General features: G+C 32.7%; 412 protein-coding genes, 5 tRNA genes and 1 other RNA gene (2 of these 418 only partly in view). 220 read left to right on the plus strand and 198 right to left on the minus strand.

Annotated elements, in window-relative coordinates; genetic code table 11:
- From B8963_RS07500 to B8963_RS07520, 5 genes are all read right to left on the minus strand, one after another.
- On the minus strand, window positions 1-776 hold the start of the coding sequence (locus tag B8963_RS07500; protein WP_084060873.1) for an endonuclease. Its footprint begins 5,170 nt before the window's first position; 776 of the gene's 5,946 nt are visible here — the first part of the coding sequence; the start codon lies at window positions 774-776; its stop codon lies off the left edge, out of view.
- Between the two features lie 378 nt (window positions 777-1,154).
- Window positions 1,155-1,880 carry a LytR/AlgR family response regulator transcription factor gene (locus B8963_RS07505; RefSeq protein WP_084060875.1) on the minus strand — a complete coding sequence of 242 codons (726 nt, stop codon included), beginning with the start codon at window positions 1,878-1,880 and terminating at the stop codon, window positions 1,155-1,157.
- A 2-nt stretch (window positions 1,881-1,882) separates the two neighbouring features.
- Entirely contained in the window at window positions 1,883-2,695 is an 813-nt protein-coding gene (locus B8963_RS07510; RefSeq protein WP_234989629.1) for a sensor histidine kinase, read from the minus strand.
- A gap of 237 nt (window positions 2,696-2,932) precedes the next feature.
- Window positions 2,933-3,265: a DUF4907 domain-containing protein gene (locus tag B8963_RS07515; RefSeq protein ID WP_084060879.1), complete on the minus strand. Its 333-nt coding sequence runs from the start codon at window positions 3,263-3,265 to the stop codon at window positions 2,933-2,935.
- Window positions 3,266-3,355: 90 nt separating this feature from the next.
- Complete coding sequence (locus tag B8963_RS07520; RefSeq protein WP_084060881.1) at window positions 3,356-4,357, minus strand: Kelch repeat-containing protein; 1,002 nt, start codon at window positions 4,355-4,357, stop codon at window positions 3,356-3,358.
- A 234-nt stretch (window positions 4,358-4,591) separates the two neighbouring features.
- Between B8963_RS07520 and B8963_RS07525 the strand changes: the two genes are divergently transcribed.
- Together B8963_RS07525 and B8963_RS07530 are read left to right on the plus strand one after the other, a co-directional pair.
- Window positions 4,592-5,926, plus strand: a complete 1,335-nt coding sequence (locus B8963_RS07525; RefSeq protein ID WP_084060883.1) for a DUF4270 family protein — start codon at window positions 4,592-4,594, stop codon at window positions 5,924-5,926.
- On the plus strand, window positions 5,910-7,172 hold the full coding sequence (locus B8963_RS07530) for a BamG family beta-barrel-assembly machinery protein (RefSeq protein WP_143312488.1): 1,263 nt from the start codon (window positions 5,910-5,912) through the stop codon (window positions 7,170-7,172). Before B8963_RS07525 ends, B8963_RS07530 begins: the two co-directional genes overlap by 17 nt.
- Here B8963_RS07530 and B8963_RS07535 read toward each other — a convergent pair.
- The 5 genes from B8963_RS07535 to folE all read right to left on the minus strand — a co-directional run bounded on the left by B8963_RS07535 (window position 7,165) and on the right by folE (window position 12,282).
- Window positions 7,165-8,007 carry a DMT family transporter gene (locus tag B8963_RS07535; RefSeq protein ID WP_084060884.1) on the minus strand — a complete coding sequence of 281 codons (843 nt, stop codon included), beginning with the start codon at window positions 8,005-8,007 and terminating at the stop codon, window positions 7,165-7,167. The genes B8963_RS07530 and B8963_RS07535 overlap by 8 nt on opposite strands.
- A 25-nt stretch (window positions 8,008-8,032) precedes the next feature.
- A complete protein-coding gene (locus B8963_RS07540; protein WP_084060886.1) occupies window positions 8,033-10,225 on the minus strand; it encodes a B12-binding domain-containing radical SAM protein in 2,193 nt (730 codons plus the stop codon).
- Between the two features lie 38 nt (window positions 10,226-10,263).
- Window positions 10,264-11,220, minus strand: a complete 957-nt coding sequence (locus tag B8963_RS07545) for a tRNA dihydrouridine synthase (RefSeq protein ID WP_084060888.1) — start codon at window positions 11,218-11,220, stop codon at window positions 10,264-10,266.
- A 103-nt stretch (window positions 11,221-11,323) separates the two neighbouring features.
- Window positions 11,324-11,623, minus strand: coding sequence for a hypothetical protein (locus B8963_RS07550; protein ID WP_084060890.1), 300 nt, complete (start codon window positions 11,621-11,623; stop codon window positions 11,324-11,326).
- 59 nt (window positions 11,624-11,682) lie between these two features.
- Entirely contained in the window at window positions 11,683-12,282 is a 600-nt protein-coding gene (gene folE / locus B8963_RS07555) for a GTP cyclohydrolase I FolE (RefSeq protein ID WP_084060891.1), read from the minus strand.
- A gap of 258 nt (window positions 12,283-12,540) precedes the next feature.
- Between folE and B8963_RS07560 the strand changes: the two genes are divergently transcribed.
- Genes B8963_RS07560 through B8963_RS07570 form a run of 3 tightly spaced genes read left to right on the plus strand, consistent with a single transcriptional unit; the run spans window position 12,541 to window position 14,527 of the window.
- Window positions 12,541-13,209, plus strand: coding sequence for an ABC transporter ATP-binding protein (locus B8963_RS07560; protein WP_084060893.1), 669 nt, complete (start codon window positions 12,541-12,543; stop codon window positions 13,207-13,209).
- Window positions 13,206-13,763: a CPBP family intramembrane glutamic endopeptidase gene (locus B8963_RS07565; protein ID WP_084060894.1), complete on the plus strand. Its 558-nt coding sequence runs from the start codon at window positions 13,206-13,208 to the stop codon at window positions 13,761-13,763. The genes B8963_RS07560 and B8963_RS07565 overlap by 4 nt, the downstream gene beginning before the upstream one ends.
- A complete protein-coding gene (locus B8963_RS07570; RefSeq protein ID WP_084060896.1) occupies window positions 13,763-14,527 on the plus strand; it encodes a TIGR02757 family protein in 765 nt (254 codons plus the stop codon). The genes B8963_RS07565 and B8963_RS07570 overlap by 1 nt, the downstream gene beginning before the upstream one ends.
- Before the next feature lie 31 nt (window positions 14,528-14,558).
- Here the strand turns inward: B8963_RS07570 and B8963_RS07575 are convergent, their stop codons facing one another.
- Both B8963_RS07575 and B8963_RS07580 read right to left on the minus strand, forming a co-directional pair.
- Complete coding sequence (locus B8963_RS07575) at window positions 14,559-16,337, minus strand: cytochrome-c peroxidase (RefSeq protein WP_084060898.1); 1,779 nt, start codon at window positions 16,335-16,337, stop codon at window positions 14,559-14,561.
- A 33-nt stretch (window positions 16,338-16,370) separates the two neighbouring features.
- A complete protein-coding gene (locus B8963_RS07580) occupies window positions 16,371-17,912 on the minus strand; it encodes an alkaline phosphatase PhoX (RefSeq protein WP_084060900.1) in 1,542 nt (513 codons plus the stop codon).
- A gap of 403 nt (window positions 17,913-18,315) precedes the next feature.
- Between B8963_RS07580 and B8963_RS07585 the strand changes: the two genes are divergently transcribed.
- The 10 genes from B8963_RS07585 to B8963_RS07630 all read left to right on the plus strand — a co-directional run bounded on the left by B8963_RS07585 (window position 18,316) and on the right by B8963_RS07630 (window position 25,865).
- Window positions 18,316-18,585: a hypothetical protein gene (locus B8963_RS07585; RefSeq protein ID WP_084060901.1), complete on the plus strand. Its 270-nt coding sequence runs from the start codon at window positions 18,316-18,318 to the stop codon at window positions 18,583-18,585.
- Between the two features lie 56 nt (window positions 18,586-18,641).
- Entirely contained in the window at window positions 18,642-19,061 is a 420-nt protein-coding gene (locus B8963_RS07590; protein ID WP_143312489.1) for a hypothetical protein, read from the plus strand.
- 19 nt (window positions 19,062-19,080) lie between these two features.
- On the plus strand, window positions 19,081-19,773 hold the full coding sequence (locus B8963_RS07595) for an SGNH/GDSL hydrolase family protein (protein WP_084060904.1): 693 nt from the start codon (window positions 19,081-19,083) through the stop codon (window positions 19,771-19,773).
- A 12-nt stretch (window positions 19,774-19,785) separates the two neighbouring features.
- Window positions 19,786-20,793, plus strand: coding sequence for a glycosyltransferase family 2 protein (locus B8963_RS07600; protein WP_084060906.1), 1,008 nt, complete (start codon window positions 19,786-19,788; stop codon window positions 20,791-20,793).
- A gap of 21 nt (window positions 20,794-20,814) precedes the next feature.
- The gene (locus tag B8963_RS07605) at window positions 20,815-21,165 is read left to right on the plus strand and encodes a ribose-5-phosphate isomerase (RefSeq protein WP_084060908.1); all 351 of its coding nucleotides are present in this window, start codon (window positions 20,815-20,817) and stop codon (window positions 21,163-21,165) included.
- A gap of 74 nt (window positions 21,166-21,239) precedes the next feature.
- On the plus strand, window positions 21,240-23,159 hold the full coding sequence (locus B8963_RS07610) for a BatA domain-containing protein (RefSeq protein ID WP_084060910.1): 1,920 nt from the start codon (window positions 21,240-21,242) through the stop codon (window positions 23,157-23,159).
- Window positions 23,156-24,409: a dihydroorotase gene (locus B8963_RS07615; protein ID WP_084060912.1), complete on the plus strand. Its 1,254-nt coding sequence runs from the start codon at window positions 23,156-23,158 to the stop codon at window positions 24,407-24,409. Before B8963_RS07610 ends, B8963_RS07615 begins: the two co-directional genes overlap by 4 nt.
- A gap of 49 nt (window positions 24,410-24,458) precedes the next feature.
- A complete protein-coding gene (locus B8963_RS07620; RefSeq protein ID WP_084060914.1) occupies window positions 24,459-24,782 on the plus strand; it encodes a magnetosome magnetite crystal formation protein family in 324 nt (107 codons plus the stop codon).
- Window positions 24,783-24,871: 89 nt separating this feature from the next.
- On the plus strand, window positions 24,872-25,192 hold the full coding sequence (locus tag B8963_RS07625) for a hypothetical protein (RefSeq protein WP_084060916.1): 321 nt from the start codon (window positions 24,872-24,874) through the stop codon (window positions 25,190-25,192).
- Window positions 25,193-25,211: 19 nt separating this feature from the next.
- Window positions 25,212-25,865: an alpha/beta hydrolase gene (locus B8963_RS07630; protein ID WP_084060918.1), complete on the plus strand. Its 654-nt coding sequence runs from the start codon at window positions 25,212-25,214 to the stop codon at window positions 25,863-25,865.
- A 20-nt stretch (window positions 25,866-25,885) separates the two neighbouring features.
- On the opposite strand, the gene B8963_RS07635 is transcribed toward B8963_RS07630, so the two are convergent.
- Together B8963_RS07635 and B8963_RS07640 are read right to left on the minus strand one after the other, a co-directional pair.
- The gene (locus tag B8963_RS07635; RefSeq protein ID WP_084060919.1) at window positions 25,886-26,380 is read right to left on the minus strand and encodes a hydrolase; all 495 of its coding nucleotides are present in this window, start codon (window positions 26,378-26,380) and stop codon (window positions 25,886-25,888) included.
- Between the two features lie 13 nt (window positions 26,381-26,393).
- Window positions 26,394-27,158 (minus strand): MBL fold metallo-hydrolase, encoded by a 765-nt coding sequence (locus tag B8963_RS07640; RefSeq protein WP_084060920.1) that lies wholly within the window; start codon window positions 27,156-27,158, stop codon window positions 26,394-26,396.
- Window positions 27,159-27,243: 85 nt separating this feature from the next.
- Between B8963_RS07640 and B8963_RS07645 the strand changes: the two genes are divergently transcribed.
- Window positions 27,244-28,701 carry a nicotinate-nucleotide adenylyltransferase gene (locus B8963_RS07645; protein ID WP_084060921.1) on the plus strand — a complete coding sequence of 486 codons (1,458 nt, stop codon included), beginning with the start codon at window positions 27,244-27,246 and terminating at the stop codon, window positions 28,699-28,701.
- 41 nt (window positions 28,702-28,742) lie between these two features.
- Here B8963_RS07645 and bcp read toward each other — a convergent pair whose 3' ends face one another.
- The gene (gene bcp / locus B8963_RS07650; RefSeq protein WP_084061290.1) at window positions 28,743-29,192 is read right to left on the minus strand and encodes a thioredoxin-dependent thiol peroxidase; all 450 of its coding nucleotides are present in this window, start codon (window positions 29,190-29,192) and stop codon (window positions 28,743-28,745) included.
- Window positions 29,193-29,292: 100 nt separating this feature from the next.
- On the opposite strand from bcp, the gene B8963_RS07655 reads away from it, so the two are divergent.
- The gene (locus tag B8963_RS07655) at window positions 29,293-29,955 is read left to right on the plus strand and encodes an endonuclease III domain-containing protein (protein ID WP_084060922.1); all 663 of its coding nucleotides are present in this window, start codon (window positions 29,293-29,295) and stop codon (window positions 29,953-29,955) included.
- A 20-nt stretch (window positions 29,956-29,975) separates the two neighbouring features.
- On the opposite strand, the gene B8963_RS16015 is transcribed toward B8963_RS07655, so the two are convergent.
- Together B8963_RS16015 and B8963_RS07660 are read right to left on the minus strand one after the other, a co-directional pair.
- Window positions 29,976-30,119 carry a hypothetical protein gene (locus B8963_RS16015; RefSeq protein ID WP_200810825.1) on the minus strand — a complete coding sequence of 48 codons (144 nt, stop codon included), beginning with the start codon at window positions 30,117-30,119 and terminating at the stop codon, window positions 29,976-29,978.
- 70 nt (window positions 30,120-30,189) lie between these two features.
- Window positions 30,190-30,771: an RNA polymerase sigma factor gene (locus tag B8963_RS07660; RefSeq protein ID WP_084060923.1), complete on the minus strand. Its 582-nt coding sequence runs from the start codon at window positions 30,769-30,771 to the stop codon at window positions 30,190-30,192.
- 246 nt (window positions 30,772-31,017) lie between these two features.
- Here B8963_RS07660 and uvrA point away from each other — a divergent pair, with 246 nt between their 5' ends.
- Together uvrA and B8963_RS07670 are read left to right on the plus strand one after the other, a co-directional pair.
- A complete protein-coding gene (gene uvrA / locus B8963_RS07665; RefSeq protein ID WP_084060924.1) occupies window positions 31,018-33,795 on the plus strand; it encodes an excinuclease ABC subunit UvrA in 2,778 nt (925 codons plus the stop codon).
- 150 nt (window positions 33,796-33,945) lie between these two features.
- Window positions 33,946-35,208, plus strand: coding sequence for a hypothetical protein (locus B8963_RS07670; RefSeq protein WP_084060925.1), 1,263 nt, complete (start codon window positions 33,946-33,948; stop codon window positions 35,206-35,208).
- A gap of 61 nt (window positions 35,209-35,269) precedes the next feature.
- Here B8963_RS07670 and B8963_RS07675 read toward each other — a convergent pair whose 3' ends face one another.
- Genes B8963_RS07675 through B8963_RS07690 form a run of 4 tightly spaced genes read right to left on the minus strand, consistent with a single transcriptional unit; the run spans window position 35,270 to window position 40,738 of the window.
- A complete protein-coding gene (locus B8963_RS07675; RefSeq protein ID WP_084060927.1) occupies window positions 35,270-36,724 on the minus strand; it encodes an oligosaccharide flippase family protein in 1,455 nt (484 codons plus the stop codon).
- Window positions 36,724-37,995 carry a glycosyltransferase family 4 protein gene (locus B8963_RS07680; RefSeq protein ID WP_084060929.1) on the minus strand — a complete coding sequence of 424 codons (1,272 nt, stop codon included), beginning with the start codon at window positions 37,993-37,995 and terminating at the stop codon, window positions 36,724-36,726. Before B8963_RS07680 ends, B8963_RS07675 begins: the two co-directional genes overlap by 1 nt.
- The gene (locus B8963_RS07685; RefSeq protein ID WP_084060931.1) at window positions 37,995-40,430 is read right to left on the minus strand and encodes a YfhO family protein; all 2,436 of its coding nucleotides are present in this window, start codon (window positions 40,428-40,430) and stop codon (window positions 37,995-37,997) included. Before B8963_RS07685 ends, B8963_RS07680 begins: the two co-directional genes overlap by 1 nt.
- Before the next feature lie 44 nt (window positions 40,431-40,474).
- Entirely contained in the window at window positions 40,475-40,738 is a 264-nt protein-coding gene (locus B8963_RS07690) for a DUF4834 family protein (RefSeq protein ID WP_084060933.1), read from the minus strand.
- Window positions 40,739-40,850: 112 nt separating this feature from the next.
- On the opposite strand from B8963_RS07690, the gene B8963_RS07695 reads away from it, so the two are divergent.
- Together B8963_RS07695 and B8963_RS07700 are read left to right on the plus strand one after the other, a co-directional pair.
- Complete coding sequence (locus tag B8963_RS07695) at window positions 40,851-41,903, plus strand: transporter (RefSeq protein ID WP_084060934.1); 1,053 nt, start codon at window positions 40,851-40,853, stop codon at window positions 41,901-41,903.
- Between the two features lie 99 nt (window positions 41,904-42,002).
- Window positions 42,003-43,124 (plus strand): GTP cyclohydrolase, encoded by a 1,122-nt coding sequence (locus B8963_RS07700; protein ID WP_084060935.1) that lies wholly within the window; start codon window positions 42,003-42,005, stop codon window positions 43,122-43,124.
- A 74-nt stretch (window positions 43,125-43,198) separates the two neighbouring features.
- On the opposite strand, the gene B8963_RS07705 is transcribed toward B8963_RS07700, so the two are convergent.
- From B8963_RS07705 to B8963_RS07715, 3 genes are all read right to left on the minus strand, one after another.
- Complete coding sequence (locus B8963_RS07705) at window positions 43,199-44,458, minus strand: cysteate-C-fatty acyltransferase (RefSeq protein WP_084060937.1); 1,260 nt, start codon at window positions 44,456-44,458, stop codon at window positions 43,199-43,201.
- Between the two features lie 118 nt (window positions 44,459-44,576).
- Window positions 44,577-45,617: a cysteate synthase gene (locus tag B8963_RS07710; protein WP_084060939.1), complete on the minus strand. Its 1,041-nt coding sequence runs from the start codon at window positions 45,615-45,617 to the stop codon at window positions 44,577-44,579.
- Between the two features lie 86 nt (window positions 45,618-45,703).
- The gene (locus B8963_RS07715; protein WP_084060940.1) at window positions 45,704-47,761 is read right to left on the minus strand and encodes a S9 family peptidase; all 2,058 of its coding nucleotides are present in this window, start codon (window positions 47,759-47,761) and stop codon (window positions 45,704-45,706) included.
- A gap of 140 nt (window positions 47,762-47,901) precedes the next feature.
- On the opposite strand from B8963_RS07715, the gene B8963_RS07720 reads away from it, so the two are divergent.
- Together B8963_RS07720 and B8963_RS07725 are read left to right on the plus strand one after the other, a co-directional pair.
- Window positions 47,902-48,228 (plus strand): YbaB/EbfC family nucleoid-associated protein, encoded by a 327-nt coding sequence (locus tag B8963_RS07720; RefSeq protein ID WP_084060941.1) that lies wholly within the window; start codon window positions 47,902-47,904, stop codon window positions 48,226-48,228.
- Window positions 48,229-48,242: 14 nt separating this feature from the next.
- The gene (locus tag B8963_RS07725; RefSeq protein WP_084060942.1) at window positions 48,243-48,698 is read left to right on the plus strand and encodes a thioredoxin family protein; all 456 of its coding nucleotides are present in this window, start codon (window positions 48,243-48,245) and stop codon (window positions 48,696-48,698) included.
- A gap of 57 nt (window positions 48,699-48,755) precedes the next feature.
- Here B8963_RS07725 and B8963_RS07730 read toward each other — a convergent pair whose 3' ends face one another.
- Window positions 48,756-49,856 (minus strand): OmpA family protein, encoded by a 1,101-nt coding sequence (locus B8963_RS07730; RefSeq protein WP_084061291.1) that lies wholly within the window; start codon window positions 49,854-49,856, stop codon window positions 48,756-48,758.
- A 216-nt stretch (window positions 49,857-50,072) separates the two neighbouring features.
- Here B8963_RS07730 and B8963_RS07735 point away from each other — a divergent pair, with 216 nt between their 5' ends.
- Complete coding sequence (locus B8963_RS07735; RefSeq protein ID WP_084060943.1) at window positions 50,073-50,387, plus strand: YegP family protein; 315 nt, start codon at window positions 50,073-50,075, stop codon at window positions 50,385-50,387.
- Window position 50,388: 1 nt separating this feature from the next.
- Here B8963_RS07735 and B8963_RS07740 read toward each other — a convergent pair whose 3' ends face one another.
- Window positions 50,389-51,411 carry a threonine aldolase family protein gene (locus B8963_RS07740; RefSeq protein ID WP_084060944.1) on the minus strand — a complete coding sequence of 341 codons (1,023 nt, stop codon included), beginning with the start codon at window positions 51,409-51,411 and terminating at the stop codon, window positions 50,389-50,391.
- A 52-nt stretch (window positions 51,412-51,463) separates the two neighbouring features.
- On the minus strand, window positions 51,464-53,863 hold the full coding sequence (locus tag B8963_RS07745) for a zinc-dependent metalloprotease (RefSeq protein WP_084060945.1): 2,400 nt from the start codon (window positions 53,861-53,863) through the stop codon (window positions 51,464-51,466).
- A 197-nt stretch (window positions 53,864-54,060) separates the two neighbouring features.
- Here B8963_RS07745 and B8963_RS07750 point away from each other — a divergent pair, with 197 nt between their 5' ends.
- From B8963_RS07750 to B8963_RS07780, 7 genes are all read left to right on the plus strand, one after another.
- The gene (locus B8963_RS07750; protein ID WP_084060946.1) at window positions 54,061-55,527 is read left to right on the plus strand and encodes a circularly permuted type 2 ATP-grasp protein; all 1,467 of its coding nucleotides are present in this window, start codon (window positions 54,061-54,063) and stop codon (window positions 55,525-55,527) included.
- Between the two features lie 3 nt (window positions 55,528-55,530).
- Window positions 55,531-56,478, plus strand: coding sequence for an alpha-E domain-containing protein (locus B8963_RS07755; protein ID WP_084060947.1), 948 nt, complete (start codon window positions 55,531-55,533; stop codon window positions 56,476-56,478).
- A gap of 42 nt (window positions 56,479-56,520) precedes the next feature.
- The gene (locus B8963_RS07760; protein ID WP_084060948.1) at window positions 56,521-57,375 is read left to right on the plus strand and encodes a transglutaminase-like domain-containing protein; all 855 of its coding nucleotides are present in this window, start codon (window positions 56,521-56,523) and stop codon (window positions 57,373-57,375) included.
- A 71-nt stretch (window positions 57,376-57,446) separates the two neighbouring features.
- Window positions 57,447-58,548 (plus strand): peptide chain release factor 2 gene (gene prfB / locus B8963_RS07765; protein WP_234989630.1). Its coding sequence is split into 2 segments (ribosomal slippage): window positions 57,447-57,512 and window positions 57,514-58,548, totalling 1,101 coding nucleotides; the frame shifts between segments, so codons are not numbered across the junction.
- Window positions 58,549-58,653: 105 nt separating this feature from the next.
- Window positions 58,654-58,998, plus strand: a complete 345-nt coding sequence (arsC, locus tag B8963_RS07770) for an arsenate reductase (glutaredoxin) (RefSeq protein ID WP_084060950.1) — start codon at window positions 58,654-58,656, stop codon at window positions 58,996-58,998.
- 103 nt (window positions 58,999-59,101) lie between these two features.
- On the plus strand, window positions 59,102-59,560 hold the full coding sequence (locus B8963_RS07775; protein WP_084060951.1) for a hypothetical protein: 459 nt from the start codon (window positions 59,102-59,104) through the stop codon (window positions 59,558-59,560).
- Window positions 59,561-59,572: 12 nt separating this feature from the next.
- The gene (locus B8963_RS07780) at window positions 59,573-62,050 is read left to right on the plus strand and encodes a TonB-dependent receptor (RefSeq protein WP_084060952.1); all 2,478 of its coding nucleotides are present in this window, start codon (window positions 59,573-59,575) and stop codon (window positions 62,048-62,050) included.
- Window positions 62,051-62,143: 93 nt separating this feature from the next.
- Here B8963_RS07780 and B8963_RS16020 read toward each other — a convergent pair whose 3' ends face one another.
- Entirely contained in the window at window positions 62,144-62,320 is a 177-nt protein-coding gene (locus B8963_RS16020) for a hypothetical protein (RefSeq protein ID WP_200810826.1), read from the minus strand.
- Window positions 62,321-62,464: 144 nt separating this feature from the next.
- Here B8963_RS16020 and fumC point away from each other — a divergent pair, with 144 nt between their 5' ends.
- Window positions 62,465-63,862: a class II fumarate hydratase gene (gene fumC / locus B8963_RS07785; protein WP_084060953.1), complete on the plus strand. Its 1,398-nt coding sequence runs from the start codon at window positions 62,465-62,467 to the stop codon at window positions 63,860-63,862.
- A 73-nt stretch (window positions 63,863-63,935) separates the two neighbouring features.
- Here the strand turns inward: fumC and B8963_RS07790 are convergent, their stop codons facing one another.
- Window positions 63,936-64,823 carry a hypothetical protein gene (locus B8963_RS07790; RefSeq protein WP_084060954.1) on the minus strand — a complete coding sequence of 296 codons (888 nt, stop codon included), beginning with the start codon at window positions 64,821-64,823 and terminating at the stop codon, window positions 63,936-63,938.
- A 144-nt stretch (window positions 64,824-64,967) separates the two neighbouring features.
- On the opposite strand from B8963_RS07790, the gene B8963_RS07795 reads away from it, so the two are divergent.
- Window positions 64,968-65,435 (plus strand): GNAT family N-acetyltransferase, encoded by a 468-nt coding sequence (locus tag B8963_RS07795; protein WP_084060955.1) that lies wholly within the window; start codon window positions 64,968-64,970, stop codon window positions 65,433-65,435.
- Between the two features lie 16 nt (window positions 65,436-65,451).
- Window positions 65,452-66,240, plus strand: coding sequence for an MBL fold metallo-hydrolase (locus B8963_RS07800; RefSeq protein WP_084060956.1), 789 nt, complete (start codon window positions 65,452-65,454; stop codon window positions 66,238-66,240).
- Window positions 66,241-66,312: 72 nt separating this feature from the next.
- Here the strand turns inward: B8963_RS07800 and ettA are convergent, their stop codons facing one another.
- The 3 genes from ettA to B8963_RS07815 form a co-directional block, all read right to left on the minus strand.
- Window positions 66,313-68,004: an energy-dependent translational throttle protein EttA gene (gene ettA, locus B8963_RS07805; RefSeq protein ID WP_084060957.1), complete on the minus strand. Its 1,692-nt coding sequence runs from the start codon at window positions 68,002-68,004 to the stop codon at window positions 66,313-66,315.
- Window positions 68,005-68,072: 68 nt separating this feature from the next.
- Window positions 68,073-68,249 (minus strand): CAL67264 family membrane protein, encoded by a 177-nt coding sequence (locus B8963_RS16025; protein WP_200810827.1) that lies wholly within the window; start codon window positions 68,247-68,249, stop codon window positions 68,073-68,075.
- An 87-nt stretch (window positions 68,250-68,336) separates the two neighbouring features.
- Window positions 68,337-69,320: a Gfo/Idh/MocA family protein gene (locus B8963_RS07815; RefSeq protein WP_084060959.1), complete on the minus strand. Its 984-nt coding sequence runs from the start codon at window positions 69,318-69,320 to the stop codon at window positions 68,337-68,339.
- A 75-nt stretch (window positions 69,321-69,395) separates the two neighbouring features.
- Here B8963_RS07815 and B8963_RS07820 point away from each other — a divergent pair, with 75 nt between their 5' ends.
- Window positions 69,396-71,024, plus strand: a complete 1,629-nt coding sequence (locus B8963_RS07820) for an acyl-CoA carboxylase subunit beta (protein WP_084060960.1) — start codon at window positions 69,396-69,398, stop codon at window positions 71,022-71,024.
- Here B8963_RS07820 and B8963_RS07825 read toward each other — a convergent pair.
- From B8963_RS07825 to B8963_RS07845, 5 genes are all read right to left on the minus strand, one after another.
- Window positions 71,021-72,367 (minus strand): M24 family metallopeptidase, encoded by a 1,347-nt coding sequence (locus tag B8963_RS07825; protein ID WP_084061292.1) that lies wholly within the window; start codon window positions 72,365-72,367, stop codon window positions 71,021-71,023. The two genes, B8963_RS07820 and B8963_RS07825, sit on opposite strands and share 4 nt — an antisense overlap.
- A gap of 60 nt (window positions 72,368-72,427) precedes the next feature.
- Window positions 72,428-72,907, minus strand: a complete 480-nt coding sequence (locus B8963_RS07830) for a Plug domain-containing protein (RefSeq protein ID WP_084060961.1) — start codon at window positions 72,905-72,907, stop codon at window positions 72,428-72,430.
- A gap of 91 nt (window positions 72,908-72,998) precedes the next feature.
- A complete protein-coding gene (locus B8963_RS07835) occupies window positions 72,999-74,063 on the minus strand; it encodes an AMP-binding protein (protein ID WP_084060962.1) in 1,065 nt (354 codons plus the stop codon).
- On the minus strand, window positions 74,056-75,015 hold the full coding sequence (locus tag B8963_RS07840; RefSeq protein WP_084060963.1) for a CPBP family intramembrane glutamic endopeptidase: 960 nt from the start codon (window positions 75,013-75,015) through the stop codon (window positions 74,056-74,058). Before B8963_RS07840 ends, B8963_RS07835 begins: the two co-directional genes overlap by 8 nt.
- On the minus strand, window positions 75,006-76,058 hold the full coding sequence (locus tag B8963_RS07845) for an o-succinylbenzoate synthase (RefSeq protein WP_084060964.1): 1,053 nt from the start codon (window positions 76,056-76,058) through the stop codon (window positions 75,006-75,008). The genes B8963_RS07840 and B8963_RS07845 overlap by 10 nt, the downstream gene beginning before the upstream one ends.
- Before the next feature lie 49 nt (window positions 76,059-76,107).
- On the opposite strand from B8963_RS07845, the gene B8963_RS07850 reads away from it, so the two are divergent.
- Window positions 76,108-76,902 (plus strand): SDR family oxidoreductase, encoded by a 795-nt coding sequence (locus tag B8963_RS07850; protein WP_084060965.1) that lies wholly within the window; start codon window positions 76,108-76,110, stop codon window positions 76,900-76,902.
- Window positions 76,903-76,905: 3 nt separating this feature from the next.
- Here the strand turns inward: B8963_RS07850 and B8963_RS07855 are convergent, their stop codons facing one another.
- The 10 genes from B8963_RS07855 to B8963_RS07900 all read right to left on the minus strand — a co-directional run bounded on the left by B8963_RS07855 (window position 76,906) and on the right by B8963_RS07900 (window position 87,163).
- Complete coding sequence (locus tag B8963_RS07855) at window positions 76,906-77,586, minus strand: metal-dependent hydrolase (RefSeq protein WP_084060966.1); 681 nt, start codon at window positions 77,584-77,586, stop codon at window positions 76,906-76,908.
- 30 nt (window positions 77,587-77,616) lie between these two features.
- Entirely contained in the window at window positions 77,617-79,572 is a 1,956-nt protein-coding gene (locus B8963_RS07860; protein WP_234989631.1) for a sensor histidine kinase, read from the minus strand.
- A gap of 494 nt (window positions 79,573-80,066) precedes the next feature.
- Window positions 80,067-80,828 carry a LytR/AlgR family response regulator transcription factor gene (locus B8963_RS07865; protein ID WP_084060967.1) on the minus strand — a complete coding sequence of 254 codons (762 nt, stop codon included), beginning with the start codon at window positions 80,826-80,828 and terminating at the stop codon, window positions 80,067-80,069.
- Window positions 80,829-80,864: 36 nt separating this feature from the next.
- A complete protein-coding gene (gene menA / locus B8963_RS07870; RefSeq protein ID WP_084060968.1) occupies window positions 80,865-81,773 on the minus strand; it encodes a 1,4-dihydroxy-2-naphthoate octaprenyltransferase in 909 nt (302 codons plus the stop codon).
- 2 nt (window positions 81,774-81,775) lie between these two features.
- Window positions 81,776-82,375 (minus strand): SPOR domain-containing protein, encoded by a 600-nt coding sequence (locus tag B8963_RS07875; RefSeq protein ID WP_084060969.1) that lies wholly within the window; start codon window positions 82,373-82,375, stop codon window positions 81,776-81,778.
- 143 nt (window positions 82,376-82,518) lie between these two features.
- Window positions 82,519-83,352: a CvfB family protein gene (locus tag B8963_RS07880; protein ID WP_084060970.1), complete on the minus strand. Its 834-nt coding sequence runs from the start codon at window positions 83,350-83,352 to the stop codon at window positions 82,519-82,521.
- Between the two features lie 117 nt (window positions 83,353-83,469).
- Entirely contained in the window at window positions 83,470-83,814 is a 345-nt protein-coding gene (locus B8963_RS07885) for a DUF2853 family protein (RefSeq protein ID WP_084060971.1), read from the minus strand.
- Window positions 83,815-83,853: 39 nt separating this feature from the next.
- A complete protein-coding gene (gene menD, locus B8963_RS07890; protein ID WP_084060972.1) occupies window positions 83,854-85,608 on the minus strand; it encodes a 2-succinyl-5-enolpyruvyl-6-hydroxy-3-cyclohexene-1-carboxylic-acid synthase in 1,755 nt (584 codons plus the stop codon).
- A 21-nt stretch (window positions 85,609-85,629) separates the two neighbouring features.
- Window positions 85,630-86,739 (minus strand): chorismate-binding protein, encoded by a 1,110-nt coding sequence (locus B8963_RS07895; protein ID WP_084060973.1) that lies wholly within the window; start codon window positions 86,737-86,739, stop codon window positions 85,630-85,632.
- 1 nt (window position 86,740) lies between these two features.
- Window positions 86,741-87,163 carry a PaaI family thioesterase gene (locus B8963_RS07900; RefSeq protein WP_084060974.1) on the minus strand — a complete coding sequence of 141 codons (423 nt, stop codon included), beginning with the start codon at window positions 87,161-87,163 and terminating at the stop codon, window positions 86,741-86,743.
- A gap of 116 nt (window positions 87,164-87,279) precedes the next feature.
- On the opposite strand from B8963_RS07900, the gene B8963_RS07905 reads away from it, so the two are divergent.
- Window positions 87,280-87,924, plus strand: coding sequence for an alpha/beta hydrolase (locus B8963_RS07905; protein WP_084060975.1), 645 nt, complete (start codon window positions 87,280-87,282; stop codon window positions 87,922-87,924).
- Window positions 87,925-88,473 carry a GNAT family N-acetyltransferase gene (locus B8963_RS07910; protein ID WP_084060976.1) on the plus strand — a complete coding sequence of 183 codons (549 nt, stop codon included), beginning with the start codon at window positions 87,925-87,927 and terminating at the stop codon, window positions 88,471-88,473.
- A 46-nt stretch (window positions 88,474-88,519) separates the two neighbouring features.
- Here the strand turns inward: B8963_RS07910 and B8963_RS07915 are convergent, their stop codons facing one another.
- The 3 genes from B8963_RS07915 to dnaK form a co-directional block, all read right to left on the minus strand.
- Entirely contained in the window at window positions 88,520-88,804 is a 285-nt protein-coding gene (locus tag B8963_RS07915) for a hypothetical protein (RefSeq protein ID WP_234989632.1), read from the minus strand.
- Window positions 88,805-88,958: 154 nt separating this feature from the next.
- Complete coding sequence (locus B8963_RS07920) at window positions 88,959-89,876, minus strand: hypothetical protein (protein ID WP_234989633.1); 918 nt, start codon at window positions 89,874-89,876, stop codon at window positions 88,959-88,961.
- A gap of 127 nt (window positions 89,877-90,003) precedes the next feature.
- Window positions 90,004-91,905 (minus strand): molecular chaperone DnaK, encoded by a 1,902-nt coding sequence (dnaK, locus tag B8963_RS07925; protein WP_084060979.1) that lies wholly within the window; start codon window positions 91,903-91,905, stop codon window positions 90,004-90,006.
- 308 nt (window positions 91,906-92,213) lie between these two features.
- Here dnaK and B8963_RS07930 point away from each other — a divergent pair, with 308 nt between their 5' ends.
- Both B8963_RS07930 and B8963_RS07935 read left to right on the plus strand, forming a co-directional pair.
- Complete coding sequence (locus B8963_RS07930; protein ID WP_084060980.1) at window positions 92,214-93,638, plus strand: L-serine ammonia-lyase; 1,425 nt, start codon at window positions 92,214-92,216, stop codon at window positions 93,636-93,638.
- A gap of 270 nt (window positions 93,639-93,908) precedes the next feature.
- Window positions 93,909-94,394, plus strand: coding sequence for a GyrI-like domain-containing protein (locus B8963_RS07935; RefSeq protein ID WP_084060981.1), 486 nt, complete (start codon window positions 93,909-93,911; stop codon window positions 94,392-94,394).
- A gap of 1 nt (window position 94,395) precedes the next feature.
- Here B8963_RS07935 and B8963_RS07940 read toward each other — a convergent pair whose 3' ends face one another.
- Window positions 94,396-94,860, minus strand: coding sequence for a nuclear transport factor 2 family protein (locus B8963_RS07940; RefSeq protein WP_084060982.1), 465 nt, complete (start codon window positions 94,858-94,860; stop codon window positions 94,396-94,398).
- Window positions 94,861-94,975: 115 nt separating this feature from the next.
- Here B8963_RS07940 and panB point away from each other — a divergent pair, with 115 nt between their 5' ends.
- From panB to B8963_RS07960, 4 genes are read left to right on the plus strand one after another with little or no spacing between them, the layout of a single operon-like run.
- Window positions 94,976-95,794 (plus strand): 3-methyl-2-oxobutanoate hydroxymethyltransferase, encoded by an 819-nt coding sequence (gene panB / locus B8963_RS07945; RefSeq protein ID WP_084060983.1) that lies wholly within the window; start codon window positions 94,976-94,978, stop codon window positions 95,792-95,794.
- Window positions 95,795-95,835: 41 nt separating this feature from the next.
- A complete protein-coding gene (gene lspA, locus B8963_RS07950; protein ID WP_084060984.1) occupies window positions 95,836-96,315 on the plus strand; it encodes a signal peptidase II in 480 nt (159 codons plus the stop codon).
- Window positions 96,315-97,013: an RluA family pseudouridine synthase gene (locus tag B8963_RS07955; RefSeq protein WP_084060985.1), complete on the plus strand. Its 699-nt coding sequence runs from the start codon at window positions 96,315-96,317 to the stop codon at window positions 97,011-97,013. Before lspA ends, B8963_RS07955 begins: the two co-directional genes overlap by 1 nt.
- Before the next feature lie 32 nt (window positions 97,014-97,045).
- Entirely contained in the window at window positions 97,046-97,582 is a 537-nt protein-coding gene (locus tag B8963_RS07960) for a DUF4252 domain-containing protein (RefSeq protein WP_084060986.1), read from the plus strand.
- On the opposite strand, the gene B8963_RS07965 is transcribed toward B8963_RS07960, so the two are convergent.
- On the minus strand, window positions 97,575-98,447 hold the full coding sequence (locus B8963_RS07965) for a DMT family transporter (protein WP_234989634.1): 873 nt from the start codon (window positions 98,445-98,447) through the stop codon (window positions 97,575-97,577). The genes B8963_RS07960 and B8963_RS07965 overlap by 8 nt on opposite strands.
- A 10-nt stretch (window positions 98,448-98,457) precedes the next feature.
- Window positions 98,458-100,002: a hypothetical protein gene (locus B8963_RS07970; RefSeq protein ID WP_084060988.1), complete on the minus strand. Its 1,545-nt coding sequence runs from the start codon at window positions 100,000-100,002 to the stop codon at window positions 98,458-98,460.
- Window positions 100,003-100,148: 146 nt separating this feature from the next.
- On the opposite strand from B8963_RS07970, the gene B8963_RS07975 reads away from it, so the two are divergent.
- Window positions 100,149-101,321: a 2-isopropylmalate synthase gene (locus tag B8963_RS07975; RefSeq protein WP_084060989.1), complete on the plus strand. Its 1,173-nt coding sequence runs from the start codon at window positions 100,149-100,151 to the stop codon at window positions 101,319-101,321.
- Entirely contained in the window at window positions 101,321-102,439 is a 1,119-nt protein-coding gene (gene leuB / locus B8963_RS07980) for a 3-isopropylmalate dehydrogenase (RefSeq protein WP_084060990.1), read from the plus strand. Before B8963_RS07975 ends, leuB begins: the two co-directional genes overlap by 1 nt.
- 59 nt (window positions 102,440-102,498) lie before the next feature.
- Here the strand turns inward: leuB and B8963_RS07985 are convergent, their stop codons facing one another.
- Window positions 102,499-103,725, minus strand: a complete 1,227-nt coding sequence (locus B8963_RS07985) for a peroxiredoxin family protein (RefSeq protein WP_084060991.1) — start codon at window positions 103,723-103,725, stop codon at window positions 102,499-102,501.
- A gap of 267 nt (window positions 103,726-103,992) precedes the next feature.
- Here B8963_RS07985 and pheT point away from each other — a divergent pair, with 267 nt between their 5' ends.
- Window positions 103,993-106,419 (plus strand): phenylalanine--tRNA ligase subunit beta, encoded by a 2,427-nt coding sequence (gene pheT, locus B8963_RS07990; RefSeq protein ID WP_084060992.1) that lies wholly within the window; start codon window positions 103,993-103,995, stop codon window positions 106,417-106,419.
- A 7-nt stretch (window positions 106,420-106,426) separates the two neighbouring features.
- Here the strand turns inward: pheT and B8963_RS07995 are convergent, their stop codons facing one another.
- Complete coding sequence (locus tag B8963_RS07995; RefSeq protein WP_084060993.1) at window positions 106,427-106,978, minus strand: fasciclin domain-containing protein; 552 nt, start codon at window positions 106,976-106,978, stop codon at window positions 106,427-106,429.
- A gap of 224 nt (window positions 106,979-107,202) precedes the next feature.
- Between B8963_RS07995 and B8963_RS08000 the strand changes: the two genes are divergently transcribed.
- On the plus strand, window positions 107,203-107,916 hold the full coding sequence (locus B8963_RS08000; RefSeq protein ID WP_084060994.1) for a hypothetical protein: 714 nt from the start codon (window positions 107,203-107,205) through the stop codon (window positions 107,914-107,916).
- 29 nt (window positions 107,917-107,945) lie between these two features.
- Here B8963_RS08000 and bshB1 read toward each other — a convergent pair whose 3' ends face one another.
- From bshB1 to ccsA, 3 genes are read right to left on the minus strand one after another with little or no spacing between them, the layout of a single operon-like run.
- Window positions 107,946-108,668: a bacillithiol biosynthesis deacetylase BshB1 gene (bshB1, locus tag B8963_RS08005; protein WP_084060995.1), complete on the minus strand. Its 723-nt coding sequence runs from the start codon at window positions 108,666-108,668 to the stop codon at window positions 107,946-107,948.
- Between the two features lie 48 nt (window positions 108,669-108,716).
- Window positions 108,717-109,871, minus strand: coding sequence for a trans-sulfuration enzyme family protein (locus B8963_RS08010; RefSeq protein WP_084060996.1), 1,155 nt, complete (start codon window positions 109,869-109,871; stop codon window positions 108,717-108,719).
- 59 nt (window positions 109,872-109,930) lie between these two features.
- The gene (gene ccsA, locus B8963_RS08015; protein WP_084060997.1) at window positions 109,931-113,110 is read right to left on the minus strand and encodes a cytochrome c biogenesis protein; all 3,180 of its coding nucleotides are present in this window, start codon (window positions 113,108-113,110) and stop codon (window positions 109,931-109,933) included.
- 230 nt (window positions 113,111-113,340) lie between these two features.
- Here ccsA and B8963_RS08020 point away from each other — a divergent pair, with 230 nt between their 5' ends.
- From B8963_RS08020 to B8963_RS08050, 7 genes are all read left to right on the plus strand, one after another.
- Window positions 113,341-114,105 (plus strand): Rossmann-like and DUF2520 domain-containing protein, encoded by a 765-nt coding sequence (locus B8963_RS08020; RefSeq protein ID WP_084060998.1) that lies wholly within the window; start codon window positions 113,341-113,343, stop codon window positions 114,103-114,105.
- A complete protein-coding gene (locus B8963_RS08025; protein ID WP_084060999.1) occupies window positions 114,089-114,616 on the plus strand; it encodes a KdsC family phosphatase in 528 nt (175 codons plus the stop codon). Before B8963_RS08020 ends, B8963_RS08025 begins: the two co-directional genes overlap by 17 nt.
- A 2-nt stretch (window positions 114,617-114,618) precedes the next feature.
- Window positions 114,619-115,206 (plus strand): Maf family nucleotide pyrophosphatase, encoded by a 588-nt coding sequence (locus B8963_RS08030; RefSeq protein WP_084061000.1) that lies wholly within the window; start codon window positions 114,619-114,621, stop codon window positions 115,204-115,206.
- Window positions 115,207-115,243: 37 nt separating this feature from the next.
- Window positions 115,244-116,212, plus strand: coding sequence for a septum formation inhibitor Maf (locus B8963_RS08035; RefSeq protein WP_084061001.1), 969 nt, complete (start codon window positions 115,244-115,246; stop codon window positions 116,210-116,212).
- Window positions 116,213-116,215: 3 nt separating this feature from the next.
- On the plus strand, window positions 116,216-116,767 hold the full coding sequence (locus tag B8963_RS08040; protein ID WP_084061002.1) for a mechanosensitive ion channel domain-containing protein: 552 nt from the start codon (window positions 116,216-116,218) through the stop codon (window positions 116,765-116,767).
- Window positions 116,768-116,850: 83 nt separating this feature from the next.
- Window positions 116,851-119,382 (plus strand): PIG-L family deacetylase, encoded by a 2,532-nt coding sequence (locus tag B8963_RS08045; protein ID WP_084061003.1) that lies wholly within the window; start codon window positions 116,851-116,853, stop codon window positions 119,380-119,382.
- Between the two features lie 105 nt (window positions 119,383-119,487).
- Entirely contained in the window at window positions 119,488-121,227 is a 1,740-nt protein-coding gene (locus B8963_RS08050; RefSeq protein ID WP_084061004.1) for a sodium:solute symporter family protein, read from the plus strand.
- Window positions 121,228-121,282: 55 nt separating this feature from the next.
- On the opposite strand, the gene B8963_RS08055 is transcribed toward B8963_RS08050, so the two are convergent.
- Complete coding sequence (locus B8963_RS08055) at window positions 121,283-122,128, minus strand: DUF2911 domain-containing protein (protein ID WP_084061005.1); 846 nt, start codon at window positions 122,126-122,128, stop codon at window positions 121,283-121,285.
- Between the two features lie 154 nt (window positions 122,129-122,282).
- Between B8963_RS08055 and B8963_RS08060 the strand changes: the two genes are divergently transcribed.
- From B8963_RS08060 to B8963_RS08095, 8 genes are all read left to right on the plus strand, one after another.
- Window positions 122,283-122,780 carry an SRPBCC family protein gene (locus B8963_RS08060; protein ID WP_084061006.1) on the plus strand — a complete coding sequence of 166 codons (498 nt, stop codon included), beginning with the start codon at window positions 122,283-122,285 and terminating at the stop codon, window positions 122,778-122,780.
- Window position 122,781: 1 nt separating this feature from the next.
- Complete coding sequence (locus tag B8963_RS08065; protein WP_084061007.1) at window positions 122,782-123,474, plus strand: SDR family NAD(P)-dependent oxidoreductase; 693 nt, start codon at window positions 122,782-122,784, stop codon at window positions 123,472-123,474.
- A gap of 6 nt (window positions 123,475-123,480) precedes the next feature.
- The gene (locus tag B8963_RS08070) at window positions 123,481-124,791 is read left to right on the plus strand and encodes a cryptochrome/photolyase family protein (protein WP_084061008.1); all 1,311 of its coding nucleotides are present in this window, start codon (window positions 123,481-123,483) and stop codon (window positions 124,789-124,791) included.
- Between the two features lie 93 nt (window positions 124,792-124,884).
- Window positions 124,885-125,544, plus strand: a complete 660-nt coding sequence (locus tag B8963_RS08075) for a beta/alpha barrel domain-containing protein (RefSeq protein WP_084061009.1) — start codon at window positions 124,885-124,887, stop codon at window positions 125,542-125,544.
- Window positions 125,545-125,952, plus strand: coding sequence for a GNAT family N-acetyltransferase (locus B8963_RS08080; RefSeq protein ID WP_084061010.1), 408 nt, complete (start codon window positions 125,545-125,547; stop codon window positions 125,950-125,952).
- Window positions 125,953-126,014: 62 nt separating this feature from the next.
- A complete protein-coding gene (locus B8963_RS08085; protein WP_084061011.1) occupies window positions 126,015-126,461 on the plus strand; it encodes a VOC family protein in 447 nt (148 codons plus the stop codon).
- Window positions 126,462-126,464: 3 nt separating this feature from the next.
- Window positions 126,465-127,463 carry a pirin family protein gene (locus B8963_RS08090; protein WP_084061012.1) on the plus strand — a complete coding sequence of 333 codons (999 nt, stop codon included), beginning with the start codon at window positions 126,465-126,467 and terminating at the stop codon, window positions 127,461-127,463.
- A gap of 14 nt (window positions 127,464-127,477) precedes the next feature.
- A complete protein-coding gene (locus B8963_RS08095; RefSeq protein WP_084061013.1) occupies window positions 127,478-128,317 on the plus strand; it encodes a peptidylprolyl isomerase in 840 nt (279 codons plus the stop codon).
- 22 nt (window positions 128,318-128,339) lie between these two features.
- On the opposite strand, the gene B8963_RS08100 is transcribed toward B8963_RS08095, so the two are convergent.
- From B8963_RS08100 to B8963_RS08115, 4 genes are all read right to left on the minus strand, one after another.
- Entirely contained in the window at window positions 128,340-128,819 is a 480-nt protein-coding gene (locus B8963_RS08100; protein WP_084061014.1) for a hypothetical protein, read from the minus strand.
- Between the two features lie 93 nt (window positions 128,820-128,912).
- Window positions 128,913-130,220, minus strand: coding sequence for a UDP-N-acetylglucosamine 1-carboxyvinyltransferase (gene murA, locus B8963_RS08105; protein WP_084061015.1), 1,308 nt, complete (start codon window positions 130,218-130,220; stop codon window positions 128,913-128,915).
- A 14-nt stretch (window positions 130,221-130,234) separates the two neighbouring features.
- Window positions 130,235-130,909 carry a DUF4290 domain-containing protein gene (locus tag B8963_RS08110; protein ID WP_084061016.1) on the minus strand — a complete coding sequence of 225 codons (675 nt, stop codon included), beginning with the start codon at window positions 130,907-130,909 and terminating at the stop codon, window positions 130,235-130,237.
- A gap of 87 nt (window positions 130,910-130,996) precedes the next feature.
- Complete coding sequence (locus tag B8963_RS08115) at window positions 130,997-131,284, minus strand: DUF493 family protein (protein WP_084061017.1); 288 nt, start codon at window positions 131,282-131,284, stop codon at window positions 130,997-130,999.
- Window positions 131,285-131,368: 84 nt separating this feature from the next.
- Here B8963_RS08115 and B8963_RS08120 point away from each other — a divergent pair, with 84 nt between their 5' ends.
- The 5 genes from B8963_RS08120 to B8963_RS08140 all read left to right on the plus strand — a co-directional run bounded on the left by B8963_RS08120 (window position 131,369) and on the right by B8963_RS08140 (window position 135,874).
- Window positions 131,369-131,911, plus strand: a complete 543-nt coding sequence (locus tag B8963_RS08120; protein WP_084061018.1) for an AAA family ATPase — start codon at window positions 131,369-131,371, stop codon at window positions 131,909-131,911.
- The gene (locus B8963_RS08125) at window positions 131,911-133,806 is read left to right on the plus strand and encodes a RecQ family ATP-dependent DNA helicase (protein WP_084061019.1); all 1,896 of its coding nucleotides are present in this window, start codon (window positions 131,911-131,913) and stop codon (window positions 133,804-133,806) included. The genes B8963_RS08120 and B8963_RS08125 overlap by 1 nt, the downstream gene beginning before the upstream one ends.
- 2 nt (window positions 133,807-133,808) lie before the next feature.
- Entirely contained in the window at window positions 133,809-134,756 is a 948-nt protein-coding gene (gene fmt, locus B8963_RS08130; RefSeq protein ID WP_084061020.1) for a methionyl-tRNA formyltransferase, read from the plus strand.
- Between the two features lie 173 nt (window positions 134,757-134,929).
- Window positions 134,930-135,202, plus strand: a complete 273-nt coding sequence (locus B8963_RS08135) for an HU family DNA-binding protein (protein WP_084061021.1) — start codon at window positions 134,930-134,932, stop codon at window positions 135,200-135,202.
- A gap of 111 nt (window positions 135,203-135,313) precedes the next feature.
- Window positions 135,314-135,874: a YqgE/AlgH family protein gene (locus B8963_RS08140; protein ID WP_084061022.1), complete on the plus strand. Its 561-nt coding sequence runs from the start codon at window positions 135,314-135,316 to the stop codon at window positions 135,872-135,874.
- Window positions 135,875-135,900: 26 nt separating this feature from the next.
- On the opposite strand, the gene B8963_RS08145 is transcribed toward B8963_RS08140, so the two are convergent.
- Together B8963_RS08145 and B8963_RS08150 are read right to left on the minus strand one after the other, a co-directional pair.
- The gene (locus B8963_RS08145; RefSeq protein WP_084061023.1) at window positions 135,901-136,755 is read right to left on the minus strand and encodes an aminotransferase class IV; all 855 of its coding nucleotides are present in this window, start codon (window positions 136,753-136,755) and stop codon (window positions 135,901-135,903) included.
- Between the two features lie 55 nt (window positions 136,756-136,810).
- On the minus strand, window positions 136,811-137,194 hold the full coding sequence (locus tag B8963_RS08150; protein WP_084061024.1) for an START-like domain-containing protein: 384 nt from the start codon (window positions 137,192-137,194) through the stop codon (window positions 136,811-136,813).
- A gap of 137 nt (window positions 137,195-137,331) precedes the next feature.
- Here B8963_RS08150 and B8963_RS08155 point away from each other — a divergent pair.
- From B8963_RS08155 to B8963_RS08190, 8 genes are all read left to right on the plus strand, one after another.
- Window positions 137,332-137,405, plus strand: a tRNA-Met gene (locus B8963_RS08155).
- Between the two features lie 294 nt (window positions 137,406-137,699).
- Entirely contained in the window at window positions 137,700-138,215 is a 516-nt protein-coding gene (locus B8963_RS08160) for a hypothetical protein (RefSeq protein ID WP_084061025.1), read from the plus strand.
- A 12-nt stretch (window positions 138,216-138,227) separates the two neighbouring features.
- Window positions 138,228-139,499, plus strand: a complete 1,272-nt coding sequence (locus B8963_RS08165; protein WP_084061026.1) for a DUF4407 domain-containing protein — start codon at window positions 138,228-138,230, stop codon at window positions 139,497-139,499.
- Window positions 139,468-140,478: a DUF4407 domain-containing protein gene (locus B8963_RS08170; RefSeq protein WP_159447287.1), complete on the plus strand. Its 1,011-nt coding sequence runs from the start codon at window positions 139,468-139,470 to the stop codon at window positions 140,476-140,478. Before B8963_RS08165 ends, B8963_RS08170 begins: the two co-directional genes overlap by 32 nt.
- Window positions 140,465-142,219, plus strand: coding sequence for a hypothetical protein (locus B8963_RS08175; protein ID WP_084061028.1), 1,755 nt, complete (start codon window positions 140,465-140,467; stop codon window positions 142,217-142,219). Before B8963_RS08170 ends, B8963_RS08175 begins: the two co-directional genes overlap by 14 nt.
- 10 nt (window positions 142,220-142,229) lie before the next feature.
- The gene (locus B8963_RS08180) at window positions 142,230-142,688 is read left to right on the plus strand and encodes a hypothetical protein (RefSeq protein WP_143312491.1); all 459 of its coding nucleotides are present in this window, start codon (window positions 142,230-142,232) and stop codon (window positions 142,686-142,688) included.
- Window positions 142,648-143,580, plus strand: a complete 933-nt coding sequence (locus B8963_RS08185; RefSeq protein WP_084061030.1) for a hypothetical protein — start codon at window positions 142,648-142,650, stop codon at window positions 143,578-143,580. Before B8963_RS08180 ends, B8963_RS08185 begins: the two co-directional genes overlap by 41 nt.
- A gap of 15 nt (window positions 143,581-143,595) precedes the next feature.
- Entirely contained in the window at window positions 143,596-143,892 is a 297-nt protein-coding gene (locus B8963_RS08190; RefSeq protein WP_084061031.1) for a DUF6804 family protein, read from the plus strand.
- 72 nt (window positions 143,893-143,964) lie between these two features.
- On the opposite strand, the gene B8963_RS08195 is transcribed toward B8963_RS08190, so the two are convergent.
- Window positions 143,965-144,384 (minus strand): hypothetical protein, encoded by a 420-nt coding sequence (locus B8963_RS08195; protein ID WP_084061032.1) that lies wholly within the window; start codon window positions 144,382-144,384, stop codon window positions 143,965-143,967.
- Window positions 144,374-144,781 (minus strand): hypothetical protein, encoded by a 408-nt coding sequence (locus B8963_RS08200; RefSeq protein ID WP_084061033.1) that lies wholly within the window; start codon window positions 144,779-144,781, stop codon window positions 144,374-144,376. The genes B8963_RS08195 and B8963_RS08200 overlap by 11 nt, the downstream gene beginning before the upstream one ends.
- 252 nt (window positions 144,782-145,033) lie before the next feature.
- Between B8963_RS08200 and B8963_RS08205 the strand changes: the two genes are divergently transcribed.
- The 7 genes from B8963_RS08205 (at window position 145,034) to B8963_RS08235 (ending at window position 153,857) form a co-directional block, all read left to right on the plus strand.
- On the plus strand, window positions 145,034-145,603 hold the full coding sequence (locus B8963_RS08205) for a PD-(D/E)XK nuclease family protein (protein ID WP_084061034.1): 570 nt from the start codon (window positions 145,034-145,036) through the stop codon (window positions 145,601-145,603).
- Window positions 145,604-145,697: 94 nt separating this feature from the next.
- A complete protein-coding gene (locus tag B8963_RS08210; protein WP_084061035.1) occupies window positions 145,698-147,278 on the plus strand; it encodes a type I restriction-modification system subunit M in 1,581 nt (526 codons plus the stop codon).
- Window positions 147,278-148,588, plus strand: coding sequence for a restriction endonuclease subunit S (locus B8963_RS08215; protein ID WP_084061036.1), 1,311 nt, complete (start codon window positions 147,278-147,280; stop codon window positions 148,586-148,588). Before B8963_RS08210 ends, B8963_RS08215 begins: the two co-directional genes overlap by 1 nt.
- A gap of 59 nt (window positions 148,589-148,647) precedes the next feature.
- A complete protein-coding gene (locus tag B8963_RS08220) occupies window positions 148,648-151,551 on the plus strand; it encodes a type I restriction endonuclease subunit R (RefSeq protein ID WP_084061037.1) in 2,904 nt (967 codons plus the stop codon).
- A 135-nt stretch (window positions 151,552-151,686) separates the two neighbouring features.
- Window positions 151,687-152,622, plus strand: a complete 936-nt coding sequence (locus B8963_RS08225) for a phospholipase D family protein (protein WP_084061038.1) — start codon at window positions 151,687-151,689, stop codon at window positions 152,620-152,622.
- Window positions 152,623-152,818: 196 nt separating this feature from the next.
- Window positions 152,819-153,115, plus strand: coding sequence for a Bor family protein (locus B8963_RS08230; RefSeq protein WP_143312492.1), 297 nt, complete (start codon window positions 152,819-152,821; stop codon window positions 153,113-153,115).
- A 343-nt stretch (window positions 153,116-153,458) separates the two neighbouring features.
- Entirely contained in the window at window positions 153,459-153,857 is a 399-nt protein-coding gene (locus B8963_RS08235) for a DUF3761 domain-containing protein (protein ID WP_084061039.1), read from the plus strand.
- Between the two features lie 49 nt (window positions 153,858-153,906).
- Here the strand turns inward: B8963_RS08235 and B8963_RS08240 are convergent, their stop codons facing one another.
- On the minus strand, window positions 153,907-154,635 hold the full coding sequence (locus B8963_RS08240) for a hypothetical protein (RefSeq protein WP_084061040.1): 729 nt from the start codon (window positions 154,633-154,635) through the stop codon (window positions 153,907-153,909).
- Window positions 154,636-154,979: 344 nt separating this feature from the next.
- On the opposite strand from B8963_RS08240, the gene B8963_RS15945 reads away from it, so the two are divergent.
- From B8963_RS15945 to B8963_RS08285, 11 genes are all read left to right on the plus strand, one after another.
- A complete protein-coding gene (locus B8963_RS15945) occupies window positions 154,980-155,153 on the plus strand; it encodes a hypothetical protein (RefSeq protein ID WP_159447288.1) in 174 nt (57 codons plus the stop codon).
- 46 nt (window positions 155,154-155,199) lie between these two features.
- Window positions 155,200-157,074: a sensor histidine kinase gene (locus tag B8963_RS08245; RefSeq protein ID WP_084061041.1), complete on the plus strand. Its 1,875-nt coding sequence runs from the start codon at window positions 155,200-155,202 to the stop codon at window positions 157,072-157,074.
- A gap of 9 nt (window positions 157,075-157,083) precedes the next feature.
- A complete protein-coding gene (locus tag B8963_RS08250; protein WP_084061042.1) occupies window positions 157,084-157,752 on the plus strand; it encodes a response regulator transcription factor in 669 nt (222 codons plus the stop codon).
- A 552-nt stretch (window positions 157,753-158,304) separates the two neighbouring features.
- Window positions 158,305-158,478 (plus strand): response regulator, encoded by a 174-nt coding sequence (locus B8963_RS16245; protein WP_394334733.1) that lies wholly within the window; start codon window positions 158,305-158,307, stop codon window positions 158,476-158,478.
- A 157-nt stretch (window positions 158,479-158,635) separates the two neighbouring features.
- Window positions 158,636-158,773, plus strand: a complete 138-nt coding sequence (locus B8963_RS15950; RefSeq protein ID WP_159447289.1) for a hypothetical protein — start codon at window positions 158,636-158,638, stop codon at window positions 158,771-158,773.
- A 159-nt stretch (window positions 158,774-158,932) separates the two neighbouring features.
- Window positions 158,933-159,694 (plus strand): SDR family NAD(P)-dependent oxidoreductase, encoded by a 762-nt coding sequence (locus tag B8963_RS08260; protein ID WP_084061296.1) that lies wholly within the window; start codon window positions 158,933-158,935, stop codon window positions 159,692-159,694.
- A gap of 81 nt (window positions 159,695-159,775) precedes the next feature.
- Window positions 159,776-160,210, plus strand: a complete 435-nt coding sequence (locus tag B8963_RS08265) for an RbsD/FucU domain-containing protein (protein WP_084061043.1) — start codon at window positions 159,776-159,778, stop codon at window positions 160,208-160,210.
- 66 nt (window positions 160,211-160,276) lie between these two features.
- The gene (locus B8963_RS08270; protein WP_084061297.1) at window positions 160,277-160,819 is read left to right on the plus strand and encodes a DinB family protein; all 543 of its coding nucleotides are present in this window, start codon (window positions 160,277-160,279) and stop codon (window positions 160,817-160,819) included.
- Window positions 160,820-160,977: 158 nt separating this feature from the next.
- Window positions 160,978-162,897, plus strand: a complete 1,920-nt coding sequence (locus B8963_RS08275) for a DUF294 nucleotidyltransferase-like domain-containing protein (protein WP_084061044.1) — start codon at window positions 160,978-160,980, stop codon at window positions 162,895-162,897.
- On the plus strand, window positions 162,897-163,556 hold the full coding sequence (locus tag B8963_RS08280; protein ID WP_084061045.1) for a 3'-5' exonuclease: 660 nt from the start codon (window positions 162,897-162,899) through the stop codon (window positions 163,554-163,556). The genes B8963_RS08275 and B8963_RS08280 overlap by 1 nt, the downstream gene beginning before the upstream one ends.
- A gap of 189 nt (window positions 163,557-163,745) precedes the next feature.
- Entirely contained in the window at window positions 163,746-163,931 is a 186-nt protein-coding gene (locus B8963_RS08285) for a hypothetical protein (protein ID WP_084061046.1), read from the plus strand.
- A 6-nt stretch (window positions 163,932-163,937) separates the two neighbouring features.
- Here the strand turns inward: B8963_RS08285 and B8963_RS08290 are convergent, their stop codons facing one another.
- A complete protein-coding gene (locus B8963_RS08290) occupies window positions 163,938-164,888 on the minus strand; it encodes a phosphoribosylaminoimidazolesuccinocarboxamide synthase (RefSeq protein ID WP_084061047.1) in 951 nt (316 codons plus the stop codon).
- A 70-nt stretch (window positions 164,889-164,958) separates the two neighbouring features.
- Complete coding sequence (locus B8963_RS08295) at window positions 164,959-165,918, minus strand: PhoH family protein (protein ID WP_084061048.1); 960 nt, start codon at window positions 165,916-165,918, stop codon at window positions 164,959-164,961.
- A gap of 122 nt (window positions 165,919-166,040) precedes the next feature.
- Here B8963_RS08295 and B8963_RS08300 point away from each other — a divergent pair, with 122 nt between their 5' ends.
- Together B8963_RS08300 and dnaN are read left to right on the plus strand one after the other, a co-directional pair.
- Window positions 166,041-166,871: an SAM hydrolase/SAM-dependent halogenase family protein gene (locus B8963_RS08300; protein ID WP_084061049.1), complete on the plus strand. Its 831-nt coding sequence runs from the start codon at window positions 166,041-166,043 to the stop codon at window positions 166,869-166,871.
- A 307-nt stretch (window positions 166,872-167,178) separates the two neighbouring features.
- Window positions 167,179-168,297 carry a DNA polymerase III subunit beta gene (gene dnaN / locus B8963_RS08305; RefSeq protein ID WP_084061050.1) on the plus strand — a complete coding sequence of 373 codons (1,119 nt, stop codon included), beginning with the start codon at window positions 167,179-167,181 and terminating at the stop codon, window positions 168,295-168,297.
- A gap of 75 nt (window positions 168,298-168,372) precedes the next feature.
- On the opposite strand, the gene B8963_RS08310 is transcribed toward dnaN, so the two are convergent.
- The gene (locus tag B8963_RS08310; protein WP_084061051.1) at window positions 168,373-168,711 is read right to left on the minus strand and encodes a DUF4870 domain-containing protein; all 339 of its coding nucleotides are present in this window, start codon (window positions 168,709-168,711) and stop codon (window positions 168,373-168,375) included.
- A 71-nt stretch (window positions 168,712-168,782) separates the two neighbouring features.
- On the minus strand, window positions 168,783-169,280 hold the full coding sequence (locus B8963_RS08315) for a hypothetical protein (protein WP_084061052.1): 498 nt from the start codon (window positions 169,278-169,280) through the stop codon (window positions 168,783-168,785).
- Window positions 169,281-169,467: 187 nt separating this feature from the next.
- Between B8963_RS08315 and mnmE the strand changes: the two genes are divergently transcribed.
- The 4 genes from mnmE (at window position 169,468) to B8963_RS08335 (ending at window position 172,555) form a co-directional block, all read left to right on the plus strand.
- Window positions 169,468-170,880 (plus strand): tRNA uridine-5-carboxymethylaminomethyl(34) synthesis GTPase MnmE, encoded by a 1,413-nt coding sequence (mnmE, locus tag B8963_RS08320; protein WP_084061053.1) that lies wholly within the window; start codon window positions 169,468-169,470, stop codon window positions 170,878-170,880.
- Between the two features lie 95 nt (window positions 170,881-170,975).
- Window positions 170,976-171,410, plus strand: coding sequence for an RrF2 family transcriptional regulator (locus tag B8963_RS08325; protein ID WP_084061054.1), 435 nt, complete (start codon window positions 170,976-170,978; stop codon window positions 171,408-171,410).
- 60 nt (window positions 171,411-171,470) lie between these two features.
- Complete coding sequence (gene ric, locus B8963_RS08330) at window positions 171,471-172,202, plus strand: iron-sulfur cluster repair di-iron protein (RefSeq protein ID WP_200810828.1); 732 nt, start codon at window positions 171,471-171,473, stop codon at window positions 172,200-172,202.
- A gap of 68 nt (window positions 172,203-172,270) precedes the next feature.
- Entirely contained in the window at window positions 172,271-172,555 is a 285-nt protein-coding gene (locus B8963_RS08335) for a hypothetical protein (RefSeq protein WP_084061055.1), read from the plus strand.
- Here the strand turns inward: B8963_RS08335 and B8963_RS08340 are convergent.
- Window positions 172,552-173,769 (minus strand): hypothetical protein, encoded by a 1,218-nt coding sequence (locus B8963_RS08340; RefSeq protein ID WP_234989635.1) that lies wholly within the window; start codon window positions 173,767-173,769, stop codon window positions 172,552-172,554. The genes B8963_RS08335 and B8963_RS08340 overlap by 4 nt on opposite strands.
- Window positions 173,770-173,898: 129 nt before the next feature.
- On the opposite strand from B8963_RS08340, the gene B8963_RS08345 reads away from it, so the two are divergent.
- Complete coding sequence (locus B8963_RS08345; protein ID WP_084061056.1) at window positions 173,899-175,704, plus strand: hypothetical protein; 1,806 nt, start codon at window positions 173,899-173,901, stop codon at window positions 175,702-175,704.
- 108 nt (window positions 175,705-175,812) lie between these two features.
- On the opposite strand, the gene B8963_RS08350 is transcribed toward B8963_RS08345, so the two are convergent.
- The 9 genes from B8963_RS08350 to B8963_RS08390 all read right to left on the minus strand — a co-directional run bounded on the left by B8963_RS08350 (window position 175,813) and on the right by B8963_RS08390 (window position 183,205).
- A complete protein-coding gene (locus B8963_RS08350) occupies window positions 175,813-176,595 on the minus strand; it encodes an ABC transporter permease (protein WP_084061057.1) in 783 nt (260 codons plus the stop codon).
- Window positions 176,588-177,298, minus strand: coding sequence for an ABC transporter ATP-binding protein (locus B8963_RS08355; RefSeq protein WP_084061058.1), 711 nt, complete (start codon window positions 177,296-177,298; stop codon window positions 176,588-176,590). The genes B8963_RS08350 and B8963_RS08355 overlap by 8 nt, the downstream gene beginning before the upstream one ends.
- Window positions 177,295-178,533 carry a nitrous oxide reductase family maturation protein NosD gene (locus B8963_RS08360; RefSeq protein ID WP_084061059.1) on the minus strand — a complete coding sequence of 413 codons (1,239 nt, stop codon included), beginning with the start codon at window positions 178,531-178,533 and terminating at the stop codon, window positions 177,295-177,297. The genes B8963_RS08355 and B8963_RS08360 overlap by 4 nt, the downstream gene beginning before the upstream one ends.
- Entirely contained in the window at window positions 178,533-178,826 is a 294-nt protein-coding gene (locus tag B8963_RS08365) for a cupin domain-containing protein (protein ID WP_084061060.1), read from the minus strand. The genes B8963_RS08360 and B8963_RS08365 overlap by 1 nt, the downstream gene beginning before the upstream one ends.
- A gap of 77 nt (window positions 178,827-178,903) precedes the next feature.
- Window positions 178,904-179,344 (minus strand): nitrous oxide reductase accessory protein NosL, encoded by a 441-nt coding sequence (locus B8963_RS08370; RefSeq protein ID WP_084061061.1) that lies wholly within the window; start codon window positions 179,342-179,344, stop codon window positions 178,904-178,906.
- A 20-nt stretch (window positions 179,345-179,364) separates the two neighbouring features.
- The gene (locus B8963_RS08375; RefSeq protein WP_084061062.1) at window positions 179,365-179,979 is read right to left on the minus strand and encodes a hypothetical protein; all 615 of its coding nucleotides are present in this window, start codon (window positions 179,977-179,979) and stop codon (window positions 179,365-179,367) included.
- Between the two features lie 129 nt (window positions 179,980-180,108).
- Complete coding sequence (gene nosZ, locus B8963_RS08380) at window positions 180,109-182,067, minus strand: Sec-dependent nitrous-oxide reductase (RefSeq protein ID WP_084061063.1); 1,959 nt, start codon at window positions 182,065-182,067, stop codon at window positions 180,109-180,111.
- A 39-nt stretch (window positions 182,068-182,106) separates the two neighbouring features.
- Window positions 182,107-182,691, minus strand: a complete 585-nt coding sequence (locus tag B8963_RS08385; RefSeq protein WP_084061064.1) for a fasciclin domain-containing protein — start codon at window positions 182,689-182,691, stop codon at window positions 182,107-182,109.
- Between the two features lie 10 nt (window positions 182,692-182,701).
- Entirely contained in the window at window positions 182,702-183,205 is a 504-nt protein-coding gene (locus B8963_RS08390) for a c-type cytochrome (RefSeq protein ID WP_084061065.1), read from the minus strand.
- Between the two features lie 123 nt (window positions 183,206-183,328).
- Here B8963_RS08390 and B8963_RS08395 point away from each other — a divergent pair, with 123 nt between their 5' ends.
- Window positions 183,329-183,760: an RrF2 family transcriptional regulator gene (locus B8963_RS08395; protein WP_084061066.1), complete on the plus strand. Its 432-nt coding sequence runs from the start codon at window positions 183,329-183,331 to the stop codon at window positions 183,758-183,760.
- A gap of 51 nt (window positions 183,761-183,811) precedes the next feature.
- Here B8963_RS08395 and B8963_RS08400 read toward each other — a convergent pair whose 3' ends face one another.
- The 6 genes from B8963_RS08400 to B8963_RS08425 all read right to left on the minus strand — a co-directional run bounded on the left by B8963_RS08400 (window position 183,812) and on the right by B8963_RS08425 (window position 192,188).
- Window positions 183,812-184,654: a hypothetical protein gene (locus tag B8963_RS08400; protein WP_084061067.1), complete on the minus strand. Its 843-nt coding sequence runs from the start codon at window positions 184,652-184,654 to the stop codon at window positions 183,812-183,814.
- 23 nt (window positions 184,655-184,677) lie between these two features.
- Window positions 184,678-186,747, minus strand: coding sequence for a TonB-dependent receptor (locus tag B8963_RS08405; RefSeq protein ID WP_143312493.1), 2,070 nt, complete (start codon window positions 186,745-186,747; stop codon window positions 184,678-184,680).
- 88 nt (window positions 186,748-186,835) lie between these two features.
- Window positions 186,836-187,213 carry a hypothetical protein gene (locus B8963_RS15860; RefSeq protein WP_143312494.1) on the minus strand — a complete coding sequence of 126 codons (378 nt, stop codon included), beginning with the start codon at window positions 187,211-187,213 and terminating at the stop codon, window positions 186,836-186,838.
- Between the two features lie 111 nt (window positions 187,214-187,324).
- Window positions 187,325-190,345 carry a DNA polymerase III subunit alpha gene (locus B8963_RS08415; protein WP_084061068.1) on the minus strand — a complete coding sequence of 1,007 codons (3,021 nt, stop codon included), beginning with the start codon at window positions 190,343-190,345 and terminating at the stop codon, window positions 187,325-187,327.
- 23 nt (window positions 190,346-190,368) lie between these two features.
- On the minus strand, window positions 190,369-191,589 hold the full coding sequence (dinB, locus tag B8963_RS08420) for a DNA polymerase IV (RefSeq protein WP_084061069.1): 1,221 nt from the start codon (window positions 191,587-191,589) through the stop codon (window positions 190,369-190,371).
- A gap of 140 nt (window positions 191,590-191,729) precedes the next feature.
- Window positions 191,730-192,188, minus strand: coding sequence for a COG2426 family protein (locus B8963_RS08425; protein WP_084061070.1), 459 nt, complete (start codon window positions 192,186-192,188; stop codon window positions 191,730-191,732).
- A 132-nt stretch (window positions 192,189-192,320) separates the two neighbouring features.
- On the opposite strand from B8963_RS08425, the gene B8963_RS08430 reads away from it, so the two are divergent.
- A complete protein-coding gene (locus B8963_RS08430) occupies window positions 192,321-193,058 on the plus strand; it encodes a tyrosine-protein phosphatase (RefSeq protein WP_084061071.1) in 738 nt (245 codons plus the stop codon).
- On the opposite strand, the gene B8963_RS08435 is transcribed toward B8963_RS08430, so the two are convergent.
- Genes B8963_RS08435 through B8963_RS08450 form a run of 4 tightly spaced genes read right to left on the minus strand, consistent with a single transcriptional unit; the run spans window position 193,055 to window position 199,365 of the window.
- Complete coding sequence (locus B8963_RS08435) at window positions 193,055-195,445, minus strand: GumC family protein (RefSeq protein WP_084061072.1); 2,391 nt, start codon at window positions 195,443-195,445, stop codon at window positions 193,055-193,057. The two genes, B8963_RS08430 and B8963_RS08435, sit on opposite strands and share 4 nt — an antisense overlap.
- Window positions 195,446-195,472: 27 nt before the next feature.
- A complete protein-coding gene (locus tag B8963_RS08440) occupies window positions 195,473-196,255 on the minus strand; it encodes a polysaccharide biosynthesis/export family protein (protein ID WP_084061073.1) in 783 nt (260 codons plus the stop codon).
- Between the two features lie 36 nt (window positions 196,256-196,291).
- A complete protein-coding gene (locus B8963_RS08445; RefSeq protein WP_084061074.1) occupies window positions 196,292-198,244 on the minus strand; it encodes a polysaccharide biosynthesis protein in 1,953 nt (650 codons plus the stop codon).
- Window positions 198,241-199,365 carry a DegT/DnrJ/EryC1/StrS family aminotransferase gene (locus B8963_RS08450; protein ID WP_143312495.1) on the minus strand — a complete coding sequence of 375 codons (1,125 nt, stop codon included), beginning with the start codon at window positions 199,363-199,365 and terminating at the stop codon, window positions 198,241-198,243. The genes B8963_RS08445 and B8963_RS08450 overlap by 4 nt, the downstream gene beginning before the upstream one ends.
- Before the next feature lie 237 nt (window positions 199,366-199,602).
- Here B8963_RS08450 and B8963_RS08455 point away from each other — a divergent pair, with 237 nt between their 5' ends.
- The 4 genes from B8963_RS08455 (at window position 199,603) to B8963_RS08470 (ending at window position 204,401) form a co-directional block, all read left to right on the plus strand.
- Window positions 199,603-201,000 (plus strand): nucleotide sugar dehydrogenase, encoded by a 1,398-nt coding sequence (locus tag B8963_RS08455; protein ID WP_084061075.1) that lies wholly within the window; start codon window positions 199,603-199,605, stop codon window positions 200,998-201,000.
- Between the two features lie 33 nt (window positions 201,001-201,033).
- The gene (locus B8963_RS08460; protein WP_084061076.1) at window positions 201,034-202,074 is read left to right on the plus strand and encodes an NAD-dependent epimerase; all 1,041 of its coding nucleotides are present in this window, start codon (window positions 201,034-201,036) and stop codon (window positions 202,072-202,074) included.
- 90 nt (window positions 202,075-202,164) lie between these two features.
- The gene (locus B8963_RS08465; RefSeq protein ID WP_084061077.1) at window positions 202,165-203,445 is read left to right on the plus strand and encodes a nucleotide sugar dehydrogenase; all 1,281 of its coding nucleotides are present in this window, start codon (window positions 202,165-202,167) and stop codon (window positions 203,443-203,445) included.
- 11 nt (window positions 203,446-203,456) lie between these two features.
- Window positions 203,457-204,401: a UDP-glucuronic acid decarboxylase family protein gene (locus tag B8963_RS08470; RefSeq protein WP_084061078.1), complete on the plus strand. Its 945-nt coding sequence runs from the start codon at window positions 203,457-203,459 to the stop codon at window positions 204,399-204,401.
- A 12-nt stretch (window positions 204,402-204,413) separates the two neighbouring features.
- Here B8963_RS08470 and B8963_RS08475 read toward each other — a convergent pair whose 3' ends face one another.
- The 16 genes from B8963_RS08475 to B8963_RS08550 form a co-directional block, all read right to left on the minus strand.
- Entirely contained in the window at window positions 204,414-205,610 is a 1,197-nt protein-coding gene (locus B8963_RS08475) for a glycosyltransferase family 4 protein (protein WP_084061079.1), read from the minus strand.
- Window positions 205,611-205,614: 4 nt separating this feature from the next.
- Window positions 205,615-206,748: a non-hydrolyzing UDP-N-acetylglucosamine 2-epimerase gene (wecB, locus tag B8963_RS08480; protein WP_084061080.1), complete on the minus strand. Its 1,134-nt coding sequence runs from the start codon at window positions 206,746-206,748 to the stop codon at window positions 205,615-205,617.
- Between the two features lie 35 nt (window positions 206,749-206,783).
- Entirely contained in the window at window positions 206,784-207,917 is a 1,134-nt protein-coding gene (locus tag B8963_RS08485; RefSeq protein WP_084061081.1) for a polysaccharide biosynthesis C-terminal domain-containing protein, read from the minus strand.
- A gap of 327 nt (window positions 207,918-208,244) precedes the next feature.
- Window positions 208,245-208,604, minus strand: a complete 360-nt coding sequence (locus B8963_RS08490; protein WP_159447290.1) for a sugar epimerase — start codon at window positions 208,602-208,604, stop codon at window positions 208,245-208,247.
- A 77-nt stretch (window positions 208,605-208,681) separates the two neighbouring features.
- Window positions 208,682-209,686: a polysaccharide biosynthesis protein gene (locus B8963_RS08495; protein ID WP_084061083.1), complete on the minus strand. Its 1,005-nt coding sequence runs from the start codon at window positions 209,684-209,686 to the stop codon at window positions 208,682-208,684.
- Between the two features lie 21 nt (window positions 209,687-209,707).
- Window positions 209,708-210,922, minus strand: coding sequence for a UDP-N-acetyl-D-mannosamine dehydrogenase (gene wecC, locus B8963_RS08500; RefSeq protein WP_084061084.1), 1,215 nt, complete (start codon window positions 210,920-210,922; stop codon window positions 209,708-209,710).
- Window positions 210,922-212,043: a non-hydrolyzing UDP-N-acetylglucosamine 2-epimerase gene (wecB, locus tag B8963_RS08505; RefSeq protein ID WP_084061085.1), complete on the minus strand. Its 1,122-nt coding sequence runs from the start codon at window positions 212,041-212,043 to the stop codon at window positions 210,922-210,924. Before wecB (B8963_RS08505) ends, wecC begins: the two co-directional genes overlap by 1 nt.
- 11 nt (window positions 212,044-212,054) lie before the next feature.
- Window positions 212,055-212,720 (minus strand): CatB-related O-acetyltransferase, encoded by a 666-nt coding sequence (locus B8963_RS16195; protein WP_084061086.1) that lies wholly within the window; start codon window positions 212,718-212,720, stop codon window positions 212,055-212,057.
- A 2-nt stretch (window positions 212,721-212,722) separates the two neighbouring features.
- Window positions 212,723-213,802 (minus strand): glycosyltransferase, encoded by a 1,080-nt coding sequence (locus B8963_RS08515; RefSeq protein ID WP_084061087.1) that lies wholly within the window; start codon window positions 213,800-213,802, stop codon window positions 212,723-212,725.
- Window positions 213,803-213,852: 50 nt separating this feature from the next.
- Entirely contained in the window at window positions 213,853-214,725 is an 873-nt protein-coding gene (locus B8963_RS08520) for a glycosyltransferase family 2 protein (RefSeq protein ID WP_084061088.1), read from the minus strand.
- A 186-nt stretch (window positions 214,726-214,911) separates the two neighbouring features.
- Window positions 214,912-216,078 (minus strand): glycosyltransferase family protein, encoded by a 1,167-nt coding sequence (locus B8963_RS08525; RefSeq protein WP_084061089.1) that lies wholly within the window; start codon window positions 216,076-216,078, stop codon window positions 214,912-214,914.
- Window positions 216,065-216,778 (minus strand): CatB-related O-acetyltransferase, encoded by a 714-nt coding sequence (locus B8963_RS08530; RefSeq protein ID WP_234989636.1) that lies wholly within the window; start codon window positions 216,776-216,778, stop codon window positions 216,065-216,067. The genes B8963_RS08525 and B8963_RS08530 overlap by 14 nt, the downstream gene beginning before the upstream one ends.
- Before the next feature lie 40 nt (window positions 216,779-216,818).
- Window positions 216,819-218,663, minus strand: a complete 1,845-nt coding sequence (asnB, locus tag B8963_RS08535; protein ID WP_084061090.1) for an asparagine synthase (glutamine-hydrolyzing) — start codon at window positions 218,661-218,663, stop codon at window positions 216,819-216,821.
- 133 nt (window positions 218,664-218,796) lie between these two features.
- A complete protein-coding gene (locus tag B8963_RS08540; protein ID WP_084061091.1) occupies window positions 218,797-220,005 on the minus strand; it encodes a hypothetical protein in 1,209 nt (402 codons plus the stop codon).
- Window positions 220,006-220,016: 11 nt separating this feature from the next.
- Window positions 220,017-221,339 (minus strand): flippase, encoded by a 1,323-nt coding sequence (locus B8963_RS08545; RefSeq protein ID WP_084061092.1) that lies wholly within the window; start codon window positions 221,337-221,339, stop codon window positions 220,017-220,019.
- A 230-nt stretch (window positions 221,340-221,569) separates the two neighbouring features.
- Window positions 221,570-224,170, minus strand: coding sequence for an Ig-like domain-containing protein (locus B8963_RS08550; protein WP_084061093.1), 2,601 nt, complete (start codon window positions 224,168-224,170; stop codon window positions 221,570-221,572).
- A 788-nt stretch (window positions 224,171-224,958) separates the two neighbouring features.
- On the opposite strand from B8963_RS08550, the gene B8963_RS08555 reads away from it, so the two are divergent.
- The 4 genes from B8963_RS08555 to B8963_RS08570 are packed head-to-tail and all read left to right on the plus strand — an operon-like array spanning window position 224,959 to window position 229,504.
- Window positions 224,959-226,026, plus strand: a complete 1,068-nt coding sequence (locus B8963_RS08555) for a hypothetical protein (protein ID WP_084061094.1) — start codon at window positions 224,959-224,961, stop codon at window positions 226,024-226,026.
- 2 nt (window positions 226,027-226,028) lie between these two features.
- A complete protein-coding gene (locus B8963_RS08560; RefSeq protein WP_084061095.1) occupies window positions 226,029-226,634 on the plus strand; it encodes a sugar transferase in 606 nt (201 codons plus the stop codon).
- Between the two features lie 21 nt (window positions 226,635-226,655).
- On the plus strand, window positions 226,656-228,452 hold the full coding sequence (locus B8963_RS15865) for a NeuD/PglB/VioB family sugar acetyltransferase (RefSeq protein ID WP_143312496.1): 1,797 nt from the start codon (window positions 226,656-226,658) through the stop codon (window positions 228,450-228,452).
- Between the two features lie 14 nt (window positions 228,453-228,466).
- Window positions 228,467-229,504 (plus strand): GNAT family N-acetyltransferase, encoded by a 1,038-nt coding sequence (locus tag B8963_RS08570; RefSeq protein WP_084061096.1) that lies wholly within the window; start codon window positions 228,467-228,469, stop codon window positions 229,502-229,504.
- Here B8963_RS08570 and B8963_RS08575 read toward each other — a convergent pair.
- The 13 genes from B8963_RS08575 to B8963_RS08635 form a co-directional block, all read right to left on the minus strand.
- Window positions 229,484-230,530, minus strand: coding sequence for a hypothetical protein (locus B8963_RS08575; protein ID WP_084061097.1), 1,047 nt, complete (start codon window positions 230,528-230,530; stop codon window positions 229,484-229,486). The genes B8963_RS08570 and B8963_RS08575 overlap by 21 nt on opposite strands.
- Window positions 230,499-231,029 carry a hypothetical protein gene (locus B8963_RS08580; protein WP_084061098.1) on the minus strand — a complete coding sequence of 177 codons (531 nt, stop codon included), beginning with the start codon at window positions 231,027-231,029 and terminating at the stop codon, window positions 230,499-230,501. The genes B8963_RS08575 and B8963_RS08580 overlap by 32 nt, the downstream gene beginning before the upstream one ends.
- Before the next feature lie 11 nt (window positions 231,030-231,040).
- On the minus strand, window positions 231,041-232,003 hold the full coding sequence (locus B8963_RS08585; RefSeq protein ID WP_084061099.1) for a hypothetical protein: 963 nt from the start codon (window positions 232,001-232,003) through the stop codon (window positions 231,041-231,043).
- Window positions 232,004-232,005: 2 nt separating this feature from the next.
- Window positions 232,006-233,367, minus strand: coding sequence for an MBOAT family O-acyltransferase (locus B8963_RS08590; protein WP_317043710.1), 1,362 nt, complete (start codon window positions 233,365-233,367; stop codon window positions 232,006-232,008).
- A 106-nt stretch (window positions 233,368-233,473) separates the two neighbouring features.
- Window positions 233,474-234,634, minus strand: coding sequence for an OmpA family protein (locus tag B8963_RS08595; RefSeq protein WP_159447291.1), 1,161 nt, complete (start codon window positions 234,632-234,634; stop codon window positions 233,474-233,476).
- 121 nt (window positions 234,635-234,755) lie between these two features.
- Complete coding sequence (locus tag B8963_RS08600) at window positions 234,756-235,196, minus strand: hypothetical protein (protein ID WP_084061102.1); 441 nt, start codon at window positions 235,194-235,196, stop codon at window positions 234,756-234,758.
- A 2-nt stretch (window positions 235,197-235,198) separates the two neighbouring features.
- Window positions 235,199-236,341, minus strand: a complete 1,143-nt coding sequence (bshA, locus tag B8963_RS08605) for an N-acetyl-alpha-D-glucosaminyl L-malate synthase BshA (protein ID WP_084061103.1) — start codon at window positions 236,339-236,341, stop codon at window positions 235,199-235,201.
- A 147-nt stretch (window positions 236,342-236,488) separates the two neighbouring features.
- A complete protein-coding gene (locus B8963_RS08610; RefSeq protein ID WP_084061104.1) occupies window positions 236,489-239,398 on the minus strand; it encodes a serine hydrolase domain-containing protein in 2,910 nt (969 codons plus the stop codon).
- Between the two features lie 109 nt (window positions 239,399-239,507).
- Window positions 239,508-239,990 (minus strand): ABC transporter ATPase, encoded by a 483-nt coding sequence (locus B8963_RS08615; RefSeq protein WP_084061105.1) that lies wholly within the window; start codon window positions 239,988-239,990, stop codon window positions 239,508-239,510.
- A gap of 11 nt (window positions 239,991-240,001) precedes the next feature.
- Window positions 240,002-240,793, minus strand: a complete 792-nt coding sequence (locus B8963_RS08620) for a (Fe-S)-binding protein (RefSeq protein WP_084061106.1) — start codon at window positions 240,791-240,793, stop codon at window positions 240,002-240,004.
- Window positions 240,794-240,805: 12 nt separating this feature from the next.
- Window positions 240,806-242,116 carry a 4Fe-4S dicluster domain-containing protein gene (locus tag B8963_RS08625; protein ID WP_084061107.1) on the minus strand — a complete coding sequence of 437 codons (1,311 nt, stop codon included), beginning with the start codon at window positions 242,114-242,116 and terminating at the stop codon, window positions 240,806-240,808.
- 3 nt (window positions 242,117-242,119) lie between these two features.
- Window positions 242,120-243,085: an MlaD family protein gene (locus B8963_RS08630; protein WP_084061108.1), complete on the minus strand. Its 966-nt coding sequence runs from the start codon at window positions 243,083-243,085 to the stop codon at window positions 242,120-242,122.
- Window positions 243,086-243,148: 63 nt separating this feature from the next.
- Window positions 243,149-244,321 carry an N-acetylmuramoyl-L-alanine amidase family protein gene (locus tag B8963_RS08635; RefSeq protein ID WP_084061109.1) on the minus strand — a complete coding sequence of 391 codons (1,173 nt, stop codon included), beginning with the start codon at window positions 244,319-244,321 and terminating at the stop codon, window positions 243,149-243,151.
- A gap of 136 nt (window positions 244,322-244,457) precedes the next feature.
- On the opposite strand from B8963_RS08635, the gene B8963_RS08640 reads away from it, so the two are divergent.
- Together B8963_RS08640 and B8963_RS08645 are read left to right on the plus strand one after the other, a co-directional pair.
- On the plus strand, window positions 244,458-247,202 hold the full coding sequence (locus B8963_RS08640) for a putative LPS assembly protein LptD (protein ID WP_084061110.1): 2,745 nt from the start codon (window positions 244,458-244,460) through the stop codon (window positions 247,200-247,202).
- Window positions 247,203-247,308: 106 nt separating this feature from the next.
- Window positions 247,309-247,689, plus strand: coding sequence for a RidA family protein (locus B8963_RS08645; RefSeq protein ID WP_084061111.1), 381 nt, complete (start codon window positions 247,309-247,311; stop codon window positions 247,687-247,689).
- A gap of 71 nt (window positions 247,690-247,760) precedes the next feature.
- On the opposite strand, the gene B8963_RS08650 is transcribed toward B8963_RS08645, so the two are convergent.
- The 4 genes from B8963_RS08650 to B8963_RS08665 all read right to left on the minus strand — a co-directional run bounded on the left by B8963_RS08650 (window position 247,761) and on the right by B8963_RS08665 (window position 255,094).
- Window positions 247,761-248,612 carry an N-acetylglucosamine kinase gene (locus B8963_RS08650; RefSeq protein WP_084061112.1) on the minus strand — a complete coding sequence of 284 codons (852 nt, stop codon included), beginning with the start codon at window positions 248,610-248,612 and terminating at the stop codon, window positions 247,761-247,763.
- A 75-nt stretch (window positions 248,613-248,687) separates the two neighbouring features.
- On the minus strand, window positions 248,688-249,689 hold the full coding sequence (gap, locus tag B8963_RS08655; protein ID WP_084061113.1) for a type I glyceraldehyde-3-phosphate dehydrogenase: 1,002 nt from the start codon (window positions 249,687-249,689) through the stop codon (window positions 248,688-248,690).
- A 24-nt stretch (window positions 249,690-249,713) separates the two neighbouring features.
- Complete coding sequence (gene pfkA / locus B8963_RS08660) at window positions 249,714-250,700, minus strand: 6-phosphofructokinase (protein WP_084061114.1); 987 nt, start codon at window positions 250,698-250,700, stop codon at window positions 249,714-249,716.
- Between the two features lie 158 nt (window positions 250,701-250,858).
- Window positions 250,859-255,094 carry a translocation/assembly module TamB domain-containing protein gene (locus B8963_RS08665; RefSeq protein WP_234989638.1) on the minus strand — a complete coding sequence of 1,412 codons (4,236 nt, stop codon included), beginning with the start codon at window positions 255,092-255,094 and terminating at the stop codon, window positions 250,859-250,861.
- Between the two features lie 286 nt (window positions 255,095-255,380).
- Here B8963_RS08665 and tsaD point away from each other — a divergent pair, with 286 nt between their 5' ends.
- The 5 genes from tsaD to B8963_RS08690 all read left to right on the plus strand — a co-directional run bounded on the left by tsaD (window position 255,381) and on the right by B8963_RS08690 (window position 260,324).
- Window positions 255,381-256,409 (plus strand): tRNA (adenosine(37)-N6)-threonylcarbamoyltransferase complex transferase subunit TsaD, encoded by a 1,029-nt coding sequence (gene tsaD / locus B8963_RS08670; protein ID WP_084061116.1) that lies wholly within the window; start codon window positions 255,381-255,383, stop codon window positions 256,407-256,409.
- Between the two features lie 158 nt (window positions 256,410-256,567).
- Window positions 256,568-257,272, plus strand: coding sequence for a 16S rRNA (uracil(1498)-N(3))-methyltransferase (locus tag B8963_RS08675; protein ID WP_084061117.1), 705 nt, complete (start codon window positions 256,568-256,570; stop codon window positions 257,270-257,272).
- Window positions 257,273-257,383: 111 nt separating this feature from the next.
- On the plus strand, window positions 257,384-258,034 hold the full coding sequence (locus B8963_RS08680; protein ID WP_084061118.1) for a DUF4159 domain-containing protein: 651 nt from the start codon (window positions 257,384-257,386) through the stop codon (window positions 258,032-258,034).
- Between the two features lie 3 nt (window positions 258,035-258,037).
- The gene (locus tag B8963_RS08685) at window positions 258,038-259,138 is read left to right on the plus strand and encodes an AI-2E family transporter (protein WP_084061119.1); all 1,101 of its coding nucleotides are present in this window, start codon (window positions 258,038-258,040) and stop codon (window positions 259,136-259,138) included.
- 73 nt (window positions 259,139-259,211) lie between these two features.
- Window positions 259,212-260,324 (plus strand): THUMP-like domain-containing protein, encoded by a 1,113-nt coding sequence (locus tag B8963_RS08690; protein WP_449384832.1) that lies wholly within the window; start codon window positions 259,212-259,214, stop codon window positions 260,322-260,324.
- Here the strand turns inward: B8963_RS08690 and B8963_RS08695 are convergent.
- Window positions 260,321-261,058: a M15 family metallopeptidase gene (locus B8963_RS08695; protein ID WP_234989639.1), complete on the minus strand. Its 738-nt coding sequence runs from the start codon at window positions 261,056-261,058 to the stop codon at window positions 260,321-260,323. The genes B8963_RS08690 and B8963_RS08695 overlap by 4 nt on opposite strands.
- Before the next feature lie 94 nt (window positions 261,059-261,152).
- Here B8963_RS08695 and B8963_RS08700 point away from each other — a divergent pair, with 94 nt between their 5' ends.
- A complete protein-coding gene (locus B8963_RS08700) occupies window positions 261,153-262,250 on the plus strand; it encodes a glycoside hydrolase family 130 protein (protein ID WP_084061122.1) in 1,098 nt (365 codons plus the stop codon).
- A 60-nt stretch (window positions 262,251-262,310) separates the two neighbouring features.
- On the opposite strand, the gene B8963_RS08705 is transcribed toward B8963_RS08700, so the two are convergent.
- The 5 genes from B8963_RS08705 to B8963_RS08725 form a co-directional block, all read right to left on the minus strand.
- Window positions 262,311-263,027, minus strand: coding sequence for a gluconate 2-dehydrogenase subunit 3 family protein (locus tag B8963_RS08705; protein ID WP_084061123.1), 717 nt, complete (start codon window positions 263,025-263,027; stop codon window positions 262,311-262,313).
- Window positions 263,028-263,031: 4 nt separating this feature from the next.
- Window positions 263,032-264,750 (minus strand): GMC family oxidoreductase, encoded by a 1,719-nt coding sequence (locus B8963_RS08710; RefSeq protein ID WP_084061124.1) that lies wholly within the window; start codon window positions 264,748-264,750, stop codon window positions 263,032-263,034.
- Between the two features lie 38 nt (window positions 264,751-264,788).
- Window positions 264,789-265,502: a carboxylesterase family protein gene (locus B8963_RS08715; RefSeq protein WP_084061125.1), complete on the minus strand. Its 714-nt coding sequence runs from the start codon at window positions 265,500-265,502 to the stop codon at window positions 264,789-264,791.
- Between the two features lie 108 nt (window positions 265,503-265,610).
- The gene (locus tag B8963_RS08720) at window positions 265,611-266,282 is read right to left on the minus strand and encodes a bifunctional 4-hydroxy-2-oxoglutarate aldolase/2-dehydro-3-deoxy-phosphogluconate aldolase (RefSeq protein WP_084061126.1); all 672 of its coding nucleotides are present in this window, start codon (window positions 266,280-266,282) and stop codon (window positions 265,611-265,613) included.
- A 220-nt stretch (window positions 266,283-266,502) separates the two neighbouring features.
- Window positions 266,503-267,390, minus strand: a complete 888-nt coding sequence (locus B8963_RS08725; RefSeq protein WP_084061127.1) for a LysR family transcriptional regulator — start codon at window positions 267,388-267,390, stop codon at window positions 266,503-266,505.
- Window positions 267,391-267,457: 67 nt separating this feature from the next.
- Between B8963_RS08725 and B8963_RS08730 the strand changes: the two genes are divergently transcribed.
- On the plus strand, window positions 267,458-268,366 hold the full coding sequence (locus B8963_RS08730; RefSeq protein WP_084061128.1) for a DUF1338 domain-containing protein: 909 nt from the start codon (window positions 267,458-267,460) through the stop codon (window positions 268,364-268,366).
- A 74-nt stretch (window positions 268,367-268,440) separates the two neighbouring features.
- Here the strand turns inward: B8963_RS08730 and B8963_RS08735 are convergent.
- The 3 genes from B8963_RS08735 to B8963_RS08745 form a co-directional block, all read right to left on the minus strand.
- A tRNA-Arg gene (locus tag B8963_RS08735) sits at window positions 268,441-268,514 on the minus strand.
- Between the two features lie 151 nt (window positions 268,515-268,665).
- On the minus strand, window positions 268,666-269,502 hold the full coding sequence (locus B8963_RS08740; protein WP_143312498.1) for an endonuclease/exonuclease/phosphatase family protein: 837 nt from the start codon (window positions 269,500-269,502) through the stop codon (window positions 268,666-268,668).
- Between the two features lie 11 nt (window positions 269,503-269,513).
- Window positions 269,514-270,977, minus strand: a complete 1,464-nt coding sequence (locus B8963_RS08745; protein ID WP_084061129.1) for a sodium:solute symporter — start codon at window positions 270,975-270,977, stop codon at window positions 269,514-269,516.
- 245 nt (window positions 270,978-271,222) lie between these two features.
- On the opposite strand from B8963_RS08745, the gene B8963_RS08750 reads away from it, so the two are divergent.
- The 8 genes from B8963_RS08750 (at window position 271,223) to B8963_RS08785 (ending at window position 278,400) form a co-directional block, all read left to right on the plus strand.
- Complete coding sequence (locus tag B8963_RS08750) at window positions 271,223-271,624, plus strand: response regulator (protein ID WP_084061130.1); 402 nt, start codon at window positions 271,223-271,225, stop codon at window positions 271,622-271,624.
- 78 nt (window positions 271,625-271,702) lie between these two features.
- Window positions 271,703-272,245 carry a heme NO-binding domain-containing protein gene (locus B8963_RS08755; RefSeq protein ID WP_084061131.1) on the plus strand — a complete coding sequence of 181 codons (543 nt, stop codon included), beginning with the start codon at window positions 271,703-271,705 and terminating at the stop codon, window positions 272,243-272,245.
- Window positions 272,238-274,592, plus strand: a complete 2,355-nt coding sequence (locus B8963_RS08760; protein ID WP_084061132.1) for a PAS domain-containing sensor histidine kinase — start codon at window positions 272,238-272,240, stop codon at window positions 274,590-274,592. The genes B8963_RS08755 and B8963_RS08760 overlap by 8 nt, the downstream gene beginning before the upstream one ends.
- A 2-nt stretch (window positions 274,593-274,594) precedes the next feature.
- A complete protein-coding gene (locus B8963_RS08765; RefSeq protein ID WP_084061133.1) occupies window positions 274,595-275,728 on the plus strand; it encodes an FIST signal transduction protein in 1,134 nt (377 codons plus the stop codon).
- A complete protein-coding gene (locus tag B8963_RS08770) occupies window positions 275,728-276,792 on the plus strand; it encodes a sensor histidine kinase (RefSeq protein WP_084061134.1) in 1,065 nt (354 codons plus the stop codon). The genes B8963_RS08765 and B8963_RS08770 overlap by 1 nt, the downstream gene beginning before the upstream one ends.
- 1 nt (window position 276,793) lies before the next feature.
- Complete coding sequence (locus B8963_RS08775) at window positions 276,794-277,114, plus strand: histidine kinase (protein ID WP_084061135.1); 321 nt, start codon at window positions 276,794-276,796, stop codon at window positions 277,112-277,114.
- Window positions 277,115-277,118: 4 nt separating this feature from the next.
- A complete protein-coding gene (locus tag B8963_RS08780; protein ID WP_084061136.1) occupies window positions 277,119-277,832 on the plus strand; it encodes a LytR/AlgR family response regulator transcription factor in 714 nt (237 codons plus the stop codon).
- Window positions 277,833-278,097: 265 nt separating this feature from the next.
- Window positions 278,098-278,400: an STAS domain-containing protein gene (locus tag B8963_RS08785; protein ID WP_084061137.1), complete on the plus strand. Its 303-nt coding sequence runs from the start codon at window positions 278,098-278,100 to the stop codon at window positions 278,398-278,400.
- 81 nt (window positions 278,401-278,481) lie between these two features.
- Here B8963_RS08785 and B8963_RS08790 read toward each other — a convergent pair whose 3' ends face one another.
- On the minus strand, window positions 278,482-280,557 hold the full coding sequence (locus tag B8963_RS08790) for a tetratricopeptide repeat protein (RefSeq protein WP_084061138.1): 2,076 nt from the start codon (window positions 280,555-280,557) through the stop codon (window positions 278,482-278,484).
- A gap of 341 nt (window positions 280,558-280,898) precedes the next feature.
- On the opposite strand from B8963_RS08790, the gene B8963_RS08795 reads away from it, so the two are divergent.
- Together B8963_RS08795 and B8963_RS08800 are read left to right on the plus strand one after the other, a co-directional pair.
- Window positions 280,899-282,137, plus strand: coding sequence for an oligosaccharide flippase family protein (locus B8963_RS08795; protein WP_084061139.1), 1,239 nt, complete (start codon window positions 280,899-280,901; stop codon window positions 282,135-282,137).
- Window positions 282,138-282,172: 35 nt separating this feature from the next.
- The gene (locus B8963_RS08800; protein ID WP_084061140.1) at window positions 282,173-283,384 is read left to right on the plus strand and encodes a glycosyltransferase; all 1,212 of its coding nucleotides are present in this window, start codon (window positions 282,173-282,175) and stop codon (window positions 283,382-283,384) included.
- A gap of 149 nt (window positions 283,385-283,533) precedes the next feature.
- On the opposite strand, the gene B8963_RS08805 is transcribed toward B8963_RS08800, so the two are convergent.
- From B8963_RS08805 to B8963_RS08815, 3 genes are read right to left on the minus strand one after another with little or no spacing between them, the layout of a single operon-like run.
- On the minus strand, window positions 283,534-285,084 hold the full coding sequence (locus tag B8963_RS08805) for a glycoside hydrolase family 2 TIM barrel-domain containing protein (protein ID WP_084061141.1): 1,551 nt from the start codon (window positions 285,082-285,084) through the stop codon (window positions 283,534-283,536).
- Window positions 285,074-286,306: a hypothetical protein gene (locus B8963_RS08810; protein ID WP_084061142.1), complete on the minus strand. Its 1,233-nt coding sequence runs from the start codon at window positions 286,304-286,306 to the stop codon at window positions 285,074-285,076. Before B8963_RS08810 ends, B8963_RS08805 begins: the two co-directional genes overlap by 11 nt.
- A gap of 1 nt (window position 286,307) precedes the next feature.
- Complete coding sequence (locus B8963_RS08815; protein WP_084061143.1) at window positions 286,308-289,397, minus strand: hypothetical protein; 3,090 nt, start codon at window positions 289,395-289,397, stop codon at window positions 286,308-286,310.
- A gap of 294 nt (window positions 289,398-289,691) precedes the next feature.
- Between B8963_RS08815 and B8963_RS08820 the strand changes: the two genes are divergently transcribed.
- From B8963_RS08820 to B8963_RS08835, 4 genes are all read left to right on the plus strand, one after another.
- On the plus strand, window positions 289,692-290,831 hold the full coding sequence (locus B8963_RS08820; protein ID WP_084061144.1) for a response regulator: 1,140 nt from the start codon (window positions 289,692-289,694) through the stop codon (window positions 290,829-290,831).
- 144 nt (window positions 290,832-290,975) lie between these two features.
- Window positions 290,976-291,428, plus strand: coding sequence for a pyridoxamine 5'-phosphate oxidase family protein (locus tag B8963_RS08825; RefSeq protein ID WP_084061145.1), 453 nt, complete (start codon window positions 290,976-290,978; stop codon window positions 291,426-291,428).
- Window positions 291,429-291,523: 95 nt separating this feature from the next.
- Entirely contained in the window at window positions 291,524-293,617 is a 2,094-nt protein-coding gene (gene pta / locus B8963_RS08830; RefSeq protein WP_084061146.1) for a phosphate acetyltransferase, read from the plus strand.
- An 11-nt stretch (window positions 293,618-293,628) separates the two neighbouring features.
- The gene (locus B8963_RS08835; protein ID WP_084061147.1) at window positions 293,629-294,810 is read left to right on the plus strand and encodes an acetate/propionate family kinase; all 1,182 of its coding nucleotides are present in this window, start codon (window positions 293,629-293,631) and stop codon (window positions 294,808-294,810) included.
- A 232-nt stretch (window positions 294,811-295,042) separates the two neighbouring features.
- On the opposite strand, the gene B8963_RS08840 is transcribed toward B8963_RS08835, so the two are convergent.
- The 3 genes from B8963_RS08840 to B8963_RS08850 form a co-directional block, all read right to left on the minus strand.
- Window positions 295,043-295,120, minus strand: a tRNA-Pro gene (locus B8963_RS08840).
- A gap of 45 nt (window positions 295,121-295,165) precedes the next feature.
- Window positions 295,166-295,249: transfer RNA gene (locus B8963_RS08845), tRNA-Ser, on the minus strand.
- Between the two features lie 100 nt (window positions 295,250-295,349).
- Complete coding sequence (locus B8963_RS08850; protein WP_084061148.1) at window positions 295,350-297,386, minus strand: HD family phosphohydrolase; 2,037 nt, start codon at window positions 297,384-297,386, stop codon at window positions 295,350-295,352.
- A gap of 207 nt (window positions 297,387-297,593) precedes the next feature.
- Between B8963_RS08850 and B8963_RS08855 the strand changes: the two genes are divergently transcribed.
- The gene (locus tag B8963_RS08855; RefSeq protein ID WP_084061149.1) at window positions 297,594-298,769 is read left to right on the plus strand and encodes an acetyl-CoA C-acyltransferase; all 1,176 of its coding nucleotides are present in this window, start codon (window positions 297,594-297,596) and stop codon (window positions 298,767-298,769) included.
- A gap of 18 nt (window positions 298,770-298,787) precedes the next feature.
- Window positions 298,788-299,540: a C40 family peptidase gene (locus B8963_RS08860; RefSeq protein WP_084061150.1), complete on the plus strand. Its 753-nt coding sequence runs from the start codon at window positions 298,788-298,790 to the stop codon at window positions 299,538-299,540.
- Window positions 299,541-299,597: 57 nt separating this feature from the next.
- Here B8963_RS08860 and B8963_RS08865 read toward each other — a convergent pair whose 3' ends face one another.
- Together B8963_RS08865 and gyrA are read right to left on the minus strand one after the other, a co-directional pair.
- Window positions 299,598-300,860, minus strand: coding sequence for a tetratricopeptide repeat protein (locus tag B8963_RS08865; protein ID WP_084061151.1), 1,263 nt, complete (start codon window positions 300,858-300,860; stop codon window positions 299,598-299,600).
- Window positions 300,861-300,889: 29 nt separating this feature from the next.
- Complete coding sequence (gene gyrA / locus B8963_RS08870) at window positions 300,890-303,418, minus strand: DNA gyrase subunit A (protein WP_084061152.1); 2,529 nt, start codon at window positions 303,416-303,418, stop codon at window positions 300,890-300,892.
- A gap of 256 nt (window positions 303,419-303,674) precedes the next feature.
- On the opposite strand from gyrA, the gene B8963_RS08875 reads away from it, so the two are divergent.
- Window positions 303,675-306,224 (plus strand): ATP-dependent Clp protease ATP-binding subunit, encoded by a 2,550-nt coding sequence (locus B8963_RS08875; RefSeq protein WP_084061304.1) that lies wholly within the window; start codon window positions 303,675-303,677, stop codon window positions 306,222-306,224.
- A gap of 315 nt (window positions 306,225-306,539) precedes the next feature.
- A complete protein-coding gene (locus B8963_RS08880) occupies window positions 306,540-306,941 on the plus strand; it encodes an STAS/SEC14 domain-containing protein (RefSeq protein ID WP_084061153.1) in 402 nt (133 codons plus the stop codon).
- 38 nt (window positions 306,942-306,979) lie between these two features.
- Here B8963_RS08880 and B8963_RS08885 read toward each other — a convergent pair whose 3' ends face one another.
- Window positions 306,980-308,527 carry an NAD(P)H-hydrate dehydratase gene (locus B8963_RS08885; RefSeq protein WP_084061154.1) on the minus strand — a complete coding sequence of 516 codons (1,548 nt, stop codon included), beginning with the start codon at window positions 308,525-308,527 and terminating at the stop codon, window positions 306,980-306,982.
- Between the two features lie 271 nt (window positions 308,528-308,798).
- Here B8963_RS08885 and thrA point away from each other — a divergent pair, with 271 nt between their 5' ends.
- Genes thrA through thrC form a run of 5 tightly spaced genes read left to right on the plus strand, consistent with a single transcriptional unit; the run spans window position 308,799 to window position 315,043 of the window.
- Window positions 308,799-311,243, plus strand: coding sequence for a bifunctional aspartate kinase/homoserine dehydrogenase I (gene thrA, locus B8963_RS08890; RefSeq protein WP_084061155.1), 2,445 nt, complete (start codon window positions 308,799-308,801; stop codon window positions 311,241-311,243).
- A 9-nt stretch (window positions 311,244-311,252) separates the two neighbouring features.
- On the plus strand, window positions 311,253-312,179 hold the full coding sequence (locus B8963_RS08895; RefSeq protein ID WP_084061156.1) for a homoserine kinase: 927 nt from the start codon (window positions 311,253-311,255) through the stop codon (window positions 312,177-312,179).
- 29 nt (window positions 312,180-312,208) lie between these two features.
- A complete protein-coding gene (locus B8963_RS08900; protein ID WP_084061157.1) occupies window positions 312,209-313,246 on the plus strand; it encodes an acyltransferase family protein in 1,038 nt (345 codons plus the stop codon).
- Window positions 313,247-313,252: 6 nt separating this feature from the next.
- Complete coding sequence (locus B8963_RS08905; RefSeq protein ID WP_084061158.1) at window positions 313,253-313,702, plus strand: hypothetical protein; 450 nt, start codon at window positions 313,253-313,255, stop codon at window positions 313,700-313,702.
- Between the two features lie 48 nt (window positions 313,703-313,750).
- Complete coding sequence (gene thrC / locus B8963_RS08910) at window positions 313,751-315,043, plus strand: threonine synthase (RefSeq protein ID WP_084061159.1); 1,293 nt, start codon at window positions 313,751-313,753, stop codon at window positions 315,041-315,043.
- 105 nt (window positions 315,044-315,148) lie between these two features.
- Here thrC and B8963_RS08915 read toward each other — a convergent pair whose 3' ends face one another.
- Window positions 315,149-316,120 (minus strand): polysaccharide lyase family 7 protein, encoded by a 972-nt coding sequence (locus tag B8963_RS08915; protein ID WP_084061160.1) that lies wholly within the window; start codon window positions 316,118-316,120, stop codon window positions 315,149-315,151.
- 212 nt (window positions 316,121-316,332) lie between these two features.
- Between B8963_RS08915 and gcvT the strand changes: the two genes are divergently transcribed.
- From gcvT to B8963_RS08940, 5 genes are all read left to right on the plus strand, one after another.
- Window positions 316,333-317,418 (plus strand): glycine cleavage system aminomethyltransferase GcvT, encoded by a 1,086-nt coding sequence (gcvT, locus tag B8963_RS08920; protein ID WP_084061161.1) that lies wholly within the window; start codon window positions 316,333-316,335, stop codon window positions 317,416-317,418.
- On the plus strand, window positions 317,418-318,332 hold the full coding sequence (locus B8963_RS08925; RefSeq protein WP_084061162.1) for a glutaminase: 915 nt from the start codon (window positions 317,418-317,420) through the stop codon (window positions 318,330-318,332). Before gcvT ends, B8963_RS08925 begins: the two co-directional genes overlap by 1 nt.
- A gap of 1 nt (window position 318,333) precedes the next feature.
- On the plus strand, window positions 318,334-319,155 hold the full coding sequence (locus tag B8963_RS08930) for a sugar nucleotide-binding protein (protein WP_084061163.1): 822 nt from the start codon (window positions 318,334-318,336) through the stop codon (window positions 319,153-319,155).
- 34 nt (window positions 319,156-319,189) lie between these two features.
- Window positions 319,190-319,477, plus strand: a complete 288-nt coding sequence (locus tag B8963_RS08935) for a 4a-hydroxytetrahydrobiopterin dehydratase (RefSeq protein WP_084061164.1) — start codon at window positions 319,190-319,192, stop codon at window positions 319,475-319,477.
- Window positions 319,478-319,555: 78 nt separating this feature from the next.
- Window positions 319,556-320,266, plus strand: coding sequence for a YebC/PmpR family DNA-binding transcriptional regulator (locus B8963_RS08940; protein ID WP_084061165.1), 711 nt, complete (start codon window positions 319,556-319,558; stop codon window positions 320,264-320,266).
- A gap of 109 nt (window positions 320,267-320,375) precedes the next feature.
- On the opposite strand, the gene B8963_RS08945 is transcribed toward B8963_RS08940, so the two are convergent.
- The 12 genes from B8963_RS08945 to B8963_RS09000 all read right to left on the minus strand — a co-directional run bounded on the left by B8963_RS08945 (window position 320,376) and on the right by B8963_RS09000 (window position 330,831).
- A complete protein-coding gene (locus B8963_RS08945) occupies window positions 320,376-321,284 on the minus strand; it encodes an alpha/beta hydrolase family protein (RefSeq protein ID WP_084061166.1) in 909 nt (302 codons plus the stop codon).
- A 57-nt stretch (window positions 321,285-321,341) separates the two neighbouring features.
- A complete protein-coding gene (locus tag B8963_RS08950; RefSeq protein ID WP_084061167.1) occupies window positions 321,342-322,484 on the minus strand; it encodes an alpha/beta hydrolase-fold protein in 1,143 nt (380 codons plus the stop codon).
- Window positions 322,485-322,696: 212 nt separating this feature from the next.
- On the minus strand, window positions 322,697-323,005 hold the full coding sequence (locus B8963_RS08955; RefSeq protein ID WP_143312499.1) for a hypothetical protein: 309 nt from the start codon (window positions 323,003-323,005) through the stop codon (window positions 322,697-322,699).
- A 164-nt stretch (window positions 323,006-323,169) separates the two neighbouring features.
- Window positions 323,170-324,096, minus strand: coding sequence for a hypothetical protein (locus tag B8963_RS08960; RefSeq protein ID WP_084061169.1), 927 nt, complete (start codon window positions 324,094-324,096; stop codon window positions 323,170-323,172).
- A 216-nt stretch (window positions 324,097-324,312) separates the two neighbouring features.
- The gene (locus B8963_RS08965) at window positions 324,313-324,861 is read right to left on the minus strand and encodes a hypothetical protein (protein WP_084061170.1); all 549 of its coding nucleotides are present in this window, start codon (window positions 324,859-324,861) and stop codon (window positions 324,313-324,315) included.
- A 52-nt stretch (window positions 324,862-324,913) separates the two neighbouring features.
- Window positions 324,914-325,456, minus strand: coding sequence for a 1-acyl-sn-glycerol-3-phosphate acyltransferase (locus B8963_RS08970; RefSeq protein WP_143312503.1), 543 nt, complete (start codon window positions 325,454-325,456; stop codon window positions 324,914-324,916).
- Between the two features lie 187 nt (window positions 325,457-325,643).
- Window positions 325,644-326,720: an iron-containing alcohol dehydrogenase family protein gene (locus B8963_RS08975; RefSeq protein WP_084061171.1), complete on the minus strand. Its 1,077-nt coding sequence runs from the start codon at window positions 326,718-326,720 to the stop codon at window positions 325,644-325,646.
- A gap of 3 nt (window positions 326,721-326,723) precedes the next feature.
- Entirely contained in the window at window positions 326,724-327,350 is a 627-nt protein-coding gene (locus B8963_RS08980) for a CatA-like O-acetyltransferase (protein WP_084061172.1), read from the minus strand.
- Between the two features lie 3 nt (window positions 327,351-327,353).
- On the minus strand, window positions 327,354-328,055 hold the full coding sequence (locus tag B8963_RS08985; RefSeq protein WP_084061173.1) for an HAD family hydrolase: 702 nt from the start codon (window positions 328,053-328,055) through the stop codon (window positions 327,354-327,356).
- Entirely contained in the window at window positions 328,046-328,774 is a 729-nt protein-coding gene (gene kdsB, locus B8963_RS08990; protein WP_084061174.1) for a 3-deoxy-manno-octulosonate cytidylyltransferase, read from the minus strand. The genes B8963_RS08985 and kdsB overlap by 10 nt, the downstream gene beginning before the upstream one ends.
- 23 nt (window positions 328,775-328,797) lie before the next feature.
- Window positions 328,798-329,364 carry a DUF4126 domain-containing protein gene (locus B8963_RS08995; protein ID WP_084061175.1) on the minus strand — a complete coding sequence of 189 codons (567 nt, stop codon included), beginning with the start codon at window positions 329,362-329,364 and terminating at the stop codon, window positions 328,798-328,800.
- Window positions 329,365-329,394: 30 nt separating this feature from the next.
- Window positions 329,395-330,831 carry an ATP-dependent DNA helicase gene (locus B8963_RS09000; RefSeq protein ID WP_084061176.1) on the minus strand — a complete coding sequence of 479 codons (1,437 nt, stop codon included), beginning with the start codon at window positions 330,829-330,831 and terminating at the stop codon, window positions 329,395-329,397.
- 104 nt (window positions 330,832-330,935) lie between these two features.
- On the opposite strand from B8963_RS09000, the gene B8963_RS09005 reads away from it, so the two are divergent.
- Genes B8963_RS09005 through B8963_RS09020 form a run of 4 tightly spaced genes read left to right on the plus strand, consistent with a single transcriptional unit; the run spans window position 330,936 to window position 333,583 of the window.
- Window positions 330,936-331,586, plus strand: a complete 651-nt coding sequence (locus tag B8963_RS09005; RefSeq protein WP_084061177.1) for a hypothetical protein — start codon at window positions 330,936-330,938, stop codon at window positions 331,584-331,586.
- Entirely contained in the window at window positions 331,564-332,397 is an 834-nt protein-coding gene (locus tag B8963_RS09010; RefSeq protein ID WP_234989640.1) for a DUF3822 family protein, read from the plus strand. Before B8963_RS09005 ends, B8963_RS09010 begins: the two co-directional genes overlap by 23 nt.
- Window positions 332,397-332,936: an RsmD family RNA methyltransferase gene (locus B8963_RS09015; protein ID WP_084061179.1), complete on the plus strand. Its 540-nt coding sequence runs from the start codon at window positions 332,397-332,399 to the stop codon at window positions 332,934-332,936. The genes B8963_RS09010 and B8963_RS09015 overlap by 1 nt, the downstream gene beginning before the upstream one ends.
- 50 nt (window positions 332,937-332,986) lie before the next feature.
- On the plus strand, window positions 332,987-333,583 hold the full coding sequence (locus tag B8963_RS09020; RefSeq protein WP_084061180.1) for an LURP-one-related family protein: 597 nt from the start codon (window positions 332,987-332,989) through the stop codon (window positions 333,581-333,583).
- 11 nt (window positions 333,584-333,594) lie between these two features.
- Here the strand turns inward: B8963_RS09020 and rnpB are convergent.
- Window positions 333,595-333,913, minus strand: an RNA gene (gene rnpB / locus B8963_RS09025) — RNase P RNA component class A.
- Between the two features lie 131 nt (window positions 333,914-334,044).
- Here rnpB and B8963_RS09030 point away from each other — a divergent pair.
- Complete coding sequence (locus B8963_RS09030; RefSeq protein ID WP_084061181.1) at window positions 334,045-335,862, plus strand: DNA polymerase III subunit gamma/tau; 1,818 nt, start codon at window positions 334,045-334,047, stop codon at window positions 335,860-335,862.
- A 69-nt stretch (window positions 335,863-335,931) separates the two neighbouring features.
- The gene (gene miaE, locus B8963_RS09035; protein ID WP_084061182.1) at window positions 335,932-336,513 is read left to right on the plus strand and encodes a MiaE family protein; all 582 of its coding nucleotides are present in this window, start codon (window positions 335,932-335,934) and stop codon (window positions 336,511-336,513) included.
- 3 nt (window positions 336,514-336,516) lie between these two features.
- On the opposite strand, the gene B8963_RS09040 is transcribed toward miaE, so the two are convergent.
- The 10 genes from B8963_RS09040 to rpsA form a co-directional block, all read right to left on the minus strand.
- Window positions 336,517-337,416: a Ppx/GppA phosphatase family protein gene (locus tag B8963_RS09040; protein WP_084061183.1), complete on the minus strand. Its 900-nt coding sequence runs from the start codon at window positions 337,414-337,416 to the stop codon at window positions 336,517-336,519.
- Window positions 337,417-337,428: 12 nt separating this feature from the next.
- Entirely contained in the window at window positions 337,429-339,501 is a 2,073-nt protein-coding gene (ppk1, locus tag B8963_RS09045; RefSeq protein WP_084061184.1) for a polyphosphate kinase 1, read from the minus strand.
- Between the two features lie 4 nt (window positions 339,502-339,505).
- Window positions 339,506-339,973, minus strand: a complete 468-nt coding sequence (locus B8963_RS09050) for a SixA phosphatase family protein (RefSeq protein ID WP_234989641.1) — start codon at window positions 339,971-339,973, stop codon at window positions 339,506-339,508.
- A gap of 46 nt (window positions 339,974-340,019) precedes the next feature.
- A complete protein-coding gene (gene pdxH, locus B8963_RS09055) occupies window positions 340,020-340,664 on the minus strand; it encodes a pyridoxamine 5'-phosphate oxidase (protein ID WP_084061306.1) in 645 nt (214 codons plus the stop codon).
- A gap of 94 nt (window positions 340,665-340,758) precedes the next feature.
- Complete coding sequence (locus B8963_RS09060; RefSeq protein WP_084061186.1) at window positions 340,759-341,667, minus strand: ribonuclease Z; 909 nt, start codon at window positions 341,665-341,667, stop codon at window positions 340,759-340,761.
- A gap of 9 nt (window positions 341,668-341,676) precedes the next feature.
- On the minus strand, window positions 341,677-342,144 hold the full coding sequence (locus B8963_RS09065; RefSeq protein ID WP_084061187.1) for a DUF3291 domain-containing protein: 468 nt from the start codon (window positions 342,142-342,144) through the stop codon (window positions 341,677-341,679).
- Window positions 342,141-342,473, minus strand: a complete 333-nt coding sequence (locus B8963_RS09070) for a ribonuclease Z (RefSeq protein WP_084061188.1) — start codon at window positions 342,471-342,473, stop codon at window positions 342,141-342,143. Before B8963_RS09070 ends, B8963_RS09065 begins: the two co-directional genes overlap by 4 nt.
- A 6-nt stretch (window positions 342,474-342,479) precedes the next feature.
- Window positions 342,480-343,406, minus strand: a complete 927-nt coding sequence (locus B8963_RS09075) for an aspartate carbamoyltransferase catalytic subunit (RefSeq protein WP_084061189.1) — start codon at window positions 343,404-343,406, stop codon at window positions 342,480-342,482.
- Window positions 343,407-343,436: 30 nt separating this feature from the next.
- Complete coding sequence (gene pyrR / locus B8963_RS09080) at window positions 343,437-343,982, minus strand: bifunctional pyr operon transcriptional regulator/uracil phosphoribosyltransferase PyrR (protein ID WP_084061190.1); 546 nt, start codon at window positions 343,980-343,982, stop codon at window positions 343,437-343,439.
- A gap of 143 nt (window positions 343,983-344,125) precedes the next feature.
- On the minus strand, window positions 344,126-345,955 hold the full coding sequence (gene rpsA / locus B8963_RS09085; protein ID WP_084061191.1) for a 30S ribosomal protein S1: 1,830 nt from the start codon (window positions 345,953-345,955) through the stop codon (window positions 344,126-344,128).
- A 277-nt stretch (window positions 345,956-346,232) separates the two neighbouring features.
- On the opposite strand from rpsA, the gene B8963_RS09090 reads away from it, so the two are divergent.
- On the plus strand, window positions 346,233-346,613 hold the full coding sequence (locus tag B8963_RS09090; RefSeq protein ID WP_084061192.1) for a LysM peptidoglycan-binding domain-containing protein: 381 nt from the start codon (window positions 346,233-346,235) through the stop codon (window positions 346,611-346,613).
- A 47-nt stretch (window positions 346,614-346,660) separates the two neighbouring features.
- Here B8963_RS09090 and cmk read toward each other — a convergent pair whose 3' ends face one another.
- Together cmk and lon are read right to left on the minus strand one after the other, a co-directional pair.
- Window positions 346,661-347,356 (minus strand): (d)CMP kinase, encoded by a 696-nt coding sequence (gene cmk / locus B8963_RS09095; protein WP_084061193.1) that lies wholly within the window; start codon window positions 347,354-347,356, stop codon window positions 346,661-346,663.
- Window positions 347,357-347,469: 113 nt separating this feature from the next.
- Window positions 347,470-349,920 carry an endopeptidase La gene (gene lon, locus B8963_RS09100; protein ID WP_084061194.1) on the minus strand — a complete coding sequence of 817 codons (2,451 nt, stop codon included), beginning with the start codon at window positions 349,918-349,920 and terminating at the stop codon, window positions 347,470-347,472.
- A 217-nt stretch (window positions 349,921-350,137) separates the two neighbouring features.
- On the opposite strand from lon, the gene B8963_RS09105 reads away from it, so the two are divergent.
- The 4 genes from B8963_RS09105 to B8963_RS09120 are packed head-to-tail and all read left to right on the plus strand — an operon-like array spanning window position 350,138 to window position 353,061.
- Window positions 350,138-350,689, plus strand: coding sequence for an RNA polymerase sigma factor (locus B8963_RS09105; RefSeq protein WP_084061195.1), 552 nt, complete (start codon window positions 350,138-350,140; stop codon window positions 350,687-350,689).
- Window position 350,690: 1 nt separating this feature from the next.
- The gene (locus B8963_RS09110) at window positions 350,691-351,248 is read left to right on the plus strand and encodes a hypothetical protein (RefSeq protein WP_084061196.1); all 558 of its coding nucleotides are present in this window, start codon (window positions 350,691-350,693) and stop codon (window positions 351,246-351,248) included.
- A complete protein-coding gene (locus B8963_RS09115) occupies window positions 351,229-352,317 on the plus strand; it encodes a DUF4097 family beta strand repeat-containing protein (protein WP_084061197.1) in 1,089 nt (362 codons plus the stop codon). The genes B8963_RS09110 and B8963_RS09115 overlap by 20 nt, the downstream gene beginning before the upstream one ends.
- Window positions 352,318-352,338: 21 nt before the next feature.
- Window positions 352,339-353,061 carry a head GIN domain-containing protein gene (locus B8963_RS09120; protein WP_084061198.1) on the plus strand — a complete coding sequence of 241 codons (723 nt, stop codon included), beginning with the start codon at window positions 352,339-352,341 and terminating at the stop codon, window positions 353,059-353,061.
- Between the two features lie 67 nt (window positions 353,062-353,128).
- Here B8963_RS09120 and B8963_RS09125 read toward each other — a convergent pair whose 3' ends face one another.
- The 4 genes from B8963_RS09125 to glgB form a co-directional block, all read right to left on the minus strand.
- Complete coding sequence (locus B8963_RS09125) at window positions 353,129-354,466, minus strand: MFS transporter (protein ID WP_084061307.1); 1,338 nt, start codon at window positions 354,464-354,466, stop codon at window positions 353,129-353,131.
- A gap of 102 nt (window positions 354,467-354,568) precedes the next feature.
- A complete protein-coding gene (locus B8963_RS09130; RefSeq protein WP_084061199.1) occupies window positions 354,569-355,378 on the minus strand; it encodes a M48 family metallopeptidase in 810 nt (269 codons plus the stop codon).
- Between the two features lie 104 nt (window positions 355,379-355,482).
- On the minus strand, window positions 355,483-357,882 hold the full coding sequence (locus B8963_RS09135; protein ID WP_084061200.1) for a glycoside hydrolase family 31 protein: 2,400 nt from the start codon (window positions 357,880-357,882) through the stop codon (window positions 355,483-355,485).
- Window positions 357,883-357,982: 100 nt separating this feature from the next.
- On the minus strand, window positions 357,983-359,878 hold the full coding sequence (gene glgB, locus B8963_RS09140) for a 1,4-alpha-glucan branching protein GlgB (RefSeq protein ID WP_084061201.1): 1,896 nt from the start codon (window positions 359,876-359,878) through the stop codon (window positions 357,983-357,985).
- A 165-nt stretch (window positions 359,879-360,043) separates the two neighbouring features.
- Between glgB and B8963_RS09145 the strand changes: the two genes are divergently transcribed.
- From B8963_RS09145 to B8963_RS09170, 6 genes are all read left to right on the plus strand, one after another.
- Window positions 360,044-360,559: a hypothetical protein gene (locus B8963_RS09145; RefSeq protein ID WP_084061202.1), complete on the plus strand. Its 516-nt coding sequence runs from the start codon at window positions 360,044-360,046 to the stop codon at window positions 360,557-360,559.
- Window positions 360,560-360,716: 157 nt separating this feature from the next.
- The gene (gene msrB / locus B8963_RS09150; RefSeq protein WP_084061308.1) at window positions 360,717-361,217 is read left to right on the plus strand and encodes a peptide-methionine (R)-S-oxide reductase MsrB; all 501 of its coding nucleotides are present in this window, start codon (window positions 360,717-360,719) and stop codon (window positions 361,215-361,217) included.
- Between the two features lie 169 nt (window positions 361,218-361,386).
- Window positions 361,387-362,778 carry a dihydrolipoyl dehydrogenase gene (gene lpdA / locus B8963_RS09155; protein ID WP_084061203.1) on the plus strand — a complete coding sequence of 464 codons (1,392 nt, stop codon included), beginning with the start codon at window positions 361,387-361,389 and terminating at the stop codon, window positions 362,776-362,778.
- A gap of 87 nt (window positions 362,779-362,865) precedes the next feature.
- The gene (locus tag B8963_RS09160) at window positions 362,866-363,150 is read left to right on the plus strand and encodes a DUF3817 domain-containing protein (protein ID WP_084061204.1); all 285 of its coding nucleotides are present in this window, start codon (window positions 362,866-362,868) and stop codon (window positions 363,148-363,150) included.
- Between the two features lie 76 nt (window positions 363,151-363,226).
- The gene (locus B8963_RS09165) at window positions 363,227-363,919 is read left to right on the plus strand and encodes a hypothetical protein (RefSeq protein WP_084061205.1); all 693 of its coding nucleotides are present in this window, start codon (window positions 363,227-363,229) and stop codon (window positions 363,917-363,919) included.
- A 2-nt stretch (window positions 363,920-363,921) separates the two neighbouring features.
- Complete coding sequence (locus B8963_RS09170) at window positions 363,922-364,233, plus strand: hypothetical protein (protein ID WP_084061206.1); 312 nt, start codon at window positions 363,922-363,924, stop codon at window positions 364,231-364,233.
- On the opposite strand, the gene aroQ is transcribed toward B8963_RS09170, so the two are convergent.
- The 3 genes from aroQ to B8963_RS09185 all read right to left on the minus strand — a co-directional run bounded on the left by aroQ (window position 364,228) and on the right by B8963_RS09185 (window position 365,962).
- A complete protein-coding gene (gene aroQ, locus B8963_RS09175; protein WP_084061207.1) occupies window positions 364,228-364,641 on the minus strand; it encodes a type II 3-dehydroquinate dehydratase in 414 nt (137 codons plus the stop codon). The genes B8963_RS09170 and aroQ overlap by 6 nt on opposite strands.
- An 80-nt stretch (window positions 364,642-364,721) precedes the next feature.
- Complete coding sequence (locus tag B8963_RS09180) at window positions 364,722-365,183, minus strand: hypothetical protein (protein ID WP_084061208.1); 462 nt, start codon at window positions 365,181-365,183, stop codon at window positions 364,722-364,724.
- 242 nt (window positions 365,184-365,425) lie between these two features.
- On the minus strand, window positions 365,426-365,962 hold the full coding sequence (locus B8963_RS09185; RefSeq protein ID WP_084061209.1) for a DUF3575 domain-containing protein: 537 nt from the start codon (window positions 365,960-365,962) through the stop codon (window positions 365,426-365,428).
- 198 nt (window positions 365,963-366,160) lie between these two features.
- On the opposite strand from B8963_RS09185, the gene xerD reads away from it, so the two are divergent.
- Complete coding sequence (gene xerD, locus B8963_RS09190) at window positions 366,161-367,066, plus strand: site-specific tyrosine recombinase XerD (protein WP_084061210.1); 906 nt, start codon at window positions 366,161-366,163, stop codon at window positions 367,064-367,066.
- A gap of 38 nt (window positions 367,067-367,104) precedes the next feature.
- On the opposite strand, the gene B8963_RS09195 is transcribed toward xerD, so the two are convergent.
- Entirely contained in the window at window positions 367,105-368,397 is a 1,293-nt protein-coding gene (locus tag B8963_RS09195) for an NAD(P)/FAD-dependent oxidoreductase (RefSeq protein ID WP_084061211.1), read from the minus strand.
- A 92-nt stretch (window positions 368,398-368,489) separates the two neighbouring features.
- On the opposite strand from B8963_RS09195, the gene B8963_RS09200 reads away from it, so the two are divergent.
- The 3 genes from B8963_RS09200 (at window position 368,490) to B8963_RS09210 (ending at window position 371,181) form a co-directional block, all read left to right on the plus strand.
- Window positions 368,490-369,917 carry an amidohydrolase gene (locus B8963_RS09200; protein WP_084061212.1) on the plus strand — a complete coding sequence of 476 codons (1,428 nt, stop codon included), beginning with the start codon at window positions 368,490-368,492 and terminating at the stop codon, window positions 369,915-369,917.
- Between the two features lie 111 nt (window positions 369,918-370,028).
- The gene (locus tag B8963_RS09205; RefSeq protein ID WP_084061213.1) at window positions 370,029-370,523 is read left to right on the plus strand and encodes an RNA polymerase sigma factor; all 495 of its coding nucleotides are present in this window, start codon (window positions 370,029-370,031) and stop codon (window positions 370,521-370,523) included.
- Window positions 370,524-370,533: 10 nt separating this feature from the next.
- Entirely contained in the window at window positions 370,534-371,181 is a 648-nt protein-coding gene (locus B8963_RS09210; RefSeq protein ID WP_084061309.1) for a hypothetical protein, read from the plus strand.
- On the opposite strand, the gene B8963_RS09215 is transcribed toward B8963_RS09210, so the two are convergent.
- Together B8963_RS09215 and B8963_RS09220 are read right to left on the minus strand one after the other, a co-directional pair.
- Window positions 371,178-371,981, minus strand: a complete 804-nt coding sequence (locus B8963_RS09215) for a lysophospholipid acyltransferase family protein (RefSeq protein WP_084061214.1) — start codon at window positions 371,979-371,981, stop codon at window positions 371,178-371,180. The genes B8963_RS09210 and B8963_RS09215 overlap by 4 nt on opposite strands.
- A 39-nt stretch (window positions 371,982-372,020) precedes the next feature.
- A complete protein-coding gene (locus B8963_RS09220; RefSeq protein WP_084061215.1) occupies window positions 372,021-372,662 on the minus strand; it encodes an NUDIX hydrolase in 642 nt (213 codons plus the stop codon).
- Between B8963_RS09220 and B8963_RS09225 the strand changes: the two genes are divergently transcribed.
- Window positions 372,661-373,374, plus strand: a complete 714-nt coding sequence (locus B8963_RS09225; RefSeq protein ID WP_084061216.1) for a peptidylprolyl isomerase — start codon at window positions 372,661-372,663, stop codon at window positions 373,372-373,374. The two genes, B8963_RS09220 and B8963_RS09225, sit on opposite strands and share 2 nt — an antisense overlap.
- 51 nt (window positions 373,375-373,425) lie before the next feature.
- Here B8963_RS09225 and B8963_RS09230 read toward each other — a convergent pair whose 3' ends face one another.
- Complete coding sequence (locus B8963_RS09230; RefSeq protein WP_084061217.1) at window positions 373,426-374,031, minus strand: trimeric intracellular cation channel family protein; 606 nt, start codon at window positions 374,029-374,031, stop codon at window positions 373,426-373,428.
- A gap of 5 nt (window positions 374,032-374,036) precedes the next feature.
- Window positions 374,037-374,750, minus strand: a complete 714-nt coding sequence (locus B8963_RS09235; protein WP_084061218.1) for an RDD family protein — start codon at window positions 374,748-374,750, stop codon at window positions 374,037-374,039.
- A 32-nt stretch (window positions 374,751-374,782) separates the two neighbouring features.
- Between B8963_RS09235 and B8963_RS09240 the strand changes: the two genes are divergently transcribed.
- From B8963_RS09240 to B8963_RS09305, 15 genes are all read left to right on the plus strand, one after another.
- On the plus strand, window positions 374,783-375,748 hold the full coding sequence (locus B8963_RS09240; protein WP_084061219.1) for a stage II sporulation protein M: 966 nt from the start codon (window positions 374,783-374,785) through the stop codon (window positions 375,746-375,748).
- Entirely contained in the window at window positions 375,741-376,628 is an 888-nt protein-coding gene (locus B8963_RS09245) for a hypothetical protein (protein ID WP_084061220.1), read from the plus strand. The genes B8963_RS09240 and B8963_RS09245 overlap by 8 nt, the downstream gene beginning before the upstream one ends.
- 4 nt (window positions 376,629-376,632) lie before the next feature.
- Window positions 376,633-377,373, plus strand: coding sequence for a DUF4129 domain-containing protein (locus B8963_RS09250; protein ID WP_084061221.1), 741 nt, complete (start codon window positions 376,633-376,635; stop codon window positions 377,371-377,373).
- Window positions 377,366-378,580 (plus strand): DUF4350 domain-containing protein, encoded by a 1,215-nt coding sequence (locus tag B8963_RS09255; protein WP_084061222.1) that lies wholly within the window; start codon window positions 377,366-377,368, stop codon window positions 378,578-378,580. The genes B8963_RS09250 and B8963_RS09255 overlap by 8 nt, the downstream gene beginning before the upstream one ends.
- The gene (locus B8963_RS09260) at window positions 378,570-379,568 is read left to right on the plus strand and encodes an AAA family ATPase (protein WP_084061223.1); all 999 of its coding nucleotides are present in this window, start codon (window positions 378,570-378,572) and stop codon (window positions 379,566-379,568) included. The genes B8963_RS09255 and B8963_RS09260 overlap by 11 nt, the downstream gene beginning before the upstream one ends.
- A gap of 50 nt (window positions 379,569-379,618) precedes the next feature.
- Window positions 379,619-380,950: a DUF58 domain-containing protein gene (locus B8963_RS09265; protein WP_084061224.1), complete on the plus strand. Its 1,332-nt coding sequence runs from the start codon at window positions 379,619-379,621 to the stop codon at window positions 380,948-380,950.
- Between the two features lie 171 nt (window positions 380,951-381,121).
- On the plus strand, window positions 381,122-381,355 hold the full coding sequence (locus B8963_RS09270; RefSeq protein ID WP_084061225.1) for a GTP-binding protein LepA: 234 nt from the start codon (window positions 381,122-381,124) through the stop codon (window positions 381,353-381,355).
- Window positions 381,356-381,614: 259 nt separating this feature from the next.
- A complete protein-coding gene (locus tag B8963_RS09275; RefSeq protein WP_084061226.1) occupies window positions 381,615-383,972 on the plus strand; it encodes a TonB-dependent receptor in 2,358 nt (785 codons plus the stop codon).
- A 3-nt stretch (window positions 383,973-383,975) separates the two neighbouring features.
- The gene (locus B8963_RS09280) at window positions 383,976-384,527 is read left to right on the plus strand and encodes a PepSY-associated TM helix domain-containing protein (protein WP_084061227.1); all 552 of its coding nucleotides are present in this window, start codon (window positions 383,976-383,978) and stop codon (window positions 384,525-384,527) included.
- 204 nt (window positions 384,528-384,731) lie between these two features.
- A complete protein-coding gene (locus B8963_RS09285; protein WP_084061228.1) occupies window positions 384,732-387,998 on the plus strand; it encodes a S41 family peptidase in 3,267 nt (1,088 codons plus the stop codon).
- Between the two features lie 42 nt (window positions 387,999-388,040).
- Window positions 388,041-388,442: a nuclear transport factor 2 family protein gene (locus tag B8963_RS09290; RefSeq protein WP_234989644.1), complete on the plus strand. Its 402-nt coding sequence runs from the start codon at window positions 388,041-388,043 to the stop codon at window positions 388,440-388,442.
- A 201-nt stretch (window positions 388,443-388,643) separates the two neighbouring features.
- The gene (locus tag B8963_RS09295; RefSeq protein ID WP_234989645.1) at window positions 388,644-389,837 is read left to right on the plus strand and encodes an FAD/NAD(P)-binding protein; all 1,194 of its coding nucleotides are present in this window, start codon (window positions 388,644-388,646) and stop codon (window positions 389,835-389,837) included.
- A 180-nt stretch (window positions 389,838-390,017) separates the two neighbouring features.
- Window positions 390,018-390,404 (plus strand): hypothetical protein, encoded by a 387-nt coding sequence (locus tag B8963_RS16090; protein ID WP_234989646.1) that lies wholly within the window; start codon window positions 390,018-390,020, stop codon window positions 390,402-390,404.
- A 77-nt stretch (window positions 390,405-390,481) separates the two neighbouring features.
- Window positions 390,482-390,901, plus strand: coding sequence for a DUF3995 domain-containing protein (locus B8963_RS09300; RefSeq protein ID WP_084061230.1), 420 nt, complete (start codon window positions 390,482-390,484; stop codon window positions 390,899-390,901).
- Window positions 390,902-391,040: 139 nt separating this feature from the next.
- Window positions 391,041-391,577, plus strand: a complete 537-nt coding sequence (locus B8963_RS09305; RefSeq protein WP_084061231.1) for a GNAT family N-acetyltransferase — start codon at window positions 391,041-391,043, stop codon at window positions 391,575-391,577.
- A 101-nt stretch (window positions 391,578-391,678) separates the two neighbouring features.
- On the opposite strand, the gene B8963_RS09310 is transcribed toward B8963_RS09305, so the two are convergent.
- Window positions 391,679-392,953, minus strand: coding sequence for an Nramp family divalent metal transporter (locus B8963_RS09310; protein WP_084061232.1), 1,275 nt, complete (start codon window positions 392,951-392,953; stop codon window positions 391,679-391,681).
- 144 nt (window positions 392,954-393,097) lie between these two features.
- Here B8963_RS09310 and B8963_RS09315 point away from each other — a divergent pair, with 144 nt between their 5' ends.
- Entirely contained in the window at window positions 393,098-394,081 is a 984-nt protein-coding gene (locus tag B8963_RS09315) for a sugar phosphate isomerase/epimerase family protein (protein ID WP_084061233.1), read from the plus strand.
- 16 nt (window positions 394,082-394,097) lie between these two features.
- Window positions 394,098-394,808 carry a ribonuclease activity regulator RraA gene (locus B8963_RS09320; RefSeq protein WP_084061234.1) on the plus strand — a complete coding sequence of 237 codons (711 nt, stop codon included), beginning with the start codon at window positions 394,098-394,100 and terminating at the stop codon, window positions 394,806-394,808.
- On the opposite strand, the gene upp is transcribed toward B8963_RS09320, so the two are convergent.
- From upp to B8963_RS09340, 4 genes are all read right to left on the minus strand, one after another.
- Window positions 394,805-395,458, minus strand: coding sequence for a uracil phosphoribosyltransferase (gene upp / locus B8963_RS09325; protein ID WP_084061235.1), 654 nt, complete (start codon window positions 395,456-395,458; stop codon window positions 394,805-394,807). The two genes, B8963_RS09320 and upp, sit on opposite strands and share 4 nt — an antisense overlap.
- 141 nt (window positions 395,459-395,599) lie before the next feature.
- A complete protein-coding gene (locus B8963_RS09330) occupies window positions 395,600-397,561 on the minus strand; it encodes an OmpA family protein (RefSeq protein ID WP_084061236.1) in 1,962 nt (653 codons plus the stop codon).
- Window positions 397,562-397,563: 2 nt separating this feature from the next.
- Complete coding sequence (locus tag B8963_RS09335; protein WP_084061237.1) at window positions 397,564-398,520, minus strand: PorP/SprF family type IX secretion system membrane protein; 957 nt, start codon at window positions 398,518-398,520, stop codon at window positions 397,564-397,566.
- Window positions 398,521-398,533: 13 nt separating this feature from the next.
- Window positions 398,534-407,146 carry an Ig-like domain-containing protein gene (locus tag B8963_RS09340; RefSeq protein WP_084061238.1) on the minus strand — a complete coding sequence of 2,871 codons (8,613 nt, stop codon included), beginning with the start codon at window positions 407,144-407,146 and terminating at the stop codon, window positions 398,534-398,536.
- A 457-nt stretch (window positions 407,147-407,603) separates the two neighbouring features.
- On the opposite strand from B8963_RS09340, the gene B8963_RS09345 reads away from it, so the two are divergent.
- Together B8963_RS09345 and B8963_RS09350 are read left to right on the plus strand one after the other, a co-directional pair.
- On the plus strand, window positions 407,604-408,506 hold the full coding sequence (locus B8963_RS09345) for a DnaJ C-terminal domain-containing protein (protein ID WP_084061239.1): 903 nt from the start codon (window positions 407,604-407,606) through the stop codon (window positions 408,504-408,506).
- Window positions 408,507-408,517: 11 nt separating this feature from the next.
- Window positions 408,518-408,811 (plus strand): chaperone modulator CbpM, encoded by a 294-nt coding sequence (locus B8963_RS09350; protein ID WP_084061240.1) that lies wholly within the window; start codon window positions 408,518-408,520, stop codon window positions 408,809-408,811.
- 150 nt (window positions 408,812-408,961) lie between these two features.
- Here the strand turns inward: B8963_RS09350 and B8963_RS09355 are convergent, their stop codons facing one another.
- The 3 genes from B8963_RS09355 to B8963_RS09365 are packed head-to-tail and all read right to left on the minus strand — an operon-like array spanning window position 408,962 to window position 411,983.
- Complete coding sequence (locus B8963_RS09355; RefSeq protein ID WP_084061241.1) at window positions 408,962-409,636, minus strand: ABC transporter ATP-binding protein; 675 nt, start codon at window positions 409,634-409,636, stop codon at window positions 408,962-408,964.
- A gap of 8 nt (window positions 409,637-409,644) precedes the next feature.
- Window positions 409,645-410,907, minus strand: coding sequence for an ABC transporter permease (locus B8963_RS09360; protein ID WP_084061242.1), 1,263 nt, complete (start codon window positions 410,905-410,907; stop codon window positions 409,645-409,647).
- The gene (locus B8963_RS09365; RefSeq protein ID WP_084061243.1) at window positions 410,907-411,983 is read right to left on the minus strand and encodes an efflux RND transporter periplasmic adaptor subunit; all 1,077 of its coding nucleotides are present in this window, start codon (window positions 411,981-411,983) and stop codon (window positions 410,907-410,909) included. Before B8963_RS09365 ends, B8963_RS09360 begins: the two co-directional genes overlap by 1 nt.
- Window positions 411,984-412,200: 217 nt before the next feature.
- On the opposite strand from B8963_RS09365, the gene B8963_RS09370 reads away from it, so the two are divergent.
- From B8963_RS09370 to B8963_RS09380, 3 genes are all read left to right on the plus strand, one after another.
- The gene (locus tag B8963_RS09370) at window positions 412,201-413,883 is read left to right on the plus strand and encodes an ABC1 kinase family protein (protein WP_084061244.1); all 1,683 of its coding nucleotides are present in this window, start codon (window positions 412,201-412,203) and stop codon (window positions 413,881-413,883) included.
- Between the two features lie 6 nt (window positions 413,884-413,889).
- Window positions 413,890-414,102: an MgtC/SapB family protein gene (locus tag B8963_RS09375; protein WP_084061245.1), complete on the plus strand. Its 213-nt coding sequence runs from the start codon at window positions 413,890-413,892 to the stop codon at window positions 414,100-414,102.
- A gap of 185 nt (window positions 414,103-414,287) precedes the next feature.
- Complete coding sequence (locus B8963_RS09380; protein ID WP_084061246.1) at window positions 414,288-415,052, plus strand: exodeoxyribonuclease III; 765 nt, start codon at window positions 414,288-414,290, stop codon at window positions 415,050-415,052.
- Window positions 415,053-415,056: 4 nt separating this feature from the next.
- Here the strand turns inward: B8963_RS09380 and B8963_RS09385 are convergent, their stop codons facing one another.
- On the minus strand, window positions 415,057-415,455 hold the full coding sequence (locus B8963_RS09385) for a hypothetical protein (protein WP_084061247.1): 399 nt from the start codon (window positions 415,453-415,455) through the stop codon (window positions 415,057-415,059).
- A 2-nt stretch (window positions 415,456-415,457) separates the two neighbouring features.
- Entirely contained in the window at window positions 415,458-416,225 is a 768-nt protein-coding gene (locus B8963_RS09390; protein ID WP_084061248.1) for a sigma-70 RNA polymerase sigma factor region 4 domain-containing protein, read from the minus strand.
- 174 nt (window positions 416,226-416,399) lie between these two features.
- Here B8963_RS09390 and B8963_RS09395 point away from each other — a divergent pair, with 174 nt between their 5' ends.
- On the plus strand, window positions 416,400-418,904 hold the full coding sequence (locus B8963_RS09395) for a cation-translocating P-type ATPase (RefSeq protein WP_084061249.1): 2,505 nt from the start codon (window positions 416,400-416,402) through the stop codon (window positions 418,902-418,904).
- An 8-nt stretch (window positions 418,905-418,912) separates the two neighbouring features.
- The gene (locus B8963_RS09400) at window positions 418,913-419,860 is read left to right on the plus strand and encodes a 1-phosphofructokinase family hexose kinase (protein WP_084061250.1); all 948 of its coding nucleotides are present in this window, start codon (window positions 418,913-418,915) and stop codon (window positions 419,858-419,860) included.
- Here the strand turns inward: B8963_RS09400 and B8963_RS09405 are convergent.
- Window positions 419,850-420,254 carry a hypothetical protein gene (locus B8963_RS09405; protein WP_084061251.1) on the minus strand — a complete coding sequence of 135 codons (405 nt, stop codon included), beginning with the start codon at window positions 420,252-420,254 and terminating at the stop codon, window positions 419,850-419,852. The two genes, B8963_RS09400 and B8963_RS09405, sit on opposite strands and share 11 nt — an antisense overlap.
- A gap of 88 nt (window positions 420,255-420,342) precedes the next feature.
- Here B8963_RS09405 and B8963_RS09410 point away from each other — a divergent pair, with 88 nt between their 5' ends.
- The 5 genes from B8963_RS09410 (at window position 420,343) to B8963_RS09430 (ending at window position 426,026) form a co-directional block, all read left to right on the plus strand.
- Window positions 420,343-422,229: a PAS domain-containing sensor histidine kinase gene (locus tag B8963_RS09410; RefSeq protein WP_084061252.1), complete on the plus strand. Its 1,887-nt coding sequence runs from the start codon at window positions 420,343-420,345 to the stop codon at window positions 422,227-422,229.
- Between the two features lie 4 nt (window positions 422,230-422,233).
- The gene (locus B8963_RS09415; protein WP_084061253.1) at window positions 422,234-423,280 is read left to right on the plus strand and encodes a response regulator; all 1,047 of its coding nucleotides are present in this window, start codon (window positions 422,234-422,236) and stop codon (window positions 423,278-423,280) included.
- Window positions 423,281-423,397: 117 nt separating this feature from the next.
- A complete protein-coding gene (locus tag B8963_RS09420) occupies window positions 423,398-424,231 on the plus strand; it encodes a universal stress protein (protein WP_084061254.1) in 834 nt (277 codons plus the stop codon).
- 91 nt (window positions 424,232-424,322) lie between these two features.
- Complete coding sequence (locus tag B8963_RS09425; RefSeq protein WP_084061255.1) at window positions 424,323-425,168, plus strand: universal stress protein; 846 nt, start codon at window positions 424,323-424,325, stop codon at window positions 425,166-425,168.
- Between the two features lie 18 nt (window positions 425,169-425,186).
- On the plus strand, window positions 425,187-426,026 hold the full coding sequence (locus B8963_RS09430) for a universal stress protein (RefSeq protein WP_084061256.1): 840 nt from the start codon (window positions 425,187-425,189) through the stop codon (window positions 426,024-426,026).
- Between the two features lie 12 nt (window positions 426,027-426,038).
- Here B8963_RS09430 and trxA read toward each other — a convergent pair whose 3' ends face one another.
- On the minus strand, window positions 426,039-426,341 hold the full coding sequence (gene trxA, locus B8963_RS09435; RefSeq protein ID WP_084061257.1) for a thioredoxin: 303 nt from the start codon (window positions 426,339-426,341) through the stop codon (window positions 426,039-426,041).
- 116 nt (window positions 426,342-426,457) lie between these two features.
- Between trxA and B8963_RS09440 the strand changes: the two genes are divergently transcribed.
- The 10 genes from B8963_RS09440 to B8963_RS09485 all read left to right on the plus strand — a co-directional run bounded on the left by B8963_RS09440 (window position 426,458) and on the right by B8963_RS09485 (window position 438,370).
- Window positions 426,458-427,294 (plus strand): universal stress protein, encoded by an 837-nt coding sequence (locus B8963_RS09440; protein ID WP_084061258.1) that lies wholly within the window; start codon window positions 426,458-426,460, stop codon window positions 427,292-427,294.
- A 100-nt stretch (window positions 427,295-427,394) separates the two neighbouring features.
- The gene (locus B8963_RS09445) at window positions 427,395-428,234 is read left to right on the plus strand and encodes a universal stress protein (RefSeq protein ID WP_084061259.1); all 840 of its coding nucleotides are present in this window, start codon (window positions 427,395-427,397) and stop codon (window positions 428,232-428,234) included.
- A 40-nt stretch (window positions 428,235-428,274) separates the two neighbouring features.
- Window positions 428,275-429,174, plus strand: coding sequence for a mechanosensitive ion channel family protein (locus tag B8963_RS09450; RefSeq protein WP_084061260.1), 900 nt, complete (start codon window positions 428,275-428,277; stop codon window positions 429,172-429,174).
- Between the two features lie 4 nt (window positions 429,175-429,178).
- The gene (locus B8963_RS09455; RefSeq protein WP_084061261.1) at window positions 429,179-430,018 is read left to right on the plus strand and encodes an ATP cone domain-containing protein; all 840 of its coding nucleotides are present in this window, start codon (window positions 429,179-429,181) and stop codon (window positions 430,016-430,018) included.
- Between the two features lie 4 nt (window positions 430,019-430,022).
- The gene (locus tag B8963_RS09460) at window positions 430,023-431,393 is read left to right on the plus strand and encodes an MBL fold metallo-hydrolase RNA specificity domain-containing protein (protein ID WP_084061262.1); all 1,371 of its coding nucleotides are present in this window, start codon (window positions 430,023-430,025) and stop codon (window positions 431,391-431,393) included.
- A gap of 190 nt (window positions 431,394-431,583) precedes the next feature.
- Window positions 431,584-432,912 (plus strand): sugar MFS transporter, encoded by a 1,329-nt coding sequence (locus B8963_RS09465; RefSeq protein ID WP_084061263.1) that lies wholly within the window; start codon window positions 431,584-431,586, stop codon window positions 432,910-432,912.
- Between the two features lie 310 nt (window positions 432,913-433,222).
- On the plus strand, window positions 433,223-435,589 hold the full coding sequence (locus B8963_RS09470; protein ID WP_084061264.1) for a hypothetical protein: 2,367 nt from the start codon (window positions 433,223-433,225) through the stop codon (window positions 435,587-435,589).
- Window positions 435,590-436,306, plus strand: a complete 717-nt coding sequence (locus tag B8963_RS09475) for a hypothetical protein (protein ID WP_084061265.1) — start codon at window positions 435,590-435,592, stop codon at window positions 436,304-436,306. It abuts the gene before it with no gap.
- Window positions 436,306-437,565 carry a cation:proton antiporter domain-containing protein gene (locus tag B8963_RS09480; RefSeq protein ID WP_084061266.1) on the plus strand — a complete coding sequence of 420 codons (1,260 nt, stop codon included), beginning with the start codon at window positions 436,306-436,308 and terminating at the stop codon, window positions 437,563-437,565. Before B8963_RS09475 ends, B8963_RS09480 begins: the two co-directional genes overlap by 1 nt.
- A 265-nt stretch (window positions 437,566-437,830) precedes the next feature.
- Window positions 437,831-438,370: a hypothetical protein gene (locus B8963_RS09485; RefSeq protein WP_234989647.1), complete on the plus strand. Its 540-nt coding sequence runs from the start codon at window positions 437,831-437,833 to the stop codon at window positions 438,368-438,370.
- A gap of 158 nt (window positions 438,371-438,528) precedes the next feature.
- On the opposite strand, the gene B8963_RS09490 is transcribed toward B8963_RS09485, so the two are convergent.
- Window positions 438,529-438,606 (minus strand) — tRNA-Pro (locus B8963_RS09490).
- A gap of 130 nt (window positions 438,607-438,736) precedes the next feature.
- Window positions 438,737-447,334 carry a T9SS type B sorting domain-containing protein gene (locus B8963_RS09495; protein ID WP_084061267.1) on the minus strand — a complete coding sequence of 2,866 codons (8,598 nt, stop codon included), beginning with the start codon at window positions 447,332-447,334 and terminating at the stop codon, window positions 438,737-438,739.
- 134 nt (window positions 447,335-447,468) lie between these two features.
- On the opposite strand from B8963_RS09495, the gene B8963_RS09500 reads away from it, so the two are divergent.
- Both B8963_RS09500 and B8963_RS09505 read left to right on the plus strand, forming a co-directional pair.
- Complete coding sequence (locus tag B8963_RS09500; protein WP_084061268.1) at window positions 447,469-448,590, plus strand: PQQ-dependent sugar dehydrogenase; 1,122 nt, start codon at window positions 447,469-447,471, stop codon at window positions 448,588-448,590.
- A gap of 14 nt (window positions 448,591-448,604) precedes the next feature.
- Window positions 448,605-449,009, plus strand: coding sequence for a c-type cytochrome (locus B8963_RS09505; protein WP_234989648.1), 405 nt, complete (start codon window positions 448,605-448,607; stop codon window positions 449,007-449,009).
- Here B8963_RS09505 and murQ read toward each other — a convergent pair whose 3' ends face one another.
- A complete protein-coding gene (gene murQ, locus B8963_RS09510) occupies window positions 449,010-449,825 on the minus strand; it encodes an N-acetylmuramic acid 6-phosphate etherase (protein WP_084061269.1) in 816 nt (271 codons plus the stop codon).
- A 4-nt stretch (window positions 449,826-449,829) separates the two neighbouring features.
- Entirely contained in the window at window positions 449,830-450,579 is a 750-nt protein-coding gene (locus tag B8963_RS09515; protein WP_084061270.1) for a DeoR/GlpR family DNA-binding transcription regulator, read from the minus strand.
- A gap of 138 nt (window positions 450,580-450,717) precedes the next feature.
- Between B8963_RS09515 and nagB the strand changes: the two genes are divergently transcribed.
- From nagB to B8963_RS09560, 9 genes are all read left to right on the plus strand, one after another.
- On the plus strand, window positions 450,718-452,694 hold the full coding sequence (gene nagB, locus B8963_RS09520) for a glucosamine-6-phosphate deaminase (RefSeq protein WP_084061271.1): 1,977 nt from the start codon (window positions 450,718-450,720) through the stop codon (window positions 452,692-452,694).
- 98 nt (window positions 452,695-452,792) lie between these two features.
- A complete protein-coding gene (locus B8963_RS09525; RefSeq protein ID WP_084061272.1) occupies window positions 452,793-454,067 on the plus strand; it encodes an MFS transporter in 1,275 nt (424 codons plus the stop codon).
- On the plus strand, window positions 454,060-455,652 hold the full coding sequence (locus B8963_RS09530; RefSeq protein ID WP_084061273.1) for a glycoside hydrolase family 3 protein: 1,593 nt from the start codon (window positions 454,060-454,062) through the stop codon (window positions 455,650-455,652). The genes B8963_RS09525 and B8963_RS09530 overlap by 8 nt, the downstream gene beginning before the upstream one ends.
- Window positions 455,653-455,654: 2 nt before the next feature.
- Window positions 455,655-456,731 carry an anhydro-N-acetylmuramic acid kinase gene (locus tag B8963_RS09535; protein WP_084061274.1) on the plus strand — a complete coding sequence of 359 codons (1,077 nt, stop codon included), beginning with the start codon at window positions 455,655-455,657 and terminating at the stop codon, window positions 456,729-456,731.
- A gap of 66 nt (window positions 456,732-456,797) precedes the next feature.
- On the plus strand, window positions 456,798-457,058 hold the full coding sequence (locus B8963_RS09540) for a DUF4212 domain-containing protein (RefSeq protein WP_084061275.1): 261 nt from the start codon (window positions 456,798-456,800) through the stop codon (window positions 457,056-457,058).
- A 23-nt stretch (window positions 457,059-457,081) separates the two neighbouring features.
- The gene (locus B8963_RS09545; RefSeq protein WP_084061276.1) at window positions 457,082-458,791 is read left to right on the plus strand and encodes a sodium:solute symporter family protein; all 1,710 of its coding nucleotides are present in this window, start codon (window positions 457,082-457,084) and stop codon (window positions 458,789-458,791) included.
- 94 nt (window positions 458,792-458,885) lie between these two features.
- On the plus strand, window positions 458,886-460,793 hold the full coding sequence (acs, locus tag B8963_RS09550; RefSeq protein ID WP_084061277.1) for an acetate--CoA ligase: 1,908 nt from the start codon (window positions 458,886-458,888) through the stop codon (window positions 460,791-460,793).
- Between the two features lie 45 nt (window positions 460,794-460,838).
- Entirely contained in the window at window positions 460,839-461,060 is a 222-nt protein-coding gene (locus B8963_RS09555) for a DUF6500 family protein (RefSeq protein ID WP_084061278.1), read from the plus strand.
- A gap of 66 nt (window positions 461,061-461,126) precedes the next feature.
- Window positions 461,127-461,373, plus strand: partial view of a DMT family protein gene (locus tag B8963_RS09560; RefSeq protein ID WP_084061311.1) — the 5' portion only. 122 nt of this gene lie beyond the right edge of the window; 247 of the gene's 369 nt are visible here — the first part of the coding sequence; the start codon lies at window positions 461,127-461,129; its stop codon lies off the right edge, out of view.

Below are 461,373 nucleotides of genomic sequence, written 5' to 3' on the forward strand. Positions count from 1 at the left end.
GGTCCTCCCCAAATTGTTGTGGCAAAAGCAGGGTTGTCAATAAAAGGATTTCTATTCCCTTGAATACCTTCTAAAAGAACATTTCTATTAATTTCTACTTGTGAAACTGGATCTTCAGCATTCCATTCTAAAAATATATCACGCATTTCAGCATTATAAGTGGAACTGCCTAGACCTACAACATTAGGCAAACAACGTTCGCCATAGCGTATAAACATATACATCATCATACGAGCTACATCGCCTTTCCATTCATCGCCTGGGTAAAAACCACCATTTATAGCTCTAGCATTGCCTTCTGCATCTATATAAGCTAGATTACCTCGATTACCATTAAACTGAACATCTGAAGCTCTTAAATGATGCGCATCTGATCCTGGACCTGTTTCTCCTAAATTTGGATTACCTAATGACTTAGGATATGTATGTTCTCTGTTCCAATCTCCTACATTTCCACCATTCATATTTTTAGAACGACTTCTATCATTCGTAATATCTGAATCGGTATCATTATAACCATAAATTAATAAAACATTATTCGGATTTGCTGGATCTAAATCTGTTTGTTTTAAGGCATCCCAAACACCTGGTGTGTAACTTAAAATAGTAGTTTGGGTATTTGTTACTAATGTAGCAAGGTTCGTTTTTAAACTTTCCCCTGTAGCCTCTATATTTGTCCCATTGTAATACGAGGGGACTTGGGCAAGACCAAAGTTTAAAATTAATAGCGTAAAAAGCCAAATAAAAAGGCTCTTTCTTAAGTAAAGTTGTTTCATATTGGATTAATTATATTAGTATAAACAAACTTAAGAAAATAGCCCTGAAATAGCCTGAGAAGTTATTAACGTTTGGTTAAGAAATGATATAATTAATGCAAATAATTGCTGCTATTATTAACAACAAATTTACCTATTTATCTAATACCATTGTATTTGAAAGTTAAATACTTAAAATAATTTATATTAAACAAAAAATCTATCACTATATTCTAAAATAATCAACAATTTTTAGTCGTAAAATACCACATTCAAAAAGCTTAATTTGTAATTTAAATCGAGAATAAATGATGAAATAATATTTGAAAAATATCCAAAAATATTCTTCTTTTATCATTTTATAAATAAATACATAAAAATAACTTCAGTACGTACTAATTAAAGCCCTAAAACAGAAAGAAAACTGGACTTATAACTTTCTCCAATCGGAATTCTTATATCGTTTATTACTATTCTATTGCGCTGTACTGTTTTAATAAAATTTACATTAACGATAAAGGATTTATGCACTCTTAAAAATTGATTAGCAGGAAGTTTATCCAACAATTCTTTAAAATTCATTAGTGTCAAAACAGTTTTATTGGTGTCTTTAATATGAATTTTTAAATAATCTTTTAAACCTTGCACATACTCAATATCATCTAGATTTATTTTAATACTCTCGTATTCGGCTTTTACAAAAATGAATTTTTTAGATTCACTAATTTCTCCTGTTGATGAAAATACATTTCCTTCCATAGGCTTATCATTTTTAGATAATAACTCTTTAGCTCGTGAAATTGCTTTAATAAATCGATGATACGGTATAGGTTTTACCAAATAATCTACCGCATTTAGCTCAAAACCTTCAACTGCATATTGCGAGTAAGCTGTGGTAAAAATAAAAAGTGGCTTATTATCAAGTGATGTTATAAAATCAATTCCGCTAATTTGTGGCATCTGAATATCACAAAAGAGCAAATCAACCTTTTTCTCTTTAATAGCGGAGATTGCATCAAGCGGATTGGTATAAGCCCCCACCACTTCAATAAACTCTAGTTTATCGCAATAATCTTGAATAATTTCAATTGCTAAAGGTTCATCATCGATAATAATACATTTCATAATTATAATTTTAAGGTAAGCCGTACGCAATAATTTTCTCCATCATTCTCTACAAATAATTCATGAGAATTTGGATATAAAATGTTTAATCTATTTTTAATATTTTGCAAACCCACACCCGAATTACTAGGCTCTTTTTGAAATACTCCAATTTTATTTATGATACTAAAATGAAGCGATTCTGTAAAGATAGATAGGTTAATTTTTACATTTGTTTTTCCTTTAAAATCTGTACCATACTTAAATGCATTTTCAATAAAGGATATAAAAAGTAACGGTGCTATTGCCTTATTGCGTTCTTCACCAGAAATTTTTAAACTAACGTTTTCACTATCCGACAATCGTAATCTCTGTAACTGCACATAGCTTTTAATATATTCTAGCTCTTTGGACAAAGGCACTAGGTCTTTATCTGCTTCGTAGAGCATATAACGCATTAGCTCCGATAAATTAATAATTGATTCAGATGTATTTGGTGATTTTTTTACTGATAAAGCATATATGGCGTTTAAAGAATTAAAAAGAAAATGCGGATTTAATTGGGTCTTTAAAAATTGCAATTCGGAATTTACTTTTTCATTTTCTATAATTTTCCTTACATCTTCATTACGTTTCCACTCTATATAAATTCTTAATAATGAACTAATTACAAACGGAATTCCGAATGTAATTACAGACATAAACCACCTTCTAAATTCAGGTAATTCTGGTCTTAAATTATGCTCCTGTATAGCAGGGTTTTCAACAGACAATGCTATGATACTATTAAACAAATTGACTATTAAACCACAAATAATAAGTAAAACTGCTGACATTACTATGTAATTAACAGTCTTCTTTTGAAGTAAAATTTTAGGAATTAAATAATAATAATTAATGTAAAATATTACGGTAGCCAATAGTAATCTTACCAATAAATCTGGGGGAATTGGTCTCTCTTGTGTAATAAACGGATACAATAAAAGCCCATAGAAAAACACCCATAATATGCTATGGATAAGAAATTTTAAAAGGCCTTTTTTTGTAATGTGCATATATTAAACTATCATCAATTACATTCTTATGTTCAAGTTGTTCAATTCGTTAACAGTAACCACTGGACTTTCATTTTCAGTAATTTTTTCCATTACTAAATTTGCCACTTTCTGAGCATCTTTTTTAGTTACGAATGACTTTTCACCTTGTATAGCCGGGATAAAGTTTTGTTTAATAAGGGTTTTATCGTATGTTTTTATGTAATAACCATAACCATTACCAACATTAAAAACCTCCGAATATAAAGGTTTCTGAATGGTCAATGCTTGAAATAGTAAAACAACTAACACTATAAAATCAATTATGAGAGCTCCCAAAAGTATGGTCTTATTGCGTTTATCTATTTTCATTTATTAAAACTTTAAGAAAAAAGGGATTGTCTAGACTATTCCAATCCCTTTAAAATTAATAACTCAAAACTACACTTATTACTAACTTAATTAATCTTCATCATCATATTCCGCAAATGGGAAAAACTCGCTTAAATCATCTAGATATAGGGTTCCAGAACGACCAAGTCCAACAAAAGCTCTTGATCCGTTTGAAAAATAAGCAGGATCTTGTCTTGTGGTTCCCTCGAAACTAGTTTTTAGCTCCCATGTATCTACAGATGGGTCATATTCCCAAACAGATGAACTAGCTCCTCCTCTTTCTCCACAAGCTATATATCCATATCCATTTAAAGCAAAGCCTGCTGCGTTGCTTCTTGTTATAGCATAGTCATCCTCTTCATCTAAATCTAATTTTTGGGTCCAAACTTCAGAAGTAGGATCAAACACCCAGAAATCAGTTAAATAAACACCATTAGCTACACCAGTAGCCAAATAAGCTTTGTCATCTATAATAAAGGATGTAGCTGCTCTTCTCTTATTGCCTCCAAATCCTACGAGTTCTGACCAAGCATCTGTACTCGGGTCATATTTCCAAAAATCTTTACGATCATTATCGCCATCAAAACCAGTTCCAAAATACCCAAATCCGTTTAAGCCAAATGCCACTGCACTTCGCCTTGCTGTTGAAGGGAAATCTGCAATTTGAGTCCATAGATTGGCACTTGGATCATAGGCATAAAAATCTGCTAATTCATCTAAGCCGTCATAACCCGACCCTATATAACCTTTATCATTAACGGCAAAACCTACCGCTGCATTACGTGCCACACCTGTAAAATCTGCCTTTTGAGACCAGTAATTACCATCCATATCATATGCCCAAAAAGATTTTAAATAATCATCGCCATCATAACCAACACCCATATACCCTATGTTTCCAATAACAAAACTAGAAACACCACTTCGTGGACTACCATCAAAAACCGATCTTGTAATCCAATTACCTAGTTCATCGTCATCATCATCACTGTTTGAGCAACTCGTTAGTAATGCCAACAATGCTAAACTCAAAATTGATATACTTTTAAACTTAAAATCTATTTCCTTCATATGTAATTTTTTAAGGTTCCTTTTATTTCGAATCAAAACTAAAGTGACACGAGGCATAAATAAAACAGAATAGATGAAGCACTAGTTTTAACATATAAACTGGTCGAATTAATCTACCAATAGCGTCTAGATTTTTATAGTATAAATTAGGGTATTTGTCTCAAAAAAAAGTGGGTTGGTCTATTCCACTATTGGTCTTTCAATGTCTCAATTACATTTGAGGAAAATTTGAATATGACATACAAAGTGCGCCTTTTGGGTTTATTAGTATTTATAGGACTAGCAGTAAGCTGCAGTACCGATTCTTATAATACGTCTGATTTTATAGCTGGTGATGCTTTTACTAGCAGTAATATTAGGGTTGTTCTCGTTGATACTATGACAGTAGAAGTTTCTACAATAAAATTTGATAGAATCAACACAGGATCTTCCTCTAGAGTTTTAATTGGGCAGTATGTAGATCCTATTTTCGGTACAGTTCGCAGTGCGAATTATTCTGGATTTCTTCCCAATTCGTATTATATATCTACAGATGCTAAGTACGATAGTATTGTACTTTTTTTAAAATATGATGGGTATTATTACAACGATACTACAAAGACGAATAGCATACAAGTAAAACGATTAATTGAAAATTTTAATCCAGATGAAGATGATTATTTCTACAATACAAGTACGGTTGCTTCTAGTGACGAAATTATAGGAACTTTAAGCTATAGCCCTCGACCACAATCCACAGATTCTTTACAAATAAAACTTTCTGATAACTTAGGAATCGAATTCTTTAATAACCTACAAAACAAGGTAATTACCAATACGGCAGAATTTACTAGCAAATTTAAAGGACTAAGTATTCAACCAGGAAATGAAGATAATGGCTCTGTTGTTGGTTTTGAAAAAAGCACTTCCACTTTTTTCATGCGCCTTTACTATTCCACAGCTGAAGAAACAGATATAGTACAGAGTTATACAGATATTTCCTTGAATAGCACCGATAGCCCAAATCCGTTTTTTAATCAAATTTCAGCTGAAAATCCTATTTCCTATTTACAAGAATTAACCAATGGTGAAATGAGCCTTAGTAGTTCTAAAAGCAATAATCAAAGCTACATACAATCTGGTACTGGTTATGCTACAACTATAGAATTACCCTATTTAAAAACAATTAAAAATATAGGCGGTCAAGGAACGCTATTAAAAGCTGCTCTTAAAATAAAACCTGTGCTAGGTTCGTATAATGATTTTTTAATACTAAGAGATTATTTCACAGTTTATCAAGTTGATTCTAATAATGAAATTATCCAACAGCTTAACGCAACAGATGGTTCTGCACTAAGTGCTTTACTTAATACAGCAAACCAAGAGTATAATGATGTTTATTATGAAATTTCTTTAACAAGCTATATTGAAAATATACTAACTACTGACCTAAATTCTAACAACACTTTATTGCTCATACCAGAAAATTATAACGCTACCGTAGACCGATTTATTCTAAATGGAACAAACAACACTAATTACAAAACAGTACTTGAACTTACCTATGCCGTATATGATGAAAATAACTAGAAAACGCTATTTATTTATTACACTTTTTACGCTGCTTTTATACCAATATAGTATTGCACAATCAGAAGCCTTAACAAGCTCTCCTTATTCCTTATACGGACTTGGAATTATAAACCAGACAAGTATTGGTAAATCCAATGCATTAGGATACACTGGTATAGCACGGAAAACAGCAACAGAGATAAATAATTTAAATCCGGCAAACTATGCGCTTATTCCTCAAAATTCTTTTTTTTATGATATTGGCGTTACTGGTGAACTAAATAATTATAGTAATAGGGCTTATAATGAAAAGAAAGCCAATGTTAATTTTTCTAATCTTGCATTTGCATTTAGAATATCGGAAGGTCTTGGTGCTGGAATAAGTATGGTGCCTTATAGTGATGTGGGTTATACCTTAGTAGGCATACAATCTAATATTGAAGGTAGTACTGAAACTTTTGAAAGTTCTGTTACTGGGTTAGGGTCATTAAGTGATTTAAAATTTAATATTGGGTATTCCATTTCGAATAAAATAAGATTTGGACTTACAGCGTCATTTTTATTTGGAAATATTGAAGAGAATGAATCTTTTAGTCTATCCACAAGTTCTTTAAGTTTAACGGAAACTACCAATTACAATGGAGTTAGATTTGGGTTTGGCGCTCAGTATGATGTAAATGATAAAATTAGTATTGGTAGTACCGTACAATTGCCAACAAGTTTAAATGCTAGCTTAGACCGTTCCGTTACTAAAATTATAAATAGTACCACCGAAATTGAAGTAGAAACTAATGAGAACGATTCAGCAAGTAATTTTGATTTACCATTAGAATTTGGATTTGGATTACATGCTAACCTTACTAAATCATTCGCTTTAAGTGCAGATTATAAAAAGAATTTTTGGGACGCTACTGACCAGTCTGAATTAGCGGGCACCTATGCTGATCAGGATATTTTTGGTTTCGGTTTTGAGTATATAAAAAATAAGGAGAGTTTTAAATTTACCGATAGAATTAATTACCGTTTAGGCTATAATTATGACAATGGTTATTTAAAAGTGAACAACCAAAAAGTTGATGGCTACAATATTACAGCAGGTATTGGTTTGCCTGTAAGCTTACATTCTAATTCAATCATTAATTTTTCCTATAGCTACGGCTCAAAGGGGCGAATAGATAATGTTTTAATAAAAGAAAACTATCATTTATTTACCTTAAATATGAGTTTGGAAGATTTATGGTTTAGACAACGAAAAATTAACTAACACGCGACTTATACATTGCATTTAATATAAGCCCACCAATGATCATAAAAATACCTAATAAACTCCAGAGCGTATAAATTTCATTAAACCATAATAGGCCTACGGTAACGGTAAAAAGCACCTCTATATACTTTAAAGGTGCTACTTGGTTTGTGGTAGCTGACTGAAAAGCTTTAGTCATATACAACTGCCCAAAATAACCAAATATTCCTAACCCCAATAATAAAATCCACTCTGTGCCTACTGGCCGAACCCAGTTAAAAATTGTTAGTATACCACCAACAAAAGTGGCAATCATCATAAAATAATTCACCACAACCACAGGATGATCTTGCTTACCAATTTTACTAATCGTAACATACACCAACCCACTAAAAAAGGCAGCTAAGATTATAAGGATTAATCCAAAACTATCTAAGGTTCCGTCAAAACCTTTTAAAATTAAAACACCTCCAAATGCGATTCCAAAAAAGATCCATTGCATGAATTTCACTTTTTCTTTTAAAAGAAAAATCGCAAAAAAAGCTGCAAATATTGGCGCAATATATCGCAAAGAAACCGCGGTTCCCATGGTAAGATATTTGAGAGACATAAAGAATAGAGTCATAGACGTTACTCCTGCTAAGCCTCTATAAATCAGTAATTTTCTTCTATTTCCTAGAATGGGAATTTTCTTAATGGTTAAATAAGACATGGTTAAAATTAAAGTTCCCAATGACCTAAAAAAAACCAATTCATAAGCCGGTAAATGCACTAGATATTTTACAGTGGCATTCATGAAAGTGAATGACAATGTACTGATAACCATATACATCAATGCTTTTTTAAAATCCATTCAATATTTCTTTATGGGCAGAAAATTATAATGTTAGTAGCCCAATTTCTTTTACTGTTTGTATTGGCTTAGAAAACCAAAACAACTCAAAATTTTCTAATGTAGTTTCAAAATCGGTTTTTAATGCTGCCAAGGTATTTTGCTGACCATCAATAATTTGTAAACTTTTAAGCTGCTCAAAAAACCATTCGCCTACAGTCTTCTCCAACATAATAACATGTACCTTTCTTTTATCATGAAAACTCAATTTTAATTGCTCCCATGATTGTCCTTTTTTTGATTTTGTTACAATTTCTACTTCTGGTATAGAACCTAACCAAAGAATTTTAGCTGTTGGTTTTATTTTAAAATCCAACGGAGTCTGCAATGAATTCTCAATAAAATTTTTAGGTATTTGCGTTTTAGGAATTTTAAAATCGAACCATTGTTGTAATGGTGTTTCAAAGCCAATACCATGCATATAATTGAATAACGATTTTTTTAAACCAAAACTAAATTTAGCATGGTCTATCCCTGTCGCATCTTTAAAATCTATATCATTATTTGCAAAGGTAATTTCTTTTAAATCAGGAATTACACCAAACTCTGCTGGAGCAAGACCTATTGGACTATGCGCTGTTAGTGCAAACTGATGCCAAAAAGCAGATTGTAACACTCCAATTTGGAATAACTGACGTACCATTTCAAGACTATCGATAGTTTCTTGCTCGGTTTGGGTTGGATAGCCATACATTAGATACGAATGAACCATAATATTGGCTTTAGTAAAATTACGAGTAACTTGTGCTACTTGAGTTACCGTTACGCCTTTATCAATCAATTTTAATAATCGGTCCGAGGCTACTTCCAAACCGCCTGAAACGGCAATACAACCTGATGCTTTTAACAAAAAGCAAAGATCTGCGGTAAAGTTTTTTTCAAAGCGAATATTCGTCCACCAAGTAACTATTAGTTTTCGTTTAATAATTTCTAAAGCTAAAGTCTTCATTAAAGACGGTGGTGCCGCTTCATCTACAAAATGGAATCCGTTTTCACCGGTTTTGCTTATTAATTCTTCCATTCTATCAACAAGCAGGGTTGCGGCAATAGGTTCGTATATTTTTATATAATCAAGTGATATATCACAAAAAGTACATTTCCCCCAATAGCAACCATGCGCCATGGTTAGCTTATTCCAGCGACCATCGCTCCATAAACTATGCATAGGATTGGCTATTTCAATAACAGAGATGTATTTGTTTAAATATAAATCGGTATAATCTGGAGTACCAACCTCACTCTGTTTGTAATCTGGTTTATTACAGTTGTTACTGTACACCACTTTGTTATTTTGTAGTAAAAACGTCCGTTTAAACTGCTGCTCTTTTGCAATATTATTTGAGAGGGAATTAATTAATAATTCTATTGGTAATTCGCCATCATCCAGAGTAATAAAATCGAAAAACTCAAATACTCTTTTGTCAGAAACTGATCGCAATTCGGTATTTGCAAAACCGCCTCCCATTGCGATTTTTATACTTGGAAAATTCTTTTTTATATATTGAGCACATCGAAAGGCACTATACAAATTTCCAGGAAATGGTACTGAAAAGCACACTAATTTTGGTTGAAGTTTTGCTATTTTTTCGTGCAATAAAGCTAAGGTAATTTGATCTATATAGGTCAGTTCTTTATGAAGACTATCATATATTTCATCAAAGGAATTTGCACTTCGCCCCAAGCGTTCAGCGTAACGGCTAAAGCCAAAATTGGCATCTACACATTCTATTATAAAATCTGATAAATCTTCTAGATATAACGTAGCTAAATGTTTGGCCTTATCATGTAATCCCATCTCTCCAAAAGCCCAATGCAGATCATCTAATTGCTGAAAACGGGAAGCTTGTGGCAAAAAACCATCGGTACATATTTGTCTTGCAAAAGTGGCATTGTTACCTTGTAAAAAAGCAATTACAGCATCTAAGGTATTTAAATAAGATTCCTTTAAAGCAAAAATACGTTTACTATTATCCGTGAGAATGGTATTCTTTTGCTCTGCATGGGCAAACACTTTGGTGAACTGTTCTTTTGAAAATAATTCAATAATAACTTCTATACCTAAATCAATTTGAAACGAAGAAATATTCTTTGTATTCAAAAAACCCTTTAAATATGCCGTTGCAGGATAAGGCGTATTTAATTGTGTAAATGGCGGAGTTATTAATAAAATATCTTTCAAATGCAATATAAAATAAGTGGCAAAGGTAAGCCATTACTTTATGACAAGGATATTTCTTTCTTTAGAATTTCGGCGACTGTGCTCTGATAGGCCACTGGATTATTTGCTTTTTTTATAGCCTTAAATGTTTTTTGTGGATTAGAGAATGACTGTGAAAAGAATTCCCAAAACCCTTGCATTTTCATTTTTATAGGCGTTGGTCCAGATAAAAAAGCATCATACTCTTGATAAATAGTGTCGTGAAATTCTTTAAAAATTTCCCATCTATTCTCAGGATACTCTAGCGTATTTGCTTTTATCATACTAGGCAAAAACGGATCTGCAATTAATCCTCTTCCTATCATCCAATGATCAATACTGGGAAAGCGTTCTTGCATTTTTTTAAACCCCGAAACTGTAGTAATATCACCGTTATAATATAATTTATGACTGGTATTTTCTACACAACGCTGAAAAGCGTCTAAATCTACTCCACCTTTGTACAACTGTTTGCCTATTCGCGCATGAATGGCAATGTTTTTAATAGGATATTTTTCAAGTACCGGAAATGTATCTAAAATTTCGCTACTGTCGTCATAACCCATTCGCATTTTCATTGAAACAATCACATTTGTTTCGGTATGTACGCGATCTAAGATATAATCTATTTTATCGGCTTCCTTTACTAAACCAGATCCCATTCCGCGTTTAGTTACCATTGGATAAGGGCAACCTAAATTCCAATTTAATTCTGTATACCCTAAATCCTGAATGTATTTTACAACAAATAAAAATTCTTCCGCATCATTGGTCATGACTTGAGGAATTAAATGGAGGCTAGTATTATTTTCCAGTTGTAAATCGCGCTGGTAGGACGATTTTATAACTAGTTTTCCGTCCAATCGAATATAAGGAGCATAAAATGTATCTATTCCACCAAAGAAATGATGAAATGCATTCCGAAATCTAAAATCCGTAAAGCCTTGTAATGGAGAAGAAAGCAGGGTAAAACTCATTCAAAAATTTAATAAGCTGCAAAGATAGCTTCTTCAACAGTATTATTTATAAAATAGCAATTTTATAAAACAAAAAATCCTCGGCGATGAACCGAGGATTTAACTATGCGTTTATTATTTTATCTGTTTTTTGACTTTTAAAAACATAGGTGTAAAACCACATGATGGTAAACGTTGGTATAAAATCCAGACCAGGTACTAACTCTTCTACAAAGGTTACTAATCCTGCGGCTTGTCCAATTTTACCTTTATACATTCTAGTCATTATCCATGCTGAAATGGGTGCCCAAATCATGTCGGAAACCTCCCCTAACCCAGGTATTACATAGGACAACATCCCTATCCCATCAAAAAGTAAACTCAGAAATAGATGGCGTATTTTTTTATCTTTTGTATTTGACATATTTAAATTTATGATTTAATTAGTATCAATCAAAATGAATGCCAAAATTAAATTATCTATTACGATAGATTTGAGCTAATCAATTTTAAAAACTCATTTCTTGTCTCTTGTTTTTCAAACTGACCTCTGAAACCAGACGTTGTAGTTACTGAGTTTTGTTTTTGAACACCACGCATCATCATACACATGTGCGATGCCTCAATTACTACCGCTACTCCTTTGGGCTTCAAGGTGTTATTTAAACATTCCAAAATATCGTGGGTTAAACGTTCTTGCACTTGTAAACGTCTTGCAAAAACATCTACTACACGAGGTATTTTACTTAAACCCACAATATGTCCGTTAGGAATATAGGCTATATGTGCTTTGCCAAAAAAAGGCAACATATGATGCTCACAAAGAGAATATAATTCTATATCCTTAATAATCACCATATCATCATAATCTTCTTTAAACATTGCACCTTGCAATATTTTTACAGGATCCTGTTGATATCCTTGTGTTAAATACAACATTGCTTTAGCGGCTCTTTCAGGAGTTTTCACAAGTCCTTCTCTTGTAATATCCTCACCTACCCCTTCAATAATTGTGGAGTAATTTTGACGTACATCGTCTGTTATTTCAATATTGTATTCTTCAAACTTTTTATATGGTGCCATTTATTATTTCCTTAGTGTTATATTTTTGTTTAACTATTTAAACTAATTATTAAACAAAGTTACGTAAATAAAATTCTTAAAGTTTAATTTAACTAAAATTTAATTGCAAAGATACTATATCCCATGTTGACTAAACTGGTAAATACTATCTCTAAAGATTATTACACTAGAATTTAATACGTGTAATTGCTAAACCTCATATATGTTGTTTTGTCATGTCTATGCTTATGCTTACTTTCATACCGTAATTTTATACGCATGATTAAGGCAGAGAATATTCAAAAATATTATGGTGATCTTCAAGTTCTAAAAGGTGTAGACTTGCATATCACTCAAGGTGAAATAGTATCTATAGTTGGTCCTTCTGGTGCAGGAAAAACAACACTTTTACAAATTTTAGGAACATTAGATGTACAATCTAATAAAACTGATAGTCAACTATTAATTAAGGATACAGATATTACCAAACTGAGCGAAAAGGAGCTTGCAAAATTTAGAAATGAAAATATTGGATTTATTTTTCAATTTCATCAGCTACTCCCTGAGTTTTCGGCTTTAGAAAATGTATGTATTCCAGCTTTTATAAAAAATACTTCAAAATCCGTTGCAGAAAAGCGAGCGAAAGAATTATTAGATTTTTTAGGATTATCGCACCGATATCATCATAAACCTAGCGAACTTTCCGGTGGAGAGCAGCAGCGAGTGGCTGTAGCAAGAGCCTTGGTAAATAACCCAAGTGTTATTTTTGCAGATGAACCTAGTGGAAATTTAGATTCTGAAAGTGCGGATAATCTTCATAAATTGTTTTTTAGATTACGTGACGAATTTGGACAAACCTTTGTAATCGTTACCCACAATGAAGAATTAGCAGAAATGGCAGATCGAAAATTAACCATGGTTGATGGTAAAATGGTTGATTCGCTATGATTTTGACTATTTGGAATTATCTTAAAAACCCAACATCCGCACCCTTTACTATTGAGGAAAAAGCTCAAAAATGGCAAATTTTTAGGAGAGTTCTTTTTTTGGCTATTGCTTTTAGTATTGGTTTAGGATTCACCATTGATGCTATCACTGAAGCCTTTAATATTGACTTGGGAGATCATGGAATTGAAACATTAATTGAAAAATACTCTATTTACGTTCTATTTATTTTTGTGGTTATTTTTGCTCCAATTCTAGAGGAACTAATTTTTAGAGCACCATTGGTTTTATTTAAAAATTTCAAATACTATAATCTAGTATTTTACCTTTCTGTTATACTTTTCGGTGCTGTGCATCTTTCAAATTTTGAACTTTATACCAATTACCTGTGGCTAGCACCATTAATAGTGGCTCCGCAGTTGGCAGCAGGAGTTTTTTTAGGCTATACCAGAGTAAAGCTAGGCCTATTCTATTCTATATTGCTACATGCCTTACATAATGGAATTTTATTTTTGCCATTTATGATCTTTACTGTATTAGAAGAATCAACAAAATGATGAAAAAAGCCGATTTGAAAATTTTTCTTGATGAAAAAGTAATAGAATACAACAGACCTACTTTTTTAGACGCGGATCCAATTCAGATTCCACATTCGTACACCTTAAAAGAAGATATAGAAATAAGCGCTTTTTTAACGGCAACCATCGCCTGGGGTAATAGAAAGAGTATTATTACCAATGCAAAAAAAATGATGGAGTTGTTAGATAATTCTCCTTATGATTTTATACTAAACCATAAAAAAGCAGATTTAGCGAGGTTTGATAATTTTGTTCATAGAACTTTTAATAGTGAAGATTTAAAATTTTTTATCATAAGTCTTAAAAACATCTATTTAAAACACGGAGGTTTAGAGGCTATTTTTAAAAAGAATAGTATTAATAATTCCATGCAACCTGCCATATCTGAATTTAAGAACGTATTTTTCGAAATTCCCCACCCAAAAAGAACAACAAAGCATATATCTGATCCTATGAGAGGTTCTGCAGCGAAACGTATAAATATGTTTTTAAGATGGATGGTGCGTGATGCATTCACTGGCGTAGATTTTGGAATATGGCAATCTATACCTACAGCCTATTTATCATGTCCTCTAGATGTTCATTCTGGTAATGTAGCTCGAAAATTAAATTTACTGAAACGCAAACAGAATGATGCTAAGGCCTTGGCTGAATTGGACAAAAACCTAAGAAAAATGGATGCCAACGATCCTGCTAAATATGATTTTGCTTTATTTGGCTTAGGTGTTTTTGAAAAATTTTAATCCCCTCAAAAATAGAGAGGATTAAATTATCTTATTCGGAGTCGGTTAAAGTTTTCATAAAGGCAACAATTGCCGCTTGCTCTTTTTTGGTTAATTGCAAATTGTCAAAAGGAAGCGTTTGATATTCTTCATTAATTCCTATGCCTTGCCCTCCACCCCTATTATAAAAATCAACAACTTGTTCTAGCGTTGTATAGACCCCATTATGCATATAAGGAGCTGTTTTTTCAATGTTTCGAACAGTCGGTGTTTTGAAAAAATGTTTGCGTTCTTGGGTTTTAAACATGTTATACCTACCTAAATCACTACTTATTACAGCATTAATTGTATCATTTTGTTCTGGAACACCTATCAACTCCATTTCTGTATCTTTATAATCAGGAGGTACTGTTCCGTTGAATAAAGGGGCAAAATGACAAGTAGCACAAGCAGCCTTTCCCATAAACAAATTAAATCCAGAAATTTCATCTTCTGTCAAAGTATCTTCAAGTCCCGTAATATTTTTATCAAATTTAGAGTCAAAACTATTCAAGGTTCGGATATAGGAAGCAATGGCATGCCTTACATTATATTCCATTCTTTTTCCTTTATAAAGTGAATCTAATTTTACTTGATAATGCTGCGTTTTTAGAATACGATTTACAATAGAATCCATTGGTAAATTAAACTCGTTATGGTTATTGGCCACTCCAACTATCTGACCCTCCAAACTTCCTGAACGTCCATCCATAAAAAAACTTTGTTGATAAGCTGCGTAAGTTAAAGTTGGTGTATTTCGTGTTTGATTTTTATCAAATGTTTTTTTGCCATCTGTAAAAGCTTTATCTTTAATATGACACGTAGCACAGGCCATTTGATAATTTTTAGACAGCATTTTATCATTAAATAACTGCTTTCCTAAAAATTGCTTTTCCTTTAAATTTAAAGTATCACTCTTGTAATCTGAAAAATTAAATACATTTAATGTATTTGATCCAAAAAGAGCTGTAGCATCATTAGAAATCGCCATTTCAAAAGGAAATTCTACCTGCCAATCTTTTTGAACTTTTACCAATAATTCTAATTGCTTATCCGTATTATTTTTAATAAAACCGTAACGATCAAAGCTTTCAAAATCATGATCTAGCGCTAAAATTGAATTCTTGAATGAATCTATTAGCGCTGTATACAACTGATTTGAATTAAATTTTGGTCTTAAAATTTCAGTTAAATCAATTAAAGTTTGGTAGGTTGTTTGGCATTCCAATAACGACTGACCTAATACTGGCGAATCAAATCCTGTAATACCTGTTGTGGCCGTACGTACTATTTGATTTCTAAAAAGCCATATTAAATGATGGTCTTTCAAGTTTATTTGCGCGTTTTTGTGAATTAACTTAAGTCTATTTTTTGTGAGACTTATTGTATTGTAAAGTGCTAAACTATCTGCCTCAGGACCAAAAAGTAATTCTTCTATTACCTGAAACCCAAAAGGATTTCGGATCTTAACATCGGTAAAATCTTCTTCTTGCACTTGTAAAATGTTAGGAGCATTGAGTGATTTGTAATTATTTTTATCAATAGCTGCTAAAATAGGCTCAATGGCCTTAAACTTTAATCGAGCTTTTTTGTAGAATTCTGTATTAATAGTTATTTGGTTAGTACCCTTGATAGCTTCTAAATATTGAATACAATCATTTAATTGAGACTTAAAAAATTTAGTTATTTCTTCATCCGTATTTATTAAGGAAATTGGTTTTTTATCGTTTTTGCAAGCAGTTGTTAGTAAAAGCAAAAGACATATACCAAAAGTATATGTCTTAGCTTTCATAAATAGGATTTTATTCATGACATTTTTTCAAAATTATCTATCTAAACCTTTAATCATGTACATCATTGAACCTTCTTTTGTTGCTGATGATATATCTGAAATAGCTTTAGGATCTGTAAAAGATGTGCCATCTGCTGGCTCCCAACCGTGATTTTGAGTCATTACTAAAAAGGTATTTTCACCATTATTTACAATATCGGTAACATCAATCATACCTGTAATTTCCCAAGTACTCGATGCCTTACCATATCCTAAGCTTTCAGCTCTGTTTTGATCACATTCTAAAACGGTTTTAATTTCTCCTGTTGCCAGGTTATATTGGTATAGTTTTGCGTATCCGTTCACTGAAGTATCTAAATATCCGTTCGGATCTTCTTGAATATAAGCGTAATTTTCTGTAACTAAAATGTTATCTGGCGAATGAAAACCTTCTGCTTTACCACCTACTTTATCTCCATCTAAAACACAGGTGATTTTTGCAGTTCCGGTTGGGTCATTTTCATTCAGTACAACTTTATAAACGCGACCTAAAATAGATCCTTTACCAACTAAGCCAGCACTAGAACGACCTGTAACACAGAAATAAATTTCTCTTTGGTTGGCGGCTGAACCTCTTCTCCAATCAATATCTTCTAATCTAGAAAAGCCCATGACCCCTTTAGTTTTTGCTTCAGCATCTAAGGCATCAATTTCCTTTTCTTCTAGCTCCACGAATTCTGCTTCGTATTCTGTACCTTCTTCCATATCCATTTCAAAATCAATCCCTGCAGTGGTAACTTTTAAACCATATAATTTTCCTCCGCTTAAATCACCTCTATTACCAACATACATTCCTAATTGACCAGAAGGCACACTGTTATCTGAATGATCATCTCCAATAAACACAACGGTTTTATCTGAATATGCATCTTTCCCAATCGGTACTGCATTTTCTGTAGACCATTGACCTAAAGCAGGTAACATTTCACCTGTACTAGCTGCATCAGCACTTTTTGCTGGGTCTACAACAAATACTCCTTTTGAAGAGCCACCCCATTCACCACCTGATAAGTATAATGGTCCAAATCCGTGTTCATTATTCGTAATTAAAGTACCAGAACACATAGCTGTTGAAGCCGTCGCTTCAGCATTCAAAATATATTCACCATAGAATGGTCTTAAATTTTTATTCAGCATAATTCTAGCAATAGAATAATCACCCTCTATGTTATTGATTAATGTGTAGGTTTCATCACCGTTATCTAATAATCCAGCACCATCTGCCAAAGAGCCATAAACGAAGTCTGGAGAGTTTGGAATAATATCTTCAGAAGTTAGTAATAAGGATATTTTTAAGTTTACGAAATCACTTGTTACTTTTAGTAAAGTTGGAGATTTTGAATTTGCCAAGTATACCGAAGCATCCATTCCGTTAGCTCCGTCAATACCATCTACGCCATCTTTACCATCTACTCCATCTACACCGTCTTTACCATTTAAGCCATCAATACCATCTTCAGGATTACAACTATTAAAAGATAATCCCATCGCAATAAGCAAAAAGGCATTGAAAAAAATAATTTTAAAGGTTCTCATAGTTTTTGTTTTTTAGTTATTTATTCTGGAACCAAAACTATCTAGAAACATTTAGTGCAGCGTTACGTTAATATTTTTCTTGGATTACCTAATAATTAATTAAAGGTTAAGATGTTATTTTAAGGTTAGTTTTAATTTATTCACATATTTCATTAAGGTTAATTTAATGTGCAAATAATTGAATATCATAATTTTACATTCTATGGATGAGAAAAAGTAATCCGGAATACTGTAAATCAATTATCTATTTTTTTTAAGTTGAATTTATAATTTGGTTTAAATTGTCATATTCCAAACCTTGCTCCTTATATCAAATGATAATAAACAAACAAGAGCAGTTATTCTTGTAACAATTTTAGAAAATAGCATACTTATATAATAGAAGCATCCAAAAACTATTAGTATGGGAGGAGCTGGACACATGTTACACGCAATCAAAACTTTAAAGGCCAACAGAGACCTTTTAAAGAAGCGAACTTTGCGAAAAAAAGGCGATTATAAAAGAATAATCGATGAAGACACACCTGTTTTTAAAAAAGCTACTAAAGAACAGATGAAAGCAATAAAATCTAAAATTAAAGGGTATAAGAAAACTGAAATGATTATAAATATTATTTCTTTTACTCTCACTTTAGCACTATTGGCATTTGTTACTTGGCTTATCATAAAATAATGGTAAATTGCTTTTTATAAAAGCAAGTGTACACCATGTCATTAAAAATTTTAAAGATGATCCATATTGCCCTAGTCTTAGGATTAGTTATTTTTGGTATAGTGGCTTATTTTTCTGGAGAAGGATTTGTAACCCAGTTTACTATGGAAGGCGATTTCTATATTTATTTGGTACCGTCCATAGCTATTTTGGCATATTTTGGCAGTAAATTAGTATTTAAACAAGAACTTTCTAAAATAGATAAATCGGCTACACTAGCACAGAAATTTGCTAAATATCAAGCTGCTTCAATTCTAAAATTTGCATTGATTGAAGGTGCCGCTCTTTTGGCACTTGTAGAGTTTATGTCTACTCGGTATTCCTTATATTTTACCATTGCCATTTGCTTAGTTGCCTATTTAGCTTTTCAAAACCCCACAAAAAACAAGCTTATTACAGATCTTCAGCTAAAACCTGATGAGCAAAAACAAGTATAATATTATTCCATCCTGATAAATGAAAAAATTATTTTTAAAACTTTCTACTTTATTCTTATTTATGTCCGCACCACTTCAAAGCCAAGATTGGCCAAATTTTGAACGCTATAAAGCTGAAAACGAAAAAATAGGTCTTCCTGCTGCTCATGAAAACCGCGTAGTTTTTATGGGCAATTCTATAACACAAGGTTGGAAAGATTATGGAAATCCGGAATTGTTTAGCGATAGTACATCGTATATAAATAGAGGTATTGGTGGGCAGACAACACCTCAAATGTTAGTACGCTTTAGGGCTGATGTTATAGCCTTAAAACCTAAGGCAGTGGTAATTCTTGCAGGTATTAATGATATTGCAGAAAATACAGGACCAACAACGCTTAAAATGATTCAAGACAATATAATTTCAATGGTAGAACTGGCACAGGCAAATAAAATAAAAGTAATACTGTCCTCTATTTTACCAGCTAACAAATTTCCTTGGAGACCGTCGATTTATCCTGCAGATAAAGTAATTGAGATGAATATTTTTTTAAAGGATTATGCGGAGAAAAACAATTGTATTTATTTAGATTATTATACGGCTTTAGTGGATGATAATAAGGGAATGAAGGCTGAATATTCCGAAGATGGTGTACACCCAACAATTGCAGGTTATGATATTATGACACCTTTAGTAATTGAAGCAATAAATAAGGCTTTATTACAGGAATAAATTCTACTATACATGCACTATCCACTGGTTAGTATTATTGTACCTTTTAAAAATACAGCTAATTATTTACCTGAATGCTTAGATTCTATTTTGGAGCAATCCTATGCCAATTTTGAGCTAATTATTGTAAATGATCACTCCACTGATAGTAGCAAGGCAATTGTAGAATCTTATGCTAAAAAAGATTCTCGAATATTTAGTTATAATACTAATGGCCAGGGAATTATAGATGCATTGCAATTTGCCTATTCCAAGTCTAAAGGTACGTACGTTACTAGAATGGATTCTGATGACATCATGGTTCCGAATAAATTAGAGCTTATGGTTACTGCATTGCAAAATACAGGTAATGGACATATAGCTTTAGGTCAAGTATCCTATTTTTCAAAAGAAGGAATAAGCAATGGCTATTATTCTTATGAGAAATGGCTCAATAAATTAACTCGTATTGGGACCAATTTCTCGGAAATTTATAAAGAATGTGTTATACCATCTCCATGTTGGATGGTCTCTCGAGTAGATTTTGATTTATGTGGTGGGTTCAATTCCAATATTTATCCTGAAGACTATGATTTGGCCTTTCGGTTTTATCAAAAAAAGTTGAAATGCATCCCTTGTAATCAAATTTTACATTTGTGGCGAGATTATGACGATAGAACATCAAGAACAAGTAAACATTATGCTGAGAACTACTTTTTAGATCTAAAAATGAGCTATTTTTTAAAAATAGATTATCATACAGATCGTAATTTGGTTGTTTGGGGAGCTGGAAAAAAAGGCAAACAGATAGCGCAAAAATTAATAGATCAAAACATTTCTTTTAATTGGATTTGCAACAATAAGAAAAAAATAGGCAAGCATATATATGGTATTGAAATGCAACAATTCTTACTATTAAACACCTTACCAAACCCGCAAATTATTGTAACAGTAGCAAATAAAGATGAACAACGATTTATTAGAGCATTTTTACATAAACTAGCTTTTAAAGCTGCTGAAGATTATTTCTTCTTTTGTTAACTTTAAGATTAAAAATTAGTCATGCCCAAAACGCAATACCGTGTTTATGTTATAGAACTTCATAAACGTGTTTTTACAGAAAATACAAAATTCAGGACTGCCAACCCACAGTTTAATGGCGTATTAGAATGTTTGTATGTAGGAATGACAAGTAAAACTCCTAAGGAACGTTTTGAACAACACAAAACAGATTTTATTAATAAAAAGGGACATAAACTTGCCGCAAAAATTGTGTATAAATATGGCAGTTATCTACGGCCTAGTTTATATAACCATATTGCCCCAATGAACACAAGAGCAGAAGCCTTGCAAATGGAAGAAAAATTAGCCTTAGAATTAAGAAGAAAACGATATGCGGTTTGGTATAATTAAATATCTTAAGCAGCTATAAATTGCATTAAAACTACAAGCATATTTTAATTATATTTGTCAAACAAAACTTAGGAATGCAATTTAAAAATCCAGAAATACTTTGGGCATTATTACTTCTAATTATTCCTATTTTAATTCATCTTTTACAATTACGCCGCTTTAAAATAACAACTTTTACAAATGTAAAAATGTTGCAAAAAGTGGTTAGTGAATCTAGAAAAAGCAGGTCTTTAAAAAAGTGGCTTTTATTGGCAACTCGTTTATTGCTATTCGCCTTTTTAATTATGGCTTTTGCTCAGCCTTATTTTGCCAAAAGCACCGCATTTGTCACAAAAGATACAGTTATTTATTTAGACAATTCGTTTAGTATGCAAGCAAAGAAAGAGTCTGTAACGCTCTTAGAAAGTGCCGTACAAGACTTGCTAAAAAGTGCTCCGAATGATAAAAACATTAATTTGTTTACTAACAATGCTAATTTTGATAACACTACGCTAAAAGAAATTCGGAACAACCTGCTTTCTCTACCATTTTCGGGAAACCAATTAACCTTGCCTGAAATACAACTTAAAGCACAATCACTTTACAACAATGCTGAGAACACCTTAAAAAATTTGATTGTAATTTCCGATTTTCAACAACATCAAAATCAGAAATGGTGCGATAGCGTTCAAAATAAGAATACTTATTTTGTAAAAATGGAGCCTAACAAAATGGCCAACAGCGCTATTGACAGTGTTTACATAGCTGAAAATACAGGCGAGACTATTACGCTAAGCGCTACTTTATCAACCATAAACGCCACAGACAATATACCTGTTGCCATATACAATGGTGAAAAATTAATTTCAAAAACTTCAGCTGTTTTTAATGAAACCAATAGCGCTAAAATTGCCTTTACTATAAATACAAATGATCCGGTTAAAGGCAAAATTGTTATTGAAGATAATGGCTTGGATTATGACAATACCTTCTATTTTAGTATCCATAAAAGAGAAAAAATCAATGTTTTATTAATTGCTGAGAAGGAAGAAAATACGTTTTTGTCTAGAATTTATACAGATGAAGAGTTTAAACTAACTAAAAGCACCATTGCTAATTTAAATTATAGTGATTTAGAAAAGCAAAACATTATTGTATTAAACGAACTTATTGAAATTCCAATCACCCTGCAACAAGCTTTAAACTCATTCAGCAGTACAGGGGGTACTTTAGTTCTTATCCCAAACGATCAAGGGAAAACTCAAAACTACAATACGTTTTTAAAAACATTCGGGAGTACATTTTCATCCAAAAAATCATCACAAGAAATAACTACTATTAGTTTTGATCATCCACTGTATGAGCATGTTTTTGATCGTAAAGTTTCAAATTTTCAATATCCTACCGTAACAAATTATTTTAGCCTAGAATCAGGTTTGCCAAATATTCTTTCTTATGCTGATGGTGCTCCTTTTTTGGTTGGAAGAAAAGGTGTTTACTTCTTTACATCTGCATTGTCTGGAAGTTATTCAAACTTTAAAAATTCGCCCTTAGTTGTTCCTACTTTTTATAAAATGGGTGTTGAAAGTCTTAAACAAGATGAACTCTACACTACAATTGGCACAACAAATACTACCGATATTGCAGTAGAATTATCAAAAGACGAAGTTTTAAAAATCACTAAAGATGATTACGAATTTATTCCCCTACAACAGCCTTTTTTAAACAAAGTTTCTTTAACTTTTATTGATAATCCGCGGGAAGATGGCAACTATCTTATAACTTCAAAAAACAAAATACTTAAAAGTATTAGCTTTAATTACCCACGAAAAGAAAGCAATTTAGTTTATGCCAATTTAGATGAACTTACCAATATAATCCAAGAGGATTCGTTGACAGATTTATTTCAAGATTTAGAAAAAGATAATCGTGTTAACGAGCTTTGGAAATGGTTTGTTATTTTAGCACTATTATTTGCTTTGATTGAAATTGGTATTCAAAAATATATGAAATGAACATACTACTAAAAGCTGTTAAGATAATTGATCCTGCAAATAAGGAACTCCATTTAAAAAAGAGGGATATTCTTATAAAAAATGGAACCATTGCAGAAATTGCCGTTAAGATTGAAGCAGAAAAGCAAACCAAAGTAATTCATGAAAATAACCTACATGTTTCTATTGGATGGTTTGATAGTAGCGTTTGTTTTGGTGAACCTGGACATGAAGAAAGAGAAACCATAGAAAACGGGCTTTTAACTGCTGGTAAGAGTGGATTTACAGATATTATTCTGAACCCAAATACGAATCCACTACCCGACTCTAGTTCTGACATAGTTTTTCTAAAATCTACCGCAAAGAAATATGCAACCAATTTACATCCTTTAGGAACCTTAACCGTAAAATCTGAAGGCGAAGTATTAGCGGAACTTTTCGACATGAAAAACGCAGGAGCTGTTGGTTTTAATGACTTTAAAAGAGCAACCAAGAACTCTAATCTGCTTAAAATTGCATTGCAATATGCACAAGGTTTTAATGGCTTAGTTTATTCATTTCCAATGGATACGCAGATTGCTGGCAAAGGAGTGGTAAACGAGGAAAAGACAGCAACACTATTAGGCTTAAAAGGAATTCCTGCGCTTGCCGAAGATTTACAAATTGCTAGAGACTTATTTATATTAGAATACACTGGCGGTAAATTACACATACCTACTGTTTCTACTGAAAATGCCGTTAAGTTAATTGCTGGGGCAAAAAAGAAAGGACTAGATGTTAGTGCTAGTGTAGCCATACATAACGTGTATTTTACTGATGATGCTTTAATGGAGTTTGATACCAATTTTAAAGTAATCCCTCCATTACGAACCAAGAAAGATGTAAAAGCACTTATAAAAGGCCTTACAGATGGAACAATTGATTTTATCACCTCTGACCATACACCAATAGATATAGAGGAAAAAAATGTAGAATTTGATAATGCCGCTTATGGTACTATTGGACTAGAAAGTAGTTTCGGAATTCTTAATCAATTGTTTGATTTAGAAACAACAATAACATTACTAACCAAAGGACGTGAACGCTTCGGTATTGAAACTCCTAAATTAGCTAAAGGTGAAAAAGCAGCTATTACCCTATTTAATCCTGAGACGAAACATAAACTTACTAAAGAAAATAGTATTTCTACAAGTAAGAATAGTGCATTTTTTAATTGCGAATTAAAAGGAAAAGTAATTGGGATTATTTCTAATAATGAAATACTATTTTAGTTACTTTTGAGTTTATTATTATATTTTATAACCTAAAAACCAACACAAAATGGATCAAACCACAAAAGAACAAGGAAAAACAATGGCTATTGTTAGTTATATTACCATAATAGGTCTAGCTATTGCATATTTTACGAATCAAGGAGATAAAAAAAATGAATTCGTGAGTTTTCATGTTGGACAGTCTTTAAGAATTTGGATATTTGCGATTGTACTTTCCATTGCTGTATTTATATTAATTATGATTACCAGCATTTCATTGTTGAGTTATTTAACATATTTACCTTGGGTACTAGCTATTCTTGGAGCCATTAACGCAATGAATCTTAAAGATGAAAAAATTCCTGTTATAGGTGATATTGGCGGAAAATAAAATTATATATCTTATTCTAACAAATAGGCTTCAAAATTTGGAGCCTATTTTTTTTGTTTAGAACCTGTAGTAATTCTAAATTTGAAGCCATGGAAGTAATAAAAGGAAAAACCACAGCAATAATAGCTTATTTCACCATAGTTGGTGCTTTAATAGCTATTAGTATGAATAATGAACCACAGTATGATTTTGCCCGTTACCATTCGAGACAAGCATTTGGTTTACACTTAACGTTTATAGCGTTTGCCATATTTATTAATCTTTGGGGAGGGCAATATGCATTTTATGGTCTTTACATTTTCTATGTAGTACTTTGGGGCTATGGATTTACTGGTGCGTTAACTGGCAAAAAACAAGAAATGCCAATTGTTGGACCACTCTACCAAAAATGGTTTACTTTCATCAAATAATATATTCTACAACATAAGCATGCAAACAAAAGAATTATCGCTATATCATATTATAAGACCATCTTCAATTTTAAATAAAAAGGCTCCTGTGCTATTTATGCTACATGGGTACGGTAGTAATGAAGAAGATTTATTTTCTTTTGCTAATGAATTACCGGAGGATTTGTTTATAATTTCAATTCGAGCACCTTATAACATGCAGCCTTTTGGCAATGCTTGGTATGCCATTAATTTTGATGCAGAACAGGGCAAATGGAGTGATGATGAACAAGCAAAGTCGTCACGAGACAAAATAAGTAAATTTATAACAGAAGCTTGTAATGCGTATCATTTGGACCACGAAAATGTTACCTTACTTGGGTTTAGTCAAGGAACAATTCTGAGTTATGCCGTTGCCTTATCTTACCCTGAAAAGGTGCAACGTGTCATTGCATTAAGTGGTTATATCAACGAAAATATCCTTGCAGCTAATTATCAAAATAACAACTTCTCTAATTTAAAAATATATAGCTCACACGGTTCTGTAGACCAAGTAATACCCGTAGAATGGGCCTCTAGAGCACCCGAGTTCTTAAATAAATTACATATTAAAAATACCTATGAAGAATTTCCTGTAGGGCATGGTGTTGCTCCCCAGAATTTTTATTCATTTAAAAAATGGTTAGAGAAATAAGTAATGTATTAATTAAAAAATTAGTTGCTTCGTGCATAAAGCAAGTGATCCAGTAGTTGAAAATCAACCCCAAGATCATCTTTAAGTTCATATTTTAATATGATATCTCCCCAATATTGCCCATCTGAAAAATCAGCTATAATCCATTTATGATTTAGCACCTTTATCTTATTAATTTTAAAATCTCCTTCCATACCTTCATACGGAATTAAAGGATTATCTCCAGTACTTTCATTGGTTTCTAGTAATTTATCAGCTATATATCCAGAGGTATTCTTTAAATTTAAATGCTGATAATATGCAAAAGCGTCATCATTATTATCTAATGAAAAATACTCCATTTCGAGCATTTTCAAGTTTAGGTTTTTAAGAGAGTCTTTTAACTTTACCGTTTCTTTTTCTAGCGAAGCAATTTTAGTATTATTCTCTTTTGACATATTTCCACTACTTACAAAAAGATATAATGCGATTAAAGCAGAAAAAACAAATAGGTACAAGAAAATTTTATTCTTCATTTTATAATTTTATTTAAATAGTTACCTTAAGATTATCGTAAGACAAAAATACATTATTCGGCAAGGTTTTTTCAACTTCATCATGAAAACCTAATAAATGACTTATGTGTGTTAAATAAGCGCGCTCTGGATTAACTTCTTTTATAAATGCAAGCGCCTCTTCTAGATTAAAATGTGAATGATGCGGCTCTATGCGTAAAGCATTTACAACCAACACCTTAACGCCCTTAATCTTTTTTATTTCTTCTGGCGCTACAGTTTTCACATCGGTTAAATAAACAAAATCTTTAATTCTATATCCAAATACCTGCAATCTATTGTGCAATACATTTATCGGTATTGCAATAGTATTTCCAACTTTAAAAGAATTTCCATTCTGCACTCGATTAATTTTTACTGCTGGTGCACCCGGATATCGGTTTTCATCTGCAAAAATATAGTCAAATCTTATTTTTAATGCTTTAATAACTCTTTCATGGGCGTAAATAGGAATATCACCTTGTCTAAAAAAGAAAGGTCTAATATCATCTATTCCAGCAGTATGATCAGAATGTTCATGGGTAAATAATATACCATCCAATTTCGGGATTGGATTAGCTAACATTTGTTGTCTAAAATCTGGTCCACAATCTATTACATAATTGTAGTTATCCCATGAGACTAAAACAGATACTCTAAGTCTTTTATCTTTTGGATTTTTACTCAAACATACGGGATGATTGCTCCCAATTATTGGAATTCCTTGAGATGTACCAGTTCCTAAAAAAATAATTGTCACTTATATGCCTATTTGAGTCAAATTTATAACATATTTATTTATTAGATTGACCAATCTTATTAACTTTGTTGCAAACAAAAAATAAATGGCTTCTGTTTTAAATAAGGATAGTGTTTTTGAGAATATTCCCTCAATAAAATCCAAAACTTTACGTATAAATCTCAATCCTGATATTTACGGTACTTTTTCTGAAATTGGTGCTGGCCAAGAAACATCTGCGCACTTTTTTAGATCCGGAGGAGCATCTGGTACTATAGCAAAAGCAATGAGTGCTTATGATAAAGATTTTAGTGATGCTATTTACGGTATTGAAGAAGACGGGCGTTATGTAACCCAATCGCGATTAAAAAAAATGTTGAGTCATGAAATGACCAATATGGAAGATCGGATTAGTAGAAAAAAACATCCGGAAAGATTGTTTTTTTCTTATGCCAACACCGTTGCTACTATAGATTTTTCTAAAAGATATAAAGGACATGGTTGGTTAGGTATACGATACCAGTTAGATCCTACTCAAAAGGAATACGATGAAATTATACTTCATGTGCGTTTTAAACAAAATGAAGCTAGATTACAACAAGAAACTTTAGGTATTCTTGGAGTAAACTTAATTTATGGTGCATTTTATAAGCACGATCAGCCTAGAAAAATTCTTAAATATCTTTATGATCATCTAGATAAAGATACTTTAGAAGTAGACATGATTAACTTTTCAGGTCCAAACTTTAAAAATGTAGATAACAGATTAATGAGTTTACAGCTCATTAAAAATAATATGACCGATGCGGTTATGTTTGGCCCAGATGGTAATAATTTGCTTCCAGCAGCCATTTTATACAAGAAAAACATTCTTGCGTTAAGAGGAAGTTTTAGACCTGTGACAAAAGTAAATATGGACATGCTTAAAAAGTCTTATGATATTTTTGTTCGCGAGCCTAGTGTAGAAGAAGAAAACACCATTGTTATTTTTGAAATTACGCTTTCTAATTTAAAAGCCTCTGGTGAGATTGATGAACAAGATTTTATGGACAGAGCGGAATTACTTTGTTCGCTTGGACATACCGTAATGATTTCTAAATTTCAAGAATATTTTAAACTAGTAGAATATTTTAGCAATTATACCAAAGCTAAAATTGGTTTAACAATGGGTGTAAACAATCTTGTTGATATTTTTGATGAAAAATACTATCGTCACTTAAGTGGTGGAATCTTAGAAGCTTTTGGTAAGTTATTCTTTAAAGACTTAAAAGTGTATTTGTACCCAATGAAAAATGAAGATACTGGTCAAATTATGACAAGTAACAACGTTAAAGTACACCCACGAATGAAAGAGCTATATAAGTTCTTTAAATACAATGGCAAAGTTATGGATATTATAGACTATGATCCAGATATACTACATGTGTTCTCTAGAGACGTTCTTAAAAAAATTATTAATAACGAAGATGGTTGGGAAGAAGTATTGCCTGAAGGTATTGCTGAAATAATTAAAACAAAAAGACTTTTTTCTCGTAAAGAAATATCATCTAGCCCTGATGAATAAAAGTATAAAAAGCCCTAAATAATATTTATTTAGGGCTTTATTTATACTATCTGTGCAGCATGATCTTTTGTTTTTACTTTGTCTATAACTTTAGAAACCACACCTTTTTCATCAATAATAAAGGTAATTCTATGAATACCGTCGTAGGATCTTCCCATAAATTTTTTAGGGCCCCAAACGCCAAAAGCATTAATAACAGTATGATCTTCATCGGCTAAAAGCGGAAACTGAAATTTATATTTGTCTCTAAAATTTGCCTGACGCTTTTCAGAATCTGCACTTACACCTAGTAATTCATAACCTTGCTTTTGCAATTCTTTATAATTATCTCTCAGGTTGCAAGCTTCAGCCGTACAACCAGGGGTGCTCGCTTTTGGATAAAAAAATACAATTAGTTTCTTTCCTAAATAATCAGAAAGATTTATAACATTACCATCTTGATCTTTTGAGGAAAATGAAGGAACCTTATCCCCTACTTTTAAAGTTTTCATAGCTTTTTTAATTAAATTCGTTTCGTAAAAATACAGATTAACTATCGCCATAAACAGCTAAAACCTATTCAATTTTTAAATTGATTAATAAATAATACCAATGACAAAGACAGAAAAAGTAGAATTCACTATTCAGAAACTAAAGGAATTATATCCTACTATTCCTGTGCCTTTGGATCATAAAGACCCTTATACTTTACTTATTGCAGTGTTAATGTCTGCACAAAGTACAGATGTTCGCGTTAATCAGATTACACCTTTACTGTTTCAAAAAGCTGATAACCCGTATGATATGGTAAAAATGACTGTAGAAGAAATTCGTGATATTATAAAACCTGTTGGTTTATCTCCAATGAAAGCAAAAGGTATCCATGGGCTTTCTAAAATGTTGATAGAGAAATATGACGGCCTGGTTCCTCAAGAATTAGAATTATTAGAAGAATTTCCGGCAGTAGGCCATAAAACTGCTAGTGTAGTTGTTTCTCAAGCATTTGGAATTCCGGCTTTTCCTGTAGACACCCATATTCACAGACTTATGTACCGTTGGGGTTTTACGAACGGGAAAAATGTAGTACAAACTGAGAAAGATGCCAAAAGATTATTCCCTAAAGAAATTTGGAACGATTTGCATTTGCAGATTATTTGGTATGGTAGAGAATATTCTCCTGCTCGTGGTTGGGATCTTGAAAAAGATGTAATTACCCGAACAATAGGAAGAAAATCAGTGATTGACGAATACTATAAAACTAAAAAGAGCCGCTAATTGCGGCTCTTTTTAGTTTTTTAATTTAAATTATTTTCAAACTGAATATTGTTATACGTAACAATATTTAACGATTTAGAATAATTCATCAGGAACTGTACAGTTTCTGGACAAGCCTTTGCTAGCTTGCAAGCATTTTGATTGTCAGAGTAAATTTTTTCCATATTAATAGTATTGTTATGTTAAGATAACGCCACTAAAACGGAAATATTGTTCGATTCGTTGAATAACGAATTAATTCGTCAAAACGATATTATTCTTTTCAATTACTTTTCTTAGGTTTATTAATGCATATCGCATTCTTCCTAAAGCTGTGTTAATGCTAACACCTGTATTTTCTGAAATTTCTTTAAAGCTCATATCTCTGTAGATACGCATCATTAAAACTTCTTTTTGATCTTCTGGTAATTCTTCAATTAAAAGATTTAAATCAGAATCTATTTGATCTTTAATTATTTGCTTCTCAACATTTAATTGATCATCACCAATTACAGAAAAGATGTTAAAATCATCACTTCCTTCAAACATTGGCATTCTTTTGTTTTTTCTAAAGTGATCTATTACTAGGTTGTGTGCTATTCGCATTACCCATGGTAAAAATTTACCTTCTTCACTATAAGAACCTTTTCTTAAAGTTTTAATAACTTTTATAAAGGTATCTTGAAAAATATCTTCCGTAATATCTCTATCCAATACTTTTGAGTAAATAAAACTAGAAATACGTTGGTTGTGTCTGTTAATTAAAACTTCAAGAGCTTTTTCTTCTCCGTTGATATAATTTTTTACTAATACTGAGTCATCAATCTGTAGTTCCATACAAATTACTTTTTTGGTTAAAATTAGGGGTCCTCTCCTTTTTGGATTGAACTTTACTATGTGTGAAATAATTTTAAAAAAGTAATTTTGTTTTATAGGCTACTGGTTTTTAATTACATATCAAATATAGATAAAATAGGCACTTTTAAAAAAAGTTTGTTGTGATATGCAATATTTTTGATGTTAAAACGTGTATTGTAGTGATTGAAGCACTCATATTGTATCTTTGCCATTATAAATACGAGTATGACTGCCATTTTAGACGTAAATCCAAAAGAAAATATAATAATAAAGGGAGCCAAGCTCCACAATCTTAAAAACATTGATGTAATTATCCCAAGAAATAAACTTGTGGTAATTACCGGATTATCTGGCTCAGGGAAGTCTAGCCTTGCTTTTGATACCTTATATGCTGAAGGACAAAGAAGGTATGTTGAAAGTTTATCTTCATATGCTAGGCAGTTTTTAGGTAAACTAGACAAACCCAAAGTAGATTATATAAAAGGTATTGCACCTGCAATTGCCATTGAGCAAAAAGTAAATTCTACCAATCCAAGATCAACAGTTGGTACTACTACCGAAATTTATGATTATTTAAAACTCTTATATGCGAGAATAGGAAAAACAATATCTCCAATATCTGGGCAAGAAGTAAAAAAACATACGGTTACCGATGTTGTAAATCATATAAAGTCGTATCCAGAAGGTACAAAACTATTATTGTTAGCACCTATTACTATAAGAGAAGATCGCGATGCTTTAAAATCACTTCAGATTTTTTCTCAACAAGGTTACGCCCGTATAAAGTATAAAGGAGAAGTTTTAAGAATAGACGATTCTATTACCCAAATTGATAAAGAATTTAGTCTGGTGGTTGATCGAATAATTACTAAAGATGATGAAGATTTTTACAATCGCTTAGGTAATGCCGTTGATACAGCTTTTTTTGAAGGGAAGGGTGATTGTATAGTGGAAGAACTTGAAACAGGAAAACAAATTCCATTTAGCAATAAGTTTGAGTTAGATGGAATGAAGTTCTTAGAACCAAATGTTCATTTATTTAGTTTTAATAATCCCTATGGTGCATGTCCTAAATGCGAAGGATATGGAGATGTAATAGGTATAGATGAAGATTTAGTGGTGCCAAATACGGCATTATCGGTATATGAAAATGCAATTTTTCCTTGGCGTGGCGAAAGTATGGGCTGGTATCGAGACCAATTAGTGAATAATGCTTATAAGTTCGATTTTCCGATACATAAACCTTGGTATCAATTAACCGAGGAACAAAAACAATTGGTTTGGGAAGGTAATAGTCATTTTAGCGGAATTAATGATTTCTTCTTAGGACTTGAAGAAAAAAGCTATAAAATTCAAAATCGAGTAATGCTTTCTCGTTACCGCGGAAAAACAAAATGTACTACTTGTAAAGGGAAACGTTTAAGAAAGGAAACAGATTATGTTAAAGTAGATGGTAAATCTATTTCGGATTTAGTGGAACAACCTATTGAAGATTTAATTTCGTTTTTTAATGCTATTAAATTAAGTGAAAATGATAGCAAAATTGCTTCTCGTTTATTAATAGAAATAAAAAGTAGATTAGGATTCTTATATAAGGTAGGCCTTACTTATTTAACACTTAATAGAAAGTCTAATACCTTATCTGGTGGAGAAAGTCAACGTATAAATTTAGCCACATCTTTAGGTAGTAGTTTGGTAGGTTCTATGTATATTTTAGATGAACCAAGCATTGGCTTGCACCCAAAAGATACAGAGAACTTGATTGATGTATTAAAATCGTTACGTGATTTAGGTAATACTGTAATAGTAGTAGAGCATGATGAAGATATCATGAAAGCTGCCGATGAAATTATTGATATTGGACCTGAGGCTGGAACATTAGGCGGAAATGTTGTTGCACATGGCACCATGAAGGATATTTTAAATTCTACCTCTTTAACGGCCAGTTATTTAAATGGTTCCCTAGAAATAAAAGTACCGTCAAAAAGAAGAACTTCTCCCAATTTTATTGAAATTATTGGTGCCCGAGAGCATAATTTAAAAAATATTGATGTAACCTTTCCTTTAGATATGCTCACTGTTATTACTGGTGTTTCTGGTAGCGGTAAAAGTACATTAGTGAAAAAATTACTCTACCCTATTATATTAAAAGAAATTGGTGGATATGGTGAAAAAGCGGGTCAGTTTACTGAAGTAAAAGGTAAATATAGCCATATTAAACATGTAGAATTCGTAGATCAGAATCCTATTGGCCGTTCTTCTAGATCAAATCCGGTGACTTACATTAAGGCATATGATGATATTCGCTCATTATTTGCAAGTCAAAAATTAAGTAAGCTCAGAAATTACCAAACAAAACATTTTTCATTTAATGTAGATGGAGGCCGCTGTGAAAAATGTAAAGGTGAAGGCGAGATTACTGTTGAAATGCAATTCATGGCCGATGTACATTTAGAATGCGAAACTTGTAAAGGTAAAAGATTTAAGAAAGAGGTATTGGAAGTTAAATTTCAAGATGCCAATATTGACGACTTATTAAACATGACAATTGATGATGCGCTTTCTTTTTTCGAAAAGCATCAACAAACAAAAATATATAGAAAACTTAAACCCTTACAAGATGTTGGTTTAGGCTATGTTACTTTGGGGCAATCCTCATCTACGCTTTCAGGTGGTGAAGCACAGCGAATAAAACTAGCATCATTTTTAGTCAAAGGCACAACAAAAGAAAAGGCCCTATTTATTTTTGATGAACCTACAACAGGACTCCATTTTCATGATATTCAAAAACTTTTAAAATCTTTTAATGCTTTAATAGAAAAAGGCCATTCGATTATTGTTATTGAGCATAATATAGATTTAATAAAATGTGGAGATTATGTCATTGATCTTGGCTTAGCAGGAGGAACAAAAGGAGGAGAACTTATCACCGCAGGAACTCCTGAAGAGATTGCAAAAAATAAAATTTCTTATACCGCAAAATATTTAAAAGAGAAACTATAAGAACTTCTCACTTAATAATTATCTATATTTAAATTATATAAATATTTGAAAGTCAACAAATTGTAAAATATTTAAATTTCTGGCACGCTGTTTGGTATATACTAATCGAATGTAAATAGTTGCATTCACAAATTATTAAAACCTTATATCATGAGAAATTTAATACTCCTTTTTTCAGCTTTAGTTTTAGGCACTTCAAGTGCGTTAGCTGTTACAACAGAAGATAAGGTTGCACAACGCAATGCTTATAGTTACAACGATTCATTCATTTTTGTTGAAAATGGCATTACGTTTTCAGTATATCCAGATGGTGAGTTCGATTTTTATATAGACGAAGTTGCTGGTGTTAATGCCAATGTAAATTTTGGTAGAACTAGTATTTCATTTAATTCTGGTTACGACTACAATCCATATGTACAATATGATGATTACGGAGCAGTACTACAAGTTGAAAATGTTCCTATTTATTACGATTACTATGGTAGAGTTTCTCAAATTGGTGATGTTAATATAAGATATAACAATGGTAGAGTTTCTCGTTTAGGAGGAATGTATGTGTACTATGACAATAGAGGGTATTACAGCCATAATCGTGGTTTCATCAATATATATAATAGAACTTATGTATATAGACCATTTCACAGATATTTTGCAAGACCTGCAGTTGGATTTTGTTTAGTGTATAGTTCTCCTTACAGAAGATATTACAATCCTGTTAGATATACCTACTACAACCCTTATCGTTACAATACGCGAAGAACATATGCTGCTATAGGCAAAGAGCATAGATACAATCAAGTTCGTAATGAAAGAGCTAAAGTGTATAGAAATGATAAGCGAGTTGCTGTAAGTGATAATTATAGTAGACGTAATACTGAACTAAGAGGATCAAATTCAAATAGAGGATATTCCGATAGATCATATTCTGATTCTAAAAGAAAATCTTCAAAGGCTAATTCATCCAGAGGAGATGTACAATCAAGAAGTTCTAAAAATAGATCATATGATAGTTCAAAAAGAGAAACTTCTAGAGCTACAACGTCAAGAGGCAATACGCAATCAAGAAGTTCTAATGAAATTAGAAATGATAGATCATCTAGTAATAGTAGAGGTGTAACTCAAAGAGAGTCTAGTGTCAATAGAACTCCAAGAGCAACAGAAACAAGAAGTACCAGTAGAACTCCTTCGAGTACAACAAGTAGATCTACTAGAACTGTTGAAAGAGGAAATTCCTCTTCAAGAAACACAGGTAGCGCAACAAGAACAACTACTACAAGTAGAGTTTCTAAAAGCACGCCTACAAGAGAAAAAAGTGTAACTACTAGAAGTACAACTAGAACATCTAGAAGTACTCCATCTAGCACATCAAGATCTACTAGTTCTTCAAATAGAACTAGCAGAACAAGAAATTAAAAAATAGTTATTAGGTTGGTTAGTTGTTAACCCCGCAGTGAACTTATTCCTGCGGGGTTTTTTATTTCTTCAAGAATTTGTTTAATATTCCATTAACATCTTCTGATAATTTAAACTTATATAAAGCTGCCACGTAAATTGAAATGATTAAAAGACTTTTTAAAACAATATTAATAATGGCATGAAATGGAAATTCTAAATAAAAGAAAAGTAATACTACTACTATAAGCAAAACTAAAACCTTAAACATTTGATTGGTAAAGGGTAAAATTCCAAATCTGATTTTAACAAATAACAGCTTCAAAGAATTAAAGATAAATAATGCTGTAAATGATGCTACAGCAGCTCCAATTAAGCCAAATACTGGAATTAACCACATATTAAACAGGATAGTAATAATCGCTAAAAACACACCTAGTAATAATAATGCTTTATAATAATCCGAATTATATAAAATAGCATTGTTATTACCTAATACAGCATCAGACACTTTTGCAAGCCCTATTAAAAAAACAATAGTAAAACCATTACCATATTCGGCAGGTAATAGTTTATATAATTCGTTAAGATTTAAAATAATTAAAATATAAATTAAACCAGAAACGATAAATAATGTTAAGGCACTTCGTTGATATAAACTCTTTAGCTCTTGCTTATCGTTTTTATTTAATATTTCGGCTGTTAACGGATAAGTTATTTGGTGCATAGATCTCGAAGGCACCGAGATTACAGTGGCAATAAAAATAGCTACACTATAGTAGGCTACATTTTCAATTTTAATGTAATGATTAATCATTACTTTATCTACCTCTAATAAAACAACAGCGGCAGAACCTCCGAGAATTATTAGTGTACTATATTGAAGAATTTCCTTTAAATTATAGGGAAAATTAAAGTTTAAAACAGGCATTCTTAAATAGTAGGCATAAAGCTTCATTATCAACATACGAATAAGATGCAAAATGACTACAACGATTAGAAAAGTATCTACACTAATCCATTTATAATAAACCAATACTAATAATAAGGTGATACCTAATCTTGTGAAAACTTCTTTCATGAAATTTCCAAAAACGGTTTTCATATGCACTTTAGACCAAGAATAAAATACCTCGAAATAGGCCATTGACATACCAATTAGAAAAATATACCATACATAACCCTTAACTATAGGATTTGTTTGCGAAATAAAATTTCCGATTATTTCATAAGCAAAATATGAAGCAATTGCCATTGGTACAATTAAGAATAATGGCAATAATAACATTAAGGTAAGAAAGCTATCCTTATCTTTCTTATCTGTAAAACTGCTGAAATATTTCACTAAAGTATTAGGAACACCAAAGGCAAGTATTGGCATTAAAATAGCAGAATATGATAATATTACACTTACTAACCCGTAATATTCATCTGTTAAAAATCGAGTATAAAGAAATAAGGTATTAATGGCACCAACCGCAAAACCTATATAGGTAACGATAGTATTATTAAGAGACTGTTTTAATACAATTCCCATTAGAGTATTTCTGCTAGTTTTTTAGTTAATTCTCTTCTGCTATACTTGGCAATATTTACAGAATTTGATTCTAGTTTTTTACTTTGAAATGCTTGGAACCACTCTAAAATTATTTCTTTTAAACTTGAATCCTCTGAATAATCGAATAATTTTCCTGACTTAGTTTCATCGATAATATCCCCTACATCCCAATTTTTAGGGCCTATAGCTAAAATTGGTCTTTTAGCTGCTAAATACTCAAAAAGTTTCCCTGGTATTATTCCTGTTGTTTCTTTAGAGTTTATCTCTGTCAACAATAATACCTGAGATTTATTCTGAATCTCTAAAGCTTCGTTATGAGATACATACCCCTGTAACTCAACATAGTTTTCCAAACCATAGGAATAGATAGTATTAAGTACATCTGCACTAGTCACTCCAACAAGTTTGAGCTTAAAGCTATTTTGAAATTTAACGTTAGACTCAATCAATTCTGCAAGAACTTTCCACAAATTTTCTGGGTTTCTACCAGTGAGTAAGGAGCCAATATGTGCTATAGTAAAATTGGTATCCAATACAACTTTAGACTTCAAATCATTGTCGAAACCATTTGTAATTACAACTATTGGTTTAGTTGTGATTTCTTGGAATTCTGCTTTGGTTGATGCACTGGTCACAATGATTTTATCTGCTGAAGTTAAAACACTTTTTTCAAGATGCTTATGCTTTTTTTGCGAAGCCTTAGTCAGTTTTAATTTTTTGTGATAACCAATACTTGTCCATGGGTCGCGGAAATCCGAAATCCAATTTATATCCAGTTTTTCCTTAAGTTTTAACCCAATTAAATGAACACTATGTGGTGGACCTGTTGTTATTATGGTTTCAATTTTTTCTTTAATAATAAGCTCAGATAAAAAACTAACTGAAGGTTTTACCCAGAATTTGCGTGCATCGGGAATAAAAATATTTCCTCGTATCCAGAGCATTACTTTTTCTAAAGTAGACTGATTTTTAGATTGTATAATTCCAGAACTAATCCGTTTAGTTTTTTTACTTGATAAGAAACTGGCTAATTTATAAGGCTCAAAAATGGGCTGTTTATAAATGCTTATTCCGTCTGGTATTTCATTTATAAAACAAGTATCCGTAATTGGGTAATTAGGGTTTTCTGGTATATATAAAACGGGTTCAATATTAAAATCACGTAAATACTTGACAAATTTTAACCATCGTTGTACTCCAGGTCCTCCAGCAGGTGGCCAGTAATACGTAATGATTAATACTTTTTTCATTACTCTTTGTTTGATTTACGTGTAGACCAAAAAGAATATCCTAATGCACTTAAGATTACTAACCCTAGTAGTAAAGAACTTGCCAAAACTATTGTGGAACCCTCTTTAATTACAGCAGGCTCAAATTTAAATTCAATTTTATGATCTCCAGTAGGTACCTCTAAACCACGAAGTGCATAATTGACTTCATAAATAGGTTTTTCTACACCATCTATATAGGCTTTCCATCCATTTTCATAATACATTTCAGAAAAAATTGCAAAACCTTTATTCTTATTTTTAGATTGATAAGTTAATTGATTTGGTCTATAATTTTCCAAAACTATTGATGCCAAAGAATCTTTAGCAAATGCATAATTTGTAAGACTTGAATTTTTAGTTGTATTTATTACCGCTTTACTTTTAGTATCTAAATCTTTTAGAGCCAAAATTGCTTCATTAGCATTCGAAACTTTTATTAATTCTTCTACAAACCATGCATTGCCATTGGCATTTGGGTTTACGGCTGGAACACTTCTACCCTCTTCATCTTGTTGAATGACATATTTTACATTCAACATATTCAATACATTTAGGTTGCCATTGTAGATATGAAAATCAAATAAATCTTGCATTTTAGCAGGTTTGGCAGCGTGGTATCCACCGATGGATTGATGGTAATATGATGTACTCGCTCCATTTAATCCTTCCGCAGGATTGTAGACTCTAAAAATAGATTTGTCTTTAGCTATTTCTTTATCAACAGCGGTTTCAGCAAAAGGTGATGTCATAGCTCTCTGACGTACAAAATCATCATCATTTACATAGCGTTTATCAACACCAATTAAATCGAACAAAATCAACAATCCAATGACTAAAACAAAAACATTTTTATTGAATTTTTCTTTTATAAACAACCATAATGCAGTTGCGGATAATAAAACAAATAACAATGATCTTAATGTATCATTTACGTAAACGGCTTCACGATCAAGACGAATCATAGTCATAAGCTCATTGCCGTAATTTTGTTCTAAAAAAGCATCACTACCACCTTCAAAAGAAAAAAGACCTTTACTTACAAGTATAAGAATCCCCAGGCCTGCTGTAATAAAAAAACTAATTTTTAATGCATTAAGTTTTTTTGCTTTTTCCACTGTAGTATTAAATAATTCAGCTAATGCCAAAATGGCTAAGATAGGAACACAAAGTTCTAATATAACTTGTATTGATGATACTGCTCTAAATTTATCATACAATGGAAAGTAATCAATCATAAAATCGGTTAGGGCACTAAAATTTTTCCCCCATGATAAGACCAAAGACATAAGTACACCTCCCAATAACCACCATTTTGCTTTTTTCTTAACCAATATAAGTCCTAGTATGAATAGAAAAAACAACACAGCTCCTACATACGCCGGAGCAGATGTCCCTGGTTGATCACCCCAGTATAAGGGCAATCCCTTTGAAAACTCTAATGCTTTGGTAGGAGATAATCCTTTTTCTATTAAGAAATTATAGGTTTTGGAACCCTCTCCTAAATCTTCATAATTAGAGCCTCCGAATAGTCTTGGTACGAATAAATTTAACGATTCAGTAATACCATAACTATATTGCGTTATGTATTCTTTACTAAGCCCTCCACTATTTTCCTTTTGGTTACCATCAGGAGTAATGGTAAGTTCGCTTTTACCGCGTGTACTCCAATCGGCATATTCTTTAGTTGCCATTAAACTTGTTGCATTAGTGGCAATTCCGAGAACTACTGCCACGAGAAGTAAGCCTACTGAAGTGAAAAAATGTTTTAATTGCTTTTTTCGTATTCCATCAACAAGGTAAACAACACCTAAAATTAGCACCAATAGCATAAAATAATAGGTCATTTGGTAATGATTAGCATTAATTTCTAATGCCATTGCTAATGCTGTTAAAACAAATCCCCAAATATATTTTTTTCTAAAAACTAATAATATTCCTCCTAAAAGCATGGGCAAATAAGCAATTGCATGCGCCTTAGCGTTATGCCCCACTCCTAAAATTATAATGAGATAAGTAGAAAAGCCAAATGCCAAGGCTCCTATAACTGCAAGCCTAAAATCAATTTTTAAACAACTCAATAAAATGTAAAAACCTAATAAGTACAAGAATAAATAATCTGCAGGGCGTGGCAAAAAACGCAGTGCCAAATCTAACTGCTTTACATAGTTATGCGGATAATGTGCTCCTAATTGATACGTTGGCATTCCTCCAAACGCACTGTTGGTCCAATAAGGCTCTTCACCAGTACGTTTTTTAAAATCGATTTGCTCTTTTGCCATTCCAGTATACTGTGCAATATCTGATTGGAAAATGACTTTACCTTGCAATACCGGTGTAAAAAAGGCTAAAGCCACAATTACAAAAAGAGAAACAGCAAAAAAGTGAATTAAAAAGACTCTAAGATTACTTTTCATTTAAATTGGCAGTGTTATATATGGGTTGGTTTTAAAGGGGGAAATTAATCAATTTCTTCAAAATCTATATACTCTCCAACTTTATTTGAAGATTTCGATTTTTTGGTAGTTTTTGAATTTATAATTACGTCTCCTTCTGCGGTAGTTCTCGTTTGTTCTTGCGTGCCAAATCCTTCGAATTTTTCTCTGAAGTGTTTTTCTGCTTTTTTACCAGCGTAATTCAATAGTTTAGGCGCAAATAATTTTAGCAATATTTTAAATAAATAATATACTAATAGTATAATTAAAATCGTTGTAAAGAAACCCATGTCTTTTAATTAAAATAATATCAAAAATACGATTATCAGTTCGCATTTTAGCGTTGAAAATCTTAAAATATTAATAAAACCGTTAGATCCAAGGCGGTATAGAATAAAAAATATGAAAAATATTCTTCCATTATTTGCTTTTCTCTTTACAATAATTGCTACAGCTCAATATACAGATGTTATTAATTCTAACCGACCTGGACAATCCGTAAGTGCCTATGCGGTCGGCAAAAATGTTATTCAAGCTGAGTTTGGTATAGGTTACGAACAGCAAGAGCACACCATATTATTAACAGATTCCAATATTTGGAGTACTGATTTGGCACTTCGTTATGGGCTTTTGTGGGAAAAATTAGAGATTATGTACGAGGGAACTTTCCAAAAAGAAAATAAAGATTTTTCAAATCCGCAATCCAGTATTTCGATTACAGATTTTTCAAGAAATAGATTAGGTTTAAAATATCTAATCTATGATCCTTATAAAAATCCAGAACGTAATAAACCTAATCTTTATAGCTGGAAAGCAAATCATAAATTTCAGTGGAGAAACTTGCTTCCAGCAGTGTCTTTATACGCTGGTGCAACTTTTGTTCTTGGAGACAATCCATACTATTTAGGAGATGCTATAGTCTCTCCACGCGTTATGCTTGCAACTCAAAGCAAAATTTCTCCTCGAGTAGTGTTCATATCCAACATTGCTTATGACCGTATTGGAACGGATTATCCTGAGTTGAGTTATATAGTTTCACTTACCCATGCATTTAGAAACCCAAAATGGAGCATTTTTCTAGAACAGCAAGGTATAAAAAGTGATCGCTATGCCGATGCACTTTATAGAACTGGTATTGCGCATTTATTGAGTCCTAATTTACAAGCTGACATTACCTTTGGTGGTAGTTTTAAAGATACACCAACGCGAATGTTTGGAACTTTAGGTGTGTCTTATAGATTGGATAAGCACGTAGATAAGCCTATTGCTATTGATGAACAAAAAGGTGGTGAAAACGGACAGATTGGTAGAAAATCTATGAAGAAAAAAGCGAAGAAAGCCAAAAAAGGTAATGGCGCAGAAGATATTGATTTAGGACCTACTAAAAAGCAATTAAAAAAATTGAAAAAGGCAGAAAAGCAAAAGAAAAAAGATGATGGTGCCATTGATTTCTAAATAAAATAGGCTTTAAATACTATTTAAATTTTATTATTTCTTATCACGTTTTAAGATGTAGATTAATATTGCTAATATTGATTCATCAAATAAAAACGCATGATCACTATAGCAGAAGTAAAAACTATTGCCGACAGAAAAAAGTTTGTAAAATTTCCTTTTACATTATACAAAGATTCTCCCTATTGGGTCCCACCCATTATTGCTGATGAAATGGAGACTTTTAATCCAGAAAAAAACCCTGCCTTTAAGGATGCGGAAGTTACTTTGTTTCTAGCCTATAAAAACAACGAAATTGTTGGTCGAGTAGCTGCCATCATTAACTGGATTGAAGTAAATCATCAAAAAGTATCTAAAATGCGATTTGGTTGGTTTGATTTTATAGATGATCTCGAAGTGTCAAAATCTTTATTAGATAAGGTCTCAGAAATTGGTAAAAAACATAAATTAAAGTACATGGAAGGTCCTGTAGGATTTTCTAATTTAGATAAGGTTGGCGTACTTGTAGAAGGATTTGATCATATTGGAACCATGATTACATGGTACAATCACCCTTATTATATAAATCATTTTGAAACTAATGGCTTTGTAAAAGAAAAGGAGTACATGGAGAATAAATTTCCATTTGCTAATGCAGATCCTAAATTCTACGCCAAAGCAAATGAACTAATTAAAAAGCGCTATAATTTAAGACCATTAAATTTCACAAAAACAAAAGATGTTATGCCAATGGCAGATAAGATGTTCGATTTATTTAATGAGTCCTACGCTTCATTATCTTCTTTTGTTCCCATAAATGAAATTCAAAAGGCGTATTTCAAGAAAAAATATATCAGTTTTATAAATCCAGAATATATAAAATTTGTTTTGGATGATAAAGACAATCTTGTTGCGTTTGGAATTGTAATGCCATCTTTCTCAAAAGCCTTACAAAAAGCTAAAGGAAAGCTTTTCCCTACCGGATTGTTTCATCTTTTAAACGCTAAACGAAATAGTAAAGAAGTTATCTTTTATTTAATTGGTGTACATCCAGAGTATCAAAACAAAGGTGTTACCGCGATTTTGTTTAATGAATATTATAAAACTTTTACTGCTAAAGGAATTCATACCTGCATTAGAACTCCAGAATTAGAGGAAAATATAGCGATTAAACAATTATGGAAAAATTTTGATCCACAAATTTACAAACGAAGAAGAACCTATCGCAAGAGTCTAGTTTAGCGCTCAAAAATACTTCATAAAAAAAGTCCAAATAGTGTTAATATTTGGACTTTTTTAATATTTTGAATTTAAAATTATTCTCCCATTGCAGCAGCAACAGCAGCAGACAATCTCTTATAGGTTCCGTTTTCTAAACGTTCACGTATCGCAGAGAAAGCCTCTAATGTAATCTTGACATCTTCTAAGGTATGTGTAGCTGTTGGGATCATTCGCAGTAAAATTAATCCTTTAGGAATAACAGGATATACCACAATAGAACAAAAGATTCCATGATTCTCACGTAAATCTTTAACTAATGCCATAGCCTCAGGAATACTACCATTTAAGTAAACAGGCGTAACACAACTTGTTGTGGTACCTATATCAAAACCTCTTTCTTTAAGGCCGTTTTGTAATGCATTAACATTCTCCCAAAGTTTATTCTTAAGCTCTGGCATAGTACGCAACATATCTAAACGTTTAAGTGCTCCTTTCACATAAATCATAGGTAATGATTTTGCGAACATTTGAGAACGTAAGTTGTATTTTAAATAATCTATAATTTCTTTATCGGCAGCTAAAAAAGCCCCTATACCTGCCATTGATTTTGCAAAAGTTGCAAAATAAACATCAATTCCATCTTGAATACCTTGCTCCTCACCTGCTCCAGCACCAGTTTTACCAAGGGTACCAAAACCATGCGCATCATCTACAAGAAATCTGAAATTAAATTTTTTCTTAAGCGCAACAATTTCTTTTAATTTACCTTGTTCTCCACGCATACCAAAAACACCTTCTGAAATAACAAGAATTCCTCCTCCTGTTTGTTCAGCCATTTTGGTAGCTCTTTCTAGGTTTTTCTCTAAACTCTCAATATCATTATGCTTAAATGTAAATCGTTTACCCATATGTAAACGTACACCATCAATAATACAAGCGTGTGAATCTACATCGTAAACAATAATATCGTCTTTAGCTACAAGTGCATCAATTGCAGACATAATACCTTGATAACCAAAATTTAAAAGATAAGCCGATTGCTTATTTACAAAAGCAGCAAGTTCTTGCTCTAATTGTTCGTGAAAATCAGTATGACCACTCATCATACGTGCACCCATTGGGTAAGCAGAACCATATTCTGCTGCCGTTTCTCCATCAACTTTCTTGATTTCAGGTAAGTTGGCAAGTCCTAAATAATCGTTTATACTCCAAGTTAAAACTTCTTTACCTTGAAATTTCATTCTATTAGAAATAGGTCCTTCTAGCTTAGGGAATACAAAATATCCTTCTGCTTGTGAAGCCCATTTTCCTAATGGACCTTTATTTTCGATTATTCTTTCAAATAAATCTCTCATCCTATATTAAATTTGGAACAAAAGTAAAGATTTTTCACTTGTATTCATAAAAATATACATACAAAAAAAGCAATGCTATAATTATAACATTGCTTTACTAAATTATTAAATTTTATACTTATTTTACAAATTGCACCTCTTGAACAGATTCAACCGAATTTGTATCAAAAAATCCTTGATCCGTCATCCATTGATCACTGTAAACTTTACTCATGTATCGTGAGCCATGATCAGGGAAAATAACTACAACATTGCTATTTTTATTAAATTCTCCTTCTGCATTTAATTGTTTAATTGCTTGCAAAGCAGCACCACTAGTATAACCCACAAACATGCCTTCAGTTCTTGATATTTCACGAGCCGTATGGGCACTTTCTTCATCTGTAACTTTTACAAACTTATCAATAACATCGAAATTTGTTGAAGCGGGAATTAAATTTTTACCTAAACCTTCAATTCTGTATGGGTAAATTTCATTGGCATCGAACTCACCAGTTTCATGATATTTTTTAAGTACGGAACCAAAAGCATCTACCCCAATAATTTTAACATTCGGGTTTTGCTCTTTCAAATAAGCTGCAGTACCTGAAATTGTTCCTCCTGTACCACTACATGCAACTAAATGAGTTATTTGTCCATTTGTTTGTTTCCAAATCTCCGGACCTGTAGTTCTGTAGTGAGCGTCTGTATTTAATTTATTAAAATACTGGTTAATATAAATACTGTCTTTTGTCTCTTTATGTAAACGTTTGGCAACTTCATAATAAGATCTAGGATCTTCGGCAGCAACATGAGCAGGACAAACATAAACTTTTGCACCCATAGACCGCAACATGTCTATTTTATCTTTTGATGATTTTGAGCTAACCGCAAGAATACATTCATAACCTTTAATAATACTCACCATAGCAATACTAAATCCAGTATTACCACTAGTAGTTTCAATTATAGTACTACCTGGTTTTAATATTCCTTGGCGTTCAGCCTCTTCTATAATATGGATTGCAATTCTATCTTTTGAAGAATGCCCTGGGTTAAAAGCTTCTACTTTCGCGTAAAAGTTTCCTGTGAATGACTCTGCTACTCTATTTAATTTAACTAATGGAGTATTCCCTATTAGTTCTAAAACAGAATTGTGAGCGTTGATCTTATTTTCCATTCTTTGGATCTAAGTTAAAAAACATTGTTGCAATTGTTTTTGAATTAATCACAACAATAAGATGCAAATTTATTATTTTTTTTCGATTAATTCATTTTCTTTTCTAAATCCATTAAAAAAGCGTATTCTTTCGCTACCTCTTTTAATGATTCAAATCGCCCAGAAGCTCCACCATGACCAGCATCCATGTTAATATCTAAAAGCAATATATTAGTATCTTTTTTTAAATCTCGTAATTTAGCAACCCACTTAGCTGGTTCCCAATATTGTACTTGTGAGTCATGAAGTCCTGTAACAACTAACATATTAGGATAATCTTTGGGCGCTACATTATCATAAGGAGAATAAGATTTCATATAATCATAATACACCTTTTCATTTGGATTACCCCATTCATCATACTCACCTGTGGTTAAAGGAATAGTTTCATCTAGCATTGTTGTAACTACATCTACAAAAGGAACAGCTGCTATAATACCATTATATAGGTTTGATTCCATATTTGCAATGGCTCCCATTAAAAGTCCACCAGCTGAACCACCTTCCGCATACAAATGCTCAGGGCTTGTAAAATTATTAGCAATTAAATGTTTAGAGCAATCTATAAAATCTGTAAACGTATTCATTTTATGCAGGAGTTTACCATTTTCATACCATTCACGACCTAAATATTCGCTGCCTCTTACATGTGCTATAACATAAATAAAACCACGATCTAACAAACTTAAACGCACAGTAGAAAAATTTGGGTCTAATGTATGCCCATAAGAGCCATAAGCATATTGCAAGAGAGGACTTGAGCCATCTAATTTTGTGTCTTTATGATAAACCATTGACATAGGCACTTTAACACCATCCCGCGCTGTTGCCCATATTCTTTGAGATGTATAATCTTCTTTTTTAAAATTTCCTCCTAAAACTTCTTGTTCTTTTTTAATATCCTTCTCCTTGGTACGCATATTAAAATCGATAATAGAACTAGGAGTAGTTAAAGAATTGTATCCGTAACGAAGCACTTCGGTGTCAAAATCAGGATTAGTGCTAACATAGGCAGTGTAAGTTTCATCGTTAAATGGTAGAAAGTAGCTTTCATTAGAACTCCATTGAATAATCTTAATTTTAGCTAAACCATTTTCACGTTCAGAAAGCACATAATAATCTTTAAAAATTTCTATATCTTCTAAAAGAACGTCTTTACGATGTGGAATAAAATCTATCCAATTAATTGCTTCAGTTTTATCCTCTGAAGTTCTCATTATTTTAAAATTGGTAGCATTATCTTTATTGGTTAAAATATAAAAATCGTTTTTATAATGCGCTAAAGAGTACTCCACACCTCTTTGTCTTTCTGCAAAAATTGTAAAATCACTATTAGGTTTATCAGAATCTATAAAGCGATATTCCGATGTTAACGTACTAGTGGAACCAATTATAATATATTTTTGAGATTTTGTATTGTAAATAAAACAATCAAAAGTCTCGTCTTCTTCATGATAAACAAGTACATCATTTTCTGTAGAAGTTCCTAATATATGCTTGTAAATTTTATCTGACCTCAGCGTAATTGGGTCTTTTTTAGAATAGAAAAATGTTTTATTATCATTAGCCCAAACAGCACCACCTGTGGTATTTTCAATAGCATCTTCATAAATTTCGTTGGTGACTAAATTTTTAATCTTTAGAATATATTCTCTTCTAGAAACAACATCAACACCAAAAACCGCCATATTGTTATTAGGACTAATTGCTACACCTCCGAGCTTAAAATAGTCGTAACCTTTAGCCATTTCATTGCAATCGAACAAAACTACTTCTTCAGCATTTAATTCATTGGCCTTTCTAGAATATACTGGATATTCTTTCCCTTTTTCAAAACGTGTAGAATACCAAAAACTATTTAATTTATAGGGTACTGAAGAATCATCTTCTTTTATACGCGATTTCATTTCTTCAAATAATTTATTTTGAAGTGAAACCGTATGCTTGGTCATTTCTTCGTAATAGGCTTTTTCTTCATTCAAATACGAAATCACCTCCTTATCCTCTCTATTATTTAACCAGTAATAATTATCTATTCGAGTGTCGCCGTGTATTTCTAATTTTTTCGGCATCTTTTTTGCAACAGGAATTTTAATCGGTGACATAAACTTTAGTAAATTAAGAAAGAAGGCGCAAAATTAATACTTAATAGAAATATATTGGTCTTTTTTTCAGGTTGTATTGAAAGATTTAAGTATTACCGTGACATTTATTATTTTTGATGCTTAAATAAAACAAATAAATTATGTTTGGAGATATAATGGGTATGATGGGTAAATTAAAAGATACCCAAGAAAAAATTAAGGCTACAAAAGAACGTTTAAATACGGTTTTGATTGATGAACAATCATCTGATAGTAAATTAAAAGTAACACTTACCGCCAATAGAGTTATTAAGGAAATAACCATTGATGAAAGTTTGTTACAAGATAAAGAACAATTAGAAGACTATTTAATACTTGTACTTAATAAAGCCATAGAACGTGCCACCAATGTAAATGAAGTTGAACTTGCTGCTGTTGCAAAAGAAGGTATGCCCAATATTCCGGGAATGGACACGTTATTTAAATAATTAAACACAATACCATGAAAAAAATAATTGTACTTCTTTTGTTTCCTATTTTGTTATCTGCTCAGGGAGATGTAATTACAAAAGAAAAAACAGATTGGATAACAAATTATGATCAGGCCATAAAGCTCGCCAAAAAAGAGAAAAAAAATATACTTATGTTTTTTACTGGCAGTGATTGGTGCCCGCCATGTATCGCACTTAAAAGAGACTTTCTTGAAACCACTGCTTTTGATGTTTATGCCAATGAATACATTTTATTATATATCGATATTCCAAGAAATAAAGATCTACTAACGGCTGATCAATTAAAAAGTAACAAAGAGTTGGCTGCTAAATATAATAAGCGGGGAAGTGTTCCAATGCTTAAGGTTGTGAATAAAGAAGGTAATGAACTAGGCGAAATGTCTGGTTATAGCATGAATGGAGAAATAAAATATCACACTAAATTTTTAGAAAAGTATAAAAAATAAGATATAAAAAAGCCCTTTGAAATTCAAAGGGCTTTTGACCAACTCTCTAACTCAAGCTTAGTTGTTTATCAATCTAAACTCAGTTCTTCTATTTACAGAATGCTCTCTTTCAGTACAAGTTACACCTTCTGCACATCTATTTTTAATTTTAGTTTCACCGTAACCATTTGCTACTAATAAGCTAGGATTAACTCCTTTAGTAATTAAATAATCAGCTACCGCTTTTGCTCTTCTTTCAGATAAATCTTGGTTAGAAGAAGCATTACCTCTTACATCAGTATGTGATGCTAATTCAACTTTCACACCTGGGTTTTGAGCTAAAACAGGCATTAATCTGTTATCAATAATACTTTTAGCTTCTGATGTTAAAGTTGCACTACCTAAGTTCCAGTTAATTGGTAAAGCTTGGTATTCTACTAAAGAACATTCTACTTCTTTCCAACTAGTTAAACCACCTTTTTCTTTTAAGACCTCTTTAGAGATTGTTTTTGTTACCACAGGTATAGTTTCTTCAACAGTGTAAGCATCTTTATCCAAAACTGTTTTTGTAATTTCTTTATATTCCGCAGGGATAATTTCTTCTACCACTCTTGCAGGCTCTAAAAGAACTCTTTTAGTATACGAACCTTCTCTTGAACCAATTGGTGTTTTACTAACTGAAGCAGGAGTAGATAATAATGTAGTCGATACTGTAGTGAATTCTGCAGGATACCCTTTATAACACCAGTATCTACAATCATCAGGGTTACCTGAAGAACAATCTGGAGCAGCCGCACCCAGTTCCCATTGTGCATATGCTGGTTTAATTTCTATAGTTTCTGAACCTGTTGTAAATGAAGCTGGTGAAATACTTAAAGTGTTTCCTCCTTCTTTAGATACATAAGTAACTGTTTCTGTTCCCCATTTTTCAGGAATTACAGTTAATTTTTTACCGGCAGCTTTAATTTCTACTCTTTCTGTAATTGTTTTAAAAGTTGCAGGAACTGTCTTTAAAACAGAGTATGCAGGTTTCGTGGTGATAGTTACAGTTTCGTTCACGTAAACATCTGGGGTAGTACAACGAACATAGCATTTACCTGGTTCAGGATTTGAAGGTAAGTCTTGTGCAAAGGCAAAAGACGCGGTAAAGACTGAAAGTAAGAATACAATTTTTCTCATTTTTAAAGTTTTTTTTGTTATGTTAATATTTAGTACTGCGAATTTATCTTTCTCAGGAACCATTCTATTTGTTAAAAAAATCTAAAATTTAATTATCGGTGAAACACACAAAACATCGATGAAATACATATTTAAATAATTTCAGTTGTATTTTCTTACAATTTTAAATTGCTTTTAAATGATTATATTTAATCAATAGAATAAGAATATTAGCATATGATAAAAATAAAACAGGATAAAGAAGATTGTTTTTCATTCCGTTTAGAAAGTGAAAAAGGCCATACTATTCTAAAAAGTATAACCTTTACAACAAAAACTGATTTGGATAATGTGGTATCAAAATTAGAAAGTTTAATAAAAACTCCCACTTCATTAGAACGAAAAACAAATCACATAGGTGAATTCTTATTTACATTAAAAGATGACAATGGTACCATAATAGGAACATCGGAATGCTATAACTCCGAAGCAGGCATGGAAAATGGTATTAAAAATTTAAAAAAATTATCTGGGCTAAATACCAACACTTAACTTATAAACTTTTAAGAATTTTTATGAATTCGTGATGCATCTCATCGGTATAATCTAAATGTGTAACTATACGAAGTTTACCTTGTCCCATTCCAATTATATAAACGTTATGATTTCGTAGTTTTTCAAGAAAATGATCTGCCGTTAAAAGCCTATCATCTATTTCAAAAATGATAATATTGGTTTCTATAGGTTCTACTTTCTTTATAATGGCTAACCCCTCTAATACTTTGCCAATTTCTATAGCTTTATTATGATCTTCTGCTAATCTATTAACATGATAATCTAATGCGTATGTGGCCGCTGCTGCCAAATAGCCAGCCTGTCGCATACCGCCCCCTAAAACTTTTCGTACTCTTAAAGCGCGGTGAATTGTTTCTTTATCACCTACTAATACTGAACCTACAGGACAACCTAATCCTTTGCTAAAACAAATACTAATTGTATCGAAGAGATCTCCATATTGCTGTGGATTTTCATTTTTAGCTACCATAGCATTCCATAGTCTTGCGCCATCTAAATGGTAGGCTAGGCCATGTTTTTTACAAACTGCTTTAATTTTTACTAATTCCTCAAAATCCCAACAAGCACCACCACCTTTATTAGTGGTATTTTCTATACTGACTAGTGTGGTTAAAGGGCTATGATAAAAATCTGGAGGATTAATAGCCGCTTCAACTTGATCGGCAGTCATCATTCCCCTATGACCATCAATTAATTTACAAGATACGCCACTGTTAAAACTTACCCCACCGCCTTCATAATTATAAATATGCGCATATTTATCACATATTAATTGCTCACCAGGCTGCGTGTGTAACTTTATTGCGGCTTGATTCGCCATGGTGCCACTTGGAAAAAATAGTGCAGCTTCTTTATTAAAAAGTTTTGCAACTTTTGATTCTAATTCGTTTATTGAAGGATCTTCCTTAAAAACATCATCTCCAACTTGGGCATTAAACATTGCGGCTAACATGCCTTTTGTTGGTTTGGTTACCGTATCACTAATTAAATTTATCTTCATAGGTTAAGCTAAAATTCTAATGGTATCTATTTATTATAAAGTAGGTTTAAAATTAATCAAAACAATCCATACCGATTGGGGAACCATCAGGAATTGTTGCTACTGGAATTAGCTTAAAATTTTCTGGATGCTCTTGAAATTCATTTATTCTTTTCACAACTTCAAATGAGAATATATCGTTTTTAGGAAGTAATTTTAACTTTAACTCGTTCAATTTATAATTTGCTATTGCATTTACTTGTCCGTGAACTTTTTCATTTCTTGCCAAATTCATCAAATAATAAATAACGCGATAATTTATAGCATTTTGGACTTCAGTTAAGTAACTATTTTTATGGCTCTTGTAAATGGTATTGGAAAGTAATGCATCAATCAATTCTATTAAGCCTAAGTTTTTATCATCTAAACTTTTCTGCTCAATAAGACGAGATGCTCTCTCTGGATGCAACAAAAATTCCAAAGTCATATCCGCGGCCGTTTCAGGTGCCGCAATAGCATCAAATGCAATGCCTGTATATCCTTTAAACGATTCTCTAGTTCTGGAATACCCAAAAGCTCTCGGCGGAAATAGGCCTAATTTTTCTTCAGGAATGGCTATTATTTCTGCATTCAAGGTGTTTAAAACTGTGGTTAATGCTCTTTTCTGTGTTTTTACATCTACAATCTTAACCACTTCTTGTTTATCGCCTTTTAGCTTATAATTAAAATCTAAGCCTCCTATTATTTTTGAAGCAGCTTCCGTTTGGTATCTATGAAAAAAATAAATAGGAACAAATACATCTTCTAGTGCCGTATAAGATTCCCCTGTTTTTATATTATCTATCGAGAAGTTTTTTATAGCCAATTCACGAATTTTCAAAACATCTTCTAGCTCTTTTGTAATATCAGTTCCATTATCCCATAAATGTGCTGAAGCATTCGCGACACCTGCCGGCCGAGCATCTTGATCAGTGATATACCTTAAATTATTATCATAAGCATTTTCTAAAATGGTATTTAGTTCTTTTTCCTCGTTTTTGTCCGCAGGAAAATCTGCATAGGAATAAGCAACAGTAACTTTATCCCAATCACCTATACCTTGAGCGTAGGCATTAGAAAAATCTATCTCTCCTCTTTTAATGGAAAATTGTGGGTGTGGATAATCCATTACCGATGCTCTATTGTTTGTACTCGCTATATAATTATGTGCAAAACCAAGAGTATGACCTATTTCATGTGCAGACAATTGTCTTATTCTTGCCAAAGCTAGTTCTAACATAGGTTGGTAATTATCATCTCGATCTTTAAAAGGTTGTTTCATTAAAGCTTGTGCAATTAAAAAATCTTGACGAATTCGTAAACTGCCTAAACTTACGTGTCCCTTAATAATTTCTCCTGTACGTGGATCTGTTATACTACTACCATAGCTCCACCCCCTTGTAGATCTATGCACCCATTGTATTACGTTATACCTGGCATCTAGCGGATCAACATCATCCGGTAGCATTTTTAGTTGAAAAGCATCTTTATAACCAATGGCCTCAAAGGCCTGATTCCACCATTTACCACCTTCCAATAGCGCACTTCGAACCGGCTCGGGAGTACCATTATCTAAATAATAAATTATAGGTTCTACGGCCTCACTAATTTTAGCTTTAGGATCTTTTTTTTCTAAACGATGTCGGGTTATAAATTGTTTTAAAGTGGCTTCTTGAACAGGTGTTGAATAATCGTAATATGAAAAAGGATAAGACCCACTTCTAGTGTCAAATTTTCTAGATTTATAATTTGGATCTGGAAGTTTTATAAATGAATGGTGTTGCGAAACGGTTACCAAATCTGCATTCGGAGTTACCGATCTAATTTCTTTTCCTTTTGCCTCTCCCTTAAAAGTCAAAACAACATCAAATTCTGTATTATTAGGAAAACCCTTGGTACGATCTAAATCAAATGCACTTTTAGATTTATCTAAACTGTAACTACCTTGTTGTGCGCGTTGCAGTCTATCTGTTACACCATGGGTATCTTGAATTAAAAAATCGCTTATATCAATAATATAGGTGCCATTTTTCTCCTCTTCAATTTTAAATCCAAAAAGAATAGATTTTGCAAAAGCCTGCTCTACCGATTTACGCTCTAAGGCATTATCAGTAATGGCTCTATACTTAAGGTTTGGTTGTACTAATAATAGCTTGTTTCCTGCTTTTTTAAAATAAACTACTTGTTCGTTTCCTAATTGTCCGCGGTCTAATCCTATATCATTACTCCCAATTCCACTACTTAAGGAGTAAACATAAAGAAATTCTTTATTCAGGTTGTCTACTTCTAAATACAACTTATCATTATCCTTATCGTAATAAAAATTAAAAAAACCATTAAACTTTTGATAGTTTTTACTTTTCGTTGAAAACTGCGCAATAGTAAATGTTAAGAAAAAAAGAAATACGAGTAGCGGTGATTTTTTATAAGCCATTATATCAAGATTTTAGCTTTTAAAAATACTCAAATTGAATGAAATACGTGACTTAAACAACTTAAAGTTGCTTATTAAGCATTTTGATAATTTTTCGTCTTCATTTTTATTTGAATAGTAAAAATTAGAGTATTTATTATCAATTTACAACCAATAAATCTAATGAAAACCAGTACCTTAACAGAAACGCTATTCATATGACAAATATTGAAAATAAAATATTTTCTGCGTACCAAAGAGATAGTGCATTGTATGATGAAATTTTTGATGAAGATGGCACCATAAAACAAGTATATCAGAAATTATTTAATCTTTATGGAGAACATACTATTGAAGATTATGTGAAATTAAATTCTAAAGCCAAATCCTCTTTTTTTAATCAAGGAATAACTTTTCAAGTTTATGGTGATAAAGAAACAAAAGAGAAAATTTTTCCATTTGATCTTTTTCCTAGAATAATTGATCCTGAGGAATGGGAAGTTATAGAGAAAGGATCCATACAGCGCAGTAAAGCTCTAAACCTTTTTCTATGGGATATATATCATGATAAGAATATTATTCGTGACGGAATTGTACCTATGGATTTGATAAGTTCTTCTGTCAATTATCTTGATCAAATGAATGGAATTGATCCACCTGGTGGAATTTATAATCATATTTCTGGTATTGACGTTATTAAACATAAAGATGGTAAATACTATGTATTAGAAGATAATATTCGCTGTCCTTCAGGAGTGAGTTATGTAATTTGTAATAGAACAGCTTTAAAACGTGCACTCTTTGGCGTTTTTAATCATTACCAAACGTACTCCGTAACAAATTATGCCGAAAATTTATTGGATCTTTTAGAAAGTGTAAAGCCAAAGGGAGTAGATATTCCAAACTGTGTAGTCATCACCCCAGGTATGTACAATTCTGCTTTTTATGAACATTCATACCTAGCTAAAACAATGGGCGTTGAACTTGTGGAAGGAAGAGATCTTTTTGTGGAGAACGACTTTGTATATATGAAAACTATAAAGGGGCCTGAAAAAGTTGATATTATATATCGGAGAATAGATGATCAGTTTTTAGATCCATTAGAGTTTAAGTCTGATTCTGCTATAGGCGTTCCTGGTTTATTTGCAGCATATAAAAAAGGCAATGTTACTTTAGCAAATGCTCCCGGAACTGGTGTTGCAGATGACAAAGCAGTTTATACCTATATGCCACAAATAATAAAATACTATTTAGGCGAAGAACCCATCTTAAACAACGTACATACCTATCATTGCTCCAGACCAGATGAATTAAAATATGTTTTAGAGCATATACACGAATTAGTTATTAAACCAGTTGATGAAGCTGGCGGTTATGGAATATCTATTGGAAATAGATTAACAAAATCTGAGATTGAACTTGTTAAGGCTCAAATAAAAGCAAGTCCAAGAAAATATGTAGCACAACCTATAATGTCCTTATCTGTTCATCCGACATACATAGATGAAACTGAAGAATTTGAGCAACGACATGTAGATTTAAGAACATTTACAGTACTCGGAAAGGATAAAGAATTTGTGTTAAAAGGTGGTCTTACACGAGTAGCGTTAAAAAAAGGAAATCTAATTGTAAACTCATCCCAAGGGGGTGGATCCAAGGATACTTGGGTTCTAAAAAACAAATAAAATATGCTTGCAAGAGTCGCTAATAACTTATTCTGGATGGGTCGTTATATCGAGCGTTCAGAACATATTGCACGTTATTTAAATGTGAACTATTTTTCTTCCTTAGATGCTCCAAATCAATTATCTCAATCAAGGCAGTTTGTATTGCGTTCCATGTGCTTTATGGTTGGAGATCCTGAATTAGATGATGATAAAATATTATTGGAAGAAAATGTATTATATAAAATTGGCGTGGATCACAATACCCCATATTCTATAATAAATAATGTAAAATTAGCACGTGAAAACGCAAACAGCGCTAGAGATTTAATATCAACAGAGTTATACGAAGCCATTAACAAATTCTATCATTTCATATTAAACTATGATTCCACGGTTTTCGTGAAAAATGGGTTACACGACTTTACATTGAATATTACTGAAATGACGGATATTTTGAGAGGTAAAATTCGAGGCACCCTACTCCATGATCCTGTATATGCTATTATTATGTTAGGGATAAACATGGAGCGTGCCACACAAATAATTAGAATCATCAATGCAAAATATAACGATGCACTAAACTCTCAAGGGAGTTATGGTGATAAGTTTAGTAAAAGTTTTGAATGGACTACTTTATTGAAATGTGCCGAATCTTATGATATGATGAGAAGATATTATAAAAAAACACCAACAAGTGTATCTACTCTTGAATTTTTAATTCTTAATCCTAATTGCCCGCGTTCTATAATGAATAGCTTAAATCAGGTGTATCGTCATATTAAAGTCTTAGATTCCACAACAAATTATAATAAAAATTCTACGGCCTTTCTAATTGGTAAAGTTCGCTCGGAAATACAATTTAAACACATAGAAGAAATCGAATGTAATATTCAAACATTTATTGAAAATATATTACAAAACTTATCCGAAATTAGCCTTAAAATGGAAAATGAATTTTTTAATTATTAAACCGGTTCTAATACTGTAACTTAGCCGCAATTTTACCTTAATATGTCACTAGAATATACTATTACTTATAGTACTAAAAATACGTATGAAAATATTGTGCATAGTGCCCATTGGCAGTTTTTAATTATTCCTGAAACTAACGAAACACAAGATTTTGTAACCACGAATTTTAGTAACTCCCTTGCTGCGATAAATGAGTTCTCAATTAATGGCTATGGTTTTAATACTATACGAGTAAACCCTAGAAAAGCGTTTCAAGAAATTACTTTTACGGCTGAGTTTAAAGTTGTGAAAAAAGAAATAAATCCATTTAAATTTAATCTATCCGATAACTCGAAGCTAGATTATCAAGAACTTGACTCCCTAAATTTTAAAGTTGATTTTGAACAATATCTAAAAAATACACCCTTTACAACATTACCCGATGGTACAAATGGTTTATTTCAGTTAGACTATAGTAAATCAATATTTGAAAATCTTACAAATTTAAACCAGTGGACCTACAATCATATTTATTTTAAAGTAGATGTGACCAATGTGCATACCATACTAGAAGATATTATAACTAAAAGACATGGCGTGTGTCAAGATTTCGCACATTTATTTTGTGCAATTGCACGTGCATATCAAATACCTGCGAGGTACGTTTCTGGTTACTTACACCAAGGCAATGGATATTTTGGTGATTCACAAATGCATGCCTGGGTTGAAACCTATATTCCAAATGTAGGATGGGTGGGTTTTGATCCAACCAACAATATTTTGGTAGCTGCAGACCACATCAAAGTTTGCCATGGAAAAGACTATCAAGATTGTGCGCCATTAAAAGGAATTGTATACAGCGAAGGTCAAAATGAAACACAATATTCTGTACAAGTTATTAGCCAACAACAGTAAATAAACTTTTTTCACCTAGGTTAAGATTTCAAGTAAAAAGAAGCTTATTTTTGCTATTAAATTAGTGCAAAATGACAATTACTACAGACTTATATAAAAGTCTTTTAGATCGCCTTGGTGCGTTAAGGAGGTATCTTTGACGTTGATGCCAAACTTATCGAAATAGAAAACGAACAAGAAAAAACCCTAGCTCCAGACTTTTGGGATAATGCGCAAAAGGCACAGGAGCACATGAAATTTATTCAATCTAAAAAGAAATGGGTTGATGATTATCATGCTGCCGAAAACTTGGTGAATGATCTTGAAGTTCTACTTGAGTTTCAGAAAGAAGGCGGTGTCTCCGAATCTGAAATAGAAAAGCATTATATTAAAACTTTAGATAGCATAGAAAACCTAGAGTTTAAAAACATGTTATCTGAAGAAGGTGATGAATTACCTGCTATTTTACAAATAACCGCAGGAGCTGGCGGCACTGAAAGTTGCGACTGGGCATCAATGCTCATGCGGATGTATATGATGTGGTGCGAGAAAAATGGCTATAAGGTAAAAGAATTAAATTATCAAGAAGGCGATGTTGCCGGTATCAAAACCGTTACAATTGAAATTGATGGCGAGTTTGCCTTTGGTTGGTTAAAGGGTGAAAATGGTGTACACCGTTTGGTACGTATTTCCCCATTTGATAGTAACGCAAAGCGTCATACCTCATTTGCATCAGTATATGTATATCCATTGGTTGATGATAGTATTGAGATAGAAATTAATCCAGCAGATGTAGAAATTACCACTGCTAGATCCAGTGGTGCTGGAGGACAAAATGTAAATAAGGTAGAAACCAAAGTACAACTTACACATAAACCCACCGGAATACAAATTTCATGTTCCGACTCAAGATCGCAACACGACAATAGAGCAACAGCATTAAAGATGTTAAAATCGCAATTGTATGAAATAGAATTGCGTAAAAAATTTGAAGCTCGTCAAGAAATTGAATCCTCTAAAATGAAGATTGAATGGGGATCTCAAATTCGTAATTATGTAATGCATCCTTATAAATTGGTTAAAGATGTAAGAACCGGTACTGAAACGGGGAATGTTGATGCTGTAATGGACGGTGAAATAGATAAATTCTTAAAATCTTATCTAATGATGATGGGGCAAAAAGAAGAAGAATAGCATAAAAATTTGTAATACATTACAACAATAAAATGATAGGCATGGTCTTTGAATACTTTATTAAGATAAAGAATAAGATCAAAATTCAATAATATAACTATTAAGATGATAAAAATATACCATAATCCAAGGTGTGGAAAATCAAGAGAAGGATTGCAAATTTTAGAAGAATCAGGAAAAGATTTTGAAGTGGTAAAATATTTGGAAAAGATTCCTACTAAATCAGAACTTAAAGCTATTTTGGGTTTATTAGAAATACCTGCTATAGATTTGGTTCGCAAAAATGAGGCTATTTGGAAAGACAATTTCAAAGGCAAAACTTTATCAGAAGAGCAGGTTATCGATGCACTACTCGCCCATCCAAAACTTATTGAAAGACCTATAGTAATTGCAAATAATAAAGCTGTAATTGGCAGACCTACTTCTTCCATTCATTCTATAATTTCATAAAGCATAAAATAAAGGGTTAAGTGTTTAAAATCATTTTAACAAACATTTAACCAAGTGTGTTTAAACCTTAAGTTAGTTTTAATATCCAATAACATTATAAACCATGAAAACTAAAGTAAAATATATAATAGCAATAGTAGTTATTTTTTCAGCATTTACAGATATCCAAGCCCAATACGGCAATGGTTATGGTAATGGGTACGGTGGTAGACAACGAAATACCATGCCGCAAACGCCATCACCACAAGAAGAACCAAAAGCCTTAACAGCGGAACAAATTGTGGATAACGAAATGCCGAATATTACTGAAGTAGTTGGTTTAAACCCTTTTGAAGAGGCTATCGTTAGAACTATATTGACAAAATATGTTCAAAAACGTATAGAGTTACAAATTTTAAAGCTTGATCCTGAAAAAACTAGAGCAGCAATGGAAAACATTGTAAAGGATCAAGAAGAAGAATTAAAAGCAAGTTTGCCCGAAGAAAAATATGAGGCTTTCGCTCAACTTCAAAAAGATAGATTTAAAAGTAAAAAGAAAAAGAAGAAGAAAAACAAAGATTAACTAAAACAAGCTATGAGAAAACTACTGCCTATTATTCTATTATTTTCAACATTTACCATTTACGCACAACGACCACAAGAAGTAAATCCAATTAAAATTACGGGAACAGTTTTAGAACAAGACACAAACCAACCCTTAGAATATGCAACTTTAGTTTTACAAAGCATAGATAATCCAAGTAAAATCTCTGGAGGCATTACAGATGCTAATGGAAAATATGAAGTAGAAGCCCAGCCAGGAAAATATAATGTTAGTATTGAATATATTGGTTATAAAACCTATAAGCTCCCAAATCAAAATTTAACAAAATCAATAGATTTAGGCATTACAAAATTAGCTCCAGATGTTGCTGAATTAGAGGGGGTTGAAGTAGTTGGTGAAAAAACTACCGTTGAAATTAGACTCGATAAAAAAGTATATAATATTGGAAAAGATTTAACCAACAGCGGAGCAAATATTAGTGATGCTTTAAATAATGTACCATCAGTAACTGTCGATGTTGATGGAGCAATAAGTTTAAGAGGAAATGAAAATGTTCGTATTTTAATAAATGGTAGACCATCAGCCTTGGCTGGATTTGGTTCTACTGACGCCTTAAGACAATTACCTGCAGATGCTATTGAAAAAGTAGAGGTTATTACCAGTCCATCAGCACGATATGATGCAGAAGGTACTGCTGGAATTTTAAATATAATTTTAAAAAAGGAAAAAACTTTAGGGTTTAATGGCTCCATTAATACAACTATTGGATATCCAACTTCAAGTCAAATTAATAGCAATCTAAATTTAAGAACAGACAAATTTAATATCTTTAATACGCTAGGTTACTCTTATCGAGAAGCACCAGGAAATGGCTTATTTGATAACACCTATGTGAATGGTACTTATGATAGAATTATCGAAGATAGAGATATTAATAGATTAGATAAAGGTTATAATGGTAATTTAGGAATTGAATACTTTATTACTGATAAATCTTCAATAACGGCAAGTGTTTTTGGCCGTATTTCTGACGAGTCCGATATTACCGATAATGATAGTAAACGATTTATTGATAACATCTTGACAAACCAAACCTTTAGAAAGGAAGATGAAAAACAAGATGACAACAGTGTTCAAGTATCATTAAACTATATTAATAACTTTAATGATAATGGTCATAAACTAACTAGTGATTTTCAATATTCTAAAAATACCGAAGACTTGTTAACTCGTATTAATGAAAATAATACAGTACCAAATAATGATTTATTAGCAAGAGAAAATATTTATCAAAACGAAATTCAGAATGAATATTTATTTCAAGCTGATTATGTTTTACCAATGGGTGATGCACAATTTGAGGCTGGATATAGAGGTAATTTTGAACAAACTATAACTGACTATCAACTAGATACTTTAAATCAGAATTCAGGACAATTTGAAACAAATTTAGATTTAACCAATAAGTTTACATACGATGAAAATGTGAATGCTTTTTATTCCCAATATGGAAATAAATTCGGGAAATTCTCATTTCTATTAGGTTTGCGATTAGAAAATACGCAATTAAAAGGTAAAGTAGAATCTGAATATGACATCGAAGCTTTGCAAGAAATACTTGGTTCGGAAGTAGATTTAAATTTTGATAAAAATTATTTAGGCTTATTCCCCACTTTCAATATGACTTTTGAATTGAATGAAATGGAAAGCATCACTTTAGGCTATAATAGAAGAATAAACAGACCTAGAGGACGTTTCATTAATCCTTTTCCATCAAGATCAAGTAGAACCAACGTATTTCAAGGAAATCCGGACTTAGATCCTGCTTATGCCAATGCATACGATTTAGGTTATCTAAAAAGATGGGAAAAATTAACTTTAACTTCATCTATTTACTATCAAAAAGAAACGAATTCTTTTGAACGTGTACAAGAAGAAACGGGACAAACCACCTCTGATGGTATTAGCATTATTAGATCAATACCTATTAACCTTTCTACAAATGAACGTATTGGAGCCGAGGCTGGAGTTTTGTATAATCCAACAAAATGGTTGCGATTAAATGGTAGTTTCAACTTCTTCCAATTTGAAACTGACGGAATTTTTAACAATGTTGATTATGGTGCAAAAAACACAAGTTGGTTCTCACGTTTTAGTTCTAAAATAACATTACCTTCTAAAATAGATTGGCAAACTAATTTCTTTTATAGAGGACCAAGTGAAAATTCTCAAACAAAAAATAAAGGAATTGCTTTTACCAGTATGGCATTTAGTAAAGATGTATTTAGTGACAAAGGAACTATAACTTTTAACGTAAGTGATCTTTTTAATTCAGCAAAAAGAAGATCGTATACTGAAACTGCATTCTTTACGTCAGACAGTGAGTTTCAATGGAGAGTAAGACAGTTTACCTTAGGTTTTGTTTATAGATTTAACCAACCAAAAGGTAAAACTAAACAGAGACAACCACAGCAACAAAATGATGATGATGGTCAAGGAGAATTTTAGAATAGATAAATTACAGCAAATAAAAAAGAAGCCAATAGGCTTCTTTTTTATTTATAAGATAAAACAGTGTAAACTTTAATACACTGCAAATAATTATTCCTCGTTTAGCTTCGCTTTTTTAGCGTCACGCTTTTCTTTAAGAAATTCTAATAAAGAACCACCTAACCAATAAGGGATTACAAAAGTTAATAAAAAAATCATTAGCCAGAAACCAATTGTTAATATGGTTAAAAAAGCTATAAAACCTAAGTATTGGTCAAATTCAAACATGATAGTATTTTTTAATATGGCAAAGATACTTTGAAAATGATGAATACTACAAACGAATACTAAAAAAAATTATAAAAAAAATGCAGACATTGAATAAAAAAATTACAATACGATATATTTGTAGTATCCATAAATAAAATTCAAATGAGTTATAGAATAGAAAAAGATACCATGGGTAAAGTTGAGGTCCCATCGGATAAATATTGGGGAGCACAAACAGAGCGCTCTCGCAATAACTTTAAAATTGGGCCATCTGCCTCAATGCCTTTAGATATTGTATATGGTTTCGCTTATTTAAAAAAAGCAGCAGCATATACTAATGAAGAACTTGGCGTTCTTTCAAAAGAAAAAAGAGATCTTATTGCCGCCGTTTGTGATGAAATTTTACAAGGTAAACATGATGACCAATTTCCACTGGTAATATGGCAAACAGGTTCTGGTACACAAAGTAACATGAATGTTAATGAAGTAATTGCCAATAGAGCTCAAGAAATTGCTGGAAAAGTTATTGGGGAAGGAGAAAAAGTAATCCAACCTAATGACGATGTAAATAAATCACAGTCGTCGAATGATACATTTCCTACTGGAATGCATATTGCAGCTTATAAAAAAATAGTAGAAGTAACTATTCCTGGTGTAACCAAATTACGAGACACTTTACATGCAAAGGCACTAGAATTTAAAAATGTCGTTAAAATAGGGCGAACACATTTAATGGATGCCACTCCCCTAACTTTAGGACAAGAATTTTCTGGTTATGTTTCTCAACTAGATCATGGATTAAAAGCTTTAAAAAATACACTGCCACATTTATCAGAACTTGCCTTAGGTGGAACAGCTGTTGGCACAGGTTTAAATACCCCTGAAGGATATGATGTTTTGGTTGCTGAATACATTGCTAAATTTACAGGATTACCTTTTATTACGGCTGAAAACAAATTTGAGGCCTTGGCTGCTCATGATGCTATTGTAGAAAGTCATGGTGCTTTGAAACAACTTGCTGTGGCGCTTAATAAAATTGCTAATGATATTAGAATGATGGCTTCAGGTCCTCGTTCAGGAATTGGCGAAATAATAATACCTGCGAATGAACCTGGTAGTTCTATAATGCCTGGTAAAGTAAATCCAACACAGTGCGAAGCTTTAACTATGGTTTGTGCTCAAGTTATGGGTAATGATGTAGCTATTAGTGTTGGTGGTACTCAAGGTCATTATGAGCTAAACGTTTTTAAACCTATGATGGCTGCAAATATTTTACAATCTGCAGAATTATTAGGTGATGCATGTGTTAGTTTCGAAGAAAATTGTGCGATTGGAATAGAACCAAATCATAATGTAATAAAGCAATTATTGAACAATTCATTAATGCTAGTTACAGCCCTTAATACTAAAATTGGATACTATAAGGCCGCTGAAATTGCAAATACGGCACATAAAAACGGTACCACATTAAAAGAAGAAGCCGTAAACTTAGGCTACGTTACCGCTGATGATTATGATAACTGGGTTAAACCAGAAGAAATGGTTGGAAGTTTAAAATAACATATTTTAAGACAAAAAAAATGGGGCAATCTTTTTCAAGATTTGCCCCTTTTTTGCTAATGGATAGTGCTAATTATTTTAAAGCGAACTTGCTAGTTCCTAATAATTTAAGCTTATTATCATAAACATTCACCATGTAATTTCCTTTTTGGAAATCTCCAGCTGGTTTATTAATATAATCACATACATCTAATACTTTATTTTCATAGTAAAAAGCAGTAGACTTACTGTACGTTACGTTAGCTCCTGATTCCGCTTTTTTAGAATAGCTTTCACCTAAAACATTACCTTGAGGATCTAGAACTTCAATATAAAATTCTTTATCACCAGCTTTCGCAATTGCATTGTTTGTTAAAGTAAAGCAAACTTTAAATTTATCAGTAGCTGCAGCTCTTTGAGTAGATACCATTTTACCACTATTACGTTCTTTTACGGCATCAACAGAAAGTTTTGAAATGTTCAATGCAGAACCTCTTTCTACAACATCAGCCAATTGCGTATTTTGAACTACTAAAGAATCATTAAATACAGTTTGTCTTTCTAACTCAACAAATGTACTATCTCTTTGCATTACTAATCTGCTATTAGATCTTGTTAAAGAATCAACCTTTCTTATTAATTGCTCTCTTTCTTTAGTTAAAATACTTACTTGTCTTCTGTATTTACCTAAAGCTGCAATATCTAATTTCATTGTTCTAACAGAATCAATGTATTTTGCAATATTATCTCTTGCACTTACTAATTCTTCATTAGTTGCATTACTTTCTAATATAGCTTTGTCATATTCTGATCTTAAGCTAGTTAAATCCTCTACTACTAATTCCTTCTCCTTGTTAAGTTTTGCCGTAGTATCTTGTTTGTCTTTGTAAAGACTAAAGGTGTATATCACCGTACCCACTAATAATAAAAGCAGTAAACCTGCTAATACTTTTAATCCATTATTACTTTTAGTTTCTGCCATAATTAAAAAATTAAATGTTCTTTTTAGTTTACTTCTAAAGAAGTTGTTTGTTTGTATCAGATATATATACGGTTCTTTTTATATTTTAGATTTTTTGTTAAAAAATATATTTTACTATTTGGTAACTTTAAAAAAATATTAATAATGAATAAGGTAGCTATAATACCATTCCAAGCCGAATTTAGGGATAGGTTTAAAGATTTGAATGTAGCATGGCTCGAACGATTCTTTTTTGTTGAAGATAAAGATAAAGAGCTGTTAGATGATTGTGAAAATGTAATTATTAAAAATGATGGTTATATCTACTTCGCCAAATTTAATAATGAAATTGTTGGGTGTTTTTCATTTATTAAGATAGAAGATAAAATTTACGAACTTGGTAAAATGGCGGTAGACTTTAACTTTCAAGGTCTTGGCATTGGTCAAGAACTTATAAAATTCGCTATTAACCTAGGCATAAAAAGTAATTGGGATAAAATTATATTGTATTCGAGTACGAAACTACCTCACGCCTTGTATCTTTATAGAAAACATGGATTTAAAGAAGTAGAACTTGAAAAAGACTTGCCTTATGCTAGAAGTGATATAAAAATGGAACTATTATTAAACTAAAAATTAGAATATAATCATGAAAAAATTAACCTTAATTATTTTTCTGAGTATCCTATTTATAGGATGTAAAGAAAATACAAAAAAAACAAGTTCATTAGAAGAAACGGAAATTATAGAAAATGAAAATCTAGAAACCGATTTGAAAATTATCCCCATAGAGCATGCCTCTACTGTTTTAGAATGGGGCGAAAATACAATTTATGTGGACCCAGTAGGAGGAGCAAGTGCATATGAAAATCAAAAAAAGCCAGATTTAATATTAATTACCGATATTCACGGCGATCATTTTAATTTAGAAACCTTAGATTCTTTAAATAGTACTTCTGTTAGAATAGTGGTGCCACAAGCTGTAGCTGATTTAATGCCTGAAAAGTATGCTTCACAACTAGAAATTATAGCCAATGGAGAAACTAAAGAATTAAACGGAGTTAAAATTGAAGCTATTCCAATGTATAACCTTCGCGAGGAGGCTCTAAATTTTCACACTAAGGGAAGAGGAAATGGTTATGTTTTATCTAAAGGTGATGAAAGAATCTATTTCTCAGGTGATACTGAAGATATTACAGAGATGCGTGCACTAAAAAACATTGATAAAGCCTTTGTTTGTATGAATTTACCCTATACAATGACAGAGGAGAGTGCCGCTAGTGCAGTGATAGAGTTTAAACCAAAACAGGTGTATCCTTACCACTACAGAGGTAAGCCCGATGTTAGCGATGTTTCCAAATTTAAAAAATTAGTAAACGAGGGCGACCCATCAATTGAAGTAATTCAACTAGATTGGTATCCAAAAATGGATTATTAATTGAATTTAATACCAAATAAAAAAGCTCCTAAATTAGGAGCTTTTTTATTTTACTATATAGATTAATGATAATTATCTAATAAGCTTTTTGTACTTAATACGCTTCGGCATTAAATCACCACCTAATCGTTTTTTCTTATTTTCTTCGTAATCAGAGAATGATCCTTCAAAGAAATAGACTTGCGAATCGCCTTCAAAAGCTAATATATGTGTACATATACGATCTAAAAACCAACGGTCGTGAGATATCACTACAGCACAACCAGCAAAATTTTCCAAACCTTCTTCTAACGCTCGTAAAGTATTTACATCAAGATCATTTGTAGGCTCATCTAAAAGTAGAACGTTACCCTCCTCTTTTAAAGTCATTGCCAGATGCAAACGGTTACGTTCACCACCCGAAAGCATACTCACTTTTTTATTTTGTTCACTTCCTGAGAAGTTAAATCTACTTAAATATGCACGTGAATTTACTTGACGGCCACCCATCATAATAAGCTCTTGCTCATCACTAAAATTTTGCCAAATTGTTTTTTCTGGGTCTATATTAGAATGACTCTGATCTACGTAAGCAATTTTAGCAGTGTCACCTACCTTAAATTCGCCCTTATCCGGTGTCTCCTCTCCCATTATCATTCTAAAAATGGTAGTTTTACCAGCACCATTTGGTCCAATAACACCTACAATTCCTGCTTGTGGAAGTTTAAAGTTTAAATCTTCATATAATAACTTATCACCATATGCCTTACTTACGCCTACCGCTTCAATAACATTTGTTCCTAAGCGTGGGCCGTTTGGGATATAAATTTCTAGTTTTTCGTCAAGTTGTTTTTGATCTTGACTCATTAACTTATCGTAATTATTTAAACGTGCCTTTTGTTTTGTTTGCCTTCCTTTTGCTCCCTGACGCACCCATTCCAACTCACGTTCTAGGGTTTTTTGACGTTTAGAAGCCGTTTTGCTCTCGTCAGCCATTCGTTTAGATTTCTGGTCTAACCAACTAGAGTAATTTCCTTTCCATGGAATACCTTCACCACGATCTAACTCAAGAATCCATCCTGCTACATTATCTAAAAAGTATCTATCGTGAGTTACTGCAATAACAGTTCCTTTATATTCTGCTAAATGATGCTCTAACCAATGTACAGATTCCGCATCCAAGTGGTTAGTAGGTTCATCTAATAATAAAATTTCAGGTTCTTGCAATAACAGTCTGCATAATGCAACACGTCTACGTTCTCCTCCAGAAAGAATACCAATCTTTTTGTCTGGTTCTGGAGTACGCAAGGCATCCATAGCTATTTCTAACTTTGTATCAAGTTCCCAAGCATTAGCAGCATCAATCTGATCTTGAAGCACGGCTTGTCTTGCCATTAGCTTATCCATTTTATCAGGATCTGAATACACTTCTTCTAATCCAAATTGATCATTAATGCTATTGTATTCATCTAATATTGCAACGGTATCTGCGACACCTTCTTTAACAATTTCTAATACTGTTTTGTTTTCGTCTAATTGCGGTTCTTGCTCTAAGTAACCAACTTTATACCCAGGTGAAAAAACTACATCGCCTTGAAAATTTTTGTCTACTCCAGCAATAATTTTTAATAAAGTAGATTTACCAGAACCATTTAGACCTAAAATTCCAATTTTAGCACCATAGAAAAAACTCAGGTAAATGTTTTTAAGAACTGGTGTATTTGCTGTTTTATAGGTTTTTGTAACCCCAGACATTGAGAAAATTACTTTCTTATCGTCAGACATAGTAAATAATGAGTGTTAAGTTGTAAATTGTTGTTTTAAAGATTATTTGATGTATTCTTGAAGAATGGCTATACTCTCCCCTTTAAGGCATTAAAAACCCACGCGACAGCTAAAAACCCTACGCCTACTGCGGCGAATCCGTATCCTGCAACTTCGTAATATCTAAAAGCTCCAAGTGCAATTAAGGATAATCCCACAATAATCATTATAAAAGTTGCCCATGCTAGCACAGTGTTTTTATTCATTCCCATAATATCTTGTAAATTTTAGTTCGTTGGTGACGCCAAATATCGTGTTTTTTAAAGAAATTTTTAACTAGAATAATTTAAAATTTATTCCTCAAACGGAAAAACTATACCAGTCTGCTTACGTATAGTATCCATTAAAGTAATTAAATCTAGGCTATTCTCAAAGTTCCAAAGCGAACTTTCACGTTTTGCATCCATTAAGCAATTATGAACTTCGAGAATTTCGTAATAATAACCTCTTCCTTTTGTTGGTAATTCATAATGAATTGTCTCTCCATTTATTTCAAGTAAGAAACCTTGTGCTTCGTGCCACTTAGGGTCTATAAATATGGATCCTTTGGTTCCTGAAATTTCGGCTTTCATTTCAGATTTAGAATTTAAACCACTGTATAATAATGCTTGAGCATCAGTATAATCAAATAGCATTGCAGTTTGCATTTCTATTCCTGTAGTAAAAAATTTAGATGATGCCATAATCTTGTCTGGTTTACCTAATAATAAGTATGCTAAGAAAATTGGATAAATACCAATATCTAACAAAGATCCTCCAGCAAGGTTAGGGTTTAATAATCTATTCTCCACATCTCTGTGCAACGCAGGGAAAGCAAAATCAGCATTAATATATTTAATTCCTCCAATGACACCTTCCGTAATTAATTCAGTTATTTTAAGAATGCTTGGATTAAATCTACTCCATAATGCCTCCATTAAAAAAACATCATTTTCTTTAGCAGCGGCTATCATTTTTTCAACTTCTACCCGATTTACTCCTAAAGGTTTTTCACATAAAACATGTTTGCCATAATACATAGCATCTATTGCCAATTTAGCATGAAAGGTATGTGGAGTAGCAATATAAATTACATCAACCTCATGGCATTTAAACAATTCTTCATAGCTACCAAAAGTATGTTCAATCCCATATTCCTGAGCAAATTCTTCTGCTTTGTTCAATGTTCTTGAGGCCACAGCAGTTATTTCAGCTGTCTCAATTAACAGCAAATCTTTTACAAAATGATGGGCTATATTTCCAAGTCCAACAATTCCCCAGCGGATTTTTTGTTGCATTTTATAGTTTTATTATATCAAAGTTAATCAATATTACTCCTTATCTTTATACCAGATTAAGAAAATACGCATACTATGGACATCAACTTCAATATTAACGAAGATTATAATAAATTACTTTTATCAGACTTAAAAAAGCGTCTTGCCACAGTAAAGCTTGGTGGTGGCAAAAGTAAAATAGAAAAACAACATGCTCAAGGTAAAATGACTGCCCGTGAGCGCATAGATTATCTTTTAGACGATGATGCTGATGTAATTGAAATTGGTGCCTTTGTTGGTGATGGTATGTATAAAGAGCATGGAGGTTGCCCTTCAGGAGGTGTGGTAGTAAAAATAGGTTATATTCAAGGAAAACAATGTGTGGTTGTCGCAAATGATGCTACCGTAAAGGCTGGCGCTTGGTTCCCTATTACAGCAAAAAAGAACTTGCGAGCCCAAGAAATTTCTATAGAAAACAAATTACCAATAATTTATTTAGTGGATAGTGCAGGTGTTTATTTACCCTTGCAAGATGAAATATTCCCTGATAAAGAGCACTTTGGTAGAATATTCAGAAACAACGCCATTATGAGTAGCATGGGAATTACCCAAATTTCTGCTGTTATGGGGAGTTGTGTTGCTGGGGGCGCCTATCTTCCTATTATGAGTGATGAAGCTCTTATTGTTGATAAAACTGGTAGTATTTTCTTAGCGGGAAGTTATTTAGTAAAAGCTGCCATTGGTGAAACTATTGATAATGAAACATTAGGTGGGGCGACTACACATTGCGAAATTAGCGGTGTTACCGATTACAAATCCAAAGATGATGCTGATGCATTAGATACTATAAAAAACATTATTGGTAAAATTGGTGATTATGAAAAGGCAGGATTTAATAGAATTCAACCCGAAAAGCCAATAGAGAATCCAAAAGATATTTATGGAATATTACCAAAATCTAGAGGAGATCAGTATGACATGCTTGAAATAATAAAGCGCTTAGTTGATAATTCAGACTTTGAAGAATATAAAGAAGGGTATGGCAAAACCATTTTAACGGGTTATGCTAGAATTGATGGTTGGGCCGTTGGTATTGTTGCAAACCAAAGAAAAGTTGTTAAAACGACTAAAGGGGAAATGCAATTTGGAGGTGTTATTTATTCCGATTCTGCTGATAAAGCTACCCGTTTTATAGCTAATTGCAATCAAAAGAAAATTCCTTTAATTTTTCTACAAGATGTAACAGGCTTTATGGTTGGAAGCAAAAGTGAGCATGGCGGTATAATTAAAGATGGAGCCAAAATGGTAAATGCGGTTAGCAACTCCGTTGTACCCAAATTCACTATTGTAGTTGGTAATAGTTATGGAGCTGGAAATTATGCCATGTGTGGCAAAGCCTATGACCCTAGATTGATTGTTGCGTGGCCAAGTGCCGAACTAGCGGTAATGGGTGGTAACTCTGCTGCTAAAGTACTTTTACAAATAGAAAAAGCTTCCTTAAAGAAAAAAGGTGAAGTTATAACACCAGAAAAAGAAGCGGAATTATTCAACAAAATAAAAGATAGATACGATGATCAAGTATCACCATATTACGCAGCTTCTAGATTATGGACAGATGCTATTATTGACCCTTTAGAAACACGAAAATGGATTTCCATGGGTATTGAAGCAGCCAATCACGCTCCTATAGAAAAACAATTTAATTTAGGCGTTATTCAAGTTTAATTCCCTTGATGACTTTTTACGCGAGGAATTAATAGGAGCTCAGTTTGTCTACCGTTTACATATCGGAAGCCTTGCTCACCATAGAAGCCTGCTTCTTCAAGCATAATACGAATATCTCTATTCCATTCAGGAATATGGATAGTTGTGTTTAATTCTATAGCATACACCGTATTAGGGTTTAAAGGATAATTTTCTCCATCATCTTTCATAACACCATCTTGTGAGTCCCACATACCAATTGTAGTCCCTGCAGAATGGCCATAGGAACCTAAGGGATGTGTGTAAATTGCAGGTCTTAATCCTCCTGCTTTTGCATCATTCAAAGATTTTGCTAAAATTTCATTTCCTGTTTTGCCTTTAATCATATTAACGGTTAAAAAATCTTGAACCTTATTACCATCTTTTAGACCATCAATTAAAAACTTTGGTGCTGCTTTTTCTTCTGGTTTCAGTACATACGCCAATTCTTGACAATCAGTATTCAAGCCTAAATAGGTAATACCAAAATCGCAATGCAATAAATCACCAGGTAGAATCACTAAATCATCAGGTCTTCCTGAAAAGGAATACAAATGGTCTACCAGTTTTTCATTATTACGCTGCACATCTACCGTTGGATGAAACCACGTTTCTAATCCTAAATCGGTCACCTTTTGACGCATCCACCACTCTACTTCTGTAGTTGTAGTTACTCCAGGGGTTATTACAGTTTCAGAAAAAGCTTCTGCAATTATATCATGAGTAATATCAACCAATTGGTTATAAATTACCATTTCTCTTGGTGTTCTAGTCTCAATCCAGCGAACAGCTAATTGTTCTGCCGAAACTACTTTAGCATGACTCCTTTTCGGCAGATATTGCATGAATTCATCATAATCTGTTTTATCTAAACCATCTGCTATATTATGATCCTTGGAAAAATTAAGTCCAATTTTTTTGGGGTTACGTTCTTCAATTAACTCCATTAGTCGCTTCCATTGGTCTGGTTGTTTTTCTTTGTCCCAAGCAGATACGATACTTTCGCCCACATTGTAACGAGCTACAGCTAATTTTTCAATTATATTTTTAGACTTATTTCTATAAAATAATAAAATAGTTCTCCTGCGAGCGTTTAGCCAAGTAGCAGGCAGCATAGTTTTTATAACGGGATCTTCATTATATTCTCGAGAAATAACTATCCACATATCTATTTCTGCTGCATCCATTAATTGTGGCAAGAGTATATTAAATCTATCTTCTAATATTCCGTCTACTACTCTAGCACGCTCTTTTTCTGGTAAAACTTGTTGTGCGTAATTGGTTTGAGAGAAAAAAAGAACAAGCAATATCAATAGTTTTTTCATAGTCATTAGTAAAGTTAATTTACATTATATAGGAGCCATGAAAATACAAAATATTGGTGCTTAATATCGCCCATTTAAAAAATAATTACTTCCAGCTACATCATTTACTACTTTTATGTTTTCAATATCTGAAGGATTTAACAAATTTAATATTGAAGCATCATAACGAACGCCATCTACAATGATAATGGTGTTTGAATCGCCTCGCATAGCAATTATTGGGGTTTGATTTAAATTAGTGTTAGTGATGCTAACACTAGGTACCGCACTTCTTATTGCGTTATACATATCTTGTTGAGTATTTATAGAAGCACCGTCTATTTGATAAATTTTGAAGGGATATACTTCTTTAGTTTGTGACAATACCTTTGTTTGCATTGTGCAAACCGTAGTATATATTGGTGCCTCTAAATTATTTTTCTCTATGGAAGGGTTACTTTGTGCTAAACTGGGTAACGTAGAAATTTTAGCTTCCTCCGTAATTTGGGCATTTACAGTTAATGTTGTTCCAATTAAAATTGCAAATAGAATATTTTTCATCTTTTGAGTTTTTAAGTTGAAGTAAAACTAACTTACTAAATGATGAAACAAAATAGAGAATTAGGGAAGTATGCTTTTGAGTGAGTAAAAATTACTTGATTAGTAAATTCAACGTTTTTTTACGTTGGATTTTGTTATTTTCAGTTTCTACAAACTTAGTTGCATAAAACACTTCTTTAGGTATTTCATAAGGTGTTAACTCTAAAGAACTAAAATCTATTTTTCTAGGCTTTCCTTCAATTACTAAAACTAATTTTTCTCCTAGCTTCTCGTCAGGAATGCCAGCAACAAAAAATCTTTCTTTAATTATAGCTGCCAATTTAGCCTCTATTTTTTCAGGAATTAATTTAATACCTCCAGAATTAATTATAGAATCAAAGCGACCTAACCATTCAAATTCTGTTGAAGAAATTAAATTAACCAAATCATTAGTGACTACTTTTTCGGTAGCTATACTTGGTGCGTGAATAACTAAGCAATTCCGCTGATCTGTTTTAAAAGTAACATCGGGTAGCGCTTTAAAAGTTTCACTAGCAATCTGCTGCGCATTATGTATTTCTTTGACAGCGATATGAGTAATAGTTTCTGTCATCCCATACGTTTCAAAAACAGCTGTAGTCTTATATTGAACCCTATGTATTAAATCAGTAGACATTTTGGCTCCACCAACTATCAACTTTTTTATAGATTCTATATGGGCAATTGAGTTTTCTAATTGTAATGGTATCATGGCTGCAAAATCGTAAACTTTCGAATTATTTTCTAATGGTTTGGAGTTCGGTGCCACATAATCTAGTTTTAAGCCAAGAACCATTGCGCGCACAAGCATCATTTTACCCGCTATAAATTCGGTTGGTAAACATAATAAGGCAGAATCTCCAGATTTAAGATTAAAGAAGCTACCAGTAGCCATGGCAGAATTAACCATGTGTTGCTTCTCTAGTTTAATCTGTTTAGGTGTTCCTGTAGACCCAGATGTTTTAACGTACACGAAGGCATCATCATTTACCCAATCAATTAAAAAATTACCAATAGCAATTTCAAAAGGAAGACCTTCTTTAATTAAACAATACCCAACTTCTTTTAAATCATCAAAACTAAATGCAATTCCGTTTAATCTAAATTGTGGATGAATTACCTTATAATTGTTATTCATAATCTGGAATTTCCACTAAAAAATCATCTTCAGAATGCAGTTCTGCAGTAAATTCTTCTTCTGAAAGCACTTTGCCAAATAGTTTTTCTTTCCAATTGGTCCATCCATATTTTTTTGAAAATATAAACAGCAGTATAGGGTACACAACTAAAACCGGAATGAAAACATCCCATCCTAATTCTGGTTGTGAAACATCACGGTAGATAGAATCGGTTTGAAAAGCGGTCCAATCGGCAGTTAATAAAAGTGCTCCAACCAGATTATTAGCTGCATGAAACCCTAAGGCTAATTCTAAACCTTCATCCATTAGAGTAATTATTCCTAAAAAGAATCCAGTTCCAATATAATACACCATTATACCTAAGCCCAATTTAGCTACTTCTGGATTTCCCAAATGCATTATACCGAATAGAATAGAAGTAATAAACAAAGGAATCCATCTATTTTTAGCCATCAGTCCAATACCTTGCATCATATGACCTCTAAATAAATATTCCTCAAAGCTAGTTTGTAAAGGGATAAGCAAAACTCCTATTATTACTAAAGTAAAAAATGGAATGGGTTTAAAACTAAAAACAAAATCCTCTGGCTTTAAATAAATATCTACTCCAGTAAGTAAAATAGTTAATAGACCCCATAGGGCAAAAGCGAAGAAAATTCTTTTCCAATCTATTTTTTTTCGAGAAGTGGTTAAAGAAACTATGGTTTGCGAATGTACTAATTTTGTCCATCCCAAAACCACAAATAAACCAATAACCAATGGCAATAGTAAGATAACTAAAACTGTATTTGTACCTAAAAGTTCAATTAATTGTTTCATGGAATCCTCAACACTAACATCGGACATTAGTGTTGCCAAATAATTTGCTATCATAAATAAAATAAAACCTACTGGTAAAATCCAATATTTCCAAAGTCCAATTTTGCCCTTATAACCTTGCTCTATATACATAAATCATCTATTAAATTTTCTTTCCAATTACTGTTTTTATTATAAAAAAGTTGTCCTTTAGTTACTGTTAATGGGCTATCAAAGTTATTGGTGTACAAACTACCCGTTCCTAAGCCTTGTGGCAATTTATTACCTAACGTGTATGTCCATTGTGCTATAGCATTTAATCCAATATTACTTTCCAATGCACTTGTAATCCACCAATCTATATTATGCTCTTCAGCTAGTGTAATCCACTCCTCACTACCTTTAAATCCACCAACTAAACTAGGTTTTAAAATAATATATTGTGGTTGAATTGTCTTCAGTAGATTACGCTTTTCTGTAATATCTATTACACCGATTAATTCTTCATCTAATGCAATTGGCAATGGCGTTTTAGCGCACAATTCTTTCATTTTAAGCCAATTACCAGGTTTAATTGGTTGCTCAATAGAGTGTAAATCAAATTCAGACAAACGCTCAAGCTTAGCTAATACATCAGTAGAATTAAAAGCACCATTAGCATCTACACGAAGCTCTATTTCTTCTTTACTGTATTTCTCACGAATAGATGCTAATAGTTTTATTTCGGTATCAAAATCAATAGCACCTATTTTCATTTTAATACACTTAAATCCTTCTTGCAGCTTTCGTTGTATTTGCTCTAGCATATAGTCTTTACTACCCATCCAAATAAGTCCGTTTATTAAAATGGGAGTTTGACTGGTAAGAAATTCTGATGGAAATAACTCAAACGGATCTTTAGAAGTGAATGATAAAAAAGCTTGCTCTACACCAAATTGTATGCTAGGATACTTTTGTAATTCATTCCATAAAGCGTCTTTTCCTAAATGAATATTAGCACAGGTCCATTTCAACTTTTCCTCATAATCTGGAACATCGTCATAGCTTAAACCTCTGAGAATACCACATTCACCAATACCATGTTTACCATCTTTTTGAAGCATTAAAAACCAAGTTTCTTTTTGGTTCAAAACACCACGAGAGGTTCCACTTGGTCTTTTAAAATCTAGGATGTATTTTTTATAGGATGCCTTCATACTTGTGAGCTCAAATTTAGTTATATTTTAGCTTTAAAATAAGTTGAAAATGAAAGTGAATGTAGAAAAAGTAGTTTGGATAACTGGAGCATCATCCGGAATTGGAGAAGCACTTACCTACCAATATAATAGTAAAGGGTATAAAACTATAATTTCTTCTAGAAATAAAGAAGAATTAGAAAGAGTGAAGCAAAAATGCCGCTATCCTGAAAACATTAGTGTATTGGTCATGGATATTTCAAAATTTACTGAAATGGAAGACAACGTAAAATCCGCAATTAATGCTTTTGGCTCGGTCGATATTCTAATAAATAATGCGGGTATAAGCCAACGATCATTGATTATAGAAACAGATTTTGAGGTGTACAAAAAACTAATGGATGTTAATTATTTAGGTACCGTTGCCCTATCCAAAGCTATCTTGCCAGAATTTGTAAAACAAAAAAGTGGACATTTTGTAACGGTTACTAGTTTAATGGGAAAATTTGCATCGCCATACCGTTCTGGATATTGTGGTGTTAAACATGCACTTCATGGTTTTTTTGATGGATTACGAATGGAGCATGAAAAAGATGGCATTGCCGTTACCTTAATATGTCCGGGTTTTGTTCAAACAAATGTGGCGAAAAATGCACTAACCGCAGATGGTTCTACTCAAAATAAAGAAGATGATGCAACTAAAAACGGACTACCAGTTGATACATTTGCTAAAAAAATGATTGCAGCGATCGAAAAAAGTAAATTCGAAGCTTATATTGGTAAAAAAGAAATTATGGGTGTTTATTTAAAACGATTTTTTCCAAGGCTACTGCATAAAGTAGTACTCAAAAGTAATGTTCGTTAACTATTATATTAGAATAGATTTTCCAATTTCTAGAAGATGAAGCTTTTTCTCTTCATTCTCAAATTTTGCTTTTGCAGCTTCATGGTCAATTTTTATATAACCAAAAGTATCGTAATGATACCCTAAAACAGTATCGCATTCCACAAAATCTGACGCCAAAATTGCATCATCTACGCCCATAGTAAAATTATCTCCTATTGGTAATATTGCCAGATCTAAGGTGTAAGTATACGGAATTAGTTTCATGTCCATATGTAAAGCTGTATCACCTGCAATGTAAATGTTCTTATCATCAGCGGTCAATATAAAACCACCAGGTTGTCCACCATATGTACCATCGGCAAAAGAAGAGGTATGAATAGCATTAACATATTTTAGTTTACCAAAATCAAAATTCCAGCTTCCTCCATGATTCATTGGATGGACTTTAAAACCTTTATTTTCATAATATGTTGCAATTTCAAAATTACTCACAATAATAGCATTGGATTTTTTTGCTATTACTTCAACATCTAGAACATGATCTTGATGTGCATGCGTAAGTAAAATATAATCTGGATTTAGGTCTTCTACATTAACAATATCTTTAGCCAGGGAATTACCCGTTATAAAAGGATCCACTAAAATGGTAGTTAACTTTGTTTTAATTAGAAGAGTTGCGTGACCTAAAAATGTAATTTTCATAATTTTAAAAACCTAAATAAGTTCTTTAATTTACTTAAAATTAAACCAAAAACGAACTCCTTTATCTAGTTTATCAATATTTAAAGTAGACTGCAATTGGTTTACTAAACGGTTCATTAAACGAATACCCATTGAGGATCCAGTACGTTCTTCCATATCATCTGGCAATCCAATACCATCATCGGTATATTCAAAGAAACCACCCTTATCTATTTTTCTGATATGAATATAAATTTTACCTTCATCATCTGCATTTGGAAAGCCGTATTTAAAAGAGTTGGATACTAACTCGTTTAAAATTAATCCAAAAGGTATAGCTCTATCAATATCTAATTCTACGCCTTCAGCATCAATAGTAATATTAATTTTATGTCCTCCTTTTTTATAAACAGATTGAATACTATTTACCAAACTTTCAATATAACCTTGCATTTCAATCACAGATAGATCATCATTCTGATATAATTTCTGATGAATTAATGCCATTGCCTTAACACGGCTCTTTCCTTCTTCTAAAGCTTCAATAGCCGCCTTACTTCGTGTGTTTTTAGTTTGCAAGCTTAACAAACTTGAAACCATTTGAAGGTTATTTTTAACTCGGTGATGTATTTCTTTTAAAAGCGAATCTTTCTCCACTAACGAGGCTTCAATGATGTGCTTTTGCTTTACGATAATACGCTGTACTTTAATACTTCTTAAATAGGCATATACAAGACCCGAGAATCCTAAAAGTGTAAATATTAGTGATATATAAACTGTACTGATTTTGCTATCCATTGCGGCTAATTCATCACTTTTACGTTCCAAATTTTCTTTAGACTCTAAATATAATGCCTTAGAATTTTCTAATTCAGACTGCACCAATGCTTCTAATTGTTGACCAATTATTTCTCTTTCATTTAAAGCGATAGAATCTCTTAAGCGTATATTCTTTTTATAATAGAATGATGCGTTTGCAAAGTCTGCCATTTTATCATAATATGCTGCAAATAGCTTATTACGTTTCAATTGGTTCTCTGCATCTAAAAATTTAAAGTCGCGTTCTAATAATTTTTTGGCACTTTCTAATTCGTTTACTTGCAACTGGCATTCGGCAAGGTATAAAGTGTTTTCTATTAAATCTGAAGAATTAGCTCCCATTCTATATTCGTCTATAATCTGTAGACTTTTCTTTAGATAGAAGACAGCGTCGTCAAATTTTTTCAAATCAGCATAGCACTTCCCAATATTGCCAATTATGATTCCTTTTAATAAATTGCCCTTAGTCAATTCATTCTCCGTTTTAATATCTACAACACTATTTAAATAGAGATTTATAAATGATTCAGCACTTTTAAATTTAGTAATTGCCGTTGGCGGATTTTTATCTAACCATAGATAAACGCCAATATTATTATTATATACCGCATTGCCATAAAAATCTTTTGGATCCAAAGTTTTACTTACCTCTTGTATATACTCTTCCATAGCTTTATCAGGAATGCCAAGATTTGAGTAAATATCATAAAAGGTTATATTATCGGTTAAACCAAGTTCTTTTTTTTCTTTTCTAACTTCGGTTTGTTTTCTATAAAGTTTAAGATTTTCGTAGCTATTATCTAATAGTTCTAATAATATTTTCTTCTGCTCTAGAGGTATATCCTTGTTTTTCTGATATAAATTATTTGATAAGGCAACACTTTTTGAAAATTCTCCAAGGTCATATAAAACCTGGCTTTGCATTAACTTATATTGAAAAATTGCGGTTGAATCTTTGGCTATTTCTGCTTGTTTTAAATAGTCCTCTAACGTTTTTTTCCATTCAAAAGGTGAGCTCTGACTATACCTATTCTCCGTTTTAAGAAAAAACTGAAGTCTTTCATTGGCGTTTGGTGAGCTTTGAAATAGTTTGTAAGGATTTGCATCTTCATCCACAATACTTTGAGCAAATGTTGCCGTGATAATGAAGAAGAATAAACAATAAAAAATACTTTTTTTTGTAAACAATTTCAATTGGTTTGATTTAGATAATTCTAATAAAAATAATCTCTTAAAGGATCTTAAAATTAATCTAAAGATTTGCCTGTGGTCAATAGATTTCATTATAAAACCAAACATAACACAAATAGTTTAATCTAATTTAATTATTGTTGTAAACTGAATTGAATATGTGGTGTACAAAAATAACAATCAATTCGATACGCCAATCTATAAAGAGACGAACATTTTCAGAATTTAAAGAAGATTAAATTTTAAAAGACCGAACAATAAATTATTCGGTCTTTATAATTCAATTATGAAAATGATAAGATTTGGGATCTTTTATATTTACATTTCAAAAGTACTATAATGAAGTCTTACTTTTTTTGATTTGTTGTGTATGCCCAAATACTTGTGGTAAAAACTTAAATTATTTTATAATCATGCATTTCATCGAGTTTAAGGCATAAAAAAACCGATTAAAAAAATCGGTTTTTATAATTTGTATGTTGCCCTGAAACTTATGAATTCATTGCAGATATAATAAACTCTTTAAATTCCTTTGAAATTGGAATTAGATTATTATTAATCATAATATCTTTAGAATTTATTGCTTCTATATGATCTACGTTAACAATGTATGATTTATGCGCTCTATAAAACTTATTCGCAGGTAGCTTTTCTAAATAATCTTTAAGTGGAGATCTTACTAAAAATTTCTTATCGATTGTATTTACTTCTAAATATACATTATCAGCTTTAATAAATTGTATATCCTCGAACTGAATTCTATAGTATAGATGTTGTTTCTTTACAAAAATTGAATCTTTTAAAACCGAATTAGACATTGGCTTATCATCACCATTGTCTGGGCTAGAATCGCTACTATCTTTCGCTTTTTCATTATAATTAAAGCTAGATAACGCAATTTCTATAGAAGTATACAAATCTTGCTGTTCAAAAGGTTTCACCAAATAGCCGTTTGGCTTTACTGTTTTGGCATTTTCTACTGTTGCACGATCTGAGTTTGAGGTAACAAATATAAATGGGATATTATATTTCTCACGAATATGCTTTCCTAAATCTATACCTGTTTTATCAGAGGCTAGAATAATGTCAATCAAAACAAGATCTACCTGCTTTGATTTTAATACTTCCTCAGCTTGCTCATATACTATAACATTATCGACAATTTCGTAGCCAATTTCTTCAAGCATTGACTGCATGTCATCCGCAATAATAACGTTGTCTTCAACAATAAGAATTTTAATAGGCTGTTCCAAATTAGGTATGGTTTATTAAGGTTGTGTGATTCAAATCTACGAAAAATTATTAAAACTAATATAAAAGAGAATAGCAAGAAAAAAAGTACTTAGCGCCAGTTTTTTTAATTCTGGATCAAGGCTTTTTGGTTCTATTGTATTATACACTTTTAAAGCGTGAATACAAATAGGAATATAAAGTATTAAAAACAAGTAATTAAGCAATGATGAAGCACTCAAAATAGTAAAAATAAGCATGCTTAAAAATGAACCCACTAAAAGCAAATAATGGTAAAGTTTTCCTTTTTTAAAACCCATTTTAACAATCAAGGTATTTTTATTGGCTTTTTGATCGGAAATATGGTCTCTTAAATTATTCAAATTCAAAACTCCCGTACTCAATAAGCCAATGGTAATTGCAGGCAGCACAGCTAAAACTGTAAGGTAACCAGTAAACAAAAACATTGAACCTAGCACTCCAAGCAACCCAAAAAATAAGAAAACAAAAACATCACCTAATCCTTTATAGCCATATGCAGAATTACCTACAGTATATTTAATAGCCGCCCAAATACTTGCTATTGCTAAAAACAAGAACAATAGAATTGTACCTAATTTATCTTTTCCAAAGGCTAAAAAAAGCAATACTATGGCTAAAATAAGAGAAACTATAACTGCAATGATGATTCCTGATTTGAGCTCAGCACGAGACAATATGCCACTTTGTAGCGCACGTTTAGGCCCTACTCGGTCGTCATTATCAGTACCTTTCACACCGTCGCCATAATCATTAGCAAAATTGGAGGTAACCTGAAAACTAATTGTAGTGAAAACTGCTAGCAGAAAAATAGACCAATTTTGGAAACCATAAATGTTTGCCAATGATGCGCCAACAATAATTCCAGAAATGGATAATGGTAATGTACGCAGACGAGCTGCGTTAATCCAAGCTTTTAATTTACTCAAAACTAGTAGGGATCCTCTATTTTAATTCGCTTGCCATTTTGATAAGATGCAACAAAAGCATCTTCAAAACCCATTTTTACTAATTGGTATCTAAACGATCTAGCTTCCTCGATAGTCTCGAAATTACCTAGGGAGTAAGAATAAAATGGATTCGTCTTTACAAATAATGTATTCGTTAGAGATTCTGAGGCCAGCGTTATATTATTATCTACAAAAGATTTTACTTGTACTGAGTAAATTTTCTCTTTTTCTAAAAACTCTTTAGCCAAATAAAACTCTTTTATATTGCTTAACTCTTCATTCTTTAGCTTAAGATTTTCCATTCTGTTTCTAATGGCATCTAAACTATCCAAATCTGTAACAACAAGATTATTCTTAGATTGCGTTAAATTACTTCTACGTCCTGCATCAAATATATAAAGGGCAAAAATTCCCAAAAGAAAAAAACCTGTTATTCCTGCAAGTACATTTCTCTGAATTTTACTATTTCTAAGTTCTTTGTTTTTATACTTAATCTGATCTAAAAGTCTTTCATTAAGTATTTGAGCTTTATCTATATCTTTATGTAAATCAAGTAGATCGCTTTCTTCAATAAACGGCATATGCAACTTGTTATTAAGGGGTGACTTTTTAATTAAATTCTTAAGGGCTATAAATGTAAAAATTAATTAAATGAAAATAAAAGAATTGACCATTTATTTACTTGAATACCATATTATTATAGATGAACGGCATATACCAGTCTTTACTGTATCAAATAAATACCATCTGGCTTAATTTCAATTTTACGGTCTTTGTAAAGCGTACCTATACTTTTTTTAAATATTTTCTTACTCATTTGTAATGTGGCACTGATTTCTTCTGGCGAAGATTTGTCATGTAGATTCAAATATCCTCCTTCTTTCTGCAATCGCTTGTAGATAATATTTGCTGCAGGTTCTACACTTTCGTACCCAATGGCTTGTAGACTTACGTCAATTTTATGATCAGGTCTTATGGTTTTAATGTAACCTTTAATTACATCGCCTACTCCAATTTTTTTAAACACTTGATTGGAGTAAACCAGACCTTTATGTTTATTATTTATAATTACATCCCAACCTAAATCATTTTGGCGAGTTACAATCAAATCTACTTCTTCGTTAACTTCAACCGTTAAATTTTCATTGTCTAAAAATTTATCTAATTTATTTGAGGCAACTAGTCTAAAAGATTTTTCATCTAAATAACAGTAAACAACATACCATTGCCCCTCTTGCATTCGTACCCTTTGTTCACGAAAAGGAACTAGTAAATGTTTTTCAAGGCCCCAATCCAAGAATGCACCAATATTATTAACCTCAACTACTTTAAGTAATTTAAAGGTATTTCTAATTATATAAGGGGTTAAGGATGTTACAACTGGGCGCTCATCAAAATCTAAATAACAAAAAACATTTAGTTTATCTCCAATTTCATAAATTTCTGGAACATATTTATTTGGCAATAAAACATCATTTCCTTCATCATCGCCCAAAAAAAGACCAACACTAGTATCCCTAAGAATTTCTAATGTATTATAATTACCTAATTCTATCATGCTACAAAAGTACGTTTTAAACTTATATTTTAAATAAAAACTAATGATTACAAGCTTTAACAAACGAAAAAAGCCGTTTCAATAATTTGAAACGGCTTTTAAAAACATCTTTAGATACTATTTGTTATAAACAGACTCTTTTTTAAAGTGTTTAGCTAACATGTAATAAACTACTGCTCTGTGCTTATTTTTGTTAGAAGAACCATATTTTTCTAGGACGCTTTCAATTGCTGGCATCATATCAGCACTTTCTTTCATTCCTAATTTTTTGATAAGAAAGTTGTTTTTAACCGTTTCTTTTTCTTTCATATCACCTCCTGAAACTTTGGAAGCATCTGCATTATATATTGCTGGACCTAATCCTATTGCAACTTTAGTTAATAAATCCATATTAGGCGTTTCTCCAAATTTATCTTTGATATCCGCCGCATACTTTACGATTAATTCGTCTCTTTTACTCATAATTGTTAGTGTTCTTTTAAATGAATATTAATGTGTTCACTAAGATATGAAATCAAAATAACTCAACAAAATTTTATTATTTATTAATCTAGGCGTTTTGATTTCTAATAACTTAGGTTTTGCACTCTTTAAAAAGAACTTTCTTAAGTTATTTTCTAACTCAAACTCATTAGTTGCGAGTTCATATTCCAATTGATAAGTTTTGCATACGTCCTCAATATTTATGGTATGCCTAGTTTCGAAAAAAGTTTCAAAATTTTCAGTATCCTCTTGACCAGGTAAAATTCTAAAAATTCCACCACCATCATTATTAATAACAATAATTCTGAAATCGCTTTTTAAATACCTATTCCAAAGCGCATTACTATCATATAAAAAGCTCAAATCTCCAGTGATTAATAGTGTAGGTTCTTCACAATAAATTGATGCGCCTATAGCTGTTGATGTTGATCCATCAATTCCGCTGGTGCCTCTATTGCAAAATACAGTAATAGATTTATCTATATCAACCAATTGTGCATACCTAACCGTAGAACTGTTTGCTAAATGCAATTGATACTTTTCAGGTATTAATTTGGCCGTGATTGAAAATGCCAACATATCTGAAAAAGGAATATTTTTTACATAATTATCTCTCCTTTGCTCGTAGCCCAATTTAACTTTACTCCAAAAGGGATAATAATCACTTTTTACACTAACATGATTTTTAAAAAGTGAAGCAAAAAAAGTATTCTCTGAAACCTTAAAATGTTTTGTTAGGCAAAAGAAAGTATCATAGGCCTTTTTATTATTAACATGCCAATGATGTTTTGGCTTGTATTTACGCAAAAAGCTTTTAATTTTTTTTGACACAATTAATCCCCCAAATGTCAATAAGATATCTGGCTGTAATTGCGTAAACAATTCTTCTTTATGACTTGACTTTTCTATTGGCGCAATTAAACTATCAATGCTTGGAAAAAAATTAGGATGATGCAAGTTTGATGTAGTTTCTGTTAAAACTACAACGGAATCATCATTCGCAAGTACCTCCAAATACTTTTGCTCTACACTATTTGGATTATTTACACCAACTAAAACTAATTTTCGCGGGGCAGAATTCCATAAGGACACATAATCATCTAAAGTATTTAAAGACTCCTCTACTGGTTTAAGTAATTCATTATTCTGTTGTTTGTTTGGAGAGAGCGTAGTACCATAAAGTGGCTCTTCGAAAGGTATGTTTATATGTACAGGCGCACTACTAAAAATGGCTGTTTTAATAGCCTTCTCCAGCTCTTGGGTATTAAAAAGTTCTACTGCTGCTTGTTGCGTTTCTATAGGTATTGTGTCAGAAATTAAACCCTTACCTTGATTTTTAATTGTTTCCGTTGCGTGAATAACATCTAACTTTAAATTAACTGAATAGCCAATATGTCTATCAAAAACATGATCTTGGCGTATGGTTTGACCGTCGCCTATATCTATTTTATAAGATGGCCTGTCTGCAGATAAAACCACCAATGGAATATCACTATAAAAAGCTTCTGCGATTGCGGGATAATAATTTAAAAGCGCACTACCCGATGTGCATAAAACGGCAACTGGTTTTTGCTTTTGTTGCGCCATACCTAAGGCGAAAAATGCAGCACAACGCTCATCTACAATACTGTAACAATTAAAATAATTATTTTCGGTAAAACTAATGGTTAATGGAGCATTTCTAGATCCTGGAGAAATTACAATATCTTGAATCCCATATAACTTGCAATAATGTGCAACGGTTTGTGCTGATGGTATTGTTGAGAATTTCATTTATTAATTTTAACTAGATTTTTAGTCTAATAGTACTTTAAGCATTGTTTTACTTTTTGCCACTGTCTCTTCCCATTCTTTATTTGGAATGGAGTCTTTTGTAATTCCTCCTCCAACATAAATATAAGCCTTATCTTGTTTTACTTGCATACACCTTAGATTAACGTATAAAGAAGAAGTGTTTTTAATTGTTTTATAAGCCTGATTTTCTTTGTTTCTGCGATTTCCAGATCTAAATTGTTCTTCTTTAAAATTTAGCTCCCCTAAAAACCCAGTATAAAATTCTCGATTATAATTCTCATGAGCTATAACAAATGCTTTTGTTTCTTTTTTAGGTAGACCACATACCGCAGGAGTTGGGTGCAATGCCTTAATTATAGAATGTATTGCATTATTATTCATAATACCAGAAACCGAGGTTCTTAGATGCCATAAATTACCAGCTCTAACGGATGTTGTTTCAGATATTTTCAATTGTTTTACCTCTGGTGCTATTGCTTTGGAAATATATGAAGTTACAAGTGCTTGTTCTTCTAACTCCTTCATGCCCCACTCTGGTGATTCATTACCGGTATATTTTTGAGTTCCTGCAAGTGACATGGTTTTTAGTTGCGAATTCTCTGCTCTAAGCAGTATTTCTGGGGTAGCACCTAACCATAAGCCTACTTTTGGATGATACCATAAATAACAAAAAGCATTATCATAATTGGCAAGTAACTCTTGAAATAATACAAAGGCTGATTTTTTAATTCCTACTTCAATTTTTCGAGATAAAACTACTTTTTTAAAGGCATTATTCTTTATCGCATCAATGCCTTTTTTAACAAGATTTATATGAAATTCTTTAGAGCGATCATCTTCTTCTACCTTAATTTCAGATGGTTCATTAGTTGTTTTAGCTTCTTCATATACCACTATTACCTTTTCATCAATCTGCATGAATATAGTTGGTTCATCGGCATTAAATGGAGCAAAAACAAATCCGTTTTTAGTATATTCTTGCACGTAATGTAGTGCATCATCATTTTGAAATAATCCAATTACATTTTGCTCTAAAGGTTTTCTATAAAGCACAAAAGGTTTTAAAGCACTGAATTGTATTTCAGCTTTTTCAATTAATTTTTGAAACATATTACTTTTTGGGTAATGCGATGGTTGTAAGTTTACAAACAGATATTAAATTGTCATTTGCATCTGTTATTTTAATATCCCATAGTTGTGTTGTTCTACCTTTGTGAACAATCTTAGCTTTCGCAAAAACATAACCTTCACGAATACTTTTCACATGATTTGCAGAAATTTCAATACCTCTAATGGTAACCTCTTGTCCATTAAGAAAAATATATGATGCTGCACTACCAACACTTTCTGCAAGTGCTACCATTGCTCCACCATGCAAAACACCATCGGGCTGATATACTTTTGGTCCTACAGGCATTCTACCTATTAAAAAATTTTCTCCTACATCTACATAGCTAATATCTAAAGTTTCCATTAATGTACCCTTGCAAGTATCATTACAAATCTTTAGTATTTTCTCTTTAAAATCGTCCATGAAATCTTTTTATGTAAAATTAAGGATTCCAATAACAACAAAAGGCATATTGTAGGCTTGAAATTAATTATTCTTATTAATTTCAATACTTTTAATTATTAAACCTATAGTAGATAATGAATACTCAAGAAAAGGTGGTTACTTATAAAACTAGCAATACCTATGAAACCCTTAATAAGAATACTAATAGAACAAAACATGTCTGGCTTGTTTTTCATGGTATTGGATATTTAAGTCGTTATTTTCTAAAGTATTTTAAGGATTTGGATCCAGAGGAAAATTACATTATTGCTCCTCAAGCCCCATCTAAATATTACCTGAATGGAAAATATGTTCATGTAGGAGCTAGCTGGTTAACCAAAGAAAATACTGCTCAAGAAATGCAAAATATTAATCAGTATGTAAATGCTGTACTTGAGGCCGAAGCAATATCTAAGGATCAAAATCTAATAGTTTTTGGATTTTCGCAAGGTGTATCTATCGCAACACGATATACCGTTTTAAATAAATTAAAATGCCATATGTTGGTTTTGTATGCTGGTGGTATTCCGAATGAACTAAAAGCTGAAGATTTTACATTTTTAGAAAAGCAAAATACTACTATAAAAATTATTGTAGGTGACCAAGATGAATATTTAAATGAAGAGCGTATGCAATTAGAAACCAAAAAAATTACTTCTTTATTTAATAATAGAGCAGAAATACATATTTTTAACGGAGGACATGAAGTAAAAAAAGATCTAATTAAGCATTTAGTATAGATGAAAATAGAACCAATTATACTAGAGAACTCTTTTGTAAAGCTTTCTCCATTAACCCTACAAAATTATCATTACCTCTACCCTATTACACAACAAGAAAAACTTGTGCAGTATTCCCCATCTGACATAAATTCTGAAGCAGCTTTAAAAAATTACGTTGAAACTTCATTGGTACAGCAAAAGGCAGAAACAAGTATTCCTTTTATCATTTTTGACAAAAGAAATAATACCTATGCTGGCTCTACACGCTATATGAACATTAATTGGAAAAATAAGGTGCTAGAAATAGGCTCCACTTGGATTGGAAGAGAATTTCATGGCTCAGGGTTAAACACACAAATGAAACATTTGATGCTCGACTATGCTTTTAATACTATGAATTTTGAAAAAGTAGAATTTAGAGTAGATGCACGAAATATTGCCTCACGCAAAGCAGTTGAAAAATTAGGTTGCACGTTAGAAGGCATTTTAAGAAAGAATGTATATTTATTAGATGGATTTAAACGGGACACATGTTGTTATGGCCTACTTAAAGAGGAATGGACATAGATTTAAATCATTTTTAGTGTTATAATTGTAATAAAATAACATAGCATTAGGGCTTCACTTGTGCAATTTCAGCATTTGTCATTTTTCTAGCTTCTTCAAAACCTAGAAAATTGTCATCTCCAAATTTTTCAGACCAAAAACCCTCCAATATATTTTCATTTATTAATTTATAAACAACAACACCTTTAAAAGTTTTAGGTCTGTTTCTTAATTCTCCTAAATAAGCAAAGTTTATAACCAGGATATCATCTTTATAGAACCCTCTTCCGGTTTGTGTTTGCTCTCCTCCAATAGTCCAAATTGCATTAACGCGATTTTTACCAGTTGTCATTAATTTTAAAAAACCAGAATACCCAGATTGTTCTTCATCTTGGTTGTAGCCTTTAATTTGATATGTACCTTGTATGTTTTTGATAGCGATTAACTATTTAATGATGGTGATTTTTTAAAAAAATAGTGTAGTATAAAATTATTTTAGACTCCAATTATTCTTTACTTAATTTCGTATCGTAATACGTAATTTTCCGAGTTATATATGAATTATCTGGTGTAATTATCTGCTTAATCCAATTCCCTTTCTCACCGTTATCATACTGGTAAATGTAGTTTTTTATACGTTCTAGTTTACCTGTTTTGGTTTTTAATGCGGTCAGCATACCTAACTTATTATAACTAAAGATTTTTAGTTCTTTTGATTTAAAAGATTTTGTTCTCTCATCATACTCAAATTTATTCTCCGAAATTAATTTGTTCTGATGATTATAGATATGTTCGACAGCCTTATATGGTTTTCCTCCAACAAATTCTTTGGTTAATTCTACGCGCTGTTTATTGGCATTTTTAATTTTTGGCTCCGATACCCTTATTGTTTTTTGCACTTCGCCATCTAAAGTATAGGTGGTTGTTTTTTCTCCATTAATACTTTCATAAGTGAGCAATGTGTTTTCTAAACCATCATCATAATTTCTAAGTATACTAGTAAGATCTCCCTGTTTGTTATAGGTATACTCATACTGATCTAGAAATTCTTTGGCATAAGAAAATATCTTTTCAGTAACAATAATTCCTGAATTTGTGCTATCCTTGGTATATATATTTGCAATGGATGTATTTTTATCAAAACGACCATCACGATAATTCTCTACTCTTTTTTCACTAATCTCACCATTAGAAAACTTGTAATAGGTAATATCATAATCGGTATCATTGTAGCGTGTAACTAATTTGGTAAGCACTCCTTCTTCATTAAAGCTAAACTCCTCTTTACCGTAATCTGTAATCACTAAACATGTTTTTACTTTTCCATGAAGGTCAAAATCAGCAATAGTAAACAGTTTTGCCATTTGGCCAATAGAAGATTCTGTATAGCACAATACAATTAACAAAACAAAAATCCTCGGCATTTTAAAAAAGTAGTTTTTTATCATAGTGCAAATTTAAATGTAATTCCATCAAATTAAAACAAAAGCTATACCAAATAAAAAGAGCGCTCTTAGTAGAGCGCTCTTTTACTATTACTATGTATGTAGTTTATTTAACTTCTTCGAAGTCAACATCTTCAACATTATCAGCTTCTGGAGCACCAGCTGCCGCATCAGGTCCTGGAGCTGCTCCACCTTGTTGTGCTTCAGCTTGCGCTTTATACATTTCTTCTGATGCAACTTTCCAAGCTTCATTTATTTTATCTAAAGCTGGAGTAATTACTGCCAAATCTTTAGACTCGTAAGCCTTTTTAAGTTCTTCTAAAGCTTCTTCGATAGGTTTTTTCTTATCGTCAGATAATTTTTCACCAAATTCTTTCAACTGCTTTTCAGTTTGGAAAATCATTCCATCTGCTTCATTTAATTTATCAGCAGTTTCCTTAGCTTTTTTATCAGACTCAGCATTAGCTTCTGCTTCAGCTTTCATTCTCTTGATTTCTTCTTCAGTTAAACCAGAAGAAGCTTCAATACGAATATCTTGCGATTTTCCTGTTGCTTTATCTGTTGCTGATACTTTAATAATACCATTAGCATCAATATCAAAAGTTACTTCAATTTGAGGAACTCCTCTTTGTGCTGGTGGAATACCATCTAAATGGAAACGTCCGATATTTTTGTTATCTGCCGCCATTGGTCTTTCTCCTTGTAAAACATGAATTTCAACTGATGGCTGATTATCTGCTGCTGTTGAGAATACTTGCGATTTTTTTGTTGGTATTGTAGTATTCGCTTCAATTAATTTAGTCATTACACCACCCATAGTTTCAATACCTAAAGAAAGTGGGGTAACATCTAATAACAATACATCTTTAACATCTCCGGTTAATACACCACCTTGAATTGCAGCACCTACGGCAACAACTTCATCAGGGTTAACACCTTTTGATGGTTTTTTACCGAAGAATTTCTCTACAGCTTCTTGAACAGCAGGGATTCTAGTAGAACCACCAACTAAAATAATTTCATCAATATCACTCTTAGATAAACCTGCATTTTTTAATGCTGTTGCACATGGCTCAATTGTTCTTTTTACTAAATCATCAATTAATTGATTAAACTTAGCTAAAGTAAGTGTACGAACTAAGTGCTTAGGTCCACTAGCGGTTGCTGTTACGTATGGTAAATTAATTTCTGTTTGTGCAGAAGAAGATAATTCTATCTTCGCTTTTTCAGCAGCTTCACGTAAACGTTGTAATGCCATTGCATCATCACGTAAATCTATAGCTTCGTCTTTCTTAAATTCATCTGCTAACCAATCGATAATTTTTTGATCAACATCATCACCTCCTAAGTGTGTATCTCCATCTGTAGCCAATACTTCAAAAACGCCATCTCCTAATTCTAAGATAGAAACATCATGGGTACCACCACCAAAGTCAAATACAACAATTTTTTGATCTGTATCTTTTTTATCCATCCCATAAGCTAACGATGCAGCTGTTGGTTCGTTGATAATACGTTCTACAGTTAAACCAGCAATCTCACCTGCCTCTTTTGTTGCTTGTCTCTGTGCATCATTAAAATATGCTGGAACAGTAATTACTGCTCTGGATACAGTCTGACCTAAATAATCTTCAGCAGTTTTCTTCATTTTCTGAAGAATCATTGCTGATAATTCTTGTGGAGAGTATAAACGTCCATCTATATCTACTCTTGGCGTATCGTTATCACCTTTTACTACTTTATAAGGTACTCGCTTAGCCTCTGTACTAGACTCTGAAAATTTATTACCCATAAAACGTTTGATTGAATAAATCGTTTTATTTGGGTTTGTTACCGCCTGTCTTTTTGCAGGATCACCTACTTTAATTTCTCCTCCTTCTACAAAAGCAATAACAGATGGTGTAGTTCTTTTTCCTTCTGCATTTGGAATTACTACTGCCTCGTTACCTTCCATTACAGAAACGCAAGAGTTTGTAGTTCCTAAATCTATTCCTATAATTTTACTCATTTTATGTTTGTTTAATTATTAGTCTTTTTATTATTCTTTAACAAGTTGACAAACAATATGCCAAGAGACAAAAACTGACAGGTTGTCATTTTATCATTACAATAGCTACTTAAATTATCCAAAACTTGACATAGCTGGTAGTTATTAAGCGCCAATTAGCTAGTGCTATTACCATATTGGCACCTTACAGCATTGTTAGTTAAATACAAATTGTGATGAGTTTAAAACAAATAAGTCGGAATAATATATTTCTAAATTGTGAAATTAGTCTGTACATTTACCCATGAAGTTGTATTTATAACAAAAATATGGAGTCAATAAGTACTTTTGATATGCTAAAAATTGGTGTGGGTCCCTCAAGTTCCCACACTCTTGGACCGTGGCGTGCAGCAGAAAAATGGATAAACGAATTAAAAGAGGCCAACGTTTTTGAAGATGTTTCCGAGGTAAAAGTGATGATTTATGGTTCTTTATCATTAACTGGAAAGGGCCATGCAACGGATTATGCATTAATGCTAGGATTATCTGGTCAAGATCCTGAATACATCCCTATTGAACATATATCTAGCATTGTTTCTAGAATAAAGGCAGAACAAAAAATTGAGTTGGATGGAAAACGCACCTTACCTTTTAATCCAGAAACTCATATAGTTTTTAAAAGAGAATTTTTGCCTTTTCATGCTAATGGAATGACATTTGAAGCCACCTTATATAGTGGAAAAAAGAAAAAAGCAACATACTATTCTATTGGTGGAGGTTTTGTAGTAAAAGAAGAGCGTAAAAGAGCTAAAAGAAATATTGAAATATTTAAAGCCTTTCCTTTTCCAATTACCACTGGTGTAGAACTTCTGAATTTTTGTAAATCTGAAAACAAATGCATCTCAGAAATTGTTCTTGAAAACGAACGATCGTTACGTACCGATGCTGAAATCGATCATGAATTGCATCGTATTTGGGACACTATGTTAGAATGCATGTATACAGGATGTCATACAGAGGGATCATTACCAGGAGGACTAAATGTGCGTAGACGTGCTTTTGATATACATCAAAAATTAAAGGAAGAAAGACCTTATTCAACTCCAGAAGAATGGTTAGCTACCATACGCCAAACCGAAGTAAAATTTAGGCAAATATTACAATGGGTAAGTTGTTTTGCTTTAGCAGTAAATGAAGTAAACGCCTCTTTAGGTCGTGTGGTTACCGCACCTACAAATGGCAGTGCAGGGGTTATTCCTGCCGTTTTAATGTATTATATGGTAATTGAAAATCATGAAGCCGATTTTAAAGACATAAAAAAATTCTTATTAGTTGCCGGAGAAATTGGCAGCATCTTTAAAAAGGGGGCAACAATTTCAGCCGCAATGGGTGGTTGTCAGGCAGAAATAGGAGTTTCCTCTGCTATGGCGGCTGGTGCGCTTACAGAATTACTCGGCGGCACACCTGAACAAGTCCTGATGGCTGCAGAAATAGCCATGGAGCATCATTTGGGATTAACATGTGATCCTATTGGAGGTTTGGTTCAAATTCCGTGTATAGAACGCAATTCTATGGGTGCAATAAAAGCTATAAATGCTGCTGAGCTAGCTTTAGGCTCTAACCCAGAAGATGCAAAAGTGCCTTTAGACAAGGTAGTTGCAACCATGTGGGAAACTGCAAAAGACATGAGTTCTAAATATAAAGAAACCTCTGAAGGTGGCTTAGCAGTTGGCGTATTTTTAAGTGATTGTTAAATTTTATATTAAAAAAAACAACTGCTAAAAGAGTATTTATTACCTTTAGTATGAATTACATTTCAAAAAACAAATAGATTATTAACCTTATTATATAGACTATCATGGCAAAAGGTCAAGACGCAAAAAAGAATGTAAAAAAAGAGCCTTTAAAAACGGCTAAGGAAAAAAAAGAAGAAAAAAGAGCTAAAAAAAACAAATAGATCTTTACAATATTCAAACTATAACCCTGAAAGTAATGACTTCAGGGTTGTTTTTTTAAAGATATCAATGACTCCAGAAATAAGAATTCTTGCGGAAACAAAATTAATGGGTAAACATATGAAAATGTCTTACGCTAATAATACGACTTCTCAACTTTGGAAAAGTTTCATGCCTACAAAAAAACTAATTTCAAATGCAATTGGGTCTAATTTGCATAGCATGCAAATCTATCCTACTTTATTTCAATATGAGAATTTTAACCCAAATCTAGAATTTACAAAATGGGCGGCGATTGAAGTAACTAATTTTAATGTTATTCCTGAAGGTTTAGAAACGTATACCATAAAAGGTGGTTTATATGCTGTATTTCTTCATCAAGGTCCTGCTAGTGCTTTTTATGTAACATTTACCAAAATTTTCACCGATTGGTTGCCAAAATCCGAATATGAAGTAGACGACCGTGAACATTTTGAACTGTTAGGAGAAAAATATAGTAATACAAACCCTAATTCTGAAGAAGAGATTTGGATTCCCATAAAATTAAAAAAATAATCTAATCGCCCTGATTACAACCATTTTTCCGTCGCGTGTCTATCACATAAATAATTTTCCATTTCTTCCCAAATTTTATAAGTTGAAAAGAATTTACACCACAATGACTAAATGAATTATTCAACCAAAATTCATAAATTGTCCATGCATTGGCCATATTACCATCTATTTGAATATGGTAAGAAATTATCTTTTCCTTAAAAAGGGTAGTTTTAGGTATACTCGTTATAGATTTTAAAAACGTTTCAAATTTTTCATTTTTAACAAGTGTATTTCCAGTGGAGTCGCTACTAACTGTCTGCATTATAACATCGGCATTAACAGTGTTTCTTATTTGAGTAGCATCTTGATTATGAAAACCAATAAAAAAATTTTCTATAGTCTTTTGTACTGCTTTTTCATCTTCGTTTTGAGCCTGAAGCAATGAAAAGAATAAAAAAAACATTGCTAATACATTATATTTCATAGTGTTAACCTTTAATTATTCTCTAAAGTAATAATTACTAGCGAAACAGATACTTGAACTAGTCTATAAATACGAATCAATTTCCTTACTTTTATCCTTTAAAATTTTATAATCAATGTCTGTAGCTAAAAAAGAGTACAAAAGAGTCACCGTTAAATCATTAATTGAGATGAAAAAAAACGGCGAAAAAATTTCTATGTTAACTGCATATGATTATTCCATGGCGAAAATTGTAGATGCAGCCAATGTAGATGTAATTTTGGTTGGGGATTCTGCAAGTAATGTTATGGCTGGTCATGAAACTACCTTACCAATTACTTTAGATCAAATGATCTACCATGCTTCATCGGTAATTAGAGCTGTAAATAGAGCTTTGGTTGTGGTTGATATACCATTTGGTAGCTACCAAAGTGATCCAAAAGAAGCATTACGATCTGCGATACGTATTATGAAAGAAAGTGGCGGCCATGCTGTTAAGGTTGAGGGAGGAATTGAAATAAAAGAATCTATAAAGCGAATTTTAAACGCGGGCATTCCAGTTATGGGCCACTTAGGCTTAACACCACAATCCATTTATAAATTTGGAACCTATACAGTACGTGCTAAAGAAGAAGAAGAGGCAAAGAAATTAAAAGAAGACGCGTTAATGCTAGAAAAAGCCGGTTGTTTTGCTATTGTTTTAGAAAAAATTCCTGCAGAACTCGCAAAAGAAGTAGCTGAAAGCGTAAATATACCTGTTATTGGTATTGGTGCAGGAAATGGTGTAGATGGTCAAGTATTGGTCGTGCATGATTTAGTAGGATTAACACAAGAATTTAATCCTAGATTTTTAAGACGATACATGAACCTTTTTGAAGAAATGGGGAAAGCAATATCTAATTACGTAGCTGATGTAAAAAGTCGCGATTTCCCAAGTAATGAAGAACAGTATTGATATTGTCTTATATTCATTCTGAAAAATAGTAGCATTTAAAAATGAAAAAAATAGCCATTCTTATTCTTGTTCTTCTCAATATTGGTTGCGATCAAATAAGTAAAAAGATGGTTCGTAATCGCATTGAGCCAAATGACTATATACAATTAGTTGAAGATAATTTTATACTTACAAATGTTGAAAACAGAGGCGCAATGCTTGGATTTGGAGAAAGCCTCCCTCCTATGCTGAAAATACTATTTTTACAGCTAATCCCTGTAATTGTACTGATAATTCTACTAGTTAATATTCTTCGAAAAAAGCATCTTAACAAATGGCTAGTAATTGCATTCTCTTTTGTAATTGGAGGAGGAATAGGCAATTTAATAGATCGCATTGCACATGGAAAAGTAACAGATTTCTTTCTTATAAAGTTTGGGTTTTTCAAAACTGGTATTTTTAATATGGCAGATGTATCAGTGACATTAGGTGTAATTTTAATCTTTATCCTGAGTATCAGGCATAAAAAACTAGACTTTTAGTGGATAATAAAACACTTTCTACTCCAACAAATCTTCAAATTATTTATGAGGATAATCATTTAATCGCAATTAATAAACGACCTGGAGATATTGTACAAGGCGATAAAACTGGTGATGCTCCGTTAAGCGAGGTTGTTAAGGAATATATTAAAACGAAGTATAAAAAGCCTGGAAATGTGTATTTAGGAGTTACACATCGTTTAGATCGCCCTACTTCTGGCGTGATTGTATTTGCTAAAACGTCTAAAGCCTTACCCAGGTTAAATAAGCTATTTGCTGAAAAAGATGCAAAAAAAACGTACTGGGCAGTGGTAAAAAATCAACCACCAAAAACCTCAGACGTACTTACGCATTGGTTAAAAAGAAACACGAAACAAAATAAATCTTACGCGCATAGCAAAGAGGTTTCTGAAAGTAAAAAAGCTATTCTTGAGTATAGATTACTAAAGAAATTAGATAATTATTTTTTGCTTGAGATAGATTTACATACCGGTAGGCATCATCAAATTAGAGCCCAACTAGCTGCAATTGGGTGTACAATAAAAGGTGATCTAAAATACGGAGCAGATCGAAGTAATAAAGATGCTAGCATTCATTTACATGCTCGAAGCTTAACTTTTATTCATCCAGTAAAGAAAGAAAAACTAACTTTTATGGCACCACCACCAAATGAAGCTATTTGGAATGCGTGTCTGTAATTTTTTGCTTATTTTTAGCAAAACACTATACCATGATTTTTTTTAAAAAAATAGCTCTTGTAGCACTAGTCCTTTTCATAATGTCCTGTGGAAGCTATAATTCCATTGACAGTTTTTATAATACACATAAAAACGACAATCAAGTAACCGCAGTACGTGTACCGCAATTTATGTTTAGTTTATTAAGTGGTATTTCACCAGAAATAGAATCTCTTATTGGCAACACTAAGGATTTACGCTATATGCAATTTCCGAGTACAACACCTGCCAGAACTGAGTTCTTAAACAATCAAATGAATGGTATTACAGGAAATAATTTTATTGAAGTATACCGAAAAAATGATGATTTAAAACGAAATGTAATTTCCATTAGAGAAAAGAAAAATAGTGTTAAAGAAATCTTGATTTACAACAATAACCTACTGCAAGGTTCATTTCTTTATTTTAAAGGTGATTTTGATCCAACCAAAGTTAGAGAAATGGCTCAAAATGCAGATTTTGAAAAGCTTACGGATGGTTTACTACAGCAGTATAATCTTAAAACTCCGGCAGCTACAAATGCTAACTAATTGCTTTTTTTCTAGAAGAACGTATACTTTCTATTACAACAGAACTTAATATAATTGCACCACCAATCAAGGTGTTACGTGTTGGTATTTCATTTAAAAAGGCTACTCCAATTAGAATACCAAAAACAGGCTGAACACTGCTTAAAATACTAACTGTTGAAATTGAAAAATACTTAAAACTATTTAAAAACATCGTATGACCAATTGCTGTGGTTAGTAAAGCTAAAAGCATAACTCCTTGCCACTCGTTCATAATTTCCTCCACACTGATAGTAAGGTAGAAGGGCATTAGTATTACTGCAACCACGCCCATTTGGTAACACATTAACATAGAACCATTATATGCCGCTACTTTTGTTTTTAATAAAATATTACGTAGCGCATAGAAAAGTGCCGATAGTGTACCTATACAAATTGCTAAAGTATAGTTGTTTTCAAGATCAAAACTCGGAACTAAAAAATAAATACCCAATAAAACCAAAAATCCTAATAGAAAATGTGCCTTTTGCAACTTAGTTTTTAGCAAGAGTGGTTCCAATAAAGCGGTAAGTATAGGATATGAAAATAGTGATATCATACCTATAGCAACATTCGATAATTTTAATGCATAAAAATAAGTTAACCAATGTAACCCCATAAGCAATCCACTGATTAATACAGGGAGCAAATGGGCTCTTTCTACTTTAAGTGAAATACCTTTGTACTTACAAAACAGAATTAAAAAAAGTAACGCTAGTATTGCTCTTAAGCCAATAGTTACTGGAACAGGTAAGGCAATGTATCTTCCTAAAGCACCAGATGTACTTACAAAAAACATTGCAAGATTTATTTCTAAAAGCTGATTTAAATGTTTGCTTTTCTTCAAAAATTTAGATTTATCTTGTCAATGCCAATGCCTTTTCCTTAATTATTTGAGCTACTGGTTTGTTTTGTAAATGACTTTCTAACCACGATAAAATATCCAGATATAAAAACGCACGTTTTTCATACGGATGGTCCTCATATTTCTTTAACTGATCGTATAATTTCTGAAATTCATTTTTCAAATCACTTGGATAAATTTCGCCCAAACCACGCAAAAACTTAATCATTTCTTTTTGTACCGCATGAAGATCATTCATTTTTAATAAAAATTTATAGGTACTTTTTAATTGTACTTCTAAGTGGTAATCCATGCCTGCTTCATAATGTGCTACAAGGCTTAGAACCCTAGCAAAGCACATTAAATCTTCGCGCATTTTTAAATTCTTATTATTTATAATGCGTTTTAAATATTGAATACAAGTTCTATTATCACCCATACCAAAATACAAGCAAGCAATTTTATAATAAAACAGCATTACATGATGCTCATCTATTCTGTCTTGATGTTTTTGTATGCCGTATTCTATAATTTTTACTAAATAAACTCCTTTTTCAAAAGTACCGTCTAAAAAATGCTGATTAAGTTTATTACTATTGATGTATAAAAATGACAAGGAAGCAACATTATCATTCTGAGGAAAATCTTTCTCGTTGATAGTTGCTTCAAGCTTTTCTAAAGTCTCTTTAAACTGTGAACTATAACGAACATAAAATAACGATTCTAATAAATAATTACTGCCCTTTAAGTAAAAAACGGGATTCAAGTAAATCATTTCTTTGTGTTCGTAGAATAAATCGGACCATTTGCTTGCATATTTGTAACAAGACAAAAAATCTTGAATTAAAAAACTATACCACAAATGTGCCTTGTACAACCATAGTTTTTCACGAAAACCTAGATCTGACATTTTATACTTCGGCAAATGTTTCTCAAAATATTTTTTAATGTATTGATAATCTTCATCACTCCTAACATATCCCATCTTTAGCATTTGTCCATACAGTTGTAATGACAAATTAGATAATTTACTAGTCATTACATTTTGAGCTGATAGCTCCTTTGCCTGAATGGCTAATTCATCTGCTCTATCTGGAATACTTCGTGTAATATATTGAGTTTCAATTATTTTCTCAAGTTCTACAATTTCATAAGCAATATTTTTTTCTTCGTTTTCAATTGCTGTTGATTTAGCTTTATCTAATATCTTCAAGCTTTGTTTGTAAAGGCCTTTTTGATATAAAATTGTGGCAAAATCGAGTTGTTCTCTAATTTGCACACGAATATTCTGATTTACAGGATTCAATCTTAAACTAACAAGAATTTGCTTGTATAAATGTGCTTTTAAGTTAGATAGTTGTGCCTTTTTTACAATATTCGTATCTAAAATTACTTTTTCATCATAATCCTTTACTTTATCTAACAAATTAAAAAGTGCTAAAAATTTAGCATCAGTATTCACCCCTAGCCTACCCACATAAAGCTTAAATTGTCTTTTTTCTGACTTGGATAGTGATTTTATTAGAACAAATAAAGAATCTTTATTAGCATTTGTCATCGTAAAAAATGTTGTTTAACTACTTGTTTATCAATTATTTAAATACCCTTAAAAGTAACTTAACGTTGTAAATGATTTTTCGAGTCCCAAATATATAGTAAGAGTAAGTATATATTCGTAATGACTAGTAAAATTACGCAATTATAATGAGCAAAGATAAAGTACAAATTTTTGATACCACACTTAGAGACGGAGAACAAGTACCAGGCTGTAAATTAGATACAAAACAGAAATTAGTAATTGCAGAACGATTAGAACTTCTCGGAGTTGATGTCATCGAAGCTGGGTTTCCGATTTCTAGTCCTGGAGATTTTAACTCTGTTCAAGAAATTGCAAAAATTATAAAAAATGTAACTGTTTGTGGTTTAACAAGAGCCGTTAGAAAAGATATAGAAGTAGCAGCTGAGGCACTAAAATATGCTAAGAGACCAAGAATACACACTGGCATTGGAACTTCAGAATCACATATAAAATTTAAATTCAACTCAAATAAAGACGCCATTATTGAACGTGCTATTGAAGCCGTTTCTTATGCAAAAACCTTTGTGGAAGATGTTGAATTTTATGCAGAAGATGCTGGAAGAACAGATAATGAATTTTTAGCGAGAGTTTGCGAAGCAGCTATAAAAGCCGGAGCAACAGTACTTAACATTCCGGATACCACTGGATATTGTTTGCCTGAAGAATATGGTGCAAAAATTAAATATTTACGTGAAAATGTAAAAGGCATAGACAAAGCTATTTTATCTTGTCATTGCCATAATGATTTAGGTTTAGCAACAGCAAATTCTATTGCGGGTGTAATTAACGGGGCTCGACAAATAGAATGTACTATTAATGGAATTGGTGAACGTGCAGGTAACACGGCACTAGAAGAGGTTGTGATGATTTTAAGGCAACATCCAAGATTAAACCTTGATACAAATATCAACAGTAAATTACTAAATGATACGAGTAGAATGGTATCTCAAAAAATGGGTATGATAGTGCAACCTAACAAAGCTATTGTTGGCGCCAATGCATTTGCTCACAGCTCAGGTATTCATCAAGATGGTGTTATAAAAAATAGAGAAACCTACGAAATTATTGATCCTGCTGATGTTGGTGTCGATGAATCTTCTATTGTACTTACCGCGAGAAGCGGTAGAGCAGCTTTGGCCTACAGAGCTAAAAATGTTGGTTATGAATTAACTAAATTACAATTGGATGTTGTTTATGATGAATTCTTAAAATATGCCGATCAGAAAAAAGAAATTTTAGACGAAGATATTCATAGAATTATAGAAAGCAGTCCAGTAAAAATAGAAAGTATAGCCTAATGGAATTAAAAATAACTCTTTTGCCTGGAGATGGTATTGGTCCGGAGGTTATCGCACAGGCTGTAAAGTGTTTACAAGCTGTTGAGGAAACTTTTAATCATCAATTTACGTACACAACAGCATTAATTGGTGCAGCGGCAATCTATAAAACCGGAGACCCTTTACCCGACAGCACTATTGAACTTTGTAAAAATTCTGATGCCGTACTATTTGGTGCAATTGGAGCTCCTGAATTTGACAATAATCCAGATGCTAAAATAAGACCAGAAGATGGATTGTTTAGGCTAAGAAATGAACTTGGTGTATTTGCAAACATTAGACCAGTTGCTGTTTTTCCTACCTTAATCAAAAAGTCACCTTTAAAAGAAGCTGTGCTCCGAGGTACAGATTTTGTAATATATAGAGAATTAACAAGTGGTATTTATTGTGGTGAAAAGTTTTTAAGTCCAGATGGTTCTTATGCAACTGATCTGAGTAAATATACCGAATCTGAAATTAGCCGAATTACCCACTTAGCTTTTAAAGCGGCAAGAAAACGAAGAAAAAAACTAACGCTCATAGATAAATCTAATGTTTTAGAGACATCTAGATTATGGCGTAGAGTTGTTAAAAGAATTGCTGAGAGTTATCCTGATGTAGAATTAGAATGTATTTACCTGCACAATGCAATTATGCAAATGATCTTAAATCCAAGCAGATTTGATGTTATTCTTGCTGCAAATTTATTTGGTGATATAATTTCTGATCAAGCAAGCGTTATCGGGGGTTCTATAGGACTACTCCCTTCTGCATCTATTGGAACTGATAAAGCAATGTTCGAACCTATACATGGTTCTTATCCTCAAGCACAAGGTAAAGATATCGCAAATCCTATTGCTGCAATTTTATCTGCAGCAATGCTATTGCAACATTATGGATTAGAGGAAGAATCTAGAGCCGTAGTATCTGCGGTTAATAAATCTTTTAAGAAAAACATAGTCACTCCAGATATAAATCCAAAAAGCAAATACGGAACCAATAATGTAGGCGATTTTATAGCCAGCAATATTGTTGATACAGATGACAGTTTAAACATGAATTACGAAAATATTGGATTAGGTAAATCCACTATTATTTAAATATGTTTTATTTATAATTAGTCGCTTAAAAGCCTCTTCATTAGAAGGGGCTTTTTTGTTTATTCGTTCTCCAATGTTTCAACGATAGAATTAAATTCCTTCTTAAATTCAAGAAATTTATCGCCAGTAGCGGGTCCATTAAAACCTGTTTTGATTTTTCGCACCAATCCTTTTTTATCTATAAATATAGTGGTAGGGTACGAAAGAACGTGGTTTAACATGGGGAGTTTTTTTTGAGCAATATCTTTATCGGCATCTCCATATTGCGCTAATAATATAGGATACTCCACTCCTATTCTGTCCTTTAATCTTTTAATACTTTTATAGGCTTCCTCTTCAGTTTTGGCATACTCAAAAGCTAAGGCCACTACTTTTAGTTCTGTATTTTTGTTTTCTTTTAAATAGGATACTAAAAACTTAGTTTCATCTAAACAATTAGGGCACCAAGTACCCATTACTTGCACTACTACAGGTTTATTTTGAAATTCGTTATCGGATAGCGCAATCATTTGTCCTTCGTCATTTGGAAAGGAGAAATTAAAAGTTTCATAGCCTTTTTTCAGAAATGTAAGTGAATCTTCATTTGGTAGCTCAAAAACTTCATTTCTTTTGGCTACAAAAGGCTCTTTAAAATGGTTACCCGAATAAAACATTCCGTTTAAAGTACTGTCATTGACAATTTTTGCCGTAAATAGAAAAGCATGTGCACCATCAAAAGCAGAAAGTTTTACAGAATCACCATACACCAATCCGTCTAAATAACGATAATCACCAGTAGTTGTTCTAAAGGTACCTGTTACTTTATTTCCGTTCTGAACAAAAATACCTTTGCCTAAATATTCCTCTGGAGTTCCAGGACTGAAGTTTGTTTCCCAGACACCTGAAATTAACTCCGATGCTGTTTTGTTTGAGGTAAATCTTTTTTCTATTCCGTGGGTTGCTGTAAATGGAACAATTCTATTTAAACTTTCTTTAATAAAATCTCCTTTGATAAAATCCTTAGAAAATTCCCCTTTTAAATATCCCTCAAAAACCGGCATTTGAATTAAAATGGAATCCCCATATACATTTATTTCATCAACAACTATTATTTCATCTGCATTATATACCTTCCCTTCGTAAGTTCCATCAAAGTTTTTTTCTAACTTTAAATTAAAGGGTAATTTTTGATTATCCAACACCGACAACTCTACAAGCCAATTTCCTTCATTTAAAATGTTGGTATTATCTTTTTTACATCCTAAAAAACAAAATAATACAATGACTCCGCAAATTAATCTCTTCATAACATCCTTTCTTTAATCAGCCTACAAGAAACAATTTATAATTTAAAAATTAAAAATAAAATCCGTCGAATACCTGTTGAATGTATAAACACATTGTTTTATATTTGTTCGCTTATTATTAATACACACTTTTTAAGTACTTGTATTGATTTTAGTTAATTAAAATTTAAACACAAACCATTACTAACCCTCAAGTTTAAATACGCTAGAAACTATTTTTTAAGTTTTCTATGCCTAAACTAAAATTGAGTTTGCAAATACAATTTAATGAAAATCTCGTATAACTGGCTAAAACAATTTTTACAATTAAGCTGGGAAGCTGAAAAAACAGCAGATTTATTAACCGATCTTGGATTAGAAGTAGAAGGCATTGAACCATTTGAATCTGTAAGAGGTGGTTTAAAAGGAATTGTTGTTGGTCATGTTTTGTCGTGTTCAAAACACCCGAATGCTGATAAGTTAAATATTACTATGGTTGATATAGGATTGGAAAATCCTGTTCAAATAGTTTGTGGTGCTGCCAATGTTGCACAAGGTCAAAATGTGCCAGTTGCTACTATTGGTACTAAGCTTTTTACCCCAGAAGGCGAAGAATGGGTTATAAAAAAAGGAAAAATACGAGGAGAAGAAAGTCATGGGATGATTTGTGCTGAGGATGAAATAGGTCTAGGTACAAGTCATGATGGAATTATGATTTTAGGTAGCGATTTAAAACCTGGTACACCTTGCTCTGAACTTTTTGAGGTGGAAAATGATATTGTCTTTGAAATTGGGTTAACACCAAATAGAGCCGATGCTATGAGCCATTTAGGTGTAGCTAGGGATTTAAAAGCTGGTTTAAAGCAAAAAGATATTCAACTTGAATTAATTACACCATCGGTTAGTAATTTTTCTGTAACCAATAGATCATTAAAAATAGATGTTAATGTTGCTGATAGTAAATTGGCACCAAGATATTGTGGTGTAACTATTAGTAATTTAACCGTTCAGGAGTCACCAACATGGCTAAAAAACAGATTAAAGGCTATTGGACTAAACCCTATAAATAATATTGTAGACACAACAAACTATGTGCTGCATGAATTAGGGCAACCACTACATGCATTTGATGCTAATAAAATTAAAGATCATAAAATAATAGTAAAAACACTTCCAAAAGGAACAAAATTTACAACTCTTGACGCTACTGAGATTGAGTTACATGAGGATGATTTAATGATTTGTGATGCCGAAAAACCATTATGCATTGCAGGTGTATATGGTGGTTTAAATTCTGGTGTTACCAATGAAACCACTTCTATTTTCTTAGAAAGTGCATATTTTGATCCAATTTCTATTCGTAAAACATCAAAAAGACATGGTTTCAACACCGATGCTTCCTTTCGTTTTGAACGTGGAATAGACATTAATAGCGTAGAATATAGTTTAAAAAGAGCGGCAATATTAATTCAGCAAATAGCTGGAGGAGATATTACATCTGATTTAGTTGATTTCTACCCTACAAAGAAGAACGATTATCAAGTGTTTTTAACCTTCGAAAAAATAAATAAACTTATAGGTCAAGAAATTCCACAAGATACTATTAAGTCAATTTTAGCTTCTTTAGAAATAAAATTAAATAACGTTACAGAAACTGGTTTAGGTCTTACAATCCCTTTTTACAGAGTGGATGTACGCAGAGAGGTTGATGTTATTGAAGAACTATTGCGTGTATATGGTTATAACAATATTAATTTTAAAAATAAATTAAACGCTTCTATAGCCACTACAACACCTTTTGAAGATTATAAAATACAAGCAACCATTGGTGATTTTTTAGCAGCTAAAGGTTTCAATGAAATTTTGACAAATAGCTTGTCGAATCCAAATTATAACAATCTAAATACAACATTAAAGGAAGAACAAACGGTAAAAATTATAAATCCATTGAGTAATGATTTATCTGTTATGAGAAAATCATTATTATTTTCTGGTTTAGAGTCTGTTGTTTTTAACAGTAATAGAAAACGTCAAAACCTTAAATTTTTTGAATTTGGAAAGAGTTATCATGTTTACAACGCTAAATATGTTGAAAACAAGCATTTAACACTTTATGTAACTGGAAATAAAAGTGATGAAAATTGGGTTGCGCCAGCTCAAAAAATTAGCTTCTTTACTTTAAAATCATATGTAGAAGCTATACTTCGACGACTTGGAATTAGCAATCTTACTTCCAAAGTTTCTCATGGAGAAGAATTTGCCGAAGGTTTAGTTTTATCCTCTCAAAAGACCGATTTAGTGGAATTTGGGACACTTAAAAAATCTATTTTAAAAGCATTTGACTTAAAAAACGAAGTGCTTTTTGCTGATTTCAAATGGGACGCTATACTAGAATTATTAGCACCAAGCAGTATAACGTACAAAGAGATTTCTAAATTCCCTGAAGTAAAAAGAGATTTTGCACTTTTATTAAACGAAGAGGTAAGCTTTAAAGATGTGTATGATTTATCCTTTGAAACAGAAAAGTCTTTGTTACAAGATGTAAGTTTATTTGATGTATATACAGGTTCTAAATTACCAAAAGGCAAAAAATCTTATGCTGTAAGTTTTACCTTAAAATCTGAAAAAGAAACATTAACAGACAAACAAATTGAAAAGATAATGGGTAAGTTTCAAGAAAAATTTGAAACTAAGTTAGGCGCAGAATTACGATAATAGCATTCTATACTTTACTTAGCTTATGGTCAACACTATCAATTACATGGAAAACACCATTACATTGATTTGCATCGGCTTTTGTAATTACAGATTTATGACCAAATTTATCTGTTAATACAATATCTAAACCGCTCATAGAAGCAGTTAATATATCACCAGAAATTGTTGTGAATGTAGCTTGGCCTTTTCCACTACAAAGAGCTTTCAATATTTTAGAAGCCGTAAGTTTTCCAGCAACAATATGATAACCTAAAAGTGTTTGTAATTCTTTTTTGTTTTTTACACGAACAAGTTCTATCACTTTTTTCTTAGTAGAATTGTCAAAGTTTATATCGCTTGGAGCAAAAACAGTAAAAGGTCCATCATTATCAAGAATTAAATCTAAATCTGATGCTTTTACAGCAGCCAATAAAAGATCATGATTACCAGAATCTTTAGCATTTTTGTAAATAGACTTTTCAGGATCCATTTGTTTATTATCCGCAGAATTTTGAGCTATAACACTACAAATGCTAAGCGAAAATAGCAACACTAGGGGGAATTTTAAGTAGTTCATGCGTATGCGTGCCTTTAAGTATTGTTCTTAGTTTTGGGGATGATACATTTTATCGATAAAATGAATCATATGCTCGACAATATACATCATATATTGTGTCGTTCATAGTTGATTATATGCATTTCATAGAAATTAACATTTATTTAACATATTAATTTAACAGGACCTCTGAAAAGAGTATTTAAGTATTTTGTAAATTTGAAGTAATCTCAATAAAACTTGCTATGTTATTAGAAAAGATTAATCTAGAAAAAGAACTCAAAAAAGAACGCGTTAAAGCCCATAAGAGTCCAGATCTTATTGGTGAATTTTATCAAATCATTAAAAAAAATCAAGAATTAAGGAAGAGTATTCTCAACAGTAAAACCGTTGATACACGACAAGAGTACAATACTTTTAATTTTGATTATTTAGATGCGGATAAGATTTACCATATTGAGCAAATCAAAAAGATTTGTATTGATTATAGGCTTCGATTTTTAGACACCAAGTATTTTAAAGGTCAAATACCGGAAGAGGCTATCACAAAAATTAATAATCTTGAAAAACAACACGACATCAAGCTTAAGAATTATAAGATCATAGCACCTTCAAAATTATTTAAGCTAGAAGATAAAGATGATCCTTTATTATTCGCGGCAATGGGAAATGACTATTATTATCTTGTTCATAAATGGGGTACAGATTTACATCCTTTACGTAAAGCTTTAATGCTGCCATTTAAAAACATCATTAATTTATTAATTTTAATAGTAGCCCTGAGTTATATTGGCACCTTTTTAATCCCAAAAGGGTTATTTTCCAATACTGGTTCATCGGTAGAAACTTGGATATTAGGATTTTTTATATTTAAAATTATAGCATCAATAACCTTATATTATGGAATAGCTATGCGTAAAAATTTTAATCCAAGTATTTGGAATAATAAATTTATTTAAAGCACCTAGTCGGCTAAATTTGAGTACTATTAAATTAAATCAGTTAAATTATTAACTGCAGGAAAGCGTTCGGTGGTGAAACCTTCTCCGTATTCTACTCCAATTAATCTGCCTAAATCCCTAGCTCTATAATTTACACTATCTGTAAAGTTTTTGCTGCTTATAGGTGTTTCAGGCTCTTTACTTTTTGGATCGTAGAACTGAGAGCTATAAGCCATAATGGCTTCTGTTTTTTTATCTATATAGCCGGTTACGTCAACAACAACATCGGGCTCAATATTTTTCCATTGAATATAATGGTATACTATTTTGGGCCTCCATGGATTTTGCCATTGATCATCACCATCTAGTTTTGTATAAATTTTTATTAGACCACTTAAAAAACAAGCATCACTAACCAATTTGCTTCCTTTGCCATGATCTATATGCCTATCATCTATAGCATTGCACAATACAATTTCAGGTCTATATTTTCTAATCATTCTAATTATAGCCAACTGGTGTTCTTTATCATTTACAAAAAAACCATCAGCAAATTCTAAATTTTCACGTGCAACTACACCTAATATTTTAGCCGCAGCAGCAGCTTCTACATCTCTTATTTCTGCACTTCCTCTTGTACCCAACTCTCCCCTAGTTAAATCTACAATACCAACTTTTTTTCCGTTGGCCACTTCTTTGGCTATAGTAGCACCAGAACCTAGTTCTACATCATCAGGGTGTGCTCCAAAAGCTAGAATATCTAATTTCATGTATTTTGTATTATGGGTGCGTACTCTAATTTTTAATGCCTACAGGCTTTAGTTTTTAACTTTTGTAATTGCTTGTTCTATATCAGCAATTAAATCTTCTGCTTCTTCAATTCCTACTGAAAACCGAATTAATCCGTCTGCTATATTTTGATTTGCACGTTCTTCAGGACTTAGTAAGGCATGCGAAGTTTTCGTTGGTGATAGCAAGGTACTTTCTACTCCCGCCAAGCTCATAGAAGATTTTATTAATTTTAGTTCCTTCTGAAATAGAGATGCATCAATAGTTGAATTAAGTTCAAAAGAGAGCATACCACCAAAGCCTTTCATTTGAGATTTTGCCAATTCATGATCTGGGTGACTTGGTAATCCTGGATAGTACACCGCCTGAATATCTTTACTATTATATAAATACTCAGCCATTATTTGAGCATTCTCATTTTGCGCTTTTACGCGGATTCCCATTGTTTTTATACTTCGCTCTAATAACCAAACAGTATAATCGCTAAGACTTCCGCCTAAATTTTTAGCCAAATGAAACACGCGTTCCATATTTTCTTTTGTTGAAGCTACAGCACCGGCCAAAATATCTGAATGTCCACCCATATATTTTGTCGCACTATGAATAACAACATCTATTCCAAAATCGATTGGATTTTGGTTCACTGGACTAGCAAAAGTGTTATCAATCATAGAAACCAAACCATGCTTTTTAGCGAGTTTACTTACCGCAGCTAAATCTGTAATAGTCAGTAAAGGGTTTGAAGGTGTCTCAATGTATAGCACCTTTGTATTTTCTTGAATTTTAGCCTCAAAATCATTAGATGAAAGTCCGTCAGTAAATGAATAGCTAATTCCAAATTTTTCAAATTCCTCAACGACTAAATTATAGGTGCCACCATATAATGTTTTCTGCAAAACAACATGATCACCGGACTTTAAGAAAGCTAATAATGCTGTACTTACAGCTGCCATTCCGCTACCAAATATCATAGCTGCTTCCGCATGTTCTAAAGCTGCAATTTTCTCGGACAAAGCAACCTGATTGGGTGTATTAAAATACCTAGGATAACGTTTTACTTCAACATCTTCAAAAGCATAAGACGTACTCATGTATAAAGGTGAAATAGCTCCCTTAAATTGTTCATCTTTCAGTTCTCCAAAATGAGTACAAATCGTATTTATACCTTGTTTTTTATTCCCCATAATTGTTGTTTAAATTAAGTATTACTTTGGCAGTCTAAAATACAAAATTGGAAGTATTATTATTTTGAATAATGCTTTTTATATTTCCAAAAGCTCAGCACACCCAAAATCAAAACTCCTAAAACAGTATACCACACAAATGCTGGTGTAATAACTTGTGCACCACTAGCATAACTATGAAGGCCAGCTAGGTAAAAATTTACCCCAAAGTAAGTCATCATGATACTTGCAAAAGCAACTACACTCATAAAGTTAAATAGCCATCTACTGCGCAAACCAGGAACTAAGCGCATATGTATTACAAATGCATATACCATAATGGATACTAAAGCCCAAGTTTCTTTAGGATCCCAACCCCAATAACGACCCCAACTTTCATTAGCCCATTGTCCACCTAGAAAGTTTCCGATGGTTAACATAACCAAACCTGTTGTCAAAACAATCTCGTTAACTATTGTAATTTCTTTTAGGTTGTATTCTATTCGTTTTTTGTTTTTATTATTCGTCATTAATATCAACACTAAACCGACCACTCCAAGAATCATTCCCACAGTTAGCGGTCCATAACTACCAACAATTACAGCTACATGTATCATTAACCAATAACTATCTAATACCGGCTGTAAATTAGCTACTGCTGGATCTATCCAGTTACCGTGTGCAACCCATAATAACATTGCAGCAACAAAAGCTGTAGATGCTATAGTTAAATTACTGCGAGTACTAAATGCCAAACCAATACCCATGGTTGCCCATGATACATATAATATACTTTCATAAGCATCACTCCATGGTGCATGCCCCGATATATACCATCGTAAAATTAAACCCGCTGTATGTAAAATAAATAAAGCCCAAATAATTACTTTAAACACATTTATACCAATTCTCAAACCTTTTCTGTCTTTCAAAATTTGAAAAATTAGTAGAAAGAACATTACTAAACCAGTCAATGCATAATATCTGTAAAGCTTATTAAAAATGTCTGCTTTATTATAAAAAACCTCTGCATTTATTTTTTTGTCTGACGGCAGTACTTCTGTCCCATGATTTTTTTGATTTTGCTTAAAAGCTTCTAATAATTTATCCGCTTGCGAGTAATCTCCAGATTTAATTGCTTTTTTTAATGTAATTAGATAAAACGGAACCGCGTTCGTAATAAAATTACCGTAAAGCGAATCATTAACCTGATATTTACCTGAACGATATTCCACAGCAGAAATCCATTTATTATTTTCATCTTCCAGTAATGGAAATATTTTAATAATATCGCCTCCTAATGCTCTATTCAGTAAACCCAAACGCAAATATGTATCTTTTATATCTGTTTGGAATTTATTAGGGTTTGTAGTATTAAATGCATCATCTAAAAAAGGCTCAAATTTAGTTTGACCATTAGCATCAAAAAAATCAGTAGCCTTAACATAGCGTTGATCGCTAGGGATATCTATAATTTTTCGGATACTATCATTAACTCCTTTTTTATCTAGTGCGATAAATTCTGTATTGTACCAAATAGCCGGATTCAGCATCATTGACAACAACACTTGATCAGAATTTAGATCATTATATTTATCCTTAAAGCTAAGTTTTCTTAATAATTCTGAAGAGTACGTATTTATAGGTTTCATACGCCCACCATCATCTTGAATTACCAGTTTTCCAAAATTTTCAGCATGCTCCTTAGATACTACTGTGCTTTGCAACATTGAATCTATCTGCTGGACTGTTGGTGCTGCCTTATGTTCATGTCCGTCATTTTCGGAATGCTCATTTTGTGCATTTACACCTAAAATTACTGTAAAGAATAGAACAATAGTTGTTGTCACTTTTTTGGCATTCAGTTTCCTTAACGAAGCCGTTAAATCTTTAAAGCGTGTTTTTCCATAAAACATGATTCCCATAAGACCAATATACAGTAAAAAATATCCTATATAGGTAATCCAAGTACCCCAAAAATCATGATTTACAGAGAGCCCGGTGCCTTTTTCATCAGGATCAAAATTGGCCTGAAAAAATCGATATCCTTTATGATCCAAAACATGATTCATATAAATATCATAATCAAAAGGGCGTTCATCTTCTACCGTTACTTTACTCATAAAAGAAGAAAAACCACGTTCCGTACCTGGGTACTTTTCTGCAATAAAATCATTCAACTTAATACCAAAAGGTAATTCGTATACTTTTGAACCATAACGCAATGAAAATTCCAATCCACCCACAGTAATAATATCAGAATACTCCGCATCTCCTTTACCTCCTAATAATTTTTGCTGAACTTTTTCTCCGTTTGTTTCTATTTCTACTACGATTGCGTCTCTAGTGTTTTCATTAATTTCTGCAGCAGGTACTTTTACTATTCCGTATGAGCCTTTAATCACGGGTTCTGGAATTACAAATTGCATTCCTGCAGTACTATAAAGCGATCGCAATTGAAGGGTTTGTAAACTATCCTTTACTAATGTTCCCTTAAATTGATCTGCCATGCGCATAAAATCGCCTTCAAAAGGAGATTTTATTTGATAGGTGCTATCATTGGTGAATATATTAATGGCACCATCGGTAGCATTATTTAAAGCAAATAATACATTATGAATACTAGCAACTTTACCGTTTTCTAAATAATGATCATGTCTTTGACCATCACCAGCCTCTACAATTTTTAAATATTCATTACCACTTTCATCTGGTATTAGTCCTTCCTCAGCCCCTTTTATAAATTCTACAAATGAAATTTTAAAATCTTGACCATTAAAGTTGTTTCTCCAAGGTAATGAAGATTTTATTCCCTCCGGAGTTACGATAATATCATCTTCTAATGGCTTTCTTAGCTTTTTACCGTCAATTAATCCATCTATATTGGCGCTTATGAAGGTTTTATCTGAATAAAAAACGCGTTCTGTTTTACCTTCACGAATAGGCATCATTCCCTCATAACTAATATATCTTGTTACAAAAGCACCTAGTATAATTAAGATCCATGAAAGATGTAGTAGCAAAACGGCCCATTTCTCTTTTCTAAATAATTGATATCTAAACATGTTACCAATAAAATTGATAACAAAAAATACCATGATTGCTTCAAACCAAATGGTGTTATAGATCCAAATGCGTGCTGTATCTGTACTATACCAACTTTCTATAAATGTACCAAAGGCCATTGCAGTGGCAAAAACAATAAACAAAACGGACATTAATCGGGTGGAGAAAAAAAACTTTTTTAGAAGTGCTTTCATGGAAAATAAACCATTAGAATTTTGGTATGCAAAAGTACGGTCTTTTAAAACCAAAAAAAACCTTAGCAGCTTAAAAAGACAAACTAAAGATGTTAATTATTTCTTATAATTTAAAATGACTTCCAAACCAAACACATTCATTATTAATCGCCTATCTTTTATATTTAGAAATATCTATGCAAGAGGTGTAATAATTCATTCCTTTTTTTCTAAAATTTGTACTTTTGAATATGCTATCAATTGTAATTATAGGTACTGGAAATGTTGCAACACATTTATTCAATACATTTTTATCCTACGACACACTTAATGTTTTACAGGTTGTTGGGAGAAGTGAGGATTCATTGGCTTATTTTGCTAACAAAACAAAAACTTCACTAATTTCAAATACTATTGAAATTGCAGATATTTATATTATTGCAGTGAGCGATGATGCCATAGCCGAGGTTTCTGAAAAATTAAAAAATCAAAAAGGACTTGTCGTGCATACCTCTGGCAGTGTCGCCATGTCTATTTTAAAGCCGCATCAAAATAAAGGCATCTTTTATCCGTTGCAAACATTTACAAAAAGCAAATTGGTAAATTTTAGAGCTATTCCTATTTGTATTGAAGCTACACAAAAAAAAGATTTAAAGACCCTTTATTTCCTGGCAGAAACCATCTCTAATCATGTACATGAAGTTTCTTCTGAACAGCGTAAACATCTACATTTAGCAGCCGTTTTTGTTAATAATTTTAGCAATTATATGTACACCTTGGGTAATGAAATTTGCGAAGAGCACAAAGTTCCATTCCATATTTTAAAGCCGTTAATTACAGAAACTGCAGAAAAAATAAATGATATTACACCATTACAAGCGCAAACTGGACCTGCAAGGCGCAATGATGTAGAAACCATGCAAAGACATTTAGACCAGTTAACCACAAAAGAGCAAAAAAATATTTATAAACTTATAAGCGAATCTATTCAAAAAAAATATGGAAAAGAGTTATAAAGAATACCTTAAAAATATTACCACATTTGTTTTTGATGTAGATGGGGTTTTTACTGATGGTAAATTATTGATTACCACCACAGGAGAAATGTTACGTACCATGGATGTTAAAGATGGATACGCTTTAAAAACGGCATTGACCAAAGGGTATAATGTGTGTATAATTTCTGGAGGCACTAACGAAGGAGTTCGCGAGCGTTTAAAAGCCTTAGGTGTTGCTGATATTTATTTAGGAGCCCATCAAAAAGAAACACCTTTAAAAGAATATTTATCCACCAATAATATAAAACCGGAGCAGGTACTTTATATGGGTGATGATCTGCCCGATATTCCGCCAATGCTATTAGTGGGTTTAGCCACTTGTCCTCAAGACGCTACTCAAGAAGTCAAAGGAGTAAGCAAATACATTTCGCATAAAAGTGGCGGTAATGGTTGCGTACGTGATGTTATTGAGCAAGTTTTAAAAGTTAGAGGTGATTGGTATGGTAATTTTGATGCCCAAAACGCATAGCTATGTGGACTAGCAAATTGAATAAATTAAATATAATTTTAGCCTCTGGCTCTCCCAGAAGAAAACAGTTTTTTAAAGATTTAAATATTGATGTTTCTATCGATGTCCGATCTGTAGAAGAGGTATATCCAGAAAATTTAAAAGGAAAAGAAATCTCTGATTATCTAGCGGTTTTAAAAGCCTCAAAATTTAAAAACACCTTGCAAGAAAACGATGTTGTTATAACTTCCGACACGGTTGTTTGGCATAAAAACAAATCCTTAGCAAAACCACTGGATAAGAATGATGCATATAATATGCTACATACACTATCTAATGATTGGCATGAAGTGATTACTTCGGTTTGTTTTACTACAAATACCTCACAACAAACATTAAACAGCACTACCCTAGTAAAATTTAAATTGTTGACCGACGAAGAAATTTGGTATTACATAAATACTTTTAAACCGTTTGATAAAGCGGGTGGTTATGGTATTCAGGAATGGATTGGTTTAATCGGAATTGAAGAAATCAAAGGCTCTTATACCAACGTTGTAGGTTTACCAACCAATCTTGTTCATAAAATGTTAATGGACTTGGCAAGCTAAACTTATTTCGGTAAATTTTAGGCTAAAACAAAAGACAATGAAAAAATGGATCAGGTTTGAACTAGCTATTGTACTATTTGCGATACTTATAAGTTCTTTGGAAGCATGTCGAAAAGTAAAATCTGAGGTCAGTACAGAAATCGCTGATACAACTTCATCAACCGAGACAAGTACAAATATAACTGCAAAGGAGAAGATAAAACATTCTACCGAGTTTAAAAATTATTGGTATTCTGGAAAAGCTGAAATAACTTCTTATAAATTAAACCAAGCAAGATATGGTGAACTTAGAGAAGGATCTTCAGTTTTAATATTTGTAACCGAACCTTTTGCCGCAGAAAAACAAGTAAAAGCTGATGAAAATCGACCTACAAATATTCCTGTATTAAAGCTCAATAGCACAAAAAACTACTTAACGGGTATTTATCCATATACTATTATGACTAGCAGCTTTTTACCTGTTAATGAAGATTCGCATGCGCTTAAGGTTTCATTTTCCGCCCAGGAATGGTGTGGACAGGTGTATGCACAATTAAATAATAAAAATAATTATGAAATTACGTCGCATTCCTATTTTGAAAGCGAAGGGGATCAAGATTTTTCATTAGATAAAACTACTTTAGAAGATGAAATATGGAATAAAATCCGGATTAATCCTGAAGTTTTACCCACAGGAAATTTAAAAATTATTCCTTCATTTGAATTTATAAGATTAAGCCACAAGGAGTTTAAAGCATATGCTGCTGTTACTTCACTAAACGTAAAAAATGATACTATTAGCACCTATACTATTAGTTATCCAGAATTAGAAAGAAAGCTAGAAATAGATTTTACCACCACCTTTCCTCATAGCATTATTGGCTGGACTGAAACATCTAAAAGCGGATTTGGTTCAGAGGCAAAATTAATGACATCCACAGCGGTAAAAATTAAAACAATTATAACACCATATTGGCAACAAAATAAAAATAGTGACCTATTTTTGCGTGATAGTTTAGGAATATAATTCATGAAGACATTTTTTATAAATCACCAAGAGGAGTTATTTAGATCACTAATAACCTTTGGCGTTATACTCGTTTTAAAATTTATTTTTACAAAAGCGGTTCGTAAAGTTGGTAAAATTGGTGATTTTAATAAAGTAAGAACCAATTTAATTATAAAGTATATTTCTATAGCTTTAACCATTATCACTATTGCCATATTAACCCTAATATGGAGTGTTAATTTTAAAGATTTAGGGGCGCTTTTAGCTTCTATTTTCGCTGTAATTGGCGTAGCATTATTTGCACAATGGTCAATTTTAAGTAATATTACAGCAGGTGTAATTATATTCTTTTCTTATCCTTTTAAAATAGGTAATACCATACGCATTTTTGATAAAGAAATTAATAAAACAGATTACAATGGTGATGAAACCTATGTTATCGAAGATATCCGTGCATTTCACTTACATTTAAGAAGAAGCAATGGAGAAATATTAACTTATCCAAATAGTTTAGTTTTGCAAAAAGGGGTTTCTCTTGTACAAATGTATAATGATGAAACACAAGAATTATAGCATAAACTTTGTTAAAGAAGTTCTAAAAATTGCGTGCTAGCTATATATCTTTCTATATTTGAGTACCAACTAAATTAAAAATTATGCGCCTATTCTTCAGGTTGTTTCTAGTTACCTTTCTTGTAACTAATATTTGTATTTCACAAGCTCCAAAAAAAAGCAGTTCATCAGACATATATCTTTCATTACAAAAATTAAACTTTCTTGGCAAGGCCTTGTATATAGCCGCACATCCTGATGATGAAAATACTAGGATGATTTCCTATTTATCTAACAATATAAAAGCAGAAACGGCTTATCTATCGTTAACTAGAGGCGATGGTGGCCAAAATTTAATTGGACCGGAATTATCAGAATTATTGGGCGTTTTAAGAACTCAAGAACTTTTAGCTGCTAGAAGAATTGATGGTGGAAAGCAATTTTTTACACGAGCAAAAGATTTCGGATTTTCAAAACACCCAAATGAAACCTTGAAAATATGGGATAAGGATCTTGTTTTGAGTGATGTAATCTGGATTATTAGAAATTACAAACCCGATGTAATTATCAACAGATTTGATCATAGATCGCCAGGTTCTACTCACGGCCATCATACTTCATCGGCAATGCTTAGTGTTGAAGCCTTTGATTTAGCAGGCAATGCAAATAGTTATCCAGAACAGTTAAAGACTACTACCACTTGGCAACCAAAACGACTATTTTTTAATACTTCATGGTGGTTTTATGGAAGTCAAGAAAACTTTGATAATGCGGATAAAACCAATTTATTAAGTGTTGATACAGGAGTGTATTACCCCAATCTTGGTCTTTCTAATAATGAAATAGCATCTTTAGCTAGTAGTCAACATTTATGTCAAGGGTTTGGTAGACTTACCAGTAGAGGTTCAGAAACAGAATATATTGAACTCTTAAAAGGAGATTTACCCAAAAATAAAGATGATATTTTTGAAGGTATTAATACTACATGGAGCAGAATTAATGGCGGTAAAGCTATTGGAGATATTCTCTACAAGATTGAAAATAATTTTAATTTTATAAATCCTGCCACCCATTTACCGGAACTTTTAAAAGCTTATGATTTATTACAAAAAAGTAATGACGAAGACTGGAAAAGCTTAAAAAGTCAAGAATTATTACATATTATCGAAGCCGTAACTGGTTTGTATTTAGAAGCATCTGCGGCCGATGAAACAGCAATTCCAGGAGCTAACATCAAAGTTAATATCGAAGCCTTGAATAGAAGTGATGCTAGTATATCTTTACAATCTGTTTCCTATACTCCAAAGGCAGAAAAAGATTCCATCATCCAGCTATCCAATAATAAAAAATTCAATTTTTCACTAGATTTAAAAATACCAAATACCGCCTCTTATACAAGTCCGTACTGGTTAATTGAGAAAAGCACTTTAGGTACGTATACTATTAATGATCAAAATTTAATTGGAAAACCAGAAACTCCTAGTGCGTACAACGTTTATTTTAATTTAGAAATTAATGGACAGTTAATTCAGATAAAAAAACCAGTTATTTACAGGTATTCTAAACCCGATAAAGGTGAATTATATCAACCTTTTGAAGTTTTACCACAAGCAACAGCGAGTATAAAAGATAAAGTTTTAATATTTTCCAACGGTAACTCCAAACAAATACCTGTAACTGTAAAGGCTAATAAAGATAATGCAAAAGGCGAAGTACAATTGTGTTTCTCTAAAGGTTGGAAAGTTGATGTCGAAATCAAATCTTTTGAAATCTCAAAAAAAGGGGATGAACAAACACTATTGTTCACACTTACACCTCCAGCTATAGAGGAAGAAAGTTTTATTTCGCCAATTGTAAAAATTGATGGGCAAGAAATTTCAAAAGAATTGACCACCATAACATATGATCATATTCCTAAACAGTCCGTTTTAATGCCGTCGGAAACGAAGGTTGTACGCCTAAACATAAAAAAAGCAGGACAGTATATTGGCTATATAGTTGGCGCGGGCGATAATGTTCCAGAAAGCTTAGAACAAATTGGCTATACCGTTCATAAGATCGATCCATTATCAATTACTCCTAACGAATTGCAAAAATATGATGCTATTGTAATGGGCATACGTGCTTATAATGTCGTTTCCGAACTTAAATTCAAACAAAAAAATCTTTTAGATTACGTTAAAAATGGAGGTACACTTATTGTGCAGTACAATACGGCTGGCAGATGGGATAAACAATTTGAAACAATAGCCCCATACCCTTTAACTCTTTCGAATGACAGAGTTACTGATGAGAATGCCGAAGTAAGCTTTTTAGCAAAAAATCATTCCGTACTAAATTATCCGAACAAGATAAGCTCAAAAGATTTTGATGGTTGGATTCAAGAACGTGGTTTATACTTTCCAAACGATTGGTCTAAAGAGTTTACGCCTATCTTAGGAATGAATGATGAAGGAGAAAGTTCTAAAACTGGAAGTTTATTAGTAGCTTCATACGGTAAAGGAAACTATATTTACACAGGACTAAGTTTTTTTAGAGAGCTACCAGCGGGAGTAACCGGAGCATACAAGCTATTTGCTAATATGTTGTCTATAGGAAAAGATAAAATTGATATCGATAAAAAATTAAAAAATTAATAATGAACGAGAAGTTTATTTGGAAGAAAGAGTATTCTTTAGTGCTTATTCTAAATATTATTTATGTGATTGTTTTTTATTTTATAATGACAGGAAATAGATAGGATGGCATTACTAGATTGGAGCATTTTAATAAGTACCTTGGCTTTTATTGTTGGCTACGGCGTTTGGAAAACCAAAGGCAGTAAAAATGTTAATGATTATGTTTTAGGTGGTAACGAAGCCAATTGGACTACTGTTGGGCTATCGGTCATGGCGACACAAGCCAGTGCTATTACATTTCTTTCTACACCTGGTCAGGCTTTTCACGACGGAATGGGATTTGTTCAATTCTATTTTGGATTGCCACTCGCTATGGTAATCATTTGTATTGTTTTTGTTCCACTCTATCATAAATTAAAAGTTTATACAGCATATGAATTTTTAGAATCTCGTTTTGATGTTAAAACTAGAACTCTAGCTGCAATTTTATTTTTAATTCAACGAGGCCTAGCGGCTGGTATTACTATTTACGCCCCTTCAATTATTTTATCTGCAGTACTCGGTTGGGATTTGCTTACTTTAAATATAATTATTGGCACCATAGTTACTATTTACACCGTATCAGGAGGTACAAAAGCAGTTAACGTAACACAAAAACAACAAATGTTCATCATTATGTTGGGTATGTTTGCGGCTTTCTTTTTTATTTTAGGATACCTACCAACAGACATCACATTTAGTAAAGCATTAAAAATAGCTGGAGCAAGCGGTAAATTAGACATTCTTGATTTTAGTTTTGACACCTCTACGCGTTATACATTTTGGAATGGAATTACTGGCGGCCTTTTTCTATTCTTAGCCTATTTTGGAACAGACCAAAGTCAAGTTCAGCGCTATTTATCTGGAAAATCGGTAAGAGAAAGTCAATTAGGACTTATTTTTAACGGAATTTTTAAAATTCCAATGCAGTTTTTTATACTCCTAGTGGGTGTTTTAGTATTTGTCTTTTACCAGTACAATCCTTCTCCATTAAATTTTAATCCAGCGGCCACTTCTGCGGTATTAAATTCTAACTATGCAGAGGATTATTTGCTACTCGAAAAAGCACATGATGAATTAGCGATTGAGAAAAAAATTGCGCAAGACAAATATTCAACCGCTTTAGATATTAAAGAATATGACGCTACGATTGATGCCAAGCAACATATTATAGATGTAAATGATAAAGATAAAAAAAACCGACTTGCAGCTAAGGCGGTTATTAAACAAGCAGATAGTAGTATTGAAACTAATGATAAAGATTATGTTTTTATTCATTTTATTTTAAACTATTTACCAAAGGGTCTCATTGGGCTTTTATTAGCGGTAATCTTATCTGCAGCAATGTCCTCCACTGCTTCCGAATTAAATGCACTCGGTACCATTACTGCTTTAGATATTTTTAAAAGACACACAGATAAGAATAACGAAAAGCCTCAAGAATTTTATGTATCTGTATCCAAGTGGTTTACCTTATTATGGGGTATAGTTGCCATAGGAATTGCTTGTGTTACCAATTTATTCGATAATTTAATCCAGTTAGTAAATATTATTGGTTCTATATTCTACGGCAATGTATTAGGCATTTTCTTATTAGCGTTCTTCTTTAAATTTGTAAAAGGTAATGCTGTATTTATTGGTGCAATTATTACACAACTATTAGTATTTGCTACCTATTATTTATTCATCTATAGTTTACCTGATGGTGAAGAAAAGATTAGTTACTTATTATTAAATCTTATTGGTTGTGTTTTAGTAATAACCATCACTATGCTATTACAGGCATTCGATAACATGCTTAAATCACCAAGTGTGGAATCATAAAAAAAGCTCCATAAAAAAATTTATGGAGCTTTTTTTTTATAAGTTGAAATCTAAATTACATTCCTCCCCATTCTTTTAAAGAATCTTTGTTCATTTTAACATAATCTGCATTACCTGCTGCTTCTGCACCTGCTAATGACTTTTTAGCTACTGTAATTGCACCTTTTTTATCACCTGCTTTAGCATATATAAGTGACTGTTGTCTTAACTGCCAATATGCTGGTTTCTCAGACATGGTTATTGCTTTATCAATCCATTCTTTTGCCTTATTAATATCTTTACCAGAATTTAAATAATATACTGCTGCTGCATAATAATCATCCGAACCTGGGCCAGCCATAACTTTAGAAATAGATGCGGTAACCGCAGCATCTGTTGGTACTTCAAAAGGGATAGCCACTTTAGTATTATCCCATGATATTTCTAAATGTGCACCATCTGCAGTTATATTTGAAATGGCGATGGTAAAAGACTCAACTTTTTCACCTAGTTTAGAAGGATTTGCCTTTACAATTGCGGCTACTTTACTAGCATCCCAATTTTGCGGTGTTCCCCAGTTTTCTGTATCACTGTAAAAATTAATTTCCCAAACACTCTCGCCTGGTGTTGTAAATATTGCATAAGAACCTGCTTTAAGATCTTTACCTCCAACCTTTACATCGGTGCTAAATGTAATAATAGAGTTCTTATTTGCTCCAGTTCTCCATAATTTGTTAAATGGTACTAAATCCCCAAAAATTGTTCTTCCACGCATCGCTGGGCGCGAGTAATCAAGCGAAACATCTGTTAACCCAACTACTTGAGTAACTTTTGCAGACGGACTAGCTTGTGGCGTAACAATCTGAGCATTCATTGAAATTGAAGCGCAAAATGCTAAAAATAAAATTGCTGTTTTTTTCATAATAGTGAGTTATTTGTTTTAACAAAGCTAATTAAAAAGCTATGCTGCTTCTGTTAATAATTCCTTAAATAAGGAGCTCTTCATGAAGTGGTGTTAAGTTTAATATCTATTTTTGTTTAATATTTTTTATGTATCTTTAAACAAAATTTAATTCATGCAATTGTACCAACTACGTTCCCAACAAACACTACCAATTTCAAGAGAAGTAGCTTGGGAATTTCTTTCTGATCCAGCCAATCTCAAAAATATTACTCCCAGTTCAATGGGTTTTCATATTTTATCCGGTGCTGATAAAGAAATGTTCCCCGGTCAAATAATTCAATATACTGTTTCACCATTTAAAGGCTATACCACTCGTTGGGTAACTGAAATTACTCATGTACAAGAAGGCTACTACTTTGTAGACGAGCAGCGTTTTGGCCCATATGCTCTTTGGCATCATAAACATTTTATAAAAGAAACAAATGGGGGTATTATAATGGAAGACATTATTGATTACAAAATACCTTTTGGAATTTTTGGACAATTAGCGCAAGTACTCTTTATAAAAAAGCAATTAACCACCATATTTAAATTTAGAGAAAACAAGTTAAAAGAGTTATTTGGACAAATTGATAATAGACCAAATGAACTAGAAATTAAGGCAATTTAAAATGAAAAAAAATATACTTTTAATAGGCGGATCGCACGGTATTGGATTATCAGTTGCAAAACAATTGCAAGATGACAACCATGTTTTTATTGCCTCTAGAACGCACGAAGAACTAACCGGATTGAATGTTACTCATATTCCTTTTGATGTTTTAACCGATGAATTTGATACCAATTTTATTCCTGATAAAATTCATGGATTTATATATTTTCCAGGGAGTATAAATCTGAAACCATTAAAAATGTTACATCTAGATGCTTTTAAAGAAGATATGGAACTTAATTTTTTTAGTATGGTTAAGGTGCTACAAACTGTAATCTCCAAAATGAATGATGGTGCTAGTATAGTATTATTTAGCACTGTTGCTGTCGGTAATGGTATGCCTTTCCATACTAGTGTTGCCGCTGCCAAAGGTGCCATTGAAGGTTTTGCAAAATCTCTTGCTGCCGAATATGCTCCAAAAATAAGGGTAAATGTTGTTGCTCCTTCACTTGTAGACACTCCTTTATCTAAACGTTTATTGAATAATGATAAAAAAGTAGAGATGATGTCGCAACGTCATCCTCTTAAACGTGTTGGTTCTGCAGATGATATTGCTGCAATTACCTTATTTTTACTAAGCGATAAAAGTAGTTGGATGACAGGGCAAATACTTGGTGTAGATGGAGGTTTATCTACGCTAAATATAAATTAATATTTAATGAGTAAAAAAGTAAGTGTTTTTTGGTTTCGAAGAGATTTAAGGTTACATGACAATGTTGGACTTTTTCATGCATTACAGGCAGAAAATCCTGTGCTGCCCATTTTTATTTTTGATAAAGAAATTCTCGAAAATCTACCAAAAGATGATGCACGTGTTACTTTTATCCACAAGACCATACAACAATTACAACATACATTAAAAGACAAAGCAAATAGTTCAATTGCGCTTTTTCATGACAATCCTTTAGCTGTTTTTGAAAAACTTGTGAAGGACTATAACATACAAACGGTCTACACAAATCATGATTACGAGCCTTATGCTACAAAAAGAGATTTGCGTATTTCAGATTTTTTAAAGAAACAAAATATCGATTTTCAAACTTTTAAAGATCAAGTAATTTTTGAAAAAGACGAAGTAGTAAAAGATGATGGTGATCCTTATGTAGTTTACACCCCCTACAAGAATAAATGGAAATCCATATTCAATTCTAAAATAGATATGCAGCCTTATGACTGCTCCAGTAAATTAAAAAACTTTTTTAACGAGAATGATTTACCTAATCTTAGCCTTTCTGATTTAGGTTTTGAAACATCAAAGATTAGCATTCCAGATTACAATGTAAGTGAAGAAGTAATTCAGAATTATGAAAAAACCCGAAATTTTCCAGCAAAGGAAAATGGCACCTCTCACTTAGGACCCCATCTACGATTTGGTACCGTTTCGGTTCGCGAAATTGTAAAAAAAGCCATTCTAGAAAAGAACGAAACTTTTTGGAATGAACTTATTTGGAGGGAATTTTTCATGCAAATACTTTGGCATTTTCCACATACCACTGGCGCCTCTTTTAGACCCAAATACGATCGTATCAATTGGCGTAATAATGAAACAGAATTTGAACATTGGAAACATGGCACCACAGGATACGCCCTTGTAGACGCAGGGATGCGAGAATTAAATACAACAGGTTATATGCATAATCGGGTACGCATGTTGGTCGCTAGTTTTTTATGCAAACACTTACTAATAGATTGGCGTTGGGGTGAAGCCTATTTTGCAGAAAAATTATTAGATTTTGATCTAAGTGCTAATGTCGGTAATTGGCAATGGGCGTCTGGCAGTGGCGTTGATGCTGCACCCTATTTCAGAATTTTTAATCCTATGACGCAAATTGAAAAATTTGATAAGCAGAAAGAATACATCAATAAATGGGTTCCCGATTTACAAGAGCTTACTTATCCAGATAAAATTGTAGATCATAAATTAGCTCGAGAACGCTGCTTGAAAGTCTACAAAGAAGCACTTTCTTAGCACTTACTTTCCAAGTTGTTAAAGTTATAAGGGCGCTATCAAAAAAAAATTATCTTAGTTGAAAATCATATTAAAGTGATTTTTAATTAGACTATGGATAAAATCCCTTCTTTTGGTAGTAGACTCCGCAAAAATAGTGTGGCCGTACCAGAAATTATTCAGACTTGTTCTGGTATCAATGTATTTGGGCAAGTATTAAAATCTTTTATTTTTAGCACAGACGTTGCCGTCATTAGAAATACGAATGCCAATGCCATTATCGCTGTTTATCCTTTTACGCCGCAACCAGTTATTTCCAATGCCCTAATTTTAGCTGCAGATAAACCTATTTTTTGTGGTGTTGGTGGTGGTTTAACCACTGGTGTAAGATCATTAGAATTAGCCATTCATGCAGAGTTTCAAGGCGCAATGGGTGTGGTGTTAAATAAACCTACGCCAAATGCATTAATTTCAGATTTAAAAGCAAAGATTGATATTCCTGTGGTGATTACCATTGTATCAGAAAAAGATGATATAAAAGGTCGCATTAAAGCTGGAGTAGATATTTTTAATGTATCAGGTGCTAATAAAACAGCCGATATTATAAAGCGCATTAAAGACATAAACCCAGATGTAGCCATATTGGCAACTGGTGGAAAATCCGATGAAACCATACTCGAGGCTATAGCGGCTGGCGCTAATGCTATTTCATTTACACCACCAACAACGGGAGAATTATTTAAAGAAATAATGAATCGCTATCGAGAAGAATAAATGAATGTAATTAAAGAAATATCAGCAACTGAAACCTATCATTTACGGCACACGGTAATGTGGCCAAATCATCCTATGGACTTTATTAAATTGCCTGAGGACCATAATGGAGTACATTTTGGCTTGTTCAATGCGGAAGAATTAATTTGCATTGTATCACTTTTTATTGATGGTGATACCGCCCAGTTTAGAAAATTAGCCACTAAAGTTTCAGAACAAGGCAAAGGCTTTGGAACTGAAATATTACATCATTTAATTGCGTATTGTGAAGATTTAAAACTAAAAAAACTCTGGTGCAATGCAAGGGTTAATAAGTTGGAGTTCTATAAAAAGTTTGGCTTCCTTAAAACAAACAGCAACTATACCAAAGGGGAAATAGAATTTGTAATTTTAGAAAAGTTGATTTAACAGCCACGAATTAAAAATGCCCAATTGTTTGTTGTATTTTAGTAAAAACAACAGTATAAACAATGAAAAACCTAGTTCTAATAGTTCTTTTAGCTTTCTCTTTTGCTTTAAATGCACAAACGTTCAATTTTACAATAGATCATTCCACATTAATAGTTAACGACTTAAAAACTACAGGCGATTTTTATGCAAATGTTATCGGTCTAAAAGAAATAGATCACCCTACCAAAGATCCCGGATTTAGATGGTTTTCAATTGTAGGAAATACGCAGTTGCACTTAATTTATAAGGATACTGTGGTGATGAAAAAGCATAAATCCAGTCATATTTGCTTATCAACTCAAAAGTTAGATGCGTTTATTAAACATTTAGAAAAACAACAAATTTCCTATGAAGACTGGCCAGGCACCAAAAATGCTATTACGATAAGAGCCGATGGAGTGCGACAAATATATATCAGAGATCCTGAAGGATACTGGATAGAAATAAACGATGCAAAACACAACTAAGCTATGAACGCAGCCATACAATCAATTTTTCAATTGGGTTTTCCCTGGCAAACACAAGATCCTTTTTTGTTTTGTGTGTATCATTTAGACTACTATCCAAAAGGGAACGGAGACATGGGTCCTGCTGCTTCTTTAAATGGAAGAAATTTGGGCAATGATTTTACCATAAAAGATGGTTGGCGCATGTATCATGGACAAACTATTCCTGGTTTCCCTTCACATCCGCATAGAGGATTTGAAACCATCACTATTGTAAATAAAGGGTTTTGTGATCATTCAGATTCTTTAGGTGCTGCTGGCAGATTTGGTCAAGGCGATGTACAATGGATGACAGCAGGTCGAGGCGTTCAGCATTCCGAAATGTTTCCATTGCTCAACTCAGAAAGAGAAAACACACTTGAATTATTCCAAATTTGGTTGAATTTGCCTAGTAAAGACAAATATGTTGATCCACATTTTGCAATGCTTTGGCATGAAGATATTCCAGTGATTAAAACTGAAAATAGTAGTGTAAAAATAATTGCAGGAACTTATCAAAATACAAAGGCTCCTGATCCTGCGCCAAATTCTTGGGCAGCAAATTTAAATAATGAAGTAGCGATATGGAATATTCATATTGATGCAAACAGTACCTATACCCTACCTAAAGCGAATACTAAGGTGAGTAGAACTTTATACTTTTACGAAGGAGAGAGTATTGAAATAGAAGGTAAATCTGTTACACCAAATTTTGGAATTAAGCTAAACCCAGCGGTTGATGTAATCATAAATGTTAAGGGGAAAACTGGATATTTTCTTTTATTGCAAGGGAAACCTATTGAAGAGCCTGTTGCTAAATATGGGCCATTTGTAATGAATACGAATACCGAGATTCAACAAGCTATGCACGAATATCAAGTTACACAATTTGGAGGTTGGCCTTGGCCGCACGCCGATAATGTACATGATAAAAACGAAGGAAGATTTGCTAAATATCCTGATGGAACACTCGTTGAAAAATAATTTAAATTTTAACCATGAAACAATTTATTCGTCAAATTCTACTGTTAAGCACTCTTTTAATTCTTTTAGGTTGCAATCAAAAAAAAGAAGAAAAGAAAATTGAAATTGAAAAAAGAACGATGGTTGAAATGGATACAGATCTGGGTTTAATTACCCTAGAACTGTATAATGAAACTCCTCTACATCGCGATAATTTTATAAAATTAGTCAAAACTCATGCCTATGATAGTGTAATGTTTCATAGGGTTATTAAAGAGTTCATGATTCAAGGTGGCGATCCTGATAGTAAAAATGCCACTGCATTGGATACGCTCGGAAATGGTGATGTTGATTATACCATAAATGCAGAGTTTAATCCAAATTTATTTCATAAAAAGGGTGTATTGGCAGCAGCACGTGATGGAAATCCTGAAAGAGCATCAAGTGGAATGCAATTTTATATTGTACAAGGAAAAGTGTTTAATGATAGTTTATTAGAAAAGGCCGAAGTGCGTATTAATAACTGGTTGGCACAGCATGAAATTCAGAATGACAAGAAATATAAATACTTATTAGATTCATTGCAACATGCAATGTATTCAAACAAACAGGAAGTCTACCTACAGTATCAAGATAGTATAAATGTGTGGGCTAAATCAGCCAAAAATTTTGTTCCCTATACCATACCCGAAGAGCATAGAGTAATTTATAAGACCATAGGCGGTACTCCACATTTAGATCAAAACTATACCGTATATGGAGAAGTTGTAAAAGGATTAACTATTGTAGATTCTATCGCCTTACAAGCCACAGGAGAGTTCGATAGGCCTTTAGAGGATATTAGAATTAAATCCATGCGATTGATTGAGGAATAAATTAAATCAAGTATAGACGAGCCTAATTAGAAGTTTTATTTTCCAATTTGCGTCGTTCTAAAAATTCATCCAATGTTTCCCAAATTGCAGGAGTATAATCAAAGCCTGCGTAGTATTCAAATTCTATTATTTCGCCAGAATCTAGTTTTTCTTTTCCTAATAAATAATACGTAACTCCTACGTGATTGCTATAATAACCTTTCGCTGAAGTAAAAATTATAGTATCGCCTATAGCGTACTTTTTAAGAAAACTCACATCGGTTGTTGTGCTGTCTTCATAAAAACTATTTACGGAGTAAGCACTAAACCTATTAACACTTTCAGTGCTATGCTGTAATATGGAAGTTTGTTTAACAACTAATGGTTTATTCAAGTACCCTTTAAACCGAATATCATCGGAAAGATCACTGATAGAAGAAAAAGATAAGTACCATAAAAACAGCCCAATAATCGTAATTGCAGCAAGAAAAAGCAGTAAGAAAACCATACGATATCTTTTCATAATAATTTTGATATGATCATTTTAAAAATAAAAAAAGGAAACAAATAATATACATTTCATTTGTTTCCTTTTTAATAATATAACTGAATAAATTTACACTCTTGTAATTTTAGCTCCTATCGCACGTAAACGGGTATCAATATTTTCATACCCTCTATCGATTTGTTCAATATTATGAATAGTAGAGGTTCCTTTTGCTGAAAGAGCGGCAATTAATAATGAAACTCCAGCTCTAATATCTGGCGAAACCATAGTCGTTGCCTTTAAAGTGGACTTAAAATTATGACCGATAACTGTTGCTCTATGCGGATCGCAAAGTATAACTTTTGCGCCCATATCTAATAACTTATCTACAAAGAACAAACGGCTTTCAAACATTTTTTGATGAATTAATACTTCACCTTTTGCTTGTGTCGCAACCACTAAAATTATACTCAATAAATCTGGCGTTAATCCTGGCCATGGTGCATCGGCAATAGTAAGAATAGAACCATCTATATAATTCTGAATTTCGTAACCATTAACATGTGCTGGAATATAGATATCATCTCCTTTACGTTCTAGGGTAATTCCAAGCTTTCTAAAAACTGTTGGTATTTGACCTAAATCGTCCCAACTTACATTTTTTATGGTTAGCTCACTACGGGTCATTGCTGCTAATCCAATCCAGCTACCAATTTCAATCATATCTGGCAACATGGTATGCTCTGTACCACCTAAGGTATCTACACCTTCAATAACTAATAAATTAGAACCTATACCGCTAATTTTAGCGCCCATACGGTTCAACATTTTACATAATTGCTGTAAATAAGGTTCGCAGGCAGCATTATAAATTGTAGTAGTACCTTCTGCCAAAACCGCGGCCATAACTATATTTGCTGTACCGGTTACCGATGCTTCATCTAAAAGCATATAAGCACCTTTTAATTTTTTGGCTTCTACACCATAAAAATGTTCTTCTTTATTATAACGGAATGTAGCACCTAAATTTATAAAGCCTTCAAAATGCGTATCAAGTCTTCTACGACCTATTTTATCACCACCTGGCTTTGGTATATATCCTTTTCCGAATCGTGCTAATAATGGTCCTACCAACATGATAGATCCTCTAAGTCCACGTCCATCTTGTTTAAATTGGTCTGATTGCAAATACTCTAAATTTACATCGTCAGACACAAAACTATAAGAGCCTTGACCTTTTTTCTGGATTTTTACACCCAAATCTTCCAATAAGGCAATTAGTTTATTTACATCTACAATATCTGGAATATTATGAATAGTTACTGGTTCTGCAGTTAATAACACCGCACATAATATTTGTAAAGCTTCATTTTTAGCTCCTTGAGGGGTAATTTCACCATGTAATTGGTGACCACCTTCAATTTTAAATGTCCCCATTTAATTTTGAAAAATTAGAACCGTTTTTTATTACGGTTATTAGTATTTCTGTTATTGTTCTTCTTGTTATTTGAGCGGTTCGAATTTTGTTTCGCAGGTTTGTTTTTCAAAAACTGACCACTCTCGGTAAGGTTCTCCCCTTCTTGAGCTAAATCTATTTGACCATCGCTCAATTCATATAAATGTTTAAAGATAACTTTGTCTTCAACAGTATCTTTATTCCAATTTAAATAACATTTTTTCATATGATTGGCAATGGCATACTTTAAACCATCGCGCTTGTCACCTTTTTCCCAAGAAATGGCAACATCAATCATTAATTTTATGTTATTTCCGTAAAATCTATATTTAGGAAAATTTTGAGGATACTTCAAAGGCTCTGGTCGCTCTTGCAACATTTCTTTTGAAGTAATCGGGTAAGGTGAATCTACCTTCAACTTAAAATCGGACATGATAAACAACTGGTCCCATAATTTATGTTGAAAATCTGGAACATCTCTAAAGTGCGGCTGTAAATTACCCATAACGCTAATTATAGCTTGGGCAACTTTATTACGCTCCGCATCATCTTCAATAGACATTGCGTAATCTACCATTTTTTGAAAATGTCGCCCATATTCAGGTATAATAAGCTGAGGGCGCTCGGTATTGTACTCTAAATTGAATACTTCGTTGTTGGCTAAACTCAAATTGAAAAGTTTTTCTTAATAATTATAAAGAGGAAAGTATGCTCTTAAAGGTTGCAAATTAACAAATTTCTTGTTGATATACTAGTTTTATAATGATATTACTCCTTTTACCTGCCCTACTGCTTTATATTTTTCTATAACAGCATCCGGATTTTTCATTTCTAAACTAATAGAAAGACTCGTATATTTTCCGTTTTTCGAGTTTTTTTTAATCACTACAGCACCAGTATTATCAAAAATAGACTCAATTTCTTTAATGCCCGTACCAGCTGCAGGTACAATAAATTTGTATAAGTATACCGATGGCCAAGTTGATGTTTCCTCTAATCGGGTTTTTAATTTTGAATAAAATTCGTCGGGATTTTCTGTGTCCATCACTTTTTTCTGCAAAGATAAGTATATCCTTCAATTTTTTTCTCACGATGCTTTCATTACTTTTGTGCAACTAAAAAAAAATAATTGAGTCCAAAAAAAATAGTCATTGCGGGTGGTCCAAGTACAGGAAAAACATCTGTAGTATCCGGTATTGAAGCTGCAGGTTTTCTATGCTTTCATGAAATATCTAGAGCTATTACCCTACAAGCAAGAGAAGAAGGTATTGAGCAACTTTTTTTAACCGATCCCCTACTTTTTAGTCAACGAATATTAGAAGGTCGTTTAGCACAATACCACGATGCTGAAAAACTGGACAATGCAGTGGTGTTTTTCGATAGAGGTTTGCCAGATGTTGTGGCTTATTTAGATTGTTTTGGCACCCCTTACCCCGAAGAATTTACTACCATTTGTGCAAATAATGTTTATGACGAGATATTTCTTTTACCACCTTGGGAAGAAATACACACCTCGGACAACGAACGCTATGAAAACTTTGAAGAAGCTTTGCGGATTCATGATTGTTTAGAGCATGCGTATACCAGTTTTGGATATGCTGTAGTTGATGTGCCCAAGGTTTCTGTAGAGGAACGGGTACAATTTATCATTGAAAAACTAAAAATAAGTTAGTGCCAAAAGACCCTAAGGAAATTTTACAGCAATATTGGGGATACTCTGATTTTAAAGAATCTCAGGAAGAGATAATTACGGCAATATTAACAAAAAAGGATGTTCTGGCCCTACTACCAACAGGAGGTGGAAAATCTTTATGTTTTCAAGTTCCAGCCTTGGTAAATAATGGCATCTGTATTGTTGTTTCACCTTTAATAGCACTCATAAAAAATCAGGTAGATAATTTAAAAAGCAAAGGAATAAAAGCTTTAGCGCTTACTGGTGGTATTTCGCAAGATGATGTAATTGATTTACTAGATAATTGTTTGTACGGAAATTACAAATTTTTGTACTTGTCACCGGAGCGTCTGCAACAAGATCTGGTACAGCAGCGCATACAAGAAATGAATGTAAATCTTATTGCGATAGATGAAGCACACTGTATTTCGCAATGGGGTAATGATTTTAGACCTTCGTATCTAACCTGTGGTATATTAAGAGATTTAGCCCCTAACGCTCCTATTATAGCCTTAACTGCAACAGCTACGCCCGAAGTTGCAAAAGATATTATAACCAATCTTCAACTAAATGAACCGCTGGTAGAAAAAACATCTTTCGCGAGAGATAACATTGCTTTTTCGGTCCAATGGGACGAAGATAAAAATTACCAATTAAAACAACTTTTAGAGGAAAACAACCAAAGTGCTATTGTATATGTGCGTACACGAAGATTGGCCAATGAACTTGCCAATTATTTACTGCAGCATAAAATAAAGGCAACTTTTTATCACGGCGGACTTACTAAAGTGGAAAAAGAAACCCGTTTAGAAAATTGGCTACAAGACAAAACACGAGTAATGGTTGCCACCAATGCTTTTGGCATGGGTATAGATAAACCAGATGTTGGTTTGGTAATTCACTATCAAATACCTGATAGTATAGAAAATTACTTTCAAGAAGCTGGTAGAGCAGGCCGAAATGGCATGCCATCTAAAGCAATTATTGTAATAAATAAGGCCGACGAATTACAGGTTAAAAAGCAGTTTTTAAGTGGATTACCAACAGTTGCTTATTTAAAATTACTATATAATAAATTAAATAATTACTTTCAAATATCGTTTGGAGAATCGAGTACTGAAGTACATCAATTAAATTTTAATGCATTTTGCGATACCTATAAATTAAATCCGTTTGTTACCTACAATGGATTGCGGATTTTGGATCAAAATTCTGTGATTGCTTTATCCGAATCATTTTCAAAGAAAACTAGCATTCAGTTTATAGCTACGCTACATCAAATTTTCGACTATTTAGAAACGTATAGCAAAATAGCGCCTATCATCCAGATTATACTCCGTACTTATGGCGGTATTTTAGATTATGAAACAAAAATTAACACCTGGTCTATTGCAAAAAAAGCCAATGTTCCAGAAACTGAAATTATTAAAGTTTTAGAACGCTTAAAAAAGGATGAAATCATCACCTATTCTTCACAGCATAACGATATAGAAATTATATTTCTAGTACCGCGAGAAGATGACAGAACCATAAATATGTTCGCCAAAAAGGTAGAAGTACTTCTTTCTCAAAAAACCAAGCATATAGATGCCATTCTTTCTTATATTAAAAATGATACGATATGCAGAAGTCAACAATTATTAACCTATTTTGGAGAGAAAAAAAGCAACTGTGGTAAATGCGACATTTGCCTTAAAACACCTGTAATAAAAGATGAAGTATTAGAACTTGTAAAAGAAGCCATACTCCAACAATTAGAAAAAGAACCTTTAAGTTCTCGTGAGCTAATAAAAATAGTATTGTATAAAGAAGGCTCTATATTTAGTGCCTTACAAGTGCTTTTAGAGAACGAAATAATAGAAATTACAGCAACAAACAAATATAAAGTAGTTTAAAAATGAATAAGCTTAGAATTGTATTTATGGGCACTCCCGATTTTGCGGTGGGTATTTTAGATAAACTAATACAGCATAAATATGAAGTGGTAGGTGTCATAACAGCACCCGATAAACCAGCAGGCCGTGGACGTAAGTTACAGGAATCCGCGGTTAAAAAATATGCTGTTGCGCATCACCTAAAAGTTATGCAACCCACCAATTTAAAAAACGAAGACTTTTTAAATGAACTAAAAAGCCTAAAACCCAATTTACAAATAATTGTTGCGTTTAGAATGTTGCCTAAAGTGGTTTGGGAAATTCCTGAATTTGGCACTTTTAACCTTCATGCTTCATTATTACCAGATTATAGAGGTGCAGCTCCAATAAACTGGGCGCTTATAAATGGGGAAACTAAAACTGGCGTTACTACCTTTTATATAGATGATAAAATTGATACTGGAGAAATACTATTACAATCGGAAATAGCCATTGATCCAGATGAAACCGCAGGTACTTTACATGATAAGTTGATGGTTTTAGGCGCCGATTTGGTTATTGATACAGTAAAAAGTATTGAAGCTGGAAAAGTAACTACCAAAAAACAACCCAACACGCCTATTGAAAAAGTAGCTTATAAAATTCATAAAGAAACCTGTGAGATTAACTGGGATAAGCCTCTTGAAACTATTTATAATCAAATTAGAGGGTTGAGTCCCTACCCTGCAGCTTGGACTACATTATATAATGGTGATGAGGAATTGTTTTTAAAAATTTATGAAGTGGCCGTGAGTAATGAAAAACATTCGCTAGCGCTAAAATCGCTTTGGTTTGACAAAAAAACCATTAAGATTGCTGTTGCAGGTGGTTTTATTGAGCTTTTAGAAATACAGCTTCCTGGAAAACGTAAAATGAAAACATTAGATGTTTTAAATGGATTAAAATTGGAGGAAAACGCTCATGTTGGCTAAACCCTTGCTATCACTAGGCTCGATGAAGTGTAAAAAAAGCCCTACTTTATCAACAAAGCATTCGAGTTATCAACAAAAACGCTGATTTCCCCTTGTTTTACTTGTGTTAACCACAAATCCTTATAAATTTGTTAGGGTATAGAAATTTTAACAACAATTAATTTATTAAAATTATGAACAAAACAGAATTAATCGATGCAATGGCAGCTGACGCTGGTATTACAAAAGCGGCTGCAAAGAAAGCTTTAGAATCATTTTTAGGTAACGTTGAAGGTTCTCTTAAAAAAGGTGGTAGAGTTTCTTTAGTAGGTTTCGGATCTTGGGCTGTATCAAGAAGAGAAGCAAGAGATGGTAGAAATCCTCAAACAGGAAAAACTATCAAAATTGCTGCTAAAAATGTTGTTAAGTTTAAAGCTGGTGCTGAATTAGCTAAAGCAGTAAACTAAGAAATAATTTAGTAATATATTAAAGTACTTCCTCGGAAGTACTTTTTTTTTGGCCTAGGTTTTCATTTTTAGTGATTTTTGTGTTATTTTAGGATAAACTAACACTGCTCTATGATACAAATTAAACCTAAAAAAGGAAAACTGCTTATTGCAGAGCCAGCTTTAACTGGCGACGTTTCCTTTAGTAGATCTGTAGTTTTACTAGCAGAACACAATAAAGAAGGTTCTGTGGGCTTTATATTAAATAAACCTTTAGCGTATTCTATAAGTGATTTGGTGAACGAAATAAATGTTCCGTTCCAAGTTTTTAATGGAGGCCCTGTAGAACAAGACAATCTCTATTTTATCCATAAAGTTCCCGAGCTAATTGCCAATAGTGTAGAAATCTCCGATGGTATTTATTGGGGAGGCGATTTTGAAAGAATAGTAGAACTTTTAAATGAAAAAGTTATCTCTAGTGATGATATTCGCTTCTTTTTAGGCTACACAGGTTGGTCTTCTTTACAATTAGATAAAGAACTAAGCTCTAAATCGTGGGTTATTTTACCTAATAAATACGAAAGCAGTATTTTCAAAAAAGCATCTGATGTTTTTTGGAAAGAAAATATGCTAGAATTAGGTGGCGATTATTTATTATGGTCTAATACTCCAGAAAATCCCAATCTAAACTAATCGTACAAAAATCCGAAATTGGCAAACTACACCAGTTGCCCTAAGCGTACCGCAGCATTTAATTTACCGAGTAAATCTTGAGCCACTTCATGTGTGTATGTTTTTTTACGGTATTTGGTAATAGGCTGGATCCCCACAATGGCATTGGTCATAAACAATTCATCTGCCTTTTGCAGTTCAAAAGGAGAAATAGATTCTTCTACCAGTTGGTACTGTGGTAATTTACCAATAATTTCGATTAACTTTTTTCTTAAAATACCATTTAAACAACCATCTTTTTTAGGCGGCGTTTTTATAGTATTACCAACGACCATAAAAATATTGCCATTTAAAGCTTCTACCACCATTTTCTGATTGTTCAATAAAAGGCAGTTTTGGTAGTTATTCTCTTGGGCAAAAATACTCCCTACAACATTAATAATTTTGTTATTTGTTTTTAAGGTAGAAAGCATATCTGGATTAACATAAAAATCTTTAAAAAGTTCTACTTCATAAGAACTCTCGTCTAGTGTAAAAAAGGCATTTTCAATGGCTTTTGCTTCTATGATATAAGAAACATCATTGGTTACCGGAGCATAAAGGCCTCCATCATTTCTACATATAGTAATGCGTATTCTTGCCGCAGCTTTTTCTAAGTTATTAGCTTTTATAACTTCTAAAATTTCATTTTCTAGAAATTCCATAGTAAAACTCATGGGAATTTCCATTCGTAAAATACGCATAGAAGCCATAAGGCGTAGGTAATGATCTTCCCAGAAATTAATTCTAGTATTTACCACTTTAATCGTTTCAAATAAAGCATCGCCATAACGGAGCCCTCTATTATTCTGATTGATAAAGTTACTATGTTGCGGAATAAGTTCTCCGTTAAAATTAAGCATAAAAAAACCTTGAATAAATTCAAGGTCAAAGATATTGTTTTAAAATAAAATAACTTTAAGCAGAGCCTAAAACTTGCTTCAGACTAGATATTTGATTTCTCCATAACATTTTAGCTTCTTCTACCTCATCTTCTTCTGCAAAGTCTGTTATAAACAAAGAAACATCAGAAGTTATCTCGTCTACAATTATTCTCATTTCAAAAAAGCTTTCATCTTCTTCTGCTGTCCATCTGAATTTTACAAATTCTTCACTTTTTCTTTTTAATAATTTTGCTTCTTCTTCTGATTCGTCCCAGATGAAATAAAACTTTTCTCCTCTTGAATTTACATTATCTGCAAACCACTCAGAAAGTCCGGAAGGTGTTGATAGATAGGTATATAACAATTGAGGTGATGATTGTATCACGAACTCAATTTCAAATTTTACTTTTTCACTCATTCTAATAACTGTTTTCGTTGAGCAATATATATATTTATATATGATTAAAAAATTAAATGCACTATAATATTTTTTTCAATCTTAATTTTGATAGGCAAGAAATTAAACTATATATTTGCACCCGTTAAAAAAAACATGGCGAGGTAGCTCAGTTGGTTAGAGCGTCGGATTCATAACCCGGAGGTCACGAGTTCAACTCTCGTTCTCGCTACTACAGAAATTCAATAAAAAAGCGACTTAGCACATACTAAGTCGCTTTTTTTTATGCTTTTCCTTAGCTAAAAAAAATATTCGCTTCGCGTTGTTACACAACTAAAAAAAAAATGTCATCTACTTCTGTTCGAGGTATTTTTTACTTTCTTACCTAAATAAGCCACCCATTACGCATTAAAAAGTAGCGCTTAGCGCTAGTCTTAGCTTATTTTTTCTAGCCACTGCGGAAAACCGCAATATTATATCAAACATTAATACGAATTTCATATCCGATAAGAATTAAACCTTCATTTTGAAATCATTAAAAAAAATATTCAAAAATTGGAATCCATTGACTTTCTATGCCTGCAGCTTGGTGGTGATTGATGCCACACCCTTTTCTGAAAATCAAAATCAACTGCGTTCTTTACATATTAATATAAAAAATTGTCTTTTTCTTTATGCTAATAACAAGAGGATTCCTAAAAACTCTTTAATTCAAATAAGCGCGTTAGATAATAAAACTTCAATCGAAGTCAAAGCTATTGGCATTTTTCAAACTAAGATAGTTAATGTACCTGTTGGAAAACTAAGAATAGCCACTAGAATAAGAAAATTTAATAGATGCCAATCTTTAATAGTACAACAACATAAAGATCAGTACAAATCTTTACAGAACAAAGGTTTTTTGAAACCAATTATAAATCCCAAAAAGATAATACGTAAGAATATAGAGATTAGCTCCAACAAAAATAATATTGCTGGCAAAACAAAAAATTATCAATTAAAAACTATTTGCGCAACCTTAAAATCAGTAACCAACCAATAATTAACTAAAAAAATGGAAAAACTTACATACCAACCACCAAAACCATCACGAATAATGAAACTCTTCTGGAAAGCAGCTGGAGGAGATGCCTATATTTTAAGTCAAGCAACATATAGCGATCAAATTAAATATTTTTGTTTGGGTGGAATAGTTGTGGCTACAGCAATAATGGCTGGATTATCAGGTGGATATGCATTTTATGTAATTTTTAGACCAAAAGATATTACCGAAAATAGGTATGTAGAAAAATTGGCAGAAACTACAGCAAATTCTATTGACACAGTTTCAACGGCAATACAAGAAGTTACCCATTATCCAACCTTAGCAATTGCTATTATTTTTGGTGTAGTTTGGGGACTAATTATTTACAATATAGATCGATTTATTGTAACCAGTACTGGTAAAGGCGATGGTACGGAAGCTATAACATGGGGAGAACTTAAAGGAGCATTGCCTAGAATTATTATGGGATGCATTATAGCCATATCAATATCAAAGCCACTTGAGATTCGTATTTTAAAAGGAGAAATTGATAGACATTTAAGTTCAATTCAAAAAGATTTCATTACTAATGAAATAGAAAAAGTAAGAAAAACAGATAAAGTAATTTTAACACAACTAGATGAAGACATTTCATCATACGTGAAAAGAAAAGATAATTATCAAGAAGACTATGATAGACTTCAAGAACAGATTGAATTTCAAATAGCTAATGGTGGTTGCAAAGGTAAATGCGAGGAATTCAAAAGACAACAGTCTAAAATTCAAGAAAAAATAGATGAAATTAAGGAAGATGGTAATTACTTATCTCTAATTAATCAAAGAAAATCATTATTCAGTAAAGAAAATAGTGAGCTTGAAACTATTACTAAAGAGGCCAAATTATTAGATGGACTAGCCATAAGAGTAACCTTAGCTGAAGAGCACTACCCTGCTGTTTCCCTTTTTCTTACATTATTATTTCTTGCCATTGAATTGACGCCAATATTTTTTAAGCTCATGCTTATCAAATCTCCCTATGATTATTTATCTGATAATTACAAACAATTAGAACTTGCTGAAAATGGTATTTATATTGATGAAGATTATTATGAAGACAAAGAGGGTATTCAGCGTGAACTTGTACGGTATTTAGCGGCTGAAAAGTTAATTGAAGAACAAAGAGAATTTCACGATGCTCAATTAAGAATAACAAAGCATGCTATCTCCAAATTTGAAGAAAGGGAGAAGAAAAAAATCGATGAAAATCCGGATGAATATATCTCGTACTCGTCAAATGCTTAAATTTCTAGACAATAATAAACTATGGTGGTTTGCCGGCGAAGATCCTTATGTACTAAGCCAGTGCCCGAAAATTTTGCGCAGAACATTTAGTGCAATTGGGATTCTAGTAATTTTCATTAGCATTTCGTCTGCGGCTAGTTTGGCTTATGGTGTACATCAAATTTTGGAATCTACTTCTGCAGATATTGTAATTGGCATATATTGTGGGTTGTTTGTTTTTGTACTTTACTTATTCTTATTGCATACGCTAAGTCGCAACGTTTTGCCAACTGAAAATGCCAAATGGAGCGGTCGCCTAATTTCTTATACATTAAGAATTGGTTTTTTAATTTTCTTAGGGTTTTTGGTTGCTCAACCTGTAAGTTATCTTTTTTTTGAAAAACCCTTAGAAAATGAACTCGTTGCCTTCAAAAATCAAGAAGTTCAAAAAGTAAATAGTAAGCTAAATTTAAAATATGCTAAGAAGCTCGCTACTAAAAGATCGGAGTTGCGATCAAAAAATCAAGTTTTAATTGAAATTTCGAATAATAACCGACTTAAAAATAGAGAGCTTAGATCGGTAATCCAAAGACAAGAAGAAAGCAATTTTTTTATTCGAAAAATACTTATACAAAACACCTTATTTCATTTCGATGATAATGAACAAGTTGAAATTAATGTACCGTTAGTTCTTTCCTCTTGGTTGCTAAGTCTGCTTTTGATATTGGTATTTATTGCACCTGCAATTCTAAAAATAGTAATTAGCATTTCATCTGATTATTATAGAATTAAAAGAATAATCGAGACAAATCTAATCGATCGACATTTTGAACTCTTTAAACATACCTATAATGATATTTTGCTTGATAAATTTCCAGAAAAAAATCTGACGTATACTACAGCATATACTGATGTTCCTTATAATACGCGATTAAAATCGAAACCTGACCTCAAAAATAGAAATGACTTTTTAAAATGGCTTTTAGATGAAGGTAATTGAAAAAATCATAAAATATGATGACTACAATTATGTTGAAGGAATTCTTCAATTTAAAGCCTATGGTCGAAAAACAAAGGACTTATTACATTCTGAGTACTTTTCTATCGATAATATTTCAAGTGTTAGGCTAGAGATTGAACAAAAGTACCTATCCCCACAATTGCCCCCAGGAATAAATAAAAACAAGGTTTCTACCCTAGCATTACCAGATAAAATTCCTACAATTATTGATGGCGATTATAGTAAACCATTTGGCATTATCTACGATGAAATTATTGTTGATGATGCTTACGTGGATAGCAATCATAATATAATTGGACCTCGCTTTAATAGCACCAAAAATGGTAGTGATCTGAATTCCACAATTGAGATTAAAGTTTATGGATTAATTAAAATTGCCAAAGAACGTGTTGAAACGGAGATACAATTTGAAATCACCACTATAGTTCATGGTAATGGTCGTATTGAGGTACATCCGTTGAAAGATAGTTACCAACCAGGTGATGTTGTTACAATTATAGCTGTACCAGAAATGAATGGCGGGTTCAATTCATGGCGAGATAATTATACTATTTATCCTCAAAAATTTGATCTAACAATTGCTGATGAGGATATTACGATTGAAGCTGATTTTAAGACAAAGATTAAACCTTCAAGCTTTAAGGGTAGTAATTTAGAACGAGGAAAGAATTTCTGGGAAAGCACTTCATTTACCAACAGATCCTTAGGTGTAGAGGCCATTGGATGTTGGGAAATTTTAGGATATGCTTTTAGTGCTCTTTTTTACGGAGCCATTCTTATATTACTACTCCTGCTTTTTGGAAGGGTCTTACTAGTATTAGCCGTAATCGGTTTATTCATTTGGCTACTAAGTCTAATACCTATAAGAATATTTTCATGGCGAATTTTACAATGGATAATTGGACTTGGCTTTTTAATTTTACTATTAAATGGAGGAGCAAATTTTGTTCAAAGTTTTAATACTTATCGTAGTAATCATGTAAAGGAAAAGATTAAAACGGTTATTCCGACAAAAGAAATTGAAAACGAAAACACAACCATAGATTATGTACATCATGTAAAATGGAAAGATTATGATAGTATTCCTTATGAAATTGATTTGGTAATTAATAGTGACTTAGTAAAAAACGCAACTAATTACAAAAATTCTCAACCTAATATTACCTCTGAAGCCTCTTATACTAATTTGCTTAGTAATTTATACCACAAAGCTAAAAAGGATGATTATGTACGTGTTTTACAAAAGCTAGACAGTATAAGGCTTACAAATAATATAGAAAAGACACACTTTGCCGAAGTTATGGTTAGCATGGTACAAACAATTCCATATTATGCAATTGTTGAGAAAAGCTGCAACCCATTTTCATATCAAGATTCAATGATTAGAGAATTATTATTGAAAAAACCATGTGAACCAAATATTCGCCATGGCATTAAAGCACCTGCTGAGTTTTTGATGAATCTCAAAGGAGATTGCGATTCTCGAACAATTTTCCTATATGGCTTGTTAAAGTCAAGAGGTTATGATGTCGTTATTTTTGGCAGTCAAAAATATAAACACTCCGTGCTTGGTATTGCCTTATCATCCGATATGCCACACTTTAAAATAATTAATAATAAAAAGTACTATTTATGGGAGGTTACTGGAAAAAATTACATCCCTGGAAAACTTCCAACCCAAATATCAGATTTAAATTATTGGGAATTAAACTTAAACTAAAACACAACTTATGAAACCCATTTTGTACACTACACTTATTACGATGTTCTATTATTTAGCGCTCATTTTTGCAGCTAATAAAATTATGCTAAAGAAGTATAATAAAACCAATACTGAAGATTCAACTGAAGCAAAACAATCCAATCATATGCTCCTAGCTGTGAATTTAAATATCATCTTTCTGCTTTTTTTAACACACGATTCTGTGATGAATTATATAACTTATCTCATCGGAGATGAATCTGGATTCTTTACTATTCTTTCATCAGGTTCTTTACTCATATTAGTACATGGTATACTGCTATTTATCTCCTATATCATCTCTAAATTTCTATATAACATCATTGGCAAAAATGCACCATCATTCCTACATCCTATACTATGGATCACTATAAACCTTATTCTATTAAAACTAACTTTTCTTTATTATGAAGCATATATCAGCACACAGGGTTTTACCATACTTTAGTTTTTTACTATTCATTATAGTATTAAATGCTTGTAAATACGAAGCTAAAAAGGAGTTTAATCTTGAAGAAACTCGAGCATTAGAAAAAAATGCTATTCTTAATCTATTAAGTCAAGCAAAAAACGAAATTGAAAATGAAAATTTGCAAGGCGCTATAGTACTCTTAGATTCTATTATTAACAATTATGGAACTTATGATGAAGTGGAAACTGCCTACATATTAAAAGAGGAAGCTCAAAGACATTATATGATTAAAAAGATTATTAGTTCTACTGATATTGATAGTTTATTTGTCTTTATAACAGATTATAACTCATTTGAAATAAAAGATGCCGCCAAAAAACGTATTGGGGAAGTGATAAAATCAACGCAAAACCCACAAGTTTTACAAGATTTTATTGCCAGTAATCGTTTGCCTGAATTTAGGGTAGAAGCTAAAACCAGACAACAAAATTTATTAGAGGAACAAAAGAATAATCTGTATTCAGAAGCACTAAAGGAGAACAGTGCGCAGACATGGAAAAATTTTATCGCTTTGTACCCTGATCATCCTAATAATAAACAAATAGAGGATAAAATAATTGAATTAGAAGTTGACGATATTTTTTCTGGAACACATGGTGAAATTCCAAGTTCTAATCTATCAGGTGTTGCTAACTATATAAATTCAGATATAAAAATAAAGAACGATACACCTTATACGCTTACCATTCGCTATAGTGGTAAAGAAAACAAGCGCATTATTATTCCATCTGGCAACACTCAAAGAGTGGATTTAATAAGTGGAGAATACCGAGTAACGGCTTCAGTAAATGCATCAAGGGTTTCTAATTATGCAGGAATAGAATCTCTAAACGGTAGTTATACCAGCAGTTATTATTTAATGAATTAAAATAAGATAACCCCTATGGAAAAAAGCATTAAAATTATTTTGGCTGTTACATTCTTCATATGCCTATTTAATATGCCCTATGGATATTATGAACTTGTAAGATTTGTAGCCCTAGTAGGTTTTGGCATTTTAGCCTATTACGCTTATCAAAACAACAATACAGCTTTTGCTGTTATTTATGTAGCCCTTGCACTACTCTTTCAACCATTATTTAAGATTGCATTAGGGCGAACGCTATGGAATATAGTGGACGTTATAGTTGGACTTTTTTTAATTATTAGTCTTATAAAAAACAAAGAGGAAAACAAATAACGAATTCTCACCTAAAAAAAGTTTTGCTAGAAATACTGTAATGATTAATATTTTAGAATTTTCAGTCCTTATTTATTCAAATATTTTTTCATACCATTCTCCAACGTCTTCTTTTATATGTTCATGATGTTTGTAAATTGTTAAGGCTAATCTAAAATCCGCTCTATTTGATTTATATTCATTTAAAGTAAAATAACCGTAAAAATTTCCTGCTTTATCTACAACTACTGGTGGGTCATTTGAATAAGAATTCCAAGGTGAATAAGAATTATATTCATTACCATATGTTCCGTATTCATTCCATATAGATTTAGAATTATAACTGCTTCCATAGGTGCCATATTCATTCCAAATAGAATCACTTTCATAGTTTGTGCAGTTTAAACATCCTAAATATACTTCATGATTATTACCTCCATAAAGATGTAGTTTTTGCCCAAAATTTAATGATGTTAACAGAACTGCACTAATAAGTATTAAATTATTTTTCATCGGACCAAGAGCTTTTAATTTTAAATTTTACCATTTGTGAAAAATCATCAGGTATAAATCGAATATTTTCGTTTTTTATATCAAAAATCATCATGTATTTATTGCCAACATCGCTAACCACTGTAAGTATATATTGGTTATTTCCGTCTGATTCATCATGTTCCTGATGCTTAATTAAAAAACCTGAAGTGGAGGATGAAGTCGTGTGTTTAACCATGGTGAATTCTTTATTAAATTCAAAAAAGGTTAGTGACTCTTGGTCTTCACTTTCAAATTTCCAATCATCACTTTCTTCGTCCCAAGTAAAATCAATTCTAGAATTGGTAGAAACATGTAATTGACTAAAAGCTAAAGTTGTAATAAGGCAAAATATTATTATAAGAATTAATTTTTTCATAATTTTTTTTAAATATAATTGAACCTAATAGCATATCGATCCTTGTACTTTCCATTAATAATATATCGAAGAACCCACAGCTATCTCATAAAAAATACTCTGAACCACATCCGGATGGCGATTGTTCCTCATCAAATATATTTATAAAAATATAATGTGCTCTGCGGAAAACCGCAATACCACCTCAGTAATTTTGTGTTTTTTAGCACACACTTTTAAGTGCACTAAACACAAACTATTTTACTAATAACTATGACCTTACCTAGCTTTTTTATAGACGATTCTAATTCCGATAAATTTGAAGAAACCATAGACTTTTTTATGTCTTGGACCATACGTTGTGCAGATGTTATTCACCAAAACAGAAGCACAAAAGTATACTACGCTTCGCGTAATATACTTGCTAAACTATTACTTTTTGAATATGCCGATGGACTCGAATTTTCCAACATAAAAGTTTGGAAACAACACAAGAATATAGATCTATGGATAGAACTCAATGTAAATAACGAAGCATTCGCAATAATTATTGAAAACAAAATGTATTCAAAAATTCATAGTAATCAATTGCAGCGGTATAAAGAAATAGCTCAAGAACATTATGCTAACGACCCTAACAGGATTATTCTGTACATTCTTCTAAGACCAGATTATACTTTAGACAGACAAGATGCATCACATCTAATAAACACCGATTTTCATGCAATGAATTTAGAACAACTAGCAGACAATGCGGGGGATAAAAAAACGGGGAACGATCTATTTGATGAATTCTGGTTTAATTGGGCCATAGATAGCGAAATAAAAAGAGGAAAAAAATAACTAAAAAATAAAGCTTTTCTATCACCTATTCAAGTTGTTTTTTAAACTAAACTGCTATCTTTAAACATAAATTAAAGCACAACAAACCAAATTAATGACAGCACAAAAAGCACAACTAGAACAGCAACTCTGGAATATTGCCAACACCCTTCGGGGAAAAATGGATGCCGATGATTTTAGAGACTATATATTAGGGTTCATTTTTTACAAATACTTGAGTAAAAAAATGGAACTCTATGCCAACGAAATTCTAGCGCCAGATAAGCTTAGCTTCTCACAACTTAGTGGCCACGCACAAGAAGCCGTTTATATGGCGGCTGTAAAAGATGCTGCATTAGATAAATTAGGCTATTTTCTAGAACCCTCAGAATTGTTTAGCGAGCTTGCTCGTAGAGGAAATGCTGGCGGAAAACACCAATTTATACTGGCAGACCTAGCCAAAGTACTAACCCATATTGAGCAGAGTACTATGGGTACCGAAAGCGAAGACGATTTTGGTAACTTGTTTGAAGATTTAGATTTAACCAGCTCTAAACTCGGAAAATCGGAGAATGATAAAAACGAACTTATTGTAAAAGTTCTTACCCATTTAGACGAGATAGATTTTGACCTTGAAAACACAGAGAGCGATATTTTGGGTGATGCTTACGAATACCTTATTGGGCAATTTGCCAGTGGTGCAGGTAAAAAAGCAGGCGAATTTTATACCCCGCAACAAGTCTCAAATATTCTAGCACAATTGGTTACCGTAGGTAAAGACAAACTAAAATCAGTGTATGACCCCACCTGTGGCTCGGGTTCTTTATTATTGCGTGTGGCCAAACAAGTAAAAGAAGTGAGTAGTTTTTATGGGCAAGAAATGAACCCTACAACCTATAACTTGTGTAGAATGAACATGATTATGCACGATGTGCATTACAAAAAATTCGATATTAAAAACGAAGACACCCTAGAACGCCCACAACATACAGACCTGCGTTTTGAGGCCATTGTAGCCAACCCACCGTTTTCGGCAAAATGGAGCGCTAGCCCTTTGTTTACTACCGATGACCGTTTTTCGGACTACGGAAAACTAGCGCCGAGCAGCAAGGCCGATTTTGCTTTTGTACAACACATGGTACACCAACTAGATACCAATGGCACCATGGCGGTAGTATTACCACATGGCGTTTTATTCCGTGGTGCTGCCGAAGGGCATATACGTAAGTATGTAATTAAAAACTATAATTATTTAGATGCGGTAATTGGCTTACCGGCAAACATATTTTATGGCACCAGTATCCCAACCTGTATTTTGGTGCTAAAAAAACAACGAGCAGACAAAAAAGAAGTGTTGTTTATTGATGCCAGCCAAAATTTTGAAAAAGTAAAAACGCAAAATGTTTTGCGTGATGAAGATATACAAGCCATAATTAACACCTACAAAGCTTATACTAACGGACAATTTACCGAAGCCGAAATAGAAAAATACAGCCACGTAGCTACCCTTGCCGAAATTAAAGAGAACGACTATAACTTAAACATACCTAGGCATCTAGATACGTTTGAAGAAGAAGAACCGGTAGATTTAGTTGCAGTAAGCAAAGAGCTTCAAGAGCTTGCAGAGCAAAGCAAAAGCACCGACGACACCATTGCCAATTTCTGTAAAGAACTAGGTATAAACACCCCGTTTTAATGGCAGCAACTAACACAACACCCGTATTACAGCAAGAAACTACAACAAAACCGGTAGTTGCCAAACGCGCACTGGTTCCTAAACTCCGTTTTAAAGAGTTTGATGGGGAGTGGGCAAGAAAAGATTTTGGCTCAATTGCAGAAAGAGCAAAAGCTAAACATGATCCAAAAAAATCTACCGAAGAATACCCTTGTATTGAAATGGAAAGTATTGAAAAAGAAAGCAGTATTCTTTTAGATATTTTTAATTCAAATGATCAACTTAGTATTAAAAATAAATTCAAAAAAGGAGAAATCCTATTTGGAAAACTACGTCCAAATCTTAAAAAACATATTATTGCACCTTTCGATGGCGTATGTTCCTCAGAGATATGGGTGTTGAAAGGCAAAAAACTTAGTAATGACTTTTTATTTAGATTAGTACAAACTAATAAATTTTACGCAAGTACTTTAGTAACATCTGGTTCAAAGATGCCTAGAGCAGATTGGGATTATATATCTAGCACCATTTTCCCATTCCCCTCCCTCCCCGAACAACAAAAAATAGCCTCTTTTTTAACTGCAGTAGATGAAAAAATACAGCAACTCACCAAAAAAAAGGAATTATTAGCGCAGTACAAAAAAGGCGTAATGCAACAACTGTTTTCAGGTAAACTTAGGTTTAAACCAACACCGCCTTTGCGAGCGAAACACAGTGTAGCGAAGCAAACTGTTGAAATTAATTACCCCGATTGGGAGGAGAAGTTATTAGGAAAACTAATTGAAATTTGTTCCAGTAAAAGAGTTTTACAAAAGGACTGGAAGGAAGAAGGTGTTCCGTTTTTAAGAACTCGTGAGATAATTAATTTGTCAAATAATGTTGGATTTAGAACTCCTATTTTTATAACAGATGAGCTTTTCGAAGAACTGAAATTAAAATATGGTGTTCCTAAAAGTGGTGATATTTTAGCTACTGGAGTAGGAACAATAGGTCAGCTTTATATTGTTAATCAAGCTGATAAATTCTACTTTAAAGACGGAAATGTTATTTGGTTTAAAATGAACGATAGTTTAGATTCAAACTATCTTAATCAAATTTTTAAAACTAGATTCATCAGGAAACAACTAAATGATAATGCTTCAATTACAACAGTAGCAACATTTACGATAGATGGAGCAAGAAAGACTAAAATTATATATCCCTGTATTGACGAACAACAAAAAATAGCCAATTATTTATCAGCGATTGATGACAAAATAGAAACCGTAAACCAACAAATAAGTAAAACACAAACGTTTAAAAAAGGGCTGTTGCAGCAATTATTTGTATAAGAATAGGAAAGGCAAATGCACGCGTTTTTTTATAACATATGTTAATTTTAGAAAAATAAATGAGTCATCAATCTGAAGCCATACTAGAAAACAACCTCATACAACAATTGGTTGGTTTGGGTTATACCCTTGTAAAAATTCCAGATGGCAATGCCTTGGTTGCCAATTTAAAAAACCAGTTAGAAGCCTTTAACAAAGCTACCTACACTACCAAAGAGTTTGATGCCATTCTCAACCATTTAGCCAAAGGCAGCGTGTTTGAAAAAGCCAAAACTTTGCGCGATAGGTTTAGTTTTACCCGTGAAGATGGCGAAGTGTGTTACGTACGCTTTTTCGATTCTGAAAACAGCAGCAACAACCTGTATCAAGTCACCAACCAAATTACGCTGGAAGGCTCATACAAAAACAGATATGATGTTACCTTATTAATAAATGGTTTGCCTTTAGTGCAACTAGAATTAAAACGTAGAGGCACCGAAATTAAAGAAGCTTTTAATCAAATAAATAGGTATCAATTACATTCGTTCTGGAGCTCTCATAGCTTGTTTCAGTACGTGCAATTATTTGTAATTAGCAATGGCGGCAATACCAAATATTTGGCAAATAATGAATTGCAATCGGTTTTACAAACCTTTTTCTGGGCAGATAAAAATAACAAACGCATTACGGAACTACCCGAATTTGCCAATACTTTTTTAAACCCTAATCATTTAGGTAAAATGATAGGGCATTATGTGGTTATTAATGAAACCTATAAAAACATGATGATTTTGCGACCGTACCAATATTACGCCACGGAGGCCATTATCCATCAAGTTAAAAACAGTACCGAAAACGGTTATATTTGGCACACCACAGGTTCTGGTAAAACCTTAACATCGTTTAAAGCCAGCCAAATTTTAATGAATTTGCCAGAGGTGTACAAAGTGGTTTTTGTGGTAGATCGTAAAGATTTGGATTACCAAACCATGGCGGAGTTTAATGCTTTTAAAGAGGGCAGCGTAGATACTACCGAGAACACCTCAAGTTTGGTGCATCAATTTAAAGGCACTTTTAAAGATAAAAAAGGAGTTCGTAAACAATCAGATTTAATTATTACCACCATTCAAAAACTAAACAATGCTATTTCTGGGCATAACAGAACCAAATTAGCCCATTTACAAAACGAACGTTTTGTTTTTATTTTTGATGAATGTCATCGCAGTCAATTTGGCGATACCCACAAAACCATTACGGAATTTTTTACCAATAGTCAGTTATTTGGTTTTACCGGAACGCCAATTTTTGCCGATAATGCCACTAAAAACGAGCTGGGGAAACGTACCACCAAAGATTTGTTTGGCAATTGCCTACACAAATATGTAATTACCGATGCTATCCGCGATGAAAATGTGTTGCGTTTTGGCATAGAATATATAGGCCGCTATAAAAACACTAGCAAAACATTTGTAGATATTGATGTAGAAGATATTGACAAAAAAGAGGTGCTAGATTCAACCAAACGCTTAACCAAAATTGTGGATTACATTATAGCGCATCACGACCAAAAAACCTTCAACAGAACCTATTCTGCCCTATTTGCCGTAAGTAGTATTGACACTTTAATAACGTATTACGATATTTTTCAGCAGAAAAAAGAAGCAGGCGAACATGATTTACGTATTGCCACCATTTTTACCTTCGGCAGCAATGAAGATAGTGAGGATGCACAAGATTACCTACCAGGTGATGAAACACTTTCTATGGCTGCTGAACCTAAAGAGGCGTATAAACGTACCCATTCCAGAGATAAATTAGAAAAATATATAGGCGATTATAATGCCATGTATTCCAAATCATATTCTACCAAAGACCCTAAATTATTTGAAGGGTATTTTAAAAACATAAGTCAACGTTTAAAAGAGCGCGAAAAAAAGTTTTTTAATGATGAAAAAGACCGTTTAGATATTGTAATTGTGGTAAATATGATGCTTACCGGTTTTGATGCAAAAAAGGTAAATACACTTTATGTGGATAAAAACTTAAAGCAGCATGGCTTAATACAAGCTTTCTCTAGAACCAACAGAATTTTAGGAGACCAAAAATCGCAAGGAAATATTTTATGTTTTAGAAATCTAAAAAAAGCTACCGATGATGCCATTACGCTATTCTCCAATAAAGAGGCTATAGAGGTAGTTACCATGCCAGATTACGAAGTAATTGCCGAAAAGTTTGATGAAGCCTTAAAAAAACTGCGAGAAATAACACCAACCTACCAAAGCGTTAACGATCTACAATCAGAACCAGACGAAGCGGCATTTGTACAAGCGTTCAGAAGACTTTTAAGAGCTATGAATGTGTTGCAATCGTATACCGATTTTGATTGGGAAGATCTACCCATAAGTGCACAAGAATTTGCAGATTACCAAGGCAAATACCGCGATTTATACGATAAAGTTAGGCGAGCTACTGCCAAACAAAAAACATCAATATTAGCAGATATAGATTTTGAATTAGAATTAATACACAGTGATACCATTAATGTAGCCTATATAATTCAACTTTTAGCGAAACTTAAAAACGCGACAACTTCAGAAGCAAAAATTCAGAAAAAAGCAATCATAGACCTTTTAGGTGGCGATGCCATGATGCGCAGCAAACGAGAACTTATTGAAAAGTTTATTGAAGAAAACTTGCCTAAAATTACCGATGTAGAATCCATTCAAGACGAATTTGAAACCTATTGGCAAGAGCAAAAAGTATTAGCTTTAGGCAAATTATGCGAAGAAGAAAACTTAGATAAAGCACAATTTAAAGCCTTAATAGACACCTATATCTACAGCGGGCAAGAACCTATAAAAGATGATGTTTTTAAATGCCTAGACAACAGGCCCAGCATATTAAAAGCACGTGAAATTGGGGAACGTATTTTAGCTAAAATGAAAGAATATGTTCAAATTTTTATTGAAGGGATGACGGGGTAAATATTTCATAATTAGACAATTAAGCATTTAAAGTAATTTCTCCTACAAAAAAAGTAAAATTTACAACACCAAATTCAGAAAAGATTCGTTAAAAATATTTCAGAGGAACAAAATATTATAAACAATCAACCAACTATGAGTACTTTTTTAACTGGAAAAGAATTAGAAGATAAACTAACAGACATAATCTGGAACGCTAAAAAATATATCATAATCATCTCCCCGTTCATTAAATTAGATAAGTATGTTAAAGACGTTCTAGAAAAAGTTAAAAGTTCACACGAAATACACTTGTTTATCTTATTTGGTAAAAATGAAGAATATAAATATAAAAGCTTTAATGAGGAAGATTTTGAATTTATTAGCGATTTTAAGAATGTAGCTATTCTTTATAACAAAGATTTGCATGCTAAACATTATTGTAATGAAAAAGAAGGTTTAATTACTTCTCTAAACCTATATGGGTATTCAATGGTTAATAATATTGAGTATGGTGTTTACTTCTCTAAAAGCCTTAATCCATTAGATAATTTATTTGAAGAAACTGAAAAATATACAGATCAATTACTATTTGAAAAGAGTGAAGTTGTATTTTTAAAAAAACCTCAGTACAAGAAAAAAATGTTTGGTTTTCAAAAAGAGTATCAACAATCTCAGATTTTATATGATATTTCTGAAGCTTTTTTTAATGGTGAAAAATATAAAACCAAATACTACTATGATTTTGATTTAGAAGTTGAAACATTAATTGAGAAAAAATACAGTGAAAAACCATCACGAGAGATAGAAGATGATCTAGCTGATTATAAATCCAAAAACACTAAAACAATATATACAGATTCAACACCTAATACTTTTGGCTATTGTATAAGAACAGGAGACCAAATTCCATTTAATCCAGTAAGACCATTTACTTATCATTCGTTTTTGACATGGAATCAATTTGGTGATGAAAACTATCAAGAAAATTTTTGTCATTATTCGGGAGAACCCTCAAACGGTAATACCTGTTATGCGCGTCCAATTTTAAGTAAAAATTGGAGAAAAGCTAAACAAGATTTTGGTTTTTAAAAAAGACAAGCCTCTTTTAGTCCATTTAATTAAAATAATCCATTATCTAATAAGCTTGCGGAAAACCGCAAGGCAGACTTCTTATTTACAACTAATTTAGTTTTTAACTAACATTTACCATTAACTGGTATTACATCTAATACCTAAAAAAGGCTCTACTAGAGTATAACATAAATGTCTAATTAAAAATTAAAAAATGATTAAAAATTCAATGAGAATGATTGCGATTGTATTCGGATCTTCAATGTTATTAACTTCTTGTTACTCTTACACAAGTGTTGTAGGTAATGGTGCGCAAGGAAACAACCAAACAACAAAATGGAACCACTACGTAATTTACGGATTAGCTCCTGTGGGTGTTTCAGATTCTAAACAAATGGCAGGTGGCAGTGAAAACTACACAGTGCATACAAGACAATCATTTGTAAATGGATTAGTTTCTGCAATAACTTTTGGAATTTATACACCAACAGTAACTACAGTAACAAAATAATTAAATTTAGAGAAGCTTGGTTTTTATCCAAGCTTCTCTTAACTAATTGAAAAATTACCTATGAAAAAATACCTATTTTACGGCTCCATTTTAATTTCTGTTTTTCTTCTGATTAATATTTTAAGCATTCTTATTTCTGATTTTTCGAGATTAACCACATATGGTTTTGGTTATCTAACAGGGAAAATTATTATGCTTCTAATTTTTCTTACGCTAAGTTTTATAGTAAGAAAACATAAAACAGTGGCTTAATTATAGCATTCTCCGTCTAAAAAGTAAACTTATTTAAGGTGTTTTTTTTATGTGTGTTTAAAAAACAAAAGCAATTTTATAGTTAAAGATCATGACATGGATTTTAGGGATTATACTTATAGGTATTATCATTGGTATTGCTAACAAATATCCTAAAACTTGTGCCGTTTTAGCTTTCCTTTTACTTATCGCCTATTGTAGAGAGCAAAAATTAGCTAGTCCCGAAACACATATACCTAATGTAGCGGTAGAATTTGACAACCAATCTAAAAACACTACCGATCACAGTAATAGATTTAGAAATAATACTCCTACTTCATCAGAGTTAGAATTATCAACACCGAAACCACTTTATATTCCTCAATCAAACAATGTTGAAACCATAAAGAAAAGGGTTGGCGCTGTTTGCAGAGATGGCAGCACTTCAAAAGCAACAGGCAGAGGTGCATGTTCCCATCATGGCGGAGTTGCCTATTGGCTTTATGAATAAAATTTAGACAAATTGAGTTTGTATTCCTAACTCTAAAGACCTTCAATATTTATTTATCTTCTTGCCCCAAAACGTATTTTTTGAATATATAATCCGTTACAATTTTTAAATCTTCATTATTTTCGGGATGATAGCCATGATAGGTGAAAAATTCAACGGTACCTTTTGTTTTGGCATACCAAAGTTCTTTTTGATTTTCTCTTCTTGAAATTAACGAATCTAAGTGATCAATTTTTCTAAATTCCTTGAATATTAATTCTTCATAAGGCCTCTCTAAAGCCGTACCTGTGCATACAGTTTTTTCATAATGATCCTCTTTCCAAATCATACAATTCTCCTCTTCCTCAACAAATCCAAAATACGTTAAACCACTAAGCACTATTGCCGAAGAAAATAAAATTAAACTGTTTTTATTTTTTGACACTACCCCTACTACTATTTTTCCTCTTGAAGAAACCTCTTCATTTTCATTTTCTTCTTCTCCTTTTGTGCTTAAAGGCTCCAACTCTGTTTGATTGCCAAGAACAAAACTCGCGTAATTCTCATAGCCTAAATACTTACATAAAGGTTCAATTAATTGTGCTTTGAGTGATTCATTATTCGCATTATTGTTTTCTACATAATTGGTAAAATAATCTCGTAACCTTCGCTCACTAATAGAATATTTATAATCCTCTAATAACACATCAGAAATATGTTGAGCTTTTTGACTTTTAACTGAAGATCCAATTTCGTTTTCAGCTTTTTCAAAAGCAAGTTTGATTAATAATTGAGACATTTTTTGTCAGGTTGGTTGTTCAATAAAATTACCACAATTCTGGAAATTTTATGGAAAAAAGTTGCTGGAAATTCTTTTCCAAGGTTCTTCCATTCACTCTTATACAAACCCCATTTCTTTGCTATGCAATTGGTTACGTACTCATGATGCCATACCTATTGTAATTAGGAAAACAACTGCAGCCAACCAATAGTTTATTGGGAAGTAGCTAAGGGTTACTGCAAGCGTTTTCCACTTCCCAACCCAATAGAGGAGTACTACAATACACTCAAAAATGTGTTGTCTCAAAAATTTCGGAATAGTCCGAACAGCAACACCTATGTCAAATTTTAAACCAAAAAAAGATGAAAAAATTAGTTTTAGTGTTAGTTCTTATAGCAGGAAATATATCATTAATTTCTTGTACAAGTGATGTGTCTTCAAACAACGATAATTTGTATGAAACGATTTCTGAAACCGAAGGTGATGATGGGGATATTGAAAAAGATCCAGATGCAGAACCTGGGGATGAAAATTAAATAAAAAGCCAACTTAATTTGTAAACACTTTTTGTATTTTGGGAGGATGAAATTAAACCAAATTTTATCCTCCTTTTTCTTTATCTGTGCTATAGGTGGCTATAGCCTTTTAGCTGCTGAAAAGGCGACCATAAATAACTTAAATCTTGGGTATGCCCTTGTAATGGAGCCTACAGATTCGCTGGCTATGATTAAAAAACAAATTGGGGCTTTCGCTAAAAAAAAGGAATACAACAAAGCCATTCTTTACTCCAAAAAGCTACTGGACCAAGCCCAAAAACTAGCTGACAGTAGCACTATAGCAAACGCCTATTGGCGGCAAGGGTTTTATTTTAAAAAAATAAACCAGCTAGATTCTGCCTTTTATTATTTTAACCAAGCATATATCTTAAACTTAAGTATTAACGATAGTATTGCCATTGGCGATCGCTTGCTAGACATGTCTAATATTCAAAAAAGTTTAGGGGATTTTAATGGCGGAATGATCACCGCTATTGATGGATTAACCTATGTAGAACCAACTAATGAAGTGGAAGTCATTATTGGTTTGCACCAAACCATTTCTGTTTCTCAAAAAGAATTAGGCAATTATAATGAAGCGCTTCGCTGGAATGAAAAAATATTTACGCTTCTTAAGAAAAAACCGACTTCAAAAATAGCAGAGAGTAGTAGCTATATTATTATGACTACGCGTGCTAACATTTTGGCAAGTCAAAAAAAATACCAAGAAAGTATTCTTATTCTAGATAGTATTGCGAATAAAACCCTTGGTAAGAATGATTTGGAGTATGCAAGAGCCATTTGTAATAAAGGTCATTTTATGTGGCTGGAAAATGCATCAAACGCAGAAAGTGAAGCCTTATTATTAGCATCTTTAGCCATACGAGAAAAGCAGAATTCTGCTACTGGGTTAATTTCTAGTACCATTCATTTGGCAGAATTCTATTTTAACAAAGACAAGAAAAAAGCTTTAAGCTATGCCGAGCAGGCATTTGAAAATGCATTAAAAATTAAAAACGATGTAGCTCTTTTAGAGGCATTAGATTTAATTCTGCCCTTAAAGCATGCTTTAGGTGTTGACGCTACTACAGACGCTATTCTGTATTCAAAAACTCAAAATAACCTAGAGAAAACCAAACAAGCCATTAGAGCTATTTATGCGGCCACCAAATATGACAATGAACAGCTAGAGAAAGAAAATTTAAAGCTTGGTGCAGAAATTGCCATTCGCGAGAAGCAGACCATTCTTGCTTTTTCTTCCGCTGCGTTTGCCCTCTGCTTAATTGGCTTTATTGTGTATTATAAAAACCAACAAAAGAAACGTGAGAGATTAGAACAAGGGTATAAAACAGAATTGCGTTTAGCTAAAAAAATTCATGACGAATTGGGTAATGATATTCACTATTTAATGGCTAAAATTGAGCAAGAAGATGAAAGTAATGCCTCTGTAAAAAATACTACGCTATTACAGAATTTAGATCATATTTATAGACGCATTAGAGATATATCAAAAGAGTTTACCCCTATAAATACGGGTGATTCTTATGGTGATGATTTTGCTGCGCTTATAAAATCTTATGGATCCAATACCACTAAAATTATCACCAAAGAACTGCCATTAGATTTTTGGAATGCCGTTCCCAAACAAACAAAAATAGAATTGTTTAGAGTAGTACAAGAATTGCTAACCAATATGAAAAAGCATAGTCAGGCATCATTCGTAGCCATAACTTGTGCCAAACAAAAGAATGTATACACTGTAAAATATGTTGATAATGGTGTTGGTTTTAACCCAAATGAACATTCTTCTGGATTAGGTTTAAAAAATGCGGAAAACCGCATGCAGGCTATTCGAGGAAATATTATTTTCGAACCGAAACCTAGTGAAGGAGTTTCGGCAACGATTACATTTTCCATCTAATATGTGACCATGATAGTACATAAAATTTTTGTCTCAGAAGATATTGATAGTAATAATTTAGGAGTAACTACTACCCTACTCCAATTAGGATATACCGATATTGGACATGCGCAATATTGCGATGAAGCTTTTCTTAAATTAAAAAAAGCCATTCAAGATCATGAACCTTATGACCTTTTGATAACAGACTTATCCTTTGAAAACCCTAGAGATAAAAAAACATTGCAAAACGGGCAGGAACTCATTAAGGCCATAAAAGAACTATCGCCTGAACTAAAAGTGATTGTATTTTCCGTTGAAGACGATTATAATGCCATAAAAAGTTTGTTTGATGACCAACAAATTAACGCCTATATCTGTAAGGGATTACATGGCTTAAAGGAACTTCAAAAAGGAATAGATGCTGTAAATAATAACCAAAACTATACCTGTCCGGTGGCTACAGCTGTTTTGCAACAAAAAAATAGTTTTGAAATAGATGCCTATGAAGAGCAAATACTGGTGTACTTAGCTAAAGGGTATAAGCAAAATGATATAAGCCAACTTTTAAAAGAACAAGGCATTTCGCCGAACAGCATACGTTCTATTGAAGCTACGATTAGTAAACTAAAAGACCATTTTAATGCATCGAACACCACGCATTTAATCTATATGGTGTCTAGTTTAGGGCTTATTTAACGCTTTAAAAACTTAATTGATACGTAAAAATTAGTTCTTTTCTAGTTTATAAATCAATGAATGAGGCTACTAGTATTAGATATACGCATCAAGATTTTTTTGCATAGAATGTCGTTTTAATAATCGTCTCCATAAATATCTTTAACCACTTTTATCACGCGTCCTTCATCATAGGTTTCTAAATCGTATCGAATTTTAATTTTAGTGCCTAAAGGTGCATAATAGTAAATTATCCAGGCATCGGCTTCTTTAACATCTTCTTTATCTTCACTAAATCACTACTATAAATAGTAATTGTAGTTGTAATTTCAAGGAACAATGTTATTTTATTATTTATACAGCTAAAACAACACCACTTTTATAGTTTTAAAATGACTTAGATTAGTTTAAACCCAATTTTAATGTTACATTTTTTTTACTTACAAAGATTATTCCTTCAAATAGATAATTTTTCGTAAATTAAGTATCTCATTTTTCATAATCAACCTTTAATTTACCATTATCATGATTAGAATATTAATCATATAAGATGATAAAAGTATAAGAGAAAATATTTCAGAACTCTTAGAACTAGAAGGTTATACTGCATTAACAGCAACAAACGGTTATACAGGTTTAGAAAAAATTAAACTACAATTACCAGATTTAATCATATGTGATCTACGTATGCCAGAGATGGATGGGTTTACCTTAATTAAGACAATTGGGAGAAGATTCAAGGTATAAACGAATTCCTTTTATTTTCTTTAGCGCAAAATCTGAAAAAATGGAAATTAAAAATGGTTTAGATGCTGGAGTTGATGATTAGCTTATCAAACCTTTTGAAATTAAGGATCTTTTAAAATAAATCGAAAAGTGTTTAGTGAAAATCAAATAATTACTAATGCACGCAAAAGAATTTTTAGAAGAAGATACTTTATTTAAGCTTATGCAAAGTGGTATTCCAAGTCAAAATAATTTTCATTATAACATGATTATTAGTATACTAGTTTGCAAACTAAAACTACCATTAGAAGATTAAATGTTAGATTTCTCATATGAGATTTAATTTCCTAATTGTATTTATTACTTTAGAGTCTAAATTTAATAGGCTTTAAAATCTTAAAAGGTATTTGGTGTAACTTTTTCATGCTAATTGCTTGCTATCAAAGGCTTAATACTAATAGAAATAAAAATTAGCATGAATAAATTATCTGGGAAAAATGTACTTATTACTGCCGGAGCTCAAGGCATTGGAGAGTCGATAACAAAACACTTTATTGATAGTGGTGCAAATGTGGCAATCCATTATTTTTCAAGTGCATTAACTGCAGAACAATTAATGAAATACGCGGACAACAAAGGTCAAAAAGCCATTATCATTAGCGGAGATTTAACTAAAGAAGAAGATGCAAATGCGTTGGTCTTAAAAACAGTTGAAGCTTTTGGAAGTCTTGATATATTAATTAATAATGCTGGATCTCTTGTAGCGCGTCGTATGTTAAGCGAAATGGATACGGAGTTTTGGCATAAGGTAATGGATATAAATCTGACCTCAATGATGTTTGTAACCAGAGCTGCATCGGCCTATTTAGCCAAAAACAAACACAGTAGTATTGTTAATTTAGCTTCTCTTGCTGGTCGCAAAGGCGGGCATCCAGGATCATTGGCATATTCAACGAGTAAAGGAGCAATTTTAACTTTTACACGTGCACTTTCAGCAGAATTAGGTCCACAAGGTACCCGAGTAAACGCGGTGGCTCCAGGTCTTATACTCGGAACTTCATTTCATAACACACATACAACAAAAGAGTCGGCAGCTGCAACAACTGCTGGCATTCCTATTCAAAGAGCTGGTAATGCAGATGATGTAGCGCGTGCGGTATTGTATCTTGCATCGGAATATGATGGTTTTATTTCAGGAGCAACATTAGATATTAATGGCGGTGTCTATAATATGTAATGCTTTTAATGCTTTTAATGCTTTTAATGCTTTTTATTTTTACACTAAATACTATTTACCCTTTTCTCAAAAGAATAATCAATGTTAAAAACTGCAGTAATACATCCTACAATTTTAGAAGTTCTTGCGCGATCCGGGCATTTTGCTCAAGTAGTTATTGCAGATGGAAATTTGCCCGTTGGAGCCATGACCGGACCTAATTCCACAACGGTTCATCTTAATTTTAAACCAGGATTGCTTGATGCGCTTACTGTACTGGAAGGTATTTTAGAGGTATGCCCTATTCAAGGTGCTATTGTTATGGAGAAACCTGCCGAAGCAAATGCTGCAATACATCAATCTTATAAAAAATTACTTGGCGACGTAACCTGGGACGAAATGGAACGATGGGCTTTTTATGATAAAATATGGGAACCTGCTACTACATTAATTATTCAAACTGGAGAACAGCGAAGATTTGCTAACCTAATTTTAATAGTTGGTGTTGTTAAAATGGCGGAAGAAAGCACCTTTTAAGGTTACCTGTTTAGGGACTTAAAAGAAAATTAATTTATGTACACTACAGATTTAAAATACTATACCATGAGAAAAAAAATCATAATTACTACCATACTTTTATTCTCTGCGGTGGCATCACCAATATTTGCACAACAAGATGACTTTATTAAGGATTATATAGAGCGATTAGAAAACTCTAGAACATATTTAATTCTGGTTGCTGAGCTCATGCCTGAAGAAAAATATAAATTTAAAGCTACTCCAGAATCGTCAAGTTTTGGAGAAAACCTAATGCATATTGCCTGGGCAATGGATTGGCATTGTCAGTCTTTATTGAATGGTCGTGACGCTAGAGATTGGAATACCGATACCACACTTAAAGTAGCTGATAAAACTAAAGAAGAAATGATTAGTACTATCCATAAAACTTTTGATGAAACTATAGCGCTTATCTCCAAGTTTGATATTTCAGAACTTAATGACAGGTTAGATTATTTAGGATTAAACAGAACCAAGAGGCAAATTTTTCTTTTACTTGCAGACCACATTACACATCATAGAGGTCAAATGCTGGTTTCTTTGCGCCTAAACGGATTGGTTCCTCCGAGATATATATTCTACCAATAGCCTTAAGATTTAAATTCTAAATACGTTGATTATACATTAGGATTAAATTTCATTAGACAACAGCTCACTTGATCAAGAAAGTAGATTTATCTATTTACCAAAAACAAGGCTTATTTTTATTTAAATAGATACATTATTTTTACATAACAATAGTAGCTATGAAAAATACCATATCTCAACGCGTTGCCGATTTTCTAAAAAACTATCCTCCATTTAATGGATTAAAAAATAGTGTTTTACAATCGCTATCGGAAGAGGTTACCATTATTTATAAGGAAAAAGATAGTATTGTTTTTTCCGAAAAAGAGGCCGGACATGATCATTTTTATGTGGTACATAAAGGTGCAATTGCTTTAGCAAAAGCAGGAATAACTACCATTGTAGACCTATGTGATGAAGGAGATATATTTGGTTTACGTCCCTTAATGGCAAATGAAAATTATGAATTAGAAGCTAAAGCCCAAGAAGAAAGTATTTTATATGCCATTCCTATCGAGATTTTTAAACCTCTGGCTCTTGAAAATAAGGCTGTAGGTAATTTTCTTATAGAGAGTTTTGCTTCAAACACCAGAAACCCGTACTCTAAAAGTCATAGAGGAAAATTATATAGTGAAAATACCGCTGATGTAGAGGTCACTAATTCTGAATTAAAATTACTGGACTTACAAAATGTACCCTATTCCAAAAAAATAATTAGTTGCTCGCCACGCACTACGGCAAAGAAAATTGCAGAACTAATGACTCAAAAAAAGATAGGTGCAATTTTAGTAGTAAAAGAAAAACTGCCCGTAGGAATAATTACGGATAAAGATTTAAGAAATAAAATTGTTACTGGCCAATTTCCTATTACCACTGCTGCCAGTAAAATAATGACATCTCCCGTTATAACCTATCCAAAAACTCTAACAGTTACCCAAGCACAAATGGCAATGATGAAGAGCAACATTAGCCATTTATGTTTAACCAAAGATGGCACTCCAAATACCAAAGCAATAGGAATTTTATCAAAACATGATGTAATGGTGTCTTTAGGTAATAATCCTGCAGTACTTATAAAGGCGATTAAAAGAGTAAAAAAAATAAAATCGTTAAAACCTATAAGATCCAGCATTATGGAGCTTTTAAAAGGATATTTAGCAGATAATATTCCAATGACCATAATTGCTAAAATTATTTCCGAACTTAATGATGCTTGTATAAAACAAGTGATTAGCCTTTCATTAGAAAAAATGAAAACGCCACCTCCTACAAATTTTGCATGGCTAACCTTAGGGAGTCAAGGTAGGAGCGAACAAATGCTCCACACCGATCAGGATAATGCACTGATTTTTGAAGATGTTCCAGAAGAATTATTACCAAAAACTACCGAGTACTTTTTAGAATTTTCTAACCTAGTAACTAAAAAGTTAAATTATATAGGTTATGAATACTGTCCGGCAGAAATGATGGCATCTAATCCACAATGGTGTTTAAGCCTAAGCGAATGGAAAAAAACAACATCGCATTGGATAATAAATCCTGGTACCGATGAAGTATTGCTGTCCTCTATATTTTTTGATTATAATGCTGTTTACGGTGACACGAGTTTGGCTACAAGGCTTTCGGATCATATTTTTTATACGGTACAAAAATACCCCATATTCTTTGTTCATCTTGCCAAAGGAGCTTTGCAAAACCCGTCACCAACAGGCTTTTTTAGGCAATTTTTAGTAGAGCAAGATGGTGCACATAAAGATTCATTTGATGTGAAAAATAGAGCGTTGAGACCACTAACCGATGCTGCTAGGGTACTAATATTATCACACCATATAAAATCTATAAATAATACTTCGGAACGATTTGAAAAATTAGCAGAACTTGAACCCAATAACAGAGAAATTTATTTAGCCTGCTCTTATGCTTCAAAAGCTTTATTAAAATTTAGAACCAAGCAAGGTATAGCTCACAATGATTCTGGAAGGTATATAAATTTAGATACGCTATCCAAGGAAGAAAAAATAAAGCTTAAAAGAACCTTTAAAACCATCAAAGAAATTCAGGAATTAGTCACTTTAAGGTTTCAATTAAAATCAATGTAATGTTGAACTTTTTTAAAAATAAAACATCGCAACTACCCGATTTTTGGGATAGATATGCTAAAAGTTTTGAAAATAAAATTTCAGAACAAATAGACGATTTAACTTTTGTAGTCTTAGATACCGAAACTACAGGTTTTGATTTTTCTAAAGATAGAATATTGTGTATTGGCGCAATTAAATTAAAAAACCAACAAATAGAAATTAAAAATGGCTTTGAAGTATATGTAAAGCAAGATGTTTATAGTAACGAAACGGCTAAAATACATGGCATTTTAAAAAATGATCCCGAGGCTTTAGTATCAGAATTAGAAGCTTTGGAGCAATTTTTAAACTATATAGAAAATAATATTCTAATTGCACACCATGCCAATTTTGATCTCACCATGATTAATAATGCCTTATTACGACACAATTTACCAGCACTGAAGAACAAATATTTAGATACATCTGATTTATTTAAGAAAACCCTTATTCAAAGTAATTTGCTAAATAAAAAAGCCCATTATTCTTTAGATGAAATCGCTGATAAGTATGCTATTTCTAAAAAAGACCGGCATACGGCAATGGGTGATGCCTATATTACTGCGATAATATTTTTAAAAATTTTATTTAAATTAAGAGAGAAAAAAGCGGTTACTTTAAAACAATTGTTCAAATAAACTACTGATTTTCAATAGTTTTTAGCAGAGAAAACAACTATTTTTAGTGCCATTAAAACTTCCATTTTTACACTAAAATATGCCATCGGAAAAACAAAAACATCGATAAAGTGTAATAAAATATCGATGAAATGCTTTTTTATTGATTTTTTTTACTAAATTCCCTCTCATAATCAACCAACCTTTATTATGAGTACGCTTCAAAAAATTAAAAGCTTAGCATTCTTAATTTGTTTTGTAATTGCTGCAATTATCTATAATTCTATTTCTAAAGAAAAAGAAATAGCTATAAACGCTGTAAAAAACAGTCAGAAAAATACTAAAAATTTAGTAGATGCCGATAAAGGCTCTGTAACTACAATACATTTTGAGTAAAATGTATTAGCCTTTTAAATAGGCTAATACATTCTTTTCTATTCTTTCTTGAATATTAGATATATCTGCTTTCACAAAATTTTCTCCTGTAATATTCTCAAACAATTCTATATATCTATCTGAAACTGATGTAATATATTCATCGCTCATTACAGGCACCGTTTGCCCTTTTAATCCCTGAAAATTATTAGCTATTAACCACTGACGAACAAATTCTTTAGACAGTTGTTTCTGCGCTTCACCTTTATCTTGTCTTTCTTGATAACCATCAGCATAAAAATAACGCGAAGAATCTGGTGTATGAATCTCATCTATTAAAACAATTTTACCATCCTTTGTTTTTCCAAACTCATACTTGGTATCTACAAGAATTAACCCTCTATTGGCTGCTATTTCAGTACCTCTTTCAAAAAGTGCTCTGGTATAATTTTCTAAAATTATATAATCGGCTTCAGTAACAATCCCTCGTTTTAAAATGTCTTCTCTAGAAATATCTTCATCATGGTCTCCCATTTCTGCTTTAGTAGCAGGAGTTATTATTGGTGATGGAAATTTATCATTTTCTTTAAGTCCTTCTGGCAAGGCAACACCACAAAGTACTCTTTTGCCCGCTTTATACTCTCGTGCTGCATGTCCGGACATGTATCCTCTAATCACCATCTCTACCTTAAATGGCTCGCAAGCATGACCAATAGCAACATTTGGATCTGGTGTAGCAGTTAACCAATTAGGAACTATATCTGCAGTATTAGCCATCATTTTTGTGGCTATTTGATTCAATATTTGTCCTTTATATGGTATCCCTTTCGGCATCACTACATCAAAAGCGGAAAGTCGGTCTGTAGCGACCATTACCATTACATCATTTTCTAAGCGATATACTTCTCTTACTTTTCCTTTATACACACTTAATTGTCCGGGAAAATTAAAATTTGTATCTATAATTGTATTACTCATGCGTATTGCTGTTGATGAAAAATTGAAGACCAATTACTTAGGTTCCTATAATTTAATTTGACCTTTATTATTAATATTGATTTTGATGCTCAATACCTTTATAAGCTTCGATGACTTTTTTAACTAGTTTATGGCGAATTACATCTTTATCATCTAAATAAATAATTGAAATACCTTCAATATTTTGCAATACCAATAAAGCCTCTTTTAGTCCAGAAATTGTTCTTCTGGGCAAATCTATCTGTCCTGGATCTCCTGTAATTAAAAATTGTGCGTTTTTACCCATTCTTGTTAAGAACATTTTCATTTGGGCATGTGTGGTATTCTGACCTTCATCTAAAATAACAAATGCGTCGTCCAGTGTCCTACCACGCATAAATGCTAATGGAGCAATCTGTATGGTACCATTTTCAATATAAAGCGCTAATTTTTCTGGAGAAATCATATCACGTAAGGCATCATAAAGCGGTTGCATGTACGGATCTAGTTTTTCTTTTAAATCTCCTGGTAAAAAACCTAAATTTTCTCCAGCTTCTACCGCAGGTCTAGTAAGTATAATTCTCCGTACTCTTTTTTCTTTTAAAGCCTTTACCGCCAAAGCAACACCTGTATACGTTTTTCCGGTACCTGCTGGACCAATAGCAAAAACCATATCATTAGCTCTTGTAGCATCTACTAATTTGCGTTGGTTAACCGTTTGCGCTTTAATTAATCTTCCGCTTACCCCATGAACCAAAACTTCACCACTACTGTCTGATGAAGAAATATCATCCTTTTCAGTACTCATTAATAGGCGTTCTATACTATTTTCATCAAGCTTATTATACTTAACGTAATGCTCGGTTAACATGGTAAAACGCTTATTGAACTCTTCTAATAGCTCATCATCGCCATAGACTCTAATTTTACTTCCTCTAGCAACTATTTTAAGTTTAGGAAAATATTTTTTTATTAAGTCAATATTTTCATTTTGTTGTCCAAAAAAATCTCTTGGACTAATTTCCGTAAGTTCTATTATTAGCTCGTTCAAAGAATATGGGTTTAAGTCTTATAAATAATAATTATTAGTTGCCTTAAAATTTGTGTAATTTTGTTTAACAAACTTAAGTAAAAATCAGTTTGATAAAGTAAAAAACATATCAACAGTCTTACATGGCAATCATTACATTAACTACTGATTTTGGATATAAAGACCATTTTGTTGGAGTTATAAAAGGGTCTATTTATAAAGAAATTGCCGATGCCAAAATCGTTGACATATCCAATGAAATAAGTCCGTTTAATATTGCAGAATGTGCTTATATTTTAAAAAATTCGTACAAAAGTTTTCCAGCTGGAACCATACATATTGTTGGTGTAGATTCAGAGCCAACTCCTGAAAATCAACATATTGCAGTGCTAGTAGACGGTCAATATTTTGTAACTGCAAACAATGGTGTAATAGGTTTGATAACCTCAGAAATTAAACCCGAAAAGGTTATAGAAATAAATATTCCAAACCCAGAAAATAGCTCTTTTCCGGTATTAGATGTTTTTGTAAAAGTTGCCTGCCATATTGCTCGTGGTGGCACATTGGAAGTTGTTGGTAAAAGTTTTGATCACCTTAAAGATATACGAGAATTTGCTCCAAGAATTATTGAAAATGGAAACGGAATTGTTGGTAGCGTTATTTATATAGACAATTTTGGGAATGTAATTACCAATATAGAACGCCATACATTTGAGGCGTACCGTAAAGGAAGAAATTTTGTACTAAACGCTCGTAATAAAAAAATTACCCAAATTCATAACAAGTATAGCGATATCATTAATTTTGATATTGAAAAAGATAAACGAAATGGACCTGGAGATTTGTTAGCATTATTTAACTCATCCAATTTTATAGAACTAGCAATTTATAAAAGCGATTTAAATACGGTTGGAGGTGCCTCTACCCTACTTGGATTGGATTATAGAGATACAATTACCATTGATTTCATTTAGAAATTGTCTATTTTAAGCCTACTTATAAACATCAGTAACCTAAAAAATAATTGGTTTTATAAACTTTGATTTTTTGGTAGCATTGATTTAGATTGATTAACAGTGGGTTTACGGGTAAAATTAACCCTATAAACAGTGACTTATATATGCTTTTTTAAAGATGATAAGTGTTGATAAGTTTGTTTCATTAAAAACAACAATTAAAATATCTTTGTTTTTCTTGCAATGATTAGAAAATTCAAGGATTTTATATTCAAGAAAGTATATTTATTGAAAGAATTTTAAGAGAAAACAAAACATATAAAGAATGAAATTTATAGTATCTAGTACCTATTTACTAAAACAATTACAAGTTTTAGGTGGTGTAATCAACAATAGCAATACACTTCCTATCTTAGATAATTTTCTGTTCGATTTAAAGCAAAACCAACTTACTGTTTCTGCCTCGGATTTAGAAACTACTATGAGTACTATCTTAAATGTAGATTCAGATAATGAAGGTTTAATTGCCGTTCCTGCAAAATTATTATTAGAAATTCTTAAAACTTTTCCAGAGCAACCATTAACTTTTATTGTTGAAGATAACAATACGGTAGAAATTAGCTCTAACCACGGAAAATATGCATTAGCCTATGCCGATGGTGCTGAATTCCCAAAAGCGGTAGAATTATCCAATCCAAGTTCTACTACAATTATTGGAGATATTTTAGCTACTGCTATTAACAAAACCATTTTTGCAGCTGGAAATGATGATTTAAGACCTGTAATGAGTGGTATCTTTTTTCAGTTTTCACCAGAGAGTTTAACCTTTGTTGCAACAGATGCCCATAAATTGGTAAAATACCAGCGTACAGATATTTCCGCTTCTCAAGTAGCAGAATTCATTATGCCTAAAAAACCATTAAACTTATTGAAAGGTATTTTAGCAGGTAGTGAGTCTGATGTTACTATTGAATACAATGATAGTAATGCTAAATTTAGTTTTGAAAATACAGAACTTATTTGCCGTTTAATCGATGGAAAATATCCTAATTATGAAGCTGTAATCCCGAAAGAGAATCCTAATATGCTTTCTATTTCTAGAAATCAGTTTTTAAGTTCAGTACGTAGAGTTTCTATTTTCTCAAATAAAACAACGCACCAAATACGATTAAAAATTGCTGGAGCAGAACTTAATATTTCTGCAGAAGATGTAGATTACAGTAATAAGGCAGAAGAACGTTTAACTTGTTCTTACCAAGGTGATGATATGCAAATTGGTTTCAACTCAAGATTTTTAGTTGAAATGTTAGCTAACTTAACATCTGATGATGTTTCTTTAGAAATGAGTCTACCAAATAGAGCGGGTATTTTAACACCTGTAGATGGTTTAGATGAAGGCGAATTGGTTACTATGCTAGTAATGCCAGTAATGCTTAACAATTAATAACCAACCTAATTTTATACAAAAAGCCCCAATTACAGGTGTAATTGGGGCTTTTAATTTATTGGATTTTATAGTTTACAAAAATTTAATGCTCATTGGGTAATAAGGATTTTCTCCGTTACTAACACGAACAGCATTTACTATTGGAAAAATAAAACTTAATAATCCTACTGCTAGAATACCAAGTAATCCAAGACCGAATAATAAAACTAAAGGAATACTAATTAGAAAATAAATAAACATGCTTATTCTAAAGTTGAGTATTGATTTGCCATTTTCATCCATATTTACCACCGTATCCTTTTGGGTTAACCATAATATTAACGGAACTATAAACCCTCCGAATCCAGTAATAATGTCTAACAACTGACTTAAATGTGTAAGAACTAATAATTGTTTGTTTTCTCGTTGCATGATTTTTGATTTTAATTGATTGATGTACTAATATGACGCACGAAAACCAAAAATGTTACAACAACTTAAATTTATTGCTTGCGCTCTAACTTTTTAAGTTTTTCTGTATCCTTTAAAATAGTTATTCTTTCCTTGGCAATTTTATCATTTAGTTTTTGAATATCAACAGGAGATAATTTACCCTTACGTTTTCCTTCAGCCAGCTTCATTTCATATTTACTAATCTTGTCTTCGCTCTTTTCAATATCCTTCTTTTTACCAGAGATATCACTTTGAAGCTTTTCGGCTTGTTTTTGCTTTTTTTCTAGCTTTTTTTGTTCTTTTTCGGCCTTTTTCTGTTCTTTTTTAGCTTTTGCAGCTTCCTTTTCTAACCTTTTTTGTTCTTTTTCAGCTTGTTCAATACGCTTTAAAGTTTCCGCATCCTTTTTTGCATTTTCAATAGCTATAAGGGAGTCTTTCTTAACATTAGAAACAACTAAAAGAGAATCTTTCGTCTTTTGAGTATCTTGAGAATATGAGTTGCCAATGGCAAATAATGATACAATTGCTACTACTAATAGCTTTTTCATAGTTTAAATTTTATAATGATTAATGTTAGGCAAAGATACAAATTCGGCACATGGTTTTAACAAAATAATACAGCTTCATGATCATATATTAATGTTAATATTCGATCAACTAAATCACTGTTCTTTGAACAAACGAATAGATTCTAGGTTAAATCTAATTGCTTAATTTTGCATTTAAAATTTCATTATGTTTTCAAACGAATCTATTATTGCCTTAGCAACGCCTGCAGGAGCAGGAGCTATTGCGGTAATACGTATTTCTGGCACAGACGCTATCCAGATAACCTCCAAACACTTTAAGTCCATTAAAGGTAAAAAGTTAATGGAACAAAAAAGCCATACCATATTATTAGGACATATTGTTGATGGAAATCGGGTATTAGATGAAGTTTTACTATCTGTATTTAAAGGGCCTAATTCATATACAGGAGAAAATATAATTGAAATATCATGCCATGGTTCTACCTATATCCAGCAAGAAATAATTCAATTATTCCTTAGAAATGGCTGTAAAACTGCAGAGCCAGGGGAATTTACTTTACGTGCTTTCTTAAATGGTAAAATAGATTTGAGTCAGGCTGAAGCGGTTGCCGATGTAATTGCTTCAGATAATGCTGCGAGCCATCAAATTGCAATACAGCAAATGCGTGGTGGCTTTAGTAATGAAATAAAAGAATTACGAGCTGAATTAATGAATTTTGCATCATTAATAGAATTAGAGTTAGATTTTGCAGAAGAAGATGTAGAATTTGCCAATAGAGATCAGTTTCAAGATTTAATCAATAGAATACAATTGGTTTTAAAACGATTAATAGATTCATTTGCAGTGGGTAATGTCTTAAAAAATGGTATTCCTGTGGCAATTGTTGGTGAGCCAAATGTGGGAAAATCTACATTATTAAACTCCTTATTAAATGAAGATCGCGCTATAGTTTCTGATATTGCAGGTACTACAAGAGATACCATCGAAGATGAAATTTCAATAGACGGAATTGGTTTTAGGTTTATTGATACTGCTGGAATCCGTGAAACAATAGATGTTGTTGAAGGCATTGGAATTAAAAAAACCTTTGAAAAAATAAAGCAGGCACAGGTGGTACTATTTTTAGTGGACAGTTCTCAGTTGACAGCCGACAGTGCCTTAGAGAAGTTAAAAATTGAAGTCGAAAAAATAAAAAACTTATACCCCTTAAAATCGGTATTGATTCTAGTAAATAAATTTGATTTGCTCAACGAAGCAGCTATATTAAATTTAAAAACCCAACTAAAAACTGACAACCTGCAACAATCAACCATATTTATTTCTGCCAAAACTGGCGAAGGTGTAGAAGATTTAAAATCCGAACTGCTGAGTTTAATAAATACAGGAGCCTTACGAAATAATGAAACTATAGTCACTAATTCTAGGCATTATAACTCGTTATTAAAAGCCTTAGAAGAAATACAGAAAGTACAAAATGGAATGGATGCTGGTTTTTCTGGTGACTTGTTGGCGATAGACATTCGCCAAGCCTTATATCATTTTGGAGAAATCACCGGCGAAATTTCAAGTGATGATCTGCTGGGTAATATATTTGCTAACTTCTGTATTGGAAAGTAAACTGACTAATATTTTATTTCCATAATTTAATTCGGATAATTTTGTCTGAATTAAAAACTAATGTATCTTTGCAATAGAATAGTAATCATATTGTAATGTTTTCAAAAGCTTGTGAATACGGAATTAAAGCAACTATCTATATTGCTCACCAATCTTTGGAAAGCAATCGGGTAAGTCTTAAAGGTATTGCTGAAGAAATAAATTCACCTGAAGCTTTTACGGCCAAAATTCTACAGCAATTGGTAAAAAATAACATTATTGATTCCGTAAAGGGTGCAATGGGTGGATTTCAAATTGATAAAGATGAGATTTCTAAAATAAAATTGAGTCAGATAGTATATGCAATTGACGGTAATAAAGTGTATACTGGTTGTGGATTAGGCTTACATACGTGTAATGACAAAAAACCTTGCCCTGTACATGATAATTTTATAAGCATAAGAAATGATTTAAAAAAAATGTTAGAAACCACTAGCCTATTGACAATGACAAAAGGTTTAGATGTTGGTTTAACGTATCTAAAACGATAAAAAAAAATTTAAATTGAATTCGGACAATTTTATCCTATTAATATATAAAAAACATAAGAAATGGAACAAATAATAGACAAAAACATTGGTGCAATTGTTGCGCAAGATTACCGAACCGCCGCTATATTTGAAAAATTTGGCCTTGACTTTTGCTGTAACGGAAGAAGAAGTATTGAAAAAGCTTGTCAAGAAAAGCAAATAGATCCTCTGGAAGTTTATAATGCATTGGATAATTTACAAACTAAAACTATTGATGATACAGACTATAAAACATGGTCTTTAGATGTATTAGCTAATTATATTGAGAATACACATCATAAATACGTAGAGGATAAAATTCCTGTTTTGCTACAGTATTTAGAAAAGATAAATAACGTACACGGAAACAAACACCCCGAATTAGACGAAGTATATAATTTGTTTAGAGCTTGTGCTGGAGAATTAACCATGCACATGAAAAAAGAAGAACTTATTTTATTCCCATATATAAAGAAAATGGTGGCTTCTAAAAAACATAAAGGAATACTAAATGCTCCTGCTTTTGTTACGGTACAAAACCCAATTCAAAATATGATGCATGAGCATGACAATGAAGGCGAAAGGTTTCGCCAAATAGAACTATTAACAAATGGATATACGCCATCTGAAGATGCATGTGCCACCTATACTGTTTCCTTTGCATTACTTAAAGAATTCCAAGAAGATCTTCATAAGCACATTCATTTAGAAAATAATATTCTATTTCCTAAAGCGGAAAAACTAGAAACAGAACTTCTATTTCATATAGACTAATCAATAAATGCTGCGGTTATATGGTGAAAAATTCGTATTACCGTAGCATTAAAAGCAATTAAACAGTTATGAGAATATATAATAACTTTTTGGAGGAATTTAAAAATAATCAGCTTGGTTATTCTGCAATTGCCATTATTGGTCAAAGCTGTTTAGGCTCCGTAGCTGCAATGATGATCTTAAAAAGTGAGGTTTCGAAATTTGTATTACTTAGCGAATTATTTTTAGTAACCATCATATGCATGCTATTTAACGCAGCTGTATTAGCTCAATTAAGCACTAAAGTCACTTTTAATCTTTTAATCCTTAGTGTTTTGTTCTGCAGTGTTTTAATTGGTATTCATTTGCTTTAAGCTTTTTTTCTTAAAACCAATATTAAAACAATACTTATAAGTATTAAAGCACTAAAGAACGCTAAAGCACTATAATAGTTTTCAATAATTGAGATTTTTTGCCATGATGCGAAGCCTTTATAAAAAATCAGTAATTCTGTGATCGCAAAACTGGTAATATATAGAAAATAAGGTCCTTTGGTTACTTTTAAAATTTGAAAATAATCCAAAAAGAAAAATATACTCAAACTAATAATCCCTAAAAAGGTTAAATGCAAATAACCTATCGTGAAATCTAAATAATTCACTGCCAACATAGCAAAATATGGTAAGGCTGTAATTAATTGCAACAACATTTTAAGTACCAATAAGCCAAAAACTGTTTTCAAAATCATTTTTTGAAAATCAGTGAAAATATTTAAAATACTTTGATCATTGCTTCTTAATTCACAAATTAAAAATACAATTGCTATTAGTTGTATAAGTGCTCCAAATCCACCTAAACCATTATATAATAAAGATGGTTCTATCCATAGTATGGATAAGAAAAATGATAAAATAACACCTGCATTTATCAATCTATAAAAACTAGTAAAAGTCTTTTTATTTATAGTTATCTTTTTGTTTTCTAGAATGTAAAAGAACAAACCAACAAGTGCGAGTATCATCCACCCATTATATAAAAAATGTAAATAAAAATAAATTGCTAATCGATACCAAATAGACAAAGGACCTAACATTGTCATGATCGCACCCAAAGCCCATGGGCCAATACTCGAAATTACAAGATATACTAAAGCCGATTTTATAATTTTATATGAATAACTTGCCTTAGTTGAAACAGATACATGAGTTATAAAAAACCAAGTAAACAAATAAGATGCTATTAAGAAAAGAGTTGAAAAAATAATTGAAAAAAGGGCATATCCTTGAAAAGGGAATGTGACTAGCATTCCAATCAAAGTAATTTGGGTAAATAAGAACAGATTTCTATGTTTTTTAGATATACTTTGATTGCTTAAATACACATGATATAATAAGGTTGTTAAAATTAAATACACCCAGCCTAAAAGAGCAATATGTGAATGCGTATGCACTATAAACTTGTAGTTAATTGGTAAATCTATGGCATGAAACAAACGGAGAACAACCCCAAAGAATGCTGCTATTATAAAGTAAGTAAAAGCAAGATAAACTTGTTTTTTTACACTAATTACCATCTTATTTTTTATCAAAAGTAACAGTTTATTGGCACATAAATAAGCTGATAAAAATCATATTTTATTTGAGCTTATAATTGAATTTTTATAGCGGTGAATTATGTTAAAAAACGAAAATGAAATTTACCGTAAAAACAATCAATTATGACAAAATTACATTCCTTTCATATTCCTGTTATGGGAATAGGTTTTACCATTGATTCTCCTTTAAAAGTTTCAAAATATGGCATAGATTCTGTTATTTCATTAGTAGACGACATTCTTCTTGAAAAACTAAGAAAAATGTATTGTAGTAAATATGAACGCGCCTACATTGAAATATCTGAAAAAGCAGAAGACTTTAGGGCAAAACGAATCACTGCTTACTTAAATTTAATTCAAGAGTTAGCACTTAGTAAATTTGAAGAATTAAAAAACTTTACGTCAGAATCTACCTCAGAAGTAAAAAAATATATTACGATGCTACCAGATTCTTCTAAAGTAAAACAAGAATTCCATGGTTTTATAAAAAATGGTTTTTCCAATAACGAAATAAAACTATGGTCAGATGAAAACCTAAAAATGGGTAGTATTGATGTGAATATTATGACTAAGGTTGATAAAGATAATTACGTAAAAAAAGTAAAACTATCAACCGAATATAATGATGCTCATGCAGCTCTAAGAGGTTTTGCAAATAGTAATTTAAGTTCTTCTGTAATACTTTCGGCTGGTATGAATCCTAGATTATACAGTTATATAGAACAGTTTAAAGATTTTTATCCTGATGAAAATAGTTTTATAAAAAAGAAAATAGTTTTAAAAGTAAGTGACTATCGTTCTGCATTAATTCAAGGAAAATTCTTGGCAAAAAAAGGTCTTTGGGTTTCTGAATATCGAATAGAATCTGGATTAAATTGTGGTGGTCATGCATTTGCTACAGATGGATATCTCTTAGGTCCAATTTTAGAACAATTTAAAAATAATAAAACAGAATTAAAAAATAGTGTTTTTGATATTCTCACCGCCTCTTTAGCCAGTAAGAACTTAGCAATACCAAAGACAGAACTACCTTTAAAATTAACCGCACAAGGTGGTGTTGGAACTTCTGAGGAGCACAATTTTTTAATTGAATATTACGCCATGGATTCTGTTGGTTGGGGCACTCCTTTTCTATTGGTCCCAGAAGCAACAACAGTTGATAATACCACATTAAATAGCCTATTGGCTGCTAAGGAGAATGACTTGTATTTAAGTAACATTTCACCATTGGGCATTCCTTTTCATAGTCTAAAAGGAAACACAAAAGATTTAGAAAAAGAAAAACTTATAGCAAAAGGAAGACCAGGTAGTTCTTGTCCAAAGAAGTTTGTTGCGCTGAATAAAGATTTTATAGAAAGTGGTATTTGCACAGCCTCTAGACAGTATCAACATTTAAAAATAAAGGAGTTAGAAGAACAAAATTTAGACACCGAAAAGCATAATTACTACCTAAATAAAATAACAGAAAAATCATGCACTTGTGTGGGTTTAGGCACGTCTGCTCTACTCACTTATGGTTTAGATACCAAAACCGAGGGAAAGGGTGTATCTGTGTGTCCTGGACCTAATATGGCCTATTTTGACAAAACGGTTACATTAAATGAAATGATAGATCATATTTATGGTAAAAAAAACGTAATAAGCCGAAATGATCGTCCTAATATGTACATTAAAGAATTAACCATTTATACTGATTATTTAAGAGATTTAATTACCGAAAATGCAATGCAACCGACGGATAAACAAAACAAATACATTCTTAATTTTGCCGCTAACTTAAAAGATGGTATACAGTATTATCAAGATTTATTTGGAAATCAAAGGCAGTACTTTACGGATATAAAAAATGAAATGTTTAATCAATTAGAAGAAGGCCTTTTAAACATAGAAAAAATGGTTACACCATTAGTAAGATTAGAAACAGTTTAAAAAAAATACCTTGCATTAGTCAATATAATAAAATAGGTAATCAATTAATTAAAAAAGGCGTAGTAGTATTAACACTATTACGCCTTTTTATATTTAGAATTAGTCCTCTTAAAAATCTTTATGTTTTGCTTTAAAAGTAAGCCAACCTATTGGAAGAACTGTCCACAATATTAATACACCCATAGATATAAATAGCCCTAAGTTTGTTCCAAAAAATTGCTTGAAAACAGCTCCAGTATATCCTAAAAGTGCAGAAATATCAAGTTTTAACAGAATTAGCGTTCTCGCTAAATCTATTGGATTAAATAAAATGGCACCTAATGAAAGTGAATCTAATGGGTACTCCTCAAAAATTATTAACGACATTAAAAACAATCCATCGTAAATAACTGCTAGAAAAAGCCATGTCAAAACCGCATAGCCAAATCCTTTTATTTTATTTTCATTAGATATTGCTATGATAAAAGCCAATACGGTAAAAATTAAGGTTAAAAAGGCACCAGTTATTAAAAGTAAAGTAAAATTGAAAATTACATCACTCTTAAATAATCCATATAACACAAAGGGTATGCCTAAACCCAGTACCAAACTTAGTGTTAACGAACCAGCAACACCAAAATATTGTCCTAAAAATATAGAAGAACGCTTTATGGGTTGTGCTAATAAAAGTTCTGTAAACTCTTTAGAATTGTAATAATACATGACTCCAAATATTGTTCCTATTAAAGGAACCAACACAATAATTATATTCATAAGTGTTATTACTGCCTTTGAAACATCATTATTTAAAAATAATAATACAAAACCCAGAACTAGGTAAAATAAGAAATAAACGTAACTCCATCGGCTACGCATTAAATCGTAAAAACTATATTTTAATATTTTAAGCATTGGTTTTGGTATTTGCTATGGTTGCTATTGCATGTTCAAAATCTACTTGGTCTGTCATTTTCATGAGTTCCGCAATACTGCCTTTGAAGTAAATTTTGCCTTCTAATAAATAAACAATATTGTCAGCAACTTCTTCAACAAATTGCATAATATGTGAGGTTACTAAAATTGTTTTCCCCTTTTGCTTTTCTTTTTGAATAAGCTCTTTTAAGTGAATTACAGCTTGTGGATCTAACCCGTTAGTTGGTTCATCAAGAATAATAATTGGACTATTAAACATAAAAGTGAGCACTATATTCACCTTTTGCTTAGTACCACCAGAAAGATTTGCCAATTTTTTATCTAAAAATGGCTCCAACCCAAATAATGTTATTAGATGAGACTCTTCACTTGGTTTGTTTCGAAGATCTTTAATCATTGTAATTAATTCTTTCACCTTAAGGTTCCCTGGAAAGTTGGCGATTTGAGGCAAATACTCTATTTCTTGACGGTATTTCCATTTATTTTTTATGGAATCGCCTAGTACTGATATTTTTCCCTTATTGGGTAATACCATGCCTAGAATAGCTTTAATCAAGGTAGTTTTACCAGATCCATTTGGACCCAAAATTGCGAATATTCCTCCATTTTGAATATGCAGATCTAGTCCTTCTAAAACTTTGTTTTTTCCGAACTTTTTATATAAACTTTCTACTTGAATCATTTTATTTTTTTCATTAATGGATTAGCATCCAGAAGATTATCAGGTGTAAAAACAGGGGAAACTTTTTCTGAGAAATCAATAATATCCATAAACAAACTACGTAATAAGACTATTGTTTCTGGTGTTCGGTTTACGATATAAGAAAATAACTTTACGGGTCTATAAGGCACATCTCCTATGCCGTTTTTATCTAAATCATAACCGGTATACTCACTCCAGTAATTTTGATCAAAAACATTGTCATTTAAATTACTATTGTAAGATATATCGAATGAATTGTACATAAAATTATTCTTCGTAAACTTATTCTCGTAACAAGCTCCACGAACTTTTACTGCCCAACCATTATTTATGAAACTATTATTGGTATAATTAATTCTATTAGAGCCCTCAATATTAATTCCTATGGTATTTTCTTCAAATATATTTCCTGATATTTCAGAATCATTTATTTCTTTTAAAAGTATCCCGAAGGCCGCAGTTCCCCAATTTTTTTTAAATATATTATTGTACATTTTCACACGTTTAGAAAACATAACCGCTACCCCTGCTCCATTGTTTTCAAATGTATTATTAGAATATGTATCATCATTAGAGAACATAAAATGAAGTCCATATCTAAGATTCTTAGTACTAATATTATTATTAATTGTAATATTATCGGAGAATTCTAAATAAATACCATCACGCACACCTTGAACAATATTACGGTCTACCTCAATATTTTTAGAATACCATAATTGTATGCCATTTCCTGAATTATATTCATCTACAGCATCACCAATTATTTTATTATGGTAAACCTTTCCATTATTAGATTTTTCTAGATAAATACCAAAAAATAATTTTTCTAGAACCACATTCTGTATTAAAAAATGTTCACTTTTAACCACCCGGATAGCTGCATAGTCCGAAGTGTAACTGGTGCCTACATTTATTATAAAAAGCCCATCTATGGTAACCTCGTCCGAAACAATTCGTATAATTTCTCCTTTATCCTCACCATCTATAACAGGGAAATCTTCGCCGATTATGGTTAATGGTTTATCTACAAGAATATTGTACTCTTTATAAGTGCCTTTTTTAATTAATAAAGTATCACAATCTTTAGCGATAGCTATTCCCGCCTTTATAGATGTAACTGCACAAGAAACACAAACAGGAATTGTTTTTGCTTGTATACTACAACCAATAGCAAGTATTATAAAAAGTAATATTCGATTGATTTTATACATTATCTGATAATCAAAAATTTAGAATTTTCTTCAGCCTTCACCCAGTGTTCCACTAATTTTGGAAAACTAAAATGATCTTGCTTACTTAACTTGTATTGGGTATTGTTTATATGGAAAATAATGGTTCCTTCTAAAACCACAAGCTCAGCATCTGTAGGGGAAGTGTGTGTTGGAAAAATAGCATCTTTTTCTAAACTTATACTCAATAACTCTAATTTATCTGTTTTGGCAATCTTCATTACTTGAAGCTTATCAAACGGCTGATTTTTTATGGTCTTGTTGGTTGTATACATATTTAGTTGTTTATTATGATATTTTAAAAGTTAGAATGATTTACTTCATATATTTATTGGACATAAATATTTTACTTTTACCTATCTTTTTTAAACATAAAACTTAGGGCTTCCCAAGTGTATAGCTCACCCTCATTTAAACTTTGTATTGTTTCAGCTGCCTCTTTAGATTTGAACGCACTTAAATAAGCACCCATAGGGCTTGGTATATTCTTACTGATTAAAAAAGTAGCTTCTGTAGCATCAATTAAAGTTCCTGGTTGGTTAAAATCATTAACTAAAAACATAGAAATTGTGGTTTGATCAATTGATTTAATATGATTCATCATACATTCCGATGCGTCAAACTTAAAACTCTTGCCTTTATCTGTTACAATTTCGGCGGCATGTTGTTTGTCTACTATGGTCATACTACAAAAATGACAACCATCACTACCGTAATTTATAGGGTCTAGTTTTATACTGCAAGAGACAATTGTAAATACACTTAAGATTATAAAAGAATAATATTTTTTCATTTTTACTATTTTAAAGTTTTCTAGCTAATACTTTTAGCGGATTTTTTTCCAACAAAAAATGCTATTACCGTTAGTGACATACCTATAAACATTAACCATGCTCCAGTATCTGGCAAGGATGTAACATCAAAATTTAACATTTTAGCATTACCAAATAAGGGTGGTTTATAGGTCATAGGTGTTCCATCGGGGTTAGCTATTTTCATTATGGCATGTGGGTCTAAATTGGTTCCGTAATCCGTCATCCAAGCATTAAAATCATACATACCCAAAACCCCAAGAACAGACATAAAAACAAACCAACCAAGAAACCATTTATAACTTACTTTTTTAAAATAACCTAAAACTCCAATTAAAACCCCAAGAAATACCATAGCAGCAATTACAAGAGGAAACGTGCTAAATTCCCACATTTCTTCTGGTTTAGGAATAGTTTTCATTCCTATATAATGATTAAGACCATCAATATTTTGAATGTCGAACTCATTAAAACCTTTAATTCCATCAATATGAATATTCATTCCTAATGGTTCAGGATATTGTGGTGCTCCCAACATGATATTCCATAATGGGAAGACAAATAATCCTAAGAGAAATAAAGACCCAATGATCATTAGTATACTTGCTTTTTTCATCTTAAAGTGTATTAAAAATTACTAATTGATTTTGCTGTGGAAGGTTGTTTTTATTGAAGTAAAAAGCGGGCAGATAAAATAGCTACCCGCTTTAGATTTGAAAGAAAATAAATTTGTAAACTTAGATGCCTACTCTCCTAATGACCATGAAAGTTCAATATTAGAATCGGCTGGTGATACTCTTACATAGCCTTGCATTTCTTGGTGTAATGCAGAACAGAAATCTGTACAATAGAATGGCCACACCCCTACTTGCTTAGGCTCCCAAACCGATGTTTTTGTTTGCCCTGGCATTATTAATAATTCAGAAGTGTTTTGTCCAATTATTGAGAACCCATGAGGTACATCAAAATCTTGTTCGTGGTTTGTAATATGGAAATAAACCTTATCTCCAACCTTAACCCCCTCAATATTATCAGGAGTAAAGTGACTACGTATTGTGGTCATATAAATATGTACCTCTTTTCCAATACGTTCTACTCTAGCATCTGCACTTGTTAGGGTTGCATACTTATTTTTGTTATCAGCAAGTCTGTATATTTTTTGAGACTTTGGTGCTAATATTTCTGCAGGAATACCTGCCGCGTAGTGTGGTTCTCCATGCGTTGGGAAATCATAAATTAGTTCCATTTTTTCTCCTGTAATATCGTACAGCTGGGCAGAGTGTTCCATCTCCGGGCCTGTAGGGAGGTAACGATCTTTAGTAATCTTGTTCATAGCTACTACATATTTACCAAATGGTTTTCTTGAATTTCCTCCAGGTATCATCAAGTGACCAACAGAGTAAAATGTAGGCTTGCGATCTATTACTTCCCAAGTTCCTAATTTCCATTTTACAACTTCTGAAGAAATAAAGAAGGTAGTATATGCATTTCCTTTGTCATCAAATTCAGTATGAAGTGGGCCTAATCCACCACTTTTTACAGTACCTCCTAAAACATCTTCAAACTTTAAAATTGGAATTCCATAAGCTTCTCCATCGAACTTTTTACCTTCAATAGCAGCAATCATATTATCAAATGAATGCACAGTAAGATCTGCTGATAGCTTACCATTACCAATAATGTAATTTCCTGTTGGATCTACATCGCAACCATGAGGTGATTTTGGAGTAGGTAAAAAGTATACAGCTCCAGGTATTTTTGTTGGGTCTACAGTCAATACTTCTTTTACCATAGTAGTAGTACCTGTATGGCTCTCTTCATTATAAACATTATGTGCATAATTAGTAGGCATTTTAGTTCCTCCACCATTGTTTACATATTCTTCAATTTTCTTCCAGTTAATAGCTGCAATAAAATCTTTATCATTTTGTGAAGCATTTACTTCTAATAATGAATTAGCTTCCTCTGTATTATAGGTTGTAAAGAAGAACCATCCATGAGATTTTCCTCTTCCAGGATGAGAAAGATCATAATTAAATCCTGGCATTAAAATTTGAAATTTTATTGCCATATGGCCACTTGTTGGATCTACACTAATGAATGATAAAGCTCCTTTAAAATTACCTTTATACTCTTTAATAGGAATATCACGTTGTGGTACAGGCACTGCAAAACGAGTTCCTGCAACCACATATTCCGTATTTTCAGTTATGAATGATGAACTGTGGTTCCCTGCACTATTTGGAACCTCGATAATTTCTTCGGTTTCAAAAGTACTTAGGTTAATACGTGCAATTCTTGGTGTATTATTTCCATTTATAAATAACCATCTGCCATCTAATTCTCCATTAGTTTGTGAAATATCTGGGTGATGCGCATCATCCCAAGGTACAAAACCAAAAGAGGTATTCAACATAGGTTTTGTTTCCTCAGAATACCCATAACCAGACGTTGGAAACTGGGAGAAAACAGGAATTTCTTTAAACATTCTACCTGATGGTAAACCGTAAACTGTTACATTTCCGCTATAACCTCCAGACATAAAAGCATAGAATTCGTCGTGCTCGCCTGGAGCAACATACACTTTTTCTGCGTTACTCGAATTAAGTGCACCATTAGATGAACTTTTTCCGTTTTGATTACCACAACTAAAGAGTACCGTTGACCCCAAAAGTGCGATTAAATAATGCTTATAATTTTTCATTTGTATTAGTTTAATATTTGTTATTAGCTATTTATACTTTTACTCTGTTGGAGGTAGAATTACCTTATCAACTACATGCACAATACCGTTACCAGCAGGGATGCTTGCTATTATTTTAGCACCACCTATAAAGACATCATCGCCCTTTACTTCAACAGATGTATTTTGGTCATTTGCTTGTCCGAGCTTTTTAAAATTCTTCAAAAAATCTTTCGTATAATTACCTGCACTTACATGATGTTTAAGAATATTTGCCAAAGCCGCTTTATTCTCAGGTTTCAACAAGTTTTCAACAGTGCCAGCAGGTAAAGCATCAAAAGCCGCATTCGTTGGTGCAAAAACCGTTAATGGTCCAGCGTTAACCAATACGTTTTCCAAACTAGCTGCTTGTACTGCTGCCACTAATGTGGTATGATCAGGAGATCCAATGGCAATTTGTAAAACATTTGGTGTTGAACTTTCATCATTAATAAAAGCTTGTCCGCTTTCATGAGAATCAGCGCTAGGTGTTGAACTTTCTGCAGCATTGGTTATTGCTTCTTTCTTATTTTCATTTTTACAAGAACTAATTAACATCAATGTAAAAAGTGAGGCAAATACTAGTTTTAGGTGGGTTGTTTTCATAATCATATAGTTATAGGGTTCTAAAATATTCGAGTATGGATCTTGTTTGTTCAACAGTTAAATTTTGATTAGACATTGCTGCACCATTAAACTCAATTAACAAATCTTTAGCGCAACGATCCTGTTCTGTCATTAACTTTGGATCTAAAATCATATTCATAATCCACTCAGGACTTCTACGTTCTAAAATACCTTGTGGAGATGGTCCAATAAAACGCTTATCTAATTTATGACAAGCAGTACAATTTGTGTTGTACAATTCTGCTCCTGCTGCTGCCATTTCTTGGTTAATTTCTGCATCTAAGGTGATTGATTTAATCTGCCCTACTCCTTTGTCATCCAAAGTAATTCTTTGTGAAGCTGGAACTTCGTTACTTACTGGAGCAGTTTCGACAGTCTTTTCGCTTTCCTTATTACGATTTACACTAAACCCTTCTTTTTTTTCTTCTTTTCCTCCGCAGCTTAGTAAGGCTAAAGAAAAAAGTAATGCTAAACTCTTAAATGCTATTTTCATGATATTAGGTTGTTAAGATTAATACTCCAAAATTATGCGACTTTAAGTTGATGAAATATGATAAATGTCATATTAAAGGATAAAAAAGTCTTTTTATCTTTATATTTGTTTAAAATATACGTTATGCTATCTATTTCAACTAAATATGCCATAAAAGCGGTTTTATATTTGGCAGTAAATTCAACTGTAGACAAAAAAATATTGGCTAAAGAAATTAGTGCTCCTACAGGAGTACCAAAAGCCTATTTATCTAAAATTTTGCAAGAGCTTTCTAGGCATGATATTATCTCATCTGTAAAAGGTCCGAATGGAGGTTTTTACTTAACAGCAGAAAACCAACAGACTTCATTAATTAAAATAGTAGATTTAATTGATGGTGAACATAGATTAAAATCATGTATTTTAAGTATTCAAAATTGCAATTCTGATCATCCCTGTCCATTACATAACATGGTTGGTAATACCAAGTCTCGATTTATTTCTAAACTAGAAACCACAAGTATTCATGATTTGGTGAACGATATAAAAATTGGAAAATCCAATTTGCCCCTATAAAAAAAAGGCTGCCCAATTGGGCAGCCTTTAAAGAAAACTTTGTTTTTCTTTTTAGAACTCTATCTCAAGATATAAACTACTACTTAAATTTGTTTCCGTAATATCTTCACCTTTTAAAACATCACCAGATTCATTTAGTAATTTTAAATTTAATTTCCAGTAACCAGTCATTGTTAATGCTAATTTTCCTTCGTACATTTTTTCAGTAGTATTATAGGTTAAATCTACGTTGTTTGGTGAACTATGATTGCCCATGCTTGGCATACGTGGATCTAAAGCTATAGTTTGATTTATTACTGGTGAAAACACCATCATGCTTTCCATTTTATACAATAGTGCAGAAAAATCATTCACCGCTACCTTAGGCTCCAAAGGCATCATAGCAAGTATATAACGTGCATTGTCTGAACCAGTAAACACAGAAACTCTTTGCATACCATCAAGAGGGGCTTTAACCTCAATCTGCTCAGTTACTGTATAACTCTCACCATTTACAGTATAATTAATAGTTAAATCCCAATATTCGGTATCATTACCTGGCATTTGAAAAATGATAAAACCTGAGTAAACCGATGCATCATCAGTTTTAGAAACTTCAGATTTTGGACAAGAATGCATCATACTAGTCATATGCATTACAGGATTCCATGAGATAGTAGCATCAGAAATATACATATCTGAAGCATCCTTAATACGTATAAAAAGTTCATTATAACCTACTGTAAATTGGCTTTGAGCAGAATACAATTCTAATGTATGAGTATTAGCTTGTAGGCTAGTTAGCATATTTAATTCAGTAAGTGGATCAATTTCATTATTTTCATCATTATCGGAACAAGAAGTTAATGAAATTGAAATAAGAAAAATGGATATAATTGTTTTTATTGTTTTCATGATGTATTGTTTATTAAAATTTATTAATTGATTGTGTAAGAACAGGTTAAGAATATATTTCTCCCCATTCGAGGTATATTTTTCCAATCTGCATACGTGGAATAGTTGGTGTCAAAAATGTTCTCAACACCTGTTTTTAAGTATAATGAATTGTCTGAAATTGATAGGGTTTTCCCTAATGATACTGAAAATATAGTGTAGGCCTTTGTACGGTCTTCGCCATAACTTGGATTAAAATTAACCTGCTCTGCAGCTCCATTCATAGCTATGTTTCCTGAAAAACTTCCTTTAACATATTGGACTGAAGATCTATAGGCAAATGGACTAATAAAGGGAAGATTAATATTATCCTGATCTTGACCTCGATGGTAAGATATAAATCCGTTCCAAGAAAAACCTGGTGTAATTTGGTACGTGCCATCTACTGATACATTGTACAGGTTAGCATACTCCAAATTCTTATAAATCTTAACACCATCGGCTCCAATGGTCATAACACTTAAATCTGGACTTACCTCACCAATGATATAATCCATTGTATGAAAATAATTGCCTTCTAGGTTTAACTTAAAGTTTTTAAAAGGAAACAAAAACGAAACATTACCCTCAAGAGATTTTTCGTTCTCCAAATTAGGATCACCAATATAGTCATGATTATCAAAGCTATTGAACAAATAAAAGCCAAAACCCTCAGAGACAGAAGGTGCACGATCTCCGTAAGACAAACCTAATTTTACATCTGCCTTGGCCATTTTTGTAGCATACAACGATGAAAAACTTTTCAAAAACCGAGTTTGACGCTGCGGCATTGTTGGATAAAAAATTCGTAAACTATTTAACCCAAATTCATCTGCAATAGTAAAACCTTGAACTGTAATTCTAGAAGAAATTTTAAGTGTTCCCTCATTTAAATCAAAAATATCTTCTGCATACAAACCGGAGTTAAGGGTTCTAACATCTGGCCATGTTAACATAAACATTTCATTTTCATTAGGGTCATTTGGGTACATCGTCATTTCGGCAAGAGACCGATTATAAAATCCGTCTATTTTAAACAAAAATGCATGCTTCTCCAGTTTTAATTTTGCTTGTGAATAATAACCATAGGTATCACTCCATCCAGGCATGTCCATTCTAATAGGCACATCTGGTCGCTTGCTATCATCCATAATATGCGTTATGGAATTGGCATAAACTTTAGAATCCCAATCGGATAATGCCCCAATAAATTTAGGCTGAATATAACTAACAGAACCAATAAATGCTCTAGCTAATGAAACATCCATAGGTAAAGCTGGATAACCAACATCACGAGCTTCATCAAAAATAAAGCTAGCCAGTAGTTTTTTATCGTTATCAATTTTGAAACCAGCGTTTGTAGATAAATTATACTTCTCGAACTGAGAATAATTAACCTCTTCTCCTCCACCAGCTACATAATTATCTGCTTTACGAAAAATCACATCTGAATCTATATAAAAATTATCATTGGAATAATTCAATTCTCCGCCAATAATTCTAGACGCATTGTTAGATTCAAAGCCTGTTTCAAAAGAACCTACCCATCCGGTTGGTTTAAAATTACTCTTCTCTAAACGAAGATCAATTGAGCCTCCAATTGTTGCACCATGCTCCGCTCCTTGTTGTCCACTTGCTACATGGATGTCATTTAAATTAGAAACATCTACATAAGAAGTTATTGGATCCATTTTATCAGTACATGCTCCAAAAATGCGCATACCATCTATGCTTACGGTTAAGCGTTCCGAACTCATATCGTTCAAAACGGGTTCCCATGCATAAGCACCTCTCTTTATCATATTTAGCTTTTTTGAAGACTCTAAATACTCATCTAAAGTAGAAAGTGGTTTATTTTGTGCTCTATGTTCTAAGGCATTTTTGTAGTTAGCAATAACAATAACTTCATCTAGATTTACAGGAAGTATAGTGTCATTTACAATAATTACTGCTTGCTCTTGAGCTAATACATTCAGCTGAAATGCAATTACAAAAATAGTGGATAATAATAGTGCTTTGGTTTTTAGGCATATCCTATTTTTAGGATATGACCTAACATCAAATTCTGTTTTCATCTGTTGTTTTTTAACAAATATTAAAATATAGGGTATTCTCTAACTTAGAGCCAATTAGTCTAGTTAGATAAATACATTGAAAAAAAAACTAGATGAATTCTGGAGGGTTTGAAACGTCTTGAGTAAAAAGACCGGATATAAAAACTACAGGTACTTTAAATATTTTGGTGTCACCATTAACTAATGGTGAAGCTAAATTATAATCAGAATTTATTTGATAGAAAACAATATTCTGAATTTCGGAGCTAGATTGTTTTTTACCAAAAGGGTTTTCTTTTTGCTGCTCTGTCTCTTGAGCCAATTTTGTCATTAAATAACATTTACCATTACATTGTAGTTCTGGTTTATCTTTATTTTCGCATAGGACATTAACTATGTAATCATAATTTACAACATACTCTACTACGGGCCAAAATGGCTTAAACAGCATGGTAATTGTTAGTATTATGACTATAAAATTTTTCATCTCGGCAAAGATAAATACTTAATTAAATTTAATAGATGATAATTGTCAGAAAATGAGTTAACACTTATCATGATAAAAAAATAAATTCTTCTACAGAGATGGTGCATAGTACTATTTTAATAAACGAAAATTATTTTGCTCCTCTGGGGTAGTTTTTCGGTTATACGTACTATCAAATCTTGGGTCAGAAATATAAACCATACGTTCTTGCATGGTAACTTCTATACTTAAAAAATCGAATTCAGAAACTACTTTGCCAGTAATGCGATAAATACCTTTGCCTCTAAAAGGATATTTTGCAGCTACAGGTGGAAAATGTACGGTATCTATCCAATGTCCGTTTTGATCTAAAAAAGTGCCAAAATACATCCGATCTCCTTTTGATGTTCCTGTATTTTTAACAGTAACCAAGTACCCATAAATTACAATGGTCTTATGAAGATACTTACCAAGATCATTACTAGTAATTGTGCTTGTAGGAGGTTTTTGAAGCAACATAAAAGAATCATACAAAGTAAAACCTAATAACTCTAGTTGATCAAACGCATTTTCTAAATCGGTAATTGTAAACTTAGGCAACTCAAAATGTTTGGTTTTTACTTTAAATAATTGTTGCTGCAATTCATGCACAGGCACATGATTATTTTTATAATGTGCCTGCCACAATAAACTTCTTTTATCTATTTGTAAAGAACGGAACGCATCTATCCGTATTAAAATATCTAATTGTTCTATTGAGAGTGCTGCTCGAGTAGTAAAATCATCAAAAGAAGTGAATTTTCCGTTTAAACGTGCCTTGCCAATTTTAAGCATGGTGTACTTTTCAAGTCCTTGTAAATGTTGAAAGCCTAGATAAATTTCTTTACCACGAATTATAGTTTCAATACTACTGGTATTTATACATGGCGGATGCACTAATGCGCCGTTCATTTTAGCTTCATGCACATAGGTTTCAATGTTATAAAATCCGCCACCATTATTAATAGTAGCCACCATATATTCTAATGGATAATAACATTTTAAAAACAGACTTTGGTATGATTCTACGGCATAAGAAGCAGAATGCCCTTTGGCAAATGCATAACCAGCGAAGCTTTCTATTTGTCGCCAAACCTCAAAAATAACGTCATCTGGTTCTCCTTTTTTTCTACAATTAGCAACAAATTTATCTTTCACTGCCTGAAACTCTTCACGAGAACGGTACTTACCACTCATTCCTCTTCGTAATACATCTGCTTCTCCTAAATCTAAATCAGCATAATGGTGCGCCACTTTTATCACATCTTCTTGGTATACCATAACGCCATAGGTATCTGGCATTATACTCCATAATACTGGGTGTGCTTCTTTTCTGCGTTCTGGATTTTTATGTCGTAAAATATATTCTCGCATCATGCCACTTTTTGCCACTCCAGGGCGTATTATAGAACTTGCCGCCACCAAGGTTAAATAATCACTTACGCCTAGTTTTTTTAGCAACATTCGCATAGCCGGTGATTCTACATAAAAGCAACCTATACATTCCGCTTGCTCAATCATGGCATTAATCTTAGCATCTTTAAAAAAAGGCTTTGCATTATGAATATCTGGCAGCACTACACTTGGATGATTTTCTTTAACAATCGTAATTGCATCTTTTATTTTTCCTAAACCACGCTGACCTAAAATATCGAACTTATGCAAACCCACATCTTCAGCAATATGCATATCAAACTGTACCGTTGGGAAACCCTTTGGCGGTACATGTGTTGCCGAATAATAATGTATTGGTTTTTCTGAAATAAGAATCCCAGCTGCGTGAATACTCAAATAATTAGGTTTTCCATTTAAATAGGATGCATAACGCAAAACCAAAACCGAGAGTTCATCTAATTCACTTATAACATATTTTCCATCACTGAGCTTATCTATTTCATGCTTTGGTAGTCCGAATACTTTTCCCAACTCCCGCACTGCTCCACTGTGCTTAAAAGTTACATAAGCCCCCAAAAGTGCCACTTGGTTGTTCGTACTAAATTCTTCAAAAATAAAACGCGTAACATCTTCACGATCCCATGTAGAAAAATCAATATCAAAATCCGGTGGACTAGCGCGGTATAAGTTCATAAAGCGTTCAAAATATAAATCCAATTCTATAGGATCTACATCGGTAATTTCGAGCAAATAAGCCACAATACTATTAGCACCACTACCACGACCTACATGGTAATAGTCTTTAGATTTTGCGTATTGTATAATCTTCCAATTAATTAAAAAGAAGCTGACGAAATTCTGTTGCTTTATAAGCGCAAGTTCTTTTTCTAAACGCTGTTTTATAGCTGGAGTAATACAATCATAGCGTTTGGGTAAGCCAATTTCGCAAAGTGCTATTAATTTTTTGTAATCTTCATCTAGACTACCAAAAACACACTTTAAATTCTGACTTTCTTTTGTTTTAGTAAAATTGAATTCTATACTACACTGCAACAACAATGACTTTGTGTTCTCTAAAATATACGGATACTCTTCAAATGCTTTTTCGATAAATTCTACCGGAATCATTTTACAGTCAGGACTGCCTTGTTGTGTTTCCGGAAGCTTACTTAACAACATATTAGTATCTATAGCCCGTAAAAGCCGGTGGATATTAAAATGGCGCTTATTACGAAAAGTAACAGTGTGTAGCACAACTAACTTATGGGTAAAACTGCTTAATTTTGAGAAACGTAATTTATGAATATCCGTAAGTTTTACACCTATAAATTCATGTTCTAAAAAAGTTGTTTTTTCTAGAAGAAGAATTTTTTCAAAAGGATAAATAATAATACAATTTTCAAGTAGTGGTGCGTTTTCTGGAAAGTCTTTTTTGTTATGTAAATATTCAGATAGAAAATTATTTAGCACTAAAAAACCATCATTATTTTTTGCTAAACCTACATAACATTGATCAGCACCATTCCTGAAATCTATTCCAATACTAGGAGTAATACCATAATCAGGAGCTTTTCTTATAAAATTTAAACACCCAGAGGTGTTATTAATATCGGTAAGTGCAAAATGTGTACAACCATGCTGTTGCGCTATCTCTAAAAGCTCTATTTCAGATAACGTTCCATAGCGTAAACTATAATATGAATGGTTGTTTAAGTACATTTTTGCGTTGTATTAACTAAGTATTATTGGTGCCTGTGCGCCAAAACAATAGGTGGTTCTCCGTTAAAAGGATTGGTAAAGTTGCCAATGGTACGCGCACTATCCCCTAGAGTTATAGCACGCATAACACTCCTATCGCCATATTTAACACGTATAGCATCCATGGCTTTATACAAATTCACGGTTTTGTTCTCATCATCAAATAAATTAATCTGGTAGGTACCTGCGGTTAAAGCACTATAACGCACCCCAACAAGACGTATTAACATGCGCCTATTGTATAATTTTTCAAAAAGCTCCAATACTACAGGGATTAAATGATGGTCTGCAGAGGTATATGGAATTTTGATTTGCTTGGAGTAGGTCTGAAAATCTGAATACCTAATTTTCACAGTCACACAAGAAGTAAGCTTTCCTCCTCTTCTAAGCTGAAATGCTAAATTTTCAGCCATAGCAACAATGGTGGTTTTCAACGCCACAACATCGGTAGTATCTTGTCCATAGGTACGCTCGCTAGAGATTGATTTACGTTCGTGGTAAGCCACTAGGGGCGTATTGTCAATACCGTTAGCACGTTGCCATATTACTTGTCCGTTTTTACCAAATACCGATGTCATCATTTCTAATGGCATCTGCTGTACGGTATGAATGTTCTTAACGCCCATATTGCAGAAAATTCTATATGTCTTTTCTCCAACTAGTGGAATTTTCTTTATGGATAAAGGGGCTAAAAATGGTTTTTCATACCCAATATCAATCATTAGTTGATTATTAGGTTTCGCTTCGTTGGTGGCTACTTTAGAAACTGTTTTGTTTATAGAAAGACCAATAGATATTGGTAATCCAGACTCGCGAAATACTTTGTTTCTGAGTTCAGAAGAAAATTTATAGCAACCAAAAAACCGATCCATTCCTGTAAGGTCTGCATAGAACTCGTCTACACTAGACTTTTCTAAAAGTGGCACTTCACTTTGAAGAATCTCTGTTACTTGTTTTGAAAAATTCGTATAGGTACCTGCATTGCCTCTAATATATATGGCATGAGGACAAAGTTGCCGTGCCATTTTCATGGGCATACCAGAATGCACCCCATAGGCACGTGTTTCGTAGCTAGCAGCACTCACCACTCCTCTATCCCCAGTACCGCCAACTATGATAGCTTTGTTTTTTAAACTACTATCAAGCAAGCGCTCGCAGGAAACAAAAAATGTATCTAAATCTAGATGCAATATGGTGCGGTTCATTATTATTTGGATTTAATCCAAAATTATGGAATATTTCCATATTAAAAAACATAATGTTACTATCATTTTATTGAAATAGCATTAGCCAAATTATATTGTACTAAAGAATAGAATAGGAATAGGTAATGAAAAGAATAATTTTAGAAAATACCCTTGATTTTCAAAACAGAAGGAATCCAAATCATAAGAGAAGAAAAGAAAATACCTATTGTGTTTGCTAGAAAGGCTTTTTTACGTTCAATTTTAAAAAGGTATGTAGCAATACTACCAGCATAAACACCTGTTCCTGGCAAAGGCAACATCACAAAAAACATAAGTCCCCAAAAACCATATTTTTTAATTTTATCACCAGAACCAACTTTAGCTTTTCGGGCAACATAAATTGCAGATTTTTTGTAAAAATTCCATCGTAGAAAATAATGGTTTACTTTATCTAAGAAAAACATCATTAAAGGAAAAACAAGTACGTTAGCTATAAAACAAAATAGGAAAACTAAATAGATATTTAATCCTTTCAATAAACCAAAAGGAATACCCAGTTTAGCTTCTCCCAAAGGAGAGATACTCCATAATATTGCAATTATAAAATCTGTAACCACTTTTTTTTTGCAAAAGTAGTATTACCAAAATTATAAAGCATCAATTGGAATCATAAAAAATAACTAAATCTTATAAATAGTATTTAGTACTGTTCGCTTATATAAGGTATTTTTGTAAAAAATTAAATTTCAATGTTTCATATTTTCAGTAAAAAACATTTTCTAGTAGACCTACTAAACGGTTTTGTTGATATTCACAATCATATTCTCCCAGGTATAGACGATGGAGCAAAAACAGTAGAAGATTCTATTAGTTTAATTAAAGCTTTTTCCGAAATAGGTATTGAAAAATTTATAGCTACACCACATATTATGGATAATTATTATCCAAACAATTTTCAAACTATAAACCAATCATTAATTCAAGTGAAAAATGAATTAATTAAAGAAGAAATGACACAGGTTTCAATAGAAGCTGCCGCCGAACATATGATAGATGGTAATTTTGAAAATATTTTAGATAGATCAGAGATAATGCCTATTCAAAAAAATTACTTGCTTGTAGAAATGTCTTATTTACAACCTTCACTAAATTTTGACACCGCTATAGAAAAAATAGGTTCTGCGAGATACTTTCCCATATTTGCTCATCCAGAACGTTATAACTACTTACATAATACCAACAAATATGATAAGTATAAACAAACAGGCATATTGTTTCAACTAAACATATTATCCTTAGGAGGGTATTATGGTGATAGTGTAAAGCGTTGTGCAAACAAGTTATTGGAGGAAGGTAAAATTGATTTTTTAGCTTCAGATGTACATCACCTGAATCACCTTGAAGAACTTAAAAAAATTCAACTCAAACAAAAAACAATTGATAGGCTAATTCCTATAATAGACAAGACTATTTACAACTTTAGTTAAGCCCAAAATTTCCACCATTTTTTCACTTCTGCTGAATAACCATAACCATATTTACCACCGTATCCTAAATCTGTATTTTTAACATCATTAACAACAAAAGATAATTCTTTTAATTTGCCTTCTTTTACAAGATTCAATGGGTAATCAATTACTTTTTGTTCTGTTACACCAGCTCTCACAACATATACAATTTGACTAGCATATTCACTTATGAGCACGGTATCTGTGACTACTAATAATGGCGCTGTATCTACAATTACATAATCATATTTTTCTGAAGCCTCATCCAATAAAGTCTTCATACGATCACTCATTAATAATTCCGAAGGGTTTGGCGGAATTTTTCCTGAATAAATAATATCAATAGCATTTGAACCACTTACTATTTTCTCGGTAATTTCATTAAGCTCAGTTGCAGAATCATATAAAAATTCGGTTAAACCTATAGAGTTACCTCTAACAGCATTTCCTTTTTGATCTACACTATTATTATTAAAAAAAGTATATAATTTAGGATTTCTAATATCTGCACCGATTAGCAAAGTTTTCTTTCCTGTATTCGAAAATATCATTGCTAAATTAGAAGCTAAAAATGTTTTTCCCTCTCCAGAAACACTTGAAGTAACATATATAATATTATTCTTGCCTTTACTTTTCTTAGATTTAATAACATAATCTAAATTGGTTCTTAATATTCTTAGTGATTCTGCAAGTATGGAACGATCATTGTCTAAAATAAGCTTTGATTCTTTTTTGCCTAAATGAGGAATTTCTGCTAAAACGGGTATGTTTTTTGCAATTTTTTCTAATCCAATTTTATTATGAACTTTATTATCCAATAAATCTTTTGCGTAGATTATAGAAAACGGAATTATAAGCCCCATAATTAAAGAAGCTAATAAAACAACATTTCGCTTTGGAGAAACTGGAAAACGACTAGAGGCATAAGCAGCATCAATTACTTTAGATTTTGCCGCTGCAGAGGCATAAGCAATTTGTGATTCCTCTCTTTTCTGCAGTAAATACAAGTATAAAGATTCAGTGGTTTGCTGTTTTCTTGTAATATCTCTTAAAGCCTGTTGATTTTTTGGAGCTGAATATAAACTAGAATTTATTCTGGATTGTTGCCCGGCTAAACTATTTAGTTTTAAACTCAAGTTTTCAGTCATTCCACTTAAACTTGATTTGATAGTACTTCTCAAACCAGAGATTTGCTGATCTAAAGATACAATTATCGGGTTTTTTTCATTAGAACTTTCAAGTAATCGCTTACGCTCTGCTACTAATTGATTATAAGTTGCAGTATTACTAGTAATAGATTGGTCCGCCAACCCTATGTTTGATGGCAATAGCTGATATCCATTTTGGTTATCAACCTCTTGCCTCATAGCGTCCGCCACCATTAATTGATATCTTGCATCTTCTAACTCTTGTTGATTAGATGCCCCTGCGCTTAAATTAATATTGGTTTGAGATCCGATATCCGATATCCCCTTATTGGTCATGAAATCAACAGCATTTTGATCTACCGAAGATAAATTAGATGCAATTTGAGTTATTCTATCATTAATAAAATCAGAGGTTTTGTCAGCTACAGATTTTCTATCGGCAACTCCATTGGCATTATAATTTTTCACCAACTCATTTATAATATCAATAGCTTTATTTTGTATCGGGTCTGTTAATTTAATAGTAACAATATTCGATAATTTATCTAATTGATTAATTTTTATCTTGCTTTGATAATATTGAGCTACCTCGCCTACTGGATTTATACTAATTTGAAATTTTTTGCCCTTGTAAGCCTTTACATTAGTACTTGTCGGAGTTATTATAATATCTCCTGCTGGTGTTTTAAAATTTTTACCAAAGGATAATACTTTCACAGGCACATCTTCATCTTCTGTATAGCCAAATGTGGTCTCTGAAGAATACGTTATAAAAAAACTAAACTTAGAGTTATTGATAGTGGAATCCGCAGCTAAAAAATTAATCTTAAATGGCCTTGGCTGTGCATATAGTTCCGAACTCATAATATTACCAATTGCAGTAGTGGTAATATTTAATTTTAATTTTTTCACAACTTCTATTAAATTGGAACGAGATTTTATCATCTCTATTTCATCAAGCACTTCATTGCCGCTTTGAGAAAATATATCCAAATCTTTAAAAACACTTAATTCTGAGGCTGCACCATCTTCTTCTATAATTTGTATTTTAGCTTCTGCTGCATATTGAGGAGTGGTATAGCGTAAATATATTAATGCAAGTCCAATGGAAATAATCGCAGCTAACAAAAACCAAATCCAATGTTTTAAGTACGTTTGAAGGACAGTCTTAATATCCATATTATTTGCATTTGGAGAAATTCCAGAATTCAAGCTCATTTGAAAAATATTATTTAACTGAAACTATTAATTTCTTGTAAGGATCAGAATTGTAGATGAAATTAAAATTGAAGCTATTGATACCATTAATGTAGCTCTATTATCTAATGAAGAATTGGTAATTGCAGACTTATTAGGCTCTACATAAACCACATCATTTTGTGTTAAATAATAAACGGGAGATTTCATAGCTTCTTTACTTGTTAAATCTATTCTATGATGTACAAATGTTCCATTAAAATCACGAATTACTAAAATATTATTACGTATACCTTTTATATTTAAATCGCCTGCAAGGCCAATTGCTTCAAGAATTGTAATTTGTTCCCCATTAACAGGATATGTTCCTGGTCTATTCACTTCTCCCAAAACAGAAATAGTAAAGTTTTTTAAACGTATGTTAATTATAGGATCTTTTAAATAATCGGACAATTTTTGAGTCAATAATTCGCGCACCTCCTCTGATGATAATCCTGCAATTTTAATTTTACCAATAACCGGAAAGTCTATGCTTCCACTTTCGTCTATTATATAATCTACTTGTTCTTGCATTCCCCCTCCACCGGATTCTCTGCCACCTCTAAATAGATTAAAAGGCGCACTTGCCTCAGGATTTAAGGTAGATACAAATATACTAACCACGTCATCTACTTTAAATTTAGAAATAAATGGTGTTTGATCTACTATGGTCTCATAAGCACCAACATCTTGAAAATAAACTACTTTCTTTTTTGATCCACAAGAGGTTAAAAATATTGTAGCTGATAGGAGTAATAATATTAAATTAAGCTTTCGGTTAGTGTTGAACATATAATTAGTTTTAAAGATTAAAAGTATACAAAATGTTTAAGATTGAAGAATTTTATCTTCTAAAATATCTGTGTCTTTGTTTTCTTCCTTTTTGCGCACTTCATCATCTATTTTACAAAGCTCAGAATTTTTAGAGATATATTCTGGAACAATTTCTTTCATTAAACGTACCGTATCGGTATCAAAAAACATGTTTGAAACACAAAGTTGATTTATATTTGAACGAATATTAGCATAATCTAATTCTCGTACTTTACTTATCATAATTTTTTTGTGATACGTAGGCAACGTATTTTCACCATTAGCCAAAAGCTCTTCATATAGTTTTTCTCCTGGGCGTAATCCTGTTACCTTGATATCTATATCCTCTGGATATTTTAAACCAGAAAGTTTAATCATATTTTTGGCGAGATCAAATATTTTTACAGACTCTCCCATATCAAAAATAAAAATCTCTCCTCCAGTACCCATAGCTCCCGCTTCTAAGACTAATTGAGATGCCTCTGGAATAGTCATAAAGAAACGAGTAACATCTTTATGAGTTACCGTTAAAGGACCTCCTTTATCTATTTGCTTTTTAAATAGCGGAATTACAGAACCATTTGAACCTAATACATTTCCAAATCGCGTGGTGATAAATTTTGTTTTGTTTAATTGCTGCATACAACTAATGTACATTTCAGCAATACGCTTTGTAGCACCCATAACATTGGTAGGATTCACTGCTTTATCTGTAGAAACAAAAACAAATTTCTCAACATTATATTGAACTGACAAATCACAAACTACTTTAGTACCTGCTACATTTATTTTTATGGCTTCATAGGCATTGTATTCCATAAGCGGCACATGTTTATATGCAGCAGCATGAAACACCAAATTAGGACCATATTCTTGAAAAATATTATTCATTCTATTTTTATCCCTAATGTCAGCAACAATAGGAATAAAATTGTGAAATCCGTTTTGTTTTAATTCTTGTTGTAAATCATATAAAGCAGATTCAGCTTGATCTATAACAATTAAAGATTTGTAATTATAGCTACATATTTGTCGAACAATTTCACTACCGATTGATCCTGCACCACCAGTAACTAAAACCGTTTTATCTTTTAGTTCTTCCTCAATTTTCGAATTTTTAATATCAATCGTAGCTCGATCCAAGAGGTCCTCAATTTGTACTTGCTTTATTTGTGAAAGTTTTAATTCACCATTAATCCAATCTTCAACTGGAGGTACAATTTTAACCAATACCGGGAAGTCTACCAAGCTCTCAACTAGAACTCGTAATTTTTTATGATCTATATTTTGAATGGAAAAAATCACCTCAGAAATATCCTTTCTTAAGATAAAACTTTCTGTAAGCACATCACTATTGTATACTTGTACCCCATTAATAAGCTTTCCTACTTTTTGATCATCTTTATCTATGTAGCCAACAACTTTAACTTTACTTTTTGTAGCATTTGTTAACGCATTATAGGTTAAAATACCGGATTCCCCGGCTCCATAGATCAACACATTTTTTGTTGCTGTTTTATAACCACTTGCAACAAAATTAACATACATAGCTTTAAACAAATATCTTGAAGCTGTTAATCCAATAAAACTTAGTAAACTATGAATAATAATAATGGTTAAAGGAACTGTAAAGTCTCCAAGAAAATCATATTTTCTGTTGGCAACTACTAAAATTATTGTAATTATGCTTAATAAACAGATGGCATTAAAAATATTATAAACATCTCTAACCCCCGTATGACGTACAACTCCCTTATAAGATCCGATTATTAAAAAAGAGATTAGTGAAATTAATGCGATAAAGGGTAATTGAACAAAAAGCTTATTTACATCAAAATTCATTGTTAGATTAAACAAAATGAAATAAGATAAAATAAAGGCAAATGAGACAATTAAAATATCAATAAATAACACCAACCATTTTGATGCGTACTTACTAACCGTACTGTTTATATAATTTTGTATCATAATAGGATCTTTTTTATTAATGATATTATTAATTCTAAATCAGATTTTTTTAAATTAGAACCACTTGGCAAACACAAACCTCTCATGAATAAATCTTCCGAAGTTCCATTGGTATAATTTAAACAATTCTTAAAAACTGGTTGCAAATGCATTGGTTTCCATAAAGGTCTCGATTCAATATTATAGGCCAACAATTCTAAACGTATTTTTTCTCGTAACTCGTAAGATGGTAATAAAATACAACTAAGCCATCTGTTTGAAAAATAATCTTTAGGTTCGTCTAAAAACTCAATTTTATTAATTCCAGACAATTCTTTATAATACATGGCATAATTTGCTCTTCTTGCAGCAACTCTATCATCAATCACTTCCATTTGCCCTCTACCAATCCCTGCTAAAATATTACTCATTCTATAATTATAGCCAACATTAGAATGTTGATAATGCGGGGCGTCATCTCTTGCTTGTGTAGCTAAAAATATTGCTTTCTTTTTATATACTTCGTTTAGAGAGACTAATGCACCTCCACCAGAAGTAGTAATTATTTTATTACCATTAAAAGATAAAATACCAATATCTCCAAAACTACTGCACTTTATCCCTTTAAATGTACTACCTAGGGCTTCAGCACTATCCTCCACGACTGGAATTTTATAAGCTTCTGAAATTTTTCTTATTTCATTTATTTTATATGGCATACCATATAAGTGAACTGCAACTATTGCTTTAGGTTTTTTACCATTAGAAATTCGATCTTTAATTGCTTTTTCTAATAATTCTGGACAAATGTTCCAAGTATCTCGTTCACTATCAATAAATACTGGATGTGCGCCTAAATATTTAATAGGGTTTGCTGATGCCGAAAAAGTAAAACTCTGACATAAAACCTCATCTCCCTGACCAACACCTAAAATTTCAAGAGCCAAATGTATTGCTCCAGTACCCGAGCTTAAGGCCGCAACATGCACCTCATTGGAAATATACTTTTGAATAGCCATTTCAAATGCATCCACATTTGGACCCAAAGGAGCAACCCAATTTGTATCAAAGGCCTGTTTTACATATTTCTCTTCATTATTCCCCATATGAGGAGAGGAAAGCCATATTTTATCGTAGGTCATTGGTATTCATTAGTTAATATAATTCTATCGTAAAAATAAACATAGTTTTTTGTTTCTAATGGTATAATCGGCATATTTCGTTTAAGCTAGTAATTATTCGATTAACTACTATAATTATATTTTCTATGAACTAAACCCGGTTCTTTATCCTTAAAAAAGTCTATTTATCCAATAATACAAGGCTCATCTAAAAAAAAATACAATATTTGCATTTTAAAATATTTAGCTCCTTAATACATGAAAAAAATAACCAAAATTTGTTGTATTGGTGCTGGCTATGTTGGCGGCCCAACTATGTCAGTTATTGCAAAAAAATGTCCTCATATACAAGTAACCGTTGTCGATATTAATCATGACAGAATTGCACAATGGAATGATTCTAACTTAGATAATTTACCAATATATGAACCTGGTTTAAAAGAAATAGTAGCAGAAACAAGAAATAAAAACTTATTTTTTTCCACAGAAGTTGATAAAGCTATAGATGAAGCCGATGTCGTTTTCATTTCCGTTAACACGCCTACAAAAACTTATGGAAAAGGAAAAGGGCAGGCAGCTGATTTAAAGTTCATTGAACTATGTGCTAGGAATATTGCTAAGGTAGCTAAAACAGACAAAATTGTTGTAGAAAAATCTACTTTACCTGTTAGAACCGCCGGGGCTATTAAAAATATACTTGATAATACTGGGAATGGTGTAAATTTTGAAATTCTTTCAAATCCAGAATTTTTAGCGGAAGGTACAGCAATCCAAGATTTGCTTCACGCCGATCGTGTTTTAATTGGTGGCGATGAAACACCTTCTGGTCAAAAAGCCAAAAACCTATTGAGTGAAGTTTATGAAAACTGGTTGCCAAAAGATCGTATTTTGCAAACTAATGTATGGTCTTCTGAACTATCCAAATTAGTAGCTAATGCGTTTCTAGCGCAACGTGTTTCTTCTATTAACTCCATCTCTGCCCTATGTGAGAAAACCGATGCAAATGTAGAGGAAGTTGCCAGAGCAATTGGCTACGACTCACGAATAGGATATAAATTTCTAAATTCATCCGTAGGTTTTGGGGGTTCCTGTTTTCAAAAAGACATTCTAAACTTAGTATATATTTCACAAAGTCTAGGTTTACAAGAAGTAGCAGACTATTGGGAACAAGTAATCATAATGAATGATTATCAAAAGCGTAGATTTGCAGACAATATCATCAGTACTTTATACAATACTGTTTCTGGTAAAAAAATTATTTTTTACGGTTGGGCATTTAAAAAAGACACTAATGACACCCGAGAATCTGCCGCAATATATGTAGCAGATGCCCTATTAGAAGAGCGAGCTGAACTTACAGTTTATGATCCACAGGTAAAAGAACAAACCGTATTTAGAGATTTAGATTATTTAAATACGCGAACACCAGAGGAAAATAAAAATTTGGTAAAAGTTGTTAAAGACCCTCTTGCAAATATTGAAAATGCACACGCTATTGCCATATTAACAGAATGGGATGAATTCAAAACCTATGATTGGCAAAAGATTTATGATAAAATGTTGAAGCCAGCATTTCTATTTGATGGACGAAGACTATTAGATAAGGAAAAAATGGAGCGAATTGGTTTTAATTATTACAGAATTGGGCAAGTATAATTAGCAAAAAATACTATTTTAAAACACTACAAAATGAAAATATTAGTAACTGGTGCCGCAGGATTTATAGGCTTCCATACCGCTTTAAAGCTATTAGAAAATGGACATGACGTAGTTGGATTAGATAATATTAATGATTATTATGAAATACGACTAAAATTAGCTCGTTTAAAAGAATTAGGCATTACTGCAACTGAATCTTTAGCTTTTAACACCCTATTATCAAGTGAGAAATTTTCTTCAAGATTCAAATTTATTAGACTAAATATTGAAGACAGAACAAATTTACCTCACCTTTTTGCAAATGAAAATTTTGATGTTGTTTGCAATTTAGCAGCACAAGCGGGAGTTCGTTATAGTATAGAAAATCCAGAAACTTATATCGATAGTAATATTGTTGGATTTTTAAACATATTGGAATGCTGTAGGCATCATCATATTAAACATTTAGTCTACGCCAGTAGCTCCAGTGTTTATGGTCTAAACAAGACGATACCTTTTAAAACTACCGATACTGTAGACCACCCTATTAGCCTTTATGCCGCAAGTAAAAAAAGTAATGAATTAATGGCCCATACGTATAGTCATCTTTTTGGGTTTGCAACTACCGGACTTCGTTTCTTTACAGTGTATGGACCTTGGGGTAGACCTGATATGGCATTATTTTTATTTTCTGAAGCTATTGCTAATAACAAACCTATTAAGGTGTTCAATAATGGCGAAATGGAACGAGATTTCACCTATATTGATGATATCGTGGAAGGTTTAACAAGAATTATAGAGAAAAATTCTGAAGAGAGAGTAAAATTAAATGAAGGTTATAAAGTATACAATATAGGAAATAATAATTGTATAAAACTAACTGATTTTATAGCTGAAATTGAAAAGAATTTAGGCAAGACTGCAGAAAAAGAATATTTACCAATGCAACCAGGCGATGTTGCTAAAACATGGGCTAACGTAGATGATCTAATTAAAGATTACGAGTACGCTCCTAAAACTCCTGTCGAAAAAGGCATTAAAAATTTTATTCATTGGTACACCAACTTTTACCCTAATATTAAAAAGTCCTAGATTTTATCTTCAATTTCCATTTTATTTTTAATATAATAAAATAGCTAAATGCCATAAGATTCTTTAAATTCGCTTTTACAAATAGTATCCATGAGTTTACAAAATATATGCATTGTTGGTTTAGGTTATGTTGGCTTGCCTTTGGCTCGTCTTTTCGCAACAAAATACCCCGTGATTGGTTTTGATATTAATAAGAGAAGAGTAAACGAAATTAATACAGGAAAAGATTCTACCTTAGAAGTTGATGACAATACTTTAAAATCCGTATTAAAAAATAATGTTAATAATAATAATGGACTATACTGCTCCAATGAAATCAGCGACATTAAAAATTGTAACATTTACATCATTACGGTTCCTACGCCAGTAGACAAAAACAATCGACCCGATTTAACTCCATTATACAAGGCCAGTGAAACTGTAGGTAAGGTTTTAAAAAAAGGGGATATTGTCATCTACGAATCAACTGTTTATCCTGGAGCTACTGAAGATGAATGTATTCCTGTTTTGGAAAAAGTAAGTAATTTAAAATTTAATCATGATTTCTATGCAGGATATTCTCCCGAACGCATAAATCCAGGAGATAAGGAACATACAGTAGAGCATATTCTTAAAGTAACTTCTGGTTCCACTCCTGATATTGGAATTAGAATAGATAATTTATACAAATCTGTTATTACAGCAGGTACTCATTTAGCACCATCCATAAAAGTAGCTGAGGCAGCTAAAGTTATTGAAAATTCACAAAGAGATATTAATATAGCTTTCGTAAACGAATTAGCTAAAATTTTTAATCTTATGGATATCGACACTCATGCTGTTTTGGAAGCTGCTGGTACTAAGTGGAACTTTTTACCTTTTAAACCAGGATTGGTTGGTGGTCATTGTATTGGTGTTGATCCATATTACTTAGCACAAAGAGCACAAGAATTTGGTTATCATCCTGAAATAATTTTAGCAGGACGAAGATTAAATGATAGTATGGGAGGTTATATAGCTTCTGAAGTCATTAAACTAATGGTTAAAGAAGATATTCGCATAAAAGGAGCGTCTATTTTGTTACTTGGTATAACCTTTAAAGAAAATTGCCCCGATGTTAGAAATACACGCGTTGTAGATGTAATTCAAAACCTTAAAGATTTTGGCACAACGGTATACATACATGATCCATGGGCAAACCCTACTGAAGTAGAAAGAGAATATCAAATTAAAACAAGTACTATTATTCCAAAAGAAAAATTTGATGCTGTAGTATTAACTGTTGCGCATACGGAATTTTTAAATATAGATTTTAATTCTTTATTAAAGCCTAAAGGAATTCTTTACGATGTTAAAGGCGTCATTACAAGTAAAGTTAATGGAAGGCTATAAAAATTAGTACTATGAAACGAATTTTAGTTACTGGCGGAGCAGGATTTGTTGGTTCCCATTTATGTGAACGTTTATTGAATGAAGGCAATGAAGTTGTATGCCTAGATAACTATTTTACAGGCCGAAAAAGTAAAATCATACATTTAATGGACAATCCTTATTTTGAAGTTGTTCGTCATGATGTTACTATGCCTTATTTTATAGAAGTAGATGAAATTTATAATTTAGCATGCCCAGCTTCTCCGGTACATTATCAGCATAATCCCATAAAAACTATTAAAACTTCTGTTTTAGGAGCCATTAATATGTTAGGATTAGCTAAAAGAATAAATGCAAAAATTCTACAAGCTTCTACCAGCGAGGTATATGGAGATCCTGAATTACACCCTCAGCCAGAACATTACTGGGGCCATGTAAATCCAATAGGAGCCCGTTCCTGTTATGATGAAGGCAAACGTTGTGCAGAATCGTTATTTGTAAATTATCATCAATCTAATGATGTTAAAGTTAAAATAATCAGAATTTTTAATACTTATGGTCCAAAAATGGAGCCAGACGATGGTCGCGTAGTGTCTAATTTTATAATGCAGGCTTTACAAAATAAAGATATCACCATATTTGGCGATGGTACGCAAACTAGAAGTTTTCAGTATGTAGATGACTTAATTGAGGGCATGATACGCATGATGAATACACCAGATGATTTTATAGGACCCGTGAATATTGGCAACCCTATTGAATATACGATGTTAGAATTAGCTCAGAACATTATTCAGCTAACACAAAGCAAATCTAAATTAATCTACCTTCCTCTACCTTCAGATGATCCAACACAACGCCAACCAGATATTAGTTTAGCCAAAGCTCATCTTAATGGTTGGGAACCAAAAATTCCTTTGCAAGAAGGGTTAAAAAATACAATCAATTATTTTGCAGCTATTTTAAAAACCCATTAATTCATTTGAAATTTACTTTGTCTCAGCTATGATAGTTGCGTAAGCGTGATTTGGCTGTAAATTTTCCTTCATATATTGATATCCATTCTCCCCCATTTTGGAGCGTAGATCAGGGTTATTATATAGCTGAACTAATTTTTCTTTTAATAGTTGGGTCTTTCCTGCTTCTGCCCAAAGTCCTGAATTTGTTTCTTCTAGAATAGTTCCAAAATCAGTATTCAAATCCACCGAAGCCAATACAGGTTTTTTATTGCCAAAATAAGACAAAACTTTAGATGGAAAGTTTGGTATAGTAAAGTCTTCACTTAAAGATATTAGCCCTACATCAGCATGAAGTAATAATTTATTATAATCTGTTTTAGGTATTTTATCTTCCAAGATAACATTAGTTAAATTTTCATTTTTAACTAAATCTATTAGCATTTGCTTTTCGGTACCTGTTCCAATAATAAAAAACACAATTGTGGGATAATCTAGACAACTTTTTGCTAAGTCTATTATATTCTCCATTTTCTGTGGCTTTCCAATATTTCCTCCGAAAATTACCACAAACTTATCTTTTATTCCATATTTAGTCGTTAGTTCATCTGCATTAGATTCTTCAGAATAATTTGGCAAGTTCTCCCAATTTGGTAATAAATGTAATTTTGCAGGGTTTAATCCTGGGTTGTGCTTCTTAATATAATTCACATTTGCGGGTGACATACAACCAATACTATCCGCAACGTTATAAAGTTCTATTTCTTTTTTTCTAAAATAAGCATGAATTAAACCTTTACTATTCAACATTTTTAAATCAACCGCATTTTGCGGAAAAATATCTCTTAAGATTAAATACAATTTAGCGCCAGATTTTTTCTTTATCCAATGTGCCGTTTTAGTTAAGGTTATAGGTGGTGTTGGCATTAACACTAAATCAAAATCTAATGTAATGTGATGTTGTTTTAAGGCTTTTTTATACTGACTTGAAAGCAAAATATTAGCAATCCCCTTTTTAATAATACCAACATTAAATAAGGGCAATGTGGCTACCCTAATTACTTTAACGCCCCCTTCTAATCTCAATCCTGTATCCTTAGCGTTTTCCGCCGGAGCTACTACCAAAACATCATGACCATTATGATGAAACTCATGAATAAGATCTGTATACAAATTGGTGTATTTCGCTACGTCTGGAAACCCTAAAGCAAGGAAAACTATTTTTTTCATAATTCTATTTTGACCAAACTACTCTATTTATATAATCTACATATGATACTATAATTCGTACCACTTTTTCACTCACATTAGGCATAGAGTAATCCGAAACAGGTCTAAAATTACGTTCAGGATTTACTTTTTGAGCTTCAAGAGCTACTAAACCTTGTAGTATTCGTTCAGGGTTTAAACCCACCATCATCGCAGAAGCTTCTTCCATTGCCTCCGGACGTTCATGTGCGTCACGTATATTCAGTGCTCTAAAATTGAGTATAGATGATTCTTCTGATATTGTACCACTATCAGACAAAACTGCAAAAGAATGCAATTGTAAGGCATTATAATCAGAGAAACCTAATGGCTTTAAAAACTGAACATTCTTATGAACTTCCAGTTTTTTAGCATCCAACATATTTCTAGTCCTTGGGTGTGTTGAAACGATAATTGGATAGTTATATTTTTCTGCAATTAAATTTAAACTGGTAATTAATCCAGCAAAATTTTCAGGATTACTAATATTTTCCTCGCGATGTGAACTTACCACAAAGTACTCCCCTTTTTTTAATCCAAGCTTAGACAACACTTTGGAGTCATCTATTTTAGCTTTGTATTTCATTAATACCTCGAACATTGGACTACCCGTTTTTATTATTCTGTCTGCTGGCAAACCTTCTCGTAATAAATATTCTCTCGCGATATCGCTATACGTTAAGTTTATATCGGCAACATGATCTACAATTTTACGATTGGTTTCCTCCGGAACACGCTGATCAAAACAACGGTTTCCTGCTTCCATATGAAAAATTGGTATTTTTCTTTTTTTGGCAGGTATTGCACATAAACATGAATTGGTATCTCCTAATACTAAAAAAGCATCTGGTTTTAGTTGCTCTAAAATAGGGTCTATTTTAATGATAATATTCCCAATGGTTTCTGTGGCATTTGTTCCTGCAGCATTCAAAAAATGATCTGGCTTTTTTATACCTAAATCATCAAAAAATATTTCATTTAATTCATAATCATAATTTTGACCTGTATGAACTAAAGTATGCTCAATGGCTTCATTATTTTCTAATGCCGTTAAAACACAAGCCAATCTTATAATCTCTGGTCTTGTTCCTACTACAGTTACCACTTTTAGTTTTTTCATCTTTCTGATGTATTTATTTTTTATATAATTGGATACTAAACATTTTCAAAATACGTATCCGCATCTTCTGGGTTATAGGGCTCATTAATCCAAAATAGTGTAATTAATTCTTCATCGCCTATATTTTTAATATTATGTGTATACCATATAGGCATATCTACATATGCCGGTTCACTACCATCTAAATAATAATCTATAACCTCATTTGTACCTATTTTACGCAATTGTATTAATGCTTTTCCGCTTATTACAGCAAAACGTTCGGCTTTTCTTGTATGAAAATGATTTCCTCTTGTAATTCCTGGCACCGTTGTAGAAAACGAAAATTGCCCACTAGTTTGTGTACGTGCTATTTCTACAAATGAACCTCTTGGATCTGTATGTTTCGTAAATTTTACTGGATAATGCGTCTCAGGCACATAACATCTAAACGTATTAAACAAGGCTTTTTCAAAAGCCAATTCAAGATTAGGAAAAATTCCATTTTCCATATAATCTTTTTTATATCCCTTGAGTAACGCAAGTATTTCTGATACTTTTTTAAAGTGATTAGGTTTTATAAGCAATTCTGTACTATTCGGTGATAAACTAGTTACACCTGCTGTGTTTTTAATAACGGCTATAAATACTGCTACTAATTCGTTAATATAAATTAACCCAACTTCTGAATCATTGATTATTGTTGGCTCTTCCCCATGTGCTATTTTATGACAAAAGGTAGCCACTACGGAATTGTAATTTGGTTTTCCAAATGGTCCAAACACATTAGGTATCGTTAGTGAGGTAAACTTTGCTTGGTTATGATCAGCCCAAGTAATGAATTTTTCTTTTCCCTCTTTTTTAGATTTACCATAAAGGTTATCATTTATTTCTTGCGAAGAAGATGAGAAAATAATATGTGGTGTAACTTTAGTTTTTTCACAAGCTGCAATAAGTTTTTCTACCAATGCAATATTGGTATCATAAATAACATTTGCATCTTCGTGACGATTCATAGCTGCCAAATGAACGATGACATCACAAGAAGATACAAAGTTTTCTAATTGTTTTGTGTCTTCAAAAAAGGAACGTTCAAATGGAATTAATTCAATGGTATCGTCCAAAGATAAGGTTGTATAGAGATGGTTTCCAACAAAGCCTGCTTGGCCAGTTATACCTACTTTTTTCATTTTATTACTTTATGTTGTAGCGTTATTTACTTCGCTATTTATTACTTCATTTTTTATTGATCTCGAGCATTTTGTTAAAACAAATTGGTATCGAGATACTTTGTGACTTCCATACTGTTCTCGATACAAAACCACTTTCAGGGTTTCACTCGAACTGACATGTTTTATAACTTACACTTTGTCACTTCGAGTAAATTAGTTTGGAGCCGAAGCGGAAAACTAATTTGTATCGAGAAGCATTATGTCTTCTCAATGGTTCTCAATAGAAAACCACTTTCAGGGTTTCACTCGAACTGACATTTTTTATTACTTGCTCTTCTCTTTCAATTACATCTCCCCCCAATCTGCACCAACTGCATTTTCAGGAAATCTAAAGTCATCATTCTTTGATGCTCCCAAACTCACATCGGAAAAGACCAGTAATTTAGCATTATTTTCCATTGCTCTAAAACCAGATGCATAGCCTCCTGGCACTTTTAATACCAAAGGTTCATCACTTGTTAAATAATACTGTTCTATTTTTAAACTAGTGTTTGGCTGTCCATTTTCAGTTAAGGGTAATAAATTCATTACAAATGAACCCGCAGTACAATAAAACCATTTAGTTTCTATCAAATGCCCCTGCCATGCTCTTATTGTTTCTGTGCTACTCGGTCTAATTTCATAAAACCTTTTTATAGGTTCCATAGAAAACTCATTAAAAAAAATAAGTTTTCCCCGTTCATCCGAATGTATAGCACCCTTAAATTTTGAAACTGCCATCCTTATAAATTCTCCTTAATATACGCTAAGTTTAGTAAGGTATCTTTTAATTCTGTATTAGTAAGCTGATTGGTATTATGTGAATGATAATCTTCAATGGTACTAATATCGGTTTCTCCTTCTGAAAAATATCTGCTGTAATTTAAATCTCTATTATCTGCTGGAATACGGTAAAACTCTCCCATATCTTCCGCCTTTTGCATTTCTTCTCTGGTACATAAAGTTTCATATAACTTTTCCCCATGTCTGGTTCCAATCACCTTAATTTCATTATCAGCTTTGTATATATCTTTAAGCGCCTGTGCTAGTTCACCAATGGTACTAGCTGGTGCTTTATTTACAAATAAATCGCCTTGATTACCATTTGTAAAGGCAAAAATCACCAAATCTACCGCATCTTCCAATGACATTAAAAATCGCGTCATATTTGGATCAGTAATAGTTAATGGCGCATTATCTTTAATTTGTTTTACAAACAAAGGGATTACCGACCCTCTAGAAGCCATTACATTGCCATAACGAGTTAAACAAACAATAGTGCTATCGTTTGCTATATTTCTAGATGCTGCCACAGCAACCTTCTCCATTAATGCCTTACTTATACCCATCGCATTAATTGGGTATGCTGCTTTATCGGTACTTAAGCAAATAATCCGCTTTACATTATTAGCTACAGCGGCATCGATCGTATTTTGTGTGCCGAAAACATTTGTTTTGGTTGCTTCTAACGGAAAAAATTCGCATGAGGGCACCTGTTTTAAGGCTGCTGCATGAAACACGTAATCTACACCTTTCATTGCACGATTTATACTGTCATAATCTCGTACATCACCAATGTAAAATTTTATTTTTTCGTTTTTTAACGAATTACGCATATCGTCTTGTTTTTTCTCGTCACGAGAAAAAATACGTATTTCTTTAATATCGGTTTTTAAGAACCTATCCAATACCGCGTTACCAAACGATCCGGTTCCTCCTGTTATTAATAATGTTTTGTTTTTAAACATGATAATGTCATTAATTAATTCTTACTTTTTCATTGTTCCACTAAAATCCAAAATAACTTTATCATTGTTCTTTTCTAAAGTTTTGAATTCTTTATGGTTTACCAAAAACACTACAATATCTGCTTTCGCATAAGCATCTTTATAGTCCGTAAGTTTAAATACGTTGTGTTCTTTAATATTTGGTTCAACAATATAATGTTCTTCGTTATTGGCATTTTGCAGCACACGTTGTGCAATATATTTAGCTGGAGATTCTCTTAAATCGTCAATATCCGGTTTAAAGGCTAAACCCATTAATGCTATTTTAGGTTTTCTGCCATGTGTTAATTCAAACTGTAATTTAGTATTCTGCACTTTTTCAGCACACCAGAACGATTTATAATTATTTACCTCTCTTGCTGTACCTATAATTTTTGATTCCATTGGATAGTCCGAAACTATAAAATATGGGTCCACAGCAATACAATGCCCACCTACGCCGCAACCAGGTTGTAATATACTAACTCGAGGATGTTTATTGGCTAAATTAATGAGTTCCCACACATTAATATCTGCCTTATCACAAATAAGTGAAAGTTCATTCGCAAAGGCTATTTGCACATCTCTGGAAGAATTTTCTACCAGCTTACACATTTCGGCTGTTCTTGCATTGGTTTTATGTAATTCTCCTTTTACATATTTGGCATAAAATGCAACCGCCATTTCTGTAGATTTGTCATTAATCCCACCTATAACACGATCGTTATGTACCAATTCATACATTACGTTGCCAGGCAATACGCGTTCTGGGCAATATGCTATATGAAGTTTATTTTTTAATTCTGGGCGCGACTGATATATAAAATCCATCATTTTTTCTGTAGTTCCAACAGGAGAAGTAGACTCGATTATATATAAATCATTCTCTTTTAATAATGGTAAAATTGCTGTCGTAGCGGCTTGTACAAATGAAATATCCGGTTCGTTCTTCGCCTTAAATGGGGTAGGTACCACAATGATATAAGTATTTGCTAAAACAGGCTTTGTATCCGCCATTAGAAATCCTTTAGCTACAGCCTCTGAGACAGCTTTCCCTAAATCTGGCTCTACTATATGTATTTCTCCACGATTTATGGTATCCACCACATTTTGATTGATGTCTACCCCATGAACATAGGCCCCTCCTTGAGCTATTAGGGCTGCTGTTGGCAAACCTATATACCCTAAACCTATCATTACTACTTCTGGATTTTTCATTATTTTAATTTAGCTATAAATTCTACAATTTTTTCACAAGCTTTACCATCACCATATGGATTATGCAACTTGCTCATTTGGTTATATTTTTCTTTATTCACAAGTAAATTATGCGCTTCGCTCACAATTTTTTGTTTATCCGTTCCTACCAAAATAACCGTTCCTGCATCAACCGCTTCTGGCCTCTCCGTAGTATCACGCATCACCAATACTGGTTTTCCTAAACTTGGTGCCTCTTCTTGAACGCCACCACTATCTGTAATTATTAATTCAGATTTATTCATTAACCAAACAAATGCAGGATAAGCTAATGGGTCTACTAATTTTACATTTTTTATATTTTCCAGAATCTCATATACTGGTTTTTGAACTTTCGGATTTAAATGTACTGGATATATAATCTGAACCTCTGGATGCGTTTCTGCAATCTCCCGCAGGGCTTCACATATATTGATAAAACCTTGTCCATGATTTTCTCGTCGGTGTCCAGTAACCAAAATTATTTTTTTATTAAAATCTAAAGTTTGCTTTAAATTTTCAATTTCTGGATCTTTAATGTTATCTACTTTACCTACACTTGTAATTAATGCATCAATAACCGTGTTTCCTGTAATTAAAATCGATTCTTTAGCAACATTTTCACGAATTAAGTTATCAAAAGAGGTTTGCGTAGGAGCAAAATGATAATCCGCTATTCTCCCAGTAATACTTCTATTAATCTCTTCTGGAAAAGGGGCATATTTATTAAAGGTTCGCAAGCCAGCTTCTACGTGACATACTTTAGCACCAGAGTAGAAGCCCGCAATACTAGCTGCCATTGTCGTAGTAGTATCGCCATGCACATACACGTAATCTGGTTTAAAATCTTCTAAAACAGGTTGTAATTCGGTAATAATTGCCGCTGTTAGGCCATATAAATTTTGACCTGGTTTCATTAAGTTTAAATCATAATCTGGTGTAATCTCAAAAAACTCCAGTACTTGATCTAACATTTCTCTGTGTTGTGCGGTAACACAAACTTTGGTTTCAAATTGATCAGATTTCTGAAATTCTTTTACCAAAGGTGCCATTTTAATAGCCTCTGGTCGTGTTCCGAATATGATTAAGTTTCTTTTTTTCAATTAATTGATATTTAATTAGAATTATTTAATTTTTTGGCTACGTCAGGAAAATAACTATTAAGCTTTTCAAGAGTTAATTCGGGATCCCTAAAGAATTCTATATTTTTAAAGATTTCTTCATCTGTAAAATTCCACCATTTAAGTTCTAATAAAAAAGCAATAACATCTTCACTAAATCTATATTTGATAACCTTAGCTGGCACACCACCTGCAATTGCATATGGAGGAATATCTTTAGTAACCACAGCACCGGCTGCTACTACAGCTCCATCTCCAATTGTAACACCATCCATAATTATGTTATTAACTCCAATCCAAACATCATTTCCAATATTGATACGTAATCCCTCCTCAAATTCTATTGTCTTAAACCAATCATTTCTCATGGTGTTTTTTTTGTAAAAAATAGAATGTGTGGAAGCATAATTCAGCGGATGTCTTCCCAAGCCTATAATTGAGTTTTTCCCAATTGCGCAAAAATTACCAACAGTAGTTCTCAGAAGATGTGAATTAGAGTTGATTCTTGTATAATTACCTATTTGGCTGTCATACAATTTTACTAAATTTCTAATCTCAGATAATTTTGTAAATGTTGATTTAGGATCCCAGAAAGTTATCGGTGATAACAATTTATGCGTTATCTTTTTTAAAGAAAAAAGCGATTTTAAATAACTCATTGCTATTTTGTTTTTAGATTTAAAGTATAATCCACAGCATCAATAAAGCCATTAGCCATATTTTCTGGAGTTCTTTCATTGTCATAGAATTTTTTCGCATTTTCACCCATTGTCACAAATTTGCTAGGATTTAATGAAATGTCAATCAAAATGTCTTTTAAATCATCATCTTTTTTAAATAGTATTCCGTTAACACCATCAATAATATTTAGGCGTTCACCACCTGTTATTGCATTTTCATGAGTAATAAAAGGCACACCATAGCCAAAACTTTTTAACACTGATAATCCAGCTTGACCAGGTGAAAAACATGCAATGGAAGTAGTAAACATTTTTTCTAAAATATCCTCATCATAAATAGCTCCATGTAATATAATATTGTTCTGGTTATTTGTATTTTCTATCCAATTTTTTATGTTATCAAATTCATCTCCCTTACCTACAATATTTAATTTTGGCATTTTAGGAGTAGATTGTTTTGCGAATTCATAGGCTTCTAAAAGTTCAAATATTTTTTTAGATTTATATAATGTACCTATAAATAATAAATCCTTCCGTAATGAAACATCTTCTTTGTAATTATTAACTTCAACAGTATTATGCATTACAAATAATTTATTAGCAGAAAACCCTTCTCTTATATACTTATCCTTTGCATATTGTGTATAAAAAATCATGGCATCACTTTTCTTTGCCCAAAAACTTCTAATCCTATTAAAAAAAGTGGGCGCATCAAAATTACTTTCATAACTTGCTCTAACTCCTATACCCCAAAAAATAAGTTTAAAAGACCTTTTCTTTGATAATATCAATCTGAAAAAAGACATGTTTTGTAAATAAAACATGCACACCACCACATCATAACTCTTGATCAATTCTCTAAATGACTTGTCATAAAAAGTTAAAGGACCAATTTTTTTATAGGGTATTGTTATTTCTTTAAAAGCCTTATTTTTAGATTCACTCAGTTTATCCGAATGTAAAACAGTAAGTTCTATATCTTCTTTTGCCCCAATTATATTAAATATTGGAATTCTATAATTCTGAAGCTTATAGGTTACAAATAATATTTTTTTTGTCATTAGTAATGATTAACTATCATTTTTATTTTTAGCTATAAAGTATCATGCAATTATCTTTTCAATATTTTTTTTACATAATACATTGGGAACAAAACCTTAAAATACCCCATAAAGAACACTACAGGTAATCTCAAAGGAAAATTATTTTTCATATATTGTAAATGGGATTTAAAATCTAATCCAATAGGGTTATATAAAAATTTCAACCTTTCAATGAGAGATGAATTAACAAATTTTGAATATTTATCACCATGATCATTTGTACAAAAACCCAAATAATATGGTGCTACTAATACTGGAATGCCTTTTTTAATAGCCTTTAAGGTATAATCAAAATCAGCTAGTCCATGTACGAATCCGTCCGATAAAATACCTATTTCTTTAATAACACTTTGATCAACATACATGATATTAGCGTTACCTAATTCACATTTTTGTGGTTCCTTCTCGTTTGGAATTACTTTTACATATTTCCCTTTGTTTCTATTTGTAAAAATGTTTCCACCATAAGACAACTTAGAAGTTTTCTTATCTTGAGTTGATCCAATGTAAATTCCGCCTTTCTTATAATTAGATAAACAATATTCATGGGTTTCAATTAAAACTTTAAATACATTGTTAAAAAGTTCCGTATCATCATTTAATAACAAATAGCCATCATAATTACCTTTTAGTGCTTCATTCCATGAATTCCGCATACCTCCAGCCCAATACATTGTTCCCGTACCTAGTAATATTTTTACTTCTGGAAAATTTAAAGCTACAGCTTCAGAAGTGCCATCTGTTGAACCATCATCCGTTAAATAAACTGTGATTTTACAGTTCTGTTCAACAATTTTAATAGCCTCTTTAAGCGTGTTTAATGCTGCTAGTGTTTTTGCCTTACGATTAAAACAAGTAAGAAGTATTGCAATATTTAGCATATTGGTTTTTATTTTTGTAAAAAAAAATTACAAAAGGTTTATTTCAGTTATTCCTACAAAATTAGTAGAATTAATTCTTAATAAAAACATTAATAGATAAGCATATGCAATATTACGATATAATGAACCTTAATAGATTAATATATAATTCATGAACGGCAGAATTTTAAAAAAGATAGAGTTAGATTATCTTTTAAAAATAATACTGAATGCTTTGACTATTTTTCTTTTTAATTCACTTTTAACAAGATATAGAGCATCTTCATGCTTTATATGTATTTTATTATAACGTAATCGTCTTTTTACATCATCTCTATATATATTTCTTTCCTTAATTTCAGTATCATATAAAAACAACTCATAGCCTACTATTTCTTCAAAAATATTCGCTTCAATAGGCTTTAAAGATTTTCCAAACGATTTTACAATATGAAAATCTAATATTTTTGAACTTAGGAGGTATTTTTTATTCGCATTTTTTCTATAACCAAAAAGGTCAATACAAATAGTACTTTCATCAACACCCAGCTTTTTAGCAATTAATTTACTTTCAAAAAACACATCGTAAACTGCAAGTGATTTGGAAATTATTGAGAATTTATAAGTTTTAGGCGCTGAATAATCCAATGGCACTTGATAAATTGTACTATCCTTGCCTACATGTGTGCCGGCATCACTAAAATTAGTAGTCAAAGAAACTTTCGGATATAGAAAAAAGAGATTCTTTTCTACTAAATAGCTAATATTATATTTTAACCAAGATTTTTCAGACCACAATTTAACATAATCTGGTAATTCTTTATTATTGTTTAAGATTGGACTTTTTTCATACCATTTCATAAAGCCATTCCACTGCGCTTTAGTCCAAGCTTGTCCCCATGATGAAGCAAACTGAAAATACCAATTATCATAACCATCTTCTAAAGCATGAAAATTAGCTTTTGTATGCACGTTCAACTGATGGGTGTATAAAGATATTCCCCCTATACACTCTTTATCCAAAGAAAAATTAAGTGCTTGCGTAGCATATTCGTAAAAATTTGGCGCTACATACAAATCATCTTCCAATACAATAACAGAACCATAGGTTTCACTTAAGGCACCACATTGTAATATATGCGCTCTTAGGCCTAGATTCTCTTTTTGGTATTGCACTTTTTTTGTTCCAAATTTCCATTCAAAGTCATTTGCAATGGCTAAAACCTCTTGGTTATTTGGTGCTTTGTCTATACTTATAATTAAGTCTATATTGGTAGCAATAAAATGCGCTTTTTCTATGGAACTCAATAATCTTTTTAGAGAACGGGGTCGGTTATAAGCAACAATTACTATTGGCGTATTATTCACGTTCATTAGAAAAGTTATTTTTAAAATCTTTTATATCCTTAAAAAGGTGGCTATTTTTAGTTATCCATTCTTGTGGTTTTTCCCACCACTTTAAGGCTAACAAAAACTGAATCTCATCGTCGGTAAATCGTTTTTTAATTTCTCTTGCAGGCACTCCACCAACTATCGTATAAGGTGCAATATCTTTATTGACTAATGAATTGGCGGCCACAATAGCGCCGTCACCAATACGTACACCATCTAAAATGGACACATTAGCACCTATCCAAACATCATTTCCTATTCCAATGGTATAGGTGCCTTCGTCGTCTATAGGATTAGGATACTCAGGAAAAAGTTGCTCCCTTGCATAGGAAAAATTTACCGGTGTTTTTGGTGCAAAAAATGCGGGATGCGTGGATACAAAAGTACTTGCAGGATGACGTCCAAAAATACAGCTTACATTAGGTCCAATGGAACTATATTTCCCAATTTTGGTTTTTGAAATTTTTGTGTTTTGCGCAATGTAAGAGCCATAACCCATATAGGATGACACTATACTACTATCTGCTCCAAAACCATTTCGCCCTTCACAAATTACCGAAAATCCAATAAATGCTCCTTTACCATAGGTAATTTGCTTTTTACTTTTTAATCGTATTCGATTAAAATAAATTGCCAATTTGGTAAGTAACCTATTAGAAAGTATCCACTTTTTTACTATCATTTTCCTTAATTAGTAAGGTGTTTTAATTGCTTTTAAACCCCTAAGCATTACGTTTTAATACCGCCTTTTCCCAGATGTAAGGAGAAAACTGAGACCAACAGCTTTGTGCTTCAGTAAAACTATTGTTCTTACCTTCTATTATTTGTGTCATTTTGGTTCTTAGTTCCTTTGGATTGGTCACTAAATTAGATTCAGAAAACGAAGTTTCGTTTAAGGTATCCATAAACCATTCCTTTAAATCATTTTGCATCCAATCAACAATGGGGGAGCTAAACCCTACTTTAGATTTTCGCCAAGTAACTTCTTTTGGTAAATATGGATCTAAGGCATCGCGCACAATACGCTTGGTATAGCCATTACCAATTTTACTTGAATAAGGTAACGAATTCACGAAATTCACAATCCTATGGTCCATAAACGGCATGCGTATTTCCACACTATTAATCATCGCATAGCGATCGTAATTGCGTAAAAGGGTTGGCAAAATATTCTCATGAAACATGGCATATAAATACTGCGCATGATTGTCTAATTTGCCAAAATTTGGATGTTGATTATCCGATGAAGGCATTTTTTTGCCTAATACTTTTTTCGCCAATTTTCTAGTCATGAAGTTGGTATACAATTTTGAACTACTGGTGCGTTCATATTGCACCGTATCTTCATTTATGGCATCTTGATAAATATTTAAAATATCTTTTGTTTTAGACGGACTAAAACGAGCATCCCATAAGGCTTCTAAATTCCCTTGTTGATACCCACTTAATAGCTCATCTGCACCATGCCCATCTAGCGTAACGGTTACCCCATTTTTCTTTACCGATTCATAAAGCATGATCATGGGTAAAGGTGAGGTAATATAAAGGTCTTCGAACAAGTAAAAATAATCTTCTAATTTATCCCAATGCTCTAAGGGTTTTATATCTACAAAAGTGGCTCCAATGCCTAAATGGTCAGTTACCATTTTTGCGTACTTAGATTCATCTAAAGGAGTGCCTGGAAAAGCCGCCACAAAGGCATGCTGCCAATCCTTAGAATAACTATTGCTATTTTTAGCTAAGTTTGCCATTGCTGCTATGGTAGCACTACTATCCAACCCACCACTTAATGCAGTACCAATAGTAACATCGGAACGCATACGCAATTTACAGGCATCCATAAAAAGCTCACGAAAATGTTCTACTTGTTCTTCATAGGTGTTTGGCACAGCCACTAAATGGTCTAGGGTGTTCCAATAGCGGTAACTGGTTAGTTTCCCCTCTTTATACACACCACTATGCCCTGCTGGAAAACGTTTTATCCCTTTTATTAAGCATTTATCTGTAGCTTCATAAAAGAAAATATTTTTTTTCATCCAATGAAATTCATCGGAGACTTCTATTTGTTTTAGAAAAGGATAGATGGCTTTCATTTCTGAAGCAAAAACAAATTTCCCTTCTATTTGTGCATAAAATAAGGGTTTTTTGCCGTAACGGTCTCTTGAAATAAACAATGCTCTTTTTTCTTTATCCCAAATGGCAAAAGCCCACATGCCATTAAATTTCAGCACACATTGCTCTCCCCATTCCATATAGGCATAAATTAAAACCTCAGTGTCTGAAGTAGATTTAAAGGTATAGCCTTTGTCTGAAAGTTCTTTTTTAATTTCTAGAAAATTGTAAATTTCTCCATTAAAAACCACCGTATACCTACCATCAGTATTTTTCATGGGTTGGTGTCCACTTTCCGATAAATCGAGAATAGACAAACGTCTATGCCCTAGCGTAACATCGTGTTCTATACTCTCAATACCAAAACTATCTGGTCCACGATGGTAAAGGGTATCTAAGGCTGGTTTAAAAGTTTCGTAAGGCGTAAAAGGAACTGTTCCTAAAATTCCGCACATAATTATTTAGTTTGTAATGGTTAGTATGTTTATATCTAGAAATATGATGCAATTTACACAAGTCATAACTAAACTCTGCTTATTTAACTTATAAGCTTAACAAATATTGTTCTTTATTATAAAAATGATACAATTACATAGTGCTTGATTCAAATACAGCGTTTTCCAAAATATCATAATAATGTTGCCGAATTAATCCAACAAAAAGACAAAATAAAATAAAAAGTGTAAATGTCCCATCAATACCTGGCTCTACCATAAATAAAGAAAAAAATCCAACGATATATGTTAAACAGAGTATTTGAAAGTATATTGGTACAATTTTGTTCATTATTATTTTACGAATTAAGTTAAACACTTTTAAAAAGTATAAAATAAGTAATACGAATGAAATTATGCCCCCAACGCGTAAAGCATCTAACCACAAATTATGGGAATATCCAAATTCTTCTAGATCCCAACCTAAAGGATGTTCAACTAAATTGTCAAGAGATTTAGCCCATAGTCTTGTTCTTCCTCCACCACTTGCTAAGTCACCAGCTCCATCATCTTTCATTCGGCCTGCAAAACTGGCAAACATATCAGAATCTAAATCAAACGAAATTTGAGTGGTTATAAAGAATATAATTACCATAAGAACTGAATAAATCTTAAAATTTTGTTTAAAACTCATTTTAGGTGCTGCTATTATCAAACTAATTAGTAGAGATAAAATAATAATTGCTAGTTGTGTTCTACTTCCTAATCGAAGTACGCAGGCTACACTTAATATAAAAATTAAGATTAAAAGCATTAGTAAAATTTTTGGGATTTCTTTATAACTTACTAATAATAATGCAGGAATACACATATTAAAAACAAAAAAAGCAGCCATTTGAGTTGCACTTACAATTTCTCCACCCCAAAACATCGGTATATTCCTTTCTGGTTGCACAAAACCACCTTTTATAATATTTAGGGTAACTGAAATTAACGCTGGTAACGAGTAAATAACAGTTAAAATAATTAATACTAAAAATAAGGTCTTTGTCTTAACAGATATACCGGCCATATATTTACCCCACAAATAAAATGTTGGTGGAATAAACATATATAGGACAATAAATTGGGAACCTTTCCATGCATTAGTTGCATAAAACAAAGCGTAAACTATAGCAAAAACAAAAAGAAGTAGAAGATTACGATCTACTGCTGCTTTTAAGAAACTATTTCTTAAAAAAATTAAAACTATTGCTATATATCCAAATAAGTATCCCAAGCTCATTATATTTAATAACGTTCCCAAAATAAAAATAGAATTTACAAACCCTAGTTTTGAAATATACTTTAAGACTTGATTCATTATACTATTAATTATCTTTTGAATATGAGTTTTAAATAGTTAACTAAAAAAATTGATTTAAGCATCATAAAAAATGATTCTCTGGTTTTATTAAAGAAAATTGGTGCTAAAACAGACGCTATAAATTGCGAAATTAGAGTTGCATAAGCTGCTCCAAGTATCCCCTGTTTAGGAATTAACACTAAATTTAGAACTATATTTGCCACCATTCCAAAACCTAAACAAAGTATATTATACGCCTGTAAATTCTCGCTGATAAACCATTTTTGATTTGCTACCCCCAAAAAAACAAATACCCCTGCCCAAATATGTATATTGAGTACAGGAGCAGCTAGGGCGAATGCATCACCATACAAAAAATTAATTCCCCATTTGCTAAACAGCAAAACAGGAATAACAATACTATATCCAAGAATAACCATTAAATCATACAAACGTTGCAAGCGATCCATATATAAATTATGGTCTTTCATCTTTGCATTAACAATGGCAGGAAACAAAGAACTACAAATAATCATTGGGATAAAATACCACGCTTCACTTAAACGTACTGCCGCAGAATATTGCCCAACAGCACTATTACCCATTATTTCTTGAATCATTACTTGGTCTATTTTCATATAAATAGAGATAACAATACTACTTAAAACCAAGGGCCATGAATCCTTCAATAATTCTTTCGCAACGGACCATGAAAATTTCCATTGAAAAATAGAAAAACCTTCCCGTTGGTAATACCAAATTTGCCCGAAAGTAAGAAAAGCTATGTCAAAGGCTAATAAATAGACAAAATAGATTAATGAAGCCTCCTGGAAAATCAAAATAATTTTTAAAATTGAAGATATAATCAATCCTATTAAACTGGGTAGTGCTATTTTTCGACTGTTTACTGTGCTATTGAAAAATGCTCCAATAACACCAAAACTGTTTAAAAAAGTTATTAAACCTAATATGATTATAATTTTATTTGTAAGAGGACTATTATCATTGACAATTATTGCAATCGTTAAGCATATCATTATAAATAAGGATCCGAAAGTCTGTAAAATAAATGATGTTCCTAAAAGTTCATTCTTTTTATCTTGAGATTTAATCAATTCCCTCATAACAATATCCGTTAAACCCAAAGTTGAAAATGCAGCAAAAATAGCTACAAAACTTTGTGCATAACTTAGAATACCAAATTGTTCAGGCCCAAGATAACGTGTCACAAGCACTCCTACACTTAAAGCTACAATTAAACGAATAATTTTTTCACCCATTAACCATGAGGTATTTTTCAAATATCTCATAAACCCTGTTTGGTTCAATATTTTTTTAATTTTAACTATCATATTTTTATGAATATTTAAGAACGACAGGTTTTAGCTTTGATTTAAAAATAAAAATTTGAATATTCTATGCAAATATGAATAATCTAATAGAAATAATGCATTTAATTCTATGAAAAGTAGGAGCAATCGGATTAGTGCAAATAATCATAATATACAACCAAAACAAAAAGCTGATATTTTTAACAATTGTTAAAAATATCAGCTTTTAATTATTGTATTTTTTTAAATACTTATTTTATAGAAAGACTATTACCTCCAGCGTCATAACTGTTTTTAATATTAACAGATTTATCATTTCCACTAATTTCTATAGCAGCTATTGCACTAGCTCCATTAATTGTACAATTTTGAATAGTATTACTTGAGTTGAAATTAGCATTTGAAGAAGAACCAATATATCCAAATGATGTAGTAGGAACCACTCCAGAATAATTTATTGTTACATTTTCTATGGTTAGATTTTCAACACTTGATTGTAAACTAACAACAACTCCAGTAAATAAATTGAAAGAACTAGTAGCCTTAAAATTTATTATATTATTTATAAAAACTACTTCCTCATTTACTGTATCTACACCATATCCTTTGTATCTTAAAGCAGCTACATAATTGCCAGGATTGAAACCTGTGTAATCAAAGTTAAAAATATTACTGTCTATTGTCAATGGAGATTTTTGAACATCAAATAAACTAGAAAATTGAATTCCCGTATTAGTAAATGTGTTATCCCTAATAGAATTATTTATTAAAATACCATTATAACCAGATGTAGCACTGCCAAAACTAATTCCAGCATAATTAGATATATCACTCCAAGTAAATCTATTGTTTTGAATTTTTGCATTTTCAACTTCAGTTATAGACAAACCGCTCATTCTATGTACACCTTTTGAAACGATATCACAATTAATCAATTCGAAATTTTTATTAGTTTGACCAGATATTGTACTAAAAACACCAAGAATTGTCGCTGCTTGCCCATTAAAATCTTGTTCTACTAAAGGTGCCTCGAAATAACTATCTTTTATATGAACATTAGAAACAGTTATTTTAGCTTGACGTCGTTTGGCGTATTTGTAAGTTTCGTTGGTTAAATAAAAATTCACATTATTATTCATTGTTGCCGAACCATGTGGGGCAATATATAAACATTCTGCATCATCACCTATAATATTTGTAACTGTATTACCCTCTAAATATACGTTTGCAGTACCGTCTTCATACAATGCAATATTGAATCCTTTACTTAATCCGTTTACATTGTTGGCAGTACCATCTGAGTCAGAACTAATATTATCAATTGTATTCCTATAAAATTCACCTTTAGTAAAACCATAAGTTTGTGGATATAAACTAGTTTTAAAAGCTATCCCACGCGCATTTGATGTTGAATGATAATCATGTACATTTAAGTCAGCAAAATAAAAGGTTTGTTGGCCTTTTAACCAAAATAAACGGCCATAAGTATTGGTACCATCAAACTCTCCGTTGTATATTCTTGGGGAAAGATTAGTCATGGTAAAGACATAATCTACATCGAAAGTATTAATTCTAAATTTGGAATTATTATTTGTTTCAATTTCAGCACCGTTTAAATCCCAATCAAAAGTACCTTGTCTTTTATACTCAGATGGTGCATTTTTTATATATTTTCCTCCGGTTACACCTAAAGCATAAGCGCTATTATTTATTAATGCATCTATTGCATCTGTATCGTCTTTACTATCATTGGCAAAACCACCAAAAGTATCAGGGCTCAATTTAGATTTTTCATAAATAGCACTAAACGTAGAACTTGCAGAAAAAACTTGCTTGTTATTGTTTATAATATACGCCCCATTCAGGTTTATATTGGTACCCGAAATTAAGCCCCCAGCGGGTTCTATGGTCTGGTTAGGCGCCATTTTACAATTAGAACAATTAAAAGCTTTAGTTATGATTGCTTTAAAATTAGCTTTACTCGCATCAGCCATATCTGCTGCTGTTTCTGGGTAGTAGGTTCCCTTTATTTCATTAGGGTTTGGAAAATTTTCTCCTGGAGCAACTGCTTGCGCTGCAATTGTAATGGTAATTTTACCCGTTTCCACATCGGTAGCACCATCTGAATACGTAATGGTAGCTTTATATAATACTTCATCTACACCTTTAGCACCACTATTTGGGGTGTAAGCTATGGTGTTATTGGTGTTTAAAACTGTTTTCCCTTTCGCAGCTAAACTAAGCTCTGTAATCTTAACATTGGCTTTGTTGGTAAACCTGTCATTATCCAATGGTGCAATAGTTAAAGCGGTTTCATACTCCGTACTTACTACATCATCAACAACATCTTTAACTGGAGTAACTGTAATTTTAAAGGTATTAACACGTTCTGTAACAGTACCTGAAGCATCTTCTACATCTACAGTATAACTAAGATTGTCTACGCCATGAAAATCGGCTGCCGGAGTAAGTACCAAAGCATTTTTTGCGTCTAATTCTGCTTTACCATATTTAGGTTGTGTAATACTTTTTAACGCAAAAGACTTTCCAGTGTAACTAGAAGCCCCTTTTTCAAGGTCTAAGGTAATGACTTTATCTTCTGCAAAAGTTAATATCCCATTCTGATAATCAATTACCGGTTCTGTTTCTTCCGAATCTGGTGTTTCTACTTCATCAATTATTTCATCGGGAGTTTCTAAAATTGCATCAGTAAAAAATTCTGAGTCTGTTGTACAGGATACAAAAAAGAAAAAACTGAATATAAAAATATTCATAAGTAGGGCATTTTTGGTATTCTTCATAGCTTTTTGATTTCTTGGGGAAAAATCATTTACTTTATGTAACTGGATCATTCGATAAAATTATACAAGATTTTTTAAAAAGAGTTGAAATACCATTTTTTTCGTTGAACTGCAAGATATTTTTAATTTTTAGATTAAAAAAGGTTCTAAATTATACTTATCAACAAACAAATTAACATTTTAACTCTATCAATTTTTTTTTTAATTCAATGTAGTTACGTTAGTCAACGAAGATTTAGATGACTTCATCGATAAAATTGGACGCATTTTAACAGTTTAATCGTTGAACTGCACCTTTTTAACTAAATTTTCACAATTAATAGCCTTATTTATTTCTCTTTACTGCAATTTTAAATTTTATTTTCACAGTTGAAGGTCACATGCCATATGTAAACTGTGGAATATTACCTAATTAGGTAGCTATTAACCCATTGTGCATTATGGACGTATAGCTAGAAATTGTCTGTTCGAGAACTTGATTTTTCAATTATTTCATTGAAAAAGTAAGTGTATCGAGAACACTTTGGAACAGGAAAGTTTCTCGATACTATTTTCCCTCCCGAAAAGGGCGTAAAAATCACTCGAAACGACATTACCTATCAAAAATAGCATCAAAATGCACAACGGGTTAGCTATTACATTTTAACCTCAATTCTTTTCTTTATACGCAATCCTGACTACTGGGTACTACTAAATGACAACGGAATACTGTTAACTGTTAACTGTCAACTGTCAACTGTCAACTAAACCCAAATGCTATTTAACCGTAAATTTTACATTACAGCCTTTTTTAGAAACAAGTCCGTATAATTTTTAATTTATTTGCATTAAAATTCATCATGGCTAGTACTCATCTTACCCAATTAGGATTAGGTTCTTCATTTAATTTGGTAGCTTCAAATTCGCTTACCCCCTTTGATCTAAAGCGCCATATTACAGATTACACCCTATTTTATACCGGCAGACATGCTATTCGGTATCTCATAGATGCTATTCAAATGGAACAGCATGTTGCTACAATTTGGCTCCCAGAGTACTACTGTCAGCATGTTACGGCGTGGCTCCAACAGGTATATTCCAATATTAAAACCTACCCAATCAATCCCTTTGATGAAAAAACCACACTAGATACATCGGTATTTGCATCTAGTAGCGATATTGTTATTTTAAATAATTTTTGGGGGGTGTACAATTATTCCATTACTGAAGGTACGGACAGGCCAATTTATATTGAAGACCATTCGCATGGGTGGTTGAGCAAAAGCTGTTTAGAGAGCACTGCAGATTATTGTTTTGCATCCTTACGAAAAACATTGCCCATTGCTTTAGGCGGGATTGCTTGGAAGCCTAAAGGTAAGCTTCCGCAATTAGAACAGCAGAGTAGTGAACAGCCAGATTTTACCATTGCATGGGATAGGATTTCTCGAGCTATGGAAATGAAAACAGCACTATTAAACGGTTCCACAGAGTACACCAAACCAGATTATTTAAATTTAGTGGCACAATATGAGCATTTTTTGCACCAACAATACACGGTTGTAAAAATGCAGGAGCCCCACCAAATAATCATTGAAGAATTTTTGTATAAAGATTACAGTACCTATAAAAAAGCAAACCTGACTGCGGTAACTACTACTTTAGCACCTTCTTCTATTTTTAAAATAATACCATGCCAAAATAACTTTACCTTTGGATTGGAATTGGTATTTACGGAGCGTAGCGCATTTAACGAGCTAAAAAGCTATTTAATACAACACCATATTTACCCTTCCGAACTTTGGCCAGATAATATAGAAGATAAATTTTTATTAAACATTCATATAGATTTTCGATATACTAAAACAGATATGGAGCATATTACGTTAATTTTGAATAACTGGACAAAAAGTAAAAAAAACCAAAAATAACCATGTACACTTTATTTTTTAAGCGACTGATAGATTTAATACTAGGGTTTACCGCATTTGTATGCTTATCCCCATTTTTTATAGGTGTAGCTCTTGTACTGCTATTTACCAACAATGGAAAGCCTTTTTTCTTTCATCCTCGCCCGGGTAAAAATGGTAAAATATTTAAGGTAATAAAGTTTAAATCTATGAACGATAAAAAAGATGCCAATGGTGAGTTTTTACCGTTTCATATGCGCGTAACCAAATTTGGAAATTTTATTAGAAAATATTCTTTAGATGAGATTCCACAATTACTAAATGTACTAAAAGGCGATATGAGTCTTATTGGACCACGACCACTGTTAGTGCAATATTTACCACTATACAACCAAGAACAAGCTAAGCGACATAATGTAAAACCTGGTATTACTGGGTGGGCACAAGTAAATGGACGTAATGCCATATCATGGGAGCGGAAATTTGAGTTAGATGTATGGTATGTAGAGCACCTATCGTTTTTATTAGACATGAAAATTCTTTTTTTAACCGCAAAAAAAGTAGTAATTAGAGAAGGTGTAAATGCCGATGAAAATTTAAATATGACTACCTTTACCGGTAGTAATTAATGAAGCATACAATACGTTAGCATGAAGAATGCGGTAATATTAGGTGGTGGCACTTATGGCGAAGTTTTTTTAACCTATCTCACGGAACAAGGATTTACTATTCTTGGATTTTTTGATGATAATGAAGATAGCTGGGGAAAGCTAATACATGGTTTACCTGTATTAGGAGGAATGGAAAAGCTTCTGAAAAATAATTTAACACAACCCATTCACCAAGTATTTTGCCCCATAGGTGATAATCATATAAGAACAAAGTACCTATCAAAGCTTAAAAAAGCAGGTTTTGAAATACCTAACTTTATTCATGACTCTGTTTTATTAAATGATGATGTAACTATTGGTGAAGGGGTATATATTTTGCCAGGCGCTATGATCATGCCGCATACCATAATTAAAAACTATGTAATTATAAGTATGGGCAGTAAAGTTGCTCACCATACCATTTTAGAAGATGGCGTATTTATATCTACTGGAGTGAATGTTGGTGCAGGCATACATATTCAGAAAAAGGCTTTTCTCGGTATTAGTTCTACCGTTATGACTGGAGTGACATCAATTGGACGAAATGCATTAATTGGCTCTGGAGCTGTAGTAATTAGAAACATTGAAGATAATCATGTAGTGGCTGGCGTGCCTGCTAAAACGCTACGTATACTTAAAGAAAAAAAAGAAAATCTCCCTATAGCAATTGCAAACGAACACCAAAAACTAAAGGTAAACGCGATGGAAATAGTTGGATTTGACCTAGCATGTCATGATTTAAAAACGGCAGAAGACATTGAGTTGTATAAAAAATACCTCAAAAATTTTAAAGGTTTTGATGCCTTTTATAAAATAGAATTGTTTAATGTAAAAAACAGTGAAACAGAGCAATTAAAATATTTTATACTTTCTAAAAACAACGAGGTCATTTGCTTAATGCCATTTGCTTTACGAAAAATAATTATAGATCATAAAGATACTACCTATAATGATGTAAGTTCTTTTTACGGATATAGCGGTCCTTTATACAATGAAAAACTGAAAAACGAAGATTTAATAAATTTTTGGCATTTGGTGGATGCGTGGTACAATAAACACAATGTTGTTACAGAGTTCATGCGTTTTAATCTTGATGGCAATCACCAAAATTATTCCGGGATTATTGCAGCTACACTAAACAATGTTAAAGGTGTTATTATTGATAATGACGAAGAACAATGGAACTCATTTGTACCAAAGGTTAGAAATAATTACAGAAAAGCATCGGGTAATGGTTTAGAGGCTAAAATTTACCACCAAGCAATTTCAGACGAAATAATAAACACCTTCCATACGATTTATATAGGAACAATGGAGCGTAACAATGCTGCTAACAATTATTATTTTACGCTAAATTATTTTAAACAATTAATACAGGCAAATCCTGCCAGTAATGCGATTATCATAATTTATAAAGACGCTATTCCCATCTCCACTGAGTTAGTTTTACTTAACAGTGACACCATGTATTCCTTTTTGGGAGGTACAGTAAGTGAATATTTTCACTTACGCCCTAACGACTTTTTAAAAATAGAAGCTTTAAAATGGGGGAAAACTCAAGGTTTTAAAAACTATGTTTTAGGAGGAGGAAGAATAAATGGCGATAGTTTATACAAATACAAAAAGAGCTTTTTTCCTAAAAATGAAGATGTTGTATTCTATACTGGAAGAAAAATAATTAAACAAGACGTTTACGAGAAATTAGTTACGCTTAGTACTAAATACACCTATACCCTTAATGAAAAAGATATTATAAACGATTTTTTTCCGTTATATAGAAAACCAAAAACCAATTAACTTTTCTTTTTTCTATGATCAATGTAGTAACAGCAAAACAAGACTGGTATAGCATATTACAAGAAATTAATAATTACGATTTCTATCACACCTATGATTATCATCAGTTATCTAAAAAGGAAGAAGAAGAGCCTCTATTATTGGTTTATAGAGAAAAAAATGTACTAATTGCATTACCTCTGTTAATTAGAACAATAGCGAATTCAGCTTATTGTGATGCAACATCAGTGTATGGTTATGGTGGCCCACTGGTTTCTGGTGTCTCTGAAGATTATGATTTTTCGAAATTTCATATGGCCTTAAACACTTATTTTGATGAAAAAAAAATAATAAGTGTTTTTTCAAGATTGCATCCTTACTTTCCGATGCAAGAAAAGGTTATTACCAACTTGGGCAGCATTGAAGATTTGGGCAGAGTGGTGAATATAGATTTGACCAAAACACTTGAAGAACAAGTGCAGCATTACTCCAACACCACAAAAAGATACCTTAAAAAGGGACTTAAAAACATAAGTATAGTTGTGAGTAATAAAAAAGAGGATATTGATACTTTTATAGCCTTATACAATGAAAATATGGAGCGCGTAAATGCAAAAAAACATTATTTTTTTAATGATGAGTACTTTTTGCAATTTGCAAATTCAACAGAATTTACCACTGAATTTACCTTCGCCGTTCTAAACGAAACTCAAAAAATTATATCCGCAGCAATGATCATAAAAACAAATTCTAAATTTGTGCAGTATCATTTATCGGGTACTTTAACCGATTATTTGCATTTAACACCAATACGTCTCTTAATAGACGCAGCAAGAATTAGCGGCACCAATGAAGGGTATACTTATTTTAATTTAGGTGGTGGCTTAGGCAGTAATAATGATTCATTATACAGTTTTAAATCGTCTTTTTCTGACGACTTTAAGCAGTTTAAGATTTGGAAGTACATTGTGAATCATGAAAAATACAATGAACTGGTAGCTCAAAACCCTAGTTTGCAAGAAAAAGAAACGGATACAATTTCCTTCTTCCCCTTATATAGATTTGATGTTTAATTTATTAAGAAAAGGTTGCACCCATTTTAGATGTGCTACATATGCATAAATAGCCTTCCAATCCATTAAACATAATATGATTAAGCGGTACTGGTAAAATGTAAATCCCATTAAAAAACCAATGGTGGTATGAAACAAAAAGGCAAAAAACAAATACCAATTACGATATTTACTACCAAAAAATACAATAAAACCGCCTAGTTCAAAAATAATGGTAAATATAGTGATACCCTTCAGTAGCCAAGGCTGCTCCACAATCCAATATTGAACTTTTCTTACCGTTAGTGATTTTTGAATATTAGAATAGGTATATGCTTGTAAGCCATAATCGTCTTTCCATTTACTAGTTTTTGGCAAACTTGGATCTCCAATAATTAATTTATGCTTTCCTTGAGGATATTCAAACGTATGATCTTGAATATAAAAACCAATGGTATTACCGTCTAAATAATTAGTACCTCCATATCGTAATTTTGAAATACCTGCCGTAAAATAGGTAAGTATAAGTAATAGCAATAGTAAGGTAACTCCCCATTTATAAGTTCTAGCTTCGGAATAAAACCTATCTTTTTTAAACCATTTATTGATAAAATACTGGTCTATGGAAACGCCCATACTCCCCGGTATTAATGCCAATATAAAAATTACTTGTGATGAAAAAGATACTTGGTGATCAAAACTACCAAGGCCTTCATCAAAACCATAAAAAATAAACGTAATTGTGCCCAATAGCAATAAACTTATCCTACCCAAAAAACCTATTGCACTGCCAATTATTGCCAGCACTAAAATGGCTTTCCAATACACTAAATCTTGTGGTAAAAAGGCAAAAAGCCTTTCTGGAAATAGCTCAATTATCCATGTAGCATTTAGCTCGTACTGTTTTATATTTTTAAAAGTAAAAAAATAACTAAGACAGGAATTATAGGTATATAGCCCAACAAGCAAGGAAAGAAAAAACCTTAGCAAAGATAGCGGTTGTGTTACAGGTAATTTAATTATTGATGCTACTACGTTTTTCACCATACATATATTGATTAGTACTACAATTATATATTCCTATTAGATTATAATTGGATACATCGTTTCGGTAATAATCTACTTTTTTGATTGATAGTTGAATTTCATTAAAAGATAAATTATATTCTTTCTTTAAAAAAGCTGTATAATTTTTGAAAAATGTTCGCATTCTTGCTTCGAACTTTTCCTTTGTGTCTTCCCCTAATTTATTACTAAATGGATTTATTCCTGAAGCTACGCCATAGGCTTTACCGAAAAAATGTCGCACAAAATCGCGCTCGCTAGTACCATAATATTTTTCAAGGTTTAAAATTTCTTTATCTGCTGTTACCCCTTCAAATTTAAAAACATAGAAATCTGAATTTTTGTCTATATGATGCGCAAACATGGGTGCTTGTGTAAAGGGAAAGCTTTCTACACCGGCAATAGCCACAAATAAATTAGGTGCTAATACTAGTGTAAAAACTGCAACCACATACCATTTTTTAGCAAATAATTTATTCATTCTACTTGCGCTTACTTATTTAAATTCATTTTACTACGTAAATCTTCAGTAATTAAATCGGCAATAATCTTGCGCCCATAATTATTCCAATGCATATCATATATCAATGTAGTTGGCTTATCGGAATGGTTAATTTTATTTCCGAAATCTATATACTGATAATTATTTTCCTTTAAGTAAGTTATAAATAAAGGACTAGTTTCTTCAACATCTAAAAGCAGCACATTTTTTTCTTTGTCATAGCCATATAAATCCACAAGACTTTCAAAATTAGCCAAATATTCTTTATCTATTTTATTTTGATCTACAGCAGGAGCTGCTTTCTGTGGTTTGTTATTACGTATGAAAGCATTTGTTTTACCAATAAAACTCTTAATTGGATCTATAAAACCAATATCAGTTAAATAAATTAATAGTTTACTTTTCTTTAATAAATTATTCAATGGCGATTGCATGTTTAATCTGGAGTGTGATACTTCATACTTAGATCTCATTAAATCGTTATTAAACTTCAGTTTTATATACACATAATCAATCAACTCAAAATCGTTTTTATAGGAATACATCAAATGCAATTGATCTGCCATATCATAACCAGAATAGCCATATTCATATACCTCTAATTGTTGTTTAAAAGAATCCTCAATTTTTCGTCCTGTGGATCTTGCGTAGGGCTGATGAAAGCCCTCTATAAATGAATCTCCAACCAAGGCTACCTCAATCTTATCTTTAGTTGGCGCAAATTCATGGTACGAATTATAGCCCGATTTATTGATGTGAAATTTAATGAAGTTCTGTTTTCTATTACCGGTCATGGCATACCCTTCTTGCCCAGGCACCCACTTCTCGACATTGTTTTTATCTAAAAACCGATTTGGCTTGTCTTCTCCTAAGTAAAATATTCGTGTTAAACATTCCAATGCTACCACAAATAAAATACCATATAAACCTATTTTTAATATTAATTTTTTCATGATTAAAATTGAAAGTAAATAAATGATCTATCAAAACCACTATCATAAAATAATAGTATAGCGAATATTACTAAAGTATACGCTGCAAAACGCACATATTTATTTTTGAACTTAAACGGACTACGTTCGTCTCTTCGCATTCTAAACTCGTACAGCACAAACAATAGTACCAAAATAAAATAATCTGTCATTCGATAACCTAAAGGATGTTGGTATGGGGCATAACTCATATCCGATCCTATTCTAGAGATATAACCAAATGCATCAGTAAGCGATTCGGACCTAAAAAATATACGTGAAAACGTTACAATGGCAAAAGTTAATAGCAATTGACCTATTTCTACAAAGCTTGGAAAAAATGAATTCTCCGCAACAACGCTATCCTTATAAATAGCATTTCTACCCAGTAAAAATACCGGAACAAAGGCAAGTGCATGAAAAGCACCCCAAAAAATAAATGTCCAATTAGCACCATGCCAAAAACCACTGACCAAGAAAATAATACAAATATTTCGTACTGATTTTAATTTACTTACTCGCGACCCTCCTAATGGTATATAAATGTAGTGCCTAAACCAGGTTGATAATGAAATATGCCAACGTTGCCAATACTCTGCAACGTTTCTCGAGAAATTTGGAAATTTAAAATTCGACATTAATTCAATTCCAAATAATTTAGATGTTCCAATGGCAATGTCTGAATATCCACTAAAATCTCCGTATACTTGAAAACTAAATAAAGTTACCCCGAGAATTAAGGTAGATGCCGGATAGGTACTGTAATTAGTAAAAATATCGTCTACCATTGGAGCTAAAGCATCCGCAATTACCATTTTCTTGAACAAACCCCATAAAATAAGTTTTAAACCTTCAATAATCTGGTTTTGACTAAAAACCCTTTTACTACTAATTTGACCTAATAAATCTGTAGCTCTTTCAATTGGTCCTGCAACTAGTTGAGGGAAAAAAGCAACAAAGGTCGCAAAGGATAAAAAGTCTTTTGATGGTTTTAATCTGTTGTAATAAATGTCTAAAGAATAAGACATCGTCTGAAAAGTATAGAATGAAATACCAACTGGAAGTATAATATTTAAGGTCCAAGTACTTGTTATATTATACCCAAAAAGTTGAAACATGTCAATAAAAGAGTCGGCAAAAAAGTTGTAATACTTGAAAAAGCCTAGAAGTCCAATATTAAAAATTACACTAACCCAAAGCCATGCTTTTTTTCTTTTGAGGTTCTCGTTATTATTATCTATTGCTATGCCTACTAAATAATCCACAAGAGTACTGGCAAATATTAAAAACAAAAAGCGCCAATCCCATAGACCATAAAAGAAATAGCTCGCTACTAGAACGAGCATATTCTGAATTTTTAAACTTTTATTTAAAACAAACCAGTACAAAATAAATACCACTGGTAAAAAAATTGCAAAACTTATTGAGTTAAATAACATTTGCGTTTTTAATTTATTGGTTAATTAATATAAATTCGGATCTTCTATTCTCTTTGTGCTTTTCCTCAGTACAGATATGATGATCATCGCAATCATTAACAAGCTGCTCCTCTCCGTAGGCTTTGCCTTTTAATTGATTGTGACCAACACCATTTTTCTCTAAAAATTCGATTACTCTATTTACGCGGCGTTCTGACAACCATGTATTATACGCTTTTGTGCCTCTGGAATCAGTATGCGAAGCTATTTCTATAATCATGGTAGGATTAGACTTTAATATAGCTGCTAATTTCGATAAAATATTCTTAGCACTCGGTGTCAAATATGAAGAATTTAAGTCAAAATATACATTTGATATGGAATTAATTTGTTGTTGCAATTCTAGTTTTTGCTGTGCCAAACTATCTTCTTTTGTCTTACGTAATTCAGCTATTCGCTTTTGTTCTTTCTCAAAAGCAAGTTGTTGCGCCAAAATCAAAGCTTTAGCTATAGAATCTTGAACTTGTTGTTGCCTTAAATTAAGCGCTTCAATTAAAGCTAGTTTTTCAGCTCCTTGGTCCGTTAATTCTTTTTCTATTCCAAATCTATAGGCTATTCCGGCAGTATGTTGCACTTGTCTTGTTGTGCCCTTTTTAATACCATATTTTGCCATGGTATTGAAATTTAATCCCCAATGATCATTAAACCATGTATTAAACCCAAAACCAACATTAGCTGTAGTTCTACCTAAATTTCCTATATCACTATACCCTGCACCTGCCTGAATAAATGGATCAAACCAGCCAGTTTCGCCTACAATTTTATTAATATCATAACTTATCATCCCATCTAAAGCATAATACTTGCGCTCGGTTGTATTAATTTGACCGTCAATTAATTTTCCTACTTTATAACGATTATATGAGGCCACCAGTTTTGTCTCCAAACCGCTTTTAAAATATCGAGCAATACTTAAGGATGATGGAAAAGGAACAGAATTCCAAGTTTCTTTGGCATTAAATAATCTACTCCCAAACGGAGTCGCAGTATCATCTACAATATTATAACCTAAACCAAGAGTCCAATACTTTGTTAGTACCGAATCTTTAGTTGTTAACACAGGAATTTCCTGGGCAACTAGACCAGTAAAATTCATAAAAAGAATAACAATACAGATTGTTTTAAAAGTACTCATACACATAAGTTTGGGGGATAATGAACCATAAAAGTACTACAGCACATCATCCCCTTCAAAGAAACTACCTTAAAGTGTATGAATATTCGATATGAGGTATTTTTAATACCTTAAAGATTAATTATTTAAGAAAAAGTAAATTACTAGTGTTACTCTTAAGCTTATAAACACAAAACGGACTTGTAATAGCTCCACTATCCTCTGCTATAATACTGTCTAGAATAGTTATGTTTACAGATGTACTTGTACTACTTTGTATTTGCAAGCTAGGTGCTTCAGCATTAAATTGCTCACCCAGACTATATATAATTACCGTCTCTGAATTAAAATCTACATTTGGAATTGCGAGGCCTGGCTTTCTTGTTTTATTAATTTGGGAATAAAAATCACGAAGTGTATTAGGTTCTTTGATTACTAAAATTTGAGGTGTTTTTAAACCACTATAATTATCGCGAAGCAACAATTCTAATGGAGCTTTACCATTATCTTTAGTGCTATAAGCTACGGTTTTTTTTTGTGCATTACATGAAACTAAAAATAATAACAAAACAAAATACTTCATTTTTAGTGTATATTTTTAAATCGAAATTGAAGAGCTCTTTCGTAAACAGCTTCGTAAATTGGGAGGATATTTTTAATATCAAATCTTTTTGCATTTTCAAATGCCCTTTCCTTGAACGTATTTAAAACCTCATCATCTTCGAGAATTTGAATGGCATTTTTAGCCATTTCGTCTATTGCTCCAACATTACTTAAATAACCTGTAACACCTTGTATATTGACCTCTGGTATACCCCCTGCATTACTTGAAACTACTGGTGTTTTATTAATCATTGCCTCCAACGCAGCCAAACCAAAACTTTCTGTTTCTGATGGCAATAAAAATAAATCAGAGAAACAAAGTATTTTATCTATTTGGTTACTGTTTCCTAAAAAAATAACCTTATCTGCAATTCCTAATTCCTCACAAAGTAATTCTGCTTTTTCTTTTTCAGGTCCTTCTCCAACCATCACTAATTTTGCAGGAATTTTTTTCTGAATTTTATGGAATATCTTAATAACATCTGGTATTCGTTTTACCTTTCTGAAGTTACTAATATGCGTAATGATACGCTCATTATCTTTTGCCATTAGTGATCGTTGACAATCGGTAAAAGTATTATCGTAATTGGTTACATCTATAAAATTAGGGATTACTTCTATATCATTTTCAATAGTAAAAAGATCAAGTGTAGCGTCTTTTAAATTTTGGGATACCGATGTAACAATATCCGATTTGTTGATACTAAAAGTTACCGCTGGCTTATAAAACGGATGTTTACCAACTAAGGTTATGTCTGTTCCATGTAGAGTGGTAATCATAGGAATAAAAATACCGTCTTCTTGCAGCATTTTTTTAGCCATATAACCTGCATATGCATGAGGGATGGCATAGTGTACATGCAATAAATCTATCCCATGCAATTTTACAGTATCTACCAATTTACTTGACAATGCCAATTCATAGGGCTGATAATGAAACAAAGCGTATTCTGGCACATGCACTTCATGAAAATAAATGTTGTTACTCAACAACTCTAATCGTACTGGTTGTTTATAGGTTACAAAATGTACTTCATGTCCTCTATTGGCTAGAGCAATACCTAATTCTGTGGCTACTACTCCACTACCTCCAAATGTTGGATAACAAACAATGGCAATTTTCATCTGTACTCTTTTTATTTATAATTATCAGATGTAATTTTCTATTTCTTAATTAGAACATGTTCCAAAAATAAAAAGCTACGATTACTATTTTTAAGTAAAATTAATAGGTCGAAAAACAATGGGCAAAATTACAGTTAAAGCTAGTATTTAATTTTCGATTGCATTATAAATTGCTTTCTGAATTCTGGTTCTTAAACTCGATTTAATTAACAAGTTATTGGTTGCCGATGGATAAGTTCTATTAGACAAAAATACATAAACTAATTCCTCATCCGGATCTGCCCAAGTATACGTTCCCGTAAAGCCACTATGCCCAAAACTTTTGGGTGAAACACAACCACAAGTTGGAGCTCCTGATCTTGCATCTGGCTTATCAAAACCTACACCTCTCCTAACATCTTCTTTACAAAAATAACAAGTGTTGAACTTCTTTACCGTTCTAGAACTAATAATGCGCTCTCCACCGTACACTCCTCCTTGAAGATACATTTGCATTATTTTAGCAATATCATTAGCATTGCTAAATAATCCCGCATGCCCACCTACTCCACCTTGCATCGCCGCTCCCATATCATGAACATAGCCTTGAACACGTTCATACCGATAATAATTATCTTCCTCAGAAGGAACTATAATATCTTTCGGAAATTTATCTAAAGGATTATAGGTGGTATTATTGGCTCCTAATGGTTTATAAATTAGTCTGTCTGCTAATTTATCTTGTCCGTCGCCATAAGAATCTTCAATATATTTATGGAACACAAAGTAACCAATATCACTATATCTATAGCGATTAGATTTTAGTTCTTGTCTTCCTATTCTATTGTAAATTGAGTCTTTATAAGCGTCTGTTAAATATAATTTATCCGTTACTTTTATAGAATAGCCAGGTAATGGCTTGTCTCTATAAAATTCTCCCGATGGCTTTCTATTTTTATCTAAAGTACTGGTGTAAAAAGCAATCCAAGCAGGTAGCCTACCGTAATGTGATAGCGCCTTAAGCACCGTGACATTTTTAAGATCTGTGTTTTCATAGGCTGGTATTAGTTCTTTAAAAGTCTGATTTAAAGATAATTTACCTTGCTCCTCCATCTTCATAAGAAGTGGTAATGTAGATAGTATTTTGGTCAATGAAGCGAGATCAAAAATATAATCATTAGTCAAGAATTCTTTTGAATCGTACGTGGGTTTGCCGAAAGATTTACTATAAATAACTTTTCCTTTTCTTGCTACCAACACTTGAGCTCCAGGGAACATCAGTGAATCTATTCCGTTTTGCACCAATTTATCCACCAAAGCTAGTTTACTAGAATTTACACCTACACGTTCAGGAAAACTATAACCTAGTCTTAACAGCGAATCTATTTTAATGCTTTTATTAACCGGCAAGTCGGGATTTGCTGTTACTGGTAATAATCCGTTTGCACCGATGGCACCAAAAATAACTTCAGCCACTTTCTCCTGAGCTATTTTACTATTTTGATATCCGATTACTACTGAATTAACTCCTTGTAAATCCAAATCTAATAGTGCGTAGGGTTTTGCAAACTCGGCCAAAATTAAATTTGATGTTCTTAACTTAGAAATCTCTTTTAATGATGCAATTTCTTCGCTGGAATACTTATACGATTTCCAGGGGCTTTCATTACTTTTATGATGCCCTACAATGATAACATTATACGCTGCAATACTTTTGGTAAATGAAGAAATTTCGGTGAGATCTACTTTAGTAACATTAGTGTATTCTTTTAATGCTTTATAAAAAATATCTCCATCATCATCGCCCATATGTACATAAGCGATTTTTTTATTTTCAAGCTTTTTTAAAGGCACTAAATCAAACTCATTTTTCGCGACAGTTATGGCGTTTTCTATGGCTTCTTCATAAATCAAATCATTCTCCAAGCTATTCAAATCATTATAAAGGTTTTTAACATCGATAGGGCTATAATTTTGAAGCCCTACTTTGTATTTTGCCATTAAAATTTTCTTTACAGAAAGCGCTAGTCGGTTTTCAGATATTTTACCACTTTCATAAGCTTTTACTAATCTCGCCTTTGCAGTTTCCACATCTTTAGGCATTAGTAAAATATCATTACCGGCTGTAAAAGCAGCTAATTCAACATCACCAGGCTTTTTAGATTCGCCTACCCCACTCATGTTTAAGGCATCAGTAAAAATTAGTCCTTTAAATTTTAGTTTTTCTTTTAAAATACCTGAAATAATTTGCTCCGATAAAGAGGATGGTATTTTTGATTGCATTTCTAAACCAGGCACACTTAAATGAGCAACCATTACAGAACTTACCCCCGCATTGATTAATTTTTTAAAAGGATACATTTCAATGGAATCCAGTCTTTCTTTTTTGTAAGGAATTTGTGGTAAGGTTTTATGCGAATCTTTTTCAGTATCGCCATGCCCAGGAAAGTGTTTAGCACTAGAAAGTATGCTTTCGCTTTCTAATCCTTTCATATAAGCAATACCATTTCTAGCAACATTTTCTCGATCCTCACCAAATGACCGGTTCCCAATAATTGGATTTTGCGGATTTGTATTGATATCTACATCGGGAGCAAAATTTATATGAACACCAAGCCTTTTAGCGTGCTTCCCAATTTGCTTTCCTATTTTCTCTACGATTGTACTGTCTTTAATAGCTCCAAGGGTCATGTTCCAAGGAAAGGCATAGGTAGAGTCTAATCGCATGGCTAAACCCCATTCCGCATCCATCGCAATAAGTAACGGTGTTTTAGCCGATTTTTGGTAGGTATTGGTTAATTCTGCCTGTTGCACTGGCCCGCCGTTAGAAAAAATAACACCACCAATTTTTTGGTCTGCAATAAGCTGCTTTATTTTATCTGTTGCTGTTTTATTCTGATTTGAAGCTACGCTAACCATGAATAGTTGCCCTATTTTTTCGTCTAATGACATGGATTGGTAGGTTGCGTCTACCCATTGCTTCTGTGCAAGACTATCTTTTACCACTAGTGGATTTTTTTGCCCAAAGGCAAATGAAACAGCACTAATACATAAAATTAGGAAAGATTGTTTAATCATAAATTATACGTCTGAAAAATAGTCAACCAAAAATAATGCCTTTTATTGCATTTTATCGATTGTTTATAATAAAATTAGGGTTTTACGACGTAATTAATAGTTTTACTTATTACATAAATCTATTATGCCAGCTTTCTTCTGCAGGTATTTCCCAATGGTTTAGGTACTCTTCTTTATTAGTAACTAGGTTATTAAAAACAATTGTTTTTTTAGAAACAGATTTGTCTTTAGCCATTTTCTTAAAATCTAACAATGTTTTATAGGCTACAAATTCTCCTTGTTTATAAGATACATTCATCTTATCCAACAAATCTACAGCATATTTTTGCTCTAAAGATTGTATAAACCTTACAGATGCATCAATAGAACAGCCTGTAGCTCCTGCTATGCTCTGATCCAATGCGATAACTATAAATCTATTATAAGGTATTTCGTAACCTGCATTTAGGTCGCTACCATGCGCAGTCCATTCGCTTAAAAACTGATCTAATGCAGCACGAATTTCCACTAGTTCCACTTCCGAAAAACTACGGTTAGATTGATAAATCCAAATTCTAGAAGAATCTGGTAAGTCTTTAAAATCTACTAACATGTTTTATATTATTAAAGATCGTCCGCTGAAGCGATTAACTCAGCGATATCCATTACTGCAACACTTGCTTCTTTTTCTTTATTCTTAACACCATCGGTCATCATCGTGTTACAGAAAGGGCAACCAGCCGCTATAATGTCCGGCTTTGTTTCTAAAGCTTGCTCTGTACGCTCAATATTAATGTCTTTGTTTCCTTTTTCTGGTTCTTTAAACATTTGAGCTCCTCCAGCACCACAACATAAACCACGAGTTTTACAACTCTTCATTTCCACAAGTTCCGCGTCTAACTTTCTAATTAAATCTCTTGGTGCTTCATACACATCATTTGCTCTACCTAGATAACATGGATCATGAAAAGTAATACGTTTACCTTTAAATTTGCCACCTTCCATGGTAATACGCCCTTCTTCCAATAATTGTTTTAAAAATTGTGTATGATGCACAACTTCATATGTACCACCTAGGCTAGGATATTCATTCTTTAATGTATTAAAGCAATGTGGACATGCCGTTACTACTTTTTTTACTTCGTAGGCATTAAGAACTTCAATATTAGTAACTGCCTGCATTTGGAATAAAAATTCATTCCCTGATCTTTTTGCAGGATCTCCCGTACAACTTTCTTCTGTACCTAATACCGCAAAACTTACATTTGCCTTATTAAGTATTTTAACAAAAGCCTTTGTAATCTTTTTTGCTCTATCATCAAAACTACCAGCACAACCCACCCAAAAAAGTACTTCGGGTTGTTTACCTTCTGAAAAAAGAGATGCCATTGTTGGCACATTTATATTCGTATTCATATGCTAAATTTCTTATGATTCGTTAGCCCAGTTTAATCTGTCTTGTTGATTAAAAGGCCAAGGCGCACCGTTGTTTTCAATATTCCCCATCATGTTATTTAAATCTGATGGTGCTGCAGACTGCTCCATTACTAAATACTGACGCATATCCATAATTATAGACAATGGATCAATACTTACAGGACAAGCCTCTACACAAGCGTTACAAGAGGTGCAAGCCCATAACTCTTCGTTAGTAATATAATCTCCTAGTAATTGTTTGCCATCTGGAACGAAAGTTCCTTTATTAGCATCAATATTTTTTCCAACTTCTACAAGCCTATCACGAGTATCCATCATGATTTTACGTGGAGAAAGTTTTTTACCCGTTAAATTCGCAGGACATTCACTTGTACAACGTCCGCACTCCGTACAAGTGTAAGCGTTCAGTAATTGAACCCAGTTTAAATCTGTAACATCTGATGCTCCAAATTTCTCTGGTACAGGCGCATCTTCTGCTGGTGCTGCAAATGGATCTGCTGAAGGATCCATCATTAGTTTTACTTCTTTTGTTACTGCTTCATTATTTAAAAATTGACCCTTTGGTCTTAATTTACCATAATAGGTATTTGGAAAAGCCAACAGTATATGTAAGTGTTTTGAGAAATATAAATAATTTAAAAACACTAAAATACCAACAATGTGCAACCACCATGCCGTACGTTCCATCATATGCAAGCTGTTTTCAGACATTCCATCAAAAAATGGTGCTATAAACTGACTTACAACATTACCAGAGTCTAAATTCTGGAATGAAGTGTCTGTGGCATTCATAAATAAGAAAAGACACATTAATACTACTTCAAAGTACAAAATTATGTTTCCATCATTCTTTGGCCATCCAGTCATTTCTGAACTTAAGAAACGTTTAATTTTAATGATATTTCTACGAATCCAAAAAGCAAAAACAGCGATTAAAACAAGCACCGCCAAAATTTCAAAAGAGCCTATTAAAAATCCGTAAACAGATTCATTTAAAACCGAAAGCCCAATTCTATGCGTGCCAAAAATTCCGTCGATAACAATTTCTAATACTTCAATATTGATAATAATAAAACCAACATAGACTATAATGTGAAGAAATCCTGCAATTGGCCTAACGACCATTTTCGTCTGGCCCAAGGCAATTTTTGCCATATTCATCCAACGTTGCGGTTTGTTATCACTTACATCAATAGCCTTTCCTAATTTAATATTCCGGAATAATTTTTTAACATTAGATGCAAAATAACCAACACCTGCTATAAGAATAAGGGTAAATATAATTTGTGGAATGTACTGCATAATTTAATCTTGAATAGTTTTGGCTGGATCATTTTCGGGCACTTCATAATCTATTTGCTTTTTACCAAATACAGAAACGTTTAAATAGCGCTTAGGGTTTAATCTGAAATCTTGTAATAGCAAATCTAACTCTCTTGTTGAGTTGGATAAATTAGTATACAATTCATCATCCGTCATTAATTTACCCATGGTACCATTACCTTGTTCTATTTTTGCCAACATAGCATCTAAACTAGCTATAGTAGATTCTAAATTCTTCATAGTATCCACCAAACCAGCTTGCGATATAGAATCTGAAAGTTTAGAAAAGTTTGAAGTTATATTGGCAATATTTTGTACTGCTGTATCTAACTCCCCTTTATTATCAGCTAAAAGTGCATTTAAATTATTTGCACTTCCTTGAAAACTTTTAACAAGCACATTTAAACCACTTATACTTTCTCTAAGGTCTCTTTTTGTTTTGGTATCTAAAATTTGATTCACATTAATCATAAGAGAATCCGCATTAGTAACTGCTCCCTCAATTTTACTTTGTAAAGGAGCTAGATTTTTCTGAACCAAATCTGTTAAACCTGGTTTAACAGAAGAAATTAAAGTATCTCCAGATTTTGCCATTGGAGAACCATCAAACATAGGAATTATTTGTATTCCTTTTCCTCCGATTATTCCCGTATCGTATAATTCTGCTTTGCTTTGATTAGAAAATTCAAATTCATTATTAACCGAAAAAGTAACTAATAATTTACCTGAATTATCCTTAAATTTAATATTGTTAACGTTACCAACAGTATAACCATTTATGGATACTGGTGTTCCAGGTTGTAATCCTCCTACGTTATCATAAACTACATAAAATACCTTGCTATTATCGAAGATAGATGTTGATTTTAAGTAACTGAATCCCATTATAAATAATAGAATACCACCAACTACAATTATTCCTGTTTTAATTTCTCTTGATATTTTCAATTGAATGAATTTAGGGTTCTTAACAAAATTAGAAATATTTTTTTGAAGACGACGTACAATTCCTTAATTGGATTTCAGTGCTTCTTCAACAGATATTCTCTCGCCGTTTTTATAGGCCACAATATAGGCATCTTTATAGCCTTTTCTTTCTGCATCTTCTTTTAATTTATTAGCATAATCGTAAGACTCAGTACTACCATACAAATATCTATATAAGTTTTTATACCCTTCTTTAGAAATATTATTTAGTCCTTTAAAGTTTTTGGCGGCAACAGACATACTATTACCACTAGCAAAAATTTGCACTTTAAAAACAATCTCTGCTTTATCGCTTACTTTTTTAACTACAGGTTTGTCTTCAATTTTAGGGGTTATTTTAGGTGCTACTTCTTTCACCTCTTCTGTTACCACTACTTTCTCTTTTGGAGTGTTTATAACAGGCTCCGAACTAACATTTGAGCTTAGCTTCTTTTTATAATCTATAATGGCATTAGCAATAGCCGTACCCATTTCTTGTTGCCCTTTAGCTGAATTTAAATACTCTCCTTCAGGTTTATACGTTAAAAATCCTGTTTCTATTAAAACACTTGGCATAAATGTTTGATGCAAAACAATGAATCCCGCTTGTTTAACTTTACGATCAACTCTTTTTAAGTTAGTTGTAAAATTATCCTGCATTGTTTTTGCTAACAATATACTCTGATCTAAAAACTCTTCTTGCATAATAGTTAATCCTATAACGGACTCAGGAGAGTTAATGTTATATGCTGCATACCGAGTTTCATAATTATCTTCTAAATATATAGCAGAGTTCTCTTTTTTAGCAATTTCAAAATTCTGCTTGTTGGCATGCAACCCTAGAACAAAAGTTCCCGCACCATGTGCCTCTGAGGTATGGGAATCGCAATGAACCGACACAAAAAGGTTTGCGTTTGCCTTGTTGGCTATTTCTCCACGCTTATATAAATCGACAAAAGTGTCTTCTTTTCTAGTATAAATTACTTTTACATTAGGTTGTTTTTCTAATATCTCGCCAACCTTTAAAACAATTTTTAATGCTATATTTTTTTCCAAATAGCCGTTCCCCAAATTTCCTGGATCATGACCACCATGGCCAGCATCAAGCACTACAATAAAAGGCTCTTGCACTGAAGAATTTATATTATTACTACTAAATGATGTTAAAGATAAAGGAGCAAACAAAACAAGTAGTAGATAAAAATATTTCTTATTCATATGTTATAATATTTGTAATAATGGTTAAATTTATTGTAATGTAGCGGCTACAGAACAAAAAATATATGTAAGTTTGGCTTCGATTTAAATCGTCATAGAGACAAGACAAACTATTACAAAAATAGGATTTATAGCCTTGCAATCAAACAAACATCTTCTTCTTTTATTAATACTACTGTTTAGTGGTATTACAAGCCTATTTGCACAAGAAAATAAGGTCGTAGTTTTACCCATAAAATCAACCAAAGACTCTATAGTTGCTACAAAAGATTTTTCTGCCATCGCTATTAAAGATACTACCGTAGTAGATTCTATTAAAATAGATTCTGTTAATAAAAAACAACCTCTTTTACTTGATAAGATAAAATACACCGCAAAAGACTATGTAAAACTTAGTCAGAAAGATCAAAAAATCTATTTATATAACGAAGCTGAAATTCAATATCAAGATACGCAGCTAAAGGCTGGTATTATTATAATGGATTATATTAAAAACGAAGTTTATGCGGGTAGATTAAAAGACTCTTTAGGGAACTATACGCAAACACCTTTTTTTAAACAAGGTGAGAATGTGGTTATTCCAGATTCTATTCGTTTTAATTTTGATACGCAAAAAGCTTTAATTTGGAATTCTAGAACCGAACAACAAGCCGGATTAGGTTCACTGGGCAGCGATGCCATGAAAGTATATGCGCAGATTACAAAAAAAGAAAATGACTCAGTTTACTTTTTAAGTAAAGGTAGATTAACCACAGCAAAAGATACCGTAAATCCGGATTATTACATTTTAGTAAATAAAGCCAAATTTGTTCCAAAAAAGAAGGTTATAGCAGGATTCAGCAACTTGTACATTGCTGATGTTCCAACACCAATAGCTTTGCCTTTTGCCTATTTCCCAATGACCGAAGGAAGATCTGGAGGGATTATTTTTCCAACTTTTGGTAATGTAGCGGATAGAGGGTATTTTATTCAAAACGGTGGATACTATCTTCCCATTAGCGACTATGCAGATTTGGAGCTAACGGGGGATTTATATACTAATGGAAGTTATGGTTTAAATTCCAGATCGGTTTATGTAAAGCGTTATAAATTTAGAGGCGGTTTTAACCTTCAATATCAAAATATTGTAAATAGCCAAAAAGGCTTTGATGACTATAGCCGAAGTACTAGTTACAACATACAATGGAACCACTCACAAGACACTAAAGCCAATCCAAACTCAAGATTTTCAGCATCGGTAAACTTAGGGAGTAGTCAATACTATCAAAATTCATTAAGAGCTCAGGATTTATCTAATACGCAAAATAATACCCTGTCCTCTTCTATTTCGTATTCTAAAACTTTTCCAGAATACCCCTCAGTAAACATGAGTTTAACGGCATCACATAGGCAATTAACAAGTGCATCAATCACTGATAATATTGATATGACTTTGCCAACGTTCCAAGCTAGTATGGAGCGTATTTATCCTTTTGCGAATAGAGATGGTGTAAAAAAAGGTATCATACAGAATATTAACTTTCAATATGACGTAAATGCGTCAAACACATTAAAAACTAATGACACCGATTTCTTAACAGCTAGAATGTTTGACAATGCTAAAGTTGGTGCAAAGCATAGATTACCCATAACCACTAACTTTAAAATTGCTAAATATTTTAGTGTTTCTGTTGGTGGTAATTATGAAGATGTTTGGACCTTACAAACGTACACAAGACAAACTGATGCCACTACAAAGGTAGAATCAGTAGCTGACACAATAAATAGTTTTGATCGCTATAACAATTACAATTTTAGCGCAAGTATAGGTACCACCATATACGGGATGTTTAATTTTGGTGATGATAAAAAGATCCAAAAATTAAGACATGTTTTACGACCAAGTATTAGCTACGGTTATACACCTTCTTTTGAACAATTCTATGAGAATTTACTAGACAGTAATGGAGCATTAACCTATGATTCAGGAGGCAATTTACAACGCTATAGCCGTTTTGAAGGCACACTAAACGGAGCTCCAAGTTTAAACAGATCCAATTCCATGAGTTTTTCATTAGCCAATACACTTGAAGCTAAAGTACGCTCAAAAGATTCTACAGATACAGAACCTAAAAAAATATCAATTCTTAATAACCTTAACTTATCTACAAGTTATAATTTTAATGCAGATTCTTTAAAACTAAGTCCCATAAGTTTTAGTGGAGGTACAGCCATTTTCAATAAAAAAATGACCATAAACTTTGCCGGTACTATGGATCCATATGCTATTGATAATAATGGAGACAGAATTAATACTTTCAATAAAGCCAATGGAGGAAGTTTAGTTAGATTAACTAATGCTCGAGCCAATATTAGTTATGGTTTTTCTAGTAAAGATTTTGAGAAAAAAGATAAAGACGAAAAAGAAATAGAAAAAGAAGAAAATCCGTTTGATTATGGTGCGGCGAGTGGCGGTAGAACTGATGATTTATTTGGTGATCCAGACTTTATGAACAATGGTAGACCAAATATGAATGATACCGCTGAAGAAGAAAAGGAAACCGAATTTTATGCCAATAAAATACCTTGGGATTTGCGATTAGCCTATACTGTGGGGTATTCCAACCCAAACAGACAAAATACAATTAATAGTCATAGTTTAATGTTTTCTGGTAATATAGAGCTTACCCCTAAATGGAAAGTAGGTGCTTCTTCTGGATACGATTTTGCAAATAGTGGTTTTACCATAACTCAGTTAAGATTCCAAAGAGAACTTGGCAGTTTTAATTTACGTTTTAATTGGACTCCATTTGGTACCTACGAACGATGGGATTTCTTTATTGGTATTTCTAGCTCAATTCTGCAAGACCTTAAATGGGATAAACAAAGCCAGAGAAGGTAGGTTGATGGTGAATGGTTGATAGTCGATGGTTGATGGTTGATGGACAATTTTTTTATCCTAAAAAACTACAGTACTTAGTAATAAAATAAATTTTATACCTCCTATTATGAAAAAAATAATAAACACTCCAAATGCACCTGCGCCTATTGGACCGTACAATCAAGCAGTGTTAACGGGAAACACGCTATATATATCTGGCCAAATCCCTATTGATCCGAAAACTAATACATTGGTTGAGGGTGATATACAAAAAGAAACAAAACAATCCATGGAGAATTTAAAAGCCATTCTATTAGAGGCCGGAATGACCTTTGAACATGTTGTAAAAGCATCCATATTTGTTAAAGACATGCATCAATTTGCCAAAATAAACGAAGTCTATGGCAGCTATTTTGATGCAGACACGGCACCAGCCAGAGAAACGGTAGAAGTTGCCAACTTACCTAAATTTGTTAATGTCGAAATCTCAATGATTGCGGTAAAATAAGCATTCAAATTACCTATAAAAACAAAAAGGCATCTTGAAAACTAGATGCCTTTTTGTTTATTTAGAAAGAATTACATTCTCTTTTGATGAAACTTTACCAAACCATCAATAGGTTTTTGTAAAATAATACCTACTATTAAATCATTGCGTTCTAATGACTTTTTCAATTCGTCACGTAAATAATATGCAATACTACCTACAAAAGAAATTGGCACTTTAGTGGCCAAATCAAACTGCATAATGTAGTTATTGATAAATTGCTGAAAACCTTTATCTATTACTCCCTTACAATATAGATGCTCCTTATTTTCTACAATAAAGCGAGCGAAAGTTGCCAGGTACGTGTTTGGATTAGGCTGTTTGTATAAATTTTCTTTTATAACATCTGCCTCTAAATTATATTCACTTGCGAATTTCTCCGCAAGATCTTTTGGTATTTTATTAAAATAGTAGTCACGTATTAGTTTGCGACCAAAGAAATTACCGCTTCCATCATCCATAGGAATATAGCCCAACGAAGTTACTTTTTGATGTAATTTTTCTCCATCATAATAACTACAATTAGATCCTGTTCCTAAAATACATACAATACTCTGATCTCCAATATTTGTAGTAGCATAAATAGCTGCATAAGTATCTTCTCTAACTTCAGCGATAGCATTTGGAAAAAAAGATTTAAAAATATCTTTTAGTAAGTTTTGCATACGCTCCGTACCACAGCCTGCACCATAAAAATACAAATGTGTTACTTTTTCGCTGTTCTTAGAAAGTTCAAAATTGTTAGCCAATCTATCTTCAATAACAGGTCTGGTTAAAACTTCAGGGCTTAATCCTAAAGTTTGGGTTAAAAATAACCTTTCCCCTTTATTGTCTAGAGCAATCCAATCGGACTTAGTTGCGCCACTATCTACAATTAATATCATATGTATTTGGTAGTAAAAATAATCCTGAAAATAAGCAATTTTACACTTACTTTCAGGATTATTATAAATTTAAAATTATAATTTAGAAACGTGCTGAACTAAATCTAACATTTTATTAGAGAATCCAGATTCGTTATCATACCAAGATACTAATTTGAAGAATTTTGAATTTAATTCAATTCCTGCACCAGCATCAAATATACTAGTTCTTGCATCTCCGATAAAATCTTGAGAAACTACATCCTCTTCAGTATATCCTAAAATACCTTTTAAACTTCCTTCAGAAGCAGTTTTAAAAGCTTTTTTAATCTCTTCGTAAGAAGTTTCTTTTTGTAACTTAACGGTTAAATCTACAACTGAAACATCCGCTGTTGGTACTCTGAAAGCCATACCAGTAAGTTTTCCTTTTAAAGCAGGAATAACTTTAGTTACTGCCACTGCAGCACCAGTTGATGCTGGAATAATGTTTAACATAGCACTACGACCACCTCTCCAGTCTTTTCTAGATGGACCATCTACTGTCATTTGAGTAGCTGTTGTTGCGTGTACCGTTGTCATTAATGCTTCTTCAATACCAAAACTATCATTTAAAACTTTAGCTAATGGCGCTAAACAGTTGGTAGTACAAGATGCATTCGAAACTATATTATCTGAAGCTTTTACGTCTGTATGATTAACACCCATAACAAACATAGGAGCATCTTTAGATGGAGCAGAAATAACTACTTTTTTAGCACCACCATCTATATGATACTGTGCAGTTTCTAAAGTTGTAAATATTCCAGTACATTCTGCAACGATAGTTGCGCCAGCAGCATCCCATTTAATGTTTTTTGGCTCTCTCTCTGCAGTAATTCTTACCGTTTTTCCATTAACTACTAAATGACCATCTTTTACCTCAACAGTACCATCGAATTTTCCATGAACAGAATCATATTTTAGTAAATATGCTAAATGTTCTACATCTAACAAATCGTTAATTGCAACAACATCTACACCTTCTCTAGCAACACTAGCTCTAAATACTAATCTACCTATTCTACCGAATCCGTTAATTCCTATTTTTAAATTTGACATTTTATTTTTATTAAATTATTTAAATTATACAGTCATTATATCTGAAACTCTCATGAGTTCCTTGTCTATTTTGGTATGCCCCTTTATTGCCTTACTAATAGGTGTTAGGGTTATTTTATTGTCTTGAATACCTACCATAAGACTTGTTTTGCCTTCCATTAAAGCTTCTACTGCCTTAACTCCCATTCTACTTGCCAGTACACGATCAAAACAAGAAGGAGAACCTCCTCGTTGCATGTGCCCTAACACAGAAACACGGCAATCATAAATTGGTAAATGGGTCTCTACATATTCTTTTAGTTCAAAAACATTTTTCCCTGTTTTATCTCCTTCAGCAACAACAACAATACTAGAAGATTTTCCAGAAGCTTTGCTACGCTTTAATGATTCCAGTAAACGTTCTAAACCAAGATTTTCTTCAGGAATTAAAATCTCCTCTGCTCCTGCTCCTACACCTGCGTTTAATGCAATATGGCCAACATCTCTACCCATAACCTCTACAAAAAATAAACGGTTATGTGAACTAGCAGTATCTCTAATTTTATCGATAACTTCTACCACTGTATTAAGAGCCGTATCAAAACCTAGAGTATACGTGGTTCCGAAAATATCGTTATCAATAGTACCAGGTATTCCTATAATAGGCACGTTATATTCTTTATGAAAAATAAGTGCTCCAGTAAAACTACCGTCACCACCGATTACCACTAAACCATCTATACCAGCTGCTTGAAGTTGATCGTAAGCCTTTTTTCTACCCTCTTTAGTCTGAAACTCCATAGAGCGCGCAGACTTTAAAATTGTACCTCCTTTATTAATAATGTTATTAACGCTTCTAGCGTCCATTGGTTTGAAGTCTCCTTCAATCATTCCTTGATAGCCTCTGTATATGCCCATACAGTCTATTTTCATATATGCACACGTACGTACTACTGATCTAATTGCAGCATTCATTCCCGGGGAATCCCCTCCTGAAGTAAACACGCCTATTTTCGTTATTTTTCCGCCCATCAATTTCTAAAAAAAACAAATTTAGCAAACTTTTCTGATTAAAATAAGGGTTCAAACCCTTTATTAATAATAGTTTACACCTATAACGTTTTCGTAACAAAGTGAGGGGTCAAAAAGAAAAAATGAACAACTAAAATGCTATAAAAATGAACTAAATTTTAAGATTTTGCCTTAGGCTTGGCCTTATACCTCATTAAACTATCCTTTGCCTTTTCGGTTAGAATTGAGTCTGTTTCAATAGGCTTTTTAGGGGTTTGTTTTCTTGCGAATAGTTTTTTTCGAAGTTCCGCAAATGAATTAAAATCTACTTGATACGATAACCCCAATCCTTGTGTGTAGCCTTGCACATCACCTATTAGTTGTTGTGTGGTATTTTGGCGATTAAAAATTTTTCCTTTCAGAGATCCATCTTCATTAAATAAATATTGCAATTCAAAATCTCCACCCACAGCAGATTGCGTAATACCATTTCCTCCACCAACAGGAATACCCAAACTTCCGCTAAACATCCATTTATCACTAATACTTGTGGCAAAATTTACAATGGCTCTATTTTCTGTTTGGTATAAAGAACTTGCAGAAGTCCCTTGTTCGTAAGCTACACCTATATCAAAATTATCATTAGTATTATCTAAAGCTGAATTTATAATACTTGTTGCTGATTGGAACAAATTACCGGTTAAGGCTTGCTGATTAATTCCTCCATTAGCTTCATTTACAAAAGTACCTTGAGCCAGTAGAAAAAATGCGTTATTTTCGGTAACCGTAGGATCTTGTAATTTATAATCTAACTCCGATTTTATAATGGAACTTACGCCCGGAAAAGCAATTTCGTACTCAATTTTTGGCTGTTCTAAAGATTCTTTTAAACTTACAATAACTTGCGTTGGTATTCTTCTGGAGTACCCAGAATTGTCTAACAATGGTGCTGGGTTTGCATTTAAGGCATAAACGGCTTGCATATTTAATTGCGCATCAAGCGGATCACCTTCCCAGTTAATTGTTCCACCTGGTGTTACCTTAAATGTTTTATCTATTACCCCACCATATTTAAACCTATACTCTCCTGTAACCACAACAAAGGTACCTTCCATGATAAACTTATCATTGGTATTTATTTCCATCTGAACTAATCCTGCACCTGTACCTTTTAAACTACTTCCTGTTTTTGGGTCAACGATAATTTCTACTTCTGCGTCGGGGGTAATATCCAAATCAAAAGTTAGCTCTAGCCCTTCATATTTTTCATCTTTTCGTTGTTTTTCATTTTCTTCAGCTTCATTCTTAGAAATAAAATTTATAAATGAATAATCGCCTATACTCGCAACATCACTAATAGGAATTTTTAATGAAGTACCTTTTGCTGTTTCCCCAACTACATCAATATTTAATGCTGTGGTTGGGCCATAAATTCTACCATATCCATTTAAATAACCCGTTCCGTAGTATAATGTCTCTTCAGCATTGACTGTATTTAAGATAAGGAATCGATTGCTATTGGTATTCACACTCAAATCTAAATCCCAATCTTTAAAATAACTATGATTAATAACTCCGTTTAATGTTGCTTGTGTCCCCATAGCAACATCTGTTAATTGAATATTTCTAAAATCGAAGGTCTGATTAGCGAGTACAACTTGAGAATTAAAACCTAAATCGTAATCTACATTTAAATAAGGAATACCAATACCCGCATTGGACAAGTTTAGTACACCATTAATATCTGGGTTATCTATTCTACCGGTAATCTTAGCATTACCAGAAACAAAACCTCTTATATTAGATAAAACTGGCTCCCCTAAGGGTCGGAAGGGCTCCAAATTGAATGAATTAAATGTTGCTAGTAAATTAGCCATGGTATGGTCTCCACTAATATCTAAATTTCCATTGATATCTAGTTTATCAACTCCTTTATCACTTAACCTTGTATAAACTGCAATTTTAGTAAGATCGCTATTACCTAGCGCATCAATTATTAGATTTCCAAGTCTAATATCATTCACAGAAAAATCTGTGATATTCAAATTAGAGGTTGGCCTATATATTTTATCTTTTTGCCTAATATGCAGTGTTCCATTTACTTGACCATCTAATTTTAGACTATCAATACTTGGGGTAATTTTATCTAAAGAAACAATCTTAAACTCTAATTGCAAATCTTTAAATGTAGAATCCGCTATTTGTCCGCGTAGTCTAATTTGCTCATTTAAGTCGTTATTCATCACTATTTCTTCGATATTAATACTATCGAGTTTGCTATTGATAATGACTTTGTTTTTCTTATCACCATCTTTATTAAGCATCCAAGTATTTCCTTTAAAACTAATATCTGATGGTTTTAACCCTATTACGGATCTTCGGTTTTCATCAAAAGTATGGTAGAAGTTTAAATTAAAATTATCTGTAAAATTCTTACCGCCTTTAAATTCTGTTCTGAAGAATAAGGTATCCTTAAGTGTGGTATTAATTAAATTAAAATCCTTAACATCATAATAACTTGTGGATAAGTCTGCAACAGAAACGAACGTGTTAAACAATGGGTTTTTATTGTCAATCTTCACATCTAAGCTATCCAGTACATTCCCATATGCTTCTATATTGGGTGATTTAAAATTTAGTTTAAAATCACCTTCATCTGCAATGATATCTCCTTTTATGAACGTATTAGCTCCAAACTTTACTTCGGGCAGAAAGACTTCAACAATTTTATTATAAATTTTAAAATTAAAGGAAAGCTTTTGTCCTGATGTGATCTTATAAGGTTTGTAATTGGTATAAATACTCCCTACTGAATTTGTAACTAACTTTCCTAGTTCCGCAACTTTAAAATTACCTTTCATAAAGCCAGTAATAATATCAGGCGAGTTAATTTCTATAGACCGTGAATTATTTTCATCAAAAGAGGAAGAAATTTTAAAATCATCAAAAAAATAGGTGTCATTTTTGTTTTGATAACTTGTTTTTGAAAACTTTACATCGCCTACAATATTATCTAGTGTATTACCAGCGATATCCATATTTACATTTCCTTTAAAAATAGAAATGCTGTCTTTTATAAAGTTTAGTTTTTGCAAATCTGCATATTCAATATCTGCAATGAAATTAAAATTGTTCTCTTCATCTGAAAAATCAGCCAATCCTTTAAAAGTGAATTTTATATTTTCATCGTTTGACACCAGCAAACCATCAAACAATTGTTCTTTTAAAATACCCGAAACCTTTAAGTTTTGATAATTATATTTATTAAAATTAATGGAATACACATCTCCAATAACTTCTGTATTTAAGGTTTCTTTTATAAATCCTTGCCCTTCTACATTAAAATCAAAGGTTGCCACTCCAAGCTGTTTGTTGCCGACAAAATAGCCCAAATCAAAATCAATAAGTGAGAAAAACCCTTTGTATGATGCATTATCTATTTGTTTAATATTAGTTAGCTCCAGATCGGAATAACTACTACCAATGGCTGTGTTGATGTTTATTTTAGAATTTATAGTGTTTTCTGTAACTGTAGCTGATCCTCTTATAGTAAACTCACCTAATTTTTCTAAAGCTGATGGTAATGTTTCCCCTAACAAATTGGGCAACAAGCTTCTTAATTGATAATAGCTGGATGAAATATTCTTTATTTCTGCCTCCATTACAAATGGATCTTTTGCAGTAAATAGATTTTTAAAATTAAAATTTCCTCTAATTCCTGTATTATCCGAAGTTAAAAAGAGATTTTCCAACGTAAGATCGTTTAATACTCCTTCCACATTAGTAGAAAAATAGGCATCTTTCTCTTTGCCAAATTGATTATAAAGCAAATTAATTTCATCAAATGAAACCTGTGAGTCTGTAAAATCTGCTGTAAACTTAACTTTGTTTAAAAAGTCGAGAAAATCACCAGGTCCATAATCCATTTTCAGATTTCCCTTTAGCTTAGATTTTTTTGAGGCAATCTCAAGTGACTCAAAATTCATTTGTTCTTTAGAATAGGTAAAAGCAGTAGACATTTTTTCTACGGCTAGACCTCTTTTACTCACAAAAGCTAAATTCTCCACATCCATGGAAACATCTGGGCCAATAATTTCAAAATTATTGGCATTTATATTCAACTGTTTAAAATTTAATAACTCTTGCTTTTCAAAATTTTGATCAATTAATTTAAAATTACTATCTCTAATTTCAATATTTGTGGCGGTAAATAAAAATGGTGGTGTGCCTGGAGCTCTTGGTTTTCCATCATCCAATTTATCTATAAACACATTAATGTTTGAGGTAGTTTCCCCTTTGTAGGTAACTAACTTAAACTTTAGCTCATCTACTTCAATAGCACCAAATTCTAAATCTCCATTAATTAAATTCTTAATATTTAAAATAGAGGTGTTTAATTTATTGATGTAAAACAAGGTGTCTTTCTTATAATCTTGAATATAAATACCTTTTAAATCGGTATCCCAAGTTATAAATGATAATTTAAGTTTATCTAAAGATATATTAGTACCGTACTCCTCGTTTATAGCTGTAGTAACTTTTAACGCTAATGCAGTTTGAACCGCTGGTATAGAAAAAATAAAAGTCGTTAAAAGACACGTAATGATTATTACAAGTAAAGTTCTAAGTAATATTTTACGCAGTTTTTTGATAGGACTTTTATGTTTTATCTTTGTACCTCAATTTTTATTCCACTCTTTAATGGAAAACGAAACTATTTATATTCTTGCTATAGAATCTTCATGTGATGACACATCTGCTGCAGTATTATGCAACAATAAAAAACTCAGTAACATTGTGGCTACGCAAAAAATTCACGAGGAATATGGCGGTGTTGTCCCTGAACTTGCATCAAGAGCACACCAACAAAACATTGTTCCTGTCGTACATCAAGCCTTAGCCAAAGCAAATATCGATAAAAAACAGTTATCTGCCATAGCTTTTACGCGTGGACCTGGACTTATGGGTTCATTATTAGTTGGAACCTCGTTTGCTAAGTCATTATCACTAGGGTTAAACATATCATTAATCGAGGTAAATCATATGCAAGCGCATATTTTAGCGCATTTTATTGAAGAAGAAAATTCCAAAATTCCAGCGTTCCCATTTTTAGCAATGACCATAAGTGGCGGACATACTCAAATTGTTTTAGTCAAAGATTATTTTAAAATGGAAATTTTAGGTCAAACTTTAGATGATGCTGTGGGCGAGGCATTCGATAAAAGTGCTAAAATTTTAGGGTTGCCATACCCAGGAGGTCCTTTAATTGATAAATATGCCCAATTAGGTAACCCTAAGGCATTTCCCTTTCCAAAACCAAAGGTGGACGGATTAGATTTTAGTTTTAGCGGTTTAAAAACAAGTATTTTATATTTTACACAAAAGCATACCAAGGAGAATCCTAATTTTTTAGAAGATAACAGAGATGACATTTGTGCTTCTATTCAATATACAATTATCGATATTTTAATGTCCAAAATTAAAAAAGCGGTAAAACAAACGGGAGTAAAAAGAGTAGCTATTGGTGGCGGTGTTTCCGCTAATTCTGGCATTAGAAAGGCATTGTTTGAAGCTGAAAAAAAACACGGATGGGAAACATTTATCCCTAAATTCGAGTACTGTACAGATAATGCTGCTATGATCGGTATTGTAGGTTATTTAAAATATAAAGATGCCAACTTCTCGGACCAAAGTATTACAGCCAAAGCTAGATATGTAATTAACGAGTAAATATTTGTTTTAGCATTTAATTTATTGGGAAAAACCAACTAAAAGTACTTTGTTACATTTAAAAAAAGGTCTTACAATAATAGAAGAATTAGGACATTGACTTTAGCCTAGATTAGAACAGGCTTAGTTTAAAATTATAGATTAAAACAAGTAAAAATATGCAGCTTTTTTACAATGCCGATGTAGTACAAGATAGCCCAAAATTCACTTTTCCCACAGAGGAAAGTAAGCATATTATTAAAGTACTACGTAAAAAAGAAGGAGACCTAGTGCATATTACTAATGGACAAGGCTATTTGTTTGAAGCTAAAATTATTCAGGCAGATATGCGCAAATGTACCGTCGAAATAATTAGTAGTACATACCAGCAAAAAAAAGAACCCTCTTTACATTTGGTCGTAGCGCCAACCAAAATGAATGATCGTTTTGAATGGTTTCTAGAAAAAGCAACAGAAATTGGTGTGACAGAAATAACACCTATTATTTGCGCTAATTCCGAACGCAAAATTGTTAAGCTAGACCGGTTGCATAAGGTTTTACAATCTGCCATGAAACAATCGCTACATTACCATATTCCTATTTTAAATGAGCCTATTAACTTTTCTGATTTCATGAATTCTAAAATCAATGGAGATTTATTTATAGCCCACTGTGAAGAAACCAATAAAAAAGAATTGAAACATAGTTTGGTACAAAATAATAATGCAACCATATTAATTGGCCCTGAAGGTGATTTTTCAAGCAAAGAAATCTCTAAAGCTTTGGCAAAAGGTTTTTCACCAGTGGCTCTTGGCTCCAGTAGATTACGAACAGAAACAGCAGCAGTTTATGCCTGCGCTTGTTTCTCCATAATTAATTACTAATAAAATCTTGATGTAAAGTCTAAACTATTTTTAAAAACTTTCATCAAAATCATTCCTGTAATTATAGTATTTTTATACAAGTCTATATTACAGAGACCTAACAACAATTAAATGAAGTGTTATTTAAGAATCGTATTTTTTATTCCGCTATTTGCCTTCTATAGTTTAAATGCTCAAGAGATTGCCATATTAAAATATAGTGGCGGTGGTGATTGGTATGCTAATCCTACGGCAGTTCCTAATCTAATTAAATTTTGCAACTCCCAAATAGGAACAAAACTCACCCCTAAAGTTGCTACAGTAGAAGCCAATAGTACCAATCTGTTCCAATATCCTATGGTGCACATGACTGGGCATGGAAATGTGTATTTTTCAGATGAAGATGCTGAAAATCTAAGAACTTATTTGCTAGCCGGTGGGTTTCTGCATATAGATGACAATTATGGCATGGAGCCTTATTTAAAAAAAGAGTTATTAAAAGTATTTCCGGATAAAGAATTGGTAGAATTAGCTGCTGATCATGAAATATTTAATCAAACTTTTAAATTCCCACAAGGCTTGCCTAAAATTCATGAACATGACGGTAAGCGACCCCAAGCTTTTGGTATTTATGACCAAAACAGACTTATACTACTTTTTACTTTTGAAAGTGATTTAGGCGATGGATGGGAAGATCCTGCAGTGCATAATGATTCTGACGAAACTAGAAAAAAGGCCTTGCAAATGGGCGCTAATATTATCCAATACGTTTTTAAAAACTAAAAAATGACTTCAAAAACTATTGCCAACGGAATTTTAAGGGCTGTAGGCATTTTAGCCGCTATAGTTCTTTTAGGTTACTTTCTTTACAAAATTCAATCTGTACTGGCCTATTTATGCATTGCTTCGGTATTTGCGCTAATTGGAAGACCCATTGTGCTATTTTTACGAAAAAGATTAAAATTCCCAAACACCCTTGCGGTTGTTATTACCATTTCATTAATTATAGGAGTATTTGCAGGCATCATTGCTTTGTTCATTCCATTATTAACAGAACAGGGCAAAAATCTTTCTCTTTTAGATATAGATAAATTGCAAGAAAACTTAAATGTGCTCTATTTCGAAGTCACGCAATATTTTAGTTCGTCACCAACAGTGGTCAATCAAATTATTAAAGAATCGCATTTAGAAAAAAATATTTTAGACGGATTAGATATTGGATTTATTCCTAATTTTCTTAATTCTTTTTTAGACGTTTTAAGCACTGTAAGCATAGGATTATTTTCTGTCCTTTTTATTTCATTTTTCTTTTTGAAAGACAGCACACTTTTTCAAAACGGAATTTTAATGCTCGTTCCTCAAGGCAATGAAAGTAAAATGAAAAACTCTATAAATAAGATAAATAATTTATTGTCAAGATACTTTGTTGGATTGCTTTTACAGCTGTTTATTTTGTTTATAATTTACACCATAACATTACTATTAGTAGGTATAGAAAATGCTGTTGTAATTGCCTTTTTATGTGCCCTATTTAACATCATTCCATACATAGGTCCAATCATCGGTGGAGTACTCATGATTGTGCTTACAATGACGACTAATTTAGGGGCAGATTTTAGTGCTGTAATTCTACCAAAAGCAGGCTATGTAATCATAGGTTTAGTGATAGGCCAATTGGTAGATAATTTCTTCTCACAACCCTTTATTTTTTCCAACAGTGTTAAGTCCCATCCATTGGAAATTTTCTTAGTTATAATTATTGCTGGATTACTATTTGGAGTTGTTGGAATGATCGTTGCAGTACCTGGTTACACCGCTATTAAAGTAATTTTAAAGGAGTTTTTGTCGGAATACAAGTTAGTGAAATCGCTAACGAATAATTTATAGTAATACTTTGAATAAAAATATATTAAATACTGGTGTACAGGAATTTATATTGGAAAATATAAACACTGACACGATGTCAGTTTTACTAAAAAAATCACTATTTACAGGTGTAAACCAGAAAGAATTGGTAGAACAATTAGAAGCTAAAAAAAAATGCCAACAAAAGCTTCCAACATGGTTTAAAACTCCAAATATATATTACCCTAATAAGTTAAATATTGAGCAAACTTCATCTGAAACTACAGCACAATATAAGGCTAATTTAATCAATGGAAATTCACTGATTGACATCACTGGAGGCTTCGGTGTAGACGACTATTTTTTTAGTCAAAAATTCACTGAAATTTACCATTGCGAACTCAACGAAAATCTATCTAAAATTGCCGCTTATAATTACAATATTTTAGGTGTAAATAACATCATTTGTAAAGCTGAAAATGGTCTAAATTTTTCAGCTAAAACAACACAAAATTTTGATTGGATTTATATAGATCCTTCAAGAAGAAATGATAGCAAAGAAAAAGTATTTTTACTCTCAGATTGTTTGCCAAATGTTCCTGAAAATTTAGATTTACTTTTTAATAAATCGTCTAATATTTTAATTAAGACTTCTCCCCTTTTAGATTTTACTATAGGAATAAACGAACTAAAATTCGTAAAAGAAATTCATGTTATTGCCATACAAAATGATGTAAAAGAGTTGCTTTGGATTTTAGAAAAGGGGTATATTAATAGCATAAATATTAAAACAATTAATATTTCTAAATCATCGAATGAAGTTTTCAGTTTTGCCTTAAATGATGAAAAAGAAATGGTTTCAGATTTATCTGAGCCATTAGTATATTTGTACGAGCCCAATAGCGCTGTTTTAAAATCGGGTGCATTTAAAACAGTTGGAAATCAGTATCAACTTAAAAAACTACACGAGCATAGTCATTTATATACCTCAAATGAATTGATACATTTTCCCGGTAGAAGCTTTAAGATAGAACAAGTGGTACCTTACCAAAAGAAAGAAATTCAAAAATTAGGTTGTTCAAAAGCAAATATTACCACACGTAATTTCCCCGAAACAGTTGCTAATCTTCGTAAAAAGCACAAAATTAAAGATGGTGGAGACGTCTATATGTTCTTTACAAAAAACATGAATGAAAAATATATTGTGCTAGTCTGCACGAAAATTTAGTCCGTACAATCCCATTTAAAATTGGCGATTTTTTCGTTACTAGCTGCACTTAAATTATAATGCCACCATTCTGTTCTAATAGACCAAAAACCGTAGGCCTCCATGGTCTCCTTAAGCAAAACTCTATTGGCTAATATTTCTTTAGGCAAATTGGTATTATCGTGGTAAGCCTTTTTTCCAAAGAAATCAAAATCGGTTCCCATATCTACTTCATTCCCTTTTAAATCTACCAATGTAATATCTACGGCGCCTCCCTTATTATGAATAGAACCCTTTACTGGATTAGCAACATATTGTGGGTTTGGCACAATGGCCCACATTTTATACTGCACAGAATTAGGCCTATAGCAATCAAAAAATTTAATTTTATAGCCCTTTTTCAAAAATTCATTGTTCGCCTTTATTAAGGCTTTAGCAGTTTTAACACGCGTATAACATTCTGCACAATCATAAACTTTCGCTTTTAGAAAATTGTTTGTCGTAGCATAACGCATATCATAAGCGAAATCATTGCTGTAATCTGCCAATCTAATAAAAGTAGTATCTGCCAAACCATCTAGAGATTTCAACTTTTGTACTTCGTCTAAAGCTACTTTAGAAATAGTTTCTATAGGCTCTTTATTTGTATGGGTTATTATCGCTTTATTTTCTGAAGTTATATCTTTTTTAGCTGCTTGTTCTTTACAACTAAACATTACTAATAATACCGCTAAACTTGTAATTATCTTGCTCACTTTACTAAAAATCAGGCTCTTATTTTAATTTGATGTAAATTACTAGAAAGTTTTCAATTAGAACTTGTTACAATTATAATTTTTAAATCAAAATATGCTATTTAAAAAATGTATTACCCTTGCCAGTTTGGCTGTTCTTATTTTTTCTTGCCAATCGCAACCCAAAGAAAAGTGGCTTTTAGGATTTGAAAAAACGGATATAAATCCCATCATGAGAGCCGATTCAAGCTTTGTTTTTCATGATCCAATTACTGATACACTGGTACAGTGGCAAAAAGCTGATGTTTTTAACCCTGCTGCAATAGTCAAAAATGATACTGTTTTTATGCTCTTTAGAGCAGAAGACAATCCTAATGCTATTTTAGGTGGGCGTACTTCACGAATTGGACTAGCCTATAGTTTAGATGGAATTACTTTCACTAAATATCCTGAACCTGTACTTTTCCCCACTAATGACGAATTTAATCAGTGGGATTATCCAGGGGGGATAGAAGATCCACGAGTTGTTGAAACTGCAGATGGAACATATATTATGTTATACACTAGTTGGAATAAAGATGTTGCCCGATTGTCTAGTGCCTATTCCAAAGATTTAAAAACTTGGGTTAAAAACGGACCGGTATTTCAAAAAAGCAATAAGGGTAAGTTCTTAAATATTTGGAGCAAATCTGGATCTATGGTTACCGAATTGGTAGATGGACGACTAATTGCAAAAAAAATAAATGGAAAATTTGTAATGTATTGGGGGGAACTATTTGTAAATATGGCCACTTCCAAAGATGGATTAAATTGGGAACCTACATTAGATGAAAATGGCGAATTACTACATTCCTTTACACCAACCTTAAATGAATTTGATAGTCATTTAACTGAACCTGGACCGCCAGCATTATATACAGAACATGGTATTCTTTTACTTTATAATGGTAAAAACTTAAGCGATGAAGGAGCAACAAATAAAGTACCTAAAGGCACTTATTGTGGTGGGCAGGTTTTATTTGACAAAAATAATCCAAGCAAAATGTTAGATCGATTAGCTGAACCATTTATATGTCCAGATCTTCCTCATGAAATATCTGGACAATATGCCGCTGGAACAACCTTTATTGAAGGCTTAGTATATTTTAAAAACAAATGGTTTTTATATTACGGTACTGCAGATTCTATGGTTGGTTTAGCCATTAAAGAATAATAGAAAAAACCAGAGTTAAGCTCTGGTTTTTTTATCTCTACTCAAATAGCTGAAAGATAATTAAGTCAATAAATTCCCTTTATCATCCCATTTGGCGACTTCGTTACGTTTAGATTGGTCCACACATTTGGCAAGCCATTCTTCTTCATACGCAACGCCATGTTGTTTTAATACTTCCTCAGGCACGCCATCCCATACATTTGGTGTATTACCCTTATAACCCAATTCTTCAATTCCTATTTTAGAAGTATAAAAACCAGTTAGGGTAAGATTCCTAACTAAAGAAAAGAACTGAACGCCTAATGGCCTTTGATTATCGGCTATTGTAATATCTGGATAGGCAATTGTATCTAAAATTTGTTTTTGTTGTAATAGCGTAGCGGATTTAAATTCTAGACTAAAATTTTTATTACTTTCATGGTCAATCCACATTAATCCTCCTCTTAAAGGAGTTTGAAAATTTGGATAATCTTTCGCCATAAATTCTATAAAAGGCACTACTCCAGAATCAGAAGCACTGCGGTATTTTTCATCAGCAGGTAAAATTAAATCACACAAAACTTTTAGCGTTGCCAATTCATGCTCATTAAAAAATTGTTCCGCATTAAGTTCATCAATAAGTTCTTTTTCTTCAGGAGTTCTGCCAAAAAAAACTTCAGCAGCTTTTGAAACTGCTTCATCTGAGTCTGCTAAATTTTCAGGCTTGCAACCATGCAATACTAAACCACCTGCAACTCCACCTAAAATTATCGATTTTAAACTTTTTCTTCTATCCATAACCTTAAATATTTTGCATTTTTAATTGTTCTATAATATAATCCGATGTTCTCCAAGAAAGTGCAAGTATGGTCCATGTAGGATTTTTATCTGCTTGAGAAACAAATGGTCCTGCATCTACAATAAAAACATTATTTACATCGTGTAATTGTTGGTGTTGATTTACAACAGAAGTTTTTGGATCATCACCCATTCTTGTTGTACCTACTTCATGAATAATCTCTCCTGGAGCATATATTCCGTTTTTCTCGGCACGCGAAGGCTTACCTCCTAAAACTTCACCACCCATATTATGGATTAATTCTTCAAATGTATCATGCATATGACCCACCTGTTTAATCTCGTGTTCTGTCCATTGATAATTAAATTTTAGGACTGGAATACCAAATTCATCTACTGTAGTTGGATCAATTTCACATCTATTATTTTTTTGTGGTATAGATTCCCCTCTACCCCCAAAACCAACGGTAGAGCCATAATATTTCTTTATTTCATCGCGTAATGGATTTCCATAACCTCCTACTTTTAAACCAAAGTATTTATTAAAATCATTATGATTAAATCCAAACCCATACCCTGGCATGCCCATACCTCCCCATACTTCAATATGGTAACCTCGAGCAAAATCTAATTTCTTATTGTCTAACCACCAAGGTGTATATACATGCATTCCTCCTACTCCATCTTCATTATACATTTGCCTATTCATTAGATCAGGAATAAATGCAGACCTACTACCTCCTGTAGAATCATGAAGATATTTCCCAACAATATCGCTGCTATTTCCTAAACCATTCGGGTGTTGTTCGCTCTTTGAGTTTAATAGAATCCGTGCAGAACTACATGCTGAGGCAGCTAGTACCACTATTTTACCTTTTAATTTATATTCTTTCCGGTCTTCTTTGTTGATATAAGATACTCCTGTTGCCTTCCCTTCATTATTAGTGGTAACCTCTCGCACCATAGCATTAACAAATAAATCTATTTGTCCACCGCTCTTTTGAGCTGGAAAAATTAAACAAGTACCCGCAGAAAAATCGGCATAAACCGAACATGCACGCGAGCACTGCCCGCAGTAAAAGCATATGCCCCGCTCATTATTAATACGTTTGGTTAGCATTGACATTCTAGAAGGAATAACAGGAATGTTGGATTTTCGAGCCCCTTTTATGTAGAATAACTCGTGCAATCTTGGTTTTGGAGGTGGTAGAAAAAATCCGTCTGGATCATTTGGCAATCCTTCATTTGTACCAAAAACTCCAATTAATTTATCAACTTTATCATAATAAGGTTTTACATCTTCATAACCAATTGGCCAGTTATCTCCCAACCCATCTTGATCTTTTCTTTTAAAATCTTTAGGCCCAAAACGTAGTGATATTCTTCCCCAATGGTTAGTTCTTCCTCCTAACATTCGCGATCTAAACCATCTAAAGTTAGAACCGTCGCCATTAGTATAAGGCTCTCCTTCTATATCCCAACCTCCATAAGCACTATCAAAATCACCAAAAGGCCTTACCGTGTTTGCGCCTCTTCTAGGAGATTCATAAGGCCACTTTAATTGGGTTTGGTGTTCTGGATCTGCCGGGTCAAAAAATGGACCAGCTTCTACTACAGCAATTTTTAGTCCTGCATCAGCAAGTATTTTTGTTGCCATTCCTCCGCCTGCACCAGAGCCAACGATTATTACATCATAAATGGTTGAAGATTCTATTATTTGCATGTATTGGTTATTTTGGTGTTAAAAAATATGAAGTTAAGTTACATTTTTTTTTGCTTATCGAACCATGAATATAATTCAAGATTATTATACACGGTATCCCAAATATCATGACCTCTATCTTTCAATTTTGTAAACGCTACGTTGTAATTCATTTTTTTTAAGCGAGCAACCATCTCCTCTGCTTCTGAAACTGGAATAACCGTATCATCCTCACCATGAAATACTCGGATTGCTAATTTTTTATTCATCCAATGTGCGTATGGAGAAGGCGCCATACTGCTAACTATAGCTAAAGCAGCAAAGGTATCTGGATATTCAATTACCATCTCCCAAGCAGCTACTCCTCCTCTACTTAATCCTGATAAGTATATTTTTGAAGGGTCTACTCTATTATTTTTCACTATACTATCTAATAATTGCTTCACGGCAATTATATTCCACATTTTTCTATCATCTAAATGCTGTGGAACCAAAATCAAGAAGGGAAACTTAGTACCGTTAGTTAACAAATCGGGAGCTAAAAATTTTTCGTTTTTTGTCTTAGGAATACTTCCTGAACCATGTAAAAAAAGTAAGATTCCATATTTTTTATTGGTAGTCTTTTGGTAATCTTCTGGATAATATAAAAAATAATTAATCTTAGCTTTGGATTGAACCACAAAGTTGTCTTCAACTAATTTGGATTGGGCATTACTTTTAAAAAAAACTACAAAAAAAAGTAAAAACAGAAAGTATAAATGTTTTTTAAACATGCTATTCTAGATTAAGAACAAAAGATACAAAATCTAGACTTTTAAACTAAAAAAACCTCACTAGCAGTGCGAGTGAGGTTGTACAAAATACTATAATAAATAACTTTGTTATTTTGCGCGCAACTTTTTAATAAGCGCTAAAGTTTCTCTAACCGTTTTTTCTAAACCTGCGTAATCTTCGTTCTTTAATATTTCGCTACTAATTAATTTAGAGCCCATTCCCACACAAGTTACACCAGCATCAAACCAACCTTTTAGGTTAGCTTCATCAGTACTAACACCTCCAGTAGGCATAATACTTGTCCAAGGCTGAGGGCCTTTAATTCCTTTTACAAATCCAGGACCATATAGATCTCCAGGGAAAAGTTTTACTATTTCGCATCCTAATTCTTCAGCTGCATTAATTTCTGTTAATGAACCGCAACCAGGAGACCATAATACTTTTCTTCTATTACAGACTTGAGCAATATCTACTCTTAAAGAAGGCGTAACTATAAAATTAGCACCCATTTGCATAAACATAGATGCGGCAGCTGCGTCGGTAATTGACCCAACACCTAAAATCATTCCAGGAAGTTCTTTTATAGCATATTTGTTTAATTCAGAAAAAACCTCGAAAGCGAAATCTCCTCTTGCGGTAAATTCCATTAAACGAGAACCACCATCATAACATGCTTTTAAAACCTTCTTTCCCAAATCTATATTTGGGTGATAAAACAACGGAACCATTCCGTTCTCTTTCATCACATTTGCAACTTCAATTCGAGTGTACTGTGCCATTTTTTAAATATTGTTTTAGTTTTAGAATTAGGCCAATGTAAAAGAAAATCAACCTACTTTTTAATTTTAATTATTGCTAAATTGATTTCAAATGTACAATTTTAAATTTTTATTTAAACGATTAACCATCAATAAATACGCAATAAAAATTAAAATTCACAATTTAATTCTTCTTCGTATTAAAAATGAATTATAAGCAAGTAAAACAAAACACCTAGTGCTAAAGTTGTGCTAAAAATTGATGTAAAGCAGGATTTTCATTTTCTTTTTTCCAAACGGCAAAAAGAGATGTGGTGTGCTTTACATTTACTAATTCTATAAATTTAATTTTGTAATTAAATTCGTCTCTTAACGAATTTGGTACAATAGCAATTCCCATTTTATTTTCTACTAATTTAAAAATAGTAGGACCATGAATAGATTTGTGGGAAATTTTTGGACTAAAACCATGATCTGCACATAAATTTAAAATTTGTTGATAATACAGCGGACTATTCTCATTTGGGAAAAGAATAAAAGATTCCTCAGCGAGCTCGCCCAAATTAGTAAATGTTTGCGCATTCAATAGGTGATCTTCTGGCAAGACTAAGGAGAAATTTTCAGTATAAACCAATTTAAGTTGCATATTGGAGGTTACCGAATTAGACCGCATAAAGCCCACATCAATAGTGCCGTTCTCTAGCGCTCTTAATTGTTCCTTATTTATAAGTTCCTCTAATTTTAAATTAATTCTTGAATTCGCCGTACTATACGCTTTTATTATGGGCGGCAAATAGCGGTACATAGCCGAGCCTACAAAACCAATAGTTAACTGTCCTTCTATTCCATTTAACTGCGAATGCCAAAATGCAAGCGAATCATCTACTTGCTTTAATATGCTATTTGCTTGCGGTATTAACAACTCCCCTGCTTTAGTTAACTCAACCTTTCTGTTGGTTCTTTTAAATAATTGCACACCAAGAATTGCCTCTAACTGTTTTATCTGTTGACTCAATGCAGATTGTGACATTAGTAAAAGCTCTGCGCTCTGGGTATAATGTAAATTTTCCGCCAATACCAGAAAATAACGCATTAAGCGCAATTCTAATTGATTTGTTCTACTTATCATTATTACTATAATAAGAATTGTTTCAAATTAAAAGTACAGTTATTTTTGTCAAAAAATAACGTTTGCCATGAAAAATAATAAAATAGAAGTTTTTGAAGCCATACTTGATGCACTATTCATTCCTTATAAGAATAACGTTCCAGATGTATTAAAAGTTACGAATGGCATGATATCTGAAGGAATTATTACTGATGAAAATGAAATCGTAAATGACCATATTGCCTTTAGAACCTTGGGTGTTCCAAATTTAGGTATTACCTCTTTTGAAAAAATATTCTTATACTATGGATATGAAAAAAAAGACTACTACTATTTTGAAGGAAAAAAATTAGATGGTTATTGGTATGCACCGCCAGCGGATCATTTACCACGAATTTTCATGAGCGAATTAAGAATAAAAGACTTGTCTGAAACTATTCAAGAAATAATTTATCGCTACACCAACCATATTACCAGTGACCCTGTTGATGCTATAGATTTAGACAATATAACAGAAGTTGGAGCTTTCTTTACAAAAGCACTTTGGGAATTACCAACGCTATCCGATTACTTAACTTTAGCAGATGAAAGTGAATATGCCGCATGGGTAATTTATAACCGTTATTATTTAAACCATTATACTATAAGTGTGCATGATTTACCAGAGAACTACAATACAGTTGAAAAATTTAATGTATTTCTTGAAAGTTTACAGATTAAATTAAATACTGCTGGCGGTAAAATTAAAGTGAGTCCTGACGGATTATTAAAACAAAGCAGTACAGTTGCAAAAACTTTCGAAGCCACATTTGCAAACGGAGAAACCTATGAAATTTCAGGAAGCTATGTTGAATTTGCAGAACGTTTACCTTTAAAGGATTTTGCGGATAAAGGTTTAACAAATTTTACACGTGAACAAAGACGCGACGGTTTTGAATCTGCCAATGCAGATAAAATATTTGAAAGTACTTATAAGGAACAGACTAGCGCTATGTAGTACGTATTTAAAATCTAAGCTAATTACTTACTATAATTTACAAAAAAGCCTCTGAAAATTCAGAGGCTTTTTTGTGATGGCAGAAGGATTCGAACCTTCGACCGCCTGCTTAGAAGGCAGGTGCTCTATCCAGCTGAGCTATGCCACCATTGCAAAAAGCAAAATTAATTCTACTTGTTTGCGGGTGCAAATATACTGTTTTCAATAAATAACTTGCAATTAAATTTTAAGTTAATTTCTATGCTTTTAAAAATAATATTTAAGATGCTAAAAATTAATACATTAAATAAGATTAATTTTTAGAAAAGTTGTAATACTACATATACAGGAAGATGATCCGATGGGTATTTTAAATCCTTAGAATCACTTAAAACAGCATACTTTACAACATTTATATTTTTTGATGTAACAAATACATAATCAATTCTTCTAGTTACTGGTTGTGAAAATCGAAAACCATTAAAAGTACCTTCAGGACCAAATACCACATCTTGAGCAATTTCCTTAGTATCGCTAAGTGCCAGTTTTACTTCATCAATAATTGGGTTGTTAGGCTCTAAATTAAAATCGCCCGTTAACACTACTGGGTAATTTTTGGTATTAACTGCTTTAATTTTTTCCAGTATTAGAGCCAATCCATTTTTTCTAGCTTCATTACCAACGTGATCTAAATGCGTATTAAATACCCATAATTTTTCATTCGTAGTTATGTTGGTGAATAAACCAAAAGTACATATCCTATTAATAGCAGCATCCCAACCTTTAGAAATTTTAGTTGGTGTTTCCGATAACCAAAAAGTTTCTTCATTTTCTACAGTAAACTTTTCAGCATTATAAAAAATAGCTGAATATTCACCATTATCTCCACCATCACGACCTATACCTATATATTTATATTGGGTTAAACTATCATTTAAATATTTGGTCTGATTTGGAGTTCCCTCTTGAATACCAAAAATATCTGGATTATAAAACTTGATTTGTTCTAGCACAAAATCCTTTCTATTTGGCCATGCATTTTCACCATCCGAAGCAACATCTAACCTAATATTATAGGTCATTACCGTTGTTTTTTGAGCTAAACAATTTGCAACAACCAACATAAATAATGCTAAAGAACTTACAGTTTTTATCATATAATTAAATATTAATTAAATTCGTTTTTAGTTCTTAAAAGTAATAAACCTAAAACGGTTATACCGGCATTTACGGCTATATTAACAAATCCAAAATCAAAATTTAACACAAGCGAAGAATATTCACTCAACGCATAAGTTGTTATTGGTGCTAATAAACAAACTATTGGAACCCACTTATCATTTACTGTTATTTTTGTAAACATTCCAAACATATACAACCCAAGTAAAGGTCCATAAGTATATCCTGCAACTTTAAAGATTAAAGATATCACATCGCCTTTACTGTTTGCAAATAGCATAATTATAGCAAAGACCAATACCGAAAATCCGAACAGCACCCAGTTTTTTAGTTTTTTTCTTTCAACACTTGTTTTGTGCGATATATCTAAAAAATCATAAGTAAATGATGTGGTTAATGCTGTTAAAGAAGAATCTACACTTGAAAAAGAAGCTGCAATAATTCCTAATAGAAAGCAAATTCCCGCAATAACTCCTAAATGATTTAAAGCCAAATTAGGAAAAAGCGTATCTGTATTCAAGAGTAATCCGGCATCATCTGTAGCTAATGGAATTCCGTTTTTATTGGCATAAATATACAGTAGCACACCAAGCCCTAGGAACAAAAATTGTGTTACCGCAAGTATTAAACTATAGGTTAGTGTATTTTTCTGAGCATCCCATTGGTTTTTACAGGTAAGTGTTTTTTGCATCATATTTTGATCCAAACCAATCATTGCAATGGCTACCAAAATTCCGGCTATAAATTGTTTAAAAAAATTATTACCAGAACCGCTATCCCAATTAAATATGCTAAAATACTCGTGTTTAGCAATTTTACTAACCGTTTCAGCAAAAGTGATATCAAAAGAATTTACAATGGAGTAAATAGAAATTACTGCACCTAATATTAAGAAAACAGTTTGTAAGGTATCTGTCCAAACAATTGTCTTAATTCCAGATTTATTGGTGTATAACCAAACAAGTAGTAAAATAATAATTATAGTTACAGGAAAGGGAACATTCAATGTATCGAAAAGCGCAAATTGCAATATTTTTCCAGCTAGTAAAAGTCGTAACGCGGCCCCGAAAGATTGAGAAACCAAAAAGAACAAAGAGCCTGTTTTATAAGAACTATTACCAAATCTGTTATTTAAATATCCATAAATTGATACCAATTGTAATTTAAAATATAGTGGGATTAGTACAAAGGTTATAAACAAATACCCCACTACATTGCCCAAAATAAACTGAAAAAAATACAAACTGTTATTGCCCACCATACCAGGTAGTGAAACAAATGTTACTCCAGACAATCCAGCGCCTACCATACCAAAAGCTACCAAAAACCATGGTGATTGTCGGTCTCCTGTAAAGTAAGATTCGTCACTTCTATTTTTTGATGTGAAGTATGAAATAGACATTAAAATAAGGAAATATATGGCGATTATGCCTAAAACTAAGTATGGATTCAAAATGATAATTTTATAGTATGATGAAAATACTATTTTTAATCTATATGTGATTATATAAACTCAAATATTCCATTAGAAAATAAACTACACAATAAATACCCAAGCAAATAATCTAAAATAAGCTAATACTAAAAATGCTAATCGACATGTAATTACCATTCGTCGACACTTAAGTGCGTTTCATCTACAGCCAACAGAGTACTTCTTTAATAAAAATGAATCTTTGTCATCTAAATACAAATGTTATGGACGTATTATTTATTGAAGACGATGCTATTGAAACAATGAAACTTCAAAGAACGGTTTCTAAACTTCAATTAAAGCACAATATAGTAGAAGCTAAAAACGGTGAACAAGCTTTAGAAATTTTAAAAGCTAGTTCAAAACTACCAGATATTATATTATTAGACTTAAATATGCCAAGAATGAGTGGTATAGAATTTCTAAAAATATTAAAAGCAGATGCTAATTATAAATACCTACCAACAATAATTCTTACAACTTCCGAAAATAGAGCCGATTTATTAGAATGTTATAAGGTTGGTATTGCAGGTTATGTTATTAAGCCTTTAAAATATGAAGATTACGAGACCAAATTAAAAGCCGTTTTTGAGTATTGGCAAACTAATGAGCTAGTAAAGGCATAGGATTATCGACGTTTCACAACATTTTTTTCATAAAAGGTACTAATTTTCCTACTTTTAGCGAATTATTAATATTTATTTATGAAAGGTATTGTATTTACAGAGTTTTTAGAAATGGTTGAAGCCAAATTTGGTCTTGAAGTAGTTGATTCCATTATTGAAAAATCTGATTTACCATCGGAAGGTATTTATACCTCTGTTGGCACGTATAGTTTTAATGAAATGGTAAGCCTAATTACGCATCTCAGCGATGAAGTAAAAGCTCCCATGGGAGATTTAATCTATGCCTTTGGCCTCTATCTTTTTAATGGTTTAGGTAAGTCTCACCCCGAAGTTATTGTTAATTACAATAATCCAATTGATCTTTTATATGCTATAGAAGATCATATTCATGTTCACGTTAAAAAATTATATCCAGATGCTGAATTACCAAAATTCAAAATTCTGGAAAAAACAGATTCATCAATTTCGATGATCTATTCTTCATCTCGAGGATTATATCGTTTAGCGCACGGACTTATAGAAAAAACTTTTGAACATTTTAATGGAAAGGCCAAAATCACCTTTGAACTTTTAAAGGAGGACGGAACTGAAGTTAAATTTGATATTATCCAAAATGGATAACAAAGAAGTTCTATTATTAAAAAAAGCCCTAGATAGGCAGGTAAAAGCCCGAAAACAGGCAGAAAGCATCTTAGAATCAAAATCTAAGGAACTTTATGATACCACACGTCATTTGCAAGAAGCAAATAGTAGGTTAGAAAATATGCTTTCTGAAAAATCGTCCGAACTTGAAGGTATTTTTATAAACATTGTTGATCCATATGTAGTGATGGATTTAACAGGTACGATTATAAAAATGAATAATGCTGCGAAAGATTTTTTTGGATTATCGAATGTAAAAGATCAAATTAATCTAAGTGGATATGTACATGAAGACTATATTGAATATACCTACAGTGCTTTTAAGACTTTGGTTGAGGTTGGTACAATTAAAAATTATCGCCCAAAATTAAAACTTAAAAATGGTGCTGAAAAGTATGTTGAAGTTAATGGCAGTCTTATTTATAACAAAGATCGTGAACCTATTGGAGCACAAGGCATACTTAGAGATATTAGCCAAGAAACTGAAATTAAACAACTACTTGCAGAGCAACGCAAACAATTAGACATTATAGTAGAGAATTCTCCTCTAGGTATTATTCTTACTAATAATGATACAATAATTAAAGCAAATACGGCTATATTAAATCTTCTTGGATTTGAAGAAGGTGAACTCAAAACACAATCATTACATAGTATATCGCAAGCTGAAGATGAAACTACGGCAAATTCTTTAATGCAAAAAATGAATGCTGGAGAATTAGATAATTTTTCGGTAGTGAAAAAATTCACAAAAAAAGATGGCGGCTATATTCAGGCAAAAACTTCGATAAGCGCAGTTAAAAACACTAAAGGCAATATTGATTATAAAGTTGCTATTATTGAAGATATTACCAAAGAGTTAGAAGCAAAAGAACAACTTAAAAATTCTGAAAACCGACTTTCCTCTTTAATCGCTAATTTACATACCGGTATTTTAGTGGAAGATGAAAATAGAAATATTGTACTAACCAATAAGATGTTTTGTCATTTTTTAGATATTAATACTCCACCTCACAGATTGGTAGGGATTAATTGTGATAATGCAACCAAAGAGAACAAACATTTATTTAAATATCCTAAAAAGGAGATGGCAAGAATAAATGAAATAATTCTAAACAAAGAACTTGTCCTCTCAGATGAAATAGAATTGGCCAATGGTCGTATTTTAGAACGTGATTTTATTCCTATTCTTAACAAGGGGATCTACAATGGAAATTTATGGACCTATACCGATGTTACCATTGCCCGTAATTACAAGAAAAACTTAGAAATTCAAAAAGAAAAATACAGTAGTATAATTGCGAACATGAATTTAGGTTTGGTTGAAGTTGATAATGATGACATTATACAATTAGTAAACCAAAGTTTTTGCAAAATGAGCGGTTATATTGAGCGAGACCTTATTGGAAAAAAAGCCACATCGATACTTAAATTTAAAAATGAAAATATAATAGCTGAAAAGGCAGAAAATAGACTTAAAGGCCAATCGGATTCATATGAGGTTGAAGTTTTAAACCAACTAGGAGAATCCAAACATTGGCTTATTAGTGGTGCTCCTCGTTATGATGAAATGGGGCGTGTTATTGGATCTTTAGGGATACATCTTGATATTACAGAGCAAAAAAGATTAGAGTTACAAAAAGAAAGTTTAGTACAAGAATTAGAGAAAAGCAACATTGGTTTACAAGAATATGCGCATATAGTTTCGCATGACTTAAAATCTCCTTTACGCAGTATAAGCGCACTTTGTACTTGGTTAAATGAAGATTATCATGATAAATTAGACGAAAATGGTAAGTACAATTTAACTATGATGCAGGAAAAAGTAGAGGCCATGGATAGTTTAATTGATGGTATTTTAAAATACTCCACCATTAGTAGTGATAATGTTGAGAATTCATCGGTAGATGTAAATGAAGTTATAAAAGAAATAACCGATATTATTTTTATCCCTGAGCATGTAAAAATTGTAACCACAAGTACGCTGCCCACTTTATTCGCAGACCGAACTAAAATTCATCAATTAATACAAAATTTCTTGAGTAATGCCGTAGTACATATAGAACGTGAAGAAGGTTTAGTAGAAATCGGATGCGAAGATAGAGACACGCATTGGGAATTTAGTATTAAAGATAATGGTGTTGGAATACCCAAAGAATATCATGAAAAAATATTTAAAATATTCCAGTCCGTTGGAAACAAAGAAAGATCAACAGGAATAGGACTTTCTATTGTAAAGAAAATAATTGATCTATACCAAGGTAAGGTATGGCTAGAAAGTGAAATTGGTGTAGGTACAACCTTTTTCTTCACCCTTAAAAAATAATTATGAAAACAGTTCAAGCAATAAAAGAAAAAGGGAAAGATTGGAACTTTACATCAGAAAAACTACATCTAAAAAATCCTTTAGTACTAGTTTTTGGTAATAGATTTTCACTAGAGTCTTCAACAATTCACAAAGAAATAGATGCTTTATTTCCTGATGGACATATCGTTTTTGGTACTACTTCTGGAGAAATTTTAGGCGAAAATGTCTTTGATGAAAGTATTACAATAACAGCTATTGAATTTGAAAAAAGTCGGTATGTTATCCATTCAGAGAACATTCAAGAATTTGATAATAATTCTGAAAAACTTGGAGAAGCCTTAGCCAGTAAATTCAACAAAGAGGGATTAAAACATTTGTTTATAGTTTCCGATGGAAGTTTAGTAAATGGTAGTGCGCTTATTCATGGATTAGAAAAAAATAGTAATGATAAAGTAAGTATAACAGGTGGTTTATGTGGAGATGACACTAGATTTGAAAAAACATTAGCATCTTATAATGCCAATCCAAAGCATGGTGAAATTGTAGCCATAGGCTTGTATGGTCATGATTTAGAAATAACCTGTGCAAATTATGGAGGCTGGAGTCCGTTTGGTCCAATTCGTAACATTACAAAGTCAAAAGAAAATGTATTATACGAGCTAGACGGTAAGCCTGCGCTAGATTTATATAAAAAGTACTTAGGCGATAAAGCAAATGAACTACCGCAAGCAGCTTTGCTATATCCTTTAAGTTTACGTGTAAAAGATAGCAATGAAACGGTAGTACGTACCATTCTAAATATTGATGAGAAAGAAAATACAATGATACTGGCAGGAGATGTGCCTGAAGGCTCTACCGTGCAATTAATGATGTCAACAGTAGATGATATTGCCGAAGGAGCTTCTAAAGCCGCTATGTATGCCATGCGTAACAGAACAAAAAAACCGGAACTTGCGTTATTAGTTAGTTGCATAGGTAGAAAACTGGTAATGAACCAACGTACGGAAGAAGAAATTGAAGAGGTCATTGAAACTATAGGTAGTCAAGCTGTAACAACAGGTTTTTACTCATATGGAGAATTATCACCGTTTACTAATCAAATTGGATGTAAATTGCACAACCAAACAATGACTTTAACACTTATTAGCGAATAATGCACTCACTTTTAAAAAGACAAATACGAAAATATTTACCAGAAAATTTAAAAAATTCTGAGGAGGTTGCTGTTTTTTTAGATGCCATAGATAGATCGTATACCGACTATGATGAAAAAGCTATGATGGTGCAAAGGGCTATGAATTTAAGCTCCGAAGAACTTTTTAAAGCCAATCAAGACTTAAGAGCCGAAACAGAAAGTCAAAGAAAAACATTAAATATTCTTGAGAAGGCACTTGCAGTTTTAAACAATTCTAAAGATGATACAAATACCAGTGCAACTAATTCAAAAGATAAATTAGAATTTGATGCATTAGAAATTGCCGCTAAGATAGAACAGCAGGCAAATGATATTGTTAAAATGACAGCTGAAAAAAATACCATGCTGAAAAATTTAGAGCGCCAAAACGAAGCATTGAATAATTATGCCCATATGGTTTCTCATGATTTAAAATCACCCATAAGAAATATCAACGCCCTTATGTGTTGGATTATGGAAGAAGAAAAGGCCAAATTTTCAGAATCTAGTATTGAAAACTGTAATCTAGTTTCCCAAAATATTGAAAAAATAGACGGACTAATAGACGGTATTTTGAAACATGCAGTAATCGATTCTTTAGATGAAGAAAAGATTAATTTAGATTTAAATAAACTTATAGAAGAAATAAAAAATACGATATATTTTCCAGAGACAACAAAAATTAATATTTCAAGTTCCCTCCCAACAATACTTGCTGAAAAATATAAAATAGAACAAGTTTTTAAAAATTTAATAACTAATGCCATTACAGCAACAGAACATAAAGAAAATGGTCTTATCACTATTGCCCTTATAGAAGATGACAATTTCTGGAAATTTGCTATTTCCGATAACGGAAAGGGCATACCTGACAAGCATAAAGAAAGTATTTTTAATATGTTTAAAAAATTAGAAAATAATTCTAATGCCACAGGAATTGGCCTTGCATTGGTTAAAAAAGTGGTAAATATTTATGAAGGTGATATATGGTTAGAATCCAAAGAAAATATAGGAACAACTTTCTTTTTTACTTTAAAAAAATAATATGGAACAACAGCCAAATTTAAATTATATACACGACCTATCGGGTGATGATAAAGAATTTGAAAAAAAATTCATCAACGTGCTTAAAGAAGAAATTCCACTTGAAAAACAAGAGTACCTAAATGTTATAGCAAATAAAGATCATTTAGCGTCGGCATCAATAGTACATAAGTTAAAGCATAAGCTTAATATACTAAGTTTAACGGATGACTATAAACTTGCTGTAACGTTTGAAGAAAACTTAAAAAATAAAGATTTTAGCTTAAACGATAAATTTTTAATTATCTTGAACAAAATTGAATTGTATATAAAAAACTTATAAATCTATGAATTGTATTATAGTAGATGATGAAGCTGCTGCTCGTATGATTGTTGAACAACTTTGTTCAAAAGTTCCAGAATTAGACGTTATAGATTCCTTTTCAAATGCCATGGATGCTATTAAGTTTCTAAATCAGAATACCGTTGATGTGGTATTTTTAGATATTCATATGCCTGGCTTTTCTGGGATAGACTTTGTACAAACTTTAAAGAATCCTCCTAGAATAGTTCTAACCACCTCTGACACGAATTTTGCTATAGAGGCCTATGAGTACGAACCAATTGTAGATTACTTAGTAAAGCCAATTACACAAGAGCGTTTTGAAAAATCCATAGTTAAAATCAAAAGTGCTTTAAGTAAAAAAACAGTTACTGATCAAGTTTCCACAAAAACTGCCTCTAACGCTGAGGAAGATATTTACATAAATATTGATCGTCGACTAATTAAACTTAAGCTTGACGATATTTTAATTATAGAAGCAAAAGGTGATTATATTGATGTGAAAACAGAAAAGAAAACCTATAGAGTTCATAATACATTAAAGAGTATTAAAGACAAACTTCCAGAGAATATATTTTTACAAATACACCGTTCGTTTATCATCAATTTTACAAAAATTATAGATATAGAAGACAATAGTGTCTTAATAGAAAAAAGTGTAATTCCCATAAGTAGGTCAAATAGACCAGAATTAATGCGCAGATTAAATCTTCTATAAAATCATACAAAGCCCCCCACTTTACCTTACCTTTCTCCACTCCATACTTTTAAATTAACTTTCAGCTTTCAGATCTTAATTATCCTCATTCTTAAATTATAGTTCTAGTATACCTAGCACTAATAATTCCTTGTTAGTATAATTTTTCTTGGTTATACCTTTTTAAAGAGGGCAATATTAAAATATATAAAATATGTAGTCTATTACTTACAATATATTGTTATTTTTCTCGTTAAATATTAAAACTTAAAAACCTACTAGTATTATGGCATTACAAATTCAAGAAAATTATGGTATACATTCCGTAATTGGCCACCTAGGGTCGCAAAACATTTCACATTTGAGAAATCACATTCAAAAGTTGATGACAGTAAAAGATTCAATCATGATAAGTATTGAAAATGTCACGAGCATTGACACCTCAGCAGCCAAAAGCCTCGAAGTATTATATAAAGAAGCTGCCAGTAAAAATATTGTTCTTTCAATTTTTGGTAAACAAAACCAAAAAATACAATCCTCAATGATGCAAAGTAAAACCCATTATATTTTAAGTTCAGATAGAGTTTAGTTTTAGTTAGATTAAGTTAAAAAAATGCCACCTAAATTTAGGTGGCATTTTTTGTTTTGAAGAATTAATGAATTTAATTATTTACAAATCGTTGGGTTTTATTTTCTTGTAAAAGAAAGGTTCTTTTAAAAATAACCATTTTACTTTTAATCCCATTTCAGTAAATTCAAAACCAGCAGCTGTGGCAGAGGCTATATTACTATATTTTGCATATACATTACCACTCCATCGTTTAGAAAATTGATGCTGTACTCCTGTTTCAGCTCTAAAAATTACTGTACGCTCATCTTCCTCTACCTTTTGTAATCCGCTAGCAGCAGATAACATAAATTTGGTTTTCTCTGAAAAATCAACTCTTAAATCTCCAAATATTTCTAGGGCTTGATACTTACTTGGACTAAAGTAAATTGTTGGCACTTGGTCTTGAAAAGTAATGTATTGATAGTTTACACCCACTTTAAATTCCGGTTTTTTAAATACATTATAATAGAGTGATGTAAACAGTAAATTTCTTACGTTATCATCTGTTTGCTGCGTATGCATTAATTGTGTGTACCATCCTAATTTAAAATTGGTGCCCAAATTATAATTCAGCCCGTAATGGTTCATCACAATCTCTCTTTCTATTAATTCAGCGTTAAAACTCTGTACTTCTCTTTGGTAACCTAAATCTAAATTCTGCAGTCTAAAAGGTACCATTTGTAATTTTAAATCTAGTATAGGCTGGGTATAAGATTGATCTGTAAATCGTGAGTTATTAATTCCGAATACCGCTTTTAAATTTGTCTTAGGGTATATTTTATAAGTAATACCTCCAATTAATACATGGGAGCTTGCTTTATTAAGCGTAACCGAATTTTCTGTGGTTCTAAATTGATAGCTAAAAGTTGTTTGCAATTTAGTTGTTATAGGAATATTAAAATTAGTATTACTCGAAAAAGCAACATTATTACCATTATCAAAAGTGTAAGCAACATGCTCTTCTACGCTTGGTGTAAATTGTACATTTAGTTTATCAATAAAACTTAAGGCATCTTTTTGATCCTTAAAGATTCTTAAAGTTTGAAAAGCTCCCAAATAAGCAGGAATTATTCTGTCTGAAGCAAATAAGGCATTTGCTTTACCTAAATTCCCATCAAAAGAGGTACTATCTCGACCTAATATTTCATCGTAATTAGCAAGACTTAATTTAAAATTTGCAGTATACATTCCCAATGTTGCTTTCAATGCTGCAACCCAGTCTCTATTTGGATAATCTATATCTAATTGTTTTATCTCTGTTTTTGCCTGCGCATATTTGTTGTTCCAAATTAATGCTTGTACATAGCGATCTAGGGTTTGTTCCGTAAGCTTTGCATCATTAACCACTTGTACTTTTTCTTTAGCCAATTCTGCCACGCGTAAGGCTTCTTTATCATTTTCACCAATATGTTCGGCTAAAGCTATACCGTTTAAAGCAGTAATAGAATCTTTTTGATTTGTAGCATATCGTTTATAGGTTTCTTTTGCTTTTTCAGTACTTTTTATAATAAGGTATACGTTGGCTAAATTTAGTAAGGCATCTTTATCTTCTGGGAAATCCTCAAATATTTCATTCAAATACTGTAATCCTTGTTCATAGTTTTGCTGGTTTACAAATGCATTAGCATAGCCAAGTTTAATATACTTTCTTGAAACCTTTGCGCTTTCATTTGTTGGTTGTAGGGCAATCGCATTATTTACTATTTCTAAAGCTTGGGGATATTCTTTTAAATTAGATAAGGTATTAGCATACCCCAGAACTGCTCCAAAATTTTCTGGATACTGTGCTACTAATTCTTTATATAAAGGTTTTGCTTCTTCATATTTTTTATCCCATAAAAAAGATTCGTTATAATTTATCTGTATTTCAAAATCACCAGGATATTCTTTTAGCAAAGCGTTAAACATTGCATTGGCCTTAGCGGGTTCTCCGCTTAAACCTACTGCCCTACCATAACAAAGTTTTGCTGTTTTATTATCCGGATCTGTTTTTAAATAGTTGTTAAAAAAAGTCTCCGCTTCCTCAAAATCTCCTTTTTCTAATAATTGAAACCCTTTGTTAATATCCATTTCTTGCGCAAATATTAATTGACCAAAAAATATAATCATTAAAAGGATAAAATTGTTTTTAAACATTTTGTACGTTTTTTACTACACTTATGATAACGATGTTTTTCTTAAAATATTAGTGCAATGCTAATTTTCATTGTTACCATAAAACTAGAACCTTAAGATTTTTTCTGGAAGTAACAAAACTTTCATTCGTCTACAGTAATTTACTATTGAGCTATAGCGGCCACATAAAAAAGGTATAAATCATCAAATTTGATCTCAAGAATAGACAACAAGGCTGTATAAATTATAAAATTATTCAATTTATAAGTATATTCTTACAATAATTTAAAGATTAAACGTTATCTATAGATATAAGAATGGCTAACGCCTATTCAATTATAAAATAACTAACGACCATAAAAATGACAACCATAAAACTATTATTACGAAAAATTTCTCCTGAACAACTGTTCATGGTTAGTGTATTGGTAGTAAATGGTGGTAATTATATTTACAATTTATTATTAGGTAGAATTTTAGGCCCAGAAGCGTTTGCCGAAGCCGCACTACTAATTACCTTATTATTAGTACTATCATTCGTTGGCATGACTTTTCAGTTAGCAACAGCAAAATTTGCAGTATTATTTACTGGTGATCAATGGCTTAGTTTTAAAAATAGGAGTTACAAACAAGCTACAATTTTCGGAATACTTGCAGGTGCACTCGTAATTATTTTCTCTAAAAATTTACAAGCAATTTTTCATACCCAAAGCCATTGGATGTTTGTTTTATTTGGAATTGGCATTCCCTTGTATTTTTTTATGAGCGTTAACAGAGGTACTTTTCAAGGACACCAAGATTTTAAAAACTTATCCATTACCTATCAAACTGAAATGTGGAGTAGGTTACTTTTAACACTTGCTCTTTTATTTTTAATTCCATGGGAGCCATCTTTTTTAGTGGCATTGGGTATAGGCTTATCATTCTTATTTGGTTTAATTCCTTCTAATTTAAAGGATATTTCATTTAAAAGTAAAGCTAGATTATTACCCAAAAACTCGAAGAGAGTAACTCAATTTATGCTGCTGACAGCATGTTATGAGTTCACCCAAATAATTATAAACAATAGCGATATTCTACTAGTAAAACATTACTTCAATGCACTTGACGCAGGATTATATGCCTCACTTGCGCTTATTGGTCGTGTAGTTTACTTTGTTGCATGGATGTTTGTTATGTTGCTATTACCAACCGTTGTACAAAAACAAAAAGATGGTGAACCCACAGCGCCTACTTTATTTAAATATGTGGGTTATATAGCATTGTTATCGGCATTTATTGTTATTGCATGTTATATTATGCCAGAATTTATTATCACTATTATGTTTGGTGATGCCTATATTTCGATGGCAGGACTTTTATGGCAATATGCTTTAGCAACATCATTATTTGCTATTGGAAATATTTTCGCTTATTACTTTTTATCATTAGATCATTATGTTCCGGTTATTTTATCCGGACTCCTGGGCATGTCGCAAATAGTTTTAGTAATGCTATTTCATGAAAGCCTTGAAATTGTAGTACAAGTACAAATAATAGCCATGGCAATATTATTAGGTGTGCAAATCACTTATTTTTTGGCTAAAAAATCACATTTATAAAAAATACATATACCAAATCAAAAAAAACAAACCCAATGAAATTAGCAATTGTAACAGCATTTCCGCCTAGTAAAGTAACTTTAACAGAGTACGGATACCATTTAGTTAAACATTTTAGATTACAAGAACAAGTAACCGAATTAATTCTAATTTGTGATAAAACCGAAGGTGCAAAAGACCTTAACTTTGAAGAGAATGGATGTAAAATTACAGTAAAAGAATGCTGGAGTTTTAATAGTTACAAAAACATCTTTAGTGTAAACAAAGCATTATCAGAAACCAAACCTGATGCAGTATTTTTTAACCTTCAGTTTTTAAAGTTTGGAGATAAAAAAATACCTGCGGCATTAGGACTGCTTTTACCTGCTATATGTAGACTAAGAGGTATTCCAACAATATCATTACTACATAATATTTTAGAACAAGTAGATTTAGAAAATGCTGGTTTTACTGAAAACAAAATACTACAAAAAATCTATAATTTTATAGGAACTACTTTAACCAGATTTGTACTTGCTTCTGATGTTGTTGCAGTTACAATAAGTAAATATGTTACTATTTTAGAAAAAAAATATAAGGCAAAAAATATTGCTTTAATTCCCCATGGCGCGTTTGAAACCCCTCCCACTCCATCTTACGATTTGCCAAAAGGTCCAAAACAAGTAATGGCATTTGGTAAATTTGGAACCTATAAAAAAGTAGAGATTTTAATAGAAGCTATTGAAATCATTAGAAAAAGAACAAAAGAAAATATTGAAATTGTTATTGCAGGAACAGATAGCCCAAATACTCCGGGTTACTTAGACAATGTAAAAAGCACCTATAGTGCTGTTGAGCAAATAAGATTTACAGGTTATGTAGCGGAAGAAGATGTTGAAAAAATATTCAGAGATAGTGCAGTTGTAGTGTTCCCATATACTTCTACAACAGGTAGTTCAGGAGTATTGCACCAAGCTGGTAGTTACGGAAATGCGGTAGCACTACCTGATTTAGGAGACCTAAGTATTTTGGTTAAGGAAGAAGGCTATCGTGGTGAATTTTTTGATGCTGATAATCCAGAATCTTTAGCAGATGCAATTCAAAATATTATTACAAATGATACATATAGAAGAAGTTTAGGCCATGCTAATTATACGGCTGCTTGTTCCTTACCTATGTCCACAATTGCAGAAATGTATTTAGATAATTTTAATCAAATAATTAACAAAAAAGCTGGTTTGCCCGAATTACAAAAGGACAATGCTTAAAAATATATAAAACTTGGTTAGTGGTTATGTGTTGTAATGGAGAGATCCACATTTTAGGATCTCTCTTTACTATAATCTCCAGTAAAAACGTTTAGAAAAAATTAAACTTTTGGTTAGTGGTTATGTGTAGTAAAGGGGAGCGATACTTGTTATTGTCTACCCTTTATGTTTGATAATACTTTAAAAGCAGGTTTTGGATTACCAATAGTATCTAAACATCCAAAAAAGTGCTGTTTTTTAGTTTTCCAAGGCAAACTACCTGCAACTGATTTTGGCACACTCTTAAAATCGTATAAGGTCCAAAACATAAACGGAATATTTTCTTTATACAGAATGTTCTGCATTTCTTCATAATAGGCTAATTGTCCTTGTTCATCTGCTCCTCTGTATAAATTCCAAAGTCCTTTATAAGAAGACATCCCATATTCTTGTAACAATTTAGGCTTATTCGGCACTAAAGATTTTAATTTATCATGAGCTTGTTTAAAATCACCCACCGCTCTATAGTAGTGATACGATACAAAATCTACATCATCAGATAATTCTACAGCAGCTTCTGGCGACGACCAACCAATCGTTACCGGATGATTTGGGTCTAATTGTTTAATATTTATAATCATTTGTTCTAGCCACCCAAGAACCCGATGTTTACCTCGCGCATCAAAATCTAAATCTGGTTCATTTTTAAGGTCCCAACCTAATAGGGCAGGATGTTCTTTAACAGCATTTACAATAGCCTCTGCATGTCTGTGAGTTAAAGTCCAATTAGATACATCATAATCGCCATAAAAATCAAAAAGCGTTATTAATACGTCTAAGTTGTTCTTTTCCGCTGCATCTAATACTTTTTTAAGAAGCTCTATTTTTTTATAGTTCGCCATACTCTTTCCAAAATCTTCATATTGAATAAAAATTCTAATGGTATTTAAACCCATTTTATGAATAATTTTAAAATCTTGATCTATTATGGTATCATTAAAATGTTTGCCAAATGTATCCCATGGCGAATCTTTTGGATAATAATTTATCCCTTTTAAATTTTTAATTTTTTCAATTTTAGAAGTAATATCTCGGTTAGAATAATTGGTAGTATCCTTAATATTTTCTATTTCTTTTAAATGCCGAATACGCCAAAAACCATCTTCCAATAGCATCATTACATGATAACTAATCGTATCTCTTTCTGTAAAAAGTAAATCTTCTCCAGAATAGATTTCTTGATATTCGGTAACGTTGTGATCTTTAAAAACAACCATGGTACCATCGGTACTATAAAAATCAATCTCAGGATTATGGTTAAGTGTTGTACGCTTATACCAGTTATTGTTTTGTAGGTTAAGATTTATATTTTCGTATAAACGAACACGCGCACTATCTGTATAAAAATCTTCAATACCGTAATAATCGTTCTTCTTAAAAGCAATATTCCGAACATGCCATGCATTCATGTAATCATTGGTGATTTCTCCCAAGGTTTGTTGCTCCATTGGCCTACCAGGATTCTCCAAGCTTACCCATTCCACCTTAGGCCTGTACACTTCATCCATAGGCACTTCTAAATGCAGCATAGACGTACGGTCTGCACCGGTGTTTAAAAAAACCATCGCAGAGCCAATACCAGATATTATCAAGGCATTTATAGCAACAAAGGTTACTATAATTATCGTTCTGTAAAGTGTTTTATTTAGTTTAACCGCCATTAATTTCTTTGATTATTTCTTTTTTAATACCCACAGCTTCGATTATAAATTTATAGGTGCCATCTGGTAAATACTCCGGACTTAAAAATATGTTGCTCACTCCTTTTTTGGTAGTTGTTTTTTTAGTTTCAATAAATTCCCCAGTAGAAGAATAAATATCTAACTGAACTAAAATACCATCTGGCACAAGCTGTTTCATAAAACTTTTCAGTGGTCCTATATCTAAATTTCTATTGCCTTTAGAAAAGTAGATTTCATAATCGGCAATCGCTGTTTTAAAGGAGACATTTATAGCATTGCTTTTAGAAGCTCCAGTAATATAGGCTTGTATATTCCATTCGGCAGCTGCAGCAGGGTGTAACGTTCTAGCCTCTACAACGCCGTCTATAGTAGTTCCTACAGTATATAAATAAGCATCTTTTTGATTTTTAATCATAAAAGTAACTAGCGTACCGTCACTTACTACATTACCAAATTCATCTTTTATTTTATCCGATTTAAATTTTATAATTTGATTGCCATCAGCAAAATCATGATCCATGATGGCGTCTATTTTAAAATCGGTTGAATTAGCAGGAAATACAATTGTGGTCAATTCGTTTGAGGTAGTACCGTTACATAAAGCCGTAACTAAAACTCTACCCGATTTTCGTGGCGATCTAACATTATACCACGCCATTAAATTGTTCGTAGCGACTTTTATATCACTAATTTTTTCTAAAAATTGGGTTTTAATAGTTACTTCAGTGCTATTACTAACTGTATTGTCATAAACATCAGTTGGCGCTATGACTAGCATGGAATAATCATTATCGCCTGCGGTGATGCTCCGAGGGCCAAAATAGGTCTCCATATTAGTGCCTTTTTCTGTCATAGGAATGATATCTATATTCCCTTTCAGTAATGTTTCATTTTCTTGAATTAGTTTCCAAAAACACAGCCCTGCTTTACGGGTGAAATTTGTGGGAAGTGTAAAAACAATTTGGTCATTTTGCTTTTGATAAGGCAATAACAAAGTTCCAAATGCATTTTTTATATGCAATTTTATATTTTCCGATTGTTGGTCCGCAGTAAAAACAAGTCGAATAGAATCCCCAGCTTTATAGTTTGTTTTTTGAGTAACCAATGAAGCTTTTATAGGCACAGTCCTTGGAGCTTCCTCTTTTTTAGAAGAGCATCCTAGCGCAAATAGAATATATAAAATAATTAATTTTTTATACATATTATTTTGGGTTCCCTATATAACTGTTAATCTCAAATTTTAAATAATCAAATCCAACTCCTTTAAAGGGTTGTGTTTGATCAAAACTATGGGTAAAATCGCGATTTGGGAATATTTTATCTGAAATCGCGGCATTTGGTAAACCATTTACAAAACAATTTTTTAAACTAGTATTAATTACCTCTAAACTATCTAATTGAGTAGGCTTGTAATTAAAAAACTGCTTTCGTTGTATTCGCACACCTTCAGGAATAAATTTATGATCCACCCAAAGTAATTCATGCTCTTTATTGTAATAAGAAACAATTAATTGCGGAATAGTAACTTCTTGTACACCCGAGTTAAAGAGCACACCATTAAATCCCTGATTGGTATATTCCAAATCTTGTAAAGCAACATGTTTATACAAATCTGTATTAGCAGTATTACCTGCAGACTGTATATTAAACTTTGTGGGTTGCTCGTCAAAATCTACTGGTGTAAACTGATCAGGATCAAAAGTTGGTGGCAAAGTATCTTTGGTGGAAGACCATGCAATTCCTTCAAAATTTATTTTAAATGCAGTGGTTTCTTTTGGCATTAATTTATGCTTCATGTGGTATTTAGCATTATAATTTGCCAGCTCTTTATTCATGCCATTATAAAGTGTTGCCTTAATAACCACATCAGCCGGAACATTATCTACATTCTGAATTTCTCCTATAATACTATACTGACCTCTATTTTTAACCAACTTAGCACTAAGTATCTCTAAAACAGGTTGTTTTAACACATCTTCATGATAGGTTTGTTGTGTAGTTATTTTTCTTCGACCATGATTATAAAAAGTGGTGCCATTCGCCGTAAATAACTGATCTGGAGGAATATCATTATCAAATTTTGATGGTTTTATATACCATTTACTTTTTCTCTTAACTAGTTCATGGTAATCGTTGCTATAAATACTCTCCAAAGGTGTAATCCATCTGGTGACAACTTTAGCCTTTGCACTAGTTGGTGTTTCGTCATAAATTTCAATACCTAAGGAATCTAATTTAGCATAAGAACTCAGAATGCCATCGGTAACCGATACTTCTAGCATATATTGAGCAATATCGACATTACTTTCAGGATCTAAATAGGAATGAGCTGTAGAAAATTCTTTAAAATCTAAGGCATCATAATAAGCTTCCACTACATTATTGGCAGAGTATTGCGCTACATTTTTAACATAAAACAAATAAATTCCATAACCTAAACACAGTAATAGCATAAACGCCCAAACAAAAGATATATAGAGCAATTTTTTGGGGAACTTATTATAAGGCAACTCTAATTTCATAAATGATGGAGGCTCTATTTTTTTAGACTTAAGAAGTCGCACCCAAATAAGTTGAATGTTTATAAAAAATGCAATAAGTACAGTTGATATGGGAATAATACCCCACATAATTTTCATGATAGTAGGCACATCTTCCTTTGGCATTATTTGCGGTATAGGAGGTACATTTAATTTCTCCCAAACCATGATTCCGTTTTCTAATTGTTGCAAACGCTGCCATCCACAATAATATAATATAGGATCGTAGAACTTATCATTAGAAAAAATATATTTTAGATTGTATTTTTCGGGTACTGTTAAAAACTGCTGTAAAGAACCAATACCTTCTACCCCACGAAATTTAGAATTTTCAATTCGCTCTATGGCTCTTGTTGTTAATTCTGGAAGCCGTCTTGCGGAGTGGTAATTACCATCAACGGTCATAGCAGTTGTTTGCGCAGAAAGCCATGCCATTTGATCGCCAAAACCTAGAGGCAAATAGCGCCATGAATCATGCGAATCTGCTCCTAAAAAATTCACTATAGGCAACATGTTAATTTTTGCCGGTTGTGATGGTCTAAAATACCCAAGAGTCATAGTAAATAGCACCATAAATAACATTCCACCTGCAACTAACCCACCGAGCACCCTATGAAAAACACCACCAAATTTTTCTTGAATAAGAACTTTTATATCTCCTTCCACCATTCTATAAGCAAATTCTGCAAATATGGGTAGTGCCATTACGGTTGCCCAAAGTGTAAACCTATCTAATGTGAGAATATTAAAGGCGGCATCGCCTAACATAAGTAAAGGAATTGGCGTTGTACCACCTGTTCCTAAAATTGTTAATAACGCAAAAGAAAGTCCAAAGAAAATATATCTTTTACTGAAAAACCTATAGAAAAAATAAGGCATTACAAATAATAAGATACCCCAAGGGATCACAAAAAAGACAAGACCTGAAGAGGTAATTTCTAAAAAATTATCACGAGATCCATGTGGTATAGCCACTTGGGTAATTGGGTTTCTTTTAGAATTATACCAATAGGGAAAAATACAAAATACAATTAGAAAAATACCACTAAATCCAAAAATGGCAATTCGTTTTACGTGCTTGATTGTGGTATTTATAAATACTTTAAAAGTAAGTTCTTTATATGAGTTTACTCTTTCTCTAGCCGCATCCATAACGGCCATTCCCATTAATGGAGCTATAAAAAAAACCATTCCAAAAATAGGCGTAACATGATGAGAAGTTACGGTTACAGCAAGCATAGAAACCGTTGTAAAATAGTACCTTATCTTCCCGGTTTTTATCCAAAGATAAATTTCGGTCATGGAATGCAGGAGAATAGATAAGGCTGTTATACTAGGTAATTGCCCAAAAATATGAAGTGTTTCTACAAAAGTGGATGAAAAAACCGCTAAAACAGATCCATATCCGGCTATTCTACGACTACCTGTCATTAATAAAGTATACCTATATACGCCTGTGATAAATAGGACTATTGCAATAAGTGCTACGGTATACATACCAAATTTAAGTCCTCCAATATATGAGAGTATTCCTATAACTTGATGCACTAAAGGAGGATATGATTGTACCGTAAATCCAGTATACCATCTATATTCCCATGGATCAAACCAACTATCGGCATAATGATCCGCAAAGAACAAATGTATCAATGCATCATAGGTAGATTCTAGAGTAAAGAAAATAGCAGATCCATGAAATGCAAGCCCTACAATTAACGAGAGAATTAAAAGGGTATTAGTTTTTTTCTTCATTTAGAAAGCTTCGTAGGAAAATATAACACCACCAAATATATAAAATAATAAATTTAATAAGGTAATACAACAAGAAACTAAAAACTTCGTTATACAATAGTTGTTTACTTTGTTTTTTGTAAGAATTTACATCTTTTATAAACTTTACATATCGTAATTAAAGATTTATTTATCTACAGATATCAGTTAGTGAACTACAGTAAAATGTAAATAAACATAGTAATTAAAAAAACAAATCATCTAGATAGTACTATTGTACCACACAATTATCACAATTTATTAAACCCAAAACCTATGAAAATCTTAGCCATTGATGACCAACAATTAATTCTTATGTCTTTAGAAAAAAGACTTATTGAATTAGGATATGACGTAAAAACTGCTGATACTGGACAAAAAGGAATTGATATTTTTAAGCAATTTTTACCAGATTTAGTCATAGTAGACATTAACATGCCTGGGTTATCTGGTTTGGATGTAGTAAAACATATCCGAATTGAAGAAAAATCTAAAACTCCTATTATGGTTATGTCTGGTAATACAGATGAAAAAATTATCGTAGATGGTTTTGATTTAGGGATAGATGATTACATGAAAAAACCTGTTAGCTTGAGTGAAGTTTCTGCTAGAGTCAAAAGAATGATTGGTACTCCTGTTGGAGAACAATCAATCACTCAAAAAAGCGAAGGACAAATGCTTCAGCAATATTGCGTTGGCGTTGTAATACCTTGTTATAATGAAGAAGAACGACTTTCGGGGCAAGAATTTAAAAACTTTGTTCATAGCAATCTTGGCTATCATTTATGTTTTGTAAATGATGGTAGTACTGATAGAACATTAGAAGTTTTGGAAGAACTTAGAAAAGGAAACGAAAATAAAATAAGTATATACGATTGTGCCAAAAATGGAGGAAAAGCTGAGGCGGTTCGTCAGGGTGTATTGCATTTGGCAAACGATCCACAATTAGATTACATAGGGTATTTAGATGCGGATTTATCCACAGATTTTAGAGATTTTGATGATCTGGTTAAAACAATGGAAAATTCCAATTTCAAAATTGTAAGTGGTTCTAGAATGAGTAGAATGGGCGCAAATATTACTAAAGAATCCGCTCGAAAAATAATTAGTAAAACAATTAATTTAATTATAAGATCTATTCTAAAAATGCCATTTAACGATACGCAATGCGGTGCCAAAATAATGGATAAAGAAATAGCTCAACTTGTTTTTAATAAAAAGTTTATAACCCGTTGGCTTTTTGATGTTGAAATATTCATGCGTATGCGCAAACATTACGGAAAAGATAAGGTTCAAGAGTTAATTTGTGAGCAACCATTAAAAAGATGGATACATGCAGATGGTTCTAAACTTTCAATGAAAGATTCTATTAAAATTGTGGGGCAATTAGCAAAAATTGCTGTGCATTATAAATAAGAAATAGTTTGTAAAAATATAACCTCCTAGTTTAAAAGTTAGGAGGTTTTTTATTGATACACATTTTTGGTAACTGACAAATGTCATATTTGGATAAACAAGTGCATTGTAGCTTTGTAGGTATAATTTATAATATTCCAATCCATGATAGATTTGAGCGAAAATGAATGCATAAATGTGCTATTAGATGATTATATAGGTAATTTAGGATATATGGCAAATGATATACCCTATGTTATTCCTATTACGTATTTCTACGATCAAGAAAGTAAATGCATCATAAGCTATTCTGCTGAAGGACATAAAATACAGGAAATGCGAAAGCATAAAAATGTGGCTTTTAATGTACAAGAGATCACTTCAATAACAAACTGGAAATCGGTTTTAGCACATGGCACATTTGAAGAAATGGATAGAATAGATGCCAAACAATTACTTCATAAATTTAGTGATGGTGTAAAAAGCTTAATATTAAAAAAGGAGCACAAGTCAACGGAGTTTATAAATGAATTCTCCAATAAATTATATTCTAGAGGAATACCAATTGTGTTTCGTATTCACATCGATGAAATTACAGGAAAAAGAAAAGAAGCCTAAAAAATCCCTAAACAAGTTCTCAAATACTATTAATTATTGTACTTGTTACCCCATAAAGAAACTCTTAACTTTGAGAGCACATAAGTTTTCCATTAATGAGTAAAGCCATATATATTGCCACTACTGAACCTAATAGTGGTAAATCAATAGTTTCATTAGGTTTAATGCAACTATTATTAGGTAAAACAGCAAAAGTTGGATATTTCCGTCCAATAATAGACGATTTTGAGAATGGTAAAATCGACAACCATATTCAAACCATTTTATCGCATTTTGACGTAGATTTAAAACCTATTGATGCTTATGCGTATACAAGAAATCAAGTAGTACAGTTAAAAAATCAAGATAAGGATGATGAAATAATAAGTCATATCATCCATAAATTTAAAGCCATAGAAGATCGTTTTGATTTTGTTTTGGTAGAAGGAACAGATTTTTCTGGAGAAGGTGCTATTATAGAATGGGATATTAATGCCCTAATTGCAAAAAACTTGGGTATTCCTGCTGTTTTAATTACCAGTGGTATTGGAAAAACTTTAGATGAATTGGTGGGCAATTTATATATGGCATTCGATTCTTTCAAAGAAAAGGGTGTTGAGGTATTATTAACTGTTGCCAATAAAGTACAACCTGAGAATTTAGAAAGCGTTGTAGACGGGTTAAAAAACAAATTACCAAAAAAAGTATTAATAGGAGCTATTCCAATCAATCCGGTTTTAGGAAATCCAACAGTAAAAGAAATAGCTGATCAACTTGAAGGCAAAGTATTGTTTGGTGAAGATTTTTTAAACAACCAAGCTAATGGTTTTAGTGTTGGAGCTATGCAATTAAGAAATTATCTTACACATTTAAAAAAAGATGGTCTGGTAATTACGCCAGGAGATCGTGCAGACATTATTTTAGGGGCATTACAAGCCAACATTTCTACTAACTATCCTAATTTATCAGGTATTGTACTTACAGGTGGACTAATTCCAGAAGATTCTATTATTCAATTAATAGAAGGTCTTTCTGATGTTATTCCAATCATTTCAGTAAAAGAAGGCACCTTTGCGGTTACCAATAAGATTGGTGCTATTAAACCTAAAATCTATGCTGACAATACAGAAAAAATAGTTACATCAATTCAAGCCTTTGAAAAATATGTGCCTGTAAATGAACTTGCTGAACGTTTAATAACTTTCAAGGCAGAAGGTATTACTCCAAGAATGTTTCAATACAATCTATTAAAAAGAGCAAAATCAGCTAAAAAGCATATCGTATTACCTGAAGGTACAGATGAGCGTATTTTAATTGCCGCTAAAAAACTTTTAGATGTTGATGCTGTTACCTTAACTCTTTTAGGTGAAATAGATCAGATAAAGGCTAAAATGCTAGAGTTAGATATTGAGTTTAATACTGAAAATATAAATATAATAAATCCAAAAACATCTTCGTATTTCTTGGACTACGCCACTACGCTTTTTGAATTACGCAAACATAAGAATGTAAATTTAGCGATGGCTAAAGATCTTATGGAAGACGTTTCTTATTTTGGCACTATGATGGTTTATAAAGGCCATGCCGATGGTATGGTTTCAGGCGCAGTACATACCACACAGCATACTATTTTACCTGCCTTACAGTTTATCAAAACAAAACCAGATGTTTCTATAGTTTCATCGGTGTTTTTCATGTGCCTTCCAAATAGAGTTACGGTTTTTGGTGATTGTGCTATAAACCCAAACCCAACAGCAGAACAACTATCTGAAATTGCTATTTCTTCGGCAGCCACAAGTACAGCTTTTGGTATTGAACCTAAAATAGCTATGTTATCTTATTCATCGGGTGCATCAGGTGTTGGTGAAGATGTAGATCGCGTAAGAAAAGCAACCGAATTAATAAAAATTAAAAGACCCGATTTAAAGGTTGAAGGCCCTATTCAATATGATGCAGCTGTTGATAGTAAAGTAGGGCAAAGCAAATTACCTAACTCCGAAGTAGCCGGAAAAGCAAGTGTTTTTATATTTCCAGATTTAAACACTGGTAATAACACGTATAAGGCAGTTCAAAGAGAAACTGGAGCTTTAGCAATTGGACCAATGCTACAAGGGTTAAATAAACCTGTTAATGATTTAAGTAGAGGATGTACAGTTGAAGATATTTTTAACACCGTCATCATAACAGCAATACAAGCCGAAGGCTTATAAATTTCCATCCATTGAAAATATTAATTATAAATTCAGGAAGTTCCTCAATAAAATATCAACTAATAAACATGCCATCTGAAAAAGTGGTGTGCGAAGGACTTGTTGAGCGTATTGGTACAGATAAAGCTGTAATAAAATTTAAAACAGCCATAAACTCCTTAGAAGAAATCCTTGACATTGAAAATCATAAAATTGGACTTCAAAAAATAGCCGATTTACTTCTTGATCCTGTAAAAGGAGTTATCAAAAATGCAAATGAAATTGCCATAGTTGGTCATCGTGTGGTTCATGGAGGCAAACCATTTATCAAAACCACATTAATAGATGCTACCGTTAAGGAAAAGATAAGACAGCTATTTTCACTGGCACCTTTACATAATCCGCCTAATCTTGAAGGTATTATTCTGGCTGAAGAAATTTTCAAGAATGCTAAACAAGTGGCTGTTTTTGATACTGCTTTTCATCATTCTATACCTGAAAAAGCAAAAAAATATGCTATTCCAAATGAGTTTTATAATAAACATAACATTCAACAATATGGATTTCATGGTACTAGCCACAAGTATGTTTCCGAAAAAGCTATTGAATATTTACAATTGAATCATTCTAAAATCATATCTATACACTTAGGTAATGGTTGTAGTGTTACAGCTGTAAAAGATGGTATGAGTATGGATCACAGTATGGGCTTTACACCTTCTAATGGTTTAATTATGGGAACTCGAAGTGGTGATATTGACCATGCGCTTATATTTTATCTAGTGCAAAAATTTAATTATTCGCTCGAAGAAGTAAACAACCTACTTACAAAGCAAAGTGGCATGTTTGGACTAACAGGTTTCAGTGATCTTAGAGATATACAAGCACAAGCTGAAAAAGGCAACAAAGAGTGTATTTTGGCTTTAGAAATGAATGCCTATAGAATTAAAAAATATATTGGTGCCTACAGTGCAGCACTCAATGGTTTAGATGCTATTGTTTTTACTGCAGGTATAGGAGAAAATTCTGCCGTTTTAAGAAAAATGGTTTGTGCAGATATGGATTACTTAGGAATTGTTTTAGATGCCAAGAAAAATGAAACTAGAAGTTCTACTATTAACGAAATAAATAGTATCGCCTCAAAAGTAAAAGTTTTAGTAATACCTACTAATGAAGAATTAGAGATCGCCAAGCAAGCTTTTGGTTTGGATTAGAATAGTAATACCAATTTTTAAAATATTGCTTATTAGTAAAATTAACGACTGAAAAGTAAGAAAGATTTGATAGATTAATAAACTTACGATAATCACTCCTAATAAAAAATTCAACTATTTGCTTGATTGCATTTAGTTTGGTCTAAGTGGCAGTCCCGAGAATTAGGAGGAACCTACAACTTAGTATTCTTAAAATAAAAAAATCCAACCACTTGCATGATTGGATTTAGTTTGGTCGGGGTGGCAGGATTCGAACCTGCGACCTCCGCGTCCCAAACGCGGCGCGATAACCGGGCTACGCTACACCCCGAAAGTTGCTTTAAAGGCAACAATCAAATTTTAATTTCAAAAAAAGCGGAGAGACAGGGACTCGAACCCTGGCGACAGTTACCCGTCGACAGATTAGCAATCTGCTCCGTTACCACTCCGGCACCTCTCCAGTAATTTCAAATAATGTGCATTAAAAATGCGGTTGCAAATGTACTTTTTAACCAACGATATCACAACTATTTTTTGATTTTTTTTAAACTAAAAAACTATCACTCTGGGTACTCGACTCTTAGGTGATAAATATTCGTCAATTTTTGCTTTAAAATCTTCTTAATCGACTCAATTTCCTTTAAAGTTATGTTCGCATTTAAAAATTGATTGGCATTCATTTGAGAACCAATTATCTTATCTACAAATTCATCAATAATTAAAAAAGTTGGATTTTTTAAACTCTTAGACGCTGCCTCAATAGAATCCGCCATCATTAAAATTGCCGTTTCTCTTGAAAATGGTATCGGCCCAGAATACCTAAAGTCCTGTTCGTTTACAACACCTTCTAATTGTTGCTGCTTCTTATAAAAATAATAGACAAGAGTTGTTCCGTGATGACATCTAATAAAATCAATTATTCGGTCTGGAATATTATTTTTACGCGCTATCTCAATACCATCTATAACATGAGCTAAAATTATTTTAGCACTATCCAATGGTGTTAGCTCATCATGAGGATTAACTGTCGTTATCTGATTCTCAGTAAAAAAAGTTGGATTATTCATTTTGCCGATATCGTGGTAAAGTGCCCCTACACGAACCAGCATAGCGTTAGCTCCTATTTCATTAGCAGCTGCTTCTGCCAAATTGGCAACTTGCAAAGAATGATGAAAAGTTCCTGGCGCTTTATTAGATAATTCCTTTAACAACTTGGAATTGGTATCCGACAATTCTAATAAGGAAACATCTGATACTAATCCAAAAGTTTTTTCATAAATGTAAATTAATGGCAGAACAAAAAGCATAAACATGCCATTTAAAAGAAACAATCCAAAAACGAACCATTGAATATTCTCTAAATTACCTTCGTGTATTATGTGAAAAGCAAAGTAACTTACTAAATATATAAGAGTTATCTGCCCTACTGAAATAAACAAATTTACTCTCTTGTATAACTCAGACACTGTTAATATGGTTACGATACCAGCAATTATCTGAAGAAATATATATTCAAAGCTATTGGGTACAACAAAGCCTAAAATTAATATGGTTAAAACATGGACAAACAATCCTAGTCTAGCATCGAAAAACGTCTTTAATATTAAAGGAAGTATACAAAGTGGTACCACAAAAACAAAGGCTTCATCATATTTTACAACCAATGTGGTTATAAAAACCATCAATAAAATATTGAAAAATATAAAAGTTACTTTGGTGTTATTTTCGTAAATATCTTCTCGATATTTTTTTAAGAATAAAAGAAGCATCATAAGTACTAATGCTACTAAAATGGAATAACCAAATAATATAAAGTAGTAATTATTAGCCGCCCAAAGTTCAGACTCAAACTCACTTTTAATAGAATTTAAAATCTTATAATTTTCTGATTCTACTACTTCCCCTTTTGCAATTATTAATTTACCATGGTCAACAGTTCCTCTAGTATAGGATAGTTTAGAGTATTCATCTTCAAGCACTTTTTTAGACCAATCGGCATCAAAAAAGACATTTGGTTTTACAACATCAAAAAACAATCGTTGATATTGTTTTTTATATTCCTCTAAGTTTTTTTGATTTAACACCTTATTAATCAATCCATTAATATCTGCCTTAGTATGTAACTGATTTGTATTAACCTTTAATTCTATATTATTCTTAATAAGGTTTACAACATTTGAAGATAATTTAACAGATTCATCATCTATAACTCCATTTAAATACAATTCATCTAATAGCTCCTTACCGACTTTTAATAAATAGGCTTTTTGACTATTATCTGAAAAAAGTACATCAATTTCATTTTCAAAATCTGAGTATACTTCGTTGGCTACACTCTGGTTATAGGTGTAGTAGAGAATTTGATGATCTTTTATTTCTTGTTTTTCTTTCTGGATTTCTTCAGGAGTCTTCTTAATAGAAAAATCAAAAGGGGCGTAATAATTTTCATACTGCCATGGCTTTCCCTTTTGAAATTCGTATTTAAACTTTCCTCCTTTTGGAAAAAAGAAAACAATCAGTACCGTAGAAATTACATAAATAAAATATTTATATAATACAGATTGATTTTTATAAAGATTATCCAAAAATGTACTCATAAGATTGGCAAACTTAAATCAAAAATAGAAAATATAAGCGTAACAAATGATTTTACAAACAATGATCATCATCTAATCTGTAAAAACAGCAAAATATATTTTTGAAAAAATTACGTTACCGCACTTTTAATTTGTTTTTTTAGACAGTTGGCGGTTCATTGCACTTTAATTTATTAATTTCGCAGAACTCAAAAGATTTAAGGAAAAATGAAAAAAGTAGTTATTGTATCAGCAGTTAGAACGCCAATAGGTAGTTTTATGGGCAGCTTATCAAGTGTTACCGCCCCACAATTAGGAGCTATCGCAATTAAAGGAGCTTTAAATAAAATTAATTTAAATGCTAATTTAGTTGATGAAGTAATTATGGGTAATGTTGTACAAGCTGGCACAGGACAAGCACCAGCCAGACAAGCTGCTATTTTTGCCGGATTACCAAATACCGTCCCTTGTACTACAGTAAATAAAGTGTGTGCATCTGGAATGAAAGCAGTTATGCAAGCCGCTCAAGCTATTGCTATTGGTGACGCATCTATTATTGTTGCCGGAGGTATGGAAAATATGAGCTTAATCCCTCATTATGTACATTTAAGAAATGGACAAAAATTTGGTCCAACTACTTTAATAGACGGAATGCAAAAAGATGGTTTAGTTGATGCTTATGACAATAATGCCATGGGCGTTTGTGCCGATGCATGTGCTACTAAATATAATTTTACTAGAGAAGATCAAGACAATTTTGCTATACAGTCTTACAATCGTTCTGCGCAAGCATGGAAAGAAGGTAAGTTCTCGAATGAAGTTGTACCAGTTGAGGTTCCACAGCGTAGGGGTGATGCCATTATTATTTCCGAGGATGAAGAGTTTAAAAATGTTAAACTAGATAAAATTCCATCATTACGAGCAGCATTCACAAAAGATGGTACCGTAACAGCTGCCAATGCTTCTACTATAAATGACGGTGCCGCAGCATTAATTTTAATGAGTGAAGAAAAAGCAAAAGAATTAAATATTAAACCTTTAGCAACTATTGTTAGCTATGCTGATGCTGCCCATGAACCAGAATGGTTTACAACAGCTCCTGCTAAAGCTTTACCTAAGGCTTTGGCTAAGGCCAATTTAACTATCGACGAAGTTGATTTTTTTGAGTTTAATGAAGCCTTCTCTGTTGTTGGCCTTGCGAATATGAAAATTTTGGGGCTTACAGATGAAAATGTAAATGTTAATGGTGGCGCTGTATCATTAGGTCATCCACTAGGATGCTCAGGAGCAAGAATATTAGTTACGCTTATTAATGTTTTAGAACAACAAAAAGGGAAAATAGGAGCAGCTGCCATCTGTAACGGAGGAGGCGGTGCTTCAGCATTAATTATACAAAGAAATTAATAACTGTAAAGCGTTCATATGCAATACGGCATTTGCCCTCTTAGTGTTGTACCAGTTAGATCGGTAGCTGATGACTGTAGCGAATTAATTACACAATTACTATACGGGGATCACTTTAAAATAATCGACACACGCAAATTCTACAGTAAAGTTAGAATTGCTTATGATAATTGTGAAGGCTGGATAAATAACCAGCAATTGCATTTAATAACTGAGGAAGAATACAATAGAATAAATGAAGTTAAACCGCATAAATTCTCGAGCGATTTAGTTTCATTCATTACTACATCTGATGAAATATTGGTTCCATTAGTAATAGGCTCAACTATTGAAAACGCTCAGCTACTGCAGCATAAGTACGAAGGTCATTATATTGAACAAATAATTGATAAAAATGAAATTATCAATATTGCACTGCTATATTTAAATGCTCCTTTTTTATCTGGTGGAAAAACTCCATTTGGTATCGATTGCTCTGGCTTAACTCAAATGATTTATAAAATTAATGGCTACCATTTACTTAGAACCGCTGCCCAACAAGCTACTCAAGGTGAGCCATTAAGTTTTATAGAGGAAAGCGAACCTGGTGATTTGGCATTTTTTGATAATAATGATGGCATTATTGATCATGTAGGTATAATCATGCAAAACAACTATGTGATACACTCAAGTGGTAAAGTAAGAATAGATCGTATTGATCATACAGGTATATTTAATGCAGAATTAAAATCTTACACTCATAAACTAAGAGTTATAAAAAAAATCATTTAAAAAAAAGAAAGCCTTTGCAAATTGCAAAGGCTTTCTTTTTTAGTAGTTGAAATTAGATTATTCTCCAATCAATTTCTTTAATCTCATGAAATTTTCATTATCTCCTAAAGCACCATAGATATTTTTTAATTGCTCTAAAATACCTTGATTATCTGGATTTAATTTTAAGGCTTGCTCTAATATATCAGCACCTTTTTTAAAGAAATCATCTTTCTGTTTTTTAAGTTGATCATATTTAGCAATATCCGCTCTAGAATTACCTAATGAATTCATTGCATCAATCAATCCATTACCTTCATTTACATAAGTTGTAGAAAGGTTTAATTGCGCATTTACATAACCAGGATTAATTTCAATTGCACGGTTATAAGCATTTCTTGCATCTTCAATATTACCTTGCTCCATACTTACTACTCCAATATTGTAAAATAAATCTGCATTGTCAGGCTGTAAAGCTGTTGCCTCCGCCATTAAAGACTTAAATTTATCTTTATCACCTAATTTGAAATAAAGATTAGCTTCATTCAAAATTAAGTTAACGTCTTTAGGGTCATTTGCTCTAGCATCTTTATATGCTTCTAATGCTTTATCATCTTGACCTAATTGTGTGTATATTAAAGCAATATTTTTAACAATTTCAGTACTCTTTGATGGAGATTTTTCTTCTTTAGGATCTTTATAAGTTTTAGATTTAACCATAAGATCTCTTTGTGTTTTATTCATTTCTTCAGTCTCACCAGTTGCCACGTTAACAGCTGTGTATTTAACCTCAGAACCATCATAACCTAAGTCTTTAAGTTCATTGTAATATCCTAAAGCTTGTTCGTACTCGCCACCATTAACTGCACTACTTGCAGCATAATACAAGTAAACTGTATCTGAAGGACTTAATTTGTACCCAAGATATAATTTATTAGCAGCCTCTTTGTACTTATTGTTATTATTATCTTCAACAGCAGCATTAACAAGATCTGCAGTCATACCTGATAATTTTTGTTTTGACTCTGCAGTGTATTTTGCCTTACCAGAAGCACTTTCAAGTGAAATAACTTTATTGTAAGCTTCTATTGCAGTGTTAAAAGCACTTGCGTCACCTTTTTTTGCCAACATTGCGTAAGTCTCTCCTTTTAAAAAGTAAAACTGTCCTTGAGTTTTTTCATCTGCACTTCCGATTAATGCAGAAGCACTTTCAATAGCTGCTTTAGCTTCTGCAGCACTACCAGATTTTATAGCTTTCTCAGCACTCTTTAATTCATTCTTCTGCGAGAATGCAACCATTGTGCAAGACATAGCTGCAAGTATAAATAATTTAGTTTTCATCTTTAATTTCAATTTAATTTTAGTGTTTATTATTCTGTTTCGGTTTCATTAGTATCAATAGCCGTGCCATTTTCTGGATTCACATCTAAATCATTAACATCGGTTTCATCAACAGCATCTTCGTCTTTCATTACTTTTGCTACTGCTGCGATGGAATCATTGCCTTTTATATTAATTAGTCGTACACCTTGAGTAGCTCTACCCATTACGCGTAAATCTTCTACACTCATACGTATTGCAATACCAGATTTATTAATAATCATTAAATCATCAGTATCTGATACATTCTTTATAGCAACTAATCCACCAGTTTTTTCGGTGATGGAAATTGTTTTTACACCTTTTCCTCCTCTATTAGTTACGCGATAATCATCTATACTAGATCTTTTACCATAACCATTTTCAGAAACTACTAGTATTTCTTCTTCAAAATTATGTACAGACACCATTCCGATAACTTCATCGTTTTCATTAGCTAAAGTTACCCCGCGAACTCCAGAGGCATTTCTACCCATAGGTCTGGTTTTACTTTCTTCAAAACGAATAGCTTTACCAGATTTTAAACCTAAGAATATTTGGCTTGTTCCAGTAGTTAATTTTGCTTCTAGTAATTCATCATCTTCTCTAATACCAATAGCATTAATACCATTTTGTCGTGGACGAGAATACTGCTCTAATGAAGTTTTCTTAACAATACCTTTTTTAGTTGCCATAATCACATAGTGACTATTAACATATTCTTCATCTTTTAAGTCTTGCGTACAGATAAAGGCTTTTACTTTATCGTCACTTTCTATGCTTATTAGGTTCTGAATTGCTCTACCTTTTGAAGATTTACTGCCTTCCGGTATTTCATAAACACGCATCCAGAAACACTTACCTTTTTGTGTGAAGAATAACATATATTGGTGGTTAGTACCCACAAATAAATGTTCTAAGAAATCTTCGTTTCTGGTAGAAGAAGCTTTTTGGCCAACTCCTCCTCTATTTTGAGTTTTATATTCTGATAATGGTGTTCTTTTAATATAACCAGCATGAGAAATTGTAATTACAACTTGTTCATCTGGAATCATATCTTCCATGCTTAAATCACCACCAGCAAAGTTTATTTCAGACCTACGTTCATCACCGTATTTAGCTTTTACTTCAGCTAATTCTTCTTTGATGATTTCCATTCTACGCTCTTTACGCGCAAGAATATCTTTTAAATCTTCAATAGTCTTTAAAATTTCTTCGTATTCTGAACGTAATTTATCTTGTTCCAGACCTGTCAACTGACGCAGACGCATTTCTACAATTGCCTTAGCCTGAATTTCTGACAGTTTAAAGCGCTCCATTAAGTTTTCGCGTGCTTCATCAGCATTCGATGATGCTCTAATAATAGCAATTACTTCGTCAATATTATCAGAAGCAATAATTAGTCCTTCTAATATATGAGCTCTATCTTCTGCCTTTTTAAGCTCAAACTGGGTTCTACGAACTACTACCTCATGTCTATGTTCAACGAAATAATGAATCATTTCCTTTACATTCAACATTTGCGGTCTTCCGTTAACCAGTGCAATATTATTTACACTAAAAGATGATTGTAATGCAGTATATTTATAAAGTGTATTCAATACTATATGAGGTATAGCATCTCTTTTTATAATATACACAATTCGCATTCCGTTTCTATCAGATTCATCTCTAATAGTAGAAATACCTTCAATTTTCTTTTCATTGATAAGATCGGCAGTCTTTTTAATCATATCTGCCTTATTCACCTGATATGGTATTTCAGTAACAATAATGCTTTCTCTACCTTGAACTTCTTCAAATGACGCTTTAGCACGCATGACAATTCTTCCGCGACCTGTATGAAAAGCTTCTTTTACACCATCATAACCATAAATTATACCTCCTGTTGGAAAATCAGGTGCTTTAATATGGGTTATAAGTTCATCAATCTCAATATCATTATTTTCTATATACGCTATAGTACCATCAACAACTTCCGATAAATTATGAGGAGGCATATTGGTTGCCATACCTACCGCAATACCAGAAGCACCATTAACTAAAAGGTTTGGAATTCTTGTTGGTAATACTTTTGGCTCTTGCAGAGAATCGTCAAAGTTTAATTGATGATCTACTGTATCCTTATCTATATCTGCCAACATATCATCCGCAATTTTACGCATACGTGCTTCTGTATAACGCATTGCTGCAGGACTATCACCGTCAATAGAACCAAAGTTACCTTGACCGTCAACTAGCATATATCTTAAACTCCATTCTTGTGCCATACGCACCATGGAATCGTAAACTGATGTATCGCCGTGAGGGTGGTACTTACCTAAAACCTCACCCACAATACGTGCAGATTTTTTATGAGCACTCGTAGATCGAACACCCAATTCGTACATTCCGAACAAAACTCTTCTATGTACTGGTTTTAAACCATCCCTAACATCTGGTAACGCACGTGACACAATGACCGACATTGAATAATCAATGTATGCGGATTTCATTTCATCCTCAATGTTGATAGGAATTAATTTTTCTCCTTCTGCCATATTAAATTCTTATATTATTTACTAGGTTAAAAAACATGCCAATATACAGAAAATCGAAGCTTTCAAAACAATTCTCCAGTAGTTTATTTAAGAATTTATCAACATTAAACAATATTAGATTTTTAATAAAATGAATTGCTTTTTGTTACTTTTGTATGTTTTTTTCCGTCAATTAGATATAATTTATCGAATATAGGTATGGTATTTGTTCTAGTTTCAGATAGATTTACTATTTTTAATGTTGAAAGGAAAATATATGGATGATAATTTTTCACCTAGAGTAAAAGATGTAATTGCTTATAGTAAAGAAGAAGCCTTACGACTTGGTCATGATTTTATAGGAACTGAGCATTTAATGCTTGGCCTATTACGTGATGGAAGTGGCAAAGCAATTAGTATTCTTGACGCTTTAGATGTAGACTTAAATCACCTTAGAAGAAAGGTCGAAATTTTAAGTCCAGCAAACCCAAGCGCTACACCAATGCAAAAAGATAAAAAGAATTTGCATTTAACTAGACAGGCTGAGCGCGCACTAAAAACAACTTTTTTAGAAGCTAAACTTTTTCAAAGTTCTTCTATTAATACTGCACATTTATTGTTGTGTATACTAAGAAATGAAAATGACCCAACTACCAAATTATTACACAAATTAAAGGTAGACTATGATGGGGTTAAAGAGCAATTTAAGTCAATGATTACAAGTGATGATGATTATGTAGACTCCCCAACATCTGAATCTTTCCCTAATGATGCTGATGATGCAGCCGAAGGTAAAGAAGGAAGTTTTGGAGGAGCATCGAACCAAAAAGGAAGTAAAAAATCTAAAACTCCGGTTCTAGACAATTTTGGTCGTGATCTTACACAAATGGCAGAGGAAAATAAATTAGATCCTGTTGTTGGTAGAGAAAAAGAAATTGAACGTGTATCGCAAATATTAAGTAGAAGAAAGAAAAACAATCCTTTACTTATAGGAGAACCAGGTGTTGGTAAAAGTGCCATTGCTGAAGGTTTAGCGCTACGTATAATTAATAAAAAGGTATCCCGTATTCTTTACAACAAACGTGTAGTTACCTTAGACTTAGCTTCATTAGTAGCAGGTACAAAATACAGAGGGCAATTCGAAGAACGAATGAAAGCCGTTATGAATGAACTTGAAAAGAATGATGATATAATTCTTTTTATTGATGAAATACACACCATTGTTGGTGCCGGCGGAGCAACAGGGAGCTTAGATGCTTCTAACATGTTTAAACCTGCACTAGCGAGAGGAGAAATACAATGTATTGGAGCTACAACGCTAGACGAGTATAGACAATATATTGAAAAAGATGGTGCTCTAGAACGTAGATTCCAGAAGGTAATTGTTGAGCCTACAACGGTAGATGAAACTATTGAAATTCTGAAAAATATTAAAGGTAAATACGAAGACCATCATAATGTAATCTATACAGAAGAATCACTTATTGCTTGTGTTAAGTTAACCAATAGATACATGACGGATCGTTTTCTTCCGGATAAAGCTATTGATGCATTAGATGAAGCTGGGTCTAGAGTTCATATTGTTAATATGGATGTTCCAAAACAAATTCTAGAATTAGAAAAGCAACTAGAAGATGTTCGTGAGCTTAAAAATAGTGTTGTTAAAAAACAACGTTATGAAGAAGCCGCAAAACTTCGTGATGACGAAAAAAAATTAGAAAAAGATCTTGCCATTGCTCAAGAAAAATGGGAAGAGGAAAGCAAATTACATCGAGAAATTGTAACTGAAGACAATGTTGCCGACGTTGTTTCTATGATGAGCGGTATTCCTGTAAATAGAATTGCGCAAACAGAAATTACAAAACTATCTGAATTACCTAACCTTATTAAAGGTAATGTAATAGGTCAAGATGAAGCAGTTGCTAAAGTTGCAAAAGCAATACAACGAAATAGAGCAGGATTAAAAGATCCTAACAAACCTATTGGTTCATTCATATTTCTTGGTCAAACTGGGGTTGGTAAAACACAATTAGCAAAAGTATTAGCAAAAGAATTGTTCGATTCTGAAGATGCGCTTATTCGTATTGACATGAGTGAGTACATGGAAAAATTTGCTATATCTCGTTTGGTTGGTGCACCTCCAGGTTATGTTGGTTATGAAGAAGGTGGGCAATTAACAGAAAAAGTTCGTCGCAAGCCATACGCAGTTGTTTTATTAGATGAAGTAGAAAAAGCGCATCCAGATGTATTTAACATGATGTTGCAAGTGCTTGATGACGGGTTCTTAACCGATAGCTTAGGTCGTAAAATTGATTTTAGAAATACGATCATAATAATGACTTCCAATATTGGTGCACGCCAGTTGAAGGATTTTGGTCAAGGCGTTGGTTTTGGTACAAACGCCATGAAATCGCAGACAGATAGTCACCAAAAAAGCGTAATTGAAAATGCACTTAAAAAGGCCTTTGCACCAGAATTTTTGAATAGAATTGATGATGTAGTAGTCTTTAACCCATTAGAGAAAGAAGATATTCATAAGATTATTGATATTGAATTGCGTAAACTATTAGCTCGTATTAAAGATATCGGATATGAATTACAGCTTTCTGAAAAAGCTAAAGATTACATCGCTGAAAAAGGATTTGATAAGCAATATGGAGCACGACCTTTAAAAAGAGCTATTCAAAAATACATAGAAGATGTACTAGCCGAGGAAATTGTAAATTCAAAATTACAAGAAGGTGATACAATTTTTATGGACTTGGATGAAAACAAGGAAGAACTTACCATTAAAATTGAAAAATCTAAGAAAGAATCAAAAGCTTAAAACGCTATTGAAAGACAATAAAAGGAGAGCAAATTGCTCTCCTTTTTTTATACAAAAATATCAGAATTAAAATTTCTGACTTCCAAACTTAAAAATTCAGAAAAAATTAAAATAATAATTACGAATTATTAATTCAATTCTATTTTCAAAATAAGTCGCAACTCAATTCATTGTAACCTTTTACTTTCAATTTTATAAAAAAACTATATACTTTAGTTACTTGTACGATATTTAGGTTCTTTATCTAGTATTTTTTAACATTTTTCAGCTTAGTTATATTTTCGTTACCGAGACACACTATATAATTTACGAAGAATGAGAATTGAACAATCGAAAAACAAAATCGTCGTTCGAGAATACCATTTAGAAACTGGTATTGTACAAGTATACGATGATTACATGGTTGCCATTTTCGAGGAGGGAGCAACATTATCTTTAGAAAGGGCGTATCAAATTATAGGAATAGCAGAAATACATTTTAGGGAAAAAAACTTTGGATATATAAGCCTTAGAAAAAATTCTTATGCTATAGACCCCACCGTCTATAGTTATATTAGAGAAATTGAAAATTTAAAAGCTTTTGCAGTTGTTTCTATAAAGGAAATTGACATGCATAATTTTAAAATTGAAAAGCTTTTTTATAAAAATCCAATGAAATTTTTTATTGAATATGAAAATGCCTTAGCATGGGTAAAACGCCGTGTTCGCAATAAATAATTTAAAAAAACCTTCCGCATTTAACGGAAGGTTTTTTTTTATTCTTCAATTGGTTCTTCTTGTTCAGGTACTGGATTTGGAGCTTTAAATAAATCTATAAAAGCATCGCCAATGGCATCACTAATTGTACTAGCAATTAATGCTTGATACCCATAATTTTCTACGGCTATATCTCCTGCCTTTCCATGCAAATAAACTCCAAAGACTGCAGCAGTTTCAGTAGAATAGCCTTGTGCAATTAACCCTGTAATAATCCCTGTTAACACATCTCCGCTCCCGGCAGTTGCCATTCCTGGATTACCCGTTGTGTTTATATATCCTTTATTGTTATACAGCGTAATGGTATGAGCGCCTTTTAGCACCAAAACACAATCGTACTTTTTGGAAAAAGCTTTGGCTTTTTTTAGTTTATCAAAATCATCTTTCCAAGAGCCTATTAAACGTTCTAACTCCTTTGGATGTGGTGTTAAAATGGTTTGTGCGGGCAACAATTTTAAAAAAGATTTATTTTCGGACAAAATATTGATCCCATCAGCATCGATTACCAGTGGTAATGTATTTTTTTTCAAAAATTCTTCGAAAGCTTTTTGTGTATTTTTTACAGTACTCAAACCTATCCCTATTCCAATTACATTTGGCGAAATTTCAAAATTAATAGTACTTATATTCTTTTCATCTTCATCAGTAATAATCATTACTTCTGGCAATGCAGTTTGCATAGGTATATAGCCACATTTTGGTAAATATGCCGTAACCAAACCACTACCTGTTAATAAGCACGCTTTGGAGGCCAATTGTACTGAGCCAATTTTACCATAGCTTCCTCCTACAATTAGTGCATGTCCATAAGTACCTTTATGTGAAAATTTTTCTCTAGGTATGTATAAGGGTAAAACTTCATGTTTACCAATCAAGTCATAATCTACTGCAGTATTCATTAAGTATTCAGGATCAATACCTATATCAAGAATCTCCCATTGATTACTGTAAATACCTGTTTCAGGAAGGAAAAAAACCAATTTTGGTGTTTGAAAACTTAACACATAACTTGCTCTCACTACTCCTTCTTTTATTTCTACTGCCCTATCGGTAAACAGGCCAGAAGGTATATCCACACCAAGCACAAATGCGTTGGAAGCATTTATATTCTGTATTAACTTTACCACCCATGCATCTGGATTTCTATTCAGACCTATTCCGAAAATTGCGTCAATTACAATGTCTTCATTACTGATTTCTGGAAATTCAGAATCACTATTTATAAAATTTGGCCAGATCTTACGATCTTTTAACCTGTTCAGGTTCAGCAAAAAATCATCCGAACGCTTATCACTGTAATTTACAATGTGCACGTGAATATGGTAACCGTGCTCCTGTAGGTGCCTGGCAACCGCTACTCCATCGCCTCCATTATTACCAATGCCACAAAATAAATGAATTTTTACTGGGGCACCTTGCAAGCGTAAATGCAACCAATTAAAAATTTGAATAGCAACTCGTTCCATGAGCTCATCGCTAGAAATCTGTTGTTTCTTTATTGTAAATTTATCAGCTTCGTAGATTTGTTTGGCGTTAAAAATCTTCATTTAATAAAATTATTTCATATAATTTGACGATTCCATAAAAATTTCAGAAATCATTTGATAAAGAAATCAAAAATACTACATTTGAGCATATCTTTAAAAGATATAAAGACCTAATAATGGATTGTAAAATTAACTTTTCTACATTTTTTATTGCTTGTGATACTACTATCACTAACAGCACCACTACCCCTTTGGGGTAATCTGCTACATACTCGTCCATTTTCGCATATACATGCATTTTTATTTTTAGTCAACATAATTATTTCACATAATGAAAGTTTTAAAATTTGGAGGCACCTCTGTTGCAAACGCAAATAATATAGCCCTCGTAAAAAATATCGTATCAAAATCTCAAGCCGATAAAAATATAGTTGTAGTTTCTGCTCTTGGTGGAGTTACAGATTTATTACTAAATACAGCAAAACTAGCCTCTGCGCAGAATACGGCGTATAAATCTACTCTTAAAGAAATTGAGGAAAGACACTTAAACACCATCAAGGAACTGATACCGGTTTTGCAACAAAGCAAGGTGTTAAGCAAAGTAAAAAGTGAACTTAACACATTAGAAACACTTCTAGAAGGCGCCTATTTAATTGGAGAAATTACTCCTAAACTATCAGATAAAATTGTAAGTTTTGGCGAACTTTTATCTTCCTATATTATTAGTGAATATTTTATTTCAGAAAAACTTAATTGCACTTACAAAGACAGTCGAGAACTCATAAAAACAAACGGAAATTTCGGCAAAGCCACCGTTGATTTTAAGGTTACTAATGAAAATTGCAAAAACTATTTTTCATCTGTAGAACAAGATATTATTGTTATGGCGGGCTTTATAGCTTCCTCATTAAATGGAGATTCTACTACACTTGGTAGAGGAGGTTCGGATTATACTGCTGCCATTGTAGCCAGTGCAATTAATGCAGAATTATTGGAGATTTGGACAGATGTTAGTGGTATGTATACTGCAAACCCTAGAATAGTAAAACAAGCCATGGCGATTCCGCATATATCGTATGAAGAAGCTATGGAATTATCGCACTTTGGCGCTAAAGTACTTTACCCTCCTACAATTCAACCTGTTTTATCTAAAGGAATATCTATTGTCATCAAAAATACTTTTGATGCTGACAATGAAGGAACATTAATAACAAAAAACAAAAATGAACTTGGCAAAACCGTTAGAGGAATTAGTCATGTAGAAAACATTGCATTACTTTCTTTAGAAGGATCAGGTATGGTTGGTATTCCTGGAATATCTAAACGTTTTTTTGAAGTATTATCGCAATCTAATATTAGTGTTGTATTAATTACACAAGCATCATCAGAACATTCCATATGCGTTGGTATTGCTGATAATGATTCTGATAAAGCAGTACAAATTGTAAATGAAGCCTTTGAATACGAAATTTCCCTAGGCAAAATAAAACCTGTAATTGCTGAACGTGATTTAGCCATTATTGCCCTTGTTGGTGATAACATGAAAAGTCACCAAGGATTAAGTGGTAAAATGTTTAGCACTTTAGGAAAAAACAATGTTAATATTAGAGCCATTGCACAGGGAGCATCAGAACGCAATATTTCCGCAGTGATTGTTAAAGACGATGTAAAAAAAGCATTAAACACCCTACACGAAGAATTTTTTGAAGACAACACCAAACAATTAAACTTATTTGTAATGGGCGTTGGAAATGTAGGGACAAAATTTTTGAATCAGATTAAACAACAACGTAAATTTTTAAAGGATAATTTAAAATTAAATGTTCGTGTAATCGGAATTTCTAACTCAAGAACTATGGTTTTTGAAGAAGACGGGATTTCACTGAAAAATTGGGAAGAGAAACTAAAAGAAGGTGAGAAAGCCGATAAGCAAAAGTTCTTTGAAAAAATTCAAAAACTAAATTACAGAAATAGCATTTTTGTAGATAATACAGCTAGTGCAGAAGTTTCCGAGACTTATGCCTCTTATTTAAAAAACAGCATATCTGTAGTTACTTGTAATAAAATTGCTTGTTCATCAGAATTTGACAATTATAAAAATCTTAAAGATTTAGCGCGTAAATACAATGCTCCCTTCTTATTTGAAACAAATGTTGGAGCAGGATTACCTATTATAGATACCTTAAAAAATTTAATTGCGTCGGGTGATAAAATTTTAAAAATTCAAGCAGTACTTTCCGGTAGTTTAAACTTTGTTTTTAATAACTTTAATGATCAGTCTACTTTTCATGATATAGTGAAACAGGCTCAAGAACAAGGGTATACCGAACCAGATCCGAAGATAGATCTTAGCGGTATTGATGTTATGCGTAAAATATTAATCTTGGCCCGTGAGAGTGGAAATAAAATTGATATTGAAGAGATTGCCAATAAACCCTTCTTACCACAAGAAAGTTTGGACACAAAAAACAATGAAGACTTTTTCACATCTTTGATTAAACACGAAGATAGCTTTCAGAAAATGTATAAGGAGGCAAGCGATACGGAAAGCAAATTAAAATATGTTGCTCAATTAGAAAATGGAAAAGCAAGTGTTGGATTACAGCATATTCCAAAAGGGCATGATTTTTATAATCTTGAAGGTAGTGATAATATTGTTTTATTTTATACGGAACGTTATCCAAATCAGCCAATGATTATTAAAGGCGCAGGTGCTGGAGCAGAAGTAACTGCGTCGGGTATTTTTGCCGATATTATTAGGATAGGAAATTTTTAAGTAGGAGTTATGCAAGCAAGTGAAATTAGAGTTTTTTGTCCGGCTACTATAGCAAATGTTTCTTGCGGATTTGATGTTTTAGGTCTTGCCTTAGATTCTGTTGGTGATGAAATGGTGGTTAGAAAAACCCAAGAAAAAGGAATTAAAATAATAAAACTTACAGGTCAAGATTTACCAACCGAAACCTTACAAAATGTTGCAGGAGTTGCTGGCTTGGCTTTATTAGCGGCTTTTGATTATAACGGCGGCTTTGAAATAGAAATTTATAAAAAAATAAAAGCAGGTAGTGGAATTGGCAGCAGCGCAGCTAGTTCCACTGGCGCTGTTTGGGCAATGAACCAACTTATTGGAAAGCCTTTTACTCCGCTTGAATTAGTAAAATTTGCTATGGAAGGGGAACGTTTAGCTAGTGGTGTAGCACATGCTGACAATGTGGCTCCTGCCCTTTTTGGCGGTTTTACATTGGTACGTAGCTACCAGCCATTAGATATAGTTAAAATAAATACGCCAAAAGAGCTTTTTGCTACAGTGATTCACCCACAAATCGAAGTTAAGACCTCAGACTCTCGACGTATTTTAAAAACAACAATTTCTTTAGAAGACGGTATAAAACAATGGGGTAATGTAGGCGGACTTATTGCTGGTTTATTTACTGAAGATTATGATCTTATTGGTAGGTCTTTAGAAGATCATATTGTAGAACCTATACGCTCTATACTTATTCCAGGATTTGATTCTGTAAAACAAAAAGCAATCGAAGCTGGAGCTCTTGGTAGTGGTATCTCAGGATCTGGACCTTCTATCTTTGCTTTGAGCAAAGGGGAAGTAGCAGCAAAAAAAGTTGCCAATGCCATGTCTGAAGTGTATGATAAAATTGGAATTGATTATGATATTCATGTATCTAAAGTAAATGCCGAGGGAATAAAGATTTTATAGATTATTAAACCTAATTAAATCAATTTAAATTGAGGATAGATCAGTTAACATTTTCTAGATTTATAGCTGCTATCGCCGTAGTAATTTATCATTACGGTCTAGAAATCTATCCTTTTAACGCTAGTATACTACAACCACTATTTAAGCAAGGTAATATTGCCGTTAGCTATTTCTTTTTATTATCTGGTTTTATAATGATTATTGCCTATCATCAGTATAATAAGGTTGATTTCTTGGCTTATATAAAAAATAGATTTGCCAGAATTTATCCTGTATACGTATTGGCACTCGTAATTTTGTTTTTTTTTAAGACCTATTATCACAGACCTAGTGAACTAGGAGATTTGTTCTTGAATATTAATATGATACAAAGCTGGTTACCAGGTAAAGCACTTTCTTATAATTATCCTGCCTGGTCCATAGCTGTGGAGTTTTTCTTTTATGCCTTGTTTCCTGTAATATTCAATAGGTATTACTCAAAAATTAGTCTTAAAAAACTAGCTATTCCAATTCTCTCTATATTTATTGTAAGTCAGATTATATTTCATTTAGGTATTTTTTCCACGTATTATCAAGGTTACCCATCGGTTAGTCATGAACTTTTATTCTATTTTCCTCCTATGCACTTGAGCGAATTCTTAATTGGGAATCTAGCAGGCTTGTATTTTGTAAAAAATAGCACTAGGGCATCTATAAATTTCGATATGTGGATATTACTTTTAGGCATACTATTAATAGTAATACTCTACACCAATACTTATTTTAATTTTCATAATGGTTTATTAGCCTTAGTTTTCATTCCTATTATTCTGTGTATTTCCGCCAATAAGGGACACTTAACAAATTTGTCTAAATACAAACCATTCATTTTTTTAGGTGAAATAAGTTATGGCGTTTATATTTTACAAAATCCAATATTCGCTTGGACCAGAGCAATTTTAAAAGATTGCAATATTACAAGTGAGACCACTAAATTCTATACTTCACTAGTACTACTAATATTAGTAGCTGGTTTAAGCTATCAATTTATAGAAGCACCACTACGTAAAGCAATTAAAAAATTATAATTAGCTATGAAAAAACTAGTTTTAGTACTGCTAATCCTTTTTTTGCCAATAATTTCTATTGGTCAAGAAATTAAAAAGGAAAGTGTATTTGAAGGTACATTTAACGGGAAACCAATTCAGATTTATATACAATCATTTATACAAGAATGCACAGGAGCAATATATTATAAAAGTATAGTACGTTTTCTTGATGCCGATAATGATGAAACTGTTTGGCGGAAATTTGAAGTCTTTGCCAATAACAACAACGGTTTTTTATTCGTTGATGATTACTGGAATTCAGGTAGATATACCAATTATATATTCATTGAACAAAATGGATCCCAATTTAAAGGGATTATAAAAAACGAAAAAACTTCTCAAAAAGATATTTCATTAATCCGAAATACCACTATTGATGATTTTACCAAATTAAGAGACGCCATGCAGTATTATGAAGATACTGATGATTGTTAATAAAAGCAGTTATAAATTAAAACTCAAAAACTCCAAATAATATAAAAAATGAACTTTTACAGCCTCAACAAAAAAGCCCCAAATGTTAGTTTCAAAGATGCCGTTATCAAAGGAATAGCTCCTGATCGTGGTTTATATTTTCCTGAGAAAATAACACCTTTGCCTAAAGATTTTTTTGATAACATAAGCTCGTTAAGCAATACGGAAATTGCCTATAAAGCAATACATCAATTTGTTTCTGATGATATTGATGATGACAAACTAAAAGTGATTTTAGAGGAAGTTTTAAACTTTGATTTCCCAATTGTGGATATTAATGAAAATGTTGGCACTCTAGAACTTTTTCATGGTCCTACCCTAGCGTTTAAAGATGTTGGAGCAGGATTTATGGCTCGATGTCTAGGTCATTTTTCAGAAAATAAAAAGAATGATGTTACTGTACTAGTTGCTACATCTGGTGATACTGGTGGCGCAGTAGCCAATGGTTTTTTAGGCGTAGATGGTGTTAAGGTGGTGATCCTTTACCCAAGTGGAAAAGTGAGTGATATTCAAGAAAAACAACTTACAACCTTAGGTAAAAATATTACCGCATTAGAAGTAAACGGTACTTTTGATGATTGCCAAACCATGGTTAAAACTGCGTTTTTAGATAAAGAAATCACTAATAAAAAGCAATTAACCTCTGCAAACTCCATCAATGTAGCACGTTGGTTACCGCAATTATTTTACTTTCTAATTGCCTACAAGCAAGCAAAATCAAAAGGAAAAGATATTGTATTCTCTATACCGAGTGGTAATTTTGGTAATATCTGTGCAGGTATTATGGCGCAACAACTTGGAATGCCGGTAAAACATTTTATTGCCGCCACAAATGTTAACGATGTAGTACCTCGATTCATGGAAACGAAAAGCTACGATCCAAAACCATCTATAGCAACTATTTCAAATGCAATGGATGTTGGAGACCCAAGTAATTTCATCCGAATTAGACATATGTTTAAAGATGATTTTAATACGCTTTCCACAAATTTATCTGCTTATTCGTTTACAGACGAGCAAACTAAAGAAGCTATGTTAGAACTGTATAACGATTTTTCATACGTTGCCGACCCACATGGTGCTGTCGGGTTTTTAGGACTTAAAAAGTATCAAGAAAATAATCCAAATACATATGGCATTTTCTTAGAAACAGCACACCCTGTAAAATTTTTAGATACGGTAGAAGACACCATCAAAGAGAATATAGATATTCCTGAAAAAATATTAAAGCAAATGAATAAGAAGAAAAAGTCGATCAACATTTCTACTTATGACGAGTTGAAAAACTATTTAATAAACTAAGCATACGTGCTGCTATAAAAATTAAAAAAGGGTATACCGCTACATTGGTATTACCCTTTTTTATTATCAACTAAAAAACTAATTAATGGTCAGTGTTTATTAGTATTATTTATGGTCTACAAAGAAGTCATAAACAACAACTTCGCCATAATTATTTGCATTATCTGTATCAGCACCTTCTTTCTGAGAATTACTTTGGGTATAATTGCCCACTTTAAAATAAGATTGATCATAAGTAAGATTCATTAAAACATCCGAAGATCCTTCTTTTATTAAATAAGTCGATGCGGTACCATTTTTCAATTTACTTTTTAAAGTACCATCCTCACTGTAATAACAATAGTGTTTTCCATCTACAATCTTAAAAATAACTTCATGTGTTGTGCCTAAAGTATAATTATTGGTTATGGTTAAATCACTACGTAATTTCCCTCCATTAAAACTCAGAAAAAGGTGTGTGCCTTCTAAACGTAGAACCATAGCATCATCTATTCCCGCATCTTTATCTCCATGAATTTGCGTAGCCACCACGTGATTTTTATTTATAGGTAAATGTGTAAATGCTTGTTTCACATAAATAGTATGACTCCCAGCCGTGGTCCAATAAATATCTGCATTACCATCCGCTGTTCGTTCCCTTAGCTCTGATCGTATGTAGGTAGAATTTGCTGTGGTATTATTACTACTGCGTATAGGTGCTTTAAAGACAATACCGTTCTTAGATTCATTAACAAAAAAGTATTCGTTATTCTCCTCCGGACATAAGGTCTTATCTTCTACTCCATCGGGATAAGTAATTTTCCATTGGCTACAATTCACCATTAAATCTGCGGGTTTAGAAGCTGTTCCCGCTGTTTCACCAGATGTACTCGTATCTCCTGTTGATGAAGTAGTATCCGTATTTGATGTGTCAGCTGGAATCTCCGTAGTCTCTTCCACCATTGTTGTATCATCAGCATTTATCATCTTATCTTTTGAACAACTAACACCTATAAATAGGAACAAAATGGCACCTATCATGTGCATGTTAAAGTTGTTTTTTGTAATCTGATACCTATTCATTTCAAACAAATTCATATTGGTTTACCAATTTGGTTCGCCAATTATAAGGATTTTTATTTACAGTACCTATATTTTTCCTGTTAAAATAGATGTATGTTATATTTTATTAGTTATTGTATTTAGATAATTTAAAGGAGTTCCGTAGACAATATACTTTTAAAGAATAGCGTAATTAAGATGAAATATTCTTAGGTATTTTCAATAAATTTGCAGCAAAATTATATAAAATGAAAAACACAGCTTTAACAAACGTACATGAGAAATTAGGAGCAAAATTAGTGCCCTTTGCAGGTTATAACATGCCTGTTTCCTATGAAGGAGTGAATGCAGAGCACGAAACAGTACGTAATGGCGTTGGTGTTTTTGATGTATCGCATATGGGAGAATTTTTAATTAGTGGCCCAAATGCTCTAAACTTAATTCAGAAAGTATCTTCTAATGATGCTACCAAACTTACTATTGGCAAAGCGCAATATAGTTGCATGCCTAATGAAACAGGTGGTATTGTAGATGATTTAATTATATATCAAATTAAAGACGAACAATATTTATTGGTAGTTAATGCCTCTAATATTGAAAAAGATTGGAATCATATTTCTACATACAATAAAGAGTTTAATGCAGACATGCGCGATCTTTCGGTAGACTATTCTTTATTAGCCATTCAAGGCCCGAAAGCTGTTGAGGCGATGCAATCTTTAACATCTGTAGATTTAGCCGCTATTAAATTTTATACGTTTGAGGTTGCTGATTTTGCAGGTATAGAACATGTAATTATTTCCGCGACTGGTTATACAGGCTCTGGAGGTTTTGAAATTTATTGTAAGAATTCAGAAGTAGAACAAGTTTGGAATAAAGTTTTTGAAGCAGGTAAAAGTTTTGGTATTAAACCAATTGGATTGGCGGCTAGAGATACCCTTCGTTTAGAAATGGGCTACTGCCTTTACGGAAATGATATAAATGACACCACCTCTCCTCTTGAAGCTGGATTAGGCTGGGTAACTAAGTTCACTAAAGACTTTGTAAATAGCGATAATCTTGCCAAGGAGAAAGAAACTGGATCTAAAAGAAAACTTATTGCTTTTGAATTGGATGAAAGAGGAATCCCAAGACATGATTATGATATTGTAAATGATCAGGGGGAAAAAATTGGTATTGTAACTTCAGGCACTATGTCTCCGTCAATGGGCAAAGGAATTGGTTTAGGCTACGTACCTACCGCTTTTGCAACAATAGGGTCTAAAATTTATATACAGATTAGAAAAAACGCCATTCCTGCAACGGTTGTAAAATTACCGTTTTATAAAAAATAATGATTGATTATCAAGCCATTTTAAATACTATAAATAGTCAAGCTGCTACTTCGAGTGATCGGGGTGATGTTGCTTCCTATATTCCTGAATTATCTAAAATAGATAAAAACAAATTCGGAATACACTTAATAAATGCTGAAAAACTAGAGTTTTCGTCTGGCGATTTTCAAGAAGTATTTTCAATACAAAGTATCTCAAAAGTCCTTAGCTTAAGTTTAGCATTTAGTCTAATTGGCGATGAGTTATGGTCTAGAGTAGATGTTGAACCCTCTGGGGATCCATTTAACCATTTGTCACTTTTAGAATTGGAAAATGGAATACCAAGAAATCCACTTATCAATGCAGGAGCAATAGTCGTCGCAGATGTATTACTTTCTAATCTAAAAAATCCAAAAGAAGATTTTCTAAATTATGTGCGTAAAATCACTAATGATACTAGTATTAATTTTGATTTGACTATTACTGATTCAGAAAAGAAAACAGGCTTTAGAAACATTGCAGCCGCTAATCTTTTAAAATCATACAATAACCTTCAAAATGATGTAGATACAGTTCTTGATTTTTATTTTCACCAATGTGCTATTCAAATGAATTGCCAACAACTTACAAAAGCATTTTTTATGTTTATGAATGGTGGCAAATGCATGCAAGAGCAAACTTACTTAACCACAAGTCAGATTAAAAGAATTAATGCTTTAATGCTTACTTGTGGCTTTTATGATGAAGCAGGTGAATTTGCATTTGAAGTAGGTTTGCCAGGTAAAAGTGGCGTTGGAGGTGGTATTGTTGCGTTATTACCCAATAAGTTTTGTGTAGCTACATGGTCCCCTGGACTAAATAAAAAAGGTAATTCTAAATTAGGAATGGAAGCATTAGAGAAACTAACTACTGCTACTGGCCAATCAATTTTTTAAAGTGGAGAAAAAAAAGATTCTTATTCTTGGAGCTAGCGGCTTTATAGGTAATGCAATCTATAAAGAGTTGTGCAACTATTTTAATACCTACGGCACCTATTTTACTGCACGTAAAAGTTTTGAAAAGAATAAACAATTCTTCAGCTATAATCTTGAGGAAGATGATATTTTTGAGATCTTAGAAGCCGTTAAGCCAGATTATATTATTTCCGCTTTACGTGGTAATTTTACAGCACAGGTAATAGCACATCAACATTTAGTGGAATATGTATTACACAATACTTGTAAATTGTACTTTATATCATCAGCCAATGTGTTCGACGCCTATAGTAAATACCCATCGTACGAGTATGATAAAACCTTATCAGAAAGTATTTATGGTCGCTTAAAAATAAAGATAGAGAATATGTTGCTGCGACTACCAAAAGAAAAAATGGCTATCTTAAGATTGCCGATGGTTTTCGGAAATGCATCACCTAGAATTAGAGAAATGAAAAACCATATTCTTAATAATGAACCTGTAGAAGTTTTTCCGAACTTGGTAATTAATGTAACTCATGATAGTAAACTTACACAACAGATTCATTATTTAATTAGCAAAAATAAAAGTGGTGTTTTTCATTTAGGCAGTAATGATTTGGTGCATCATGAAGAGTTTATACAAGAAATTTTAAAACGTGTAGGGAATTTTAGCCCACTTTTTAAACGTGTTTACACAACCAATGAAGAACGGTATTTAGCTGTTTTACCTAAAGAAAATCAGTTACCAAAAAACTATCAAACTAGTTACGAAGAAATAATTAATGATCATGTAATTGCTTAATTACAAGCAATTTTCACCTTTAAAATAGAATACTATGATGGCTTTAAATTTAATTGAAATAGAAAAAAAACTCGAACAACTAGACGGTTGGGAATATGTTGATGGTGCTATTGAAACCTCCTTTGAATTTGAGAATTTTAAAGAAGCTTTTTCCGTAATGACACGTATTGCTTTTGAATGCGAAGCACAAGGGCATCATCCAGATTGGACCAATGTATACAAATCGCTTCATATACGATTGAATACACATGATGCAGAAGGCGTAACAGATAAAGATTTTAAGTTAGCCCATACCATCGAAAAAATTATTGATAGCGAATAGTATCTACGCTAACTTATACTTGTTAAAAATGCAAATTGTATTAAATTTGTGCTACTAATTTTATAATCAGATTTAGAAATGGGAAGAGCTTTTGAGTTTAGAAAGGCACGTAAAATGAAAAGATGGTCCGCAATGTCTAAGGCCTTTACGCGTATAGGTAAAGATATTGTTATGGCCGTAAAAGAAGGCGGTCCTGATCCAGATTCTAATTCTAGATTACGAGCAGTAATACAAAATGCCAAGGCAGTTAACATGCCAAAGGATAACGTAGAGCGCGCTATTAAAAGAGCAAGTGACAAAAGTTTAGGCGATTTTAAAGAAGTACTTTTTGAAGGTTATGCGCCACACGGCATTGCTATTCTTGTAGAAACTGCCACCGATAATAATACGAGAACGGTTGCCAATGTTCGTAGTTACTTTAATAAATGTAATGGTAGCTTAGGCACCTCAGGTTCTGTAGAATTTATGTTTGATCATACCTGTAATTTTAGAATACCAGCAGAAGGTATTGACCCAGAAGAATTAGAGTTAGAAATGATAGATTTTGGTACTGAAGAGGTATTTGCTGATGATGACGGGATTTTAATCTACGCACCTTTTGAGAGTTTCGGAGCTATTCAAAAAGAATTAGAAGCCAGAGGAATAGAAATATTATCTTCCGGATTTGAACGTATACCGCAAGTGACCAAGGAATTAAACGAAGAACAAATTGCCGATGTTGAAAAACTTCTCGAAAAATTAGAAGAAGATGACGATGTGCAGAATGTGTACCATTCTATGCAAGAGTAAACGTTTCTACATAACAATTTAAAAAGCCTGTTGACGATTAATCAACAGGCTTTTTCAGTTATGAATTTTAGTAAAAATGTTCTTTAAGACAATTATTAAAACCTGTGCTTTATTTTTCTTGAGGCTTTTTGCTCTTAATATTGTTGATGTTCAAGGTTTTCTGTTTAATCCATGCAATGGAAATATCAAAAGGTGTGGTATCGCTAGCAAAAGCTGTACTGTGCCCTAAGGATGGGAATAAGACATATTCAAAAGGTTTTCCTTGTGCTTTGAATGCATTTAATTGTTCCATACACATCTTTACTGGAATCTGTATATCTTTTTCTCCAAAAAGCCATAGGCCTGGAATGGAAAGCGATTGTAAAGATTCTTTTGGATCCGTTGCTGCAAACTGATACCGGTCTGGATCATTTTTAACATGTTCTCGAGCATCCGATTCTGTATGGTTTACCCAAAAATTATTGTCTCCATTGGTATAAAACTGAAAACGCAGTTGTTCTAAAGTTGTAATCGTAGGGCAACTAAATAAAACCATAAAGTCAACTAGTGGATTTTTGTTTGCAGTGATTGGGATTATCCAACCTGCCTGACTAAAACCAACTAAACCGATTGCTATTTTTTTATCTTTCAAATGCATTCTAAATAAACTCACTGCAGCACTTGCATCGAGGGATAATAAATTTAAGTTAGTTTTGTCAATATTATTCGTTCCAACCGTTGGTCCAACATATACACCACCGGATGCTCCGACTCCACGTTTATCGTAAGTCAATACAGCAATACCTTCATTGGCAAGACGTTTTGCAAACTCCAATTCTCTTTTTACTGGGTCAGATCCGTGAACAACTACCACTGCTGCAAAAGGGTTTTTGGGTGTTACGATAGATCCTGCTAGGGTAACACCTTCACTTACAAAGGTTACCTCTTTAATAGTTACGTCAGATTGCGAAAACACTGTTGCTGGCACTGCAGTAATTAATAACCAAAGCAATAGGTTAGATAAAAGGTAAGTTTTCATAAAGCGCTGAATTTAAAAATAGATTTTGATTGATTTTTCTTTGGGTATTGTCTATTACTACCAGCCGTTTTTTATTTTTTCTGCTTTAATTTCATCAATAATTTCCTGTTTTCCTTTCCAGTTATTTTCGACTGTTTTTAAAAGAAATTCTGCCTTTTCTAAATGTTCTTTAGATTTTGTTTTGTCCTTATTTAGTGTTAACTCATAAAGAGACAAATAAAAATCATAATAATTGGGGTAGTATTTTAAGCCAAGCTCATAGATTTTAGTAGCATAATCTTCAAGTTCATTGTTCCAATAGCGTGATGCAATACCATTAATATCAGAAATTTCAGGTGGATAATAATAATTTCCAATTACAGAAGCAGTTTCTATTTTGTTCAACTCCTCAGATATTGAATCTGGTTTTTTCACCAGCTTATATTCCATATTCACTTTCGCAATTTCAAAGTAGCGACTTCTATAATCTTGAAATACTTTTGTCAGCAAAGTGGGTATTGCTGCAATTGGAACAGCATTATGAGCAGAATAATTAGCTTCAAAAGTATTAATCGAATTATAAAATGATGGAAATTGATTTTTTAATTTATCGTATTTCTTTCTATGAACATCATCTTTATGGATACTGCCTATAGCGATTGAAATTTTTGATTTATCGATTGTATCCGTTTGTTCAAATCCTTCAACCAGCATTTGCATTTCGTCAAATGGCGAATTTGCAATTACAGAGGTGTAATAGTCTGGATGATTGTAAAATGAATAGAGCGAAAATGATGCTGAAAAAGAGTGCCCAATAATTATTTTAAAATCACTGAGGTTGTACGTCTTTAATTCTTTGTCTAGTTCTTCGGTTATAAATTTATCTAATGGTAATTTAGTCTTTAAGTCCACAATGGCACATTCCTTAACTCTATCTTTTAATGGAATTACAACAATTACTGCACTTGGAACTTCTTTTGTGAAGCGTAAATACTGAATGTCAGAAATGGTTGGATTAACAAACCATTCATTTTGTCCATCCAGCAAATAGATTACAGGAATTTTCACTAATTCCGATTTGTATTTGTAAAATTCTGGTTTATGAATGTAGACAGTTCTTTCTCCTTGGAATGCTTTTGAGTAAAAAGTAAGTGTATCTATTTCTTGACCATAGGTTATGGTAGAAATTATAATTAACATTAAAAAACTTGTAATCTTCATTAACGAGTTTATTTAAATAGATGGTAAAAGTTGGACTAAATGAAACGCTTTGAATAGGAAACCATTTTGTTTTGTTACTGTTTTTTTCACTAGAGCGAACCCAATGCTTGGAGACTATCTACTTTTCTGACATATAAATATAAATAAACTATTGACTATAAACCTTAAGTTTATTTTATATTACTTAAAAGTATTGCTGTAAACAGTATATATTATTCCACTTTTACAAATCCCAAAATATTGTCAATTAAAGGACTTTTTGCGTGTACTATATACCCGTCAGAATCCGTACTAATTATTTCTACGTTTATTTTCTGCCCAATCATATGACTAGTGCCTTCAGGATAATTTAATATTTTTGTGTACGTCATTATGTATTTACAATCCGACTCCCATTTAATTGATGAATAGATTTCAACTTTTGTAATTGGATTTATTTCAATTTGAGTTGAGTCAGTCCGAATAACTAATTCCGGCCTATTCTCTAGTTCATAATTAAACTTTCCCGTCCTATAATTCAAACATTTTTTTTCTTGAGCTTTACTGCTAAAGAAACTAATAATCAACACTAAATAAATCAAATTTTTCATATAGTTAAAATAATCTTGCAAATGCCTATAAGCATGCAAATTATAAAATTTGAAAACTTCCCATAAGAGTAAAAACCGCAGTATTAACTATAACTTTAGTAATTTTTTATATACATTTCTTGTGGTAGTTTTTCTTTATATCCATTAGGTAATGGTATATCATAAACTTTTTTCATGTAGGCCAAAGGTGGTAACCCAACTGAATTTCTTAAACTATCTACTTTAGTTACATTCTCAACAGGAAATTGGTCATAATTATGCCAATATGTGCCATATATCTGAACTCTTTTTCCTTCACTAATAGATTTTTCATCATCAAATCTGGCCCAATAACTTTTCCTTAATTCTCCTTTCTCAATTTTATCATTAATCAATGGTCTAAAGTAATTCCAAACATAATTATCGTCTCTATGAGTCCCTCTTTGATGCCATAATAAAAGCCATTGTTTATCAAACCAACCATATTGTTTATTTATCGCTATGAGTCTTTCTATATTTAGACTATCAATTTTGTGCATTTTTTTCTTACTACTACCATCAGTTCTTACTTTTTGGTCTTTTTCAGCTAATAATTCAATTTCCTTATATATTTCTGGATATTTAAGATTATTAATATAGTCTGATTTAAAATTGGCATAATCTGCTTTTATATCTGAAAACAATCTATTTTGTCTAAAAGAATTAAATTCTTTAAAGCTATCAAAATAAATCTCAGATGCATTTGTTTTTCGGATAGCAGTAATTATCAAGTTTTTTGCAATTTCATCCAATTTTAAATTTAAAGCTGCTGCAGCGGCATAAAAATAATCCGTTGCGTTTTCGTCGTCTTTAATTTTAAATGCTGCCTGAAAATTAGACAATGAATTTTCAAAATCCATATCTTTAAAATGAAGCATTCCACTCCAAATTAATTCGTCATATTTTTCTAGATCAGTTTTACCTTGAAATTCAATTATGCTTTGTTTTTTCTGACTTGTATAACCAATGGTTAGAAAAATCAGTAGTGATAAAATTGTTTTCATAAGTTGCTCAAATTAATTTCACCTTAATAACTAAGCCCATTTCATTGACAAGGGAAAATTTTATTTCGTTCTACATACGTAGCAAAAACTTTTTACTTCGTTTTACTATTTCCTTTTCAATGCTATTGCAATTAGTTTTAGCGATTTTATAAATATACACAGACCTTTTAATTTTGCTCTAAGGTAATTCTTGATTGTAGATATTGATATAAAGCATTATATTTTCATTGCCGCCATTTGTTTATTTAAGAACTCTTGAATTTCTTGGTTATGTTTAGTTTTTGCAGTTCCACTAAATCTTCCATTTTTTTCCATTTCCATTATTTCATCTTCCTTTTTTGGAAAAGGAAAACGACCAGCCCAGCTAGTGTATATTTGATAATTGTTTAAAAGTTCAATTTCTTTTTCAGACAACTCTATTTTGTAATGATTTACTATATCCATATAACCATGACCATCAGCATTTTTTGATTTCCATTGATTCATAAATTCTTTAAATGTGCAAATTCGTCCACTCAGAATATTGTCCTTTTCCTCAAATAAAGCCCTAGCTTTTAGTATTAATTCCAAACTAACTGCATACATAAGCATACTACCTCTAAACAAGCCAAGTGCATGAATTCGTTCATTTTGATCCCTAATTTGCATAATCTCTTTTCCTTTTTCAAACGAATCATCAGCAGCAAGTTTTAGACTTAAAGCGTGTTCTTCATAGATTGACCATTTTAGTGAAGACCTTATTTCGTTATATTTTTTGATGCTCAATATTTTCTAAATTTTGGAAATCGATTTTAATACTTTACAATATAAAATATACCTAAGAATAACTCTTCTCAGGAATTTTACCTACTACACCTTTAAAGAATGCTTTGTACAATGCAAAATCGGCATCTTTATCGTCGGTAGTGAAATGGGGCTCGGACATTTTTACTTGCTTACGGCCAAAATCAAACGCAACCATAACAATAGGCACCTTTGCTGACTTAGCAATATAATAAAAGCCCGTTTTCCATTCGTCTACCTTTTTTCGTGTACCTTCTGGAGACAAGGCTAACCTAAATTTATCTTTGGTCTTAAATATGGCTGCAATGGCAGCTACGGTATCACTATTTTTATTTCGGACAATAGGTGCACCACCTACCCAACGCAAATACCAGCCTAATGGTGGTTTAAACAGACTTTCTTTGCCTATAAAATTTATTTCTTCTTGCCATACCGCACGAATTAATATGCCCAAGAAAAAATCGGCATAACTGGTATGCGGCACCACAATAAATACGCATTTATCTACTTTTGGGAATTCTCCAACGAGTTTCCAACCCATAATTTTAAAATAAATAAACTTTGCTATGGATTGAATCATGTTCTCTTTTTTGGGGTTTTGATTTTGGAATTCATTTTTATTAAAATGTTTCAAGTTTAAGATTTTAAGTTTTTCAATGATAGAGGTTTACATTGAGTCCTTACTCTTGAATAAATATTTATTTCTCACTCAATACTTTTTACTCAATACTATTTACTCAATACTCAATACTCAATACTGAAAATTATATTTTCCTAAACAACGCCAATAATCTATCATATGTCATAATTTCTTGCCAATTTGCGCCTAAGGCATTTTCCCACAAAGGAACTAATCCAAAGGAAACGTTAATCATCAAATCAAATTGTTCATCACTTAAATTAGCACAAATGCCGGTAGGAAGCTGAATTTGATGTTTTTTTTGCATCTGTTTAAATACTTTTACTCCATCAGGATAAAACTCTTCAAGATGCTGAAAAACCAAGCAATTGCCTATGCCATGTTTTACACCTAACAAATAGGATAATCCATAACTCATAGCATGCGCCACACCTACTTGCGAATATGCTATACTCATGCCTCCGTGCCACGAAGCCATCATTAATTTATCTCTTGATTCTGCCATTGAAATATCATTTAAATATACCTCATGACATAATTCAAGCGCCTTCTCACCATAGCTTTGGCTAAAGGCATTTAAGAAGGTGCCGTTTAACGATTCTATACAATGTATATAACAATCCATTCCCGTATAAAACCATTGCTCTTTTGGCACACCCAGAGTTAAATCTGGATCAAGAACTACCTGATCAAATGGCGTAAAATCTGAATTTATCCCTAACTTTTTTTCCGGCCCCATAAGCACAGTCGTTCTAGAAACTTCAGCACCTGTGCCGCTAATAGTTGGAATACCAACATGATAAATAGCTGGTTTTTTCACCAAATCCCAACCTTGATATTCTGAGGAACTGCCGGAATTCGTAAGCATTATAGCAACTGCCTTTGCTAAATCTAATAATGTGCCACCACCAATACCAATGATACCAGAAGGCAATTCATTATACGTTTCCTTTATTAATTTCACCAATGCATCAACCTGCTGGGTTTTTGGTTCCTCATCGGCAGAAATAAAAACTATTTGGTCATTAAATAATAACGGAATTTCAGTCACTAATGCTTTTCCTTCAAAAACAGCATCAATAAGAAAGATGAAAGGCGCTTCGGAGTTTTTGCGTTTAGGCATGATAATTTCACCCAATTGTGCGAAACTACCATTACCAAAAATAACTCTTGGTACCATTGGAAAATTCCTATATTTCATTAATTATAATTTATATGAATTTAAATATTCTTGAAATTTTTCGAAAAAGCAACCTAAATGATAGCCATCTACTAATGCATGATTCACGCTTACGGCAACAGACATTTCATAAACACCATTAACAGCTACTGCTTTACCAAACGCCAGCTTTGGCACAGATTCTTTTTCTCCTTTAACAGGTTCTTTATGACCCGTAATAGCAATCCAAGGCATTGCAGAACAGTAAATACAATCTAACGAGTTTACTGGCGGGAACAACGAACTACTATTAAATATACGCTCTTTTTCTTTAGCTATATTTACCACAAAATCCTGTAAATTGGGATTATAATGTATAAAAGAAAAGCCAAAAGTTTTATTGGGTCTTAGTATTGTTGGAGATGCATGAATTATATCATAACACACTACTTTTTCATCTACAATACGATACCTAAAATTTTCCACACTATTGATTGCCTGCATACATGCATGAAGGTAAACGGCAAAGAAAGATATTTTTTTCTCCGATGCATATGACTTAGCCTGGGTAACATCTAATTTAGACGTTACCGAAAAATAAGGATCAGAAAAGGTGTTGAAAAATTCAAAATGCTCCTTTCTGTCCCAAGTATCTAAATTTAATACTTTCATAGGCTATAAAAACTTCAATAACTCTTTTAACTCACTAATGGTCTTGTATTCCTTACCGTTGGTTTCATTTTCGTTAGCTTCTTCATGCTGCCATGTGGTATGAAAAGGTACGTGTATAGCCTTAGCTCCGATATTGATTAAAGGCAACACATCTGATTTAAGAGAATTTCCCACCATTAAAAATTCATCTACTTTTATTTCTAGATGGTCTAATAGGTTTTGATAATTCTGTTCTTTTTTATCACTCAACACTTCTACATGATGAAAATAGTGCAACAAATTAGACCTTTTTAATTTTCTCTCTTGATCCAATAAATCACCTTTTGTAAGCACTATAAGTCTGTACTTTTTAGAAAGCTCTTTCAGCACCTCTTCTACTCCATCAAGTAATTCTACAGGGTGAGAAATCATTTCTTTTCCAATGTCTAAAATCTTATTTAAAGTCTCATGAGATACCTTATTATTAGATAATTCTAAAGCAGACTCAATCATAGACAATACAAAGCCTTTAATACCATAACCATAAAGTTCAAGGTTCTTTATCTCCATTTTAAAGAGTTCTTGATCTATGGTGTTTTTTGTTTCGTAGGCATCTAATAAGCTAGCAAATTTCTCTTCTGCTTCCCTAAAATAAGTTTCATTTACCCATAGCGTATCATCGGCATCAAAACCAATCACTGTAATATTCTTCAAATCTATTTCCATGCCTTTTTAGCTCTTTCTAAATCTTCTGGAGTATCAATTTCAATTCCAAGAACGGAAGTTTCTACCATTTTTAATTTCTTTCCGTATTCTAAATAACGGATCGCTTCAATTTTTTCGGTTGCCTCTAACTGCAACATAGGCAAGCGTTGAAAATCCATCAATGCTCTTTTTCTAAAAGCATATATTCCTTTGTGCTTGTAGTAGATACTTTCTACATCTTTAGCTCTTGGATAAGGAATTGGCGAGCGTGAAAAATACAATGCAAAATTGTTATTATCTACAATAACCTTAACGGTATTGGGATTGCTTATTTCGTCCCAATCGGTTATTTTAACCATTAACGAAGCAAGGTCTATTTCTTTATTTGGATCATTATCAAAAACTTCCAAAACACTAGCTAAACTCTCTTTTTCAGTAAATGGTTCATCACCTTGAACGTTAACAATAATATCAACATCCATATGTTCAATAGCCTCAGCAATACGATCACTACCGCACTCGTGTTCCTTAATACTCATGATCGCTTTTCCTCCCGCAGCTTCAATTACATTGAAAATGATATCACTATCTGTAACCACAAAAACATCATCAAATAACTGAGTGTTTACTGTAGCTTCGTAAGTTCTAAGGATAACCGGTTTACCTTGTAAATCTTGCATTAACTTAGCAGGAAAACGTGATGCAGCATAGCGTGCTGGTATCATTGCAATTCTCTTCATTAGTCTTTTTTATGAATTTTGTATTAGGCTTTTCTTGGTCGTACTTTTCTGTAAATCCAAAAAACAAATGCCAGAATAATAACTACCAAAATACCAGCAAATATAGGTGCAAAAATAGAAGCTGTAGTAACCACCATAGCTGTTCCGGTTTCCACCGTTGAAACTATTGGATTAGCAAGCCCTCCTGTGGATGCGGTTGATGCCAATCTACTTGTAGCGGATGCCCCTTTAATAGCAGTTGCAGTACCCCCGCCTGCAATAATTGCGAGCGACCAAGTAACAACAGGATCTAAATTTGCAATTGTCGAGACCATTACAGCAGTACCCGCAATGGCTGCCAATGGTACCGCAAAAGAATCTAAAACATTATCTACCCAAGGAATAAAATAGGCAAAGGTTTCAATCAGCATGGCTACTCCAAGAGTTATTACCGCCGCTAGGCTTCCAATCCATTGCCAACTTTCGTTCAAATCCCATTTACCAAAGTAAGCAGCCAAACTAAGGGCAAATAAAGGCATAAAAACCCTAAACCCTACAGATGCGGCGAGTCCTATTCCTAGAAATATACTGATGATTGTTTCTGTTGTCATTCTTAAATTTTACTCAACTAAAATAGTATTTTATGATTCAAGAAAAAAATCGTTCTTAAATCCTATTAAATATAATTTACTCTTTGCTCTAGTTAAAGCAGTATAAAGCCATCTCATATTTTCTTTATCCAAACCATTTGGCATATAAGGTTGCTCTATAAAAACTGTATTCCACTGCCCTCCTTGAGATTTGTGGCAGGTAATAGCATATGAAAATTTCACCTGCAATGCATTAAAAAATGGATTGTTTTTTACGGCTAAAAACTTCTTGTATTTAGACGTTTCATTTTCATAATCCAACATCACCTCTTGATACAATCTATTACCATCTTCATAAGGTAACGATGGTGCTTCAGCTGATATAGTATCTAATAGCAAAACAGTATCAAACGGTGCTTGATTTGGATAATCGACCATTTTTACGCTGACCTCTGCAAATTTGAAAGTATACAACTCTTTAATTGAAAATATTTCCAAAACTTCAATAATATCACCATTTGCAATAAAACCTGCTTCGGAATTTGGTTTTAACCAAAAATAATTATTCTTAACAACCATCATATAATCCCCTACTGAAATCTCGTTTTCTAAATAGAGAATTCGCTGACGAATGTTTTCATTATATAAATTTGCCCGTTTATTAGAACGCACAATAAACGCCGTTTCCTCTTTGCCATTTACGGCATAGGAGTCCTCTATTGCCTCAAGAATTTCATTACCTTCTACCAAACGAACAATGTCTTTAAATGGAGCTACATCAAATTTAAAATCGTCATAAAACTCACTTTGCAATTGCTCACGCAGGTTAGTTGCATTATATAATATGCCCGAATCTTCTGCTTGACGAACAACTTCATCTAACTCCAAAACGGTAACCTCCTTATTGTAATTAAGGCCTATTTTATTAGCATCAAGCGCAGGGCTCAAGTCTAATCGCACAGGTGGTAATTGGGCGGTATCGCCAATTAATATTATTTTACAACCATGTCCGGAATACACAAACTGAATTAAATTATCTAATAAAGAACCATTTTCAAACAATTTAGAATCCGCTGGAGTATCGGGTATCATAGATGCTTCATCTACAATAAACACCGTGTTTCTATGCTTATTAGGAGCTAAAACAAACTGCACGCCGCCGCCCCGCTGTTTTTTGGGAAAATATATTTTTCTATGAATAGTAAATGCCTGTGTATTGGAATAATTAGACATCACTTTAGCAGCTCTGCCGGTTGGCGCCATTAAAACCGTTTTCATATTGGTTTGCCATAAATTAGTAACAATAGTTCCAACAATAGTAGTTTTACCTGTTCCCGCAAATCCTTTTAATAAAAAAACAGATTCCTTTTCTTTGGATAATATATAAGTAGCCAAGTTTTCTAATGCCGTGCTTTGCTTAACGGTAGGTTGATGGGGAAATTTTTCTTTTAAGATGTTATAAAAAGAAGCAGAATCTATAGCTTTCATATAAGCTCAAAGATAATGATGATTTTTAAGCCCAAATACTTTTGTGATTAAAAAAAAATTGTAGATTTGTCGTAACCACTTAAATTAATTAACACGAAAAAAAAATGAAGACCGTTTTACAAATTATACTTTGGATTGCATGTATTGGTTTTGGATACTTAATTTACAACTCTGTTAATGCGCCTATTAAATTTGGCAATGTTAAGCAAGAACGTTTCCAACAAGTTATTAATTCTTTAAAAGATATTAGAAATTCACAGGAAGCTTATAAAATTGCAAACGGCAGATATGCTAAAGATTTTAACTCTTTAATTAGTTTTATCGAAACTGGAAAATATACTATTACCCAACAAAGAGATACCTCTTATTTAGAATTTAATAAGCAGTTTGGTATTGATATGCTTACTGAAAAGAAGATTATTGATACTTTAGGTTTTGTATCGGTTAAAGATTCATTATTTAAAAATGATACTCGTTATAAAACTTTAATGAATGTTCCAACAGCTCCAAATGGTGAAAAATTTACAATGGATGCAGGTACAATTGACAAAAGTGGTTACAAAGCCTCTGTTTTTATAGCAAAAGTACCAAAAGAAGTTGTTTTATACGATCAGCCAAAAGATTTGGTTGCAAGAGAAAAAACTTTAGTAAATGTTGAAGAAGTAAATGGTCCTTTCATTAGCGTTGGATCAATGGAAGAGGTAAGTACCAATGGTAACTGGCCACCGATATATGACAAAAAAGAAAGAAATTAAAAATACAGAAAACTCTGAATTGAGTTATAAAAAATTGTCCATTCAGATTAGTTTGAATGGACTTTCTTTTTGTGTCTTGGATTCAGTTGAAAATAGCATTATTAAACAAGAAAGTGTATCGTTTATTGAACAGCTAAATCCTTTTCAAGTACTTAAAAGACTTAAGGAATTAGTGGAGCAGAATAGCCTGCACAAGGTCAAATTTTCGGAAGTTACTGTAATACATAGAAACACCTTATTTAGCTTAGTCCCTAAGGTACTCTTCAATGAAAACGAGCTGGCTAATTACTTAAAATTCAACACTAAGATTCTTGCGAATGATCATATTTCATTTGATGAAATTATAGATCATGACATAGTTAATGTTTACATACCTTTTGTAAATATAAATAACTACATTTTTGAACTCTTTGGTGCATTCGAATTCAAACATAGTGCCACTGTATTAATCGAAAGTTTGTTAAGCAACTTTAATAGCGGTAAAGAAACAATTGCTTATGTTCATGTTTTAGAACAACAAATAGATATTACAATACTATCACAGAAAAAACTCTTATTCTTTAATAGTTTTACATTTCAGACCAAAGAAGATTTTATCTACTACGTTCTATTTACAATTGAACAACTAAAATTAGATACTGAAACGCTTAAACTTAGACTTTTTGGTGCTATTGAAGAAGGAGATGCATTGTACACTATATGCTATAAATATATTAGAAATGTAGACGTTTATATACCGTCTAACCTATCTTATCATATAGAGAACACCAATAATAAAACCATAGATTTCACTACACTAAGCGCTCTTTAATGCGGATAATTTCAGGAAAACATAAAGGAAGAAAAATAACTGCCCCTAACAAGTTGCCAGTAAGACCAACTACTGATATGGCTAAAGAAGGCTTATTTAATATTCTAAATAACACCTACTATTTTAACGATATTTCCGTCTTGGATTTATTCTCAGGTACAGGCAATATAGCTTTTGAATTTGGTTCAAGAGGTTGCGCTTCCATAACTGCCGTAGACGAGAATCATGGATGTATAAAATTCATATCAGAAACCACAGAAAAGTTAGAGTTGCCTATTAGTGCCATTAAATCTGATGTTTTTAGTTACTTAGAAAAGAGCGGTAGTAAATTCGATATTATTTTTGCAGATCCACCATACGACCTAGAATTTTCCGATTTCAGTAAAATTCCCGAACTAGTATTTTCCAGAGGATTACTATTAGAAGATGGTGTTTTAGTTATAGAACATTCTAAACATACGGATTTGTCTAAACTGCCACATTTTAATAACCAAAGAAAATATGGGGCTAGTGTATTTAGTTTTTTTAAAGCTACTTAAATACGAAACCTAAACACCTTTGCGTTATCTTTCATAATTAAAAACTAACCATGAACAACTTAAGCTTTCCTATTAAATTTGTATTTCAAATTTCTACCTTCACTAATGATTTTACCGCTACTGATTCCACCGGGAAAACCGTTGCTTATGTGAAACAAAAACTGTTTAAACTAAAGGAAGATATTTCCATTTTCGAAAATGAAGGTCAAGGAAAACTTAACTTTAAAATAAAGGCAGATAAATGGATAGATTTTTCTACTGCTTATAATTTTACCGATAGCGAAGGAAAAGAACTAGGAAAAGTTGGGCGAAAAGGATGGGCTTCATTATGGAAAGCGCATTACGAGTTAATTGATCAACATCAAAAATTACAGTACCATATTCGCGAGGAAAATGCTTGGATTAAAGTACTGGATGGCGTTTTAGGGCAAATTCCCATTTTAGGTGTTTTTACTGGTTATTTATTTAATCCATCTTATATAGTTTCTGATTTACAAGGCAAGAAAGTTGCTCGTTTGAAGAAAGAGGCTTCGTTTTTTGGTAGAAAATTTGAAGTATCTAAGTTAACAGATATTGACCAAGATGATGAACAAAGAATATTGTTAGGGTTAATGATGATGATTTTATTAGAAAGAAGAAGAGGATAAATTCTTTTTAATAAAAAAGCAGGTCGTAAGCCGGATTCTGTCTTCCGAAATCACTTCAGAATTCTTATCATTTATCTAGACTTTTAGTTACCTAAAAGCTCAAACCGCCTACCCTTCAGCACGAGCGTGCAGCTCTTAAAGCTGATATACATGGCGTTTCACCACATAGAGTTTACCTGGTTTCACTACAGCATTACCTGTACCTGCTTTCTGTTGCACTTGTCCTCCTCCAGCGAACTAGAGTGACGGGTATTACCCGCTATGTTGCACTATGGTGTCCGGACTTTCCTCGTTTTGCAAAATACAAACCGCGATAAGATGACCTGCTGTTGGCAAAGGTAATTCAATTGTTGATAAATAAACAGCTAATAATGCTTAAATCGGCTATATAATAACTAGCTATTTTTATATTTGTACTACGCTGTATTTTACAGTATAATTATTTAAAACAGCATCAGTATTTGGAACCATTTGTAGTATCTGCGCGTAAATATAGACCTCAAACATTTAAAGATGTTGTAGGCCAGCAAGCTATTACCAATACTTTATTAAATGCTATAGAAAATAATCATTTAGCACAAGCATTATTGTTTTGCGGACCTCGTGGTGTTGGTAAAACAACTTGCGCACGAATTTTAGCTAAAAAAATTAACGAGGATAGTGCCCAAAGTCAAGATGAAGATTTTGCGTTTAATATTTTTGAATTAGATGCAGCTTCGAATAACTCTGTGGATGATATACGTAATTTAACAGACCAAGTTCGTATACCTCCTCAAGTTGGAAAATATAAGGTATATATTATTGACGAGGTTCACATGCTTTCACAATCGGCATTCAATGCCTTTTTAAAAACATTAGAGGAACCACCTAAACATGCTATTTTTATATTAGCCACTACGGAAAAGCATAAAATTATACCTACTATTTTATCGCGATGTCAAATTTTTGATTTTAAACGAATTACCGTTAAAGATGCAGCGGAATACCTAAAATATATTGCTGAAAATCAAGAAATAGAAGCAGAAGATGACGCTTTACATATTATTGCACAAAAGGCCGATGGCGCTATGCGCGATGCTCTATCTATTTTCGATAGAGTAGTTAGTTTTTCGGGAAAAAAATTAACTAGAAAAGCCGTAACTGAAAACTTAAATGTACTTGATTACGATACTTATTTCACCGCTACCGATTTAATTTTAGAACATAACATTCCTGCATTACTAGTTTTGTTTAATGATGCATTATCCAAAGGATTTGATGGACATCATTTTATATCTGGTTTAGCTTCACATTTTAGAGATTTAATGGTATGCCACCATCAATCTACTATAGATCTATTAGAAGTGGGTGAAGAGGCTAAGAAATTGTATTTAGAACAATCTAAAAAAACGAGTAGCACGCTCCTACTTCAAGGTATAGAGATCGCAAATGACTGTGATTTAAAATACAAGTCTAGCAAAAACCAAAGACTTTTGGTAGAATTAGCCTTAATGAAATTAGCCTCTATCAATTTTGATGGAGAAAAAAAAAATTCTAATTTCTTAAACTATATTGCCCCAGCTTCATTTTACAAAAATGGAGGTCCCTTTACAAGCAAAAGACCATCAGATGCACTAGTAACATCTAAAGAATTACCAGAAATAGTTGATGAAAAATTAGATCATACTATTGAAAATCCTGTTCAAGAAGTAGAATCCAACATTATTACTAAAGAATCTCCTACCGAATTAGAAGAACAGCAAACCACAATTGTAAAACCTGATTTATCCCAAGAGGAAACAGTATCCGAAACCAAAATTTCGATTAAAGCTCCTCAGAATAGAGTATCTGGTTTATCATTGTCTAGTTTAAAACTGAAAAAAGAACATTCGCTAAATAAAAAAGACACTATAATTGACGAAAGTAAATTACCAAGGTCCGTATTTACCGAAGAAGAAATGCAAAAACATTGGGCAGATTTTGTTCACCAAATTGATAAGGAAGGTCAAAAAATTCTAGCTTCTAACTTAAATACAGATATTCCTAAATTAAGAGATGCTACCACTATTTGGATAGAATTACCAAATAGCACAATGAAAAAGGAAATTGAAAGAGAACAGTATGACTTAATTGAGTATTTACGATTAAAGCTAGATAATCATTTTATAAAATTAAAAATTACCATAAACGAAGCAACAGCTAAAAAGTTTGCTTTTACGCCCGAAGAAAAATATGAAAAGCTAAGAGAAAAAAATCCAGCGATTGATATTTTAAGAAGGGAATTTGATTTGGATTTATAACAGTTTATGTTCGTGAAGTAGGTTTATAAAGATAAATACCACCTATCACCATGTACTAAAAAGTAAAAAATGTTAGGACTAAAATTACCAACAGACCCGAGATGGGTAAATATTGTAGAAAAAGACATTGACGAAATTCTTACGGATCATGCTTATTGCGAGCAGAAAGCCGCAGCCACCGCAATATCGCTAATTGTATCTTTTCCTGAATATACCGAACTAGTACAAGAAATGATTTCATTAGTCCGCGAAGAAATGGGGCATTTTAAAATGGTTCATGATCGAATTTTAGATAGAGGAAAAATTTTAGGAAGGGATAGAAAAGATGAATATGTAATTGAGCTTTTAAAATTTTTCCCCAAAGGAGGCAGTAGAACTACTCAATTAGTACATAGATTACTCTACGCAGCCCTCATTGAAGCTAGAAGCTGCGAACGGTTTAGATTACTTTCAGAAGAATTGAAAGACAAAGATTTGGCCGAGTTTTATCATAAGTTAATGATAAGCGAAGCCAATCATTATACCATGTTTTTAAAATTTGCTCGACAATATGGCGACCGTAACGAGGTTAATAAAAAATGGGAAGATTTACTTGTTTACGAAGCCGATATCATGAAAAAATTAGGAAATAAAAGTAGTATTCACGGATAGACTTTATTCCAATGGATTGTCTGTGGCATAATACAATGTTTTTATAATCCCATCAGAAAGTCCAATTTTAGGTACATGTATTTTTTTAGCACCACTCCACTTTGTAGCAGAAAGAAAAATTTTAGTGGCCGGTATAATAACATCTGCCCTATCTGGGTTAAGGCCTAATTCTGAAATACGCTCTTCATAGGTTAAGCTTTCTAAAAAATTATACTGCGCTTTTAACCATATGGCAGACAACGGCTCCCCTTCTTTTCTTCCTGAAATTTTATGAAGCTTATTGATATTTCCACCAGATCCTATAATTGAAATATCGGGTATACTTTTTACATGTTCCTTAATCCAACTCTCTAATTTTAGCCAAGTAGCCTCACCAACCATATTGTTAAGCAAACGCACTGTGCCTAACTTAAACGATTTGGATACTTTAATTTTACCTTCAGTAAAAACAGTAAATTCGGTACTTCCTCCGCCAACATCTATATATAAATAAGATTTTCCTGCCTGCATTAATTGCTTTAGATCCGTGGAGGCAATGATGGCTGCTTCTCTTTTACCATCTATTAATTCTATAGTAATATTTGCTTCATCTTTAACGCGTTTAATGATTTCTAAACCATTATTTGCCTCTCGCATTGCAGATGTTGCGCAAGCCATATATTTCTCCACCCCAGCAACATCCATAAGCAATTTAAATGCCTTCATTGTTTCTACAATACGATCCGCATTTCTATCAGTTATTTCTCCAACGGTGAAAGAATCTTCACCTAAACGTACTGGCACACGAATTAGTGAACTTTTTCTAAACTGTGCCTTCTTGTTTTTTTCTTCAATAATGTTATGAGTCAATAATCTAATTGCATTGGACCCTATATCTATTGCTGAAAATTTTCTAACTTTCAATATTCCTATTCTTTAAGATTCTAATTTGGCTTTGTAATAATCATAAAGTGCGAATTGAGAACGCACCTCTTTTCCTTTAATCTTGCGATAAGCATTATCTTGTTTATCAGAAAAAACTCTAGCTTTTAAATTGTCTTTCCAAGAAATTTCAAATGTATCTATTAATTCTTGTTTAATATCCTCATCATATATTGGGCAACCTACTTCTACTCTATAATCTAAATTACGCGTCATCCAATCAGCTGAAGATATATACACTTTGGGTTTACCATTATTAGCAAAAATAAACGACCTTGGATGCTCTAAAAATTTATCTACTATACTAATAGCTTCAATATTTTCACTCATACCTTTTACCCCAGGAATTAAACAACAAATTCCTCTGATTATAAGTTGTATTTTTACTCCGGCATTACTTGCTTCATAAAGTTTATCTACCATCTTATAGGAAGTAAAACTGTTCATTTTGATTTTTATATAGGCCTCTTTCCCTGCTTTAGCATTTGCAATTTCAGCATCTATTAATTTTTTAAAAACGTTTTTAGTATAATGTGGTGATACAATTAAATGCTTATACTTATTAATTTTATAGGTGGTCTCAAAAAAGTCGAATAGTTTATTTAATTCTTTTAAAATATCGTCATTTGCAGTAAATAACGTATAATCTGTATAAATCCTAGCAGTGGCTTCGTTAAAATTACCTGTACTTATAAAACCATAACGTTTTAATACTTGGTCTTCCTCTCTTTCTATTAGACAAATTTTACTGTGTACTTTTAATCCAGGAACTCCAAAAATAAGTTTAACGCCTTCAGCTTGTAATTGCTCTGCATATTCAATGTTTGCCTGTTCATCAAAACGTGCTTGCAACTCAATTTGCACGGTTACTTGCTTACCGTTTTTAACAGCGTTAATTAAAGATGCAGCTACTTGCGAATTATTTGCCAGACGATAAACTGTAATTTTTATGGTTTTAACTTTTGGATCAAGTGCCGCCTCGCGTAAAAATTTAATGATATAAGCAAAGGTGTGATAGGGTGTATATTGTAAATAATCTTTAGCTGCTATCCGCTCTAGAATACTACCTTCCATAGATAAACCATTTACAGGCAATGCTTCAATTTTATCATACAGCAAATCTTGGCGTCCAAGACTCGGAAAACTCATATAATCTCTTCGGTTATGATATCTACCACCAGGTATAACACTATCAGTGTCTTCAATATTCATTTTATCCTTCAAGAAGTTTAGTGTATCCTTAGCTATACTTTTGTCGTATACAAAACGTACTGGGTCGCTTATTTTTCTATGTTCAACACTACTAGATATTTTCTCGATAAAACTTTTACTCAAATCATTATCCATATCCAATTCAGCATCACGGGTAATTTTAATCATGTGTGCAGAAATAGATTTATATTCGAACATATTAAAAATACTTCCTAAACTGTAGCGTATTAAATCATCAAGAATAATAATGTAATTTTTATCTCCCTCTTTTGGTAATACCACAAAACGATCTATCCCTTTAGGGATTTCAATTAACGCATATCTATTTTCCGATTTCACTAAGCCTTTCTCCGCTTTTAAAACCATTTTTATAGCCAGATAAGCTGCAGTATCTTTTAGAACTGGAAACTCTCTAAGGTCATTTAAAATTATAGTCATTAAAACAGGACTTACCTGATTAATAAAGTAATTTTTAACAAACTCAGCCTGTTTTTCTGAAATTTCATCTTCTTTAATGATGAAAATATTTTTGGTTTCAAGTTCGTCTTCAATTTGCTTTAAAATTTTTAAACTCTCCGCCTGCTGTTTAATAACAATATTGGTTATTTCTTCCAATAAGTCTTTGGCTATCTCACCGCCTAAAACACTTTTACCTGTCTTACCTGCTTCAACAATACGCTTTACTGTAGCATATCTAACTTTAAAAAATTCATCGAGATTATTAGAAAATATTCCCAAAAAACGAAGCCTTTCAATCAGAGGAACTTTTTTGTCTGCACTTTCCTGCAATACGCGTTTGTTAAAATGCAGCCAGCTGATTTCTCTATTGATATATTGATATTGATTTTTATTCATAAAACTACTTAAATTGTTTTGGGAATATCATTTTTTCCGTTCTTCCGCCCGATGTATCCCGCCATTTATCTATCTCAAAATTTAATTGTACCAATCCTGCTGTTGGAACATTTTCAATGTACACATCTCCCCAAAGATTTGAAATTTCAGTGAGTGCATGGTTATGACCAAAAATAATCACTGAAGTTAAATTATCATCTAAATTTTTCACAAAATCCATTACAGATTTACCTGAAAAATCATATAATTCATTCGAAATTAAGAAATTTGCAAAAGGTAATTGTAGCGTTCGCATAGCTATCATACCAGTGTGTAAAGCCCTATTTGCAGGACTTGAGAAAGATGCCTCTATTTTGGAATTAGATTTTAAAAATTCTGTTGCTACCAATTGTGCATCTTTAATTCCACGAACCTGTAAAGGCCGGTCTATATCTGAAACTGGAAAATCCCAAGAAGACTTTCCGTGACGCATTAATATAAGTTTTTTCAATAGATTATGCTTTTCAAAATTATTTCTATTAAGGCGCTAATCGTTCAATTTTCCAGTCAATATTTTCTAAGGCAAATCTAATTCTGTCATGTAACCTATTAGGCCTCCCTTGCCAAAATTCCATAGAAATAGGTTTCACAATATACCCTCCCCAATGACTTGGTCGTTGTATTTCTTTACCTTGATATTTATTTTCTAGTTCTTTAAGCCTATCCTCTATTTCTTCTCTAGAGGAAATTACCTCGCTTTGATTTGATACTAACGCACCTAATTTACTACCATCTGGTCTAGAATCGAAATATCCGTCGGACAAATTTTCTGGAATCTTTTCAACAACACCTTTAATTATAATTTGCCTTTCCATATTAGGCCAGAAAAAAGAAAGACACACCTTAGGGTTATTTGCAATTGCCTTGCCTTTTTCGCTATTGTAATTTGTATAAAAAATAAAACCTTCGTGGGTATATTTTTTCAAAAGAACTATTCTGCTCTTAGGAAAACCGTCTAGTCCAATTGTTGAAATCGTCATAGCATTTGGCTCATCTACACCCTCAGAAGCTTCAGTTTCGTAAAACCATTTCTGAAAAAGCTCCATTGGATTATCCGTAACACTTTTTTCGGAAAGTTCACTTTTTTCGTATGTTTTTCTGTAATTACCTAAATCTTTCTGCATTTTTAAAAATACTAATTTCAACTTTAACAAAGTTCTGCAAAAGATAGGAAAACAAGAAGAGTCTATGCGTTAATTATAACTTATTTCTTAATAATTACGTGAAATTAAAAACTTTACCATCATCTGCCAGAGAAACATTAGCAAATACCTCATTTGCTTCTTCTTTAAACAATTCTATAGAAGTATAACGCGTAGAGTAATGGCCTAAAATTAATTCGCCAACCTCTGCTTGTTTAGCTATAGACGCAGCTTCTTTTGCGGTAGAATGTTTTGTTTTTGGAGCTAGCTCGCTTTGCGAATCTAAAAATGTAGCTTCATGATAAAGCACATCTACATGCTTAATTAAAGGTACAATATCAGGTTTGTAAGCTGTATCACTACAAAAGGCATAGCTTTTTGCTTTTGGCGGATCTAGTGTTAATTCCTTATTTAAAATGGTACGCCCGTCATCCAAAACAATGTCTTTGCCATTTTTAATATTTTGAAAATAACATTTGTCTATGCCATAACTTTGAGCTGCATCAATATTTAAAGTACGAGCGGCTAATTTTTCTTTAAACAAAAATCCGTTTGTGTACACTCTATGGTCCAGAGGTATTGTACTAACTGTAACTTTAGAATCTTCATAAATAACTTCTGGTTGCTTAGAAGACAGTTCATGAAAAACTAGATTATAATTAGTCCAAGAATTTCCTAATTTTAATAATAAGGTAATGGCCTCTTGTATACCTTTTGGCCCGTAAATATGCATTTCTTTATCTCTACCAAGCAATCTAAAAGTAGAAATTAATCCTGGTAAACCAAAAAAATGATCTCCATGTAAATGCGATATAAAAATATGATTGATTCTAGAAAATCTTATTTTTTGTTTTCTTAATTGTACTTGTGTGCCCTCTCCACAATCTATAAGAAACATGTGATTTTTGATCTCTAAAACTTGTGAAGTTGGATTTGTTAATGTTCTAGGAGTGGCAGCGTAACAACCAAGTATGGTTAATTTCATGAAGGTATTCTAATTTATTGGTCTATAGTTGGCTGCATCCTCTGCGGTAAATTTGCTTTTAAAAGTAAATGCGTATGGAGTTTCTCCATGCTCTTGAAGATAAGCCAAACGTTTTTTAGCTTCTTCTGGTGTTGGTATAGTTTTTTCATCTATAAACCAAAATGCCATATGCATTTCCGTAATTTTATGAAACCATTCTTTTCTACGTTTAAATATTTCAACATGATCCGAGGAATAGGTGAATTTAAAAAGATGGTCCATTGTTTTCCAAACAGACATATTTACAATAATAAATCTGTCATCAAAAACAGAAATTGAAGTTGCATTGTTACCTTCCTCTATTAATCGCCAAACAAAACCAGGGCTGTTTTCCGCCAAGGCATTTATACGGTCTAAACTATTGACAAAATCCGCCATTATAGGGCTATCAATTTCGTCAATCATTTTAGCGATATTTACCTGGGCTAGATAAATCATAGGCCCAAATCGCGTTCTATTTCTTCCATTTCAATAATGTCTCTTGCCTCTTGAATCGTTGGAACCACACAAATCTCGTCTGGAACGTCATCATAAGATATAGCATCGGTTACAAGTACAAATGATTTTTGTGCTTTTCGATGTTTGTTAGATAGTTCTAAAAACTCCAAAATATCGTTTTTAGAAAGTTTTGAGAATGAAAACAGATTAATAATAATATGATCATTTTTTATTTTGTCATATCCTGTTATTAAATTCTCTAAGAATGTTTTTAATGTTGCTTTTTCTTGAAAAACAACTGTTGTAGTACCGTCAGAATCAAAGATCATAATTGTTTACTTTATTTTTGAAGCTAATAAATACAAAACTGCCATACGTATTGCTACTCCGTTTTCCACTTGATTTAAGATAATGGATTGTTTGGAATCTGCAACATCACTAGTAATTTCTACCCCTCTATTAATAGGACCGGGGTGCATAATCACAATTTCTTTATCTAAACTATCTAATATTTTTTTGTTCACCCCATATTGTTGGGTGTATTCTCTTGTAGTAGGAAAGTAACTAATATCCAATCTTTCATTCTGAATACGCAACATATTAGCAACATCGCACCAATTTAAGGCTTTAATTAAATTAGTTTCAACCTCTACTCCTAAAGATTCTATATATTTTGGTATTAAGGTTTTTGGACCACAAACTTTTACATGGGCGCCTTGCAGCTTAAGTGCAAAAATATTAGAAAGTGCCACTCTAGAATGTAATATATCACCAACAATTACCACTTTTTTTCCAGCAACATCGCCTAGTTTTTCTCGTATAGAATACGAATCTAATAGCGCTTGTGTCGGGTGCTCATGTGCACCATCACCAGCATTTACAATAGATGCTTTAACGTGTTTTGATAAAAATATTCCTGCACCTGGATTGGGATGGCGCATAACCACCATGTCCACCTTCATAGAAAGAATATTATTTACCGTGTCTATTAAAGTTTCTCCTTTTTTTACGGATGATTGTGCTGCTGAGAAATTAATTACGTCTGCAGATAATCGCTTTTCAGCAAGTTCAAAAGAAAGTTTTGTACGAGTACTATTTTCAAAAAATACGTTTGCTATTGTTATATCACGTAAAGAAGGTACTTTTTTAATAGATCTATTGATAACTTCTTTAAAATGATCCGCAGTTTCAAAAATGAGCTGAATATCTTGCTCTTTAAGATATTTAATTCCTAACAAGTGTTTTACACTTAACTCGCTCATATACTTATTTTTCCTATTCTTAATACTCCTTTATGATGTGGTATTTACTAAATAAACGGCATCTTCTCCATCATTTTCTTGCCACATCACTTTTACTTTTTCATTGTTTATAGCATCTACCTGTCTGCCTCTGTAATTGGGTTGAATTGGTAAATGACGACTAAATCTACGGTCGATCAGTGTAAGTAATTCAATTTCTATTGGTCTCCCAAAAGATTGTAAAGCTGTAAGTGCTGCTCTTATACTCCTGCCTGTATACAACACATCATCAATAAGCACAACCTTCTTATCTTCAATAAGAAAATTGATATTAGTTTTATTAGCTTCTAGTGTCTTATTTCCCCTTCTAAAATCATCTCTATAAAAGGTAATATCTAAAAAACCTAGATTTATATCTTTAACTCCATATTCCGACTTTAAAATATCGGTAAGTCGTTGTGCTAAAAATATACCACGAGGTTGAATACCTATAAGAACGGTATTTTTAAAATCTAAATGATTTTCTAAAAGCTGACAAGCCAAGCGATGAAGAATTATGTTTATCTCTTTTGAGGAAAGCAATACTTTTTGACTCATGCCGAAATTTTGTAATTACAAAAGTATCAAATTATCTTTTAAAATTTGAATCAATATATAGATTCCTTTTTCAAGAGCTAAAATTTACATCACAAAAAAAGCCCGAACATTTGTTCGGGCTTTTATATTCTAAAATTAGAAGCTTACTTTTTCTTATTAGCGCTTGCTTCCATTTTATCTTTTAACGCTTGTAATGCTTCGTTAGCGTCACCTAAAGTAGGTTTAGCTTCGTCTGCAGCAGCAGCAGCTTTTTTAACCGCAGCTTTAACAATACGTTGTTCCTCAGCTTTAAAGATAGCAGTGTGGCTAGCTACAACTCTCTTGAATTCTTTATTGAACTCAATAATTTTGAAGTCAGCTGAATCACCTTTACCTAATTTAGAACCATCTTCTTTCTCTAAATGACGTGTTGGCACGAATGCTTGAATGTCTTCATTGAAATCAATTGTAGCACCTTTGTCAACAACATCTGCTATTGTTCCTTTATGAACAGTATCTAATGCAAATTCAGTTTCGTACTTATCCCAAGGATTAGTAGTAGTTTGTTTGTGACCTAAAGATAATTTACGTCCTTCAACATCTAACTCTAAAACTTCAACATCTAATTTATCACCTACAGTAACAAATTCTGATGGATGTTTAATTTTCTTAGTCCAAGATAAGTCAGAGATATAGATTAAACCATCAATACCTTCTTCTAATTCTACGAATACACCAAAGTTTGTAAAGTTTCTTACAATACCATTATGCTTAGAACCTACAGGGTATTTAGTAGTAATATCAGTCCATGGATCTGGAGTCATTTGCTTAATACCAAGAGACATCTTACGATCATCACGATCCATAGTTAAAACTACAGCTTCTACTTCATCACCAACTTTTACGAAATCTTGAGCAGAACGTAAATGAGTTGACCATGACATTTCAGAAACGTGAATTAATCCTTCAACACCTTCAGCTACTTCAATAAATGCGCCGTAATCAGCAATAACAACTACTTTACCTTTTACTTTATCACCTATCTTAATTTCATCAGATAAAGCTTCCCATGGGTGCTTCTCTAATTGCTTAAGACCTAATTGAATTCTTGACTTGTTATCATCAAAATCAAGGATAACAACGTTCAATTTCTGATCTAACTCAACAACCTCATTCGGGTGGTTAATTCTAGACCATGAAAGATCTGTAATGTGGATTAAACCATCAACACCACCTAAATCAATAAACACACCATAAGAAGTAATGTTTTTAACAACACCTTCTAATACTTGTCCTTTTTCTAGTTGACCAATGATTTCTTTTTTCTGTTCTTCGATATCAGCTTCAATAAGTGCTTTATGAGAAACAACTACGTTTTTAAATTCGTGGTTAATTTTTACAACCTTGAACTCCATAGTTTTACCTACATACTGATCGTAATCTCTAATAGGCTTCACATCAATCTGAGAACCTGGTAAGAATGCTTCAATTCCGAAAACATCTACAATCATACCTCCTTTAGTTCTACACTTAACAAAACCATTAACGATTTCTTCTTTATCGTGAGCAGCATTTACTCTATCCCAAGCCATGATAGTTCTGGCTTTTCTGTGAGATAATACTAACTGACCGCTTTTATCTTCACGGATGTCGATAAGAACCTCAACTTTATCACCAACTTTTAAATCTGGATTGTAACGGAATTCATTCAGTGAAATAACACCTTCAGATTTTGCGTTAATGTCTATAATAGCTTCACGATCTGTAATAAATACTACAGTACCAGTTACTACTTCTTCATTTACAGTATCTACAAAGTTTTCAGCAACTAATGTTTCAAACTCTTGGAGTTTTGCATCATCAACTTGCTCAATACCTTGCTCGTACTTCGTCCAGTTAAAGTTTTCTAAAAATTCTTGAGGATCTTGTACAGGTGCCTGTACTTTTGCCTGAGTAGCTTCTGCTGCCTCAGCTTGTTTTTTTTCTTCAGCCATTTGCTGATTAATAATTTGTATTCTGCAGTATTTACAAGAGTTAAACCAATACTACAAAAGTAGTTATACATTTTTTGTTTAAAACTTCCCTTCTCCTCTTGTTCTTCTAATTTAAAAAGGTGTGCAAAATTACATATTTTTTTAAAAATACACAAGCTAAATACCTAAGATAAAATACAATAGAAATTTCCTTAACAAATATGCTTGTTTTCATATGCATCTCTCTATTATATTTTGTATCTTTAAGACTCAATATTAACCGTTAAAAAAATATAACATGAGCGTAAAAGCTAAATATCAAGGAGTTTTAAATCTTGGTGAACAATTAGGAATTAAAGGTGGTGATGTAACTGAAGAAGGTGGTGTTTTAAAAATTATAGGTGAGGCAGCTACTCCTTACGAGAAAAATGCTATTTGGGATAAAATTAAAGAATTAGGTGGCGAAAGTCCTTCTGATATAAAAGCTAATATTACTGTTGCAGATAGTTCTGTTTATCATAGACATACTGTTAAAGGTGGAGAATCTTTAAGTAAAATTGCGAAGCATTACTATGGTGATGCCATGAAATACAAGCAAATATTTGAAGCAAATACTGGTATTTTGAAAAATCCAGATGTTATTCATCCAGATCAAGTATTAGTTATTCCAAACTTATAATATTTAGATTTATTAAATGTAAAAAGGCACTCTTTCGAGTGCCTTTTTTATTGTTTTTCTATTACACGAATTGCATAATTATATATTCGTTCAAATTGTTCTTCGAGCCCCATATCGCTATTATCAAATTCTATCGCATCTGCTGCTTGTCTTAAAGGAGAGAACTCTCTGTTGGAATCTATATAATCTCTTTGTTGCACGTTTTTAAGCACATCATCAAAAGTTACCTTATCGCCTTTATCTAACAACTCTTTATATCTTCTGGTTGCTCTTTTTTCAGCAGAAGCTGTCATAAACAATTTAAGCTCAGCATCAGGAAAAACTACAGTGCCAATATCGCGACCATCCATGACAATACCTTTTTCAATCCCCATCTTTTTTTGCATTTCTACCAATTTATAGCGCACCTCTGCGATGGTTGCAATCTGACTAACATTTTTAGAAACATCAAGACTCCGAATTTCTTTTTCTACATTTTCGTTATTCAAAAACATTTCAGCAAAACCCAGGTCTTTGTTGTACACGAACTTTAAATCTATTTTAGGTAGTAATTTCACCAATGCAGATGCGTTGGTCTTTTCCGAATCTATAAACCCATTTTGCATAGCAAACAATGTTACTGCGCGGTACATGGCACCTGTATCCACATAAATGTATCCAAGTTTTTTTGCTAATTGTTTAGCAATAGTACTCTTTCCTGTAGAAGAATAGCCATCTATTGCTATGGTAATTTTTTTCTGCATAGTATAAAAATATAAAGAAATGAATACTTTACGAGTTTATATTTAAAATTTATTAAAGAAAAAAAGGACAGTCATGTGCTCACAACTGTCCTTTTTTTCTATCTTATTTGTGATTATAATGTTTTCGGATTTTTTACTTTTTGTTTTGTAATTGCTAAAGCTATTACTTCATGCATTTCTGAAACATAATGAAATTTAAGGCCCTTTAAGTATTCCTCTTTTATTTCTAAAATATCTCTTCGGTTTTCCTCGCAAAGTATAATTTCTTTAATACGAGCTCTTTTTGCAGCAAGTATTTTTTCTTTTATACCGCCTACTGGTAATACTTTACCACGCAATGTAATTTCACCAGTCATTGCAAGGCTATTTTTAACTTTTCGCTGCGTAAACAGAGAAACCAACGAGGTCAACATAGTTATACCAGCACTTGGTCCATCTTTTGGAGTAGCACCTTCAGGCACATGTATATGAACATTATAATTTTCAAACACCCCAGCATCTATTCCAAATAAATCGCAGTTAGATTTTATATATTCCATGGCAATGGTGGCAGATTCTTTCATAACCTTACCAAGATTACCAGTAATTGTTAAAATGCCTTTTCCTTTAGTTAAAATAGATTCTATAAATAAAATATCTCCACCAACGCTGGTCCAAGCTAATCCTGTAACGACACCTGCAACATCATTATTCTCGTATTTATCGCGCTCCATTCTTGGTGCACCTAATATCTTTTCAATAACTTCATTGCTTACTTTAACCTCATAATCCTCTTCTATTGCTATAGATTTCGCGGCATAACGAACCATTTTGGCAATTTGCTTTTCTAAAGAACGTACACCAGATTCTCTTGTGTAACCTTCAACTATTTTCTCTAGTTGAGCTTTACCTATTTTTAAATGTTTATCTGTAAGTCCGTGTTCTTTTAATTGTTTAGGCAACAAATGTCTTTTAGCTATTTCTACTTTTTCTTCAATAGTATAGCCTGTAACATTTATTATTTCCATACGGTCTAATAATGCAGGCTGTATAGATGACAAATTATTTGCCGTTGCAACAAACATAACTTTTGAAAGATCATAACCCATTTCTAAGAAATTGTCATGGAACTCGCTATTTTGTTCTGGATCTAATACCTCTAGCATTGCTGATGATGGATCACCTTGATTGCTATTAGACAACTTATCTATTTCATCTAATATAAAAACAGGGTTAGATTTACCTGCCTTTTTTAAGCTTTGAATAATTCTTCCAGGCATTGCTCCAATATACGTTTTTCTATGTCCACGAATTTCTGCTTCATCACGGAGCCCTCCTAAAGACATTCTTACATACTCACGACCCAAGGCTTCTGCAATAGATTTACCTAAAGATGTTTTACCCACACCAGGAGGTCCGTAAAAACATAAAATTGGAGATTTCATATCATTTCGCAGTTTAAGAACAGCTAAGTACTCTATGATTCTTCGCTTTACGTCTTCTAATCCGTAATGGTCTCTGTCAAGTATCTTCTGAGCCCTTTTTAAATCGAACTTATCCTTAGAAAATTCATTCCAAGGCAATTCTAAAAACAGGTCTAAATAATTTCTTTGTATGCTATATTCTGCAACTTGAGGATTCATACGCTGCATTTTTGCCAACTCTTTGGTAAAATGTTCACCAACTTTTTTACCCCATTTTTTCTTTTTGGCCTTAACACGCATTTCCTCTATCTCCTCTTCATAAGAACCTCCTCCAAGCTCTTCTTGAATAGTTTTCATCTGTTGATGCAAGAAATATTCACGTTGTTGCTGATCTAAATCGGTACGAACTTTAGACTGAATATCATTCTTAAGCTCTAGTTTTTGCAGCTCAACATTCATGTACTTCAACATAGCTAAAGCGCGCTCTTGTAAGCTAGGGATCTCAAGCAACTCTTGTTTCACATTAACATCAACACTAAGATTAGATGATACAAAGTTTATTAAGAATGAATTGCTTTGAATGTTCTTTATAGCAAATGAAGCATCACTAGGAATGTTTGGATTATCCTTTATAATTTTAAGTGCCAATTCTTTTACAGATTCAATAATGGCATTAAATTCAGGATTCATCGGATCCGGACGATCTTCCTTTGCTTCACGAATAGTTGCAGTCATATAAGGTTTCTCGGTAAGCACTTCTGCTACTTCAAAACGTTTTTTACCCTGTATAATAACAGTGGTATTACCATCTGGCATTTGAAGTACTCTTAAAATTCGAGCGACAGTACCTAAGGTATTAATATCATTAATTCCTGGGTTTTCAACTTCACCATCTTTCTGAGAAACTACCCCAATTACCTTAGAGCCGTTGTTTGCATCTTTTATTAAAGCAATAGAAGAATCTCTACCTGCAGTAATTGGTATTACCACACCAGGAAACAAAACAGTATTACGTAATGGCAATATTGGCAAAGTTTCAGGTAATACCTCGCTGTTCATCTCCTCTTCATCTTCTGCTGTTAATAAAGGTATTAACTCAGAATCTTCATCTATACCTTGCAACGACATATTGTCAAAATTTGAAAATTTAGAATTTCCCATATATATATTTCGGTCATTCTGTCACCGTAGTGCAGAATTCAATTAAATAATTAATAATATTTTATTGTAACATTACCCTATATTCATTGACTTTACAGGATAATTAGCATTTTTTTACTATTACAAAAGGCAATTGTTATGCCAACAGATAAAAAAAATTAAAAAAAAGTGTAACATTACATAAAATCATTCATCATTACTACAAAACAACCATTTTTTGAGCCACAAAAAAGAACATATTGATGCATTGTTGCAATTGTGTTTAAACGGGAAACAAAGTGCGCAACTAGAAGTTTACAATAGGTATTACAAAGCTATGTACAACACAGCGGTTAGAATTGTAAAAGATAGTGCCATTGCAGAAGACGTTATGCAAGAATCGTTTTTAAGCGCATTTACCAAATTAGAAACCTTTAAAGGTGAAGTCACTTTTGGATCTTGGTTAAAACGTATTGTAATAAACAACAGTATCTATCAGTACAGAAAGCAACAGAAAAAAAATGAAGTTGCGCTGGACGATGTAATCTATAAGGTCGAAGATGATGACGGGATTGCCTCTGATTATGTGTTTACAGAACAAAAGGCTCAAAAAGTGATGGAAACCATGAAACAGTTAAAAGACAATTACAGAGTTTCTTTGACCTTACATTTAATTGAAGGGTATGATTATGATGAAATAAGTACTATTATGAACTTAAGCTATGCCAATTGTAGAACAACAATTTCAAGAGCAAAGGAAAGTTTACGACAAAAATTAATTGCGAATTAAAATGAAGAAAGATAACATAGATCAATTATTTAACACCTTGAAAGGAACTTTTGATACAGAAGAACCTACTCTAGGTCATGAATTACGATTTTTAGAGAAATTAAATACACTTGGAGAGACTAGCACTAAAGCTCCTAAGAAAAACTACAACATGTTTTTCGCTATAGCTGCAAGTTTTATAGTATTATTTGGCCTTGGAATAGTCTTTTTTAATAACACACCAAATATTACAGAACAGGTAGTTGAAATTTCTCCTGAAATATCAAAAACAGAATTTTATTTCGCCAATGTAATTCAGCAAGAAATAAACAAATTAGAAAATGAGAAAACCCCCGAAACAAAAAAAATCATTGAAGACACAATGATCCAGCTTACTAAGCTAGAAAAAGACTATAAAAACCTTGAACTAGATTTAATTAATGGTGGTAATAGCAAATTTATTCTTAGCGCCATGATTATCAATTTTCAAACTCGAATAGATTTATTACAAGATGTTTTAAATCAAGTAGATGAAATTAAAAAAATAAAAAATTCAGAAAATGAAAAGACTATTATATAAATACGGCATACTTATCTTATTAGTATCACCCTTAAATCTATTAGCTCATAATGATTTTAAAGGAAAGCACACTAAAGAGAAAACAATTAAGAAAGAATATTCAGTTAATTCTGATGCCTTACTAAAAGTTAGCAACAGCTATGGAAATTTAAATATTACTTCTTGGAATGAAAACCGGATTGTGATAGAAGTTCATATTAAGGTTAACGGCAACAACGAAGAGAAGGTTCAGAAAAAACTAAATGAAATTTACGTAGATTTTGAAGCATCTAGCAGCATGGTTTCTGCCAAAACAATATTCAATGACAGCAAAAGCAGCTGGAATTTTAACTGGGGCAACAACAACAATGTAAATATGCAGATTGATTATAACATTAAAGTTCCAGTAAAAAACAGTGTTCATTTAAATAATGATTACGGCAGTATTATATTAGATCGTATCGATGGTCATGCTAAAATAGCATGCGACTATGGAAGGTTAGAAATAGGCGAATTACACGGTCGAAACAATCAATTATCTTTTGATTATACTTCTAAATCTACAATAGGGTATATAAACAGTGGTAAAATTTCGGCGGATTACTCAGGCTTCACCATTGAAAAAGCTGGAGACTTAGATATAAGTGCAGATTACACCAATTCTACCATAAATAAAATGCAAAACCTAACCTACTCTTGTGATTATGGCAAGATAGATATTGGAGAAGCAAAAAACATTTCAGGAAATGGCGATTATATTAATGTAAAACTAGGTACTATCCATGGTAATGTAAATATCACTTCTGATTATGGTGGCATTCAAATAAATAAAATCGCATCGGATGCAGGTAATATTGCCATACGGTCAGATTACACAGGTATTAAAATAGGATACGACCCTAATTATCATTTTAATTTTGAAATAAGTACCGATTATGCAGGTGTTAGCGGTAAGGATGATTTTCAGATAAATGTTAGCCGCGAAAAATCTAGTGAAAAATATTACAAAGGGTACTATGGCAGTTCTAACAGCTCAAACACTGTAAATATAACAAGCGAATACGGAGGAATCTCATTCACAAAAAACTAAACATATCTAATAAAACAACTTATGAAAAATATAACTACACTTATCGTTTTACTAATTGCACTAAATTCATGTACAGCGCAATGGGGCAAAAGAATTAAAGGTAATGGCAATATAACTACTATAAAAAAATCTGTCGGAGATTATGAATCCTTAGATATGGCTGGATTTTTTGATGTGAAACTTATAGAGGGTAAAGAAGGTAACATTACCATTACTGGTGAAGAAAATTTACTAGAGTATATCGTTACTGAGGTAAAAGATGGTAAGTTAATTTTAAAAACTGAAAAGGGAGTTAATCTTCAACCTTCACATAGAAATGGAATAAAAATAACGATACCGGTTGAACAAATTAATTCAGTTTATTTATCTGGATCCGGAGATATCACATCTGAAAAAACGTTGACTGCCGATTCATTTAAAGCTACAATTTCTGGCTCAGGTGATATCAGCTTAGATTTAGCCGTAAAAGAATTAAAGACAAGTATTTCGGGTTCTGGAGATATTGAATTAACTGGAAATACAGATACTTTTGATTTATCTATATCCGGTTCAGGTGACATTGATGCTTTTAAACTTGCTGCCAATCATGTAGATGTTAGCGTTTCTGGTTCGGGCGATATTGAAGTTACTGCAAATAAAAGTATAAAAGCAAGAGTATCAGGCTCAGGAGATATTAATTATAGAGGTAATCCTGAAAAAGTTGATACAAAAAGTTCTGGTTCTGGAGATATTTCAAAAGGATAACAAAATTGGAACTCTAATTAAAGAATTACAATCAATAATCGAACAGTATTACAAAAGGCCTCTATTTTTAAGAGGTCTTTTCTTTTGGCACTCTAAACAGTAATATGATACCAACCAGAAAGAAAACAAATAAAAACAAAATGGCGTGTCGCATACTACTGATTTGATCTACTACTGCAAAAATCACCATACCAATTACAATCCCTATTTTTTCAGCTACATCGTAGAAACTAAAATAGGAAGTAGTATCATCTGTTTCTGGTAAAAATTTAGAATACGTAGATCGCCCCAAAGATTGTACTCCTCCCATAACTAATCCAACAGAACCAGCTGCAATGTAAAATTGTATCGGTGATTGCATAAAATAGGCATAAAAACACAAACACAACCAGATAAAGTTTACACCTATTAAGGTTTTAATATTTCCTATGCTATCAGAGATTTTTGAGGTAATGATTGCACCAATTACCGCTACAAGTTGTATCACTAAAATACTAATAATCAGCCCTGTTGTTTTTTCAGAATCTGAAGCCCAATTAATTTCTTTTTCACCAAAATACACTGCCATTAGCATTATGGTTTGCACGGCCATACTAAAAACAAAAAATGCCCATAGGTATCTTTTTAATCGTAAATTAAGCTTTAGTTTACGCCATACTTCTCTTAATTCTCTTAAACCATTAAACACTACATTTCTTGTAATTTTATGTCCGTTAGAGACTCCTTTAGGCAATACATAAAATGTATACTGACTAAACAAAGCCCACCATATTCCAACAGTAATAAAAGAAATTTTCATAGGCTCAAATTTGGCTAGATTTAAAGATTCTTCTGTTTCGCCAATGTTAAAACCAAACATTTCTGGCATCATTACCATAGCCAAATTTAAAATCAACAACAAAACACTACCAATATATCCAAGCGAAAAACCTTTTGCGCTTATACTGTCTTGTTGATGCTCAAAAGCGATATCTGGCAGATAAGAATTATAAAAAACCAAACTCCCCCAATACCCAATTAAGCCCATAAAATAAAATAGTATGCTCCAATGAATGTTTTCTAAACTAAACCAATAAAGTCCAATACAACCAATACTACCCACATAGCAGAAAAACTTCATAAACATTTTTTTATTCCCCACATAATCAGCGATTCCTGATAATAACGGAGATAAAAAAGCAACAGTTAAAAATGTAAAAGCTGTTACAATTGAAATTAATACCGTTGGTTTCATTTCATAACCAAATGCATGTACTAATTCATCTTTAGATGAAAATAAAGCAGAATAAAAAATTGGAAAAATTGAAGAGGCTATGGTTAAAGTATACACCGAATTAGCCCAATCATAAAATGCCCATGCATTTAATAGTTTTTTACTCCCTTTAATTGCTTGAACTCTTGCCATTCTAAAATTGGTTGTTTGTGGTTGGTGATTTTGTTGCAAAAAAAAGCTGTTCCGTTTAAAGGAACAGCTGAATATATTACTTAAAATTTTATTTTCATGTATTTATTGAAAAGATGTTACTCCAAATTTTGCAGCTTCTTCTTTTGCCAATGGTGCCCACGCCGTTAAATTTGCAATACGCGTGTCATTTGAAGGGTGTGTACTCATAAATTCTGGTGGTGCCTCTCCTCCACTGTTTGCTTTCATTCTTTTCCAAAGTTCCGCAGCTTCATCTGGGTTATAACCTGCAATAGCCATAATCTGAAGCCCAATTCTGTCAGCCTCGGTTTCATGACCTCTACTAAAAGGCAACATAACACCTAATTGCGATCCTAAACCATATGCTTGATTAAATGTATTTCTTGTTTGTTCGTCTTTTATGGCAATATTACCAGCAACTGCTCCTAATTGCTGAAAAGTAGCTGCACTCATTCGTTGAGCACCATGATCCGCTAAAGCATGCGCAACTTCATGCCCCATTACAACAGCAACTCCTGTTTCTCCTTTACAAATTGGCAAAATACCAGTGTAAAAAACTATTTTACCTCCTGGCATACACCAAGCGTTTACAGTTTCATCTTGAACCAAGTTATATTCCCATTTATAATCTTTTAAATAACCAGGGTATCCATTTGCAGTTAACCATCGCTCAGCTGCAGAAGCAATTCTTTGTCCTACTGTGGTTATCATTCTAGCTTCAGCAGTATTTTCTACTGTTTTATTTTCTGTTAAAAACTGATCATATTGCGCAAAAGCCGTTGGGAAAATTTGGCTGTTGGGATACATGTTTAACATTTTTTTACCTGTAAACGGATTTACTTTACATGCCGATACACCTAAGAATATAGCAAGTATTAAAACAATTTTTTTCATAATAAATAAATTCTGTGTTTTTAAACTACTGAAAATCAATCAGATTCATTAAATCTTCAATACTTTAATATAGTTAATGTTTAGAAGCTAAAATTACAAAAAAATTAATTTCCTATTATCTGCAGGGTTGTAAATTCTTTTGTAACCTCTAAAGTGTTGTTACCCGTAAACATTACATCGGTTAAGCTAACTTTTTCATTATCAATAATTATGGTTACAATTTTAAATGGTAATCCATGTAATTTTATTTTGAAGGTTTCGTAAGTTGTTGCAAAGGTACCATCTTTAAATTGTTGAATAATTAATTCATTTTCTTTACCATGCAATTTGAAATTACGCAAACTAAATCTGCCTTTTTTATAATCGAACCCGTCTTGAGCATCTTCATATACTGTTGAGTTCTCAATACCTAGTTTAAAATATACCTCTAAAAACAATTCTGTTATTTCTAGTTCGCCAACATATTGCTGAACTGGATATTTTGGAATAATAGCCCCTTCTTTAACAAATAGAGGTATTTTATCTAAATCGGCAACAATCCATTTTTCCATTCCACCAGTTACCACCTCTTGGGTCCAAAAATCATACCATTTACCTCTAGGCATGTACATTCTGCGCCCTTTAGAATTTGGCTCTTGTATTGGACATACTAGTATTTGTTGTCCAAATATAAATTCATCGGTTCTGAAATGCGTTTGTGGATCTTCTTGATCATATAAAACCAAGGAGCGCAACATAGGTAATCCTTCTTTGGAATACTTGTAAAACATCGTATACAAATAAGGCAACAACTGATATCTTAACTCAATATATTTTCGAACTATATCTGTAATTTCGGTACCAAATGACCAAGGTTCTTGATCGCCATGGTCGCCACTGGAATGCACACGGCAAAATGGGTGAAAAATACCCAACTGTACCCATCTTGCAAATAGTTCTCCATCTGGTTGCTCTGCAAAACCACCAATATCTGAACCAACAAACGAATAACCACTCATACACATACGCTGTACTTGCACATTAGCAAGCCACAAATGCTCCCAGGTAGCAACATTATCGCCAGTCCATGTGCATGCATAACGCTGAGTTCCTGCAAATGCAGCACGTGTAATTACAAATGGCCTTTTTGGATAAACGTGCTTTTTAACACCTGCATAGGTAGCACGAACCATTTGCATACCATAAATATTATGTGCTTTACGATGTGTGGTTAAATGCCCATCATAATCATGTCGCGTATCTAATGGTGCTGTTTTACTTGGCACTTCCATAACGGCTGGTTCATTCATGTCATTCCAAACGGCATGAACTCCAATATCGGCCATAAATTCTTTATACAACTCGGCCCACCATTTTCTCACCTTAGGATTGGTGAAATCTGGAAAATTACATTCTCCAGGCCAAACTTTACCATGCATTAGCGGCCCATCACCACGTCTACAAAAATAATTATTCTTCATAGCCTCTTGGTAAATCCAGTAATCACGATCTATTTTAATACCTGGATCTATCATGACGATGGTTTTAAACCCATCACTAGCTAATTCGGAAATCATACGCTTTGGGTCAGGAAATAATTTCTTATCCCAGGTAAAGCATCTAAACCCATCCATATAGTCTATATCTAAATACAAACCATCACAAGGAATTTTTAAATCTCTAAAGTTCTTTGCAATTTCTTTAACTCTACTTTCTGGATAATAACTCCATTTAGACTGCTGATAGCCTAGAGCCCAAAGTGGTGGAAGTTCTGGTGTACCCGTTAAATCTGTATATAACCTTACTACTTTTTCCATTTCTGGACCAAAAATAAAATAGTAGTTCATTTCGCCACCGTCTGCCCAGAAACTAGTTACATTTCTTTTTTCATTAGCAAAATCAAAATGGGTTTTAAAGGTGTTATCAAAAAAGATTCCGTATGCCTTGTTATCCGTTAATCCTACATAAAAAGGTATAGCCTTATAGAGCGGATCTTGGTCTTTGCCATAGGCATATTGATCTGTTACCCAATTGGAAATTCTTTTGCCTTTAAGGTTGGAATGCGTGGCTTTATCGCCCATTCCATAAAAGCTTTCTCCCGTTTTGGTAATCTTGCTCATTTTAACAATATTACCGCCGTATTCATAATTTTCTTCCCAATGAAAACCTAGTTCATCTTCGTTTATTATGTTGCCGGCTGGATCAGAAATTTGAGTACGTAAGGTTTTTTTATCCACTAGAACTTTCATTCTAATGGTTTGTATTATATACTCTGTGGCGGTTTCATTAACATTTAGTTCATCATACCCTCTAAGTCCATTTTTATTAAGTGCATAAGAGAAATCGGGTTCAAAATTATATTCGGTTGTGTATCTAAAGCGAATCATGCTGTTTCGCAAAACCGTTATCTGCAATACTACTCCATTAGCAGTAGTAAAATAAATTTTATCTGTTTCTTGCTTAAAATCTACAATTTCATTGGGATATAAATTTCCTTTATATTCCAGATCTGTATTGGTAATCATAGCCGATTATTTTATAGAACCACAAAAAACGGATATTATGCGCGAATAATAAAACTATGTTTTCAGCAATTATGAACTATTACGTTATAACCAAAATATATTATTGTAAAATGACTATTCCCAAAGGTGGAAGTGTTATTTCGATAGAATTCTTAAAACCATGTGATGGCGTTTTCTTTACTTGAATCTTATCATTATGGCTTCCGGAACCACCATATTTTTTGGCATCACTATTTAAAACTTCTACAATTTTTGTGCTCTTTGGTACTCCTATTCTATAATTTTCTCTTATTAGAGGTGTAAAATTGCAAATAGCAATTAGATCATTCTTAGTATCATGTCCTTTACGTATATACGCTAAAACAGAATTCTCCGCATCGCCATAATCTATCCATTGAAAACTTTCTGGGCTAAATTGTTTTTCATAAAGCGCAGGGTAACTCTTGTAAAAACCATTTAAATCTTTAACAAAATTTTGTACACCCGCATGAAAATCATATTGTGTTAAATGCCAATCTAAACTATTTTGAAAATCCCATTCTGAAGATTGACCAAACTCTCCGCCCATAAAAACAAGCTTGGTTCCGGGGTGTGTAAACATATAACCAAAAAGCAATCTTAAATTAGCAAAACGCTGCCACTCGTCTCCTGGCATTCTATATAACAAAGACTGTTTACCATAAACTACTTCGTCATGGGAAAACGGCAACATAAAGTTTTCAGAAAATGCATACGTCATGCTAAAAGTAATGTCGTTTTGATGGTGCTTTCTATAAATGGGTTCTTTTTTGAAATACTCTAAGGTATCGTGCATCCAACCCATCATCCATTTCATGCCAAAACCTAAACCACCAAGATCTACGGGTTTAGACACCCCAGAAAATGCAGTTGATTCTTCGGCTATGGTCTGTATACCATCAAAACTTGCATACAATTGCTGATTCATTTCTCTTAGAAAAGAAATGGCTTCTAAATTTTCATTATTCCCGTACATATTTGGTTCCCACTCCCCTTCTTCTCGAGAATAATCAAGATAAATCATAGAAGCAACGGCATCTACACGTAAGGCATCAATATGAAACTGATCCATCCAGAACATGGCATTGCTAATTAAAAAAGCACGGACTTCATTTCGACCGTAATTAAATATTAAACTTTTCCAATCGGGGTGATATCCTTTTCTTCTATCTGGATGTTCGTATAAATGTGAACCATCAAAAAAGCCCAAACCATGAGCATCTTCAGGAAAATGTGATGGAACCCAATCTAAAATTACACCTATATCATTTTGATGTAGTTTATCTACTAAAACTTTAAATTCTTCTGGATTTCCAAATCTAGATGTTGGTGCAAAATAACCTGTTAATTGATATCCCCATGATGGATCATATGGATATTCCATAACTGGCATAAATTCTACATGCGTAAAATTCATTTCCTTTACATACTTCACCAAATCTTCAGCGAGTTCTAAATAGGATAAAAAGTCATTATTATTTTTGCGTTTCCATGAACCCAAATGCACTTCGTACACAGCATATGGTTTATCTAAGCTGTTTTTATCTTTTCTATAGCCCATCCAAGCCTTATCTTCCCAGCTGTAATCACCATCCCAAACAATAGACCCTGTTTTTGGAGGATGCTCACAATACCTTGCAAAAGGATCTGCTTTTTCTGTTCTAATTCCGAAATTATTGGATCTGATATTGTATTTGTATAAGGATCCTTTAGTAACATTTGGAATAAATCCTTCCCAGATACCACTTTCATCCCATCTTACATTTAACTCATGTTCACCTACCTTCCAAAAATTAAAGTCCCCAATAACACTAACAGAATTTGCTGTAGGAGCCCAAACCGCAAAATAGGTTCCTTTAACTCCGTTTAATTCCATAGGGTGTGACCCCAATTTCTCATATAATTTAAAATGCTTACCCGATTTAAAAAGGTTTATATCAAATTCTGTAAACAAACTATGTACTTCTACGTTTGGCATGAGTTAAATTATTTACTGCAATATAATCAAGTTTATATAATAGTTAATCACTAAACACGTTAGATTTATGAATTAAAAAATAAAAAATCAATAGAATTGGAACGCTTTTTGATTTATCCTTGACAAGGAAACATATAACAAATAGATAATTAAAAATAAAAGATTATGAAGAAAGTTACATTACTTGGAATATTTTTAGCCGTTTTTGCAATTTCATGCGAAGGTCCACAAGGGCCTCCAGGTTTTGATGGTTTAGATGGTGAAGTAATTGTAGGCGCAACCTACGAAATAGATAATGTTGATTTTGCAGTTGGTACCAATACCATCAACTATACATTTCCACAAGATTTAGTTAATGGTGATGCAGTACTTGTTTATAGATTAGAAGACGTTTTTAATGGTTTTGATGTTTGGGAACCGTTACCAACGGCTACTATTTTCTTTGAAGGTGGTGGTTTTTTACAATACCGTTTTAATTACACCATTGCTGATGTGGACATTATTATTGAAAGTGATGACCTTTCTACTATTAGCCCAGAATTTATGTTAGATCAAGTTTTTAGAATCATTGTAGTACCAAGCGATTTAATTGGTACGATAGACACTTCAAATATTGATAATGTTATAAATTTAGTTGGTAAAAACAATATCCAAACAATAGATTTTAGCACAATAAACTAAGTAATTTAAACTTATATATAATCTCCATGAAAACTTTTATTTCATGGAGATTTTTTTTTGCCATCTGTACTATTATCATAACTTTAACATCCTCACAGTGAATACCTCCGTAAATTTGAATAAAAAAGAAAATTGTTTAAAACTCAAAAACAAAGCTATGTTTAAAAAAGTAATCGTAGGTATTGTTCTTATTATTAGTGGATGCAAGGGAGTTTCTCAAGACAAACAAATTGTCATGGATGAATCTATTGAAGAGCAAGAAAGTTACAAAGTAATTAAGACGGATGCCGAATGGCGCAAACAACTTAATGACATGCAATATTATGTATTAAGACAAAGTGGAACTGAAAGAGCATTTTCAAGTGATCTTTTAAAGATTAAAGAAAAAGGCACCTATTCTTGTGCTGGTTGCGGCACACCACTTTTTAAAAGTAAAGACAAATTTGATTCAGGTACAGGTTGGCCAAGTTTTGACCAAGAAATTAAAGGCAATGTTGCTTTTGATGTAGATTACAACATTGGTTATGAACGTACTGAAGAACATTGTGCTGTTTGTGGTGGTCATTTAGGACATGTTTTTAATGATGGCCCTAAAACAACTACAGGAAAAAGACATTGTATTAATGGAGCCGCATTGGTCTTTGTTGCTGATAAATAAGAAATTACTGATTAGTTTTCTAAAAGCTTCTTTGTTCCAAAGAGGCTTTTTGTTTTTTAATTTTTAAATTATCACAAATCTATTGACTAATTTTTCAAATCTGTTTATCGCTTTACGTCCTATTTTGTAACTTTGCAACTTCAAATTAAATCATCATAAAAATAAATACATGAGCAATTTTGATATTATTGTTTTAGGAAGTGGTCCAGGCGGTTATGTAACAGCTATTAGAGCTTCTCAATTAGGGTTTAAAACCGCTATCATAGAAAAAGAATCTCTAGGTGGAGTTTGTTTAAATTGGGGATGTATCCCTACTAAAGCATTACTAAAGTCTGCTCAGGTTTTTAATTATTTACAGCATGCTGAAGAATATGGTTTAAAAGCATCGAACGTGGATAAAGATTTTGACGCTGTTGTAAAAAGAAGTAGAAGCGTTGCTGATGGCATGAGTAAGGGAGTTCAATTTTTAATGAAAAAAAATAAAATTGAAGTCATAAATGGTTTTGGAAAACTTAAAGCAGGGAAAAAAGTTTCAGTTACTGATGCTGATGGTAAAGTAACTGAATACAGCGCAAATAATATCATAATAGCTACTGGAGCTCGTAGTAGAGAATTACCTAGCTTACCACAAGATGGTAAAAAAATTATTGGCTACAGACAAGCAATGACTTTAGAAAGTCAGCCTAAAAAGTTGATTGTAGTAGGTAGTGGTGCTATAGGCATTGAATTTGCTTATTTCTATAATGCTATGGGAACTGAAGTAACAGTTGTAGAATATTTACCAAATATTGTACCTGTTGAAGATGAAGATATTTCAAAACAATTAGAGCGTAGCTTTAAAAAAACAGGTATAAAAATCATGACTTCTTCAGAAGTTACTAAAGTAGATACTGCTGGTGCTGGTGTTAAAGTAACTGTAAAAACTGCAAAAGGAGAAGAAGTTTTAGAAGCAGATATGGTACTTTCTGCTGTTGGTATTAAAACAAATATTGAAAACATAGGATTAGAAGATGTAGGTATTGTAACCGATCGTGATAAAATTTTAGTTAACGATTTCTACCAAACCAATATCCCTGGCTACTATGCTATTGGCGATGTTACTCCTGGCCCTGCATTAGCACACGTTGCTTCTGCTGAAGGTATTCTTTGCGTGGAAAAACTTGCTAATTTACATGTAGATCCGTTAGATTATGGCAACATACCTGGTTGTACGTATTGCTCACCAGAAATAGCCTCAGTTGGTTTAACTGAAAAACAAGCAAGAGATAAAGGTTTAGATATTAAAGTTGGTAAATTCCCATTCTCTGCGAGTGGAAAGGCCAAAGCTGCTGGTACTCCAGACGGATTTGTAAAAGTTATTTTCGATGCAAAATATGGAGAATGGTTAGGTTGCCATATGATTGGAGCAGGTGTTACTGACATGATTGCTGAAGCCGTTGTAGCACGTAAATTAGAAACTACAGGTCATGAAATATTAAAAGCAATTCATCCACACCCAACTATGAGTGAAGCGGTTATGGAAGCTGTTGCCGATGCTTATGATGAGGTTATTCACTTATAAATTTCGCTTACACTATTATTATAAAATTAAAAATGCTGTGCCACAAACACAGCATTTTTTATACATCAAAATATAAAAGAAAACAAAATGCTTAAATTATTTAGCTATACTGCCATTGCCGAAGGAATCTCTTACCTGTTACTATTTGGAATAGGCATGCCTTTAAAATATATTTTTAAAATACCCGAACCAAATATTTATATAGGCTATGCCCATGGCTTTTTATTTATCGCTTATGTAATTCTTGCCGTACTCTTCTGCATGGAAAAAAAATGGAGTTTAAAACGGTTTATAATTCTATTCATTGCTTCTTTGCTTCCGTTTGGTACGTTTTATATAGATAAAAAATACTTGAAGCCTTTGGCTGCCTAAGTAAATAATTCACTGAAAACAGTGATATACAAACTGTTTATTAGTAACATCTTTGTTATTAATAAATAGCCTAACCATGTATTATCATATTACTACGTATTACGACCTAGTTGGTACAAAAAAAATACCCTGCAAATGCCCAAATTGTGGTAATCGAGATAGTTTAGAGCTGGAGTTTTTTCAAGTACGTACACAATCGGGCTTTTTGGAGACTACAACAAAAGGAGTAACCGGTATTTTATATTGCACCCATACAAAAACAGAAATTCCACCAGTTATTTGGACAGATGAAATCGAAAACTATTTTAATGTAGAGAAGAAAAAGCTAAAATTAAAACCAACTAAAATTCGGTTTAAAGTAGAAAACAAAAAATGGTTTTACACCATATTCGGAATCCTTACACTGTTTATTCTAGGAGGTATCGCTTACGCAAAATACAATATGCACCAAACCGAAGTGCTCAACGAAAGGTTAGAAAATATTACTCCTGGTGATAAAGTAGAAGTCCTTTATACCTTAATGGAGAATCATAGTGTGAAACAGTCTGGAACTACTTGGTTCTTGGTAAAAAAGGTAGATGGCAATGTTGCATGGCTACAGCGAAACAAAGATTATGTAGAAGACCATAATTTTAATTTTGACAAACAAGATACCGATTTCAATGGAGAAACAATAGAAGTAAACTTAAAACAACTTAATAAAAGGGGAGTTTTTGGATTAGATTATACTAATCAAAAATTTTCAGGATTTATAACTGATATCGAATAATTATGGAAAACATGTACACAGGGAAAGGTTCTAGAAACCCAAATACCCATTTAATAAGCGGATTGTTAATAGGCCTAGCATTAATAGCTTTCGGTATATATATGTATTTTGATTTAGCTGCTTGGGAAAACTCTACCGAACAGAAAAGTCTAAACTCATTACTTTGGTTTATATACGATATGACCGGTAAAATTGGTGTTGCAGGGTTTTTTAGTAGTATTGGCGCTTTATTAATTGTAAATGGCTATTTAAAAACTAAAAGCGAAAAAACAATTATTGCGGAGCAAAAGAATAGTTCCGAAAATAAATTATAAAAAGCTTTGAATAGCAAGGTCATAGCTTTGTAATCCAAAGCCAAGTATAACTCCCTTAGCTACTGGAGAAATATAAGATACATGCCTAAAATCTTCTCTTTTATAGGTGTTAGATATATGCACTTCAACAACGGGAGTCTCTACTGCTTTTACCGCATCGCCAATGCCAATTGAAGTGTGGGTATACGCGCCGGCATTTAATACAATACCATCATAAGTAAAGCCCACTTCTTGAATTTTACCAATGATTTCTCCCTCTATATTAGACTGAAAATATTCTAATTCAATAGCTGTAAATTTAAATTGTAATTTGGTAAAATATTCCTCGAAAGTAGTTGATCCATAAACCTCTGGTTCGCGCTTACCGAGCAAATTTAAATTGGGACCGTTAAGTATTAGTATTTTCATACTGCTAAAATATCAAAAATAAGTCATAAAAAAAGCAGAAGATTTACCTTCTGCTTTTTTCTATATAAAATATAATTGTCTTAGTTAATTACGTATCTAAAACCCAAACCAAATCGAGCAGCTTGAAATCCGCCATCATCAGAGATTAAAATATCTGGTCTCCAGTCAAATGAAAAATTTAAAGGTATTGTTGCAATCTTGTAATCTACACCTACAATAGGTCTAGCACTAAAATTTGTTCCACCACCTATAAAAGTAAATGAAGGACCAGCACCGGCAAACCATTTTAGGCCATCTTGGGCTGAAATATCACCATGGTACTGATACAAAAGTGTAAATCCTGTGTATCCACTTCCAAAAATCAGTTCTGCAACACCAGCTTGTCTAGTTTCAAAAAAGTACTTAGCACTCGGTCCTACCAAAGTTACTCCTGTACCAAAATCTATTGCCAATCCGACAGATGTTTTATAATTCGTTTGTGCATTTGTTTGTATTAAACCAAATGCAAATAATGCAATTGTAAAAGCTATTAATTTTTTCATTTTAAAACTGTTTAATGATTAATGATTTATAAACATCAAATCTATTTTTAAAAAACAATAAAAAAAATATTCAAATGTTATTTTTTTTAAGTTTTAATGTTAGTGAAATTTCACTAACATTTTTATATTTTAAGAATAACCTATAAGTTTAGCAAAAGGATTTATTAAGACTAAAACAATAGCAATAAAAAAAGGCTAGAATTAGTATTAATTCTAGCCCTTTTTTTTATTTAATTTATGGATTACCATGCATATCCTAAAGATAGACCTAATCTTGGCAAAATACCGTCAATGGTCACACCAGAAATATCTCCACTAGTATTTGCAGAAATGTACTGAGCCCCTAGGTTCAAATCTAATGCAAATCCAGAATCTCCTCCACCAAATACCCATTGGTATCCTGCAACTGCTCCTACACCAAAATAACTAAGCTTACCTTCGCTATCATCAGATGAAGCTTTTGTACTTGCATAAGTCGCTACTGGTGCAGCATACCATCCACGAACAGCATCATAATTAGAAGAAAAGTAAAATTTATACTTACCTTCTGCGCCGAATCCTGTGGCTTTGGCATCACTATCAGAGCCTACTGTTGCTTTTACACTAGAATAGGCTAAAGATAATTCAACAGCGGATTTTTCATTCAGTGCCGTTTCATAACCTAATTGTGCTGAACCAAAAAGAAGTCCTAATGGATTTACCTTAATTACATTCTCTTGAGCTTTAATGTTTGACATGCCAGCAAAAACTAATACGGCTACTAAAAAAACTTTTTTCATAAATTTAAATTTAATGGTTTTGTTATTATTAATTTACAGCGAACATATTTTTTAAATAATTTAATCACTAAAAATAGTTGTGAAAATTACTTCTTACGTTGCTTACGTGATAAAATATGATAATTATCTTACATTTTAATCACTATTTTTCTTTGTTTTTAAAAAGTAATTTTATAATGGTTACAGTATATTTGATGCATGAAATGGCAGCAAGCAATACAAGATTATCAATATTACCTTAAGATAGAGCGAGGGCTTGCTGAAAACTCCATTGCCAATTATTCACTAGACATTGAAAAACTTATCCTTTTTTTAGAAACAAACAAAATAACTGTTACACCCGATGTTATTGAAAAAGAAACTGTTCAACAGTTTATCTACGAAATTGCAAAAGAGGTTAATCCACGCTCACAAGCTAGAATTATATCAGGTCTTAAAAGTTTCTTTAATTATTTAATTTTTGAAGATTATAGAAAAGACAATCCTCTTGACCTGATAGAGTCGCCTAAAATAGGACGTAAACTACCTGATACGCTATCGGAAGAAGAAATTAATCAACTTATTAGTGCTATTGATTTGTCTACGCCAGAAGGAGAGCGCAATAGAGCTATTCTAGAAACCTTGTATGGTTGTGGTCTTAGAGTTTCGGAGTTAGTTAATCTCAAGATATCAGATCTTTATTTTGATGAAGATTTTATTAAAGTAACAGGAAAAGGAAATAAGCAGCGTTTTGTGCCTATTAGTGAAATCAATAAAAAATATATTCACATCTATACCAATGAAATAAGATCACATGTAACTATTCAAAAAGGATATGATGATATTCTTTTTTTAAACCGCAGAGGTAGGCAATTAACTAGAGCAATGATTTTCACCATCATTAAAAAACTTGCGGAACATATTGGTTTAAGAAAAACTATTAGTCCACATACCTTCCGACACTCTTTTGCTACGCATTTATTACAAAACGGAGCCGATTTAAGAGCCATTCAACAAATGCTTGGTCATGAAAGCATTACTACAACAGAAGTATACATGCATGTAGATAGGTTGCATTTAGCTACCGTATTAAATGATTTTCACCCAAGAAGTAATAGGAACTAAATTTTAGGATTATAAAAATCTTTTTAAATTTTTGTATATCAATCTTTAAACCTAGTATAATCGCGTTTGTATGGTCTAATAATAAGGCGTGCCTCTCGATCAAAACGAATGTAATTATACACCCAATTTACAAATACCACCATTCGATTTCTAAAACCGATTAAGAAAAACAGATGCACAAACATCCAAACAAACCAAGCATAAACTCCCTGAAATTTAAAGTTTTTTAAATCTACAACAGCTTTATTACGACCCACTGTAGCCATGCTTCCTTTATCTTTATAAATAAATGGCTGCATAGGTTTCTGTTGTAATAATTTCACCAAATTTTCCCCTAAATTTCTGCCTTGCTGAATTGCAGGCTGAGCCATCATGGGATGCCCACATGGGAATTCTTCTGATTCCATTCCAGCAATATCACCAACAGCAAAAATTTCATTAAAACCAATAACTTGGTTAAACTCATTAACTCTTACTCTATTACCACGAATTAATAACTCTTTGGCATCTAAACCTTTAATAGCAGCTCCTTTTACTCCAGCAGCCCAAATAAGTGTAGCCGCTTCAAAAGACAATTCTGTTTCTGTAGAAACTAATTTACCATCATACGATTTTACGCGAACATTTTTCCAAACCTGAACGCCCAAATTCTCTAGAAAATCTTCCGCCTTCTTAGATGCCTTCTCACTCATTTCTTTAAGTATGCGGTCTCCAGATTGGATTAGATTTATTTGTACTCGTCGCGTATCTAAATCAGGGTAATCTTTTGGTAGTATTCCCTTTTTAATTTCGGCTAGAGCACCCGCAAGTTCAACACCTGTTGGTCCACCGCCAACAATAACAAAATTCATTAACGCATCTCGTTGGTGTAAATCATCGGTTAACAAGGCCTGCTCAAAATTTTCAAGAATTAAACTTCTTAAATTTAATGATTGTGGAATGGACTTCATTTCCATTCCGTTTTTTTCAATTTCTGTATTTCCAAAAAAATTGGTTTCCGATCCTGTTGCTAATACCAAATAATCATAATGAATAGCGCCAATATTGGTAATAATTTCTTTCTTTTCAGGAACAATTTCTTCTACATTAGCTAATCGGAAAAAAAAGTTCGGATAATCCTTGAGCACCTTTCTAATAGGATATGCAATAGAATCTGGTTCTAGACCACCTGTAGAAACTTGATATAATAAAGGTTGGAAGGTATGGTAGTTATTTTTATCTATAAGTAATACCTGTACTTCTTTTTTACTTAATTTTTTAGCAAGGGCGATACCTGCAAAACCACCACCAATAATTATTATTCGGGGAAAACTACTTTTTGGAATATTCATTGCGCTCATGGAAATCAAAATTAATCATTCAGAACTAGCTAACATAAAAGAAATTGGTATTTTTATAACAACATAATTTTCAATCCAATACTATGACCAAAAAAATCTATTTTTTTCTCGTTTCCTTATGTTGTCTTTCCATGGGTAATTCTCAAATTACAAAAGAAGAGGTACTAAAATCGTTAGATTCTAAATATTCGGCCTATACAGCCATAGCGCAAAATATTTGGAAGTATGCAGAAATGGGCTATCAAGAGGAAAAAAGTAGTGCTTTATTACAGAAAACATTAAGTGATGCAGGGTTTTCTATTAAAAAAGGAGTGGCAGGCATGCCAACAGCCTTTATTGCCGAATATGGCAGTGGTGCTCCAGTAATAGCTGTTTTAGGAGAGTTTGATGCTTTGCCTGGATTATCTCAAAAAGCAGTTTCCAAAAAAGAATCTTTAGGTGCTGAAGCCGGTCATGCTTGTGGTCATCATTTATTTGGAACCGCATCAACAGCAGCAGCAATTGCTGTTAAAGATTGGCTAAAGAACAATAAAGTAAAAGGCACTATTAGATTTTACGGTTGTCCAGCGGAAGAAGGTGGATCAGGTAAAGTGTATATGGTAAGAGAAAATTTATTTAATGATGTTGATATTGCACTACACTGGCATCCTAATAACCAAAACGCAGCAAATGCTGGCGCAGCACTAGCTAATAAGTCTGCAAAATTTAGATTCTATGGTGTTTCAGCACATGCTGCTGCCTCACCTGAAAAAGGGAGATCGGCTTTAGATGGTGTGGAGAGTATGAATATGATGGTGAATATGATGCGCGAACACATCCCTCAAGAAGCGAGAATACATTATGTAATTACCGATGGTGGTAAAGCGCCAAATGTAGTGCCTGATTATGCGGAGGTATATTATTATGCCCGCCATAATAATAGAGATGTTGTAATAGACATTTTTAATCGCATTACCAAAGCAGCAGAAGGCGCTGCTATAGGAACAGGTACGACTATGGATTTTGAAATGATTGGTGGCACCTATGAATTACTGCCAAACCTTACCGTTCAAAAGCTTATGTTCGAAAATTTAACTTCCGTAGGTGGTTTTACATATACCGATGAAGAAAAGAAATTTGCTGACGAAATATCAAAAACCTTGGGGCTAGAAAAAACCGATTTAAAGACTGTTGAAAACATTCAACCGTACCAAACTGAAGCGAGAGCATTTGGATCTACAGATGTTGGTGATGTAAGTTTTGCGGTTCCAACCGCGGGTTTAAGCACTGCCACTTGGGTTCCCGGCACACCAGCACATAGCTGGCAAGCAGTAGCTGCTGGAGGTACCTCTATAGGAGCTAAAGGTATGATGGTAGCAGCAAAAACTTTAGCGCTTACGGCAATTGATTTATTTGAGAATGAAGAATTAATAAAAAATGCCAAATCCGAACTTCTAGAACGAAGAGGTGTCGACTTTAAATATATTCCGCTACTTGGAGATAGAGCACCTGCATTAAACTATAGAAATTAGGCTTAAAATCACAAGACACAATACTGGTAATAAAATTTATTATCGGTTTTTTAATTTTTGGTGTAACAAAATAAAACTTTAGAATACTAATAGCTAACAACCAACCACAAAGTGAGTAAAGATTTAGAGCATGCTTTTGTTACTGAACTAGAGAACAATCAGAATATTGTTCATAAGGTTTGCACATTGTATACCAATGATAGAGAAGCTCACAACGATTTATTTCAGGAAATTACCATTCAGCTATGGAAAGCATACCCTAAGTTTAGAGGTGATGCCAAATTTAGTACTTGGATGTATAGAGTTGCACTTAACACCGCAATAACATTATACAGAAAATCCAAGAAAAGAGTGCAAACAATTGATTATGAATCTGTAATTTTTAAAATACAAGCAGATGAATATGATGCAACCGAAGAACAACAGCTTAAATTAATGTACAAGGCAGTAAAACAGTTAAACGACATTGATAAAGCGTTAGTTTTTCTCTATTTAGAAGACAAAGATTATACTGAGATTGCTGAAACCCTTGGTATTTCTGAAGTAAATGCAAGGGTAAAAATGAACAGGATTAAAGGTAAATTAAGAACCATATTAAATCCATAAGGGTATTATGATGGATGAACTAGAATTATTAAAAAAAGACTGGCAAAAAAAGGATGTAGCACATCCAAAGTTGTCATATAATGATATTTACAGTATGCTTTGGAAGAAATCTTCTTCTATTGTTAAATGGATATTTGTTATTAGCATTTTAGAGTTTGCCTTGCCTCATTTATTATATCTCCTACCCTCCACTAGAAACAATTTAAATATTTTTGGTTCCACAGGGTTCGATAACTATTTTATTGGTTTTTCAGTTTTCTATTACCTTGTTGTTTTCTATTTTATATATCAATTTTACAGCAGATATAAAGAAATAACAGTTTTAGACAATGCCAAAAATTTAATGTCTAAAATTATCAAAACAAGAACAACGGTAAAAAACTATATTATTTTTTCGTTAGCAATGATACTAGTTACTGTTTTACTATTCATGCTAGGCATATATCTAAATAATGATTTTTCTAACCTTATTTCAGAAATGGGCGATAATGTAAAGAAAATGTCGCCCGAAAAGCTTAAACATACATTAATCATAGCAATAGGTATTTTGGGAGTAGTCATGACCGTTATAATGGGTACCGTATACTTTTTATTATACGGACTTTTATTACGAAAGCTAAATAGAAATTATCAGGAATTAAAAAAACTAGAAATTTAAGCGCGCCATTTTCTAGCTTGATTTTCTTCTTCTAATAATGCTAATTCTTTTTCTGAAAGTACTTTCAAGAAAGATGGATGCTGTTCTATAGCATATTCCAATTTTTCTATAATAGACTCGAATGATTCGTTCTCATAATCTATTTCTAAAGGTTCTTTTATAACCATAGATTGTAGAATACCTTTTTTCTTTACTCGAAGTCCTTTTTTATCGAACGATCTTCTAAATCCGTCAATAACAACGGGCACAACAACAGGTTTATACTTTTTAATAATGTGTGCAGTTCCTTTTCTCAATGGCTTCCAAGGTGTAGTTGTTCCTTGAGGAAAAGTAACCACCCAACCATCATTAAGTGCTTTTCCAATATTAGAAATATCACTCATTTTTACTTGTCTATTCACATCTTTACCTTCAGCACGCCAAGTACGTTCCACACTTATAGAACCTGCATACGCCAATATTTTTGTTAAAAGACTTTTTTTCATGGTTTCTGCTGCTGCAACATAATACATGTTCAGTTTAGGATTCCATATATATCCAATGTTGTTGATGTTGTTATCCCTACCTTTTAAACTGGCATTAAATACATGGAACATAGCAACAACATCTGCAAAATAAGTTTGATGATTACTTACAAACAAAACGTTGGTTCCAGGTAATTTTCTAATAATATCGGCACCTTCAATTTCTAGGGTATTAAAACCCTTATAGCGCCTGTGAGATAGTAAGGCTAAAATACGAATCAACCATTTTTTTAAAAACAAGCTGTGTCCGAAAGGATTCTTCTTAAATAGGGGCATTGAAGTTAATTTTGTATCTGCTAAATTACAAAATCTGTATTATAGTACCTGTTTTAAAAGCTCTTTTACTTCACTTAACATCATTGCGGTTGCTCCCCACACGGTGTAACCATTTAATTTAAAGGCAGGTACATCAATATTGGTTGCGTAAGAAGTTGTTAATTTTTGATGATAAACTAAACTATCGTCCATAAAATCTGACAAAGAAACTTCAACAATAGCCTCTACTTCGTCTTCTTGAATGATAAATGGACTCGGATTTTTATACAATCCTATAAAAGGCTGCACATTAAAATTGCTAGGAGGAATATAGATTTGTGTTAACGATTTAATCACTTCAATGCGGTCCGGATGTATTCCCACTTCTTCATGAGTTTCTCGTAAGGCAGTTTGCATTAAATCTGAATCTTCCTTCTCTACCTTTCCACCAGGAAAACCTATTTGATTGGAATGTACTCCTTGATACGTTTTTCTTAGAATGAGAAGTAAATTAGTGGTTTCAAACTTATTTGGGTAAAAAACAGACATAACTGCTGCATTTCTGGGGTTCTTGGTTTGTTCGGATATCCGCTTTAATTCTTCAATACGAAGTTCTGGTGCCATTTTATAATGAGAATCTACGCCTGGAAGCGGGAGATTTTTTATTTTTGAAATCCTATTAGTAAAATCTTCAAAATTCATGGTACGTATTCAATTCTTACTTATTACGCTATTCACAACATTTTTAGTAATGTCTTGTAAAGATACACCAACCAAAGAAAAACCGAATACTACAAAAACCGAAACTTTAACAGATAGTTCTCAAACAAAAGCCACAGAAATTAAAGAGGAAGTAGAAGAAGCGTTTGTTTTAGATGAAGATAATGCCATTCCTTTTTTCTTTGAATATTCTAAAACCTTAAAAGAAGATAAAGTAAAGCTAACCACTAATCTAGGTAGCTTTACCATACAGCTGTATGATAATGTGCCATACCATAAGGCCAACTTTATATATTTAAGTAAAAAAGGCTATTTTGATCACACCATGTTTCATAGAGTTGTAAAAAACTTCATTATTCAAGGAGGGAACTCAGATGACGTCGAAACAGCTCGTAAGCGAAATGAAATAGGACGTTATTTATTACCCCCAGACACCAAAAAAGGCTATCGACATGATCGTGGCACCATATCGATGCCCAGTAGTGAAACCGACAATCCCCACAAATTAGCATCACCATTTGAGTTCTTTATTGTAGTAACCAAACCTGGATCTTATCATTTAGATGCTGGTTATACACCTTTTGGTCGTGTTATAGAAGGAATGGACGTGGTAGACTTAATAAATAGTCAGCCAGTGGAACAAGGAGATTGGCCTGTACAAAATATTTACATTTTAAAAGCTGAAGCTTTTTAATTGGTGCTTTTTAGTTTGTAAACAAACCTTTTTGAACTTAGCACTACTAAATCAGTTTTTATAAATACTAGGTAAAGCAATTTTAAACCAAACGGCTAAAAGTCTAATTCCTATTACAATTATAATTCCACCAACATACGGATAGGCATCAGTAATCGGTAATTTTCGTAATAAAAAATAACCCACACCACCTAGAATACAAGCAGTCGCGTAAATTTCTTTTCTAAAAATTACAGGAATTTCATTGCACAGAATATCACGAATAACTCCTCCAAAACTTGCTGTAATAGTTCCTAAACCTATACACATTATTGGCGAAAGACCTATTAATAATCCTTTTTGTATTCCAACCATAGTATACAATCCAATACCAATAGTATCGAATAAAAAAAGAGATTTGCGGAGGTATTTAAGTTTGTTTCTAAAAACAATAGCAATAACTACAGCGCTTAAAATTGTAATTAAAAAAGTGGGGTCTTTTAACCAAGCTACGGGAGTATTACCAATAAGTAAATCTCGTAATGTACCACCACCAACTGATGTAACAAATGCAATGATAAAAACTCCAAACAAATCTAGCTTTTTGTCCATAGCAACCATAACACCAGAAATGGCAAAAGCAATAGTCCCTAAAATATCAATAATTAAGTAGAACATAAGGTTTATTGCTGTGTATAATAATTATAATCTTTTATTACAGTGTCTACAAACTCAATGGCCATTAAATCTGTAGATATTCCGGTTACTTCTTTAATTCGTTCGCTCAGTTTTACCACTACATTATGATCGCCATTTCTTTTAGCTTGATCGTACATAGTTTTTATAGTTTGCATTTCGCTATCACCAAAAATGGTTACTTGCGGAAATTTGGGCTTGTAATCATCTGGTATTTCTCGTAAAATAGTCTGTCTTAAGGTAATTCTTTGTTTCTCGCTAATTACAGTAGTTCCGGCAGCAATATCACCTACACGCTGCCCATTTCCTTTTATTAAAATTGTCAAAACGGCAACTCCTCCAGAGGTTAATGATACATCTAAAATTCTCAATATCCAACGCACAAAATAACTCGCAAAATTAGGATTAGAACCATCTAATTTTACTACACGTATTTTCATGGCACTTTTTCCAATAGTTTTCCCATTATTAAAAGTTTCTAATAAAAGGTAATACAAGAAAGCAGGTAAAGACATTAAAAGATACAATGCCCACATATCACGCACATCAACATCTAAAGCTACCAAAGCCATTATCACTGCAATAATATATACCGTAATAATTAGGCTATCTATTAGATAAGCCAGCATACGATCACCTAAATGAGCTGTATTTTGACTAATGCTAATATTTTGAGCGGTTTCTATTTGAAATTGTTCCATATTTTAGTTTCTTTGGATAAATCCTAAGGTTAATGCGCGAGGCAGCTTTCGTTAAGCAAAATAAAGATAAATGGGCTACTTTTGAAAGTGTCCTGGCAAAGAAAACAGAAATAAATCCTGATGAACTTTCCGACCTTTATATTGAAATAACAGATCATTTAAGTTATGCCAAAACATTCTACCCTAAAAGTAATACCGAAATATTCTTAAATGCTCTTGCTGCGCAAGCACACCGGCAAATTTATAAGACTAAACGAGAATCTAAGAATCGTATTGTAAGTTTTTGGAAAACCGAATTTCCAACTATGTTTTACAAGCACCAAAGAGAGTTATTGATTGCTTTTTTGATCTTTCTTTTTTTTGCTGCCGTAGGAGCATTTTCATCAGCGAATGAAGGCGATTTTGTACGAGCTATTTTAGGAGACGGCTATGTAAATATGACACTAGATAACATAGAGAATAATGACCCCATGAAAGTTTATAAAGAAATGGGAGAGTTTAATATGTTTTTAGGTATCACTATAAACAACATTAAAGTTGCTTTAATGGCGTTTATTTACGGTATATTATTAGGTATTGGCACACTTTTTATTCTTATGCAAAATGGATTAATGCTGGGTAGTTTTCAATATTTTTTCTTTGAAAAAGGATTAGGATGGGAGTCCGTGCGTACCATTTGGATTCATGGCACGATAGAAATTTCAGTTATTATTATAGCCGGTTGCGCTGGTCTTGTTTTAGCCAACGGATTACTTTTCCCTGGTACCTATACCAGATTAGAATCATTTAAAAGAGGTGTTCGTAATGGTTTAAAAATAGTAGTGAGCACTATCCCATTTTTTATAATGGCAGGGTTTCTAGAAGGTTTTGTAACACGGCATACCGAAATGCCCGATTGGTTAGCCATTTTTATTATCTCGAGCTCCTTAGCATTAATTTTATTTTATTACGTTATATATCCAAAACAATTACATAAAAAAGCAACCACCCATGAGTAACCAATACATTGAGTTAAAGAAAAAAAGAGAATTAGGAGATATATTATCAGATACTTTCGCTTTTTTAAGAGTAGAATTTAAACCTTTCTTTAACACTTTTCTAAAAATTGTAGGGCCGTATATTTTAGTATTTCTAATAAGTTATGGATTCTATTTTTCGAGCTTTAGCCAGTTCTTAAATTTTGATGTAAATTCTGCTAGCAATCCTTTTGAAGCGTTTTCGAGTCTTTATTTTATTCTAGCCTTAATTGTTTTAATCTTTTCTGGGTTAGCAAGTTATGTTATGTCTCAAGCCGTTACCTTGTATTATATAAAATCATACTCAGAGAATAACGGAGTTATTAATTTTGAAGAAATTAGAAGTAATGCCTATAAAAATTTCTGGAACTTTATTGGGCTAGGTATAATCGTAGGACTTTCGGTTGGTATCGGCTTTATCATGTGCTGTATTCCAGGAATATTTTTATACGTTCCATTATCATTAAGTTTTGCCATTATGGTTTTCTCCAAACGCAATGTTACAGATGCCTTTGGATATAGTTTTGATCTCGTTAAAGATCATTGGTGGATCACCTTTGCTACCATCTTCGTGGTGGGTATTATTGTCACCATTGCCACTTATGCCTTTGGTTTGCCAGCCATTATCTATCAATATGCTAAAATGGGTATTTTCTCAGGAGCCATGGATGCTGAAAATTTCGGAAATTTTGTAGATCCAGTATATATAATTCTTAATTTAATATCTACCCTTGCTCAGTTTATTTTGAATATAATTTCCTTAGTTGCCATTGCCTTAATCTATTTTAATTTAAATGAAATTAAAAATAACGAAGGTACTTTTGAGCGTATTAAAAAATTAGGAAGAGATCTAGATAATTAAGTATATGCTTAGATTTTTGCTTATTTTTTCTTTTGTTTTCTTTGTTCAAATGCCTTGTATTGCGCAACAAGATTCTCTTGAAGTGCAGTATGATGAGGCACCATTAGAAATAAAAAAAATAAGCAATAATGATTTACAAAGCTATCGAGACAATCCAGATTATAATTATGAAGAGCAGGTAAAAGAACCTAGTATTCTTGATGAAATTTGGGCGTGGGTGGTAAATCAAATCCGTAAATTTTTTGAATGGATTTTTGGGATAGATGCTGCACAAGGTCCTTTGGCTTTCTTTTTGAATCTACTACCCTATTTGCTAATTTTTTTATTGTTGTTTTTACTGATTCGTTTTTTTATCAACGCCAATATGCAATCATTAAAAAATGCACAACTCAATAAAAATGCAGTAGGTTTATCAGAGGAAGAAAATATTATTCGGAATGAAAATATTGATGATTTAATACAACAAGCAGTGGCTGATAAAAATTATAGACTTGCCATTCGCTATTCGTATTTATTAATTTTAAAATTATTGAGTGAGAAAGATATTATTGCTTGGGAATTGCAAAAAACCAACTCAGATTATTTAGATGAAATCACCAAAGAAAATCTAAAAACACCCTTTAAAGCTAGCACACGCCTCTACGAATATGTGTGGTATGGCGATTTTTTAATTGATGAACCCAAGTACCAAAAAGCAGCCCTTGCTTTTAACGCGCTTAGAAAAAACATAATAGAAAATGCGTAAAAGGCAAACGGTATATATAATTATTGGTGTGGTAACACTTGCGCTTATTCTATTTTTACAATACAATAAGAAAAAGGAACTTAATTGGTACCCATCGTATGTTTCGCATCATAAAATTCCTTATGGCACAATTGTTTTACATGATTTAGTTAAAAAGAAATTTAAAAACATTCACGATGTTAGTGACCCTCCTTTTACGTTTTTAAAATCTAATAACGATAATGCTAGCACCTATGTTTTTATAAATAATACCGTTTCTTTTGCGGAATCCGAATTAGATAAATTGTTAGAATGGACAGCAAAAGGAAATACCTTATTTATTGCATCGACCAATTTTGAAGAACCTCTTTTAGACACCTTAAATTTAAAAACGGCTAGTCTGTTTGGTGATGAAGGATTGGAACATCAATTTCAATACAAATTGGTGAATCCTAATCTAAATTTAAAAACCAAGTATCAGTTTAAAAAAAGCTACAGTACTATGTATTTTAGCGAAATTGATACCCTGAATACTATTATTATTGGTGAAGTTTCGAACGATTCTGATACCGATTCTAATTTCGAAACCCATCCAAACATCATTCAACAAAAATTTGGAGAAGGAAAAATTATATTAACTACCTTTCCTATTGCCTTCACTAATTACTACATTTTAAAGGAGAACAATAGTGATTATACGGCAGGATTACTGTCTTATTTAGATGATAGCCACCCTATTTATTTTGATGCTTATTATAAGAGTGGTAAAAAGTTCTATACTTCGCCCATGTACATTTTTTTAAATACAAAAGAGCTAAAATGGGCCTATTACATAATTCTAATAGGAGCATTACTTTATGTTATTTTTGAAGGAAAACGTAAACAACGTGCGGTTCCTGTGGTAAATCCGTTAATAAATCAGTCTTTAGCATTTACCCGTACCATTGCCGATATGTATTACGAAAAAGGGGAACGCAAGGGAATAGCTATGCATAAAATAGACTATTTCTTAGATTATATTCGCACACACTTTTATATGAGTACGCAAACTCAAGATACTGAATTCTATACAAATCTTGCCTCAAGATCGCATCATGAACCAGCGGAAATAGAAAAGCTTTTTGCGCAATTTAATGCAATAAAGAATAAAACAATACTAACCGATGACGAGTTAATAAAACTCAATTCATCTATAGAAAAATTTAAAGCCAGAGCACATGGAAAATAATGAATCCAATACAAACGATTTGAATTTTGATAATCGCATTCCATTAGAAGAGTTAAAGAATGCAGTTGAAGAAATTAAAAAAGAACTTGCCAAGGTCATAATTGGCCAAGATAAGTTTATAGAATTATTAATTGTTTCGCTATTAATTGATGGGCATGTGCTTATTGAAGGTGTTCCGGGTATTGCCAAAACAGTAACTGCTAAATTGTTTGCCAAAACGCTAAAAACAGATTTTAGTCGAATTCAATTTACACCAGATTTAATGCCTAGCGATATTCTTGGTACCTCTATTTTTAATGTTAAAACATCAGAATTTGAGTTTAAAAAAGGACCCATTTTTTCTAATGTTGTGCTTATTGATGAAATAAACAGAGCTCCTGCAAAAACACAAGCCGCTATGTTCGAGATAATGGAAGAAATACAAGTTACTATGGATGGTACCACTTATAAAATGGAAGCTCCCTTTATGGTACTTGCTACACAAAACCCAATTGAACAGGAAGGCACCTACGCATTACCAGAGGCGCAATTAGACCGTTTTTTGTTCAAAATAAAAGTGGATTATCCATCATTGGAGGAAGAAGTAAAAATTATTCAAACACATCATGACAGAAAGGGCACGAAACCTCAAGGTCTTATTAAACCGGTGCTCACTCCAAAAGAACTACAAGATTACAAACAAAAAATACAGGAAATTGTAGTTGAAGAAAAAATCATACGCTATATCGCGGAAGTGATTGCCAAAACACGTAATCATCCACATTTATATTTAGGAGGATCACCAAGAGCAAGTATCGCTACGTTAAATGCCGCTAAGGCTTTTGCGGCCATAGAAGGGCGTGATTTTGTGATACCTAACGATGTAAAAAAAGCTTTAGTTCCAGTTTTGAATCATCGTGTAATACTAACTCCCGAACGAGAAATGGAAGGTATGAGTACAGATAGTGTTATTAATATGATCATGGAGTCTGTTGAAATACCAAGATAAATCAGAAGTTAGAAGTTAGAAGTTAGAAGTTAGAAGTTATAAAAAAATAAATGAAATTTTTAAAATCGTTTTACATACATAATACATTTTTTAGGTATATCGCAGTTCTTGCGGCGGTATTCATTATTTCGTATTGGGTAAAACCATTATACCCTATTGCTTGGGTTGCAACATTTATCTTACTCGCTTTATTTTTTCTAGATATTTTTCTACTCTATGCCACTAAAAATGGTATCGATGCTAATAGAAGTGCTCCCAAAAAACTATCCAACAGCGATTTAAATCCAATAACACTTAACTATCAGAGTTTTTACCCATTTAAAGTACTGATTAACATCATTGATGAATTACCTGTTCAATTTCAAAAAAGAGATTTTAATTATGTAACTGAATTAATTAAAGGAGAAAAGCGTCATTTTGAGTATACCGTAAGACCCGTAGATAGAGGGGAATATGTATTTGGTAACTTAAACGTTTTTGTATCTACAACCTTACGTATTGTAAAGCGTAGATATGTTTTTCAAAAAGACCAAATGGTGCCCGTTTACCCAAGTATTATTCAAATGCAACAGTATGATTTTTTAGCTATTAGCAATAATCTTACAGAATTTGGACTTAAAAAAATTCGTAGAATTGGGCATACACAAGAATTTGAACAGATTAAAGAATACATACCAGGTGACGATTTTAGAACTATAAACTGGAAAGCAACCGCCAAGAATAGTCAGTTAATGGTAAACCAGTATCAAGATGAAAAATCGCAGCCCATCTATTCTATTATAGATACAGGTCGTGTTATGAAAATGCCTTTTAATGGCTTAAAACTATTGGATTATGCCATAAATTCTACTTTAGCATTTTCCAATGTTGCATTGAAAAAAAACGACAAAACGGGAATGATTTCTTTCTCTAAAAAAATAGAAACTTTTTTGCCTGCTATTCAAAAACTCACCTACCTGAATACTATTTTAGAAAAGCTCTATAACATTACAACCGCATTTACCGATTCGGATTTTGGTTTGTTATATGCTCATATAAAACGAAAAGTAAATCATAGAAGTTTGCTACTTTTTTACACAAATTTTGAGCATATTTCTGCACTAAGAAGGCAACTTCCATTTTTAACGGCAATTGCTAAAAAACACGTATTGGTGGTCATCTTTTTTGAAAACACAGAATTGGAAGATTTAATTACTTCTGATGCTGAAGATCTACAAAGCATTTACCACAAAACCATAGCTGAAAAATTTTCTTTAGAAAAACGTCTAATGCAAAAAGAATTACAGCAATACGGAATACAGACCATTCTTACCCGACCAGAGAATTTAACAATAAATACCATTAATAAGTATTTAGAGATTAAGGCTAGAGGTATTCTTTAGATTAATTTATCAAATAAATTAATGCAATTCCTAAAAAACACGTATTGTAAACACTTATTTTTTGTAATCTTTTACGTCGATATTTTTAAGAATAAGCCTTGTTTTTTGGCTATTTTTTTTATCTTGACCCCATATTAAAAACCTAATAAGTTCCAAAACTCCCCAAACCAAATGAATACGTATATTGCCGTCTACAAAGCCACCCATCGTGTTATTCAAATAGAAGAGTATTCTTGTTTTACATGGCAACAAGAAAGCGGTGATATAGATTTAGAAATGCTTTCAGGTAAGATAAAACGAGAACGATCCTTGCATTTTTTTAATTTAACGAGCCCTAAAGATTACCCTATTTCTATAGACGATCTAAGTATTACTATTGAAAAAACTGATGTTTTTAGAGGGTAATTAATAATACTATTACATAATTTTTTTGATCCTCGTTTTATTCAGCTTTGCCTCCATTTTTATATTTAAAAAATTGCGTATATCACAATACACATTCCGATTCCAGGAAAAATAATTTATTTTACATAGCTATAATCAATTGATTTACATTTAATTACAATTAAAATTATAATTATTTTTAATTAATCTAAATAAGCTTTGTGAGATATTAAATTTGTTTTTAGATTTGTCGTGTTATTTTTAATCAATCTAAATAAAAATGAAAAACATATCACAAATCATCTTCGTTTGCATCCTATTTTTTCAATGGTCTTATGCACAAGAATCTTATACTATTCATGGTAAAGTAGTTAACTCCGATCAACAAGGCTTAGAGGGCGCAACAGTAATTATAAATAACTCCAATAAGCATGCAATTACCAATAGTGAAGGAGAATTTACAATTACAGGTTTGGCATCAACAAGCTATAAAATATCTATCTCATTTATTGGCTACTTTAAAAAGGATATAATGGTGAAAATAGATAAAAATAAGATCACCTTACCTATAATTATTCTTGAGGAGAATGCAAGTAAACTTTCAGAAATTATTGTTTCAGGTAGCATTTTTAACAAAACTCCTAATGCCACAAAAGCAGGCATTAAGGTTTTAGATTTACCTCAAAGCGCGGTAGTTATTTCGCAACAAACCATAGAAGACCAACAGGTAAATTCGATTACCGATATTTTAAAAAATACCAACGGTGTTTATATCAAGGGAACAACAGGTGGTTATCAAGAAGAAATTGCTGCACGTGGTTATAATTTAGGTTCTAACAATACGTTTAAAAATGGTGTTCGCTATTTCAGTGGAATGATGACCGAAACAAGTGGCATTGAAAGCATGGAAGTACTAAAAGGTAGCGCAGCTATTTTATTTGGTAACGTAGAAGCCGGAGGAGTTATTAATATTATCACAAAAAAGCCTCGTTTTGATTTTGGCGGTAAAATGGGAATTACTTCTGGTAGTTTTAATCTATTTAAACCAGTTTTTGATGTATACGGACCAATTGGCGATTCTAAGAAAGTAGCTTTTCGTTTTAATGGTTCTTATGCAGCAGCGGATAGTTTTAGAAATTTTGTAAATTCTGAGACTACCTATTTTAACCCTTCCTTTTTTTTTAAATTAAATTCCAAAACCACCTTACTGGTAGAGGCAGATTATATTAAAGATCGCAGAACGCCAGATTTTGGTGCAGGGATAATAAACTATGAATTGGTTGATTTGCCACGTGAACAATTTGTTGGTGTAAAATGGGGCTATAATGATGCTCAACAAGCAGCAGCAACTATCACCTTAAATCATGCTATAGCTAAAAACTGGAATCTTACTTTTATCAATTCTGTTCGTCATTATAATACGGAGCTTTTTACCAATACAAGGCCTAACACTTCCGGTGGAACCATCGAAGAGGATGGTACTTGGGCTAGAAGTGTCCAACGAAATGAAGCGCAAGACAACTATCTTTTACAACAACTGGATCTAAAAGGAAAGTTTAAAACAGGTATTTTTACACATCAATTATTAACTGGAGTAGATACTGAAATTTATAAGACTAAAACGTTGCGCTACAATAGCATTTCTTATGATAACATAAATATTTTTAACCCGGACTATGCCAATTTTAGAAATGATATTCCTGAAATGAATCAAAATACATTAACCTCCGCACCAATTCAACGTTTTGGCCTATATGTTCAAGATTTAGTTGGTCTAAATGATTATATAAAATTATTAGCTGGCGTTCGTTATACCTATCAAGACACCGAAAGTGAAGTATTTACCTACTCTAGTACTACAAATGCAGTTACCAATAATTATGATGACGCATTCACGCCTCGTTTTGGGTTAATTTTACAACCCACAAAAACAAATTCAATTTTTGCGAGCTACTCCAATTCTTTCGAGACTAACTCAGGAACCGATATCAATGGAAATGCACTAGACCCATCTCTAATAGATCAGTATGAAATTGGCATTAAAAATGAACTTTTTAACCGTAAACTTTTAGCCAACGTTACCATATACCAAATAACAAATAGCAACCTTGCACAAACTTCTTTGGAAAATGGTAATTCTAATACAAATATAAAAGAATTAGTGGGTGAAGTACAGAGTAAAGGTGTGGAGATCGATATTGCCTACAGGCCTACATCTAACTTAAGTCTATTAGCTGGCTATAGTTTTAATGAAACAAAGTACACTAAAACGAACACTTATATTGTTGGTGATCTATTACGTTATAATCCAAACCATACTGCCAATGCCAGTGCCAACTATGCATTTTCTTCAGGTGCTTTAAACGGACTAAAAATAGGGTTCATAAGCACGTATTTTGGAGAACGATATGCAGGTAGAAATTATAGAGTTCAAGTAGAAAATGATACCAGAAAATTAATTCCACTTTCAGATTATTTTATGCTAGACACAACATTAGCTTATACATTTAAAAAATTTACACTTAGCGCCAAACTTTCCAATGTTACTAATGTTCTAAACTACAATATACATGACGACAATAGTCTTAATCCTATTGCTCCTCGTAACTTTTTAAGTTCATTAACCTACACCTTTTAAACAATGAAAGCATACAAACTAAGAGCATTACACCGAGATCTAGGCTATTTTTATGTTGGCCTAATTATTTCCTTTGCATTTTCAGGCATACTAATGAATCATAGAAGTTCTTGGCATCCGGATAAGTATACTCTAGAATCAGAAATGATTGAAGTGCACTTAAATACCAAAGGCCGTGAATTAGATGAATCTGAACTCAAAAGTTTGATAAAAACACTTCATATTGAAGATAAGTTTAAACGCCAATTAATCCGGAAAGGCGAATTAAGATTGGCTTTTGAAAATACCGAAGTTGCCATAGACATTAAAACAGGCAAAGGAGAAATAGTAAAATTTATTAAAACTCCTATTATAAGTCAAACGATGGGTTTGCATAAAAACACGAGTAATTGGTGGATTTATTATTCCGATATTTTTGGTATATCACTAATTGTTATTGCCGTAACAGGTACCTTATTAGTAACACATGGTAAGCACACCTTTAAAAAACGTGGATGGAAATTGGCCTTGGCGGGTCTTATATTTCCACTACTCTTTCTAATTTTGGTTGCATAAACTTTTCAAAAGGCTTGTTTTAATAGACAAGCCTTTATTTATTTCTTCTACTCTAGTATAATTCTTCACTCAAATTTCCATTTTTTTAAGTACATTTAAGCAGTACTTCCCCCCAGAATGCTTTTTTAGCATTCACTAAATGCCATAGAAAGGCCTTTAAAACATAGTAATACCATTGATTCTTAACGCAAAATCTTCACGAAAATGAAAAACCAAAAAGATAAGGGTAATTTTTTAGTACTTTTTACCATCGCTATTCATATACTCCTTAATTTTTCTGCGTCTGCACAGACCGAAACAAAACTAATGCAACAACCTGCTTTGAGCAATACTCAAATTGCTTTTATCTATGCTCAAGACCTCTGGGTGGCTAATAAAGATGGTAGCAACCCTAACCGCTTAACCATTGATCATGGCATAGAATCGAACCCTATTTTTTCTCCTGATGGGAGTATGATTGCTTTTAATGCAGAATATGATGGTAATTATGATGTTTATATTGTGCCATCTAATGGTGGAATACCAAAAAGATTAACCTGGCACCCTTATAATGATTATGTTAGAGATTTTACGCCCGATGGTAAAAGTGTACTTTTCGCATCTCAAAGAAATTCACACACAAACAGATATTTACAACTCTATACGGTACCTACTCAAGGAGGCACTATAACACAATTAGCAATTCCAAATGCATTTTGGGCTAGCTATGCTAAAGATGGGCAACACATTGCCTATACCACTATTTACGACGCTTTTAATCAATGGAAACATTACCGTGGAGGAAGTCAAGCTAGAATTTGGATTTATAACACTACGGACCATAAAATTTCGGAAATTCCTAAACCCGCAAATGGCAGTAATGATACGCAACCACAATTTATGGGTGATGATGTCTACTTTAGAAGTGATCGAGATGGTGAATTTAATTTATACAGTTACAATGTAAACTCAAAAAACATAAAGAAACTAACCAATTATTCAGATTTTCCTGTTGCGAATATCAAGGCTTTTAAAAACGAAATCATTTATGAAAATGAAGGTGTTTTGCATATTTACGATGCCGTAACCGGTAATGATAAAAAACTTACCCTAAATATTACCACTGATATTTTAGATTTGCGAGAACGTTTTGTTTCCGGTGAAGAATATGTTAGATCCGCCAATATTTCACCAACTGGTGCACGAGTAGTTGTAGATTTTAGAGGTGAAATTGTAAGTATTCCCGCAAAAAAAGGTGATGTTGTCAATTTAACTCAGACTACAGGTGTTCATGAGAAATTCCCTTCTTGGTCGCCGGATAGCAAATACATTGCTTATTTATCTGATGCTTCTGGTGAATATAATTTACATATACGAAATAACGAAAACGGTACTGTAGCTAGCATTACGTTAGAAGGCACAGGTTTCTATGGAAATATGCATTGGTCTCCCGATAGTAAAAAAGTATGTTATGTGGACAATGGCCGTAATTTATATGTAACCGATATAGCCACAAAAAAAACAACAAAAATTGCTCAGGACATTCTTTTTATTCCTGGTGATCTTCGTGATTTATTTAGCGATTGGTCTTTTGATTCTAATTGGATTGCCTATACGAAAATAAGCGATACCAATTTTGAAAAGGCCTTCTTGTATTCCGTATCAGAAAATAAATCTTATGAACTTACTGATGGACTTTCTAATGTAACCAACCCAGTTTTTGACCCAAGTGGAAAATACATTTATCTAACTGCTTCTACCGATGCAGGGCCATTAGTAAATTGGTTCGACCAGTCTAATATAGATAATGAGCTTACTACATCAATCTATATGATTACGCTACAGAAAGATGTAATTTCTCCACTGAGAAAAGCTAATGACGAAGAAAAGCCTAAGGATAAAACTGATGAAAATATTGAAAAAGATACTTCTAAAAAGAAAAAAGCCGATATTCCTGTTTCAAAAACACTAAAAATAGATTGGAATGGCATTCAAAATAGAATGGTGGCTCTACCTATTAAACCTGGTGTGTATAGCAATCTAAAAAGTGTAAAAGAAGGTGAATTGTATTATTTATCATCATCATTCCATGCAGAAGATTCAAAGCTGTTCAAATTTACTTTTGAGAAAAGAGAGGCGGAAGAATTATTTGCACTAAACAATTTTGAAATTGCAGGTGGTGGCGAAAAAATGATGTATAGTGCTGGCGGAGCTTGGTTTGTTTCAGATATTGGAAAAAAGTCTGAAGATGGTCCTTTAAATCTTGCAGCCATTTCTATAAAAATAAATCCGAAAGATGAGTGGAGCAATATTTTTAATGAAGCATGGCGCGTAAACCGTGATTATTTTTACGATCCAGGTATGCATGGTGTAGATTGGAAAGCAATGAAAAGTAAGTACCAACCACTAATCGCACAAGCGAACACCAAAGATGATCTGTACAGAGTAATGCAATGGATGTTTAGTGAGCTTGCGGTTGGCCATCATCGTTTTGAATATCGTGGTGATGATTTACACAAACCCAAAGAAATTTCGGGTGGATTATTAGGTGCGGATTATAAAGTGAATAACAATCGTTATCAAATAACAAAAATTTACGGAGGCCTAAATTGGACTCCAGATTTACGTTCTCCGCTAACAGAACCCGGCGTTGCTGTTGCCGAAGGAGATTATATTATAGCTGTTAATGGCAAAAATGTATTTGGTTCCGATAATTTATATAGCTTTTTTGAAAACACAGCCAATACCTTAACCGATTTAAAGGTGAGTGCAAATGCAGACGGAAGTAATGCCAGAACCTATAAAGTGACTCCTTTAGATACAGAATGGGCCATTCGCAATCGAGATTGGGTAGAAGGGAATATGAAAAAAGTACATGAGGCTACCAATGGTGAAGTTGCCTATGTCTATGTTCCAAATACATCGGTTGCTGGGTTTGAATACTTTAAACGTTATTTTTATCCACAAGCCAATAAAAAAGCAATCATTATAGATGAACGTTTTAATGGTGGTGGATCTTTAGCTGATTATTATATCGATATTTTAAAGCGACCTGAACAAGCCCATTGGAACTTTAGATATGGTAAAGATTTAAAGTCTCCGAGTGCATCTATACAAGGACCAAAAGTGATGTTAATAGATGAAACTGCGGGCTCCGGAGGTGATTACTTGCCATGGATGTTTCGCAAATTTAAATTAGGAACCATTGTTGGTAAAACTACATGGGGTGGTCTTGTAGGTGTTTTAGGGTATCCAGAATTTATAGACGGTGGTATTGTTTCTGCACCTAACGTTGCTTTTTATACAGAAGATGGTTTTCGTGTAGAAAACGAAGGTGTTGCTCCTGATATAGCGGTAGAACAATTGCCCGAATTAGTTATAAAAGGTCATGACCCACAATTAGAAAAAGCCATTGAAATAGTATTAAAACAATTAAAAGAGAATCCGGCTAAAGAAGTGACAACACCTCCCTACCCAATAAAAAATAGGTAGTGAAATTTTTATTATTAATCCGTAAAAATAAAAATCATGGCAATGCAACAAAACGTTCAAATTATTGACTCATTGTACAAGGCTTTTTCAACTGGTGACATACCTACGGTACTGGGTTTAATGGATCCTCAAATCCAATGGAATGAAGCCGAGAGTAATTCGCTTGCAGATGGCAATCCATACAATGGACCTGATGCAATATTAGAAGGCGTATTTGAACGACTTGGTGCTAATCATGACTACTTTGGATTACAGGATGTAAAAACCCACAACATGAGTAATAATATGGTATTAGCTACTCTGCGATATGATGCTAAAGTAAAAGCAACTGGAAAAGCGTATAATGCTCAAGCTGCCCATTTATGGACATTAAATGAGGATGCAAAAATAATTGCTTTTCAACAATATGTTGATACTAAGAAATTGGCAGATGCTGAAAAATAATTAATTTTCATTAAAGAATAAATACAATTAGGTATGTCATTTAAAATTCAGTAAATACAGCTATCATAAAATACCTTTGGAGGGTATAGCTGTAAGATTTATTAAAAACCATTGTGGCTATAATTCTTGTAGTTAATAGTATGCTCATTACCCAAAAAAAGTTTATTATTGGTATAAAAACCTATAAGCCGAACAAGTAAAATGACAAACTTAAGAAACATAGCTATAATTGGCATTGGACCCAGAGGTGGCTATGCCGTTGAACGCTTCATTACAGAATTAGCCGAAAATAATAGTCTGTCTAATATCCATATTTTTCTTTACGAAGCCACAGGAAATTTTGGAAACGGCCCTGTTTATATATTAAATCAAAATACTTCCAATTGGATCAATATTACAGAAAGAGTTTTAGTCTTAAATAAACGAGAGGTAATACAAACCAATACTTTACAAATAGAATCATTTCCTTCTTATCACGAATGGATTCAGAAAGATTTTAATGTAATAAGTGTAGATGAAGCAGATACCTATCCGCCTCGAGCACAGATTGGAGCGTATTTGTCGCAACGATTTCAATCGCTAATTGAACCTTTACAACAACTAGGCATAGTTTCACTTTATAAAGAATTAGTAGAAGAAATTCAGTGGATGCCGAATAAAAAAATAAAAATTATTACCAAGGCAAATAACCAAACAGAATGTGATGAAGTTTTATTAACTATTGGACATCAACCAACAGAACTATCCAAACAGATATTGGAATGGGAAAAATTTGTCAAGAATAAAGAAAATCTCAAATTATTTAAGTCGCCTTATCCAGTGACTAGTTATTTGCATCATAAAAATCTAAATCACAAAAGTAGTATTGGCATCCGAGGATTTGGATTAGCAATGATAGATGTTGTAAGAGCAATAGCTGAAAAGTTTGGCACATTTACAATAATAGATAATGCTACAAAATTATGCGTCTATAAATCCAATGAAAATTTAAAAGATATATTCGTTCCTTTTTCCCTAGATGGAATGCCCCCTGTTCCTAAACCTCTAAATGCGAAAATTGATGGTCGTTTTACACCATCTGAAGCTTCTATCTTAACTTTTGAAGAGCAAATCGGCAATAGAAAGATTCAAAAATCAGCGAAAAATTATAGTTTTCTGTTGACATCATTTGCAAAGATTGCAGCAACTATTTACACAAACTTACCGAACACTATTGACACTAAACAACTATTAAAATCTGATATAGAAAAACTAATTATCGAATGGTTGGAAGACCAGAATGTGGAGCATTTTCTTATCACTTCTAAAAAACTTCCAGTGGCTCAAAGAATGAAAAATTTCATTGATATGGCTACGGGTAAAAAAGAAATAAGTTTAGATTATTGTATAGGCTAAGTATGGCGCCATTGCCAACCGTCTATATACAAGCAATTATCTTTTAATGAATGTTCGGATAAAGTCTTTGCAGAAATAATTGGTTTAGATGAATCTACAAAACGATATTCCTACGGGCCTCCAGTAGAAAGTATACAACAATTAGTTGCACTAGCAGACGTAGGCATCTTGAATTTAACAATGATCAATGATCCTACTATTAATTTAAAATCTAAAGGATGGGAATTTCATTCCTCAGATCATACAATTACAACAACAATGATGATTGATTCGGTTTTAGATGCGCCAAAAATAAAAAAGGTGAAATCGGCACTTATAAAAAATATGCTTGAAGATGATCTAATAAAAGTTGTTCAAGATGATTTAGGCGTTGCAACTGATGAGAATGCTTATTTAATCTCAAAAAACAAAAACAACACTATTCCCATAGCTCTTCTTGGCAGGTTGGCCAAAGGCACCGTTATTGGTGTTGATGCCATACTAGAGTGTTTTGGCCCGCGCCCGCGCCAATGGGCTAAAAAATCGGCATCAAATCATAAGCGCTGGTTAAATAATACTGAGTTATAAAAACATAATTTTAAGGTATTCCTAAGGCAAACTATAGTGTTAAAGCGGAATACTAATAAGAGAAAAAAATAAAAAAAATGATTTTATCAGTAATATTAAGTGGTATATTTCTAGTACTTGCCCTTATACATTTCAATTGGGTTATTGGTGGTACATTTGGTTTTGCTGCATCATTACCTACAAATGAAAATGGTGAAAGAGTATTAAATCCAAAAAAAATAGATAGTGCTATAGTGGCTATTGGGTTAACAACATTTGCATTGTTTTATGCCTTTAAATCTGGAATATTGCAGTATAATTTACCTGAATGGATACTAAAATATGGAGGATGGATAATTCCTATATTATTTCTTTTGCGAGCAGTTGGTGATTTTAAATATGTTGGTGTTTTCAAAAAGATTCGGAAAACAGCTTTCGGAAAAATAGACACCAAATTATTTACCCCGCTATGCCTTACTATAGCAGTTTTTGGAATTTTTATACAATTGTACTACTAGAAAATCACGTATATAATCAAACAAATTATCACTACTAAAAAGTTAAATTAATGTGCTAAATTCATTAGTAAATAATATATATTAAGCGTTAACTTAACATTTTAACAATTAATGTGATTTGAGACAAATTCAAAAAACAATGCACCAAATTTCTGAAGACATAAGTCTAATAACTATACAATTAAAAGATCAAAAAACATTATTTGAACTTATGTCCAGAATATATCCTCCCGTATATGCACACTATTGGCCAGACAATGGCACTTGGTATTTAGATTCTCAATATTCTAAAGAGAATTTAAAAAAAGAATTAAGCAATCCTAACTCCAGCTATTACTTTATAAAATTTAAGAACACTGAGGTAGGCATTCTAAGATTCTTGACCAACGAACCCCTAGAAGGTTTTACAGCAAAGAATGCAATTAAACTACATCGTATCTATATAGACTCCAACTTACATGGAAAAGGGATCGGCAAAAAACTTATTTGTTGGCTTGAAGCAAATTATAAATCCAATATAAAAACTGTATTATGGCTAGAAGCCATGGAAATGCAACAAACCGCAATTGATTTTTATGAGCATATGGGTTTTAAAAGAGTATCAAAATTTAAACTTGAAATAGACTATATGCTAGACAACATGAAAGGCATGTATAGAATGGCTAAAGACCTATAGAATTATTCATAATTGTACCATTTATGGCTGTTTCCTACATCTATTGCCTCAAACTATAGGCTAAATAAAATGAAATATGGTGATTTATATTATTTGAAAGACTAGAAAAAGTCGAACAGTGCTACGATTCCATTGTAAGAGATTACAAGAGAAAAGAATAACGCTGCTCCCAAACCTATATTAAGCCAAATACCTGCTTTGTAAGTTTTCATTAATTTGGCATTATTGACTAAAAGTATTATCCCTAAAATAACCAGAGGCAATACAAAAACGTTAAATACCTGTGAGAGTATTTGCATTTGTATGGGATTAGCACCAAAAATAGGAACTATTAGCGCAAAGCAACAAGCAATAGCAGTGATTATTTTAAACTGTTTAGAAGACGTATCTAATTCCCCAGATTGGTAATCCGCCAAAAGTATTGGGGCAATCAACAAACACGGAAATATAGAAGACAAACCAGCACTTAAGGTTCCAAAGAAAAATAAGGTTAATGCAAATTTACCTGCAACTGGCTCTAAAGTATTTACCATATCTAAAACTTTTGTCACCGGTTGCCCTTGATGAAATAAAGCACCACAAGCTACTGACATAACCGATGCGCTGATAATAAAAACAAGTGTGGCAGCAATAATTGCATCTTTCTTCTGTTGCTTTAAATTGCTTATATCCCATCCTTTTCCTTTAACAAATAATGGTCTTGATAAAAAAGTAGCTGCAGCCATGGTGGTACCAACAAAGGCAGCTACCATCATTTTACCACCTTCTACTTTGGGAATACTAGGAATTAATCCTTTGGCCACGTCAATAGGTAAAGGATATACCATAAATAATGAAATTATAAATGATAGCCCCATAATGGTAACGAATATCACTAAAATCTTTTCAAAAAATGTGTATTTTCCAACTAAGAGTAAACCGTACATAATAGCAATAACCAGTATTGCTACCACTAAAACTACTTCATATCTATTACCTGATAAATTTGGAAAGTATATGACGATTATTTCATAAATAATATTTGCTGAAATACCCAGAATTCCCATTAATGAATTCCATTGACCAAAAGAAATACCTAAGATGATTAATATGGCTATTAGCTTCCCCCATTTTAAATGTTTTTTAAATGCAAAAAGAGCTGTTTCTCCTGTTACCAAAGCATAATTACCATAAGCATACATTAGAACACCCGAAAAAACACAACTAAGCAATAACACCCAAAGCAATTGCATACCATAGGTACTACCTGCCACAATCATAGAAGTAACACTACCTGTGCCAATAGTATATCCAATGGCAAAAATCCCAGGGCCAAAGGCTAAAACAAGTGCAATAATTTTTTTAATCAATGAAGTTTTTTGCTTTGGTTGATCCATAAGATTGATTTTAAACGAATTATTTTCTTAAATTCTAGGGTGACTTTAAGAATAAATACTTAAATTGGTTATCCAGATTGGTTTACCAAAAATAAGTATATTATTGATATATGCAAGTTTTAGCACCATAAAGAATAGTTTTCTATGAAAAAAACAGACGAAGATCAATCCAGCAACCAATACACGCGCCAACAATTCATGAAGCTATCCGCTCTTGGTTTAGCTTCCATTCCATTGTTCGGTTTTCATAATTTACCTAAAACAACTAAGAAAGTGGCCATACAGCCACTTAACGTACATCTTTTTTCGAAACATTTACAATTTTTGGAATACACCGAAATGGCTAAAACCGCAGCAGAAATGGGTTTTAGTGGCTTAGATGTTACGGTAAGGGACAAGGGGCATGTACTCCCTGAGAATGTGGAAACTGATTTACCAAAAGTGGTTGCAGCTATGAAAACTTATGGTTTATCACCAGAAATGATTACTACAAACGTTTTAGATTCCAAAGACCAAAATAGCATAGCTATTGTAAATACTGCCAGCCAATTAGGATTTAAAAATTATCGTATGGGATGGCTAACATATCCTGATACTATGTCCATTCCAGAAAGCATACTTCATTATAAAATGCTGTTTTCTAAATTAGAAGCCTTAAATAAAAGAGCTGGAATAACTGGAGTCTATCAAAACCATGCGGGAATGCATGTAGGTGCTCCCATATGGGATATACAGCAAATACTCTCCGATTGCGATCCAGAATATTTAGGTGCTCAATATGATATTCGCCATGCCGTAGTAGAAGGTGGAACATGTTGGGAATTAGGTCTTAATTTGATTCAACCACACATCAGAACCATTGTGATAAAAGATTTTAAATGGGGACAAGAAAACGGAAAATGGAAACCGCTGAACGTGCCTTTAGGCGAAGGAATGGTAGATTTTAAACGCTACTTTTCGCTTCTCAAAAAAATGGGTATTACCAATCCAGCGATTTCATTACATTGTGAGCATGATTTAGGAGGTGCAGAAACTGGAGAAATCACCATAACTATAGCTAAAAATGAAGTTATAAAACGCATAAAAAAAGATCTTACTTATCTACAAACTGCTTGGGAACAAGCATAGTAAATTAAAAATACCCATGACCAAACTATCCAAAGAAACGAGAGAAAAATTTAAATCTATTAGTACAGCTACGGTAGCGACAATACTCTTTAAACGAGGGTTAAAAAATCAGTTTATACAAGGAGTAACTCCTTTGCAAAAAGGTAAACCAACCATGGTGGGTGAAGCCTATACTTTGCGCTACATTCCGGCACGCGAAGATTTAAATCCGATTACGGTGTTTCAAGATCCAAAACATTTGCAACGAGTAGCCGTTGAAGAATGCCCTAAAGGAAGTGTATTGGTAATAGATAGCAGAAAAAACGCTCGAGCTGCCTCTGCAGGTTCTATACTTGCCACTCGTTTAATGGTACGTGGTGTAGCAGGTTTAGTTACCGATGGCGGTTTTCGCGATTCTGCCGAAATTGCGGCATTGGCTATGCCATCCTTTCATCAAATGCCGTCGGCTCCAACCAATTTAACACTGCATCAAGCTATTGCTATAAATGATCCTATTGCTTGTGGTGATGTAGCTGTTTTTCCTGGTGATATAATTTTGGGTGATGATGATGGTGTCATGGTAATACCAGCTAACATTGCAGATTCTGTAGCCGAAGAAGCTGTACAAATGACACTGTTTGAAAACTTTGTTTTAGAAAAAGTTAATGCTGGACATCAAATTATAGGATTATATCCACTTACCAATGACGACATTAGAGCAGAATTTGAAGCATGGAAAAAAGCCTAGAGTTTCTGCCCATAAGCCAAATCGCCGGCATCGCCTAATCCAGGGACAATATAGCCTTTCGTATTTAGTTTTTCGTCTACAGCCGCAATCCATAAATGGGTGGTTTTAGGAAAAACTGCATCCACATAGTCAACACCTTCTGTAGAACCAATTACCGAAACAATATGGATTTGTTTTGGAGTACCATGATCTTTTAATCCCTTTAAAACATTCTCTAAAGTTCTACCAGTGGCAAGCATTGGATCCACCAATAATAAAGTTTTTCCTTCTAAGTTAGGCGCAGCAAAATAATTAACTATTACTTCAAAATCATCTGAGTTGTTTTCATGATGACGATAGGCTGAAATAAAGCCGTTTTCAGCGTCATCAAAATAATTAAGTATTCCTTGATGAAAAGGCAGCCCAGCTCTCAAAATTGAACAAATAACAATATCTGAAGCTGCTAATGGTATTGCTTTTTCTCCTAAAGGAGTTGTAATAGAATGTTCTTGGTATTGCAAACTTTTACTTAATTCATAACTCAGCACCTCTCCCACTCGTTCTATATTTTTCCGAAAGCGCATACTGTCTTTTTGAATAGTAGTATCTCTTAATTCGGCTATGAATTTGTTTAATATAGAATTCTGTTGCTCAAAGTTATGGATTATCATAAAAGCTTAGTTTGGTCTAAAATTAAGCTTTTATAAAGTGAAATAAAACAGACGATTAATGATTTACACTAAAATAGTATTAATGATCACGCCCATAGTTCATTATTTTGCTTGGAACTATAAAAAGCTAAAACTGTTGGCTTATTTTTGATATACAATAAATTCAGACCTTCTGTTTAAAGCATGATCTGCATCTGAACAAATAACATCATTGCCACATTTGTTTACCAATTGTTTTTCACCATAGCCTTTACCGGTAATTCTATCTTCAGAAATACCCATACTCACTATATATTGCACGGTTGATTTTGCTCTACGATCCGACAACCATAGGTTATAGTGATCACTATCGCGACTATCGGAATGCGATCCAACCTCAACACGAGCGTTAGGATTCTCCTTCATATAGCTAACAACCTTATCAAGTTCTAAGTAAGATTCCGGATTTAAATAGGAACTATTTATATTAAAGTAAATGGGTTTTAATTTTAATATTTCAACTAAATCTGCACCAATAACAGAAGATTCATCTCCTCTCTCCATGGCAATTAAAAAATTCAGTTCTTGCAAAGTTTCATCAATGGCATCAATTGGCGTGATTAAATAAGCTGTTTCATCATTATATCCATCAACCTCAGCTACAAAGCGGTATTTTTTATTAGGAAATTCTATAGGCGTAGTAAATTTACCTTCTTTATCTGTTTCAATTTCAACAAGACTATTTTGTGCATAGTCATAGATAGTAACTTTAGCAAAAGGTATTGGAGTACCTAATTTTTTATCGATAACGGTACCATTAATTTGCGAGGTTATCTCTGTAGTTTTAGGGATTAACTTTTCAAAAGTAAATGCATAAATATCATCATCACCCATGCCACCTGCACGATTAGAGGCAAAAAATCCGTTTAACGTTTCATCATTTAAAACAATCGAAAAATCATCTTCTTTACTATTTACAGGTTCTCCTAGATTGGAAACTTCATCATTATCAAAATCATAACTATATAAATCAAGTCCGCCTAAACCGGGATGCCCATCTGAAGCAAAATATAAAGTTCCTTCTGAGGCCATAAATGGAAAAGTTTCTCGAGCTTCGGTATTAATAGTTTTGCCCAAATTTTCTGGTGTACCAAAAGTACCATCCTCGTTTATAGCTACTTTAAAAATATCCGATGCACCATAACTAGGTTTCATATCTGATGCAAAATATAATGTTTTTTCATCAGCACTTAAACTTGGGTGTGCCGTAGAATAATTGTCACTATTAAATGGCAATTCGGTTACCATTCCCCAAACCCCGTTTTGAAGTGTTGCTCGGTATATTTTAAGTCTGCTTAATCCCGTTTCGTCTTCTACAAAATTGCCCTTTTTACTATTATTTCTAGTAAAATATACCGTAGTCCCATCTTTAGTAAATGCTGTTGATGATTCATGGGTTTTTGAGTTTAGTTCTTTAGCAAATACTTCAGGTATTTTAAAAGCACCTTCCTCATTAGTAGAATCCGCCTTATATAAATTTAGGTAGGCTTTGTTTGTCCATTTATGAATATTATTTACCAATAACCCTGTATCTCTTGCACTTGCAAAAACTAGGTTGCCTTGGTAAAACGATGGGGCGAACTCTGACTCTTTTGTATTAATATTAATTTTTTTAAGCGAAAAGCGTAAGGTCTTAGATTTTATTTGCTCTAAATAATCAGCATTTTCGTCAAATTTCTGTGCTCTGGAATCTTGACTCTTTATTTTCTGAAATTTTCTCATAAAAGCATCAGACTTCTTATAATCTTCTAATGATTTTAACGATTGGGCGTATCTAAAATAATATTCAGCACCAACCGATACTGCGTTTAAATCGAACAATTTGCCATACCATTCGGCAGCTTTTGCGTAATTGGCATTATTGAAATTAGCATCACCTAAATTCTTAAAAATTACATCAGACTCATACCCTTTTGCAACTAATTCTTCGTAGCTAGCAATGGCTAAGGCATAAGAATGATTATTAAAATTTTCTTCTGCTTTCTTCAAACCAGCATCTTGAGCATGACCAAAAGATAACGCGCCAAAAAAACATAGTAAGTAATTGTATATTGTTTTTTTCATGCTTAAAAGAATCTTGGTGTTAATGCATTTCTATTTCGAGATTTGAATTCGTATCTTAAGAAAACTTCAAAAGATCCATCATTAAAACGTTTACTACCCAATGCACTTGTTTCACGATCATAAGCTAAACCAGCCATAAAGCGTTCTGATATTTGAAAGCCTACTAAAGCACTGAAGGCCGCATCCCAACGGTATCCGGCGCCTATAGAAAATTTTTCATTGTATAGAAAAGTTGCAGATATATCTGTTTGTAATGGAGCTCCATTAACTGCTTTAAAAAGAATCGCCGGCTTTAATTTTAAATTATAATTTAAATCAAAAACATAACCAGATATTAGATACCAATTCATACGTTCTGTTCCAATATAAGATGTTGATCCTGATGAATTATCAAAATGTTCTGTTTCCAAAAAGTTAGGAATAGAAAGTCCGGCATAGAAACGCTCGTTATGAAAATAAACGCCTGCTCCAAAATTTGGTGAAAACTTCTTATCAATTGTCTCCATACCTGGTGGTGCTGTAGACGGATTAAAGTTTCTTAATTTATTAAAATCGATATTCAAAAAATGTCCTCCAGCTTTTAATCCAAAAGATAATTTATTGTTTTCAGAAGTTAATACAGTGTATGAAAAAGTAGCATCAAAATAAGTATCTTGATTTGTTCCATTACCAATTTCATCATTTACTATAGAAATACCCGCTCCTACCTTATTAGAAATTGGACTATGTATATTAAAGGTTTGTGTTGTTGGCGCCCCATCTAATCCGACCCATTGCGAGCGGTGTAATGCCGCAATACTCAAAGCTCCACGAGAACCAGCATAGGCAGGGTTCACGGCCAAAGTATTGTACATATACTGCGTATACTGTGCGTCTTGTTGTGCAGTAACTGTTCCGAACAACGGTAGCATCACTAGCGCGAGTATTAGTATTATTTTTATATAGTTACGAAGTTTCATGAATTTCGTTGTATTATCTATTAATATATAAGTAACCTGTTTTCTGTTTTGCCTCTCCACGCTTCACATATTTGATTACATAGAAATAGGTGCCCGCTGGCAAATAATCTTTAGCCTTTATAACCGCTTGCCCATTGGACAGTCCAGAAAAAGAATTATTTGCATTATTATAGGCTGTTGTACCGTAAACTTTTGCACCCCAGCGATTAAATATTTCAACACTATTTTCAGGAAAAGCTTCAATATTAATGATTCGGAAAATACCATCATTACTATCTGGTGTAACTAAATCGCTAGCGATACTAATATCACAGGCTACATCTATTGGAGGTGTTCCACCAATAGAATCACAAGCATCTAAAGGATCTGTTTTATCCGTAACTTCTTGACCATCAAAAATGCCATCGTTATCGGTATCAGGATCAAAAGGATCTGTACCTATCTGTTCTTCTTCAGCATTAGTTAATCCGTCGTCATCACAATCTGTGGTAGGTAATGGTGTTCCGTTTAAAGAATCGCAATCATCTAATGGATCTGTACCATCTAAAACTTCTTGTCCGTCTTGAACGCCATCTCCATCAGTATCTGGATTATATGGATCTGTACCAAGCATATTTTCTTCACTATTAGTAAGACCATCATTATCAAAATCATTTGTTATCGTTATTTCTCCCGTACCCGTATTTCCAGCTACATCTGAAACAGTAATGTTTAAGATAGTTGGATAATCTAGTACTGGTAATCCACCACTAGTTGGTGTTGCACTATCTAAATCTAAGCTCCAATTACCAGAACTATCAGTAGTTATTGTATAAATGGCTTCGGGAGTGCCGTCACCATCTACATCTATTGCAATGGTTAAATTTTCATTAGGCGTTCCAGTACCTGTAATAATCGGTGTTAAATCATCTGTCAGTTGATCTTCTACTGTTGGTACTTGCGTATCAATAACCGCTGTAAAAATTGCAGATAGTGTACTTACGTTTCCAAATATATCAGAGGCTAGAGCAGTAAATGAATATACGCCATCGATTAACACATTAGTTGTATAATCAAAAGTCCAATTACCACTTGCGTCTGCCGTTGTAGTCCCTATACTTACGCCATCTACAAATAATTCAATAATTCTATTTGCTTCAGATGTACCTAAAATAAACAGCGTATTATCCGATGTTATTCCATCTGTAGGAATATTAGAATCTGTACTTATCGCGGTTATTATAGGTGTACTAATGGAACCAACTTCTACATTATAAATTTTATTTGCTGTAGCACTTCCAGAATTGCCTGCAGCATCTATAGTAGTTATACTACCTTCAACCGTAGTATCTGCATCTAAAACCAAGTCGTTTCCTGTAACTACAATACTAAATATTCCTGAGGCATTTACCGTTCCTGTAATGGTAACTCCGTTTATAACTAAACTAACCGTATCACCAGTTGTAAAATCACCCGAAACGGTACCTGTAATCGTAATAGTACCTGAAGCTTCAATAGCATTTATTGTATTATCAGCAGTAATATCATTTATGATTAAAACTGGTATTGGAATACTAATATCTACATTATAAGATTTTGATGCAGTTGCCGTGCCAACATTCCCAGCTGTATCTGTTGTTGAAAAACTTCCTGCAACCGTTGTATCTGAATCCAAGGCTAAACCGTTACCCGAAACTACAATACTAAATACTCCTGAAGCATTTATTGTTCCTGTTGTAGTTACTCCGTTTATGACTAAACTTACGGTGTCCCCATTAGCGAAATCACCTGAAACAGAACCTGTTATAGTAATAGCACCAGCTGCTTCGGTTGCATTTAGTGTATTATCAGCAGTAACATCATTAAAAGTTAATACTGGTATAGGTAAAGTAGTATCTACAGTATATACTTTATTTGCTGTAGCCGTTCCAATATTTCCAGCAGTATCTGTTGTTGAAAAACTTCCTGCAACTGTAGTATCGGGATCAAGAGCTAAATCGTTGCCTGATACTATAATACTAAATACGCCTGAAGCATTTATTGTTCCTGTAGTAGTTACTCCGTTTATGACTAAACTTACGGTATCTCCATTAGCAAAATCTCCAGTGACCGTACCTGTAATAGTAATAGTTCCTGATGCTTCGGTTGCATTAATTGTATTATCGGCTGTAATGTCATCTATGGTTAAAACAGGAACAGGTATTGTTATATCAATATTATATACTTTAGTTGCTGCTGCTGTACCAATATTACCAGCAGTATCTGTTGTAGTAACACTTGCTGCAACGGTTGTGTCTGAATCAAGTGCTAAATCGTTTCCTGAAACTACAATACTAAATACTCCAGAAGCATTTATAATCCCCGTACTTGTTATCCCATTTATTACAAGGCTCACCAAATCCCCAGTAGAAAATTCTCCACTTACGGCACCTGTAATTGTAATATTTCCTGCAGCTTCGGTTGCATTTACGGTATTATCAGCTGTTATATCATTAATGGTAAGACTTAATATTGGCAGTGAAGTATCAATTGTAATAGGAAAAACTGTGGACAAACCACCTATGTTTCCTGCAGCATCTGTGGCCCTGGCGGTAAGATTATAATTCCCGTCTGCAAGGGTTGTTCCTGTATAGTCGAAACTCCAAATACCTGAAGAATTAGCTGTAGTTGAACCTATACTTATACCGTCTAAAAATACCTCAACGCTACTATTTGCTTCAGCGGTTCCACTTATAATTAGGGTATTATCAGAAGTAATTCCGTCTGATGTATTATTACCTGTATCTTGACTTATTGCCGTAACATTTGTGCCTAAAGGAGCGGTGGTATCAACATTATATAATTTATTCGTAGTACCAACACCTACATTCCCTGCGGTATCTGTGGTAGAAATTGTACCAACAACGGTGTGATCCGCATCAAGCACTAAATTATTACCTGACACCAAAATAGTAAAAGCACCTGTTCCATTAACTGTTCCTGAAGTTGTAACCCCGTTAATTACTAAACTAACGGTATCTCCAGTAGTAAAATCTCCTGCAACAGCACCCGAAACACTAATTGATCCCGCAGCCTCTGTAGAATTAATAGTATTATCCGAAGTAATGTCGTTAATTATTAAAGTTGGTATTGGCAAAGTAGTATCTACATTGTACACCTTATTGGCGGTTGCTGTTCCAGAATTACCTGCTGCATCGGTAGCATTTACACTACCCCCAACCGTTGTATCCGCATCTAGCGCTAAATCATTTCCTGAAACCACAATACTAAATATTCCTGAAGCATTTATAGTTCCTGTAGTTGTTACTCCATTAATAACCAAACTTACCAAATCACCGTTCGTAAATTCTCCACCTACGGTACCAGTTACCGTTATATTTCCAGAAGCTTCACTAGCATTAACAATATTATCTGAGGTGATATGATTTATTGTAAGTGTAGCAATAGGTAAAGTGGTATCAATACTATAGACTTTATTCGATGTTGCAATACCCGTATTTCCTGCAGAATCAGTTGTAGTCATACTACCCGCAACTGTTGTATCTGCATCCAATACTAGATCATTACCAGATACTACAATACTAAATATTCCAAAGGCATCAATTGTACCTGTAGTGGTTACACTATTTATTACCAAACTAACGGTATCTCCAGAAGTAAATTCACCACTGACAGTACCTGTTATTGTAATATTTCCAGAAGCTTCACTTGCATTAACAATATTATCTGCTGTAATATTATTTATTGTAAGAATAGGAGTTGGTGCCGTGGTATCTACGTTATATACTTTATTTGCTGTTGCAGAACCAATATTACCTGCAACATCAGTAGTACTTACGCTACCTGCAATTGTTGTATCCGAATCTAAGGCTAAATCATTTCCTGAAACTACTATACTAAATGCACCAGCAGCATTTATCGTTCCTGTACTAGGTACGCCGTTAATAACTAAACTTACACTATCACCTGAAGAAAATTCTCCTGTGACCATACCCGTAATAGTTATATTTCCTAAGGCTTCACTGGCATTTACAGTATTATCTGCAGTAACATCATTAATTGTTAATGTTAAGATTGGTAAGGTTGCATCAATGGTTATAGGAAAATTAGCCGAAATCACACCACTATTACCCGCAACATCCGTAATTAATGATGTTAATACGTAATCGCCATCAGCTAATGTTATGGCTGTATAATCTAAACTCCATATACCAGAGCCATTTGCTGTTGCATAACCTATACTTACGCCATCTAAAAACACCTCTACTGTACTATTAGCTTCTGAAGTTCCTCCAATAACTAAGGTATTATCCAAAGTGACACCGTCTGTAGTAATAGCACCTGTATCTGTACTAATTGATGTTATTACCGATGCACTTGGTGCTGTCGTGTCTATTGTAAAAGAAAAATTAGAAGATAATGCACTTACATTCCCTGCTAAATCTGTTGCTTGTGCAGTGAAAATATAAGAACCATCTACAAGTGTGGTGCCAGTATAATCAAAACTCCATATTCCGGAAGCATTTGCTGTAACCGTTCCAAGACTAGTACCATCTAAGAATACTTGTACGCTACTATTTGCCTCTGCAGTACCACTAAAAACTAAAGTGTTGTCTGAAGTTATTCCGTCAGTTGTACTGCTACCATTATCATCTGTTATTGCGGTAACTACAGGGGCGCTTGGAACAGCAGTATCAATAGTAATTGAAAAATTAAATGAAATTGGACTACTATTTCCTGCTAAATCTGTTGCTTGCGCCGTGAGAATATAAGAACCGTCAGCTATTACTGTTCCGGTATAATCTAAATTCCATTGTCCTGTACTATTCGCTGTAGCAAAACCAATACTAACTCCATCTAGAAAAACTTGTATTTGATCGTTTCCACCAGAAGCACCAAAAATATTCAAGGTGTTATCGGACGTTATTCCGTCACCAGAACTTGCTCCAGTATCGGTTGTTATATAATTAATATTTGGTCTAAAAGGAGGGCTTCTATCTATAAAAATTGGAAAATTAGGACTAGTGGCGCTTACATTTCCTGCACCATCTGTTGCACGTGCTGTTAATATATGAGCATTATTGGCAATAGTTGTTCCGGTGTAGTCTAATGTCCAAACGCCAGAACCATTACTTGTTGTTGTTCCTATAAGATTTCCATCTAAAAATATGGATATTAGCGTATTTGCATCGGAGGTTCCTCTAATGATTAAAGTGTTGTCTGATGTAATTCCGTCTGTGCTACTCAAACCAGTATCAGTACTTATAGATGTCACCGCAGGTGTACTTGGTACCGAAGTATCTATTACTATTGGAAAATTAGCAGAAATAGCACTAAGATTACCTGAAGCATCTGTTGATTGTGCTGTAATAACATAAGAACCATCTGCTAGTGTAGTACCTGTATAATCAAAGGACCAGTTACCGGAACCATTGGTTGTGGTAGTACCAATGCTTGTACCATCTATAAAAACAGTTACAGTACTATTTGCTTCTGCAGTTCCATTAAATTCTAAGGTATTGTCAGATGTAATTCCGTCTGATGTATTACTACCAGTATCTGTACTGATAGCTGTCACGACTGGTGTACTAGGTAACGAAGTATCTATGGTTATTGGAAAATTAGCAGAAACTGCACTACTATTTCCAGCGACATCTGTTGCTTGCGCTGTAATTATATAAGAACCATCTGCCAATGTCGTGCCCGTATAATCAAGAGACCAGATTCCTGAACCGTTGGCTGTAGTAGTACCAATGCTTGTACCATCAATAAAAACTGTAACAATACTATTTGCATCGGCAGTTCCATTAAATTCTAAGGTATTGTCAGATGTAATTCCGTCTGATGTATTACTACCAGTATCTGTACTGATAGCTGTCACGACTGGTGTATTAGGTAACGAAGTATCTATGGTTATTGGAAAATTAGCAGATATTGCACTACTATTTCCTGCAGCATCTGTTGCATGAGCTGTTAAATTATAGCTTCCGTCTGGAATTGTTGTAGCTGTATAATCTAGCGCAAATATTCCCGCACCATTACTTGTTGTTGTTCCTATAAGATTTCCATCTAAAAATATAGATATTAGCGTATTTGCATCGGAGGTTCCTCTAATGATTAAGGTGTTGTCTGATGTAATACCGTCTGCCGCACTTACACCGTTATCAGTACTAATAGAAGTTACTACTGGAATATTTGGTGCTGTTGTATCTATAGTTACAGAATCGTCTGCACTTACTCCAATGTTTCCAATATCATCAGTAACAAATGCTGTAACTGTTAAGGTATTTCCTTCTCCCGGACTTGTAAAACTTGTTGTTATTTGACCTGCGCTAATGTGAGCCGCTGTTAAAATTAAGGTTGAACCATTAATAGTTAATACATCATTTTCTTCTGCATCAATTGGTAAATCTATAGTAACATCAATTAATCCTGATAATTCTAAACTGTTTAAAACACCATCATTATTCAGGTCTTCGATAATAGTAACGGTAGGTGCGCTTGGTAACGAATTATTAAAAGTTAATACCGCGTTATTCGAAATTAGTGAAGTACAAATAAATGAAGTATCGGTTATAATTACTCTAAATTGATATCCATTTTGTAATGCTGTAACACCAGTTAAAGTTAGTGTTGCCGTATCACTATTGGTATAAATATCTGTAGTATTTGCTGGATCTATATCCGCAAATCCCCCGCCTAATAGATCATCAACTTGCCATTGGTAGCTTAAAAAATTTCCTGTAGCATTTACGCTAAAATTTATAGGCGTGCTACCATTGGTCGTCACATTTTTAGGTTGTCCCGCCGCATTTGCAATTACAATGGTTTGACCTTCTTGCTGAAAATCAAATTTTGTATTGCCTATCGCACTATCTGCATTCGTTGGTGTGGTGTAACCGTCTATTAAAGAAGTGCCCGTAACTAACCCATTAGCATCAACAACGGTAAGAACATCCCCTAAAAGTCCGTCTAAATTATCATCTGTATAACCGGCTTCTAGAACATCATTACAGCCATCGGCATCCGCATCTAATTCTCGAAAATCAGGAATACCATCTGGGGTAGCTTCAGAATCGGCTAAAGTATAATTTACTGCGCCAGAATTACCACCTCCTGAAGATTGTACTGCATTAGGGATACCATCTGTACCAACAGCTCCGGTTAAACGACCCAAAGTAGACACTATAGAATGCCCAGCTTCAACGGCATCATATATACCATCATTATCACTATCTAAATCTAGATAATCTGGTACTACATCTAAATCTGTATCTGTATCTTTACAAGCAGCAATTATCAATTCTATAGCATCACCTGTACCTCCAGATCCCGTTTCTACAAATTGCAAAGAAATAGAAGAAACTTTCTGATTTATTTGTAATGTACCTGCAGCAGTACCATTAGCATCATTCTGAGTACTCTCTGAAGAATAACTACCTCCTGATGATGGTAATGTTGTGCCTCCATCTACAGCGGTAGTAGCTGTTGTTACAAAATCAAATGTACCTTTAATCCTAGACCATGTAGCGCCATTTAATAAAGTAACTCTAGCAGAGTTTTGTGTTCCACCTGATTGTCCACCTATGCGATCTAGATGTATTAAAGGTTTGTTTACCTGTATTGGATTTCCTAAACCATCGACAAAATTAATGGTTACTGTACTATTCCAAATATATGTAGCCTCTAATGAGGCATTGTTTGTTAAATTTTCGGACCAAAAACTATTCCCTGTTGTCGTGAAATTTCCGTTAGTGAAATTATTTGAATTGGTTGTGGTAACATTGGCAATAACACCATTTCCGTAATTATATGATGCTGTTGTTCCAGAAATTGCCCAAGCACCAGATTTTAATGGGGTGCATTTTCCTTCATCTGCATCTAAAATACCATCATTATCATCATCAAAATCGCAACTATTATTTATACCATCTGCATCTGGGTCTTCTGCTGTAGGTGTACCCACTATAGCACCATAAGTACAGGGGTCTATAACTAAATTTGAAATAACAAATTCAATGTCATCATCATTAGCACCTAAACCAAGAAAAGCTCTTTGAATAGAGCTGCCCAGTGTAATGTTGTTGACCAAACTATTAACTTGAAGACTACCTCCTGTAGTAAATGGGCATTCGGCACCTAATCCTGACAACAAAAATCCTAAATCCGCTTGAATTGAATTTGAACTAGAATCAAAAGCATTTCCATTCGAATTTAATTCTGTCCATGTACCACTTGATAATGTAATGATAGCAGAGGCATCACCCGCAACCGCTAGAGTACCCAGTTTATCAATATGTAGAATAGGTTTCAAAATATTTACAGGTAGGCCTGTTGAAATTTCAATAAAACTAAATGTTATTGTTCCAGATGAATTGGCAATATTAAAGGCGATAGAAGGATTGTTTAAAATAGTTGGATCACTATAAGATTCCGAAGAACAACCCATAGTTTGGGCTCCAGTAATGGTAGCCCCACCTGTCTGTTGTGCTCTTACTAATACTAAACCGTCTGAGCTAGTACTTTCCCAAACCCCAGACCCTACATCAGTCCATGTTCCAGTTTTTTGCGCATGAGTTTGTTGAAAACATATAATTGCAAAAAATAGATAAAGTATTTTTCTGAAAATAGTACTTAGTTTGCCCAAATTATTCTTATTAATTATACCCGACTATTTCCAATCCAAAATATTAGACAACCAATTAAACTTCTGATTATCAAGAATAGCAATAGTTCATTACCTATGTAAAAAAAGAATAATCCATGTTTAGAAGAAAACTTATGTTGTGAACGATGTAAAAGTTAATATGAAATCAGAGCAAGTTGACATCTAAACTCAAAAAACACAAAAAATTTACTCCAAATTTTTTGTGTCAAAATCTTCTATAAACCCTGACAATAGTTTCTTCATCGACAAAATACATCAGTGAAAAACTTCTAAAAATACCGAATAAAATTATTTTATTTCCGTTTTATTAGAAGTCTGATATTTATCATATCTAAATTCTAAAAGCGTTCCTATTTTTATAGCAACTTTAAGTTAATGTCATAAGATTTTATTAACTTAAAAAAATAACTACATTATTTAAAACATAGCGATTCCTATGGAATTCATTGATTATTATAAAGTATTAGGAATAACCAAAAATGCCTCTGAAGCAGAGATTAAAAAGGCCTATAGAAAACTAGCCCGTAAATATCATCCAGATTTAAATCCGAATGATGCAGAAGCTGAAAAAAAATTTAAACAAATAAACGAAGCCAATGAGGTGCTTAGTCATGCTGAAAATAGAAAAAAGTATGACGAATATGGTAAAGATTGGCAACATGCAGAAGCTTTTGAAAAACAAAAAGCTAATCAGCGAGCTTATGGAGGCAACGCTGGAGGATACAAGTATTCAGGTGGTTCAGCAGAGGACTTCTCAGATTTTTTTGAAAGTATGTTTGGTGGTTCTGCAGGTGGAAATTTTAGGTCGTCACGGCAGAGTACTAAGTTTCGAGGACAGGATTATAATGCTGAATTAAATCTAAATTTAACCGATATACTAACTACTCAAAAACAAACGCTTACTGTAAATTCTAAAAATATTCGCATAACAATTCCTGCTGGTGTAGAAGATGGTCAAACAATAAAAATTACAGGACATGGCGGTCCTGGCGTTAATAAAGGGCCATCCGGAGATTTGTATATAACATTCAACATAAATAACAACACCAGTTTCACTCGTGAAAAAGCGGATCTCTATAAAACTGTAGAAATACCGCTTACCACTGCCGTTTTGGGCAATGAAATAACTATTGATACTTTAACTGGAAAAGTTAAGCTAAAAGTAAAACCCGAAACTCAAAATGGCACTAAAATAAAATTAACAGGTAAGGGGTTACCTCGTTACAAAAAGGACAATCAGTTTGGAGATTTGTACATTACTTTTCAGGTTAAAATACCATCGAACTTAACAGAAAAACAGCAAAAATTGTTTAAAGAACTAGAAGCCACGAACTTGTAATTATAAAACACATGGATACACAATTAATACAACTTAATGATTTTTGTAGTGGTCATGAAATAGAAGTTTCGTTTGTTACTGAGCTACACAATTATGATATTATAGAAATAAAAATTATCGATAATAATCAATTTATTACCATTGAAGAATTGCCAAAGGTTGAAAAAATGGTACGTTTACACCAAGACCTTCAAATTAATATTGAGGGACTAGAGGCTATAAATCAACTTCTTCAGCGCAATATAGCCTTGCAAAATGAAATACGTTTATTGCGGCAAAAAATCAACAGACTTGATGATTTTTAATCTTACGTTATAGTCATTATATGGTTTTAATTACTGATTTAATACACTAGTTATATGCCATTACATAATTTTCTAGTGTCTTCTTATCAAAATGAAAAAGCACATTAGAGGCTATCATTACAGGATTTTTAACCAGAGACTAATAGCGGATTAAGATACAATTCTACCATCTTCCATTTGAATTATTCTATCAGTTTTCTTTGCAAAATCTTCATCATGCGTAACAATTAATAAAGACAAACCTTGCTCTTCTTTTAACTGTTTAAATATGTTGAATACATTATCTGCATTTCTACTATCTAAATTTCCAGTTGGTTCATCTCCCATTAAGATTATGGGATTATTAATTAAAGCACGGGCTATAGCAACTCGTTGTTTTTCTCCTCCCGATATTCTAGAAGCTCGTTGTAATGCAAGTTTATCTATGTCGAGCATTTTTAATTTCTCCATGGCCAAAAATTCAATTTCCTGGTGCGATTTCTCTGCAAGTTTCTTGGCTGGTAGCATTACATTTTCAAGAACTGAAAATTCTGAAAGTAAGTAGTGAAACTGAAATACAAAGCCTACATACTTATTTCTAATTCGTGAAAGTTCTTGGTGATTTTTACCTGTTATTAATTCATTATTTAAATACAAACTACCCGTATATTCTGTATCCATGGTAGATAATATATAGAGTAAGGTAGATTTACCTGAACCAGATTTACCCATTATAGAAGCAAATTCTCCCTTTTTTACACTAAAAGAAATATCTTTTAAAACATGAAAATCCTTAGGTTTTAAAAAATGCTTGTTTATATTTTTGGTTTCAAGAACTAAATTCATAGGTTAAATTATGTGCCTCTGATTATTTTTACAGGATCTATTTTCCTAGCTTTATTTGATGGTAAATAACCCGCAATAAAAGTAGAGATAAGCGCAAATACAATTCCAATTACATAGTAGCTAATGCTAAAACTTACCGGATACGTATCAATCGTTGGCAATGCCTCTGTTTTAAATGAAGCATGATCAATTAATACAGAAAAAATAAACCCTAAGACAAGTCCTAATAACCCACCTACAATACCAATAATCATGGCTTGACTCATAAAAATTAGTTGCACATCTTTACCCGAAAACCCTGTTGCCTTTAGAATGGCAATATCTTTCATTTTTTCGTAAATCAACATATTTAAAATATTGTAAATCCCGAACCCTGCAACTATTAATAAGGTAATAGATACTGCGTAAGTAATAAGGTTTCTGATATTTGTACCGGTCTCAAATTGCGCATTAGCTTCATTAACACTAGTGGCGGTTATAGAAAAAAGACTAGAAAGTTTTTTTGAATATACGGGAGCATTCTCAATTACATTTAGTTTTATATTAATATCAGTAATATAATTTTGAGTTTCACCCAGAATGCGTTGTACCGTTTTTAAATTTACAAAGCTCTGAGAATTATCAATATCTGCTATACCACTCTGATATATCCCAACAATTTTAAGCGGAAAAAGATCTCCTTTAACCGTACTAACTTGCACTCGATCTCCAATTTTTAAGGACATTTTTTCAGCTAAACCCGCCCCCAATAAAATACCTGAATCGCTATTTTTTAAATCTTCGGGCTTACCATTTACTATATAATCGCTAATGTTAGAAAGTTTTACTTCTTCCATTATATCTACTCCAATTAAATTACCTCCTAATTCATTAGAGCCAGAGATATAAAAAATCTGTGCTCTAGCCTGTGGCGTTGCACCTTTTACGTTTTTATCTTCTTTAAGATAATTTAAAATTGGCAGCGCATTATGAATTTTTTTTTGATTTTGCTTAGGCTTTACCGAATGTATAAATTGAAATGATTGCTGTACATCATCATACAAGGCAACAGGTTGTTTGGCAGTTGGTTTAATTTCATTGTATAAATGTACGTGTGGTGTTTGATTTAGTATTAGATCATCTAGCATGGTATTTAAGCCAGTCATAAAACTTACCAAAGTAATATAAGAGGCTATACCAAAAGTTACGCCAAGTGCCGCCGTTAAAGTAGACTTAAACTTGGTCAGCAAATGAGTTTTTGCAATGTTCAGTATAACAGGCCAATTGGTCATTATTCTGGTTTTATTATTTCGGTTTCTGCACCTATTCCTTTTAAAATCTCTACTTCATTTAAATTCTGCAATCCTGTTACTACTTGCACTACTCCGTTATTGGTGATCACAGAATTTCCATTTAGAAGATATTCTTTAGGAATAATTAATGCGTTATTTTTTTCAGCTATTATGATATTACCTTCACCAGATAATCCAGGGTAAAGCTTTTTAGGGGTCGTAATAAATAAAGCTTCAATTTTAAAAGTCTGAGAACGTGAATCTTTCTGAGGATATATTTTAGTTATTCGAGCTTCGAACACCTCAGACGAATAGGCATCTAATGTGATTAAAGCTTTTTGACCTTTTTCTATTTTTACTATATCTACCTCATCCACAAGCATTTCAATTATAAAATCGGTAGCACTACCAACTGAAGCTAAAGGTTCCATTGTTGTTACAATCTCACCAGTATTTTTATAAAGTGCATAAACTTTTCCATTTATTTTACTCGTTACAGTATATTCATCTGTATTAATTTTAGAAGACTTGTACGTGTTTTGCGCTTGTTTAGCTTGCGTTTCTAGTTCTTTTTTAGTCCTGTAAAACTTATTATACAATACTTTTAATTGGTTTTTAGTTCGTTGGTACGCCAACTTTTTGGTATCATACTCTATTTTTGAACCAATATTCTGACTCCACAGATTTTCTTGTCTTTTAAAATTTACCGAATCATTTTTTAGTGTTAATTCTGCTGTTTCAATATCTTCTTTAATTTCTTTAAGTAAGTTTGAACTTCCTTGATAATTATTTGTAGATAATTGTAGTGATAAAAGTGCATTTTCAGATGTCAATGCGCTTGTAGAATTGGTGATGTGCATTAAAGGGGTATTCTTATTTACTAAAGCACCTTCATCTACTAAATTGCGTTCAAGAATACCGTTCACAACCGCATGTGCTTCATACAAACTATCTGGCTGTATAGTCACAGAGGCGTAAACAGATTCGGACAGTTTTTTTACCGTGGGCACCGTTTTCTCTTGTTTACCTCCACAAGAAATGAATAATAAGGATAATACGATATATAATGCTTTCATATAAAACTTAATAAAACACAAAATAATAGTAATCATTACAGTTAAACTATGAGAATAATCATAGACAAACAATTAGAATTTAAGTATTATAAATTCTGAACACCAAGGTAAGTTTTGCTTTTTGCTCGAATTCACGTCTGACTATTGTCATATTTTAATAAAATGTTGCACCCTATTTTTGTTTCACATTGCGCACAAATAGCAAGGTTACACAAAAATGTCTTCAATAAAATTACCAAAAACACAAGATTTAAAACGATATGGCACCCTATTCAGCGTGCTTACAAAATATGGTTTTGAAGATGTACTGGCTACAACAACTTTAAAAAATATCATACCAGATTTCTACTTAAAAAAACACCCTGACACGCATAAATTACTTTCATACTCCACTTACGAGCGCATACGCATGGTGTTAGAAGAATTAGGGCCGAGCTATGTTAAAATGGGACAAGTAATTAGCAATCGTGAAGATATGCTCCCACCTGAGCTTTTAATAGAACTTGAAAAACTACAGGATAATGTAAAACCCTTAGAAAATTTTGATGTAGAAAAAAAAATAGAAGAAGAGCTCAAAATATCATGTCGCGAATTTTTCTCCTACTTATCTCCAAAACCGTTAGCGGCTGCCTCTTTAGCTCAAGTGCATAAAGCACAATTACGAACAGGAGAATGGGTAATATTTAAGATTCAACGACCCAATATAAAAGAAACTATTACCCGCGACATTTCTATTATGAAAGATGTTGCAAATGCTTTAGAAAAATATAGTATCCAAGCACAGCATCTGCAGCCAACTCAACTTATTGCATCTTTTGAAAAAAGTATTAACGAAGAGCTTAGTTATACCCAAGAACTAAACAATATGCTTCGATTTACTAAAAATTTTGAAACCAATGAAGTCATTTATATACCTAAAGTGTATCAACAATTTAGCAATGACCATATTATTTGTATGGAATTTATTGATGGTATTAAAGTTTCAGAAATTAAAAAATTAGAAGAAAATAATATAGATACCAAAGCAGTAGCAAAGCTAGGTGTAGATTTATATTTAGAACAAATTCTAAATTTTGGTTTCTTTCATGCCGACCCACACCCTGGTAATATTTTTGTGCTTCCTGAAATAGAACGAATTTGTTTTATTGATTATGGAATGATGGGTAGCATTATGCCAAAAGACAAAGAGGCCTTAGAAGATTTGTTGTTGGCCTTTTTCAAAAACGATGTAAAAAAAATAATAATAGTATTAAAAAAGATAGCGTTACGTACAGATATTCCAGATGAAAAATCTTTAGAATATGACTTAAATGAACTTTTAGAAGGTATTAGCAATATTGCAATTCAAAATATAAAACTGGGCACTACTTTAAACCAGTTTAAAAATATTTTATACACTAATAAAATTGTTATTCCTCATTATTTATACATGCTTATTCGCGCTTTGGTAATTATTGAAGGTGTTGGATTAAAACTGAATCCTGATTTTAATATTACCGACAATTTAGAGCCTTATATGGCTACCATATTAAGAAAGCGATTAAGTCTAAAACGATTTTTTAATAAAAGTATATCACGCTTTCAAGAATACAACAACTTAATTGATACACTCCCAGAAGATATCAATGACATTATTGGTAAAATTAAAAATGGAAAACTAGTCATTGTTCATGAACACAAAGGATTAAATGAATTTAAAGACACCCTAAAAACCGCAATGAATCGCATGGTATATGCTATAATTATTGCAGCATTATCTATCGGTTCTTCTATTCTAGTGATAGCAGATATGCCGCCTAGAGTAAATGGAATTCCCGTTTTAGGAGCATTAGGTTTTTTAATATCAGCTATATTAGGCTTCGCCATAATTTATTCCATTTTTAAAAATAGAAACTCATAATCGCTTATGGATACTAAACAATATTTAAGTGAAATCATGGGGTCTTATATGCTAGGTATTTTAATTAGTATAGGTATTGGAATTATTATTGGTCTTGAACGGGAGTATAATAAATTAAAACAAGAGACAGGTTTTTCAGGTATTCGCACCTTTCCTATGGTTACAATTTTAGGGTTTGTAATTGGCAGTTTAAGCGAGTTCTATACCATATGGTTGTAAATTTAGGAATAAGTATAATTAATGGATCTAGTGAAACACGAAAACGAGTAGGTTATACCTTTGGAGGAATTGTAGTGCTTGGAATACTATATATATTCTTAAAGTGATTTACATTCTATTTTTTAAATGATAATGAATTTTAGTAACTTCATCCTCTATTTTCTAATAATTCTAAGCTAAAAAGTATGCGTTTAATTTCATGGAATGTAAATGGTGTTCGTGCTGTGGTAAAAAAAGATTTTTTTGAAGCTATAAAATCTATGGCTCCAGATGTATTATGTCTTCAAGAAACCAAAGCCCAAGATGACGAAGTTGCAGCAGCATTAAAGCCTTTAGATGCTTACAAGCTTAGTTCCAATTCTGCAGACCAAAAAGGCTATTCCGGCACAGCTATTTTAAGTAAAAGAGCGCCTTTAAACATTACATCTGACATAAATATTGAAAGTCATGATTTGGAAGGAAGAGTTATGTGTGCTGAATACGATGATTTTTACTTGGTAAACGTTTATGTACCAAATTCCGGTCAGAAATTAGATAGATTAGAATACCGTCAACAATGGGATAAAGATTTTTTGGCTTACTTAAAAAACTTAGAAAAGAAAAAACCAGTTATAGCCTGTGGAGATTTTAATGTTGCCCACAAACCTATAGATTTAAAAAATGATAAAGCCAACTACAACAAAACTGCTGGTTATACTCAAATAGAGATAGATGGTATGGATAATTTTATTAATTCTGGTTTCGTAGATTCATTTAGATTACTTCATCCAGAAAAAATTGCCTACACCTATTGGAGTTACCGTTTTAAATCTAGAGAACGGAATACCGGATGGCGTATTGATTATTTTTTGGTGAGTAAATCTATTGCCGATAAAATAAAATCAGTAGACATATATTCTGATGTAATGGGATCTGATCATTGTCCCATAGGTTTAGATATAGAATTATAGCTAATTATAAGTTTTTAACGTAGCCAAAAACCATTAATTTAAACTCCTTTATATCTTCAGTGAAAAGCGCCATACTTTCACTCAATTTTTTATGTTGCTCTCTATAAGCAATTTCTGAAAAACCATCCTTTAAGCCCTCTAAGTCCGTAAGATATTTTTCGTGTGCAACAATATCTTTTTCCAAATAATCCATTAATTCTAAATGAATTTTATCTAAGGTTTTTAGAAGCTGGCTAAAATCTGAAGTTTTATTGACTTTTTTATTTAGCAATTCTGTAAAAAAATTGATTTCGTATTTCCAAAATGCAATGGTATCTAACCATTCTTTACTCTCTTGATGTAAAACATTAAAACCAGCATTTAAGAGTAAATCCTTTTTCGGGTTTTTTAATAATAGTGGCATAATTATATGTTTAAATTAAATCTGTTTATAAAACTGCTTTTAAGTTTCTTACGAGCATTTTTCAAATAAATATCTACCTCTTTTATACTATAATTACTAATTTTTGCAATCTCTGGTACAGTAAATTTATAGGCCGTACTGAGTTCATACACTTTTTTCATTGGCTTAGGAAAATTTTGAATCACTAAAGCTGAATGCTTCTTTACATTTTCTTTGTTTAACTTTTTATCAAGTGCAGCAATAATTTCATCATCTGCATCATCAATAAATACATGGTTTAACAAATAATCATTTTTTGAATATTCTTGATTATCAAATTCGTCTAACATTACAAAATCGCCATCCCCATCGGTACTGTACTTCTCCTCCATTTCATCCCATTCAGGTTTAGAAAATTTGTCTATATTTTCATAGAAATATGTATCAAATTCTTCTTCTGATAGTATATCATTAATTAGTTCATCTGCTTTTTTAAATAACCATGCATATAAGAAGGTATCTTCTTTAACTTCATCAAAATGTTCGTAATATTCTATGTATAACTGATCTATAATATCATCAGATTTATACCGGTTTTTATCTAATAGACCTTTTGCTTCCGCCGATTTTAATTTTCCTTTTACATACTTTTTTATTTCTGGAATAAGTTGCATCAACAAATCATTAAAAGAACTAATATTTCCTTCTTTTTTAAACGCAACTAATTCCACATATTTTTGAGCAGCAAGAACATGTACTGTTCTAAAATCGTTTTTTACTTTAGCTTCCATAAACCTTATATTTTTAAGACAACTATTTTGTGTGTTTCTCTCTTGGTCAGTAAGAACTATCCAGAAGAAATGTGCATCTAATTTAAAGCAAACACTTGTGCTTAAATATGATATTTATCAGTCTCAACTATTTTATTTCCATTAATTTAGGGCTTACAAAAGTGTAAACAATATATGATTGACCCTACAGATTTCGGTATAACAGGACTTTCCGATAAAGAAGTATTGGCTTCAAGAAAAAAACATGGTGAAAACATCCTAAATTATAAAAAACAGAATAACACTTTAGATGCTTTTTTAAGTATTCTTAAAGAACCCATGGTAATTTTATTAGCAGTAGCATCAAGCATTTACTTTATTACTGGTCATTTTGGCGATGGTATTTTTCTAGCTATGGCCATTGTTCTTGTTGGATCAATATCATTTTATCAAGATTCAAAAAGCAGAAATGCATTGGAAAAACTTAAAGATATTACCCAACCTAATGCTAAAGTGATTAGAAATAGTAAAATCATAGAAATTCATAGTAATGAGTTGGTTATTGGAGATAGTATAATTGTTGAAGAAGGTAATGTAATTCCGGCAGATGGCACCATTGTACATTCGAATGATTTTTCTGCCAATGAATCCTTATTAACCGGAGAATCTTTATCTGTTTTTAAAGATTCAGAAAAAAACAATAATAAAATCTTCACTGGAACAACAGTTGCCAGTGGGCTAGCAATAGCGACTATTACAGCAATTGCCGACGCAACAGAATTAGGAAAAATTGGAAAAAGTCTCGAGGCAATACAAGATGAAAAAACACCATTAGAATTACAAATAAACAACTTTGTAAAAAAAATGTCGCTTTTTGGTGGCGCTACCTTTGTATTGGTTTGGGGAATAAACTATGCTAAATCCTTTGACCTACTCGATAGTTTGCTCAAAGCACTTACGCTGGCGATGAGTATTTTACCTGAAGAAATTCCTGTTGCGTTTACCACTTTTATGGCGCTGGGCGCATGGCGTTTAATGAAAATGGGAATCATTGTTAAACAAATAAAAACCGTAGAAAGCATGGGAAGCACTACGGTAATTTGTGTTGATAAAACGGGTACTATTACTCAAAATAAAATGAGCCTAGCAATGCTCTTTACTATAAAAAATGAAAAAATATCTACGTTACAAGATAAATTAGGCCAAGAGGAATTAGACTTAATTACCACGGCAATGTGGGCAAGTGAACCCATCCCCTTTGATCCTATGGAAATTGCCATACATGAAACATATGCGAACCAATGCAGTTCAGACGAAAGAAAAAACTACAACATGGTTCATGAATATCCATTAGGTGGTAAACCCCCAATGATGACCCATCTTTTTGAAAATAAAAATGGTGATTTAATTATCGCTGCAAAAGGAGCACCAGAGGCATTTTTAGAAATAGCTGATCTTTTACCCAATCAAAAGCAAATACTACTAACAACCATAAAAAAATTAGGTAACGAAGGGTATAGATTACTTGGGGTGGGCACCGCTCTATTTGATGGCAAAAATTATCCAAAAACGCAGCAAGAATTTTTATTTGATTTTAAGGGAATTGTAGCATTTTATGATCCTCCTAAAGAAAATATAAAAGAAGTACTCCAAAAATTTGACGATGCAGGCATTCAGGTGAAACTAGTAACTGGTGATAACCCAACAACAGCTTTATCCATTGCTAAACAAGTAGCGTTTAAAGGCTATGACATGGGCATGACAGGTGATGATTTAATGAAACTTAGTGAAACGGAATTACAAGAACAGGTAAAAACAACTCAGATTTTTTCGCGAATGTTTCCTGATGCTAAACTAAGGATAATCAATGCCTTTAAGGCAAATGGTGAAGTTGTGGCCATGATTGGTGATGGTGTTAATGATGGTCCTGCATTAAAAGCCTCACATTTTGGAATAGCTATGGGAAAAAAAGGTACTGAAATAGCTAAAGAAGCAGCATCTTTAATATTGGTAGATGATGATCTTTCTAAGATAATTGACAGTATTGCCATGGGTAGAAAAATTTATAACAACCTAAAAAAAGCAATTCAGTATATCATATCCATCCATATTCCCATAATCTTAACCGTATTTTTTCCACTGGCATTAGGTTGGATTTACCCGAATATATTCTCCCCTACTCATGTAATTCTTCTAGAATTAATTATGGGACCCACATGCTCCATAATCTATGAAAACGAGCCTTTAGAAAAAAATGCAATGCAACAAAAACCTAGACCCTTTTCTAGTACATTTTTTAATTTTAGAGAATTAATTACTAGTATTGTTCAAGGTTTAGCGATAACAATTGGCGCATTATTAGTGTATCAGTATGCTGTTTACCTTTCCTATAATGAAGAGGTTACAAGAACAATGGTTTTTATGGTTTTACTTTTTTCAAATATTTTTTTAACATTAGTAAACCGTTCTTTTTACTTTTCTATATGGACAACCTTTAAATATAAAAACAACCTTGTACCATTAATTATTACTATAACTTTATTTTTAGCCGTATTACTTTTATTTGTAAAACCATTTACTCAATTTTTTGAATTTGAAACCTTAAATGCTACGCAAATTTCAGTCTCATTTTTCACAGGGCTTTTCGCCGTACTATGGTATGAAGTTGTTAAATGGTATAAGCGAACAAAAACTATATAATAAACTATATGAAAAATATACTAACACTAACGGTAAACCCAGCAATTGATAAAAGTGCAACAGTTAATGGCATAAAACCAAATAGTAAATTACGCTGTTCTGAACCTATTTTTGAACCAGGTGGTGGGGGAATAAATGTATCTAAGGTACTTAAGGAGCTCGATACAAATTCGGAATGTATTTATCTTGCTGGTGGACATACAGGAATATTTTTAACTTCGCTATTAACAAAAAACGGAATACATCAAAACTGTATTCCAATTAAAGGCTATACTAGAGAAAATTTAGCCGTAACAGACATTGCAACAAACCAACAATTTAGATTTGGTATGCCTGGACCCCAAATATCAAATGAAGAATGTTTAGGAGTTTTAAAAGTACTAAACGAATCATTAAATGAAGGTGACTTTTTGGTGGCAAGTGGTAGTTTATCTCCTGGTATGCCAACTGATTTTTATGCGCAAGTATCTAGAATAGCTAAACATAAAAATGCAAAATTTATATTAGACACGTCTGGTGAAGCCCTAATTCTTGGCGCACAAGAAGGTGCATACTTACTTAAACCTAATTTAGGTGAACTTAGTAGATTATGTGGTGTTGAAAGCATCACTTTTGCAGAATTAGAGGTCATTGCAAAAGAATTTTTACGGACTAATCCATGTGAGGTCTTAGTGGTGTCTATGGGAGCTCAAGGCGCATTATTAATAACTGAATCTATTATGGAACATATTAACGCACCAACTGTTCATCAAAATAGCACAGTAGGAGCTGGAGATAGTATGGTTGCAGGAATGGTTCATTTTCTTGCTCAGGGTAAATCATTTAGTGAAATGGCTAGATTTGGTGTTGCTTGCGGCACTGCCGCAACTATGACTCCAGGGAGCGAACTTTGCCATAAAAAAGATATCTATGAGCTATACGATTGGATAAATAATCAATCAAATTCTAATCCTTAAAAAGCAAACGTAATTTGGCAAGAATAACCAACTCTGATTTGTTCTTTTGAGCGTAACATGAAGCAATTTCATTGGCAGTTTGCATAATTAGGCTTTTAATATTTTCAGTAAATAAACTAGAATTGTCTTTGTAAAAGTCTACAAATACTTTAAAACAGTGCTCACTACTTTTTTCATATTCCAATAACCAATCAAAAACACTTATAATTTGGTAGGCAGCATCTGTATTATACTGATCCTCTAAAGCATCAATAGCAAGCCAATCTTCCTTTACCAATTCTTTAAGTTTATCGAGTTCTTTAATATGTACCGCACCATCGACCATAGCTACGGAAAAGAACAATTTACCTAGATTTTCATAAAATTTTATTCCTGTTTTTTGAGAATGTACCATTTACTGAAATTTTTGATTTCGTTAAATTTAAATGAATGTGTTTTAATATTTCATGATAAAAATCAGTTTAAAGTTTTAACTTTGAAATATGCAGTCTTTTGAACAAAACAGTACCATATTTAATTTATTATCTGAGGGTGTCTCTGAAGGAATTATCGTTGTAAATACCAAGCAAATTATAGTAGCATCTAACACATCTACAGAACAAATGTTTGGTTATAAGAAAGACGAACTTATTGGAAAGCCACTTGATCTTTTAATTCCGAAAAGGTATCATAAACATCACGACCAACATGTAGAGGGCTTTATTGGTAAAAAACAAAAACGACAAATGGGTCATGGCCGTGAGTTGTACGGAATTAATAAAAGCGGTGTAGAGTTTCCTGTAGAAGCGGGTTTGAATCCGTTTGAATTAAATGGAAAGACCTACGTAATGGCGCTAATTATAGACATTACAGATCGGAAAGCTATTGAGAAAGATTTGAAAACAAAAAGTGCAGCATTACAATCTGCATCAAACGGAATTGTCATTGCGGATGCTTTACAAAAAGAAAATCCGATTATATTCACCAACGAGTCATTTCAAACTTTAACAGGATATACTCAACAAGAAATATTAGGCGAAAAATGTCTTTTTCTAAAAGTACATGAAGAGGACATTGCAATTAGAAATTTGCTGGAAGACACCATTAAAAAGGGAGAGAGTACCCAAGGTATTATTCGCAACTATAAAAAAGATGGAACATTATTTTATAATGATTTATATGTAACACCTATAAAAGATAGTAATGGAATTATTACCAATATAATTGCCATACAAAATGATGTGACAGAGCGCGTAAAATCGCAACAAGAAAAAGAACATTGGGCCAAAATATTTGACGAATCTCAAAACGAAATATATCTTTTTGATAAGGAAACATTACAATTTATTAATGCCAATCAAGGAGCTCAGGCTAATATTGGCTATACCTTATCCGAATTAAAAGAAATTACTCCTGTAGACATAAAACCTGATTATAATGAAGTTGACTTTCGAAAAATAATTGCGCCATTATTAAAAAAGGAAAAAGAAAAATTAAAGTTCGAAACCATCCACGAACGGAAAAATGGAACTCAGTACCCAGTAGAAGTACATTTACAACTTTCAAGATTTGGAGATAAAGATATTTTTCTCGCCATAATTCTAGACATAACAGACCGTAAAAATTACACTTTAAAACTTGAAAAAACCGTTCAAGAGCGCACCAAACAACTTACGGAAGCCTTAGCTGTAGAAAAAGAACTTAACGAGTTAAAAACCAGATTCCTATCTTTAGTTTCACATGAATTCAAAACGCCATTAAGCAGTATATTGACCTCTATTACACTGTTAGCCAAGTACACATTAACGGAGCAACAAGATAAAAGAGACAAACATGTAAATACTATCAAAAATAAAGTACGCTATCTGGACACTATTTTAACCGATTTTTTATCCGTGGAGCGTTTAGATTCAGGTAAAGTTAATTATAAGGTAGAAGAATTTCCGCTGAGTAAATTGGTAGACGAAGTTGTTTACAATTCCAACATGCTTTTAAAAACAGGACAGCACATTGTATATCCAAGAAATATTGATGATATTTTTATAAATTTTGATGAAAAAACGCTGGAATTGGCACTATCTAATTTAGTACATAACGCTATAAAATATTCTCCAGAAGACTCCAATATTGAAATAGTGGTGGAAAATAATACCCAAGAAACTACCATAAGTGTAGTGGACAAAGGTATTGGTATACCAGACGAAGAACAAAAACACATTTTTAATCGCTATTTTAGAGCTGAAAATGCACTTTTAACTCAGGGAACGGGTATTGGCTTAAATATAGCGAAACAACATCTTGAAAATATAGGCGCAGAATTAAATTTTTCAAGTAAACATAATATAGGATCTACTTTTAAAATTACCATACCTAAAGTATTAAAGCATTGAGAAGATGAAAAATATTTTATTAATTGAAGATGATAAAGCTTTACGCGAAAACACTGAAGAGCTATTGGAGCTTGCCGGATATTCCGTAAAAACAGCACCGAACGGTAAAATAGGAATTCAACTAGCAAAAGATACTCTACCGGATATTATTATTTGCGATATAATGATGCCTGAAGTTGATGGTTATGGCGTTCTACAAGAAATTTCAACATCAGAATTAACCAAACATATCCCTTTTATATTTTTATCTGCAAAAACAGAACATAAAGAAATTAGAAAAGGAATGGATTTAGGTGCAGATGATTATCTGACCAAACCGTTTGAGGAAGAAGATTTAATTAGTGCTATAGAAAGTAGAATCGCAAAACATAAAATTTTAAAAAATAGAATAGCAGAAAATCAGGAAGAAGCAGAAAACGATAGTATACTTACACTCCATGAATTAAAGAATTTTTTTGATGATAATGGCGAGGAACTACATTTTGAACAAGGAGAGGCTATTTACCAAGAAGGGATGCCTTCCAACACCATTTTTCTTGTATTAAAAGGAGTGGTAAAATGCCACGCAATGGATGAAGAAGGAAAAGAATTAATAACTTCCTTATATCGCGCCGATGATTTTTTAGGCATTACTTCGTTTTTAAAGAATGTACCCTATCAAGAATCTGCAACTGCTTTAGAGCCGGTAGCATTAGCAGGAATCTCAAAAGAAAATTTAAAAAATATCCTCTCCAAAAATCATACAATTTCCATAGAACTAATGGAACTCCTAACGGGCAATATTGCAGATATTAAACAACAACTACTGCAAATGGCCTATAGTTCTGTACGTAAAAAAACTGCACAAACACTTTTGCAATTTGCTCAAATAATGACAAGTAATACTAATGATCCTTTAAAAATATCTAGAAGTGATTTAGCAAGTGTTGCTGGTATTGCTACCGAGAGTTTAATTAGAACATTATCTGGTTTTAAAAAAGAAGGGTTAATAGAAATTGAAGGTCGTAATATTAAAATAATAGAGCTAAAAGCCCTAAAGTATATTAATTAGCAGAAAAAAAATATCAGTTTCATATATTTCTAACTGTAGTGCTAAGCACATGATATTTGTCATAAAAAAACTAAAAACCTCTAAATACTTTTGTTATCTAGAATTTTATTTTTTTTAATGAAGCATATATTAGTCCCGATTGATTTTTCTGAAAATTCTTTAAATGCCTTAGCTTATGCTAAAGAGTTGTTTAAGAACACTACTAGTAGTTTTTATATTCTACATGTTGGCAACCTAAATCAATCTGGTATAGTCAGTAATTCGTTATTAAGCTTTGGCACAAATAAAGAATTAATGCTTAAAGAAAAGTTTAAATCTAACTTTTTAAAAATAAAAGAATCGAATTCTAATAGGAAGCACCATTTTTGGGCAATACAAGAATATGGAAATCTTATTGATAAAATTAGAGAAACCGTTCAGAGCAAAAAAATAGACTTAATAGTAATGGGCACCAAAGGTGCTTCGGGTATTAAAGAAAAAATCATAGGCAGTAATACAGGAGATGTAATTACTAAAGTACCTGTAAACCTTTTAGTGGTGCCAGAAAATGCTACCTATACAGAATTAAAAAACATTTCATTTCCTACAGATTATAACATTTTCTATTCCTATAGTATTCTAAATACCATAACAGAGTTATTGCATATGAATGAAGGGTTTTTACACATAATCAACTCGTCTACAAAAAAAAAAATAAACGTAGTTCAACAAAAAAACAAAGCGTATTTACAAGATTATTTAGAAGAAGTTTTTGAAAACTACCACTGTTTTCATCGGACAGGTAATATGAAAGTGAAGAATGCTATTGAAGATTTTACCACTACTGGCAAAACAGATATGATTTTAATGGCTGCTAAAAATATTAATTTTATTCAGCAAATTTTATTTGATAACCACATCCAAAAATTAAGTTTTCAAACAAAAATTCCATTATTTGTAGTACACGAGTAATTCTTTTTTTAAGTACCAAGCAACAATGATAAATATCATAGGCTAAAGGTACAATTAGAAATATATTTAAACAGATTTTAAATATATTGTAATGAAAGCTGTACTTATTCCAACTGATTTTTCTAATAATGCAATGCATGCCATTAACTATGCTTTGCAACTTTATAATTGCGAAATAACCCATTTCTATTTTCTACATGCTTTTGCAGATGAAGTCTACAATAGTGTTGAGTCCAAAACAGCTTTAACTGTTACACAAAAGAAAATAACTCTTCAAAAAAAATCAGAAGAGCAACTTGGCGACCTTATAACGAAAATTGAGACCGAAAAACACAATCCTAAACACAAGTATGAAAGTATCGCTGTTTTTGATTCATTAGTGGATGCTGTAAATGATTTTACTGATAAGATAAATATAGATTTAATAATAATGGGTACGAAAGGCATCTCAGATGTCAAAAAAGTTACCTTCGGTAGCCATACAGTACAGGTATTCAAATATGTGAAGTGCCCCGTATTAGCGGTGCCAGAAACTTACCATTATAATCAACCAAAGCATATTCTTTTTCCTACTGATTATTCTTTACCATATCGGCGAAGAGAACTAAAACTATTAAACACCATAGCCGCTGAGTTTAAGTCTAAAGTTTTTTGCCTTCATATTTCTGATTTTGAAGAATTAAGTCAACGTCAAATAGATAATAAACGCTTTCTAGAAGAATCATTATCCAAAGCTTATTTATCATTTAATCGTACGCCAGTAAAAAATAAAGTCGAAGCCATAATGGATACTATTGATGAAAAAAAAATAGACTTATTAGTAATGGTAAATTCCAGGCATTCTTTTTTAGAAGATATGCTTTATAGATCTACCATAGATAAAATTGGATTGCATATTAAGATTCCTTTTTTAGTACTTCAAAATTTACCACGATAACCATTAAGTTCATTTAAAATGAAAAATATACTCTTACCAACCGATTTCTCTGAAAACTCGTGGAACGCTATAAAATATGGTGTAAATCTTTTAAAAAAAACCTATTGCACTTTTCATATTATACATGTAAGCCCAATTATTTCTACAATAAGTGGGGAAACAGCATTGGTTATTCCTCCAGAACTAATTGAGGAAAATTTGCTAAAAGAAAGCAATGAAAAATTAAAAAAGCTTTTAACGAGAATAGAACATTTACCCATAAATGAAAAGCATGTATTTAAGACATCTGCTCATTATGGCTTTTTTATAGACCATATTAAAAATGCTGTAAAATCTAAAAAAATAGAACTAATTATCATGGGTACCAAAGGCGCAACAGGCCTTAAAAAAGTAACAATCGGTAGTAATACTGGCAATATTATTACCAAAGTTAAATGTGCGGTTTTGGCAGTTCCAGAAAATGTAGCATTTAAAAAACCAAAAAAAATTGGATTCCCGACAGATTTTCTAGTAGAATACTCTTTGAGGCAATTACTTATTATTAAAGAGCTTAGTCTAATTACTAAGGCAAAATTGCATTTTTTATATGTTGAAAATAAAAACGGGGACCAGTCACATGATCAACTAAAAAATAAAGATTTTTTAAATGATTATTTTCAAGAGGCTATCGCTAATTTTCATATTATAAATGGTAAAAATCTAGATACTGCTATTGAGTCATTCATAGCGGCTGAAAAAATAGATATGCTGGTTATGATTGCCAAAAATTTAAACTTTTTAGAACGCATTTTGTTTAGGCCAACAGTTGAGGAAATAAGTTATCATACCAAAATTCCATTTTTGGTATTACATGAATAAAAAAAACATTCTTTATTTTAGGTGTGGCTCAATTACTTTTATAATATCATTTTTTTGCAATACTCCAGATTGCCGCCAAACCTGTTTTCCATTCTTAAATAAAAGCATGGTTGGCACACCTTTTACTTGGTATTTTGCCGCCAAAGATTGATTTTTATCTACATCAATCTTTATTACTTTTATTTTATCACCAAGATCACTCTTAACTTGGGTTAAAATTGGTGCTAACATTTTACATGGACCACACCAATCGGCAAAAAAATCGATTAAAACTGGTGTTTCAGAATCTATTATTTTATCAAAACTACTTTTCATTTTACTGTATTTAAATTTTAAAATTACAAAAATCTAAAGCCCTTACAACTGACCAATATCATGGTTTTTAGAAAAAAACTCATCTAATTTTATGCGATACACAAAATGATTCTATCATGAAAAAAATATTATTGCCCACTGACTTTTCTGACAACTCTTTTGAAGCTATTAGATATGCATTACTTGTCTATAAAGACGTAAAATGTACCTTTTACTTACTTCACACTTTTAATCCTCCAGTGTACCAAACAGAGTATTTACTCGGAAGCCCAGGGCAGATTGGTTTGGGAGATGTTTTACAAGAGACTTCATTACTAAAATTAGAGCAACTCAAAAAGAGATTAGAAGATCAGTATAGCAACACCAATCATACATTTATTATTCATACGGCCTTTAATACATTACTTAATGAAATTACGGAAATGACTCAATCAGAAAATATTGATATGATTGTCATGGGAACTACTGGAGCTACTGGTGCAAAAGAAATTTTATTTGGTAGTAATACTGTTAATGTAATTAAAAAATCTAAATGTCCGGTTATTGCCATTCCACCAAAATTTGAATACGAGGCTCCAATAGAAATATTATTCCCAACGGACTTTGAAATAAGCTATCCAAAAAAGGAGATGGAACCTTTGCTATTAATAGCAAGACAACATAAATCTAGAATAAACGTACTACACGTTAGAAAAACAATTGAATTAAATATAGTCCAGAAAGAAAATAAAAAACAATTGGATAGGCTTCTGGTGAACATGGCTATTTTTCATTCGGTTGCCGATAATGAAATTATACCTGCTGTAAATCAATTTCAAGAAAAGAATAAGATTAACCTTTTAGTCATGGTACAAAATAAACACAGCTTTATTGAAAAATTATTTATAGAACCTGTTATTAAAAAAATTGGCTTTCATATTACTATTCCTTTTTTAGTAATCCCCCAGAAATAATAAAATCACTTATTCATCACAAAACTTAAGAATGACAATTGTCATAGTTGGCTCAAGCAATTCTTACTAATTTTCAAAAACTATCAGAAAAAATAATACCATGAACAAGCGAATATTAATCCCTACCGATTTTTCTAAAAACGCATTGAATGCCACCCGATATGCACTGGATCTTTATGCGAAACAAAATTGTGATTTTTACTTTTTAAATGTTTTTCATTTAGATAGTTATACAACTAATACGCTCATTATGCCAGAGCCAGGAAGCGCAGAATACGACTCCACTAAAGCTGCTTCTGAAGAATCCTTCACTAAGCTTCTTGAGATGTTAGAATTACATAATGACAATCCTAAACATACATACCACACAACAGCCACACTTAACTATTTATCTGTTGCAATAGAAGAATTAATTGCTAAAAAAGATATTGATCTTGTGGTGATGGGTACCAAAGGGGCAACTGGTGCTAAAGGCGTAATTTTTGGCAGTAACACTGTTAAAACCATGGAGAAAATCACCCAATGTCCTGTTCTTGCTGTTCCTGAGAATGTTCGGTTTAGCCCATTGAAAGAAGTTGTATTTCCAACAGATTTTAAACTAAGCTATAAACGTAAAGAAATGGATTATCTCATAGATATTGTTCGTATGCATAATGCTGCAATACGAGTTTTGCATATAAGCAAGAATGAAACTTTATCTAAAACCCAAGAAGAAAACAAGCAATTACTAGAAGATATTCTTAGTACTGTGGAATGTACGTTCCATAATTTAAAAAATATTGATGTAGCGCAAGGAGTAACAACATTTGTAGCAAGCAGAAATAGTGATATGATTGCGTTTATAAATAAAAAACATTTCTTTTTTGGCAGTGTATTTTCTAAACCTTTGGTAAAAGAAATAGGCTATGATGCTACTACTCCAATTTTAGCCCTACATTAAAAAATAATAAATACGACATGCTCTTTAAAGAGCTCAATCTATGGACACACTTAATGGTTTTTTAAATAATCCAGCCGTAATTAAATTTGGCACTTTACTCTTATGGATTATTCTTATAGTTTTTGCAATTAGTTTTCTAAGAAAAATACTTAAAAAAAGAATTGCAGATGTAGCTATTAGATACAAAGCTCAAAAAGGGATAGAAATTATTGGCTATGTATTAATTGTAATTCTTATACTTCTTTTTTTTACGGTAAAAAACTTAGAAGATTACACCGTAATCATTGGTTTATTTACAGCCGGAATAACGTTTACCCTGCAAGAACTAATTTTAAGTATTGCTGGATCTTTTTATATATTTTTTGTACGTGTTTATATGCCTGGCGACCGGATTGAAATTAATGGAATTAAAGGTGATGTTATAGATATTGATAGTATTTATACAACTCTTATGGAAATGGGTGAATGGGTAAGTAGTGATAATTACTCTGGTAGAATTGTGAAAATTAGTAATGCATTTGTGTTCAAAGGACCCATCAAAAATTACTCTATGGATTTTCCTTTTGTTTGGGATGAATTAAATGTATTAATCACTTATGAATCAGATAGAGAACTAGCTAAAAAAGTTATTCTGGATCAAGCCAGCAATTACTTAGCGGAATATACCCAGAATTCCATTAAAAAATGGCAAGAAATGGTTGAGCGGTACTATATAGAAGATTCTAAATTAGATCCGACCTTAGCAATTACTTTAACTGATAATTGGGTTGCAATTAACCTTCGTTACATTACAGATTATAAACGTAGACGAGCCACTAAGCACGAATTATTTGAACGTATACAAGAAGCAATTAAAAACACCAATGGCAAAGTAAATTTTGCTTCAACTACTTTACAATTGCTTAAAATACCTGAAATGGATGTGAATTTAAATACGTAGTTTGATGCAAGAAAAAGGAATTGAAATAATAAAATCCTCTGGTGAGAAAATGCTTTTCTCTTTGGATAAATTACGCAAGTCATTAAAACATAGTGGTGCTGATCATAATCTAGTGGAGCAAATAGTAAGTAAAGTAAAAGAAGAACTTTATGAAGGCATTACTACCAATGAAATTTACAATCGTGCTTATGCCATTTTAAAAAAGAATAAATCGGTTTTTGCATCAAAATACAAACTTAAAAAAGCCATATACGAATTAGGACCAACAGGTTTTCCTTTTGAACGTTTTGTGGCGGCAATTTTATCTAATTCTGGATACAACACCTCAGTTAATCAACATTTAAATGGTAATTGCGTAAATCATGAAATTGATGTAATTGCTGAAAAGAATAATACAACTACAATTATTGAATGTAAATTTCATTCTGAAGAAGGTAGAAATTGTAATGTAAAAATACCGCTTTACATTCATTCTCGGTATAATGATGTAAAAGCACATTGGGAAACACTTAAAAATAAAAACGCCTTAGATGCTGGCTGGGTAGTAACAAATACTCGTTTTACTGCAGATGCTCTTGCGTACGGTAAATGTGTAGGATTGTATTTATTAAGTTGGGATTTTCCAAAAAATGAAGGACTTAAAGATAGAATTGATAGGTTAAGCCTCTACCCCATTACAGTTTCAACGCTTTTAACCAATAGAGAAAAACAGTTTATATTAAGTAGAGATATTGTTTTGTGTAGGCAATTATGGAAAAATAAATTTTTACTAGATCATTTGGGTATTTCTAATCTTAGAAAAAAAAGAATACTCGATGAATTAAATCAACTTTGTAATTCTTAAAACTATGAACACTTGTAAAATTCATTTTCTAGGCGCTTCTGGCACAGTAACAGGCTCTAAGTTTTATATTGAAACTCCAGAATTAAATATTATGGTAGATTGTGGTGTTTTTCAAGGCCTAAAAGAACTTCGAGAAATTAATTGGTTGCCATTACCTATAGATGCCTCAAAAATAGATGTTGTTCTCTTAACACATGGGCATTTAGATCATACCGGATATTTACCAAGATTAGTTAAAGAAGGTTTTCATGGCCCTATATTAGGTACAGAACCTACATTAGAAATTGCACAGATTATCTTATTAGATAGTGCTAAAATACACGAAGAAGAAGCAGAAAAAGCTAATAAAGAAGGATATTCCAAACATAAGCCAGCACTCCCTTTTTATACCATTAAGGATGCGGAAAAAACAATTTCCAAATTTGAGGCACGTGCTAAAAATAAATGGATCGAACTTTCGGAGCACATAAAATTTAAATATAGATATAACGGTCATATCATTGGAGCTACTTTTATTGAACTAGAAATTTTCGGCAAACTTTTTGTCTTTTCTGGAGATATTGGTAGAAAAATTGATCCACTATTAGCAGCTCCAGAAAAACCTGAATGGGCAGATTACCTATTTATAGAAAGTACCTATGGTAATAAACTGCACCCAGAGGAAGATGTTGAAGGACTTTTAATAGAACTTATCAATAAAACAGTTCGTAATCGTGGTAATCTAGTTATTCCTTCTTTTGCGGTAGAAAGACTTCAATCTTTAATGTACACTTTGTGGCAATTGTATAAAAAGAATAAAATTCCGAATATCCCTATTTATATAGATAGTCCCATGGGAAATAACGTGCTTTCGGTTTTCGAGAAACACACCAACTGGCATAAGCTTTCCGAAGCAGAATATAGAGCAATGAGTAATCATTTTAATATTATAACCTCATATGCAGATACTTGGAAAACTATTGACAACCCAAGACCAAAGGTTATTATAGCTGGTAGCGGAATGGTAACAGGTGGGCGTGTTTTAACCTATTTAAAAAAATTAATTGCCTTACCAACAACATCCATCTTAATAGTTGGTTATCAAGCGGAAGGTACTAGAGGTCGCCAATTATTAGAAGGTGCACATGAACTAAAACTTTATGGCAAATACTATCCAATTGCTGCGAAGGTTTACCATTTAGAAAGTTTGTCTGCACATGCCGATCAAGGAGAATTAATAGATTGGTTAAGTGCACTTAAAAATTTACCTGAAAAAGTTTTTCTTATTCATGGCGAACCTAATGCCTTAGACATTTTTAAGGTAAAACTAAGAGATGTGTATGGCTGGAATGCCGAAATTCCGCAATACGAACAGGTGTATGAATTTGTATTGTAAATCCATTTACAGCAAAACCATTTAATTTTCTATTCTGTATAAGGTACAATAGCTTTATAGATTACCCATAAATTAATCATTATTTTATGGGTAGGTTTTAATTGCTTTTGATTAGATTTAATCAGAATTAATTAATCTCAAGAATTTCTTACTTTAGAAAAGCAAATAAAACCAACACAACCAATAAGATATGTCTGCAGTAACCGAACCAAAGAAAAATAACACGCTTATTCCTATTTTAATTATTGCCGGTCTCTTCTTTATTTTCGGATTTGTTACTTGGATTAATGGTGCTTTAATTCCGTTTATGAAAACCATAAATGAATTAACATCTGCCCAATCGCTTTTAGTTGCTTCTGCATCATATATTTCATTTGTTGTAATGGCACTACCTTCATCATACATACTCAAAAAAGTAGGCTACAAAAAAGGCATGTCTTTAGGATTATTTTTGATGGGTATAGGCGCATTGGTTTTTATTCCTGCCGCTGAAGCAAGAACCTATTGGATGTTTTTGGCTGGTATATTTATTCAAGGTGCTGGAATGACCTTATTACAAACTGCATCTAATCCATACATTACCATTCTTGGTCCCATTGAAAGCGGGGCAAAACGCATTTCTATTATGGGAATTGCAAATAAAGTAGCTGGTGCTTTAGGGTCTTTAATTTTTGGCGCCCTATTATTATCAGGCATCGATGAAATTAATGAAAAACTAAAATCAGTTTCCGATAGTGAAAAGATGCTACTATTAAACCAAATGGCCGACAGTGTTGTTACTCCTTATATTCTTATGGCGGTTGTATTATTCATTTTAGGCTTACTAATTTTAAAGGCACCACTACCAAAAGTGGAGCCTGAACCTATAGCGGAACATAAGGATGGAGAAACGGTTAAAACAAGTATTTTTCAATTTCCACATTTATGGTTGGGTGTTTTAGCGTTATTCATGTATGTTGGTGTGGAAGTTATTGCTGGTGATACTATTATAGCCTACGGAATTTCTTTAGGAATTTCAGCTGAAGATGCTAAATTCTTCACCTCTATGACCTTAATGGCTATGGTGGGCACATATGCCTTAGGTGCAGTTTTAATTCCTAAATATCTGAGTCAAACATTAGCTTTAAAATTGAGTGCTGTTTTGGGGATAATTTTATCATTATGTGTGGTCTTTACAACTGGTTTTACCTCAGTACTTTTTGTGGCCAGTTTAGGTATTGCTAATGCACTTGTTTGGCCTGCTATTTGGCCTTTAACTTTAAAAGGATTAGGTAAGTTTACCGAAACAGCCTCTGCCCTACTAATCATGGCAATTGCAGGAGGAGCAGTATTACCGCCATTATATGGTAAATTAGTGGATAGTAATAAGGCCACTTATATTGCCGAAGGTATGGATGAAGCTATGGCAATTGCAACGGCATCAACAAAAGGATATTGGATTTTAATACCTTGCTATATTATCATTTTATACTATGCGGTTTCTGGACATAAATTAGGACTAAAAAATAGCGGTAAATAAACTATTAGTAACCAAAATTTATCCCCTTAAACTAGATTAATCAAGCATTTTAAATTTAGGATAAAATATATTAGTTAAATATTAATTTCACAAAAATGTTGAGATATAAACTCAATAGTGTGGGTGTTACATACCTATAACAATATACCTATGTATTACTATTAATTCTTACCACTTTTACTATAACCTTTAACATCTTTTTCATATTACGATATTTAAAAATATCATGAATTTTAAGTATTTCTTTAAAAAAACAACTATCTTAAAATGCAATATGATTAGCCCTAATACCCAATTGAATTAACCATTTATGATAAGTACTGAAACTAAACCTATTGAACCTACAATGAAATCGGATTTACAATGGCTAACTACGCATTTAAATTCTTATAAAGATCAGTTAACTCAAGGAGCTAAAATCGAAGCTCTAAAAGATTTAATACTTGTAGATTTTTCAAATATTTGTCACCAATATAATAGTCATGCCGCAGCAATTGAGTCTAATGAAGCATCTGAAATTGAAATAGACCAGTATCTTTTACAATATGTACTTCCAGAATCATTTAAAGACCTTATTATTATTCATCGTGATGTATTGTTACAACTGCAAATTGGACATCATAAAACAATAGAAAATATTGCTTCAATCGCGGCTTTACAAAATTTAATTGAAGAATCAATTACGTTGTTAGTAAACGCAATTAATTATGTTACTTCAACTATAGAAAAAGAAGTAAAAAGTACATATAAAACTAATGCTAAGAAGATTATTGACTCTAAAACACGCCATCATTTATCTCCATGGAAGGTATATCAAGAACAATTTAATATACTATTATCGCAGTTTTCACAGATTACCAACACCAATAAGAAAACCATTAATAACATTGAAATATTTAATGAAATTAGAAATGACACCAATAGTATTATTGAAAAAATTGGTTTAGAATCGCAAGTGTTGCTAGAGATTTCAACCAATGCAATTGCTGTTATTAAAGGGAATGAAAATAGTAAAGAAATATTATCCTGGATAGAAAAAAGCTTGACACAAATTAGTGCAAATGATGCCAAAACGAACGTAGAATTCACCTCAGCGATAGAATCAAAAATTAATAATTTGGAATCTTACGCTATTCCGATTGGAACCAACGAAGGGTACTTATTAGAAAAGAAAATAGATTTTAATAAAAGCGTAAAAAAGTGGATGGATTATAATCTACTTCCGCTACTTTCTGATGTTTGGGAACAAAATAATAGTATTAATAATTTTATAAAACACTCGTTATTAAATTTAAAATCTAGCCTTAATCTAGGCAAAGAAAATAATAATTTAATACATCTTGATACGCAATTAGAAGCCTATAAAAACACCAAAAACACATTACAAGAAAATATAGAGCGCCAAAATTCTATTGTTGCACAAATAAAATCATTATTAGTTAAAGAGTTTTTGGTGTGTAATAGTTATAATTCTAATGAGTTTCTAGATGTTTCTATACAAAATTCCTTAAACCAGTATACTGTAGAAACGGGCAATATACTTGTAACTATTCAAAAAGGTTTTAAAAACTTAATTGCAAAGTTTAACCAGAGTTATGACAAAGTGGTTTTAGATAATCCACAAGCTAATTTAGAAAAGGCAGCTAATTGTATTGCTCAAAGAATGTTTAAAGAAGCTAATGCACATTACGATACGCTTTTTTTAAACAAAAAATTTATTGGCGATTTATTTCTTGTTACTAGAACTCAGCAAGAAAATAAATTAAAAGATACTGTAGCCCAATGGAATGATGGTTTTAACAAATCTATTCTGGTATTGGGTAATAACCTTTCTGGTAAATCTACATTTTTAGAAAACACTTCAGATATTTTTACAGATCAAAAAATACTAAAATTAAGTCCTAATGACAGCATTACCATTGAGGGTAGAAAATTTAAAACTTCAAATGATTTAAAAGATGCCTTAAATGCCGTAAAAAACAATTCGTTTTCGCAAAAAAGAATTCTGGTAATAGACGATTTAGAATTATGGCGCGATGATAAGTTTAGTTTGCTTAATAACACACGAGCTCTAATAAATTTTATTGAGTCAGAGTCTGATAATGTGCTAGTTATCGTTTCCACAAATTCATCAATGTGTGCCCATTTAAATAAACGATCCAATTTTTCCAATGCATTTAGTACACATATAGACCTCAATAAAAGTACATTAGAAGAAATTTGCAAAGCAGTTTTAGTGCGTCATAGTGCCACACATAGAACTTTGATAAATAGCAATAATGAACCTTTGTCCGATACACAAATTGTTGCCCATGTAACTAAGTTATGCAAAAAATACAATAATAATCTTGGCGAAGTTTTACAGTCATGGACCTATGGAACAACAGTTACTGAAAATGGATCCATACAATACCAGGAAAATGCAACAAGTTTCCCGGATTTTTTCACTAGAGAAGAAATTATCGTATTAAAATATACTTTGCTCTATAACTATAGCAATGAAAAAATGTTTAAGTCTTTTATTGGAGCTAATTATGAAACTAATTTTAAGTCGGGTTTAAAACGTTTACTAAATAATAAAGTGCTTATTAGAGATGATAATGGATTTTTAAAAATTAATCCTGTTATTAATTATGACATATACCAAATACTAAAATATAGAGACATCATAGACTAAATGGAAAACACACTTACATTAGATTCATGGTTAGGACTACGAAACTTAATAGTACTCTTATTTGCTGGATATTGGCTTATAAGACTACTAGAGTTTCTTTTAAAAAAGATAATCTTAACCAATAGAGGAAATAAAAAAATATTAAAAATTCTTAATAAAATTATTCTCTTATACCAACCTATTGGTTTACTCTTGGTGCTTTTAGGTTTTATATCAATAAATTATGTGGTACATAGTATTTTTCTAGTCTTTATAGGCGCAATTAGCTATTATTATATTAAGAATTATGTGGGCGGTGTAATTTATAAAGTAAATTCTATTTTAGATAAAGGAGTATCTGTAACAATAGCAGATATCACAGGAGATATAAAAAAGTTTTTACCCTTTGGTATTATTGTGAATACTGAAAAGGGCGATAATTTTATAAGCTACTCTAAATTGGATAAAAGTGGGTATACCATAAATTCTAAAAACGATACTATACTTAGACAAACCTTATACTTGAAAACACCATATTCTAAACCAGAATTATTAGATATGTTTTTTGATAACCCAATTTTTAATTTTAAAGAAGCACCAATAGTTAGTGAAATTCCCGGATCAGAGAATTACAAATTACAATATACCTTGGAGAAAGGTATCTCATCTGAAAATTTAATCTCCTTTTTAAAAGAACAAAATATAGAAACAAGTTTAATCAACAATACCACCGAATAATGGAAATTCTATCTTCATATAATCTTATCATTGAAGTTTCAATTATAATTATATTATCATTTTTATTTAATTCAATCTCCAAAAAAACAAATATTCCTGCTGTTTTAATGCTTATTGTATTGGGAGTAGCCTTACAATTTGGACTAAAATACATCAACAGCGACGCAATAGACTTTTTTCCAATCTTAGAAATATTAGGTATTGTAGGTCTTATCATGATTGTGCTAGAGGCCGCATTAGAATTAGAGCTCAAGAGAGAAAAATTAATGCCTATATTAAAATCTTTTGTTGTAGCTCTTTTAGGGCTGTTTTTATCGGCTTGGGTTGCTGCTTTAATATTGTATCAATACATTCCTGACATGACTATGCATTCCGCTTGGTTATATGCCACTCCATTATCTATTTTATCTAGTGCTATTATCATCCCTAGTGTAAATGACTTAAAATCGCATAAAAAAGAATTCCATATCTACGAAAGCACCTTTTCAGATATTATCGGTATTATGATGTTTTACTTTTTAGCAGGCAAACTTAACCCCGCTGAAGATACTGGCTTTATAGGTTTTACAGGAAATTTACTGTTAACCATAGTAATATCACTAGTGGCTAGTTATGCCATCATTATAATTTTTCAAAAAATAAAAAGTCAGGTTAAGTTATTTTTATTAATCGCAGTACTCTTGCTTTTATATGCTGTTGGAAAGAAAATGCACTTATCATCGTTAATTATCATCTTAATATTCGGATTGGTAATTGCCAACATGAAATTGTTCTTTAAAGGAAAACTATCTAAACTATTAGATTACCAAAAGGCACATCATATTTATCATGAACTGCATACCATAACGGCAGAAACTGCATTTGTAGTAAGAACATTCTTTTTTGTGATCTTTGGCTTAAGCATTGCTATTACATCTATATTTAATTTAGATGTAGCTATTATAAGTTCATTAATAATACTATCAATTTATAGTATTAGAGCTGTCCTGATGTTGATTTTTGTTGGTAAAGATATGCTGCCACAATTATTTATAGCTCCAAGAGGACTTATTACGGTACTTTTATTCTATGCCATACCAGCAGAGGCTCAAATAGAAGGTTTTGATTCTGGGATTTTACTTTTTGTAATCATTGCCACGAGTTTGGTAATGACATTTGCCATGATTTATGATAAGAAAAGATCTAGTTCTGCTATAAATAAAGCAAATCTTAAAAAGGTAGGCACCACAAAATGGACTGCGCCAACAATAAAAGAATAAAGTTAAAATAGAAGCCTTTGCAACACTTTCTACTGCCATAGGAAGAGCTTCTAAATGGTCCGAACCGTTTACTGCTCAAATAGTTTACTAATAAATTAAAAATAGCATAATAAAATAAATGAAACACGTATTTTCAATTCATCCTACCAGCTTTGAAGTAATAAATGAATTGCCAAATGCATGGTCTAATACCGATTATCAAAAGCTTTTAGAAATTATGGATTAAGGAGATGCTTCCGCATTAAACCCTAATGAATTAAAAGAAATGTGTTTATTATCTATTTCAGACAATGAACCTGAAGAAGCGGCAAAACTAATCTTGGAATATATTTTTCAAGATCGATTAAATGCTGGTCAGAGAGATAATATTTCTAATGAAATGGTAGAAGAAAAAATTTGGGAAGAATACGCAGATCTTTCCATGCATGAAGAGTTTTTTAATGCAACACAAATTCTATTTGATGCTTATAATGGTAAATTTCCACATCCAGAAGCTGTGGTAATGCAAATAGAATTTACGGCTAAAAACCCAAAAAGCATAGCGGTTTTCGAGAGTGAAATTGAAGCTAATTTAATTCGATTAATAACCTCAGGAATGCCAGAAAACACACTTATCAAAAGACTTTTTTATGATCAGCTAAATGGTGAAGATTTTCCAGATGCAAAAGACATTATTTGGCAATATAAAAAGACAGCTACTGAAGGAGATAAGCTAGTTTATGAAATTATATCATCTACCTATTGGTTTCATGATTTTAAATATATTGAAGAATACGAAGCAGAATTAAAAGTACTCGAAGAGTAGTGAAAATTCTAATAAAACACATACGCTTAAATTGAATTGATAACCTCTGTTTTTACAGAGGTTTATTCGTCGGGGTGGAAGTTCCGTGAATTCGAGGGAACCTGCGACCTAGTATTCTAAATTAAAAAATCCAACCATTTGCATGATTGGATTGAATCTGGTCGGGGTGGCAGGATTCGAACCTGCGACCTCCGCGTCCCAAACGCGGCGCGATAACCGGGCTACGCTACACCCCGAAAAGAATGATATTTTACAAACATTTCTTTTTTCGGACTGCAAATATACAACAATACTTTACATATCAAACTATAAAAACAAAAAAGGCACTTGAATCAAGTGCCTTAATTTTTAATATTTAATTAGGGTTTATCTGTACAATGTAAAATGCCCAACATAACGCTGCTTATCCATATCGTTTGCATTAACAACATACCAATAATCACCTGTTGGCAATTCATTACCTTCATAGGTTCCATCCCAAGAACGAATTTGATCTAAAATTGCCACTACACGGCCATAGCGATCATAAATTTTCACCTCTATATAAGGGAAATATTCTCTATTTTTTGGTGCCCAAGTGTCTCCCATATTATCACCATTTGGTGTGAAGAAATTTGGAAACTCTACCATAGAATCAAAATTAAATGGCATGGTAACTAATGCAACGCAACCTCTTTCATCTGTAACTCGCACAACAACATTGGCATCCATTATTAGATTAAAAATATTGTTGCTTCCTTGAGATACTCCTTGGAATGAATACTCATAATTACCATATCCGCCTGTTGCAATTGCGGTCATCTCATCCGGACCAGTTTTTGAAACAGATAATGTTAATGGAAAATACTCGTCCAACGTAAAACTTACTTGATCCATACAACCATTACTGTGGTAGATATACACTATATGATCGCCTGCTGGTAAATCTCCAAATGTATTAGAACTTGAAGCCAAAGACATATCATCTACATCTAGACTAAATAATAACTCTGATCTTACTGAACTATCTGTCATTTCAATAGTTACAGTACTATTTGGGAAAATACCATCACAACCATACTCAACAATTGCAGTAGATTCTAAATTCACACCTAAACCAATAGTAATGGAACGTTCTGTAGTACAACCATTTGCATCACGAACATACACCTGATAAGACTCACCACCTTGTAGATTCGTAAAAAGTAAATCATCATTTCGAACATACCCTTGATTAGGATCTGTTGGATCAACAGCAGGGAAACCTACTCCTTCAATTCGTGTTTCATAATAGTTAGCGAAGGTAACCATGTCTCTAAACGGTGTACCACCTGTAATGGTTAATTGAGCTTCACCATCATAAGCGTTTAAACAAATTTCTGGTTGCGTTACAACGTCAGATATTGTTAAAACATTTGGTTCAGTAATAGGCTGTATCGTGACAAATTCGCCACATCCTTCTTCATCCTGTATTAAGATTTCATAGTTAGAACCTGCTGCCAAATTTTCAAAGGTGTATACCCCTGGATTTGCAGGGTCACTAAAAAATTCATTGTAATTAGGATTAATAGCGAATTGGATTAATCCTTCTCCACCACTAAGTACTTCCACTGTAATTGACCCATCATTATCTCCGTTACAAGTAATATTTGTTGTAGAAATTCTATAAACAATAGCTTCAGGTCTTGTAATTACCAAAGGTCCTTCAACATCTCCACAACTAATTCCACTAGTTACACCAATATAATAGGTACCTTCAGGTAAGCCCTCAAAAGTTCCATCGGTTTGTGCTGCTCTAACAATTGTTGCCGCAGGATCAGGATTAAATGCTGTATACGCTGATGAAGCAGGAGTTGGGTTTCCTAAATATAAAGTATACATTTCGTTACCAACACCACCAGATGAGAACGATTCTATTCTACCGTCATTCTCAGTAGCACAGGAAATATCATCAGGCAAATTAGCTACTAATTCTATCGCTTGTGCATCTACTAAGGTAATCCCTTCCGAACGTAAACTTGTACAAGCTCCAGCGCCTCCAACCTTACGAACATCGTATTGATAGAATCCTTGGACACCGTCAATTAAAACAGAGGTTCCTGTCATTGGAATAAAAGGATCACTAGCATTTGCAGCCACTGATCTATATTCATAAGTATAACCAACTTCTGGGTTTTCAATACTTAATCGCATTTGTCCAGCACCACCACAACCAGGTGCTCTTACTTGAACTAATTTAGGGTCTATTGGCGGTGGAGGCACAACGTAATACGCTGGGGAAACTCCTATACAATTAAAACTTGACGACACCTCTATGGCATACCATCCTGCACTAATAAAACCACTTGTTACACCATCAAATGTTGGTGAATCTTGAAGTCCACTTCTTGAAACAACGTCGGTATTATTATTACTATTTAAATATAATAATTGGTATTTATAACCTGAACCAGGTACTCCTCCGCTTGCCCCAGCTGTCGCTGTAATAGCATCACCTGTGGTAGTATCATAGGCTTCAAGTACCGCGTTATTTCCATCTGGACAAACTAGTCCTTGAGGTTCACGGATCCCCACAATAATTGGATCTATAGGGTTTAAAGTTATGTCGAAGAAGTTTTCACATAATTCAACATCTCTTATTTCTACTCTATAATTTCCACTAGACAAGCCATTAAATTGATTGGCCAAAGCATAAGGATATACCTCAGTATAGTTTACACTACCAATGGTAATTGTACCTGCACTATCTTCACGTAATAGACGATAATTATAAGGAGACGAATCCCATCCACCTTGACCTGTTGCAACTATTATACCTGCATTATCATCGCATGTAACATTATCAATCTCTATTGATGGTACAGCTAATGGTCCATTAGGTGTTCTAATATTTGCTACATTACTATCATCAATACATTTAGGCACTGCTAACGCTCTTACTCTTACATAAAAATTGCCTCCAGGTAATCCGGTAATTCGTGCATCTTCTCCTGTTATTGCATCTGGGTAATTTGCGGTATCAAACGTTCCTGTAGTAATAGGTGTAGATTGCGTTACATCATCACTACGGTATACCGTATATTCATAAACACCTGTATAATTAATTACATTGATAAAAAGTTCTCCATTAGAATCACCAAAACATTGAACAGGTTTCGCTTCAGTAATTGTAGCAATAGGATTTATTGGATCAATCACATCATGTCTAGGTAATGGATATAAACATCCTGTTACATTATCACGGACTACAAATAAATATTCTCCTGATACTGGTAAATCAATATCTACAAATTGATTACTTCCTGAATTTGTAACATCTGCCACTGCAACTGCTGATGTTGTTTCTACCGTAAAATTATTGGTACCTGTTACTGTTATTCTAACAGTTTCTGGGTCTTCACAATTAAGTACTGATTGTACTGCCAACACACTTTGCACTTCAGATGGTGGTGCAATTGCAGGCAACGTAAATTCGTCTCTACAACCATTGCCATCTATTGCATAAACTGTAATTACTTGGGTAGAACCATTGTCTATAATTTCAAATGTATTTGAAGTTTGATAATTTTCATAACCCGAAATACTATACTGATAACCAATACCTACTGTACCAACTTGGTCAATATTTACTGTTATAATTGAAGAACTAAATCTGTTTGCTCCAATTTCGCAAGTAAACGGAGTGCTGGTTGCCGAAATTTCAAATACTGCTGGCTCATTTATGGTTATTACACTTGACAATACGGAACAATTACGTTCTGTTAGCACTTCTACCTGATAACTACCTTGTGCAAGTCCGTTAAATACACCTGTGTTATTTCTTGTTACTTCTGCTGAAGTAACTGTGTTTCGTAAAATAAACTCTATAGGTTGATCTACATCAGTACCTGCCTGTAAAATTATAGTGATACTACCATCATTAGACCCATTACAACTAATATCTTGAACTATCTCAGATTCAATTACTGGCGGTACAGCCAAATCTAAATTAACAGGTACACTGAAAGAACAGAACCCCGTTCCATCGTTCACTAAATTGTCAGTGACTAAAACTAAATATTCTCCAGGACTTTGATTAACAAATACACCAGTATTGTTTGTCGGAACACCGCCTATAGCATTCCCAAGATTATCTTGAAGCTCAAAAGTAAAGTTACCACTACCACCATTCGTAGTTACTGTTATCGTTCCGTCAGGATTATTACAAATTGGAATCGCTGTAAATTCTCCAGTACCGGATAAGAATTCATATACCTCAGCGGTTCCAGAACCCGTACAGCCATTAGCATCTACAACGGAAACTGTGTAATTTCCTGGAGTTCCAACGGTATACGATGCTTCCCATAAATCACTAACAGCATTATAGATTCCAAATTTGCTTTCACCATTTAATGTAAAGTTTGGTGTATCTATATTCCCCGGCATTGTAACTGTAATAGCAAAAGATGCTGCAGAAGCTGCACACTGATTATTTACTATAACAGTTGGGGCTGGTAAAGGCGGTTGTAATAAAATGATATCTTCAGACACATTAAATGTACATCCTCTAGCATCAATCACCCAGATATCATAGGCAATCCCTGCCAAACTTCCTGGTAAAACTGCTGTATTCGCACTCGTAAAATCATCTGTTGGATCAGCTGGTGTTGCAGTACCATCTTTATCGACTGGAGCTCCAGCAGGCACAAAGGCATAACTATAAGGGCCGCCTGCACCTCCACTACCGCGTACGGTTAACTGACCTAATGCATTACAATTTGCTGGAATATTAGAAATGATATCTAGATTAGGCATATTTAAAACTACATCAATAAGCGTAGCATCTGTACAAGTGTCTGCGTCAGTAACACGTATGGTGTATCTTCCTGGGGCAATATCGAAAACTCCTGAATAAGTTGAACCTGCCCCACCTGTCTGTCCTGCAGCATTATGTGTTTGTAAAACTGCTCCGGTTAAAGGATCTATTAAATCTATCACTAAATCAGGACCTACAAATTCTGTTACCGTAAACTCTGTTCTTCCATTCCCCAAATCATCGCAAAATGCCGTTGGAGATGTAGCAACAATATCTAAAGGTGTAGGACCATCTTGCGGTGCAATTTCTTCAAAATAAACACAACCTGTGCCTAAATCGATAACCTCAACAATATAGGTAACACCTAATTGCAAACCATTAAAAGTGTGCCTACGTGGTGGTAAATTTGGAGTAACTGGAGCTGATGGATCACTTGCCAAACGTATTAAAAAGTTTGGTCCTACGCCACCTACAATGGTAACAGTATTTGTAAAACCAGCCACATTACATACTGGTGTTACTGGATCTGGCACAACCGTTAAATCTATTTGACTAATCGTTACAGAATCTACATCACTACAACCTAAAGCATCTACAGTTCTCACGGTATAATTCCCTGGAACTAATAGTGGATCAGAAATACTTACAACGGTATTAGCTGTTGGTCCTACACGTAAAATTTCGATACCAAAACTGTTATAAACTATATATGTAAAATCTGGTGTCCCATCAGTAACATTGGTGATTTCTATGGTTCCTGCGTTGGTACCAGAAACACTACAAGATGCATCTGTAGAAGAAACTGTTGCGTTTGGTGCAGCGTTTGGGCTGGTAGGAATAAGAATAGACAAACCACTAGTTACACATCCTCTAGCATCACGAACTGTATAATTATAGGTTGCTCCTGCTGTTAAGCCAGTGTACACCGTTTGATCTGTATACGTTCCTGTATTTCCAAAATCTACCTGAAATGGTGGTACACCGCTAGTCGCATCAGGAATAATTCTAACACCACCACTATTTGGATCACCACAACTTGCAGGTATAGGATCTGCTGTAGCTGCAATATTTAATGGATCTTGTACATCTAAGGGTTCTGAAAAAGCTTCACAACCTTGGTTATCTGTTACACGAAAAACATAATTTCCACCTACCGTTACAGGATATAAAAATGAATTAGCTGTAAAATTTGATAATGGCCCAAAAGTAACCCCATTATCACTACTCACTTGATATTGTTTTGGCGTTGCGCTAGATAAATATCCGTTTGAAATATTTACTCGAATTTCTCCAGGAGCGCCACCACAAGGAATTTCAGTTTCTATAGAAGTACTTACTCTTAATTGTCTGTTTATAGTAATTGAAACCGTATCTGTACAACTATTGGCATCTCTAACTTCAACAGTGTGTGTACCTGGTGATAAATTTGAAAAAGTAGCACTTGCCTGGTAAGTTCCATTATTTATTCTATAAGAATAACCTGGAGCTCCACCAGTGGCACTAACCGTTACAGAAGCCCCTGCAACAGGTTCGTAGCATAAGTTGGCCGATGCTATTGAAATTGTTGGTGAACTTAACGGTGTTAATTGAAATTCAAAAGTATCGGTACAACCTTCTGCATCAACTACGGTTAATCTATAAGGTGTAGTTGGTGTAGATGCCATGGTTAAATTACCAAAAGTTCTGTTTGATGTAGGACCAACAGTAAATCCATTTGGATAAACTAAGGTATATCTATAACTACCCCATCCTCCAGTTGTATTTGCCACTACTCTACCAATATTACTATTAGAACAACTCATAGCTGTAATAGTTGGTGCCAGTGTAATTCCTGTTGATTGAGCTATTGTAATAGAGGCGGTATCTGTACAACCAGTATCCACATCGGTTACCGTAATAGTATACGTACCAGCACCACGAGAAACTAAATCTACTTGTGCCGCATTCTGTGGAGCACTAACTGGTTCCGCATTTATTTGATAGGTATAATTCGTTGCAAAACCATCTATGATAAAAGCACCACTACCATCTGTGGCTCCATTACACACTCTTAAATCTCCGCCCGATTTTACTCTGGCGCGTATTGAGCTTATTACCACTGGGGTAAAACTTTCTGTATACATACAACCGTTAACATCCGTAATTCTAAATGTATAGGTTGTAGATGTACTTAATCCGGTAAAGGTAGCATTAGCACCATTGTTAACGGTACTCGGACTTATAATACTATAGTTTGCAATTGCTGCATTACTTGTTGGCGTTAGTTGTACATCAGTGGTTCCTAATGCGCAATTAATATTCGCTTGAGTAAAATCTAGATTTGTTGGCGGATCTACTTGATTAATTACAATAGGCGTTAATTCAAGTCTACATCCACTATTATCACGAACAATTGGTGTATAGGTTCCTGGTGCTAAACCAGTAAACAATTGAGTGCCAGAAAAGTTAACACCATCTACACTATATTGGTATCCACTTCCAGAACCACCACTTGCTGCACCAAACTGAATACTTCCTCCAGTAGTTCCGCCTCCTACATTACAAGTCTGATCCGATAGTTTAGAAACTGTACCATTTACTGTAGCATCACTAGTTACGGTAACGGAAGGTAAAATCATAGTACATGAAAAACTACCTTGTTGATATCTAACTTCTAAAGAATTATAAGTCCCGTCTGAAACAGATATTTGCGTTGAAGATACCCAAGGGTCTGTTGGTAAAGTTCTAAATGATAAATTATAACCCTTTGCATCGGTTACATTAAAATTAATTTTAGCACCACCATTGGTACAAGTTCCATCTATTCCTGTTGCAGATACGACTGGCGGAGTTAGTTCTTGAACATTTGCCGATGCTGTTATTGTACATCCGTTAGCATCTGTAATTAAAAAATTATAATCTCCAGCACTAGAAACAGAATACGTTGTTTGTCCTGTATATGACGGACTACTCGTTGCACCTCCATTTACAGTAAAAGTATAAGGTCCTGCTCCACCTGAAGTTCTAACAATAATATCTACATTAGTAATGTTAGCACATCCAAAGCTACTATTTACTTCGGTTGATGCTGCAAGTGCAACTAATCCATCTCCTATAACAATAGGATTACCGCTTGTATCTAAATCTTGTCTTGGTGCTGCAATACCATTCGCTGCATCACCTTTACATTGTTGTGTTTCAACTTGTACACTATAGGTACCAAAACCTACAGCAGCAAAATTATACGTATTACTCGCTATAAATGATGTAAACTCTTGTGGAAAACCGTTGCTATCTAATAAGGTATACTTATATGGACCAGGAACATCGTTTACTTGTACCGCAATACTACCATTCTCACCAAAACATTGCGCATCGTTAACGGTAACATCAATATCTATTTCTCTTGATTCTATTACAATAGGTTCATATGGATATTCACACGTATTTGGTGTGTTTCTTAATCTAGCTTTTACGATATATGTTCCAGGAGTTAAATTATCAAAAATTGCACCTTGCCATGCTCCAAAACCTGAACCACTATTTATTGCATATTCATAAGCACTTGAAAGATTGGTTATTTGTATTCTTCCATCAACACCGCAGATATAATCACGCTTAACATAGGTCTGACTAATGGTACTCTTTTTTACTTTTATATAGTAATAAGATCCTCCATTAACTCTTACTCTAAACTCTGCACCTGTACCTGAAGGTATTGTATTTGGATCTAAAGTCAATGTAGATGCCGAACCTGCTGCAACCCAAGAGCCTGCACAAGTATATGTAGGACATTGCAAATCAATATTAAAACTAGGACAAGATCCTGTAGTTAATCTTTCCCACTGGTAGGTACTATAGGCTTGATCTAAAGCAATTATACGCGTATCAAAATTACCACATAGATTAAAACGAGCTAGTGTTGCACCATCGTTGGTACAAGTAACAATTTCATCTGCATTGGCTACTATAGTTGCAAAAAAAGGTGGAGTTTCAAAAACTACTTCATTTCCGTTTGAAGTAATTTTAGCATCTTTCTGTTGAGTACTTTTAACTTTAGGTAGTCTCTTCTCAAGAGAACTTATAAGTTCTGTTGAAGATACTTTGATTATCTTATAAATTTCAGTGTTCGAAAAAACTGAAGTGATAATCAAAAAGAAAACAACAAGTACTAGAAAGTAGCAAGATTGTCTTGATTTTTTGGATAGCATAGGTTTCGTAGGTTAAAAAGAATATTTAAGACTTGGGATCAACAATATTCTTTAGTGTAATTATTTATACTTATAAAATCTGTTTATATTTATTAAAAATTAAATTCCTTATATAAATTATCTAACGTTAAGATATGAAAAATAGTATTATCCATCTATATTTAATCGTTGTAACGCTTAATTTTTCTTGCGCTCAGCAGGCAGATAATAAGGCAATAGAGGCAAAAAATCCCCCATTTTCCGCAGAACTTTTTGTGGATAACCTACAGATTCCGTGGGGTATAACTTTCTTACCCGACAATAGCATGTTAATAACCGAGAAAGAAGGAAAAATCATTCATTTTAGTAAAGGAGAAAAAATAGAAATCTCTAATGTTCCTGAAGTTTACCAAAGAGGACAAGGCGGATTATTAGATATAATTCTACATCCAAATTATAATGAAAATGGATGGATCTATTTTACCTATGCTTCTCCGGAAGGAGATGAAAAAGGCGGTAATACAGCATTAATGCGAGCAAAATTAAAAGACAATGCTTTAACTGAAAAACAACTACTTTACAAAGCATCTCCTAATACAACCGCCGGACAACATTTTGGCTCAAGAATAGTGTTTGACAATGATGGCTTTTTATATTTTTCTATAGGTGAAAGGGGTGAAAGAGATATTAATCCTCAAGATATTACTAAAGATGGTGGAAAAATTTACAGGTTAAATGATGATGGATCCGTTCCGCAAGACAATCCATTTGTTAACTCCGCAGGCGCTAAAACGGCAATTTATAGTTATGGCCATAGAAATCCGCAAGGATTAATAAAGCACCCGAATACTGGTGAAATTTGGGATCATGAACATGGGCCACAAGGAGGAGATGAAATTAATATTATTAAAAAAGGCGCAAACTATGGTTGGCCAGTAATTACATATGGAATTAACTATAGCGGTACTCCAATTACTGACAAAACAGCAATGGAAGGCATGGAACAACCTATACATTATTGGGTTCCATCCATAGCTCCGAGCGGCATGGCAATGATTACAAGTGATAAGTATAAGGGAATGAAAGGTGATCTTTTAGTAGGTTCTTTAAAGTTTCAATATTTAGAACGATTAATTATGGATGGCAATAAAGTTGAAAAACGTGAAATATTATTACCAGAAATAGGAAGAGTAAGAGATGTAAAAGAAGGTCCAGACGGACTTATTTATATTGCTGTTGAAGGAAAAGGCATATACAAACTCAATCCTATAAATTAGAATTAACTGTCCTTATGAAATCATTTTTTTTAATCTATCTAGTTGCGATATCACTATTAACTAACTTCTTATTTCAAGACAACGAATTGGAAAAAAGTATGAAGCGAGGTAAAGCTATTTATGCAGACTTCTGCGTTACTTGCCATTTAACAGAAGGCGAAGGTGTAAAAAATGCGTTTCCTCCATTAGCAAAGTCTGACTATTTAAAAAAGAACAGAGAGGAAAGCATTAAAGGGATAAAATACGGTCAAAAAGGAGAACTCACTGTAAATGGGGTACAATACAACGGACTTATGCCTTCTATGGGATTGGAAGATGAAGAAATTGCAGATGTTATGAATTATATTCTAAATTCTTGGGGAAATAAATCAGATAAACTAGTAACCCCTGAAGAAGTTTCTTTAATTACAAAAAAATAATCATAGGGCATTATAAGCCTCAGTAGCTTTTTGTACCGATCCATGGGTTTTAAGCAATTTTTCGGCCTCGGCATAAGAAATACCTAAACCTTCCACCAAATAACGAGTACCTCTGTCTACTAATTTCTCATTACTTAATTGCATATTTACCATTTTATTACCTTTTACACGACCAATTCTAATCATCAGTGCAGTAGAGATCATATTTAGCGCTAACTTTTGAGAAGTACCACTTTTCATTCGTGTGCTACCGGTTAAAAATTCTGGCCCAACATTAATCTCAATAGCAATATCCGAAGCAATTGCTAAAGGTGATCCAGGATTATTGGTAATACCTGCAGTAAGAATCCCATGAGCCTTTGCTTTGTGGATTCCGCCTAATACGTAAGGAGTTGTACCGGAAGCTGCAATACCTATAAGTACATCATTTTCATTAATATTATGTGCTTTTAAATCTACCCACGCTTGAGTGGTGTTATCCTCAGCATTTTCAACGGCTTTTCTAATGGCAGAATCTCCTCCAGCAATAATTCCAACAACACGTTCATGTGGCATTCCAAAAGTAGGTGGTATTTCAGAAGCGTCTAATATCCCTAAACGTCCACTTGTACCAGCCCCGATATAAAATAATCTACCACCTTTTTCAAAACGTAAAGCAGCTGCATCTACTAATTTTGTAATTTGAGGAATAACCAATGCCACAGCACTAGCAATTTTTTGATCCTCTTCATTTATTTTCTTTAATAAGGTATTGGTATCCATTTGCTCCAAATCATTATAATTTGAAGGAGTTTCGGTTATTTTTTTAAAATTCATAAGCTTATAACAAACGAATGTCTTGTTTTCTAAAATTTTCTAATAACATATCATCTGGATCTAGTTCCGTTATCATGGTATTAATGGCGTTAATTTCACACGTTTTATACCGATGTTTAGAATTTAATTTCTCAGATATGGACAAAAGTACAGTTTTCTTTGAAGATTTAATTATAGCTTTTTTCACTTGTACACTTTCCAAATCAAATTCTGTCAATCCATAATTTATATCTACATATCCTGTTCCAATAAAACTGTAATCAAAAGTAATATCTAAAAGTTGATGTATTGCATTAGCACCAATAGAAATTTGAGAGTCTTTAGATAATCTTCCTCCAATAAAAAACACATCTACTCCCTTTTTGGTTAACAATTCCAATGCTACAGCAAGACTAGTTGTAAAACAGGTAATTTCCAATTTATTAGGTATCAACTTTGCCAATTCTAAACAGGTGGTTCCCCCATGAATTAATATTGTATTCCCTGTATTAATAAGAGACAATGCTTTAGTAGCAATTTTAATTTTATCTTCTAGGGCATATATATTCTTATTCTCAGTGGCATAATTTGTAAAACCTAATGCAATAGCACCTCCGTGTACTTTTTTAAGTTGTTTATCTGCATCAAGCTCTTTTACATCTCTTCTAATCGTATCCATTGATACTCCAATTTGCTCAGCAATATCTGAAAGTAGAATTCGGTTATGCAGCTCTACTTCATTGATTATAACCCTATGTCGCTCCTCTTTTAACATTGATTATCTAATTATTTAACATTGAAATATACTACAAATATATTTAATTAAATGCTGTTTTATGCTGTTTATAATGATTAAAATAAAATAATTGCAAAAAACTGCAAAGACAAAATTTTTGTTTATTTTTGAATAGCAATGTTCTTAAGAACGAATTTCAAACTCAAAAAAACACAAAACAAAAAGAACACTAATAACATGCCCGACACATTAGAAAAAGATACGGAACTTAAAAAATTTGAAAAGATAAATACGCACGTTTATGATAGTTCGGAAGCAGCATCATTATATGTGGCGCGAGAAATTGCAGATTTAATTAAAGAACGACAAAAAACCAGCGATAATGTAGTATTAGGACTAGCTACAGGCTCTACTCCTACCAAAGTTTATGATTATCTGGTAAAATTCCACAAAGAAGAATCGCTAAGTTTTAAAAATGTAATTACATTTAATTTAGATGAATATTTTCCGATGCAACCCGATTCTATTCATAGCTATGTGCGATTTATGAACGAGCATTTATTTGATCATATTGATATTTTAAAAGAAAATATTCATATCCCAGATGGTTCCTGCACAAAAGAAAATGTAAAAGAATTTTGCGACGCTTACGAAGCTAAAATCGAAAAAAATGGCGGAATAGATATTCAAATTTTAGGAATTGGCCGTACTGGACATATTGGCTTTAATGAACCGGGTTCATCTTTAAGTAGTAAAACAAGGGTTGTACGTTTAGACCGAGTAACCTTATTAGATGCCGCAAGTGACTTTTTTGGTTTAGAAAATGTACCCGCAAAAGCCATAACAATGGGTGTAGGTACCATAATGGCAGCCAAAAGAATTATCCTTATGGCATGGGGTGAAGGAAAATCGTTAATTATAAAACATGCAGTAGAAGGAGAAATAAAGGAGTCTATACCCGCTACTTTTCTGCAACACCACGTTAATTGCGATTTTATTCTAGATGAAGCTGCCGCATCAAACTTAACCAGAATACATACACCTTGGTTAGTTTCGGAATGCATTTGGAATGATACCTTAATAAAAAGAGCTACAATTTGGTTATCCGAAAAGCTGAACAAAGCCATACTTAAACTTACCAATGAAGATTATAGTGAGTTTGGCATGGGTAGTTTGGTTGCAGATATTGGTTCTGCAGAAAGTATTAACTTAAAAGTTTTCAACCAATTACAACAAACTATTACTGGTTGGCCTGGTGGAAAACCAAATGCTGATGACCATAACAGACCTGAAAGAAAAAGTCCCTTTCCGAAAACCTCACTTATTTTTAGTCCACATCCAGATGATGATGTAATTTCTATGGGTGGTACCTTATTAAGATTAGTGGATCAAGGACACCATGTACATGTGGCCTATCAAACTTCTGGTAATATTGCTGTTTTTGATGATGAAGTTATCCGTTTTTTGGACTTTGCCCTAGATATGCAACCAAATAATCATGAACTAATAAAACAGTTCGATAAGATTAGAGATTTTCTAAAAAATAAAACTCCTGGACAAATAGATAGTCCTGAAATTCAGAAAATAAAAGGACTTATAAGAAAAGGGGAAGCGTTATCCGCCTGCCGTTATTGTGGCGTTGAAGAAGATAATGCACATTTTCAAAACTTACCTTTTTACGAAACTGGTACGGTAAAGAAAAAACCACATTCACAGGCTGATATTCAAATTACTTATGATCTTTTAAACAAAATAAAACCCAATCAAGTTTTTGCGGCTGGCGATTTATCCGATCCGCACGGCACCCATAGAGTTTGTTTAAAAATTGTTTTTGAAGCATTTGAACAACTCAAAAAAGATAAAGTAAAATGGATAGACGATTGTTATCTATGGCTTTACCGTGGCGCTTGGCAAGAATGGGATGTTGCAGACATGGAAATGACCGTGCCAATTGGCCCTAAAGACATGCAAAGAAAAAAGAATGCCATTTTTAAACATCAATCTCAAAAGGATGCTGCAATGTTTCCGGGAAATGATGAACGAGAGTTTTGGCAACGAGCAGAACAACGTAATAAAGAAACCGCACGAAAATATAATGCATTAGGACTCGCCGAATACGAAGCAATGGAAAGTTTTGTACGCTATAAATTTTAAGAAAAAATCATCTCAAAAAACTTGTTTAAAATCTTAAATATTGCATTTATATTACTCTTTTTAATTTTATATCTACATTTAGCTCAAACTAATTTCGAATGATTCAAAAAGATAAAGGAGCTTGGGCCTGGGTGCCCATTTTATATTTTACTCAAGGCTTGCCTTATGTACTGGTGGTTACCGTATCGGTAATCATGTATAAAAACCTTGGGGTAAGTAATGAAGATATTGGACTATACACCAGTTTATTGTACTTACCTTGGGTATTAAAACCTTTTTGGAGCCCAATAGTAGATCTTTTTAGTACCAAAAGAAAATGGTTTTTGGCTATGCAATTACTAATAGCTATTGCACTTTTTGGTGTGGGCCTCAGCATATCTTCTAATATGTTTTTTATAACCACTCTTGCTTGCTTTTGGATGGCTGCATTTGCATCAGCCACCAATGATATTGCTTCTGATGGATACTATATGTTGGGACTAACAGAAAAGAAGCAATCTTTCTTTGTTGGTATGCGAAGTACATTTTACCGCTTAGCAATGGTTACCGGGGAAGGTCTAATAGTTTTTGGTGCTGGCTTTTTAGAGGAAAAATATGGTGATAACACCAAGGCTTGGAGTATAACCATGACCGCTACTGCATTTCTAATGTTAGTTTTAACAATTTCTAATTTTTTTGCAGCACCTAAATATGAAAGTTCAGATAACATAACTTTAGACAAGCCCAAAGGTTTTTTTGAAGTATTTATCTCGTTTTTCAAAAAGCCACAAATTGGTATTGCTCTTGCCTTTATTCTTACGTATAGATTAGGAGAATCACAATTAGTTAAAATGGCCTCTCCATTTTTATTAGATACCCCAGATAAAGGAGGCCTTGGTTATAGCACTAAAGAATTAGGACTCTTATTTGGAACTATTGGTGTTATTGCACTTACCGTTGGTGGCATCCTTGGTGGCATACTAATCTCCAGAGATGGACTCAAAAAGTGGATGCTGCCTATGATTTTTTCCCTCAATGTTCCTAATATATTTTATGCCATTTTAGCGCTTACAAAAACCACAAATATTGTTGCCGTTACTACAACAGTAGTGCTCGAAAAATTTGGTTATGGTTTTGGGTTTGCTGCATTTTTAATGTACTTAATTTATATTGCAAACGGTAATTCTAAAACTTCGCATTACGCTATTGCCACTGGATTTATGGCCTTAGGAATGATGCTGCCTGGAATGATTAGTGGGTATATTCAAAATTGGTTAGGCTATGGCGGATTTTTTGTTTGGGTAGTAATAGCCGCATTGCCAGCGTTGTTCCTATTAAAATATTTACAATATCCTGCCGATTTCGGAAAGAAAGAAACTGTGAGTAATGAATAATTTTATTCCATACATACAAGCAAAAACAAAGCTTTCTATAGTTGAAAAAATTGGTCAACTATTTATGCCTGCAGCTTTTATTAATGATTCGGAAGAAGAAATTCTAGCGATAGAACAATTAATAAAAGAGCACCATGTTGGAAGTTTATGTTTTTTTCATAGTCGCGCTAGTGCTGCAACTAATTTCGAGGGCAAAAAGAAAATTGTATACAATGAAGATAGTTTTGCCACATTAAAAAAACTAATCCAACGCTATCAATCTGTAGCAAAATATCCTTTGTTAATCAGTATTGATGCGGAATGGGGTTTGGCAATGCGAATTGAGAATACTACCCAATATCCGTATGCCATTACACTAGGGGCTATTCCAAACAAAACCGATTTAATTTATAAAGTAGGGCAACAAATTGCTCAAGATTGCAAGGCTGCAGGAATTCATTGGAATTTAGCACCTGTGGTAGATATCAACAACAATCCTAATAATCCTGTTATTGGGTATCGCTCTTTCGGAGAAGAAAAACATAACGTTACCCAAAAAGCCCTTGCTTTTATAAAGGGATCAGCTCATGAAGGCGTAATAACCTGTTTAAAACATTTTCCTGGCCACGGAGATACTGCGGTGGACTCACATTTGGGACTGCCATTAATATCAAAATCTAAGGATGATTTGGTAGCAAATGAACTATTTCCTTTTCAACAATTAATCAATGAAGGCGTTCCTACCATCATGGCGGGTCATTTATCTATTCCTGCTCTAGCTGATGGTGACACAATTCCTTCAAGTCTTTCTAAAAAAATGTTGAAGAATTTATTAAGAGAGGAAATGAATTTTAAAGGGGTGGTCATTTCTGATGCCTTAAATATGCATGCCGTATCAAAAAACTATCCTATTAAAGGGGAGTTAGAATGGTTGGCTTTCGATGCGGGAAATGATGTATTATGTTTTGCCGAAAATATAGAAGAAGGCATCCAAACTATAGTAGAAAATGCCTCAAATAGTCAGGTTGAAGAAAGTTTTGAACGCCTTTGGAGGTTAAAAGAAATGGCGTTCAAAGCATGTGATAATCCTGCAAAATTAAGTGAAGCCTCTATAGTAAACAAAGAAATTGCAAGGGCAAGTTTAACACTTTTTAAAGGCACTACTGGCTCTTTTAATACGCAAGATTTTATTGGTTTAGAAATCAACCAAAGCAAGCCTCCGTCTATTTTCTTTAAAACATTAGCAGATAAAAAAACGTTTCCATTAATGTCAACCTTCGAAAATTCTGTTGAAGTACTACGGCAACAAACCAAAAACGAAAAAAACATTCTTTTGGCACTATTTCCTCCAAAAGCAAAACCAGCTAACTTGTTTGATATTCCTAAAGAGCAATTAGACTTAATTAATGAATTATTTGAAACTAAAAATGTGATTTTGTACCTTTTTGGTAATCCTTATGTTTTAAATCATTTGCAAATTGATAAAGCAAAGGCTATTGTAATTGCCTATCAGAATTTTAAAGAATTTCAAGAAACCGCAGTACAATTTGTTCTAAAAGAAATTGAAGCTTCAGGTAAAATACCGGTTTCTATTAAATCTATTTAACAATGAAAATTTATAAAATTATTGGACTTATGTCAGGCACATCCTTAGATGGATTAGACCTAGCATACTGCCATATTTGGGAGGAAAAGGCCAAATGGGAATTTGAAATTAAAGCTACAAAAAGTGTTTCCTACACCACTGAAATGGAAACAAAATTAAAAGATTCTATTTCGCTTTCCGCTGCTGAGTTATTACAATTTCACAACAGTTACGGTACTTGGCTTGGGCAACAGGCAAAATTATTTATTGAAGAACAAAATCTTGATGTAGATTATATTGCAAGTCATGGTCATACTACTCATCATCAACCCCATAAAGGATTTACTTTTCAAATAGGTTCTGGACAACATATCGCCAATAAAACAGGAATTGAGGTAATTTGTGATTTTAGAACTAATGATGTGGCTTTAGGCGGACAAGGAGCGCCTTTGGTTCCAATTGGTGATCAACTTTTTTTTAATGATTACGACTTCTGTTTAAATCTTGGTGGGATCAGCAACATATCGTTTAATTTTCATCATAAGAGGATTGCTTATGATATCGGGCTTGCCAACATGGGCCTTAATTACATCACCCGAAAAGCTGGACTAGCCTATGATGAAGGGGGTAAATTAGCTCGCAAAGGCAGTATAAATTCCACCATGTTAAAAGCATTAAATGCTTTGGAATATTATGATTTACCTTTCCCAAAGTCTATCGGATATGAATGGTTTATAGACAAAGTTGTTCCTATAATTGATAATACCGAAGACGCTCTTGAAAATCTTCTGCACACTATGGTGATGCATGTTAGTGAGAAAATTGCTGAAGATATTTTACAGAATACCACCCGCCCAAAAAACACGCTTTTGGTAACAGGTGGTGGTGCACTAAATAATTATTTAATTGAAAGTTTACAACTAAAATTAGGTAACACAGTAACCGTTGATGTTCCTTCAAAAACGATAATTGAATTTAAAGAGGCGCTTATTTTTGCATTAATGGGTGTTTTACGCCTCAGAAAAGAAACAAATGTACTCTGTTCTGTTACTGGAGCAACTCGCGACTCTTCTAGTGGAGTTATCTATGTGGCTTGTTAAATGAATCATCAGTATTTTGATTGCAATTTGCTATATTAGAACATCACAAATACTAAAACCAATCTAATGTCTGAAAAACAAAAAAAAGCAACTGCCTACTGGAAAGAAAATGTCAGATACTTAATTATACTGCTATCCATTTGGTTCGCTGTTTCTTATGGAGCAGGAATTTTGTTTAAAGAAACGCTAGACCAAATCCAAATTGGAGGTTTCAAATTAGGCTTTTGGTTTGCGCAGCAAGGTTCCATTTATGTTTTTGTTATTCTCATATTTGTGTACGTACGACTAATGAATAAGCTCGATAAAAAATACGGCTACAACGAATAAATTACCAACCAAAATTTATTATTATGACAGTTCAAACATGGACCTATATTTTAGTCGGACTCACTTTTGCACTTTATATAGGCATTGCCATCTGGTCTAGAGCTGGATCAACGAAAGAATTTTATGTGGCCGGCGGTGGAGTTTCTCCACTAGCAAACGGTATGGCCACAGCGGCAGATTGGATGTCAGCAGCATCATTCATATCCATGGCCGGAATTATTGCCTTCGCCGGTTATGATGGCTCTGTTTATTTAATGGGATGGACAGGTGGCTACGTACTCCTTGCCCTACTCTTAGCTCCTTACCTGAGAAAATTTGGAAAATTCACAGTCCCTGATTTTATTGGAGATCGGTATTATTCAAAAACAGCACGTATTGTAGCCGTTATTTGTGCCCTAATTGTTTCTTTCACCTACGTAGCGGGACAAATGCGTGGCGTTGGTGTTGTATTCTCTAGATTTTTACAAGTAGATATCAATTCAGGGGTAATTATCGGAATGGTCATTGTACTTTTTTATGCGGTTCTAGGTGGCATGAAAGGAATAACCTATACGCAAGTGGCACAATATTGTGTGCTCATTTTTGCTTTTATGGTACCCGCTATTTTTATATCCATACAAATGACAGGAAACCCAATTCCCCAATTAGGCATGGGTGCTACGGTTAATGATGGTTCTGGATTATATTTATTAGAAAAGTTAGATGGCTTATCAACCGAACTTGGCTTTAATAACTATACCGATGGCTCAAAGTCTACTATCGATATATTTACAATTACTTTAGCCTTAATGGTCGGTACTGCAGGATTACCCCATGTTATTGTACGATTTTTTACAGTGAAAAAAGTGAAAGATGCCCGTAAATCTGCTGGATTAGCATTATTGCTTATTGCCATTTTATATACTACGGCTCCTGCAGTAGCAGTGTTTGCAAAAACAAATTTAATTAATACCGTAAGCAATCAATCATATGCAAATATGCCCGAATGGTTTAAAAATTGGGAAGGCACTGGTTTATTGACCTTTGATGATAAAAACAACGATGGTAAAATTCAGTACGTAGCAGATAAAACTAAAAATGAATTAACCATTGATAATGACATTATGGTACTCGCTAATCCAGAAATTGCCAATTTACCAGCTTGGGTTATTGCCTTGGTTGCCGCTGGCGGATTGGCAGCTGCACTTTCTACTGCAGCCGGTTTGCTATTGGTTATATCATCATCGGTTTCACATGATTTAATTAAGAAAATAATTAAACCTAATATTTCCGACAAAGGTGAACTATGGGCAGCTCGAATTTCAGCAACTATTGCTGTGATCATCGCAGGTTATTTTGGCATTAATCCACCAGGATTTGTTGCCGCAGTGGTTGCCTTGGCGTTTGGACTCGCTGCTGCATCATTCTTCCCGGCAATTGTACTTGGTATTTTTTATAAGAAAATGAATAAAGAGGGTGCTATTGCTGGAATGGTAGTCGGAATTTTATTGATGCTTTTCTATATGACCAAATTCAAATTTGGATGGTTTGGTGGTGGAACGCCAGCGGACTATTGGTTTAATTTTGGCAAAGGCGGAATCTCTCCAGAAGGCTTTGGTAGTATCGCAATGATTGCTAACTTTATAGTAGCATTAGTTGTTATGAGATTTACTCCAGAACCACCGCAAGATGTTCAAGATATTGTCGAAGACATTCGTATTCCAAGTGGAGCAAAAGAAGCAACTGGACATTAAACAGTGCCTCGTAAACAATGAAATAATTAATAAAACAAGTTTTAATGTACAATCTCAATTAGATAATGTTCATTAATTTATAGACATACAGCGCATGAGTAATTACCACATCAAACATTTAGAAGAATATTTTCAAGTTTACCGTAAATCTGTTCGAAATCCTGAAGCTTTTTGGGAAGAAATTGCGGAAGAACATTTTGTATGGCGTAAAAAATGGAATAACGTACTTAGTTGGGATTTCACAAAACCAGAAATTAAATGGTTTGAAGGTGCTAAACTAAATATTACAGAAAACTGTATTGACCGCCATTTACCTACTCGTGGTACTAAAACGGCCATTATATTTGAACCTAACAATCCAGATGAAGAAGCGGAACATATTACATACTTTCAGTTACATGAAAGAGTAAGTCGTATGGCAAATGTGTTAAAAGACCATGGTGTAAACAAAGGCGATCGTGTTTGTATTTATTTACCTATGATTCCTGAACTAGCCATTGCCGTTTTAGCATGTGCGCGTATTGGCGCCATCCATTCTGTGGTATTTGCTGGCTTTTCTTCTAATGCCCTATCTACTAGGATAAATGATTCTGACTGTAAGCTCGTGATAACTTCTGACGGATCGTATCGTGGTAATAAAACAATAGATTTAAAGGGAATTGTAGATAAAGCATTGGAAGAATGCCCTGGAGTAAAAAATGTGCTCGTGGCTAAACGGATCAATACTAAAATTGATATGAAAGCGGGTCGTGACAAATGGTTACAACCACTTTTAGATGAAGCCTATGCCGATTGCGTTGCGGAGATTATGGATGCCGAAGATCCATTATTTATTTTATACACCTCTGGTTCTACAGGCAAACCAAAGGGAATGGTACATACTACTGGAGGATATATGGTGTATACCGCCTATACGTTCAAAAATGTTTTTCAATATAGAGAAGATGATGTGTATTGGTGTACCGCCGATATAGGTTGGATTACCGGTCACTCATACATTGTTTACGGACCCTTAGCTAATGGAGCGACTACCCTTATGTTCGAAGGTATTCCTTCTTATCCTGATTCGGGTCGTTTTTGGGAAGTCATAGAAAAGCATAAAGTAAATCAGTTTTATACTGCTCCTACAGCAATAAGAGCCTTAGCAAAAGAGAATTTATCATTTGTTGAAAAGCATGATTTATCGAGCCTAAAAGTTCTAGGTTCTGTAGGGGAACCCATTAATGAAGAAGCTTGGCATTGGTATAACAACAATGTCGGCAAAAAACAAAGTCCTATTGTAGATACCTGGTGGCAAACCGAAACTGGTGGAATTATGATTACACCTATACCGTATGTAACCCCAACAACACCAACTTATGCCACCTTGCCTTTTATTGGTATTCAACCTGCTTTAATGGATGAAGAAGGCAATGAAATTAAAGGCAATCAAGTAGAGGGGCGTTTGTGTATTAAATTTCCATGGCCGGCAATAGCCCGTACCATATGGGGAGATCACCACCGGTATAGAGACACCTATTTTACGGCTTTTAAAAACAATTATTTTACTGGTGATGGTGCCTTGCGTGATGCGGTGGGCTACTACCGAATTACGGGTCGTGTGGATGATGTTATTATTGTTTCTGGACATAATTTAGGCACTGCGCCTATTGAAGATGCTATAAACGAACACCCTGCTGTGGCAGAATCTGCGATCGTTGGTTTCCCGCACGACGTAAAAGGAAATGCCTTATACGGATATGTTATTCTAAAAGAAACTGGTGAAACTCGAGATCGTGATAACCTTCGTAAAGAAATTAACCAGCAAATTACGGAACATATTGGTCCTATTGCCAAACTAGATAAAATTCAGTTTGTATCTGGATTACCTAAAACGCGAAGTGGTAAAATTATGCGACGTATTTTACGCAAAATTGCAAGTAATGACATTTCTAATCTTGGTGATACCAGTACGCTTCTAAACCCAGAAGTGGTTCAGGAAATTATAGATAATGCGCTTTAAACAATCAAATACCATAACTTAGCTTAAGAGGTAACTTCATTAAAAATGACTGAAAAAATCCAGCAAAAAATCATAAGCGTTTGCCAAGATAAAATTGCTAAAAAAGGAGAAAACGTCGGACTTTCTTTCTACGCATTTTTTGCCAATAAAAATGACAATCCTGAGTTACTAATGGAGGTTGCGCAATGGTGGATTGCTACCCATAAATTAGATCATTTTGAAAAAGCGACTAAAATTATTAGCCTAGTTAAAAAAGAAATGAAATAATTACAACATGTTGTTTCCTGATGTATTTTTGGTCCGTAATTGCACACCAAAAAAACTAAAAAAGGGATGAAAGCATTTTGGACCATTGGACTTCTAATTTTAAGCAATTCGTTTATGGTAATTGCTTGGTACGGCCATTTAAAATTTGCAGAATGGAAATGGTTTAATAAACTAGGCCTTATAGCCATTGTACTCATCAGTTGGGGAATTGCTCTTTTCGAGTACTTGTTTCAAGTCCCAGCAAACCGCATTGGCTTTAGTGGTAATGGCGGTCCATTTAGCCTAATACAATTAAAAGTAATACAAGAAGTAA

The organism is Cellulophaga tyrosinoxydans, from assembly GCF_900176415.1.
Taxonomy (GTDB): domain Bacteria; phylum Bacteroidota; class Bacteroidia; order Flavobacteriales; family Flavobacteriaceae; genus Cellulophaga; species Cellulophaga tyrosinoxydans.

Bases quoted from the DNA above. Each gene is read 5' to 3' on its own strand.
- B8963_RS07505 (WP_084060875.1), bottom strand. From the start codon at position 1,880: ATGAAATGTATTATTATCGATGATGAACCTTTAGCAATTGAAATTATT.
- B8963_RS07510 (WP_234989629.1), bottom strand. From the start codon at position 2,695: ATGTCAGCAGTTTTACTTATTATTTGTGGTTTAATAGTCAATTTGTTT.
- B8963_RS07515 (WP_084060879.1), bottom strand. From the start codon at position 3,265: ATGAAAATAGATAAACGCAATAAGACCATACTTTTGGGAGCTCTCATA.
- B8963_RS07520 (WP_084060881.1), bottom strand. From the start codon at position 4,357: ATGAAGGAAATAGATTTTAAGTTTAAAAGTATATCAATTTTGAGTTTA.
- B8963_RS07525 (WP_084060883.1), top strand. From the start codon at position 4,592: ATGACATACAAAGTGCGCCTTTTGGGTTTATTAGTATTTATAGGACTA.
- B8963_RS07530 (WP_143312488.1), top strand. From the start codon at position 5,910: ATGATGAAAATAACTAGAAAACGCTATTTATTTATTACACTTTTTACG.
- B8963_RS07535 (WP_084060884.1), bottom strand. From the start codon at position 8,007: ATGGATTTTAAAAAAGCATTGATGTATATGGTTATCAGTACATTGTCA.
- B8963_RS07545 (WP_084060888.1), bottom strand. From the start codon at position 11,220: ATGAGTTTTACCCTGCTTTCTTCTCCATTACAAGGCTTTACGGATTTT.
- B8963_RS07550 (WP_084060890.1), bottom strand. From the start codon at position 11,623: ATGTCAAATACAAAAGATAAAAAAATACGCCATCTATTTCTGAGTTTA.
- folE (WP_084060891.1), bottom strand. From the start codon at position 12,282: ATGGCACCATATAAAAAGTTTGAAGAATACAATATTGAAATAACAGAC.
- B8963_RS07560 (WP_084060893.1), top strand. From the start codon at position 12,541: ATGATTAAGGCAGAGAATATTCAAAAATATTATGGTGATCTTCAAGTT.
- B8963_RS07565 (WP_084060894.1), top strand. From the start codon at position 13,206: ATGATTTTGACTATTTGGAATTATCTTAAAAACCCAACATCCGCACCC.
- B8963_RS07570 (WP_084060896.1), top strand. From the start codon at position 13,763: ATGAAAAAAGCCGATTTGAAAATTTTTCTTGATGAAAAAGTAATAGAA.
- B8963_RS07575 (WP_084060898.1), bottom strand. From the start codon at position 16,337: ATGAAAGCTAAGACATATACTTTTGGTATATGTCTTTTGCTTTTACTA.
- B8963_RS07580 (WP_084060900.1), bottom strand. From the start codon at position 17,912: ATGAGAACCTTTAAAATTATTTTTTTCAATGCCTTTTTGCTTATTGCG.
- B8963_RS07585 (WP_084060901.1), top strand. From the start codon at position 18,316: ATGGGAGGAGCTGGACACATGTTACACGCAATCAAAACTTTAAAGGCC.
- B8963_RS07590 (WP_143312489.1), top strand. From the start codon at position 18,642: ATGATCCATATTGCCCTAGTCTTAGGATTAGTTATTTTTGGTATAGTG.
- B8963_RS07595 (WP_084060904.1), top strand. From the start codon at position 19,081: ATGAAAAAATTATTTTTAAAACTTTCTACTTTATTCTTATTTATGTCC.
- B8963_RS07600 (WP_084060906.1), top strand. From the start codon at position 19,786: ATGCACTATCCACTGGTTAGTATTATTGTACCTTTTAAAAATACAGCT.
- B8963_RS07605 (WP_084060908.1), top strand. From the start codon at position 20,815: ATGCCCAAAACGCAATACCGTGTTTATGTTATAGAACTTCATAAACGT.
- B8963_RS07610 (WP_084060910.1), top strand. From the start codon at position 21,240: ATGCAATTTAAAAATCCAGAAATACTTTGGGCATTATTACTTCTAATT.
- B8963_RS07615 (WP_084060912.1), top strand. From the start codon at position 23,156: ATGAACATACTACTAAAAGCTGTTAAGATAATTGATCCTGCAAATAAG.
- B8963_RS07620 (WP_084060914.1), top strand. From the start codon at position 24,459: ATGGATCAAACCACAAAAGAACAAGGAAAAACAATGGCTATTGTTAGT.
- B8963_RS07625 (WP_084060916.1), top strand. From the start codon at position 24,872: ATGGAAGTAATAAAAGGAAAAACCACAGCAATAATAGCTTATTTCACC.
- B8963_RS07630 (WP_084060918.1), top strand. From the start codon at position 25,212: ATGCAAACAAAAGAATTATCGCTATATCATATTATAAGACCATCTTCA.
- B8963_RS07635 (WP_084060919.1), bottom strand. From the start codon at position 26,380: ATGAAGAATAAAATTTTCTTGTACCTATTTGTTTTTTCTGCTTTAATC.
- B8963_RS07645 (WP_084060921.1), top strand. From the start codon at position 27,244: ATGGCTTCTGTTTTAAATAAGGATAGTGTTTTTGAGAATATTCCCTCA.
- bcp (WP_084061290.1), bottom strand. From the start codon at position 29,192: ATGAAAACTTTAAAAGTAGGGGATAAGGTTCCTTCATTTTCCTCAAAA.
- B8963_RS07655 (WP_084060922.1), top strand. From the start codon at position 29,293: ATGACAAAGACAGAAAAAGTAGAATTCACTATTCAGAAACTAAAGGAA.
- B8963_RS16015 (WP_200810825.1), bottom strand. From the start codon at position 30,119: ATGGAAAAAATTTACTCTGACAATCAAAATGCTTGCAAGCTAGCAAAG.
- B8963_RS07660 (WP_084060923.1), bottom strand. From the start codon at position 30,771: ATGGAACTACAGATTGATGACTCAGTATTAGTAAAAAATTATATCAAC.
- uvrA (WP_084060924.1), top strand. From the start codon at position 31,018: ATGACTGCCATTTTAGACGTAAATCCAAAAGAAAATATAATAATAAAG.
- B8963_RS07670 (WP_084060925.1), top strand. From the start codon at position 33,946: ATGAGAAATTTAATACTCCTTTTTTCAGCTTTAGTTTTAGGCACTTCA.
- B8963_RS07675 (WP_084060927.1), bottom strand. From the start codon at position 36,724: ATGGGAATTGTATTAAAACAGTCTCTTAATAATACTATCGTTACCTAT.
- B8963_RS07680 (WP_084060929.1), bottom strand. From the start codon at position 37,995: ATGAAAAAAGTATTAATCATTACGTATTACTGGCCACCTGCTGGAGGA.
- B8963_RS07685 (WP_084060931.1), bottom strand. From the start codon at position 40,430: ATGAAAAGTAATCTTAGAGTCTTTTTAATTCACTTTTTTGCTGTTTCT.
- B8963_RS07690 (WP_084060933.1), bottom strand. From the start codon at position 40,738: ATGGGTTTCTTTACAACGATTTTAATTATACTATTAGTATATTATTTA.
- B8963_RS07695 (WP_084060934.1), top strand. From the start codon at position 40,851: ATGAAAAATATTCTTCCATTATTTGCTTTTCTCTTTACAATAATTGCT.
- B8963_RS07700 (WP_084060935.1), top strand. From the start codon at position 42,003: ATGATCACTATAGCAGAAGTAAAAACTATTGCCGACAGAAAAAAGTTT.
- B8963_RS07705 (WP_084060937.1), bottom strand. From the start codon at position 44,458: ATGAGAGATTTATTTGAAAGAATAATCGAAAATAAAGGTCCATTAGGA.
- B8963_RS07710 (WP_084060939.1), bottom strand. From the start codon at position 45,617: ATGGAAAATAAGATCAACGCTCACAATTCTGTTTTAGAACTAATAGGG.
- B8963_RS07715 (WP_084060940.1), bottom strand. From the start codon at position 47,761: ATGTCACCGATTAAAATTCCTGTTGCAAAAAAGATGCCGAAAAAATTA.
- B8963_RS07720 (WP_084060941.1), top strand. From the start codon at position 47,902: ATGTTTGGAGATATAATGGGTATGATGGGTAAATTAAAAGATACCCAA.
- B8963_RS07725 (WP_084060942.1), top strand. From the start codon at position 48,243: ATGAAAAAAATAATTGTACTTCTTTTGTTTCCTATTTTGTTATCTGCT.
- B8963_RS07730 (WP_084061291.1), bottom strand. From the start codon at position 49,856: ATGAGAAAAATTGTATTCTTACTTTCAGTCTTTACCGCGTCTTTTGCC.
- B8963_RS07735 (WP_084060943.1), top strand. From the start codon at position 50,073: ATGATAAAAATAAAACAGGATAAAGAAGATTGTTTTTCATTCCGTTTA.
- B8963_RS07740 (WP_084060944.1), bottom strand. From the start codon at position 51,411: ATGAAGATAAATTTAATTAGTGATACGGTAACCAAACCAACAAAAGGC.
- B8963_RS07745 (WP_084060945.1), bottom strand. From the start codon at position 53,863: ATGGCTTATAAAAAATCACCGCTACTCGTATTTCTTTTTTTCTTAACA.
- B8963_RS07750 (WP_084060946.1), top strand. From the start codon at position 54,061: ATGACAAATATTGAAAATAAAATATTTTCTGCGTACCAAAGAGATAGT.
- B8963_RS07755 (WP_084060947.1), top strand. From the start codon at position 55,531: ATGCTTGCAAGAGTCGCTAATAACTTATTCTGGATGGGTCGTTATATC.
- B8963_RS07760 (WP_084060948.1), top strand. From the start codon at position 56,521: ATGTCACTAGAATATACTATTACTTATAGTACTAAAAATACGTATGAA.
- arsC (WP_084060950.1), top strand. From the start codon at position 58,654: ATGATAAAAATATACCATAATCCAAGGTGTGGAAAATCAAGAGAAGGA.
- B8963_RS07775 (WP_084060951.1), top strand. From the start codon at position 59,102: ATGAAAACTAAAGTAAAATATATAATAGCAATAGTAGTTATTTTTTCA.
- B8963_RS07780 (WP_084060952.1), top strand. From the start codon at position 59,573: ATGAGAAAACTACTGCCTATTATTCTATTATTTTCAACATTTACCATT.
- B8963_RS16020 (WP_200810826.1), bottom strand. From the start codon at position 62,320: ATGTTTGAATTTGACCAATACTTAGGTTTTATAGCTTTTTTAACCATA.
- fumC (WP_084060953.1), top strand. From the start codon at position 62,465: ATGAGTTATAGAATAGAAAAAGATACCATGGGTAAAGTTGAGGTCCCA.
- B8963_RS07790 (WP_084060954.1), bottom strand. From the start codon at position 64,823: ATGGCAGAAACTAAAAGTAATAATGGATTAAAAGTATTAGCAGGTTTA.
- B8963_RS07795 (WP_084060955.1), top strand. From the start codon at position 64,968: ATGAATAAGGTAGCTATAATACCATTCCAAGCCGAATTTAGGGATAGG.
- B8963_RS07800 (WP_084060956.1), top strand. From the start codon at position 65,452: ATGAAAAAATTAACCTTAATTATTTTTCTGAGTATCCTATTTATAGGA.
- ettA (WP_084060957.1), bottom strand. From the start codon at position 68,004: ATGTCTGACGATAAGAAAGTAATTTTCTCAATGTCTGGGGTTACAAAA.
- B8963_RS16025 (WP_200810827.1), bottom strand. From the start codon at position 68,249: ATGAATAAAAACACTGTGCTAGCATGGGCAACTTTTATAATGATTATT.
- B8963_RS07815 (WP_084060959.1), bottom strand. From the start codon at position 69,320: ATGCAACAAAAAATCCGCTGGGGAATTGTTGGACTTGGAAATATAGCC.
- B8963_RS07820 (WP_084060960.1), top strand. From the start codon at position 69,396: ATGGACATCAACTTCAATATTAACGAAGATTATAATAAATTACTTTTA.
- B8963_RS07825 (WP_084061292.1), bottom strand. From the start codon at position 72,367: ATGAAAAAACTATTGATATTGCTTGTTCTTTTTTTCTCTCAAACCAAT.
- B8963_RS07830 (WP_084060961.1), bottom strand. From the start codon at position 72,907: ATGAAAAATATTCTATTTGCAATTTTAATTGGAACAACATTAACTGTA.
- B8963_RS07835 (WP_084060962.1), bottom strand. From the start codon at position 74,063: ATGAATAACAATTATAAGGTAATTCATCCACAATTTAGATTAAACGGA.
- B8963_RS07840 (WP_084060963.1), bottom strand. From the start codon at position 75,015: ATGTATATAGAGCAAGGTTATAAGGGCAAAATTGGACTTTGGAAATAT.
- B8963_RS07845 (WP_084060964.1), bottom strand. From the start codon at position 76,058: ATGAAGGCATCCTATAAAAAATACATCCTAGATTTTAAAAGACCAAGT.
- B8963_RS07850 (WP_084060965.1), top strand. From the start codon at position 76,108: ATGAAAGTGAATGTAGAAAAAGTAGTTTGGATAACTGGAGCATCATCC.
- B8963_RS07855 (WP_084060966.1), bottom strand. From the start codon at position 77,586: ATGAAAATTACATTTTTAGGTCACGCAACTCTTCTAATTAAAACAAAG.
- B8963_RS07875 (WP_084060969.1), bottom strand. From the start codon at position 82,375: ATGCCGTTTATTGAAGAAAGCGATCTACTTGATTTACATAAAGATATA.
- B8963_RS07880 (WP_084060970.1), bottom strand. From the start codon at position 83,352: ATGATAGAATTAGGTAATTATAATACATTAGAAATTCTTAGGGATACT.
- B8963_RS07885 (WP_084060971.1), bottom strand. From the start codon at position 83,814: ATGAGTAAAAGAGACGAATTAATCGTAAAGTATGCGGCGGATATCAAA.
- menD (WP_084060972.1), bottom strand. From the start codon at position 85,608: ATGAAATTCTCAACAATACCATCAGCACAAACCGTTGCACATTATTGC.
- B8963_RS07895 (WP_084060973.1), bottom strand. From the start codon at position 86,739: ATGTTTCAAAAATTAATTGAAAAAGCTGAAATACAATTCAGTGCTTTA.
- B8963_RS07900 (WP_084060974.1), bottom strand. From the start codon at position 87,163: ATGGACGATTTTAAAGAGAAAATACTAAAGATTTGTAATGATACTTGC.
- B8963_RS07905 (WP_084060975.1), top strand. From the start codon at position 87,280: ATGAATACTCAAGAAAAGGTGGTTACTTATAAAACTAGCAATACCTAT.
- B8963_RS07910 (WP_084060976.1), top strand. From the start codon at position 87,925: ATGAAAATAGAACCAATTATACTAGAGAACTCTTTTGTAAAGCTTTCT.
- B8963_RS07915 (WP_234989632.1), bottom strand. From the start codon at position 88,804: ATGACAACTGGTAAAAATCGCGTTAATGCAATTTGGACTATTGGAGGA.
- B8963_RS07920 (WP_234989633.1), bottom strand. From the start codon at position 89,876: ATGCCGAGGATTTTTGTTTTGTTAATTGTATTGTGCTATACAGAATCT.
- dnaK (WP_084060979.1), bottom strand. From the start codon at position 91,905: ATGAGTAAAATTATAGGAATAGATTTAGGAACTACAAACTCTTGCGTT.
- B8963_RS07930 (WP_084060980.1), top strand. From the start codon at position 92,214: ATGGAGTCAATAAGTACTTTTGATATGCTAAAAATTGGTGTGGGTCCC.
- B8963_RS07935 (WP_084060981.1), top strand. From the start codon at position 93,909: ATGACTCCAGAAATAAGAATTCTTGCGGAAACAAAATTAATGGGTAAA.
- B8963_RS07940 (WP_084060982.1), bottom strand. From the start codon at position 94,860: ATGAAATATAATGTATTAGCAATGTTTTTTTTATTCTTTTCATTGCTT.
- panB (WP_084060983.1), top strand. From the start codon at position 94,976: ATGTCTGTAGCTAAAAAAGAGTACAAAAGAGTCACCGTTAAATCATTA.
- lspA (WP_084060984.1), top strand. From the start codon at position 95,836: ATGAAAAAAATAGCCATTCTTATTCTTGTTCTTCTCAATATTGGTTGC.
- B8963_RS07960 (WP_084060986.1), top strand. From the start codon at position 97,046: ATGATTTTTTTTAAAAAAATAGCTCTTGTAGCACTAGTCCTTTTCATA.
- B8963_RS07970 (WP_084060988.1), bottom strand. From the start codon at position 100,002: ATGACAAATGCTAATAAAGATTCTTTATTTGTTCTAATAAAATCACTA.
- B8963_RS07975 (WP_084060989.1), top strand. From the start codon at position 100,149: ATGAGCAAAGATAAAGTACAAATTTTTGATACCACACTTAGAGACGGA.
- leuB (WP_084060990.1), top strand. From the start codon at position 101,321: ATGGAATTAAAAATAACTCTTTTGCCTGGAGATGGTATTGGTCCGGAG.
- B8963_RS07985 (WP_084060991.1), bottom strand. From the start codon at position 103,725: ATGAAGAGATTAATTTGCGGAGTCATTGTATTATTTTGTTTTTTAGGA.
- pheT (WP_084060992.1), top strand. From the start codon at position 103,993: ATGAAAATCTCGTATAACTGGCTAAAACAATTTTTACAATTAAGCTGG.
- B8963_RS07995 (WP_084060993.1), bottom strand. From the start codon at position 106,978: ATGAACTACTTAAAATTCCCCCTAGTGTTGCTATTTTCGCTTAGCATT.
- B8963_RS08000 (WP_084060994.1), top strand. From the start codon at position 107,203: ATGTTATTAGAAAAGATTAATCTAGAAAAAGAACTCAAAAAAGAACGC.
- bshB1 (WP_084060995.1), bottom strand. From the start codon at position 108,668: ATGAAATTAGATATTCTAGCTTTTGGAGCACACCCTGATGATGTAGAA.
- B8963_RS08010 (WP_084060996.1), bottom strand. From the start codon at position 109,871: ATGGGGAATAAAAAACAAGGTATAAATACGATTTGTACTCATTTTGGA.
- ccsA (WP_084060997.1), bottom strand. From the start codon at position 113,110: ATGAAAGCACTTCTAAAAAAGTTTTTTTTCTCCACCCGATTAATGTCC.
- B8963_RS08020 (WP_084060998.1), top strand. From the start codon at position 113,341: ATGCTATCAATTGTAATTATAGGTACTGGAAATGTTGCAACACATTTA.
- B8963_RS08025 (WP_084060999.1), top strand. From the start codon at position 114,089: ATGGAAAAGAGTTATAAAGAATACCTTAAAAATATTACCACATTTGTT.
- B8963_RS08030 (WP_084061000.1), top strand. From the start codon at position 114,619: ATGTGGACTAGCAAATTGAATAAATTAAATATAATTTTAGCCTCTGGC.
- B8963_RS08035 (WP_084061001.1), top strand. From the start codon at position 115,244: ATGAAAAAATGGATCAGGTTTGAACTAGCTATTGTACTATTTGCGATA.
- B8963_RS08040 (WP_084061002.1), top strand. From the start codon at position 116,216: ATGAAGACATTTTTTATAAATCACCAAGAGGAGTTATTTAGATCACTA.
- B8963_RS08045 (WP_084061003.1), top strand. From the start codon at position 116,851: ATGCGCCTATTCTTCAGGTTGTTTCTAGTTACCTTTCTTGTAACTAAT.
- B8963_RS08050 (WP_084061004.1), top strand. From the start codon at position 119,488: ATGGCATTACTAGATTGGAGCATTTTAATAAGTACCTTGGCTTTTATT.
- B8963_RS08055 (WP_084061005.1), bottom strand. From the start codon at position 122,128: ATGAAAAAAACAGCAATTTTATTTTTAGCATTTTGCGCTTCAATTTCA.
- B8963_RS08060 (WP_084061006.1), top strand. From the start codon at position 122,283: ATGCAATTGTACCAACTACGTTCCCAACAAACACTACCAATTTCAAGA.
- B8963_RS08065 (WP_084061007.1), top strand. From the start codon at position 122,782: ATGAAAAAAAATATACTTTTAATAGGCGGATCGCACGGTATTGGATTA.
- B8963_RS08070 (WP_084061008.1), top strand. From the start codon at position 123,481: ATGAGTAAAAAAGTAAGTGTTTTTTGGTTTCGAAGAGATTTAAGGTTA.
- B8963_RS08075 (WP_084061009.1), top strand. From the start codon at position 124,885: ATGGATAAAATCCCTTCTTTTGGTAGTAGACTCCGCAAAAATAGTGTG.
- B8963_RS08080 (WP_084061010.1), top strand. From the start codon at position 125,545: ATGAATGTAATTAAAGAAATATCAGCAACTGAAACCTATCATTTACGG.
- B8963_RS08085 (WP_084061011.1), top strand. From the start codon at position 126,015: ATGAAAAACCTAGTTCTAATAGTTCTTTTAGCTTTCTCTTTTGCTTTA.
- B8963_RS08090 (WP_084061012.1), top strand. From the start codon at position 126,465: ATGAACGCAGCCATACAATCAATTTTTCAATTGGGTTTTCCCTGGCAA.
- B8963_RS08095 (WP_084061013.1), top strand. From the start codon at position 127,478: ATGAAACAATTTATTCGTCAAATTCTACTGTTAAGCACTCTTTTAATT.
- B8963_RS08100 (WP_084061014.1), bottom strand. From the start codon at position 128,819: ATGAAAAGATATCGTATGGTTTTCTTACTGCTTTTTCTTGCTGCAATT.
- murA (WP_084061015.1), bottom strand. From the start codon at position 130,220: ATGGGGACATTTAAAATTGAAGGTGGTCACCAATTACATGGTGAAATT.
- B8963_RS08115 (WP_084061017.1), bottom strand. From the start codon at position 131,284: ATGGACACAGAAAATCCCGACGAATTTTATTCAAAATTAAAAACCCGA.
- fmt (WP_084061020.1), top strand. From the start codon at position 133,809: ATGAATAAGCTTAGAATTGTATTTATGGGCACTCCCGATTTTGCGGTG.
- B8963_RS08135 (WP_084061021.1), top strand. From the start codon at position 134,930: ATGAACAAAACAGAATTAATCGATGCAATGGCAGCTGACGCTGGTATT.
- B8963_RS08140 (WP_084061022.1), top strand. From the start codon at position 135,314: ATGATACAAATTAAACCTAAAAAAGGAAAACTGCTTATTGCAGAGCCA.
- B8963_RS08145 (WP_084061023.1), bottom strand. From the start codon at position 136,755: ATGCTTAATTTTAACGGAGAACTTATTCCGCAACATAGTAACTTTATC.
- B8963_RS08150 (WP_084061024.1), bottom strand. From the start codon at position 137,194: ATGAGTGAAAAAGTAAAATTTGAAATTGAGTTCGTGATACAATCATCA.
- B8963_RS08165 (WP_084061026.1), top strand. From the start codon at position 138,228: ATGGAAAAACTTACATACCAACCACCAAAACCATCACGAATAATGAAA.
- B8963_RS08170 (WP_159447287.1), top strand. From the start codon at position 139,468: ATGAATATATCTCGTACTCGTCAAATGCTTAAATTTCTAGACAATAAT.
- B8963_RS08175 (WP_084061028.1), top strand. From the start codon at position 140,465: ATGAAGGTAATTGAAAAAATCATAAAATATGATGACTACAATTATGTT.
- B8963_RS08180 (WP_143312491.1), top strand. From the start codon at position 142,230: ATGAAACCCATTTTGTACACTACACTTATTACGATGTTCTATTATTTA.
- B8963_RS08185 (WP_084061030.1), top strand. From the start codon at position 142,648: ATGAAGCATATATCAGCACACAGGGTTTTACCATACTTTAGTTTTTTA.
- B8963_RS08190 (WP_084061031.1), top strand. From the start codon at position 143,596: ATGGAAAAAAGCATTAAAATTATTTTGGCTGTTACATTCTTCATATGC.
- B8963_RS08195 (WP_084061032.1), bottom strand. From the start codon at position 144,384: ATGAAAAATAATTTAATACTTATTAGTGCAGTTCTGTTAACATCATTA.
- B8963_RS08200 (WP_084061033.1), bottom strand. From the start codon at position 144,781: ATGAAAAAATTAATTCTTATAATAATATTTTGCCTTATTACAACTTTA.
- B8963_RS08205 (WP_084061034.1), top strand. From the start codon at position 145,034: ATGACCTTACCTAGCTTTTTTATAGACGATTCTAATTCCGATAAATTT.
- B8963_RS08210 (WP_084061035.1), top strand. From the start codon at position 145,698: ATGACAGCACAAAAAGCACAACTAGAACAGCAACTCTGGAATATTGCC.
- B8963_RS08215 (WP_084061036.1), top strand. From the start codon at position 147,278: ATGGCAGCAACTAACACAACACCCGTATTACAGCAAGAAACTACAACA.
- B8963_RS08220 (WP_084061037.1), top strand. From the start codon at position 148,648: ATGAGTCATCAATCTGAAGCCATACTAGAAAACAACCTCATACAACAA.
- B8963_RS08225 (WP_084061038.1), top strand. From the start codon at position 151,687: ATGAGTACTTTTTTAACTGGAAAAGAATTAGAAGATAAACTAACAGAC.
- B8963_RS08230 (WP_143312492.1), top strand. From the start codon at position 152,819: ATGATTAAAAATTCAATGAGAATGATTGCGATTGTATTCGGATCTTCA.
- B8963_RS08235 (WP_084061039.1), top strand. From the start codon at position 153,459: ATGACATGGATTTTAGGGATTATACTTATAGGTATTATCATTGGTATT.
- B8963_RS08240 (WP_084061040.1), bottom strand. From the start codon at position 154,635: ATGTCTCAATTATTAATCAAACTTGCTTTTGAAAAAGCTGAAAACGAA.
- B8963_RS15945 (WP_159447288.1), top strand. From the start codon at position 154,980: ATGAAAAAATTAGTTTTAGTGTTAGTTCTTATAGCAGGAAATATATCA.
- B8963_RS08245 (WP_084061041.1), top strand. From the start codon at position 155,200: ATGAAATTAAACCAAATTTTATCCTCCTTTTTCTTTATCTGTGCTATA.
- B8963_RS08250 (WP_084061042.1), top strand. From the start codon at position 157,084: ATGATAGTACATAAAATTTTTGTCTCAGAAGATATTGATAGTAATAAT.
- B8963_RS15950 (WP_159447289.1), top strand. From the start codon at position 158,636: ATGCACGCAAAAGAATTTTTAGAAGAAGATACTTTATTTAAGCTTATG.
- B8963_RS08260 (WP_084061296.1), top strand. From the start codon at position 158,933: ATGAATAAATTATCTGGGAAAAATGTACTTATTACTGCCGGAGCTCAA.
- B8963_RS08265 (WP_084061043.1), top strand. From the start codon at position 159,776: ATGTTAAAAACTGCAGTAATACATCCTACAATTTTAGAAGTTCTTGCG.
- B8963_RS08270 (WP_084061297.1), top strand. From the start codon at position 160,277: ATGAGAAAAAAAATCATAATTACTACCATACTTTTATTCTCTGCGGTG.
- B8963_RS08275 (WP_084061044.1), top strand. From the start codon at position 160,978: ATGAAAAATACCATATCTCAACGCGTTGCCGATTTTCTAAAAAACTAT.
- B8963_RS08280 (WP_084061045.1), top strand. From the start codon at position 162,897: ATGTTGAACTTTTTTAAAAATAAAACATCGCAACTACCCGATTTTTGG.
- B8963_RS08285 (WP_084061046.1), top strand. From the start codon at position 163,746: ATGAGTACGCTTCAAAAAATTAAAAGCTTAGCATTCTTAATTTGTTTT.
- B8963_RS08290 (WP_084061047.1), bottom strand. From the start codon at position 164,888: ATGAGTAATACAATTATAGATACAAATTTTAATTTTCCCGGACAATTA.
- B8963_RS08300 (WP_084061049.1), top strand. From the start codon at position 166,041: ATGGCAATCATTACATTAACTACTGATTTTGGATATAAAGACCATTTT.
- dnaN (WP_084061050.1), top strand. From the start codon at position 167,179: ATGAAATTTATAGTATCTAGTACCTATTTACTAAAACAATTACAAGTT.
- B8963_RS08310 (WP_084061051.1), bottom strand. From the start codon at position 168,711: ATGCAACGAGAAAACAAACAATTATTAGTTCTTACACATTTAAGTCAG.
- B8963_RS08315 (WP_084061052.1), bottom strand. From the start codon at position 169,280: ATGAAAAAGCTATTAGTAGTAGCAATTGTATCATTATTTGCCATTGGC.
- mnmE (WP_084061053.1), top strand. From the start codon at position 169,468: ATGTTTTCAAACGAATCTATTATTGCCTTAGCAACGCCTGCAGGAGCA.
- B8963_RS08325 (WP_084061054.1), top strand. From the start codon at position 170,976: ATGTTTTCAAAAGCTTGTGAATACGGAATTAAAGCAACTATCTATATT.
- ric (WP_200810828.1), top strand. From the start codon at position 171,471: ATGGAACAAATAATAGACAAAAACATTGGTGCAATTGTTGCGCAAGAT.
- B8963_RS08335 (WP_084061055.1), top strand. From the start codon at position 172,271: ATGAGAATATATAATAACTTTTTGGAGGAATTTAAAAATAATCAGCTT.
- B8963_RS08345 (WP_084061056.1), top strand. From the start codon at position 173,899: ATGACAAAATTACATTCCTTTCATATTCCTGTTATGGGAATAGGTTTT.
- B8963_RS08350 (WP_084061057.1), bottom strand. From the start codon at position 176,595: ATGCTTAAAATATTAAAATATAGTTTTTACGATTTAATGCGTAGCCGA.
- B8963_RS08355 (WP_084061058.1), bottom strand. From the start codon at position 177,298: ATGATTCAAGTAGAAAGTTTATATAAAAAGTTCGGAAAAAACAAAGTT.
- B8963_RS08360 (WP_084061059.1), bottom strand. From the start codon at position 178,533: ATGTATAAAATCAATCGAATATTACTTTTTATAATACTTGCTATTGGT.
- B8963_RS08365 (WP_084061060.1), bottom strand. From the start codon at position 178,826: ATGTATACAACCAACAAGACCATAAAAAATCAGCCGTTTGATAAGCTT.
- B8963_RS08370 (WP_084061061.1), bottom strand. From the start codon at position 179,344: ATGAAAAAATATTATTCTTTTATAATCTTAAGTGTATTTACAATTGTC.
- B8963_RS08375 (WP_084061062.1), bottom strand. From the start codon at position 179,979: ATGAAAAAAGCAAGTATACTAATGATCATTGGGTCTTTATTTCTCTTA.
- nosZ (WP_084061063.1), bottom strand. From the start codon at position 182,067: ATGAAAAATTATAAGCATTATTTAATCGCACTTTTGGGGTCAACGGTA.
- B8963_RS08385 (WP_084061064.1), bottom strand. From the start codon at position 182,691: ATGAAAACAACCCACCTAAAACTAGTATTTGCCTCACTTTTTACATTG.
- B8963_RS08390 (WP_084061065.1), bottom strand. From the start codon at position 183,205: ATGAAAATAGCATTTAAGAGTTTAGCATTACTTTTTTCTTTAGCCTTA.
- B8963_RS08395 (WP_084061066.1), top strand. From the start codon at position 183,329: ATGCTATCTATTTCAACTAAATATGCCATAAAAGCGGTTTTATATTTG.
- B8963_RS08400 (WP_084061067.1), bottom strand. From the start codon at position 184,654: ATGAAAACAATAAAAACAATTATATCCATTTTTCTTATTTCAATTTCA.
- B8963_RS08405 (WP_143312493.1), bottom strand. From the start codon at position 186,747: ATGAAAACAGAATTTGATGTTAGGTCATATCCTAAAAATAGGATATGC.
- B8963_RS15860 (WP_143312494.1), bottom strand. From the start codon at position 187,213: ATGAAAAATTTTATAGTCATAATACTAACAATTACCATGCTGTTTAAG.
- B8963_RS08415 (WP_084061068.1), bottom strand. From the start codon at position 190,345: ATGTACTTAAACAACCATTCATATTATAGTTTACGCTATGGAACGTTA.
- dinB (WP_084061069.1), bottom strand. From the start codon at position 191,589: ATGAACCGCACCATATTGCATCTAGATTTAGATACATTTTTTGTTTCC.
- B8963_RS08430 (WP_084061071.1), top strand. From the start codon at position 192,321: ATGTTTCATATTTTCAGTAAAAAACATTTTCTAGTAGACCTACTAAAC.
- B8963_RS08435 (WP_084061072.1), bottom strand. From the start codon at position 195,445: ATGAGCTTGAATTCTGGAATTTCTCCAAATGCAAATAATATGGATATT.
- B8963_RS08440 (WP_084061073.1), bottom strand. From the start codon at position 196,255: ATGTTCAACACTAACCGAAAGCTTAATTTAATATTATTACTCCTATCA.
- B8963_RS08445 (WP_084061074.1), bottom strand. From the start codon at position 198,244: ATGATACAAAATTATATAAACAGTACGGTTAGTAAGTACGCATCAAAA.
- B8963_RS08450 (WP_143312495.1), bottom strand. From the start codon at position 199,365: ATGACCTACGATAAAATATGGCTTTCCTCTCCTCATATGGGGAATAAT.
- B8963_RS08455 (WP_084061075.1), top strand. From the start codon at position 199,603: ATGAAAAAAATAACCAAAATTTGTTGTATTGGTGCTGGCTATGTTGGC.
- B8963_RS08460 (WP_084061076.1), top strand. From the start codon at position 201,034: ATGAAAATATTAGTAACTGGTGCCGCAGGATTTATAGGCTTCCATACC.
- B8963_RS08465 (WP_084061077.1), top strand. From the start codon at position 202,165: ATGAGTTTACAAAATATATGCATTGTTGGTTTAGGTTATGTTGGCTTG.
- B8963_RS08470 (WP_084061078.1), top strand. From the start codon at position 203,457: ATGAAACGAATTTTAGTTACTGGCGGAGCAGGATTTGTTGGTTCCCAT.
- B8963_RS08475 (WP_084061079.1), bottom strand. From the start codon at position 205,610: ATGAAAAAAATAGTTTTCCTTGCTTTAGGGTTTCCAGACGTAGCGAAA.
- wecB (WP_084061080.1), bottom strand. From the start codon at position 206,748: ATGAAAAAACTAAAAGTGGTAACTGTAGTAGGAACAAGACCAGAGATT.
- B8963_RS08485 (WP_084061081.1), bottom strand. From the start codon at position 207,917: ATGAAAAAAGTAGGTATAACTGGCCAAGCAGGCTTTGTTGGAAACCAT.
- B8963_RS08490 (WP_159447290.1), bottom strand. From the start codon at position 208,604: ATGGAACCTATAAAAAGGTTTTATGAAATTAGACCGAGTAGCACAGAA.
- B8963_RS08495 (WP_084061083.1), bottom strand. From the start codon at position 209,686: ATGTTTAAAAACAAAACATTATTAATAACAGGAGGAACCGGATCGTTT.
- wecC (WP_084061084.1), bottom strand. From the start codon at position 210,922: ATGAAAAATCCAGAAGTAGTAATGATAGGTTTAGGGTATATAGGTTTG.
- B8963_RS16195 (WP_084061086.1), bottom strand. From the start codon at position 212,720: ATGAGTTATTTAAAATCGCTTTTTTCTTTAAAAAAGATAACGCATAAA.
- B8963_RS08515 (WP_084061087.1), bottom strand. From the start codon at position 213,802: ATGACAAAAAAAATATTATTTGTAACCTATAAGCTTCAGAATTATAGA.
- B8963_RS08520 (WP_084061088.1), bottom strand. From the start codon at position 214,725: ATGCTAAATATTGCAATACTTCTTACTTGTTTTAATCGTAAGGCAAAA.
- B8963_RS08525 (WP_084061089.1), bottom strand. From the start codon at position 216,078: ATGAACGTGAATAATACGCCAATAGTAATTGTTGCTTATAACCGACCC.
- B8963_RS08530 (WP_234989636.1), bottom strand. From the start codon at position 216,778: ATGATAGTAAAAAAGTGGATACTTTCTAATAGGTTACTTACCAAATTG.
- asnB (WP_084061090.1), bottom strand. From the start codon at position 218,663: ATGTGCGGAATTTTAGGAACAGTTCCTTTTACGCCTTACGAAACTTTT.
- B8963_RS08540 (WP_084061091.1), bottom strand. From the start codon at position 220,005: ATGAATCAAGTCTTAAAGTATATTTCAAAACTAGGGTTTGTAAATTCT.
- B8963_RS08545 (WP_084061092.1), bottom strand. From the start codon at position 221,339: ATGATAGTTAAAATTAAAAAAATATTGAACCAAACAGGGTTTATGAGA.
- B8963_RS08550 (WP_084061093.1), bottom strand. From the start codon at position 224,170: ATGATCCAGTTACATAAAGTAAATGATTTTTCCCCAAGAAATCAAAAA.
- B8963_RS08555 (WP_084061094.1), top strand. From the start codon at position 224,959: ATGGCTAGTACTCATCTTACCCAATTAGGATTAGGTTCTTCATTTAAT.
- B8963_RS08560 (WP_084061095.1), top strand. From the start codon at position 226,029: ATGTACACTTTATTTTTTAAGCGACTGATAGATTTAATACTAGGGTTT.
- B8963_RS15865 (WP_143312496.1), top strand. From the start codon at position 226,656: ATGAAGAATGCGGTAATATTAGGTGGTGGCACTTATGGCGAAGTTTTT.
- B8963_RS08570 (WP_084061096.1), top strand. From the start codon at position 228,467: ATGATCAATGTAGTAACAGCAAAACAAGACTGGTATAGCATATTACAA.
- B8963_RS08575 (WP_084061097.1), bottom strand. From the start codon at position 230,530: ATGGTGAAAAACGTAGTAGCATCAATAATTAAATTACCTGTAACACAA.
- B8963_RS08580 (WP_084061098.1), bottom strand. From the start codon at position 231,029: ATGAATAAATTATTTGCTAAAAAATGGTATGTGGTTGCAGTTTTTACA.
- B8963_RS08585 (WP_084061099.1), bottom strand. From the start codon at position 232,003: ATGAAAAAATTAATATTAAAAATAGGTTTATATGGTATTTTATTTGTG.
- B8963_RS08590 (WP_317043710.1), bottom strand. From the start codon at position 233,367: ATGCTCGTTCTAGTAGCGAGCTATTTCTTTTATGGTCTATGGGATTGG.
- B8963_RS08595 (WP_159447291.1), bottom strand. From the start codon at position 234,634: ATGAGTACTTTTAAAACAATCTGTATTGTTATTCTTTTTATGAATTTT.
- B8963_RS08600 (WP_084061102.1), bottom strand. From the start codon at position 235,196: ATGAAGTATTTTGTTTTGTTATTATTTTTAGTTTCATGTAATGCACAA.
- bshA (WP_084061103.1), bottom strand. From the start codon at position 236,341: ATGAAAATTGCCATTGTTTGTTATCCAACATTTGGAGGTAGTGGAGTA.
- B8963_RS08610 (WP_084061104.1), bottom strand. From the start codon at position 239,398: ATGATTAAACAATCTTTCCTAATTTTATGTATTAGTGCTGTTTCATTT.
- B8963_RS08615 (WP_084061105.1), bottom strand. From the start codon at position 239,990: ATGTTAGTAGATTTTAAAGACTTACCAGATTCTTCTAGAATTTGGATT.
- B8963_RS08620 (WP_084061106.1), bottom strand. From the start codon at position 240,793: ATGAATACGAATATAAATGTGCCAACAATGGCATCTCTTTTTTCAGAA.
- B8963_RS08625 (WP_084061107.1), bottom strand. From the start codon at position 242,116: ATGCAGTACATTCCACAAATTATATTTACCCTTATTCTTATAGCAGGT.
- B8963_RS08635 (WP_084061109.1), bottom strand. From the start codon at position 244,321: ATGAATAAGAAATATTTTTATCTACTACTTGTTTTGTTTGCTCCTTTA.
- B8963_RS08645 (WP_084061111.1), top strand. From the start codon at position 247,309: ATGAAAAAAATAATAAACACTCCAAATGCACCTGCGCCTATTGGACCG.
- B8963_RS08650 (WP_084061112.1), bottom strand. From the start codon at position 248,612: ATGATATTAATTGTAGATAGTGGCGCAACTAAGTCCGATTGGATTGCT.
- gap (WP_084061113.1), bottom strand. From the start codon at position 249,689: ATGTCAAATTTAAAAATAGGAATTAACGGATTCGGTAGAATAGGTAGA.
- pfkA (WP_084061114.1), bottom strand. From the start codon at position 250,700: ATGGGCGGAAAAATAACGAAAATAGGCGTGTTTACTTCAGGAGGGGAT.
- tsaD (WP_084061116.1), top strand. From the start codon at position 255,381: ATGGAAAACGAAACTATTTATATTCTTGCTATAGAATCTTCATGTGAT.
- B8963_RS08675 (WP_084061117.1), top strand. From the start codon at position 256,568: ATGCAGCTTTTTTACAATGCCGATGTAGTACAAGATAGCCCAAAATTC.
- B8963_RS08680 (WP_084061118.1), top strand. From the start codon at position 257,384: ATGAAGTGTTATTTAAGAATCGTATTTTTTATTCCGCTATTTGCCTTC.
- B8963_RS08685 (WP_084061119.1), top strand. From the start codon at position 258,038: ATGACTTCAAAAACTATTGCCAACGGAATTTTAAGGGCTGTAGGCATT.
- B8963_RS08690 (WP_449384832.1), top strand. From the start codon at position 259,212: ATGTCAGTTTTACTAAAAAAATCACTATTTACAGGTGTAAACCAGAAA.
- B8963_RS08700 (WP_084061122.1), top strand. From the start codon at position 261,153: ATGCTATTTAAAAAATGTATTACCCTTGCCAGTTTGGCTGTTCTTATT.
- B8963_RS08705 (WP_084061123.1), bottom strand. From the start codon at position 263,027: ATGGATAGAAGAAAAAGTTTAAAATCGATAATTTTAGGTGGAGTTGCA.
- B8963_RS08710 (WP_084061124.1), bottom strand. From the start codon at position 264,750: ATGCAAATAATAGAATCTTCAACCATTTATGATGTAATAATCGTTGGC.
- B8963_RS08715 (WP_084061125.1), bottom strand. From the start codon at position 265,502: ATGTTTAAAAAACATTTATACTTTCTGTTTTTACTTTTTTTTGTAGTT.
- B8963_RS08720 (WP_084061126.1), bottom strand. From the start codon at position 266,282: ATGGCACAGTACACTCGAATTGAAGTTGCAAATGTGATGAAAGAGAAC.
- B8963_RS08725 (WP_084061127.1), bottom strand. From the start codon at position 267,390: ATGATAAGTAGAACAAATCAATTAGAATTGCGCTTAATGCGTTATTTT.
- B8963_RS08730 (WP_084061128.1), top strand. From the start codon at position 267,458: ATGAAAAATAATAAAATAGAAGTTTTTGAAGCCATACTTGATGCACTA.
- B8963_RS08740 (WP_143312498.1), bottom strand. From the start codon at position 269,502: ATGATAAAAACTGTAAGTTCTTTAGCATTATTTATGTTGGTTGTTGCA.
- B8963_RS08750 (WP_084061130.1), top strand. From the start codon at position 271,223: ATGGACGTATTATTTATTGAAGACGATGCTATTGAAACAATGAAACTT.
- B8963_RS08755 (WP_084061131.1), top strand. From the start codon at position 271,703: ATGAAAGGTATTGTATTTACAGAGTTTTTAGAAATGGTTGAAGCCAAA.
- B8963_RS08760 (WP_084061132.1), top strand. From the start codon at position 272,238: ATGGATAACAAAGAAGTTCTATTATTAAAAAAAGCCCTAGATAGGCAG.
- B8963_RS08765 (WP_084061133.1), top strand. From the start codon at position 274,595: ATGAAAACAGTTCAAGCAATAAAAGAAAAAGGGAAAGATTGGAACTTT.
- B8963_RS08770 (WP_084061134.1), top strand. From the start codon at position 275,728: ATGCACTCACTTTTAAAAAGACAAATACGAAAATATTTACCAGAAAAT.
- B8963_RS08775 (WP_084061135.1), top strand. From the start codon at position 276,794: ATGGAACAACAGCCAAATTTAAATTATATACACGACCTATCGGGTGAT.
- B8963_RS08780 (WP_084061136.1), top strand. From the start codon at position 277,119: ATGAATTGTATTATAGTAGATGATGAAGCTGCTGCTCGTATGATTGTT.
- B8963_RS08785 (WP_084061137.1), top strand. From the start codon at position 278,098: ATGGCATTACAAATTCAAGAAAATTATGGTATACATTCCGTAATTGGC.
- B8963_RS08790 (WP_084061138.1), bottom strand. From the start codon at position 280,557: ATGTTTAAAAACAATTTTATCCTTTTAATGATTATATTTTTTGGTCAA.
- B8963_RS08795 (WP_084061139.1), top strand. From the start codon at position 280,899: ATGACAACCATAAAACTATTATTACGAAAAATTTCTCCTGAACAACTG.
- B8963_RS08800 (WP_084061140.1), top strand. From the start codon at position 282,173: ATGAAATTAGCAATTGTAACAGCATTTCCGCCTAGTAAAGTAACTTTA.
- B8963_RS08805 (WP_084061141.1), bottom strand. From the start codon at position 285,084: ATGGCGGTTAAACTAAATAAAACACTTTACAGAACGATAATTATAGTA.
- B8963_RS08810 (WP_084061142.1), bottom strand. From the start codon at position 286,306: ATGTATAAAAAATTAATTATTTTATATATTCTATTTGCGCTAGGATGC.
- B8963_RS08815 (WP_084061143.1), bottom strand. From the start codon at position 289,397: ATGAAGAAAAAAACTAATACCCTTTTAATTCTCTCGTTAATTGTAGGG.
- B8963_RS08820 (WP_084061144.1), top strand. From the start codon at position 289,692: ATGAAAATCTTAGCCATTGATGACCAACAATTAATTCTTATGTCTTTA.
- B8963_RS08825 (WP_084061145.1), top strand. From the start codon at position 290,976: ATGATAGATTTGAGCGAAAATGAATGCATAAATGTGCTATTAGATGAT.
- pta (WP_084061146.1), top strand. From the start codon at position 291,524: ATGAGTAAAGCCATATATATTGCCACTACTGAACCTAATAGTGGTAAA.
- B8963_RS08850 (WP_084061148.1), bottom strand. From the start codon at position 297,386: ATGAGTACATTTTTGGATAATCTTTATAAAAATCAATCTGTATTATAT.
- B8963_RS08855 (WP_084061149.1), top strand. From the start codon at position 297,594: ATGAAAAAAGTAGTTATTGTATCAGCAGTTAGAACGCCAATAGGTAGT.
- B8963_RS08860 (WP_084061150.1), top strand. From the start codon at position 298,788: ATGCAATACGGCATTTGCCCTCTTAGTGTTGTACCAGTTAGATCGGTA.
- B8963_RS08865 (WP_084061151.1), bottom strand. From the start codon at position 300,860: ATGAAAACTAAATTATTTATACTTGCAGCTATGTCTTGCACAATGGTT.
- gyrA (WP_084061152.1), bottom strand. From the start codon at position 303,418: ATGGCAGAAGGAGAAAAATTAATTCCTATCAACATTGAGGATGAAATG.
- B8963_RS08875 (WP_084061304.1), top strand. From the start codon at position 303,675: ATGGATGATAATTTTTCACCTAGAGTAAAAGATGTAATTGCTTATAGT.
- B8963_RS08880 (WP_084061153.1), top strand. From the start codon at position 306,540: ATGAGAATTGAACAATCGAAAAACAAAATCGTCGTTCGAGAATACCAT.
- B8963_RS08885 (WP_084061154.1), bottom strand. From the start codon at position 308,527: ATGAAGATTTTTAACGCCAAACAAATCTACGAAGCTGATAAATTTACA.
- thrA (WP_084061155.1), top strand. From the start codon at position 308,799: ATGAAAGTTTTAAAATTTGGAGGCACCTCTGTTGCAAACGCAAATAAT.
- B8963_RS08895 (WP_084061156.1), top strand. From the start codon at position 311,253: ATGCAAGCAAGTGAAATTAGAGTTTTTTGTCCGGCTACTATAGCAAAT.
- B8963_RS08905 (WP_084061158.1), top strand. From the start codon at position 313,253: ATGAAAAAACTAGTTTTAGTACTGCTAATCCTTTTTTTGCCAATAATT.
- thrC (WP_084061159.1), top strand. From the start codon at position 313,751: ATGAACTTTTACAGCCTCAACAAAAAAGCCCCAAATGTTAGTTTCAAA.
- B8963_RS08915 (WP_084061160.1), bottom strand. From the start codon at position 316,120: ATGAATTTGTTTGAAATGAATAGGTATCAGATTACAAAAAACAACTTT.
- gcvT (WP_084061161.1), top strand. From the start codon at position 316,333: ATGAAAAACACAGCTTTAACAAACGTACATGAGAAATTAGGAGCAAAA.
- B8963_RS08925 (WP_084061162.1), top strand. From the start codon at position 317,418: ATGATTGATTATCAAGCCATTTTAAATACTATAAATAGTCAAGCTGCT.
- B8963_RS08935 (WP_084061164.1), top strand. From the start codon at position 319,190: ATGATGGCTTTAAATTTAATTGAAATAGAAAAAAAACTCGAACAACTA.
- B8963_RS08940 (WP_084061165.1), top strand. From the start codon at position 319,556: ATGGGAAGAGCTTTTGAGTTTAGAAAGGCACGTAAAATGAAAAGATGG.
- B8963_RS08945 (WP_084061166.1), bottom strand. From the start codon at position 321,284: ATGAAAACTTACCTTTTATCTAACCTATTGCTTTGGTTATTAATTACT.
- B8963_RS08950 (WP_084061167.1), bottom strand. From the start codon at position 322,484: ATGAAGATTACAAGTTTTTTAATGTTAATTATAATTTCTACCATAACC.
- B8963_RS08960 (WP_084061169.1), bottom strand. From the start codon at position 324,096: ATGAAAACAATTTTATCACTACTGATTTTTCTAACCATTGGTTATACA.
- B8963_RS08975 (WP_084061171.1), bottom strand. From the start codon at position 326,720: ATGAAATATAGGAATTTTCCAATGGTACCAAGAGTTATTTTTGGTAAT.
- B8963_RS08980 (WP_084061172.1), bottom strand. From the start codon at position 327,350: ATGAAAGTATTAAATTTAGATACTTGGGACAGAAAGGAGCATTTTGAA.
- B8963_RS08985 (WP_084061173.1), bottom strand. From the start codon at position 328,055: ATGGAAATAGATTTGAAGAATATTACAGTGATTGGTTTTGATGCCGAT.
- kdsB (WP_084061174.1), bottom strand. From the start codon at position 328,774: ATGAAGAGAATTGCAATGATACCAGCACGCTATGCTGCATCACGTTTT.
- B8963_RS08995 (WP_084061175.1), bottom strand. From the start codon at position 329,364: ATGACAACAGAAACAATCATCAGTATATTTCTAGGAATAGGACTCGCC.
- B8963_RS09000 (WP_084061176.1), bottom strand. From the start codon at position 330,831: ATGAAAGCTATAGATTCTGCTTCTTTTTATAACATCTTAAAAGAAAAA.
- B8963_RS09005 (WP_084061177.1), top strand. From the start codon at position 330,936: ATGAAGACCGTTTTACAAATTATACTTTGGATTGCATGTATTGGTTTT.
- B8963_RS09010 (WP_234989640.1), top strand. From the start codon at position 331,564: ATGACAAAAAAGAAAGAAATTAAAAATACAGAAAACTCTGAATTGAGT.
- B8963_RS09015 (WP_084061179.1), top strand. From the start codon at position 332,397: ATGCGGATAATTTCAGGAAAACATAAAGGAAGAAAAATAACTGCCCCT.
- B8963_RS09020 (WP_084061180.1), top strand. From the start codon at position 332,987: ATGAACAACTTAAGCTTTCCTATTAAATTTGTATTTCAAATTTCTACC.
- miaE (WP_084061182.1), top strand. From the start codon at position 335,932: ATGTTAGGACTAAAATTACCAACAGACCCGAGATGGGTAAATATTGTA.
- ppk1 (WP_084061184.1), bottom strand. From the start codon at position 339,501: ATGAATAAAAATCAATATCAATATATCAATAGAGAAATCAGCTGGCTG.
- B8963_RS09050 (WP_234989641.1), bottom strand. From the start codon at position 339,973: ATGCGTCACGGAAAGTCTTCTTGGGATTTTCCAGTTTCAGATATAGAC.
- pdxH (WP_084061306.1), bottom strand. From the start codon at position 340,664: ATGCAGAAAGATTTAGGTAATTACAGAAAAACATACGAAAAAAGTGAA.
- B8963_RS09060 (WP_084061186.1), bottom strand. From the start codon at position 341,667: ATGAAATTAACCATACTTGGTTGTTACGCTGCCACTCCTAGAACATTA.
- B8963_RS09065 (WP_084061187.1), bottom strand. From the start codon at position 342,144: ATGATTTATCTAGCCCAGGTAAATATCGCTAAAATGATTGACGAAATT.
- B8963_RS09070 (WP_084061188.1), bottom strand. From the start codon at position 342,473: ATGATCTTTGATTCTGACGGTACTACAACAGTTGTTTTTCAAGAAAAA.
- B8963_RS09075 (WP_084061189.1), bottom strand. From the start codon at position 343,406: ATGAGCGAGTTAAGTGTAAAACACTTGTTAGGAATTAAATATCTTAAA.
- pyrR (WP_084061190.1), bottom strand. From the start codon at position 343,982: ATGAGTCAAAAAGTATTGCTTTCCTCAAAAGAGATAAACATAATTCTT.
- rpsA (WP_084061191.1), bottom strand. From the start codon at position 345,955: ATGGCTGAAGAAAAAAAACAAGCTGAGGCAGCAGAAGCTACTCAGGCA.
- B8963_RS09090 (WP_084061192.1), top strand. From the start codon at position 346,233: ATGAGCGTAAAAGCTAAATATCAAGGAGTTTTAAATCTTGGTGAACAA.
- cmk (WP_084061193.1), bottom strand. From the start codon at position 347,356: ATGCAGAAAAAAATTACCATAGCAATAGATGGCTATTCTTCTACAGGA.
- lon (WP_084061194.1), bottom strand. From the start codon at position 349,920: ATGGGAAATTCTAAATTTTCAAATTTTGACAATATGTCGTTGCAAGGT.
- B8963_RS09110 (WP_084061196.1), top strand. From the start codon at position 350,691: ATGAAGAAAGATAACATAGATCAATTATTTAACACCTTGAAAGGAACT.
- B8963_RS09115 (WP_084061197.1), top strand. From the start codon at position 351,229: ATGAAAAGACTATTATATAAATACGGCATACTTATCTTATTAGTATCA.
- B8963_RS09120 (WP_084061198.1), top strand. From the start codon at position 352,339: ATGAAAAATATAACTACACTTATCGTTTTACTAATTGCACTAAATTCA.
- B8963_RS09125 (WP_084061307.1), bottom strand. From the start codon at position 354,466: ATGGCAAGAGTTCAAGCAATTAAAGGGAGTAAAAAACTATTAAATGCA.
- B8963_RS09130 (WP_084061199.1), bottom strand. From the start codon at position 355,378: ATGAAAAAAATTGTTTTAATACTTGCTATATTCTTAGGTGTATCGGCA.
- B8963_RS09135 (WP_084061200.1), bottom strand. From the start codon at position 357,882: ATGATTACCAATACAGATCTGGAATATAAAGGAAATTTATATCCCAAT.
- glgB (WP_084061201.1), bottom strand. From the start codon at position 359,878: ATGCCAAACGTAGAAGTACATAGTTTGTTTACAGAATTTGATATAAAC.
- B8963_RS09145 (WP_084061202.1), top strand. From the start codon at position 360,044: ATGAAGAAAGTTACATTACTTGGAATATTTTTAGCCGTTTTTGCAATT.
- msrB (WP_084061308.1), top strand. From the start codon at position 360,717: ATGTTTAAAAAAGTAATCGTAGGTATTGTTCTTATTATTAGTGGATGC.
- lpdA (WP_084061203.1), top strand. From the start codon at position 361,387: ATGAGCAATTTTGATATTATTGTTTTAGGAAGTGGTCCAGGCGGTTAT.
- B8963_RS09160 (WP_084061204.1), top strand. From the start codon at position 362,866: ATGCTTAAATTATTTAGCTATACTGCCATTGCCGAAGGAATCTCTTAC.
- B8963_RS09165 (WP_084061205.1), top strand. From the start codon at position 363,227: ATGTATTATCATATTACTACGTATTACGACCTAGTTGGTACAAAAAAA.
- B8963_RS09170 (WP_084061206.1), top strand. From the start codon at position 363,922: ATGGAAAACATGTACACAGGGAAAGGTTCTAGAAACCCAAATACCCAT.
- aroQ (WP_084061207.1), bottom strand. From the start codon at position 364,641: ATGAAAATACTAATACTTAACGGTCCCAATTTAAATTTGCTCGGTAAG.
- B8963_RS09180 (WP_084061208.1), bottom strand. From the start codon at position 365,183: ATGAAAAAATTAATAGCTTTTACAATTGCATTATTTGCATTTGGTTTA.
- B8963_RS09185 (WP_084061209.1), bottom strand. From the start codon at position 365,962: ATGAAAAAAGTTTTTTTAGTAGCCGTATTAGTTTTTGCTGGCATGTCA.
- xerD (WP_084061210.1), top strand. From the start codon at position 366,161: ATGAAATGGCAGCAAGCAATACAAGATTATCAATATTACCTTAAGATA.
- B8963_RS09195 (WP_084061211.1), bottom strand. From the start codon at position 368,397: ATGAATATTCCAAAAAGTAGTTTTCCCCGAATAATAATTATTGGTGGT.
- B8963_RS09200 (WP_084061212.1), top strand. From the start codon at position 368,490: ATGACCAAAAAAATCTATTTTTTTCTCGTTTCCTTATGTTGTCTTTCC.
- B8963_RS09210 (WP_084061309.1), top strand. From the start codon at position 370,534: ATGGATGAACTAGAATTATTAAAAAAAGACTGGCAAAAAAAGGATGTA.
- B8963_RS09215 (WP_084061214.1), bottom strand. From the start codon at position 371,981: ATGCCCCTATTTAAGAAGAATCCTTTCGGACACAGCTTGTTTTTAAAA.
- B8963_RS09225 (WP_084061216.1), top strand. From the start codon at position 372,661: ATGGTACGTATTCAATTCTTACTTATTACGCTATTCACAACATTTTTA.
- B8963_RS09220 (WP_084061215.1), bottom strand. From the start codon at position 372,662: ATGAATTTTGAAGATTTTACTAATAGGATTTCAAAAATAAAAAATCTC.
- B8963_RS09230 (WP_084061217.1), bottom strand. From the start codon at position 374,031: ATGTTCTACTTAATTATTGATATTTTAGGGACTATTGCTTTTGCCATT.
- B8963_RS09235 (WP_084061218.1), bottom strand. From the start codon at position 374,750: ATGGAACAATTTCAAATAGAAACCGCTCAAAATATTAGCATTAGTCAA.
- B8963_RS09240 (WP_084061219.1), top strand. From the start codon at position 374,783: ATGCGCGAGGCAGCTTTCGTTAAGCAAAATAAAGATAAATGGGCTACT.
- B8963_RS09245 (WP_084061220.1), top strand. From the start codon at position 375,741: ATGAGTAACCAATACATTGAGTTAAAGAAAAAAAGAGAATTAGGAGAT.
- B8963_RS09250 (WP_084061221.1), top strand. From the start codon at position 376,633: ATGCTTAGATTTTTGCTTATTTTTTCTTTTGTTTTCTTTGTTCAAATG.
- B8963_RS09255 (WP_084061222.1), top strand. From the start codon at position 377,366: ATGCGTAAAAGGCAAACGGTATATATAATTATTGGTGTGGTAACACTT.
- B8963_RS09260 (WP_084061223.1), top strand. From the start codon at position 378,570: ATGGAAAATAATGAATCCAATACAAACGATTTGAATTTTGATAATCGC.
- B8963_RS09265 (WP_084061224.1), top strand. From the start codon at position 379,619: ATGAAATTTTTAAAATCGTTTTACATACATAATACATTTTTTAGGTAT.
- B8963_RS09270 (WP_084061225.1), top strand. From the start codon at position 381,122: ATGAATACGTATATTGCCGTCTACAAAGCCACCCATCGTGTTATTCAA.
- B8963_RS09275 (WP_084061226.1), top strand. From the start codon at position 381,615: ATGAAAAACATATCACAAATCATCTTCGTTTGCATCCTATTTTTTCAA.
- B8963_RS09280 (WP_084061227.1), top strand. From the start codon at position 383,976: ATGAAAGCATACAAACTAAGAGCATTACACCGAGATCTAGGCTATTTT.
- B8963_RS09285 (WP_084061228.1), top strand. From the start codon at position 384,732: ATGAAAAACCAAAAAGATAAGGGTAATTTTTTAGTACTTTTTACCATC.
- B8963_RS09290 (WP_234989644.1), top strand. From the start codon at position 388,041: ATGCAACAAAACGTTCAAATTATTGACTCATTGTACAAGGCTTTTTCA.
- B8963_RS09295 (WP_234989645.1), top strand. From the start codon at position 388,644: ATGACAAACTTAAGAAACATAGCTATAATTGGCATTGGACCCAGAGGT.
- B8963_RS16090 (WP_234989646.1), top strand. From the start codon at position 390,018: ATGATCAATGATCCTACTATTAATTTAAAATCTAAAGGATGGGAATTT.
- B8963_RS09300 (WP_084061230.1), top strand. From the start codon at position 390,482: ATGATTTTATCAGTAATATTAAGTGGTATATTTCTAGTACTTGCCCTT.
- B8963_RS09305 (WP_084061231.1), top strand. From the start codon at position 391,041: ATGCACCAAATTTCTGAAGACATAAGTCTAATAACTATACAATTAAAA.
- B8963_RS09310 (WP_084061232.1), bottom strand. From the start codon at position 392,953: ATGGATCAACCAAAGCAAAAAACTTCATTGATTAAAAAAATTATTGCA.
- B8963_RS09315 (WP_084061233.1), top strand. From the start codon at position 393,098: ATGAAAAAAACAGACGAAGATCAATCCAGCAACCAATACACGCGCCAA.
- B8963_RS09320 (WP_084061234.1), top strand. From the start codon at position 394,098: ATGACCAAACTATCCAAAGAAACGAGAGAAAAATTTAAATCTATTAGT.
- upp (WP_084061235.1), bottom strand. From the start codon at position 395,458: ATGATAATCCATAACTTTGAGCAACAGAATTCTATATTAAACAAATTC.
- B8963_RS09330 (WP_084061236.1), bottom strand. From the start codon at position 397,561: ATGAAAAAAACAATATACAATTACTTACTATGTTTTTTTGGCGCGTTA.
- B8963_RS09335 (WP_084061237.1), bottom strand. From the start codon at position 398,520: ATGAAACTTCGTAACTATATAAAAATAATACTAATACTCGCGCTAGTG.
- B8963_RS09345 (WP_084061239.1), top strand. From the start codon at position 407,604: ATGGAATTCATTGATTATTATAAAGTATTAGGAATAACCAAAAATGCC.
- B8963_RS09350 (WP_084061240.1), top strand. From the start codon at position 408,518: ATGGATACACAATTAATACAACTTAATGATTTTTGTAGTGGTCATGAA.
- B8963_RS09355 (WP_084061241.1), bottom strand. From the start codon at position 409,636: ATGAATTTAGTTCTTGAAACCAAAAATATAAACAAGCATTTTTTAAAA.
- B8963_RS09360 (WP_084061242.1), bottom strand. From the start codon at position 410,907: ATGACCAATTGGCCTGTTATACTGAACATTGCAAAAACTCATTTGCTG.
- B8963_RS09365 (WP_084061243.1), bottom strand. From the start codon at position 411,983: ATGAAAGCATTATATATCGTATTATCCTTATTATTCATTTCTTGTGGA.
- B8963_RS09370 (WP_084061244.1), top strand. From the start codon at position 412,201: ATGTCTTCAATAAAATTACCAAAAACACAAGATTTAAAACGATATGGC.
- B8963_RS09375 (WP_084061245.1), top strand. From the start codon at position 413,890: ATGGATACTAAACAATATTTAAGTGAAATCATGGGGTCTTATATGCTA.
- B8963_RS09380 (WP_084061246.1), top strand. From the start codon at position 414,288: ATGCGTTTAATTTCATGGAATGTAAATGGTGTTCGTGCTGTGGTAAAA.
- B8963_RS09385 (WP_084061247.1), bottom strand. From the start codon at position 415,455: ATGCCACTATTATTAAAAAACCCGAAAAAGGATTTACTCTTAAATGCT.
- B8963_RS09390 (WP_084061248.1), bottom strand. From the start codon at position 416,225: ATGGAAGCTAAAGTAAAAAACGATTTTAGAACAGTACATGTTCTTGCT.
- B8963_RS09395 (WP_084061249.1), top strand. From the start codon at position 416,400: ATGATTGACCCTACAGATTTCGGTATAACAGGACTTTCCGATAAAGAA.
- B8963_RS09400 (WP_084061250.1), top strand. From the start codon at position 418,913: ATGAAAAATATACTAACACTAACGGTAAACCCAGCAATTGATAAAAGT.
- B8963_RS09405 (WP_084061251.1), bottom strand. From the start codon at position 420,254: ATGGTACATTCTCAAAAAACAGGAATAAAATTTTATGAAAATCTAGGT.
- B8963_RS09410 (WP_084061252.1), top strand. From the start codon at position 420,343: ATGCAGTCTTTTGAACAAAACAGTACCATATTTAATTTATTATCTGAG.
- B8963_RS09415 (WP_084061253.1), top strand. From the start codon at position 422,234: ATGAAAAATATTTTATTAATTGAAGATGATAAAGCTTTACGCGAAAAC.
- B8963_RS09420 (WP_084061254.1), top strand. From the start codon at position 423,398: ATGAAGCATATATTAGTCCCGATTGATTTTTCTGAAAATTCTTTAAAT.
- B8963_RS09425 (WP_084061255.1), top strand. From the start codon at position 424,323: ATGAAAGCTGTACTTATTCCAACTGATTTTTCTAATAATGCAATGCAT.
- B8963_RS09430 (WP_084061256.1), top strand. From the start codon at position 425,187: ATGAAAAATATACTCTTACCAACCGATTTCTCTGAAAACTCGTGGAAC.
- trxA (WP_084061257.1), bottom strand. From the start codon at position 426,341: ATGAAAAGTAGTTTTGATAAAATAATAGATTCTGAAACACCAGTTTTA.
- B8963_RS09440 (WP_084061258.1), top strand. From the start codon at position 426,458: ATGAAAAAAATATTATTGCCCACTGACTTTTCTGACAACTCTTTTGAA.
- B8963_RS09445 (WP_084061259.1), top strand. From the start codon at position 427,395: ATGAACAAGCGAATATTAATCCCTACCGATTTTTCTAAAAACGCATTG.
- B8963_RS09450 (WP_084061260.1), top strand. From the start codon at position 428,275: ATGGACACACTTAATGGTTTTTTAAATAATCCAGCCGTAATTAAATTT.
- B8963_RS09455 (WP_084061261.1), top strand. From the start codon at position 429,179: ATGCAAGAAAAAGGAATTGAAATAATAAAATCCTCTGGTGAGAAAATG.
- B8963_RS09460 (WP_084061262.1), top strand. From the start codon at position 430,023: ATGAACACTTGTAAAATTCATTTTCTAGGCGCTTCTGGCACAGTAACA.
- B8963_RS09465 (WP_084061263.1), top strand. From the start codon at position 431,584: ATGTCTGCAGTAACCGAACCAAAGAAAAATAACACGCTTATTCCTATT.
- B8963_RS09470 (WP_084061264.1), top strand. From the start codon at position 433,223: ATGATAAGTACTGAAACTAAACCTATTGAACCTACAATGAAATCGGAT.
- B8963_RS09475 (WP_084061265.1), top strand. From the start codon at position 435,590: ATGGAAAACACACTTACATTAGATTCATGGTTAGGACTACGAAACTTA.
- B8963_RS09480 (WP_084061266.1), top strand. From the start codon at position 436,306: ATGGAAATTCTATCTTCATATAATCTTATCATTGAAGTTTCAATTATA.
- B8963_RS09485 (WP_234989647.1), top strand. From the start codon at position 437,831: ATGTGTTTATTATCTATTTCAGACAATGAACCTGAAGAAGCGGCAAAA.
- B8963_RS09495 (WP_084061267.1), bottom strand. From the start codon at position 447,334: ATGCTATCCAAAAAATCAAGACAATCTTGCTACTTTCTAGTACTTGTT.
- B8963_RS09500 (WP_084061268.1), top strand. From the start codon at position 447,469: ATGAAAAATAGTATTATCCATCTATATTTAATCGTTGTAACGCTTAAT.
- B8963_RS09505 (WP_234989648.1), top strand. From the start codon at position 448,605: ATGAAATCATTTTTTTTAATCTATCTAGTTGCGATATCACTATTAACT.
- murQ (WP_084061269.1), bottom strand. From the start codon at position 449,825: ATGAATTTTAAAAAAATAACCGAAACTCCTTCAAATTATAATGATTTG.
- B8963_RS09515 (WP_084061270.1), bottom strand. From the start codon at position 450,579: ATGTTAAAAGAGGAGCGACATAGGGTTATAATCAATGAAGTAGAGCTG.
- nagB (WP_084061271.1), top strand. From the start codon at position 450,718: ATGTTCTTAAGAACGAATTTCAAACTCAAAAAAACACAAAACAAAAAG.
- B8963_RS09525 (WP_084061272.1), top strand. From the start codon at position 452,793: ATGATTCAAAAAGATAAAGGAGCTTGGGCCTGGGTGCCCATTTTATAT.
- B8963_RS09530 (WP_084061273.1), top strand. From the start codon at position 454,060: ATGAATAATTTTATTCCATACATACAAGCAAAAACAAAGCTTTCTATA.
- B8963_RS09535 (WP_084061274.1), top strand. From the start codon at position 455,655: ATGAAAATTTATAAAATTATTGGACTTATGTCAGGCACATCCTTAGAT.
- B8963_RS09540 (WP_084061275.1), top strand. From the start codon at position 456,798: ATGTCTGAAAAACAAAAAAAAGCAACTGCCTACTGGAAAGAAAATGTC.
- B8963_RS09545 (WP_084061276.1), top strand. From the start codon at position 457,082: ATGACAGTTCAAACATGGACCTATATTTTAGTCGGACTCACTTTTGCA.
- acs (WP_084061277.1), top strand. From the start codon at position 458,886: ATGAGTAATTACCACATCAAACATTTAGAAGAATATTTTCAAGTTTAC.
- B8963_RS09555 (WP_084061278.1), top strand. From the start codon at position 460,839: ATGACTGAAAAAATCCAGCAAAAAATCATAAGCGTTTGCCAAGATAAA.